General features: G+C 39.6%; 335 protein-coding genes, 1 tRNA gene, 1 other RNA gene, 1 pseudogene and 1 riboswitch (2 of these 339 only partly in view). Of the genes and pseudogenes, 124 read left to right on the plus strand and 214 right to left on the minus strand.

All coding sequences use genetic code 11. The features are described 5' to 3' along the window. The 9 genes from ACQY77_RS03885 to ACQY77_RS03925 all read right to left on the minus strand — a co-directional run. On the minus strand, window positions 1-1915 hold the 5' portion of the coding sequence (locus tag ACQY77_RS03885) for a TonB-dependent receptor (protein WP_421939299.1). 431 nt of this gene lie to the left of the window's left edge; 1915 of the gene's 2346 nt are visible here — the first part of the coding sequence; the start codon lies at window positions 1913-1915; the stop codon falls past the left edge of the window. Window positions 1916-3285: 1370 nt separating this feature from the next. Then, on the minus strand, window positions 3286-4977 hold the full coding sequence (locus tag ACQY77_RS03890; protein ID WP_421939298.1) for a trypsin-like peptidase domain-containing protein: 1692 nt from the start codon (window positions 4975-4977) through the stop codon (window positions 3286-3288). Window positions 4978-5166: 189 nt separating this feature from the next. Beyond that, window positions 5167-6303 (minus strand): redoxin domain-containing protein, encoded by a 1137-nt coding sequence (locus tag ACQY77_RS03895; RefSeq protein ID WP_421939297.1) that lies wholly within the window; start codon window positions 6301-6303, stop codon window positions 5167-5169. A gap of 255 nt (window positions 6304-6558) precedes the next feature. Then, window positions 6559-7986: a PKD-like family lipoprotein gene (locus ACQY77_RS03900; RefSeq protein ID WP_421939296.1), complete on the minus strand. Its 1428-nt coding sequence runs from the start codon at window positions 7984-7986 to the stop codon at window positions 6559-6561. Between the two features lie 22 nt (window positions 7987-8008). Beyond that, on the minus strand, window positions 8009-8860 hold the full coding sequence (locus ACQY77_RS03905) for a DUF4843 domain-containing protein (protein ID WP_421939295.1): 852 nt from the start codon (window positions 8858-8860) through the stop codon (window positions 8009-8011). A 13-nt stretch (window positions 8861-8873) separates the two neighbouring features. Beyond that, complete coding sequence (locus ACQY77_RS03910) at window positions 8874-10337, minus strand: RagB/SusD family nutrient uptake outer membrane protein (protein WP_421939294.1); 1464 nt, start codon at window positions 10335-10337, stop codon at window positions 8874-8876. A gap of 10 nt (window positions 10338-10347) precedes the next feature. Further along, window positions 10348-13707: a SusC/RagA family TonB-linked outer membrane protein gene (locus ACQY77_RS03915; protein WP_421939293.1), complete on the minus strand. Its 3360-nt coding sequence runs from the start codon at window positions 13705-13707 to the stop codon at window positions 10348-10350. Window positions 13708-13976: 269 nt separating this feature from the next. After that, window positions 13977-15095 (minus strand): FecR family protein, encoded by a 1119-nt coding sequence (locus ACQY77_RS03920; RefSeq protein WP_421939292.1) that lies wholly within the window; start codon window positions 15093-15095, stop codon window positions 13977-13979. Between the two features lie 147 nt (window positions 15096-15242). Beyond that, on the minus strand, window positions 15243-15827 hold the full coding sequence (locus ACQY77_RS03925; protein ID WP_421939291.1) for an RNA polymerase sigma-70 factor: 585 nt from the start codon (window positions 15825-15827) through the stop codon (window positions 15243-15245). 256 nt (window positions 15828-16083) lie between these two features. Between ACQY77_RS03925 and ACQY77_RS03930 the strand changes: the two genes are divergently transcribed. Both ACQY77_RS03930 and ACQY77_RS03935 read left to right on the plus strand, forming a co-directional pair. Further along, the gene (locus ACQY77_RS03930) at window positions 16084-16509 is read left to right on the plus strand and encodes a transposase (protein ID WP_421939148.1); all 426 of its coding nucleotides are present in this window, start codon (window positions 16084-16086) and stop codon (window positions 16507-16509) included. Next, window positions 16506-17363, plus strand: coding sequence for a transposase (locus ACQY77_RS03935; RefSeq protein WP_421939290.1), 858 nt, complete (start codon window positions 16506-16508; stop codon window positions 17361-17363). Before ACQY77_RS03930 ends, ACQY77_RS03935 begins: the two co-directional genes overlap by 4 nt. A gap of 234 nt (window positions 17364-17597) precedes the next feature. On the opposite strand, the gene ACQY77_RS03940 is transcribed toward ACQY77_RS03935, so the two are convergent. The 17 genes from ACQY77_RS03940 to ACQY77_RS04020 form a co-directional block, all read right to left on the minus strand. Beyond that, window positions 17598-18266 carry a hypothetical protein gene (locus tag ACQY77_RS03940; protein WP_421939289.1) on the minus strand — a complete coding sequence of 223 codons (669 nt, stop codon included), beginning with the start codon at window positions 18264-18266 and terminating at the stop codon, window positions 17598-17600. 266 nt (window positions 18267-18532) lie between these two features. Further along, entirely contained in the window at window positions 18533-20413 is a 1881-nt protein-coding gene (locus ACQY77_RS03945) for a gamma-glutamyltransferase family protein (RefSeq protein ID WP_421939288.1), read from the minus strand. A gap of 996 nt (window positions 20414-21409) precedes the next feature. Continuing rightward, window positions 21410-22981: a Na+/H+ antiporter gene (locus tag ACQY77_RS03950; protein WP_421939287.1), complete on the minus strand. Its 1572-nt coding sequence runs from the start codon at window positions 22979-22981 to the stop codon at window positions 21410-21412. 778 nt (window positions 22982-23759) lie between these two features. After that, window positions 23760-24449 carry a tetratricopeptide repeat protein gene (locus ACQY77_RS03955; RefSeq protein ID WP_421939286.1) on the minus strand — a complete coding sequence of 230 codons (690 nt, stop codon included), beginning with the start codon at window positions 24447-24449 and terminating at the stop codon, window positions 23760-23762. A gap of 291 nt (window positions 24450-24740) precedes the next feature. Further along, window positions 24741-25925, minus strand: a complete 1185-nt coding sequence (locus ACQY77_RS03960; protein WP_428430120.1) for a PD-(D/E)XK nuclease family protein — start codon at window positions 25923-25925, stop codon at window positions 24741-24743. A 1021-nt stretch (window positions 25926-26946) separates the two neighbouring features. Beyond that, a complete protein-coding gene (locus ACQY77_RS03965) occupies window positions 26947-29103 on the minus strand; it encodes a hypothetical protein (RefSeq protein ID WP_421939284.1) in 2157 nt (718 codons plus the stop codon). After that, entirely contained in the window at window positions 29100-30395 is a 1296-nt protein-coding gene (locus ACQY77_RS03970) for a pectate lyase family protein (RefSeq protein ID WP_421939283.1), read from the minus strand. Before ACQY77_RS03970 ends, ACQY77_RS03965 begins: the two co-directional genes overlap by 4 nt. 78 nt (window positions 30396-30473) lie before the next feature. Further along, a complete protein-coding gene (locus ACQY77_RS03975) occupies window positions 30474-32183 on the minus strand; it encodes a RagB/SusD family nutrient uptake outer membrane protein (RefSeq protein ID WP_421939282.1) in 1710 nt (569 codons plus the stop codon). 23 nt (window positions 32184-32206) lie between these two features. Beyond that, window positions 32207-35404: a SusC/RagA family TonB-linked outer membrane protein gene (locus tag ACQY77_RS03980; RefSeq protein ID WP_421939281.1), complete on the minus strand. Its 3198-nt coding sequence runs from the start codon at window positions 35402-35404 to the stop codon at window positions 32207-32209. A gap of 14 nt (window positions 35405-35418) precedes the next feature. Then, window positions 35419-36924, minus strand: coding sequence for a fasciclin domain-containing protein (locus ACQY77_RS03985; RefSeq protein ID WP_421939280.1), 1506 nt, complete (start codon window positions 36922-36924; stop codon window positions 35419-35421). Between the two features lie 33 nt (window positions 36925-36957). Beyond that, window positions 36958-38712, minus strand: coding sequence for a fasciclin domain-containing protein (locus ACQY77_RS03990; protein WP_421939279.1), 1755 nt, complete (start codon window positions 38710-38712; stop codon window positions 36958-36960). 23 nt (window positions 38713-38735) lie between these two features. Next, on the minus strand, window positions 38736-40289 hold the full coding sequence (locus ACQY77_RS03995; RefSeq protein WP_421939278.1) for a RagB/SusD family nutrient uptake outer membrane protein: 1554 nt from the start codon (window positions 40287-40289) through the stop codon (window positions 38736-38738). 13 nt (window positions 40290-40302) lie between these two features. Beyond that, a complete protein-coding gene (locus ACQY77_RS04000; RefSeq protein WP_421939277.1) occupies window positions 40303-43581 on the minus strand; it encodes a SusC/RagA family TonB-linked outer membrane protein in 3279 nt (1092 codons plus the stop codon). 20 nt (window positions 43582-43601) lie between these two features. Continuing rightward, window positions 43602-45881, minus strand: a complete 2280-nt coding sequence (locus ACQY77_RS04005; protein WP_421939276.1) for a fasciclin domain-containing protein — start codon at window positions 45879-45881, stop codon at window positions 43602-43604. A gap of 476 nt (window positions 45882-46357) precedes the next feature. Next, a complete protein-coding gene (locus ACQY77_RS04010; RefSeq protein WP_421939275.1) occupies window positions 46358-46813 on the minus strand; it encodes a hypothetical protein in 456 nt (151 codons plus the stop codon). 121 nt (window positions 46814-46934) lie between these two features. Continuing rightward, window positions 46935-48056, minus strand: a complete 1122-nt coding sequence (locus tag ACQY77_RS04015) for a sensor histidine kinase (protein WP_421939274.1) — start codon at window positions 48054-48056, stop codon at window positions 46935-46937. Window positions 48057-48304: 248 nt separating this feature from the next. Further along, window positions 48305-49045, minus strand: a complete 741-nt coding sequence (locus ACQY77_RS04020) for a LytR/AlgR family response regulator transcription factor (protein WP_428430121.1) — start codon at window positions 49043-49045, stop codon at window positions 48305-48307. 260 nt (window positions 49046-49305) lie between these two features. Here ACQY77_RS04020 and ACQY77_RS04025 point away from each other — a divergent pair, with 260 nt between their 5' ends. Continuing rightward, the gene (locus ACQY77_RS04025) at window positions 49306-49548 is read left to right on the plus strand and encodes a hypothetical protein (protein ID WP_421939272.1); all 243 of its coding nucleotides are present in this window, start codon (window positions 49306-49308) and stop codon (window positions 49546-49548) included. 239 nt (window positions 49549-49787) lie between these two features. Here the strand turns inward: ACQY77_RS04025 and ACQY77_RS04030 are convergent, their stop codons facing one another. Beyond that, window positions 49788-50198: a VOC family protein gene (locus ACQY77_RS04030; RefSeq protein ID WP_421939271.1), complete on the minus strand. Its 411-nt coding sequence runs from the start codon at window positions 50196-50198 to the stop codon at window positions 49788-49790. Between the two features lie 276 nt (window positions 50199-50474). Between ACQY77_RS04030 and ACQY77_RS04035 the strand changes: the two genes are divergently transcribed. After that, window positions 50475-50699, plus strand: a complete 225-nt coding sequence (locus tag ACQY77_RS04035; protein WP_421939270.1) for a hypothetical protein — start codon at window positions 50475-50477, stop codon at window positions 50697-50699. A 220-nt stretch (window positions 50700-50919) separates the two neighbouring features. Here ACQY77_RS04035 and ACQY77_RS04040 read toward each other — a convergent pair whose 3' ends face one another. Then, complete coding sequence (locus ACQY77_RS04040; RefSeq protein WP_421939269.1) at window positions 50920-51489, minus strand: hypothetical protein; 570 nt, start codon at window positions 51487-51489, stop codon at window positions 50920-50922. A 271-nt stretch (window positions 51490-51760) separates the two neighbouring features. Between ACQY77_RS04040 and ACQY77_RS04045 the strand changes: the two genes are divergently transcribed. Continuing rightward, complete coding sequence (locus ACQY77_RS04045) at window positions 51761-52711, plus strand: alpha/beta hydrolase (RefSeq protein ID WP_421939268.1); 951 nt, start codon at window positions 51761-51763, stop codon at window positions 52709-52711. Window positions 52712-52788: 77 nt separating this feature from the next. Here the strand turns inward: ACQY77_RS04045 and ACQY77_RS04050 are convergent, their stop codons facing one another. The 6 genes from ACQY77_RS04050 to ACQY77_RS04075 form a co-directional block, all read right to left on the minus strand. Continuing rightward, window positions 52789-53682, minus strand: coding sequence for an archaemetzincin (locus ACQY77_RS04050; RefSeq protein WP_421939267.1), 894 nt, complete (start codon window positions 53680-53682; stop codon window positions 52789-52791). A gap of 73 nt (window positions 53683-53755) precedes the next feature. Beyond that, the gene (locus tag ACQY77_RS04055; protein WP_421939266.1) at window positions 53756-54205 is read right to left on the minus strand and encodes a DinB family protein; all 450 of its coding nucleotides are present in this window, start codon (window positions 54203-54205) and stop codon (window positions 53756-53758) included. A 56-nt stretch (window positions 54206-54261) separates the two neighbouring features. Then, entirely contained in the window at window positions 54262-54576 is a 315-nt protein-coding gene (locus tag ACQY77_RS04060) for a hypothetical protein (protein ID WP_421939265.1), read from the minus strand. A 53-nt stretch (window positions 54577-54629) separates the two neighbouring features. After that, a complete protein-coding gene (locus ACQY77_RS04065; RefSeq protein WP_421939264.1) occupies window positions 54630-55112 on the minus strand; it encodes a VOC family protein in 483 nt (160 codons plus the stop codon). 138 nt (window positions 55113-55250) lie between these two features. Continuing rightward, window positions 55251-55709 (minus strand): hypothetical protein, encoded by a 459-nt coding sequence (locus ACQY77_RS04070; RefSeq protein ID WP_421939263.1) that lies wholly within the window; start codon window positions 55707-55709, stop codon window positions 55251-55253. A gap of 67 nt (window positions 55710-55776) precedes the next feature. Further along, the gene (locus tag ACQY77_RS04075; RefSeq protein WP_421939262.1) at window positions 55777-56754 is read right to left on the minus strand and encodes a family 43 glycosylhydrolase; all 978 of its coding nucleotides are present in this window, start codon (window positions 56752-56754) and stop codon (window positions 55777-55779) included. Between the two features lie 197 nt (window positions 56755-56951). Here ACQY77_RS04075 and ACQY77_RS04080 point away from each other — a divergent pair, with 197 nt between their 5' ends. Both ACQY77_RS04080 and ACQY77_RS04085 read left to right on the plus strand, forming a co-directional pair. Further along, on the plus strand, window positions 56952-58598 hold the full coding sequence (locus ACQY77_RS04080) for an ABC-F family ATP-binding cassette domain-containing protein (RefSeq protein ID WP_421939261.1): 1647 nt from the start codon (window positions 56952-56954) through the stop codon (window positions 58596-58598). A gap of 20 nt (window positions 58599-58618) precedes the next feature. Then, on the plus strand, window positions 58619-59212 hold the full coding sequence (locus ACQY77_RS04085; RefSeq protein WP_421939260.1) for a TetR/AcrR family transcriptional regulator: 594 nt from the start codon (window positions 58619-58621) through the stop codon (window positions 59210-59212). Between the two features lie 367 nt (window positions 59213-59579). On the opposite strand, the gene ACQY77_RS04090 is transcribed toward ACQY77_RS04085, so the two are convergent. The 3 genes from ACQY77_RS04090 to ACQY77_RS04100 form a co-directional block, all read right to left on the minus strand. Further along, window positions 59580-59945: a SnoaL-like domain-containing protein gene (locus ACQY77_RS04090; protein WP_421939259.1), complete on the minus strand. Its 366-nt coding sequence runs from the start codon at window positions 59943-59945 to the stop codon at window positions 59580-59582. 236 nt (window positions 59946-60181) lie between these two features. Then, window positions 60182-61102 (minus strand): PorP/SprF family type IX secretion system membrane protein, encoded by a 921-nt coding sequence (locus tag ACQY77_RS04095; RefSeq protein ID WP_421939258.1) that lies wholly within the window; start codon window positions 61100-61102, stop codon window positions 60182-60184. Window positions 61103-61114: 12 nt separating this feature from the next. After that, a complete protein-coding gene (locus tag ACQY77_RS04100; protein WP_421939257.1) occupies window positions 61115-68515 on the minus strand; it encodes a Calx-beta domain-containing protein in 7401 nt (2466 codons plus the stop codon). A gap of 838 nt (window positions 68516-69353) precedes the next feature. Between ACQY77_RS04100 and ACQY77_RS04105 the strand changes: the two genes are divergently transcribed. Next, window positions 69354-69818: a hypothetical protein gene (locus ACQY77_RS04105; protein ID WP_421939256.1), complete on the plus strand. Its 465-nt coding sequence runs from the start codon at window positions 69354-69356 to the stop codon at window positions 69816-69818. Window positions 69819-71610: 1792 nt separating this feature from the next. Beyond that, window positions 71611-72309, plus strand: a complete 699-nt coding sequence (locus tag ACQY77_RS04110; RefSeq protein WP_421939255.1) for a DUF1826 domain-containing protein — start codon at window positions 71611-71613, stop codon at window positions 72307-72309. 26 nt (window positions 72310-72335) lie between these two features. Here the strand turns inward: ACQY77_RS04110 and ACQY77_RS04115 are convergent, their stop codons facing one another. Beyond that, a complete protein-coding gene (locus ACQY77_RS04115; protein WP_421939254.1) occupies window positions 72336-73184 on the minus strand; it encodes an NAD(P)-dependent oxidoreductase in 849 nt (282 codons plus the stop codon). Between the two features lie 143 nt (window positions 73185-73327). On the opposite strand from ACQY77_RS04115, the gene ACQY77_RS04120 reads away from it, so the two are divergent. Then, window positions 73328-74131, plus strand: a complete 804-nt coding sequence (locus ACQY77_RS04120; RefSeq protein WP_421939253.1) for a DUF4262 domain-containing protein — start codon at window positions 73328-73330, stop codon at window positions 74129-74131. 48 nt (window positions 74132-74179) lie between these two features. Here the strand turns inward: ACQY77_RS04120 and ACQY77_RS04125 are convergent, their stop codons facing one another. The 4 genes from ACQY77_RS04125 to ACQY77_RS04140 are packed head-to-tail and all read right to left on the minus strand — an operon-like array spanning window position 74180 to window position 78215. Beyond that, window positions 74180-74890, minus strand: coding sequence for a DUF92 domain-containing protein (locus tag ACQY77_RS04125; protein WP_421939252.1), 711 nt, complete (start codon window positions 74888-74890; stop codon window positions 74180-74182). Window positions 74891-74947: 57 nt separating this feature from the next. Next, a complete protein-coding gene (locus ACQY77_RS04130) occupies window positions 74948-76210 on the minus strand; it encodes a hypothetical protein (RefSeq protein ID WP_421939251.1) in 1263 nt (420 codons plus the stop codon). Further along, window positions 76207-76560 carry a hypothetical protein gene (locus tag ACQY77_RS04135; protein WP_421939250.1) on the minus strand — a complete coding sequence of 118 codons (354 nt, stop codon included), beginning with the start codon at window positions 76558-76560 and terminating at the stop codon, window positions 76207-76209. Before ACQY77_RS04135 ends, ACQY77_RS04130 begins: the two co-directional genes overlap by 4 nt. An 11-nt stretch (window positions 76561-76571) precedes the next feature. Beyond that, complete coding sequence (locus ACQY77_RS04140; RefSeq protein WP_421939249.1) at window positions 76572-78215, minus strand: hypothetical protein; 1644 nt, start codon at window positions 78213-78215, stop codon at window positions 76572-76574. A gap of 979 nt (window positions 78216-79194) precedes the next feature. Here ACQY77_RS04140 and ACQY77_RS04145 point away from each other — a divergent pair. From ACQY77_RS04145 to ACQY77_RS04160, 4 genes are read left to right on the plus strand one after another with little or no spacing between them, the layout of a single operon-like run. Beyond that, window positions 79195-81129, plus strand: a complete 1935-nt coding sequence (locus ACQY77_RS04145; RefSeq protein ID WP_421939248.1) for a DNA/RNA non-specific endonuclease — start codon at window positions 79195-79197, stop codon at window positions 81127-81129. A gap of 5 nt (window positions 81130-81134) precedes the next feature. Continuing rightward, complete coding sequence (locus ACQY77_RS04150; RefSeq protein WP_421939247.1) at window positions 81135-82331, plus strand: trypsin-like serine peptidase; 1197 nt, start codon at window positions 81135-81137, stop codon at window positions 82329-82331. A 6-nt stretch (window positions 82332-82337) separates the two neighbouring features. Then, window positions 82338-84188, plus strand: coding sequence for a trypsin-like peptidase domain-containing protein (locus ACQY77_RS04155; RefSeq protein WP_421939246.1), 1851 nt, complete (start codon window positions 82338-82340; stop codon window positions 84186-84188). Beyond that, window positions 84185-87280 (plus strand): ATP-binding protein, encoded by a 3096-nt coding sequence (locus tag ACQY77_RS04160; protein WP_421939245.1) that lies wholly within the window; start codon window positions 84185-84187, stop codon window positions 87278-87280. Before ACQY77_RS04155 ends, ACQY77_RS04160 begins: the two co-directional genes overlap by 4 nt. A 337-nt stretch (window positions 87281-87617) precedes the next feature. Here the strand turns inward: ACQY77_RS04160 and ACQY77_RS04165 are convergent, their stop codons facing one another. From ACQY77_RS04165 to mnmE, 13 genes are all read right to left on the minus strand, one after another. Continuing rightward, entirely contained in the window at window positions 87618-88100 is a 483-nt protein-coding gene (locus tag ACQY77_RS04165; protein ID WP_421939244.1) for a hypothetical protein, read from the minus strand. Between the two features lie 162 nt (window positions 88101-88262). Then, the gene (locus tag ACQY77_RS04170) at window positions 88263-88772 is read right to left on the minus strand and encodes a hypothetical protein (RefSeq protein ID WP_421939243.1); all 510 of its coding nucleotides are present in this window, start codon (window positions 88770-88772) and stop codon (window positions 88263-88265) included. 20 nt (window positions 88773-88792) lie between these two features. Then, a complete protein-coding gene (locus ACQY77_RS04175) occupies window positions 88793-89668 on the minus strand; it encodes a hypothetical protein (RefSeq protein ID WP_421939242.1) in 876 nt (291 codons plus the stop codon). Between the two features lie 38 nt (window positions 89669-89706). After that, the gene (locus ACQY77_RS04180; protein WP_421939241.1) at window positions 89707-89916 is read right to left on the minus strand and encodes a hypothetical protein; all 210 of its coding nucleotides are present in this window, start codon (window positions 89914-89916) and stop codon (window positions 89707-89709) included. A gap of 22 nt (window positions 89917-89938) precedes the next feature. Continuing rightward, window positions 89939-90223 (minus strand): hypothetical protein, encoded by a 285-nt coding sequence (locus ACQY77_RS04185; protein ID WP_421939240.1) that lies wholly within the window; start codon window positions 90221-90223, stop codon window positions 89939-89941. Window positions 90224-90616: 393 nt separating this feature from the next. Further along, the gene (locus ACQY77_RS04190; protein ID WP_421939239.1) at window positions 90617-92665 is read right to left on the minus strand and encodes a KAP family P-loop NTPase fold protein; all 2049 of its coding nucleotides are present in this window, start codon (window positions 92663-92665) and stop codon (window positions 90617-90619) included. A 60-nt stretch (window positions 92666-92725) separates the two neighbouring features. Beyond that, window positions 92726-94474 carry an ATP-binding protein gene (locus tag ACQY77_RS04195; protein ID WP_421939238.1) on the minus strand — a complete coding sequence of 583 codons (1749 nt, stop codon included), beginning with the start codon at window positions 94472-94474 and terminating at the stop codon, window positions 92726-92728. Then, a complete protein-coding gene (locus ACQY77_RS04200; RefSeq protein WP_421939237.1) occupies window positions 94464-95723 on the minus strand; it encodes an SIR2 family protein in 1260 nt (419 codons plus the stop codon). Before ACQY77_RS04200 ends, ACQY77_RS04195 begins: the two co-directional genes overlap by 11 nt. Window positions 95724-95739: 16 nt before the next feature. Next, window positions 95740-96444: a hypothetical protein gene (locus tag ACQY77_RS04205; RefSeq protein ID WP_421939236.1), complete on the minus strand. Its 705-nt coding sequence runs from the start codon at window positions 96442-96444 to the stop codon at window positions 95740-95742. An 18-nt stretch (window positions 96445-96462) separates the two neighbouring features. Beyond that, window positions 96463-97161: a hypothetical protein gene (locus ACQY77_RS04210; protein WP_421939235.1), complete on the minus strand. Its 699-nt coding sequence runs from the start codon at window positions 97159-97161 to the stop codon at window positions 96463-96465. Further along, the gene (locus ACQY77_RS04215) at window positions 97158-98273 is read right to left on the minus strand and encodes a hypothetical protein (RefSeq protein WP_421939234.1); all 1116 of its coding nucleotides are present in this window, start codon (window positions 98271-98273) and stop codon (window positions 97158-97160) included. Before ACQY77_RS04215 ends, ACQY77_RS04210 begins: the two co-directional genes overlap by 4 nt. 20 nt (window positions 98274-98293) lie before the next feature. Beyond that, window positions 98294-99319 (minus strand): DUF4917 family protein, encoded by a 1026-nt coding sequence (locus tag ACQY77_RS04220; RefSeq protein ID WP_421939233.1) that lies wholly within the window; start codon window positions 99317-99319, stop codon window positions 98294-98296. Window positions 99320-100063: 744 nt separating this feature from the next. Then, window positions 100064-101422 carry a tRNA uridine-5-carboxymethylaminomethyl(34) synthesis GTPase MnmE gene (gene mnmE, locus ACQY77_RS04225; RefSeq protein WP_421939232.1) on the minus strand — a complete coding sequence of 453 codons (1359 nt, stop codon included), beginning with the start codon at window positions 101420-101422 and terminating at the stop codon, window positions 100064-100066. Window positions 101423-101587: 165 nt separating this feature from the next. Here mnmE and ACQY77_RS04230 point away from each other — a divergent pair, with 165 nt between their 5' ends. Further along, window positions 101588-102715 (plus strand): AI-2E family transporter, encoded by a 1128-nt coding sequence (locus tag ACQY77_RS04230; protein ID WP_421939231.1) that lies wholly within the window; start codon window positions 101588-101590, stop codon window positions 102713-102715. Between the two features lie 214 nt (window positions 102716-102929). Here the strand turns inward: ACQY77_RS04230 and argS are convergent, their stop codons facing one another. Further along, window positions 102930-104702 carry an arginine--tRNA ligase gene (gene argS, locus ACQY77_RS04235; protein ID WP_421939230.1) on the minus strand — a complete coding sequence of 591 codons (1773 nt, stop codon included), beginning with the start codon at window positions 104700-104702 and terminating at the stop codon, window positions 102930-102932. A gap of 765 nt (window positions 104703-105467) precedes the next feature. On the opposite strand from argS, the gene ACQY77_RS04240 reads away from it, so the two are divergent. Both ACQY77_RS04240 and ctlX read left to right on the plus strand, forming a co-directional pair. Then, window positions 105468-106919 carry an arginine deiminase family protein gene (locus ACQY77_RS04240; RefSeq protein WP_421939229.1) on the plus strand — a complete coding sequence of 484 codons (1452 nt, stop codon included), beginning with the start codon at window positions 105468-105470 and terminating at the stop codon, window positions 106917-106919. A gap of 693 nt (window positions 106920-107612) precedes the next feature. Beyond that, window positions 107613-108527 carry a citrulline utilization hydrolase CtlX gene (gene ctlX / locus ACQY77_RS04245; protein ID WP_421939228.1) on the plus strand — a complete coding sequence of 305 codons (915 nt, stop codon included), beginning with the start codon at window positions 107613-107615 and terminating at the stop codon, window positions 108525-108527. Between the two features lie 527 nt (window positions 108528-109054). Here the strand turns inward: ctlX and ACQY77_RS04250 are convergent. The 4 genes from ACQY77_RS04250 to ACQY77_RS04265 form a co-directional block, all read right to left on the minus strand. After that, a complete protein-coding gene (locus ACQY77_RS04250) occupies window positions 109055-111208 on the minus strand; it encodes a hypothetical protein (protein ID WP_421939227.1) in 2154 nt (717 codons plus the stop codon). A gap of 221 nt (window positions 111209-111429) precedes the next feature. Next, entirely contained in the window at window positions 111430-115833 is a 4404-nt protein-coding gene (locus ACQY77_RS04255) for a hybrid sensor histidine kinase/response regulator transcription factor (protein ID WP_421939226.1), read from the minus strand. Between the two features lie 12 nt (window positions 115834-115845). Then, a complete protein-coding gene (locus ACQY77_RS04260) occupies window positions 115846-119241 on the minus strand; it encodes a DUF4450 domain-containing protein (protein WP_421939225.1) in 3396 nt (1131 codons plus the stop codon). 13 nt (window positions 119242-119254) lie between these two features. Next, complete coding sequence (locus ACQY77_RS04265) at window positions 119255-120670, minus strand: glycoside hydrolase family 28 protein (RefSeq protein ID WP_421939224.1); 1416 nt, start codon at window positions 120668-120670, stop codon at window positions 119255-119257. A 629-nt stretch (window positions 120671-121299) separates the two neighbouring features. Between ACQY77_RS04265 and ACQY77_RS04270 the strand changes: the two genes are divergently transcribed. After that, window positions 121300-122688: an arginine decarboxylase gene (locus tag ACQY77_RS04270; protein ID WP_421939223.1), complete on the plus strand. Its 1389-nt coding sequence runs from the start codon at window positions 121300-121302 to the stop codon at window positions 122686-122688. Window positions 122689-122759: 71 nt separating this feature from the next. On the opposite strand, the gene ACQY77_RS04275 is transcribed toward ACQY77_RS04270, so the two are convergent. Together ACQY77_RS04275 and ACQY77_RS04280 are read right to left on the minus strand one after the other, a co-directional pair. Then, a complete protein-coding gene (locus ACQY77_RS04275) occupies window positions 122760-124193 on the minus strand; it encodes a SusD/RagB family nutrient-binding outer membrane lipoprotein (protein ID WP_421939222.1) in 1434 nt (477 codons plus the stop codon). 10 nt (window positions 124194-124203) lie between these two features. Then, window positions 124204-127389, minus strand: coding sequence for a SusC/RagA family TonB-linked outer membrane protein (locus tag ACQY77_RS04280; RefSeq protein ID WP_421939221.1), 3186 nt, complete (start codon window positions 127387-127389; stop codon window positions 124204-124206). A gap of 283 nt (window positions 127390-127672) precedes the next feature. Then, window positions 127673-127772, minus strand: a riboswitch (SAM riboswitch). 210 nt (window positions 127773-127982) lie between these two features. On the opposite strand from ACQY77_RS04280, the gene ACQY77_RS04285 reads away from it, so the two are divergent. Beyond that, window positions 127983-128879: a DUF72 domain-containing protein gene (locus tag ACQY77_RS04285; RefSeq protein WP_421939220.1), complete on the plus strand. Its 897-nt coding sequence runs from the start codon at window positions 127983-127985 to the stop codon at window positions 128877-128879. 538 nt (window positions 128880-129417) lie between these two features. On the opposite strand, the gene ACQY77_RS04290 is transcribed toward ACQY77_RS04285, so the two are convergent. After that, on the minus strand, window positions 129418-129921 hold the full coding sequence (locus ACQY77_RS04290; RefSeq protein ID WP_421939219.1) for a DUF1579 domain-containing protein: 504 nt from the start codon (window positions 129919-129921) through the stop codon (window positions 129418-129420). 134 nt (window positions 129922-130055) lie between these two features. On the opposite strand from ACQY77_RS04290, the gene ACQY77_RS04295 reads away from it, so the two are divergent. From ACQY77_RS04295 to ACQY77_RS04315, 5 genes are all read left to right on the plus strand, one after another. Then, window positions 130056-130769 carry a 3'-5' exonuclease gene (locus ACQY77_RS04295; protein ID WP_421939218.1) on the plus strand — a complete coding sequence of 238 codons (714 nt, stop codon included), beginning with the start codon at window positions 130056-130058 and terminating at the stop codon, window positions 130767-130769. After that, entirely contained in the window at window positions 130769-132472 is a 1704-nt protein-coding gene (locus ACQY77_RS04300; RefSeq protein ID WP_421939217.1) for an ABC transporter ATP-binding protein, read from the plus strand. Before ACQY77_RS04295 ends, ACQY77_RS04300 begins: the two co-directional genes overlap by 1 nt. Window positions 132473-132480: 8 nt before the next feature. After that, window positions 132481-133515, plus strand: coding sequence for a sialidase family protein (locus ACQY77_RS04305; protein WP_421939216.1), 1035 nt, complete (start codon window positions 132481-132483; stop codon window positions 133513-133515). A gap of 92 nt (window positions 133516-133607) precedes the next feature. Beyond that, window positions 133608-135740: a ribonuclease R gene (gene rnr, locus ACQY77_RS04310; RefSeq protein WP_421939215.1), complete on the plus strand. Its 2133-nt coding sequence runs from the start codon at window positions 133608-133610 to the stop codon at window positions 135738-135740. A gap of 42 nt (window positions 135741-135782) precedes the next feature. Next, entirely contained in the window at window positions 135783-136757 is a 975-nt protein-coding gene (locus tag ACQY77_RS04315; protein WP_421939214.1) for a polyprenyl synthetase family protein, read from the plus strand. Window positions 136758-137090: 333 nt separating this feature from the next. Here the strand turns inward: ACQY77_RS04315 and rpmA are convergent, their stop codons facing one another. The 4 genes from rpmA to ACQY77_RS04335 form a co-directional block, all read right to left on the minus strand. Continuing rightward, complete coding sequence (rpmA, locus tag ACQY77_RS04320) at window positions 137091-137492, minus strand: 50S ribosomal protein L27 (protein ID WP_421939213.1); 402 nt, start codon at window positions 137490-137492, stop codon at window positions 137091-137093. A gap of 52 nt (window positions 137493-137544) precedes the next feature. Continuing rightward, window positions 137545-137856: a 50S ribosomal protein L21 gene (rplU, locus tag ACQY77_RS04325; protein ID WP_421939212.1), complete on the minus strand. Its 312-nt coding sequence runs from the start codon at window positions 137854-137856 to the stop codon at window positions 137545-137547. A gap of 285 nt (window positions 137857-138141) precedes the next feature. Further along, window positions 138142-138642: a hypothetical protein gene (locus ACQY77_RS04330; RefSeq protein WP_421939211.1), complete on the minus strand. Its 501-nt coding sequence runs from the start codon at window positions 138640-138642 to the stop codon at window positions 138142-138144. A 92-nt stretch (window positions 138643-138734) separates the two neighbouring features. Then, window positions 138735-140111: a dicarboxylate/amino acid:cation symporter gene (locus ACQY77_RS04335; protein WP_421939210.1), complete on the minus strand. Its 1377-nt coding sequence runs from the start codon at window positions 140109-140111 to the stop codon at window positions 138735-138737. Window positions 140112-140275: 164 nt separating this feature from the next. Here ACQY77_RS04335 and ACQY77_RS04340 point away from each other — a divergent pair, with 164 nt between their 5' ends. From ACQY77_RS04340 to ACQY77_RS04350, 3 genes are read left to right on the plus strand one after another with little or no spacing between them, the layout of a single operon-like run. Further along, on the plus strand, window positions 140276-140773 hold the full coding sequence (locus ACQY77_RS04340; RefSeq protein WP_421939209.1) for an RNA polymerase sigma factor: 498 nt from the start codon (window positions 140276-140278) through the stop codon (window positions 140771-140773). Beyond that, window positions 140760-141359 carry a hypothetical protein gene (locus tag ACQY77_RS04345; RefSeq protein ID WP_421939208.1) on the plus strand — a complete coding sequence of 200 codons (600 nt, stop codon included), beginning with the start codon at window positions 140760-140762 and terminating at the stop codon, window positions 141357-141359. The genes ACQY77_RS04340 and ACQY77_RS04345 overlap by 14 nt, the downstream gene beginning before the upstream one ends. 35 nt (window positions 141360-141394) lie before the next feature. Further along, the gene (locus tag ACQY77_RS04350; protein WP_421939207.1) at window positions 141395-141955 is read left to right on the plus strand and encodes a DUF922 domain-containing protein; all 561 of its coding nucleotides are present in this window, start codon (window positions 141395-141397) and stop codon (window positions 141953-141955) included. Here the strand turns inward: ACQY77_RS04350 and ACQY77_RS04355 are convergent. From ACQY77_RS04355 to ACQY77_RS04375, 5 genes are all read right to left on the minus strand, one after another. Further along, window positions 141938-142321 carry a diacylglycerol kinase family protein gene (locus tag ACQY77_RS04355; RefSeq protein WP_421939206.1) on the minus strand — a complete coding sequence of 128 codons (384 nt, stop codon included), beginning with the start codon at window positions 142319-142321 and terminating at the stop codon, window positions 141938-141940. The genes ACQY77_RS04350 and ACQY77_RS04355 overlap by 18 nt on opposite strands. Before the next feature lie 44 nt (window positions 142322-142365). Continuing rightward, complete coding sequence (locus tag ACQY77_RS04360; protein WP_421939205.1) at window positions 142366-142968, minus strand: hypothetical protein; 603 nt, start codon at window positions 142966-142968, stop codon at window positions 142366-142368. Window positions 142969-143025: 57 nt separating this feature from the next. Then, window positions 143026-144936, minus strand: coding sequence for a beta-N-acetylhexosaminidase (locus ACQY77_RS04365; protein WP_421939204.1), 1911 nt, complete (start codon window positions 144934-144936; stop codon window positions 143026-143028). A 189-nt stretch (window positions 144937-145125) separates the two neighbouring features. Beyond that, window positions 145126-146082 (minus strand): thioredoxin-disulfide reductase, encoded by a 957-nt coding sequence (gene trxB / locus ACQY77_RS04370; RefSeq protein ID WP_421939203.1) that lies wholly within the window; start codon window positions 146080-146082, stop codon window positions 145126-145128. A gap of 164 nt (window positions 146083-146246) precedes the next feature. Beyond that, on the minus strand, window positions 146247-147875 hold the full coding sequence (locus tag ACQY77_RS04375) for an acyl-CoA carboxylase subunit beta (protein WP_421939202.1): 1629 nt from the start codon (window positions 147873-147875) through the stop codon (window positions 146247-146249). A 336-nt stretch (window positions 147876-148211) separates the two neighbouring features. On the opposite strand from ACQY77_RS04375, the gene ACQY77_RS04380 reads away from it, so the two are divergent. Next, a complete protein-coding gene (locus ACQY77_RS04380) occupies window positions 148212-148655 on the plus strand; it encodes a DUF2721 domain-containing protein (protein ID WP_421939201.1) in 444 nt (147 codons plus the stop codon). 87 nt (window positions 148656-148742) lie between these two features. Here ACQY77_RS04380 and ACQY77_RS04385 read toward each other — a convergent pair whose 3' ends face one another. The 3 genes from ACQY77_RS04385 to guaB form a co-directional block, all read right to left on the minus strand. Beyond that, window positions 148743-149204 carry a MaoC family dehydratase gene (locus ACQY77_RS04385; RefSeq protein ID WP_421939200.1) on the minus strand — a complete coding sequence of 154 codons (462 nt, stop codon included), beginning with the start codon at window positions 149202-149204 and terminating at the stop codon, window positions 148743-148745. Window positions 149205-149393: 189 nt separating this feature from the next. Continuing rightward, window positions 149394-151973, minus strand: coding sequence for a TonB-dependent receptor (locus ACQY77_RS04390; protein ID WP_421939199.1), 2580 nt, complete (start codon window positions 151971-151973; stop codon window positions 149394-149396). Window positions 151974-152372: 399 nt separating this feature from the next. After that, window positions 152373-153842, minus strand: coding sequence for an IMP dehydrogenase (gene guaB / locus ACQY77_RS04395; RefSeq protein WP_421939198.1), 1470 nt, complete (start codon window positions 153840-153842; stop codon window positions 152373-152375). 333 nt (window positions 153843-154175) lie between these two features. On the opposite strand from guaB, the gene ACQY77_RS04400 reads away from it, so the two are divergent. From ACQY77_RS04400 to ACQY77_RS04415, 4 genes are all read left to right on the plus strand, one after another. Further along, window positions 154176-156011: a PQQ-binding-like beta-propeller repeat protein gene (locus ACQY77_RS04400; RefSeq protein ID WP_421939197.1), complete on the plus strand. Its 1836-nt coding sequence runs from the start codon at window positions 154176-154178 to the stop codon at window positions 156009-156011. 82 nt (window positions 156012-156093) lie between these two features. After that, window positions 156094-158097: a transglutaminase gene (locus ACQY77_RS04405; RefSeq protein WP_421939196.1), complete on the plus strand. Its 2004-nt coding sequence runs from the start codon at window positions 156094-156096 to the stop codon at window positions 158095-158097. After that, complete coding sequence (locus ACQY77_RS04410; RefSeq protein ID WP_421939195.1) at window positions 158097-159992, plus strand: DUF3857 domain-containing protein; 1896 nt, start codon at window positions 158097-158099, stop codon at window positions 159990-159992. The genes ACQY77_RS04405 and ACQY77_RS04410 overlap by 1 nt, the downstream gene beginning before the upstream one ends. An 11-nt stretch (window positions 159993-160003) precedes the next feature. Next, window positions 160004-160285, plus strand: coding sequence for a pyrimidine/purine nucleoside phosphorylase (locus tag ACQY77_RS04415; RefSeq protein ID WP_421939194.1), 282 nt, complete (start codon window positions 160004-160006; stop codon window positions 160283-160285). Window positions 160286-160337: 52 nt separating this feature from the next. On the opposite strand, the gene ACQY77_RS04420 is transcribed toward ACQY77_RS04415, so the two are convergent. Then, window positions 160338-161609 carry a M16 family metallopeptidase gene (locus tag ACQY77_RS04420; protein WP_421939193.1) on the minus strand — a complete coding sequence of 424 codons (1272 nt, stop codon included), beginning with the start codon at window positions 161607-161609 and terminating at the stop codon, window positions 160338-160340. Beyond that, window positions 161602-162846, minus strand: coding sequence for a M16 family metallopeptidase (locus tag ACQY77_RS04425; protein WP_421939192.1), 1245 nt, complete (start codon window positions 162844-162846; stop codon window positions 161602-161604). The genes ACQY77_RS04420 and ACQY77_RS04425 overlap by 8 nt, the downstream gene beginning before the upstream one ends. 211 nt (window positions 162847-163057) lie before the next feature. On the opposite strand from ACQY77_RS04425, the gene ACQY77_RS04430 reads away from it, so the two are divergent. Continuing rightward, window positions 163058-164182 carry a CofH family radical SAM protein gene (locus ACQY77_RS04430; protein WP_421939191.1) on the plus strand — a complete coding sequence of 375 codons (1125 nt, stop codon included), beginning with the start codon at window positions 163058-163060 and terminating at the stop codon, window positions 164180-164182. Window positions 164183-165323: 1141 nt separating this feature from the next. On the opposite strand, the gene ACQY77_RS04435 is transcribed toward ACQY77_RS04430, so the two are convergent. The 7 genes from ACQY77_RS04435 to ACQY77_RS04465 form a co-directional block, all read right to left on the minus strand. Further along, window positions 165324-165764, minus strand: a complete 441-nt coding sequence (locus ACQY77_RS04435) for a hypothetical protein (protein ID WP_421939190.1) — start codon at window positions 165762-165764, stop codon at window positions 165324-165326. Further along, complete coding sequence (locus ACQY77_RS04440) at window positions 165761-166054, minus strand: hypothetical protein (RefSeq protein WP_421939189.1); 294 nt, start codon at window positions 166052-166054, stop codon at window positions 165761-165763. The genes ACQY77_RS04435 and ACQY77_RS04440 overlap by 4 nt, the downstream gene beginning before the upstream one ends. A gap of 240 nt (window positions 166055-166294) precedes the next feature. Beyond that, a complete protein-coding gene (locus ACQY77_RS04445) occupies window positions 166295-166630 on the minus strand; it encodes a hypothetical protein (protein WP_421939188.1) in 336 nt (111 codons plus the stop codon). Window positions 166631-166809: 179 nt separating this feature from the next. Further along, window positions 166810-167259 (minus strand): hypothetical protein, encoded by a 450-nt coding sequence (locus ACQY77_RS04450; protein ID WP_421939187.1) that lies wholly within the window; start codon window positions 167257-167259, stop codon window positions 166810-166812. Beyond that, window positions 167256-170912, minus strand: coding sequence for a fibronectin type III domain-containing protein (locus ACQY77_RS04455; RefSeq protein ID WP_421939186.1), 3657 nt, complete (start codon window positions 170910-170912; stop codon window positions 167256-167258). Before ACQY77_RS04455 ends, ACQY77_RS04450 begins: the two co-directional genes overlap by 4 nt. Before the next feature lie 324 nt (window positions 170913-171236). After that, window positions 171237-172085 (minus strand): ferritin-like domain-containing protein, encoded by an 849-nt coding sequence (locus ACQY77_RS04460; protein WP_421939185.1) that lies wholly within the window; start codon window positions 172083-172085, stop codon window positions 171237-171239. An 18-nt stretch (window positions 172086-172103) separates the two neighbouring features. Continuing rightward, window positions 172104-172826: a ferritin-like domain-containing protein gene (locus ACQY77_RS04465; protein ID WP_421939184.1), complete on the minus strand. Its 723-nt coding sequence runs from the start codon at window positions 172824-172826 to the stop codon at window positions 172104-172106. Window positions 172827-172951: 125 nt separating this feature from the next. Between ACQY77_RS04465 and ACQY77_RS04470 the strand changes: the two genes are divergently transcribed. The 5 genes from ACQY77_RS04470 (at window position 172952) to ACQY77_RS04490 (ending at window position 179006) form a co-directional block, all read left to right on the plus strand. Next, window positions 172952-173737, plus strand: a complete 786-nt coding sequence (locus ACQY77_RS04470; protein ID WP_421939183.1) for a LytR/AlgR family response regulator transcription factor — start codon at window positions 172952-172954, stop codon at window positions 173735-173737. Next, complete coding sequence (locus ACQY77_RS04475; RefSeq protein ID WP_421939182.1) at window positions 173724-176720, plus strand: ligand-binding sensor domain-containing protein; 2997 nt, start codon at window positions 173724-173726, stop codon at window positions 176718-176720. Before ACQY77_RS04470 ends, ACQY77_RS04475 begins: the two co-directional genes overlap by 14 nt. 250 nt (window positions 176721-176970) lie before the next feature. Continuing rightward, window positions 176971-177537 carry an SMC-Scp complex subunit ScpB gene (gene scpB, locus ACQY77_RS04480; protein WP_421939181.1) on the plus strand — a complete coding sequence of 189 codons (567 nt, stop codon included), beginning with the start codon at window positions 176971-176973 and terminating at the stop codon, window positions 177535-177537. 88 nt (window positions 177538-177625) lie between these two features. Further along, on the plus strand, window positions 177626-177814 hold the full coding sequence (locus ACQY77_RS04485; RefSeq protein WP_421939180.1) for a hypothetical protein: 189 nt from the start codon (window positions 177626-177628) through the stop codon (window positions 177812-177814). A gap of 73 nt (window positions 177815-177887) precedes the next feature. Further along, a complete protein-coding gene (locus ACQY77_RS04490; protein ID WP_421939179.1) occupies window positions 177888-179006 on the plus strand; it encodes a GNAT family N-acetyltransferase in 1119 nt (372 codons plus the stop codon). Between the two features lie 20 nt (window positions 179007-179026). Here the strand turns inward: ACQY77_RS04490 and ACQY77_RS04495 are convergent, their stop codons facing one another. The 8 genes from ACQY77_RS04495 to ACQY77_RS04530 all read right to left on the minus strand — a co-directional run bounded on the left by ACQY77_RS04495 (window position 179027) and on the right by ACQY77_RS04530 (window position 185631). After that, window positions 179027-179965 (minus strand): EamA family transporter, encoded by a 939-nt coding sequence (locus ACQY77_RS04495; RefSeq protein WP_421939178.1) that lies wholly within the window; start codon window positions 179963-179965, stop codon window positions 179027-179029. 4 nt (window positions 179966-179969) lie between these two features. After that, entirely contained in the window at window positions 179970-180449 is a 480-nt protein-coding gene (locus tag ACQY77_RS04500) for an Lrp/AsnC family transcriptional regulator (RefSeq protein ID WP_421939177.1), read from the minus strand. A gap of 231 nt (window positions 180450-180680) precedes the next feature. Continuing rightward, window positions 180681-181001, minus strand: coding sequence for a helix-turn-helix domain-containing protein (locus ACQY77_RS04505; RefSeq protein WP_421939176.1), 321 nt, complete (start codon window positions 180999-181001; stop codon window positions 180681-180683). Next, entirely contained in the window at window positions 181001-182353 is a 1353-nt protein-coding gene (locus ACQY77_RS04510; protein ID WP_421939175.1) for a UDP-N-acetylmuramate--L-alanine ligase, read from the minus strand. The genes ACQY77_RS04505 and ACQY77_RS04510 overlap by 1 nt, the downstream gene beginning before the upstream one ends. Window positions 182354-182458: 105 nt before the next feature. Further along, the gene (gene prmA / locus ACQY77_RS04515) at window positions 182459-183304 is read right to left on the minus strand and encodes a 50S ribosomal protein L11 methyltransferase (RefSeq protein WP_421939174.1); all 846 of its coding nucleotides are present in this window, start codon (window positions 183302-183304) and stop codon (window positions 182459-182461) included. After that, the gene (gene tpiA / locus ACQY77_RS04520; RefSeq protein ID WP_421939173.1) at window positions 183304-184065 is read right to left on the minus strand and encodes a triose-phosphate isomerase; all 762 of its coding nucleotides are present in this window, start codon (window positions 184063-184065) and stop codon (window positions 183304-183306) included. Before tpiA ends, prmA begins: the two co-directional genes overlap by 1 nt. A gap of 69 nt (window positions 184066-184134) precedes the next feature. Then, window positions 184135-185310: a putative sugar nucleotidyl transferase gene (locus ACQY77_RS04525; protein WP_421939172.1), complete on the minus strand. Its 1176-nt coding sequence runs from the start codon at window positions 185308-185310 to the stop codon at window positions 184135-184137. A gap of 72 nt (window positions 185311-185382) precedes the next feature. Next, window positions 185383-185631: a type B 50S ribosomal protein L31 gene (locus ACQY77_RS04530; protein WP_090883810.1), complete on the minus strand. Its 249-nt coding sequence runs from the start codon at window positions 185629-185631 to the stop codon at window positions 185383-185385. 265 nt (window positions 185632-185896) lie between these two features. Between ACQY77_RS04530 and ACQY77_RS04535 the strand changes: the two genes are divergently transcribed. After that, window positions 185897-187210 (plus strand): Gfo/Idh/MocA family protein, encoded by a 1314-nt coding sequence (locus ACQY77_RS04535; RefSeq protein WP_421939171.1) that lies wholly within the window; start codon window positions 185897-185899, stop codon window positions 187208-187210. Window positions 187211-187411: 201 nt separating this feature from the next. Next, window positions 187412-188101 carry a DUF4377 domain-containing protein gene (locus tag ACQY77_RS04540; protein WP_421939170.1) on the plus strand — a complete coding sequence of 230 codons (690 nt, stop codon included), beginning with the start codon at window positions 187412-187414 and terminating at the stop codon, window positions 188099-188101. 111 nt (window positions 188102-188212) lie between these two features. Here ACQY77_RS04540 and ACQY77_RS04545 read toward each other — a convergent pair whose 3' ends face one another. Both ACQY77_RS04545 and mce read right to left on the minus strand, forming a co-directional pair. Beyond that, window positions 188213-188500 carry a hypothetical protein gene (locus tag ACQY77_RS04545; RefSeq protein ID WP_421939169.1) on the minus strand — a complete coding sequence of 96 codons (288 nt, stop codon included), beginning with the start codon at window positions 188498-188500 and terminating at the stop codon, window positions 188213-188215. A gap of 513 nt (window positions 188501-189013) precedes the next feature. Then, window positions 189014-189421 carry a methylmalonyl-CoA epimerase gene (gene mce / locus ACQY77_RS04550; RefSeq protein ID WP_421939168.1) on the minus strand — a complete coding sequence of 136 codons (408 nt, stop codon included), beginning with the start codon at window positions 189419-189421 and terminating at the stop codon, window positions 189014-189016. A 138-nt stretch (window positions 189422-189559) separates the two neighbouring features. Between mce and ACQY77_RS04555 the strand changes: the two genes are divergently transcribed. The 3 genes from ACQY77_RS04555 (at window position 189560) to ACQY77_RS04565 (ending at window position 191793) form a co-directional block, all read left to right on the plus strand. Further along, on the plus strand, window positions 189560-190771 hold the full coding sequence (locus tag ACQY77_RS04555) for an IscS subfamily cysteine desulfurase (protein WP_421939167.1): 1212 nt from the start codon (window positions 189560-189562) through the stop codon (window positions 190769-190771). A 159-nt stretch (window positions 190772-190930) separates the two neighbouring features. Next, window positions 190931-191344, plus strand: a complete 414-nt coding sequence (iscU, locus tag ACQY77_RS04560) for a Fe-S cluster assembly scaffold IscU (protein WP_421939166.1) — start codon at window positions 190931-190933, stop codon at window positions 191342-191344. Between the two features lie 122 nt (window positions 191345-191466). Continuing rightward, window positions 191467-191793 (plus strand): HesB/IscA family protein, encoded by a 327-nt coding sequence (locus tag ACQY77_RS04565; protein ID WP_421939165.1) that lies wholly within the window; start codon window positions 191467-191469, stop codon window positions 191791-191793. A gap of 26 nt (window positions 191794-191819) precedes the next feature. Here the strand turns inward: ACQY77_RS04565 and ACQY77_RS04570 are convergent, their stop codons facing one another. Next, entirely contained in the window at window positions 191820-192455 is a 636-nt protein-coding gene (locus ACQY77_RS04570; RefSeq protein WP_421939164.1) for a response regulator, read from the minus strand. After that, window positions 192442-194454, minus strand: a complete 2013-nt coding sequence (locus tag ACQY77_RS04575) for a sensor histidine kinase (protein ID WP_421939163.1) — start codon at window positions 194452-194454, stop codon at window positions 192442-192444. The genes ACQY77_RS04570 and ACQY77_RS04575 overlap by 14 nt, the downstream gene beginning before the upstream one ends. Window positions 194455-194715: 261 nt before the next feature. Here ACQY77_RS04575 and ACQY77_RS04580 point away from each other — a divergent pair, with 261 nt between their 5' ends. The 4 genes from ACQY77_RS04580 (at window position 194716) to ACQY77_RS04595 (ending at window position 199847) form a co-directional block, all read left to right on the plus strand. Continuing rightward, entirely contained in the window at window positions 194716-196632 is a 1917-nt protein-coding gene (locus tag ACQY77_RS04580; RefSeq protein WP_421939162.1) for an AMP-dependent synthetase/ligase, read from the plus strand. 185 nt (window positions 196633-196817) lie between these two features. Continuing rightward, window positions 196818-197276, plus strand: a complete 459-nt coding sequence (locus ACQY77_RS04585) for a MaoC family dehydratase (RefSeq protein WP_421939161.1) — start codon at window positions 196818-196820, stop codon at window positions 197274-197276. A gap of 549 nt (window positions 197277-197825) precedes the next feature. Continuing rightward, window positions 197826-199535 carry a lysine--tRNA ligase gene (lysS, locus tag ACQY77_RS04590; RefSeq protein ID WP_421939160.1) on the plus strand — a complete coding sequence of 570 codons (1710 nt, stop codon included), beginning with the start codon at window positions 197826-197828 and terminating at the stop codon, window positions 199533-199535. A 96-nt stretch (window positions 199536-199631) separates the two neighbouring features. Then, window positions 199632-199847 (plus strand): hypothetical protein, encoded by a 216-nt coding sequence (locus ACQY77_RS04595; protein ID WP_421939159.1) that lies wholly within the window; start codon window positions 199632-199634, stop codon window positions 199845-199847. A 62-nt stretch (window positions 199848-199909) separates the two neighbouring features. Here the strand turns inward: ACQY77_RS04595 and ACQY77_RS04600 are convergent, their stop codons facing one another. Next, window positions 199910-200464: a pyridoxamine 5'-phosphate oxidase family protein gene (locus ACQY77_RS04600; RefSeq protein ID WP_421939158.1), complete on the minus strand. Its 555-nt coding sequence runs from the start codon at window positions 200462-200464 to the stop codon at window positions 199910-199912. A 279-nt stretch (window positions 200465-200743) separates the two neighbouring features. Here ACQY77_RS04600 and ACQY77_RS04605 point away from each other — a divergent pair, with 279 nt between their 5' ends. Beyond that, a complete protein-coding gene (locus ACQY77_RS04605; RefSeq protein WP_421939157.1) occupies window positions 200744-201241 on the plus strand; it encodes a YdeI/OmpD-associated family protein in 498 nt (165 codons plus the stop codon). Between the two features lie 199 nt (window positions 201242-201440). On the opposite strand, the gene ACQY77_RS04610 is transcribed toward ACQY77_RS04605, so the two are convergent. After that, window positions 201441-201980 carry a YgaP family membrane protein gene (locus ACQY77_RS04610; protein WP_421939156.1) on the minus strand — a complete coding sequence of 180 codons (540 nt, stop codon included), beginning with the start codon at window positions 201978-201980 and terminating at the stop codon, window positions 201441-201443. A 113-nt stretch (window positions 201981-202093) separates the two neighbouring features. Here ACQY77_RS04610 and ACQY77_RS04615 point away from each other — a divergent pair, with 113 nt between their 5' ends. The 3 genes from ACQY77_RS04615 (at window position 202094) to ACQY77_RS04625 (ending at window position 203938) form a co-directional block, all read left to right on the plus strand. Beyond that, on the plus strand, window positions 202094-202615 hold the full coding sequence (locus tag ACQY77_RS04615) for a thioredoxin family protein (protein WP_421939155.1): 522 nt from the start codon (window positions 202094-202096) through the stop codon (window positions 202613-202615). Between the two features lie 33 nt (window positions 202616-202648). Then, window positions 202649-203329 (plus strand): uracil-DNA glycosylase, encoded by a 681-nt coding sequence (gene ung / locus ACQY77_RS04620; RefSeq protein ID WP_421939154.1) that lies wholly within the window; start codon window positions 202649-202651, stop codon window positions 203327-203329. A 189-nt stretch (window positions 203330-203518) separates the two neighbouring features. After that, complete coding sequence (locus ACQY77_RS04625; protein WP_421939153.1) at window positions 203519-203938, plus strand: GxxExxY protein; 420 nt, start codon at window positions 203519-203521, stop codon at window positions 203936-203938. A gap of 129 nt (window positions 203939-204067) precedes the next feature. On the opposite strand, the gene ACQY77_RS04630 is transcribed toward ACQY77_RS04625, so the two are convergent. Next, complete coding sequence (locus tag ACQY77_RS04630; RefSeq protein WP_090883791.1) at window positions 204068-204538, minus strand: Lrp/AsnC family transcriptional regulator; 471 nt, start codon at window positions 204536-204538, stop codon at window positions 204068-204070. Window positions 204539-204664: 126 nt separating this feature from the next. On the opposite strand from ACQY77_RS04630, the gene ACQY77_RS04635 reads away from it, so the two are divergent. Both ACQY77_RS04635 and ACQY77_RS04640 read left to right on the plus strand, forming a co-directional pair. Beyond that, window positions 204665-205327 (plus strand): metal-dependent transcriptional regulator, encoded by a 663-nt coding sequence (locus tag ACQY77_RS04635; RefSeq protein ID WP_421939152.1) that lies wholly within the window; start codon window positions 204665-204667, stop codon window positions 205325-205327. Beyond that, the gene (locus ACQY77_RS04640; protein ID WP_421939151.1) at window positions 205314-207176 is read left to right on the plus strand and encodes an Nramp family divalent metal transporter; all 1863 of its coding nucleotides are present in this window, start codon (window positions 205314-205316) and stop codon (window positions 207174-207176) included. The genes ACQY77_RS04635 and ACQY77_RS04640 overlap by 14 nt, the downstream gene beginning before the upstream one ends. Here ACQY77_RS04640 and ACQY77_RS04645 read toward each other — a convergent pair whose 3' ends face one another. After that, window positions 207177-207656: a TlpA family protein disulfide reductase gene (locus tag ACQY77_RS04645; RefSeq protein ID WP_421939150.1), complete on the minus strand. Its 480-nt coding sequence runs from the start codon at window positions 207654-207656 to the stop codon at window positions 207177-207179. A gap of 189 nt (window positions 207657-207845) precedes the next feature. Here ACQY77_RS04645 and smpB point away from each other — a divergent pair, with 189 nt between their 5' ends. The 3 genes from smpB (at window position 207846) to ACQY77_RS04660 (ending at window position 209687) form a co-directional block, all read left to right on the plus strand. After that, window positions 207846-208295: an SsrA-binding protein gene (gene smpB, locus ACQY77_RS04650; RefSeq protein WP_421939149.1), complete on the plus strand. Its 450-nt coding sequence runs from the start codon at window positions 207846-207848 to the stop codon at window positions 208293-208295. A 112-nt stretch (window positions 208296-208407) separates the two neighbouring features. Then, window positions 208408-208833, plus strand: a complete 426-nt coding sequence (locus ACQY77_RS04655; protein WP_421939148.1) for a transposase — start codon at window positions 208408-208410, stop codon at window positions 208831-208833. Next, the gene (locus ACQY77_RS04660) at window positions 208830-209687 is read left to right on the plus strand and encodes a transposase (protein ID WP_421939147.1); all 858 of its coding nucleotides are present in this window, start codon (window positions 208830-208832) and stop codon (window positions 209685-209687) included. The genes ACQY77_RS04655 and ACQY77_RS04660 overlap by 4 nt, the downstream gene beginning before the upstream one ends. A gap of 100 nt (window positions 209688-209787) precedes the next feature. Here the strand turns inward: ACQY77_RS04660 and ACQY77_RS04665 are convergent, their stop codons facing one another. From ACQY77_RS04665 to ACQY77_RS04675, 3 genes are all read right to left on the minus strand, one after another. Next, window positions 209788-210444, minus strand: a complete 657-nt coding sequence (locus ACQY77_RS04665; protein ID WP_090883786.1) for a protein-L-isoaspartate(D-aspartate) O-methyltransferase — start codon at window positions 210442-210444, stop codon at window positions 209788-209790. A 91-nt stretch (window positions 210445-210535) separates the two neighbouring features. Further along, window positions 210536-213016, minus strand: coding sequence for a replication restart helicase PriA (gene priA / locus ACQY77_RS04670; RefSeq protein WP_421939146.1), 2481 nt, complete (start codon window positions 213014-213016; stop codon window positions 210536-210538). Beyond that, the gene (locus ACQY77_RS04675; protein ID WP_421939145.1) at window positions 213016-213402 is read right to left on the minus strand and encodes a DUF423 domain-containing protein; all 387 of its coding nucleotides are present in this window, start codon (window positions 213400-213402) and stop codon (window positions 213016-213018) included. Before ACQY77_RS04675 ends, priA begins: the two co-directional genes overlap by 1 nt. Window positions 213403-213493: 91 nt before the next feature. On the opposite strand from ACQY77_RS04675, the gene ACQY77_RS04680 reads away from it, so the two are divergent. Beyond that, entirely contained in the window at window positions 213494-215062 is a 1569-nt protein-coding gene (locus ACQY77_RS04680) for a hypothetical protein (protein WP_421939144.1), read from the plus strand. 29 nt (window positions 215063-215091) lie between these two features. After that, a complete protein-coding gene (locus ACQY77_RS04685) occupies window positions 215092-216501 on the plus strand; it encodes a DUF5723 family protein (RefSeq protein WP_421939143.1) in 1410 nt (469 codons plus the stop codon). A gap of 3 nt (window positions 216502-216504) precedes the next feature. Here the strand turns inward: ACQY77_RS04685 and tsaB are convergent, their stop codons facing one another. The 9 genes and pseudogenes from tsaB to ACQY77_RS04730 form a co-directional block, all read right to left on the minus strand. Next, entirely contained in the window at window positions 216505-217200 is a 696-nt protein-coding gene (gene tsaB, locus ACQY77_RS04690) for a tRNA (adenosine(37)-N6)-threonylcarbamoyltransferase complex dimerization subunit type 1 TsaB (protein ID WP_421939142.1), read from the minus strand. 100 nt (window positions 217201-217300) lie between these two features. Then, window positions 217301-217531 carry a membrane protein insertion efficiency factor YidD gene (gene yidD / locus ACQY77_RS04695; RefSeq protein ID WP_421939141.1) on the minus strand — a complete coding sequence of 77 codons (231 nt, stop codon included), beginning with the start codon at window positions 217529-217531 and terminating at the stop codon, window positions 217301-217303. Then, a complete protein-coding gene (locus ACQY77_RS04700; RefSeq protein ID WP_421939140.1) occupies window positions 217515-217913 on the minus strand; it encodes a ribonuclease P protein component in 399 nt (132 codons plus the stop codon). The genes yidD and ACQY77_RS04700 overlap by 17 nt, the downstream gene beginning before the upstream one ends. Before the next feature lie 62 nt (window positions 217914-217975). Then, window positions 217976-218134: a 50S ribosomal protein L34 gene (gene rpmH / locus ACQY77_RS04705; protein ID WP_090883778.1), complete on the minus strand. Its 159-nt coding sequence runs from the start codon at window positions 218132-218134 to the stop codon at window positions 217976-217978. 148 nt (window positions 218135-218282) lie between these two features. Continuing rightward, window positions 218283-219017, minus strand: a complete 735-nt coding sequence (locus ACQY77_RS04710) for a LytR/AlgR family response regulator transcription factor (protein WP_421939139.1) — start codon at window positions 219015-219017, stop codon at window positions 218283-218285. Further along, a complete protein-coding gene (locus ACQY77_RS04715) occupies window positions 218995-220056 on the minus strand; it encodes a sensor histidine kinase (RefSeq protein WP_421939138.1) in 1062 nt (353 codons plus the stop codon). The genes ACQY77_RS04710 and ACQY77_RS04715 overlap by 23 nt, the downstream gene beginning before the upstream one ends. A gap of 6 nt (window positions 220057-220062) precedes the next feature. Further along, window positions 220063-220278 (minus strand): annotated as a pseudogene (locus tag ACQY77_RS04720) (DUF4288 domain-containing protein); the annotation flags it as partial. Between the two features lie 2 nt (window positions 220279-220280). Then, the gene (locus ACQY77_RS04725; protein WP_421939137.1) at window positions 220281-220397 is read right to left on the minus strand and encodes a DUF4288 domain-containing protein; all 117 of its coding nucleotides are present in this window, start codon (window positions 220395-220397) and stop codon (window positions 220281-220283) included. A gap of 10 nt (window positions 220398-220407) precedes the next feature. After that, window positions 220408-221160, minus strand: a complete 753-nt coding sequence (locus tag ACQY77_RS04730; protein WP_421939136.1) for a LiaF transmembrane domain-containing protein — start codon at window positions 221158-221160, stop codon at window positions 220408-220410. Between the two features lie 132 nt (window positions 221161-221292). On the opposite strand from ACQY77_RS04730, the gene ACQY77_RS04735 reads away from it, so the two are divergent. After that, entirely contained in the window at window positions 221293-222165 is an 873-nt protein-coding gene (locus ACQY77_RS04735; protein WP_421939135.1) for a ChaN family lipoprotein, read from the plus strand. Between the two features lie 44 nt (window positions 222166-222209). Here ACQY77_RS04735 and mscL read toward each other — a convergent pair whose 3' ends face one another. After that, window positions 222210-222647: a large conductance mechanosensitive channel protein MscL gene (gene mscL, locus ACQY77_RS04740; protein ID WP_421939134.1), complete on the minus strand. Its 438-nt coding sequence runs from the start codon at window positions 222645-222647 to the stop codon at window positions 222210-222212. 162 nt (window positions 222648-222809) lie between these two features. Between mscL and rpoN the strand changes: the two genes are divergently transcribed. Beyond that, on the plus strand, window positions 222810-224279 hold the full coding sequence (gene rpoN, locus ACQY77_RS04745; protein WP_421939133.1) for an RNA polymerase factor sigma-54: 1470 nt from the start codon (window positions 222810-222812) through the stop codon (window positions 224277-224279). A gap of 205 nt (window positions 224280-224484) precedes the next feature. Here rpoN and ACQY77_RS04750 read toward each other — a convergent pair whose 3' ends face one another. From ACQY77_RS04750 to ACQY77_RS04775, 6 genes are all read right to left on the minus strand, one after another. Beyond that, window positions 224485-225495, minus strand: coding sequence for a type IX secretion system membrane protein PorP/SprF (locus tag ACQY77_RS04750; protein WP_421939132.1), 1011 nt, complete (start codon window positions 225493-225495; stop codon window positions 224485-224487). 1 nt (window position 225496) lies between these two features. Continuing rightward, the gene (locus ACQY77_RS04755) at window positions 225497-229018 is read right to left on the minus strand and encodes a PKD domain-containing protein (RefSeq protein ID WP_421939131.1); all 3522 of its coding nucleotides are present in this window, start codon (window positions 229016-229018) and stop codon (window positions 225497-225499) included. Between the two features lie 180 nt (window positions 229019-229198). Next, window positions 229199-229411, minus strand: a complete 213-nt coding sequence (locus tag ACQY77_RS04760; protein WP_421939130.1) for a hypothetical protein — start codon at window positions 229409-229411, stop codon at window positions 229199-229201. Window positions 229412-229565: 154 nt separating this feature from the next. Further along, window positions 229566-229703 (minus strand): twin-arginine translocase TatA/TatE family subunit, encoded by a 138-nt coding sequence (gene tatA, locus ACQY77_RS04765; protein ID WP_421939129.1) that lies wholly within the window; start codon window positions 229701-229703, stop codon window positions 229566-229568. A gap of 55 nt (window positions 229704-229758) precedes the next feature. Beyond that, window positions 229759-230616: an HD domain-containing protein gene (locus ACQY77_RS04770; RefSeq protein ID WP_421939128.1), complete on the minus strand. Its 858-nt coding sequence runs from the start codon at window positions 230614-230616 to the stop codon at window positions 229759-229761. 115 nt (window positions 230617-230731) lie between these two features. Then, window positions 230732-231088, minus strand: coding sequence for a response regulator (locus tag ACQY77_RS04775; RefSeq protein WP_421939127.1), 357 nt, complete (start codon window positions 231086-231088; stop codon window positions 230732-230734). Between the two features lie 230 nt (window positions 231089-231318). On the opposite strand from ACQY77_RS04775, the gene ACQY77_RS04780 reads away from it, so the two are divergent. Next, entirely contained in the window at window positions 231319-231921 is a 603-nt protein-coding gene (locus ACQY77_RS04780; RefSeq protein ID WP_421939126.1) for a GIN domain-containing protein, read from the plus strand. 120 nt (window positions 231922-232041) lie between these two features. Here ACQY77_RS04780 and ACQY77_RS04785 read toward each other — a convergent pair whose 3' ends face one another. From ACQY77_RS04785 to ACQY77_RS04820, 8 genes are all read right to left on the minus strand, one after another. Further along, entirely contained in the window at window positions 232042-234297 is a 2256-nt protein-coding gene (locus ACQY77_RS04785) for a GAF domain-containing protein (RefSeq protein ID WP_421939125.1), read from the minus strand. 411 nt (window positions 234298-234708) lie between these two features. Then, the gene (locus ACQY77_RS04790; protein ID WP_421939124.1) at window positions 234709-238317 is read right to left on the minus strand and encodes a BamA/TamA family outer membrane protein; all 3609 of its coding nucleotides are present in this window, start codon (window positions 238315-238317) and stop codon (window positions 234709-234711) included. A gap of 46 nt (window positions 238318-238363) precedes the next feature. Beyond that, on the minus strand, window positions 238364-239263 hold the full coding sequence (locus ACQY77_RS04795) for an SdiA-regulated domain-containing protein (protein WP_421939123.1): 900 nt from the start codon (window positions 239261-239263) through the stop codon (window positions 238364-238366). 10 nt (window positions 239264-239273) lie between these two features. Beyond that, window positions 239274-241316 carry a polyphosphate kinase 1 gene (gene ppk1, locus ACQY77_RS04800; protein ID WP_421939122.1) on the minus strand — a complete coding sequence of 681 codons (2043 nt, stop codon included), beginning with the start codon at window positions 241314-241316 and terminating at the stop codon, window positions 239274-239276. Further along, the gene (locus ACQY77_RS04805; protein ID WP_421939121.1) at window positions 241316-242527 is read right to left on the minus strand and encodes a Pycsar system effector family protein; all 1212 of its coding nucleotides are present in this window, start codon (window positions 242525-242527) and stop codon (window positions 241316-241318) included. The genes ppk1 and ACQY77_RS04805 overlap by 1 nt, the downstream gene beginning before the upstream one ends. A gap of 300 nt (window positions 242528-242827) precedes the next feature. Continuing rightward, window positions 242828-243706 (minus strand): polysaccharide lyase, encoded by an 879-nt coding sequence (locus ACQY77_RS04810; protein WP_421939120.1) that lies wholly within the window; start codon window positions 243704-243706, stop codon window positions 242828-242830. A 414-nt stretch (window positions 243707-244120) separates the two neighbouring features. Beyond that, window positions 244121-244738 carry a peptide chain release factor H gene (gene prfH / locus ACQY77_RS04815; RefSeq protein ID WP_421939119.1) on the minus strand — a complete coding sequence of 206 codons (618 nt, stop codon included), beginning with the start codon at window positions 244736-244738 and terminating at the stop codon, window positions 244121-244123. Window position 244739: 1 nt separating this feature from the next. After that, window positions 244740-246203 carry an RtcB family protein gene (locus tag ACQY77_RS04820; protein ID WP_428430122.1) on the minus strand — a complete coding sequence of 488 codons (1464 nt, stop codon included), beginning with the start codon at window positions 246201-246203 and terminating at the stop codon, window positions 244740-244742. A 519-nt stretch (window positions 246204-246722) separates the two neighbouring features. Here ACQY77_RS04820 and ACQY77_RS04825 point away from each other — a divergent pair. Then, a complete protein-coding gene (locus ACQY77_RS04825) occupies window positions 246723-247457 on the plus strand; it encodes an AAA family ATPase (protein WP_421939117.1) in 735 nt (244 codons plus the stop codon). 11 nt (window positions 247458-247468) lie between these two features. Here the strand turns inward: ACQY77_RS04825 and ACQY77_RS04830 are convergent, their stop codons facing one another. Both ACQY77_RS04830 and ACQY77_RS04835 read right to left on the minus strand, forming a co-directional pair. Continuing rightward, a complete protein-coding gene (locus ACQY77_RS04830) occupies window positions 247469-248041 on the minus strand; it encodes a hypothetical protein (RefSeq protein WP_421939116.1) in 573 nt (190 codons plus the stop codon). A gap of 125 nt (window positions 248042-248166) precedes the next feature. Beyond that, window positions 248167-248958 (minus strand): helix-turn-helix domain-containing protein, encoded by a 792-nt coding sequence (locus ACQY77_RS04835; RefSeq protein ID WP_421939115.1) that lies wholly within the window; start codon window positions 248956-248958, stop codon window positions 248167-248169. Between the two features lie 85 nt (window positions 248959-249043). On the opposite strand from ACQY77_RS04835, the gene ACQY77_RS04840 reads away from it, so the two are divergent. After that, entirely contained in the window at window positions 249044-250105 is a 1062-nt protein-coding gene (locus ACQY77_RS04840; protein WP_421939114.1) for an SDR family oxidoreductase, read from the plus strand. A gap of 66 nt (window positions 250106-250171) precedes the next feature. On the opposite strand, the gene ACQY77_RS04845 is transcribed toward ACQY77_RS04840, so the two are convergent. Next, on the minus strand, window positions 250172-250618 hold the full coding sequence (locus tag ACQY77_RS04845; protein WP_421939113.1) for a hypothetical protein: 447 nt from the start codon (window positions 250616-250618) through the stop codon (window positions 250172-250174). Between the two features lie 224 nt (window positions 250619-250842). Between ACQY77_RS04845 and ACQY77_RS04850 the strand changes: the two genes are divergently transcribed. The 4 genes from ACQY77_RS04850 to ACQY77_RS04865 all read left to right on the plus strand — a co-directional run bounded on the left by ACQY77_RS04850 (window position 250843) and on the right by ACQY77_RS04865 (window position 255619). Beyond that, window positions 250843-251913: a sensor histidine kinase gene (locus ACQY77_RS04850; protein ID WP_421939112.1), complete on the plus strand. Its 1071-nt coding sequence runs from the start codon at window positions 250843-250845 to the stop codon at window positions 251911-251913. A 14-nt stretch (window positions 251914-251927) separates the two neighbouring features. After that, the gene (locus ACQY77_RS04855) at window positions 251928-252644 is read left to right on the plus strand and encodes a LytR/AlgR family response regulator transcription factor (protein WP_421939111.1); all 717 of its coding nucleotides are present in this window, start codon (window positions 251928-251930) and stop codon (window positions 252642-252644) included. 258 nt (window positions 252645-252902) lie between these two features. Next, the gene (locus ACQY77_RS04860; RefSeq protein WP_421939110.1) at window positions 252903-254570 is read left to right on the plus strand and encodes a molybdopterin-dependent oxidoreductase; all 1668 of its coding nucleotides are present in this window, start codon (window positions 252903-252905) and stop codon (window positions 254568-254570) included. Window positions 254571-254584: 14 nt separating this feature from the next. After that, a complete protein-coding gene (locus tag ACQY77_RS04865; protein ID WP_421939109.1) occupies window positions 254585-255619 on the plus strand; it encodes a tellurite resistance/C4-dicarboxylate transporter family protein in 1035 nt (344 codons plus the stop codon). Window positions 255620-255627: 8 nt separating this feature from the next. On the opposite strand, the gene ACQY77_RS04870 is transcribed toward ACQY77_RS04865, so the two are convergent. Then, window positions 255628-256380, minus strand: a complete 753-nt coding sequence (locus tag ACQY77_RS04870) for an MBL fold metallo-hydrolase (protein WP_421939108.1) — start codon at window positions 256378-256380, stop codon at window positions 255628-255630. A 256-nt stretch (window positions 256381-256636) separates the two neighbouring features. Here ACQY77_RS04870 and ACQY77_RS04875 point away from each other — a divergent pair, with 256 nt between their 5' ends. Further along, complete coding sequence (locus ACQY77_RS04875; protein WP_421939107.1) at window positions 256637-258610, plus strand: ATP-binding protein; 1974 nt, start codon at window positions 256637-256639, stop codon at window positions 258608-258610. A 525-nt stretch (window positions 258611-259135) separates the two neighbouring features. On the opposite strand, the gene ACQY77_RS04880 is transcribed toward ACQY77_RS04875, so the two are convergent. Further along, on the minus strand, window positions 259136-259435 hold the full coding sequence (locus ACQY77_RS04880; RefSeq protein WP_421939106.1) for a GIY-YIG nuclease family protein: 300 nt from the start codon (window positions 259433-259435) through the stop codon (window positions 259136-259138). A gap of 411 nt (window positions 259436-259846) precedes the next feature. After that, the gene (locus ACQY77_RS04885) at window positions 259847-260662 is read right to left on the minus strand and encodes a hypothetical protein (RefSeq protein ID WP_421939105.1); all 816 of its coding nucleotides are present in this window, start codon (window positions 260660-260662) and stop codon (window positions 259847-259849) included. A gap of 781 nt (window positions 260663-261443) precedes the next feature. On the opposite strand from ACQY77_RS04885, the gene ACQY77_RS04890 reads away from it, so the two are divergent. Further along, window positions 261444-263471, plus strand: a complete 2028-nt coding sequence (locus ACQY77_RS04890; RefSeq protein WP_421939104.1) for a gliding motility-associated C-terminal domain-containing protein — start codon at window positions 261444-261446, stop codon at window positions 263469-263471. Here the strand turns inward: ACQY77_RS04890 and ACQY77_RS04895 are convergent, their stop codons facing one another. The 16 genes from ACQY77_RS04895 to ACQY77_RS04970 form a co-directional block, all read right to left on the minus strand. Next, window positions 263472-264491: a type IX secretion system membrane protein PorP/SprF gene (locus tag ACQY77_RS04895; protein WP_421939103.1), complete on the minus strand. Its 1020-nt coding sequence runs from the start codon at window positions 264489-264491 to the stop codon at window positions 263472-263474. It lies immediately after the preceding gene. Between the two features lie 23 nt (window positions 264492-264514). Beyond that, the gene (locus ACQY77_RS04900; protein ID WP_421939102.1) at window positions 264515-265171 is read right to left on the minus strand and encodes a hypothetical protein; all 657 of its coding nucleotides are present in this window, start codon (window positions 265169-265171) and stop codon (window positions 264515-264517) included. 82 nt (window positions 265172-265253) lie between these two features. Next, window positions 265254-267977 carry a hypothetical protein gene (locus ACQY77_RS04905; protein ID WP_421939101.1) on the minus strand — a complete coding sequence of 908 codons (2724 nt, stop codon included), beginning with the start codon at window positions 267975-267977 and terminating at the stop codon, window positions 265254-265256. A 45-nt stretch (window positions 267978-268022) separates the two neighbouring features. After that, complete coding sequence (locus ACQY77_RS04910; RefSeq protein ID WP_421939100.1) at window positions 268023-269333, minus strand: hypothetical protein; 1311 nt, start codon at window positions 269331-269333, stop codon at window positions 268023-268025. Window positions 269334-269335: 2 nt separating this feature from the next. Continuing rightward, window positions 269336-270331 (minus strand): hypothetical protein, encoded by a 996-nt coding sequence (locus ACQY77_RS04915; RefSeq protein WP_421939099.1) that lies wholly within the window; start codon window positions 270329-270331, stop codon window positions 269336-269338. Continuing rightward, a complete protein-coding gene (locus tag ACQY77_RS04920) occupies window positions 270300-271751 on the minus strand; it encodes a hypothetical protein (protein ID WP_421939098.1) in 1452 nt (483 codons plus the stop codon). The genes ACQY77_RS04915 and ACQY77_RS04920 overlap by 32 nt, the downstream gene beginning before the upstream one ends. Continuing rightward, the gene (locus ACQY77_RS04925) at window positions 271735-273105 is read right to left on the minus strand and encodes a hypothetical protein (protein ID WP_421939097.1); all 1371 of its coding nucleotides are present in this window, start codon (window positions 273103-273105) and stop codon (window positions 271735-271737) included. Before ACQY77_RS04925 ends, ACQY77_RS04920 begins: the two co-directional genes overlap by 17 nt. A 1003-nt stretch (window positions 273106-274108) precedes the next feature. After that, the gene (locus tag ACQY77_RS04930; RefSeq protein WP_421939096.1) at window positions 274109-274471 is read right to left on the minus strand and encodes a hypothetical protein; all 363 of its coding nucleotides are present in this window, start codon (window positions 274469-274471) and stop codon (window positions 274109-274111) included. Window positions 274472-274477: 6 nt separating this feature from the next. Further along, the gene (locus ACQY77_RS04935) at window positions 274478-283519 is read right to left on the minus strand and encodes an RHS repeat domain-containing protein (RefSeq protein ID WP_421939095.1); all 9042 of its coding nucleotides are present in this window, start codon (window positions 283517-283519) and stop codon (window positions 274478-274480) included. 48 nt (window positions 283520-283567) lie between these two features. Then, window positions 283568-284902, minus strand: a complete 1335-nt coding sequence (locus ACQY77_RS04940; RefSeq protein ID WP_421939094.1) for a hypothetical protein — start codon at window positions 284900-284902, stop codon at window positions 283568-283570. After that, the gene (locus ACQY77_RS04945) at window positions 284892-285923 is read right to left on the minus strand and encodes a hypothetical protein (protein WP_421939093.1); all 1032 of its coding nucleotides are present in this window, start codon (window positions 285921-285923) and stop codon (window positions 284892-284894) included. The genes ACQY77_RS04940 and ACQY77_RS04945 overlap by 11 nt, the downstream gene beginning before the upstream one ends. Before the next feature lie 3 nt (window positions 285924-285926). Then, on the minus strand, window positions 285927-286709 hold the full coding sequence (locus tag ACQY77_RS04950) for a hypothetical protein (protein ID WP_421939092.1): 783 nt from the start codon (window positions 286707-286709) through the stop codon (window positions 285927-285929). Window positions 286710-286714: 5 nt separating this feature from the next. After that, on the minus strand, window positions 286715-293227 hold the full coding sequence (locus ACQY77_RS04955) for a hypothetical protein (RefSeq protein ID WP_421939091.1): 6513 nt from the start codon (window positions 293225-293227) through the stop codon (window positions 286715-286717). Between the two features lie 2 nt (window positions 293228-293229). After that, window positions 293230-293640 carry a hypothetical protein gene (locus tag ACQY77_RS04960; protein WP_421939090.1) on the minus strand — a complete coding sequence of 137 codons (411 nt, stop codon included), beginning with the start codon at window positions 293638-293640 and terminating at the stop codon, window positions 293230-293232. Continuing rightward, complete coding sequence (locus ACQY77_RS04965) at window positions 293637-294734, minus strand: DUF928 domain-containing protein (protein ID WP_421939089.1); 1098 nt, start codon at window positions 294732-294734, stop codon at window positions 293637-293639. Before ACQY77_RS04965 ends, ACQY77_RS04960 begins: the two co-directional genes overlap by 4 nt. Further along, the gene (locus tag ACQY77_RS04970; RefSeq protein WP_421939088.1) at window positions 294731-297067 is read right to left on the minus strand and encodes a hypothetical protein; all 2337 of its coding nucleotides are present in this window, start codon (window positions 297065-297067) and stop codon (window positions 294731-294733) included. Before ACQY77_RS04970 ends, ACQY77_RS04965 begins: the two co-directional genes overlap by 4 nt. Window positions 297068-297364: 297 nt before the next feature. Here ACQY77_RS04970 and ACQY77_RS04975 point away from each other — a divergent pair, with 297 nt between their 5' ends. Further along, window positions 297365-298096, plus strand: a complete 732-nt coding sequence (locus ACQY77_RS04975) for a LytR/AlgR family response regulator transcription factor (RefSeq protein ID WP_421939087.1) — start codon at window positions 297365-297367, stop codon at window positions 298094-298096. Window positions 298097-298178: 82 nt separating this feature from the next. Beyond that, the gene (locus tag ACQY77_RS04980; protein WP_421939086.1) at window positions 298179-299705 is read left to right on the plus strand and encodes a PAS domain S-box protein; all 1527 of its coding nucleotides are present in this window, start codon (window positions 298179-298181) and stop codon (window positions 299703-299705) included. A 2-nt stretch (window positions 299706-299707) separates the two neighbouring features. Here ACQY77_RS04980 and ACQY77_RS04985 read toward each other — a convergent pair whose 3' ends face one another. Together ACQY77_RS04985 and ACQY77_RS04990 are read right to left on the minus strand one after the other, a co-directional pair. After that, window positions 299708-300025, minus strand: a complete 318-nt coding sequence (locus ACQY77_RS04985; RefSeq protein ID WP_421939085.1) for a hypothetical protein — start codon at window positions 300023-300025, stop codon at window positions 299708-299710. A gap of 50 nt (window positions 300026-300075) precedes the next feature. Next, a complete protein-coding gene (locus ACQY77_RS04990) occupies window positions 300076-301140 on the minus strand; it encodes a fatty acid desaturase family protein (RefSeq protein WP_421939084.1) in 1065 nt (354 codons plus the stop codon). A gap of 187 nt (window positions 301141-301327) precedes the next feature. Between ACQY77_RS04990 and ACQY77_RS04995 the strand changes: the two genes are divergently transcribed. Further along, window positions 301328-301834: an ankyrin repeat domain-containing protein gene (locus tag ACQY77_RS04995; RefSeq protein WP_421939083.1), complete on the plus strand. Its 507-nt coding sequence runs from the start codon at window positions 301328-301330 to the stop codon at window positions 301832-301834. Here the strand turns inward: ACQY77_RS04995 and ACQY77_RS05000 are convergent. From ACQY77_RS05000 to ACQY77_RS05010, 3 genes are all read right to left on the minus strand, one after another. Continuing rightward, entirely contained in the window at window positions 301812-302420 is a 609-nt protein-coding gene (locus ACQY77_RS05000; RefSeq protein WP_421939082.1) for a hypothetical protein, read from the minus strand. The genes ACQY77_RS04995 and ACQY77_RS05000 overlap by 23 nt on opposite strands. A 61-nt stretch (window positions 302421-302481) precedes the next feature. Continuing rightward, window positions 302482-304674, minus strand: a complete 2193-nt coding sequence (locus ACQY77_RS05005) for a catalase (RefSeq protein WP_421939081.1) — start codon at window positions 304672-304674, stop codon at window positions 302482-302484. A gap of 12 nt (window positions 304675-304686) precedes the next feature. Further along, window positions 304687-305241, minus strand: a complete 555-nt coding sequence (locus tag ACQY77_RS05010) for a ferritin-like domain-containing protein (RefSeq protein WP_421939080.1) — start codon at window positions 305239-305241, stop codon at window positions 304687-304689. 130 nt (window positions 305242-305371) lie between these two features. Here ACQY77_RS05010 and ACQY77_RS05015 point away from each other — a divergent pair, with 130 nt between their 5' ends. The 3 genes from ACQY77_RS05015 to ACQY77_RS05025 all read left to right on the plus strand — a co-directional run bounded on the left by ACQY77_RS05015 (window position 305372) and on the right by ACQY77_RS05025 (window position 306814). Then, window positions 305372-305620, plus strand: a complete 249-nt coding sequence (locus ACQY77_RS05015; protein WP_421942395.1) for a DUF6766 family protein — start codon at window positions 305372-305374, stop codon at window positions 305618-305620. 83 nt (window positions 305621-305703) lie between these two features. Beyond that, window positions 305704-306264, plus strand: a complete 561-nt coding sequence (locus ACQY77_RS05020; protein WP_421939079.1) for a ferritin-like domain-containing protein — start codon at window positions 305704-305706, stop codon at window positions 306262-306264. Between the two features lie 187 nt (window positions 306265-306451). After that, window positions 306452-306814, plus strand: a complete 363-nt coding sequence (locus ACQY77_RS05025; RefSeq protein WP_421939078.1) for a DUF4180 domain-containing protein — start codon at window positions 306452-306454, stop codon at window positions 306812-306814. A 37-nt stretch (window positions 306815-306851) separates the two neighbouring features. Here ACQY77_RS05025 and ACQY77_RS05030 read toward each other — a convergent pair whose 3' ends face one another. Beyond that, entirely contained in the window at window positions 306852-308327 is a 1476-nt protein-coding gene (locus tag ACQY77_RS05030) for a PLP-dependent aminotransferase family protein (RefSeq protein WP_421939077.1), read from the minus strand. Between the two features lie 63 nt (window positions 308328-308390). On the opposite strand from ACQY77_RS05030, the gene ACQY77_RS05035 reads away from it, so the two are divergent. From ACQY77_RS05035 to ACQY77_RS05055, 5 genes are all read left to right on the plus strand, one after another. Beyond that, window positions 308391-310256, plus strand: a complete 1866-nt coding sequence (locus tag ACQY77_RS05035) for a TonB-dependent receptor plug domain-containing protein (RefSeq protein WP_421939076.1) — start codon at window positions 308391-308393, stop codon at window positions 310254-310256. A 443-nt stretch (window positions 310257-310699) separates the two neighbouring features. Continuing rightward, complete coding sequence (gene kaiC, locus ACQY77_RS05040; RefSeq protein WP_421939075.1) at window positions 310700-312451, plus strand: circadian clock protein KaiC; 1752 nt, start codon at window positions 310700-310702, stop codon at window positions 312449-312451. Beyond that, complete coding sequence (gene kaiB / locus ACQY77_RS05045; protein ID WP_421939074.1) at window positions 312451-312738, plus strand: circadian clock protein KaiB; 288 nt, start codon at window positions 312451-312453, stop codon at window positions 312736-312738. The genes kaiC and kaiB overlap by 1 nt, the downstream gene beginning before the upstream one ends. A 10-nt stretch (window positions 312739-312748) precedes the next feature. Then, a complete protein-coding gene (locus tag ACQY77_RS05050; RefSeq protein ID WP_421939073.1) occupies window positions 312749-313063 on the plus strand; it encodes a circadian clock KaiB family protein in 315 nt (104 codons plus the stop codon). Window positions 313064-313066: 3 nt separating this feature from the next. Then, entirely contained in the window at window positions 313067-314827 is a 1761-nt protein-coding gene (locus ACQY77_RS05055) for an ATP-binding protein (RefSeq protein ID WP_421939072.1), read from the plus strand. 63 nt (window positions 314828-314890) lie between these two features. Here ACQY77_RS05055 and ACQY77_RS05060 read toward each other — a convergent pair whose 3' ends face one another. Beyond that, window positions 314891-316747 (minus strand): alpha-1,3-galactosidase-related protein, encoded by a 1857-nt coding sequence (locus ACQY77_RS05060; protein WP_421939071.1) that lies wholly within the window; start codon window positions 316745-316747, stop codon window positions 314891-314893. Window positions 316748-317474: 727 nt separating this feature from the next. Next, a tRNA-Ile gene (locus ACQY77_RS05065) sits at window positions 317475-317548 on the minus strand. 182 nt (window positions 317549-317730) lie between these two features. Between ACQY77_RS05065 and ACQY77_RS05070 the strand changes: the two genes are divergently transcribed. Then, a complete protein-coding gene (locus ACQY77_RS05070) occupies window positions 317731-318975 on the plus strand; it encodes a Na+/H+ antiporter (protein ID WP_421939070.1) in 1245 nt (414 codons plus the stop codon). Window positions 318976-319232: 257 nt separating this feature from the next. Here ACQY77_RS05070 and ACQY77_RS05075 read toward each other — a convergent pair whose 3' ends face one another. Then, window positions 319233-320015 (minus strand): helix-turn-helix domain-containing protein, encoded by a 783-nt coding sequence (locus tag ACQY77_RS05075; RefSeq protein ID WP_421939069.1) that lies wholly within the window; start codon window positions 320013-320015, stop codon window positions 319233-319235. Between the two features lie 172 nt (window positions 320016-320187). After that, on the minus strand, window positions 320188-320385 hold the full coding sequence (locus ACQY77_RS05080; protein WP_421939068.1) for a cold shock domain-containing protein: 198 nt from the start codon (window positions 320383-320385) through the stop codon (window positions 320188-320190). Window positions 320386-320607: 222 nt separating this feature from the next. Here ACQY77_RS05080 and ACQY77_RS05085 point away from each other — a divergent pair, with 222 nt between their 5' ends. Then, window positions 320608-321156 carry a GAF domain-containing protein gene (locus ACQY77_RS05085; RefSeq protein WP_421939067.1) on the plus strand — a complete coding sequence of 183 codons (549 nt, stop codon included), beginning with the start codon at window positions 320608-320610 and terminating at the stop codon, window positions 321154-321156. Between the two features lies 1 nt (window position 321157). Here ACQY77_RS05085 and ACQY77_RS05090 read toward each other — a convergent pair whose 3' ends face one another. Further along, window positions 321158-321388: a cold shock domain-containing protein gene (locus ACQY77_RS05090; protein WP_421939066.1), complete on the minus strand. Its 231-nt coding sequence runs from the start codon at window positions 321386-321388 to the stop codon at window positions 321158-321160. Window positions 321389-321602: 214 nt separating this feature from the next. On the opposite strand from ACQY77_RS05090, the gene ACQY77_RS05095 reads away from it, so the two are divergent. The 4 genes from ACQY77_RS05095 (at window position 321603) to ACQY77_RS05110 (ending at window position 325732) form a co-directional block, all read left to right on the plus strand. Then, window positions 321603-321788: a hypothetical protein gene (locus tag ACQY77_RS05095; protein ID WP_421939065.1), complete on the plus strand. Its 186-nt coding sequence runs from the start codon at window positions 321603-321605 to the stop codon at window positions 321786-321788. A gap of 97 nt (window positions 321789-321885) precedes the next feature. After that, window positions 321886-324597: a PQQ-dependent sugar dehydrogenase gene (locus tag ACQY77_RS05100; protein WP_421939064.1), complete on the plus strand. Its 2712-nt coding sequence runs from the start codon at window positions 321886-321888 to the stop codon at window positions 324595-324597. A 175-nt stretch (window positions 324598-324772) separates the two neighbouring features. Continuing rightward, window positions 324773-325408 carry an HAD family hydrolase gene (locus ACQY77_RS05105; RefSeq protein ID WP_421939063.1) on the plus strand — a complete coding sequence of 212 codons (636 nt, stop codon included), beginning with the start codon at window positions 324773-324775 and terminating at the stop codon, window positions 325406-325408. A 9-nt stretch (window positions 325409-325417) separates the two neighbouring features. Beyond that, a complete protein-coding gene (locus ACQY77_RS05110) occupies window positions 325418-325732 on the plus strand; it encodes an Mpo1-like protein (protein ID WP_421939062.1) in 315 nt (104 codons plus the stop codon). Window positions 325733-325828: 96 nt separating this feature from the next. Here the strand turns inward: ACQY77_RS05110 and ACQY77_RS05115 are convergent, their stop codons facing one another. Next, a complete protein-coding gene (locus ACQY77_RS05115) occupies window positions 325829-327013 on the minus strand; it encodes a proline dehydrogenase family protein (RefSeq protein WP_421939061.1) in 1185 nt (394 codons plus the stop codon). Between the two features lie 96 nt (window positions 327014-327109). On the opposite strand from ACQY77_RS05115, the gene ACQY77_RS05120 reads away from it, so the two are divergent. The 9 genes from ACQY77_RS05120 (at window position 327110) to ACQY77_RS05160 (ending at window position 335868) form a co-directional block, all read left to right on the plus strand. Continuing rightward, on the plus strand, window positions 327110-327316 hold the full coding sequence (locus ACQY77_RS05120) for an RNA-binding S4 domain-containing protein (RefSeq protein WP_090883686.1): 207 nt from the start codon (window positions 327110-327112) through the stop codon (window positions 327314-327316). After that, complete coding sequence (gene aroB / locus ACQY77_RS05125) at window positions 327316-328374, plus strand: 3-dehydroquinate synthase (protein ID WP_421939060.1); 1059 nt, start codon at window positions 327316-327318, stop codon at window positions 328372-328374. The genes ACQY77_RS05120 and aroB overlap by 1 nt, the downstream gene beginning before the upstream one ends. 4 nt (window positions 328375-328378) lie before the next feature. Further along, the gene (locus ACQY77_RS05130) at window positions 328379-329329 is read left to right on the plus strand and encodes a sterol desaturase family protein (RefSeq protein ID WP_421939059.1); all 951 of its coding nucleotides are present in this window, start codon (window positions 328379-328381) and stop codon (window positions 329327-329329) included. 395 nt (window positions 329330-329724) lie between these two features. Next, window positions 329725-330558, plus strand: a complete 834-nt coding sequence (locus tag ACQY77_RS05135) for a prephenate dehydratase (protein ID WP_421939058.1) — start codon at window positions 329725-329727, stop codon at window positions 330556-330558. A 126-nt stretch (window positions 330559-330684) separates the two neighbouring features. Then, the gene (locus tag ACQY77_RS05140) at window positions 330685-331824 is read left to right on the plus strand and encodes a chorismate mutase (protein WP_421939057.1); all 1140 of its coding nucleotides are present in this window, start codon (window positions 330685-330687) and stop codon (window positions 331822-331824) included. Window positions 331825-331920: 96 nt separating this feature from the next. Next, window positions 331921-333210 carry a 3-phosphoshikimate 1-carboxyvinyltransferase gene (gene aroA / locus ACQY77_RS05145; RefSeq protein ID WP_421939056.1) on the plus strand — a complete coding sequence of 430 codons (1290 nt, stop codon included), beginning with the start codon at window positions 331921-331923 and terminating at the stop codon, window positions 333208-333210. A 66-nt stretch (window positions 333211-333276) separates the two neighbouring features. Further along, complete coding sequence (aroC, locus tag ACQY77_RS05150; RefSeq protein ID WP_421939055.1) at window positions 333277-334374, plus strand: chorismate synthase; 1098 nt, start codon at window positions 333277-333279, stop codon at window positions 334372-334374. Window positions 334375-334380: 6 nt separating this feature from the next. Continuing rightward, a complete protein-coding gene (locus tag ACQY77_RS05155; protein WP_421939054.1) occupies window positions 334381-334983 on the plus strand; it encodes a DUF1684 domain-containing protein in 603 nt (200 codons plus the stop codon). A 129-nt stretch (window positions 334984-335112) separates the two neighbouring features. Continuing rightward, complete coding sequence (locus ACQY77_RS05160; RefSeq protein WP_421939053.1) at window positions 335113-335868, plus strand: LytR/AlgR family response regulator transcription factor; 756 nt, start codon at window positions 335113-335115, stop codon at window positions 335866-335868. Window positions 335869-335874: 6 nt separating this feature from the next. Here the strand turns inward: ACQY77_RS05160 and ACQY77_RS05165 are convergent, their stop codons facing one another. Together ACQY77_RS05165 and ACQY77_RS05170 are read right to left on the minus strand one after the other, a co-directional pair. Next, the gene (locus tag ACQY77_RS05165; protein WP_421939052.1) at window positions 335875-338151 is read right to left on the minus strand and encodes a tetratricopeptide repeat protein; all 2277 of its coding nucleotides are present in this window, start codon (window positions 338149-338151) and stop codon (window positions 335875-335877) included. 308 nt (window positions 338152-338459) lie between these two features. Continuing rightward, the gene (locus ACQY77_RS05170; RefSeq protein WP_421939051.1) at window positions 338460-340880 is read right to left on the minus strand and encodes an alpha-ketoacid dehydrogenase subunit alpha/beta; all 2421 of its coding nucleotides are present in this window, start codon (window positions 340878-340880) and stop codon (window positions 338460-338462) included. 171 nt (window positions 340881-341051) lie between these two features. Between ACQY77_RS05170 and ACQY77_RS05175 the strand changes: the two genes are divergently transcribed. From ACQY77_RS05175 to ACQY77_RS05195, 5 genes are all read left to right on the plus strand, one after another. Further along, window positions 341052-341447, plus strand: coding sequence for a DUF1573 domain-containing protein (locus ACQY77_RS05175; protein WP_421939050.1), 396 nt, complete (start codon window positions 341052-341054; stop codon window positions 341445-341447). Window positions 341448-341507: 60 nt separating this feature from the next. Further along, window positions 341508-342707, plus strand: a complete 1200-nt coding sequence (locus tag ACQY77_RS05180; protein ID WP_421939049.1) for a pyridoxal phosphate-dependent aminotransferase — start codon at window positions 341508-341510, stop codon at window positions 342705-342707. A 222-nt stretch (window positions 342708-342929) separates the two neighbouring features. Beyond that, window positions 342930-343297: a transfer-messenger RNA gene (ssrA, locus tag ACQY77_RS05185) on the plus strand. 546 nt (window positions 343298-343843) lie between these two features. Then, complete coding sequence (locus ACQY77_RS05190; protein WP_421939048.1) at window positions 343844-344896, plus strand: DUF5694 domain-containing protein; 1053 nt, start codon at window positions 343844-343846, stop codon at window positions 344894-344896. A 106-nt stretch (window positions 344897-345002) separates the two neighbouring features. Continuing rightward, window positions 345003-345095, plus strand: coding sequence for a hypothetical protein (locus ACQY77_RS05195; protein ID WP_428430141.1), 93 nt, complete (start codon window positions 345003-345005; stop codon window positions 345093-345095). Window positions 345096-345166: 71 nt separating this feature from the next. On the opposite strand, the gene ACQY77_RS05200 is transcribed toward ACQY77_RS05195, so the two are convergent. Continuing rightward, window positions 345167-345907: an ankyrin repeat domain-containing protein gene (locus tag ACQY77_RS05200; protein WP_421939047.1), complete on the minus strand. Its 741-nt coding sequence runs from the start codon at window positions 345905-345907 to the stop codon at window positions 345167-345169. 275 nt (window positions 345908-346182) lie between these two features. After that, the gene (locus ACQY77_RS05205) at window positions 346183-347085 is read right to left on the minus strand and encodes a winged helix-turn-helix domain-containing protein (RefSeq protein WP_421939046.1); all 903 of its coding nucleotides are present in this window, start codon (window positions 347083-347085) and stop codon (window positions 346183-346185) included. Window positions 347086-347261: 176 nt separating this feature from the next. On the opposite strand from ACQY77_RS05205, the gene ACQY77_RS05210 reads away from it, so the two are divergent. Together ACQY77_RS05210 and ACQY77_RS05215 are read left to right on the plus strand one after the other, a co-directional pair. Then, a complete protein-coding gene (locus ACQY77_RS05210; RefSeq protein ID WP_421939045.1) occupies window positions 347262-347828 on the plus strand; it encodes a hypothetical protein in 567 nt (188 codons plus the stop codon). A 205-nt stretch (window positions 347829-348033) separates the two neighbouring features. Beyond that, the gene (locus ACQY77_RS05215) at window positions 348034-349326 is read left to right on the plus strand and encodes a GH36-type glycosyl hydrolase domain-containing protein (protein WP_421939044.1); all 1293 of its coding nucleotides are present in this window, start codon (window positions 348034-348036) and stop codon (window positions 349324-349326) included. A gap of 143 nt (window positions 349327-349469) precedes the next feature. Here ACQY77_RS05215 and ACQY77_RS05220 read toward each other — a convergent pair whose 3' ends face one another. Beyond that, a complete protein-coding gene (locus tag ACQY77_RS05220; RefSeq protein WP_421939043.1) occupies window positions 349470-351200 on the minus strand; it encodes a tetratricopeptide repeat protein in 1731 nt (576 codons plus the stop codon). Window positions 351201-351498: 298 nt separating this feature from the next. Between ACQY77_RS05220 and ACQY77_RS05225 the strand changes: the two genes are divergently transcribed. Then, window positions 351499-351669 (plus strand): hypothetical protein, encoded by a 171-nt coding sequence (locus ACQY77_RS05225; RefSeq protein ID WP_421939042.1) that lies wholly within the window; start codon window positions 351499-351501, stop codon window positions 351667-351669. 164 nt (window positions 351670-351833) lie between these two features. Here ACQY77_RS05225 and ACQY77_RS05230 read toward each other — a convergent pair whose 3' ends face one another. Beyond that, the gene (locus ACQY77_RS05230) at window positions 351834-354290 is read right to left on the minus strand and encodes a glycosyl hydrolase family 95 catalytic domain-containing protein (protein ID WP_421939041.1); all 2457 of its coding nucleotides are present in this window, start codon (window positions 354288-354290) and stop codon (window positions 351834-351836) included. Window positions 354291-354718: 428 nt separating this feature from the next. On the opposite strand from ACQY77_RS05230, the gene ACQY77_RS05235 reads away from it, so the two are divergent. Together ACQY77_RS05235 and ACQY77_RS05240 are read left to right on the plus strand one after the other, a co-directional pair. Continuing rightward, a complete protein-coding gene (locus ACQY77_RS05235; RefSeq protein ID WP_421939040.1) occupies window positions 354719-356467 on the plus strand; it encodes a sensor histidine kinase in 1749 nt (582 codons plus the stop codon). After that, window positions 356467-357210: a LytR/AlgR family response regulator transcription factor gene (locus tag ACQY77_RS05240; RefSeq protein WP_421939039.1), complete on the plus strand. Its 744-nt coding sequence runs from the start codon at window positions 356467-356469 to the stop codon at window positions 357208-357210. Before ACQY77_RS05235 ends, ACQY77_RS05240 begins: the two co-directional genes overlap by 1 nt. Window positions 357211-357230: 20 nt before the next feature. On the opposite strand, the gene ACQY77_RS05245 is transcribed toward ACQY77_RS05240, so the two are convergent. The 14 genes from ACQY77_RS05245 to ACQY77_RS05310 all read right to left on the minus strand — a co-directional run bounded on the left by ACQY77_RS05245 (window position 357231) and on the right by ACQY77_RS05310 (window position 374501). Further along, entirely contained in the window at window positions 357231-358058 is an 828-nt protein-coding gene (locus tag ACQY77_RS05245; RefSeq protein ID WP_421939038.1) for an ion transporter, read from the minus strand. 90 nt (window positions 358059-358148) lie between these two features. Beyond that, a complete protein-coding gene (locus ACQY77_RS05250; RefSeq protein ID WP_421939037.1) occupies window positions 358149-358691 on the minus strand; it encodes a hypothetical protein in 543 nt (180 codons plus the stop codon). A gap of 100 nt (window positions 358692-358791) precedes the next feature. Continuing rightward, window positions 358792-359778 (minus strand): 2-hydroxyacid dehydrogenase, encoded by a 987-nt coding sequence (locus ACQY77_RS05255; RefSeq protein ID WP_421939036.1) that lies wholly within the window; start codon window positions 359776-359778, stop codon window positions 358792-358794. 163 nt (window positions 359779-359941) lie between these two features. Then, complete coding sequence (locus ACQY77_RS05260; protein ID WP_421939035.1) at window positions 359942-361312, minus strand: YeiH family protein; 1371 nt, start codon at window positions 361310-361312, stop codon at window positions 359942-359944. Between the two features lie 20 nt (window positions 361313-361332). Further along, window positions 361333-362775: a phytoene desaturase family protein gene (locus ACQY77_RS05265; protein ID WP_421939034.1), complete on the minus strand. Its 1443-nt coding sequence runs from the start codon at window positions 362773-362775 to the stop codon at window positions 361333-361335. Next, window positions 362772-364022 carry a sulfite dehydrogenase gene (gene soxC, locus ACQY77_RS05270; RefSeq protein ID WP_421939033.1) on the minus strand — a complete coding sequence of 417 codons (1251 nt, stop codon included), beginning with the start codon at window positions 364020-364022 and terminating at the stop codon, window positions 362772-362774. The genes ACQY77_RS05265 and soxC overlap by 4 nt, the downstream gene beginning before the upstream one ends. Continuing rightward, window positions 364019-364618: a c-type cytochrome gene (locus ACQY77_RS05275; RefSeq protein ID WP_421939032.1), complete on the minus strand. Its 600-nt coding sequence runs from the start codon at window positions 364616-364618 to the stop codon at window positions 364019-364021. Before ACQY77_RS05275 ends, soxC begins: the two co-directional genes overlap by 4 nt. Window positions 364619-364623: 5 nt before the next feature. Further along, window positions 364624-366306, minus strand: a complete 1683-nt coding sequence (locus tag ACQY77_RS05280; RefSeq protein ID WP_421939031.1) for a hypothetical protein — start codon at window positions 366304-366306, stop codon at window positions 364624-364626. 20 nt (window positions 366307-366326) lie between these two features. Beyond that, window positions 366327-367658, minus strand: coding sequence for a DoxX family protein (locus ACQY77_RS05285; RefSeq protein WP_421939030.1), 1332 nt, complete (start codon window positions 367656-367658; stop codon window positions 366327-366329). Between the two features lie 6 nt (window positions 367659-367664). Then, window positions 367665-368609, minus strand: coding sequence for a cyanophycinase (locus ACQY77_RS05290; protein WP_421939029.1), 945 nt, complete (start codon window positions 368607-368609; stop codon window positions 367665-367667). A 9-nt stretch (window positions 368610-368618) separates the two neighbouring features. Beyond that, a complete protein-coding gene (locus ACQY77_RS05295) occupies window positions 368619-369980 on the minus strand; it encodes a RagB/SusD family nutrient uptake outer membrane protein (RefSeq protein ID WP_421939028.1) in 1362 nt (453 codons plus the stop codon). Between the two features lie 17 nt (window positions 369981-369997). Continuing rightward, window positions 369998-373108: a SusC/RagA family TonB-linked outer membrane protein gene (locus ACQY77_RS05300; RefSeq protein WP_421939027.1), complete on the minus strand. Its 3111-nt coding sequence runs from the start codon at window positions 373106-373108 to the stop codon at window positions 369998-370000. Window positions 373109-373835: 727 nt separating this feature from the next. After that, window positions 373836-374180, minus strand: a complete 345-nt coding sequence (locus tag ACQY77_RS05305) for an NIL domain-containing protein (protein ID WP_421939026.1) — start codon at window positions 374178-374180, stop codon at window positions 373836-373838. Between the two features lie 66 nt (window positions 374181-374246). Continuing rightward, window positions 374247-374501 (minus strand): hypothetical protein, encoded by a 255-nt coding sequence (locus ACQY77_RS05310; protein WP_421939025.1) that lies wholly within the window; start codon window positions 374499-374501, stop codon window positions 374247-374249. A gap of 221 nt (window positions 374502-374722) precedes the next feature. On the opposite strand from ACQY77_RS05310, the gene ACQY77_RS05315 reads away from it, so the two are divergent. Continuing rightward, complete coding sequence (locus ACQY77_RS05315) at window positions 374723-375991, plus strand: peroxiredoxin family protein (RefSeq protein ID WP_421939024.1); 1269 nt, start codon at window positions 374723-374725, stop codon at window positions 375989-375991. A gap of 149 nt (window positions 375992-376140) precedes the next feature. On the opposite strand, the gene ACQY77_RS05320 is transcribed toward ACQY77_RS05315, so the two are convergent. Then, entirely contained in the window at window positions 376141-376878 is a 738-nt protein-coding gene (locus tag ACQY77_RS05320; RefSeq protein WP_421939023.1) for a leucyl/phenylalanyl-tRNA--protein transferase, read from the minus strand. 810 nt (window positions 376879-377688) lie between these two features. On the opposite strand from ACQY77_RS05320, the gene ACQY77_RS05325 reads away from it, so the two are divergent. From ACQY77_RS05325 to ACQY77_RS05340, 4 genes are all read left to right on the plus strand, one after another. Continuing rightward, window positions 377689-380910, plus strand: a complete 3222-nt coding sequence (locus ACQY77_RS05325) for a SusC/RagA family TonB-linked outer membrane protein (protein WP_421939022.1) — start codon at window positions 377689-377691, stop codon at window positions 380908-380910. 27 nt (window positions 380911-380937) lie between these two features. Then, window positions 380938-382938: a RagB/SusD family nutrient uptake outer membrane protein gene (locus ACQY77_RS05330; RefSeq protein WP_421939021.1), complete on the plus strand. Its 2001-nt coding sequence runs from the start codon at window positions 380938-380940 to the stop codon at window positions 382936-382938. Window positions 382939-383200: 262 nt separating this feature from the next. After that, window positions 383201-386158, plus strand: a complete 2958-nt coding sequence (locus ACQY77_RS05335) for a glycoside hydrolase family 2 protein (RefSeq protein WP_421939020.1) — start codon at window positions 383201-383203, stop codon at window positions 386156-386158. 244 nt (window positions 386159-386402) lie between these two features. Then, window positions 386403-388070, plus strand: a complete 1668-nt coding sequence (locus ACQY77_RS05340; RefSeq protein WP_421939019.1) for a GH39 family glycosyl hydrolase — start codon at window positions 386403-386405, stop codon at window positions 388068-388070. A gap of 110 nt (window positions 388071-388180) precedes the next feature. Here ACQY77_RS05340 and ACQY77_RS05345 read toward each other — a convergent pair whose 3' ends face one another. From ACQY77_RS05345 to ACQY77_RS05360, 4 genes are read right to left on the minus strand one after another with little or no spacing between them, the layout of a single operon-like run. Continuing rightward, complete coding sequence (locus ACQY77_RS05345; protein WP_421939018.1) at window positions 388181-389143, minus strand: family 43 glycosylhydrolase; 963 nt, start codon at window positions 389141-389143, stop codon at window positions 388181-388183. Next, window positions 389143-390471 carry an immunoglobulin-like domain-containing protein gene (locus ACQY77_RS05350; protein WP_421939017.1) on the minus strand — a complete coding sequence of 443 codons (1329 nt, stop codon included), beginning with the start codon at window positions 390469-390471 and terminating at the stop codon, window positions 389143-389145. The genes ACQY77_RS05345 and ACQY77_RS05350 overlap by 1 nt, the downstream gene beginning before the upstream one ends. Window positions 390472-390477: 6 nt before the next feature. Beyond that, on the minus strand, window positions 390478-391824 hold the full coding sequence (locus ACQY77_RS05355; RefSeq protein WP_421939016.1) for a glycoside hydrolase family 27 protein: 1347 nt from the start codon (window positions 391822-391824) through the stop codon (window positions 390478-390480). 23 nt (window positions 391825-391847) lie between these two features. Then, a complete protein-coding gene (locus ACQY77_RS05360) occupies window positions 391848-392873 on the minus strand; it encodes a glycoside hydrolase family 43 protein (RefSeq protein ID WP_421939015.1) in 1026 nt (341 codons plus the stop codon). Between the two features lie 345 nt (window positions 392874-393218). Between ACQY77_RS05360 and ACQY77_RS05365 the strand changes: the two genes are divergently transcribed. Beyond that, complete coding sequence (locus ACQY77_RS05365; protein WP_421939014.1) at window positions 393219-394640, plus strand: family 43 glycosylhydrolase; 1422 nt, start codon at window positions 393219-393221, stop codon at window positions 394638-394640. Between the two features lie 428 nt (window positions 394641-395068). Beyond that, on the plus strand, window positions 395069-395845 hold the full coding sequence (locus ACQY77_RS05370) for an alpha/beta hydrolase (RefSeq protein WP_421939013.1): 777 nt from the start codon (window positions 395069-395071) through the stop codon (window positions 395843-395845). Window positions 395846-395881: 36 nt separating this feature from the next. Here the strand turns inward: ACQY77_RS05370 and ACQY77_RS05375 are convergent, their stop codons facing one another. From ACQY77_RS05375 to ACQY77_RS05455, 17 genes are all read right to left on the minus strand, one after another. Next, window positions 395882-397645, minus strand: coding sequence for a RagB/SusD family protein (locus ACQY77_RS05375; protein WP_421939012.1), 1764 nt, complete (start codon window positions 397643-397645; stop codon window positions 395882-395884). 6 nt (window positions 397646-397651) lie between these two features. Beyond that, window positions 397652-400903: a SusC/RagA family TonB-linked outer membrane protein gene (locus ACQY77_RS05380; RefSeq protein WP_421939011.1), complete on the minus strand. Its 3252-nt coding sequence runs from the start codon at window positions 400901-400903 to the stop codon at window positions 397652-397654. Between the two features lie 27 nt (window positions 400904-400930). Beyond that, window positions 400931-402358, minus strand: coding sequence for a fasciclin domain-containing protein (locus ACQY77_RS05385; RefSeq protein ID WP_421939010.1), 1428 nt, complete (start codon window positions 402356-402358; stop codon window positions 400931-400933). Window positions 402359-402418: 60 nt separating this feature from the next. Then, window positions 402419-404227 (minus strand): fasciclin domain-containing protein, encoded by a 1809-nt coding sequence (locus ACQY77_RS05390; RefSeq protein WP_421939009.1) that lies wholly within the window; start codon window positions 404225-404227, stop codon window positions 402419-402421. Between the two features lie 7 nt (window positions 404228-404234). Continuing rightward, window positions 404235-405710: a RagB/SusD family nutrient uptake outer membrane protein gene (locus ACQY77_RS05395; protein WP_421939008.1), complete on the minus strand. Its 1476-nt coding sequence runs from the start codon at window positions 405708-405710 to the stop codon at window positions 404235-404237. An 11-nt stretch (window positions 405711-405721) separates the two neighbouring features. Continuing rightward, window positions 405722-408973 (minus strand): SusC/RagA family TonB-linked outer membrane protein, encoded by a 3252-nt coding sequence (locus tag ACQY77_RS05400; RefSeq protein WP_421939007.1) that lies wholly within the window; start codon window positions 408971-408973, stop codon window positions 405722-405724. A gap of 14 nt (window positions 408974-408987) precedes the next feature. Continuing rightward, window positions 408988-411210, minus strand: coding sequence for a fasciclin domain-containing protein (locus ACQY77_RS05405; protein WP_421939006.1), 2223 nt, complete (start codon window positions 411208-411210; stop codon window positions 408988-408990). Window positions 411211-411561: 351 nt separating this feature from the next. Then, window positions 411562-414339, minus strand: a complete 2778-nt coding sequence (locus tag ACQY77_RS05410; protein ID WP_421939005.1) for a glycosyl hydrolase — start codon at window positions 414337-414339, stop codon at window positions 411562-411564. A gap of 4 nt (window positions 414340-414343) precedes the next feature. Next, window positions 414344-414652, minus strand: coding sequence for an L-rhamnose mutarotase (gene rhaM / locus ACQY77_RS05415; protein ID WP_421939004.1), 309 nt, complete (start codon window positions 414650-414652; stop codon window positions 414344-414346). A gap of 3 nt (window positions 414653-414655) precedes the next feature. Further along, window positions 414656-417097: a glycoside hydrolase family 31 protein gene (locus ACQY77_RS05420; RefSeq protein ID WP_421939003.1), complete on the minus strand. Its 2442-nt coding sequence runs from the start codon at window positions 417095-417097 to the stop codon at window positions 414656-414658. Window positions 417098-417109: 12 nt separating this feature from the next. After that, complete coding sequence (locus ACQY77_RS05425; protein WP_421939002.1) at window positions 417110-418234, minus strand: glycoside hydrolase family 88 protein; 1125 nt, start codon at window positions 418232-418234, stop codon at window positions 417110-417112. Window positions 418235-418276: 42 nt separating this feature from the next. Next, complete coding sequence (locus tag ACQY77_RS05430) at window positions 418277-421183, minus strand: exo-beta-1,4-galactosidase (protein WP_421939001.1); 2907 nt, start codon at window positions 421181-421183, stop codon at window positions 418277-418279. A 287-nt stretch (window positions 421184-421470) separates the two neighbouring features. After that, window positions 421471-422265, minus strand: a complete 795-nt coding sequence (locus ACQY77_RS05435) for a rhamnogalacturonan acetylesterase (protein WP_421939000.1) — start codon at window positions 422263-422265, stop codon at window positions 421471-421473. A gap of 260 nt (window positions 422266-422525) precedes the next feature. Continuing rightward, a complete protein-coding gene (locus ACQY77_RS05440; protein ID WP_421938999.1) occupies window positions 422526-423293 on the minus strand; it encodes a rhamnogalacturonan acetylesterase in 768 nt (255 codons plus the stop codon). A 19-nt stretch (window positions 423294-423312) separates the two neighbouring features. After that, on the minus strand, window positions 423313-425670 hold the full coding sequence (locus tag ACQY77_RS05445; protein ID WP_421938998.1) for a glycoside hydrolase family 2 TIM barrel-domain containing protein: 2358 nt from the start codon (window positions 425668-425670) through the stop codon (window positions 423313-423315). Next, complete coding sequence (locus ACQY77_RS05450; RefSeq protein ID WP_421938997.1) at window positions 425671-427443, minus strand: rhamnogalacturonan lyase; 1773 nt, start codon at window positions 427441-427443, stop codon at window positions 425671-425673. 114 nt (window positions 427444-427557) lie between these two features. Beyond that, complete coding sequence (locus ACQY77_RS05455) at window positions 427558-429936, minus strand: MG2 domain-containing protein (protein WP_421938996.1); 2379 nt, start codon at window positions 429934-429936, stop codon at window positions 427558-427560. Window positions 429937-430246: 310 nt separating this feature from the next. Between ACQY77_RS05455 and ACQY77_RS05460 the strand changes: the two genes are divergently transcribed. The 4 genes from ACQY77_RS05460 to ACQY77_RS05475 are packed head-to-tail and all read left to right on the plus strand — an operon-like array spanning window position 430247 to window position 435725. Beyond that, entirely contained in the window at window positions 430247-432247 is a 2001-nt protein-coding gene (locus ACQY77_RS05460; RefSeq protein WP_421938995.1) for an alpha-L-arabinofuranosidase C-terminal domain-containing protein, read from the plus strand. Window positions 432248-432266: 19 nt separating this feature from the next. Continuing rightward, entirely contained in the window at window positions 432267-433811 is a 1545-nt protein-coding gene (locus ACQY77_RS05465) for an alpha-N-arabinofuranosidase (RefSeq protein WP_421938994.1), read from the plus strand. A 6-nt stretch (window positions 433812-433817) separates the two neighbouring features. Further along, window positions 433818-434753 (plus strand): glycoside hydrolase family 43 protein, encoded by a 936-nt coding sequence (locus ACQY77_RS05470; RefSeq protein WP_421938993.1) that lies wholly within the window; start codon window positions 433818-433820, stop codon window positions 434751-434753. 3 nt (window positions 434754-434756) lie between these two features. Further along, window positions 434757-435725: a glycoside hydrolase family 43 protein gene (locus ACQY77_RS05475; RefSeq protein WP_421938992.1), complete on the plus strand. Its 969-nt coding sequence runs from the start codon at window positions 434757-434759 to the stop codon at window positions 435723-435725. 69 nt (window positions 435726-435794) lie between these two features. Here ACQY77_RS05475 and ACQY77_RS05480 read toward each other — a convergent pair whose 3' ends face one another. Then, the gene (locus ACQY77_RS05480) at window positions 435795-437123 is read right to left on the minus strand and encodes a rhamnogalacturonan acetylesterase (RefSeq protein WP_421938991.1); all 1329 of its coding nucleotides are present in this window, start codon (window positions 437121-437123) and stop codon (window positions 435795-435797) included. Window positions 437124-437385: 262 nt separating this feature from the next. Between ACQY77_RS05480 and ACQY77_RS05485 the strand changes: the two genes are divergently transcribed. From ACQY77_RS05485 to ACQY77_RS05510, 6 genes are all read left to right on the plus strand, one after another. Next, entirely contained in the window at window positions 437386-437976 is a 591-nt protein-coding gene (locus ACQY77_RS05485; RefSeq protein WP_421938990.1) for an RNA polymerase sigma factor, read from the plus strand. Between the two features lie 97 nt (window positions 437977-438073). Continuing rightward, window positions 438074-439093 (plus strand): FecR family protein, encoded by a 1020-nt coding sequence (locus ACQY77_RS05490; RefSeq protein ID WP_421938989.1) that lies wholly within the window; start codon window positions 438074-438076, stop codon window positions 439091-439093. 189 nt (window positions 439094-439282) lie between these two features. Further along, complete coding sequence (locus ACQY77_RS05495; RefSeq protein WP_421938988.1) at window positions 439283-442666, plus strand: SusC/RagA family TonB-linked outer membrane protein; 3384 nt, start codon at window positions 439283-439285, stop codon at window positions 442664-442666. Window positions 442667-442679: 13 nt separating this feature from the next. Then, window positions 442680-444062 carry a RagB/SusD family nutrient uptake outer membrane protein gene (locus ACQY77_RS05500; protein ID WP_421938987.1) on the plus strand — a complete coding sequence of 461 codons (1383 nt, stop codon included), beginning with the start codon at window positions 442680-442682 and terminating at the stop codon, window positions 444060-444062. A 58-nt stretch (window positions 444063-444120) separates the two neighbouring features. Continuing rightward, on the plus strand, window positions 444121-445239 hold the full coding sequence (locus tag ACQY77_RS05505) for a redoxin domain-containing protein (protein WP_421938986.1): 1119 nt from the start codon (window positions 444121-444123) through the stop codon (window positions 445237-445239). 3 nt (window positions 445240-445242) lie between these two features. Further along, window positions 445243-446721: a redoxin domain-containing protein gene (locus ACQY77_RS05510; RefSeq protein ID WP_421938985.1), complete on the plus strand. Its 1479-nt coding sequence runs from the start codon at window positions 445243-445245 to the stop codon at window positions 446719-446721. Between the two features lie 212 nt (window positions 446722-446933). Here ACQY77_RS05510 and ACQY77_RS05515 read toward each other — a convergent pair whose 3' ends face one another. The 3 genes from ACQY77_RS05515 to ACQY77_RS05525 form a co-directional block, all read right to left on the minus strand. Further along, entirely contained in the window at window positions 446934-447356 is a 423-nt protein-coding gene (locus ACQY77_RS05515) for a luciferase family protein (protein WP_421938984.1), read from the minus strand. Further along, window positions 447353-448258, minus strand: coding sequence for a hypothetical protein (locus tag ACQY77_RS05520; RefSeq protein ID WP_421938983.1), 906 nt, complete (start codon window positions 448256-448258; stop codon window positions 447353-447355). The genes ACQY77_RS05515 and ACQY77_RS05520 overlap by 4 nt, the downstream gene beginning before the upstream one ends. A gap of 94 nt (window positions 448259-448352) precedes the next feature. Then, complete coding sequence (locus ACQY77_RS05525) at window positions 448353-449234, minus strand: SMP-30/gluconolactonase/LRE family protein (RefSeq protein ID WP_421938982.1); 882 nt, start codon at window positions 449232-449234, stop codon at window positions 448353-448355. A gap of 202 nt (window positions 449235-449436) precedes the next feature. Between ACQY77_RS05525 and ACQY77_RS05530 the strand changes: the two genes are divergently transcribed. Further along, window positions 449437-451518, plus strand: a complete 2082-nt coding sequence (locus ACQY77_RS05530; protein ID WP_421938981.1) for an ATP-binding protein — start codon at window positions 449437-449439, stop codon at window positions 451516-451518. A gap of 1 nt (window position 451519) precedes the next feature. Here the strand turns inward: ACQY77_RS05530 and ACQY77_RS05535 are convergent, their stop codons facing one another. The 3 genes from ACQY77_RS05535 to ACQY77_RS05545 form a co-directional block, all read right to left on the minus strand. Then, window positions 451520-453280 carry an ABC transporter ATP-binding protein gene (locus tag ACQY77_RS05535; protein WP_421938980.1) on the minus strand — a complete coding sequence of 587 codons (1761 nt, stop codon included), beginning with the start codon at window positions 453278-453280 and terminating at the stop codon, window positions 451520-451522. Then, on the minus strand, window positions 453264-455000 hold the full coding sequence (locus ACQY77_RS05540; RefSeq protein WP_421938979.1) for an ABC transporter ATP-binding protein: 1737 nt from the start codon (window positions 454998-455000) through the stop codon (window positions 453264-453266). Before ACQY77_RS05540 ends, ACQY77_RS05535 begins: the two co-directional genes overlap by 17 nt. A gap of 108 nt (window positions 455001-455108) precedes the next feature. Beyond that, window positions 455109-455711, minus strand: a complete 603-nt coding sequence (locus tag ACQY77_RS05545; protein ID WP_421938978.1) for an LURP-one-related/scramblase family protein — start codon at window positions 455709-455711, stop codon at window positions 455109-455111. 134 nt (window positions 455712-455845) lie between these two features. Here ACQY77_RS05545 and ACQY77_RS05550 point away from each other — a divergent pair, with 134 nt between their 5' ends. Then, window positions 455846-456688, plus strand: coding sequence for a S1 RNA-binding domain-containing protein (locus ACQY77_RS05550; protein WP_421938977.1), 843 nt, complete (start codon window positions 455846-455848; stop codon window positions 456686-456688). 6 nt (window positions 456689-456694) lie between these two features. Here the strand turns inward: ACQY77_RS05550 and ACQY77_RS05555 are convergent, their stop codons facing one another. From ACQY77_RS05555 to ACQY77_RS05570, 4 genes are all read right to left on the minus strand, one after another. Beyond that, entirely contained in the window at window positions 456695-457429 is a 735-nt protein-coding gene (locus ACQY77_RS05555) for a fatty acid desaturase (protein ID WP_421938976.1), read from the minus strand. A 90-nt stretch (window positions 457430-457519) separates the two neighbouring features. Beyond that, window positions 457520-458185: an MCP four helix bundle domain-containing protein gene (locus ACQY77_RS05560; RefSeq protein WP_421938975.1), complete on the minus strand. Its 666-nt coding sequence runs from the start codon at window positions 458183-458185 to the stop codon at window positions 457520-457522. 596 nt (window positions 458186-458781) lie between these two features. After that, a complete protein-coding gene (locus ACQY77_RS05565) occupies window positions 458782-460215 on the minus strand; it encodes an ATP-dependent DNA helicase (protein ID WP_421938974.1) in 1434 nt (477 codons plus the stop codon). A 239-nt stretch (window positions 460216-460454) separates the two neighbouring features. After that, window positions 460455-461373, minus strand: the 3' portion of a protein-coding gene (locus tag ACQY77_RS05570) for a putative sensor domain DACNV-containing protein (protein ID WP_421938973.1). The gene runs 221 nt beyond the window's last position; only the last 919 of its 1140 coding nucleotides appear in the window; the start codon falls outside the window, past its right edge; it ends in the stop codon at window positions 460455-460457.

Here is a 461373-nt window from a genome sequence, read left to right on the forward strand (position 1 = left end):
TCAATGATTTTAGCACCTGATAATCGGCCTGGATTTCAAAGCCATACACCCGCTCAGGGATACGCTGAGAAATATAAGTACCATTTACCTCCAGTAAGTTTGCACCCAGCTTAGAAGTGCTGTAGTAATACGCAGCGCTTAAATTCAAATTACCGATGGTACTGCTGAAACCTGCTTCATAATTATTCACAATGATGGGTTTAGTTTCCAACTGCGATAAAGTATTAGCCTTTGCGGCCCTCAATACCCTTCCCAGTTCAAATACTGAAAATGACTGCGCATAGCTGATAAAGGGGTTAAAGAATTTGAATTTAGAATATCTTGCACCGGCATTAAAAACCAATGCATTGTAATTTAACTTACCACCCTGAACAGCGATACTGCCGGCACCATTTGCGCCTGTAGCTAAAGTATTAAAATCATCTACATCGATATTGATATTCTCTACCCTTAATCCTCCCTTGATGGTTAAATCGTTCAAAAAGGTAGTGGAAGCCTGCAGATATGGTGCAAAGTTTACCATATTCATATCAGGCACCCATAATCTGCCGTCGGTTAAGCTTTGTGCAGTTTTATCGTTCATTAAATCTAAGCCATAGTTAACCTGTAGCGATTGTTGCGCTGTTAAGGCAACTGGCGTATTCAAATTAACCCTTGCGCCTTTTTTAGTTGAAGTGATAGCCGATTGACCACCGCCGAAAAATGAAGCTGAGTTTGAATAAATGGTATAGAAATCCTGATAATAAAGGTTTGCGGTCAGGTCAGTTTTTCCAAAGATTTGTTGATTAGTATACTGTAAGTTGGCATTATGGTTAAAACGGGTACCCTCATCCTCTCCTAATCTGGTCCCATAAACGCCAATTGCAGGCGATTGCCCGTAAACGCCATCTTTTGTGATGTACCTGGAACGTTGTCTGGAACTGAAGTAGTTATACATTAATTGTATGCGTTGTTTCGCTGTAATCTGATAACCCAGTTTTGCAAAACCGTTGTAAGAGCGGGTTTCACCTAAACCATACTCTGGCGAGATTACCAGGCCTTCCGCATCGCGGAATACACCCGTCTTCTCAAACATACCGCTCAGCAGGTAATCAAACTTAGCTGATTTTCCATATAACTGCTGAGAAAAACGGTAACCAATGGTACTATCGCCTTTTAAATTTCCGGTGATTCCTGCCTGAGAATAACCACCAAAAGACTTGCTTTGATCTGCTTTTTTAGTGATGTAATTGATTAAACCTCCCTCGGCTCCGTTGCCATAAATGGCTGTTGCTCCTTTAATTACCTCTACACGTTCTATTACAGTAGGGTCGATACTTCTGATATCTCTGCCTCCCGCTCTTAACGGTGTAGATTGTGGAATTCCATCTATTAACACCAAAACGTTTCTCCCCCTAAGGGTTTGTCCGGAATTACCTGTTTGATTGGTAGAAAAACCTAAACCAGGTACGCTATAGGATAAGATATTAGCTAAATTGGGACTGATGGTAGATTGTGTACCGATTTCTTTTGATGTTAAAACGGTTACTGATGAAGGGGTTTGCGATAAAGATTCTGGTCTTCTGCTTGCTGAAACAATTACATCATTAAGTCCTTCGCTTTGCTCTTTTAAAACAAAAGTAAGGCTGGTTTCCGCTGACACTTCGATAGTTTGTTCTAAGGCATTAAAACCCATAATAGAGATTCGGATTTTCTGTGTGCCTACAGGAACTCCGTTTAGCACAAAAGCGCCCTGTTTATCGCTAATTGTTTTTAAGTTATGTTTTCTGATTTGAATATTGGCAGCAGGAATCTTGTTACCCAATGAATCGGTTACCAGTCCTTTAACGGTGCCTGTACTGGTTTGTGCAAAAAGAGAAGTACAGCATAAAAATAAGATGACCGCTATCACAGCGCTTAAGTATGATTGTTTCATTATCGCTAAAAAATTTCCGCAAAGCTAACATTATTTAGACTGATTAAAAATTAATTTTCCTTAACATTAGGAATGAATAGCATAATGGTTTGGCCACGAAAGCCTGATCAGAAATATAAGGGTAACTTACTCAAAAATTTCTTTTTTCCTCACCGCCGGAAGGGCTCTTACCTTTTTCTTGATAAAAAGGTAACCAAACCGAGCCTTAGCGAGCTCATGAATGCCATTGAAAACAATAAATACTAATGAATAAATCAAGGCTTGCATCCTTTCTTGGCCAGGAGCATCCGAATGCTGATGGCGATAATAAGAGGCCTTTCCTCCACACAAACCCACTCGCGCTGCTTATTCCCTTGGACAGCAGGTAAGCGTTTGAAACTGCAAGCATTCAAATGTCCTATCCGGCGAAATGCTGCCAGGCCGGAGGCGTACTTCGGAAAAGCCAGTTAATTATTTAAGGCAGTTAACGAAATGCATAACCTTGCAAATCCATCATTCCTCCGCAGGAATGAGTCAACATCGAACAGATAACTTAGTAGCCATCGTAAACTAACTCCCCTCCTTTTTTCAAGGAGGGGGTGTGTAAGCCCATGTGGTGGCAGGGGTGGTAAAACATCGTAGAATCCCATGAGCATTTTAACCATATAAGGGATGTAAGAACATACAAGTTAAACTTACTCAATTCTTAACGCAATAGCCTTGCCACCATGCTTCGCCACCCAGCCAGGCCTTACCACTGTTTCTCCGTTCCACTCGGATCGGCCTAATAAAGTTTTCGGGATGCACTGCCCACGCCACAGCACTAACTTTCAAAGAAAAGTTTTAAGCCGACACTTTATTAATAGTTGTTCATTGTTTTTTAGTTGTATTAATGAGCTCCCCGATGTAATATCGGGTTCGGTTTATTTCTTTTGGTGTCAAAAGAAAGACGCCCGTCCGGCCAGGACAAAAAGATTCCTTTCTTCCTCACCGCCGGAAGGGCTCTTACCTTTTTCTTGATAAAAAGGTAACCAAACCGAGCCTTAGCGAGCTCATGAATGCCATTGAAAACAATAAATACTAATGAATAAATCAAGGCTTGCATCCTTTCTTGGCCAGGAGCATCCGAATGCTGATGGCGATAATAAGAGGCCTTTCCTCCACACAAACCCACTCGCGCTGCTTATTCCCTTGGACAGCAGGTAAGCGTTTGAAACTGCAAGCATTCAAATGTCCTATCCCGCGAAATGCTGCCAGGCCGGAGGCGTAATTCGGAAAAGCCAGTTAATTATTTAAGGCAGTTAGCGAAATGCATAACCTTTCAAATCCATCATTTTTGCATTAAACAGTAAATTACAATATAATTGAACCATAACGCCTCTAAGAAAAGATTAATGACCAGGTACCACTGATTCTTCAATAAACCGCCTGATCACAAAAGCCGGAATCACCAAAGTACTTGTTCTGCTGAACCGGGCTATATTAATCCCCAAAAAGTTGCCTTCCTGGTCAAAAACAGCTGAACCACAGGCGTTGCTTTTAACCGTGCCATCGTGTGCAAATACGCGTTGAAATCCATCCCTGCGAATAGACTTACCACCTTCAAATTGTTCTGCCGGGTGGTTGAACTTTCCTGTTGTCAAGCCATCCAAAACAAATGTTTTAGAAACAATACCTGAAGTATTTTTCCAACCTAAAGTAAGCGAATCACCGGGCCAAAATTTTAACATTTCGGGCGCAAATTCATTAGCCCTGCTTATCGCTTTACCATTTATGCTCAACAATTCATCGCCTACCTGTAAACCAGCCCTACTGGCGGGACTATTAGGCTTTATGAGGGAAAACTGTGCAGGCTGGGAATTAAACATCACCATTGCCCCTAAATATGCCTGACTGCTTATTTTTGGTAAAGCAAATAAACTACTGCTTAACACACTTGGAATTACTTGACCGTCAGATTTAAGTGTGTATATTAATTTCCCCATAGTTATGGCTGAAGAATCAGCAGATATACCATTAAAATCTATCCCTCCTTTAATCTTTTGTTTTAGTTCCAGCAGTATCAGATCGTTGGTTTTATCTTTTGCCAAAACCACTATTGGAATTTCTTTGTACGCAATTAATTTTGGATTTTTGGCCACCAAGCTGAGCTTACTGATCAAAAACTGCCGCTTTCTTCCGTTAATGTTTTTATTAAACAAAACACCATCAACAGTCTGTATTTCAGAATTTAAAGAATTAACAAAAAGAACACCTGAAGGATTGCTTACCTGCTTTTTTAAATCCGGGTGTAAAACTTTTTGTCTATTCTCCTCTATGATCGTTTTTAGCAACGGGTCGGGTATTAAGGCCTCCTCCTTTTCTGGAAAGGTAGTATAATTTACTTCCAGCTGTAAGGCCGTCCAATATTTGCGGTATAAATCAACCGGAATTTCAAAGTTCTGATCTTCTGCCACATCAATCGCGCTGTGCAGGCCTATTACCCTACCGTGGTAATCGAATAACGGGCCTCCAGAATCACCAGGCTCCATTTTACAGGTGGATCGGATAAAACCATACTTATTTTTAACCTCCGCAACTTGTCCAAGCCTTAATGTAGGCAAAGTTTGGTTCAGGCTTTCTGGATAGGAAATACTGATACAAGGCTCATTTTGCACCAAACTACCAGAATACCCCATTTCGGCAAAAGGCCAGATTCCTTTATCGATAATCTTCATCATCCCAACATCAGGCATACCAGGGGTGGATGGGTTATCAATTCTACCTAATGCCAAAGCGATGCACGCTTTCCCATCGGGAAAAAATACTTTATAATTTTTACCGGAAACAATGGTATGTGCAGCAGTAAGGATATATCCATCTGCACTAACGACCACACCACTAAATTGAGCACTGGTTCTCTGGTTCTGTTGTACATCAAAACCCCACATCCTGACACTTGCCGGATAAGCTTTTTGAATGGCCTGATTGATGACCTTTTCAAACGCCTGAATTTGCCGTTTTTGGCCAATTGCATTTAAACTGATCAATATCATAGCTATGCAAGTAACGATACCTGCATACAGCTGTTTATATTTTTTCATGATATTTTATGGAATACTAAAAGCTTTATCCTAATTCTTTAACAGCATTACCTGTTTTTTTTAGAAGAGAAAAACAAAGCTTAAAAACTGATTATTAACAAGGTATGGCCTTTAAAGGCCATACCGAGTGCATAGGTAGATAGAGATTGAGCGTTAAATATTATAAGTTGTCGTCTGAAATGCTCCAGATTACTGATTGAAAATTTCGGCTAGTTTTTTATTTAAAGGTTCACCCCTTAATCCGTTACCAATGATTTTACCTTGCGCATCAACTAAAAAGCTCGCAGGAACTGCACGGACACCATATAAACGTCCAACTTCATTGTTCCAACCTTTCAGGTCCGAAACGTGTGTCCAGGCCAACCCGTCTTTCTCAATGGCCTCTAACCAGCGTTCTTTTACATTATCGAGCGATACCGAAATGATATCGAAACCTTTGTCTTTGTAAGTTTGGTATTGCTTTACCAAATTTGGATTTTCAGCTCTGCAAGGGCCACACCAGCTTGCCCAGAACTCTACTAGCACCACTTTACCTTTAAAATCAGCTAAAGCAACTGGCTTTCCAACGGCATTATTCTGCGTAAACAAAGGTGCTGTTTTACCTACTGCGGTGATTCCGCTGGCCTCCATGCGCTGAGCCAATTCCCGTCCCATATCTGTAGCCTTCAATTCTTTATTCAGCGCATTAAATAATGGTTGAACTTTAGCCACATCAACTTTGCTTCCAGCTGCTTCTGAAAGCGCAACCAGTGCGAAATAAGAATTGGGGTGTGTTTTAGCAAACAAGAATTGTTTATCCGTTCTGGTCTGAAGGTTTTTGCGATAACGCTGATCTACCGCTTTCATATAAGCAGTATCTTTCTGCTGCTCAGGCGTTCCACGGTTAAAATCAATATTCACAGCCTTTGTTAAAGCCATAATGGTTCCGCCAATTTCTTTGTTATAAGCTTCAGATTCATCATAAATTTTCGATCCGGTAAAAACGGCATTTTGTAAAGAATCTTTAGAGGTAACGGTAAAATGTTCTTGTCCAAAATAGAAGTAAATTACATCTCCTGTGTAAACGGCGCGTCCTTTACCTCCACCGGTATGGTCTAAGGCCATGCGGGCGTAGGCATGTCCGGAAACATGGCCTGTAAATTTAAAAGAACCATTTACCAGGGCCACAGAATCCTCATGTCCAACACCATTGTCCATGTAATCGATATAAGCCATAGCCGGCTTATTAAGGTTGCCAATTTTACCTGTCAAACTGAAATTAGGCGTTTGTGCAGCGGCCAGAAATGGTAGCAATATGGCCGCTATAGTTAATCTTGTTATATTCATTTTTGTATGTTTTTATCCTCTTTAAGTTAGTTTATTGATCACTGGTACATAAGTAAATTGTCCGAATCCAGGTATCTACTATTTCACTCCATGGCCTGTAGCTCAAAGACCGTTTTCATTTGCATTGGTCATTTGGCATTAGTTCATTGGTCATTGGTTATTGGTCATTGGTCATTGGTCATTGGTCATTCGTAAAACGCTGAACGTTTCAGGTCTGACATCTCACATCTCAAATCTCACATCTCAAACCTCTGCTTACTTCCTGATCACGATATCTACCGGAGATCCGGGAATTCCGTTTATGGTTTGTGTAATGACCCCGTTTTTACCCACACTCACGTCAACTGTATAAACAGAACCGGCTGCTCCAACTGTAAGGGTATTATCATCTGCACTGATTTTCAGCATCGTAACTTTTTTGCCTCCAAAATCAGCATCAAGGACTTTAAGATCTTCGTTAAGTGGATTATAGCGATAGATTTTATCATTTGCACTGAAGTAGAATACATTCAAACTGTTGCGTTGCCATTTGGTATCGGCATTTACCAGAGATCCCCCTTTGAAAAGGCGTTTATTTTCTGCTTTAATCCTCCTGTTAACAGAATCGAAAGTATAGCTAAATGTTAACTCATAAATGCCTCCATCTGCTGCTTTGAAGTATGCATAGAAAGTACCTGCTTGTCCGGTTTGCATAAAAAGCAAATTATCCATCCCAATATTCTTTGGATCAAATGCTTTTCCATCAGGATCTACCACATAATCTTTGCCCAGGTAACTGCCGTCTCCGGCGAAAGTGACAAAGCCTTTTGATTTAACATCAAAACCAAAATAAAAGCCATTGGTACGGGTAAAATATTTAGACAAAGCATAATCTCCTGCCTGCTCATTGGCAAACTTGCCATAATCAGGCGCAAATGGTGCGGTAGACATTACACCAACGTATAGCTTGTCATTTATCACCCCGGTTGGTACGGTACCCATATAAGCCTCTAAACGTCCTGTGGTTATGGTTGCTGGCGGTGTAAAAAACTGATCGTTAAAATAAGCTTTGCGAAGAAGCGTACTGGCTTCTAAAAGGGGACTTTTCTTTGCCGGGTCGTTACACAATACCCAAAACTGCTGATTGGTTATGGGCTGATATGGAAGCGGATCTGAAAAGTATAACTGAACCGGATTTCGTGGCAAATCTTCATTATGAAAAGATTTATAAATGTCGGGCAATACCGTATTATCTGGTTTTACAAAAGACAATTTGGCCAGGCCGTTATCATCACTTAAAACCAATTTACCAGAACTGAACTGTGTGGTACCCAAAACTTTAAAGGGAACTACATAACGTAATCCATTACGTTTATCTGTAATAATCAGCTTTGCTGTACGCAAACCTGGAGCCAGATTATAAACAATCCTGAGTGGATATCCGGTATAAACATCGCTTCTAAGCTCTTCATTTACATCTATTCTCCACTCAAAAGACAAGTCTTTCTGCGGATCTGCATCGGCAAGGCCTATCGTGGGTTTAAGCACCAGTGAATCTCCCAGAAGCGCTGCAAAAGTAGAATCTTTAAAGGCACTTAATGTTGGCTCTGAAGGTGGATGATAATCGTAATTACCCAAATCCTTTTTACAAGCCGTATATAAACCAACCATCAAGGCCAGCACTAAAATTAATTTTAATTTCATCTCTACGTTTCTTTAATGAAGGTTAAATAATAATCTGCTTGCCACTCTCATCAACAAAGAAATAGCCATTTACCTGTGCGAAATACTTTAAAGTAAAGCGCTTGGTGGGTGCAGATTCACTGTAGAATTCATATTCATCGCTCCCATTGGTTTTTTTCAACAAAACATATCCTTTATCAGGATTTCTGGCAATCCATGATGCCGGGTCTTTAAGAAAAACGCGGAAATTATCGATAAAATAAAGGGTTCTGGGGATTTCTAAATAAGCATTTGGTTTAGACATATCCACTAAATCCACTGTTCCAGAAGCAATGAGGAACAATTGATGCTTAATCCTTCCGTAATCACCCAATTGGGATTGCCAGTATATCCACCAGCCTGGTCTTTCCAATCGGTTTGAAAAAATGATTTTCTTGGTTCTTAAAGCCAAAGGAAGTCCGGCTGCGAAATCACCTCCGGCAATGGTTCTTAAACCTAAGGTTACCGATTTATTAGCCAGTGCATCATCGGTATTCTTTAAGATAACCGGGATTTTCAATGTACCTGAATCAGCTGGCAAAGTATAACTTGTTTTTAAGGCTTCGTAATGTGTCCCTTTAACTGCTGTGGTTAGCGAATCTACAACACTGAGTACAAATTGTCTGCTATGGGCAACTTTAGGGCCCGTTACAATAATAGGCACCCAAATCGTATCCTGCCCTAAGCTCGGATTATACGCAAATGAATAACTTATGGTGGTGGTGTCTTGTAAGCCATCTTTATCCAGATAATGCAGATAAACATTATCGGCAGATTGGTAAGGCATCAGTTCGTTCTTTTTACAAGCCAAAAACATGATGCTTAAAAGCGAAAAATAAAATATATTCTTTTTCATCGTCTGGTCTGTTTTAGTTTCTATAAGCTTGTTCATCAATTGGAAGCGGAAAAACAAATATTTTGTCCGAAGGCGGATAAATTAATCCCGATGTGGTGATGATATTAAGGTTCAACCGTTTGTGCATAAAGAAATTCTGGCTTTCACCATAAAATTCTTTGCGGTATTCTCCTTCCAGCAGATTAATAAAATCTGTTTTAGATATACCAGCACTAACGTTGGTACCAATACCACGATGCACCCTAAGGGTATTGAAGTACGTTAAAGCATCGCCGGGACTGGTATCGAAACTGGCCTCTGCTGCGATAAGGTACATTTCGCTTAAGCGTAGTGCAGGTGCAAGCAATGGATGAAGGTTATCCAGAGGGATAGAATTTACAATGTATTTCTGCAGGTAAAAACGATCGGAATTATTGGCTGTTTTAACTAACCTAAACCATTGTTTGTAACGCCAGTCGTCTGCTCCTACCGTTCCGAGGTTGTAAATTGCATTAATCTGATCTGCAGTTGCAGAATAATCAGGATTGTCTCTGCTAAAAAGACCACGTAACTGCTCTTCTGATTTAGGAGCAAACCAACCAAACAGAATTTCATTGTAAAATACGCGATCCCGCTTAGAAACATCATCATTAAAAAAGTCTTCTTTAACAGTCCAGGGGAATTTTAATGAAGCTATTACCTCTTTAGCATTATTCAGGCTATTCATCTGGTCGCCTTTATAGAGGTAAACCCGAGCCAGCTCCCCTGTCACCGCATAATAGTTTAAACGGTGTCTTCTGTTTTGCAAAAACATCGAAGGATTTTTAAGTTCCGTAGCTTTCTCTGCTTTAGGATACCCAACCACATAACCAGCATCTAAAATGGGGTCTTTGCCTTTCAGTAAACTTTTTGCTTCCTGTAAATCGGCAATAACTTTTTCTACCACCTCAGCCACTGTAGCGTATGGTGTGGTTTTGGTGCTTACAGTAGTTACATAAGGTATGGCTTTAAAAGTGGGGTTGTTTTTATAAGAAGTACCAAACATTCTCAGCAAATCGAAATGCATATATGCCCTTAAGGCCAGGGCTTCCCCCTTTACGATTTCATAATTTTGCCCCCTGAATACCCCTTTTTGCTGATCAATAACAGCTAAAATCTGATTCACATTTCCAATCTGCTTATAAGCATTGGTCCAGATTACATTTATTTTATCCACGTAACTTGGCAATGTATAATCAAAAGCGGCAATCCGCAGGTAATTGGCATCTGTAAACTGGTAATTTTGCGCCATGATATCCAGGTTACTGAAGGTTAAGTTCCCTCCATATAAATTGGCACCTGCGAGCCCTACATAAGCACCATTTAAAGCCTCTTTAAAGCCCTCTTCTGTAGTAAAAAGCTCTTCTTTTGAGACTTCAGATTCTGGCTGAATATCTAAAAACTTCTTACAGGAAGAGAAAGCAATCAGGCTTAATAATATAAATAAGTATTTTTTCATGTTCGTATGTTTAGAATGAAGCCAATAGCGAAACGGTTAAACTCCTGGCAAAAGGATAGCTCGTTCCCCTTTCCATTTGAATACTCGAAGTCCTGAAAATATCATTCAAGGTCATTGTAGTACGTAAATTTTGAAAACCGTATTTTTTAATCAATTCTCTTTTAAAATCGTACGACAGGTAAATTGATCTCAGTTCCAACAGGTTGTCTTTCTGGATAAACCTGGAGGAAACATTGGTAGGCGATAAATCCGCAATGTTTTTGAAGAAAGTTTGATCGCCTGGTTTAATCCAGCGCTGATTCAATACCCGGCTGTCTACATTAAAACGCGGGTCGGCATTTTCAATCCGATCTACCAAAGTCTGGTTATAACTATAACCGCCAAAGCGATAATAAAAACTTAAACTCAACATGAAGCTTTTGTAGCTGATGTTCGGATTAATGTTTCCTTCGGCTTTAGGTGCCGAATCTGCTATAGGTGCAATATCCCTCACGCTCCAGTCGTAGGTTAAAGAGCCATCCCGTTTTAAGAAAATTTCCTTTCCCGTTTGCGGATCAATACCCAATGAAGGTACTGCATAGATCATACTCATAGACTGCCCTTCGTTGTAACGTACCAAGGGTGTAGATGCTGCATTTTTATCCGGGTTCGTCTGGTACTCATCAATCTTCTGGTTAAGTGTTTTAAGCGAATTAGACAGACTTACGAGTGTATTAACATTATGCGCAAGGTTTCCGGTAATGTTGATATTAAAATCGCGCGTTCTTAATGCGTTAGCTGTGAAATAGAGCTCATATCCTTTATTGGAAACATCACCTAAATTTTCCTTGTACGTGGTAAAACCTGTTGAAGGTGGTAAATCAACATCGGTAATTAAGCCTTTAGTGAGTTTGTAGTAATAACGAGGTGATATTACCAAACGATCTGCGAATAAACCTAAATCAATCCCGGCATCATAGGTTGTGGTTTTTTGCCACTGCAAATTACTATTGCCGTAACCTAAAACCTGTGCACCTAAACCAGTAGAATACCAGTTATTTGGCTCATAGCGATAAAGCGAACGCGACAGGTACGCCGGAAACGAAACCGAGCCCACTACACCTGCACTGCCTTTTAAGCGCAACTGGCTGATGAATGGCAAACTTTGCATAAAGTCTTCTTTATGTACATTCCAACCCAATCCTGTAGACCAAAATGGTGCAAAGCGTTTGTTTGAGCCGAAAGCTGAAGACCCCTCATACCTGAACGAAGCATCGAGCAGGTACTTATTTTTAAAGGAATAGTTACCCGAGAAAAATGCACCTGCCAGGCGATTTTCGGTTACATTACCCCCTGGTGCTGAGTTTTCTTTGTAAATGCGCGCAAAGCCGATATTTGTAAAACGGTCGTTAGAGAAACCTTGTGCTTCCACCAGTTTATCATCAGTTCTAACAGCTACCACATTAGCACCTAAAACAAGGTTAAAATACTGATCACCAATTTGTTTGTTATAACCCAAAGTAGCTTTACCATCAATGGCTAAACGATCGCTTTCCAATAAAGTGTAAGAACCCTTGTTGTTTAACTTATCACTTGGGTATTCATAGAAGGCGTTACTTAAAGGAGACAAAAACTTATCATTGCTGGTTTGGCTCTTGTTTAAACTAATCTGACTCTTAAAATTTAAACTTGGACTCAACTTCCAGTCTACAGAGAAGGCATCAATTAGCTCTAAATTGGATGATTTATCAAAACTTGCAAGTGTTCCTTCAAATAGTGGATTAAACACATACCTCGGTTTTATTTGATCGGGCCCAGATTGATGGGTATCAACCTTCCATGTGGCCAGCTCCTGAATAATATCTCCGTTGGCATTGGTTTTTGGATAATATGGGTTCATCCGCACATACGTGGAAAAATCTCCGTAGGGCGAATTATGACCTGTTACCTGTGTAATGGTTACTTCATTCCTGAATAAAAGCTTCGAACTCGGATTATAAGTAAAATTCATACCTCCGCTGTAGCGGTTTCTGTCCGATTCTAACATCACACCTGGTGTGGTTTCATAACGCAGATCTAAGCCATACCTGAATTTCTGATCTCCACCCTGAACGTATATGGCATGCTTTTGACGGTATGCATTACGCAAAGCCTGCGATAACCAATAGGTATCTACACCACTGGCCACATTTTTCAGGCGGTTAAAGTATTCCGCATCCAGCTGTTCCGGCGTATAACCGGTATTATCGCTCGCATCATATAAGCCAGCCAATTTTTCATAAGCCAGTTTATCTGCAGCATTTAGCACATGATAGTCGCTTAAATCAGGAGCATTAACACTTAATTCATAGTTGTATGAAAGCTGAAGTTTTCCGGCAACAGGTGCTTTTGTGGTGATTACGATTACACCATTAGCTGCTCTGGAGCCATAAACGGCTGTTGCAGCAGCATCTTTTAATAATGTTACCGATTCAATTCTGTTGATATCTAAATCTGTAACCTTTTGCAAAGTCACTTCAAAACCATCCAGCATAAATGCGGGCAGGTTATAGTTACTCGATAAGTTGTTACGATCTAAAATATTGTCTGTGTCTTCAATGGTGGGCAAAGCGGTAGCTCCCCTAACATTGATTTTAGGCAAAGCATTGGGGTCAGAACCAAACAGGTTGTTATCTAATACCTTAAAAGAAGGGTCAAAGGTTTGAATACTTTTAAGCAGATTTTGAGGGTTATTTCTTTTTAAATCATCGCCCTTGATGGTAATGGCATTACCGGTGTAGGTTTCTTTCTTGATGGTTTGATAACCCGTTACCACCACATCCGTCATCTGAGTAGCCTTTGGTGTAAGCTTAATATTTAAGCTTTTGGATCCGGTAACTTTGGCTTCAAAAAGTTCATAGCCTACATAACTAAAGACTAAAACCGTCCCCTCGTCTACGCTCACACGGAATTCTCCCTTTTCGTTTGTAACGCCTAAACTCGTTCCGTTTTTAATGGCAATGTTAACACCGGGAAGGGTTTCTCCTGTAGCCTTATCAGCAACTGTACCTTTAACTTCAATTTTCGCAGCCAGTTGATTTACAGCTTTAGGTAAATCTTCTTTTTTACTGATAACGATTGTTTTATTAACGATATTAAAACTAAGATCCTGATTCTTTAAAGAAGCATTTAATGCTTCCACCAAAGATGCCCTCTGGAGCTCAATTTCAATTTCGGGCTTGCCTTGAAGCAATTGGCCTTTATAGAAAAAGAAGTAACCTGTCTGTTTTTTTATCTCTTTAAATATGTTTTTAAGAGAAGTGGTTCTACGAGAAAGTGTTACAGTTTGAGAAAAGCTGGCTGCAGATAAATGCATGGCGCCAACTAATAATAAAATTGCAGTCAATTTCATGACCAATAAAAATTTAATCCTTACCCTCCGCATTTCGCACGCGGGGTTGTAAAGGGTAGTTAATTTCATACCTTTGTATTGAATGAGGTTAATAATGAGCAGCTGGGTCTAAAACAAGCTGCTTGTCCAAATTTCTAACCGGAAGCGTTGCCGCGCTTTCGGTTTTGTTTTTTAAGGCATGAAGCTAAATCTCTGGTAGTTTTTTCATCATAAAGTTTGGTTTAGTTAGTTGATTGTTTATTTAATGTTTCAAGGCAGTTCTGTTGTAATTAATTTCCTGTAATCGTCATTGTTTTTCCTGAAATCTTCACATCAATGTGGTTCAATTGCAGTATTTTGAATACTTCAGAGAGATTACTATTTCTTGGTATATCACCAAAATATTTTTCTGTGGTGATGTTTCCTTTATACACTACGTCTATATCATACCAGCGTGAAATCTGACGCATTATGGTTTTCAAATCGGCATTATCGAAAGCAAAAATATCGTTCTTCCAGGCTACCTCTTGATCCAGATCAACCCCCTGAACCACCGTTAACCGATCATTGTTCGGGCTAAATCTGGCTTGATCTCCAGGATGTAAATTGATTACTTCATTGGCATGACTTACCTTCACCGCGCCTTCTAAAAGTGTAGTTTTTAGTAAAGGTTCGTCCGAATAGGCATTGATGTTAAAATGCGTACCTAATACTTCTACTGTTTGGTTGTTTGTTTTTACCCTAAACGGGCGATGTTTGTCTTTCGCTACCTCGAAATAGGCTTCTCCGTTAAGTTCAACCACACGCTCTTGTTTGGTAAATGAATAAGGGTACTTAAGGGAGGTAGCTGCATTGAGCCACACTTTGGTTCCATCGGGGAGGCTAACCTGATATTGACCGCCACGTGGGGTAGAAATTACATTATTACCTGTTATCCCGGAAGGATTATCCTGAACCACATATTCTAATTGTCCATTTTCAGCTTTGCGAATAACTATCCCGTTCTGACTGGCAATCTGGCCATTTTGTGCCTGATCTAAATCTACAACACGGCCATCCGCCAGGGTTAAGGTCGCTTTATTCCTGCCAGGTAAAACATCTTTAAGCTCTTTTTTAACCAGCAAAGCTGATGTTTCGGGTTTACGGTTAAGGTAGTAAAGCCCGGCGGTGAAACAGAGCAGAATACTTGCTGCTATGGCGATGCGCTTTAAACGAACTATCCGCTTAACTTTCCTGGGAAAATGCAACCGTTGAAAAACTTCTTCCTTACTTGCTTCTATCTGCTCGTAATGAGGAGCGTTTCGTTCAAATGGCAACTGGAGATACCAATCTTCTACAATAGCCTTTTCTTCCGGTGTACAATTACCAGAAAGATATTGTTCTAAAAGCTTTTTTGCATTATTCTCCATTAAAAAGAAAGTTTAGTTTGGTTGATTACTATATATACGGCAAAGCCCATACCTTGGGGGTATGGCGAATTGTATTTTTTTTTAAAATTTATTTTGAATACACCTAAATCTTACCAAAAAGCCGTATTAAGCCACAAAGAAAAAGAATTATTGATGTATTTTAAGCAAAAAAGCTATATAAACAAACAATCCCAAGCGAGACTTAAGAATTCGAAGTGCTTTTTTCACCTGAGTTTTAACCGTTAGTTCTGACAAACCCAATTCTGCAGCAATTTCCTTATGAGATTTATTTTCCTTTCGACTCAAAATAAAAATTTCACGCATTTTTGGCGGCAAAGCATCTATTTCTTGTTCAATCAGGGCTGCCATTTGCTTTTCTCTTACACGATAATCGCTGAGTATATGATCCTGATCCATAAAATGCTGGAGCGAATCAACATATTTGCTTTCTACTTTTTGATGGGCAAACACGTCTAAAATACGATTCCTGATAGCGGTATAAAGGTAAGCGGATAGGTTTCCATCGGGTTCTACCTGACTTCGTTTTATCCACAGCGATTCGAATAATTGTTGCACCACATCTTTAGCTTCCTCATCATCATTTAAACGCTTACTGGCATGAATGAACAATAAGCCGTAAAACCGATTGTAAATTTCGGTAAAGGCCTGCTCATCATCTTGTGTTAACAAGAATGCCAACTCACTATCAGAATATGAACGGTAGGGATACATAAGGATAACGCAAAGATAGTTTAAAATTGAAGCAAATGCTAAAGCATTCTTATACAGTATGAAAGTGATAACTTTAGTTGAAAGCAGTTTGGAGTTTGGAGTTTTGAGCTTGGGGTTTGGAGTTTTGATGCATATCCCCTAACCCACAACACCTAGGCGTTCAGACTTAGAACTTACAACCTACAACTTACAACTCCTAAGCGTGTCGATGCCTGAAATAAGTTGACCGTTTTTTAAATTTTTAAACATATAAAAAATGGGAACATCAACAGTTTTAGGATTAAACTCTAAGGAGCGTTTAATGCGAGTATTTAGTGACAATTTCAAGGTCCAGAAAGTTAGGGAGCTAGAGTGTGGGCTGGCTTCCATATCAGATGTTTGCAAACAATATCAGGTAAGTCGCACCAGTGTTTACAGATGGATTGCTAAATTTGGTATTATGAGAGAGAAAAAAGATCGTTTGATAGTTGAAAGCCAGAGTGATACCCAGGAGCTTCTTGCCCTGAAAAAAAAGGTAGCAGAACTGGAACGTATGGTAGGACAAAAGCAGATCCTGCTTGATTTCCGTGAGAAGCAGATCGAAATCGCAGAAGAGATGTATGGTGTGGATATTAAAAAAAAACTTTCTACCCGACTGCCCGATATTTCTGGGGGAACAGACAACGATTCTCCTACAGTATGAATTTCTTCTACACCAGTATAGGGATAAGCAAGCAAGCCTTCCATCAGCAACTTGGTCGCACCGCCTGCCATCGGGAATGCCGGGAATCCCTGCTTCTCATCATCCATCAGCTAAGGAATGACCATCCTACCATGAGTAGCCGTGCGATGTACTATAAGCTAATGCCTGAAGGGATCGGCCGGGACGCATTTGAAGCCTATTGCAGCTATGAGAACCTCAGCGTTAAGCGGGTTAAGAATTGGCGCAGGACAACCGAGAGTAGTGGCGTTACCCGCTTTGAGAACCTTGCCAATAATCTTTGTTTAAGCAAAATCGACCAACTTTGGCAAAGTGATATTACCTATTTTGAGTTGAACGGACGTTTTTATTACCTAACCTTCATAATTGATGCCTTTTCAAGGCGTATCCTTGGGCACCATACCTCGGGCAGGTTGCTAACCGACCAGACTACACTCCCTGCTTTAAGAATGGCACTAAAAGAACGCAAAAGGGAAAACCTGGAGGGGTTGATCTTCCATTCAGATGGTGGAGGCCAGTATTATGACAAGGAGTTCCTCAAGCTGACCAGACAACACAAAATATTAAACAGTATGTGTGAATTTGCCTGGGAAAATGGTAAAGCAGAAAGGATTAACGGTGTAATCAAAAACAATTATCTAAAGCACAGAAGGATCAGGAATCTTAATGAGCTGATAAAAGAAGTTGACCGAAGCGTTAAACTTTATAACTTTGATAAACCACATATTGGGTTACAAAGACTCACACCAATTAAATTTGAACGCCAACTTAAAGAAACCTCAATGCAAAAGAGCAAAATAAGAAATATTGGAAAATCAATGCAAATTGTAAACTAACACTGGTCAACCTTATTTAGGCATTGACAATTGACAACTTACAACTTATAACCTACAACTTACAACTCCTAAGCGTTCAGGAGTTTGGAGTTTTGAGCTTGGGGTTTGGAGTTTTGATGCATATCCCCTAACCCACAACAACTAGGCGCACAGGCTTACAACTTACAACTTATAACTTACAACTCCTAAGCACCCAGACTTAGAACTTAGAACTTAGAACTTACAACCTAGAACCTAGAACTCCTCCAAGCGTACCTGCAAATGCTCCTTACGTAAAGGATAACGATTCGAAATATAGGCTTCGGCAGCTTCCTGTAATTGCGGATAGAAATCCTGTAAACGAATTTGCTCCAGTACTTCCTGATGAGCGACTGTTGTTGCATCACGCTTATCCAGATAATCGGCCAGCCAATTAATACCTTCCCAGACACCAGGATGAAGAAAATAAGTGAAGGCAGTAAGTGTAATGTTCCACTGCACCTGTCGTGGAGGAAGCAGAAAATGACGCGCTATCGGACTAATCAGGCGTTTCAAATCTTCATAATCGCGCTCGCTATCGTCCATCACCATCATGGTGGTATCTAAGGGGAAATTCTGATATGCCCTCCGCACCTCCTCTTGACCATGGCGGGCAATGGTAGCTGCACAAATGCCAGAGATATTGATTAACGCCAGATTTTCATAAATCCTGGGATGCATTTTTAAATGACCATTTCTTACAAACCGAAAACTCCCTTTCCCTATTTTATCCCCACCGGTTTGATTAATGGCAAAATGACAAAGCTCAAACTCAGTATTGAAATTCAATGCCATGAAGTAATGTGCGGCCTCCATTAAAGAAATGGCGGTAGTGCTTCGTTCAATCTCAGCGCGTATTGAGGTGTTAAATATAGAAAGCTGCAAAGCGGGGATACTTTAGTTTTGTTGGTTCGGTCTCTTATCTTGCTATCGAATTTTAATAGACAGCGGATATGGCAAACATAATATTTTATACCAATATAGTATAGCCTTTAATACAATGAACAAGCCAATAAAGGCTAAAGTCTTCATTTTTAAAGACATTATTTTAGCGTACCTGTATTTGCTTAATCAATGATAGAATTCTCAACTCAAGACTTAATTTTAGGCATCTTACTTTTGACTGAAGACTCAAAACTCACGACTCAAAACTACCACCCTATCCCATAATCCTCCCCATGGTTACTCGATCCACCCCATAAACTACCGTGTTTCCAATCGAAGTAGATGGCATTAATCGGACCGCTGGTACGTTCGGAAAAGCTCAGTATATACCCCATCTTTTTCAGCTCGTTCCGGGTCGCTTCCGGGGTATTGTTGTTGAGTAAAAGTTGTCCGGGTTTAGGCTCCCGGTCACTGATTTTAGTTCCACCTAAGGATAACCATAGTTGATTGGTATTAAAATTAGCAGCCTCAGTAGCTTTCTGAACAGGCATATCAAACTCGGCCATGTTCAGAAAAAACTGCAACAGGTTCTGATCCTGGGTATCACCGCCTTGCACTGCTGCCGACACATAGGGCTTCCCATCTTTCAGGAACAAAGAAGGCGATAAAGTAACCCTCGGTCTCTTGCCTGGCTCTACCACATTGAAAGGATTTAGGCTGGCATCTAACACAAAGCTCTGCATCCGCTGACTCATTCCAATTCCGGTATTACCGGCAATACAGGCTGGCAACCAGCCCCCGCTTGGGGTTACTGAAACAATCCAGCCCTCTTTGTCTGCAGCTTCAATGGAAGTTGTACCTCTCCATAAGCGATCCTGGTAATCTTCTTTCAAACTGTTGTTCCCCAAATCGTGCTTGGGTGCAAAATTGCGTTTGGTGGTATCCATTTCGAAACCCCTGCTCTTTAACAATTTTAAATAAGGATTTTTCTTTCCCTCAAAAGGATAGGGATCGCCGGGGCCGATTTTCGCGTCATTCTGATTAAACTGAATCAAGGAGGCCCTTTGCTTGGCATAGGCCTTACTCAACAATCCCTGCATAGGCTCATGGGGTGCTTTCGCCGGATCACCGTAGTAAAAATCGCGGTCAGCAAAAGCCAGATTCATTGCCTGGTAAACTGTATGAATATATTTTGGACTATTGTAGCCCATGCCTTTTAAATCGAAGTTTTCTAAAATATTCAAGGCCTGCAGCAACATCGGACCTTGTGTCCACTGCTGTAATTTATACACTTCAATACCTTTATAGTTGGTGTTTAGGGCTGCTTCTTCTACCGGTTTCCATTTAGCCAGGTCATCCATGGTAATCAGTCCGCCCTGCTCTTTACTGCCACGTACAAATTCCTGTGCAATATCACCTTTGTAAAAACGATCATAAGCAGCCATAAGCGCATCTTCGCGACTTTTACCTCTTTTCAAAGCTTCCTGCTCTGCTTCAACCATCTTGCTGAGGGTATTAAAGAGATCCTTTTGCTTAAAGATTTCTCCACCTTCTGGAGCTTCTCTTTTTTCACCTAAATGCGGAAGAAATACTTTTTTACTATAAGGCCAGGTTTTAATTAATTCTTTTCCGCGCTCCATGGTATTGGCCGCCTGGGCTTCGATGGCATAGCCCTCAGCCATGTGAATAGCAGGAGCCAACACCTGCCCCAGGCTCATGGTTCCGTATTTGCTCAACATGTAAATTAAGCCACCAGGTGTACCTGGAGTTGTTGCAGCTAAAGGGCCATACTCTGGCGGAAAATTATATCCTTTACTTTTGAAGAATTCTACGGTAGCGCCTGTGGGTGCCACACCCATCGCATTGATGGCAATAACCTGTTTGGTTTTCGGATTGTAAATGAGTGCCTGTGTTTCTCCACCCCAACTTAAGGTATCCCACATGGTACAAGTAGCCGCCAACATGGCACAGGCCGCATCTACTGCGTTGCCACCTTGCTGAAAAACCATTGCACCTGCCGTTGCAGCCATTGGTTTTCCGGTAATGGCCATCCAACTGTTACCATACAACATAGGTTTTTGCGTTTGCTGCGCCATTAAGCTACCCGCAATCCCCAGCGAGGCTAAAAGTAAACTGAACTTCTTCATAAGCTAAAGGTAAAGAAAATTAAAGCCTGCTTAATTTAATGACTCGGCTAAAAGTTTGCTAATCCTGCTTTTAAACAAGCTTGTTACAAAGAAAGGGGCTAAAACCCGCCCGGCTTTATGCATGTATAGCCATCTATCTCTCCTCCTTTTTTCAAGGAGGGAGTGTGTAGGCCAGTGAGTTGCAGGGGTGGTAAAATATAGTAGAATCCCATGAACATTTGAACCATATAAGGGATGTAAGAACATATAAGGGCAACTTACTCAATTCATAACGCAATAGCTTTGCCACCATGCTTCGCCACCCAGTTAGGCCTTACCACTGTTTCTCCGTTCTACTCCGATCGGCCTAACAAAGTTTTCGGCAGGCACAGTCCAAGCCTACTTACTGACTTTAGAAGAAAAGTTTTAAGCCGATGTTTTATTAATAGTTGTTTATTGTTTTTTAATTGTATTAATGAGCTCGCGAAGGGCTCGGTTTGTTTCTTTTGACACCAAAAGAAAGACGCCCGTCTGGCCAGGACAAAAAGAGTATTATAAGTTCAACTTACTCAATTCTTAACCATGCTTCACCATTATCCTTTGCCACCCAGCCAGGCCTCAGCACTGTTTCTCCGTTTCGCTCGGATCGGCCTAATAAAGTTTTCGGGATGCACAGTCCAAGCCAAAGCAGTGCCTTAATAGGACAAAAGAATCCCTTTTCTTCCTCACCTTCTACCAGCAATTACTTGCTATGCCAACTGTTTAACCACCCCCAGCCCCTCCTTGAAAAAAGGAGGGGAGCAGGATTCTGGGAAAAATCAGATTTGTATATGGCATCAGCCACAGGAACACAGATACACAGAAAATTCTTCAAAAAGGTTAGGGCGGTCGCAACTCCCCTCCTTTTTCAAGGAGAGGCCGTGTGGTAGCAGGGCTGGTAAAACTTATTAAGCCTAGAATGATAAATTTGAACCATATAAGGGATGTAAGAACATATAAGGGCAACAATTCAACTCCTTACATAAACTGTAGTTTTTCCTCTTCTAAATCAAGATACAATAAATACTTACGAACCAGTTCTTCATTCAAAGTAACTTCTTCAGTATTTTTAGCCAGTAACCATTGCCTTTGACGGTCTAAAACATCCTGATATACTGATTTACATACATCCTGTTGGTCAGGATCAACCATCAGTTGCTCTTTTCCCTCCCATTTCGCAATCAATTGCTGCAGAAAGATCTGTTCTTTCAATTCTTCACTATAGTTAGAACGGAGATGCATTACCGCCTGATGCGTCATATCACGCTTAAGTTGTTGTTCTTCTTCTTCTTCAGACAGTGTATGGTCAACATCCGGAATACCAATTTTTCGGATCAGGTAAGGCAGAGTCAGTCCCTGCAAAAGCAAAGTAGAGAGGATTACAATAAAGGTGATGAATAAAATGAGGTTACGCTGTGGAAAGGGCGCACCATTGAGCGTAAGCGGGATAGATAGCGCTGCAGCTAAAGATACCACGCCACGCATGCCTGTCCAACCTAAAACTAAAGGCACCTTAAATCCCGGACTCCTGGTATCGGCCACCGTTATAAAATTTCGGGCAATTAAAGTCACCACCACGGCACCATAAGCCGAAAGTATCCTGCCGATAATTAGCACCAGGGTAATCAACAAACCATAGCCAATGGCTGTACCTACACTTACGCCGTTTAGCCCGGCTACAATTTCAGGCAAATCTAAGCCTATGAGCATAAACACCAACCCATTGAGTACAAAACACAGGCTTTCCCAAAAATTAATACCCCTAAAGCGCGAGGTACTGCTCAAAAAAGAATGTCGTTTATTAGAAAGGAAAAGTCCGCCACTTACCACGGCCAAAACTCCAGAGCTGTGTACTTCCTCCGCAGCAATGTACATTATATATGGCGCCAGCAAGGTTAAAACAATATCGGTATTGGCGTCTGTGGGCAACAGGCGATGGCCTTTCATAAATAACCAGCCTACCAATAACCCTATACCTACCCCACCAATTACCATCCAAATAAAAGTTGCAGCAGCTTCGTACCAAATAAACTGACCCGTTCCCACCGCAATGAGTGCAAAGCGAAAAATAATCAGCGAAGAGGCATCATTTAATAAACTCTCTCCTTCAAGGATAGACGACATCCGCTTTGGCACCTTAACAAATTTCAATATCGCACCGGCACTTACCGCATCTGGCGGAGAAACGATTCCGCCTAAAAGAAAACCTAAAGCGATAGAAAAACCAGGGATAAAATGATTGGCGACAAAAGCAACCGACATGGCCGTTAAAAACACCACGATAAAAGCAAAGCTGCTGATGATCCGCCGCCAGCGCCAAAGTTCTTTCCAGGAAATGGCCCAGGATGCTTCATAAAGTAAGGGCGGTAAAAATATGATAAAAATAAGCTCTGGATCTATGTGAATGACCGGTATGCCTGGAATAAAGCTGATCAATAGTCCGGCAACAACCAGCAACACCGGATAAGCCACTTTAATTTTCCCAGCCAACATAATTAACAATACGATGGCCAAAATAAGCCCTAAATAAAAAGGAAAATGATCGAGCATGAAGTTCTGAATAGATTATGCAGGGGAAATTACGAAAATTAGTTTGAAGGGAAAAACACAAAGCCGTTCTATTGCCCATTCCCTGTTCAACCACCGAGAATGCAAAGATTAGCTACATTAAGGGCTGAGACACCATGCCGATATTCTAACACCGAGTTTCACAGAGAAAAAGTGGGTTAGCGCAGCCGTCCTGTGACTCACTACAGTAAACCACAATCAATTCAAACACCTTAGGATTCTTAGACTGGTAGGTTTAAATAATGGGTAATTATGCATCACGACCTATAGCCCCCGTTATGCAACTTACTTTACATCAACCACCAAAGGTGCCTAATTGATGGAAGCATAGTAAAGCGTTGCTGAAGCGTAGATGAAGCGTACTCGACCCGTATACTAAGCGTAGTTGATTCGTAGTTGAACCGTAGTTAAAATGTTCGGAATCAATTAGAATGATTAAGTCTTACTTATTGTGTTGTGTTAGCGAATAGATTCCTCCAGTGTTGGAATGACAATTCTTGATTGTATTGACCAATGACTATTGACTAATGACCGATAAAACAATCGAATAGATTTTAGCGAATAGATTCCTCCAGTGTCGGAATGACAGATCCCTAAATAGATTCCTCCAAAGTCGGAATGACAGTTCTTGATTGTATTGACCAATGACAATTGACTAATGACTAATGACTAATGACCGATAAACCAATCGAAAAGAATTTAGCGAATAGATTCCTCCAAAGTCGGAATGACAGTTCTTGATTAATGCCACACATCCCAACTACTTACAGCGCTTTGCTATTTCATCAGCATACCCCTTCGTAATCGGCTTACCACCCAACAGTTTACATTCATCATAATACCGTTTAGCTTCGGCGCAATTATTTTGCATAAAGTAGCATACAGAAAGCTTATACAATGTATTTTGATTCTTAGGGTCAATATCATAAGAATATTTAAACAAACGAATAGCCGTTTCCAAATCCTCCTTTACAGTCTTATCCTGATATTCAGCTAAATAAACAGTTGCCTTATCGGTAAGGAGCTGAGTATTTTTTGGATTCATGGCCAGGCCTTCATTATACATGTTTAGCGCTTGTTTCCGCGCTCCTAAAACCGAATATACAGCCCCGTAGCCCCAAAAAACATTTTCATTACCAGGATCTAACAGCCAGGCTTGATTAAAACGATACATGGCAACCTGAATATTGTTCTGATAATAATATTCGAAACCCAATTTAATCAACCCTTCCGATGCGGCCCGATGGGTTTTAAAAATCCCCAGGTACTCTTTAATCAAATCATCATCAGCGGCTTTTTGCTCCGGGCTTTTCGCTACACCACCATATCTAGGCAATAGCCTGATGTTAGACTGGGCTGCTTCTTGCCAGGCCTCAAAAGGGCTTTGGGATTTTGATGGGCTGCTGCAAGCGGTAAGAAACAAGAAGATTATGGGAAGTAGGTATTTCATAGAGCGTATTTAAAAAATTTATAGAATTATTTTATATATCCTTTTTTTTGAATGAGTAATGATCGTAAATCTGAAATACTGGTTAAAAATAGTTAACAACTAAAGGTTGAAATCTCTAAAATCCTGTCCTCCTGCCGTTTTCCATTCTAATATTATACGACTATGAATTATGTTCACTTATTTGTTGTGAAAAATCTTTATAGGCAATAAAACCAATTAGAAAACTTTAAAAAAGAGTAATCGCCTTGAGGCTAACAATCGTATAACAGCAAAAATTATACATGTATACATTTAAAACTTCTGGTCCTTAAAAAGCTCCAATATTTCTTCTACTTTTTGCTTAATAAACCTTTTCATTTCACCGCTAATTATAGCTGCCCAGGGTTCATAAAGATCCCAATTCGTATAAGGCTCACAAGCTTCATGGAATGGCCACCATTCATTTACCCCTCTCTCATTTGCTTGGATGCGCTGAGAAATTGTGATAATCCATATTGAAGGTAATGCTCCACTTTCGACTTCTTTTCTTGCAATACCAAAAACCAAATCTTTATCGTAGGATTGAAACTGGAAAGCAATTTTTAATCTTTCCCAACCTTCAGGATAAAAAGAAATTCCCTTAAATCTTTTATTAAATCTAATATCTATATCAAAATTATACTCTACCCCTAGTTCATTGGCTATTTCAGACACTTCTATTTTCAATTTATTTAACAAGCGTTCACATGCATGATCCAGTGTATTATACAGGATGAATGCCGCTTCAAGATTTTCCTGATTCTCCGTAATTAAGCTAGCTACCTCTTCATTCATATAGTCGTTAATAGTTTGTCCTGTAAGATGTTTAATTAAGTTAATATATTGGGTAAATGATTCCCTTAGTATGGGCTGTACTACTGCCCTTTCTCGGCAGAGATGTAACCATTCTAAAATGTCTTTTTTATAGGAGATCAGTTTATAATGGTCATTTATTTTTAGCTGACCACTACTTGTTTCTTCAGGTTTTTCACCATCTAAAGTGAGATAGTACAGATTAGCCAGATTATCGTAATTATGATAGCGAACCAATTGATTTCTTTGATCAGGAGCATAGATTTTGTTTTCAATAATAATCTTACGCTGGCTGGTATCACGAATACAAATATCTATTCGCCCACCAGTTTCGTAATTTTTGCCTATAGCCCCTACATGAAGTTCAATATCAACTGTAGCGGTCTGAGTATTAAAATCTGTAGGTTTTATTTCTAAAGTTTTCAGAAAAAGCTTTAAAAACTCATCTTTCAAACCATGAGTACCTTTGGGGTTGAGCAGCTCAGCTATAAAAGCAGAATGCAAACGTGTTTCGGAGCTTTGCAATTTTAGGATGTGGAAGATATTGAAATTCTCTCCCGAACTGGCAGCAAGTTGTTCGTATCTTCTGTTAAGTTTCTTAACCTTATTTATAAGCTGCTTAAAAGTTAAAATTGGTATGGGCATAATTGAGCGTTTCACCAAACATAAAAACAATTTAGCATTTCATTGGACAAAAATCTATTTTTGTTGTAAAGGATAGCAGTTAAAGAGAAATGACACCACCAGATAGATTAAAGAGAGGTAAAACCGAACTCGTTATATTATGCACCATAGCATTGTCAGGTAGTCTTTTCATTATTGCGATGTATAATTACAATATTGGTCATGATAAACTATTATTTCAAATTTTGCGTATTCTCCTCAGTATTTTTCTTATGTTATTAACTATTGATGGAAACAAAGTTGGTAAATGGTTACTACTTTTTACTTTTATCTATTCTACTTTAGAGTTCGCTAAAAATTTTCGTTTTATTTTATTAAACCATTGGTTTACCTGGATATTCGTTTTTATAGGGATTTACAATGTGTTTTTTATTATTTATTTACTCGCTTCAAAAAATATCAATCTTTATCTTAATGATAAATACATACAGAATGAAAACAGTAACAAACAGAACATCAATTAACACCGTTTATATTTAGTTAAAGAAGATTGACCGCTTGCTTCTTAACAGGTTTTTATCAATTTTACTCACTTTTCCTGCCCCTAAAAATTGTAAGTCTCAAAAACTCCTCCTATATTCTTTTTTAATTGAGATTCCTCCAGAGTCGGAATGACAGTTCTTGATTGTATTGACCAATGACTAATGACCGATAAAACAATCGAATAGATTTTAGCGAATAGATTCCTCCAGAGTCGGAATGACAATTCCTAATAGATTCCTCCATAGTCGGAATGACAGTTATTGATTGTATTGGCCAATGACTATTGACTAATGACCGACAAACCGATGGAAAAGAATTTAGCGAATAGATTCCTCCAGAGTCGGAATGACAATTCTTGATTGTATTGACCAATGACTATTGACTAATGACCGACAAACCGATGGAAAAGAATTTAGCGAATAGATTCCTCCAAAGTCGGAATGACAATTCCTAATAGATTCCTCCAGAGTCGGAATGACAGTTAGTGTCAAACTAAAACCTACATCATCTTCCTAAATCCTTCCCATTTCACTTTCCAGCTTCCATCCTTTGGGAAACCCGGATTCTCCCCTTCGCTGCCATCCCAACCTGCACACATTAGTGCTACAGCAGTGAGTAAGCCTCCGTTTCCGGGCAGATAAATGCGTAAGCGATCATCCTGATAGTTATGTCCGTTAGGCAGATAAGTATTCGTTTGTACGTTCATTAACAGGGCATCAACAGCCTTATCTGGCAGGCCCAGACGGGTAGCAGCCATGGCTGTCATGGGAAAATCCCAGCCCCAGGTATCTGCCCAGCTCCATTCCTTCCAAACCAGATCAAAGGTATTTTTCATGGTTTGTTTATCCAGTAAACTTGTTTCAGGCAACATCCCATAGGTAGCCAATACCGAAGGGTGATCTGTTTTATATTCTGGATTGGTATAAGAATCGGTAGCACTCTCGGCGGCCAGGTATACCCCCTGTTGTACTGGCAAATGTGAGAGCCTGGCAATTACATCATCCCATTTGGGGTTACGCGATAAGCCAAGCCGCAGGCGCCATTCCTGAGCTGTTTTTAAACCCCATTCCCAGTAAGCCAGTTCGTAAGTAGGGTTAAATGTAAATTCTGCCTTAAAACGTTCCTGAGCAGGGATTACGCCGGGACCTAAATTATAACACCCCCTGGCCGAATCGAAATGTGCAAAAGAAGCCATAAAATCGGCTGTTTCAAAAACCAGATCCTTATATCGCTGCAGTACTTTAATATCCTTTTTGGCGCGGTAATCCAGCTCGGCAAATGTAATGAGGTGTGGCTGTTGCCAGATGAGCATAGCTCCTACGGATGAGGGGCTTTCATTCCCTTCATTATCCGTCATCTTCTGCCACCTTAACCCATCAAAACCCTGCACCTGGGCAATTTTACGTGCCTTATTAGCTACAGTTGCATACCAGCCCGTACTGCGGTTCAGCAACTCTTCTCTACCCCATAAAGCAAAATGCACTCCATGCCACCAGTGCATTTCAATATGCGGCTTGCCAAACCAGCTGTTGTAAGTAAGGCCCGTTTCCTGTGGCGGATAATCGCCTGAACATTGAATTTTAGTCAGGTACTCGGATAGGATCACTCTGCGTTCGAGTTCAAAAGCCCGCTTATCGGTGCTGCCGGCAAAATCTACTGCTGCACCACTTTGCCAAAAGTCTTTCCACTGGCTACGGCTATTTAGCTGTGTGGCGGCAAAAGTTGGAACAGCGGAATTGGTTTTTTGCTCAGAAAAAAGGCAACTGAAACTAAAGTTACTGTTTGCTCTATCGGGGTTCAGCACAAAGTAATGTGCCTGTTTTTTAAGCAAATGGGCTTTTCCTGTCCAGGCAAGCGAACTGAAATAAACAGCAGAGTCAATCTGGTGTTCAATAACTGCGCCCTTGGCCGTTTGCTGTATTAATTTTGTGGTATGTTCTCCGTTGTTACTCCAATCGTTCCCTACATCTGCCCATTCGCCGGTAGCATAAGGGTAGCGAATGCGAATTTTCAATCGCCCGGCTGCGATAAGCGGTGAGCTTACCGATGCACTGATCAGATCAGCCCCCTGATGCCCAACTGTAATTACTTTTACAGGAATGCCCTCTAAAGTAAAACTGCTGTTAACCTCTCCTGTGTAAGGGTTAAGGGTTTGTCTGATGTGCTGTATATCTTTAACGTTTGCCGGTTTACCATTCTTTTTTAACAGATCGAAGCCAATATTACCCAACTGTAAACGGTGCACACTCTGGCGAAAATAATTACTGGCTTCTTTAGATCGGGCAGATGTATTGAGCTGTACTGTATAAGGAATTTTACGACCATACTGATTGTAGTACTTATAAGCTTCACTTAATTTATAATTCCCATCATTTTTAAATGCACCCCAACCCCACTGTGACTGGGTACCCAGTGGCACACCTTTGGCATAAGCATCAGGAAAACTCTGTAATCCGGTTGCATCAACAGTAAAAGCAAAGCGGCCATTTCCTACTGATAATGACGACAGTGAATCTATTTTATTCACCACCACAGTATGCCTTGTAACCAAATCTTCACGATCTATTTTCTGGGCAAATGCAGCGCAATTAAAAAGTAAAACTGCCCATAACCCTATCCCTTTGCCTGTTTTTCGAATTATAGCGTCTATCATCATTTTACCAAACCGTTTAAGTATTCTTCCAGTTGAGTGTAGCCGTTTGCCAACCTTTGCTGTGCGTCTGCAGCATCTGAGGCATTAAGCTTATGTGTTTTCTCCCAGCTGTCGGGAAGGCCGTCTTTATCGCTATCCTTAATCTTACTCCATACAGGCTTACTGATTGGCTGGCCACCTGCATCGGCTTCAGTTTTAAAAATAGCACCCTTTGTACCTTTACTTTTCAGGTAGCCGATAATGCGTTCATCCACTGCATCCCTTTTTAAAGATGAGCCCGCTTCTGCCAAAACGGTCTGATAAGCTTGAGCAGAGGTACTTATCTTTACGCTACTCCTGGGCAGAAGCGAAGGCTCTTTCAACAACGTCGCGGTTTCGCTGCTAAAGTCTTCGTCCGTTACCAATCTGCCGTTTAACTTTCCATCTTTATTTAAATCGGTATAGTTATCCCGGTGGTATACATGATCGGTTGCACTAAACATGCTTAAAAAACTATTGGTAGAATTAGGGCCGGCAATAAAATAGTTGCCCACAATATCCTGGTAATGGTTTGCACTGGAGTGCCCACCTACAAAACCACTTTTGCCCCAGTTGTAAACCACATTATTAATAAATTCTATCTTGGCTTTGGCTTTAGGGTTACGGCTTTGATTGCCTTCAAACAGGCTGTGATAAATGGTTAAGTACTCGGGTACTTCGAGCAAAGCGCCAAAACGTTGCGGATCGATACTTTCGGCAATAACACAGTACTGCAGGGTTACATTTTTACTTTTTTTTATGTGCAGGTTATCCCAACGGCCCCACTCTATGGATACATGATCAAAAATAATGTCGTTCAAATCGTCGGCTACTACCGTACAAGAACCTCTTGACATGTTAATACTCCCCCTAAAACGCATGTAGCGCACAATAGTCGAATCTTTAAAAGAAACACTGTTACCATAAACCGTTATTCCGCCTTTTGGTGCGGTTTGTCCGGCAATGGTAATTCTGGGCGATACAGCTATCTTTCCACTAATCCTGATAACACCTGCTACATCAAAAACAACTGTTCTACCTGGTTTACTTACTGCATCTCTAAAAGACCCTTCACCACTATCATTCAGGTTGGTTACGTGGTAAATTGTTCCTCCTCTTCCGCCAACTGCAAAACGCCCAAAGCCTTCAGCGCCTGGAAAGGCCAGTTGCTGGGCATACGTACTAAAGCCTGAAAACAGCAATATGCATAGGTAAATGAATATTTTAAATGTATAGCGGAGCGTGTAACAGGGAATAAGTTTCAAATGTTTTTGCATGGGGCTGATTATAATTGGATAGGCTTAATAATTAATATTCTTTGAATGTTTTCTCATATTCAGGCATTTGCCTGATATTTATTTTAGTTTAAAAGGTAAATACCAATTGGCTTTATTACTTAGTTTTGCGCGTACCAGTGCAGCAGCAGCACCATCGCCGGCGGCTTCAAACTTGGCAGCTACCTTATTAGCGAGATAGTTAGGATCAGTATCTTGTCTGCGCAGGGCAATGCGTAATAAATCGGGCCAGCGATAACCTTCAAAAGCCGTTTCTAAAGCTTCTTCCTGAATGATCCGATCTTCGACTTCTATAACCGTATTGGCTGTAGTAATGGGATAATCCTGATTAACTGCACGCCCCCTGATACCGGAGTTACGGTACCAGTTTCCCCTGATGGTTCCACCATCACCATTAAAATCAAAGGGATAGGTATCTGGCACACCATTGTACAAGGCTTTAGTTCCGAAAGCTGCTTTAATACCGCTGTTTATCAACGCTCCGGCTAATTGTTTCCGATCTAAACGGTTGGCCGCTTCTGCATAACGCATGTGTAACACAGCTGCCCTGTAAAGTACCCAAATGCCTGTTTTCTCGAAGGGCGCAGCCAGGCTATAATTCTGCGTGTATTTGTATACTTCAGGGCTTGCGCCTAACACGCGGTACGACATGTTTAAACCCCTTCTGTCTGTTAAACTGCCATCCGTACGCACCTGATTGTTCCAGTTTTCCATAGACAAGGCTGAAGGTTTTACCAGATAATCTTCTGTAGTAGAAAAAAGTTTAAACAGTGGATTGCCCGGTGCAAAGTTTGCACTGAAGGGCAAAGTCCACATGCGTTCCCAGTTGGCAATCCGATCCGCTAATGGGGCAGAAAAGATTTTGGTCCAGGGGTTTAACACGGCTGTGGTTTTTAAAGAATGATCTTGTGAGTTGTCATCACCCACACGGTAAGTATCATACAAATCTACCTGCTGGTCGCTTCCGGTACTACCGTTTGTTCCGGTTTCCATTACATCTTTATAATAAGTTGCTGCTTTTAGGTAGTTGCCTTTCCAGAGGTTTAAATCGCCCAGAAAAGAGCGTCGCTGAATGAAAAATTTAAATACCCCATCCTTTATTACATAGGTATCCATGGGTAAAATCAGCGTTGGACTGGCGGCAGAAGTATTCTGGTTAAGGAATTCTTTAGGTGTAGCCTCTGTTTCGGCTAATAAACGGGTTAAGAGTTCATCAAAGCTCAGTTTCGGGAATTTACTTTCATCTTTCAGATCGTTAATCGTAGCCAAAGCATCGGTAACATAAGGCACATTGCCGTAGTGAATACCCAATTGCAGGTACAACCAACTCCGAAGGAAAAGAATATCGGTATAACGCTGGTAGTATTGCGTGTTGTCCAGCAACTTCTTCTCGCGCATCAGGCTGAAATTCTTCAAAGCATCGTTGCAATTGAGAATCACCTCATAAAATGGCTTAGGATCAACGTAAGGATTATCAATCGCGGTAGATTGCGTACCCAGCTGCTTTAAATAATTGTCGGCATTAGGTGTTACATCCAGCAAATCGGCCCTCAGTTCATTAAGCAATATATAACGATCGGCTAATCTGACAAATTTGCCATAAATACCCAAAATAGCGGCATCGGCATCATATACATTGCGGTAGGTTTGTGAAGCTTCCAGGGCATCTTCCGGCTGAATATCAAATGCCTTTTTACAAGACATCAGGTTACACAGCCCCAACACCATTAATAAGCTCGTAACAACGGAAAGAGATAATTTCTTATTCATATCAATATTTTCTTTTATAAAACCTATAAACCTATTCTAACCCCCAAAAACATCGATCTGAAACCTGGTTCAAGGCCAATATCCACCCCTCTGGCAAACACACTGCCGGCCGCGCTAAACTCCGGGTCATAGCCCAGGTAATTGGTTACTGTAAATAGATTATTGGCAATGGCATAAACGGTTGCCGAACGGATGAAACTTAGTTTTACAGGCACATTATAGCTCAACGAAAGACTCCTCAGTTTCAGGTAGGATCCATCTTCAATCCAACGATCAGAGAAACGCGAATTGCGCGCAGGGTCTCCCCATAAGGCACGGGGAGTTTGGGTTACCTGACCATCTACACGCCAGCGGTTTACGGCTGCATGGCTCTGGTTATCGTAGCCACTCATGCTTTCTAACACGGCACGGGTACTGTTGTAAATGTCGTTACCATAGCTAAAAGTGAAAAGCGCATCGAGGCTCCAGCGTTTATAACTTAGCTTATTGCTATATGAACCCACAAAATCAGGATTTGGATCACCAATTACCGTACGGTCGTTTTCATCAATAATTTTATCACCGTTCTGGTCTACAAATTTCATGTCGCCACCTTGAAAAGGAACAAAAGCACCATCTGCAGTTTTATTGCTCAAGCCGGTAGCCTGTGCCGAAGCCTGCGATTCGTATACCCCATTGGTTTGGTAACCATAAAATAAATTAGCGGCCTGGCCAATTTGGGTAATGATGGTTGCACCACCATATTGTGTTAGTAATTGTGCATTTCCGCCGAGGTTGGCTATTTTATTGCGATTAATGCTGTAGGTTAAACCCATATCCCATTTCAAATCTTTCTGATTAATCAATCGGCCGTTAAGGGCAATTTCCAGTCCCTTGTTACTCATGTTGCCCCCATTGCTTACCGCATAGCCAAAACCGGTAGCGGTTAACAAGGGTTCATAAATCAACATATCTGAAATTTTATTTTGGTATAGGTCTAAACTGATATTCAGTCTTTCTTTCCAGAAGGAAGCATCAACACCAAAGTTTAATTTGGCACTGGTTTCCCATTTCAAAGCGGTATTGCCAATGTTTCCACGTACCAGCCCCTGTTTACCCAGAAAATTCTGTGATACATAGTATGATTTGGCCGTGTAGTTACCAATATCATCATTACCTGTTAAACCATAGCTTGCACGGATTTTCAGGCTTTCTACAAAGTTGTTATTGGCCATAAAGCCTTCTGAAGAAAGCAACCAGGAGGCCGCCACAGATGGTAAAACGGCCATTTTAACGCCATTGAAATTAAATACATCGGGGATATCATGGCCAAATCGTGAAGAGGCATCAGCGGCGACAGTAAAGCTTAAAAAATACCTTCCATAGGCATCGTAATTTACATTGAGGTAATTATTGAGCCAGTTCCATTTTCCTAAAGATCCGCCTACAACACGAAGCGTACTTTGTGTTCCGCCCAAGGTAACGAAATCATCACTGGCGGTGTTAAAACTTGTTCCGTTATCATTTTCTGCATTGCTGTGTTGCAAACGAAAACCCAGGTTGGCATTTAGTTTACTAAAGCTATTCAGGTTGGTGTTGTAAGATACATAAGTATCGGTATTTACTGTAAATAAGCGTTGTACACCAGCTGCAGATTTATTATAACCTACAGCTGTTGGCAACAACACCGGAGCGATACCCAACGCTGGGGTAAAATAATTTTCCCTAACCTTATCATAAGTAATACCCACCAGGGTATTGGCCTTAAATGCTTTGTTAAAAGTATACTCAAAACCGATAGCGCCAGAAAAACGGTAATTTCTGTTTAAAGCCTGGATACTCTTGACTGCCGCAACAGGATTGCTTGTACCAAAGATGTCAGTATCGGCTAAATTCGGCGACTGCACACCATTTTCAGACAACACATAGGGCGATAAAAACGGGGCTTTAACCAAAGCCAGGTACAGGGGATTAGTGGCATAAGCTTGTCCCTGGTCGCGCAAATTCTGTTCGCTACGGGTAAAGGCCAGATTAACCTGCGATTTAAGTTTAGCCGAAAGGTTTAAGTTCGCATTGAAACGCGTTTGATAACGGGTTAAATTGGTGCTATCGGTTAAGCCTTGATTATTCAGGTAACCTAAAGACAAGGCATAGGTGGCAATATCATCTCCCCCGGTTACCTTTAAGTAGTAATTCTGGCTTATGCCACTACTCATTACCTGATCCTGCCAGTTGGTATTCTGGTGATAGTTGTAGTAATCCGCATTGGGATTATCGTTCATATATGGTTCGGCATTAATGGATGAAGTTGTACTGCCGGGCCTGGTTTTCAATAAATCAGACAGGTACGAGCGGAAATGATCTGCCTGCATTACAGGGAGCTGCCTTACTGTTCCGTTATATCCGCCATAGGCAGAAAAATCAAGGCGGGTAGCTACATCTTTGGCTCTTCCGGTAGTAATGAGTAAGACTCCGTTCCCTCCTTTGGTACCGTACAACGATGTACCATCCTTAATGAGGGTAATGTTATCTATATCTTTCAAATCGATATTAGCCAGCTTATTATTTTGATGTGCTGAGATAATCGAACTGCCATAGGTATTGATGTCGTAAATCACACCGTCAACCACTACAAGCGGTTGTACTGCAGCATATAGGGAGTTAAAGCCACGCAGATAAAGTTCTGCACCTGTTCCTGGTGTTCCCGATCTTCTGATAGATTCTAAACCCGCTATTTTGCCTTGTACATAAGAATCGGGGGTTTCATTGGTACGCTCCCAGCTTCCGTTTAAGTTTACGGTACTTACCGAGTACGGAATCCTGTTTTTGGATACCGAACCGAAAGGCAGTACAGCGGCATCATAAACTGAAGCATAGGTATCTTCAAATAAAACAATATTGCTCAAAGCATTTCTGCCTTTCAAAGCCTCTTCTTTTGTCTGGTATCCTGTTCCTGAAATTACCAGTACAGCATTAAAATCAGGAACACTGATTTTGAAATTCCCTTTCTCATCAGTAAGGGCAGCCGAGTAGCCCGCTACACTGATATTAATGCCCGGTAATGGTTTTCTGGTAGCTGCTGCAAGCACTACCCCACTAACCTGCGGCCCTGTTGGGCGCTTCATTTTAACCACCACCAAGCTATCTGTATCTTTTTCCTGCGCCAGTAAAGGATTGCCCAGCGCCAGGAGCAGTATGTATGGCAAAAAGCCTTTAAAAACCCTTTTGGTATTATTGTGCATAAATCTTTATTGGCTTAGTTAATCGGTTTTAGTTTAATATAATCGAGCGAAAGCGCTGTTGGTGCAGTACTGGAAGCAGCCAGTGAGGAAGCCAAAAAAGTATACAATGTACCATAGGCCTCGGCAGTGTATGTACCCAGGTAAACCTCTTTGTAAGCATCCTTGTAGGCATCTGACCCTGGGGCTAGTCCAAGGATGGACGGCACAGCTTTATACCCTGTTGTAGGCAATGGCACCAGCACGCTGCCAAAACTCCTGCTGGTATTGAAATCTACCTTCATGCTAAAGGGGGTTACCAGGATATCGTTAATTGCCCGCCAGTATACCTCGTATTTAACCGAGTTTACGGTAGATTTATAGCGGTAATAATAAAGCGGACTTGGGCTTGAGGTAATGCTCCCGGTTTGTAAATCGGTAAAACGCCTACCCGATGGGTCACTCTTTATTCTGGCTGCCGGAGCAGCAGGCACCCGCAATGAATCCGGTAACTCGCCCTGAATCATCACCGTTGGAATTTTATTTTCCATTAGTTTATAGCCAATGCTGCTTACCACATAAGCAATTCCATTACTCAGTAAACGGGTTTCTATAATGGCACTCTTATCCAGGTGGATTTTAACACCTGTTACCGAAGTCATAGAGTCGGGTAACTCGTTAATATTGTACACTTTGTTCACCACCAGATCTCTCACCACACTCCATTTGGTTAACGTATCTGCAAGCTGCAAATCTGCATGTTTATGATATGCGGCCAGCTTAGCCTGTTCTGCTGTAAAAGCCGCATTATTTAAAATGATATAGGTAATGAGGCTGTCTTCACTGCTGATATTTGAAATCCGCTGGAAGTAACGATTCCTGGTAACTTTAAAAGTTGTTCCTTCCTGGTATACGCCTTTTCCGGTTACAGGATCTTTATAAAGCAATACACCTTTGCTGGTATCCAGTTGTTGCTCTTCCATACTTTTAATGAAATCGCGTTGTGCACTGGCCACGCTCAGGCTTTGTAGAAACTCCCAGGCATTGGCTTTTGGTACCGAGGCGCCATTAATGGTATGCAATACTCCATTTCTTACATAAATGTCACTTTGTAAAATGGTTGCCTGCTCAAATGCGGTTTTGGTAAAAATGGTATTTTTGCCATTCAGCATACGAATAACCATTGAAGGCTGGGCTGCTGTAGTAAAATAACTTTGGTTGGCAATGTAATTTCCAACAAAACGCTTAAGGGCGGCGGTATCATTTACGATATTAGCGTCAAGACTTTTTAGGGCCTCATTATTGGGTGCCCATACAGTAAAGGACTTTGACGATTTCAAAACAGCATCATAGCCGGTTTTCATTACATAAGCAGTAAATGTACTGAGGTTGGCATCACTGCTCATCTGCTCAAAAAGTGTTCGGTCTAACCTATCGATGTTAATCTCGGTATGGTCTTTCCATGGATCTTTACATCCGGTTAACCCTACCAATGCACACAGCAATAGCAAATAAAAATATCTGGGTTTAAAATCAATTATCATTTCGGGTAGTCTAATGGTTAGTTTTTAGTTTAGCTATGGCCTGAGAATCCTCGAACCATCAACATTGTATTTCCAGTATTGCTGGTCGTCGTTTACCGGGATAATGTGAATCATATCCACATTATTGGTGGCTTGCGATCCGTTTATGGCTTTCAGCCTTAACCAATAGCGGCCAGTTTGTGGCAAATCGGCAATGCCCATCAGTTTTCCAATCTGTGCACCTGCTGTACTAGACATATAGGTTTTAAAGCCCACTGCTTCTTCGGCATCGGCATCGATTACTGTTACTCCATTTACCACCTTATTAATACCAGGACGTTTTACGGTAAAATTCAAAATCCTCGAATTAGATAAAGGTGCACGTTCATCTGTTCCATCTAAACCAATACTGGCCTGAACTTCAGTGGTTGTATTTGATTCGGCCTGTGCATAAATACATACCCAGATTTTATACTTGCCTTTAATTAGCAATGGCGTTCTAAACTCTACCCATTCTGCTGTATTAGAAGTTCCACCGGTAGCCAAAGGAATTACGAGAATATCTTTGTTGTAAGAGTTGGTAGAAGTTCCGGCACTACCATAGCGGTAAATCAATGATTTGGTTGGGTCTTTTCCTTCTTCCCTGCCCGAGAATTTAATCTCAGTTAAAGCGGCTGCTTCATCTCCGGTAAAGAAATAATTGTTCTTTTTATAGTATTGTGTGTTTTTTAGCATTTCCGGGAAAGCGCAAACATCAAAGTCTACCCTAAACGGGGCACGGACTTTAATGTCAAAGTGTGCCGAAGGCTGGTGTACTACGCCATTGCTCGCGGTAACATCACTTTTGGCTCTTAACAGAGAGAAGCCGGGTTCATAAACACCATTAAAAGTATCATCATTAATTAATACGGTTTCGCCCGAAAGTTTAGCTGTTAATACTTCTAATGGAGCTAGTGTATTATGCGCACTGGCTGTTATAATATCTGCCAGGTATTTGGCATCATATAAAATGTGATAGTTTAAGAAAAGCTGTAAACCATCGCCTGGCTGAGTTACATTCCCTGTTGCAGAGTATTTGGCTTTTAAATCGGCATAACTGTTAATGCCTGCTGCTGCGAGTGTGGCATTGGTTTCTGGAATTACCGTTAAAAATTTCTGCTTATCATTAGGGTTATCGGCCGGGAGCACATTCAGCTTAGCGTAAAGCCCCGTTTGCTTGAGTGCTTCGGTAAAAATAGAAAACTCCGGATTGGCCTCTATCGTTTGTGCAACGGTTAAAGTTGCCGGCGTCAGGGCACGATCAATACTGTGAATCAAGCCGTTACCTACTGAAATATTTGGCTGAAGTACACTTGCCTGCCTGTTAATCCGAATTTTGGTTACCCCATTAATCAGCTCAGAGGAGGTAGTAAGATACTGCCCGTACATGGTTAAATCAAACAGCTTCCCATCCGTAAATTTCGAGGTCGGGATAGAATCTTCCAAAAGGTGCAGGCGGATAAAGCTTTTCCAATCTGCAGCCCCAATATCGGACACTGAGGCTTTTCCTTTGGTTTGGAGATAAGCTTTTATGGCATCATTGGTAGGTGCAAATAAGGTGTAAGATCCATAGGCATTTAAGAAAGATGCCGTTTCAGATATCTCCAATATCTTCGATAGTTCTGAAAACTGATCAGGGTGGTTGCTCAGGTACTGGGTCATGTTTACCACGTTTGATGTACCCTCTACCAATGCACTTTTACGGCAGGCCCATAAACAGGCCAGCACACTGTAAATTCCAAGCAGCAATATTTTAGCATTCCGTTTCATAACATTTATTTTTTTGGTTAGCATTATTGATAAAATGGATTCTGAACCAGCGCTTTATTGGTTTGCAGTTCATATGAATAGATCGGAAAATAATGGCTCCGGTGGTCCTTGTATTTATTGATAATGGTTTGTTGCTTGGAAGGTTGTGCGGTAGCAGAAACAATATCGATCAGGATTTTTTCGTTTGCATAATTGTTTCTTTTTGCATTGCGCAGGATATCATACCAGCGTTTGCCCTCGAAAGCAAATTCGCGGGCACGCTCATCCATAATGTATTGAGATACATTGGCGGTAAGGGCCGGATCGGGCTGTTCAATAAATTTATCGGCCACAAAGGCCAGGGCGTTGCGCGAAGTTCTGATTTGGTTTACCAACGCAATGGCCGCGGTACCATTTGCAGCATTACCCGGTGCCAGCCACGTTAAAGCCTCTGCTTTCATCAGCAACACATCCGAATAGCGATAAACAAACCAATGTGTAAATGAGGTAGCCTCGGTTCTGAAATTGGTAAACTTACAAATAGCAGAATTTGCTTCGAACATGGATGTGCCATTACCTCGGATATCTTTATTGCTCAAATTGGCTAAATCCGTTCCGAACAAACCACCTTCGGCTATAAAGTCTGCCGCTCTAAATTCTCTGCCTGTTAAGCCAAACATGGGTGCAAAAGGGTTCAGTTTCTGGTTATCAAACTGAAACTCAAAAATGCTTTCTACCGAGTTTCCATTTAAGTATACGGTGTTATAATAGTCGGTTTGCTGCGTTCCTACGGGAAGTAAACGGTATTTACCTGATTCGATGACCTTATTGCAGGCATCAATACTTTTCTGGTATTCTTCATTCCAAAGATAAGCGTCTGCCAGGGCGGCATAAGCTGTAAATTTAGTCATCCTTCCCCTATCCTCAGCCATACTGCCATAGGTAACCTGACCATTCTCGGCGCCAAACTGAAGATCTTTAATCACCTGCTGGTATACTTCTGCCTGGCTGTTTTTGGCAATGGCACCAATCTGCGAATCGTTATATGTAGGTTCCAGTTTAAGGGGCACTTCGCCAAATGATCGCAGCAGGTAGAAATACATTAAACCGCGCAAAGCATGTGCCTCTGCCAAATAACCATTTAAGGCCGTTTGTGTTAAAGTTTTATCTCTTTCTATTACATCGGGGGCAAATTTGATTACAGTATTACAATAATTGATGGTTTTGTATACTGCTTCCCAATTCACTAATGTATTGGTAGAGGCAATCTGTGTACGCATAATATCGAACTCATCACGCAATAAACCACTCAATAAGGCTTCATCATCATCAGATGAAATTTCTAAACCCGGCACTACCATATCGCCACGCAACTCACCCCAGATAAAAAGATATTTTGCCAAAGGGATTTTGCTTCCGCCCAGAAGTGAGGCATAACAGCCCATAACAGAAGCATCTAACTGCTCTTTAGTTTGCCAGTATTCGTCACGGATCAGCCCGTCTTGTGGTTTTAAATCCAACCATTTCTTGCATGAAGTTCCAAACACACTGAGCAGTGTAATTAAAACCAATAAGGTATGTTTTATTGTTCTTTTCATATTCAGTGTCGATTTATAATCCAAGGGTTAAGCCCATTGTAAAAGTTTTTGATGGAGGAGTAAGTGCGCCATCGGCAGCATAAGAAAAGGGATTACTTGTCCCTACAGAGGTTACATCCGGATCCTGCCCGGTATACTTGGTCCAGGTGTACAGGTTTTGCCCTGTAAGGTAAATGCTCCCATTTTTAATACCTACCCTTTTAAGTAAATTCTGGCTGAAGTTATAGCGGACTGTTACTGAGCTCAGGCGGATAAACGATGCATCTTCTACGTAACGATCTGAGCCAAGCCAGTTGTAGCCCACACCATACAATGCTCTTGGCATATCGGTTACATCTCCAGGGTTTCTCCAACGCCTTAATACAGCGGTACTCTGGTTATTTACCCCATACATATTGGTGGTGGTAATTTTAGCTGAGTTTACAATCTCGTATCCGTAACGGTAGCTGAAAAAGGCCTGTACCTTCAGGTTTCCGTTAAAGGTTACACTTGGGCCAAAACCACCAGTAAACTTGGGTACAGAATTGCCCAGATAAACCATGTCTTTTTCATCGATGTTTCCATCGTGATTAATATCCTCATACATGGCATCGCCCGGCTGGAATACATAATCTACGGTTGGGTAATTGTAGCGCATGTAGACGGTTTGCCCGTTAGGACCTACAATTTCTTTCCCGTTCTGATCTCTGGCAATCGTAGCATCTTTATCGGTATAAACGCCTTTGTATTTAAATCCATAGTATGAACCAAAAGGATTACCAATGATCAGAAACGATTTATATTCACCCTGTGCGGGGAGGCCTATGGTACTTTCTCTTGGATAGAATTCAGAAATCGACTGGATAGCATTAACATTTCTCGAAATATTGAAATCGAAGTTCAGGATCCATTTCTTGGTTTTAATCGGTGTCGTATTAATTCCAATCTCCCAACCATCATTATTCATGGTACCAATGTTCATATCTATGGCATTATAACCAGAAGTAGTGGCAATGTTTAAATCCTCATAAAACATGTTTTTAGTGGTGTTTTGATAAATCTCAGCATCAATTTTAATGCGGCTATCAAAAAGCCACAGGTTAAAGCCCAGGTTTTTGCCCACCACTGTTTCCCATTTTAAACGAGCAAGTTCAATGTTGGAAGGATAAACTGCGGGCCTGCCGGCGTACGACCAGGTATAGGGGGTATAATTATTGAAATAAGCATAATTGCTGCCGGGTGCTTTACCACTGGCACCATAACTTAAACGTAAACTCAAATCATCTATAAAAGTGAATTTCTTCATAAATGGCTCGCCAGAAATTCTCCAGCGGGTAGAAATGCCCGGAAAAAGACCAAAGCGATTTTCGGGCGAAAATTTAGAGTTACCATCTACCCTCGCATTCATATTGATGATGTACCGGTCCAGAAACTCATATTGCGCCTGTGCCAGCAATCCCACACTTCTGGATTGTGCCTGAGCAGCATTTAAACTTAAACCACTGCCATTGGTAACAGACGGATTTGAGGGATCCTGCAATACTGATGATGCCGTATTTGATGTAGTTACCGAATAAGAAGCTGATTTGGTATCATTTGTCTGAAAAGAAAGCAAGCCTTGCAGATTGTGTTTTTCAGTCAAATGCGGGCGATAAATCAGGTTAATTTTAGATTGGATGTTGTAACTATCCCCGTCTGCATCAGAAGCCCTGTTTACCGTTGTTTCTGTACTTGGCTGCCCTGTGGCAATCTGTGGCAGGAAGGTTTTAGATTTGGTATTATTGATATCAAACTGTACATCTACAGTAGAAAATAAAGTAGAAGAGATATCGTATTGTAAATTGAATTTTGGTGTAATCCGCTCGCCAATTAAGTGGCTGGCTCCTTCATTGGCCATAGCCAGTGGATTATAAGTAGCTTTGTACCGTCCCTGGATATTGGAGATAGGAGAAAAGTAAGCACTGGTTTTATTGCCGTACTCATCAAACTCATAATCAGACATGTTGGGCATTTTGTTAATGGCCGTACTGCGTAAAGATTTATCGTAGTTTAAGTTATTGTCTACGTGGGTATAAGTTACGTCTGTTCTGAACCTCAACTTGCTGGATACAATGTAATCGAGGTTAATTTTAGCGGTAATCCTGGATAAATCGGTTCCTAAAGTTGTTCCTGTTTGCCCTAAATAGCCCACAGAAGCATAATACCTGGCCTTTTCGCCACCGCCGCTCATTGAAACGTTATGATCTTGGGTGTAACCGGTTCGGGTAATGAGCTTTACCCAATCGGTATTGTTGCTGTAGTTGTAGTAATAATAGGCATCTGAAGGGTCGTACTGGAAAGCTTTGTTCTGTCCGCCATTCCCTAAAAAATCTAAAGGCAATCCGGTAGCATTCATTACCGCTTCAGGAACAAGCATGGAGTACTGATCGCCTGTTAAAAATGGAATCGGGTTTGGCTGCTGTGCCATTGAACCCTTAAAATTATAGGTTACAATGGGCCTACCGCGCTCTCCACGCTTGGTATTGATTAACAGTACCCCGTTTGCCGCTCTCGAACCCCACACTGCAGTAGAAGCCGCATCTTTTAAAACGGTAATATCTTTAATGTCTGAAGGAGCAATATTGAGCAGTTGGGCATAGCCCTGCTCATCTGCAGTTCCAAAATTAAAGTCAGAAGGAATTTCTGTTTCATAAGGCATTCCATCTAATACAATGAGCGGTTCGGCTGAGCCGTTAATTGATGATGTACCCCTAATCCGGATTGACATCCCCGCACCGGGATCACCAGATGTGGTTCCAAAATCTACTCCTGATAAACGGCCGGCTAAAGCCTGATCGATAGAAGTAACGGCCAGTTCTTCTAAGGCCTTGCCGCTTACTGTAGCCGATGCAATAGTAGAGTTACGCTCTGCAATGTTTAATCCTGTTCCATTGTTCACCATCTTTTTAGCTGTTAGCACTACCTCTTGTAAGGTATTGTTGCTGGGCTCTAAAGCCACGTTGATAGTGGTGCGGTTAGCCACTACCCCCGCATTAAAACTGTTGTAACCAATGTAAGAAACCACTAATGTGTTTTTGGTATTGGTTACCCTGAGGGCGAAGTTTCCGTTGATATCCGTACTTACCCCTGTAATGGTTCTTTTATTTTGATCTACCTCGATAACAGAGGCGCCTATAATTTCTGATTTATCTTTCTTATCGGTTACTTTCCCACGCACGGTAACAGCCTGCTGTGCGTAAAGCTTACTGTGATAAGCCCCGATCGTTAAAATCAAAACAGATAGACAGAAAAATCTATATAGTAATATTTTCATCTTTATTTTATCTGTAAATGTTACTTATTGTAATTGAGGTAGCTGCTAATCGAATGGATTAGTGTGCGGTTAGATAACTGATTACTGGAGGCAAAATTAACCTGCGATGTACGTCCTGCCCTATCGGTGATGATGAGGTTATTACTCAGGTTCAGGATGTTGAGCAGGGTATTGTCTCCGGATTCGGTTTGTAAAAGGGTAAGATAGTTATCCGCTTTTTTCCCATCTACAGCAATAGATTCTCCATTAATAATGTGATAAAGAATGAATTTTCTTACCAGGTCTTTCTGTGCCTCATTGGTTGGTGCAGATGTAGGCAAAGCACCTGTAGCTTTTGTACCAGGCAATAATCCATCTTTAATTGCCTGGGTAATGGCTGCATTATCCGGCACCAGTAGGGTGTATTTATTGTCGAGCCCCGTGTTAACACCGGATATAGCTTTAGTGGTTGCGTTATATAAAGACGATGTAGATACAAACCAATAAAAAGAAGAAAATCGGGTCGGGTCACTTGTAGCCAGATTTTGCAGGTGCTGACCAACGTTTTTATCGGTAAAAGATAGCGGTGCATCCACATAATATACTATACCATTAACAGAAGTAGCATCTGTTTTAGTAATGTTAATGTCCACTCCGGTATCAACTGTTCCGCTGGTTTGAATTTTACCATTGCGGTAGCGTACATAATCTCCACTCTGACTTTCTACAATACCAGAACCGGATAAGTTGGTTAACTCCCCGGTTGGCGTTAGCAATACACCGGTTTTAAATAAACGGAAAGCATTTTCGCGATAAATCTGGTTATGGGAGTAACTGGCAGTTGGCGAAGTCCGATATCCCCAGGCTGTAGTGGTAGTACCAATGCTAGCCTCATTATATCGATAACCCGCAGCGGTAACTACAGCATCGGGCATTACCAATAAAGTTTGCCTCACTCCCGGTTGCGTCGTGTAAGCCTTCACCCCCGATGCAGCATCAGCGTAAGCCAGTAAAGTTAAATTGGTTGTGGGATCTAAATAAGGTACGCCATAAACGGTTCTGAATACATTAGAACTGTGTGCCTGGTTAACACCGTAAAAAATGGCATTGCTTAAAATCTGACGATCTACTGCATTTTCCAGTTGCAACGTACTGGTTTCTAATAAATAATTTTGTCCTAAGGTAAATTTACTGGGCCAAAGGGCTGTTGGCCACATGTGCGAATTGATAAAATCGATCACAATGCTCGGAGGCGTATTCTTAAAAAAAGAATTGCCATACTTGGCCAATATTTTCTTTCTATAGGCCTTCATTGCGTCATTGGTTGGCGCCATAATGGTCCAGCTCGATTTCTGAGATTCATTGGCCAGGTAACTGTTCAAACCAGGTTGCTGATAGTTTTCACTGTTGATAGAGAAAGCCAGCTGGCCACTATAGCCTTTTACATATACAGAATCTGCACTCCCTGTAGCTACAAAGTTGCGATGTGTTTGGTAGGCATTGGAAACATAGAATTTCAGGGAATCTAAAATGGCTTTAAACTCGCTGTAATTAGCATTGGTGCTGATATATTGATCTATACTTTTTAGCGGTAAAGTCACCTGATCAACTTCGTGGATCATACCATTTTCGGCACTGATATTCATATTAACTACGGAAGCCGCAGCAACATTAAAACCCGAATAGGTGGCGTTTGGATAAAACACATTGTAATCGCCCGAACTCATTCCACCTGTGCTCATGAATTCTGTGGTAAAGTAAGGGATGTACTTGTTGTTGTTGTCGCCATCTACATAGGCTGAAACATTTACGCCCCTTACTGATTGTACGTTGCGATTGGTAGCAACCACCTTATTTTTTACGCCATCTCCCTTCTGCTGTACCCAATCGTAGTATGCCGTTTTTCTTTTAAATGCAAAACCTATACCTGCCTCATTCCCTCCAGCCATTTGGTAGTTGCTCAACTGATCTTTCCGGTAGGCATTATAAACTAAAGCATATTTCACAATGGAGGTGGCCATAGAATCAGAGATATCAGCCGTCCCATTGATATTTTGTGCTTTAAAAAAGCGTTCAAAAGCTGCATCATTGGGTGCGAAGAACGTCCACCAACCAGTTTTGCTTAAAATGTCTTTGTAACCCGCCTTATCAATTACAGCGGTTAAGTGTTTAAAATTGCCCCGGGCTTCGAGCTGTTGGTAAATGGGTGCTCCCAATCCCTCCGGGCGTTCATAAAAGGCATCGAACTCATTCTTTTGGCAGCCACAGCATACAGCCAGAAAGAACAAAATACAACACCAACTTGTAAAAAGTCTGCTCATAAAATATTTGGTTAGTAGAGTTGCAAGTCCTCCAAACGAATAAATTGTGCTGGAACAACAACATGGAGTGGTTAACGCCAATGCTGTTTTTTTTGTAAAATAAATCCGGTATTTATTTTACAATTCAGTCCGAGTTAAATTTTATGGTTTAAGAGTTCTTTTATAGTTATGCGTTTGTTTGCATCACAAATCTATCGTGAACGAGTATTTTAAGTTTTCAAAAATTGACTTATTACTTTCGTTATTTGGTAAAAAAGGGAGTTTAAAGGGATTTAAACGCTAAAATGTATGGATTCCGAAGCTGAATCAGCTAATCTTTATCCTGGCATTGTTTGCGGTTTTAGTGATAAGTTTTGTCCAAAAGAGTGCTGAGCTAAACTCAACAGGACAGGTTTTTTAGAGAAAAAAACTGGCCTGTATTTTTACAGACCAGCGCAGACAGTTTCCTGTCTTATTGAGGGCGTGTAATAAAAATTTTAAGCGATGGCGAGATCATAATCTATAAGCGTGCGACTAAATAACTGGAGTATGCTACGGATATGATTTAATTCTGTAAGCAATAATTCTTCTTCCATCGGTTGACGATGGAGTTCTAAGATTTTTGTTACGGCTTCGCGATGATCGGTAAAGAGCAATACCAGTTTTTCAATCTGATCTGCATTACTGTGTACCAGAATAGGCCCTGCCGGGCTATTATTGGTACAGGCCCATGCCCCGGCACCTCCTGCCGACCAGATTTCTCTTGAGCAAAACAAAAAGAGCAGATTATCAAATGCATTGAGCATAGCACCATGCCGGATGAAATAAGCTAAATGTGCCGATATCCTTTTGCTCGGTTCTTCCCGCCAAAAGGCATCAAAAGTATCTCTGCAGGCACGCGCCTGTAAAACGCATTCTTCCAGTGCAGAGAGCATATCCTGTGCTTGTTCCATATTTCCCAAATCATTAAGACGAAAGACAACAGACAAATTTGCACTTGCTGGCGTATTTAAATCTTTGCCGGGTACAGAAAGGTATGTTTTCTACACAGAAGCTGGTAAATTGCAGAAGAAGTTAGTTGGGTTGAACCAGTTGTGTGCGTTCCACCTGATAGGCAATGCGGCTTAGCGGTATTGTTATCAAAGCCCTGAATTTACCCGCTGATTCACTAAACCGACAGCTGATATCTTTACCATACGCAAACTGCAAACGTTGCTGAATATTTTTAAGTCCGGAGTGCGTAGAATTTGAATTTCTTTGGATATTTAATGCATTTAAAGTCTCCAGTACCAGACTTTTTTCCTCAATCCTAGCAGAAATAAAAATGCCGGTTTCGGTATCAGCTACGTTACCGTGTTTAAATATATTTTCTACCAAAGTCATCAGTACCAATGGAATAAATCTGATTTCCATGACTTCATCACTAAAGTCAGTGATGATCGGCAATTCCATATTCTTTCTGAGCTGATAAAGATAAATCAGCTTGTCTACCTGCTCCATTTCATCGCCCAGTCGGATGTATTCATCACTTTCATTGGCGTCAACCGCATACCGCATCATAGCAGAAAGCGCCATAATGGCTTCTCCTGCTTCAGGGGAATCGAAATGCACATTTTGGTAAACGTAATCCAGTGTATTGAAAAGGAAATGAGGATTGATCTGTGCCTTTAGAAAATCATTCTGCGATTTCGATAAGGCACGTTTCATCTTTTCCTCTTCGATTATTTGCTGGAAACGCTCCCTTTCTAAATTTCCAGCCAAATTTCGCTGTTTCACATAATTATAAAGAAAATAGTAAGCGCAAGAAAAACCCAATATATATACTGCCCTGAAGATAATTTGAAAAGCGTAGTTCCAGGTTATCTCCATTACAGCTTTAATCGGAGCCATTCCGTACACCAATAGCACTTTATCCAATTCGAAATTAAGAAAGATAAAAATTCCTACCCATACCACTAAAACCAATGGAACCCTCCAGATTGCAGCATAGTTCCTCGCCAATCCCCAAGGTAAAAGGTAGTTGGAAAAACCATAAAAAAAGATTGCAATAAGTAAATAATGGGTACCATAAGCAATTGGATGGCCAAATTTCCCAAACAAAATTCCAACTAAGAAAACTTCATATACAATAAACACTGACCAAATGAGGAAGTGAATGGCATTCTTCTTAAACCACCTTGAAATACTTTTATTCATGCCTTTTCAGCTTTACAAATAGAAACCTAAACATACTGTGTAACAACTTTTTACCACTGATTTTACTGCGATAGCTTTCGTAAAAAAAAGTTATGAAACAGTCTAAAATCACACTAAGCCCTAAAAGGATATTCATCTTTAAATCCTCAAAAAAAAATGCCTATCTCGAATCAGAAACAACAACCGGAACCCACACTATTGTGACCACTAGTGGCATTGCCTTTAAGAATTAGCCACACTTTCAAAGGCTAGGCGTTCCTTCGTCTGGCCTTTAACAATTTCGAATCTACAAACTCGTTGAAGTACTTTCGGTAATAATCGCCTACACTGATTTTAATGCCATTGTGCATGACGATAGAATTTCCTTCAATATAATCGATATGATCTTGTGAGATTACAAAACTCCGCTGAAACTGCATAAATCCAGCAAAAGCCAACAGTTTCTTCGAAATTTCAGACAAAGTCATATAAGTTAAAATGCTCCGGCTGGCAGTATGTACCTGCACATAGTTCATTTTGCTTTCTACCGCTATAATATCGCGAAAATAAACTTTTATGAGTTTGTGGGTTTCATCCTTCGTTTTAATAAAAATGAAATCATCTTTATCAGTAAGCCCTTCCAGTTCATTTTCATCTTTTGGAAAGAGCTTATTGATCGTAGAAATAAACTTACTGAGTTGATAAGGTTTCAGCAAGAAAGCATCTGCATCTACCTCAAAGGCCTCATAACCATATTTACTATGGGCCGTGGTGAAGATTAGTTTATCCGTTTTTTGTCTTAATTCTTTGGCCAGTTCAATACCAGTGATGCCAGGCATATCTACATCCAGCAAAATCAAATCAACATCATCTCCTGCTGGTATTTCACGCAATGCCTTAACCGGGTCGGTAAAGGTTTTCACTATTTCTAGCTCAGGGATATGATCAATATATTTCTTCAGGCCCTCTATTGCATGTGGTTCATCATCCACAATAATGCATTTGTACATAATTCTTCTCTCTCGCACTGGCAATGTGGTTAGTTGGCTAATCTCGAAAACTTTTTCACAAAAATAGGGCTTTTCGTGGAGGAATTTTAAGTCTTCGTGTAAATAGTGAAATTATGCACTTTTGCGCTTAAGCATGCGCGTGATTAAAAAAAACGGCTAAACGCCCTTCAAATCAATCAATTGCCAGAAGGGAGAGTCTTCTGTATTTGGATATTTTTTATATTTTTACATGGGTAATCTATACCACTAAGAACGCTTTTATGGAAAACAACAATCTTACTCAGTACTCCATTGCCGAATTAATAAAACAGAAGAAAACCTTTACTGGTATTTTAGTTGGCTTTGCCATCATCATGCTATCTGCGAGCGCCGTACTTTTGTTCCTTATTTTAAAGCATAAAAACCTGGCACTAGTGGCCACTATTCCCTGTTTATTTGTAACCCTTTTACCAGTTGCCATCAGGTTAAATCAAATCAATACAGAAATAAAGTCGCGGAAATAAGGCCCAAAGTTAATGGTGTAAAAAATCTGCAAGCTTGTTTCCTGGCGTTGCATCATCCTGATGAATAAGGTATGGTATACGGAGAATCGTTTTTCAGGGTGATTTTATCAGGGTATTGAGTAGACGAAGACTAAATGCATCTTGTCATCCTGTACGCTAGAACAACAAAATACATTTAGCTTTTTCTTAAAAATGATAACATCCTGTTAGGTTATTATCAATTCTTGTTAACAATCTGATTACTGCATGGAATGGAAGCCAATCTGGTTTCCTTCAGAGTCCTGACAGATTCCACAGAATCCATACTGGCCAATAGGCATTTTAGGGGCAATCACTTTTCCGCCTGCGGCTTCTACCCTCCCAATTTCTACGGCGCAATCATTACAAGAAAAATAGTTCAATGTACCCCCTGGCCCGGGTTTATACATAGCCGATTTAACCAGCGCACCACTACTTCCTGCTGCATCCATATCTCCGGGAAAAAAGACCATTTCAAAATACTCGTCACTGCCTTCTTCTGCTTCCATGCCTTCAGGCACCGGGGCGGCTTCCATTTTTACAGCCAATACGGTTTCATAAAACTTCTGTGCCCTGGGCAAATCTGTTACATAGATTTCTGTCCAGCCTATCGGATTTCTAACTGTTCCCATAACTTTAAATGATTAATTTTTGTTGTATACTAAAGTTCGGCAAATAATTGCATGCTGGAAAGGGCAAACCCGGACAAACTGAAGGGCTGTTCGAGCCAGAAAGCATTTGCTTAAAACCAGAATTCAGGGCAATGATCGACTTTTTAAGGCATTTCCTCTACTGCAATTGCATGGAGGTAACATGTAAATTACATTTGAGTTACAACGCTTAGCTCTTTCCTGAAAGGTGAAGTCTAATCGTTCACTAACTAACCATAAAAACCAATAGTATACGATATGAGATACGGTATAGTAAGGAACATCGATCGCCACCTTGGCGAAGGCACCATTGAAGATATTAACCAACAGGAGATATCTTTTTCGCTGGCCGGAAAGGGAGAAATTTTATCCATTGGCCAACAAGTATGTTTTGAAATAGCCCTGGAAAAACAAGGACTCAGAGCGGTACGTATTACCCAAAGTACTGAATGGACGCCCATTCATGCGGGTTGCGCGAACTAATGCGAACCTGGCTCAAAAAAATTTAACACAGTAGCCTTAAAGCCACAAAAACTAAGTTTTTAATTCATAAAACCGGCAAAATAAACAAAGAGCCTTCCAAATTGGAAGGCTCTTTCAAATAAAATCGTCCCGTTGATTTAATTCTGCGCTAAAGATATCCAGCTTAGATAATTTCAACAATACTACTAAAGGAGTATTCTGATTAATTACGGGTTGTGATTTAGACAATAGCACCAAACAATTCACCTATTTCGCGATCCACGTTTGCCTGAATACTGCTCGGATGATATTTAAACAATGCAGTTAAAGTTCCTTTGTTCTTCCCCTTTCCTGAAACAGACATTTTTAATCCTGCCCTTCGCCCATCAGCATCAACTACAATACCTTTATTCGTACCCTTCACACTGCACCATGCCAGGGTTGTGTAGAGATCGCTTATTGGAGCATACGTAAACCTTGTACCACATTTTTTCTTGCCACCAGAAGACTTACTTGTACACCAATTCAGTACACTACCACTGTAAGTTTTGGATTCATATTCTGCAACCCGTTCTTGCCTGAACTGTTTTTTAAGTTTGTCCATCTCGCTGTTGAGTAATGCAAGCCGCTCAGCAATTGGTGTTGTTGGTGGCAAATCATCAATAGCACCTTTAATAACCTGAAATTTAGCGCGGTAATCGGCTACAAAATAGCTTAATGGCCTAACCTGATAACTTGGTTCGTTCAGCAAAGCGAACGAAGAAACTGATGCTACCATAAGTAACATCATAAGAAGCGATAGTTTTTTCATATTTTTTTGTTTTTATAAAATTATCTAAATCTATAACCACAGTAAATACTCCAAAATGGGTATTCTTAGGCTGAAAAGAATTACAGCATGTTAAATGAAACCAAAACCCAAAGGGAGTGAAAAACTATACATCCGGTCTTCAATCCTTACTCCTTGCTCTTTGGTCTTTGCTCTTTCCTCACTACTTGATTCCCATCCCTAAAAACAATATCTTTAACCTATCAAACGGGTTCCCGATCCGGATAAAGCAGATACCTTAAAACACTAGCAGATGCGTAATTCTTTCAAATTTTCACTGGGCACATTTCTCTTACTATCGGTATTTAGTACGATCTCCTCTACTGCACAAATTATCCTTCACGATAAAAAAACTCAGGTGACTACAAAGACCTTTTATCAAAGAGATACTATTAGCTTAAAACTTGATATTTATTACCAGGGCCAGCTTAAAGACAAAAAACCTACTGTGCTATTTGTATTTGGTGGTGGTTTTGTAACGGGCAAACGTGATAACAAACTCTTTCAGGATTATTTTAACTTTTTAGCAGAAAAAGGTTTTAAAGTAGTAGCTACCGATTACCGGCTGGGCCTGAAGGGGAAGAAGTTTCCTACCCCATTTAATACCTCTGCCCTCCGTGATGCTATTGATACTGCAGTTACCGATGTTTTCAGGGCCAGCAACTACCTGATAAACAACGCTGAAACATTCGGAGTAGATACTTCAATGATCATTCTATCAGGATCTAGTGCCGGAGCCATCACAGCCCTTCATGCCGATTTTAACAAAAGAAATGCAACAGCACTTGCCCGTAATCTTCCTGAGGCTTTCCAATATAAAGGGGTAATATCCTTTGCTGGTGCCATTCTGAGTTACCAGGGCAAACCTAAATATAAAATCCCACCCGCTCCGACTATGCTTTTTCATGGTACAGCCGATAAACTGGTACCTTATAATAAAGTCAGGTTGTTTAACCGAGGGTTTTTCGGTTCTAAGTTCCTTGCCGGCAGGTTTAAAAAAGCAGGATACCCCTATTATTTCCAATATGTTGAGGGAATGGGACATGAGATTGCCGGAACACCAATGAAGGATAAACTCCCGGATATTCTCTGGTTTATTCAAAACTACATCTTTGAGAAAAAACGCTACTTCATGGAAGTAGATTTTAAAGATGCAGATAGTAAACGATCTTTTCAGATGCCGGATAAGAAAAAGCGTTGGTAAAAAATTGAAGCGCTATTCCTATTTCCCTTTTAGATTGATTGATCCGTATGGAAATAGTTACTGCATTTTATAATTACTCAATGTGAATTCAATAAACTGTAGTCATGATTTAACATTACGAGATCTTTTTCCAGGCTGTACTGCTTTAGAAAAGTTATTAACGCAGTTAATCTTCTTTCATTATCATAATCTAAGCTCCAACTTAACTTATGCTGACACTTAGAACATAACCTCAAAATGCTGTTATCAATCTCGGATAGACTATTTGATCCGTTCATAACACATGCTGCAACAATACAGTGCTTTAAACCGAACATATGTCCAATTTCATGCGTACTGATTTTTAGCAAACGGATTAAACTCAGATTAAAATTTTCCCGGGTTAGGCTTCCACGTTGTAACCTATAAACTGAACTTACCGCTAAAGCTTTTTCATAAGAAGCCAATCCAAATACAAAGTTCCAACTTTGCTTAGGAAAGAGATCTTTCTCCGTTATGCCCATTATTGCAAGTGCATCTTTGGGTTTTTTATTTGCCACAACCGAATCACGCAAATGCGTAGCTTGCAGCTGTACCTGGTTTTCTGCCCCCGTTCTCATTGCTTCAGCAGGAACAACATTGTCGTTTAAGCCTGACAAGCCAATCGTTTTGAGTTGAAAAAAAATCTCGATAAACTGACGGGTAATCTCAATTTGCTTTAGTTGTAAGTCATTGAAATTACCTATAGGAACCAGATAAATAGTATGGGCAGACTGATTTGGCTTCAGCGGATTAGATTTTTTAAAATCTTCAATTGACTGTCCTGTTTCTACATGTGCATATAACCAATCACCGGGTTTAGGCTTTGAAAGAGGAATATCATTCTTGGCAACCGCAGCAAAATACGAACAATTCTGATCACAATTACAGGCACAAGAAAACATGAGAAACACGAACAAGCAGATAATGATTTTCTTTACAAATCCTTTCATATAACGGCGGACTATAATATTGTTCAAACGATTATTTAACCCGATAACACCAAACATTTGCAGGCAAATGTTTTCAGCCCCTATCCAATAACCTGCGGTGGTAGTTGATCTGCCCGGTGTGATAAGTCAAATGTGTGGTAAGGTGTATGAGGAAAAACGCTGTTGATGTTTTTTCTTCAAATACCAATAATGGATAGGTTAAATCCAGCTGTTCCGGTTGAATTTTATCAAGTGTACGATCAACAATGATGATGGTTTCGTCTATTAATTTTAACAGTTCCTTCTGTGGGATATCTTTTAAAGAAAACTCCAGTTCACGATTCCGGATGTAACCACTGCCCCCTAAAGTAGCGCCAATATAAGTGTTGAGGTTGCCGATTAAGTGTAAACAAAGATTACCGGCAGAATTCGTTATCTGATGCGCTGTACGCCATATATTCGGTTCGTGCTGATAAGATTCGATTTCAAATCTCAGCTTTTTAAGGTCCCGGTTAAAGAGCTTTTTTAAGGTTTCGGTTAACATAGATTAATTACGAGGAAATATCGCTTCCGACAGCTTTTTTTGAGCTTCAGGCATCGTTACATTATTGTAAATAACTGCCAGAAAGCCAGGATAAAGCTAGTGCAGTACCCAACAACAGAAACCACTTTAAGCTGTTTTAACTTTCCCGACTGCACAAACAATATTCCTGAAATTGTTAATAGGATAATCGCCATTAGGGTTAACAACAACGGATTTTGTAAGGATGCCGGAAATGCAGCAAGATATTCGGCCCGGTCTGCTTCAAATGAAGTATTGCGGTTGGTAACCCTAAACCACCAGATCATGTTAACCATAAAAATGGCCAGTAAAACTATAGCAGATAGAAATTTGGCTATCAATCGTGTTTTCATATGATTATTTTAAGTATAAATATAAGCAATGGTTTAAACATTGCCAGACCTGCCTATCCTTCACCAATCGCCTCAAACAACTCAATTTTATTTCCTTCAATATCCAGAATATGAACAAATTTACCATAATCGTAAGTTTCTACCTTATCTAATATGGTTACCCCTTCCTTTTTCAGTTCTGTTACCAATGCTTCAATATTTTCTACACGATAGTTAATCATAAAGTTTTGTGTAGATGGCTCAAAATATTTGGTCTTTTCAGAAAAGGGTGTCCATAAGGTATAACCTTTTTTAGTAGAGTCAGCCTCCTCCCGCCAGTTAAACCTGGCTCCATAAGGACTGGTGTCTAAACCGAGATGGGTTTTATACCACTGTTTAAATTTTGCAGGATCTTTACACTTGAAGAAAATACCTCCAATACCTGTAACACGCTTCATAGCCATTTCCTTATGGCTACTTTTAGCCAAAATGGAACTGAAAGCGAATCCGAAACCAAATGATGCTACTAAGGCTAAAATGATGAATTTCTTTTTCATATTTACTCTTTTACTTTTAAACAGGCTCTGCTTAAGCTTACCATCTTACAGTATTTACTTGATTGTACTTGCTTATCCTCAACCCATCATGCACAAATCAACGCTTAAAAACCTTTAAGAAGACAGCGCTGTTCTATTCTACTCTCCTTTAATCCGTAAATATTTTTCTGTAATAATCCGGTCTACCCCAGCCTCCGGTACCTTTTCTACCCCTGTCTGAATCAGGGTATCGCCATCAAAATGCACTTTAAAAACAAAGGTTTTACCTTCCCAGTTCTTGTCTTTAAAAAAATCAAGAAACTCAGTGTACTCGTCTCCTTTTACATTGTAACGACCTCCCCCGGCATCAAAACGCTCTGCAGCAACAGCCTGTGCCGACAAATTATGTCTCAGAAATGAAAAATGGGTATCGTTAATGATTTTGATCATGCGTTGATCTTTGGTAAAATCGGTAACTGTTAGCTTGCCTTTGTCGTTAGTTGTAGCACTTAACAATTGCCAGCTTCCCTTAATTTTGGTTGATGAATCTTCTGTTTGCCGGCTACAGGATAAAAAAACTGTGGCACAGCCTAAAAATAATAGTTGAGTTATTTTCATGTGGATGATTAGGTTTTACGTTGTAATTTAAACATTAATCCTAAAATTCATAAATGCCTGTGTATAATTAATCTTTCAGCACATAAGGGCCTGATGCATTCCAGCCAATTTTCTTGTTGGATAAGAGCCAGGTGCGGCCTTTATCGTTATTGCCCTGAAAAAACAAGTAGGTTTTACCGTCACTGTCTTCAAAAATACCGGGATGTCCCGATTCACTTTCGTTCCATTCTCCAGGCTTCCCGTTGGTTATAAATGGTTTGTCACTTAAACGCGTCCAGCTGATTCCATCTTTACTTTTTGCCACACCAATTTGTTGTGGTGCATTATTATAAGCACCAGCATAAAACATGTATAAAGTGTTTCCTTTCTTTATGATAGATGCTGCTTCTATACATTCGCCCTCCCAGGGATATTTCGGATAAAGAATGGAGCTGTCTGCGGCCTGTGTCCAGTCTGATCTTTTAAAATCTGTATTTCCTGGGGCTGTGGCTACCCCCTGCTTTTGAATTTTTCCGGAAGGATCTCTCGTAGCAAAATAGAGAAAATACTTATGCTTAAACTTGTAAACTTCTGCATCTATTGCCCGCCCGTTTGTCCAGTTACCTGTTGGATGAAATATCGGATTACTATTGTTTCGGGTAAATGAAAGCCCATCATCTGAGAAAGCATGGCAGATGGCATCCTTTTCAAAGTTGCCATAAGTTTGATAAAATATATGCACCTTTCCATCAATCACCTTAGCACAGGGTGCACATAATCCTTTTGCTTCATAAACTGCTGCTGGCGTAACCTCGGCAATCTTTTTCCAGTTGTACAAGTCATTACTTTCAGATATACCTATTTTCCAACCGTCCATTCCATTTCCTGTTTTAGGGCTTTTTATAGAATAATACATCAAATACCTGCCCTTAAATTTAATTACCGATGGATCTTTACTAAATGGAAGCCCAACGGAAGTGGTATCAGCATAATACATTTTAGGCAATTGGGCATGTAATAATCCAATCTGTAAAACAATCAGGATAATCAGGTAATATTTTTTCATGATTTGCAGGCGATGTTAATTTCGTAATCTTTATATCTGGTTTTCAGGGTAATAATACCAAATTATTCTAACAATAATGGCATGGCCTAACTGCATGGCCGGTCTGGGCATTTTCTAGTTATCAGATCTGCAATCCAATCATATTTGCTAAAGGAAAAGGTATGTTCATTTTTATTTGACAATTTTGTTAAACAAAAATGAATAATATATATATCTTTGCCCTCGCTCTATCCATTACACCTTACAATTATCCCATGAGCTTAACAATCAAGTCACTAACGTATATCCATCCTGATAACCAGGAACTCTTTTTCGAGCTTAACCTCAGCATAACCAGGGGAGAGAAAGCGGCATTGGTTGGCATTAACGGTGTTGGAAAGTCAACATTGCTAAAAATGATGGCCGGCATAATGCTACCAACTTCGGGAGAAATTTCCGCTGGCGAAAAACCCTGGTATGTACCGCAGCATCTGGGTGAATATGATCAGATAACCATTGCTGAAGCCCTTAGAATGGATAAAAAACTAGCTGCTTTGCAAGCCATACTCGGTGGCAGTGCAGACCCGCAGCACTTTACAAACCTGGATGACGATTGGGAAATAGAGAAAAAAGTAGAAGCTGCACTTCAAAAGTGGGGACTGGAAGATTTTAGTCTGGATGAAAAGCTGGGTAATTTAAGTGGTGGACAGAAAACAAAAGTATTTCTGGCAGCGCTGGATTTGCATGAACCTGAGCTTATTCTTTTAGATGAGCCTTCCAACCATCTTGATGCCGGCACGCGAAAGAAACTCTACAATTTAATTGTACAAAGTAAGGCTACAATACTCGTGGTGAGTCATGACCGGTCATTGCTGAACCTGATGAACAAAACCCTGGAACTGAGCAAGAAAGGTATAACTGTTTTTGGCGGGAACTTTGAATTTTACCAGCAGCAGAAAGAAGAACAGGTAAACGCGCTGAATACCCAGTTGAATGAGCAGGTAAAAACATTAAAACAAACAGAAAAAAAGGCCCGTGAGGTGGCTTATAAAAGACAGATTCAGGAATCGAGGGGAAGGTCTGCAGGTCAAGGCAATTCTATGCCCCGCATTATTGCCGGTGGGTTAAAAAGCAAATCAGAGCGAAGTACTGCTAAAGTTCTGGATGCGCACAATGAAAAGATTTCCAACCTGGCCGAAATTATGCGTGAAACCAAATCGCAGATCCTTCAATACCAGGTGCTCCAGATTAATATCAGGGCTTCTGGGCTACACCCCGGGAAAGTACTGGTTGATGCACAAAACCTTTATTTCGCTTACCAGGCAAAACCATTATGGAGCGAACTCAGCTTTCAGATCCGGTCGGGAGAGCGTATCCGTATTGAAGGGAAAAACGGATCGGGCAAAACCACTTTACTAAAAATCATTACGGGCAATTTAGAGGCGTTGGGGGGTAATTTTAGCCGTGCCGAATTTTCTTATCTTTACCTCGATCAGGATTATACCCTGATTAATCCTAAGCTTAGCATATACGAGCAGGTACAGCATTACAATACGAGGGGCTTGCAGGAACATGAAATTAAAGCATTGCTGATTTATTCACAGTTCGATGCGGCAGCTTTCGACAGGAAATGTGAGGGCTTAAGCGGAGGGGAAAAAATGAAACTGGGTTTATGCTGCCTTTCGGTAAGCAACCAAGCGCCAGATATCCTGATACTGGATGAGCCGACAAACAACCTTGATGTGCAGAGCCTGGAAATTCTTACTGCTGCAGTAAAGGATTTTGAAGGCACATTATTGGTCATTTCGCATGATGATTACTTTATAAATGAAATTGGGATAAATAAAAGTATTATTTTGAGTTAAAACATTCTAAAACAGAGAAGATGCCAATTAAAAATACAGGTACGGAAAACCTCATTAAAGAAACAGCAAAAAGACTTTTTTTTGCTGAGGGAAAACTCCATGCCACCACACAGGAAATAGCAGATGCCGCAGGCGTTAACAGAACATCTCTCCATTACTATTTCCGTTCAAGGGATTTACTGTTAGAAGCCGTTTTCAAGGAAGCGATGCAGGGGCTTAGCCAGCGTTTAAACGAATGCATGGAAGCAAAAAAGCCTTTCAAAGAGAAAATAGCAAGCCTTATCGAGGTGTTTTTAAAGGATATGATTGCTTTTCCTTATCAGGAGACTTTTCTGGTTACCGAAATCAATACCCTGGGCAAAGCACTCATGAACGACATACAGGCCGGCCCTGTAAACACCTTTTTAGCAGAGGTGAAGCATGAAATGGATAAGGGAAGCCTTGAACCAATGGATCCCTTACACTTTTTAATGAACCTTTTTTCATTGCTCTCCTACCCTTTGATTATGGCACCGCTTTACCAGCAGTTGTTTCAGGTGTCGTCAGGTGATTTTGCATTGCTCATCAAACAACGTAAGGAGATCATTCTAACCATGCTATTTAAAAAAAACTAAATCCCTGATCCTGCCAGAAGCTGCTTGAGGCCAATGGTTTTATCTATAAGAGTCGTGGATACCCTGGCCTTAATTTTCCTTAAAATTTTGGGGTATTTCCTTTGCATCAGCAATTTTTTCGTAACTTTAGTATTCGGAATTTGCCATAGGCCAATCTACAGAAAACCGCGCATATACGGCCCTGCAAGTCCAACTTAAGTCCAAGTCAAGTCCAGGGTAAGTCCAACCCAAGTCAAGGTATCCGCCTATATCTAAGCACAGCTTAAATACACTTATCCCTTATCTGAAGCATGTCTCAATCCTTTTACAGATACACAATAGAAAAGCTATAGTTAAGCACCATGGGGCAAGGTTTTAGCGCAGTGGCCTATCCGTTCATCCGGTAAAAAAACTCATCGGCAATAATCTTTCCATCTTTAACTTCATATACACAAATTTCACTCATTTGTATCCGGCCATGTGCTTTGTAAGTCGCATCAATATCCATCACAATGGCGAAATGGTTATCGGCAACGAGTGGATCAGAAACAACTGAACTGTGAATTTCTGAAACACTTTGCTCCCATTGAATGGTTTTATTTTTAACCGCAGCCTTGCCTTCTGTAAATTCCATAGGCGACCCTGCAGGCTCTTTGCTTTTTACCGCTTCAGCGTATAGCTCATCTATCGCCTGATCATGCTTATTTTCACGGCATAACTGAACAAGTCTATCCGCAACCTCTTTTGTACTCATATATCTATATTTTAATTGTGATTATTTAACAATCGCTACAGCCATAATGTGTTAAAAATCAATTAATTTGACCTGTATTTTTCAAATACACAGGATTATCCTTTAGCACCATGATCAATTAGCTGCTTAATATTGTTATCCCTCAAGCATATTCCACATGCATAAACAAAAAATCCCGGCTACTTAATGTAACCGGGATTTATATGGATTCTGAAAGATTATTTTAAACAGAAATACTATTTATTACGGGTAATGCTATAGCTAATTCCAATTTCGTAATCTCCGGCAGTATACCCTTTTAAAGCGGAGGTATTGGTAGTATACATACCATTAATGATTAGCTTATTGTTCCAGTTAACACCTATCCCGAAAGTGGCACTGCCTGTACTGTGGTAAAGGCCAAGCAGGTTTACTTTATTAACGGTTGGAGAATTAAATTCCAGATTTACACCTGCATCCACGATATTATCATAACCTTTAATGCCCCTGTACACCACCTTAGGTTCTACTGTGGCAAAGTTTGTGGGTACTTTGTAGCTGATAGCCGTAAAAAATACCGGCATATCGGCTGCCTGGTAAGCATCTTTTTTAAGCAGGCGTTTCATATTGCTTACTGCACCTTGTATCTGGAGTCTGTTGCTGCTGTAGGCCATTCCAAAGTCAGCGTCCAGATAAGTTTTCCGCTGGTTAACATTATAAACGTCCATATCATCCATATCTCCCTTTAAATCTGCAAGGTTAATGTCCTCATCGGCAAATGAAGCCGACAGGCCAAAACTTAGCCTGCGACTACCTTGATCTAATGGCAAATGATAGGCAAAGGATGCTGATGCACGTGTGCGTTTCAGGAGCCCGGCACGATCATTATTTACCTGCAAGCCCAGGGCAACCTTATCAGCGAAACCATAGTCGGCCGTTACAAACTGGCTAAAAGGCATGCCTGGTATGGTACTGAACTGCGAACGCAGGCCTGCGTTTAGGGTTAATTGCTGTTTCAATCCCGCCATTGCAGGATTGCCCAGGTATTGATTTTGATAATATACCGCACTCATCGGATTAAGCTGTGCCCTACTTTCTACAAAAGCAGAAGTAATTAAGAGCATCGCCATACTGAGTCGGATTAATACCTTATCCATATACTTATTGATTATTTTCATTGTACTGATGTATTAATATTTTCTAACAATAGTGATAAAGCCTTTAAGCGGCTTCACGTTTTTACCGAGATCTATAATGTAGTAATAGGTGTTTTCATCTAATGGAGTTCCATTGATAGTACCATCCCATTCATTGTTATAGCCCTTTTTACCGTACACTTCTCTTCCGGCACGGTCAAATATGCGTACCTCATTGTTTGGATACATGTCAATGTTCTTAACTACAAAGAAGTCGTTCTTTCCGTCACCATTCGGGGTAAGCACATTATTGGCAACCAGGTTATAGTCTTCATTAACCGTAATGGTAATACTTGTTGTACTGGTACAGCCAGAAGCGTTGGTTCCGGTTACGGTATAAGTGGTGGTTTGTGCCGGGCGTACCGTTAATGCAGCCGATTGTTGTCCGCTGATAATACCCGATGCATTTTCCCAAACATATGCTGTTGCACCGCTCGCACTCAGCGTTATCGTTTGCCCTTTACTTATGGTTGTTCCTGCTGAAGCTACAATTTGAAGTTTTGGTAATGCGATAGCTGAGAAACTGAAAGTACGGCTAAAGGTATCTGTACCTCCATTTTGCGTGCCGCCATTGTCTTTCACCGTCACGGTAATTGATGCAGTACCTGCAATGCCACTCAAAGTATAGTTTAATACCGCGTTACCACCCGTAAGCGCTGCTACTGAAAGTGTCGAAAATAACGCCGGGTTATCGGTACTTACACTAATCGTGGTGCTTTGGTTTTGCTCTGTACCTGCTGTAACACCGCTTAGCGCAATTGTTTGTGCATTAGTGGATAAACACTGCTGCTGATTGGCAATAGTTGCGAGGGTTGGTGCAGTATTTGGCGGAAATGCCACGGTTAATACTTGCATAACATCTGTTGCTGCATGGTAAGTGGCATTACCCGCCTGAGAAGCGGTAATGTTAGCCGTACCTACACCTATAATGGTTACTGTATTTCCAGTGATTGTGGCTACTGCCGGATTAGAACTGGTATAGGTAACCGGATTTCCTGAAGCACCTCCGGTGGCGTTAAGCGTAAATGCTGCATCGCCTAAAGTTTTACCTGGTAGCGCAGTGAAAATAATTACCTGGTCTTTCTTATCATTATCTGCAACAGTCGCAATTGCTGTAGCAGCACCAACAGCAGGAACAAAAGTAAATTGTGAAGAGGTTCCGCCTGTTAAGCTTAAACTCACAGTTTCCGGATCTTCATAAAGGTTATCATCCTTAACCACCAACGGAATACTTACAGCGTTCTGCCCTGCCGGGATAATCACCGATCCGCTTAATGCGGTGTAATCTGTTCCGGCTGTGGCCGAACCTGCCACTGTATAATTAACGGTAACATTTTCTGTGGCGGTAATACCTGCTGGCAAGCTGATGCTAAAACTTCCGTTGGTTGATGGCTCTGCTGCATCTGCTGTTTTAGCAATGCTTAGCGCCAGGTTAGCCGCAATGTTTTCATCGTCAGCGATATTAACTGTTGCGTTACCGGCTGCACTAAAGCTGAAGCTGGTAGATGTAGCTCCTGTTAAGGTTGCAACAAGGGTTTCAGTACCTTCGATGATGTTATCGTTCGTAACCAATACCGGAATGGCCACACTGTTCTGCCCTGCCGGGATAATCACTGATCCGCTTAATGCGGTATAATCTGTTCCGGCTGTTGCCGAACCTGCCACTGTATAATTAACCGTAATGTTTTCTGTAGCAGTAATACCTGCTGGCAAGCTGATGGTGAAACTTCCGTTAGTTGATGGCTCTGCGGCATCTGCTGTTTTAGCAATGCTTAGCGTCAGGTTAGCCACGATGTTTTCATCATCCGCAATGTTAACTGTTGCGTTACCCGCTGCACTAAAGCTGAAACTGGCTGAAGTCGCTCCTGTTAAGGTTGCAACCAGGGTTTCAGTACCTTCGATGATGTTATCGTTCGTAACCAATACCGGAATGGCCACACTGTTCTGCCCTGCCGGGATAATCACCGATCCGCTTAATGCGGTATAATCTGTTCCGGCTGTTGCCGAACCTGCTACTGTATAATTAACGGTAACATTTTCTATGGTGGTAATACCTGCTGGCAAGCTGATGGTGAAACTTCCGTTAGTTGATGGCTCTGCGGCATCTGCTGTTTTAGCAATGCTTAGCGCCAGGTTAGCCGCGATGTTTTCATCATCCGCAATATTAACTGTTGCGTTACCCGCTGCACTAAAGCTGAAACTGGCTGAAGTCGCTCCCGTTAAGGTTGCAACCAGGGTTTCAGTACCTTCAATGATGTTATCGTTCGTAACCAATACCGGAATGGCCACACTGTTCTGCCCTGCCGGGATAATCACCGATCCGCTTAATGCGGTATAATCTGTTCCGGCTGTGGCCGAACCTGCTACTGTATAATTAACGGTAACATTTTCTGTGGCGGTAATGCCTGCTGGCAAGCTGATGCTAAAGCCTCCGTTGGTTGATGGCTCTGCGGCATCTGCTGTTTTAGCAATGCTTAGCACACGGTTGGCAACTGTATTGTCATCGTCTGTAATGTTCATGGTAACCGGGATCGCATTCGCAGTAATAGCAGAACCGAAACCGGCAGTACTTGTACCTGATAAGGCAAGGATGATGGTCTCGGTATTTTCAATGATTCCATCGTTAACCACCCTAACCGGTATATCTACATAATTCTGTCCTGCCGGAATAACAATTGTACCCAAAGGCAGGTAATCTGTACCTGCTCCGGTAGCGGTGCTGGCCACATTAACAAAGTAAGTGACGTTAATATTCACCGGACAAAGGATGTTCGGCGGTAAGCTTACCCTATAATTTCCGTTTGTACCTGGTTCTGCAGCATCAGCAGTTTTGCTCAGCGTTAAAACCCTGTTTGCAAGCGTATTGTCCTCATCGGTAATATTGGCGGTTGCAGTGTTCGAAGCTGGAGTAGCTGAAGCCGGGAAGGTAAAACTGGCAGAGCTTCCTCCAGTGATGGTTACAATCACCGTCTCGGTCGCTTCCATATACCAGTCGTCAATAACCTGTACATTTAGCGGAACACTGTTTTGTCCGGCAGGGATAACCACACTACCACTTAAGGCGGTATAATCAACGCCTGGCGTAGCGGTACCTGCTACGGTGTAGTTTACGGTAATGTCTTCTGATGATACCGGGGCACTGGCATCCATTAACTGGATGTTAAAGCCTCCATTGGTAACGGGTTCGCCTGCATGGGCAGTCCTTACAATGCGCAGGGTTCTTTTGGCCAGGGTATTGTCATTGTCTGCAATATCCAGTGATGCTGTGGTGGCACCCGATACTGGTGTGAACAAAAGTCCGCTTCCTGTTGTGCCCCCTGTAAGGTTCAACACTACTGTTTCTGTTGCCTCAATAATATTATCATCATTTGCAGCTACAGTTAGCGCTACACTGTTCTGCCCTGCCGGGATAATGGCTGTTCCGCTCAAGGCAGCATAGTCTGTTCCGGCTGTTGCAGAACCCGAAACGGTATAATTAACCGTAATATCCGATCCTGCTGTAATGCCTGCTGGCAAACTGATGCTAAAGCTTCCATTGGTTGAAGGCTCGGCCGCATCTGCCGTTTTAGCCATGCTCAGTACCCGGTTAGCCGGGATGTTTTCATCATCACCGATCGTGGCAGTGGCACTTGGGTTGGTCGCATCTGCGGTGTAAGTTAAGCTGGCAGAAGTACCTCCTGTTATGGTCAGGATCACTGTTTCATCACCTTCTATCAACTGATCGTTGGTAACGTTTATCGCTACCGGAACACTGTTCTGGCCAGCTGGAATAATTACCGTACTGCCCGGATCAGCATAGTCTGCACCTTTAGTAGCCGTTCCGCCTAAGGTATAGTTTACCGTAATGTCTTCGGCAGCGGTCAGCCCCGAAGGCAAGCCGATTTGGAAAGCGGCGCTGGTACCGGGCTCTGCACCGTCGGCTGTTTTGCTTACCGCCAATACCTGGTTAGCCGCTACGGCATCGTTATCGGTTATGGTAGCGGTAGCCGAAGGACCAAAGATATAGGTAAAACCCGGAGAGGTAACGCTGGTAATGGTTATCACCACATTTTCCAATCCTTCTATAATGCTATCGTCCACTACATTGGCCACTACTGCGTTTGCACCAGATCCGCTCGTGGTAATGATTGTAGAACCACTGAAATGAGTGGCTAAAGGCGTGTAATCAGCATCTTTTACGGCTGTACCCGTTACGGTATAGTTAACGGTTGTGTTTTCTGATGGGATAATTCCGGTTGGGAAAGCAATTTTAAACCGCAATCCAACTCCTCCTTCTACTCCATCACGGTCCACGGTTACTTCTACCACGCGGTTGGCAGCGGTATTGTCATCATCGGCAATGTTCATGGTAACCGGGATCGCATTCGCAGTAATAGCAGAACCGAAACCGGCAGTACTTGTGCCTGATAAGGCAAGGATGATGGTTTCGTTATTTTCAATGATCCCATCGTTAACTACCCTAACCGGTATATCTACATAGTTCTGGCCTGCCGGGATAACAATGGTACTAAAAGGCAGGTAGTCTGTTCCGGCTCCGGTAGCCGTGCTCGCAGCATTAACAAAGTAAGTGACGTTAATATTTACCGGGCATAGGATGTTGGGTGGTAAACTTACCCTGTAGTTTCCATTGGTTGATGGCTCTGCTGCATCAGCAGTTTTGCTCAGCGTTACTACCCGGTTTGCAGGCGTATTGTCCTCATCGGTAATATTGGCTGTTGCAGTGTTCGAAGCTGCTGTAGCTGAAGCCGGGAAGGTAAAACTGGCAGAGCTTCCTCCGGTGATGTTTACAATTACCGTTTCGGTCGCTTCCATATACCAGTCGTTAATAACCTGTACATTTAGCGGAACACTGTTTTGTCCGGCAGGAATAACCACACTACCAGTTAAGGCGGTATAATCAACGCCTGGCGTAGCGGTACCTGCTACGGTATAGTTTACGGTAATGTCTTCTGATGATACCGGGGCACTGGCATCCATTAACTGGATGCTAAAGCTACCATTGGTAGCGGGCTCGCCTGCATGGGCAGTCCTCACAATGCGCAGGGTTCTTTTGGCCAGGGTATTGTCGTTGTCTGTAATATCCAATGAGGCGCTTTCACTGCCTGTTGCTGCTGTATAAGTTAAGCCGGTGGCTGTACCGCCTGTAACTGTAAGTACAACGGTTTCCGTTAACTCAATGGCATTGTCATCATTTGCAGTTACGGTAACCGCCACACTGTTTTGTCCTGCCGGGATAATGGCTGTTCCGCTCAAGGCGGTGTAATCTGTTCCGGCTGTTGCCGAACCGGAAACAGTATAATTAACTGTAATATCCGATCCTGCTGTAATGCCTGCTGGCAAACTGATGCTAAAGCTTCCATTGGTTGAAGGCTCGGCCGCATCTGCCGTTTTAGCCATGCTCAGTACCCGGTTAGCCGGGATGTTTTCATCATCACCGATCGTGGCAGTGGCACTTGGGTTGGTCGCATCTGCGGTGTAAGTTAAGCTGGCAGAAGTACCTCCTGTTATGGTCAGGATCACTGTTTCATCACCTTCTATCAACTGATCGTTGGTAACGTTTATCGCTACCGGAACACTGTTCTGGCCAGCTGGAATAATTACCGTACTGCCCGGATCAGCATAGTCTGCACCTTTAGTAGCCGTTCCGCCTAAGGTATAGTTTACCGTAATGTCTTCGGCAGCGGTTAGCCCCGAAGGTAAGCTGATTTGGAAAGCGGCGCTGGTACCGGGCTCTGCACCGTCGGCCGTTTTGCTTATCGCCAATACCTGGTTAGCCGCTACAGCATCGTTATCGGTTATGGTAGCGGTAGCCGCAGGACCAAAGGTATAGGTGAAACCCGGAGAGGTAACGCTGGTAATGGTCATCACCACATTTTCCAATCCTTCTATAATGCTATCATCTACTACATTGGCTACTACTGCATTTGCACCAGATCCGCTCGTGGTAATGATTGTAGAACCACTGAAATGAGTGGCTAAAGGCGTGTAATCGGTACCTTTTACAGCTGTACCCGTTACGGTATAGTTAACGGTTGTGTTTTCTGAAGGGATAATTCCGGTTGGGAAAGCAATTTTAAACCGCAATCCAACTCCTCCTTCTACTCCATCACGGTCCACGGTTACTTCTACCACGCGGTTGGCAGCGGTATTGTCATCGTCGGCAATGTTCATGGTAACCGGGGTAGAATTCGCCGTAATAGCAGAACCGAAACCGGCAGTACTTGTGCCTGTTAGTGCAAAGATGATGGTCTCGGTATTTTCAATGATCCCATCATTAACTACTCTAAGGGGTATATCTACATAATTCTGGCCTGCCGGGATAACAATGGTACTAAAAGGCAGGTAGTCTGTTCCGGCTCCGGTAGCCGTGCTCGCAGCATTAACAAAGTAAGTTACGTTAATATTTACCGGGCATAGGATGTTGGATGGTAAACTTACCCTGTAGTTTCCGTTGGTTGATGGCTCTGCAGCATCAGCAGTTTTGCTCAGCGTTACTACCCTGTTTGCAGGCGTATTGTCCTCATCGGTAATATTGGCTGTTGCAGTGTTCGATGCTGCTGTAGCTGAAGCCGGGAAGGTAAAACTGGCAGAGCTTCCTCCAGTGATGTTTACAATTACCGTTTCGGTCGCTTCCATATACCAGTCGTCAATAACCTGTACATTTAGCGGAACACTGTTTTGTCCGGCAGGAATAACCACACTACCAGTTAAGGCGGTATAATCAACGCCTGGGGTAGCGGTACCTGCTACGGTATAGTTTACGGTAATGTCTTCTGACGATACCGGGACACTGGCATCCATTAACTGGATGCTAAAGCCACCGTTGGTAGCGGGTTCGCCTGCATGGCCGGTCCTCACAATGCGCAGGGTTCTTTTGGCTAAGGTATTATCATCATCTACAATATCCAAAGAAGCGGTTTCACTGCCAGCTTCAGGAACAAAGGCATCAAGGCCATCGTTACCACCTGTAACGGTTAAGGTTAGGGATTCTGTAAGCTCAATAATTTTATCATCTGCCGCAGTTACCGTTATGGTTACACCATTCTGGCCGGCAGCAATAATAGCTGTTCCGGTCAACGCGTTATAATCAGCTGCTGTGGCTGTGCCCCCCAGCGTATAGTTTACCGTTATTGGATTAATGGCGGTAACACCTGCCGGGAGTTTAATGGTAAAGCTTCCTGCTGCTCCTCCTTCGGTAGCATTGGCATTAGCCTGCACACTCAGCGTTCCGTTTGGCGCGTGGTGTTTGTTGCTTACCCGCAGGTTTGCACTCGAATAGATTGCCGGATAGGGCAAATCAGACCGGTTAGCAGTATGGCCGGGCCGATAATGATCGGAGGCGCACAAACTGGAAACCCGTAACATAATAAGGCTGCTAAGTAGTAGTCTTTTCATTTGTAAGTAGGGATAGTTTTAAAAAAGAAATGTTATAATCGGATTAGAAAAGTATTCGGGATAAAGAATTGGGGCTCCAAAGGGCCTGAATATTTCGGCATGGCTGCACCGATGGGTATGGATACAGCTTGCGCCTGTAATGCGCTAAAATTTAGGCTTTTCATTATATAGAATCGGGGATAGATTTTGACGGAATAGAGCTGAATATGAGGTTAAAGTCAGGTAGTAAACAGTGGCAACAGAATTGTATCAATTGTTAAATTGCATCGGATAGCAGGATCATGCGACCCTTCGGTCCGCACGTTCACAATACACCAATCGTAATGTTGCATTACCTGGGAGCTCATAGCGTTAATTAAAAGATAGACGAAAATTGTTTGGCTGCAAGAATATCGGTGTATTAGTAGTAATACATCGTATTTTCCGCAATTTTAAACCTTTTTTTGGAGAAAAATACGTTTTTATGTAAAAAACCTTGTTACAAAAGACATCAGTTTCATAGGTTACTGATTTACAATTATATAAAATTATGAATACGCTTTAAAAATTGTAATCAGGTAACTTCTCCTGGAGTAAAAACAGCTGATTAAACGTACGACAGACTTCAAAACACCATATATGGGTGACCAGGATAAGAAAAACATGGAAGCTGTAAAGACCACAAATAGTTCTTTAACCTGGTGCAGGTTTTAAACCATTTAGAAAAAAATAAAACAAGTGATTTAATTGTATCACCAATGAGTGACATTTTTATATATTTGTTCATCGAGGCTTATCAGAACCGATTACAAACCATTAGAAAGCTCATTTACAAGGCCTCAACTAAATTATCACGCCAATGCATTTCATCCCCTTAAAAGACAGACAGTATACTTCTGAAGACATGAAGTTAAAAAAGGTTTACGATCAATTCGGAGCACTGCTCATGGAGTTGGAAAAGAAAGCCTTACCTGCTGATATTTGCTCCAAGATCAATGAACGGATTCAAATCATTAACAACTCAACATTGTCTGGTACTCCGCTAATAAAGCTTATCAATCAGGTTCAAAAAGAAACCTTAAAACAGCTGGAACAGCAACTCAAGATTGTCCCGGAACGTTATTATCAAGGCATGTGGATGTTGCTTGGCATGTCGGGAATTGGGCTACCCATTGGTGTTGCCTTTGGTTTAAGTATTGGTAACATTGGCTTGCTCGGAACTGGCCTTCCCATTGGTATGTTAATCGGGCTTATGATTGGAATTGCAATGGACAAGAAGGCTCTTCAGGAAGGAAGGCAATTGGCCATCAGGATAAGCTGTTAAGGATCCTGAAAAACATGCTTTACTACCCAGCCAGGCCTCAGCACTGTTTCTCCGTTTCGCTCGGATCGGCCTAATAAAGTTTTCGGGATGCACTGCCCCCGCCACAGCACTGACTTTAATAGGACAAAAGAATTCCTTTTCTTCCTCACCGCCGGAAAGGCTCTTTCTTTTCTCTTGATAGAAAAGAAACAAAACCGAGCCTTAGCGAGCTCATGAATGCCATTGAAAACAATAAATACTAATGAATAACATCAAGGCTTGCATCCTTTCTTGGCTAGCAGCATCCGAATGCCATTAGCGGTAATAAGAGGCCTTGCCATTACACAAATCCACCCCAGGCTGCTTATTCCCTTGGGCAGTAAGTAAACGGTTGAAACTGCAAGCATTCAAATACCCTATCCGGCGAAATGCTGCCAGGCCGGTAGCGTACCTGGGAAAAGGCAGTTAATTATTTAACGGCAGCTAGCGAAACGCCTAAACAATCAACATCGAACATGTATCTGCGTAGCTATCGTAGTTTAGCTTCCCTCCTTTTTTCAAGGAGGGGGTGTGTAAGCCCGTGTGATGGCAGGGGCGGTAAAACACCGTAGAATCCCATGAGCATTTTAACCATATAAGGCATTTAAGAACATATAAGATCAAATACTCAATTCTTAACGCAATAGCTTTGCCACCATGCTTCGCCACCCAGTTAGGCCTCAGCACTGACTTTAATAGGACAAAAGAATTCCTTTTCTTCCTCACCGCCGGAAGGGCTCTTTCTTTTGGCTTGGCCCAAAAGAAACAAAAACCCAAGGCTTGCATCCTTTCTTGGCTAGCAGCATCCGAATGCCATTAGCGGCAATAAGAGGCCTTGCCATTACACAAATCCAGCCCAGGCTGCTTATTCCCTTGAGCAGTAGATAAACGGTTGAAACTGCAAGCATTCAAATGTCCTATCCGGCGAAATGCTGCCAGGCCGGAGGCGTACTTGGGAAAAGGCAGTTAATTATTTAACGGCAGCTAGCGAAACGCATAACCTTGCAAACCGTCATTCTTACATAAAGAAAGTTTATTACCATCGCTTTGGCCTCCCTACTTTGCCACCCAGCCAGGCCTCAGCACTGTTTCTCCGTTTCGCTCGGATCGGCCTAATAAAGTTTTCGGGATGCACTGCCCCCGCCACAGCACTAACTTTCAAAGAAAAACGGCGTAGCCCTCATGAATACCATCAAGGAAAATAAACACTAATGAATAGTTTTAAGCCGACACTTTTGTTTCTTTTGGTGTCAAAAGAAAGACGCCCGTCCGGCCAGGACAAGATAATTCCTTTTCTTCCTCACCGCCGGAAAGGCTCTTTCTTTTCTCTTGATAGAAAAGAAACAAAACCGAGCCTTAGCGAGCTCATGAACGCCATTGAAAACAATAAATACTAATGAATAAAATAAAGGCTTGCATCCTTTCTTGGCTAGCAGCATCCGAATGCCATTAGCGGTAATAAGAGGCCTTGCCATTACACAAATCCAGCCCAGGCTGCTTATTCCCTTGGGCAGTAAGTAAACGGCTGAAACTGCAAGCATTCAAATGTCCTATCCGGCGAAATGCTGCCAGGTCGGAGGCGTACCTGGGAAAGGCAGTTAATTATTTAACGGCAGTTAGCAAAACGCATAACCTTGCAAACCGTCATTCCTTCGCAGGAATAAATCAGCATCGAACCGATCTACCAGCTCAGTTATTTGAGCTAGAATGGCTCGTCTCCGCTATTTGTTCCTTATTTTTGCGCAGCAATAAATGCAGACAATCTTGCAAGTATATGAACAATACATTTTCTGATGGCAGTCCGATTGAAGTGGTTACTGATTTTGCTGAACTGGTCGCGGCCAACTTTGAAGGCGCTATCAATGCCATTTGCTGGAAAAGAAAGCTGCAAGGCGACTTCAAAGAAATTGTTTCTAAGCTTCAGCTGAAAGAAAACATTACCGAAGTTACCGCAAATGACCTGCTATCTCTGCAACTATCTGAACAGGGACAGCTGGCCAGGGAGATTATTTTAAATGATATGCAATCGCTGACTGATTTTGGCGCCTCACCTGCTCTCAACTTGCTTAAAAGTTATGAACGCGATGAAACTTTCGACTTTATTTCAACGGATGTATATTCCTTTCATGTAGATCAATCGCCCATTGGTACCGATACTTTTTTATGTACCTACTATGGCGCCGCAAGTGACATCCTGCCCAATGAGCAGGCTGTACAAAAAGTCTTGATTCCCGAAATTCGGGAAAAGCTTAAAGATTTACACAATGGCCCGGATGAGGACTTTGAAGCCTTCTTAAGGGAATATTATTTTGACCTGCATTACCAGTCCAAGCCAAATGCCAGTCCCATCAATTTAGGATCTGGTCATTTGTGGAGATTAGCAGTACAACATCCCGGGCAACAAGTTTTACCCTGTATCCATCGGGCACCTGTAGAAAGGGATGGTGAATACCGGCTACTGCTGATTTGTTAACTGATATTAAAGCCTGGGGCTTTTTATTAAAGGTTATCTTTGGCAATTACACTCCAGTCATCTGCCCCGTGCCCCTTTGCGATCCAGTTATCCATCTGGCTTACCACCGCGGGCAGTACTGTTAAGTTTACCCCACTTTTTTCTGCGGCTTCCATCATCAAACCAGCGTCTTTTCTCGCCATATCCAGTTCCCATGATGGTTTACTAAAATCACCTGCCCTTATTTTGTCGAACCTTGCCGGTACGCCTGCGCCTGGGTTCCAGGAACCAAACAAGGAAGCTACATCTGTCGCATCAATACCCAGGGCTTTAGCAAGACCAAGTGCATCTGCAAGTCCGGCTGTAAGCGAGATCAGGAAAAGATTGCCAACCAGTTTTATTCCCGCTGCTTTTCCTTCTTCAGGACCAAAATTGATGAGTTTACCAGTCATTTTTTCCAGTTCAGGTCCAAGCTGCGCTATTACGGCCTGATCTCCTGACACCAGCATGCTTCCACTTCCTTCCAGCGCATTCGGAGGTCCCATAAATACCGGGGCATGCAAATAGCAGAATCCTTTATCTTTCCAAAATGCTGTTCGTTCAATGGCTCCCGCTACCGAAGTTGTTGTATGGTCAATGATAACCGCAGCCGGAGAAAACCCAGTGCTTGCGGCTGCCAGTACTTCATTTACTGTGGCATCATCTTTAAGTGTGAGGTGGATAATATCTGCTCCTTTTACTGCTTCTGAAGGGCTTTCGAAAGCTTTTGCTCCATCTGCTTCTAAGGCCTGCGCCTTTGATGCCGTCCTGTTCCACACTTGTACTTCTTCTCCACGACGGAGCATGGCCTTAACAAAATTCGCCCCTAAAAGGCCGGTTCCCAAATATGCTTTCATAGAATATTTTATTGATGTGATAAAGGTAAGGAACGGCAGGCATTTCCAGCAAAGAAAAATCTTCTCCCCTCAGATTTAAGTTCATTGCTGTAACCCAGCATTCCGCCACTTATATTAAACATTAGGCTCATTTTAGCAAAATTTTGTATGTTGTAAAGCATTTTAACCACAGCCCTCAGCACCACGTGAATAACGATAAACCACATACCTGCACCGATAAGGAAACATTATTAAAGGAAACCAGGTCAAACATTCAGCAATATGGTCATCAGGTGATCATGCTGAATGCGACCAACTACTCACCCGCTTTTGCTTATAGCATAGGCTTATGGGAAACTTACCATCATCCCGAGCTTATTTGCTTTGGCTTATCTGTTGAGCTGATGCATCAAATCATTAATGATGTTGCCGAAATGATAAAGGCCGGGCTAAAAATAGCAGCCGGAAATAGCTATTCCGAAATTTTTAAAGACAGCAAAGCGACCTTTTTAAAAGTAGATGAGCGAAATATAGGAGACTATTTTAGCGTTGCTTTAAACTATTATGAAGATAAGCCATTTGAAGCGCTTCAGCTCATCTGGACCGATCGAAATGATAAATTCCCATGGGAAACACATTTTGAAGAAGAATTTGAGTTTAAGCAACCTTTACTTGACAGAAATGCTGACTTCAAATTTCCTGAACATAAAAATCTGGCAGCCTTTACAACACAGCAATGGTTAGCAGAACACAAACCCATTTTACAAGTGATTCATGACCATGATGGCGACTGGCAATTTTTAACAGGCGACCAAATGCCTGAGGACATTAAAATAGTGGCATTACATGCCATGGTTTCAAAGGACAACACCTTAAACCAACTATTTGACCTGGAGTACGGAGAAATGGCGGAACGGAAGTTTATTGGAGATCCATGGATCCGGTCTAAATTTGAAGATGAAGAATAAACGGGTTGTGAATAGTATTAAGTTATAGATAGCTTTTATTACTTATAACTAAAGGATATTTAACAATATTACCACCAACGATGCTGTTACCGTATTGATAAAATTAACCAGATTATTTCCGATTATCCCCTTGCGTTCTAACAGCGCCCCCAGAAACGAATCGGTAAGGTTACCCAGTGTGCCCGCTATGATGATAAAGAAAAAGTTGATGTTCCAGCCATAGCCCAGGGCGTAAATAATGGCCAGGATGCTGCTTCCGGCAACACCAATCAATGTACCTTCTATACTGATGACCCCATCCTGTCCGCAACGGTCGGGCCTGAAGGTTACGACATTGAAAAACCTTCTCCCATACACCATTCCCAATTCGGAAGACAGGGTATCTGCTGTAGGCGAGGCAAAAGCAGCAGCCATGGCCGGCAACATCCAATGGCTCAACTGCGGATCAATCAGAATCAAAACACAGGCCATAGCAGCAGCTCCGGCATTGGCCAAAACCTGCAAGGCACTACGGCCATTTCTGGCTTCTTCAGGCACAGCAAAAGCCTGTTTGTAGTCCCGCTTCCAGGAAGTAGCGGCTGAACCCAGGATAAAGAATGTTGTCATCATGGCAACACCTGTATAACCAGCACCGGCAAAAATGAGCCAGGCCAGTACGCCACCTGTTAAAGCAGCAAAAACCGTCAGCTTTTTCGCCAGTACACTATAAGCTATGCCAGAAACAATGATAAGGGGCAATAAGATGTTGCTGTTGAACATGCACAAATATATTCGAATTGTTTTGGTCAAAAAGCATACTACTTATATTAAATTCTCTTAAATGAGTGTAACATCAACTGTTGATTTAACTGTTGGCAATCCTTTTACCCAAACGGTGATCCGAACCAATCCTTTATAACCACTGGTACCACTGTTAAAGTTAACTGTAGCGGTACCTTCTGCTGTACTGAGCGTGCCCTGACTGAAGGTTCCGATATTTACTCCATTGATATCTGTCGCACTATACTCTAAAGCTATATCTGCATTTGGTTTGCCCACATTTCGCTTTAATGTTATCGATACCGGAAGGCTGCTGTTTGACGCTGCGCTTAAGGTTGCCGCTGCAGAAAGCTGAATATAATCGGGCAGCGCCTTGATAAAATTAACGGTGTATCGCCTTGTTACACCTGCCAGGGACAGGCCGATATGGGCTGCAAGCGGCTCATTACTTTTTAGATAAGCTACAACTTTCCCATCCAGGTCTGCGGCGATCTCAGTTGTTTTTCCCCCGGCTGCGAAAGAGCCCTGATCTGTTTCAAAGGAAATTTTCTGTGCCGAGAGCGGCAAGCTTTTATTTACCATTGCGGTTATCATTACCGTACTAACGTTATCCGAGGCAACATTGTCGGTGATTGGCTGAACGGTAAACAAATTATCGGCATTGGGAAGGATAAAGTTTACCGCTTTGGTTGCAATACTCCCCTCGTTTGCTACACGTACCGATGCTGTACCGGTCGTCGCTCCTTTCAAATAAGCTACCGCATTACCGGAGTTATCAGCCACCAGGCTAACTGTTGCGGTATTGTTGCCAAATGTACCCAGATCGGTTGTAAATACTATTATGCGTTTCGCCGGGTCTGTGGCAGGATTGATGTGCGCTGCGATTTTTAGTGTGGAAAGATTATCAGCAGCCAAAGTTTCCGATGCCGGGTTTTCAAGCGATATGCCTGCCGAGGCTGTGAAGGTTACCGTCTTGCTAATTTTAAATTCCTTGACCTTTGCATATAAAGTATTAATGCCCGCAACCCCACTTTTGAGATACGTAGTCGCTTTGCCGTCCTGACCGGCAACAATGGTAATTGTTGAAGTACCATTGGTAAAAGTTCCAATATCGGTTGAAAAAACAACATCTCGCTTATCTGGATCGGCATCTGCTTTTATTTGGACGGTAACTTTTAAAGTGCTCTGGTTATCGGCAACAAGTTTTTCCTCTGAAGGATTTTCAAATACAATTACTCCTGAATAATCCAAAGGTTCATCCTTACAGCTTATAGAATACGCAGCAAGAACGAGAAGTGTAATGTGAATTAGCTTTTTCATATAAAGCGGATCATGCAATGTTTGATATCACTAAGCTTATTTGTTTTATTCACTACTTGCACATAAATGAAGCAGTATTTGTAGTCCTTAGGACTATCTGCCAGCTTTTCGAGCTTGAGTTTTACCGTCATTTTCTTATCTACCCCTTTATGAACCATAGTCTTGGAAAGCTCCTTAACGAACTTACTGTTACCATCCTGGAAGTAAATATTATTACTATGGTTTAGTTGATAGAAAAGATCAATAGCTACCTCTTTGCCACCCGAGATGGTAAAGTTCACTGTTATCTCGCCTGGCAGCGATATCTCCTGGACATCTGGCGTAATCTCGCTTAAGTATACAAATGACATATCTTTATGATTTAGGGTTTTAATATTTTTACTTGGTCAGCTGAAAAAAGGCCGCTAAAGACGGTTCTGACATCGATATCAAAAGATAACGACACGAATGGTTTTCCTGCGATGGAATTATTAGTATTCAACGGGTTATCATTAATTTTGGTAAACCATACATAACCACCGTTGAACCGTACAAAACTTGCTACCCTAAATCCGACACCGGTAACCAGGTTCATACTATTGGCTAATAAGTCGGCCCGGTAATTGGGTTTGGCTATACTGCCTACTGACAAGCCAACCAATAATGAAACACGCTTGGCCATGTTGGTTGACCAGGTAACCTTTTCATTGCGGTTCACTGGTCTAAAATAAATATTGGTTCCCAGGTAAGGGACCATTTTACCAGCCGAGGGGATTAAGGCGAGTCCCAGGTCAGCACTGATGTATGTATTTGCCCTGGTCACAAAATCTGAGTTAAAACTTGTCCCTGCAACTATCGTATAATCGAAAATGCTCTGAACAATGACATCTGCTATTGTTGCAGCCTTTGCTACAGTGGCATTTCCAGCCTGTAAGCCCTGATCAACAAAGGCTTTTGTATGATGTGCCAATGCTTCAATACCATCTTTAATATTAGCTTTTATTGTTTCGAATTCTTTATTTCCAGCAATTTTTATATTGTCTAATTCTTTAAGATAAGCGGTATTAGCGGTTTGCTGTTTACTGATATCGGCTGCCAAAAACGAAGGCTTGGATAGTGGCGTTTCCAACAGTGAGGCAGACATTGCTAACAACTTTCCTAAGGAAATAAGATTATTGGCTTTTTGCCCATCCTTACCATACATTTTATATTGTGTTGTAAAACGATCCAATGTCTCCAGGTATTCCTCCAGTAACACCGCTGTTTTCTCCAGTTGATTTTTGGCCAGCAATTCCCCCTCATAATTACTGGAAAGCAATTCCACAGATTCGCTGATCCGAAGATTGTCCGCTTCATTCGCGTACTGAGTTGCCAGGTTGTATTTCGCGAGATATTCGCTAAGGGCTTCCTTAATTTGGATGACGATTGAATTCACCTTTTCCACTGAGAACTCAAAGGTCCCATTTGAACTCTTCATCAGTGGTCTCAGTTTTTGCTGGGTAATTTCCTGAAGTTTTTTCTTCTCCTCCAGCGTGAGTTTTCGCTCAAACTCAAAAATAAAGGTAAAATCGCGGTTGGGAGGGAGTTTTCCAATAGAGAAATGAAATGCATCATCAGCGCCAGCCCTTGTGCCTTCTGCTTTTCTCCACATATAATTTTTCCCTTCCGTATTCTTGGCTTGTTCGAGTTTGATTTTGTCGATGAAAGCTTTATCCGGTTTGGTAGCCAGGGTAATCTTGTTGTAGTAGGCATTAACATTTATAACTTGCTCCCTGGTGACAAATGTTTTATCGCTCAGTGAAAGTTTGATCTTAAATGGCGTATCAAATGGAAGAATATTACTAAAGGCGTTAAGCCCAAGATCCACCTCTATCTCTGGAGAGGTTCCGGTTACGACTACATTACCTGTCACCGTCTTTGTCTTTGTCTTTTCGGTTATAACCGTTTGGGCTCGTAACTGGAAACTAAATAACAAGGCAAGCGGGATACATAAACGTAATGGGCGTCTTAAAAATTGCTTGAGCATATTTGATGTATTTAGATGTTTGGTTTGTTTCCCTTGCTGGAAAATCTTTTTTTTTGTAAAAACGAGAACTGCCTGCCTATAATATTTAAGTTTAAAATACTATTAGAGAGACAATTAATTGACTGAATTTAAGAACATTAAAGCTTAAATAAAACTATTTAGAATATTTTTCACACAAATACTTATTTATAGGTACACGCTTGTAAAGCTGCTTGTCTAAGGTCTGCCACAAATCCTGGATTTTTTGAGAAGGTTTCTATTTGCGTCTAAATCATGTCAGACTTGTATAGACGTTTTTGCAAGTGTACCAGCCAGTTATGTAGGACAATCAGCCTAATTCATTGTTATCAGGCTTAGCAATGCCAAGTATTAACTTTATCCTGATTTCAAAATTTTGTCAGTTATATCGGCTATACCTTACCAAGCTGGCCTTTAAGTTTCGGTTTGTTCTCGGAATATTAGAGCTTTAAAGAATACCTAAAAGTAAGTATTGCCGAATCTCGGCCGTTGTGGTAGTTTTATAAAGAAAACCAAAACTTCCTGTTTCAACTTTCATAAGTAATATAAACCCCGTTTTTGTGCTTGATCCTGTTCATATCCGCCAGACAATGCTTTAGATAAGTAAGGTAGTAGAGTTAAGGTTCCAAACAACTAAAAAGTATAACATTTATTAAGATTTACCCTGGTTGGCCTAAACGCACCAATAGTATTTGCAACTGGTAAAATCTGCTCCTATAATACTTGATAAGTGCTGCGTGAATTTTGTAACAGTCTTGAATATGCTATCCAAAACACTCTGCATGGGTTTTGACCAGCATCGGTTTGATCTGCTACACAGTAATTTTTAAGATATGCCCTATTGTCTGATACCATATAGGATAACAGGCTATACAACTCTTTTTTATAGGCATTTACCGATTTGATGATACAAATAATTAAAAAATACCTGCAAATATTCACTGTTTTAATAAAAAAAATTATGGCAATACTAGAAGGAATCTTTAATAAAGAGGCGACTACATGGTTCTACAGTCAGCTTCCGGCAGAACAAGCTCCTCCGGGCAATCCACCACAGCTGGTTGTGGCAGAACAAAGTTATCTTCATGTGTTTTTAAGGTCGATGCGGATCAAAAACACACAGGAGCTGTTTAGCAAATACTACCCAACAACACATAGTCATATAGAAATTGGGGATATTTCAAGGAAACAGGCTAAGTTCAATACAGTTACCACGCCGGGAAACTTGCAAGCTATAGATGCCGCACGTGTGGACCTGATCATTAATATCAGCCAGCGCCTGCTCGGACCTGTACCTTATCGTGGGGGCGGACTCAAACTGGAGGTAGGCCTGTTTTCAATCAAGGAGCAGGATTTGCTCAAGCCATTTGTATCCTTGCTGACCAACCTCTCGAGTTTAGGAGGTGTTTCTTTCCTTTCTGCGGCCCTGCCCTATGTAAAACCATTGGAAGAAGGCATATCGCTACTGACCAATGCTGGGGATACCAGGCTCGAGATTGGCCTAAACACTGAATTCAAAGATGTGACCACGGGCTTCTATGTAGTGATGCGTCAGGATGCAGATGAAATCAATATCAAAGAAGTACGGGTATCGCCAAACGACTACCGCCTGCTGGATAAACATGGTAACACCATCAAAGATGCGCCGTATATGGTGCTTGAGATTATGGCATCAGCAAACAGGGAGGATTATTACAATATTCCGGAAGTATCGCTGGCCTATAATACCATGCGTGAATTGCTGGCTCTTGGGAAGACGGAAGAAGCCAGGCAGGCGCTTGAGGCACTTAAACGGGAAATGTACAATAGTCCTGATCTCATCTTTTCTGATAGTAAGGAAATATTCAAAAAAATTAGCCAACAGGTTAACGAACAGCTAGAGAGCCTTCCCAGCCAGCTGGAAAGTCTTAACGGTAAATCTGCTCAAAGCCTTCCTGACCTACAGAATGTGCTGGAAGGTGTGCAGAGCTTTGAGGGGTACGAAGGATATCTGGAGAATTTCCTTGGTCAGCCCGTTACAACACCAAAACTGGATAAATTTAAAGGCGATATTACCCAACTTATCGGTTCAGAATCCTCAATCCTCAAATATGTTAATTACAGTGTGGAACTTTCAACCTCCCGGAAATTCCCTTTTTACAGCGCCAGCAACATCAATGGGGCTGCTTTTAAGAAAGCCGACCGCAGTGACCGTTGGAGACGGGATACCCGTGTTGCCTTTGACAGTCAGTACGGCCAGGAATTATATGCTGCCGATCAAAGTAATTTTGACAGGGGGCATATGACTAAAAGGGAAGATGTACAATGGGGCGAGCAAATCGGGATTGCTGAAAAAGCAGCAGATTCGACCTTCTTCTTTACCAATGCAGTACCGCAGCACGCCAAACTAAACCAGCGCATCTGGCGCAAGCTTGAGGATTATATCCTACATACTGAAGCCGTAAACAATGGTTTTAAAATTTCGGTAATCACTGGCCCGGTACTTCGTGGTGACGATCCGATATTCGTAACCAGGGTAAACCAGATCAGGGTAAAACTTCCCAAACTTTTTTATAAGGTTGTTTATTACCTGAAGGATGGTAAAGACCTTCACCGAACAGGATTTCTGATGAGTCAGGAAACCCTGCTGAAAAAAAACAACATCATTGAAAGTGACCAACTGGAAGTACTGGAAGGCAGCAAACCACCTTTCATGGATTTTGACAAGGCTGGTACCTACCAGGTAACAGTCGCCGCGATAGAGCAGTTAACTGGCCTTAAATTCTCTCCTGCAAGGGAAGTATTTAGCGACCAAAGGCCTATTGAGCTGATCGAAAAGCAGGTTGACGTACTTGAAGCACTACCGGGGGTGCTCGACTTCGATTATGGTTTTGGAATTGAAAATATCACAATCTAAAGCGGATGAAAAAATACGACGATAAATTGGGCCAATACCGATCGATGGTTTTCGGACAGGAAGCGACCAGCAATAAAGCCAGATCTATTGCTGAATCAGCCGAAAATATGAGCCTGGAATCCTTATCTGACATTGATCAGGAAGCCAAGATCAAAACTGCCATCGAAACTCTTGAAACACTTGCCCAGCGACATCCAAAAAAGGCTAAACTAGTACATGGCATTAGCAGGGAGCTGAATGACAAGGGCGAAAAAATGTTACATGCACTACAGGTAAACAATGTCAAATATTTCGAGGAGTATCCGAAAAGTATTGAGCTTCTGGAAGTAATTGTACGGACAGACGGGACACGCCCTAGCTATCTGCTTAAAAATGACCGCATAGATTTCAGTACAGGCGTAAAAGGCGAGTGGGATGAAATCCTGGTTGCTTCCGGAGACAGGATTGCCGGAGCCATGGAATGTTTAGGACGGATAGAACTTAGCGGACAGCATATTGGCACCGGCTTTTTGATCGCTCCCGACCTGATTGCGACTAACCAACATGTGCTCCAGGATGTAAGTCAAAGGAATAGAAACGGGAACTGGGAGCTTAGGGCTGATGCCGTAATTGATTTTGGGAGGGAACTGAACGGTATCGGCTCCCGTACCCCCAGGAAACTAAAGGCGGTTGCTTTTGCTGGCGATGATATCGATCCTTCAAGCATTGACCATACTAAACTGGATCTTGCACTAATTGAACTGGAACCGATCGATACTTCGTTCCTGCCCGTGCATATACTGGGCGTGGAACGCAATCCCAGGTGGGCCGATACAGACAGGTACATTATCACTGCGGGGTATCCGGGAAATCCGGGCCTGCGCGGAATAGGTATGTACGGAACGGAAGTGCTTTCTATGATATTTGACTACAACTATGGTTTTAAACGCCTCTCACCAGGTAAGACCATGCAAACCACAGCTGTATTTACCGGAAGGGCCACACATGATGCCAGTACACTTGGAGGCAATTCTGGTTCACTTATATTGAGCCTTGGTAACGAAGGATTTGCTGCCGGTATCCACTATGGCGGACGAACAGGTGAACCTCGTGAAAACTGGGGACATATCCTGGGAAATAAACTCCAGACTAAGCCAAACGGACAGCAAAATTCTCTGGAGGATATTCTGAAGACCTACGGGGCTGTAATCAGCAACAATTAAAAAGCTATGAACATTACAATAGAAAATATACTCGATGCACTAAAAACTACCCGGAAGGAGTTCGGCGGGATGTTCATACAGGCACAGGGGCTGCTTCCCATAGATCAGCGTTATGAATTCGAGACCATCGCTGTTGATACACCTAATGACAGGTCTGCTTACCAAAAAGCAATCCAGCATGCTCAGATCTATGATTTTTTCAAGGAACTGCTGATGTTGATCGTCCAGTCAGGCTTAGAGTCAGGGCTGATTGCCCAACAACTGTTGAACAACGGGGCATCTATCCCCGAAAGTACCCTCCAGTCCATTGTCAATGCCAATGGTTTTACCGAACCCCATACCTATTACCAGGGCATTGCGCAGAGTATGAAATGGACCGGCAAAGTGATTATTCAGGGCCAGGATGCGGGCACTGGTGTATTGATCGGTGCAAACCTTTTCCTTACTGCATGGCATGTAGTAAAAAAATTATTTAATCCGGACCAAACGCCTAAAGCTGTGGTTATTGCAGAAGTTGAATTTGACAATTTCCTTTACCTGCAAAAAGGGCTCTATAACCGCAGTAATTCAGAGCGGGTGAAGTTTCACCAGGACTGGCATGTTGCACACTGCCGCTGCCATGATCAGGAACTTATCCCAACGGCTGTACTCGATCCAGCTTGTTTTAAGGATCATTGGGATTATGTGATCCTGAGGCTTGATCGTACCTTGGGTTTTGACCGTGGCTGGGCTAAGCTGGACAGTCGTGCTGTTGTCCCTCCTAAAGACCAAAAAATCGTACTTTTTCAACATCCTGCAGGCCAGGCCATGCGGATCGACCAAAATGAGATAACAGGTTTTGAGCCTGAGCATCCAGGTATCCCGAAATTCCGTTTCCTCCATTTGACCAATGCATTACATGGATCCTCAGGAGGCCCTTGTTTTGACAAGGAATTTGCACTGGTTGGTATACACCAGGGCAGCTGGCCTGAGGGCGCAGTTCAGGCTGAACCTGCGGTGGCTGTAGCCATATCAAGAAACCGTGGAATTCCGATTACCAACATTATAGACCACATTAAGCAAACCATCATTGAACTACCTGTTCCAATGGTAGAGGATTCACCAGTCTTTTGGTTAAAGGATCAGGGCTTTGAGCCGATTATGGGCTGTGATGAATTTCAGTCGCTGATCTGGGCTATGGTTCTTCGGCAGCAAACGCAAATCCTCAGCATTACGGGCGAAACCCATAGTGGAAAAAGTTTCCTGTTAAAAGTAGCCGACACCCTTTTGTCTGATCAAAGACACCTCAAAATCAGCTTGCCTGCAGAAAGGATCGCCAAGATCGATGTTATAGAATTATTGACACTTATCGCCACTGAGCTGGGTGTACCTGTACCAACAGTTACCCCTTTTCATGAATATGACAATACCGCTTCGATGTGGCTCAGAAACCACGTTTTCACCGAACTGATTAATATTCTCAATTCATTGCATAATGGCCGGCTGGTCTGGATATTTCTGGGCGACCTGAACCGCTTTACACTGGAAGGTGCACATGTTTCGGAGTTTATTCTGACTATTATGGACTTAACCAAAACTGTCCCCTGGCTGAGAATTGTACTCGATGGATACAATTCTATATTACCAACCGGTATCCGTCCCATTAGCCTGGACTATCGAAACAGAAAGGTAACGAGGGAGGATATCAAAAACTACCTGAACAGGTCTTTCATCAAACTCGGCATCAATGAGAATGCACAGCTGATTAGCGGAATATTATTCTCTGACTATGAAAAAAACTTGACCGAACGGCCGGAAACCGCACTAAATGAACTCAGGATTATGGCAATGAACACCCTTAACAACGCAATCGGATGATAGAATTCAATAAATATACTTTTCAGGCCAAGATGGAAAACCGTCTGCGTTCGCTGGCAGCTCAGCAGGAACCGCCTCTCCTATCCGCTATCGAATCAGGTGGAAGCAGCGAATATTCGGGGGAAGACATTAGCAACGAACTTGAATTGTTGCGCAGATTTGCCGCCACTACAGGCCGCTTTTTGCCTGTAGAACTCTTAACTCACGCAGGACTGGACGACCGGATCAGATTGCTTAATCATTTTAGCCAGGAATGCAATGTGCTGCCTGGTGAACAGATTGAATGGATATTAAAAAGTGAAGTACGCTCTGGCGTAATTGCCGCAATGACCGAACTGGAGATCCTAAACCACTTCCTGAGCAAAAGATTACCTCCCAGGGATGAATTTGGAAGGCTGCTGTTCGAGGTACTGTTTAATAAAACAGAATTCGACCTGAAGAACATGCCCCAGAAAAGCCTGCTTGAACTTTCAAATGTCTTATGTTCTGTTGGCAATATAAATAACTCCTGGATTGAACGCGTGAGGATAGTCCTGCAAACTTCTTCTTTCCTCGACGGGCATTACCATATCCCTGAAAATTTTATGGGACGTGATAATGAGCTATCAGTTCTGGACCGTTTTGTAAAGTCAAAACCCAATTCCAGTTCATGGAGCGGCTACCTGCTGCATGGACAGGGCGGATCAGGAAAATCAACTTTACTGGCTAAATTCTGCAAAGACATGCTGGCAGCACAAAATGCCTTTTTGTGTATATTGGATTTCGACCGGCCAAGCATCAATGCTGAGGATGAACTCTGGTTGAACGAAGAATTGGCCACGCAACTCGCGGCGCAATCAATTGCAATGGCCGAAAAAATCAACGGATTTAGAAATGTAACATCAGGCGGATTACCTGGGGCAACAACTGAAATCCTTCAGTCGGACCCACGTTCGGAAAGCATATTGGGGTATTTGCGTGTTTTGTTACTTGAACAGCCCTCTCTCCCTCTCATTTTCATCCTGGATACCATGGAGCAGGTTGTTCTCCATCAAAGCTGGGGTATACTTTCTAAATGGCTGGACCGGCTTTGTGACATCTTTAATCCTATTCCCATAAAGGTAATCTTATCGGGCAGAATTTATGAACAGATCAATTCAAGCAATATAGAAACTACCATTAACCTGGCAGATTTCAACCGTAAAACAGCCATCGAATTTCTGGTCAGGGAGGGGATTTCCCGGGTCGACATCCTCAGACTTTTTAAGTTTGACCTGATTCCCTTCCGACCTTTGGAGCTCCGGCTGATTAGCAGGATCTTAAAACAGGGCCAGGTTGATATGGACGAACTTGTAAGGGATATTTCGAGTGGAAAGGATGATGGAATAGCTGGCGAGTACTTTATGGGTAGTATTTATCGCAGGATACTGGGGCGTATTGACGATCCAATGGTAAGAAGGGTCGCATATCCGGGGCTGATTCTTAGGTATGTTAATCCCCAGATCATTTTAGAAATCCTACAGCCTGTTCTGGAACTTGAAAATATGGATGATGAAAAAGCAGCTGAAATTGTCGAGCAACTGGAGAAATATGCCTGGCTGGCACACCGGGACAATGCAGGAAATGTGTGGCACAGAAGGGACCTTAGACAGGTTATGCTGAAGCAGATGATGACCAGCGAAAAGAAACTGGTATTGGCTATACAGCAGCGGGCGATTGCCTATTTTGAGAACAGCTCCTCTGCTGAGCTATCGGCTGAAGCCATGTACCACAGGATGATGATGGACAAGGGTAAACTTTTATTTGTACCGGAACCTGCTAACCTTGAGGATGCTGTAGAATACCTCAGACGGGATATCTCTGATCTGCCTGCAGAATATAACAGTATGATCAGATATGCTGAAACCGGAGAGATTGACACGACCAAAATAGACACCTTGCCCTTAAAATATTTCAATGCGGCCTATCACCGAACAGGAAAAGCACTGATTGCTAAAGGTCTTGTGCAGGAAGCTCTTGAATTATATCAGGCAGGCATATTCAAAAAAGTTGAAAGCCCGATGTTATCCAAAACGGACCCGGCCCATTGGGAAACGGAAGTGCTTTTCCAAACCGGAAATTTCGATATGCTCAGCCAACGATCTCCTGTACGCATGTCATCTGGCCTGCCTGAAGAGGATCTGGGCAAATACCTGATATCAACATTTCCCTATCTTATTCTTCCTGAACCGAATTACACGCGCTACGATCTGGCAAGGTGGCTGGAAAGGCCAAATCTTAATTATACAGACTGGCTACAGCTTTTTAGTGGGGAAAATAGTGTGCAAAACATCAACAGGCTGAGTTTTGTGTTAACACTTATGAATCATGAGCAGCCCTTTGATTCTGCTCAACGGAGTACCGTGGCATTTTTGCGGAAAATGGCCTCCGAAAACCTCCTATCCGCCCATGTACAGGAAAGCCTGATGTTGCTTGACCTTATTTCGGGTAAAGGGCTTCCAAACACCTATCTTTTCGGGACAAATTACATCTGCCTAGACCTGGAATGGCTTCAGGGTATCTTATCGAAAGGAAGTCCTGACAGCTTTGCAGTCGAGCTTATCATAAAAACTGTACTCGAAGCCTCTGCCCAAAAAATTCCGGCCAGGCAACTGCTCAGCAACATCGATATCATCGAAAACGTTAGAAACAAAGGTACTCTGTATGGGTTAGACACCACAAACCTTAGCGTGGATGAACGTACTCAATACCTCTCAGCTCCGCAATCGGTATTGCGAACAACTTGTAAATGGGTACTGTACAAAGCAATGGAAGAAGGTCTTGCGGCTTCGCTAATCCGGCATGCAGTAGGAGAATTCAATGGAGCCTTAGTAGCAGACCTGGATAAAATTGTTTTCAAAAAGCGAAGAAGGGAATCGTACGACTGGCTGGACGCTTTAATCGAGCTCATCGACAGACAATGGAAATTACCCGACTTTATTCACCGTTTGGCCACAGAATGGCGGCATACAGAACAGCTCAATGAAACAAACCAGCTACTGACAAAATGGATCGAAGCAAAGGAGGTACTTTTGAGAAATGCAGCACCGGCACGATTGCATAATAAAAAATAGGCAGACCAATTTACCTGCCTATTTATGAAAGATTTACGAAATTGTTTCAAACTTAAATGCTCCCTATCCGGAGCGTTCTACGGGAGTTCTACAGATTGAGTAGTATCAGAAAAGAATCTTCGACCCGAATGCAGCTCTCCTAGTTCCTGTTGCGACCCCTAGATGAAGCGTAGTTGATCCGTGCTTGAAGCATACATAAAGCGTATACTAAGCGTAGTTAAAGTAAGAAGCACTTTAGTTATACTATATTTAAGAAACAGAGATCAATGCCATAAATAACAACAAAGAAGAGTGACTTAGAGCGTTTTTGATTTCCTATATATTATGATCTAATTTATTAATTTATAATCTTCATCTTTTTTAGAAACAAAATCCACTCGTCATTGTCGTAATCTGGAATAATTTCATGATACCTTTCTCCAAAGACATAGTTACTCAAGAAATAATCAAAATCACTGATAAAAGTCATCGGAATATCCGGATCATCATCTTGCTTAAATGTATAAATACCTTGGTCAATGATGTCCAATATCAGTGGTTCGTACAGAATCTGACCAATAGATATGAGTGAATCTTTAGAATTTTGTCTCTCGTGGAGCACAAATTGATTCTTCTTCAGGTCATCATAGCCCCAAAAGTCAATAGAACCAAATCTTGCTCCATTTGTAAGTTCCAGAAATTCTGAATAGGCACCTATTTTCTCCATCGCCCTGCCCTCAACTTTAATTCCAGGCTTTAATTGGGCGAAAACAACACTGGCCGGATTTTTATCCAGCTCATTCTTAACCAGTTTTAATGTTTGATGAAGTTGTGTATTCATTTGTTATAACCGATTTTGTATTCAAGCCTTTTCTCCTGTAAATTTACGATCTTACCATAGCTATCCAATTCGATGGCACTATTGGCGAAAAGTGAGGTTGTTCTGCCTGTTTCTGGGCTTATTGTTATCCAGCAGCGTTAGCGGCAATCTCGATTTTTTGAATCAGCCACCCGGCATTATTCTTGCCACAATTTCCGCTGCCTGGTACTCAAAGTATTTTCCGTTTTTATCTTTATTCCTCTGAAAAAATTTAGGATCATAACCTTTGAAATTTAATGCTAATAAAGCATGATAGTAGCTATCCAGATGGTGGCGAAACTGACTAAAGAAACGCTGGTCATCCTCATCAGCATCATCAAAAGTTTTAAGCCGGGAAACGATTTCCGTTAATTCTTCCCTGCTGATGTCATCAATGATGACCGGATCTGGTAAGCTGATTTTAAAAGCAAGGGGTTCTGCTCCCTCCTCTTCCCACCATTCACTCAGGTTAAACCGGGACATCTCTTTGCCGGTTATCAAGTGCAGTTTGTCCTCCAGTTTTTTATATTCATGAAGATGATCATCACCATGCGCATCACAAAAATCGGTATACGCTAATATCGCATTTAATACTTCCGGGTAGCGCTGTTCAGCTATCTTTAAATCTGGTTCAAGCTTGTTTCTTAGTTGCATATCGCTGGTTTTATAAAGGCCTAGTATTCTGCCATATTCAGCAGTATTGCTTCAGGTTCATCCTCTCCTTTAGGGAAATGAAGAAAAACATCAAAAATAGTTCTTCGGGAACCGTGAAGAATGGCTAATGCGCCTTCCCCGGAAGGATTCACCAGGTGCAGCAATTTCCCGTTTCCAACGATCTCTATCTTCGCATTTTGCACACCTGCCAGTTTTAACCCTCCTTTATTGATGTAACTCTTCCACTGGTTATGTTGGGCCAGTGCCTTTTCTGGCGTAAAATAATTCAACTGGTAAACCAAGCTTTCTGCTTTGAGCAAACCGTTCATAAAAGCATCACCTTTACCCGCTTCCAAATAATCAGCCATGGTTTTAAACCAGGCTTCTGCTTTACTGATCAGCTTCCGATCATCTGCTTTCACTACCGTACTGTGTTCCCAGTTGGGTAAACTGACCGGAACACTGGCATTAAAGGTTCCCTGTGCAGCTGCACCGTCCTTTTGCTGATATTCCCATATCACCACCGGAGTTTTCGTTCCTCCTCCTGTTTGCCAGGCAGATTCTGCAACCTTAACCTGCAGGTTATCACCGGCACTACCCGGCTTGGTTTTATAGTCTACCCTGACCTGCTGTTTACCGCTTTTTACAACTGCAGGATTCGCGAAGAATTTTATTCGTCCTGAAATCTTACTGGTCATTAAAGGAATGTCATTGATAAAGACCCGGTATGGCGTATTTTCTGCCTCTACTGTAACTTCATATAAGACCTGGTTTTCAGGAATTTTTAGATTTTTAAAAGTAGTTGCTGCATCCTGCTGCTTTGCGGCCTGCTGTCCACAGGACAACAAGGGTAAAAAACATAAGGGTATTAATTTAAGGGCAGATTTTATTTTCATAGGTTGAGGTGACTGGTTTGACTTGTTGTGGTTATAGATTACAGTTGAAATGGCTTATAGGCTAATGCCTTGTCCACAACTTCCTCGGGGCTCAGTTCATCGTACTCCTGTTCAAAAAAATAATTGCTTGCATTGGGATCTGGTACATTTGCTAAAAATACTTCTAACAGCTCGTCGTTCTCTGCCTCGGTTGCACCTGAAGCATTTTGTATCTTTTCAGCGAGTTCAATTAATTCAGTTCTTGTCATGTAGTTTGATATAGGGTTAAAATTAAAATCTCCGGATGAAATAAACAATAACACTGATTAGCAAAATGAGGATGGTAGCCACTCCACAGGCCAGCATAATCGGTCCTAAACCCATCCCATCCTGCGGGTCGCCTGTCCTGCGGGTAGCCATGTACCAGAACCAGAGCGCAATCAAGATGTTTATCACCATGCTAACCAGATATATGGTAATGTCCTTTCCACTTCTTAGGGAAAACCAGATCAACAGGCTGTATACTAAACTCAGTACAATGCCGAGTTTGAGTATGATTTTGGTTGGTTCAGACATATGTTCAGTTTGTTTACTAAAATTATGCCATGATCTTCATGTTGATTTTCTGATCTTAAACGACTAATATCTTGATCATTTGCCTCCAGCTTTTCACAATCTCCCTTAACTTAAGGGATTATTACCTTCTAAGATAGTTTAATTAATTGCTTTAGAAAAGATCAAACAGGTTGCCAGAAAGTTTCATATTAGTTCCCGTACTATTCAGGCTGGTTTAATAAAAGATGTAATTGTATGAGATACAGGTACAGATCGCTGTAATGCGCTGGAATGATCTCATAATCCCGTCTCACATCGCAGAGGTTGAATTTACTTGCCGATACAGAAAGTGAAATAACATTGATTATCAATTATTTAAATAAATAAAATAACAAAAACATAACACACGTATATTTACGGTAAGGTTTCTCTAATAATTGATCTACTTTCTTTATTTATAGATTTTATATTATCAGCAAAGAATTTAACCTTTTGATACTGTAAACCACTTAGGCTATGCATTGAAATATTATTGATTTCATTGACTATTCTTTCTATATATAATTCTGGCAAAAATTCATTAAGATTTTGCAAAGATAAATCTCCTGCATGCATTGTTGTAGTATCAAACATTATAAAATTATCAATTAGAAATGAAATGAATAAAGGCTCATTAATATTTCTTTCCAACTCTTCTTTGTATTTCTCTTTATCATAAATAGCTAATGAATATAAAAACAAATTATCTCTCCATACCCCTTCTCCTGATCTGATTCTCAAAAAAACGAATCCACTATTACTTTCCAAATATTTCAAATAGTGGTTTAATAATCTTGATTTCATATTTTTTATTTGACCTAAAACATCTTGATTTAAATAACTTAATCCACCGGAAAGCAAAAAATGATTAAATACGAATTTCATACCACTTCCATTACTTTGATCTAAAGAGAGACTATTTAGTGCCTTTTTAGTGGCTTCAAACTTATCTTCGCTAAAATTAATTAGGTTAAAATAAGAACGCATAATTAAGTGAGACAGTTTACCATCAAAGGGTTCAGAAATAGTTTCAAAAAAATCAATGAAACTATTAAAAATACTTAAGCTTTTAATGGAGAGAGAAACGTCTAAGTCAGGCGAAGAAATCCTTTGTAAAAAATTTTCAATTTTACCTGTAGCATATATTTCACTCAAAATTGATTTTTTGTTTGAACCATCAATAAAAAAAGATTGTAGATTACTCTCTGTTACATTTGTAGATGGGACACTAAGAGAAAAATAACGTTCGAAGTATGTGAAATCTCTTAGTTTCTTTGAATTTATATTGTTTTTATTAGGATAATCTCTTAAAAACAAAACCCTAAGGAGCGACTTTGTTGTTTCATTCTTGTACTTATTGATTATATTTTCATCAAACGAGATACTTTCCCAAATCATTTTTCTATTTATTAATAATACCTGCTTATAAACATTCTTATAAGCATTATTATCAAAGGTTCGAATAGCTTCAATTAAAACAAAATCCTCTAAATTCACATTATTTCCAATATTCGGAAGACTAAAAATTAAATTATTAAAGTATCGATTAATATCCCTTATAGAATTAAAATATTCCTTTAAACCATATATTTTCCATATAGACCTTAAATCCTTATCGATAAAATTCAATTCTAGCCTTTTAAAAAAAGCAGATAATCTATCAAAAAAGACATCTTCAATTTGACTTTCCAAAATTGGTGGTACAGCAAAGTCAACTTGAATAATTTTCTCAAGGTATTTTTCACCGTCAAAATGATATTCATTAGTAAGCGCATTAACAATGATTTCCTTATCATAGGCTATAATGAAGAATGTATTGTTTAGATTAAGATTTACTTTTAAAATTTTAAATAAAATAGTAATTTCTTTAGGTGTCAATCTATCTAAATCATCAATTAGAATAAAAAGCCTAAGGTTATTTTGAGTCAGTAAATCATTAGCAATCTGCTTAATGTCCTCAAGAGATGCAACTTCATCTTGATTAATGTAATCATCAACTCCATCTAATATACTTTTCGCAATTGGATGAGCATGTTTCAAAAAATTAATATACTTAAGATGTTTTAAATATCCCTTTAACTTTTTGTTGGCTTCCTTAACTGGCTTTTTCCATTGATATTTTGATAGGGAATCTAATATTGTTTGTAAAAAATTTCTTTCTAAACTTTCTTCACCGGTATTACCCCAGGAGTTAAAACTCAATATTTTGTGATCAATATCGTATTTGCTGTAGGTTTCAACGATTTCTCTTTTTATAAAATTCAACAAGGTTGATTTTCCTGACCCCCAACTTCCAGAAATCCCCACCACTAGGCTTTCATGTTCATCTCCAAAAGAAGTTTTGAGACTTTTAACTATTTGTTTTGCGAAAATCCCCCTACCAAGTAAATCTTCTTTTGCCTCACCATCTGTAACCAAGGACATATTATCTATTTTAATTAACGATTTAGGTTCAAATTAACTTTTTTTATACCTGATCTGACATTACGCAAATAATGGTGTATCAGAATTCGGCCTGATTTTTGGCATTTCAACCTTAAGCATTACTGGCATAGGAAAATCAACTCCCATTAAAATCGCCTCTCCAGCACCTAAAACAGGTAGGAAAGCAAGTGTATCCCTATTCGCTGATGAACATGCATTTGCTATCGCTTCTTTATCTTGATGATTGATTAATCGATGTGCTATAAAAGTTCCTATCTGACTTAATGTTCCATTAGGTATGTCTCGTGGCATTTGTGTTGCTATACAAAGAAATAAACCATATTTCCTACACTCTTTTGCTATACTATCAAATGAATTTAATTCAGTAACTTCAAAATATTCATCTTTCACCTTTTTATTAAGGAATTGATGTGCCTCATCAATAAATAGAATCAATGGCTTCTGTTTGAATACTTCAACTCTAGATTTATTTAGTAAATATTTACCTATTGCGTTAGCGAGTATTTCCCTAGCTTGAAAATTAAAAGGAACCTTTTCAAATCCAATTCGAAGGATGTTTTTATTATCATCTCCTAAAAATTTCTCAATAACCTCAGTTACGTCTTCCTCCTTATTTACTACAAAACCAAACATTTTTTTGAATGCAGTATCATTTACAGTACTATTAATCCTCATAATTAAACTTGTACTATTACCAAAGTTTCTTCCATCCTGCATACTAGACCATCTTCCAGAACTTACTTGGTAACATTCATTTATAATTTGTTGAGATAGTCTTTGAATATTGAAATAGCATGAAGTATCATCTTCAATTTCTTCTTTGTATATGAAGTGAGTATTATGGAATGGGCTAGTCTCATTTCCTTGTTTCACAATGCACTCGTTTTCTATTATAAGGTCTTTCGGACTTTTCTTACCAATTTTAAAGATTGTTTTGTTTCCATCAACAGCATGTACAAAATTGTCCTTATCTCTTTGAATACAATTTGCAATCTTTAAAGATTTAATGGCCTCAAGAAGAATTGGTTGTTGCACTTGTCCAGATGGCCTAAATAAAACAAAAAGGTCTCCTATCGTTAATTTTGAATATGGAAAATATGCAGTATCAGACAATATGGTATTACTTACTTTGGAATTAGTATCAAATGGAGAATACTCGCCAGTTGCATCAATTACAATCGCTTTGCCATTATTTTTTATTAATGATTCTAAGAGCTTACTTACAGTATAACTCTTTCCTCCACCTGTTGTCCCAACTATTGCACAATGCCTTCCAAAAAGAGCTTGTTGAGAAAGTTCAACTATTGTGGATTTATCATAAGTTAGCCTACCAAAATCAATAACCGGAGCATTATCTTTGTTTTCCTCTTTAACACCAAACTCTTTGAAATAGCCTTTGATAAATTCTGAAGAACATATGAACACCTTTGCTCCTATCATTGGTAAGGAGTTTAGTCCTCGGTCAATTTTGCTTGGATTAAAAAGTTCAAATGAAAGTAGTATTTCAATCTTTCCAGTTGGATGAAATTCTTTCGTGTTAAAAGATTTTTCACTTAATTCAAGTCTCTCCTTTTCTGGAAGACTCAACTCTAAAATTTTACCAAGAAATCCAAATTTTTCACCTTCTATTACAACATAACTACCTACCAGTCCGCCTTTTAATTCTTCTCCATAAAATGTGAACGATTTCATTAATACGGAAGATGGAAAATGAATTTTCACGTATTGCGGTGTAATTTGATTAATATAACCTATAAAGTGACTGTGATTAAATGGATTAATTTCCATCTCTATTGTTATTTAAGTTAAGAATAATTTTTTTCGTATCCTCTTGGTTATATGATTTTAGATCAGGGAAATAAGTTGCAAAATCTTCAAATAATTCACTTATCAAAAAAATATTGTTATGATTTTTTGATGCTTCAAAAAATGGTTTAAAATTTTCAGAAGAATCATCAATTGATCTATTGACGATCATTAACTGAAAACTAGGATTTTGCTCTAATGATTCAATTATTGATGTAACTATATGCTTATCATTAAATTTAAAACCTATACATATTAGTAAAACATTTTCATTTCGTAAATTTTGTTGAAATCTCGACATCATTTCAAAATAAGGTTGTTCATAAGAGCTTTCATATTTACTATTTTTTGGGAAAATCATTAATGGTACTGATACGTTATCTTTTTGAACTATGTCGTTACCGTCCTTTTCCCAATCAACTGAACCATGAGGTTTATATAAATGAAAAACTTTTTGAACAAAGTTATCTTCTTCTTTAACTCGACTAGAATTTCTGGCCACAATGTCCAAATCGAAATTTCTTCCACTAAATGTTCTAGGATGGGAAAACGAAAAACCATCTATGATTGTAAAATTCTTTTTTCTTCCTGCTTGTTCAAATAGAGTATCGTAGTTTAATGTAAATATTTTCACTCTAGGGAGAGTTACTTTTCGTTTAGTTATTTTCTCTATAAAAATATTATGAGGAGAATTACTAGGCAGCTTTAAAGTACAATTTTTGACTATTATTTTTTCAATTGCAATTATTGTTTCTCCAATATCAATTACATCCTTACTTGCAATTTTTTCTTGTTTTAGATAGTCCTTTCCAATATTAGCAAGGGATAAAATTTTTTCCAAGTTTTTAACATACTCCCCTTTGTCTTTGTCTGTATATAAAACTAATTCACAAAACCTATGAAAAAATGATTTTGTTAAACTTGTTTCAACATCATCCCATAAATCAGAAAGCAACTTTCCTTTTCTTGAAACTAAGCTACCATTTTCTGAAATATCGTCACCAATACCAACAGAGGTACCAGCGCCTGATAATATTATTAAGTTTTCAAATTGGTTATTTAAAAAATCGGAATATTTTTTTCTTTTACTTTCTTGCGCAAACCGTAACTTGTCTGTTCCATCATTCTCAAAATGATACTTGATTCCATCTAAATAAACATTTTCAACCTTATCACCACTATATTCTATTTCAACAGACTTTTTGCCATTTATATAAATATATCTTCTCATAAATTAATGTTTGTAATTATTTAAAAACATCTCTGTTATAATACTCAAATTCAGTACTACTAAAACTTCCTCGTCCATATCCCTTAAACATAGCGAGTACGAAATATATGGTGCCTAAAGTTATAAGAACCTCAACATAAGCAATATCCTTGAATGTGCCATTAAGAGTCAAATTATCAACTACATATTGTATCCACAGAATAACCCATATGAAACAAAAGAATCTACTTACTATATCATTAATCTTGGAGACAGAAAATGTTTTCTGATTCTTATAAGCATAAATAGTTTTGTATAAAGCTCCAGTTATTTCATCTTCTAGCATATCAATCTGTTTTTCCCAATGTCGCTGCCAAAATTTGCTTCCTATGTTAATTAATACCCATGAAATTGATGTTATAAATCCTATAGAGATAGCAAAAAATAAAGTAAATGTATTTTCTCGTGGTTCTTTGTTATAATTAGTAGAGTTTAGGATCGCTATATAAGCAGTAAAAGATGTTACTTGAAATGCCCAAAAATAAGTTGTCCTTTTCCAATAATTATCAATTTCAAACTTTCTGGAATCCCATGCTTTTTCATAAGCTTTATATTTCTTAGTATCGATCTTTATCGAATTGCCTTCAAATCTTTTATTAAAATCATCTTTATTATTAATTTTAATCAAGCCTGAACTTCTATTATTGAGTGCAAATCGGAAAATTTCTTTAAATATTTTCATTTGTTACCTATTAAAATCTTAGAAATCTATTCTTTCACAGTGACGAAGAGCTTCAGGGCACTTAATAATTATTGATTCATTAACTTTTAGATTAGAAAACCATATTAACCTAAATTCATCTTGATATTCGTATTTTTTTAATTTCAAAAACAACTCATACTCACTTGTGATTCGTAAAAGCTCATCGTAAAATTCAGGGTTATTTGCATGATCACCTCTATCTATTATAGTCTTCATATATTCTGAACTACTATTAAATACTCTAGAGCTTTTGTAATTACACCTTCCCGAAATTCCTTGATAACAATTTTTAATTGCTCTCATTACTTCCAATCCGAAAAAAGTATAATTATGTATTTTAATTGCACCGACCGCATTAAAATCAGAAATGATTTTGTCATTTAATGTCATAGTAGTACATAAAACATAACAATTTTCACCAGTTTGATATTTAACCGCAATCGTATCACCCTTAGTATTTTCAAACCAAACCATTGCATCACCTTCTTCTTTATCTCCTCTTATCTCATCTGGATAATGGATAAATTTAAGAAAGCAACTAAGAGCCAATTCACCTCTCTCAAAAAAATCATCTAACCATTTTTTATTGTCTAACAATCTATAAACCGGCTGCTTTCTCTCCCTCCATGCAAAGTCATTTATTGGATCATCAGCATTTAAATAATGATTATCAGTATAATTAATAAATTCTCTCATTCACTTACAGCTATTTCGTTTTCAATATAATGCTTTGCCCCATTCTCATAAGATTTAATGTCCCTTCCAAAGAACTGCCTATATCTGGCAATTACAGAATTAAAATTCGTACTATCTTCATTATTTCGATAATCAACAACTTCAATTTTTGCATTTTCTCGTACCATTCGAGATAGTAATTGCCGCATTTCAAAATCTGAAGGCGGTAGCGAGTATCCGATAAATACCAATTTATTAGCTTCCGAAAGTTCAATACCTGCATTTTGCCATATTATTTTATACTGTGGATTGGATAAATCCTTTAAAAAAGTTGGCATTATAAGATTAGATATCAGGTTATGTGCACTTACTTGATTTCCAAAGTTATTGTCGCAGTGCCTACATGTCGGCTTGCTAATATTACTATAAGGATTTATAGCAATTTTATTATAGAATTTCACATATAACCTTTGACATCTAGGGCACTGGAGCCAATTTAACGAACCGTGTAACTTTAATAGTTTTACATTAAATCCTCCACGCCCTAACACTTCTAAACCTGGCTTAATAGTTTTATCACTTTTATCGTAAGAACTTATATAACAGCAATAATCAACAACAGCATCAACTTTTCTCGCTGCTATTTTCTGGTGAATTGAGTTATCCAATAGAATATCCCAGTTTGTACTTAGTACGGAAACAGGATCTTGATCTGAAAATTTGTTTTCCTTTCTTACAGAAGCTTTTTCTACTAAATAGTTTGCAAAAATATTTATATAATCCTTATCAGAATTCTCAAGTAAATGTTGCAAAGCTTTTCCTATTAATTCATAAACTAAGCCACGAAATATCTTAATATCAGTAGAATTTAAATTTCTAAAGGAAATATTATCTACTAAACATTTGTCCAATGGAGTAAAAATATCTTCTAGAGGCATGGATTCTTGAAGCTCTTCAGAAAGATTGTATGTATGTTTCAAAACATCTTTAAACTTATTTATCTTTTCTTCTGAAAAAACATTTACATCTAATTTATGTATTTCGAAAATTTTTTTAACGAGTTCTTCTTGCGAAGGCGCATTTGCTTCTTTTGAGAATCCCGCACCGAGAATGAATACTGTTTTAGATTTCATAATTTTATTTTATTCCTAGCCTATTTCCACACACGAGCACTTGAAGCATCGTAAAAGGCCAACTGGGGGACTCGTATATCTTTTCTTATTACACCTATTTTTTCTGCTATCTTAATAATACTTTCATTATTAGAATCTGTTATTTTACCATAAATACTGATATACAATTTTTCAACTTTGTTTTTTCCTATTAGATTTAAAATATGTTTATCATTATCTGCTAAAGAGTGTCCATAAATAAATAAACAGCCACCGATTTTGGCGAAACTTCTTATTCCTCTTGAAAGATAGTTGCTGTGCATGATCTTACTTTCCTTCTCGATACTAGTCCCCTCTGAAACAAATAGAGGAAAAGAATTAAAATTTAAAGCATTTCTAATCTGCTCAATGAGTCTTATGCCTGTATTAACCCAAGTGTATTTTTGAAGTTCAGAACCTGTGTCGAAGAGATGTAATGCCCCATGTAGATAAAAAATATTTTGACCGTCAGTTTTTTCTATATCCCAACTAACATATTCTCTTTTGCCTTCATCAGGAGTTCTAAAACCATCATCTGCATTAAGAGTTTTAGTTTCCTGAAAATGCATTGTTGTCCAATAAAGTAACAAATCATAATTTAAAGTGTAGATATTTTGAAAGTGACTTAGGAAATATCTACAACATTCATACTCAGAGTCAAGTATTTCAGAAGGCATTTCTGGGTGACTAGAAGCAATAGCCTCAACTAAAACATTCTTTAAATCGTCTGCATCTTTATTAAGTTGATCGATTAATGTTTTTTCTGACGGAAAGTAAATTTCCAGAATTTTAGCTGAACCTATTAAGTTTTTCATTACAACTTCGAAATCCTTTGTATTAAGTGCTTGAAATACTTTTTTGATATTAGGATTTAGTTTTGTAAAATTTGCTTGGTTATAAAGTGTATCATATCGAAAAATATCACTTCTACATGCAATACTAAAACCATTTCCAGTTAGTAAATGCCTTTTCTTATATATAGAAGAGTCTTTTATAGCCTCTTCGAAAGACATAATTTTGTGTTCCATAAAATATAGTTGTTAACTTTAGATGAACTGTAAATAAAATCATATTTTGATATTTTAAGCAATTTTAATGGTGCTTAACTTATCAAATGCTTTTACTACTTTCTTCTAGATATGGTTTTTGATGAGAATGAGAGTTCATTAAATTTAAATTAGCATGTCTAAGTTAAATTTATTTTCTAGGAAATCAATTATTATAATTTTAATCATAACTAAAATTAGCACGCAATCTTAAAAAATAATCAGCAAACGATGTAAAGAGAACATTTTTTGTTATACTTTTAGTGTGTGAATTAATTTATTACATCAAAATTAAATACAATCGCTTATCTACATTGAAACAAACAGGCATTAGATTTACGGCGGTGAAAAACATTACTATAGATTTTTAGCATCTCTCGTTCAACTCTTCCACTGAATGAATAGATCCTTTCAAAATCCAGACTCCTTCTTGTATACACTCGTTGTCCTTGTACTACTTAGGAGTGTCCAACAGCCCCCAACTTGGTTTCAAAAAATCACTCCAGGCTCAAAAGACGACTACAACTCAAGAAAATTCTATTATTACTTTAAAATAGATGAAACAGAAAGCCCCCTGCATCAAAATAGCTATCGAAGGTACAAATCAGCATCTGCGCGTATGAGATTACTTCCCACAGCACCAAGGCTTTAATAAAAGGAGTATCGAGTACGGCTAAGTTGAGGCACCCCGTTATAAACTCGGTTCTTCTGTCTCATATCTCAAACCTACTTCCCAATACAAAACTTCGTAAAAATATTATCCAATAAATCATCCGTAGTTACAGTACCTGTAATCTCCCCCAGGTAATGCAGGGCCTGTTTAATATCCATAGCCAGGAAATCGGAAGTAACCGGATTATCTACATTTTCGAGTACACGGTTTAAAGCATTCTCTGTTTGTTTGAGTGCTTCTACATGGCGAACATTGGTAACCAAGGTTTCGCTGGTATTAATGTGGTGCAGATTAACCTGCTCCAATAAAGTGTCTTTTAACTCATCGATACCCTGTTTTTCTTTAGCAGAAATGAAAACAACATTCAGCGCTTTAAAAGCATCTTTTTGTTCGGCAGTAAGGGTTTCTGCTTTATTGATGAGTACCAGGTGCGGAATTCCTAAGTGCTCCAGTCCCCTAACCTGCTCGCTGATTTCGGCAACAGACTGGTTCACATCGGCCATGTAAATAATGAGTTTGGCCTGTTTCATCTTCTCGAGGGTACGTTCTACGCCAAGTGCTTCAATAATATCAGCGGTATCACGGATTCCTGCTGTATCAATAAAGCGGAACACTACGCCACCTATGGCCAGCTCATCTTCAATGGTATCGCGGGTAGTACCGGCAATATCCGAAACAATGGCCCTTTCTTCATTCAGCAAGGCATTAAGTAAGGTAGATTTACCTACGTTAGGCTTACCGGCAATTACGATGGGTACCCCGTTTTTAATTACGTTACCCAGCTCAAAAGATGCAATGAGCCTGCGCAATACATAATTGATTTTGCTGACCAGATTTTTCAGCTGATCGCGATTGGCGAATTCTACATCCTCTTCAGCAAAATCGAGTTCGAGCTCAATCATGGAGGCAAAATGGATCAGTTGTTCACGTAGGCCTTTCAGCTCGTTGGCAAAACCACCACGCATTTGCTGCATGGCCACATCATGCGACGCTTTAGAGTTCGAGGCAATCAGATCGGCCACGGCCTCGGCCTGGCTTAAATCAAAAGCCCCGTTTAAAAAAGCCCTTAAAGTAAATTCTCCGGGTTTAGCCGCACGCGCACCTTTGCTAATGAGCAAACTGATGATTTGCTGAATAATGTAATTTGAACCGTGGCAGGAAATTTCGACCACGTTTTCTTTAGTGTAAGATTTTGGGGCTACAAATAAGCCTGCAACCACCTCATCTACCAGCTGCTCGCCATTTTTAATCAGGCCGAAATGTAGCGTATGACTGGCTTGCTGCTCTAAATCTTTCCCTGCAAAAACCTGGTTGGTTAAGCTAATGGCTTCAGGGCCAGAAAGGCGGATTACACCTATGGCACCCGAACCGGGAGGAGTAGACAAAGCAATAATGGTATCTTGATGGTTCATAATCTTCTCTAAAAGCTGCAAAAATAAGGCATATATCCGGTTATGTTATCCCCCGGAAGTAAAATTAATTGCATCTTTCTGCTTAACTTAGTGAGAGGCGATCTACCGCCGCCCAAAACATTTCTGCCTGAGTATTGTTAAACCCTCGAATCAGATATACTAAATATGACCAATCATCTTCCGCTCACTGCTAAAAGATCTCTTGAACTACTCGGACTAATAGCCATATTTGGCGTACTTTATGTAGCCAAAGACATTATTATGCCTGTATTGATGGCCTTTTTCATCAGTATTATGCTTTTGCCCATCTACCGCTTCTTAAGGAGAAAAAAAGTTCCTGAAAGCCTCTCCATCATCCTGCCCATTATATTGGTGGCCTTGTTTATCGGATTGATTGTCTGGTTTTTCAGCAACCAGATTGGCATTTTGGTGAAAGATTTTCCGCAGATAAAAAGCAATGTTTCGCAACACATTAATAGTCTGAGCGATTGGATTAGCCGCATTACCCATTATAATGATAAGGAGCAAAAGGCTTTTATTCAGGGTAAGAGCGACGATTTAATGAACATGGGTACCAAGCTTGCCGGAGGTGCTGCACTTACCCTGAGCGGTGTTTTTGTGTTTATTGGCTTACTGCCCATTTACATTTACCTGATGCTTTTTTATAAAGATATCCTGCTTCGTTTTATCTTCATGTGGTTTAAACCGGATCATCACCCTAAAGTGAAAGAAGCCATTTACGAAACCGAATCCATCATTAAAAGTTACCTGATCGGATTACTTATACAGATTACTTATATGACCATCCTTTTGGGTGGAATATTGATGATCATCGGGATTAAACATGCCTTGTTAATTGGGGTTATTTTTGCCATCCTGAACCTGATCCCGTATGTGGGTGCCTTAATTGGTAACATTATTGGTGTGCTGCTTACCTTAACCTCCTCGCAGGAGTTATGGCCGGTGCTCACTGTGTTAGGGGTAATCGCACTCGTTCAGTTTCTGGACAATAACATCCTCATGCCCCGAATTGTGGGCTCTAAGGTGAAGATTAATGCCCTTTTTGCCATCCTGGGTGTGTTTATTGGCGGCAGTGTGGCTGGAGTATCTGGTATGTTCCTGGCCTTACCGATTATCGCGGTATTAAAAATCATTTTCGACCGCACTGAAATGTTTAAACAATGGGGTGTGCTGCTGGGTGATGAACGCCCGGTAAAAAGTCCGATGAGCTTTCCATCCTTTCGCAAAAAGAAACCTGTAGCTGTTAAGGAAGGAACTGAGAAGGATGATTAGTAGGGGTTGTTAAGGTTAACCACAGAGAAACAGCGGAAAGCACTGAGCACACAGAGATAGCGCTTTATTAATGTATAATGCGATAATAATTCCGTATATCCGGGGCTAAGAGCTTTTTGTTACAAAAACAACCAGAATCTTAACTCCTTCGGATTAAAATAAAAGCCTGTTAAACGATTCTGGTCCGTGGTTCACGGACCAGAGATTTTTTACATTACATCCGTTCTGGCGAAGTAATGCCCAGAATTTTCATCCCCGAATGGATAATATCTGCTGTTTTCTTGCAAAGGTTTAAGCGGAACTGCTTCGCTTCACCTGCCTCTGTTTTAACTATCGGCGGTACTTCATGGTAAAACTTATTGAATAATTTGGCCAGTTCATATAGATAATTCGCCAAACTTGCCGGACTATAAGCCTTCGCTGCAATAGCCAACTCTTCAGGATATTTTGCCAACAGCTGAATCATCTCTAACTCTACATCCATAATCCCCGAAAACTCAGCACTGCCCACTGCAAACTGATACTCAGCCTTGCTCAGCAATGATTTGATCCGCGCATGCGTATACTGAATAAATGGTCCGGTATGGCCCTGAAAATCGATACTCTCTGCCGGGTTGAACAATAAGCGTTTCTTTGGTTCTACTTTAAGCAGGAAATATTTTAATGCCCCTAAACCGATATTGTGGTAAAGTTCTTCTCTTTCGGCTTCAGAAAAATCGTTTATTTTACCCAGCTCCACTGTCTTCTCGCGGGCTGTAGTCACCATGCTGGCAATTAAATCATCAGCATCTACTACTGTTCCTTCACGGCTTTTCATTTTACCGTTAGGCAAATCTACCATCCCATAAGAAAGATGGTATAAACCTTTGGCCCAGCTTTTTCCTAACTTTTCTAAAATCAGGAAAAGCACCTTAAAGTGATAATCCTGCTCGTTACCGACCACATAAATAGATTCATCCATTCCGAAATCATCGTATTTCATTTCGGCTGTGCCTAAATCCTGGGTGATGTAAACGGAGGTTCCATCTGCACGAAGCACCAGCTTCTGGTCTAAACCATCGGCTGTTAAATCGATCCACACCGAACCATCTTCCTTTTTAAAGAAGACACCCTTAGCTAAACCTTCTTCAACGGTATCCTTACCCAGCAGATAAGTATTGCTTTCGTAATAGAATTTATCAAAATCAACCCCTAAGGCTTTATAAGTTACATTGAAACCATCGTACACCCAGCCGTTCATTTTCTCCCAAAGGGCAATCACCACAGCATCACCTGCTTCCCACTGTTGAAGCATATTTTGAGCCGCTTTAATTAACGGGGCATTCTTTTTCGCTTCCTCTTCTGTTTGTCCCTCAACCTTTAATGCTTCTATTTCTTTTTTGTATTCTTTATCGAAAATAACATAGTATTTCCCTACCAGGTGATCGCCTTTCAGGCCCGAACTTTCCGGCGTTTCGTTATTACCCCAGTTCTGCCAGGCCAGCATCGATTTACAAATGTGAATCCCTCTGTCGTTTACCAGGTTCACTTTAACCACATCATAGCCATTGGCTTTAAGGAGCTCGGAAACCGAATAACCCAATAAGTTGTTCCGAACGTGGCCTAAGTGTAAGGGTTTATTGGTATTGGGTGAAGAATATTCTACCATTACCTTTTTGCCATTCGGCGGAATAATGCCAAAATCTGCGGCTAACACCTGTTCGTTAAAGAGGTTTAAGAAATATTGCTCGGCCAGACTTAAGTTTAAAAATCCCTTTACTACATTGAAATTCGTTACTTCGGCAACGTTATTTTGCAGGTAAGTACCGATTTCGGTAGCCGTTTGTTCTGGCGATTTCTTAGAAAACTTAGTAACTGGAAATACAACGATAGTTACCTGACCTTCAAATTCTTTACGGGTTTCTTGTATATTGATCACGCTTTCGTCCACTTCTGTACCATAAAGTTCCAGAACGGCTTTCTGTGCGGCAGTAATAATAAAATTCATGGCCAAAAATAGCGATTAAAGCTGAAAGAGTAAAGCGCAACGAAGAAAGTCCGAAGGCGGGTGTCCGAAAATATAAAGCAGCAAAGATTAATTGTTTAATTGTTGAACTGTTTAATTGCTTAACTGCCTTAGGTGGTTAAAAATAAAAAGCTGCTTGACTCCCAGTCTTGATACTTGATACTAAATACTTGATACTAAAAAAAGTCCGAGGTCGGAGGTCCGGAGTCCGAGGCCTATGGTACATACCAAGTCGCCAAACAGGCTTAGTTGCCTTAGGTGCCTTAGGTGGTTAAATAAATTGCCGATTGGCTCCCAGTCTTGATACTTGACACTAAATACTTGATACTAAGAAAAGTCCGGGGTCGGAGGTCCGGAGTCCGGGGCCTATGGTACATACCATGTAGCCAAACAGGCTTAGTTGCCTTAGATGCCTTAGCTGGTTAACTAAAAAGTCGATTGGCTCCCAGTCTTGATACTTGATACTAAATACTAAATACTTGATACTAAATAAATACTTGATACTAAAAGAAGTCCGAGGTCGGAGGTCCGGAGTCCGAGGCCTATGGTACATACCAGGTCGCCAAACAGGCTTAGTTGCCTTAGGTGCCTCAGGTGGTTAACTAAAATGCCGATTGGCTCCCAGTCTTGATACTTGATACTAAATACTAGGTACTTTGTACTAAATACTTGATACTAAAGTGCACCCTCAAAATCAAGCTTGATTCTCCGTGAAATTCTGATAGCTTTGTAACAACTAACTTATATATGAGCGAACAGAACAACAATTTCAAGGTAAATGTAAATACTGAGATCGGCAGATTAAGAAAATTATTGATCCATAGTCCGGATAGTGGTTTAGGAAAAGTAGTTCCATCCAAAGCCCAGGATTGGCTTTTCGAAGATATTGTTCACCTGGATACCATCCGTAAAGGTGAGTACGATTATTATGTTAAATTATTGATGTATTTCCTTGATCCGCAAAAAATTAAGGGAAAACTCGCTGAAATAGATTCAGAAGAAAGCAACCGCAGCTTTTACAAACCCAACCATCCCGATTTCCATAATTCTGATGCTGTTATTGAGATTCAGAACTTATTGAGCGAAATCCTGGCTCAAGAATCTATTCGCAAGAAATTAGTTGCCGCCGTATGTGCCATTGAAGGCTGTACCTACAAAGTGCAGTTGCAATTGGCCGATACCGACCCGAAACAACTGGCAGAAATATTCATCTCTGGTACGCTGGCCAATGATGAAATGATCTTTGCTCCTATCCCGAACCTCATCTTTACCAGGGATGTGGGCACAACCATTAACAATTACATCTTATTAAACAAGCCAGCAAAAAAAGCCCGCGTTAGAGAAACCTTGTTGATGCGCTATATATTCTTCAATCATCCCATATTTGAAGGCTATCGTGAACATATGCTCGAAATTCCGGATGTTACCATGCACTTTTTGCGTCCGGGAGATGAACCTGCTTTCAGTACCACTTTAGAAGGTGGCGATGTGATGATGGTAAGCCCGAACCACGTATTAATTGGCTGCAGCGAGCGAACATCAGAGCATGGTGCCAATGAAGCCATTAAACTCTTGTTTGAAAATGACGTGGTAGAGAAGGTTACGGTTGTAAAAATTCCGAGCAAAAGAGATTATATGCACCTGGATACTGTATTTACGCAGGTTAAACGCAATACCTGGGTCATATTAAATTCCATTGCCCATTCACCTAAATATAATCCTTACGAACCCATTAACTTTTTAAAAGAGCCCGAAAAACTAGAGGCTACCACCGCAATACAGTTCACTAAAGCCAATCCACAGGAGCCTAAACATTTCGAACATGTTGAAGCCTTACTAAATGAAATTAGTCAGGTAGATTTGGGAAGTACCGAACCAACGCAGATTATCTACAGCGGTAACAACCTGTTTCCTTACGATTCGAGAGAGCAATGGACAGATTCCTGTAACCTTTTGGCCCTGAAAGAAGGCGTGGTATTGGGTTACGACCGTAACGACAAAACCGTCGAAGCTTTTAAAAGTGCTGGTTTCAACATTGTTGATGTGAAAGATTTAATCCAGGATTTAGAAAGTGGCAGGGTAGATATCGAAACCATTACCGATACTTTAATCCTGATGCCTTCGGCAGAATTATCCCGTGCACGTGGCGGTTTCCACTGTATGAGTTTACCCATTTGGAGAGATGATTTGGTTCGTTAGTTTATTGGTTCAGTAGGCATTGGTATACTGGGCAGTAGTTAAGTGGTTAATTGGACATTGGGCTGGGCGTAAAAACCCACCCATTCACTAATTCAATCATTCAATCATCCACTCATTCAATCATTCAATCAGCAAACAAACGTTTGCGTAAAGTATATCTCACTGAAATTCAATATACTACTCCCCGATTTACAACTTACTCCTTTCTCTTGGTATAAAGGAAGTTGTATCCCTGACCATTTGATCACAAACCGATGGGTTTAGTCAAACGTTTGCGTAGAGTTTGGTAACAAAACCTGGCTTTTTTGTTACTAACTTCAACCATCGAAATCATGCTAAGCTCTTCTATATAAGAAAATATAAAGCGTCCCAATACAATAGGCCGTTCGTGTTAATCATGAACGGTCATTTTTTTTATCTTTGTTTTTTGAAAAGCGGAATGCAGTTTTCAGTTAGCAGTTAGCAGTTGGCAGTTGGCAAACATGCACAAACAATTAAACAGTTAAGCAATTAGACAGTTAAACTTTCAGTTGGCAGTTTTCAGTTGGCAGTTGACAGTTGGCAAACATGCACAAACAATTAAACAGTTGAGCAATTAGACAGTTAAACCTTCGGTTGGCAGTTGGCAACATGCATAAACGATTAAACAATTCAGCAATTAAACAATTCAACAACAAACAACACTTCAAACCCATGCAAATTACCAACCACATCCTCATGATTCGTCCGGTAGACTTTAAATTTAATGTGCAGACAGCCGAAAATAATAAATTTCAAGTGGCCTCGGAACAAGATGATGTACAGGATAAAGCTTTAAAAGAGTTTGATGATTTTGTAGCTTTATTGCGCAACAACGGAGTAGATGTTACGGTAATTGATGATACTTTAATGCCGGAAAAACCAGATTCTATTTTCCCCAACAACTGGGTTTCTTTTCATGAAGATGGTTCTACCTTCCTGTATCCCATGTTTTCGGAAAACAGGAGACTGGAGCGCAGGAAAGACATTTTAGATACCTTAAATGAGAAATTCGATGTGAGCCATGTGAGCGACCTCAGCTTTTATGAGTTTCAGAATCAGTTTTTAGAAGGAACAGGGAGCATGGTTTTAGATCGCGAAAATAAGGTTGCCTATGCCTGTATCAGTGTGAGAACGGATGTTGATGTTTTAAGCAATTTCTGCATGTTGAGTGGCTACAAACCTGTTTATTTTGAAGCTGTAGATGGCGAGGGTTTCCCAATTTACCATACCAATGTGATGATGTGCATCGGTGATCGCTTTGCTGTAATTTGCTTAGCCGCCATTCCGGATGCCATGGATAGAGAAATGGTTAAAAGAAGTTTAGCCGGATCGGGCAAGGAAGTGATAGAGATCAGTATCGATCAGATGAATAAATTTGCCGGGAACATGCTGCAAGTGGCAGGTAAAGCAGGCGAATCCCTGTTAATCATTTCAGAACAAGCCTACCTTTCCTTAAATACAGAACAGATTGCTGCATTAGAAAAATATGCCCGCATTATTCATTCCCCGCTTTATACTATCGAACAAAATGGTGGTGGCAGTGCCAGGTGCATGCTCGCAGAGGTACATCTTCCGCTGAGGCAATAGGCAATAGTTCATTAGTCATTAGTTTTTAGTCATTGGTTCATTGGGCAATAGGCAGTAGTGTATTGGGTTGATCGCAGAGAACTCCTCTACTATCCCCCCTGAGCTTGTCGGAAGGCATTCAACCTCCATTGTCACCCTGAGCCCGTCGAAGGACACTCAATCATTCTATCATTCACTCATTCCCCCCCTGTCACCCTGAGCCTGTCGAAGGGCATTCTATCATCCTATCATACACCTCCAAATTGTCACCCTGAGCCCGTCGAAGGGCATTCTATCATTCTATCATTCACTCATTCACCCCCCCTGTCACCCTGAGCCTGTCGAAGGGCATTCTATCATCCTATCATACACCTCCAAATTGTCATCCTGAGCCTATCGAAGGACCTCCCACTCCTCCATTGTCACCCTGAGCCCGTCGAAGGGCATTCAATCATTCCATCATTCTATCATTCACTAATTCACTAATTCACTCATTCACCCCCCCCTGTCACCCTGAGCCTGTCGAAGGGCATTCCATCATTCCAAAATTAAAACATCTTCTGCATTCCCTCCCATTTCACTTTCCATTTACCATTTTTTGGAAAGCCGGGATTTTCAATGGTGTTGCCCTCCCAACCCGCACACATCAGCGCAATGGCACTTAATAAACCTCCGTTTCCGGGCAGGTAAATCCGTAATCTATCGTCCTGGTAATTGTGTCCGTTAACGAGATAGGTATTGGTTTTAATGTTCATCATCAAGGCATCAACAGCCTTTTCGGGCATCCCCAGTCTGGTGGCAGTCATAGCAGTCATCGGGAAATCCCAGCCCCAGGTATCGCTCCAGGTCCAGGTATTCCAAACCAGATCAAATGTTTTGCGCATAACAGTCTGATCAAGCAGTTCTGTTGCAGGAAGCATTCCGAAAGTACCCAAAACTGAAGGATGGTCGGTTTTAAACACAGGATTGGTATAAGAATCCTGTGCGCTTTCTGTAGCCAGATAAACCCCATCCTTTACCGGAAGAGCTGCCAGGTTTTGGGCGACATCATCCCATTTGGCATTTCGAGACATCCCCAGGCGCACACGCCATTGCTGAGCAGTTTTTAAAGCCCATTGCCAATACGCCAGCTCGTATGTTGGATTAAAAGTACTATCGGCTTTAAAACGTTCCTGAGCAGGTATTAATCCCGGACCAAGCATATATTTCTTCTTTAAGGGATCGTAATGTGCAAAAGAAGCCATAAAATCTGCTGTTGCAAATACCAAATCTTTATATTTCTGCAGCACTTTCTCATCCTTATTTTCGCGATACAAAAGTTCTGTAAAAGTAATGATGTGTGGCTGTTGCCAAATGAGCATAGCACCAATAGATGATGGGCTTTCATTTCCGTTGTTATCGGTCATTTTCTGCCACCGGGCACCCTCAAAACCCTGAACTTTTGCAATTTTCTCTGCTTTACTTTTCACTTTAAAATACCAGTCGGCACTTTTAGTCAGTATTGCTGATCGGCCCCAAAGTGCAAAATGAAGCCCATGCCACCAATGCATCTCCAAATGCGGTTTACCATACCAGCTGTTATAGGTTAAGCCGGTTTCTTGCGGAGGGAAATTTCCTGCGCATTGAATCTTAGTGAGGTACTGCGATAAAATGATGCGTCGTTCTAATTCATTTGCCCTTGGATCGGTACTCCCTGCAAAATCTACCGCGGCGCCACTCATCCAAAACTGCTTCCAGCTGGTGTAACTATTTTCCTGTGTTTGCTTAAAACCGGGAATATTACCAGACTTACCACCCGCTGTAAACAAAAAGCTAAAACTGAATTGCGAAGAATGCTGGTCAGGCGAAAGCACAAAAAAATGAGCCGATCTGGTTTTAAGTGTTGCCTTACCTAACCAGGAAAAATCGGTAAAATATATCGCAGAATCCAGCTGGTGTTTAATGGTGGCGGCATGTGCACCATTTTGCGTAATGATGGTTTGGTGCTGATTGATGTTTGCAAAGTTATTGCCCACATCTGTCCAGTCTCCGGTTGGATATGGATAACGAATCTTAACTTTTAATCGGCCTTGCCTGATGAGTGACGATTGAATATTTGCGGCAATCAGGTCGCTTTCCTGATGCGCAACAGTAATGACCGATACCGGCACGCCCTCAAATGTAAAGCTGCTGCTGATTTCTCCTGTCCAGGGGTCGAGTTGCTGACGGATGTTTTTAATGTCGCCAGGTTTAGCAGCCTGACCATTTCTTCTGATCAGCTCCAGCCCTACATTGCCCAATTGCAAACGGTGTACATTCTGCCTGAAAAAGTTTGTTGCTCCTTTCGCTCTTTCAGGTTCGTTTAATTGAACAGTATATGGAACTTTACGACCATACTGATTGTAATATTGGTATGCTTCTTCAATTTTATAATGGTTTACATTTTTAAATGTATCCCAGGCCCACTCGCTCTGCGTACCCAATGGCACACCTTTGGCATAAAAATCCGGAAAAGTTTGAAGCCCGGTAGCATCAACAGTAAACGCAAACTTACCATTACCCACTGACAAAGAAGCCAGATCATTCATGGCTTTTACCGAAACGCGATGCCGCTTAACTACCGCTTCGCGATTAATTTGTGCCTGAACAACAGTTAAAGAAATTGTACCTGATAATAGAAACGTAAGTAGCGTTCGCTGAAAAAATATGCTGATCATTTTCATAACTAACAAAACTATGTTTAAGGGCTATTCTACAGTTTCAAAAATTGACAAAAAGCTATCTATAATTGATAAATGCTTTAACATTGATAAGTTAAGGAAAATTAAGAAACATGCCTCACCTAATCTTAATGATGTATATGCAACCAATTGCGCTGGATACTTAAATGGAATGCTATTTTGCAGTCCCTCTTCTTGAGATTATTTTATTGAATATTTTCCCCCTAAATAGGAATCGTTTTAATCGTTTTTAAATAGGCCGAAGGAGTCATCTTATATTGATCTTTAAAGCAGGTACTAAAATAAGACAGACTGTTAAATCCAGCCAGGTAAGCTGCATCAGAAACGGTGTATGATCCACTATCCAGCAATTGTTTACTGCGTTTTAAGCGCATATCTCTTACAAACTCTACCGGACTTAATGAAGAAAGGCTTTTAAGTTTCTTGTAGAAAGTTGTACGCCCCATACCAATCGCTACTGCTACATCATCAATATTGAATTCGGGATTTTGCATCCCGGCTTCTACAATATCAATGGCTTGTTTTAAAAATTGTTCATCCCTCGAAGTGATTACCACCTCTGAAGGCTCAAGTTTCATGATTTTTTTATCCAGTCCGGCCGATAATTGCTCATACAATCTTTTACGCGATTGGATCAGGTTCTGAATTGAAGCGATCAAAAAATCGGCGTGAAAAGGTTTGGTGAGATACAAATCAGCACCATATTTTAATCCTTCTATCTGATGTTGAACGGATGACCGGGCAGTTAAAAGAATCACCGGAATGTGGCTTGTTAATTCATGTTGCCTGATTTGATCAAGCATCTGGATACCATCTAAATTCGGCATCATCACATCACTGATAATCAAATCCGGCAATAGCGATTCGGCCATTTTTAGTCCTTCCAAGCCATCAGGTGCTGTACTTAAACGATATAAACCCTGAAGTTTTAAACTTAGAAAATCCCGTAAATCAGGGTTATCCTCTACCAAAAGAATGTGAGGCATCTGATGGTCTGAAAGCATGCTTTCTGCTGACAACTGGCTTTCTGATTGATATTCAACCGGAATCAGGTTTTGCAAATCGGCATGTGCTGACAGGTCTATATCGCGCTGATCAAAATGCGCATGACCAGATTTGATTCGCAATTTAAAAATCAATCCTCCTGCCGGATTGTGTTCTGCCCACAATCTGGCCTGCTGGCTTTCGGCCAGCGCACGTGCTAAGCCCAAACCAATGCCTGTTCCTTTCAAATGATTATCTGATGTGGTATGCCCCTCATAATAAACATCAAAAATTTCTTCCAGTTTATCATTAGCCACACCTCTGCCCTCATCTTTTACCATAAGCTCAAGTTCAGCAGTATCTGCAATCTCGCTCAGAGAAATGGTAATGGCCCTCCCGTTTGGCGTAAACTTAAATGCATTGGACAGGAGATTGTAAAGGATAATGTCTATTTTCTCTTCGTCTACCCAAGCCGTCATCCCACTTTGTGGATTAGGGTATTCAAACCGGATCTGCTTTTCTTCTGCCATGGCGGTAAAATGAGCAGCTATTTCGTTGATTAATTTAGTTAAATCTACTTCTACGATATGCAACTGCACTTTTCCTTCCTGTACTTTTCTAAAATCCAGCAATTGGTTTATGAAACGAATCATTCGGTTGGCATTTCTGTTAATCACTTCCAGGTATTCTCTTCCCTTATTAGAAAGTTGTTCTGTTTTAGATATTTCTGCCAGCGGATTAACAATTAACGTGAGTGGTGTTCTCAGTTCGTGCGAAATATTGGTAAAAAAGGCCAGTTTAACTTCTGTCAGCTTTTGCTCTACCAGCACTTTATTCCGCAGCTTAATCATGGTGATAATGATCCGTCTGGTAAAAAGAAATGCAACTATAGCCAGTAAGGCATAGGCCAGATAAGCCCACCAGGTTAAATAAAATGGTGATAAAACCCTGATCTTCAATGTTTTCTCCGGCAATACCGTAAAAAGATCTTTACTGGTCGATTTAACCTTAAATGTGTAATTCCCTGGTGGAATATTGGTGTAAGTTGCCCTACGCTGATCATTCACCAGGTGCCATATTTTATCAAAACCCTCTAATTTATATGCATACGTAATTTTATTACTGGCCCTGTAATCTAAAACAGCATAATCCAGGCTGATTACATTCTGATCATAAGCCAAAGTCAACTCATCTGTTTCATTAATAGCTTGTTGCAAGGGTGAGCCTTCTGTTTGCGGCAACATATCTTTGTAATATAGCTGCAGGCGGGTAATGGCCATTTTCGATTGCATTTTCTGATCGGCTACACGGTCCGGATCGAATGCGATATACCCGTCAATACACCCAAAATAAAGTTTTCCATTGCTATCGGTAAAGGCTGTTGCCTCGGCAAAACCTGTTTTCGGTAAGCCATCATGCGAATCGAAATTTTTAAATGTCTGGTGTTGGGGGTCGAACTGGGATAAACCATTTTCTGTAGCCAACCAAAGTTTACCTTTTTTATCGCTGGTAATACTCAGCACAACATCATTAGAAAGCCCGTTGACGGTTGTAAAAGATTTAAAACCAATTTTACCAGGAGCATTTGGAGCAGCAACCACCTGATTTAAGCCCCCGCCAAAAGTAGCCACCCACATCTGCCCGTTTGGTTGCTTATATACAAACTGCACGCTATTGCTACCAATACTGTTGCGCTCGCCCCTCACTTTTCGGTAAGCATCAAACTGGTATTCTCCCCTCACTTTGACGTCCGGATTAAAAAGGAGCAGTCCGTTACTCGTGGCAATCCAGATTCTGCCCTCTTCATCTTCACAAAGATGCCGGATAACCTTTGCCCAGGAAAAAGGATATGTTTTAAAGCCATTATTATAATTTTCAAATCTGGGCTGATCTGGTGTTCCGCTCAGGAGATTAATTCCCCCACCCAATGTACCCACCCAAATACGGGATTTGCGGTCTTCAATGATGGAATACACCAGATTACTACTCAAGCTGCCGGGGTTATGTTTATCATTGGCAAAGTGCTGTAATTCATACCGCCTACCATCTGCTGTAATTGGCCTGGCTTTGAAAATGCCATTTCCTTTAGTACCTAACCAGACATTTTTTTTGCTGTCTTCCAGTATCGTATATACTAAACCTAAATCATATCCTGCCGGCAATACCGATACTTCCTGTCCCCGATCCAAAACCCTTACTTTGCCATCTTTAGAGCAAATCCAAAGCCTTCCCCTGGTGTCTTTCATCATCGCCCTGACTTCATTGGCGGAACGGATTTTAGGCTGATTGACCAGATTTTTATAATTGAACTTATCGGCAAGCGAAACAATTTTATTAATTCCTCCATCTTTTCCACTCAACCAGATTACCCCCGAAGGATCAATGTAAATACTGGTTAAAATATTGGAAAACTGCTGTTGATTGCTTCCTGGCTGGTCGTAAAAATAGGCTACTTCATCCCGGGCCGAATCGTAATAACCGAAGCCCCCTGCCTTCATCCTGATCCACAGCACCCCCTTGGCATCCATTTGTACACCATATCCTCTACCAGAACTGGTAAAATCCTTTTGCTGACTGTAAAACTTATAACTGCGTTTACCAGGCTCGTATTTAATGATTCCGGTTTCTTCTGGCTCAATCCAAAGCCTGCTGTATTTATCTTCAAACAAACTAAAGTAGGTATCACCTGGAAAAAGACCTGAAAGTTGTGTTTTAAAATTTGAAGGATTAACGGTTAGCAAACCTTTTTTTGTTGTACTGATATATAAATTTCCTGTTCCGGAATAACACATGGCATTAAAACGAACCCCGGGGAAAATATTTTTAAGCTGAAATGTTTTTTTGTGCAGATTGTAGATTAAAAGCTTGCCGTTTTCGGTTCCAAAGTACAAGCGGTAATTTTTGGCTGCATAACAACTAAAGGCATTTGCTGCCAATAATTTTTCTACCGCAGGCAGAAAGGCTATGCGCCTGTATCTTCGATCGCCTTTGGTTTGCAAACAGTTAAGTCCGCCTTCTGTACCTATCCAGATTTTACCTCCGCCAGCCTGATAAATAAACTGTGGAAGATTACCATTGAGCTGAAAACCGCTGCCACTGCTTTTACCATAATGTTGAACCACAGGTTCGCCGGAAGGCTTATTAAAAACGTAATACAAGCCCTGTGCTTGTGTCTTCAACCATATCCCGTTTTCATCATCGGCAATCATCTCGTCTACCACCACCTGATCGTTAAACAAATGTTTGAAAGCGCCATCTGAAATGGCAGTAAACTGCTCTGTCTGCTTATCAAAGCGATAAATCTTATGATCAAATGTTTGAATCCACAGGTAACCCATATGATCTTCTACAATGCTCTTAATCTTATTACTGAGCAGGTTGGAAGTATCGCCCGGCCTGCTTTTGTAAACAACAAAGTTATGCCCGTCAAAACGGTTAATCCCGTCAAAAGTACCGAACCACATAAAGCCATCACGATCTTTGGTAATACAGAGTACACCATCATGTGAAAGACCATCTTCGGTAGAATAGCGTGTAATATTGCTGTTTAGCTGGGCAAAAACCCCTAAAACACACAACAACAGTATGCCAGTTCCTAAAAACCTTTTCAATATCCCCTTCATCGGTTAATCTTTTTATCGTAACAGCGTAACACCAATCAATCCAATCACCACATCATTACTCAAAGTGTTTAATTTAATTTCTGACAGGATTTTATCTTTATTCAGGCGTATACCTAAACCTGTTGCGGCACCTCCGGGTATCGTTTTGCCATTCCATTCTTTTCCTTCGTTTCCCGGCACAATTAATCCGGTTTTTAGGTGAATGCGTAATGGCCGGTCAGCACCCGTGTTAAAGGCAAAGCCATCTGTGTATAAATCCTGTTCTATTGGCCACCAATTCTCCGGATTTCTTAAGGCCAGGGTATCTGCAGTACCGTCGGTATAACCTACCGTAATTAAGCCATTGTCCATTCTGCTCTGCATGGGATTTGTTGAGCCTGCCAGCAGAAAAAATACTGCACTTGCTTGTCCTGCTACCGGAATCTTCAGCTCTTTTGGATAATTATCCCATTGGGAAGTGTAAATAATATTTTTTGCCGAAGGATTTGAAGGACTGTTCCATAACACACCCGAAGAAAGTCTGATCTGATTCGATGCACCTGCCAAAGTCCTCAGTCCGGCATCATTAATATCTGAATGCGCATCGGGATGAGGCCAATCGCCAATACCTTGTAAAGGCAGCTGCAGCGTGGTGGTTTGCGGTCGCGGACTAAGGTATTTGTTTTTAAAAATATGGCTGATCTGATCATTGAAATAAGCAGAAAGATCAATCGGTTCAAATGTTTTTCCCTTCCAGTCGGCAGCACTTAAATCTAATGGAACAGGCTCCTTTTGTTTTGCAGCAACTAACTGAAAACAAACCGGATACCAGTAAGAAAAACGACCATCTCTTAGTTTAACAAAAAAGGTACGGTCGCCAGATTTATCTTTTAATACAGCATTTAATTTACCTTTTGAAAAGCTAACACTTTTTAAGATTTCCTGCGGATCTTTAATGCTGTCAATCTGACTTCCTTTAAAGTCTAATGCTAATGCTTCGCCAGTATGATAAATATCTTTTACTGCGGGTGCCGGATTTAATGTTCCTTCCCAGTTTATGGTAATGTGATAATCCTGGGCTGCTGCTGCTTCGAATTCAATTTCGGGATATCCAATGGCCTGGTCTACATTTTTCCATTTCAGCTGTTTCCCGTTAACCAATAACATGCCAGCATTTACACCACGGGCCCTTAAGCGCATTTTAAACCTTAATTTCTTTTGCAGTCGGGGCTTAATCCAATACTCCTCCTTTCTGCCGGTCCTTTTAAACTTAAAGTTTACATCAGGGATTTCCAGCGCAGCATGATCCCAGCTACCCGGTAAGCCAGGCCTGAGGTTTAGTGTTCCGCCTAATGCATCGGGAACAATGCCGAAAAGGCCTTCAACCAAAGCCCTTGCATTTATCCCTACAGGATCGGCAAAATCACGATAAGCTTCTCCTCTATTGGCATCGTAATGAGAAATCTGCACAAAGTTACCCGGGCTTCCTCCTAAGTACATACTGGCCAGAATTTCACTCTTCCAAATTTTATAAGCTTCATCTATTCGGCCAGCTTGCCAGTAAGCTAAAGCAGTATGCGTGTTTTCGGCCAATACTACATTATTTAACGACCATTGGTAAGGCATCCAATTGGTTGTAGCCAGGGCATAGTATTGATGATCAACTAAACCTTTTGCCCTAACTGGAATGTGCGGGAGCTGCGTATCTATATAGCGTAAACTTTGCCAGGCCTGGAAAGCATCTGGCACATCAGAATCAATGCTGTGGTAAATGGTCCATAAACCTGCGGAAGGATGTTTTTGACCTAATCCCATCGCATCTTTATACTCGGCAAACCATCCTTTTTCAGGCATCCAGAGCTGCTGGTTAATTGCCTTTAATATTTTAGTGGCTTCATTCTGATAGGCTGAAGGATCTTCTTTCAATAAACGGGCAATTTTAGCTGCCATAATATTCGAACGGTAATTATAAGCCGAACTATGGGTTACCGCACCACCGCTATATTGAAGGGCATCACTTGCCCAAATTGCGGCATATGCATCATATAAACCATCATTATCAGCGTCAAATACCCTTTTCTCCCAGGCCAAATGACGCTGAATAACAGGCCACATTTCTTTGGCATAAGCTAAATCGCCGGTCCAGTTAAAATGCCATAGCAATTGATCGATGTAAACCAGGTTCATATCATAATGATGTGGTCGAAGCGACTTACCATCAGGATCCCTGCTGATATAGCCCTTGCTAAACATGGCTGTTCCTAATTTCTCTTTTGATCGGGCAAAATTTAAAGCCGTATCTGGCACTACCGGACCACTTTCGGGACTAATCACCTGCGATTTCGCATACGCGCTGAAATGCGTCCTTGCCCGATCATGCCAACCCAAGGGATCTGCTGCATAAGGACCGCGCCAGCCATTTAAACGCATGCGCCAGCCTATTGCACCGTGCATATAGGATGGCGATTCCCAAATCGCATCAGCAGCAATTGCCAAAGCACCACCTACCGTATTGATATAAGCATCTGGTGTATTTACCACAATGCGGTTGGCTAAGGCTTTACGTACCTGCTCTGCTTGCAGAAATTGATCTGCAGGTTTCCAATCTTTCGGACTGAGGTTATTTTCAGGATTTTGAATTAAAAAGTAAAAATCCTTTGCATTTTCAACCAGCCTTTCTCCAACCACTACCGGAAAATCTTTTCCGACCGAATTTTTAAGTGCAGCCGGAGCATCTTTTGCTGTCGCATCTGCAAGCTTTAACTCAGAACCTGGAAAGCTTCCTGTGAGTGATTTATCTTTACCATACTTTAATGTAAAGCCATTTTCCTTCAAGGTAAACAGGTTGTTTTTGCAATTCTCTTTGTGGAGGTAAAAAACGGATTCAGGATCTGGCCCCATATCGCCACTCCGGCTAAATTTTTTATCGCTCGCGCCCCCAAATGCCCAGAATAGTTTTACTGCTTGTGGCACATTTTCAAATCGGGCTTTAATAACCAGGCCTTCTGCCTTACTCAGTGCAAGTACTTCTAAAGTTAAGCTTCCTTTACCTAACAAAGGGTCTTTGATGAGGTAGTGCATGGTTCCGGGCCGATACCTGGCTACCACATTTTCTGCCCGGATTAACCATTTACTTTGTCCATTGCCCAACAAACCCAACTGCAGGTTTCCACCCAGACCCGGCATATATAAAGCAAATTCAGGAAGATCGCCCGCCTCCACTCTAAACGCAGTATGTGTACCATAAAGCGCCCGGTTAAACCTTCTGGTTCCGTTACGGATTACAAAATCCCTTCCTTCAGGGTGGTAGCGCAACTCGCGGGCCTCATCATGCCAGTTGTTCGGAGGTAACTGAGGCGGATAAAGTTCTTGTGCAGTGATTGAACCTGCCAGTAAACAAAGGCCAATTAGAGAATAAAAATGCTTCATTTCTATTTGCTGATTATGGCTTTACATTTACTGAATTCTTCACCTCTAATTTTGTCCCGTCTGCGGCATTGATTTTAATATTTTCGAATGTCCAGTCCTGGCCAAAATCTATGGTTCCGGCAGTTGCCGATGACACGTCTAAATTGCTAAGCTTAAAATTGCTCAAAACAGTGGTTTGAACGCCAATGGCATTTAGGGCTTTCTTAACACCAGTAGCTTTTACATTGTAAACATAAATATTGCGAAAAGTTGGGATTCCCTTTGATGCAGGCTCTACATGATTTAATAATTTTGTCCAATGGGGAGGAATGGAATCTGGATGATATCCGGCAGGTAAGGTTGAGTAACTGTAAGTTGGATTCCAGTTGGGGTTTACCTGAATAACGTTACCACCACCATTCATGGTAATATTCCCGAAATAACAATCTTCGACAATACCTCCCCTGGTTTTAGCCGATTTGATGTTCAGGGCATTTCCGGTACCGAAGCCCGTTAATCCCGTAGCCCATACATGGCGGATACAACCCGAAGTTTCACTGCCTAAAGTAAGCATACCTGCCCCTTTACGGGCGATACTGTTGCGAATCACCACATATTCGGTCGGGCGGTTAACACGCAGTCCATCCCAATCGCGACCTGCTTTTAAACAGAAGTTATCATCATTGCAATCAATATCACAGTTTTGGACTAAAATCCAGGAAGAGGAATCGATATCTATCCCATCCGTGCTCGGGCCATGCCCACCTATATTATTTTGGATGGTAATTCCATCTACGGTTACATACTGCGAATAAAGCACCTGAACAGTCCAAAATCCTGCCTGTTGTAAGGTAATACCTTTGATTTCTACATCCTTTGAGGCTTCTACAAGAAGGGTTCTGGGCCTTTTTGCATCGTAATCTACAATCCACCTTAAACCTTTGGCATCATAATCCTTTCGCATGGCCCAGTACATGTCCCAAAAGGGCTTTCCTTGAGCATTAATTAATCCAGTACCTGAAATCCCTGCTTTTTCAACATTTTGAAGGTTAATTAAGGCTGCCGGCCAGCGCATTTCTATTCCGGCCACGCGAGTGTCTATTTCGGGGTAATCGCTAATATTCTGGCTCCCTAATAAGGTTACACCTTTATCAACCTGTAAATTTACGCCAGATTTAATAAATAATGAACCAGTAAGGTATTCGCCTGGTGCAAATACAACCAGCCCACCACCTTTTGAAGCACAGGCATCAATAGCCTTCTGAATAGCTTTGGTAGCCAAATTTTTACCATCGCCAATGGCTCCGTAATCGTTAACCTTATATTTATGGGTTTTAAAAATCTTATTTCGATTCCCAACTTTGCTTGTCCATGATGGAGCAACAGGTTGGGCAAAACAATAGGCATTCACTAAAAATGCACCTAGCATCAGTAAAAACAAGCGTTTCATAGTTTCTTCAGAATATATTTGGTTATCAGCAACAGGTAAACGCACCGTTTAACCTGCATATAAAAGGTTAATATAAATACAATAGCAAATAGAACCATCCTGCATTGTCCTGCTTGGCCATTAATCAATAGTTCATTGGTCATTAGCCATTAGTCATTAGTTTATTGGGCGATGTGCAAAACATTCAATCATTCAATCACCCACTCATTCCTCCTCCACTGTCACCCTTAGCTTGTCGAAGGGCATTCAATCACCCAATCACTCCCTCCTCCATTGTCACCCTGAGCCTGTCGAAGGGCATTCAATCATTCAATCACCCAATCACTCCCTCCTCCATTGTCACCCTGAGCTTGTCGAAGGGCATTCAATCATTCAATCACCCACTCATTCCCTCCTCCACTGTCACCCTGAGCCTGTCGAAGGGCATCCCCTCCTTCCCCCATTCCCCTCCCAAAACAAAACCCGCTAAAATCCGTTAAACTAAAGCCTCAGAATTATATTCTTGAAGTAAAAAAATCAATGAAAATGGGTTATTACTGCCATCTTGATTTGTAAAGGTTAAAAATATTTTGAATACCCACTTTTTATCAATTTAAAATTACATTTTTGCAAAAATTTATCATTAATAAATGCAGAGTTATTCCGAATTTCTTGACCTCAGCGTTGGCTTCCCACAGGAAGGTTTCGAGGTAATAGAAGATGAGTTATATTTTCAGGACTTAAACCTGATGGAAATGATTGAAACGTATGGCACGCCACTTCGTTTTACATATTTACCATTGGTAAGCAAGAAGATTCAACAGGCAAAAATTCTTTTCCAAACAGCTATTTTAAAGAACAACTACCGTGGCGATTATAAATATTGCTATTGTACTAAAAGTTCTCACTTTAAGCACATTGTAGAAGAGGCTTTAAAAAACAATATCCACTTAGAAACATCATCGGCTTTTGATATGCCAATGGTTGATGCTTTGGAAAAGAAAGGTGTTTTAAGCAAAGACACTACGATCATCTGTAATGGTTTTAAAACCTATCAATACAAACAATATATCATTGATATGTTGCACGATGGTTACAAAAATATCATCCCTGTTTTAGATAACAAGGAAGAGTTTAACCTTTATGATGATGAAGTAGAAATGGATGAACCTTGTAATTTAGGTATCCGTATTGCTGCAGAAGAGCAGCCAGATTCGCAATTCTATACTTCACGTTTAGGTGTACGTATGGAAGATGTAATTGATTTCTATAACAACAAAATTGTACACAACCCTAACTTCAGGGTAAAGTTATTACACTTTTTCATTAACTCTGGTATTTCTGATACGCCTTATTACTGGAACGAGTTAGAGAAGTATGTAACTTTATATTGCAAGTTCAAAAAAATCAATCCTGATTTAGATACCCTTGATATTGGTGGTGGTATGCCATTTAAAGATTCATTGGTTTTTGATTTCGACTATGAATACATGGTAAACGAAATCGTAAAAAGGATTAAAGAAATCTGTGCCATTCACGATGTGATGGAACCGGATATTATTACTGAATTTGGTAAATATACTGTAGCAGAAGCTTCAGGAATTTTATATAAAGTACTGGGGCGTAAACAACAAAACGACAGAGAAAGATGGTTAATGTTGGATGGTTCTTTCATTACCAACTTACCTGATGTTTGGGCATTAAACCAAAAATATATCCTTTTACCCATCAATAACTGGGATGCGGAATACGAAAGGGTTAACTTAGGTGGTATTACCTGCGATGGACAGGATTATTACAACCAGGAAGCCCACATGAACAGTGTGTTCATGCCTAAAACCCGTAAGGTACAGTATTTAGGTTTCTTCCACACCGGCGCATATCAGGAAGTGTTAAGTGGATATGGCGGTATTCACCACTGTTTATTACCTAGCCCGAAACACGTATTGATTCGCAGAAATCGTGATGAAAGCTTCAATTTCGAGGTTTTCGGGGAAGAGCAAAACAGTAAACAGGTATTGAAAATACTGGGTTATTAAAAAATAATCTTCTTATAAAAAAACCGGATCAAAATTGATCCGGTTTTTTTGTGTTTCAAATGATTGGACGATTAGTTAACATCAAACCACAACCTTGTGGTTAACACATCTGCACCTTGTTTCGCAACGGCATCGCTGTAGCTACTTTTATTCAAAGCTTGCTCGCTACCAGGGTAAATAAAGCGTAAAGGAATTTTTCCATCCAATACCCCTGCAACTGCAGGCTGTAACTGTGGGTAATCTAATCTTCTCCACTCGGCATAAGCCTCTAATCCCTGGCCAAACAGAGCGATCCATTTTTGCTCTCCAATAGATTTCTTGAAATTGGCAGCATTGTAAGCTACTGCTGGCTGAGCCAGATAGGTTTGAATAGCTGTTGCATCTACGCCATAATATTGTAGTGAAACAGTAATCCCTTGTTGATATAAACTTGCAGCATTTTCAGTGGTAAAACCTCTTGCCGCAGCCTCAGCACGATCGAATAAACTTTCTGAGTAACTCAAAATGATGGCTGGTGCTGTAGCTTTGGTAAAGAAATCGCCTGGCTTGGAAGTTTTGGCAAAACCTAAGTTCGCTGCATCACCGGTAGTTAAACCATTGGGAATCCCCACATAAACTTCTGGTGTGGCAGTTGCCGTTTTATTGGCATATACAGGCAAACGTGGGTCGCTAAGCGATTTTAGTTTATCAACAGTAGTTTTAGAAATGCGGTAATCATCCCGGGTTTCAAAGATCTTGGCAATCGGATTTTGATTAGGAGAAGTGAAGTAAGTTAGCTTTGCGGTTTCAGCCTCTTCTGTTAAAAGACCTGCCGGATCTGCCAATACTTCGGTAATTACTTGTTTAGCCAGCACAGGTTCCCGATCGGCAATGCGCAAGGCTAAACGGAAACGTAAAGCGTTAGCAAATTTTCTCCACCTGTTAATATTTCCTGTGAAAACAGGATCACCAGCAATGGCATTTCCGGTAGTAGTATAGGTAGATAAGGCAGTTTTCAAATCGGCAATAAGCCCAAGATAAACTGTACGTTGATCATCATATTTGGGATTCAGTTTATTAATATCCAGCGCATCTGAATAAGGAATATTTCCATAAGCATCTGTTAATAAAGAAAACACCCAGCTACGCAAAGTTAAGGCTACTGCTTTATAATTTGGATTACCCGATTTTTCAGCGGTGGCAATCAGTGCGTTTAAGTCGGCCAAACTTTGCGTGTAATAACTTTTCCAGCCACTCTCAAAACTACTGTTGGTAAAGATATATCGATCTGCGTCTGTATACTGGATTTTAGACCAGTGCTGAACAAACAACAAACTGGCATCCATAGTATTAGAGGTACTGTAATAATTATCGGCAGCACTTTTAATGGCATTAGCCAGTAAATAATCGGGCTGTGCGGTTTCTGCTTCATTTGGATTTTTGTTGGTGTCCTGCAAGTCCTTTTTGCAGGCTGCCAAACTGAATACCGAAAGTGTTAAAGCAATGATATATTTTTTATTAGTCATGATTTCAGGATTAAAAAGTTAGATTAAGGTTAAAACCATAGCTTCTGGTAGTGGGCAATTGCAGAGATTCTAAACCCTGCGCATTATCTGTTGCAAAAGCGGTTTCCGGATCGATGTTTGGCACATTTTTATGGATGATCCAAAGGTTACGGCCAATTAAGGTAAACCTTGCATTGGCTAATCCAATTTTAGAAATCCAGTTTTTTGGCAAATTGTAGCCTAAACTTACCTCTCTTAAACGAATCGCTGTAGCACTAAAAACATGCGCTTCATTTACGTTTGCAATAGATTTATAATATTGTTGGGCCGAAAGAATACTCGTATTTCTGGTACCATCTGCACGTACACCATCGAAGATAACCCCATCGTGGTAAACTGTGGCAGAACCTGGCGCTGTGCTACCGTGCGAAGGAAGCTGAACAGGCAACAAGGCTTTATTGTTACCAGGATAATAATAAGCTAACCCTCCATGCTCTTCATCCCTACCCGGCAAAGTTTCATCTAAAACGCCAGTGGTAAAACCGGTAGCATGTGTTCCCGAGTAAATTTGTCCGCCTACTTTAGCATCTACCAGGAAACCTAAAGTAAATCCCTTATAGCTGAAATCGTTATTGATACTTCCCAGCCATTTTGGTGTATAAGCGCCTAATACCTGCTTGTTTGGATTTACCTGAGGGTATCCGCTGGCATTCACAATCACGTGGCCATTCGCATCACGCAGATAAGCTGTTCCAAACAAAGTGCCATAGCGTTGGCCTATAGTAGCCAAAACCTGAACGCCACTGGTACCCAAAACCACACTGTTCAGTGATCCAGCTTCATCCAATTCCATAACTTTACCTCTGTTTGTAGAATAGTTTACGTTTACATCCCATTGTAAACCATCAGTTTGTTTAACAGGCGTAAGTCCTAACTGAACCTCTAAACCACGGTTATTGATCCTTCCGGCATTAATTACCTGCTGTGCAAAACCGGTAGCAGTACTGATATCTGCACTGTAAATCTGGTTAAAGCTATTTGTGTTATATGCACTTACATCTAAACGAACACGATTTTTAAGAAAAGCCAACTCAAAACCAATCTCGCTCGAATTGGTATATTCAGGTTTAAGGTTAGGGTTAAGGTACTTATCCGTTAGGGTAACTAAAGGATAGCTATCAAAAATCGGGTTAAATGGATAGGTATTGTTCAACTGATATGGATCTGTATCCTTACCTACCCTCGACCAACCGCCACGAATTTTGGCATAAGATAAAAAGTCGCTTTTCCAGCCAAAAGCTTCACTCAAAATAACACTGGCATTAGCTGAAGGATAGAAGTATGAATTGTTCTGAACAGGTAAAGTAGAAGACCAGTCGTTACGGGCCGTTAAATTCAGATACGCATAATCTTTAAAACCTAACTGTGCCGAAGAAAATAAACTGTATACTTTCAACTTGCTGTAGAAATTGGTAGAAGTTAAAGGATCCCTCGAATTGGCCAGGGTGTAAATTCCTGCTACTGCCAGGCGTGGGGCAATCTGGTTATTCTCTTCGTAAAATTTACTGCGAAGGTTACCCCCGGCTAAAACATCGAGATTAAAATCAGCGTTGAGACGCTTGTTGAAGCTTAAACTGGCTTCAGTATTGTTTTCATTTACGGTATAGCCGGTTTCCTGGTAAGAGCCAAATGGTGTTCCGTTGGTGCCATAGGCTACTCTTAATTTACGACGGTCGTTGTAATAATCATTACCGGTGTGGAAATTAGCTTTCAAATCACTTGTAATCTGATAAGTTAAACCTACAGTACCCAAAAGGCGATCACGACGTTGAGAAACCGTATTTTCGTACGCAATAAAATAAGGATTGCTGTAATAGCTGTTGTTCCAGTTAAATGTGTTTCCATTGGCATCTTTGTAATCCTTTAATGCTGCTACATCTACCTGCCTGCCGAACCATAAGAACTGCAGCATGGTACTGGTGGCTCTTCTTCCTGCCGATCCGGGAAGATTATCAGAAGAAGTACGCACATAATTTGCCGTTAAATCCAGTTTTAATTTTGGTAAAAGGTCGAAACTACTGTTAAAACCTAAACTGTTTTTATTCAATTCAGAATTGGGTACCACACCTTTTTGTGCACTGTTGTTATAAGAAAAACGATAATTGTAGGCCTCGCCACCTCCACTAAATGAAACACCATTATTCAAAGTATGACCAGTTTCGAAAAAGCTTCTTACGTTGTCCGGATGCGGTACAAAAGGTACAGCCACACCATTAGAATTGAATTGAGGTATTAAACGACCATCCATTTTAGGTCCCCAGCTCTCATCTACCCCATCGTTAACACCTCCGCCTTTTCCATCAACATAGCTAAACTGTCCGTTAGAACCCTGTCCATAAACATCCTGATAAGAAGGAAGTACCAGCAAATCTTCGAAAGTAGTACTCGAGTTTAATGAAATGCTGCGCGATTTTCCTCTTTTACCTGATTTGGTTTTGATGAGGATAACTCCGTTTGCTGCCCTCGAACCATACAAGGCCGCAGCATTTGGTCCTTTTAAAACACTGATTGACTCAATATCTTCAGAATTGATATCTGATATTGCATTGGCAAAATCTCTTGAGCCACCTGCACCTAACTGTGAGTTATCTACCGGAACACCATCCACAACAAATAAGGGTTGGTTATTGCCTGATATCGAAGTTTCGCCCCTGATCACTATTCGGGAAGAACCCATATTCCCCTGACTATTGGTGATGTTTACACCCGCAACTTTACCTGCTAAGGCATTAACCAGATTACTTTCTTTGGCTTCGGCAAGGTCCGATCCTTTCACTTCCTGAATGGCATAACCCAGCGATTTTTTTTCCTTATTGATTCCTAAGGCCGTTACCACAACTTCCTGAAGGTTATTTTTAGATTCTTCCAGGCTAACCTGTATTTTATTGCTTCCGCTTACTTTTAAAGTCTGTGTTAAATAACCGATATAGCTAAAAGTAAGCACATCACCTGTGGTCGCATCGATATTAAACTGGCCGTTACCATCAGTAATGGCGCCTGCCGATTTCCCTTGAATACGAATACTTACACCCGGAATGGGCAATCCGTCAGTTTTACCCACAACAGTTCCATTTAATTTACCCTGCCCTTGTGCAGAAAGGTTAAAAATGGTAAACAGCCAAAAAAGACTGAAAATTAATAGTTTGTTTTTAAACATTGCTCGTTAGTTAATGATTTTTAATGCAATAGAATTCCTGCCCGTTGTTAAAACAGGTACTCCTTAAATGTGAAAATGAAATCGGGGGTCTGCTAGTTAAAGCAGCAACACATGACTAGCGTTGAAGAAAGTGGTGTTTTAACAGCATGTACTGATAAAGAGGCATTTAGTGTACTAGGGGTAGATAAATTTTTCATAATAAAATTAATAATTACAAAATCTGGCTCACTAGTTACTTCATGTTAATCGAAAATCCTTAGTTGATAAGCTGCGAATAGCAAACTTTTTATCTCTCTTCTTTGCAGAAGCAGGAATTAGCACCTACCATTGCTGGGGTTGCTAAGACTTCACAGGGCCTTTCCCTCCGTCTTTCTGGATAAGTAATCTAAAGAACTACCGATTTTGGTTCGGCAAATGTATATAATATCTACCTTTTTAATAGTAATTATTTTAAAATAAATAAATCCTGACATTTCTCTGTTATTTCCTGCTGCCTATATTAAGCGAATTATTTAATTTTTTCCGGTTTTCGAAGAATTTGCCGGAAAGCCTTTTATCTTTGATCATCATTCAATCCGTTAAAAACTTTAGATATGAAATTTGGCCAAGTACAAGATCCTTCAACAATTGATTTCACCTTACCAAAGGATGCACCTGAAACCACAGCGATTTTAAAAGCCAACAAAGCCAAACAAGCTTTCGAAGCTTATGTAGGTTGTGCCAAGTGGAACAAAACTGATTTAAAGGGCTTTTATCCAAAGGGGACCAAAGATGAGTTGACTTACTATTCTACCCAATTCAATTCTATTGAGCTTAATGCTACTTTTTACGGCATGCCAACTTCAGAGCAAGTAATTACATGGACAGAGAAAACCCCGGCTGACTTTAAATTTTTCCCTAAGCTAACCAATAGTATCAGCCATTTCAAAAGATTGATCAATGTGAAAGAGCCGGTGGAACTATATTGCGATGCCATCAGTAATTTTGAGGATAAGTTAGGAATGGCCTTCCTTCAATTGCACGACAATTTTAAACCTAAAGATTTTGAACGTTTACAAAAAGTGGTTGAAGAATTTCCAAAGGTGATCCCTTTAGCGGTAGAAGTACGTAACGAAGAATGGTTTTCCAATCCTGCCGTAGCAAGCCAGTTTTCAGATCTTTTTGAAAAACATGGCGTAGCCAATATTATTGTAGATACAGCAGGGCGAAGAGATATGTTACACATGCGTTTAACCTCTCCTGTTGCATTTGTACGCTTCGTTGGCGCTAACGTAGACGATATCGATAAAAAACGCTTAGACGATTGGATTGAAAGAATTGTTGCCTGGAAAAAAGAAGGATTGGAAAAACTATACTTTTTTGTTCACCAAAATGTAGAGCTATCTTCTCCGCTATTTTCTGCCTATTTCACCAAAAAACTAAATGAAGCCATCGGCACAGATTTACATATTCCGGTAATGGCTAATCAGAGCACACCGAGTTTGTTTTAGTAGCTGTTAGTAGAAAGTAGTTAGTAGCAAGTATCAAGACAGGGAACCAGGCAGGTTACTGCGCTTTATCTTTGTTCTTTAGTATCAAGTATTGAGTATAAAGTATCAAGACTGGGAGTTCATATTATTCGCTTTAGTTTCGGCTTTCAATTACTCACCCAAGGCAACTAAGCTTGTTTGGCGACTTGGTATGCACTATAGGCCTCGGACTCCGGACCTCCGACCTTGAACTTTTTTTAGTAGCAAGTATTGAGTATAAAGTATCAAGACTGGGAGTTCATGTTATTCGCTTTAGTTTCGGCTTTCAATTACTCACCCAAGGCAACTAAGCTTGTTTGGCGACTTGGTATGCACTATAGGCCTCGGACTCCGGACCTCCGACCTCGGACTTTTTTTAGTATCAAGTATTTAGTATCAGGTATCAAGACCGGAAGCCCATCGGCTTTTTATTTAACCACCTGAGGCATCTAAGGCAATTAAGTAATTAAACAATTTATCTTTTCTGCTTTTTATTTTCGGACACCCGACCTCGGACCTCCTACTTTCTACTGTAAACCGTTTCAGTAGCCTTCGCATCTTCTCCTTCCGGCGAAATATTATAAGCTGTAAAAATAATTTCATCAGCATTAACAATTTTCAATTCCGTTCTCCAGCCCCATGGTGCTCCATACTCCGGACTTCCGTACGAACCTAAAATAGCGAAACCGTCATGCCCAATCAAGCCACTATCTCCGCTGGAAAGCATAATTTGTGTACCCATGTGAAAAGTGTCAATCCAGCTGGCCGAAAACCTCTGGTAAGGAATATCAAAACCAATAATCATCTTACCTTCAAAAGCTTTCCCTTCCAAACTACCTTGATAATCATAGGAGATAAAGCGTCCATCATAAAGTGTGGAGATCTCGGCAGTCATTGGTGATTCGTCTGCCAGTACGTCCTTTTCAAACCATGTTTTGGTTGTTCCTGTCCATGCCCCAACTAAACCCGTTAACAATTTATGTGCGCCATCTGCTAAAGACTGCTCTAATTTACTTTTTGCCATATTCAAACTTAATGAAAATTGCTTGATGATAAAAGTGATCTACAATGGAGAAGAGAAAACACTGAACATTAAAACGAGTCTTACCCTTGCCGGTTCGTCCTTGACTCAGCACTAATTTTTCCTTATCTTGTTGTATGCTTAGAACGTTAGATCTCAATCAAGTAATGGTGCTTGATATTGAAACAGTACCTCAATATCCACACTACAGCGAACTCCCACCTCACCTGCAACACCTCTGGGAGCAGAAAACCCATCACCAACGAAAAGAAGATCAGGATCCGGATGAATTTTACGAAAGAGCAGGTATTTTCGCTGAATTCGGTAAAATTATTTGCATCAGTCTGGGTATTTTTAATATTCATAATGGCACAAATGAATTACGGGTAAAATCATTTGCCGGGCATAACGAGAAAGAAATCCTTCAACAATTTCAGGCATTAATGAATAAGCAAAGTCCGGGATTATGTTTCTGTGCGCATAACGGCAAAGAATTTGACTTTCCATACCTCTGTCGCAGATTACTGGTTAATGGCCTGGATATCCCGGTTCAATTACAGCTTGCGGGTAAAAAACCCTGGGAAGTAAACCACCTCGACACCATGGAGCTTTGGAAATTTGGCGATTACAAACACTACACTTCTTTAAGCCTTTTAGCAGCAATATTTAACATTCCAACACCAAAAGATGATATTGATGGCAGTCAGGTACGGCAAGTTTACTACGAAGAGCAAAATTTGGATCGGATTGTGGTTTATTGTCAGAAAGACGTTGTTACAACCGCACAGGTTTTGTTAAAATTCAAAGGATTGGAAATAATTCCGCCAGAAAACATTACCATTGTATCCTAATGTTGAATGTAGACAATTTAAGCATAGACTTTTTCAATCAGGAAGAAAAAACCTGGTTCAAAGCCGTAAAAAACATCCACTTCGAAGTAAAAACAGGTAGTGTTCTGGGTATCGTTGGAGAATCAGGTTCTGGCAAATCAGTAACGTCCTTTTCTATCATGCGTTTACATGATGAGCGCGCTGCAAAAATTACCGGTAATATCAATTTCGAACAGGTTAGCCTGCTCAAATTAAGTAGCGAAGAGATCAGAAACTTTAGGGGAAACCAGATTTCCATGATCTTCCAGGAACCCATGACTTCCCTAAACCCAGTTTTCACTTGCGGAAATCAAGTGGCAGAAGCCATCGTATTACATCAAAAAGTTAGTAAATCTGAAGCTAAAGCTAAAACAATTGCCCTTTTTGAAGAGGTTAAGCTTCCACGTCCTGAAAAAATATTTGATAGCTACCCGCATCAGATTTCTGGAGGACAGAAACAACGTGTGATGATTGCCATGGCATTGAGCTGCAACCCGAAACTCCTAATTGCCGATGAGCCCACTACTGCCTTAGATGTTACGGTTCAAAAAACCATCCTGCAACTTTTACTTAAGCTGAAAACAGAACGGAACATGGCCATGATTTTCATTTCACACGATTTAGGTGTAGTAAATGAGATTGCCGATGAGGTAGCCGTCATGCTAAAGGGAGAAATTGTGGAGCAGGGGCCGGCAAAATCTATTTTCGAAAACCCTCAGCATCCTTATACCAAAGGCTTGCTGGCTTGCCGCCCTTCCCCCCTGCTTCAACTCAAAAAACTACCTGTTGTTGCCGATTTCCTCACCGGAAAAATTGATGACGCATCTGCTCATTTAAAACCCGAGAATCAGATCACAGCGTTCGAAATTGAAGAAAGACGCACTTTTTTATATCAACAAAAGCCATTGCTGTCTGTTAAAAACCTATGTAAATGGTATCCCATCAATAATGGTTTATTTGGTAAGCCAAAAGATTTCGTGAAAGCGGTTGATAATTTGAACTTTGAGGTTTATCCGGGCGAAACATTAGGGCTGGTTGGCGAATCGGGCTGTGGAAAGACAACACTCGGCCGAACCATATTAAGATTAATCGAGCCTAGCTCCGGAGAAATCAATTTCAATGGAGAAAACATAACGCATACTGGTAAAGCTACGCTGAGAAATCTTCGTAAAGACATACAGATCATATTTCAAGACCCTTACGCTTCTTTAAATCCCAAAATCAGTGTGGGGCAATCCATCATGGAGCCATTGGTAGTGCATCAGCTTTATCAAAATGATGCCATACGCAAGAAAAAGGTACTGGAGCTTTTAGATAAAGTAGGTTTAAAAGAAGAGCACTTTAACCGTTATCCACATGAATTTAGCGGCGGGCAAAGACAGCGTGTAGTAATTGCAAGAGCACTCGCCCTGCAACCTAAATTCATCATCTGCGATGAATCTGTATCTGCCCTGGATGTATCCGTGCAGGCACAGGTTTTAAATCTGCTTAAAGACCTTCAAAAAGAATTCGGACTCACTTATATCTTCATTTCCCATGATCTGGCTGTAGTCAAACATATCTCCGATCGAATTATAGTTATGAATAAAGGGAAAATTGAAGAAGAGGGTTTTCCAGAACAAATTTTCTATGCTCCTAAAGCAGCTTACACTCAAAAATTGATAGACGCTATTCCTAAAAGTTAGTTGCTGCTATGAAATATACCTTACTCCTTTTTTGCACAATCTTTCATTTATTTGCATTTGCACAACACCCTCTTGAAGTTAAAATCATTAAGGCTGAATACATCTTTGATCAGGCTCCTTTTGAAGCCTGCCATGCATCTACGCTGGTTGAACTTAAAGATGGTGAAATCATGGCAGCCTGGTTTGGTGGTAAGCATGAAGGCAACAAAGATGTTTCCATCTGGACGGCAATAAATAAGAGAGGAAAATGGTCTGCTCCATCTCAGGTTGCAGATGGAATAGTAAATGATACACTCAGATATCCTTGCTGGAACCCGGTTTTATTTAAAGCGAAGGATGGTACACTTTACTTACACTATAAAATTGGCCCTAACCCACGCGAATGGTGGGCAGTTTACAAAATATCCAAAAACAACGGTAAAACGTGGTCAGCAGCACAAAAGCTTCCAAAAGATTTCTTGGGGCCGATTAAAAATAAGCCCGTTCAACTTGCAAACGGGAACATTCTTTATCCATCAAGTACAGAAAGTTTAGACGAAAAAGTGTGGAAAGTACATTTGGAGCAAACAGATAGCAAGGGGTATAACTGGAAAAAGATCGCCATAAATTGCGATACATTTGGTGTGATCCAACCTTCAATTCTGACCTACCCAGGTGGTAAATTACAAATCCTCTGTCGCAGCAGGCAAAACGTAATTGTAGAAAGCTGGTCGAAAGATAAGGGAAAATCCTGGTCAAAACTGAAAGCAACATCGCTGCCAAACCCAAATTCTGGGAGCGATGCAGTTACCTTACAGGATGGCAGACAGCTTTTAATCTATAATCCACTCTCGGCAGGAAAAAACTGGTGGGAAGGTCGTTCCGTTTTAAAATTAGCCATTTCACCAGATGGGAAATCCTGGAAAGACATTTATACTTTTGAAAATAATGAAAGTGGCGAATACAGTTATCCGGCAATCATTCAGGGTTCTGATGGCGCTGTTTACCTGAGCTATACCGCTTTACGCAGAAAAATAAAATTCTTTAAACTGGATCTGAATTAACCTGTTTAAGATATCATACAGATCACATTTTAACGGCTAAAAACAGGCGTTTTTACATCTTTTCTGTATATTCGGTAAATTCGTTTAAGCTTATGGCAAAGAAAAAATCGTCCAATATAAAATTAGTTCTGAATCAACTGGTTAGTGATATTTTTGAGAAAAACAGTAATCAACTCCTCAATTACAAACAGGTTTCATCTAAACTGAACCTCACTGACCAGGAGTCTCGCGAAACCATTCTGGAGATTTTAAAAGAAGGTAAACAAACAGGCATTTTCTTAGAACCTGAAAAAGGAAAGTATAAACTGAAAGAACTGAAGAACTTTATCATCGGTACTGTTGATATGACGGCTGATGGTTCTGCTTACATAGTTCCTGAGGATGAATTTGAAAAAGATGTTTTTGTTGCGCCACGTAAGCTGAAAAACGCACTCCATGGAGATACCGTTAAGGTTTACGTTTTTGCCAAAAAGAGTGGCCGAAAAAATGATGGAGAGGTTGTTGAGATCATTAAAAGAGCAAAATCTGATTTCACTGGCGTAATTAAAGTATCCGATCGTTTCGCTTTTGTCATTGCCGACGATAAAAAAATGATGCACGATATTTTTGTTCCCCTTGGTGATATTCATGGGGCAAAAAACGGCCAAAGGGTATTGGTTAATTTAGCCGATTGGCCCGAAGGTGCTAAAAATCCTATTGGTGTAGTTAAACACGTTTTAGGTAACCAGGGCGAAAACAATACCGAAATGAACGCCATCCTGGCGCAGTATGGTTTCCCTTTAGAATTTCCGCCACAGGTAGAGAAACAGGCCAATGCCATTCCGGAAGAAATTCCGGCGGAGGAAATTGCTAAACGTAAAGATTTTAGAAAGGTTCTTACCTTTACTATCGACCCGGCGGATGCCAAAGATTTTGATGATGCGATATCTTATCAAAAGTTACCCAATGGAAACCATGAAATAGGCGTTCACATTGCCGATGTTTCTCATTATGTAATCCAGGGAACTGATTTAGATAAAGAAGCGTACAGCAGGGCAACCTCTGTTTATCTGGTAGACAGGGTAATCCCTATGCTTCCAGAGCGCTTAAGTAATGGTGTATGTTCATTACGTCCACACGAAGACAAGTTGTGCTTTGCCGCTGTTTTTGAGTTAGATGATGATGCCAATATACAATCGGAATGGTTTGGTAGAACAGTTATCCATTCTGACAGAAGATTTAGTTATGAAGAAGCCCAGGAAGTAATCGAAAATAAAGCTGGCGATCATGCTCAGGAAATATTAAAACTCAATGAATTGGCTTATATCTTACGCGACCGTAAGTTTAAAAATGGTGCAATTAGTTTTGAAAGTACGGAAGTTAAATTCAAGCTGGATGAAAGTGGTAAACCCATCGGCGTTTATGTAAAAGAGCGTAAAGACGCCCACAAACTCATTGAAGATTATATGCTTTTAGCCAACCGTAAGGTTGCCGAATACATTGCAAAAAAAGTAAAGGGTAAAAATAAATTAACTTTCGTTTATCGGGTGCACGACTCTCCAAATATGGAGACCCTAAATACATTTGCTATTTTCGCCTCTCGTTTTGGTTATAAAATAAACACTAAATCGGATAAAGAAATAGCCAAATCATTAAACTATTTAATGACTGATGTAGAGGGTAAAAAGGAACAAAATATACTCACCTCTCTGGCGATCCGTTCGATGGCAAAAGCCATTTATTCTACCAAGAAAACAAGCCATTATGGCTTAGCTTTTGATTATTACACGCACTTTACCTCTCCTATCCGCCGATACCCCGATGTAATGGCACACAGGCTTTTACAAAGCTATTTAGACGGCGGAAAATCAGCCGATGCGGAAGCTTACGAAGTTGCCTGCGTTCATGCCTCAGCCATGGAGAAAAGAGCAGCAGAAGCTGAAAGGGCATCCATTAAGTATAAACAAGCCGAATATCTGGAACACAATATCGGCACAAAATATAAAGGAATTATTTCTGGCGTTACCGAGTGGGGCATGTACGTGGAAATTGAAGAGAATAAATGCGAAGGCATGGTACGTTTACGCGATATATCTGATGATTTTTATGTACTAGATGAGAAAAACTACTGCATTGTAGGCCAGAGAAAGAAGAAAAAATACCAATTGGGCGATGAAGTGATGATTAGTGTAAAAAAAGTAGATCTTTCTAAACGTCAGATAGATTTTACGCTGATTCAAAATTAAAAATCAGATATTTGCGGCTCAATACAGTACCTTAAGAATTAAATGCATACGACAGAAGAATTACAACAGATTTTAGATACAGCAATTCAAAATTTAAAATTTCCAGAGCAACCAAAACAGCTCTATGAACCTATAAGCTATATTATTAATCTTGGTGGTAAACGGGTTCGACCTTTACTCGTTTTACTGGGTACAGAACTTTTTGGCGAAAATGCAAAAGAAGCGATTCATGCTGCAATGGCCATTGAAGTTTTCCATAACTTCACTTTGGTTCACGATGACATTATGGATAATGCACCTCTGCGAAGAGGAAAAGCTACCGTACATGAGAAATGGAGTACCAATACAGCCATCCTAAGTGGTGATGTAATGATGGTTGAGGCCAATAAGAATCTGGCAAAAGTAAATCCGGTTTTCTTAAAGGATGTTCTCGACACCTTCAATGAGACTGCTCAAGGAGTTTGTGAGGGGCAACAGCTGGATATGGAGTTTGAAGCCCGTAACGATGTAAGTATAGAAGAGTACATCAACATGATTCGCCTGAAAACAGCTGTGTTGTTAGGCGGTGCGCTTAAGCTGGGTGCAATCATTGCAGGAGCAAGCAAAACAGATGCAGATCTCCTTTATCAATTTGGAGAAAACATTGGTATTGCCTTCCAGTTGCAGGATGATATTTTAGATGTTTATGCCGACCCTGAGAAATTTGGAAAGCAAGTAGGTGGAGATATTATTGCCAACAAGAAGACTTTTTTACTGCTTGAAGCCTTAACCTTAGCACAAGATGAAAATAAAGCGATTTTAGAGGAATGGTTAACTAAAGAACGATTTGATCCTCAGGAAAAAGTTGCTGCAATCAAAGCCGTATATAGCAATTTAAACATCCAGGATATCGCTCGGACAAGCATGGATGCCTATCTGCAAAAAGCATTGGCTGTTTTTGATCAGATACAGGTAGAGGATTCAGCTAAAGAGAATTTACTGGAGCTCACCAATTTATTAATGGCCCGCGAATACTAGCGATAAAAATCGCACCCGAAGCACACATCAAGACACTCCACAATCTATTTTCACCATCTGGCTGTAGCATATCGCTATAGCCTTAAATATACACCATCTTTTGTAGCGCCTCACTACAACCTTAACGCACTACCCACTCGCTCTTTCGGCGCAAATAATGGATTTTTTCGTGATTTCAGTTCTTCTATGGTCAGGCATAACCTCAATCTGGTTATAGCTCCTCATTACGGCATTAATATACAACTTGCTCAAATTTCACAACCCAGCACAGCAGGTCAAAAAAAATGCCCTTCGAAATAAATCGAAGGGCATTTCTGTATGTTAGATACTTGATTATTCTGCAGCTGCAGCTTCTTCAGTAGCTTCTTCTTTTTTAGCAGCTTTCTTAGCAGGTGCTTTTTTAGCTGGAGCTTCTTCAGCAACAACTTCTTTTTTAGCAGCAGGTGCTTTAGCAACTTTCTCTACAACCTCTGCTTTAGCAACAGCTGGAAGTACAGAAACATATGATTTATTATCAGCTTTCTTTTTGAAAACAACTGTACCATCAATTAAAGCAAATAAAGTGTGGTCTTTTCCTAAACCAACATTTTTATCTGGATGGTGTTTAGTTCCGCGTTGACGTACTAAGATATTTCCAGCGATAGCTTCCTGACCACCGAAAATTTTAATACCCAAACGCTTACTGTGCGATTCACGTCCGTTCTTCGAACTACCGGCTCCTTTTTTGTGTGCCATGTTTTTATCTTTTGTAACCTACCCTAAGGCAGATTATGGGGTTAACAATTAATTATAAAGTGATATCTGAGATCTGGATCTTAGTGAAAGATTGACGGTGACCGTTTTTCTTTTTATAACCTTTTCTACGTTTTTTGTGGAAAACGATTACTTTATCACCTTTTAAATGAGACACGATCTTAGCCGAAACTTTAGCACCTTTAACTGCAGGAGCACCTACAGAGATTTTACCACCGTTATCAACCAACAATACATTGTCAAATTCAATACTAGCGCCTTCATCTCCCTGTAATCTGTGTACAAAAAGGTGCTGGTCTTTAGCAACTTTAAATTGCTGCCCTGCTATATTTACTATTGCGTACATTGTTTAAATATTTATTTTTTTTAACTTTTTATTTAACGAGGTGCAAATATAGAACAAAAACTATTAAGACACAAACACCTGAGTAAAATTATTTTTTCAATAGAAAGTGTCAGGTTAGTCTTGAGTCTAAAGTATGTGATTGTGAGCCTAAATGAGCAAGAAGCAATGATATTTCCCACCTTAACTTCCCTTAACTCCATAATATTTAGATGACAGTATAAAGTATCAAGCATAAAGTATCAAGTATCGAGTAGTGAGTATCAGGAAGGATTATACGTTAGCAATCTATTTCCCCGATCTCTTTTCTGCCTGGTTTAATGTTTCTTCGATCACTTTCCTCATTTGCATAGCTGCATCCAATAGCTTAGGGTTTCCATCAAAATCACCATAAATTACCACATGCTTAGATTTCTCCTTGTAATTGAAAGTAATATCGTAACGAGGAATACTCATCGACTTGGCACTTTTTACCCCTATGGTATCCGGAAAATTCCATAAACCAATTTCATTGGCTTTACCATGCATATATAATACATCATCGTTCTTTAAAAAAACCGTTTTGCTGATTAAAGAATCACGACTATTTACATACTGATACTTTCCATCAACAGAATTATATTGATTCTCCAATGTATCCTTTACACCCCACTTATATTGCATAGATACAAAATCCGCTTTTCTGAATGGCGCATTTTTTAGGATCGGCCGGTAATAAATCACACAATAAATGATAAAAGGAACAACAATCGTTAACGCTAAAAAAATCTTTTTTCCTTTACTTGACACTTTTTATTTATTTAATGAATGAATGAATGATAAAATTATAGAATGACTGAATGAAATCCAACACTAATGACTAATGACTACGAACTAATGACTTAAGAATCCTTCAGCTCCCCTTCCCACTTGCTTACTACTGCAGTTGCAATGCTGTTACCTACTACATTAGTAGCCGAACGTCCCATATCTAATAATGGATCAATACCAATTAACAAAGCCAGACCAGCTTCGGGTATATTAAAACTTGCAATCGTTCCGGCAATAACAACCAGGGAAGCTCTTGGAACACCTGCAATACCTTTACTGGTAAGCATTAAAATAAGTAACATCGAAATCTGTTGCTCAAAACCCAAATGAATTCCATAAGCCTGGGCAATAAATAACGATGCAAAAGTCATGTACATCATGGAACCATCCAGGTTAAAGGAATAGCCCAAAGGCAATACGAAACTAACGATCTTATCTTTACAGCCAAAACGCTCCAATAAAAGCATGGTTTTAGGGTAAGCAGCCTCACTACTGGCCGTACTAAAAGCTAAAACAGCCGGCTCCTTCATATCACTAACCAACCTGAATACACGTTTCTTCAGTACAAGGAAACCTAAAAATATAAGTACACTCCAAAGTATGGCCAAGCCAAAATAGAACTCCCCGATAAATATCGCATAGGTATTCAGCACGTTAAGCCCCTGCTTGGCAACAATTGCTGTCATAGCCCCAAATACTGCTAGCGGAGCAAAATTCATCACATAACCCGTCATTTTTAAGATTACATGCGCAATGGCATCGAAAGCTTTGATTACAATTTCGCCTACCGGACCAATTGCAGCAGTTGCCACGCCAAAAAACAAAGAGAAAACTACAATCTGTAAAATTTCGTTCGTAGCCATGGATTCGGCTATACTCTTTGGAAACACATGTGTGATAAAATCTTTAACACTCATGGCGGCTTTCTGAATACCAGTATTAACCAACTGATCTGGCAATGGTAATTTCATGTGCACCCCTGGCTTAAACCAGTTAACCAAAATTAATCCCAGGACCAGCGACATGAGCGACATGGCCACAAACCAGCCTAATGTCTTTACACCGATCCTTCCTACAGCTTTAATATCACCCACTTTAGCTACACCAACAACCAGTGTTGTAAAAACCAATGGAGCTACAATCATTTTAATCAGGCGTAGAAAAATATCACTTAAAAGGGTAAAATATTCCAGTTTCTTTTCCCTGATATCTTCGTTCTCTTTCTTGATTTTAGCGTTTTCTTTTTTCTCGGCCTTTAATTGAGTAAAGGTTGTGCTAGTGGTATCTCCAAGCTTGGCAATACTCACTTCAATACTTTTAACTTTGGCATCTGCCGTTAATATCTTCTGGTTATAAACATCAATTGAATTAACATTTAAAATATAACCCAGACCTATACCTGCAACCAGCGCAATAAAAATAAAGAGCGTAAGTTTGTTTTTCTTCATGAATAAAAAAGTTTGTGGCTTTGTTAATTTGGTAAAACTACGATATTTACGGCGTGTAACAAATTTTGATTTTAAGGACAGCTAAAAAACCAGCTTATTTTTATTTCTTTTGTTGTAACAAACTATTTAATCTCTCATCTAAAAAGCAATTATTAACCCCATAAATGGAACAAAAAGACAAGTTATTTAAGCAGATCTTCGATTCAAATTCCAAAAAAATATTCCATTTATGCTATGGTTATACTGGCGATAGTGATGCAGCTAATGATCTTTTGCAAGAAACTTTCTTAAAAGTTTGGCAGAATTTAGATAAGTTCCGTAACAAATCGCTTATTTCTACCTGGATTTATAGAATTGCCGTTAATACCTGTTTAACCTACCTGAGATCTGAAAAAAGACAGGCCAAGGATGAATTAACCGACAACATTATTGAAAATAAGATAGAGGAGTTTTCTGAAAAAAATGAACAGGTTGCATTACTTTATAAATGTATATCCAAACTTGAAGAAAACGACCGTTTGATCATTACGATGGTTCTAGATGAATTGCCCTACCATGAAATAGCAGATATATCAGGCATTAGCGAAGGAAATTTAAGAGTGAAAATCCACAGAATTAAACAAAAATTAACAGAACTATATAACCAATATGCAAGCGTTTGATCAAATACAGCAGTTGTGGCAGAAGCACGAGGTAGAAGTAAAAGTTTCTGCTGATGAAATGTTGCAACAGGTAAAAAAAGAAGTAGGTGGTTTGAAACTTAAATCCGCATTAAATATTATAGCGATGTTTGCTTCATTCCTCTCCATTGCAGCCCTTTGGATATTCTTTCATTTCGAATCATGGACTACCCATGTGGGAATAAGCATTACCATTATCGCTATAGGTGTATATACATTAATTCTTTATCGCGACCATAGGTTGATTGCTAAAAGTGATTTTACCGCACACCCACATGAGTACCTCAACAATTTAAAAACCTATCAGCTCAACCGTTATAAACTTTATAATTCGCTTTATTGGTTTTATGCCATTGCCCTCTCTCTGGGAATAATTTTCTATTTCGTTGAAATTTTATCTTTCTTCAGCATCATTCAAAAAATTGTCGCCGTTGGACTAACATTCTTATGGATTTTGTTCTGCTCTACCATTTTAAGAAAGGCTGTTATAAAACGTGAAAAAGAAAGAATAGCTTTATTGATCGAAAAATTTGAGCGCCTTAGCGAGCAGATCTCAATGCCAGATTAATTTTAGGCACGATTTTTTCATTGCTTAAAAAACACATGAAAAAAATTGCCTGTCTTTTATTTGCATTAACTGCTTTACCGTTCCTTTCCTTTAAACAGGACTTTAACAAACCGGTACAGCTTAATTGGGATACCCATTTTAAAGGAAATCCCGATAACAATTCTCCATTTTATGCACTAACGGCCATGACCTGGCGCTATAGTTATAATTCTACCGTATATCGAAACCGTGTGGAAATAAAACTTACCAATCAGGTTTCTATCGATAAAAATCGGTCCTGGGTAAAATGGGACAAGATTAAAAACCCGGAGGTAAGAGAAAGCTTGCTTCATCACGAGCAAGGCCATGTAAATATTCAATATATCTTACTTTTAGAAGCAGACAGGGTTTTAAAAAACAGAACATATTCAGTAAAAAATTACAAAGCACAAATTTCTCAGTTGGCTAATGAGATCAGTGATTTCTTTGACACCATGCAGCGCAACTATGATGAAGAAACTGAACATGGCAGCAATCATAAAATGCAGGCCCGTTGGGATGAAATTATTGAAGACAAGATGAACGAATCATTAGAAGCTTCACGGACCGGGAAATAACTTAGGCACAAAAATCAAGAGTGCAACAATTAGAGCGACTATGGCAGTAATTAAAACGGCTCCGGCTGCAACATCCTTCAACAGCTTGATCTTTGGATGATGGACAGGAGAAACGATATCTGAAAGTGTTTCTATAGCAGTATTAATCATTTCTGATGCCCAAACCAATGCGATCGCAAAAACAACAGCAATCCATTCGGAGGTACTTATCTTAAAATAAAAGGACAAAGCAACTACCAGTATTGCTGCCAACAGCTGAATACGCGCATTATGCCCTTCTAAAAAGAATAGCTTTATCCCGTTAAAAGCATACTTAAAGCTTTTAAGCCGATCTGTAACCGAAAATTTCTGTTCTCTCCTATCCATATACCCTGGATTAACTTCGGCTTAAATTACCTGATTAAGTTGAATTATTCCGGTTTCAGCTCAGTGGTAGAAAAACTATTACCGCTCAGTTTATACTGAATCGTTCTGGTTATGATCTTAGTTGAGTCCTGCTCATCCTTCACCGGAAAAGAACGAAATAAATCACCATTTTTTATAAAGAACTTGTCATTTCCCTGGTAACCTTTTTTCTGAGCCGAACTTAGGGAAGGAAAGCTTATTTTATTAAAGTCTCCGCCCGAATATTCATAAACATTGAGGTCGGAAACGTTTTTCTTATTCAACAATTGCATATAAAACTCAGGATTACCATCATTATCCAAATCCATATTCCAGGCATCTGTCATCACTCCTTTCCGTTCAACAGCTTGTGAACGAAAGTTGTTTCTGGTAGAATCAGACATCAAAATCTGATAGCCTCCAATTGAATCTACCCCCTTACCCCAGCTTAAAATTTCAAAGCTAAGTCCTGGTTTTATCTCAATACTTTTATAAAAAGGAAAAGGATTTTTCTGCACTTTAATCACTTCTGGCTGCAGGGTTTGTGGTTTATCTTCCGTACAGGCAAAACAAAAAAGCACCCCAGTCATTAACATGAGGTGCTGAATACTATATCGTTTTAATTTCATTTCTTGGGGACATTTGGTTCCACCAAAATAAGCAATTTAGCTTTTTATCCAAAAGGATTATTTTTTTGCTTCTGCTTTAACTTCAGGAGCGCCGTTGTTTAAAACCGTTTCGGTTACCACGCTTCTTCTACCACTAGGTGCCACCACAATCGTTTTCAATATTCTTTTCTCTCCGTGCGGAACTGTAACCTTAATTGGAGCATTATATAAGAACGCATTTTCTGATGGACGTGATTCGTCTAGTGAATAATAAATCTTACCTCCGGCAACAGGAACTTTTAATTCGATGTTAAAATCGCCTCCGTTTAATGGCTTTTCGCTCTGACCAATTGGTGTTGGCACCCAGAAATTAAGTCCTTTCTTATCTAAATTCGCTAAATGAAGAGGCAATCTATCTTCCTGGAAGTTTTTCAGATCTTTTTTAGCTACCGGAGTCCATGAAATTTCTGATAAGGCCAATAAACGCGGAAACGCATGGTTTTCAGCCTTTGCAGTAGTTTTTACATACTCTGTCCAGAGGTTTGCCTGAACACCAATTACATGCTTACCTTGCTCGGCGGTTAACTCTTTCGGAACCGGATCATAAGCATAGATTTTTTGATAAGGAGCTAAACCGCCAATGGTTACAGGCTCATCAGGCGAGTTAGATTGTTTGTGATCAATATATAAACCCATAGAACCAGGAGTCATAATCACATCGTGATTTTCTTTTGCTGCAGCGATACCTCCAGCTTCTCCTCTCCAACTCATTACCGTAGCATTAGGGGCTAAACCGCCTTCTAAAATCTCATCCCAGCCAATAATAGAACGACCTTTTCCGTTTAGGTACTTCTCAATTCTTTGAATGAAATAACTCTGTAATTCGTGCTCATCTTTTAAGCCTTTTTCTTTCATTAAATTTTGGCAAAAAGCCGATTCTTTCCAATATGTTTTAGGCGCCTCATCACCACCGATATGGATATATTTAGAAGGGAAAATGGCTACTACTTCATCTAATACATTTTGTAAAAAAGTAAAAGTATTTTCTGAAGGCACAAAGATGTCATCAAAAACACCCCAGGTTTGCTGAACCTGCTTTCCTTTTCTGCTACCTGCCCAAGGCGTGTTATTGGCAACAAAAGTATCACGATCAGGAAAACAACTCAACTCAGGGTAAGAAGCAATGGCTGCAGAGGCATGACCTGGCAACTCAATTTCCGGAATAACAGTAATGTATTTCGAAGCAGCATACCTTACTATTTCTTTAGCTTCCTCCTGCGTATAGAATCCTTTTACCGGCGTTTGATCATTACCATTACCTGGATGATGTGCTATAATCGTTCCATTACGAGATGATCCAATGGTCGTCAATTTTGGATATTTTTTAATCTCTAATCTCCATCCCTGGTCTTCTGTTAAGTGCCAGTGAAAAGTATTGATCTTATAATAAGCCAATTGATCAATGTATTTTTTGATGAAAGAGATCGGGAAGAAATGTCTACCCACATCTAACATCGTTCCACGGTATTTAAAGCGGGGGTAATCGTTGATGAATACTGCAGGAACAGCGATTTTATCGCCAGTTTTTTCTGGGATCATTTGCATAGCCGATTCTACAGCATAAAAAAGACCCGCTCCTTTACCTGTTAAAACGATCTGATTAGGTGTTACTTTAATGGTGTATCCTTCTTCAGGAAGTTTATCGGCACCAACTGATGTAAGCACTATGGCCTTCTGAATGCCTGTGGTTGCCTTTGCTTCTCTTAGCGAAAAACCGGCTTTGTTTACAATAAATGCATTTAAAAGATCGCCCATTTTTGCGCCATCGGCATCGTTATGCACCAATACTACTGTTTTGTCTAAAAGAAAGGTTCCGGAATTTTTTGTTATGGAAACCGGTGCAGGAATAATCCCCAGGTTGGGGTCACTCTGTGCAAAGGCATTGGAGCTGATTAATACGCCAATAAAAATCGATAATGCTTTGTTCATTTGTGATTAAGTTTTAGGTTAAATTTTTGTTTTAGTATGACCAAGATAGAAATAGTAAAAAGATTCTAAGCCCCACATTTTCGTTACAATTAAAATCAAACGTTTGCTTAGGTTACGGAAGTACAAAAAAAGCAAAAGGCTCCTCGATTTTAATCGCAGGAGCCTTTATTTTTTCATTTTAATAACTTACTAAGCTTCAACAGGATGCTCTTTAGCTGCAAGATATCTTTCAGCATCTAATGCAGCCATACAACCAGATCCAGCTGCAGTAACCGCCTGACGATAATACATATCCTGAACATCACCACAGGCAAAAACACCTTCGATATTGGTTAAGGTAGAACCTGGCTTGGTTAATAAGTAACCTGTTTCATCCATTTCTAACTGTCCTTTAAAGATATCAGTATTGGGTTTATGACCAATGGCTACGAAAAAGCCCTCAACAGGAATTTCAGAAATTTCACTGGTTTTATTATTAATTACCTTTACAGCCGTAACATTTTTACCATTACCTAAAATTTCCTGCGTTTCAGTATTATAGTGTACTTCAATATTTGGTGTTGCTAAAACACGGGCAACCATTGCTTTAGAAGCTCTAAATTCATCGCGGCGAACCAATAAATGAACTTTACTACAAAGTTTTGCTAGATAAGTAGCTTCTTCAGCTGCCGTATCTCCCGCGCCAACAATGGCTACATCCTGTCCTTTAAAAAAGAAACCATCACATACTGCACATGCTGATACTCCAAAACCATTATATTGTTGCTCACTTGGTAAACCCAACCATTTTGCTGTTGCTCCAGTAGCAATTATTACTGTATCTGCAGTAATGGTTTTAATTTCATCTACCACGATCTTGTGGGGTGCAGATGAAAAATCTACTGAACTCACATACCCGAAACGGATATCAGTACCAAAGCGCTCTGCCTGTTTGCGAAAATCCTCCATCATTTCAGGGCCCATAATACCTTGTGGGTAACCAGGGAAATTTTCAACATCTGTTGTTTGTGTAAGCTGACCTCCTGCCTGCATACCAGTATACATAACTGGTTTCAAATCAGCTCTTGCTGCATAAATGGCGGCAGTGTAACCTGCAGGGCCTGAGCCTATAATTAAACACTGAACGTGTTCGTTTTCTTGTGACATTATATTTGTGTGTTTGAGTTGACTAATTTTAAATTGCTGAGCAAATTTAAGTGATTAATTATTGGCGTACAAGCCCCCATTGTCAACATAGTTTACTTATTAACATTGCATACTTGGCTCATTTACTAAATGTTGTCTTGCTTAAGAAATCGAGCTGATTCCCTTTATGTTTGGATAATACCGACATTAAATTTTTTGGTAATTGGCGATTGGTTTGCCGCTTCAATTCCCATTGAAATTACTGTTCTCGTTTCTGCAGGATCGATAATACCATCAACCCAAAGTCGTGATGCAGCATAGTATGGTGTGGTTTGTGCATCGTAACGATCGCTGATTTCTTTCAAAAGCGCAGCTTCTTTCTCGGCAGTAATCTGCTCTCCTTTTGCCTTTAAAGCCGATTCCTGGATCTGCAAAAGTGTTTTAGCTGCCTGTGCTCCTCCCATTACGGCAATCTTAGCGGTGGGCCAGGCATAAATCAATCTCGGATCGTAAGCCTTTCCGCACATGGCATAATTACCCGCACCATAAGAATTGCCAATAACGATGGTAAATTTAGGCACTACCGAATTGGCTACAGCATTTACCATCTTTGCGCCATCTTTGATAATCCCACCGTGTTCAGAACGGCTCCCAACCATAAATCCGGTAACATCTTGTAAGAAAACCAATGGGATTTTTTTCTGGTTACAGTTCATGATAAAACGACTTGCCTTATCCGCACTATCAGAATAAATTACCCCTCCAAACTGCATCTCCCCTTTTTTAGACTTCACTACTTTACGTTGATTGGCAACTATACCTACAGCCCAGCCATCTATCCGGCCTAAGCCACAGAGCACGCTTTGCCCATACCCCTTTTTATATTCTTCAAAATCAGAACCATCAATCAAACGGTTTATAATTTCCATCATATCGAAAGGTTTCTCTCTGTTATCGGGTAATATTCCATAAATTTCTTCTTCACTTAGTTTAGGTGCAACCGGTTTAACCCGATCAAAGCCTGCATTTTCGGGGGCACCTAACTTACTCATGATATTGCGAATACTATCCAGGCAAGCCTGATCATTAGGATGTTTATAATCCGTTACCCCTGAAATTTCACAGTGAGTGGTTGCTCCACCAAGGGTTTCATTATCTACTTCTTCGCCTATGGCGGATTTAACCAGGTAGGAACCTGCTAAAAAAACAGATCCGGTTCCATCTACAATCATGGCTTCATCGCTCATAATGGGCAAATAAGCTCCCCCTGCCACACAAGCCCCCATAATTGCAGCAATTTGAACAATCCCTTCTGATGACATAATGGCGTTGTTCCTGAACATTCTCCCAAAATGCTCCTTATCCGGAAATATCTCATCTTGCATAGGTAAATATACCCCCGCACTATCCACCAGGTAAATTACCGGCAAATGGTTTTCCATGGCAATTTCCTGCGCACGTAAATTTTTCTTCGCTGTCATCGGGAACCATGCACCTGCTTTAACGGTTGCATCGTTAGCTACGATCATACACTGGCGCCCGCTAACGTACCCGATTCCGCAGATTACACCTGCTGAGGGACAACCGCCCTGCTCCGCGTACATCCCATCTGCAGCAAAAGCACCTATTTCCAAGAACTTTGAATCCTTATCAATCAGATATTTAACGCGTTCGCGGGCAAGTAATTTGCCCTTAGCCTTTTGCTTGGCTGCATTCTTCTCGCCTCCGCCCAGGTATATTTTTTTAAGTTTAGTACGCAGTTCATAAACCAACTGCTTGTTAACATCCTCATTTTTATTGAATTCGATATTCATGCAGGCAATTTAAATTTATTTTTGGAAAAACAAACCCGACCAAAATGGTTTCTGGTCTAGTGAGATCTACAGAATCTTCTTCAATCCTTTGCGACAGCCCGGTAAAACTGTTATCTAAGGTCGTAGTGAGAAACTACAACCAGATTCAAATTCACAATAATGCTTCATCGCCGGGGGATTAGCTTCGCAGAGCATTATGTGGTTCTTCAAACCTTCAGAATGGAAAAAAAGCCAAACATAATCGCGTTGAAGACGCTACAACTAAATCAGTTGTGGTAAAATCATTTTCTGCCTTATTATCCGATTAAAATAATATTTTTGAGTAAACCACAACAAATGGAACTAACCGTAAATATTCCTGCGCTACTATTCCCCGCCATCAGCTTAATTATGCTGGCTTACACTAATCGCTTTCTGGCCCTGGCAAGTTTGGTAAGAAGCTTAAAAGCCAAGTATGAAGATGGAGATAAAAACCTGGGGCTTCAAAAACAAATCAAGAATTTAAGGTATCGCCTGCGGCTGATTAAAAACATGCAGGCTTTTGGTGTGCTGAGTTTCGCCAGCTGCCTCTTTTGTATGTTTTTTATCTATTTAAACCAACCTGTCGTTGCCGAGATTCTTTTTGCACTCAGCCTGGTTTTCTTTATGATTTCACTAATCATTTCCCTGATCGAAATCCAGATCAGTACAAAGGCCCTTGAATTAGAATTGAGTACCTTAGAAGATATAGAAGATCCTTCATTGAGTAAGTACATCAAAAAGAAATTAAAAAAAGAATAGGCATATTTTTCCTCAAACCTATCAAATGAAAAAGGTGCTCAAATAAAATATCTAAGCACCTTCGTTATATATTTTTTATGAACCTTACTAGCTTATAAAGTGATATAAGAAAACCACTTCGCCACTAAAGGCAGGTTTCTTTTGACCTTCAATCTCCATTTCAATAGCCATATTTACCTTTGTAACCCCGCGAAGATTGATAATTGATGCAAGCCTGGCTTTTAACCTCACCTGACTGTTTACAGTAACGGGTTGGGCAAACCTTAAATTCTCGATTCCATAATTGATCTCCATTTTAAGGTTCTTAATTTCTACTATCTCCTTCCACAAGTAAGGGATTAATGATAAGGTTAAATAACCATGCGCTATAGTAGCTCCAAAAGGACCTTCATTTTTAGCCCTGTCTTCATCAACATGGATCCATTGATGATCTAAAGTTGCATCTGCGAACTTGTTAATCTGTTCCTGAGTAATGGTGTGCCATGACGATATGCCTAATTCTTTGCCTAGATGTTGTTCAAACTCTGCGTGATTAGTAATGATTTGCATGTTTTTTTATGAGATTATGTTAGTGTAAAAATGCTTGACAGCGTAATAATAATTATCGAAGTTAATATTTTAAATAGCTTTCACTAAATTTTAATATTCCACAAAGCTGTTACAAAAATAAAGGAGCGACATAATGCCGCCCCTTCAACCAAATATAAGAGAGAATTTTGCCGACAATCTATTTATCGATTAGAAAGAATAACGAAATGTAGCACCATAAGTTCTCGGATCACCAAGTACCCCCGCATATAAACCCGAGTTACCGGCAGCAGCTTGTAGTTGCTCATAGTAGTTTCTATTGCCAATGTTTCTGCTCCATACAAAAATGGATACCTTATCTGACTTAAACCCTAATCTGGCATTTACTAAACCATACCCCTGAACATTTAATACACTCGAAGGTGTTGGATTTGAGGAATAAGTAGAACGGTAACTTGCATCACTGGCCACAAAGTATCTTCCGCTTCTGGTAGCTAAATTGCCTGGAACACTAAATTCTGCACCTCCAGAAACATTCCATTTAGAAATGCCGGGTAATCTACCCCCTGAAGCATCTTTAAATGCTACCTGAGTAGCCACCCCGTTAACCAGTTCGGTATGACCGGTTTCTTCTAAAGGAAGTGGCGCATTTGTGAATTTTACATATTTTCCATCCAAATAAGCAACAGCTGCATTTAAAGTTAAAAATCTTTCTAATTGATAGGTACCATCAATCTCCAAGCCTTTTACATTCACCTTTTCTGCGTTCGAAAGATAACCCCTGTTTACACCTAACTGTGGCGACTGTACATTGGTCTGATAATCTTTAATATCCGTATTGAAAGCTGTAACATTTAACAAGGCACCTTTAATCGGGCGTGTTTTAAGCCCCAATTCATAATGTTGAACATACTCTGGTTTAACCACAGCCAGAGATAAATCAGCTTCCCCGGTGGAAGTAGTTGGCAAACCACCTACGTTAACACCAACTGGTTTATAGGCTGTTGAAAAAGTTCCATAAATATTAAGGTTAATATTCGGTCTGTAAGAAATGGTTAAGTTACCTGAAAGATTATTGTTTTCCGTGCTGGTAACAAATTGTTGGTTGGCATAAACAGCTGCTTTAAGGGCAAGTAATGCCGCATCTGTAGTTTGTAAACCGCCATACGTTGTTCTGTTATAATCAACGTCTTTTTTATCATAAGTAAACCTTAAACCCGGTAAAACGTGAAAATTGGTTAAAAATTCCCAGTCAACCTGAGCAAATACTGCTGTACTTAAAGATTTAATGGTTGAATTGGTTTTAATACCAAAACCGTCTAACAACCCTGGAGTTGAATATAAAGCTTGCGAACCGGTATTACCTGTTTGTACAAATCTCCATTGATCTTTACCTACCTCTTCTGTCTGATCTAAGCCTTTTAAATTCTGGCTAAGTGCAAATACACCGATTACACCACTCAATTTATCTGTGATGTTTCCGGCATACCTTACCTCTTGTGAGTACTGATCATGACGAGAGTTACCTTGTGATTTAGTTAGGGCGGCTAACTCAGAGAAATCGCGGTCATTGGTAGGATCCCAGTTCCAGAATCTCCACGCTGTAGTGGAGGTAAGTGTTCCATTTCCGATTTTATAATCTACGTTTAATGAAATACCACCAATAGACTGATTATGTCTCCAAGGTGTATTGGTGTTGATCTCTCTTGAAAAAGGATCAATTTTAGGCTGTTGATAACCTAAATCCGATACAATTCTGGCATATTGACGATATGCACTTCTTTCTGTTGTGGTAACGCCTGCAATTACCAATGGGTAACCTGCCGGATGCTGAATACTTACATCACCACTTAACAATATTTTTAGCTTATCAGAAGGGGTATAATACAACTGACTTTTAAAACCAAGGTTATTTTGACCACTGTATCTGCGCTCTTCTCTGGTATTCCAGATGGTACCATCGCGTTGTGTACCTGAGATGGATATTTTTGCAGCCAGATTTTTAGCTAAACCTCCCGATACTGATGTTTTAGCCTGAATAAAGTTATAATTACCTACACTTACCTCCACCTTTGCACTTGGCGTTTGTGTAGGTTTAGTGGTGGTAATGTTAAAAGCACCTGCTGTAGTGTTTTTACCAAATAACGTACCTTGAGGACCACGTATAACTTCTATTTGCTCAATATCTAGAAAATCGGTAGAGGTTGCAGCCGGACGGGCATGGTAAACACCATCAACATAAAAACCTACTCCCGGATCGATACCATCGTTGGTTAAACCAAATGTAGAACCCAATCCCCTGATGTTAAGGGTAGTATTTCTGGCATTAGATGCATACAATTGAACTGAGGGAACCAATTCCTTTAAACGATTAACGTTAAAAGCCCCTGAATTTTCTGCTGCCTGGCCCCCAATAACGGTAATGGGAATTGGCACATCCTGCAAAACCTCTGAACGTCTTCTAGAGGTTACCACAATTTCATCCAGTAACGCATCCTCAACCAGTACCAGGTCAATTGGTGTTTCCTGAAGTTTTAAAATTTGAAAATCCTGTGGTTTATACCCAATTGAACTTACTTGAATATAGAATGGTGGAGTTTGTTTGGTTTCAATAGTAAAGGCACCGTTATCGTCAGCAATTACTTTTTCGTTGGTACCTCTCACCTTTACGGTTGCCCTGGGAAGCGTGATGCCATTATTGCCTTTTACAATCCCCTTTATAGCGTTTTGAGCAAAAACAAAGCTCGTTGTTATGATAAGCGAAAATAGAATAAGTATACTTTTCTTCATGATTTGTTTAATGTATTTGATTTGGTTATTGGTTATTACTGCGTTCGAAATGGTTTTAATTGAGCATGTTGACCACAACAACAATATTTTTTCTGGTTTTGATTATGATGTTTCATTGTTAATTATATAAAGCCTATGGATTTAGTCGACAAATATATTAAAAAAAAGCATCTGCCAAATTTTATTTTGTGAAATTTATTCTGATTGGATGGATACAAAATGTGTGCAACTGATTTTAGCACACTGACAGAAGGAACTTATGAGCGAAGCCCCCTCCTTCACCGCCCTCTGAGAGACAGAAGTAAGCGAATAGCATTTATATAAAAAGCGGGACTATCGTTTCCGATGTCCCGCTCTATCTTGCTTTACGCTGTGGTCTTTAAGCTTAATCTCTAAGCCTTAACGTGTGTAGTTAGGTGCCTCTTTAGTAATGGTAATATCATGTGGATGACTCTCACGCATACCGGCAGCGGTAATTTGTACGAATTGAGCTTCTTGCAATGCTTCGATACTGGCTGCGCCGCAATATCCCATACTTGCACGTAAACCGCCAATATACTGATACATTACTTCAGCTAAAGTGCCTTTAAACGGAACTCGACCAACAATACCTTCTGGTACCAATTTTTTAATATCATCTTCTACATCCTGGAAATAACGATCTTTAGAACCTTGTTCCATGGCCTCAATAGAACCCATCCCGCGGTAAGATTTGAATTTACGTCCTTCATAAATGATGGTTTCACCTGGTGATTCTTCCACCCCTGCGAACAATGAACCAGCCATTACGGTGTTTGCACCAGATGCAATAGCTTTCGCAATATCGCCAGTATGTTTAATACCACCATCTGCTATAACCGGAACACCAGTGCCTTTTAGCGCTTTGGCACATTCGTAAACGGCGTATAATTGCGGAACACCAACACCTGCAATAATTCTGGTTGTACAAATTGAACCCGGACCAATACCCACTTTAACAGCATCAGCACCAGCCTCAGCTAAAAATTTAGCGGCAGCACCCGTTGCAATATTACCAACAATAACTTGTAAATCAGGGTATTTAGCTTTCACTTCTTTCAATTTATCAACCACACCTTTAGAATGACCATGTGCAGTATCAATTGTAATTACATCAACACCTGCATGAACCAAAGCATCAACACGTTGAAGCGTATCGGCAGTTACACCAACAGCAGCACCAACACGTAAACGTCCACGCTCATCTTTACAGGCTACAGGATAGTTTTTAACTTTTGATATATCCTTAAAAGTAATCAGGCCACTTAAATATCCATCTTTACTGACTACCGGAAGTTTCTCGATTTTATGGTTTTGAAGAATTTCTTCTGCCTGTACCAGGTTTGTACCTTCAGGTGCAGTGATCAGATTTTCTTTGGTCATTACCTCTGCAATGGGTCTCGACATGTTTTTTTGAAAACGCAAGTCGCGATTGGTAATGATACCAACTAATTTATTATCGCTGCTCACTACGGGGATACCTCCAATTTTGTGTTCTTTCATAATTTTGAAAGCATCAGCAACAACGGCAGTTTCTAAAAGTGTAACAGGATCTTGAATCATTCCACTTTCCGAACGTTTAACTTTGCGAACTTCTTCGGCCTGTCTTTCGATCGTCATGTTTTTGTGTAACATCCCAATACCTCCATTTTGCGCAATAGCAATGGCAAGCTCAGCCTCTGTTACAGTATCCATTGCAGCAGAAATCAATGGAACGTTAAGTTTAATTTTTTTAGTTAAAAAAGTGGATGTATTTACTTCACGGGGTAAAATCTCCGAATAAGCAGGTACTAAAAGTACATCATCGTAAGTTAAACCTGTGGCAATAAATTTTGTGGAATCGAGTTGCATAGCAAATAAATTAGGATTTATTATTTGCCGGACAAAGATACAAAAGATAAGGGAATTTTAAAAACCGAATTAACTTCTTACATCTAAATGAAAATCGGATTACTTTAATGGAGTTACCCATTGCCGGTTATGTATGATGCACCCCAGGCAAAATTGCGATACACACAGTGTTGAAATCCTGGCTAACATTAGGGGGCATCATCGTCTTTGCTCTTTGTTACTTGCCCCTTGCTCTCTTTAACACTTTAAATATCCTATATAAAATTCCTATTACACGAAACAAATACCCGCACAAATACGCATATTTACATCACTAAACAGCAAAAACCCGCAATGAAAAGAACGGTCATCCTCGCCTTATTTATCCTTTTAAGTATTGGCTCCTCCGCACAAACCTTTAAATATGCTTTTGTTACCGATACACACGTTGGATCAGGTACTGGTGAAGAAGATTTACGCAGAACAGTTGTGGATATTAATCAGCAACAAGACCTGGACTTCGTTGTTATTACCGGGGATATAACTGAAATGGGTACAAATGATGAGCTAAAATTGGCAAAAAGTATCCTGGCAGATTTGAAAAAGCCGTATTACATCATTCCAGGTAACCATGATACCGGCTGGTCTGAATCTGGTGGAGTAAACTTTATTAAGGAGTTTGGCTACGATAAATTTATGTTCGATCATAAAGGCTATCGCTTTATCGCCTGTGCATCTGGCCCTTATGTACGTATGAGCGATGGACACATTCCCAGAGATGCAACCGTTTGGTTAGAAAAAACTTTAAAAAATACATCCAAAAGCAAACCAATCATTTTTCTAAATCATTACCCGCTCGATAATAGTTTAGATAACTGGTATGAGGCGACTGATCGCCTCAAAAAATACAACATTCAATATGCCATATGTGGACACGGCCATAACAATCATGCTTATAATTTCGAAGGCATTCAGGCAACAATGGGCCGTTCAAACCTTCGTGCAAAAGACAGCATTGGCGGATATAACATCGTCACCATGACGAAAGACTCGGTATTTTTCGCTACTAAAAAACCAAGCCAAAGCATATTACCCGTATGGCGAAAAATGGGGCTTGGCAAATTCCAGGAAAACCTCAGCCAAAAATACGAGCGACCAACTTATGCCATTAATAATCAGTACCCAACCGTAAAAGCAGCCTGGACTTATCACTCGGATGCCAATGTAGTAAATACGCCCGCTTACGCCGATAATCTAGTCATTTTTGGAAACAGCTTAGGCCTGATTGAAGCACTTCAGGCCAAAACCGGCAAAAAAGTATGGAGCTTTAAAACTCAGGGCGCTATTTACTCCTCTCCCATCATTGCACAGAAACAGGTTATAGTAGGTTCGGGAGATGGAAATATCTATGCTTTAAACTTAGCGACAGGGAAACTGAATTGGAAAAAAGCAACTCAAAACGCAGTGCTTGGATCTCCCGTAATTCATGATAATATGATTTTAATTGGCGGTAGCGACCACACTTTCAGGGCATTGGATATCCAATTTGGAAAAACGATCTGGGAATTTAATGAAGTGGAAGGTTCTATTGTTGATAAGCCTTTAATTTACCAGGGCAAGGTTATTTTTGGCTCCTGGGGAAGACATTTGTATGCACTGGATATCCAATCTGGAAAATTGCTATGGAAATGGAACAATGGACATGGCAACCGAATGTTTTCTCCCGCCATGTGTACACCTGTAGCAACTAAAGGAATTGTTTACATTGCAGCTCCGGACAGATATTTAACGGCCATCGACGCCAATAACGGTAATACTTTATGGCGGAACAAAGAAGCAACAGTAAGAGAATCAATCGGTCTTTCGGCAGATAGCTTAACCGTTTACGGCAAAACCATGCAGGATGAAATTGTCGGTTATAAAACACAAGCTACAGATCCTGGAGTTGCCTGGAGATTAAATGTAGGTTTTGGCTACGAACACATCCCCTCTATGCTGATTGAAAAAGATGGTTTGGTATTCTTTGGAACAAAAAACGGGACGGTTTATGCCATCGATCCAATAAATCAAAAAACGATATGGGGTCATAAAATAGATAATTCTATGGTAAACACTGTAAATGTTATTGATGGTAAAAACCTTTTACTAAGTACTATGGATGGAAAAATAAGTTGGCTGAGTACTAATTAGTTCATTCAAAATCAAATGATAAATATTTTTTAGTTTTCTGTGTTTGTTACTTATTATTGTAACACCAAACAACTAAAGAATAATGCAGAAAAACGCTCTGAAAATTCTAACGTTAATGCTATGCATTGGCGTTGGATCAGTCTATGCCCAAAACACCCCTACAGTAAAAAGAGAATTTAAATTCGGAAAAATTGCCCCCTCAGAATTTGAGGCTAAACCATTCGGAGTAGATTCCGCAGCATCAGCTATTAAATTATTTGATGTAGGCAATTGTTACTTTGAAGTAAACCCTGCAGGATCATTTATTTATGTCTACGAAAGACATATGCGCTACAAAATCCTGAACAAAAACAGTTATGATTTAGCAAATTTCTCTGTTGAACTTTATCGCAGTAATGGCTCTGCCAAAGAAGACCTGAGTTACATGGATGCCGCTACCTACAATATGGTGGATGGAAAAATGGTAACCAGCAAACTGAGCAAGGACGCCAAGTTTACAGAAGCCTTTGATAAGAATAACATCATCAAGAAATTTGCCCTTCCCAATGTTAAAGAAGGTTCAATTATCGAATTCAAATACAAAATCAAATCAGATTTTATATTTACGCTAAGGGGCTGGGGATTTCAATCCAGTGTGCCAACACTCTGGACGGAGTACAATGTTCATATTCCCGAATATTTAACTTACAAGCATAATACCAGCGGATACCATGATATCCAACATCCTGTGCATACATCAGAAAATGCTACTTATGTAACCGGGCTTATTTCAAATGCTTCTTACGATAAATATTGTGCGGAGAATGTACCAGCCTTAAAAGATGAGCCATTTGTAACCACAATGGATGATTACAGGCCTAAAATTGAATTTGAACTGCGTGCATCTCACTTTCCAAATTCAATGTATGAGGATTATAATGGTTCATGGCCAAAAATTATCGCCGGCCTGGCAGAACGTGATGATTTCGGTGGTTATTTAAACAAAAATAGTCTTGCAAAGGCCTCATTACCAGAAATTCTTAAAGGCGAAAAAGATACGCTTGCAATGATTAAACTAATTACCAACTATGTCAAGTCAAAAATAAAATGGAATGGCCGTTATGATGATTTTACGTCGGAGAGTAATCCTAAAACTATTTTTGAAAAGAAGACCGGTAATTCAGCAGATATTAATCTTGCATTGTTAACCTTCTTAAAGGAAGCTAAAATCAAAGCTTATCCCGTATTAATCAGTACCAGAAAAAATGGACAACACCCCGGATATCCTGTAATTTCAGCCTTCAATAATGTAGTGGGAGCAACAGAAATAGGCGGGCAATTGTATTTTTTAGATGCAACAGATAAAGACCTTCCTGTTGGGATGCTGGATGCTGAAAATTTAAGTCATCAGGGTTATTATGTTGACTTAAAAACTTTTGCGGGCGGCTGGCTTTCTACAGAACCTCAAGCCAATAATGAAAAAATATTCGCTTATAACCTGGTTCTCAATAAAGAGAATAAACTTTCTGGAAAAATCAATCAGTATTCGAGGGGATATTCTGCTTTAAACCTTCGTAGCCGATACAGGGGAACAAATAATGAAGCGGATTTCATTAAAAACTTTAAAAAAGACAAAACAGGTTTAGAAATTAAAAATTACACCATTAGCAATCTGGATAGTTTGGATGAACTCTTAACAGAGGCAATGGATGTTGAAATTGAAGATAATGTAGAGGAGGCCGGGAATTTAGTGTACTTCACCCCCCTCCTTTTCGAAAGAACAAAAGAGAATCTTTTTAAACATGAAGAAAGAAAGTTCCCGGTAGACTTTGCTTACCCATTCAAAGAGACATATCGAATTTCTTTAGCATTCCCTGAAGAATATGAAATAGACAAACTGCCAAAAGGTGGAATTTTCAAATTACCAGAAGATAAAGGAACATTTTCCATCAGTTATGTTGCCGAAGGAAAGGCCTTAATGGTAAAAAGTGTCATCAGTATTAATAAATCTATGTATAGCCCCAACGAATACTTTGACCTCAAAGAACTTTTCAAAGCCATTGTAGAAAAACAGGCAGAACAGGTTGTATTTAAAAAGAAAGCCTAATGAAATATCTATTCAGTCTATTTTTATTTTTATCCGGCACAGCCTGTTTATCGGCCCAAGGTCTTTATGATGTAAATAAAATACCAGAAGAATTAAAGAAAGATGCCATAGCTGTTGTTAGAAACGAAGAGCAGTTTTTTGATGTTAAGGGATTGGGGGCAGCCCAGCTTAATTATAAAATTGCCATTACCATCTTAAATAAAGCAGGAGATGATCTTGCCGAAATGGCCGAGGTATATGATAAGTTTAGCACGATTTCCAATATCAAAGCAACACTTTATGATGCTTCCGGAAAAAAAATAAAGGATTATAAATCTTCCGACATCAAAGACCAGAGCTTAATTTCTGATTTTTCCATTTATGAAGACAACCGGCTAAAACTACTCAAATTTGTGAGTATAAGTTATCCTTATACGATAGAATATAGCTACAGCCAGGAATTCAAAGGATTAATTTCATTTCCTTCCTGGAATGATATAAAAGATTTTGGTGTTTCGGTTGAAAAATCTGCTTATACCATACAAAAAAACAAAGATTATAAACTACGTTATTTAACCAGTAGCGGATTACAAACCGATTCAGCTGTTATAGCAGATAAAATTCAGTACAGGTGGAAAAGTAACCATGTTGGAGCTATATCATCAGAGCCCTTATCTGTTGGTTTAAACAATATCTCTGCATGGGTTAAAGCAGCACCAAATCAATTTGAATATGATGGTTCTACTGGAAATTTTGATAACTGGAAAAACTTTGGGAGCTGGATTTATAACCTGAATGAGGGTGGCAATAAATTACCTGAACCGACAAAGGCTATTGTTCAAAATTTGATTAAAGATGCCAAAACAAATAAAGACAAAATTCGGATCCTTTACAATTACCTGCAACAAAATACAAGATATGTGAGTGTTCAGTTAGGAATTGGAGGCTTCAGGCCAATTCTTGCAGAAAAAGTAGCGCAGGTAAACTATGGTGATTGCAAAGCATTATCCAATTACATGAAAGCACTGTTAAATGAGGCCGGAATATCTTCTAATTTGATTGTCATTGGTAATGATATGCCCAGCCTAAACAAAAACTACTCAAGCATTGGGCAAGCCAACCACATGATTTTATGTGTACCGCTAGAGAAGGACACCACTTTTTTAGAGTGTACAAGTCAGTATAAGCCAATGGGTTTTGTTGGATATAGCAATTCCAATCGCGATGTACTGATGGTTACAGCAGAAGGAGGTAAAATAGTGCATACCCCTATTTATAGTGCAAAAGATAATTTCCAGATCAGAAAAACAAAATTCAATCTGTTAGAAGATGGAACGGCTCAGGTAGAACTCAAATCTACTTACGGAAATGCTCAATTTGAAGACAGCTTCCCGCTTACCCTAATGGAACCTACCGAGCTCCGCAAAAGCATTCTGGAGCATAGCAAAGTACCAGTAGCAGAGCTGGCCAGCATTAAATATTTACAGGAGGATAAAAACAAACCGGTATTAACCGAAGAAATTAATTTTAAAACCACTCCGCTTACCACAAAGGGAGGCGATAAATTATTTTTGGTGCTAAACCAAACTAACCGCAAAGAAAGTATCCCCTTAAAAGTTGAGAACCGTAAAACTTATTTTGCCGTACCTTTTAGCTATAATGACGAAGATGAAATAAGTTATACCCTTCCGAAAGGATATGCAGTAGAATTTATTCCGAAAGACATCAATATTACTTCAGAATTTGGCACTTATACTGCTAAATTTGTAACCAAAGACAATACCATTGTTTATACCCGCACGCAAACAATGAACGATAAAAAATATCCGCCCGAGAAGTATAACGACTACGTAGAATTTTATAAGAAAATATATCAGGCAGATAAACAAAAAGCGGTATTAACTAAAGCACAATAAGAAAAAGAACCATGATTACAGAAAATCAATATTTCGATGAACAGGTTAAATCACTAGGCTATCAAACTTCAGCAGGAAAATCTACAATTGGCGTAATTGATCCAGGAGAATATGAATTCGGAACAGCTCAAAAGGAAATTATGAATGTTATTGAAGGTACACTTGAAGTGCTGTTTAGTGGAAAAACAGATTGGGAAAACTATAAAGCGGGAAGCTTTTTTGAAGTTCCGGCAAACGACTCATTTAAGGTTAAGGCTACTGAACCTACCGCCTACCTTTGTCAATACAGATAGGAAAATTTGATCAACTTATGCTTTAAACAGACATAAGTTGATCAATACTACATTATTTCTTACCGATGATGACTTCAGTGAAATCTTCGGTTATAAAATACTTATTAGCCAGCTGCTGAAGTTCTTCGGCAGTGATGGTTTTAACGGTTTGAATATATTTCTGGTAATAATCATACCCTAAACCGGTAAAATAAATATTTTTAAACTTATCTGCATGAGAGAAAACATTTTCCAGGCTTCCTAACATAGAGCCCAGCATGTAATTCCTCACTAAATCAAGTTCTTCCTCCGAGATCAGTTCGTTTTTAATGATTTCGATTTCTTTATAAATTTCTTTCAAGGCATCTGCACAAACATCTGCCCCTACCTCTGTAGCAATAAAGAAATAACCGGCATCATGCAAAGATGAGATACCTGAACCAATGCCATAGGTGTAGCCTTTATCCTCTCTGATATTTGCCATTAACCTCGACCCAAAATATCCGCCCAAAACAGTATTCAAAATCTGTAAACCTGCAAAATCTTCATGTGTACGATTGATGGCTATTTTTCCAATCCTGATTGCAGATTGTAAAGCCTCGGCTTTTTCCCTGTAAATGCTTTGCTTTTCTGTCTCGGCAAAACTGAATTTATTTTTAACCGCATTACTGCTTTCCCAGTTTTGGCCAAATTGCTCATCCAGAAGTTTGAAACTCTCTTCTTCAAACTTACCAGATGCTATAATAGTACAATTATTTGGCGCATAAGCCAACTTAAAGTAAGCTACCAGATCATCTCTTTGAAGCGCATCATAATGCCCGGCCTGAATATCTACACCGTAGGCCGTATTACCAAACAAAGCATGAGCAAACTCTTTCCTTGATAAAACATCGTTCTTTTTCAAGTTTACCTGCAATTTTTGCTTTTGATTTTGGATATAAATATCCAGCTCATGCTGAGGAAACTGGCTATGGCTAATTACGTCCTTTACAATAGGTAAAACTGCAGCCAGATGCTTATTCAAAGTATATAATGTTACACTTGATTGATCCTGAACATATTCGGTTTGAAAGAAAGCACCATAAAAATCAATTTGCTCGGCAATTTCCTTAGCTGTTCTTTGCGCCGTTCCACTGTTTAGCATGGCATTTACAGCGATAGCCTGAAGTGGTTTTTGTAAGTCCCAGTTTACATTACTAAAAATAAATTCTAAACGCACCAGATCCTGTTCGCCAGAATAAACGGTAAAAACAGGAACATTGTTTTGAAGTTTACTTTCAGCTGCCTGAATAAAATTTATGGTAGAAACCTGTTTAAAATCAGGTGCCTGTTGTCTATTAAGCATTTTCTTGTGTTAAATAGTATAATGTTGAAGAAGAATTGTGGGTAAAGGTTTCGTTAGAAATTCGTTGAATATCCTCCGCAGTAACCTTTAAAAATGCCTCAGTTTCTTTATTCAGTAACTGTGCATCGCCTAATAGTTCATAATAGGCTAAGTTCATCGCCTTATCCAGTAAGCTCATTTCAGAGAATACCAATACCGACTCTACCTTATTTTTAACCTTTGTTAGTTCTGTTTCCGGCACTAATTCATTCTTCATCTTTTCGAGTTCTGCCCAGATGGCCTTCTCTGCAACCTCCATTGTAACGCCTTCTACCAATTTCCCTTCAACAATAAACAAACCCGCATCTAAACTACTGGAAATGTAAGCGTTTATATCACTAAATAACTGCTGTTCTTTTAATAAACTGTTGTATAACCGCGATGATTGCCCTCTCGATAAAACATCCGATAACAAATCGAAAGCATAAAAATCAGGACTTAAGCGCTCAGGCATTTTAAAAGCAATATAAATGGCATTTAAAGGCACATTTGCGGTTACTGTTTCTACCCTTGCTTCTGTTTGTACATCTTCTTTCACCAAATTACGTTCGTAACGTACTCCTGCGGGAATTGACCCAAACCACTTTTCCGCAAGGTCTTTAACTTCTTCTGTTTTAACATTTCCACCCACAACCATAATGGCATTTTGAGGGTTGTAATGCTTTTTAAAGAAAGCCTTTACATCTTCCATGGTTGCATTTTCGATATGCGACAGTTCTTTTCCAATGGTTGCCCAACGGTAAGCATGCTTTTTATAAGCCAGGGGACGTAATTTTAACCAAACGTCGCCATAAGGCTGATTTAAATAACGTTGCTTAAATTCTTCGCATACTACATTCCGCTGTGTTTCTAAACTCTTTTCAGAAAAGGCTAAACTCAGCATCCTGTCACTTTCTAACCAAAAAGCAGTTTCAAGGTTTTCGGAAGGCAATGTGATGTAGTAGTTGGTAATATCATTACTGGTGAAAGCATTATTCTCTCCTCCCACGCGTTGTAAGGGCTCATCATAACTGGGAATATTTACCGATCCACCAAACATTAAATGCTCGAAGAGATGGGCAAAACCCGTTTTTTCAGGGTCCTCGTCGCGAGCACCCACATCATATAAAATATTTAGAACAGCCATTGGCGTAGTGGCATCTTCATGCACTAAAACCTTAAGTCCGTTAGCTAACGTAAAACGATTAAAATCTACCATTATCAATTTTTAGAACCGTAAAGATATAATTTTAAGGGTTAAGGTTATGTGACTTAGGTAAAAGCTTTGTAATTTGATGAGATAGATTCAACGCAGTTAATGTTTACCAGATTTTGATATTCCATCTTTATCAAAATCATCCTTTGACAAAACTGACCAAAGAGTGACGACGAACAGCCCATCACTGACTACTTTTATTTATCTTTGTAACATGAATACAGCCGATTTACTGCACAGGGCACTACATTTCGATTTTTTAACACTCGAAGAAGGTGTACATCTTTATCATCATGCAGATACAGCATCATTAATGTTTGTAGCTAATGAATTAAGGAAAATACAAGTTCCCAGTGGTAAAGTTACCTGGCAAATCGATCGTAACGTTAATACAACTAACGTTTGTATTGCTAACTGTAAATTCTGCAACTTCTTTCGCCGACCTGGTCATGATGAGAGTTACATCACTGATATTGAGACTTATAAAGTTAAAATTGAGGAAACTTTTCGCCTGGGAGGAGATCAACTCCTGTTACAGGGTGGGCATCACCCGGATTTAGGGCTCGCTTTCTATGCTGACCTGTTCAAGAAATTAAAAGAATTATATCCTGATTTAAAACTACATGCCTTAGGCCCACCAGAAATTGCTCACGTAGCAAAGCTGGAAGGGATTAGCCATACCGAGGTATTAAAAACTTTAAAAGATGCCGGCATGGATTCGTTACCTGGAGCGGGCGCCGAGATTTTGAATGACAGGGTAAGAAGATTAATATCAAAAGGCAAATGCGGTGGTCAGGAATGGTTAGACGTAATGCGTGCTGCCCATAAACTTGACATTACAACTTCTGCTACCATGATGTTTGGCCATGTAGAAACCATTGAGGAACGTTTTGAACATTTAGTTTGGATCAGACAGGTACAAAGTGAAAAACCTGTAGATGCAAATGGTTTCTTAGCCTTTATTCCATGGCCATTCCAGGATGACGGTACCTTATTAAAACGTTTACGTGGCATTAGCAATACCGTTACCGCTGATGAATACCTGCGTATGATTGCATTGAGCAGAATTATGCTTCCTAACGTGAAGAATATCCAGGCCAGTTGGTTAACTGTTGGAAAAACTACCGCTCAACTGTGTTTACATGCAGGTGCGAATGATTTTGGTTCTATCATGATCGAAGAAAATGTAGTATCGGCCGCTGGTGCTCCTCACCGCTTCACCGCGAATGGAATACAGCAATCTATCCGCGCGGCAGGTTTTGAGCCTCAATTACGCGGTCAAAAATATAACTACAGAGCATTGCCCGAACATTTAGAAGAACAAGTAATTACTTATTAGCATTTACATCATTGGTGGTTAGCATACTATCATTCAGTAGTATATTCTAAATGTGATGGTACAGGTATTAGTGTAGATACGGTCTTAAAGCGTTGTTGAAGCGTGCTTGACTCGTATGTGAAGCGTACATAAAGCGTATATTAAGCGTAGTTGATTCGTAGTTGCGTATAAATCTGTGGCATCTCATGGGCAGAACATTTTGTCAGCCTGAGCCTGTCGAAGGCCCTTTAGTAATTTAAGAATCCATAGTTAATCACCTATTACTTACGCCCGCTCTGGTTAAAATGTTCCACAGGATCACTTAAATCACTTTTAAAAGTACTGTCTCCTGACCGAAGTAAATAACCATACTACTCTCTATTTCAGCGTCATATTAGTTTTGCGAATGCATTCTTTTCAAATAAAATGTTGGGACTTTATTGTAGAGTTATCGACCTTGAGATAGCGAATGCTTAAACGAGAGAGGAAACGGTTAACTCTCGCAAATTTCCACTATAACAAATGTTTCAATAAGTTAGATTGCGTAAATATTATGTAATCGCAATTTTCACATTTTTCAGAATTCATGTAGTGCCTTAATTTATTAAGCATTTCAGGTTTACCATCTTCGAACTCAAACAAACATAAAGAAGTGTACCCTAATGGTATAAAATCAATTTCATACGACGGATTCACTGAAGAATATAACAACTCTATGTTTGTAACCAAATGATTACCGATATCGTTATACAAAAACAAAACATCAAATTTGGTATGAATCTTCACGTTTATTTAGTACGATTTCACAAAAAGAAAAACCTGGTTTTCATTCTCCAAAGAAGGCAGTTTACCTTTTCGCAAATCATTATCGCCAGGAATGTCCACCACGAATAGAGTTGGATCAGATTTGAAGGAGCCACTATCTAGAAGCATTGATTCAAAATTGTCGAACTTTTTCATTTATCATTATACTTTAATGCTCTTTTATAAAATTTTAGAATATCTAAAAATCTCATTTTTGGTGTTTTTGCTTATGCATGTTTTCGGAATTTCATTGAGGACTAGTATATACTAACTGTAATTTAAAATCTATCTTTCTCTACAATCTCAACATTGTTTAAATTAATAACTAGGAGCCATTTCTCCCATCTAAGATAAGATCTTAACTATATTGCAGTTTTTTAATCGCATTGTAGAGTTCTAGTGACGAAAGTAAAAATGGGTTGTTATCCGTACAATGATTAAAAAGTTCTGGAATACCATCCGGAAATTCTACCAGTGCAGTGACGTTCCAATTAGAAGGTACTACACCTAACAATTTCTCGCACCCAAATGCAAAAACAGCCTTAACTGTGGATGTGCATTTTTCGTAGACTTCAATATTTCTATTACTAGTCATCACTTCGAATTTGTGTCCTAACATGATATCAAATGATGAACCTCCAACTCCACATATTACACTGAGTTCATTATATTCAACTTTATTATGCAAATTCTGTATCTTCTCAATTATAGATTGCTCAACTTCAGAATACAACCAAATATATGGGTGTTGATAAATAATTCCGCTTTCACCTACTTTTTCTGTAATAAGTCTTTTCATTTTTTAAGATTTAATTTCATTGCTTCGATATAAAAGACTTCACAGGATAGAATATCCATTTTTTTCGTTTCTTCAATGATTCTTTTTGCATCTTCTATATCATAAATCCTGTTGGGTAAAGTAGTCTTATATAACTTTTCAATTAGTGTTCTTGCATCATCCACCGAAATTTCAAGGTGCACATATTTGTCATAATCCTCAGGCTTAACATTAAAAACAACTTCTAATTCAGTCTTCACCCTCCTGTTAGGCGCAAGCAATTTCAAATCACTTACATCTTTTGGCACCATAATCTGAATGATACCCTGTCTACTGCTGTTTGCTGTTTATTTTCTATAGCAAAAATTGTAGGAAGCGAGTAATTTACTCCCTCTTGAAAATTATACACATTACTTGAAGAGGTACGTAAAGTTATTCATTGCTCTCTTTAGAATAGTCGATACCATCAATAACCCAATAATGATATTCTTCAGGAATCAAATGTAAAAACGGTTCATATTTTCCTTGCCAGTTTCCTATCATCTTATCTTCTAACGCTTGTTCATAATAAGTAGAAAAGAATAACTCATTATCAAAATCAACATATACACAGGAATATTGCGCATAATATCATAAATTAAACCTTTTTCTTCAAGCAATTTATACGCTCTTTTCAATTCGTCGATGTCTATTCTAAACCTTTGAATAAAGTTATAATACTGTTCTTCTAAACTTATTTGTGACACGTCTTTGATCTCTCCATAACTGTCCCACCACTCAACTATCCAATATTCCTTATCGCTGAAATAATATCCTGAATCATTTCCTCTTTTTCCATAAGCAATAATTTTAGATACCCAATTATTATTTTCTAAACTTAACATCATTATTTAACAATTTTAGCAGAGCCTTTAATGTAATTCTCTTCAATAAGCTAATGCCATTTTGATAGCAGTTCAAATGGATTTCCGGTCTGCATAAAATCCACTATTTTAGGTGCATTTTATTCAATATATCTTCAAAAAAAAAACTTGCTGCAAATGAAGACACATAGACAACAAATTGTCTAAATTCCATCATCGAAACAGGCATTTATTTTCATGTATAGCTCTTTAGAAGAAAGTACAAACGTAGCCGACTCTTCATACCTGGAAAAAATATCGGGTATTCCATTAGGAAACTCCATTAAGGCATTTACGCCCCATGTAGATGGAACTTCATTAAGCAAAACTTTATTTCCAAAAGCGAAAACAGCTCGCACAATGGAATCACAATATTCATATCTATCAATATCTTCAGCAAGAAACATAACTTCAAACTGATGGTTTAGTTTGACATCAAAGTATCCACCATCAATACCGCAGATGATATTATGTTTGTCACATTTAATGTTTTTATGCAATTCCAAAATTTTGTTCACAACAGTTGTTTTTTCTCTTGCATGTAAACAGACATATATGTTATCATATAGAAGTCTATTTTCATAAAAACCTTCCCAAAAAATACTTTTCTTCATTTTTTAATATTGTATTCTATGCTCGAATTATAAAACATTTCAGAGGATCTGAGTTTTGTTTTCCTAATCTCATCTATTAATTGCTTAGCCTTCTCATAGCCGTGAATACGACTTGGGATATTTACATTTAATAGATCCTTAACCAACTTTCTTGCATCATCCACCGAAATTTCAAGGTGCACATATTTTTCATAATCCTCAGGCTTAACATTAAAAACAACTTCCAACTCAGTCTTCACCCTCCTGTTAGGCGCAAGCAATTTCAAATCATTTACATCTTTTGGAACTGTAATCTGAATGATACCCTGCCTACTACTGTTTGCTGTTCTATTTTCTACAGCAAAAATTGTAGCAACTATTGGATCGGTTGAGGTGGAAGTTGCGCTACTGTTATAGGAGCTTACATTTCCAGGACTAATCATTCCATCTGGGTCGCGGGTAGTACCTCTAAAAAAAGCTTTGATCCCTTTCTGTTCAAGATCGGCAACTTTGGTATTTTCAGTTACATTATCTAGAAATGACTTTAATTCTTCAGTCCCGATTGCCTTTACGGCAACCTCATCCCCAATCCCCTCAACCTTCTTGCCCCGCTCCCCTAACTCCGCTACAACTTTCTCTACATCAGCCCTTCCGGCCTTTGCCAGGTACTCTTCAAAAGTAATGATTTTCCTGGCCCCATTCACCTCGCCTGCCCCGATGAACATTGCAGCCACGTCTATTACCAGTTTGCCTTGTTTGTAGCGGGCCAGCTCGGTGGTATCTGCCAGCTTGCTCAAATATTCCTTCAACCTTTCAGCGATCGAAGCCATTGCCTTCTTCAGCTTTTCTTCGTTTTCGATAAGCTCCCAAAGCGCCTTTACCGTTGCTTCGGTATCCGCTATAATCTTCTTATTCTGCAGGCAATCGCGGGTATGGGTTTCCAAACGCCTGGCCTTGAATTCGGCAAAGGCTTTTTTTACCTGCTTTTCAATCGCCTCTTCCTTACTGAGCTTGTTGATTTCTGCCTGCAGCTCCCCGTATTCCTTTACATTATCGAGCAAACCCTCACAATCCAGTGAACCTATGGTATAGGCATAGGTAATCGCCGATAGCTTTTCGCTCAGCTCAACCAGGCCTTTTACCTGCCCATAGGCCCCATCGGTTATACCCGCCCTAAACGGGGCATCCAACACACTGTAGTAAAGGGCCGGGGCGGTATTGGAATTCTTCCAGAAACAGTAGGGTACAATCCCCCCATCGTAAGCGGCCCATTTCTCCCTCGCGCATTTTTTAAAGAATTCGGCTATTTTGAGCAGTTTTTCTAACCGGGAGACATATTCCCTGCCCTGTTCTTTGAAAAAACCCTCCAGACAGCCTACACTGAACTGCTCTTTCAGCTTTCCTGCCGAGCGTTCGGGCAGGATAGATGGGGTATTGGGATAGCTTACATTAACCGCATACAGCCTGACCTCACAGCCCAGTTTCTCAAAAAGCAGTACTTCCAGGGTTCCTTCCCCGGGGATCCGGACAGGCTGGAAAGCTTCACCGCCTGGGCTTTTATAGCTTTTTGTTCCACTGTCATAACTGTAGGATTCGCCACTGCGCAGCTTAAAGCCCATCAATGCGCCCGTAACAGTATGGGCAGTATATCGGGTTATCTGTTCGCGGTCCAGATAAATGGCCGATCCATCGGGTGTGGCAAAGGCCGCAACATTTTCTTTATCTGTTGGCTTAGCCCCAATATTAATTACCCAGGAACTGGCCAGCTCCCGCTGTTCTTTTTCATTCGCCTGCCTTTCCCGCTCCCGGGCCTTTTCGGCATAGCTTTTTAGTTTCGTAGCCCCGGCTATCTTTTGCGTATAGCAGTCTACATCTGCGAAATCATGGCCTGGCCCTTTTTTAGGAACGATGGTATTCCCCCCACAGTCTTTCTCGCCTGCCAGCCCGCTATAGCCAGCCGATTTTTCAGCCTGTTCGGCCTTTAGTTCCGCCCTTTCCTGTGCAGTAAGGTAAGGGCTCCCCGCAAGCGCAGCGTAGGCTTCATTCTCTTCTTTCTCCCTTTCCAGGGCTTCTTTTTTATCCCTTTCTGTACCCGAATAGTGCTCCAGGTAATCTGTACGTTTTTTAACCAGGCTTGTGATTTCTGCTACCAGCGTTTTCAGGTCGTCGTAGATCTCCTTCACATCCGCCACCTGAGCCTCCCCCTCCTCATAGCTCGTTTCTACTACCCCATCATAAAGCTGCCTGTCGGTATTGATGCCGATCCCCTTAAACCTCACCTTTACGTTCACCTGCCCCAGCATAGGGATGATCAGGTAACCCTCGCCGCTAAAGCTCCTGCTGCCCGTTACTTTGGTCAGCCGTACGGGGAATTTACCCGTGGTAAACAGTTCGCCGGCTGAGAGCGAGGGGATGGGGTTTTTATTGGCGATACTGATCTCCGGGGCAATCATCCCACAGTTGATGGTTGTCGTGCCGCCAGGGTCGGCAGCGGTTTCGAAGTTCAGTATCGGTGAGTAGCTGGCATTGTCGGCACCTGCAACATAACCTGCTGTGCTGCAAACCGATCCGATGCGGTATTCGTATACCTGGCCGGGTTTGAGCCCCCTTAGCTGCGCTGTTTTTTCCAGCGTACTGATGCGGTACCAGTTGCCCCCGGTTAGGGCAGCCTCTCGGTATTGAAGGGTATAGCCCCCGGCAGGGCTGGCGCCTGTCGGATCCTCCCACTTCAGGATTGCCTGTGTACCGGTAACACCCGCATTGATGGCGGCAGGTGGCTTACAGTCGTTTTGATAGTCGAACCAATAAATTTCGCTGAAACCATGGTTGCGGTAGCTATCGGTCTGCTCCCCTGTTGGGGAACTGGAAATAGCACGCACCCGCCAGGCGTAACGTTTACCCGGCACCAGCTGGGGTTCTGCAGGCCCGAGTAAGAGCGTAGTGGTGGATACGCTAGCCTGGTACAATACCGGGCTGCTTTCAAAGCCTGCCTCGGGGGCTATTTCGGTATCCCAGAGTTCTTTCAGGGTAAACTCATACCGGGTATTGAATGCCGCCGAGGGGCTTCCCATGTTGCGCGGGGTCCACTGGAAGGGGATATTCTGTACTTCCCCGGCGGCGACCCGTTCTGCTTTGCCGGGCAGGTTCAGCAGTGGCGGATCATTCAGGGCCAGGTAGGCCATGGTACAGCTCTTCCGGCTAAGCAGCTGCCCGGTATGGGCCGCTATGGCCTCGAAGCAGAAACTGTACATCCCTTCGGGCAAGCGCCCATCACGGATGTATCCGGCCCGGTCCCAGCCGGAAAAGTCCAGGTTGTCGGGATGGAAATAAGGGGCAAGATCGCCCAGCGAAATCCTTTGCGGAACACCGGCATCGAGGTTAATGGTTGGGTAATCCCCGCCTTCACTGCTCTTAAGTTTTAGCTGTTGCCCTTCAATGTACAGCCGCAGCCGTACCTCCAGCAGCGGCTTTTGCAGGTCGGTGTTGGTGAGTACTACGGCAAAACGTTCGGTCGTTCCGCCATAATATTCATTCATGTGCAGGGGGTACGGGGGCACCAGTACCGGCGTTACCTGTACCGGGTAAACCTGCGCTCTGGCTACCGAAAAAAGGCAAAAAAGGTATAAAAGGAATTTAATGCAAAGGGGGATGCGGAGCGTTTGGTGTTTGGTCATGCTTCATTGGTTCTGCCGTAAGGCCAAAACTGCCGGAACATGGTACAGCTAGGTTAAGGCCCATACGGAATGGTTTAATCGCTGTACGAAAAAGCAAGTAAAAGACATACCCCCTGGGCTGCGCTTAAACTAAACTGGTAAATGGGATGGGAACAGGCTAAAATGCCTTTGGGCTATAACTCCAGGAATGAGTTGATTTAATTCCTATAAAGTAAAGCTATTAGTAGGTTAATTGCAAATTAAAAGTCAAAAAAAAAGGAGTAAAACCTAAGTTCTACTCCCTACCTTAAACAAAACATTACCTAAACAATGTGTATATTTTTCTTAGGTTAACTTTTTAATCGGGATAAATAAATTGGCAATTTTCTTCACATCAGATCCGGTTAAGAATTCGTCAAAGCTTTCTGCCGCGTGCGATTGGGTAACAGCTGTACCATTGATGCCTGTAATTTGAACCCCGGCCTGCGTGGTATTCTGTTCACCGGCATAAACACCATTAGCAGCTGTAACTCCAGTATCATTTCCGTTAGCAGTATAGGCAATCCAGGGTTTTAACCCGCTTGCACCGGTAACATTGGCTGCAACCATCTGACGGATATGTGAAGCATGGCGAGCCTCTACAGAGTGAATTTGTAAAGCGGTGGTTAATACTGCATTCCCTTTCAATATTGGCGCCTGACCTTTATAAGCCCTTACACCGGTATCTTCAAAGGCTAATGCCACTTTTAAAAAGGTTTGATAATTTGTGTGTACATCTGCAAAAGTACCCGTAGCGGTAAAATCGAAATCAGTATACACGTAAGCATCTGGTCCGGTAATCTTCAATGCACCTTTTAATAAATCAACGTGTGCACGTTCATGATCACGAATGGTTGTTATAGCTGTTCTTGGCGCGCCACTAGGAATAATGGCCAGTTTTAAAGCATTATCATAGTAATTGTACTCCAAATACTCAAGCGCCAAAGCAAAGTTTAAAACCTCAGTAACGCTAGCTGGATTGGTTTGACCATATGCTTTTTGAAACATGGAACCCAAAGCTAAAGGAAGCGCTGCCATCGAAATTTTCTTTCCAACGTTGAAAAAATCTTTCATGGCTTTACGGCGCGGGCTTAATCTTTCATAGATTTCACCATCAACTTTTTCAATTTCGTCTAATATATTTAAGATATTCATGATTGTCTGTTTTAAAAATTAAAGATTAATAACATTAATTTTGGTTTTAATATACTTTCCTGCAATGGCCAGAACCTTATCCGGCGTTAATGCCGCATCTAAGCCTCCGGCATTATTTGCACCCAATGCTGTAAGTGAGTTTAAATCTGAAAAAGATCCGTTAGCAATTAAATCTCTGATGTATGCCGCATGACGGGCTTCTACAGAAACTATTTTGCCGGCCAAAACGAGGTAATCAGTAGTGGTAATTCTTACGCCAGCACCATTGTAGGCTGCAACACCTAAATCTTCAAAGGCCTGAGCAGTAGCCAGAACGCTTGTTGAACTGGTGAAATCAATAGACGAGAAATCCACTTCCAAACTTCCAATTGCGGAGGTTCCTAACGCATTTTTGAAAAATTCTCTGTGTGCAATTTCATGAAATTGAATATCCTGAAAGTAAGCTTTTTGAGCGGTGGTAAATGTTGAAGGCGGAGCTGAAGCTACTTTCACGTAAAATGCTGCCTCTAACTGTTCTAGGGCATAAGCATAATTCAGCACACCAAAATCATCTTTAAAATCAAGGGTGGCTCCCATGTTAATATCATTGTAGCCTCTATCCTTTTTACAACCTGCGGCCACTAAAGCTATACCTGCAGCACTAGCACCTGCATATTGAAGAAATGACCTTCTGCCTAGCGAGCCATTCAAGAAACCTGTCTCTTGAATTTCGTTCTGAGTTTCTAGTTCTTTGTTTTTCATAAGTCCTTTTATTTTAGGGGTTTTGATTTCGTTTGATGATACATACGTGACAATTCTCAGGGCGGTTTTTACAGTTTCGATTTTTTTTTACAACCTCTTTTTAATACATTCACCAACCTATTGCCATGAACACACTGAAAGCCATTATAGTTGATGATGAGGAATTTGCACGTTCGTCATTGTTTTTTTTGCTACAACAGAACTGCCCACAGGTAGAAATTACCGGTATCGCCAGGTCTGTTGCCGAAGCAAAAGAAATCCTGGAACACCATGCTGTTAACCTCATATTTTTAGATATTGCCATGCCTGGTGGTAATGGTTTCGAACTCATCCCTGATGCACAGAAACACCATGCAGAAGTTATTTTTACCACGGCTTACGATCAGTATGCACTAAAAGCGATTAAGGCTAATGCGCTCGACTACCTGCTTAAACCCATTGATATAGATGAGCTGAAAACCGCCGTAGATAAGGTGACCCAGCATCTTAAAAGATTTCAAAACCAAACTGGAAATGATGATCGCATCAACAGCCTGGCAGCTACATTATCTAGCCGGTCTGAAATCAAAAAACTAACGCTCCCCTACGGACAGGGCTTTAAAATGATTGATGTAGATGATATTATTTATGTTGAGGCTGATAGCAATTACTCGGTTTTTCATTTAACCAATCAGGACAAGATTACGGTATCGAAAGTACTCCGGGAATTCGAAGAACTTTTGCCGTCAGATCAATTCGTAAGGATTCACAAATCGAGTATAATTAACCTCAACCACCTCAAAGAATACAACTCCAAGAATGGATTGCAGGCACTGCTGAAGAATGGAGAAAGCATCAACATTTCCCGCAGAAGGGCTACAGATTTCTTTGAAAAGATAAAGATATTCACCAAAGCAAATGGCGAACATTAAAACCATATTATCCACAGTTAAACTTTTTCGGTTACCTGCCAAAAAAATTACTGCAGCAATACTTATTGTCTTTGCTTTTCAACTTATTCAAAGCCTAAAATCCTGGTCTCAAACAACCTACCTCCCGCATTACACCTCAAAAAACGGCTTAGCAAGTAACAATTGTTATTATATTTTACAAGATGATAAGGGCTTTATCTGGATTGCAACTGATAATGGATTAAGCCGGTTTGATGGAACCAACTTTCAAAATTTCACCATTGAAGATGGCCTTCCGGATACTCAAATCCTTCAAATGACCGAAGATAAACAAGGGCGGATTTGGTTCTTTGCCTTAAATGGGCAGTTAAGTTATTTGAAAGAGGGAAAATTCTATAATCAAGACAATGATAACCTGTTAAAGAAACTGAATTCGAACACCGTTATTGTTTCATTTTTACAGGATAAACAAGGAAGAATATGGCTGGGTACCAATTCCAATCTGATCATTTGCTGGGATGGAAAATCAGTAAAAAAATATGTTTCCCCTCACGAAAAAGATAAATTTATAAACGCTTTTCTTCATGAAGATGAGCAAGGAAATATTTATGCTTACAGCGATTTAAGCGTTCAGCAATTCAATGGCAAAACTTTTGTTATCAGCCCTTCAAAAGTGCAGCCGCTTTCTTACATGACCGCCGATAACACCAATCGGAAATCCATGTTTTACTTAGACCAAACCGGCTTAAAAGAATTCAGCAAAGGAACCATTAATCACCTGATTTCCATTCCGCAGAATCTGATTAAAAATATGTCTGGCTACTTTTATTATGATCAATCTGCCAAAGAAGTCTGGCTTGCCAATGCAAATGGCGCCTTTGCACTTAATAAAAGTGGAAAAACAGTACAATACCTGCAGGATATATCTGTAAATCAAGCCATAAAAGATAAGAACCAAAACATGTGGTTTGCTACCAATCAGGGGATTTACATGCTGCCCAATGCCAATAACAGGCTATCTATCATCGATGCAGAATCGGGCTTGAGCAGCAATGTTATCAAAAGCATTACCAAAGATGCCAAAAACAGGTTGTGGTTAGGCACAGATGATGCTGTTATCGATATCTTAAGTATTCAAAACTATCAGGTAGAAGAAGTTGGCCTTGATGATTTCAAAAAGTACAAAACCATCAAACAGATCAACTACGACTCTAAAAACCAGTCCATTTACTTTGCTTCAGATTACGGAATGGGCGTGTTTAAAAACATTTACAAAAGCACCGATCAGGTAAGTTATCTCAAAGAAACAAACAACTCCATGTTTGTAATTAAACACTTCAGTTTAAGTGATAACAATAATCACCTGGCACTGGCACTGTCATCAGGAGTAGTATTTTTATCTGATAGAATCAACAAATTCGAGTTCAACTCTTTAAAATACAGGGAGAAAGAAGACTTTTTTAAAGACCGGTCCTACCATGTGTTCTATGATCAGCCGGGAAATCTGTGGTTTTCAAACATCAACGGTCTATCCCAGTTTTCCAACAGCAGGCTAATAAAACACTTTGAAAATAGTCCCTTACTTACCAAGCGGATAAATGACATTCAGCAACTTCCGGATGGAACACTTATTCTGGCCACAGATGGTTATGGATTAATCTTTTACAAAAACAATAAAATAGCCCGGCAAATTACACAGTCCGATGGCCTCACCAATAACATCTGCACCAAAATCTTCATCAAAAACAATGAAATCTGGGTATTGACCAATAAAGGTGTTAATAAAATCACCAATTATCCAAACGATCCCAGTGTGGCCAATTTTGATTATGGAAAAGATTTGCTTAGTGACGACATCAACAATCTTTTTATTGACGATAGCACCGCCTATTTTGCCACCAACAAAGGGCTTATCCTCTTCAAATACAACAATCAAAATATCAGCAAAAATTTGCCCAAGGTTTATGTCACCTCGATTATAAGAGACAAAGAACGTTTACCCGTTGATCAGGATAATTTCGTTTTTGAAACGGGTAACAATACCATTCTCTTCACTTTCAGTGCTGTAGATTTCACCACCAGCGACATCACTTACCGTTATCGTTTAAACGAAAATGCAAACTGGGTAGAAACACGTACACGACGGCTCGATTTTTCGTCTCTCCAGTCTGGAGACTATGTTTTTGAAGTAAGTGCAAAAAGCCAGAATGGTAACTGGGGGCCTTCTGCGAAGATCACTTTCACCATCAAAAAGCATTTCTGGCAAAGTCTCTGGTTTCTGTCTATTCTGATCCTGTTGGTAGCCTATATATTTTATAAGGTTGCCGTTTACATAACCCGAAAACAGAAAGATAAAGAACAACAGCAACTGTTGCTTAAAAATAAAGTGCTAATGCTAGAGCAACAGGCATTACAGGCGATGATGAATCCTCACTTTGTATTTAATGTAATGAACTCTATTCAACACTACATCAATACACAAAATACGGCATCAGCAAATAAAGTATTAACCGGCTTTGCGAGGCTTATTCGTAAAAACCTGGAGATTTGTACCAAAAGCTATATTTCTTTAGAAGAAGAACTGGAATACCTCAACCTTTACTTAAAATTAGAGAAAAACCGCTTTGGCGATAAGTTGAAATACATTTTCAATGTAGATGAAGAAATTGATGAGGAAGAAACATTCATTCCTTCTATGTTGTTGCAACCTTATGTAGAAAATGCCATCTGGCATGGGATTATGCCAAAAGAAACAGGTGGTGAGATACAAATTAACATCCGTTTACAGGATGAGTTCTATTTAAATATTGAAATCATTGATGATGGAATAGGTATAGAGAATTCATTAAGAAATAAAAAAGAATCACATATCAGTAAAGGTATGCAGCTAACCAGGGAACGATTAAATCTTTTAGGGCAAATTGGAGCAAAACCTATACACCTATCTGTTCGGCAAAACAGTACAAATGGTACTACTGTATCCATTTCTATACCGTTAAAATAACAAAATTACCGTTTACTCAATTATTAATACCACTCACTAAATAGGACTTAGTTCGAAAGCGCATTAGCCTTAAACTTGTATCATAATAAACGATAGTGTTTATCAAAACGTTCTTATAGAATTGATATAGATATTTAATAACCTAACCTAAAACTATATCTTAATTCAGGTTTCATTTGTGTGTTGAAAGCGGTCTTGTTTCAAAAAAGCGAGACCGCTTTTTTTTTGCTCAAAAATCATACTTTTGTACATGCCAGAAACACACATTTCGAAACACATCGAAGCCCTTATATTTTCTTCTGTTCAGAGTATCTCCCTTCAGGAAATTATACTCGCTTTAAATACAGTTTTCAGCGCCGAATACGACGAAATATTTGTTTTGAATCACATTGAAATCATCAGAGATAAATATAACCTGGAAGACTCCATCCTTCAATTGGTTCACCTCAATAACGGATACCAGTTTTTAACCAAAAAAGATTATCACGAAACCGTAAATCAACTGCAGCTACACCGCTCCAAGAAGAAACTGAGTCAGGCAGCTATGGAAACATTAGCCATTATTGCTTACAGACAACCGATTACCAAACTGGAGATTGAGCAAATTCGTGGTGTAAACTCTGATTATTCTGTACAAAGACTTTTAGAAAAAGAACTGATCAGTATGGATGGAAAGGCAGAAACGCCCGGCCGGCCTATCCTCTACAGCACCAGTCCAATGTTTATGGATTACTTCGGGCTAAACAATCTTTCTCAATTGCCACAGTTAAAAGACATCGTTAAAGAAGAAAATTCGGTGGGAGAAACAGTTGAATAAATAAATTTATTTTCTTTGATTTCAGATTGTTATTAAAAAAAGTTTTTTTGTATTTTTAAACTATAAAAGCAATTTTTATTTTTGTGTAATGAAAACTCCAAAGAAATCCCCAGCAAAACCGACTACCAAAAAAGAGGTAGAAGAGAATGATGATTTTGAAGATGATGCAGATCTAAAACCTGCTAAAAAATCACAAGATGACGATGATGACGACTTTGATATGCCCTTAGACGATCTTGATAATTTCGACTATGATGATGACGACGACGATTACTAAATATTAAAAAACTTATATATTTGAAAAAGCATCCTACCTTGTGGTTGGATGCTTTTTAATTTTAACAGCTACTATGCAAATTATTCCCGTTGATAATTCCCAGTTAAAAAAAGACTTTCTCCATACAGCAAAAATCATTTACCAAAACGATAAAAACTGGATATGTCCGCTTGATATTGAAGTTGAAAATGTATTTGATCCCTCAAAAAACACCTTTTTCGAGCATGGTGAGTGCACCCGATGGATATTAAAAAATGAAAAAGGTGAACTGATTGGACGTATCGCTGCATTTATCAATGAGAAAAAAGCTTACAATTACGAACAACCAACCGGTGGAATTGGGTTTTTCGAATGCATAAACAATCAGCAGGCCGCCAATTTATTATTTGACACGGCAAAACAATGGCTGGTTGATAAAGGAATGAAAGCCATGGATGGCCCAATAAACTTTGGAGAAAACGATACTTTCTGGGGTTTACTGGTAGAGGGTTTTACGCCGCCTTCTTTCGGGATGAATTATCACCTTCCCTACTACAAATCGCTTTTTGAAGCCTATGGCTTTGAAAAAATGTATGAACAGATTACCAATCACCTGGCAGTAAATAAACCCTTTCCTGAGCGCTTTACCAAAATAGCCAATTGGGTAGCTAAAAAGCCGGGCTACACCTTCGAACACTTTTCTTCCAAGAATGCCGATAAATACATCTCCGATTTAATGGAGATTTACAATGACGCCTGGAAAGATTTTGAAAACTTTGTTCCCATTAAAAAAGAAACACTCCAGGAAAGTTTCAACAGCATGAAACCCATCATGGATGAGAAGCTGATCTGGTTCGCCTATCTCAATGGGGAGCCTGCTTCGTTTGTGGTAATTATTCCAGATGCCAACCAAATGATCAAAGGTTTTAATGGTAAATTAGGTCTGGTAGAAAAATTAAAATTTGCTTACCGCAGATGGGTGGGTGTAAGCAGAATGCGTGCTATCGTAATGGGAACCAAATCGGCCTACCAAAAACATGGTTTAGAATCTGCCCTGTTCATCAAATTAAAAGAATATGTTTTACCGTTAAAACAGTATAATGAACTGGAGTTAAGCTGGGTGGGTGATTTTAACGACAAGATGTTGGCCATCCACGAGGCTACAGGAGCAACTTTTGGTAAAAGACACCTAACGCTTCGTAAAATTTTTTAATCCTGTTAAAAGGCGTAGAATTATGCTTCTACGCCTTTTTTGTATTTAGGCAGATTAATTAACAAAATACTACCCAGTATAACAACCAATCCAATAATCTGTACCAATGTTACCCTTTCATTTGTAAAGGTTACACTTAACAAAACAGCAACTACCGGATTTACATAAGCATAGGTACTTACTTCTGTTGCCGGACGTACTTTAAGCAACCACACATAAGCGCTAAAAGCCGCTATCGAACCAAATAATATCAGATAAGCAATAGATAACCAGGAGTCCAAAGGAATCTTCCACCAGTTCAATGATCCAAATTCAGCGTTAAATATTCCGCCCGGCAAAAAGGCAAAACCTGCTATTAACATTTGCCAGCCGGTATTTACAGAAACTGAACTTCCTGTAGTAGGATTATATTTAGAATACAAGGAACCTCCCGCCCAGGCAATCGGACCTAAGGCCAGCAACACAATCCCGATTAACTGAAATTTACCTTGTGGTGCATTTAAAATTCCTGCCAGTTGCGAACTAAAAAGAAGTACTACCCCTACAAACCCTACTACCAGGCCGGAAAGAATGTATTTATCGCTAAAATTTTCCTTCCATTTCGGTTTATCTAAAATTACAAACCACATGGCCGCAGAGGCAACAACAATGGCTACCAGACCACTTGGAATATATTGTTCAACCCAAATTACAATGCCATTTCCTAAGCCGAGCATTAAAAAACCACTGATTGCGGCAATCTTAATTGTTCTGGTGTTCCAGATACGCTCTCCCTTCAACATACACCAGCTCAACATAAGCAAGCCAGCTACAATGAATCTAAAAGCACCTAAAATAAATGGAGGAAACCCTACCAAAGCTTTTTGAATAAAAAAGTAGGTAGAACCCCAAACAATATATACGATGGCAAAGGCAAGATAAACTGCCCAGGGAGATGTTTTTTTGTTTACACTGGTCATAACTTTATTTTTCAGGGATTACTAAATGAGATTGCTCTTTAACCGTTTCCAGAACAATGGTGGTACGTATAGACGTAATATTCGGTATCTTACTAAAAGAATCCCGCATTAAAGCCATCAACGATGCTGAATCGGCCGTTCTTATTTTAACCAGATAACAATCTTCCCCCGCAATAACATGCACTTCCTGCACGTCTTTAATCTTGGCCAGATCATTGGCAGTATCTGTGCAACCAATACTATGGGAAGCTTTCATCGAAATAAAAGCCAAAAGCTTCAGGTTTACAGCCACAGGATTTATAGTTGCAGTATAACCAGTAATTACGTGCTTCTTTTCAAGCTTTTTTACCCGCTCCAATACTGCAGATGGGGCAAGCCCCAACTCTTGCGCCAATGCCACATTAGAAATCTTAGCATTCTCTTGCATTAAGCGCAAAATAGCCAGATCAATATGATCAAGAGTAATATTATTATCGAATATCATTCTGTAAATCTAAATTAATTCAGAATAATATTCAAAAATACAAATGATAAAATGAATTTAATTTATATAAAAATGACAATGCGAATAGCACGAGCGCTCTGGTCCGTGATTCACAAACCAGTAAACAATACATAATTGAGATAGTAACCCAACCACAGGTCATTTCAGATAGTCTGTGAGCCACAAACCATGGGTTTAGGTTTGAATAGTCAGCACATTACCAACCCTGGGCTACATACCCAACTTATCGTAAAGATCAATAAGTTTTTTGCGGAGTTTATTCAGTTCTTCATCTTTGACCAGAAGTTCAGCTTTGAGAATATTTACCTCTTCAGAAGAAGCTGTTTTGCCAGGGGTTCCGTTGAGTAACTGATCTACTGTAACTTTAAATACTTTGGCAATTTGAAGTAATCTGGAAACATTCAGATCAGTCTGGCCAGTTTCTATTTTACAAAAGGCCGGGGTAGAAATATGGAGCATTTTAGCAGCCTGAGCCTGGCTTAGGCCAAGCTCAATCCTACTCTTTTTAATATTTTCTCCAATATGGCCCATTATCGCTGTAGTTGAGCTGCTAATTCAGGAAGATCGAAACCTGCATAATTACCTGAACTCATAAAAAGCAGATTGGTATCCTGATAGGTCAAACTTAACAGATATGATTTCAACTGGCCCGAATCATTAAAAAATTTCAGGTTTGGATTTGCAAAAGCTTCTCTAACATCATTTTCTGAGAAGGGCTGCATCCTTTTCTGTTCGAAAGATTTGATGTCGATAAATACGATAGCCTCATCAGCCTTATCCATGGCACCTGCATACTCCTTTAGAAAATCTTTATTCAAACTACTAAAAGTGTGCAACTCGATGCAGGCAACCAGCTTACGCTGACTGAACTGGCTTTTTACAGCATCAATGGTTGCTTTTAGTTTAGATGGCGAATGAGCAAAATCTTTGTAAACATTGGTAGATTCATCCGCTGCAATAACCTCTAAACGCTTTGCGGCACCTGTAAATGAGGCAATGGCTTTATTAAATTGCCCGGCAGAAATATCAAGTGCTTCACAAACCAGTTTGGCTGCATTGAGGTTCATCAAATTGTGGTCTCCAAAAACCTTGAGTGATGTTCTGTCTATAGAAAGATAAGTAACCCCATTTTCAATCGAATGTTCCGGTATCCCGTAACCAATGTGTTTTATTGGAGCATCTGAAGCAGCTACAAGTTCACGTAAATCCTGATCTTCGCTGCAATAAATCAATGTACCGTTTTCTTCGATTGTATCAATAAACTTTCCAAATTGTGAAACATAATCAGCATAAGTTGGAAAAACGTTGATATGATCCCATGCAATGCCACTGATCACGGCAACATTGGCTTTGTAAAGATGAAATTTAGGTCTCCTGTCAATCGGTGAAGAAAGATACTCATCCCCCTCAATAATAATAACAGGTGCTTCCCGAGTAAGCTTTACCATTGTTTCAAAACCTGCAAGCTGTGCGCCTACCAGGTAATCAAAATCGCGTCCATAATAATTAAGTACATGAAGAATCATACTGGTAATCGTGGTTTTACCATGGCTTCCACCAATAACTACCCGCAACTTAGACTTACTCTGCTCATAGACGTATTCCGGGTAAGAATATATTTTTAAACCCAATGCCTGTGCCTTCAACAACTCCGGATTATCAATCCTGGCATGCATACCCAAAATTACTGCATCCAAATCTGGGCTAATGCGAGACTCGTCCCAACCCATTTCGCCCGGCAAAAGACCGTACTTATCCAGCCTTGATTTAGCAGGTTCGAAAATAACATCATCCGAACCTGATATCTGATATCCTTTTTTATGGAGCGCGATGGCTAAATTGTGCATAGCACTTCCACCTATTGCAATAAAATGTATACGCATAATAATAAAATGAATAATTAACTGAATTATTGAATGAAGGAATTAGAACATGGTTAAATGGCAATATTTCTTAACGAAAACATGCTATCATTACTTATTCACAATTCAATCATTCTTTTTCTCAAACTGTGCTGCAACCCACTCACCATTCTGTTTATGATCAACGTATTTGATCCCATGTTTAGCACATTCTGCAGTAATTAATCCTAAATCCGGATCCAAATAGAAACCACTAAAAAAGATTTTACCCTCGGGTTTTAGCACTTCCGCATAGCGATGAATTTGATCTAAAAGAATGTTTCGGTTGATATTGGCAAAAATGACATCATACAATTCATTTGGAATTACCTCTTTACTGCCGCAAAGTGCCCTGAGATTATCAACCTGGTTTAAGGTCGCATTCTCCAAAGTACTGTCATAACAAACCTCATCATAATCGATGGCAACAAGTCTTTTCGCACCCAGTTTTGCAGCCAGAATGGCTAAAATAGCGGTACCACAACCCATATCCAACACCTCCTTGTCTTTTAAATCTGCGGCAAGAATATACTGCATCATCATGGTAGTGGTTTGATGGTGCCCAGTACCAAATGACATCTTCGGATCGATTACAATCTCATAAGGGTAAGAAGGCTGAGGCTCATGGAAAGTAGCACGAACGTAGCATACATCATCAATAATCAGCGGACTAAAGTTCTTCTCCCACTCTGCATTCCAATTTTCATCTGCTACATCCTCAAGCTCATAATCAGCTACAAATTCTGAAGCATAGCTACCCAATAAGGCTTTTAGCGCTTCTTCATCAAAATTATCCTTGATTACGAATGCTGTAAAACCATTTTCACTGTCTTCGAAGGTATCAAAACCAAGATCAGCAAGATCACTGATAAGCAGATCTTGCTGATACTCTTCAATATTATTGAATTTGAATATTGCTTTTATATATTGCATTAGCTGTTTAAAGCTTTAATAATGTCTGTAAAATCGCGTGATTTTAACGAAGCACCACCAATCAGGCCACCATCTATATCAGCCTGTGCAAACAAGCTTGCTGCATTGCCTGGGTTACAGCTACCACCATAAAGAATTGTGGTATCATCAGCCACGTTAAAACCATATTTAGCATGAATTTCACTGCGGATAAACGCGTGAATATCCTGTGCCTGCTCTGGTGTTGCAGTTAAGCCAGTACCAATAGCCCAAACCGGCTCATAAGCAATAACAATTTTCTTGAAATCCTCTTCAGTTATACCGAAAAGACCATCTAACAATTGTTTTTTCAAAACTTCGTAATAACTGCCGTTGTTACGCTCATCCAAAGTTTCACCAATACAGAAGATCGGGGTTAAACCATGTGCCAAAGCTGTTTTAGTTTTAGTAGCTAATAATTCATCGCTTTCTGCAAAATATTGTCTGCGTTCTGAGTGACCTAAAATTACGTACTCCACACCTACCGATTTGATCATCTTTGCAGAAACCTCACCTGTGTATGCACCACTTTCTTTATCATGAATATTCTGAGCACCGATTTTAACATCGTTTCCGCCTAACTTCGCTAAACTGTTTAAATGAATAAATGGTGCGCAAATAACAGCTAACTGATCGCCTTTGCGTTCATCTTTAACCATATTTACAATTTCGCTAAACAATGAAATACCTTCATTGTAATCCAAATTCATTTTCCAGTTACCGGCAACTATTTTTTTTCTCATTTTATTTATTCTTTAGCAATTTGTTATCAAATCACTGATTTAGTATTTAGTTTCTTTTCTTTAAACAGCTTAAAACCTTCTGTATTGTTCAGTTAGTTCATAAACTTTAGCAATTATTTCCTTTTCAACCTCATCAAAAGGCAAATCCCTTCTGGCATATACCTTTTCGGCTGTTTCAAACATCTTCTCTATACTGTATACATCAAATCCCTGCGCACCGCCCCAGGCAAAATCCGGAATAAAGTTACGCGGGAATCCTGCACCAAAAATATTGGCACTTACTCCAGCTACCGTTCCGGTATTAAACATAGTGTTAATTCCACACTTCGCGTGATCGGCCATAATTAAACCACAAAACTGCAATCCGGTTTTACGGAAACTTTCAGCCTCGTAATCCCAAAGTTTAACTTCAGCATAATTATTTTTAAGGTTCGAGTTATTGGTATCTGCACCAATGTTACACCATTGCCCTAAAACGGCATTTCCTAAGTAACCTTCGTGTCCCTTTGAAGAGTAACCCCAAATCACAGCATTGTTGATTTCGCCACCAACACGGGTATGCGGACCAATAGTGGTATTGGAATAAATCTTAGCGCCCATTTTGACCGAAGAATCATCACAAAGCGCAAAAGAGCCTCTAATGTTGCAACTTTCCCAAACTTCAGCGTTCTTCCCTAAATAAATTGGGCCCTGAAGACTGTTAAATACTGAACATTCAGCTGTAGCCCCTTCTTCAACAAAAATGTTATCACCTAAAAAAGTATTGGTTTGACTAAGGCTGGCAGAAACCCTCCCCTTGGTCAGCAGCGCAAAATCCTTCTTAAGCTCTACCCCATTATGGGTAAAAATATGATCGGGATAACTGACACTTATAAAATCCTGGCTGTACGCAAAAGTTTTCAAAGATCTCGCCAACTCTAAACTATGGCCAGCCGACTGATCGGCCCTGTAAGCAATGATTAAATCACCTTTAGCTAATGACTCTCCATTCCTCAAGCTGCTAACTGCTTCTAGAAGTGCATCATCCGGACATACAGAACCATTGATAAAAATATCAGCATTAGATTTGGCTGTAAATTTTCTGGAAAGATACTCCTGCGTTATAAAACCAAAATCTGCCTGCAAATGCTTAGCCCATTTTTCGGCAATGGTTAATATTCCTATTCTTAAATCGGCAACAGGCCTAGTAAAGGTAAGCGGACGGAGAGACGTCCAGCTGGAATCATCAAATAGATTGATTGTCATAAGCAACAAAAATAAAAAAAGTCCCGATGCTTTTGGCAAAGGGACTTCAAAAAATGCTTTTTGTTGCTAAAATTATTTCTTAGCGTAACGGTTTTTGAATTTATCGATACGTCCGGCAGTATCAACCAATTTCATTTTACCAGTATAAAAAGGGTGTGAAGTATGAGAAATCTCTAATTTATATAAAGGATACTCATTACCATCTTCCCATTTAATTGTTTCTTTAGTATCTACACATGATTTTGTTAAGAAAGCATAGTCATTAGACATATCTTTGAAAACAACAGGTCTGTAGCTTGATGGGTGCAAATCTTTTTTCATTTGAATATTATTTTATGTTTTTTGTGTGAAAGCATCAAGAACATTTAGTTGCAATTTGCTGGCAACAATGCTTATGACATTTCCTATTTGTCTTTCTACCTCTATTTTAGAGGATGCAAATGTATTAATTTATTTTATAAGTATCAACATCTGTAAAAAAATTAATTTCTCACAAGTGAATTCAAAAAATAAACGTAACTATAACGTTATTAGCCTCATTTTATGATATATTTATTACTTTTAAAAATAACCAAATCATTCCTTTATGAGACGCAGAAAATTTATACAATCTAGCTCCCTCCTATTAGCAAGCACAGGCTTAGCGAGTATTTTACCTTTAAATCTGTTTGCCACAAACAAAAACAAAGCGGCTAAAATACGTATTGGTGCCATAGGGATTAATGGCATGGGCTGGTCAGACCTTACAGCACTACTTAAAGATCCCCGAGCAGAATGTGTTGCCTTATGTGATGTAGACCAAAATGTATTAACCAAAAGAGCTGCTGAGCTGGCTAAAAAAAGTATTACCGTAACCACAACCGGCGATTACAAAAAAATACTCGAAAACAAAGATATAGATGCCGTTGTAATTGGCACTCCAGACCATTGGCATTGCAAAATAATGATTGATGCCCTTGCAGCAGGCAAAGATGTTTATGTAGAAAAGCCAGTGGGTAATTCTATAGCCGAATGCAATGAAATGATTGCTGCCCAGCAAAAATATCAGAAAGTGGTTCAGGTAGGCCAATGGCAACGGAGCCAAAAACACTTTGCGGATGCCATTGCATATGTTCATTCGGGTAAATTAGGTAACATCCGGTTGGTAAAAGCCTGGGCCTACCAGGGATGGATGAAAGCCATACCTACTGTACCGGATAGCCCTGTACCTGAAGGCGTTGACTATAACATGTGGTTGGGTCCGTCCACAAGACATCCTTTTAATAAAAATCGCTTTCATTTCGATTTTCGGTGGTTTTGGGATTATGCGGGAGGCTTAATGACCGATTGGGGCGTACACATGATTGACTATGCCCTGTTGGGAATGAAAGCTTCAGCGCCAAAAAGCATTGTAGCATCAGGCGGAAAGTTTGCCTACCCCGATGATGCATCGGAAACACCCGACACTTTAACCACAATATTTGAATTTGAAGGTTTTAATTTACAATGGGAACATGCTACAGGTATTGATGATGGCCCTTATGGCAGAAACCATGGTGTTGCATTCATTGGAAACAATGGAACACTCGTTCTTAACCGCCAGGGTTGGGAAGTAATTCCCGGAAAAGATGGCGACAAAATTAAAATCGAGGCAGTGCCTTTACAAAAATCGGTGGATAACGGATTGCAATTGCACGCCAAAAATTTCCTGGATGTTATCCAGTCCCGCAAAATGGAAGATCTAAAAGCACCGATACAAGCTGGGGCACATGTAGCCACCGTTTGTCAAATGGGTAATATTGCTTACCGAACAGGAAAAAAAATCTACTGGGATGCAGCCAAAGGTAAATTTACCGATACCGAAGCCAACAAATACCTCGCTGCAGCATATCACAATGGTTACAAAATGCCACGGGCCTGAGGTTAAAAACTCAGAGTATTAGAACCCTGGTTGCCGAGGAATATTTAAAATGCATTGGGGGATTGGGGTAAATGGATAGCCTACTTTAACCCTAACCCCTAATTATTTGGATGCTTAGAACCGATGAAACATCCATCTCTCTTTTTTAAACGCTTTTATGGAAAATCTAAGCATCGTTCATCATTTAAAAAAAACATCCATATGAAATCCATATTCAGCAAAGCTTCGGTTCTATTTGTCTTTTTATTATTATTAAATGTAGTGGCAAAGGCCGATATCATCAGATTAATTATAAAAGAAGAGCGCGCAAATTGTACAGGTGTTGGCCCTCAAACCTGCTACCAGGTAAAATACAAATACAGTAAAGATTGGGAACTATTTTACTCCGCCATTACTGGTTTTAATTATGAAGCCGGTTATCAATATACAATTGACGTAATCCGGACAAAGCGAAAACAAGTTCCGGCAGATGCCAGTCAGTACACCTATCGGTTAAAAAAAATAATCGAAAAGAAACTTGTTGTGCAAACCATAAAATATCAGGATTTCATCACACGATATAAATGGAACCTGATTCAGATCAATGGCAAGACACAAAGCAGCCCTAAAGCCTACCTTGTTTTCGAAAAAGGCAATACCCGGGTAAGCGGATTCTCAGGCTGTAACAGAATCTTTGGAAGCTTCGAAATTACCGCAAGTACCATCACGTTCAAAAATTTGGCAAGCACCATGATGGCCTGCGAAAACAATGAGCTGGAAAGTGCATTTATGACTGTAATTAATAATAAATCCTTGAAATACGACATTGCAGATCAAACCTTGAACTTTTACAGCGGGAACAAATTGGTTTTAATGTTCGGATTGGCTCCTCTGGATAAAAAAGAGAGATAAAGCATCAGATACCATCATACAGATCTAAAATCTGAAAATTAATTTATTGACGTAATCATAATCCTAACTTAAATTCATTTCAGGCTGGGGTTTGATTTAAACAAAAAGCTTTCAAGTACTATACTTTTTCCAGGTTTCGATTTTTGCCTTTTGCCTTGCGATATAAGTGTCAGCAATAATTTCGGCTGCACTTGCCCCATTGGTATTTTCTAACAACTCCTTTAGTTTATATTGATCTACATCTGCCTTATAAAGAATCTGTACCAATTTAGAAAAATCATTATCAATCAGATATCCAAAAGCATCTATCATCGCCAAACGCAGTTGCTCCTCAGACAACGTTTCCGCTAAATCAAAATCCTTGCTAATAATCCTAATTAAAGACAATGCACCACTCATAATTACAAAATTAGTTAAAACACTTGATTAGTTCTGAGGAGGAGTTTTTAGTCGGGAGTCATCAGTCTGGAGTCTTAAGTCTTGGGCGCATCGCACAACTAACCTGTTGGAGTTGAGAGCGGGGAGTTTGGAGTAGTTCTGAGCATTAGTCATTAGTCTGGAGTCATTAGTCTTAAGTCTTGGGCACATCGCACAACTAACCAGCAACCGACTAACCAACTGAACCAGTTTGGAGTTGAGAGCTTGGAGTTGGGAGTAGTCATTAGTCTGGAGTTATTAGTCTTAAGTCCTGGGCGCATGGCACAACTAAACAGCAACCGACTAACCAACTGAACCAGTTTCGAGATGAGAGCTTGGAGTTGGGAGTAGTCATTAGTCCTAAGTCATTAGTCTTAAGTCCTGGGCGCATCGCACACCTAACCGCATAACCAACTTTGAACTATGATTACCTTAACTTCTTAATGTTAGATTAAATTGGAAATCTCAAAACACCTAAACAAAAGCCTACAATCGTCAAACCCACTTAATTTCCTGACACAGCTCTATCAAGACACCATTGGTATCTTTCGGGTGAATAAAACAAACCATTTTATTATCAGCTCCTTTCTTAGGCTGATCATTCAAAAGAACAAACCCTTCATTTTTAAGTCGATCCATTTCTGCCAGGATATCATCTACAGCAAAAGCAATATGATGTATGCCCTCTCCTTTTTTTTCTAAAAATGTAGCGATAGCACTTTCAGCAGCCGTTGCCTCAAGCAATTCGACCTTATTTTCCCCGGTTTTAAAAAAAGCAGTATTTACAAATTCAGATGCCACCTGTTCGGTTTTATAGCAATCTGTATTCAGTAATCTCTGATACAAATCAATGGATTTTTCGAGGTTCCGGACCGCGATTCCGATATGTTCTATCTTATTCATAGGCATTTATGCTAAAGGTTGAAACCCGAAAGGTTAAGTAAATGTAAAAATGCAGGTTTTACCTATATGCTCATAGCTATTATTTATAATTGTTAGAAAAGTTTTTTCGTATCTTTGTAGTAAAATTAACAGAATAAGATGAAACAGCCGATATATTTAGACAATAATGCAACGACACCTCTTGACCCTAGAGTGTTGGAAGCAATGTTACCTTACTTTACTGAGAAATTTGGAAATGCAGCAAGCAGAAACCACGCTTTCGGATGGGTAGCTGAAGAAGGGGTTGATTATGCCCGTGAGCAGGTGGCCAAATTAATCGGCTGTACAGAAAAAGAAATCATTTTTACATCTGGCGCAACCGAAGCTGATAACCTGGCGATTAAGGGTGTGTTTGAAATGTATAAAGAAAAAGGAAACCACATCATCACTGCGGTAACCGAACATAAAGCAGTTTTAGATACTTGCAAGCACTTAGAAAAAAATGGTGCGCGTGTAACTTATCTGGCCGTGAAAGAAGATGGTTTAATCGACTTAGCTGAGCTTGAAGCTGCAATGACTCCAGAAACGATCTTAGTTTCGATCATGTATGGTAACAACGAAATTGGTGTAATCCAGCCAGTAAAAGAAATCTCGGCTATTGCACACAAATATGGCGCTTTATTCATGACTGACGCTACACAGGCCGTTGGAAAAATCCCGGTTGATGTAAATGCAGACGGCATTGACTTAATGGCTTTCTCAGCACATAAAATGTACGGACCTAAGGGCGTTGGTGCACTTTACGTTCGCCGTAAGAACCCAAGGGTTAAAGTTACAGCTCAAATGGATGGTGGTGGCCACGAGCGTGGTATGCGTTCTGGAACATTAAACGTACCTGGTATTGTTGGCTTAGGTAAAGCTTGTGAGCTTTGTCGTTTAGAGATGGAAAGTGAAGCCGTTCGTTTATCTGCATTACGCGACAGATTAGAAACTACTTTAAACAAAATGGAAGAAAGTTATGTTAATGGTAATACAGAACACCGTTTACCGCATGTAGCTAATATTTCATTTAAATATGTTGAAGGTGAAGGCTTAATGATGGCAATGAAAGACCTGGCAGTATCTTCAGGTTCTGCCTGTACTTCTGCTTCTTTAGAACCATCATACGTACTGAAAAGTTTAGGTTTATCAGACGATTTAGCACACTCTTCTATCCGTTATGGCTTAGGTAGATTTACTACTGAAGAAGATATAGATCACGCTATCGAAATTACGCAAAAAGCAGTTAACCACCTGAGAGAACTTTCTCCACTTTGGGAAATGTTTAAAGAAGGTGTTGACTTGAGTAAAATTGAGTGGGCAGAACATTAATTGAGTTACGTGCTGCAAGTTATCAGTTACATGGCTTAATGCACAATAGATAATATAACAAATGAAGGTTATTGATTTTGAGCCTTGCATTGCAAGTCATAACGTATAACCCACAACAAAAACAAAATTTCTCCGAAAGGAGACTAAAGAAATACAAAAATGGCATATTCAGAGAAAGTAATCGATCATTATAGTAACCCGCGTAACGTAGGTACTTTAAATAAAGACAGCAAAGCTGTGGGAACAGGTTTGGTTGGAGCGCCTGAGTGCGGCGACGTAATGCGCTTGCAAATTGAAGTTGGTGATGATAATGTAATCACTGACGCTAAATTTAAAACTTTTGGATGCGGTTCGGCAATTGCTTCTTCTTCTTTAGCTACAGAATGGTTAAAAGGAAAAACAATTGATGAAGCTTTGGCAATTGACAATATGGATATTGTTGAAGAATTAGCATTACCACCAGTGAAAATCCACTGTTCAGTTTTGGCAGAGGATGCTATTAAATCTGCAATTAACGATTATCGCGTTAAAAACGGATTAGAGCCTGTGGTATTAGAAAAATCGCACCACTAGTAAGATCTGAGATAAGAGATTTGAGAATATCTCTTATCTATTAAAGTATTTAATGATTTGTAGGTGGGATGTAGGCTTTCGAGTCTCTTATCTCATGTCTCAAATCTCAAATCAGAATTGAAATGATTACAATAACAGATAAAGCAAAGGATAAAATAGATCATTTAATGCAGGATTCAGAATTAGGTTCTGACTACTTTTTACGTGTATCGGTAAAAGGTGGAGGCTGCTCGGGCTTGTCTTACAATCTGGATTTTGACAACGAAGAAAAAACTGGAGATCAGTTTTTTGAAGACCGCGGAATCAGAATTGCCCTGGATATGAAATCGTTTTTATATCTGGCAGGAACAGAACTTGATTTTTCTGATGGTTTAAATGGAAAAGGTTTCAACTTCATCAATCCCAACGCTAGTCGTACTTGCGGCTGTGGCGAAAGCTTCTCTGTTTAATTCCTTACTTTAAGAAATTAATAGCCTCATAAGAGATTTTCTTGTGAGGCTATTTTTATTAATTCCGCTACGTTTTTTACCTTAAATTTCTGCAACAAGTGCTTCCTGTGCGTTTCTACAGTCAATTTACTCAGAAAAAGTTCATCTGCAATGGCCTGTGTAGTTTTACCTAAAGCCACTAAATTTAAAATCTCTTTTTCCCTTTTGGTTAATCGAACAATTTCTCTGAAATCTTCGGGCTGAGGATTGGAGATGATGTCTCTTACCGCAGCACTAAACGTAATATTCCCATTCACTGCTTCTTCAATACAGCTCAATAACTCGTTTAATCCGGTATTTTTCAGTAAGTAACCACTCGCTCCCTGTGCAATCATCTTCATGATGATACTGCGTTCATCATGATTGCTCAAGGCAAGTATAGCCGTTCGTGCTGAGATCTTCTTTATCTCCATACACAATTCTATACCGCTTATATCCGGGAGAGAAATATCTAATAATACAGCGTCAACTTTATTTGTTTTTAAAAATGAGAGAAAATCTTGTCCATTTACAAAACTTCCAGCAATTGTTATGCGATCGTGATTCTTAAGTATATTCTGTAAGCCTTCTATAACTACCGGATGATCATCTACGATAGCCAGGCTAACTTTATGCTCTAACATTAAGTTCGATATTAATTGTTGTGCCCTGCTGACCTTTATTCGTATTAATTTCAAAAATACCATTCAAATAGCTAACCCTATTTCGGATATTCAGCAAACCCATACCTGTCTTATTTTCAAGTTCCTTCACATCAAAGCCTATGCCATCATCCTCTACCGTGATTAGAAAAGAGCCCGCTGTATAACTGCATTGCAATAAAATCTGAGTTGCTTTAGCATGCTTTACGGCATTACCCAATAACTCCTGAATAATGCGATAAATGGATATCTGCTCTTGCATCACCAGATCGTTCATTAAACCGTACGATTGAAAGTGAATTGATATATTACTGATAGTCATCGCATTACAAAGGTCACGAAGCGAGGTTTCCAGGCCAAATTTAAGCAAAGTTTCCGGCATCATGTTGTGGGCGATACGCCTTAATTCTGTAACGGATGTATCCAATTGATTTATAATCGGATCCAATGATCCATCCCTTTCTTCTTCATGGCTTATAGCGAATTCTGAAAGGTTGAGTTTTATCCCTGCCAGCATCCCTCCCAGCCCATCATGAAGATCTCTGGCTATCCGCTTCCGTTCTTCTTCTTGTCCCTGCAACATTGCTTTTGTTAACTTAATTTCTTCCTGTTGCTTAAGATCCTTAAGTTCCTGTTGATGCGTAATCTCCTTTTGAACCGACATCTTCTTAGCATTACGATAAACTATCCAACCGAAAATTAAAATCAGCAGTAATGCAAAACTGATGATTGCGAATAGCCAACTCATTAAACGATTATTCTTTACTGTTAAATTAGCCTTGGAGTTAGCAGCGTTAAGTTCCACAATCTTTTTTTGGTTCTCGGCATTTCTAAACTTTACTTCCAATTCATTGATATCTTTTCTTAAACGTGTCTCGTTTAAACTGTCGGTAAGCTGATTGTATTTCTTCAACCAGATATATGCATTAGGGACATCACCGAGCAATTCGTAAGTACGGTTAAACTCCCGGTAAATGGATTGTTTATTCAATGCATATTTCATAAAATCTACATTTTTAGAAACCTCCATTAATATCGGAATTCCCTTATCATATTGACTGTTATTGAGATATACGTTGTATTTCTGAAGTAAAAAAGTCGTAACCTTATATTCATTGCCCATTTTCCTGGCTAGCTTTTGTCCCTTATCTAAACTCGCCAATGCTTTATCACTCTCCCGGGTTCCTTCCATAAAATAAATACCCTCCACTTCATAATTATCAAGCATTTCTTTGCTGTCGGGAAATTTCTTTAGCAAGTTTTTAGTTAGCTCCAGAATCTTCTTAACCTTATCAAACTTATATTGATAACAAGCCGTAAAAGCTGAACGAAGATAATAGGCCACCAAAAGTCTGCCCTGTGGATCTATCTTTTTCATCAAAGCGATGGCCCGGTCAATATATAAATTAGCCTGGTTGTAATGGCTATTATCGTTAAAGGTTTTATGAAGAACACCATAAGATTTGGCCATAAGCAAAGTATCTTTCCCAGCCACAGTTAAAGGAATAATCAGGTTTAAAACTGTAGCAATTACTGCTTTATCTTTTCCTTCGCTATATAAATTCTCTGCATAATAATACAGTGCTGTTCTTCTGAATCTGGCAGCCTCTTCCGAATGAATACCACCAAGTAACTTTTCAGACTTCAATAAAGCATCGCTACATTTAGCCGCATGATGAAGCTCATACTCCAATCTGCCTTCATAATAAAAGGACAAGGCTTTTAAAAAGGAGTTAGAGGAACCTAATTTTCTCCCTTTATCCAAATACTGCTGTGATAGTTTTGGATTGGAAGATATCCAGTACTCAGACAATAAAAAACTTGCCCTGGCCTTTACACTATCAGGACTTTTAGCATTGATAATTGCAGATAAGCTGTCGATATTCAATTTTTTATCGATTGATACAACCTGGGCACTTAAAGTGTTAACCAGAAAAAGCAGGAGTATTAGGGCACAGGTTATTCTGTTTATTTTTGGCATCTATCTTTCATCAATTGGTTATAGTATCGTATCTCAAAATTAGAACGGTTCTCCTCAATAATCGTTCCTCCAGACACAGATAAAATAAAAAGATAATGAAAAAAAGTTTTTACTTCAATAATTAGCTCATAAATACCTGTAAACTGGTATAAACCACCAATTGCTTACCAAGCGCTAAGTCAGCCCGTTTTTTTCTACCTTTTGCATTTTTAAACCAAAAAGCGTTATTATTGTTAATTAAACGAACACCAAATAACGAGCATGCCTTTAATTAACGAATTTTCAACAGTTCCAACTTTACTTAGAAATGTTGTAAAAAATATACATAAACCAGAAGAAACCTTCTTAATCCATAAGCAGGGTGCCGAATGGACAGAAATCTCTTATGAAGACACCTTAAAAAGGGCGGATGCAGTATCTGCTTTCTTCTTAGAAAAGGGGCTTAAGAAGGGAGACCGATTAGGGCTAATGATCGAAAATTCACCTGAGTATGTTTACTATGATCAGGGCATTCAACAAATTGGTGTAATCAATGTTTCTATTTATCCTACACTTTCTGAACAGGAAGTAGCCTACATTATCAATGATTCTGGTATAAAAGGAATTTTGATTGGGAACAACTTTCTTTACCGCAAGGTACTTAAAGTAGCTTCAAACTGTAAAGAACTGAAATACATTATTCCTGCTTTCAAAGACTATGAAAAAGTAACTATCCCAACGGATGTTCAGGCAGAGATTATAAGCTTTTCTGATATACTGGCTTTAAAACATCAGTTAACAGCTGCAGAAAAAGCAGAAATAGACCAGTGCAGAAGCCTTGTGGAGCCCCAGGATGTATCTTCTTTAATTTACACTTCAGGAACCATGGGTACACCAAAAGGTGTAATGCTTACACACCGTAACTTTGTTAAAAATGTGGAAGTTTGCCTCCAGCAAATTCCGGTTATTGATGAAACCGAAACATTTTTATCTTTTCTCCCACTCTCGCATGTTTTTGAACGAACTGCTACCTACCATGTTTGCTGTGCTCAGGGTTGTAAAATTGCATTTGCCCAAAGTTTAGAATTATTGGCCAAAAACATGGGCGAAGTTCGGCCAACGGTAATGAACTGTGTTCCAAGACTGTTGGAACGCATTCACGATAAAGCGATAAAGTCAGGAACGTCGGCGGGTGGTACCAAAGCAAAGATATTTACCTGGGCGTTGGAAACCGGCAAAAATTATCGTGTAGCTAAAGAAGCGGGTAAAAATCCGGGCTTCGTATTAAGCACAAAGAAAGCGATTGCGGAGAAACTGGTTTTCAGTAAGATTAAAGAAAAAACCGGAGGACGGCTAAAATTCATGATTTCTGGTGGTGCTGCACTACCAAAAAATGTTGGGGAATTTTTTGGCGATCTGGGTATTAAAATCCTTGAAGGCTTTGGCCTAACAGAAACTTCTCCGGTAATGTCGGTTACCGAATTCCACAGACAAGTTTATGGTACAGTAGGAAGAGTTATTCCCGCAATAGAGGTAGGAATACAAGACGTGGAGAGCAAAAACATTATCAATATCCAAACACATGACACTTTTAATGAGGATTTTGAATGTGCCGAAGGGGAAATCATTGTTCGCGGTCATTGTGTAATGAAAGGCTATTTTAACAAACCTGCTGAAACTGCAGAAGCCATTGACAAAGACAGCTGGTTCCATACCGGCGATATTGGGAGATTCTATAAGGGGAACCTGCAGATTACCGACCGTTTAAAGAACATGATTGTAAACGCTTATGGGAAAAACGTATACCCTACACCTGTAGAAAATATCTATTTGAAAAGCCCCAAGATTGATCAGTTATTCCTGGTTGGAGACAAGCGCGACTTTATTACTGCCATCATTATCCCAAACAGAGAAACTTTAGAAGAGACATTCAAACTTAAACCCGCATTCTTCGAAGAGGCTGCCCCTTTCATTGAAAACAAGGAAATTATCGACTGGATGGCTCAGGACATTAAAAAAATCTCTAACGAACTAGCCAAATTTGAGCGCATTAAAAACTTTAAAATCAAGCGAAACCCCTTCAGTATCGAAGAAGGAGAAATTACACCAACACTTAAAGTTAAGCGACGTATTGTAGAGAAGAAATATGCAGAAGCCATCAATGAAATGTACCAGGAGGATGTTGAGGCTGATGCCTAAGTCCTTCTTTGCAACTCATTTATTTTTCAGTGCCCTTAGTTAGGATCTGAAATAAATTTCTACATGTAGATTAAAATACTATCTTTAAAAACTGGGCTGAGACACTAATGTGGCGTTAGAACATCGCATTAGCGACTAACTTTCATTAGCATATCATAAAACCCGCCACCATAAAGTCTATAAATATGCTGATTGTAAATAATTTTGAAGAATACGAAGCCCATCTGGGAAAAGAACTTGGCATATCGCAATGGCATACCATTACCCAAGAGCAGATCAATAAGTTTGCAGAGGCTACCCTTGATTATCAATGGATTCATACCGATACCGAAAGGGCCAAAACCGATAGTCCTTTTAATACCACCATTGCCCATGGTTACCTAACCCTTTCGCTTATCCCATATCTTTGGAAACAAATAGCCGATATCCGCAACATTAAAATGGAAATCAATTACGGAATTGAAAGTTTTAAATTTGGACAGGCAGTTCGCGTAAATAGCGAAATTCAACTTAAAGCCAAACTCCTGGCGATTTCTAACTTAAGGGGAATAACGAAGGTAGTAATTCAGGCAATCTTAGATATCAAAGGAGAAGCCAAACCTGCATATGTTGGCAACGTAGTATTTCTTTATCATTTTAATTAGGACTAGATAATTAAAGGGCTGGCAATATTTGTCATTCCGCCTTGAATCTATTTTGGTTCTCTTGTGATAAGAAAATAAATGATATACAACCAGCCAAATATACCGGCCACAAGAGAAGTTAAAACTGATTCTGTTCTAGACCAGCAAATGGAAACTGCAAGTGCTGAACCTATTCCGATACCATTTCCAATGGCTGTATGGGTTGCTGCACCATTTGAACTAGCAAAACAGTAACAACTAATAAATATTAGACAAGAGGTTAAGAGCATTTTTTTCATATTTTGAAGATACAACATCTTTAATGAATATGCCAATAGTAAAACAGTCGGCCATATTTTTAAATCTGCGGAAGCTAATAAACAGTAAAAAACTCCCGCAGATTAAAATGGTTTTTGCATGTAGGCACCTACTCCGCATACCGCTACCTGTAAGCTAGCGCATCACTTAAATCATTGTGATCAAAAATCAAATGGGTTACTAAGGAAAAAACGGAAATTAAATCACGAATAAAACCCTGCAAAATTCTTACTTTTGCAAAAAATACCCGAAATGAGTATAGGATTATCAGAACAAGAGATATTACGACGTGAGTCGTTAAAACAATTACGCGAATTGGGCATTGAGCCCTATCCTGCCGAAGCTTATGAAGTTAACGCTTATGCAGAAGATATCAATAAGAACTACGAAAGAGATAAAACCGCTTATAAGAACATCAGCATTGCCGGAAGATTAATGACCCGTCGGATTATGGGAAGTGCTTCTTTCGCCGAATTGCAAGATTCTACAGGCCGTGTTCAGTTGTATCTGAAGCGTGACGACTTATGTCCTGATGAAGATAAAACCTTATACAATACCGTTTTCAAGAAACTATTAGATCTTGGCGATTACATCGGTGTTAAGGGCTATGTTTTCACAACACAAACTGGCGAAATCTCCGTTCACGTTACTTCGTTTACAGTATTGGCTAAATCATTAAAACCACTTCCCGTGGTAAAACGTGATGACGATGGCAACATTTACGATGGCTTTACTGATCCGGAATTACGCTACCGTATGCGTTACGTAGATTTAACAGTAAACCCTGATTATAAACAAATTTTCATCAAGCGCAGCAAGGTAATTAACACCATGCGCAACTATTTTGACGAACAGGGATGGATGGAAGTGGAAACACCTATTCTTCAGCCTATTCACGGTGGAGCTGCAGCACGTCCTTTCGCTACACATCACAATACCTTAGATATGCCACTTTATTTGCGTATTGCAAATGAGCTTTATCTGAAAAGATTAATTGTTGCGGGCTTTGATGGTGTTTACGAGTTCGGTAAAATGTTCAGAAATGAAGGTATGGACCGTACCCACAACCCTGAGTTCACTTCAATGGAAATCTATGTAGCTTACAAAGATTATGTTTGGATGATGGCGATGGTAGAGGAATGTTTAGAAAAAGTAGCGATCGCAACAAACGGTTCTGCAATCGTTAATGTTGGTGGTCATGACATTAATTTCGAAGGTCCTTACGAAAAGCTTACCATGTACGAATCTATTCAGAAATATACCGGCATAGATGTTTCAGCAATGACTGAAGAAGAAATTGCTCAAACCTGTAAAGATTTAGGTATTGAAATAGACCCTTCAATGGGAAGAGGCAAATTAATTGATGAGATTTTTGGTGCAAAAGTAGAAGCGAATTTAATTCAGCCAACTTATATCACCGATTACCCTATCGAGATGACTCCATTAGCGAAAAAACACCGTTCGTCTGAAGGTTTGGTAGAACGTTTTGAATTATTCGTTAAAGGGAAAGAAATTGCCAATGCTTATTCAGAATTAAATGATCCTATCGATCAAAAAGAACGTTTTGAAGATCAGCTTAAACTGGCCGCCCGTGGTGATGATGAAGCAATGGTTATGGATGATGATTTCGTACGTGCTTTAGAATATGGTATGCCTCCAACTTCTGGTTTGGGTATTGGTATCGATCGTTTGGTGATGTTGATGACCAACCAAAGCACCATTCAGGAAGTGTTATTCTTCCCTCAAATGCGTCCGGAGAAAAAGAAAATTGAGTTAACAGCAGAAGAAGCAGAACTTTACGCTTTAGTAGCTGAAGGAGAACAAGCACTGCTAACAGATGTTAAGGCTAAACTAACCGATTGGAGCAACAAAAAATGGGATACCACTTTAAAAGCTTTAACAGGCAAAGGAATCTTAAAGGTTGCAAAAACAGATGATGGCTTGTTTCTATCGCATAAATAGTTAACATAAACATAACGAAAACTTAAAAGGCTTGCTAATAAATGATTAGCAAGCCTTTTCTATATTTACAGCAATTGATTAAATAACATCATTGCTATGAACACTTCAAGTTTAGAAATTAACGAAAGAGAATACTGCATCAAATTAAGTAAAGATGCTTTTGATTTAACCCTGGTTCGCCAATTGATTAAAAGAATTCAGGCTGAGGCACTTTTCTTTAAACGTGCTACAGAAATCGACGAAGATGATATCCTCAGTAAACGTGCTCAAAGAGAAGAATACGAGGGATACGACAATTTAGACGACAAATAAATTCATTATGCTCGATTTATCGAATAAGCATAGGCTTTAGCATAAATCAGGCATGATGGAAATTAATCAACATCTAATGCGCCTTCAACAGAGTCGTCCATTGTTTTCCCTGTAATTACTGAAGCCGCCATCTTCAAAAAGGCAACCGCCGTACCATGTTTGGTATCCCAGTAATAACCTTCAGACGGAATCACTTTTATGAGTGTAATATTGGGATCATCCTTTCCACCCTGAAACCAGGTTTTAATAAAAGGACTCCATAACTCATCAATTTTAGCCTGATCCCGGCTGATTTCCGATATCCCATAAATGTTTACAAAACCAGAATGGGCACCTGCCTGAAAAAGCAGATGGGTGAAAGGATCAGTAGCGATCTCATCATTTTTATGACTGTCTTTCATGCTCATAAACCAAATATTACCCTCCTCATCTACCTGTTGAATGGCCATTGGCCTTACAGATAGCGGAATTCCTGTTTTGATATTGGTACAAAAGAAACAACTCTCGGCCTTTTCTGCCAATCCGCGTAGCTTTTCAATCGCTTCTTTGCCTCCTAAATCCTGAATATTATTTTCTTCCTGAGTATTGTTAGTACTTCCTTCTTGTGATGTTGCCATAGGTATAAGATTTTACATAAACTACAATTTTAAAATCATTTTGGTTTTGAAGAAATTAAATGAAGACGATCTAAGCAGCACCGCCAACCCAAACACTCACCGCAGCCCTTACTTGAAAGAAGCTTGTTAAACGTTAATGCAGTAGTACTAAATCCACCGTACGAATAGCTTATCCAGCTCGAAAAACTAATGAACGAATGACCAGTGCCCAATGACTAATGGCTAATGAACCCATAACTAATAAACTTCTTATCGTATATTTAAACTAAGAATCATCATATGCCAATAAAAAAGCCTAAACCTTTCCATGCAAAAATTGAAATCATCGGTATTAACCCCTTTGTTTTTGTACCTGTAGAAACGCTACTTTACCTGTTTGATCAAGCTAAAAAAGACAAGGGAAAAATTCCGGTTAAGATGAAGATTGATGGTCACCTTTTTAAACAAACCCTGGTTAAATATGCTGGCGACTGGCGTTTAAACCTCAATACTCCCATTAGAACGGTTGCTGGAAAAGAATTGGGAGATACCGCCCTATTTGAACTAACATTTGATCCAGAGGAAAGGATAATTTCATTTCATCCCAAACTTCAAGCGGCATTGAAAGAGAACAATGAAGCCAAACAAATATTTGACAGCCTTGCCCCTTACCTGCAAAAAGAGATTATAAGATACATTAATAACCTTAAAACAGAAGCGTCTATAGATCTAAATGTAAAGCGAGCTATCAGTTTTTTATTGGGAAAGGAAAGGTTTATTGGAAGAGACAAGCCATAAGCACAATGCTAATTCAAGCAATTCTGCCGTAAAATTTAAACCCGAGCGGCGCGGCAGCCTCCGATTTTTTCAATCGGAGCTATAGCAAAGAGCGGGGCTGCAGTTCAGAAGCATCACTTACGCTTCGTTTTCAAATAAAAAACAAAAGCCACCTTAACTAAAAGATGGCTTTAAACAGGGAATAAATCCAATATGTTATTTAGCGATAGCGAACCTGCTGTTGCTTATCCATCATACCCATCTGATCTTTCATTTGTTTAATCTGATCAGCTAATAATTTGTTCTTATCTGCTTTTTTAGCTTCTGCTAAATACATGGTTGCTTCGCGTTTGTTACGCTTTGCCATTGCAATTCCGGCCAGACTTAACTTGGCCAATGCCACATTGTGATCCATTTGCATACCTAAAGCAAGCGATTTTTTAAAATATTTTTCGCTCTGCATTGGTGCTTTTCTGCTTTCAATTAATCCTACCAAAAGGTTATAGTAACCGTGTTGAACTTTAATCAACTGTTTTTCGTAATTGGTAATGCGTTTCAAAAAGAGCTCGGCTTTTTCCATGTTATCTTTTCTAAGATACCATTGTGCCAATAACATGTTCTCATTAAAGAAATAAGTTACTAAAACAATTAAACCCACTAAAATGGCTACTATGCCCCAAGGCCAGAAACCGAATATAAATAATGCTACTGCGCCACCCAATAAAGCAAACCCCGCAATTAATCTGATAATATTTGGCATAAAATTTATTACAATTATTTTTTTCTGCAAATATCGTGTTTAAATAGCAGAAATTAGATTTTAAAACAATAATTTCATTAAAAATTTATAATTACGCTAAACTACAAGGAAACATGAAATTCTTATTATCCATAACCCTAATTTTAGTCGCCATGAGCGTTTCTGCACAAGAACTGAATAAAAAAATACATGATCAAGCCAAAAACAAAGATATCCTGATTAACACCTGCACCAGAGCAGGCCTTATATCTTTTCCTGAATTTAAGGAGATGTACGATCCCCTTTACGAAGCATATACGCCTGATGCAGCCACCATGATCGAAATTAAAAAGCTACTCAAAAAAGAAAAAATTACCATCGTATTTGGAAGCTGGTGTGGCGATAGTAAAGTTAATGTTCCCAACTTCTTTAAAATTCTGGATGCAGCCGGCTTTAGTGAAAAAAACATCAACATTATTGCCGTCGACGGGAATAAAAAAGCCGAGAATGGCTTACTGGATAAACTCAATATCCTGCGTGTTCCAACTTTTATTATTTCTGATAAAAAAGGTAATGAAATTGGAAGAATTATAGAAGGTCCAAAAAACACTTTGGAAGCGGATTTATTAGAAATTTTGAAGAAAAAAAACGCATAACTTCAATTATTCCATGAACTTAACAATCACCACATGTCTCCATCCTTAGAAAGCAGCTGGCTTGCCGTACTAGATCAAGAATTTGAAAAAGATTACATGAAAAGCCTTAAGGCCTTTCTTCAGCAAGAGAAAGATAACAAACAAACCATTTATCCAAAAGGTTCAGATATTTTCAATGCTTTAAATACAACTCCTTTCAGTGAAGTTAAAATGGTCATTTTAGGCCAGGATCCTTACCATGGAGTTGGCCAGGCACATGGATTATCTTTTTCGGTACAGCGAGGTGTCGCAATCCCTCCTTCTTTAAAGAATATATACAAAGAGCTGGAAACGGATGTTCCGGGCTTTAAGTCTCCCGGTCATGGTAACTTAACCCATTGGGCTGAGCAGGGCGTACTGCTTTTAAACGCAACGCTTACCGTTCGGGCTAGCGAAGCAGGCTCTCATCAAAACCGCGGATGGGAAATTTTTACAGATGAGATTATTAAAGCACTATCTCAAAAACGCGAACATATTGTATTTTTACTCTGGGGCAGGTACGCACAGGCTAAGGCAGCTTTAATCGACCAGAAAAAGCATTATGTTCTCACTGCAGCCCACCCTTCACCTTTTTCAGCTTACAATGGCTTTTTCGGATCTAAACACTTCTCTAAAGCCAATCAGCTGTTGGTACAAAATAACTTAAAACCAATTGATTGGAATCTGCCCAGGTAAGAGCTCTTTAACCACCTTAGGTACCTAAGACACCTTAGATAAATCGAATATCATTTAAAGTGCTGAGATGCTAATATTTAATAACAGAATGCCGTCTATTTTTAAATCAAAAATAAATATTAAATTGTCCTAATCATTGCAAAAATCATCCCTGTAAAAGAAACAGATTTTACTTAATCGATTTTTAATATGATAACCAAAACCTATCTTGATCACCTAGAATATCAAGTAACAGGAGCTTGTATTGAGGTTCACAGAGCCCTAGGCCCCGGCTTGTTAGAAAGTATTTACCACGAATGTTTAGTTACTGAACTAAAATCTCGGAATATTGACTTCATTTCGGAATATCAAATTCCATTATTTTATAAAGGCCTTCCATTAAGTGCAAAATTTCGGGCCGATTTACTAATTGAGAATTGTATGATTGTAGAATTAAAAGCTGTTGAACAAATAATACCCATTCACGAAGCTCAAATATTAAGTTATATGAAGCTTTTAAAAATACCCAAAGGTTTATTAATAAATTTTAATTCAGTTAATATAGTTAAATATGGAAAAAGGAGCTTTATCAATGATTTTTTTCCATTAGAAGTAGAAGAAGATATGTAATTATAACATCAAATGCTGTGGAGTGCCTAAAGTGAAAAAACAACAATAGAACCCAACTGAATAAAACTTGCCAGACATTATAAATTCGGTAACTACCTTAGATGCCTAAGGCATCTAAGGTGGTTTGGATTAATACTCCAAAGGTACAATTGGCTCTTTCTTCGTAGTCGACATGATCATCATGGTTTGAAAAGTTTTCACAACAGAAATCTTACTAATTTTATCCATAATCAGTCGCTCGTAAGCCTTAATGTCTTTCACATAAACCTTTAACAGGAAGTCTGCCTGCCCAGTAACATGATGACATTCTGTAATTTCTTTAATCTGATTTACTTCATCCAGAAAAATCTGGATCGTGTTATTTTTATGAAAATCAAGTTGAATTTGAATGAAGGTTTTAATACCTAATCCAAGCTTTTCCTCGTCAACAAGGGCATGATAACTTTTGATGTATCCTGCCATTTCGAGTTTACGAACACGTTCTAAAGTTGGAGCGGGTGATAAGCCGATTTCTTGTGAGAGTAATAAATTGGTTATTCTACCATTTTCTTGTAGAATTTTTAAGATTCTAAAATCAATTTTATCTAATTCTGATGCCATATTGGTTCAAAGGTATTGAGAACACAAACATAACCAAATTATATTCTAAATTTTAACATAATTTATCATATAAATTTTAAACAATAATTTTTAGATTTACCTAAAAATAAAATTAGATAAATATAAATGCAAAGTTTTACCGAAGAGAACTATCTAAAAACGATTTATCATTTAGCAGAAAAGTCATCGAATGTACAAACGAACGCCATTGCAGAGCAACTTCAAACTAAACCTGCATCGGTAACCGATATGATTAAGAAACTTGCAGATAAAGGCCTGGTGGATTACATTAAATATCAGGGTGTTAGCCTAACGGTAAATGGAAGGTTAGCAGCAATCGATATTGTTAGAAAACATCGCTTATGGGAGGTTTTCCTCGTTGATAAGTTAAATTTCAAATGGGATGAGGTACACGATGTTGCCGAAGAGCTCGAACACATTAAATCTGCAGATCTCATCGAACGTTTAGATGAGTTTCTGGGCTTTCCAAAATCAGATCCCCATGGAGATCCGATTCCGGATAAGAATGGGCGCTTTGCCAAAACACAGTTTATCAAACTTATTGATTTAAAAATTAATGATCATGGCACCATTACAGGCGTTAGTCAACACAGCTCTGCATTCTTAAAACATTTGGAAAAGCTTGGATTGACCCTCGGGAAGCAAATTGAAGTTACAGACATTACCGATTTTGATGGTTCAGTCGAACTTCTGATCGCCAACAAACAAGTAAATATTAGCCGTGAAGTTGCCAAACACATTTTAATTAGCAGTAATGACAAAAACTGAATCGTTAAGCGAAGTACATCAAAGTGTTCATACCGATAAACGCAAAGGCTGGCGCAGAATTCTAGCCTTTATAGGTCCTGCTTACCTTATTAGTGTTGGTTACATGGATCCTGGTAACTGGGCTACTGATTTGGCCGGAGGTAGTAAATTCGGCTATCAGCTTATTTGGGTATTGCTAATGTCGAACCTTATTGCCCTCTTACTACAATCATTAAGTGCCAGGTTGGGAATTGTCCGCGGTTTAGATCTGGCACAAGCATCTAAGCATGCTTATCCCAGGTGGGCAAATATCCCATTATTTGGTTTAGCGCAAACTGCAATTATCGCTTGTGATCTGGCTGAAATTATTGGCATGGCCATTGGTCTGCAATTACTTTTCGGACTTCCGTTGATTTGGGGTATATCGATAACCATTTTTGATACTATACTCTTGCTTTTCCTCCTTAACAAAGGTATGAGGGCCATGGAAAGCTTTATTGTTTCGATGGTTTTCATTGTAGGCATATCATTTCTGGCAGAAATGTTTATAGTAGAACCGGTTTTAAAAGATGTTGTAAAAGGCTTTGAGCCATCATTATTGGGTGGTGATGCACTTTATATTGCTATCGGGATTATTGGTGCTACCGTTATGCCACACAATTTATACCTCCATTCTTCTCTCGTACAAACGCGTAAAATTGAACGAAGTAATAAAGGTATTAAAGAAGCACTTAAATTTAACCTGATTGATACCACAGTTGCATTAAACCTGGCTTTTTTTGTCAATGCTGCTATCCTGATTCTAGCTGCAGCTGCTTTCTACAAAAATGGCTTACACGAGGTAGCAGAAATTCAGGATGCACACAAATTATTATCTAATATTTTTGGAAACGTTGCACCAACATTATTCGCGATTGCTTTAATCGCTGCCGGACAGAGCTCGACAGTTACAGGAACACTTGCCGGACAAATTGTAATGGAAGGACACTTAAATTTGAGAATCCAACCTTGGCTAAGGCGATTAATAACCCGGCTTTTGGCCATCATCCCAGCCTTTTTCACGATTCTGCATTACGGTGACGACGCCCTGGGCGGTTTGCTGGTATTAAGTCAGGTGGTATTAAGTTTACAATTGGGTTTTGCCATCATCCCCTTGATTCATTTTACCTCAGACAAAAAGCTGATGAAAGATTTTGCCATCAAACCTTGGGTAAAGGTATTGGCCTGGACGAGTGCTGCTGTTATCATTTCGTTAAATGTTAAACTGGTAATCGAGGAAATCAGTGGATGGACCAAAGATGCTAATGTTTGGTGGGTTTATGTATTTATCTTCCCTGCTATTATATTCACAGCGCTCTTGCTGCTTTATGTTTTTTTTCATCCTATAATCGACAAGAAAAACCAGTCTAAACAGATGGTTCCGCATGGCAATGCTTTAGATATCGGTAAGATTGAGAAAATAAGTTATGAACGGATCGGCATTGCAGTCGACTTTTCTAAAAATGACCGGAATACCATTCGCCATGCCCTTATTCAAGGTGGAAAAAATGCACATTATTACCTTATACATGTTGTAGAAACAGCTGCAGCACGTTACCATGGCGATATTGCGATGGATCACGAAACACAAAGCGATGCCGTAAACCTCGAAAAATACAAAGCTAACTTGGCTGATTTAGGTTATGATGCAAGTGTATTTATAGGTTTCGGTGGAACTGCAAGAGCGATTGCAGACATCAGCAATAAAAATGATTTTCAGCTACTGGTAATGGGTGCACATGGCCATAAAGGATTGAAAGACCTTATTTTTGGAACTACAGTTGATTCGGTTAGGCACAAAGTAAATATACCTGTATTGATTATCAGATAGCTATTTCTTTAGTGTTTTAAGCATCTTTTTTACTCCTCCATCTCCGGCGTTATAGGCTAACAATTTTCCCTGAGGAGAATACAGGTACATGGCTGGATACATTGAAGGTAAAAAATTTGGGATAAACATTTGTTTTTTGTCTTGCAACACTGTTACGTTTGGCTTGTTATTGAGGCCTTTTGCATAAGAATCAAAGAATTTGGGGATAATATAAGCTTCATCCAAGGTAACCATATAAATGTTTACATCTTTAAATGCGGCATAATTCGTATTCAGCAGCTTGGTTTCTCTTTGGCAATGATCGCAAGTACAATCAAATAAAATGAATAGATTTTTCTTCCCTTCCTTCAAATTAACGTTGGAAACAGCTTTTCCGTCAAGCTTATAAAAAGTAAACAAGGGTAGAGCAGCAGGCTGTTGTGCCTTGGTAACTGAAACAAAAAACAAAATGATTACAGCAAAAAGAAGTCTTGATTTCATAAGTTTAACCGATAAAGTCCAAACTTAAAACTTTATAGAGTTACAAGTATAATTTTAACTTTTGTTTTACAAACAGATGAGTATTATCACTGTTAAACACTTTGAATAATTTAATTACACTAATTTTTAAGATATTTGCAACCCGAATTAAGTTGTAGCACTAAAATTTCGGCTAATAAAAAATACATTTTGAAGAACGACATCAATATAAAAAATAAAAGAGCTTATTTCGATTACAACCTGATTGACAAGTATGTAGCCGGCATTGCGCTCTTAGGAACGGAAATAAAAGCCATTAGACAAGGGAAAGCCAATATGACTGATGCTTTCTGCATGTTTATCGGGAATAGCCTGTATGTTCGCAACCTGCACATCTCTGAATATAGCCATAGTTCTTTTTATCATCATGATATTAAAAGAGACCGGGTTTTATTACTCCAAAAAAAAGAACTTAGAAAACTAAAAACAAAAGGAGAAGAAAAAGGATATACCATTATTCCCCTTCGTATTTTTGTTAATGAGCGAGGATTTGCTAAAATGGAAATTGCGCTGGGCCAGGGTAAAAAGGAATTTGATAAGAGAGATAGCATTAAAGAAAGAGACACTAAACGCGAGCTGGACAGGGCGATGAAGCGGTAGGATTCTGTGGGGTCAAGAATCCGGAAACCCGAGTCAAAATAGCACCCTGTCTTGATACATGTCGATGCCTGAAATAAGTTGACCGTTTTTTAAATTTTTAAACATATAAAAAATGGGAACATCAACAGTTTTAGGATTAAACTCTAAGGAGCGTTTAATGCGAGTATTTAGTGACAATTTCAAGGTCCAGAAAGTTAGGGAGCTAGAGTGTGGGCTGGCTTCCATATCAGATGTTTGCAAACAATATCAGGTAAGTCGCACCAGTGTTTACAGATGGATTGCTAAATTTGGTATTATGAGAGAGAAAAAAGATCGTTTGATAGTTGAAAGCCAGAGTGATACCCAGGAGCTTCTTGCCCTGAAAAAAAAGGTAGCAGAACTGGAACGTATGGTAGGACAAAAGCAGATCCTGCTTGATTTTCGTGAGAAGCAGATCGAAATCGCAGAAGAGATGTATGGTGTGGATATTAAAAAAAAACTTTCTACCCGACTGCCCGATATTTCTGGGGGAACAGACAACGATTCTCCTACAGTATGAATTTCTTCTACACCAGTATAGGGATAAGCAAGCAAGCCTTCCATCAGCAACTTGGTCGCACCGCCTGCCATCGGGAATGCCGGGAATCCCTGCTTCCCATCATCCATCAGCTAAGGAATGACCATCCTACCATGAGTAGCCGTGCGATGTACTATAAGCTAATGCCTGAAGGGATCGGCCGGGACGCATTTGAAGCCTATTGCAGCTGTGAGAACCTCAGCGTTAAGCGGGTTAAGAATTGGCGCAGGACAACCGACAGTAGTGGCGTTACCCGCTTTGAGAACCTTGCCAATAATCTTTGTTTAAGCAATATCGACCAACTTTGGCAAAGTGATATTACCTATTTTGAGTTGAACGGACGTTTTTATTACCTAACCTTCATAATTGATGCCTTTTCAAGGCGTATCCTTGGGCACCATACCTCGGGCAGGTTGCTAACCGACCAGACTACACTCCCTGCTTTAAGAATGGCACTAAAAGAACGCAAAAGGGAAAACCTGGAGGGGTTGATCTTCCATTCAGATGGTGGAGGCCAGTATTATGACAAGGAGTTCCTCAAGCTGACCAGACAACACAAAATATTAAACAGTATGTGTGAATTTGCCTGGGAAAATGGTAAAGCAGAAAGGATTAACGGTGTAATCAAAAACAATTATCTAAAGCACAGAAGGATCAGGAATCTTAATGAGCTGATAAAAGAAGTTGACCGAAGCGTTAAACTTTATAACTTTGATAAACCACATATTGGGTTACAAAGACTCACACCAATTAAATTTGAACGCCAACTTAAAGAAACCTCAATGCAAAAGAGCAAAATAAGAAATATTGGAAAATCAATGCAAATTGTAAACTAACACTGGTCAACCTTATTTAGGCATTGACAACATGACACTTGATACTTGCTTCTTGATACTTGACCTCTGATACTTAATTCTTAGCATTTTAAACTACCCCTTACCAGGCTTGATCTCCTACCAATGGCACAAACCTGAAGGTATCCAGAACAATTTTTTCGTAATCTGTTTCACTTACCCTAAGCACGGTTACCATTTTCTGTGTATGTTCATCTCCTACCGGGATAACCAGAATACCACCTATTTTAAGCTGTTTTAAGAGGATTTCCGGAACCATCGGTGCACCAGCAGTTACAATAATTTTATCGTAAGGAGCGCCTTCTGCAATCCCTCTTGAACCGTCTCCACAATAAAATTTAGGACGATACCCCATTCCGGGCAACACTTGAATCGTCCTGTTATAAATATTTTCCTGTCTTTCAATGGTATAAACCTGGGCACCAAGTTCCATAAGGATACAGGTTTGATAGCCAGATCCGGTACCAATTTCTAAAACCTTATCACCTTTTTTAATGTGAAGTAGCTCACTTTGATAGGCTACAGTGTAAGGCTGGGATATGGTTTGCCCATCACCTATCGGGAAAGCAATATCTTTATAAGCCTGCTTCCAAAAAGTTTCATCAAAAAAGAAATGACGGGGAACCTTGCCAATTGCATTAAGCACATTTTCATCTTCAATTCCACGAGATCTTAACAACTCTACCAGCTTTTTTCTCGCTCCCCGTTCTCGGTAATTATCAACAAATTTATAGGCCATGAGCTTCAAAATTAGCTTTTTTAAATGGTGAAACAAGCTTTATTCTTTAGCAAGATTGTAAGTAGCAGTAAATCAAAACTAAAAAAACTTGCTAATAAGGATCAATATCCAATTGCGTAATTACGCTTTTAAAGTCTTTGGTGGCGTTAAATTCGGTTAGGGTTTCACGCAAAACATCCTTAACCTTTTGGATAGCAGTATGCTTATCAGCCTTAATGATAATCTGTTTGATATACAAATTCCGCACCCGGCTTACCAAAGGCTGTTCGGGTCCGAGTACCCGCTTGCCAAATTTACCTTTTAATATATTTGCAAGTGTTGCCGAAGCATGATCGATTACATTCGAATCTTTATGTTTCAGGTAAAGGAAAATCATTCTGGAGAATGGCGGATAAGAAAAACGCTCGCGTTCTGCAATCTCGTCATTATACATGCCTATATAATCATTCTCTACTACCTGTTTTATGATCCTGTGACCAGCATCATAAGTCTGGATACACACATTTCCCTGATCATTTCGTCTTCCTGCTCGTCCGGCAACCTGGGCCAACAACTGAAAACTCCTTTCATAAGCTCTAAAATCGGGATAGCCCAGAATAGTATCGGCATTGATCACCCCAATCAAATTCAGGTTATCAAAATCCAAGCCTTTGGCTACCATTTGTGTACCAATAAGAATATCTGTTTTTTTCTCCTGGAAATCAGTTAATATTTGCTGCAAACCATTCTTAGTCCGCGTACTATCCATATCCAGGCGCGCAATGGTCACATCCGGATAAAGCAGTTTCAATTCTTCTTCTATACGCTCGGTTCCAAAGCCTTTTTGCTCAACATGTACTGATCCACATGCCGGGCAAATGTTTACACTGCTTTGGTAATAACCACAATAATGACAATGGAGCTTTCCACTACTTTTATGATAGGTTAAACTTACATCACAATTGACACATTTGGGTGTATATCCACAGGTAGCGCAAATAAGAATCGTAGCATATCCCCTTCTGTTTTGAAATAAAACAATTTGCTCTTTTTTTGCCAGTGCCTCATCAATATCCTTAATCAATACACTTGAAAAGTAAGAAACCATCGTTTTTTTCTTATTTTCTTCCGCAATACTCACCACCTGCTGATTGGGTAATTGAACACCACCAAAGCGTTCTTTCATTTCTACCAATGCATACTTTCCCTGAAGCGCATTGTAATAACTTTCAAGAGATGGTGTAGCTGACCCAAGTATTACTTTGGTTTGATAAAGGTGAGCGAGGTAGATTGCAGCGTCTCTCGCCTGGTATCTCGGTGCCGGGTCTTGTTGTTTATAAGATGATTCGTGTTCCTCATCTACAACTATAAGTTTAAGATCTTTAAATGGAAGAAAAACTGCCGACCTTGCACCCAGAACTACTTTATAAGCTCCGGTTCTCACTTTATTCCATATCTCAACACGCTCACTGTTGTTAAATTTAGAGTGATAAACACCGATCGAGTTTCCAAAATATCGTTTGATCCGTTCAACAATCTGAGTAGTTAATGCAATCTCCGGCAAAAGAAATAAAACCTGACCATCAGATTGCTGAATAATTTCTTCTATCAGCTTGATATAAACTTGTGTTTTTCCAGAAGCTGTAACTCCATGAAGCAGTACAACATCTTTTTCTTCAAATGAGGATTTTATTTTTTCGAATGCTTTTTGCTGACCTTCATTGAGCGTGAAATTCACATTAAATTCGTCGTCATGATTAGATAACCTGCTAACAGGTCTTTTCATTACCACAAAAATCTCCTTATCGGTAAGTGCTTTTAAGGCTGCTGGCCCACAATCACTTTCTGCCAGCAACTGTTCTTTTGAAATGGGGACACCCGATTTATTGAGTTTTAAATAGGCCAATAAGGCATCCAGCTGTTTTGGCGCTCGTTCCAGCACCTCAAAAAGCTGCCTCAAGTTATCTTCTTCCAGATAAAAATCATTCAGCAAAATGAAAGATTTGAGCAGGGGCTTATATTTTTGAACTACTTCTTCTGCCACCAATATCAGCTCCTTATCCAAAAGCGTATTGATAATCGGATATATGGTTTTCTGCCCCAATAGCTTGGAAACATCATTTACAGTAAGTTTTTGCTGTTTCTTTAACGCAGCAATAATGATTTCTTCTTTTTCTGTAAGCGCTATATCTTCATTCAGTTCTTCTCTTAAAATCAGTATGGTTTCACTGGCAAGCTTCAGGCTTGCAGGAAGTGCCGCCGACATCACATCACCTTCATTACACATGTAGTACTGAGTCATCCAGGTCCAGAACTTAAGTTGTACCGGGGTAACAACAGGCTCATTATCTACCACATCAATGATGTATTTAGCTTCATAAGCCGCAGGAGGTATTGAGGTGATGTTCCTAATCAGTGCAGTATAAATTTTATGCTTACCGAATTGCACCACCACCCGCTTCCCAATTTCTACCTGATCATTAAGGTCGAAAGGAACACGATAGGTATAATTCTTCGCCAGTGATAAAGGCAAAATAACCTCCACAAAAAGTGTTTCTCTTTCTGTAAATATGTCATTTTCGAAAGATTCCATTATTTATCTTTAAAAGCGGCAAAAAATAACATGATCCAGCCCAAAACAAATAGCAAACCGCCAATTGGTGTAACCGGACCTATAAATGCTGTAAAACTGAAATTAAAAATATTTCTGGTTGCTAACAAATAGAGAGAGCCAGAAAACAGAATGATACCAAAGGTGAAGCAAAAATATGCGATATTGATTAATTTATTCCGGTAACGGGCAAAGGTGGAAAGGTATAATAGTGCAAAGGTGTGATAAAACTGATAGTCAACTCCTTTTTGCCAGATCTCTAAAGCGGGTGCATCTATCAGACTCTTAAGGCCATGCGCCCCAAAAGCACCTAATAAAACGGCTACGGCTCCAAAAAAAGCAGCAGTGAGGATAATTCTTTTATTCATATAGCTTTTGCGTATAGCAGGGCTAAATTAATAAAATGGTCAAGAACTTCTCACTAATCAATGTAATAAATTAAATTTGTTGCATATACAGATGAAAAAAATTATCATTTTAACAGCGGCACTTTTTGTAGGAACAGTCTTAATGGCCTACCTCTACTTTTCCAGGTTGAACACAGAGAACAACGCTAAAGATCTTGCGCTTCAATCTGCTACAAACAATGCTGCTCTGGTTTTCTCTTTCCAGAACGATAAGGGATTTTATGAAATTGCAGAGAGCCAACAACTGCTACAACAGGCACTTGGAACTGAAAAAGTAGCATTGCTGCAACAGATTAAAAAGGAGCTGATTGATAATAATAAGTTAAACAGCTTTATTCAAAATCAACAAATCTATATCAGCGTACTTCCTGATGCTGATAAAACACTAAACTTTCTTTTTACTGTTCAGATTGATAAAGATCGAAATGTAAATCAATTCCAGGAACTTTTGAAAAAAAAGACATCTACTGTTAAAAACGAAAAGGAAGTCTATATAGTCAGATTCAGTGATAGCCTATCTCTTTTTATCGGTATACAACACCGTGTAATCACGGCTTCAACCTCCTTAAAATTAATCCAGGAGGCAGGTATTAGATTGGAAGATAATCCCTTTACTGCCTACATTAAAGAAAACAATCAGCAAAACAAGAGCGCCTTAGCCCGGGTATACATTAATTTTAATAAAGCTCCGTTCCTGCTCAAGAATATTATTGCCGGAAATTTAAATGGCGAGCTTAGTATTTTTGATCAGCAGGATAGTTATGCTGCGCTGAATTATAATTTCAGTAAAGAGCGAATATTGTTTAATGGATCAACAGAAATTAAGGGTACCAAAAATTACTTAAAGTTATTTGAAAATACAGCCTCACAAAACATCTCAATTACCAATATCCTGCCAGATAAGACGGCCAATTATGCCGTTTATGCAATAGACAACTATCCCACTTGGCTTAAAAAACTTACGCAATGGCTAGAACAAATTAATGAGTTGGATAAATCCAAAGCGGTTATTGCAGAAATAAAAAATGAGTATAGAATAGATCTGAACGAGGTATTTTCAAGCTATGTTAAAAATCAATTTATTACTTTTCAGCTGAACACAACAGAAAAATTAGGTGCTGTTGCTTTAAATAATGGAGAAAAAGTGAAACAGTTGCTACTGGATGTAAGTGCGGATTATAATGAGGAGATCAAAATATTTAAATCGGCCGGCATACTGTACAACTTTTTTGGAGAACCCTTTAAGAAATTTACACGCCCATATTACACCATCATTGATAATTATCTAATTGTTGCAAATAACGCAAGTACGGTACAATCGTTTTTAAATGACTACAAGAACAACAGACTCTTGCTACAAAACCAGGCTTATCTCGATGCTTTAAATCAGATTTCTACTACAGCAAATGTTAGTTTTTACATTAACACTAAAAACTCAGGAGATATTTTTAGAAATAATATTTTATTACCATACTATAAACATTTAAGGGCAGATAGTGGCTTAAAAAGTTTTGATACGTTCTGTTATCAAATGAGTGCAGAAAAAAACAAATTTAACACTAACATTCTCTTAAACAAATATTTAAAACCAGAAATACCAGATTCCCTAAGCAACCGTTAATTAAGAAACAAGCTAGAAACGCCCCCTAAATGAAGAAACTTTTACTCATAGTATCTGCATTCGTTATTGCAAATACTTCTTACGCTCAACAGTATTCCTTATTTGGAACCAAAACCATGTTCGATGCTTTTGAGAATCCTGCACAAAAATCATTCACTTTAGATTCTTCGAGAAAATTTTCTTCCAACTTTTTTCTGCCTTACTTTGGTGTAAATGCAGCTAACCGTGGAAGCGCCGAGGGAGTAATCAGAAAGCTGAGCCAGGAAGGCGTAAATGATACTGAAGGGCTTCCTATAGGAATGGGAGACATCAACCATCTTTACGAGAACAGCAACATTTACGTGGCTACTTTCCGTTTGTTTAAATCTTATAAATACCAGAAGGAAATGGGCTTTGCCTGGCAAATTCGATCAGATGCCCACATCGATTATACCAATGAAACACTCGCCATATTTGATACTTATCAGCGATTTAATCCCAACACAGAATATTTCGACATCTTCAACACCAAAGGATACCAGCAAAGCTATCACCAATTTAGCTTTACCTACAGAGAAAATTATAACAAACGATTATCTTTTGGTTTAAAAGCCAGCTTATTAAGTGGTATACTTTACAACAAATTAAATGTTACAGATTCTTACTTAAACATTAATCCGGAAAGCAATTCGCTAACCATCGGCTTAGCCGGAACTTATTCCAGCAATTTTTACGATACAGAAGAAATCAATAAGAAAACCTTTTTTCCTAACTTTAAAAACCCCGGGGTTTCACTGGGTTTTGGAACCACTTACACCACTAAAAAGGGGCTTTTTTTAATGGCTAATATCAAAGATCTGGGTTTTATCTGGTGGAGGAATACGACTCAAAGAACTACCGTTAACGAGCTTAAAGAGATCAATAATGTAGCCGATAACCAGGGCAACACCAATGATGAAATTAAAGATATTTTCTTGCTCTACCAGCAGAGCAAAAAGTTTATGGCATTAACCAATGCCAAAGCAGATATTTATCTTTCTAAAACTTATGGCTTTTATAAACCTGGCTTAGTGGTTTCTAAAAATTTATTTTACAAAGGCGGAGACATTGCCCTGGTTAACACTTTTAACTATAATGATTTCTCTGCCAGTGTTACCCCTCTGTACAACCTGAATAACATTTTTATGGTTGGGCTTCAGGGGAAATACCAGACTCCCAACTTTGAGCTGTTTTTAGGCACAGATAATCTGGTATCTACAGCAAGCCAGGCCAAAGGCATTTTAAAAGAAGACGCTACCATTGGTAAAGGCCCGAATGGTGCTTCATTTTATATGGGTGTGGGCATTAAATTCGGAAATACAGTTAACCATCCCCAATTTAGTGATGTAATGCCGGGCATTAACGACAATGAAGGCGGAAGCTTCTTTAAAAATCTGTTTTCAATATTTAAGCGAAAATAAAGCCTATGACTGAGCCTTTTGTTTTTTAGATTGCGTAACTACGAAGTCTTTAAGATAATAAGGTTCAAAGTAAGCTACATCTTCGAATTTACCTTGGTTAAAAGCTTCATTTGCAAGTTCTGATAAATATTGCGCAGAATTAAAATTGACCTCAGAAAATTGAGCCCGGTTATTGGTTAGCACTGCTTTACATTTTGCAGCGCCATCACCCAGAAAAGTGATTTGATTATCTGCTAAAAGTTCAGCAAAACTAAGCTCATCAATTATCCTGGCGGAAATGGGCTCCACCATATTCAGCTGTGCATCATAAACTGCTGCATAAACTTCCATTCTCCTGGCGTCTATCATGGGACAAATTAAACCCTGATAAGCCTGATTTTCTATCAAAAACCCTTTAGCCATCATTTCTAATGTGCTTATGGCAATTAAGGGGATACCTAAGGCATAGCAGAGTCCCTTAGCCGTAGAAACACCAATGCGCAGGCCTGTATACGACCCCGGGCCTTTACTTACTGCAACAGCATCAATGTCTTTAAAGGCTAAGCCTGCAGCAGAAACAACTTCATTAATAAATAAGGTAAGGTTGCTGGCATGCAAATTCTGACCGCTCTCTTCTTTAATTGCTATAGTTTGTCCATCTATTGATAATGCCACAGCACAAACTGCAGTTGCTGTTTCTATCTGAAGTATTTTTGCCATAGCGCAAATGTATTAATTAGATGTGAAAATTGAGGTGCAGGACCTGAGATTTGAGATACGACTGATTAACTAATATCAATCGAATCATATAAACGCTCAGCTAAGGCACAGGATCATGTCCGTGAGCTCCCCAGGGATGACAGCGTCCGATACGTTTTAAAGTCATCCAGCCTCCTTTAAAAGGCCCGTATTTACGAATGGCCTCTACTCCATATTGAGAGCAGGTAGGCGTAAACCTGCAATTTGCCCCAAGCATTGGAGAAATGGCATATTGGTAAACTTTAATCAGTCCCAAAAACAACCAGCTGAAAAGGCTACGAATGACTTTCATTGGGTTTGATTAAACTTAAAAAACGTTTAAAAGCGGCAAGTAGTTTTTTCTCAATAAAAGGAAAAGCATATTTATCCTTGCCAACGAATTGGATAGAGAGCAATAGCATTCCCTTATGCTCTGGCAATTGAAGGTATAAACTTTCCTGCTTATTTAAGCGGTAGGCTTCTCTGATCCTGCGTTTAAGCAAGTTACGATCGACAGCCCGCTTATATCTTTTTTTTGGAACATTGATTACAACCTGGGCTTTTACCTCAGCAGGTTCATCGATAAAAAGATAAGAGATACGAAGTGGATATAATAAAAAAGAAGAACCGTTTTTGAACAGTAGATCCAAATGTTTTCTACTGCACAACCGTTCTTCTTTTCGAAATGTATACATTGTTTTTGATTGATGATTGCAGATTTGATCTGCCTACTCCGTAAAGGAGGAGCAATCAAAAATTATGCTTTGTGCTTGCGCTCGTCAGAAACTGTTAATCTTTTTCTTCCTTTAGCACGACGTGATGCTAATACTCGTCTGCCGTTAGCTGTTGCCATTCTTTCGCGGAAGCCGTGTTTGTTTCTTCTCTTTCTTTGCGAAGGTTGGAATGTTCTTTTCATGACTGTATATTATCTATTGTAATTTTTAAAATTAAGAGGTGCAAATATAAAGCGATTTCTCTAAAATTGCAAGTCAGATTAATTTTATTTTTCTAAAAACAAATATATCTGCTCCCTGCTCAAAACAACCGTACTCTTAATGAGCGTTTTACATACCTAAAGCTGCTTTTAATTTCGTGTAACCGGTTTTGCTTACCGGCAGCCAAATATCGGATTTTAACAGCACAACATAACTATCTTTTTCTTTTAACTCAATCTTAGTTACCTGTGCCAGGTTAATAATGTAAGAACGGTGAATGCGTATAAATTGGGTTTGGTCTAGTGTTTGTTCAAAATAAGACATGGTTTTATTCTTATAAAAAACCCCATCAATGGTATTCAATTTTACATAATCATCGTCTGCTTCCAGGTAGTTAATATCGGAGGTTGGGATAATTTTAATTATGCCTTCCTTTTTCACTACTACCCTGTTATTCTGTGCAGGACTTAGTGCTGCTGCGTCTAACACTGCTTCAGTATTTTCTTTTTGATTGAGCTTGTTTGGTAATTTTTTAATCGCCGTATCAAACCTTCCCTTATCTATAGGTTTCAAAAGGTAATCGACTGCATTTACCTCAAATGCTTTTATCGCATACTCATCAAAAGCTGTTGTGAAAATAACTGCGGGCTTGTCTTCTACTAATTCCAGCATTTCAAACCCACTAATTTTAGGCATCTGTATATCTAAAAATATCAGATCGGGTTTATGCTGATTTATGGCCTTCAAGCCTTCAAAACCATCAACACATTCAGCAACAACCTCTATTTCAGGATGATCAGACAGGTAGTATTTTACAATATCTCTGGCCAGGGATTCATCATCAATTAGTATTGCTCTGATCATTTTTTTGCGGGATTTTAAGGGTGGTAATATATAAATTATTTGCCTCAATTTCTGTTTGCAAGAGGTGTGGATTTGCAAATAACAAATATAACCTGCGCTTAATGGCAGTTAAACCAAAACCAGTACCACCTGTGGCTTTCATTTCAGGATCGAAAGGATTTTGAATCCTTAATTTTAACAAATGAGCTTCTACACTGACATCAATCTTTATGGTTATGGCAGAAGAAGTATTGTAAAGGCCAAATTTGATTGCGTTTTCTACAATAGGTTGTAATAATGTACCGGGTAAGCATAAGTTCAATGTATCTTCAGCAATATTAACTTCTATGTTTAAGCGATGGCTAAATCTTACTTTTTCTATATCCAGGTAAAGCTGAATATACTCCATTTCTTCTTCTACAGAAACCCAGAGCTCATCGTCTCTTTTTAATGTACCTCTTAAAAATGAAGCCAGTTTGGTAATCATCACTCCAGCTTCCTTTGGATTGATCATAGTTAAAGCAAATACGGAGTTTAAGCTGTTAAAAAGAAAATGGGGCTGTAATTGGTGCCTCAATTTATTTAATTCGGCTTCCTTTGCAAGATTCTGAGCATCAAGCAAACGTGTTTGTGTTTCTGATTGCTCTTCTAATCTATACCATAGAATATTAGCCAAAGCGCACCAGGCTAAACAAACGAAACAGATGAGTGCCCTAAAAGCAAAGGAAAAATTATAAAATTCTTTATATTCTTTAAAATCGGAAAAAATATAAAACAGAGCATACTTGGACGCAAATATAACTACTGCAGTTAAGGCTATTGTTACAATGAGAACATAGAAAATACGTTCATTTTTTGGCTGATAATAGCCCAGCATATTGCTTACACTCACGCAGGCGGCCGCCAGAAAGAAGCTATTGATCAAACTATCAGTAAATGTTATTGCCCATGAAAAATTAACAGCATAATGCAATCCCACAGCGCATAGCACTACCCATGCCAATGCAAATACCAGGGCCGTTTTCTGTATCTGAGGTACTGATAAAGGTCTTACCGTCAAAATCTTCTAATTTTGTTGAGTTAATATTTTGTTTCTATGTGCAAGCTGCTCCAGGTATAAGGTTACTGAAGCAGGCTCTAATATCTGCGAATTCACCTCTACCCCATCTGCAGGTTCCGCTATTTCTAGTATAGCCCCAACTCCAATAAATTCCCAACGAACTTTCTGTCCTTCACAATTATTAAAAGGCTTATTGTACTCATTAGATCTTTTTTTAGCTTTAGCTAAGGCTGTCGGAAATCAGGTGCCACAACCAACCTTGTTTGTTCATTAAATTGCGGTGAGTGTGCGCCCTCACCGCTGATTATTTTAAAAATACAATTTACGGCAAACCATCTCATTGTTCAAGATTTAAAAACTTTTGATTTCTATTCCTCCAAACATGGCTGTTCCATCCAGCACTAAAGTTTTCTGGATTTCCCCTGTTGGGATCATGTGCCCCCTTTTATCTTCTACACTTCCAAATAATGCCGTTACGTTAGATTTTATCGCCCAATTTGGTGGAACAATTAATTTAATCCCCCCGAAAACAGCTGTTACATCTAATGATACAACCTCATGAAAATCGGCCTGGGTAAAATTGATATCTGCGCCACCAAAAACGGCGGTAATGTCTCCTCCCTTAAAATTTTTGGAATATACAGTTTGATGACTTCCACCAAAGAATGCAGAGGTATCAATAATATCATTGTTCATGGCCCTACCCGATTGCCCTACTTGTTCAGTGTTCGATTCTGTACTGAACTGGTCTTTAAAACTACTTTTTCCAGTATGCTGGTATTTTGGTCTAAAGATAAGAAAGCCCCCAATGATTACTAAACCAATGCCTAAAGCATATTTAGAAATATCAAAATCTAATCCAGGGATATCATCCAATGTAAAGTAAGCTCCCATCAGCAATAATACCAACCATCCTATTCCTTTAAAATTTCTACGTAACCCAATAAAAAGACCTATGGCCATCATTAATGTGGACCAGCTAAATATCCAGTCTGGAATATCCAGTCCAATATTATTGAGTAAAAAAGCGAAACCAATGATGACGATAATTAAACCACCCCAAACACGTCCAGAGTTTTTGATGTTGTTATGTTGATTTTCCATTTGTGTGTTCTTTATTATAGTTCAAACATATCTATAAAAACAGCATACAGAAATACTCTTCCTCCATCATTTGGTAAAAAGGCGGTGAGTGACCTGATTTTATCGGTGAAAATAATTTCATTACTTTGAGTTATGAAATTCATTTACCTCTTATCTGCACTACTTACCTGTTTTCATGCTTTTGGACAAAACATAGAAAGCAATTATAAAGTTTATGATACTAAAAATCATAAAATAATAAGCCTTGACGATATCGTTGAGGAAATGAACCATAATGATGTGCTTTTCTTTGGGGAAGAACACAACGACTCCATAGGACATTTTTTAGAGATTAGCCTGCTCGAAAAGCTAAACCAAAGATTCACTGGCCGTGTTGCATTGAGCATGGAAATGTTCCACACAGATATACAGCCCATTATAGATGAATATTTGGTGGGATTAATCTCTGAAAAGAACTTTATTAAAGAAGCAAGGGCCTGGAGCAATTACAAAGATTACAAGCCTTTAGTTGAGTTTGCAAAATTGAATAAATTAAATATTATAGCCGCAAATGCCGCAGCCAGGTATAGCAACGCCGTTACTGTGGGTGGTTTAGTTGTATTAGAGAAACTCCCAAAATCTTCTGCTGCTTTTTTACCACCTTTGCCTATTGACACTGCTAAGGGCAGATATCAAGATAAATTCAATGAAATACTAGGCGGCCACAGCATGGGCACGATGAAAGTATATCAAACTCAAAATTTTTGGGATGCCACCATGGCCTGGTCTATTTCCAGGTTTATACAAAAAAATAAAGGAATAAAGGTTTTTCAGGTAAACGGTCGCTTTCACAGTGACGAGCAACTTGGAACTTTTGCAAAGTTGCAGCAATATGCGCCTAAATTGAGGATAAAAAATATATCATCCTTTTCTGATGAAAGTTTCGACGAACCCAACTGGCAGAAATTCGAGTCGCTAGGCGATTATATCATTATAACTAACCCGAAAATTAAGAGAAGTTACTAAAAAGGCCGCAGATTTAATTTCTGCGGCCTTTTTGCTTTATACTTTTATCCTTTTGCTTTAATTGCATCACGGATTTCAGTAAGTAAAATTTCTTCTTTAGTTGGAGCAGGAGGTGCTGCAGCGGCTACAGCCTCTTCTTTACGTTTCATTGCATTGATGGCTTTAATCATCATGAAGATTACAAGGGCTAACAATAAGAAGTTAATAGCAACGGTAATAAAGTTACCATAGGCAAAAATAGCGGCTCCCTCAACCTTTTTAGCATCAACCAATGCTGTACCTTCAGGAACTGAACCTCTTAGCACTACGTACAAATTACTAAAATCCGGTTTACCAATAATTGCGGCAACTACTGGCATCACTAAATCATTAACAACACTATCTATAATTTTCCCGAACGCTCCACCAATGATTACGCCGACGGCCAGATCCATCACATTGCCTTTCAGGGCAAATTCTTTAAATTCTTTTACAAATCCCATATCATTAATTTATTGATTTATTTACTAATGTAGCAAACATTAAATTCATTACAAATGTTTAGGAAATAATTTAAAAACCAAACTAATCAAATGCATTTGGATTAATTCCAAAGAATATCTGAAATCATTTGTTTATTTTTGCTCCATTCTTTTATATATACTATGCTAAAGCAACATCTACAACAAAAACTATTACAGAAATTATCTCCACAACAGATACAATTTATTAAACTGTTGCAGGTACCAACTGTTGCTTTAGACACCAGAGTAAAAGAAGAACTCGAAGAAAATCCAGCTTTGGAGGATCCTAGTTTAATGACTCAGGATGAACCCAGAAGCGAATATGATGACTTGAATGATTCACCTGAAGATTATGAAAAGTCTTCTGATGAAGGAACAGATGAATTCAATGTAGACGATTACCTGCAGGATGATAGTGCCAACGATTATAGTACAAACTATAATAATGGTGATGATGATGAAGAAAAGAAAGAAACACCTATTGCAATAGAAAGTACTTTTTTTGAAAGTCTTCAAGAACAACTTGACCTTATCCCCCTCTCCGATCAAGATTTTGTAATTGGCAAACAGATTATCGGAAGCCTCGATGATGACGGCTATTTGCGTCGTCCGTTAAGTTCGATGATTGACGACCTGGCTTTTTCACAGAACGTGATGGTAGAAGAAGAGGATGTTTTGGAAATGCTAAAACTGATTCAGAGTTTTGATCCTCCAGGCATTGGTGCCCGTGATTTAAAAGAATGTTTACTCATTCAGTTAAAACGAAAAGATGTAAACAATCCCATCATCATCAAAGCAATTAATGTTGTAGAAAACTATCTCGATGAATTTACGCGTAAACATTACGATAAGCTGGAACGAAGCTTAGGCTTAGATAGTGAGGAATTGAAGGAAATCGTGAATGAAATCTTAAGGCTAAACCCTAAACCAGGAGACGCTAATCAGGTTACAACCAAGCAAATGCAAATTATTCCTGATTTTCACATCAGCAATAACGATGGCATATTGGTACTCACTTTAAATTCAAAGAATGCACCAGAGTTAAAAGTTAGTCGCTCCTATCAGGAGATGTTTGAGCATTATGACAAGGCCTCTTCTAAAGATAAAAAACTTAAGGAAGCGGTACAATTTGTAAAGCAAAAATTAGATTCGGCGAAATGGTTTATTGACGCTATTAAGCAAAGGCAACAAACCTTACTAAAAACGATGAATGCCATTATGCATTATCAATATGAGTATTTTTTAACTGCTGACGAACGTAAATTACGTCCGATGATATTAAAAGATATTGCGGATAAGATTGATATGGATATCTCTACTGTTTCGAGGGTTGCCAATTCTAAATATGTACAAACTGAGTTTGGAACTTTCCTTTTAAAATCATTTTTCTCTGAAGCTATCCAAACCGAAAACGGTGAAGAAGTTTCTAACAAAGAGGTTAAAAAGATCCTGGAAGATTGTATCGGCAATGAAGACAAGCGTAAGCCATTGGCAGATGAGAAGTTAACAGAAATCCTGAAAGACAGGGGCTACAACATTGCCCGAAGAACAGTTGCAAAATATCGTGAACAAATGAATATCCCTGTTGCCAGATTAAGAAAAGAGCTTTAAGCAGTTCACAGTTTTCAATTTGCAATTTTAATTTCAAAAAAAAGTAAGTATTCAAGATTAGCGATTCGTATTTCTGGCTTATCAAGATTTCTTATTATGGTTCTATTGAACAGTGACCAACTGTCCTCCGGCAAGAGCAAAATTACAATTAATTATAGATCAAGCCTATAAATTCGATTACATGTTTTGACGCCAGTTAGGACACCTACCATATTTTAATATAAGAAGGCACTTTGTAGATGTTGTTTAGCAATAATCCCAAGACTATCTCATGGCTTCCATTGCTTACCTGATTCAGTTCGGAAGTAGTAAAATCATAAGAATAGGTCAGATTCACCATTTTACCGATGTTAAAGCCTGCCATTGCTGAAAAAGAATCGTCTTTTCTATAGCTTCCGCCTAACCATACTTTATCCTTAAAGGCTAATTTTGCATTCAAATCTACTGAGACCGGACTTGGCTGAACATATTTTACCATAACAGATGGAATGACTGCAATATCATCATCAACAAAAAATTTATACCCCGTGGTAGCAAAGAAATGTGGCACCTCCTTTCCCTGATTAAAAGCATTATCTGCTGTAAAACTCAACTTTTGGGGTAAAATCTGTTGAACAGATAGACCAGCAAACATTCTGGCACCATAAAGCCATAGCCCTACGCTTAAATCGGGCTTAACCTGATTGGTAAGCGCCCTATTTAATGCCGGATCATAAGGAGTATCAAAAGAAAGCGCATTTACATCAAGCGATATACTGGAAATTCCTGCTGCTATACCTGCAGACAGATTAAAGTTATTGCTCAGCTGAAGATGATAGGCATAAGTAACATTAGCATCTAATCTCTTTATAGGACCTGTTTTATCCAATACGGCCGCCACGCCCATACCATGGTGTGAGGGAGATGACATATAATTTTGGGTATAACTTCTATCCATTGGGTTTCCAGTTTGCTCGGGAAAAGATGTAAGTGCATTACTCCAGAGTTGGTTATCGCCTAGCGCCCAGTGCGCAGAAACAAACGAAGTTTGAGGGGCATCAGCAATACCGCTCCATTGCTTACGATATCCACCTTTAAAGTCTATGTAATTCTCAATTCCAGATAAAGCCGGATTTAACAGGTATTGATTAAAAATATACTGGGTATACTGAGGTTTCTGCTGTGCAAAAGCGCCAACACCAAATAGCATTACAAATAGGAGAACGATTTTTTTCAATTTATCTGATTATTGTTAGTGGACCACTTACTGTTTTTCTTCCGTTTCTTGGATTAATAATATAATAATATACCCCCACAGGCAAAGGTTCATTCTGAAAGGTTCCATCGAAGGGAGTTTTGTACCCTAAATTACTAAAGAAAACCCTAGTTCCGTTTCTGTTAAAAACCTCAACACTTGCATTTGGGTAAGTATCTAAATACTTAATGTTCCATACATCATTAATATTATCGCCATTTGGTGTGAACACATTTGGGGGTGTCAAAGCTTGCAAAACTTTAACGGCAACTAAAGAAGTTGTAGTGCAATTTTTATCGCTGGTTACAATTAAGGTGTAAGTAATATCCTGCTCTGGAGACGCGACCGGATTTAACACATCATCCCGGTTTAACCCGGTAGATGGCGACCACTTAAAGCTTAAATTATCGCCTTCAGCCTGGGCAGGTATCGCTATTTCTCCACCTGCCAGGATATAAATCATTGGCCCTGCATCAGCTACCGGCGACTTATTTACCACTACAGTTTGGGTAACCAGCTCAGTGCAGCCATTTTCTGCAACAAATGTGTAAGTAAGCAAATGGGATCCAATACTTACCAGTTTAGGGTTAAACCTTCCACTTTCATCAATTCCTTCTCCAGTGTACACGCCTTTTCCTAAAATCCCTGAGGTTTCATGAGCCTGATTAATTAAAACACTACCATCATTTTGACATATTTCGGGCACTGCTGAAAAAGTTAATTGCGGGGTAGGTTTTAGCGAAATTTCTGTGTCCTTATTTTTAAAACAGCCTTCGCCAGAATAGGCCACTAATCGAATCGTGACTTTCTTTTCTGCATTACCCCCGAAAGCCGGATAGGTTAAAGCAATATCCTCTGCTGTAGGATTTAGTATAGTTTGAAAATCTTCAGGCGCATTGAGAAAATCTTTATAAATAATAATCTTTGTTACGTTTCCATATGAAACCGTAGAGGTATTATTGATGATAACCTGCTGATTACTACACAAACTTGCCTCGTTCTGAATAATAAAGTCTGCTTTTTCTACATTCCCATTTACAACAAAATTTTGCGTTATTATTGATTCACAACCATTCGAATTTGTGATTTTAAGGGAAACGCTGTACGTTCCTGCTACAGGATAAGTGTGCTTTCCATCTTTTGATGTTGCTATATTGGGATTGGCTACAGTGGAATGGGTTGGATCGCCAAAATTCCATTCATATTTCAAATTTCCATCAGCATCCTTTGCATCGGTAGATTTATTGGTAAATACAGCGAAAGGGTCTGCTAAACAAATAGTGAACATACTGAAATCAGCAATCGGCAAATCGACAACAGTCACATCGAACGAAAAGACATCACTTTTACAACCTTTTGCTGAGGTAGTTACAAGCTTAATTGTATACTTTCCTAACTTATTGTACTGATAAGAAAATGGTTCTGAGGTAGTCTTATTCACAGGGTTACTTCCATCGCCAAAATCCCAATTCCAGTTTACAATTTCATTTGGATTTAATGCACTGCTGATGGTAGAAACATCAACTATTTCGAAGCTTTTATTTATACAGGCTACGGCCGCCGCGTTGAACTTTGAAATAGGTTTGGGCGAAATTGATACTGTTTGAGCGGGTGCTGGCTCTGAAAAGCAGCCCGCCCCTGATTTCACAGCCAATGTAACATTATAATTTCCTTCAGTTTGATATTGATGTTTGGGGTTTTGTTCTGTTGATGTTTTTCCATCTCCAAAATCCCACAACCATTCTGTTACCGTGAAATCTTTAGCATTTGAGAGACTTTGATCAGTAAAGCTTACATCATTTTGTGCACAACCCTTTTCTTCAGCAGTAAACTTAGCGGTAGGGAGATCATAAATATTAAAAATATAATCCGTTGTTAAGTCTCCACTATTGCAATTGGAAGCGTTATTAGGGACGTGAGCAACAATTTCTAAATGGTATTCTCCTGAAACGGTATAAACCTTACTTAACGGGTAGCTATATACATATATGGTTTGTCCGTTAATATTTTTTACTTCAGGCGTGGGATTGGACGTTATTTCTGGTGTTCCTTTATCCAGTGTCCAGATTATTCTGTCAGCCTGATAAGGAAGGTTTATTTTTAAATTAAGCTCCTGCCCCACACAACCACTCGGTCCTTCTTCCATCCTGGAATTGTTTACAACGGTGAGATAATTATTAGAAGATAAGTTTGTACCTGCAGAATAAGAATAAGATTCTGCTTGTCCGAATCCGTAGGCAATGGCATTAAAACCATCATCTGCCGTTAAGGTAATGCTACTTTGTGAAACAGGCAGCTGGGCATAGGCATACAATGAATTACCAGCTAGCGGAATCCAATTTGCTGATACAGGCACATTGTTCATTTTAAAAGTACTGGTTTTATCTGCACGCATAAGTACATTTATATACCTGCTGGTGATGGCCTGTAAGGTTGAAGAAAATACCGTAATACCTTTAATATTAAATTCTATCGGATTTAACATCACCATTTCCGGATCTCCTATTATTGTGCCGCCCATTGCATTTGAGCACGCCTGGGTAAGCGAATATTGCGCAACACTAATCAGTTTATCTGAAGAAATGTATGTAGATTGTGTTAAGGTACTGCTTTCATGATAAGCACCTTTATTTAATGTATAGGTTTGTCCGTTATAGGTAATGTGTGTATCATCTTCCTGTGCCAATACGCGAAGGATATAATTTCGATCAATAAACGGAACCACACCATAATTTTTACCCCAGCTTACAGTTGGATAAAGTTGCTGATACAAAGGATCCTGAGAGCCTGTACATGCAATATATAGCACCGAACTCCCTGAAAATGCAGCGAATCGTTTACAAGAAGATGTTTCTTTATCCACTTCTACATAAACTCCTGTTAAATCATTGAAGTTATTGGGCATATATTCATAAACATCACCCGGATTTGCCAGGTTGATTTTTAAAACATTGCCATTCTTTTCGTGCAATAAAATAGTTGTATTAGCCTCAGCAGCAACTAATGTAAGATAATTATTCCCCTGTGGTGCACCACTTAACTGGGTATAATTCATGGAGTAATAAGTTTGACCTAAGGTTTCAAAAGGTAGAATCAGAGAGGCTGCAGATCTTGCAGCACCATACATGTGTGCATAGACAGAAACCTTGGGCTTATCATCTTCTACTTTAATGTGTATGCCTCTATTGATGAGATTCATATTGGCTTCAGCGAAATTGATGTAAGCCTGCGCCCAGGTAATATCGAACTGAATTGCTGAATTTGCGGGTATATCTTTTGTTTGTGTATAAGCTCCACAACTCACCGTTACCCTCGAATTGGATTTAGCGGTAACAAATACAGCAATATTTGCATGATTATTAAGTGTTGTACCTCCATTTCCGCTGGCTACATGTGTAGGAAATACTGCCCAAAAGTCAAACCCTTCATTTGAAACATTCTGCCCAAGTACATGAGCAGAAAAAAACAGGGAAAATAATAAAACTAATAAGCAGATTCTATTCATCACTTGATTAGTTAAATTGAGCGGGATGGTACATTACACATTATGCTAAGTAAATGCAATATACCATTTATCATACACAAGAAAAATATGTGCACAAAAAAATAACACCAATTAGCCACAAAATGTGCTATTGGTGTAAAAAAGCAGGGGGTTGATGTAAAATTTTTCTCAGTTTAATATTTATTCCACTGGATCTGAATCTTTTTGATCTCGAAATTTGTCGGTATAATTTTTTGCGCGTTCATCAGCATCAACATCGTTATGGTCTTCGGGCTCTAAATTATTATCCAACCGATCATTCCAATTATCTAATCCCTTTTTAACCGCTTCATTTTGCTCCGCATTCTGCGAAAAACCTTTTTTTTCTTCAGAACTGTTTTGGTTATTTTCCATTTGTTTGTTGTTTATAATTAAACAAGAGAAAGGAAATAAAGTTTGAGAACAGTATTGTAGAAGGGAAGAATTAGTGAATAAATCGATGAATGAAGTACGAATGAAACTTCTTACTAATCATATCATAATGCAGATGAACCTACAAGTGTTCAATTTATTTTACAGGTTCGTCTTTGCCTTTTTTAAATTCTTTTACACTCTGACCAATGCCTCTCATTAATTCCGGAAGTTTTTTGCCCCCAAAAATGAGTATAGCAACTGCAATAATTAAAATAATTTCTATGGTAGACATACGCTGATTTATTAATATATACGCTAAAACAGTTGGTTAGGATTTACGAAGGTAATCAATTGTTATAGATTACATTCAAATTACGTGTTTTAACTTGAGGAACAGCGCCATATTTCATAAATTCTGAAAAACCCCTGAGCTGTTTAATGGCTTTAACGGCTTCATAACCTGAGGTAGAACTCCTGATTTTATTTAAAAGTAAAGTATCTGTTTTAAAAAGATCTGCTTTATTCAACAACCCTTTCTCCATAAGCTCCTTTATTAACGCTGCCATTTTACCATTGGCATACAAATGCAATGGAAGTTTAAAAACTTCATTATTTAATCTCTTAAAAACATCATTTATCCAAAGCACTTCTTCCTGGTTGATGATCTCTATCTTACCCTTTTTTAATGTAATGGCTTTTAAAAATGTTCTTGCCCTTTGTCTGGAAATTATTCCACCATGAATGGCATCACGAAGGGTATAATCTAAGCGGTCTGCGCACAAAGCAGGTAAAGGCTGCTCTAAAATATCAAACTTTCCCTGAAAAATCTGCTGGATATCATAGCCATGTTGCTGAAGTACTTTGGGTATTTCTGACTGTACAATAACTTCCTCAAAAACCTGTTCATGAAAATCTTCAGCTAAGTTTTCGAAAACATAATCCCCAACATGTGAAAATGCGGTATGAGAAACATCGTGAAGTAAACCGGCTATTTGTTCAAGCTCTGAGCCACCGAGCCAGTTGATTAACATGGTTACCCCTATTGCATGTTCTAATCTGGAATGGCAAATATCGGGGTTTACCAGAAATATAGCGCCACTTTGATGAATTCCTGCCAAACGTTTCATCGCTGCTGTTGCGAGTAAATCCTCAAATACCTGAGGCAACTCCATTGTGCCATACAGAAAATCATTAACCTGAGCCATATCAATTACTATTAGTGTTTCAACACAAACAAAAATACTAATTTTTTTAGCAAAACACAATAGAATAATGTTCCTTTTTAATAAAGGATTAATTATCAGGCATTAAATTTTGAGTTTATGTATTGCGTTTAACTACGTCTACCATATGATCTAAATCAAACGGCTTTTGTATATAATCATCCGCTTTACAATCTTCAGCCTGTTGGGGCAATTCATTGGATGTAGAAGTAAGCACTGCCGGTACCTCCTCCGTTTCGGGATCAGATTTAAGTTCTTCTATAATTTCAGAGCCTTTTTTATCTCCTTTTATGTGATCATCTATTACCACAATATCCGGCTCAATTTCATTGATTTTCTCAATGGGTTCGGGTGTTAGTGAAGCGGTTACCTCGAATCCTTCTTCTTCTAAAACCTGATCCATAATGTTCAAAATATCCTTATTATCCTGAACAAGAACAACCTTTTTCTTCATATAACCGTTTAGGATTAAATTTTGAATAAATATAACAAAAGGCTATTTCATCTAATAATGATTTTAAACATTTTTTGTCGGGGTTTCGTCTGTTTTTAATGGCTGTTGGTCGATTAATTCATATCGATGGTATAATAGCGCTGCTTCCCTTGCAACGTTTCTGCTTGCGTGGCGTCTTATTTACGAAACTTAAACAAAATACAATAAACAATCCCCTAAATCAAAATATTATGAAAACCTTAATCAAAACCCTAATCGCTTCTTCATTAACCGCAATAGTATTAACAACCTCATTATTTGCCGGCAATGTTTCGGCATTGGAAATCAGGCCTGAAAAATCAATTTCTGTTGGCAACATTAAAAGAGTATATGTTCAGGGCAATGTTGAAGTACTTTTAATACAAAGCAATGCCAAAGGTGTTTCGTACACAGACGATAATACCGGAACTGCAAAAGTTACACAGGATGGAGATATTCTACGCATTACTTCGGCAGACGGAAGCTTAGCCAAACTGGTGGTATATGTAAACGATATTTATAGAATTGATGCTTCAGAAAATGCGGTGATCAAAACTCAAGGTAAGTTAAATGTTAAATACTTACAGGTTTTTATGAAAGGTAATGCCCATGCAGATTTAAATACCAGTACTGAAGGCTTGTATACAGTAATTAACGAAAATGCAGATTTGAAATTAAGTGGCTCTACCGATGATCATACTTTAGTGATGAGCAAAACACCAAAATTAACCATCGACAAATTCGCGGCATTGAAAACAAATATCAGCAGTATAGAAACTTTAGCTATAGACAAACAGGTTGCTGTAGTAAGATAATCGAATTTACACAAATGAAGCCAATTGCCTTGAGAAACCTCAAGGCAATTTTATTTAAAATGACACGGGTTATTATAAAACAAACAGGGAAGCTAGAATGACTTCCCTGTTATTAGCATTTTAAGAAAGTTGTTTTTCTAAAACGACTTCTGTGATATTGATTGCGTGATTGGTAACAGCTAGCTTTTCAGGAAGTGGGTATTTGACTCCAACTCTTAATGCCCTTAAGCCTGAAACACCCTGAAGCTCATCTAATTCCAGTTGTTCGAGATCATCATTTAAGTAGCCCTGAACTTGTAAATATTTAATATATTCCATGTATTCATTGGCTTCGTCTGCATGAAAATAAACCATAGCAATCTTATCAGGCTGTGTTAATCGCTCATTCGTGTTTTTAATCAGCACTTTATCTATACGCTTCTTAACCACCTCATACCTGATGTTATATGCACCCTCTACATCAAATCGTCTTTCGTCATTTCTGAAACTGATATCAATTGGATTGGAGTGCACAAAAACAAGTTGAGTAGTTTGTAAATGACGCGGCATATCATTAATAAGTCCTTTAGACAGTCTTGCAATATCAACCATGGAAGTTAACTGCCATAACCTGATGTTTTTAAGGTACAACAGATCAAAAGGCTTATCAGGAGCAATCTCCTGCCCGATGTATATATCATACTCTACACCATCCGTTCTGAATTTAGCAAAGTAGCATGGATATGATGTCTGCAGATTTTGCTGTGCTTTCTCTAAATACTGACTTACTTCTGTGTTAATCAGTTGCATAGATACTTCCAACTGTCTTCTGTTTAAAAAAGCTGCACCTGTTTCTGGAACGATTACAGCAAAATACTGATCAATAATGGCCTTGGTTTCAGGATGACTGGCTTTTATAATGGAGAGAAAGGGGTAAACTTCTGTTTCCAGAAATTCATTTAACAAACTCTCTTCATTAGATGAAGTAAAATCTTCAATGCGTTTGGTCCATTCTTTACAATCGTAAAGGAGTTTATCTGTAAGCTCTAAATTAACAACCTTACGGATATTTTTTAAAGTACCGATCAGGCTGCTCAGCTGAACTTCCATATCATCTTTCAATGCTATATTTCTTTCGATGGTAGAATTCCGGATGTCAATGGCACCAAATAAAGGATACATATGTTTAAACGTTACCGTTTCAATCTCCTTCATTTTTTGTTTATTCTTATTCTCCTGAAGAAAATGCCACACCACTTCATTAAACTTCCACTGAACTGAAGGCTGCAAGGCTGTAAATTTATCCATCAACACTTCATCCATTTTGGCATCAAATTCTTCTATACTGTATTGAAAAAGCTGACCGATTAAAGGCATAGCCGGGCGCAATCTGGATAATAAACGATCATCTACAACCACCTCCTGATTAGAGTAAACCTCTAAAACTCCGGCCAACTGTGTATTATAAAAAATTGGAAGCACAGAATAGGAACAGACTCCTGCCTCTTTAAGCACCCTTAAAAAAGGATCTTTTTTTATCTGATCATCATTGATGTGACTCACAAATATGGCCCTGGGGTTCTCTTTATATTTATCTACTAGAGAATAAAAAACTTCTTCTTCCAGATCAGATTCTTTGGCTGAGTTGATGAGCATACTTTGAGAAAACTCTTTGCTATCAAAAACCAGCTTATTATTTACGGTTAGGAAAGGCATTAAACCAAATTCCAGGTTACTTTCACCGCTTAAGGTTTTTAGCGCCTGAATTACATGGGTATAAGCTTCTGATTGGTAATTATGGTTTACAAGTGCATCCCGGATACCATCTATTGCATGCTGTAGCGTAACATCGGTAATGGAAATTACACTAAATCCTTCAAAATGGAAATTTTGCAACGGCAGAACCTGCGTAAGGTATTCCAGTTCACAGTTATCGTGAAACTGTTGGCCAAGTTTTTCAAAACTGATCTCAGGAAGATCTCCCTGATGTATAATATCAACAAACTTAGTATCTGTTTGGATATTATAATACTGTGTAAGCTTGGTTTTAGGGTTTATATGTGTATAGATGATCTCGTTTTTTAGCACATAGCTAAAATTGTAAAAACGTTCTAAAATCAAATTGTATATAAACCTAAGCTGACGCTTTTCCAGTGGCTCACCAGTTTTGTCTACTTTGTTTTTAGGGTCGTGATCTTTAAAAAACTTATAAAACGCGCTGGTACTAAAAAAAATCTCATCAGGAATTGGCGTGCTTAATGCCCAAAACATATCTTCTTCATTGGCCATTAGAGGCGTGAGAATTGTAAAAATCAATTCCAATGTATCTTTATATTTTGCAACTTCCTGTGCAGTTATATTGCCCAGTAACTGATCATTTTTTTCGATCTTTTCCAATAAAAACCTGTAAAATTCAGATTTTACTGATTTCTCTGTTCTCAATCTATCCTTCAGATACTCCACAAGGGGACGAAAAGACAGATTTGATTTCACCTGGCAATGAATACATTCGTTTTTATGTAGTTGTATTACATTGGTGTTCATGGGTATAAATTGTCTATAATGTTAAATTTAATGATGAATTATATCAGGTTAAAGTAAAGTACTAAACTACCCGGCTATTTGCCAAACCTATTAATCAAGAACTTTGGTTAAGCATACAAACCTGTAACTCACATACGCAACCCGAACCAAAAAAAATATCGTATCTCACTATTAATCAAGTGCAAAGATACATATCGAACCGTTAATTATTGGTCTGTTAAACGTAATACTTGGATTGCAGCTATTTTTATATGTTACACAAATTTAGTACCTAAAATTAAAAGATATGTAAGGATACCATCCTTCTGTAGAATGTCCCATAATAAAACGCACTACTGTTAGTGATGCGGGCGCAAAGTAAATTCCCCCTCCTACACCATGATGCCATACGTTTGAAGCTTCGTTCTTCTTCCACACTCTACCTACATCATAGAAACCCATCAAGCCCACCTGGCCCGGTAATACGTAACTTACCAGATCGCCCAATTTGGCCCTCAATTCCAGATTATTGTAAAAAACATGGTCGCCGGCAAACCTAAACTGACGATAACCCAGCAAGTTGCCCTGGCCACCCAGGTACTGTGCCTGGTAAAAAGCAGGCTCTCCTACGGTAATTCCTCCGCCAAAGCGATCTGCCAATACAAATTTCTTCCTTCCATCGAGATTCTTATACAAGGAAATACTAGCCGTGAATTGTCCATAAGCGTTAGAATATTTATTTAGGCCTTTATAACCCAGCAATTTGAAATCTACATAACTCCCTAAAGTAGGTAATAAATCATTATCACGGGTGTTGTTGGTAAAGTTTACAATGGCACCTGCAAACATTTTTTCATTGCGCACAGTTAGGCTGTCATAAGAATGCAGCTGATTAGTATTTTCAATAAAGCGGCCATCATTGTCTTCCTGATTGTATTTATAATATTGATAAGAGGGGCCGATACTGAAAGTAGATTTTGGCCTTCTCCACCTTATTGAAGGATCGATCTGATAGAGGTTATACCTTGCTCTGTAATATGAAATCTCATGATTTTCAGCATCAAATGGCGTATTGTTACCCAAACCAAAAAAGTTCTGGGTGTTATTTGGTGCATAAGCATCTGCTTTCAGGATAAAATCAGCTTTGCCTAAGGCCTTCAGCCATTCCCCTTTATAATTAAATCGAAATGCCCGGGTAGAGAAAGAGTGTAAAAAGGATATGGTTTGCGAGTTACCATAAGGTTTTTTTCGAAAACCAGGATTAGTCTGGTTATACATTAAGCCTAACAGTAAACCATCATCATTATTGTAACCTGCATTTAAAAGCAAGAGGTTTCTGCGGTACATATCCTTGTGTACGTGACTAAAATTAGCTGTATCATTGGATAAAATTTTGGTTATCTTATTTTCATCTTCTCCTAAATAAGTTGCTTTATCGGTTCTTCCATAAAGTCTCACTTTGGCATTGCTATTTTCGAAATTATATACTTTGTTTCCTTTGCCACCAATAATTCTGATTTTAATATTAGAAGCTTTATTATTCAACTTCAAACTGTCGTTACCATTATACAGGTATACACGCAATTCTTTGGTAACTTTCGGATCAAAAGTGCGGTTAAATAGTTCTTCTTTAATGTTTCCCTCTTTAGAAATTTTGTTGATCTTAACAGAAAGGGCTTTATTTGGTGCATCTTCGATCTGGATTAATTCATTTTTATTGCTTACCTCAATATCTACTATCCTATTGAAAAAGTAATAATATTCATCCATGTACCTAGGAAGATCCTTTAACCTGGTTTTCATCAACTTCAAAAGCTCTTCGCGATGCATTGAATAACCAGGTTCTGGTAATTTCTTCAATGCAGCTTCAAAAACCTGATCATTAAATTTGGCACAAAAATCCTGAACCACCTTATCCCATTCCTGCTTGCCGATATTGGCCGTCCAACGGCTGCTAAGCTCCCTACCTTCCCATAAAAACCAGTTTACATTTTTCAGTGGGCGTTCATAGCCTTGCATCATGGGCAAAAGCGATGAGCTTTGCGCATAACGCTGGATAAGTCCATCTGATTTAAAAAACACCTGATCGCGGTCGCGCGGAACAGGAATGTAGTGTGACCCACCGTCTTTCTTTTTCGTTTCTTTCCATCGCCACTGGTCTTCATGCCTGTCCCAATCGCCCAGTAAAACATCAAATGCCCGTGCCCTAAGCCAGGCTGGTCCATCTAAAGTATTATCGTTATCTTCTGTTAGCTTCTTATCCATTTTAGGAGAATTATCCGATTCGCCCAAAGGTTCGCGTTCCTCAAGCAAGCATAGTGTATTGGCAAAAGCAGGTTCAAACTCGCCAAGGTTATCATCAGGAGAAACCCAACCAATTACCGGTGTGCTATACGGAATGCCCCCCGCCTTAGCTAAAACCGGAACAACCAGTGCAGAAAAAGGATGTTGTGAAGACATGTTATCTTTAATTACATCTTTTGCAAAAGTTTCCCTGAGTTGTGCAGGGAGAAGTACTTCAGGATATTTTTCTACACTTCTCAGCACCCATTCCTTCCCATTCTTATCTTCCAGTCTAAGCGACCTAGATTGATTTCCGCCACCTCTTTTTGTGGCTTTTAATCCGCCGGCTATCTGTGAAATTCTAAGTACCGGAACTTTCGTTTTCGTGGCGTAATCTTTACGATAATTTTCGCCAAATATAAAACGGTGGAAACGGCCTACACTATCATATTCAGGCTTTACCCGCACAATAATACTATCGGCAGTAATTGGCTTATCTTTTATCCGGTCTTTTAATGTTAGTTTTTCATATTTTTTGGTGTAGGTATAAACACTTTTTACACCGGTATCTGCGTAAACATAATAAGTGTAACGCATGTCGTTATTATTCAGCTGATCTGCAACCACGTAGCCTTGCTGCATTTCATTAAACAAAGAACTTCTCCCTCCTCTATTTGGTGAAATCTTTGACCCGGAACCACTTATAACCTGTAATTGTTTGCCTTTAATAAGCTGCAAACCATGCTCATGACCAGCCACATAGGTTACGTTAGGGTAATCGCCGAAAACGCCGGTGACTGATTTGATCATATCTTTATAAGCGGGATGATTTAAATCTTCCGGGCTTAATAAAGTGGAGCGTAAAAACGGATATAATGAACCGATTACGGGAAGTGGAATGTACAAATTGTGATTAAGCGCTGTTAGCGGAAACAAATGGTTTCTTAGATTAAAATACCCTCCATGCGGCCCGTAACTTTGAAATGGGTGATGAGAAGCCAAAAGTATTACCCGGTCCTTATTCTCTTCTAAAAGTTGTTCCATGCGGACTAGAATCTCATCTTTTGTCCTGCAATCACAATCACCATCCGGGTTTTGTTTTTCATAAGGGAAAAGCCACCACTCACTATCGTACGCAATAATGGTAAGCTTATCGCCAAGTTTAATGGCCACCGGATCAGGGCAACCATTGGCTGGTATGAGTTTTAATAAAGGGTCGTTTTGCGCAGCAAGAAAATCACCCTGGGCTTTAATCTTAGCTAATCCATCTGGCCCTGATTTATCCCAATCATGATTTCCAGGAATAAAATAAACCGCAGCACCCATATTTCGCATGGGCTCAAATTGAGATCGGAGGATCTTTTTTGTATCCTCCTCATTCGAACTGCCTGGCAAACCCATCCCGTTAGGGTAAATGTTATCGCCCAAATAAAGCACTGTAGTTTTCTTTGGCAAAATTTGTTTGGCGGCATTTTTCAGGTCTTGCATCTGCCCTGCATTCATCTCACCCGCATCACCAAACAAGATTACCCGATATTTTATATCATCTTGGGCAAAAGCAACCAGGTTAAATAAGAATAAAATTGCAAATAGGGTAAATCTTTCTATCATGAATGAGGGATGAGTGAGGGAATTATTGAATTATTGATTGAATGAGTTAGGGTTGATGTTTAAACAGTAAAATATTTCCGGCAGATAATGTTCCGCCTTCGTTAGAGATATATAAGTTATTGTCTTTATCAAAAGCTATTCCTTCTGGCTGGTTAAAATATTCAGTTTTTAAAGGATATGTAGCTTTAATCTTAAAATTGGCATCTGTTACAAGCAACATCTTATTGACAGATGACAAAATATACCATTCTTGCGTAGCTGGGTTTTTAGCCAAAGCAGAGGGGCGGAATTTAACTTTTTTATCTCCCGACAAATCAGCTATCTCTTTATGTGATAAGGAGAATTCTCCGCTGGCTTTTAAACTTCCATCTTCTGCAAACTGAAAAGCATAGATATTGGTGCTCTTGCTCTTTGCGTCAGCTTTGCTTTCTTTGGTCAGTATATATACCGTTCCGGTTTTTTCATCCGATGCCAATCCTTCATATTCTGCTTTTGGTACCAGATCCTTAGTTTTAGTTACGTTGGCAACTTCAGGCTTACCTACTTCCGATAACGGAAAAATATGTAATTCGCCATTACTTTTAAGCACAATAACCTGATTTTTGATGATGGTCAAATCCTCATAATCCCCACTGGCACCAAACTTTGAAAATTTAGCATCTTTATCTTCCAAACCCAGATGAAAAAGATCGCCATCTTCATCTTGAATAGCATAAACCTGATCTGCATTCCCTTTGTTAAAGACAATGCCCGAAACTTCGAATAGACTTTGTGGCAGATTGTATTTAACCGGATTATCCAGGTTATATGGAAGTTTTACCTGTTCTACCAGAGCGGCTTCGGATGATTTGCTTTCATCATGCTTTCCATTTACGCAAGAACTACCGGTAAAGGCAATGACAAATGCTGTTGTAGTAAATAAAATACTTTTTTTGTATTGTTTCATAGGGAGAATTTTAAGACTTGTTTTTTAAGAAATTGTAAATCTCCAATTGAGATTCAACAGGTTTATGGCTATTGTTTACTGGAACATTATTCATCTGTTCATCAATTATCACGGCCTGGGTATTATCCTCTTTCTGGATTTTCACCAAATTGATGAGTTCATCTTTTATGTGTTGATCATAAATTGGGAAACACACTTCTATCCTTCTGTAAATATTGCGGTTCATCCAATCGGCTGACCCTAAATATACTTCGGTTTGACCGTTGTTGCCGAAGATAAAAATTCTGCCATGTTCCAAATAACGATCTACAATTCGGGTAACGGTAATGTTTTCACTCATTCCCGGTACACCTGGAATTAACCTGCAAATGCTTCGCACAATCATATTGATTTTCACGCCGGCGGTAGATGCCTCATAGAGTTTATCGATCAATACCTTCTCCTCCAGGTTATTCATCTTAATCGTGATCTCTGCCTGCTCTCCAGCACGGGCGTAATTAATTTCACGATCTATTAAATTTAGGAATTTTTCCTGAAGATTAAACTGTGCTACTAAAAGATGTTCGAATTTAATCAGATCAGGACGTGTTGGCTTCTCTCTTTTAGCCAAAAAGATAAATAACAGTTCTATCTCACGCAGCAGATCTTTGTTGGCCGTCATTAAGATGTGATCGGTATAAAAAGCTGCTGTACTCTCATTGAAATTTCCTGTAGATAATAAGCCTGTATATTTCATTCTACCCTCAATTTTGCGCTTAACCAAGGCTACTTTAGCATGAACTTTCAGGGCGCTAACACTATAAATGATATCGATGCCTACAGCTTTCATCTTTTTTGCCCACTTGATGTTATTGGCTTCATCAAACCGGGCTTTCAGCTCAACCAAAACAGTTACTTTTTTTCCGTTTTTGGCTGCACTGATAAGAGCATTAACAATTTTAGAGTCGCTGGCAACCCTATAAAGTGTTATATAAATTTCTACTGTGTGCTCATCTAAAGCGGCTTCATTAAAAAACCTAAGCACACTATCATAGCTTTGATAAGGAGTGTGCACAATAATATCGCCTTTGTTAATGGCCTGCGTTAATGTGCCATCAATTACATCGGTGTTGCATATTTTTGACCAGGTAGTGTTTGAAAGCTTTGGATTATTTACTGGAAATCCCATAAAATCTTTCAGATTATGATATTGCCCGCCTTCTACCAGGCTTCTTTTGCGCAGGTTAAAAAGCTTTTTCAACAGTTCCAATACATTTACCGGAATGCCTGGTTGATGCAAAAACCGTGTTGCCAAACCTAAATCGCGCTTAAGCAATTGTTTTTCCAATTGATCAGAAAGGCTTCCTGAGTATTCATCTTTAAGATCAATTTCTGCATCTCTGGTTACTTTGAAGCTATAGCAACCTGTAATCTTATCATCAGGAAAAATATAATCTAAATGAAAGCGCACAATATCATCTAAAAATACAACGGATGTATCTTCTCCCTGGGTAGATTTATAAAAACGTGGCAACTCATTAGAAGGGATATTTAAAACCACAACTTTACTGCTTTCTTTCCGCTCAAGGGTAATCAGAAAGTAGAGCTGGTTATTGGCAGGAAAAAAGTCTGTGTCAGCTGTTAAATATACCGGTTGCAAGAAGGCCATTACCTGACTCAGAAAATAACGGGTAATGTCTTTTTTGATTGTTTTGTTAAAGGCTTCGGTATAAAAAAGGCTTATTTTATGCTCTTTCAATGCCGGGATGATGCTATTCTTCAAAACCAGGCCATATCGTTGTTGTTGCGAAGTAATCAATTTATGGGCTTCAACCAATAAATCATCTTGCAGGCTAATGTCATTATCTTCCTTGTTGCTAAGTTTTTCCAAAGCCAATAGCACTGGCATACGCACCCGATAAAATTCATCGAGGTTAGAAGAAAATATAGATAGAAACCTGATTCTTTCCAATAGCGGAACTTCAGTTCTTTCGGCTTCCATTAAAATTCTTTCATTGAACTTTAACCAGCTTAAATCCCTGTTAAAAAATGCTGTAGCGATCATTTCTGTCATTAGAGTTTACCGTAGGCTGCGTAAGCGATAATAAATGCAAATACTGCCGCAATTAAACCCCACATAAAGATATTGTAGGCTAATCTGATCAATTTATATTTTCGGCCTAAAACCACACCTTGCGAATAAACATCTTTAATGAGTGTTCCGTAAAGAAAATCTTTATCATTCATTACGCGGATCATGCCTTCAGTATAACTGGGTAACGACATTTTGTAAAAATTTCCGAAGAACAGTAAATTAACTTTCTTTTGCTCTAAATCTTCCTGGCTAAATTCTCCTTGCGGGATAGATGGCCTGGTAGAGAGAATGGATACCACTACACAGGACAGACTTACCATCAATAAAATGAATGTCGGAATAATCAGATTACCATGATCATCCAGTCTGCGCAATAATAAACTTACGATTAAGGAAAGGATAATGGAGTTAACCGTTATTAATATATGTGCTTTATTATCGGCCATATCGCTTAATCGCTGATTGTTAGCAGAAGTAATCCTGAACATGGTTTCTATCCCCTTATCCGGTCGGTCATCTTTATCTTTTTTGTTTTTTGGAACAAATATGGAGGCTTCCGGTTCTGCCTGTGCGATTTCTGTATCGATTAATTCCTGAGTACTGAGTTTACTTTTTAGTTTCTCTACGTTTTTTTGTTTTTGATCGTTGAGTAAAAGGTTAGCATAATCGGTATGATAATGGTGGGATTCCATGAATTCAATATCCTTCTTGCGCCAATCAAGCTTACTGATATCTTTTTTATAGATTAACTCAACTTCCTTATGCATTAACTTACCCTTCTTACGAAAGTCTGCCAGCCCTAAGTGAAAAAGATCTGCGTCACAAAGGATTTTATCTAATTGCGTATGGGGTTGTTGAGGGATTTTAGTACTTAAAATAGCACGCTTTACTTTTTCACGTATTGCAGCCGAAACCTCATTTGCACTTAGAAAATGATCAGCCTGTTCTGCACCTTTCGCCTCATGGTTTAAAGCGTCTTCAAAGTAACCTGTATCATGAAAATAGGCCGCTACGGTTACGGCAAAAAAGTCTTCCTCGTTAAGCTGATAATGGTTGGCTATCTGTTGAGCAGCATTTACTACTTCTTTAGTGTGTTCAAGATTGTGGTAAACCAACCTTGGGTCGCTGTGTGTATTAAAGTAATTGCTTACTTCTTTTTCTACTTCGTCTTGTAGTTTTTGATAATTCATGAAGTTGTTGCTGAGATGATTACATCGATAAGATTTCAGTTCCCTAATATCTTATTAAACGCTTATAAAATTACGCTAATTTTAACAAAAAAATGCGTCCATCTCCTCAAACAATTATGATGCCTTTTTTATGTGTTTTAGGCAGTCAAATCCAATTCATTAAACCTGAAGGCATCAGAAAAAATCCCCTCAGGAAAACCTAAGGGGATTAACAGGCTAACAAACTAAGAGCGGCTGATTTAGTGTTCATTCTGAAAGTTTTCAGCTGGCAGTTTTCAGTTTGTAGCTTTAATTAAACGCTTACTCAACTTTGTTTACAACCAGGTCATCAAAATAGATATAACTGGTTTGGCTTGAGCCCCATACAGCTACATCTTTTCCTCCCCTGAAATTGTGGAAGGATAATCTTTTGATCATTCTTTGAGCATCATTGGTTGTCCAGCGGATGGCCTGATCAAGTACTGTAGTACCGTTTATAATTACCTGTACCCAACCATTTTTATTTGATCCGGTATTGCTTTTGGCATAAAGATGAACGGTATAGGTTTCACCTTTTTGTATGCTGCCAGAAGTTGGGTAAGTTTTACCGAAGGTATCACCGCAAGGCCCTGCCATTTGGCTGTGGTATACATAAGGTTGAAAGTAAACCCTTGATCCGGTATTGTACCACATGAGGCGTAAGCTTCCGCCATTGCCATCTGTAGCGATATCGCAGCCCGTATTGCCCTCGCCAATGAGAAAACCAAAACCGACCTTGCCGCCACGGCTCCAATCGAACTGGCTATGAAAGCGAACTTTGAATGTTGCTTCATAAGCCGAACCATCAGAAATATCTGCTCCTGCAATGAGGCCATCAGAAACGGCATTGGGCGCCAGTGTTGCCCTGGCCCAATTGCCAGAAATATAAGCCCTGCTTTCATTCCAGCCTGTTAAAGCTGCCATGCCGAAATCAGCACTGGCTTCATCATAAGAATAAGCCCCGTCGGCATGATTGAACTGGGTATTAATATTAGAGGGATAAGCTTGGGCTGCTGCTACAGCCATGGTTTTAGTTGCAACAATGTCCTGATCTGCCGCCGTGCCGGTTACAGTTGCATCATCTTTTGAACATCCTGAAATGCCCGGAAAAAAGAGCATAGCAATAGCTGTTAATTTAAATAAATTAATTTTTGCACTCATTTGAAATTTAGTTTTAGATTTAAATTTGGTTAGTTTTTCTGATTGCAAGTTCAGGTCCTCGACCGCCCTTTGCGATTGATTTTAACTTCTGGTTTTGAAAATTATATATGGTTAAGTGTAGCTGTAATACCAATTTACACAAAGCGTCTGTTCAAAAAGACAACCAATTCCAAAAATATCCCTTTTATGGTATGAGCGTCATTTACAACGATTGAAATAATTAAAAATGTTGATTAGTATTGATGAAAAATAAACCCCGGAATACCGCTGACAGGTGTGGATTTACTGAAGCTAATTACACGTAGATACGTTTTTAAACTTTTAATAATTTCAGTTTGACGAATCTTTCGGGATTGTCTCCCTGAAATTACTAAAAGGCATTTGCTTATTATTGGCTTACCAAACCTTGAAACACTAAATTAAAACCGCTCTGATGGTTTTAACCGGGTTTCCACGTTCAAGTGCATGATGTTCCTGCCATAAATCCTGCTGCTGGGCTAACAGTTGTTCAGTTTGCCATACCAGAAGCTTATTTTTTAACCTTTCCATGCATAACTTCTTATTTTCTAACTGAGAGCGACTATCCATGGCCATTACTTGTATACCAGATGGAAGGTGGGTACCCCGAACAGCGGTTTCTACTTTATTTACGTTTTGCCCGCCAGGCCCTGATGAACGGCAAGTTTCGAACTTAATGTCTTTAGGAATCCATTGCATTAAACTTTTAACATTAAATGCGGCAATACCTACAAACCAATTTTTACGCTTATGATATTTACGATAAGGACTTTGTGCTATCCACTGGATTGTTCCTTTCCATTCATTGATAAACGCAGCTAAGTTATCTCCTGTGACCATCATGGTGACCGATAAAAGCGTACGACTTAATTCACCTGCCTTGCTTTCGATTACTTCAATATCAATGCCTAAACGTTTAGCTTCTTTCATCATCAGGCTTTGCACACAGGCTACAACCCGGCAGCATTCTGCCGGGCCTTTACCTGAAGTAATTTGTATAATCATCTTTTCCATGCTACTCCTTATTCATTCTAACTATACGCGGGTAGAACTTTCCCTGGATATCTACCAAATCCTGCTGGGCAGCCATTACCATTTCAATATCCTTATAAGCTAAAGGATTTTCCTCTACCGTTCCCCCCATTAAGGTAACACCAGCACTGCTTAACATCTTTTTCATGGCGGAAACCGTCATGTTATCTTTTGCTTTTTGACGGCTCATGGCTCTCCCTGCTCCATGTGATGCAGAGAACAACGCTTGTTCATTGCCCCTACCCGATACCAGATAGGCTGGTGTTGTCATGCTTCCAGGAATAATCCCTAACTCATTTTTATGCGCAGGTGTTGCTCCTTTACGATGTAAAATAACTGATCTGCCATCTGTAAGCTGATCTTTCCAGGCAAAATTGTGATGGTTATCTACTACATGCAATGCTTTCATACCAAGTGCTTTTAATAAATTGGCATGTATACGCTCATGGCATGCTTTTGCATATTCTCCAGCCAAAGTCATGCACATCCAATATTGCTGCCCTGCCTCACTGTTCATATCTAACCAGGCCAATTGTTGCGCATGGCGAGGAAGTTTACAGGTGTTCATCGCCATTTGTGTATAATGTTTAGCGATGGCAGCACCTAAGCCCCTGCTCCCGGAATGTGTAAGTAAGGCTACATATTTCTTCGCAGGCAATCCCAGCGTGTTATCGGGTAACATTTCAATTTCTCCAAATTCCACAAAGTGATTTCCACCTCCAGATGAACCCAGCTGTTTTGCAGCCTTTCCTTTCAGAGGCTTTAGGAATGGAATTTCATTGAACAACAGATTATCTAAAACCTGATGTTCCTGCCTCATGGCTAATCCTCCCTCCATACCAAAATGAGTGTTTGTTTTCATAGCCTCTTTAACCTGATAAGCATATCTTTTGAGGAACCCTTCAGTTTCATCAATAATAGACAACGCCATTCTACAACCTATGTCCATTCCAACAGCGTAAGGAATTACGGCATTATCAGTGGCCAGCACTCCTCCGATAGGTAAGCCAAAACCCATATGTGCATCAGGCATCAAGGCCCCCTGCAGGCTAACTGGAAGTAAATTGGCCAGCTCCATTTGTTTTTTTGCTGCCGATTCAATTTGCTTAGCCCCATAGGTTTTGCAAAAAACTGGCTCATTTCGCAGTTCATAAGCCTGGAATGAAACCGACTTAGCTTTGCCGATTATCTTTTCAGCAATTTTACTGGTTAATTCATTATCCAAAAATGCTTCCGGATTATGCATAATATTTACCAACAGATCCAATAATTCTTGTTTACTGTGGTGTTTGAAATTTTTAGCGGCTAATCCAATAACCAGGCTCCTGAGCTGGTCGTTGTGATAACCGATTTTACTTAAATCTTTTGTTCTTAAATTGCCCATATGGCTTAATTTTTTAACCCGGATTGGCTTTAACACCAATCCAATATTTTTTATTTGGCCCATAGCTAAGCTTGTTCAGATTGAAAAGCATAGCAGCTTGTCCGTCTTGCAGACTGCCAAAATTTACAATTGATTTGATTTCGATTCATCCCCGATCGGAGATATACCCTTTTTAAAGGTGCTCAAAGGAAAAGACAGACAAGGTAGCTTCTTGAGGATAATGGTTTAACTGTTTAATTGTCCAATTGCTTAACTGAAAAGCAAATTAAGATTGAAATAAACGATTAAAGGTTTAATTGCTTAACTGGTTAATAACTTAACTGTTAATACGCTAATTACTCAAGAAAAATAAAGTATTTGCCTGCCTGTTTAGGCAATGAGCGAAAGGGGCGATATGTAGATTTGCGCTGACATGATTCCTATTGATTTAAAGGTTAACGAATTAGGAATTGGTTGCAAAGGTAATAAAATTATTCTAATTAGTTGTTTTCTCTTAAAAAAGCTTTCAGGTGTCATTTAAACTTTAAATCGCAAACTATTTAGTAAATTAGACACACAGTATTTTCTTTAATTAACATACAAATGCCTTTTTTATCTGAAATATCTCTTCCGGCAATTCAAGACGGCTCCTATCTGCAACAAATTCCCAGCATTAATAAAGGATTACAACTTCGGTTAAAAAGCAATGTTACTTTCTTTGTTGGTGAAAATGGCTCTGGTAAATCTACACTTCTGGAAGGTCTTGCTGCATATTGTGGTTTTAGCTTAAACGGTGGAAACCGCAATCATAATCAGAATATTGGCCACAGATTCCAAGGCTACGAATCTCCTTTAACATCCAGATTAACCCTTTCCTGGACACCCCGGAGAATTAACAATGGATTTTTTATGCGTGCAGAGAATTTTTTTAATTTCGCAAGCTATATTGATGAACTGGCAAAAGACGATGGCCGCATTCTAGCTGCTTATGGGGGGCGATCTCTCCATGAACAATCGCATGGGGAATCTTTTTTATCTTTATTTAACAATCAGTTTGATGCAGGTCTATACCTTCTTGACGAGCCTGAAGCGGCCCTTTCACCTGCAAGAATATTGGCTTTTATGGCTATAATCAACGAACTGGAGCAGAGTGGCAGAGCACAATTTATTATTGCAACCCATTCCCCAATGCTTATTTGTTACCCGGAGGCCGATATATACCAATTTGATGAAAAGGGCGTAACAAAAACAACTTACGAGCAGACTGAACACTTCTCACTCAGCAAATCTTTCCTGGACAACCCTAAATTATATCTGAGACATCTGATGAGCAATTAATTTTAACTACCTCAATTACCTGAGGTGATTTGATTTTGAGCCAATAATTCCTTTGGAATATCTGTTTTTGCGATAAACATCTCAATCCATACCGAAGGCTTCGGTTTTTTAGCATTTATGGCGATGTTGGAAGTAAACGATCTTAAATTATTCAATGCAGCAAAGTATCGCCTGTCCAGCGTTTTCACATATTGTAAATCTCTTGATGCAGCGCCATAAGTTAAGTTTGCTTTTTCCGAGCATGTGCGTTGAATCCTATCCAAAAACAATATTCTTTCGTTAATCGCCTGCAATGTATTAACTGCTAAAGAAAGGCCTTTTATACCAACTATTTGATTGTGGCTAATGAGGTATTCGGCACCATTAAATAGAATGGAGCATTGCGCACCTTCTACAATACTAACTGATTGTGGGAGCGCTACAGGTTTCCCTTTTATCAGCTGTTTGTTAAAATGATAACGCGTTTCAATAAGTTGCTCAATTAGTTTATCACCATTGATCATGGCTGATTGCGCATTTGAATAAAATGATGCTAATGCAAGCCAGAATGTGAGGAGTATTATTGAAACGCGTATCTTTTTCATTGTTCTAACAAATTTAGTCCAATGTTTTAAGATTTTAGTTTACAATCTGGTTCACAACGATATACAATTTCGCTATGATACAAGGGTTTGTCTCTCAAATTCAGGTCATTTACACGCTTGCAACCTTATTCCTTTCGCTGAATAATTTTACTCACATGGCTGGCGTCAGTCAAGCCAAATTCACCTGCAATTTGTTTTAAGCTATAATTACCGGTTGATATTCTTTGCTTGATAAGTGTTGCCCGGTATTCCTGGATATAACTTTTCAAAGTAGTACCCGTATTTCTCTTAAAATAAAGGCCTAAATAACCTTGAGCAAGGTTAAAGCGTTCAGCAATCACCTTTGATTTTAATTGGCAGGGCTCATAAATATTTTTATGAATATAACAATAAAGGGCTTGCATATCGTTGATTCTGTCTCCCAAAACTGCAAGTTCTGGCATATTCCGTTTTAAAATATGAGATAGGGTTAGCAGTTGCATCCAAATCAGCTCCTGGTTACCAAGAAGATCATTTTTTAATGTTCGCAACACCTCAAAAAGCAAACCGACCGTTTGGAGCTCAGGCCCTGTGAAGGTAAATCCAGCCAGATGTGTTTCCCTGCTCTTTATCAGATAATTTAAATTTCTACCTGAGCCAAATGTACCCCCATCATCCTGATACAGATAGGCATCTGTAAACTTCAAATAAATAAAATGCGTAGAAGACTTAATTTCGAAATAATGCGCCTCTTCCGGCCCCAGTAAGAACACATTACCCGGAACATATGAAAACTCAATCCCGTTGATTACATGTTTACCATACCCTGCTTTAATGAAAATAATCTCGTAATGATTGTGATCATGTTCGGGGTGCTGCCAAACAGAGGCCTCAAAATCAGAAATTACGATGGGTTCAAATTGGCGGTAATGTTTCATATCGGAAATTTACAACATTATATCATTTTTTTACCTATTCTGCGACCAGAATACTTCAATCTTTGTTCATCAAATAATAATTAAAATGATGAATATAACAAAAAATACAGCTTTGGTGGTAGGCGCAAATGGGGTAATTGGCACCAACTTAATTAACCATCTGGCCACATTGGGAACATGGAATATTATCGGTTTATCACGCCGTGGAGGATCGGACACGGCTACAACCCGTTACATTGCAGTTGATCTGCTTGATCTGGATTCCTGCATGGATAAACTGAGTAGCTTAACCAATGTTACACATATTTTCTATGCGGCTTATCAGGATCGTTCAAGCTGGGCTGAATTGGTTGCGCCAAACATGGCCATGTTAGTAAATGTGTTATCAGCCATAGAACCTGTAGCGAAAGGCTTAAAACATGTTAGCTTAATGCAGGGTTATAAAGTATATGGGGCTCATTTAGGTCCGTTTAAAACTCCTGCAAGAGAAACTGATGCCAGACACATGCCTCCGGAGTTTAATATGGATCAGCAAAATTTTCTGGAAAGCCGGCAAAAAGGTAAAAGCTGGACCTGGACAGCTATTCGGCCTTCTGTGGTTGGCGGTACTTCTACGGGTAATCCTATGAATTTAGCACTTGTAATTGCTGTATATGCAACAATTTCCAAAAAACTAGGTATTCCGCTTCGTTTTCCAGGCAAACCTGGCGCTTATGATAAACTCATGGAAATGACTGATGCAAACTTATTGGCCAAAGCAACAGTATGGGCAGCCACCAGCCCGCAGTGTGCCAATCAGGCCTTCAACATCAATAATGGCGATCTGTTTCGATGGAATGAGCTTTGGCCCAAAATTGCTGCTTATTTTGAGATACAAACAGCTCCTCCTCTACCCATGTCGCTACAAACTATGATGGCGGATAAGGAAAGTTTATGGGAGGCGATCAAAAAAGAGCACGGACTGAAACACAATTATGAAGAAATTTCTTCCTGGGCCTTTGGCGATTTTGTTTTTTCATGGGACTATGATTTCTTTGCCGATGGGACAAAAGCCAGAAGGATGGGTTTCCATGAATTTATTGACACAGAAAGGATGTTCTACGATTTATTTGATGAAATGCGCAACAAAGGTATTATTCCTTATTAAAAAATTGCCTCCATTTTTTTAGAGAAAGCCGTTTGGTTTTATCCTAAACGGCTTGATAATTTCTATTTATTTAAGTTTTAACAAGGCCAGCATCTCTCCCTTTGGGTGCTCTTTAGCGGAATAGTTTAAGCTTAAATTATCATGCTGCCTGGCCAGTTGCAAAACTTCCTTTACTGCAATGGTCATGGTTAAATCTGATCCGCTGGTATTGGCAAATGCCCATTTTTTCAAGGTGTTTCCCTTTTCATCCTTTAGTGCAATACTCCTATCGGTTCCGGCACCCTTTATCGTGCAATGCTTGTACATAATGCGCAACTGATCGGCTGGTTTGGCCTGTTCTAATTTTAATATCCTTAAATTTAAGGGTTGGTTAACGGCCTGTTTCAATACGAGATTGTTATTAAGGTAAATCTCATAACTGTCCAGACCAAATTTGGTGAATCCAAAAGCAACAAACAAAGTAATCAGGGCAAATAGCTGAATCAGCACCTGATTGAATTTAACTTTTTTCATATTATTTCCCTTTAAGTAATTGATAAAGAATTATTTCAGAACAATATTAACATTAATAAAACCCAGACAGAAAAATAGTAGAGCAACAACCAAAATAATAGATATGAGTCTTTTTATGATTATATTCATCTACTATTTATGACGTTTGTCGATATAATTTTGCACTGAGTTTAGTTTTTGCTTCTTTTACTTTTAATATCCGTTACGCTTCCTGGCCACAAAAAATGATAGAAATGGACATGCTGGATAAACCCATTAAATTGCCCTTCTTCAACCGCAGCATGTCTGTTAAGTCGGTGCTGATTCATGGCCTGTATTGGATATTGATTACCGGTTTTTTTATCTATGAAAAGAAATACCTGATCTATAAAGCCAGTATGCCTTACTTTGTTGCTTGTGTTTCGGTAAGGGTATTGTTATTGGTTTTAATCGGCTATCTTAACCTACAATACTTTCTACCCCAATACCTTTTAAAGAAAAAATACCTGGCCTATTTCACGGCGGTAACATTTTCTGTATTCGGGTATTTGATTATTCAAAGTCTATTCGATTTCTATCTCTATGGCTATGTGGTTGGACCTATACGCAACAGCAGGCTGATGGAATCTTTATCTTACAACTTTTTTAGCACTTTGTGGTACCTTGGCTTAATGCTTGCCCTTAAATTAAGTCTGGATTGGTACGAGCAACAATTGGTTATTCAGAAAATTACACTCGAGAAACTCAATACTGAAGTCGATTTTCTCCGTGCGCAGATAAATCCACATTTTTTGTTCAACCTGTTAAACAATCTTTATGCCTTAACACTTAAAAAATCAGATCAGGCGCCTTATGTTGTACTTAAACTATCAGAGATGATGGAGTATATGTTATACGACAGTGCAGATGAAAAAGGGGCTTTAGAAAAGGAGGTGGCCTACCTCAATAACTACATGGATTTGGAACGTTTGCGTTTTAGCCATGCAGCGGCCATTAAACTAAACGTGAATACACCTATAGATGGCTATCAAATTGCTCCATTGTTACTCATCCCTTTGGTAGAAAATGCTTTTAAACATGGCCTGAGCCAGCAATCAGAAAACGCCTGGCTAACTGTAAACATTGCACTAAGCGGTTCGACATTGTTTTTTACGGTAGAGAATTCGAAGTCGCCTCTGCCCCATCATAAAATTAAAGGTGGAATAGGCCTGGGCAACTTGCGGAAACGTTTAGAATTGCTTTATCCAAATAATCATCAGCTTTTACTTGAGGATAAAGGTGATAACTTTTCAGCTAAACTGATTATCGAACTTTAAACAAATACATTAAAATGAAGCTAAACCTGGTTGTTGTAGATGATGAACCCCTGGCGTTGGAAATTATAGACAGCTATTTGAAAAGAATGGATGAGGCACATGATGTTCTTTTTTTTAACAATGCAAAACAGGCCTTACTCCACTTAGAAAACCAAGAAGCCGATATACTCTTACTAGATATAGAAATGCCAGAAATAACGGGTATTGAGTTCCTGAAAGCATTGCCAGATCCACCATTAACCATTTTTACAACAGCCTACCGCAATTATGCTTTTGAAGGGTTTGAACTTGGCGTAATTGACTTCTTGTTAAAGCCCATCTCTTTTACCAGGTTCTTAGCAGCAATCAAAAAAGCCAAAGACTTCCTTTCTCTGAAAACAAATGATACACAGCTTGAACAACATGAACCTGCTCCTGAATTTATTTTTGTAAAAAGCGGGGTAAAAAGAATCAGATTGCAATTTGATCAAATTACACATGTTCAGGGACTAAAAGACTATGCCATTATCCACACCCTGCAAGAAAAAATTGTAATCAAAGGATCAATTAAACTGGTGCAGGAAATGTTTCCTGTATTGCTGTTTATCAGGGTGCATAAATCTTTCCTGGTTGCTACCAAGGCCATTAAACGAATTGAACACAATAGAATTATCATCAATGATTATCAGATACCTGTTGGAAGAAATTATAAGGAGGAGCTGGAAAAGGGATTAAAATCCATAAACAGATAATTACACCTCCTTAACAAATCAGATATTCACGTATTTTAGTTAAATATTTTTCTCTTCATAGCCCAGTGAATGCTTAGCGCCTTCATATGGCACAAAATAATTTCTAACAGCAGCGTATTTATATTTTTACTAAATTGAATCAAAATTTTATTTTCCTGAACATAAAAGAGAAAATTAAAAATAGCTTTTATATCCCTGGATACAGTCTGTTTAAAATGCTTTAGCACCCAACAGATTTTATTCATAAAAGTAACATTTATGATCCCTCATTTTACAACTGCAGAAGCGGCAGTCCATTATCCCGGTGACCGCAGACTATTCATTGGTTTAAAAAAACATGTATGGTACATTTTAGGTATACTAATCCTGGCAACAGTAGGAATAGCCTGGCTACAGTACTTAATCTGGGGCTTACCGGCAGATCCATTACTAAATCCTGTTCCAGCGCTAAAGCAGGCAGTTGGTTTTCCCTGGTGGTTAAGGCTAAGCCATTGGGTTAATTTCTTTTTCCTGATTACCATTATCCGCAGTGGTTTGTCTATACTGGCCGATCATCCGAGATTATATTGGAATAATGGCTGCACACCCGGATCGGAATGGGCCCGTTTTACCCCGCTAAATGTTCCCTTTGATAAAGTATGGACAGCGAAAGAAGATGCCCGGTACATTAGTCCTTTGCTTGGATTACCGGGCTATCGGCATACAGTTGGTTTAGCCCGTTGCTGGCACTTTATCAATGTACCCTTTTTCCTTCTCAATGGGATCATTTTCATTATCTTATTATTTACCACCAACCAATGGATCAAACTTGTCCCCTCTTCCTGGCAGGTTGTTCCTGATGCCTGGAGCGTATTTGTACATTACGCAACATTCAATATGCCTATAGAACCGAATGGATTTTATCAATACAATGCACTTCAGCAACTCTCTTACTTTGCTGTTGTATTTTTACTGGCTCCAATTGCCATGCTCAGTGGAATGGCCATGTCGCCCGCTATTGAAAACCGTTTCCACTGGTTTCCCAAAATGTTTGGCAACAGACAGGGCGCCAGGTCTGTGCACTTCCTTGTTATGGTGGCTTATGTGGCATTTTTAGTCATTCATGTAGCGATGGTGGTGGCAACTGGGTTGATTCGGAACATGAACCACATTATCCATGGCACAGACAGTGAAAATGATCCTTCAGGTTTATATCTTGGTATCGCCATCTTGTTGTTTATGATCTTATTTGGGGTTCTTGCCCATTGGCTTTCCTGGAAAAGGCCCCGCCTTCTGCAACGTGCAGAAGCCTTGATTAATGGCACCTTATGGAAACTTTCTATCAACAAGCTCAAACCACAGCTTTATTATAAGAAAGAAGACATTACCCCTTTTTTCTGGCCAAACGGAAAAGTACCTGAATCTACCGAATGGAAAAGCCTGGCATCAAATGGATTCAAAGATTTCAAGCTTAAAGTAGGTGGATTAGTCGAAAGTCCGAGTGAGTTCTCTCTGGAAGAGCTCAAAACATTGGGCCAGGATCAGAACATTACCATGCACCATTGTATTCAAGGCTGGTCGGGCATAGCAGAATGGGGTGGTTTGCCCATGAGTAAGTTGATCGAGATGGTAAAACCACATCCCTCGGTTAAAACGGTTGTTTTTTATTCCTTTGGGGAGGGTTTATATGGCGGTCATTATTACGATACGCATACCCTTGATAATTGCATGAAACCCGGCGCACTTTTAGCCTGGGAGATGAACTATGAACCCTTAACAGAACTATATGGTGCCCCTTTGCGTTTACGTATCGAAAATCAATTGGGTTATAAAATGGTTAAATGGATTGAACGCATTGAATTTATAACTTCTCATACCACCGTGGGCAAAGGTTATGGTGGGAAAAATGAAGATGACGAGTATTTTGATCTCCTTGCCAGCACTTAACTGAGCATACTAATATGATTTTACAAGAACAGATCAGGCAGTTGCCACCTTCTTATTTCTCTCTGGTTATGGCAACCGGCATTATTGGAGTTTTCTTTACTTTAGCAGAATGGCCTACCATGGCAGAGCTATTTTTAATCCTGAATGCATGCTTTTTCGCTGTTCTTTTAATCATCCTGGTATACCGTACTATTAATTTCAGTACAACTGTTTTGACTGATTTCCACAGTTATGAACGTGGCCCTGGATTTCTTACCCTGGTAGCGGCATGCTGTATCATTGGGAATCAATTTATATTGGTTAACCAATACTTTTTCCTGTCCAAAATTTTACTCATTATTGCTGCATGCCTCTGGTTATTAATTGGGTATGGCTTATATTTTAATTTAACGGTAACAGACCATAAAAAGACTTTAAAAGAGGGCATCAATGGTGGCTGGTTATTGTTTGTGGTAGCTATTCAATCCATTTCAGTATTGGGAACATTACTGGCACAAGGCAATCACGTATTGCTCTTCATTTCGCTTTGCTTCTTTTTCTTTGGCTCTGTATTCTACCTCTACATCATGTCGCTGATTATTTATCGCATGTCCTTTTTTGATTTGCATGCTGATGAGTTAGGCGCACCATACTGGATTAATATGGGTGCCACTGCCATTACGGCGCTTGCAGGTTCCATGTTAATTCTATTCGCGCATGATTTTCCTTTAATTAAAGAAATTTCTCCTTTTCTAAAAGGATTGACCTTACTTTTCTGGGCAGCGGGCTCCTGGTGGATTCCCTTGTTAGTACTATTGGGATGCTGGAGGCACATCAGCAAAAAAATTAAAGTACCACTAAGCGCCGATGGCTATGATCCAAGCTACTGGTCGATGGTATTCCCTTTAGGCATGTATTCTGTTAGTACATTCAGATTAGCTGAAGCGTTAAATCTGCCCTTTTTAATGGTTATCCCGAAATACTTTATATTCCTGGCATTATTTGCCTGGTGCGCGGTAATGATTGGTCTTATACGCAATCTTTACAGTCGTTTAAAAAGCATCCGCTAACACATGTGTTAAAACTGCTTTACTGCTGATCTTTTATCGTGATAAAAAAGTACGGTCCAATGTTCTTCCTCTGCCCTTGTTTCCCATTCCTTCCTAAGGGATAAAGCTTTTTTACCATCATAATCATTTTTGTAAGCCACCGGATATTTTAGGTAGCCGTACATTGGCAGGTTATCACCACCGTAAAAAACAACAGGCGGTTTTTGGCCAAACCAAAAAACCTGATGATATGGGGTATGCCCTCCTACGCATTCAAATCGAATAAAATCGTTTATCCAACCTTCGGTATCTGTTAAACGAACTACATTAGCCAGTTGCGCCAATGCTTTCAGTACCGGAATATTATAAGAAGGGTTTCCATCTTGTGAAAGCGCAAAACTAAGTTCTTTATCCTGCAAAAAAATCTGTGCATTTGGAAAGTTCAATACAAAACGTTCCCCTTCAAAATGGCCCAATCCATTTGTATGATCTTTGTGCAAATGAGATAAAAGAATAATGTTTACCTGTTCAGGCTCAACTTCATTTTCTGCTAAAAGCTTAGTAAGCTGTAACTTACCAGACTGATGTAAACCTAAACCTGTATCTAATAGTACATTTGTATCTCCTTTTCTTATCAAAAAGGGTTGAATGCAAACTGTAGTGGCCTTCGCCGCAAGGGCTGTTGCCAATGCTTCTTCATTTTCAAGTGGGGTAAATTTTTTGGCCTTATCAACCGTAAAAAAACCTTCTTTAAGTGCCGTAACGACTATTTCATCCTTCATTTAAACTGACTATCCTGAGTTTTAAAAGTACAAGTATTAAGCTGCTAACTTGTTTTGCAGGGGTAAAATTCCGAAAAATGTATCATTATTTTCACATGCGAGCTTAATGATTTAAATAACCATCGGCTAAAAACCTAACATTTTGGTAACCTTCAATACTTAATAAACCATAGAGCAGATTGATTTAAAGCAAGGATTCTTTCTATTTTATCGCTATTTTTATAAACCATAAGCTAACTGTCCACTATATACCCATATGAGCATCAATTACCATAAATATCTTAATGCCAGTGGAGAAATGGCCGAGCTTACCCGTAATTACGATTGGTCCAACACTGCTTTAGGGAGCCCGGATAAATGGCCCACCAGTTTATTAACTGCTGTAAGCATAGTTTTAAACTCCAGGTTTCCGATGTTTATCTGGTGGGGACCTCAATTAATTCAATTTTACAATGATGCTTACAGGCCCAGTTTGGGAACCGGAGGTAAACATCCTTTGGCTCTCGGACAACCTGCTGCCGAGTGCTGGCAAGAAATATGGCCCATTATTAAACCCCTTATTGATCAGGTACTGGCTGGAGGGGAAAGCACATGGAGCGAAGATCAACTCATTCCTATTTTTCGCAATAATCGATTAGAAGATGTTTACTGGACCTTTAGTTACAGTAAGTTATTGAATGATGACGGCAACATTGGCGGGGTATTGGTAACTTGCAACGAGACCACCAACAAAGTAAAAACCTTAAAGCAAATCAGTGAAGCGAAAGCAGAATTAGAATTTGCCATTAATGCTGCAGAATTGGGTACCTGGGACCTTAATCCCCTTACCGGAAAATTTATAGGAAATGATCGGCTGAAACAATGGTTTGGTTTGGGCCCTGAAGAGGAAATTGAACTTAATCTGGCCACCAGTGTAATTGATGAGCAGGACAGGGAGCGGGTTAACCTTGCAATAGCTAAAGCCATGAACTTTAGCTCCGGAGGATCTTATGATATTGAATATGTAATCAGAAACCCGGTTTACCCTAATCCACGCATAGTAAGGGCTGTTGGAAAAGCGATTTTTGATGAACAGCAACAACCCCTCAGATTTAGCGGAACCCTACAAGACATTACTGATGAGCGCAATACCATGAACAGTTTAATGGATGCCAAGCACAAACTAGAGCTGGCGCTGGATCAGGCCCTAATGTCAAAAGCTGCTGCACAGTTAGGAACTTTCGATATGGATTTACTGAATGGAACCATGGTATGGGATGCACGCTGCAGAACGCTTTTTGGAATTAGCCACAACGATGAGGTGAGCTATGAACAAGACTTTGTAAAGGGTTTGCATCCTGATGACCGTGAACGAATTCTGGCTGTGATAGCGGGTGTACTGGATAAAAGTCAAACTACTGGCGATTATGATGTGGAATACCGTACCGTAGGCGCTGAAGATGGCGTGGTGCGATGGATACGGGCAAAAGGCAAAGCCTATTTTGACATCTACGACAAGCCCATACGCTTTATAGGATCGGTTTTAGACATTACTGAGCAAAAGACCGATGAGCTAAGAAAAAACGATTTTATCAGTATGGTAAGCCATGAACTTAAAACGCCACTCACCTCTTTAAAGGGATACATCCAGATTCTGGAACACAAAGCCCGCGAAAACGGTGATGGTTTCGCTGCATCCGCTCTTGGAAGAGCAGATAAACAAATTGCTAAAATGGGTAATCTCATCAACGGTTTTCTGGATGTATCCAGACTTGAAGCCGGAAAGATTAGTTTACATAGAGAAGATGTTTATCTTCATGAACTCATCGAATATGTAATTGAAGATGTTGGCACCTGGTCAAGCGCTCACCACATTAGTTTTGTTGCCAATAGCGAGATCATGGTGAATGTAGATCGAGATAAAATCACATCCGTTATTTCAAACCTTTTAAGCAATGCCATTAAATATTCGCTTGCCGGAAGCCAAATAGAAATCCACTGTGAGGAAGAAGATGGTTTTGCCAAGGTAAGTGTTAAAGATCAGGGGATAGGTATAAAGCCCGAAGATACCCAAAAGCTTTTTGAAAGGTTTTACCGGGTGGGCAACCCTGAAGCCAGGACCATTCCGGGCTTTGGCATAGGATTATACCTCTGCGCAGAAATTATAGAAAGACATTGTGGTAAAATTGGGGTAACCAGCGAACCAGGAACAGGATCGGTTTTCTATTTTTTATTGCCTCGCGCGCGGTAGCCTATGGTGCTTTCATCTAGTGCGCCATCAACTGCCATCCAGAGCGCCACTGTCATCCAGGGCATCACTGTCATCCAGAGCGCTACTAATTGTCATCCAGAGCGCCACTTATTGTCATCCAGAGCGTAAGCGAAGGATCTGTATAAAGGATTCCCTTAACAGATTCCTCCGAAGTCGGAATGACAAAAAACAGCAAACTGTCATCCAGAGCGTAAGCGAAGGATCTGTCTAGAAGGAATCCCTTAACAGATTCCTCCAAAGTCGGAATGACAAAAAACAGCAAACCGTCATCCAGAGCACTACTTATTGTCATCCAGAGCGTAAGCGAAGGATCTGTCTAGAAGCAATCCCTTAACAGATTCCTCCGAAGTCGGAATGACAAAAAACAGCAAACTGTCATCCAGAGCGCAAGCGAAGGATCTGCCTAAAAGGATTCTCTTAACAGATTCCTCCGGAGTCGGAATGACAAATAATCGGAATGACAAATATTCAAATCCTATCATGCAGCGCGCACAAGCCGTGATTTTAATCCCCAATTTCTTCGTTAAGGAACCGCCATTCCTTATTTTCGGTTTCGATTAATGCATTCTTTTTAGCTCTTGACCAACCTTTTATTTCTTTTTCGCGGTCGATTGCGTCAGTAATGTATTGATAGCGCTCAAAATGCACCAGATAAAAGCATTTGTATCTTTTAGTAAATGAATATGGCTTTTTTCCGTCCCGATGCTGTTTGAGCCTGATTAACAAATCATTCGTAACTCCTGTGTATAAAACCGTTCTGTTGTAATTGGTTAACATATAAATGAAATAGTTGTGATCTTTCATAATATTTAGCAATGATATTTTTAGGCAATTAACACTTACTGTCATCCAGAGCGCTACTAATTGTCATCCAGAGCGTAAGCGAAGGATCTGTATAAAGGATTCCCATTAACAGATTCCTCCAAAGTCGGAATGACAAGTAATTGGAATGACAGACACCCGGATTCTGTCATCCAGAACACCACAACTGTCATTCAGAGCGCCACTGTCATCCAGAGCGTAAGCGAAGGATCTGTATAAAGGATTCCCTTAACAGATTCCTCCAAAGTCGGAATGACAAAAGTCAGGATGTAGGGATATTTACAGCCATCGAACAGGTAAAAGGGGAAACTCATGCTTAGAAAACAGCAAAACTTATTTTCCATATCAATCATACGTTTTGCGTATCATGTACTGTTTTATTTACCGGCAAAATTAATCTTCATTAAGTCTCCAGCTCAATCCACTTATTTCCTCAACAGGTGCTATAGCTTGCTTCTGCTCTTGCACAAACGGAACGGGCAGACCATCTCTTAAATGAAAAACATGGGTAAGCCGACAGGCAAAATATCGTCTGTCGGCTAATTTATCCTGTTCTAACCAATAAGATGCTCCTACAGCAATTAACAGCGCCCGTTCTCCTGCCCGGTTGGTTTCAACCTGTAGTGAAGCGCCGGGAAAATTCGCTTGTTTTAAAGAAATCTCTAAGTTCTGAATCAGATGGATTTCGTAGTCATCACCGGCCAGATCAAAATGAAAAATGTGCAATTGCAATAACAACTTTGTAGCACGAGGCACTTGCTTACAAAATTTACTGAGGCTAGCTTTAGGCAAAGTTAAATCCAAAATACCATCAGGAGACGGATACGCTCCTGGAACTTGATAAAGAAGTGAGCCAAGTGCGGTAGTCTTATTAAATTCAAAACCTTTTAGCAAGTTGATATTACCTTTTGAAAGTTGTTTATGACCTAAATAAACAGCAGGTATGGTTCTAAATATTTCATGTATGCGCTTGTTCAATCGGGAATGTAATTCGCCAAGGGCATAGTTTTTAACGAAAAGCTCGAAGCCTTTTTTAATATATGCCACTAACTTGCTGACCTCGCCAAAATCCTTCCCGCTTTTTTTACTGTTATCGGAAAGTTGGTATTCTTCTGCCTGCTTTCGAATAAGCACTTTTTTTCCTACCCGATAGAAGATTAAATCGCCGAGTTTTCCTTTAATTGAAATTATCCCATTTGATGTAGCCATAATTTTGTATATTAGTGCAACCATGGGATGATTACTCTAATATAAGACATTCCTGTTTCTTTTTCAAAAGAAGCAAGTCTTTTTTACCCCCAACATTAATCCGACTAAAGTCCGTGTTAAGTGCCATACAAGTCCGTGTTTGGCATAGTATCAAGTTCATCTTCCTTCTGGTTAAAGCCAATGTCTAATGCCAACCGCTTCGTAGTTTAGGGTTACTCTGTTTGTAGTGCGCTATACCTGTCCCGATTTAACATTGGGAGCGAAGGATTTATGTAGAGGATTCTCTTAATAGATTCCTCCGAAGTCGGAATGACAAAAAATCGGAATGACAAAAAACAGCAAACCGTCATCCAAAGCACCACAACTGTCATCCAGAGCGCAAGCGAAGGATCTGCCTAAAAGCAATCCCTTAACAGATTCCTCCGAAGTCGGAATGACAAAAAACAGCAAACCGTCATCCAGAGCACTACTTATTGTCATCCAGAGCGCAAGCGAAGGATCTGCCTAAAAGCAATCCCTTAACAGATTCCTCCGGAGTCGGAATGACAAATAATCGGAATGAAAAATAATCAGAATGACAAATACCCGGATTATGTCATCCAGAGCACCACTTACTGTCATCCAGAGCGTAAGCGAAGGATCTGTCTAGAAGGAATTCCTTAATAGATTCCTCCGGAGTCGGAATGACAAGTGTTCTGAATGACAAATAATCGGAACAACAGTGGTCTGAATGACAGGGGCGGAATGACAATTATTTTTATTAGTTTAGCATTATAAAATTATGATACGCTCCATTCTTGTACTGCTAATTTTCATTATGGCCCAGTTGGCCAGTTTGCATGGACAAACGCCTGCAAATGATAACATTACAAATGCACTTCCTCTTCCAGGAATTAATGCATACTGCTCAACAAACGCTTTTTTTAGTAATGCTGGGGCTACACCAAGTGGATACAAAAAAGCGGATGCCTGGATTACTGAAGGTAACGATATCTGGTATACTTTTACTGCTGTTGCTACAGATATTTCGATCACCGTAACTGGGAGAACAATCGATAATGGCAATACTTTAAATAATCCTTTAGTTGCCATTTATACCTACCAAAATAATGTACTCACAGAGCAGGTAGGTTCTATGTTGATAAATGGAAATATAACTACAGCTTATAAGGGAGGAATAACCATTGGCCAACAATATTACGTTAGAATAAGCGCAGAAAATAACCAGACGGGCACTTTTAAACTTTGTGCAAATAATTATAACCCACCGCATAAACCCGGACAAGATTACTCCTCGGCAGCTTTATTGTGTAGCAAATCTACTTTTACGGAACAAAAGGTAAGTGGTGCAGGGCTCAACAATCGAGAATCCATTGGGAGTTGCCTTAATGTTGAATCTAATACTGCCTGGTATACCTGGATCGCTGCCAATAATGGAAATCTTGGTTTTACCATCACCCCTACTACTACCACAGATGACATTGATTGGGTATTGTATGATCTGGGCCCCGCATCAAGCAGACAACTGCCCTCTGCACAGTATATTATGAGATGTGCTTCAGGGAGCGGAGTTAATTGTTCACCGCGTTATTTCATTACCGGTGCAAACAGCACTTCATTAGATTTGAATGAGCAATCTGGCTGTGTTGCAGGTCAGGATGGCTTTGTTAAATCAATAGACATGGTAGCTGGTCATGCCTACGCATTATTGATCGATAATTTCTCCAGCGGAGCCAATGGCTTTACCTTGGCATTTGATGGAACGGGAGAGTTTTTGGGCCCATCTGCAGAAATACAACAGCAACAAATTAATGCCTGCGAAGCGAATCAACGTTTTAATTTTACTGCCACCGCCAGCAACTACAATCAATTGATCTGGAATTTCGGCGAAGGTGCAAGTATACAAAATGCCAATACCGCAGGTCCTCATGAAATTACCTACGCTAGTCCGGGTAAGAAAACGGTAACCTTAGAGGCTATAAGTGATCGTGGCTGTAATGTAATTAAAAGTTTAACTTTTGATGTTAATTTAAAACCTGCAACTCCCGTAATACAACAAAACAGGTCAGCCCTTTGTATAGGAGATGTATTGGAATTAACCACTAATGAAGTACCTGGAGCCACGTATAGCTGGACAGGCCCCAATAATTTTACGGCAAACGTAGCCAATCTTAGCCTGGCTATGCAATCAGTTACCCAGGCGGGAGATTATACCTTAAAGATCAAAGTTGGAGATTGTGAAAGCGAGGCGGCTACTGCAACTGTTACTGCTGTTGTTGATGTTCCAATTGCTTCATTTAACACCGATGTACAGCTACCGGGAAAATTTTTAGCCCCTGTTACCATCCATTTTAACAATCAATCTCAATATGCAGACCGATATGAATGGGACTTTGGAGACGGGCAATTTTCTAACGAAGAGAATCCGGCTCATCAGTATGTAAAACCCGGCAAATATACTGTACTGCTTAAATCCTTTTCTAACATTGGTTGCCTGGATACAGCACTTGTAAGTGATATAGTGATACTGGATGCCAACATTGTACAAATCCCCAACTCTTTCTCGCCAAATGGGGATGGTATTAACGATAAGTTCAATATTAACCTCAGCAGTATTGCGCAATATCAAATTAAGATCTTCAATCGATATGGCGACCAAATCTTTATCAGCAATGATCTTTTTGACTCCTGGGATGGCTCATGGAATGGAAAAACAGTTCCGGTAGGCGCATATTTTTACCGCATTACCGGATTTGATTTAACGGGAAAAGCATTAAAATATAGCGGTTCTATTACACTTATCAGGTAATTACCACATTCTTTGCGGACAAACCACTTTATAAACATTATTGAGCAGAATGCCCAGTACTACCTCATGGCTTCCATTACTTACCCGATTCAGTTCAGAGGTAGTAAAATCATAAGAATAGGTAAGGTTAACCAAATGACTGATGTTAAAGCCTGCCATTAAACTTGCTGCATCATCTTTTCGATATCCAGCCCCCAACCACAACTGATCGCGAAAGGCCATTTTAACATTAAAATCTACTGATGTGGGTGCTGGTGCAATCCACTTTACAAGGATGGATGGCGTAGTTGAAATATCTTCAGATAAATCAAACTTGTAACCTCCGGTTAAAAATACGTGGGGAACTTGTTTAGCTGAGGGTTGTAAGGCGCTATCGTTGTGAAAAGAAATAGAATTGGGAACCAGTTGCTGTACAGCAAGTCCTGAAAAAAAACGCCGGCCATATAACCAAACTCCTGCTGCCAGGTCAGGGCGGATTAATTTCCTTCCGGCATTACTCAAGGCCGGATCGTTAGGGTTCTCCAGCAATAAACTGTTTTCATCAATTGCTGTTCTTGAAACACCAGCAGATAGGCCCAAAGAAAGGTTTAAGCGCTGGCCAACAGCCAAATGGTAAGCATAACTCAGGTTAAAGACCGCCGTTGATAAAGCACCTGCTTTATCGCTTACTGCATATATCCCCATGCCGTGATGGGCGGGTGAAGCGGTGTAGTATTGTGCATAATTTCTCCCCCTGGGATCATTCCCATCTTGTTCAAAAGACAGCGCATTACCCCATAAATACTCCTTCCCCAGCGCCCAATTAGCGCTAACGAATGATGTTTTAGGCGCATTTTGCAAACCCTGCCATTGCTGGCGGTGCCCTATCCGCAAATCAATATAATTCTCTATTCCGCTTAGTGCCGGATTAAGTACATAATTATTCATTACATACTGTGTATATTGGGGTTTCTGCTGTGCACTAACGCAATACGAATAAAGCATAATTACAGTTAAGCATAAGAAAGACCTGTGTTTCATAACGAAAAGCTTAAACTCTACAATTATTCTGAACTAGTCTGTTCTACAGCAGTGTTGTAGGCTGAGAAAATCTTCCCAAGATCACCATAGCGAAGTTTTTTGCTTACAATCTGTTTAACGAGTTCGGGCTTGTCGCTCAAATCGCGACTTAGTATCTCTACATAATTTCCTCGTTTGAGTTCATAGGTTGTACTGCCTTCTTCGTACATATAAACTGTTTTCAGTCCATAATAATTACGGCTAGACCAGGTGTAGGTGTTACTGAAAGAGGGACTGCTTCCCCTGGCTCCCGGGTTGGCCGTGGCACCGATACTCATCATTGGGCTGCCGCCACCTACAGGTTCATATTTGCAAAAGAATTTTCTTCCGGGACTTGTGGCGATCAATTTTCCTAAATATCTCTTTTCTGCTTTGCCTTCATAGCTGAGCACCACCAGGCTATCTTTTGATCCACTAACTACTATAGCTTTTAAAAGGGATATATCGATTTTCTGTACCTTATCTTCTTCTTTTTCTTTAAATCTTAGTGTAGCAGATAAGGGCGTAAAATAAACTAAGCCTGTGTGTTTAATGCCCTGCAAATCATAATAGGCTCCCTTAAAAAAGGGCGTAGTAAAAAGCTGGGCATGTGTAAACAGGCACGTAAAACAGCAAACCAAGAGAAGTGAGAAGCGTTTCATTAATTTATCAGTTATCTTATGTGAATGCTAAGTTAAAAATTTGTTTTTAATACTAACTATCCATGTGTAGCCATAGCATACCTTATTTTAAAGACTTTGGGGTGTTAAGCAGCTGCTCTATTGCTGCTACACGTTGTTCGAGGCTTTTCAAACGATTAATTTCCTTCTCTTTTTGTATCAGGTATAGTGTAAGCTCCTCAATTTTCTTTTGCTGTTGCTTAACCAGTTCTCCCAATTCTAAACCTTTACTTTCTATTTCATTTGCTGATGGAATTCCTGATAAATGGCCATTCTGTTTAATCTGCTTTTCTACTTCATTTAGGGATGGTAACTTATATTCAGGTTTAAACACATAGTCTGGCCAGTCTTTGGCATCTACGCGCACCTCACGGGCATGGATTTTACCATTTACAGCCAGCTTTTCATCTGGGCTGGTGGTGCCTATGCCTACTTTACCATAAAATAGTAGTTGCCTGGTATCAAAATCACCACGAATAAGTACATTCTGGTTCTCATACTCTCCATTTGATAATATAAATTGACTACTCAAAGGACTGGAAGGTGAAAAGCCTGCATGCCAGCCGATAAAGACATTATTACTTCCATTGTTACCATATCCTGCTTTGGAGCCGATGTAAATATTTTTAATACCACTGGCAGAAAAGCCTGTGTAATCTCCAATGGCAACTGAAGTAGAATTTGTTCCATTATTAAGTGCATTATAGCCAATTGCAGTATTGTTTTCACTTGAAGCATTGGCACTTCCCGCCATCGAGTTACTACCAATAGCTATATTACCAACCCCTGTAGTAATTCCTGCACCCGCGTAATCTCCTACCGCAACATTTAATGATGCATTTGTTGCATTAGATAAAGCGGCTTGTCCTATGGCCAAATTGGTATTTCCACCGGTAATGGAAGTTAATGCAGCCTGCCCGATACGGGTATTGTAGTTTGGCAAAAAATCAAAATACATTCCATTTAAAGTAGGGGCAGAAAAATTCTTCAGAGATTTAACTGCGCTCCCATCCAATTCAGTTTCAGTAAATTCATGGCCCAATCGAAGTTTATCAGCAATAATTCTTGCCACGCTTACTCCTCCACCTGAATTTGTTAATGAAAATCCATCCGGTTTCACCTCTGTTGTTCCAACTTTAAGTTTATCATTGATCCATATAAACCCATTCTGAATAGTTGATGGTGAATTTTGTATATAAGAACCGCTTGGTGAAACCGTTGCAAATGTATTGGAGGGAATCTGTCTAATAAAAGTGCTTTCATCTCTTACCAGAAGAGAGTATGCTGAAGTTGGCGCATTAGGTTCTTGCCTATAAGCTATCTGACCACTTTGTGTTATACCAAATAACTCTCCATTGCCAAAATCCCCATTAATTCTAAATACATTATCTCCACTGTTAGAAATGACAAAGCCACTGTTACCATTATTAAGATAAAATCTGGGATTTGCTGTTTCTTCTAAAATTATACTTCCTTTCATCCAGATTGATCCGGACTGTGCTGCAGAAGGAGAGGCTTGTATATAAGATCCGCTTGGGGAAACAGGTGCCACATCCCCCTCCTTTAAAAATTTTTTACCACTAAAATCAAATATATTGTTATTTACAAAAAGTTCTTTATTGCTTTCAATGCGAACAGCATCTTCTCCTTCCCTCATTCTGATGTGTATATTCCCGTTTGGATTTGTACCTCCAACATAACCTAAATAAATATTATTATCACCAAAAGAACCAAATGCGGGATATTGTTCGTTAGACTGATTTGATAACCAAATAGACCCAAACCTATTTAATGTAATTTTACTACCTGGTGCTGAACCAGTTAAGTTTAGGTTCGAGTTTTGTATATCTAAATTCCCTGTTTTTACCTCATCACCAGTTTTATGCAATACATTGTCATTAAGAGCTATTGCATTTTTATCTAGATATCTAACCTGAGCATTAGATTTTTCTTTTACCATAAAATTATAATCCACAGGAATATCAGTGTTTGTATGTGGAATATAGATTTGGCCTTGTTCTTGAAAAGCGACTATAGGGTCTCCATTTGCAGCTATTGTCATTGTCGCACCTGAAATATACTGAGACCAATCTGCCCAATTACCAGGTTGTGATGTATGCCATCTCAACCAATTTGTACCAACTCCACCATTAACTGTTATTCCATTGAGCGCTAAATGTCCCTCTTTCACTTCATCTCCTGTTTTATGCAATACATCTTCATTCAGGCTCAAACTTCCTCCTTTTCCGGGCAAGTTCCACTGAAAATTGCCTGTAATATTGGGTGCAGTTAATACCCCAGTGAGTCCCAAATTACTTTGATCAGTCTTAAAAGAAATGCCTCCTGCGCCTACTCCTGTATATTTTCCTGATGTTTGATTATAAGCATATAGATACGAATCTACAACACCTAAATCCCCTGTCTTTTGTTCAGCTCCCTCCCTATGGATGACTTTACTGTTTAGTGCATATGGGGAGAAATCAAGACTAGCGGCTAAACTGTCAACCTCTGCCTTCGTCGTGTATTCGCTCCATCTTCCGTTACCCCTATAACTAAAAAATTTGCCAGTGCTTTTCTGAATGAAGACGGCACCAATACTATCTTTACCTCCATTTAAACCTGGTGTTTGACCTGTTGGCAGATACATGGTTAATGATGCTTTTAGTCTGGCATCTACCTGCGTTTGATTTCCATTAACAGTGGTCCGATTGGAATCTGGTAAGTTTTGTGCCATGGAGATCGTCCCGATAGCACAAATGAGAGCGATTAATAATAGTTTTTTTTTCAAGATATTTTATTTTGGATGATTATTTTAGAACTAATGGTTGAAGTTTTATTCTAAATGTTTAATAATTAAATCTATCTTTTCAAGAAGCAGTTTATTCTGTTGCTGAAGTGCTTTAACCTCTTTATCCTTTTCAATCATATAGAGACTCAATTCCTCCACTTTTTTCAGTAAAAGCTTATTCATTTCTCCTAATTCTACCCCATTCGTTGCTACTGCTTTCGCCGATGGCATTCCCGAAAGATGCCATTTCTGTTTAATCTGCTTCTCTACCTCATTTAGGGATGGTAACTTATATTCAGGTTTAAATACATAATCTGGCCAATCTTTAGCATCTACGCGAACCTCACGGGCATGGATTTTACCATTTACAGCCAGTTTTTCATCGGGTGAACCTGTACCTATTCCAACATTACCGCTGGCTTTGATAGCCATTGAAATATTTCCGGAATAAATTTGGTTCTCTTGTACAGGAGCCGGGTTATTGGTATAAAAAACGATTCCACCCTGGTTGGGCTGGCCATTGCCGGGAATCAGGATTGATGCACCTGAGAGGCTTGGATGGGCATTGGCAATCTTGAAATTATCATTGCCATCCACAAATAAATTTGAGGAAATTAATACAGATCCATGGTTATTAGAACTGAAATTGGCAAAGTTCATAGTACTGGTACTGATGTCTCTTTGACCGATTGAGGCATAATAGCTCTTAATTTCCCCTACTACCTGCAGCTTCGAATCTGGCGTATAAGTACCAATGCCCACCTTACCCAGTGCATCGTATTTTACCATTAAATGATCGTATGCGGCACTCGCTTCGGGGTGAATGAAGTAAAATTCTGATAGTCCCAGCCTGTTATCAGGGCTATAAGTCTGGTAAACAGTCATTTTTATTTTGCGGGCTGCAACACCTGATATGGGCAATATAAAAGAACCACTTGCGTAGTCTGATACATCTGCTACTGTTACCCAGGTATTTGCACCTTCATAGACATTATAAACCTCTATTTTAAATTTTTTGGGCCACCAATATCGGGTAGTCCAGCCAATCCATGCCCCTGCCTGGGTATGGTAATTGGGTAAACCATCAATAAGAATGGTATAGGGATCGGCCTCATTAATTGGTTCTGAATAAACGGGTGAGAAAACCCCATCAAAAAGGTAACTCAGCGGAAGCGATATGCTTCCGCCTTGTGTTACCGAGAGGCGCTGATCCGCATAAAATAATAAATTCTTTTCTAATGATGCTGTAGATCGGTTAGATGAGGGAATTACAGCATCTGTTTGACCGAATGCAGGTACGGTGATCAGTAAAAAAGAAATAATAACATAGGCCATTTGGGTATAAATAAATTTCATCTTTATTTGAGGTGTTGAATGATTAGATTCATTTTTTCAAGTAGCATTTTGTTCTGTTGCTGCAACGTTTTTACTTCCTTATCCTTTTCAATCATATACAAGGTTAGTTCTTCTATCTGCTGCTGCTGTAACTTTAATATTTCTCCTACTGCTAATCCTTTGCGCTCCACCATTTGTGCCGATGGCATATCCGGTAGGTGACCTTTTTCCTTAATCTGTTTCTCCAAATCATTTAGTGTCGGTAATTTATATTCGGGTTTAAACACATAGTCTGGCCAGTCTTTGGCATCTACGCGCACCTCACGGGCATGGATTTTACCATTTACAGCTAGCTTTTCATCGGGAGTAGTGGTGCCAATGCCCACATTTCCATTTTGCAGCGCTTTTATTGCTAAAGATGCCCCATCTGTAGAGTATAAATTACCTACATATAAGTCCCAGTCATTGGTCATGGGTAGAAACTTGTCTACCGAGAGGTCACTTCCAATATTATTTACAGGCGTATAGCCATCATTGAAATTCCTCGAGGTAACAGCAACCTTTACGGTAATGGGATCAGTATTAGATCCTCCTGTGTTGACGGCTCTAATTCTAAACCTAACATTATGATACTCTGTATTACAATCAATTGTAAAATTGAGCACCTGATCAACATACTTATTATTATTTATCCTGCCAACCTCCCGCCAGATGGAAGGGTTAGAATGAGAGACTGCCGCCAAATGGGTTGCCGCAGCCGCGACACCGTTTCTGGTGTAAGCAAGTGAAATATCATAATACCCTCCAGCCCCTGCAGAACTTGGAGCTACTTTAACAAACTCTACATAATCGCCAACATTATACCCAGCCGGAAAAGTAACCGTGGTAGTATAAACATCAGGGAAACGACTCGCTCTTATACTTGCGCATATTGCTGAATGATTAACCAGGGCTAAACATAAAAATAAGGCTATCTGTAAAATCAACCTATTTCCGACTTTTCTTCTTCCTAAGTCCATAACCATTTAATTGTTGCTGTAATTTCTTAATCTGTTTCTCTTGCTTAATGATATACAAGGTTAGTTGCTCCTGGCTTTTAAGTAACTGCTTTACCATGTTTCCTAAAGCTACACCATCAGTTTCTACCACTTGTGCCGATGGCATATCCGGGAGGTGACCTTTCTCCTTAATCTGTTTCTCCAAATCATTTAATGCCGGTAATTTATATTCGGGTTTAAACACATAATCTGGCCAGTCTTTGGCATCTACGCGCACCTCACGGGCATGGATTTTACCATTTACAGCTAGCTTTTCATCGGGAGTAGTGGTGCCAATGCCCACGTTTCCACTTAATTTTAAAGACATTACAACATTGCCATATCCCGCCATTAACCCCAGATCATGGTTACTTTCAGTTCCTATCCTGCCAATTTCCTGGGTACCCCAGGTATGATTGGAGAAAATTCCTGTTTTAATATTGCTAGATCTCACCAACAATTTGGAGTGTAAGTTGCCATATAAGTCTAACACCCGTTCCCAACTCTGAAGATTATCGGGAACAGCTGTACCAATGCCAACGCTCCCATTGCCATGTATAGTCATTAACCGGTTGAAGGTATTACCATCGTTTGTATCCTCAAAGGCGAAGCCGGATACTGTTCCACCACCTTTACTATTTACAAAGTTTACTTCACCTCCTCCACCCGATCTGTTCCAACCCAGGTAAGTACCCTGCCCCCCTGTGTATTGGCTAAATGCCGGGCTAACTACATGAAATACTCCCCTAACATCTAATTTAGAGGCAGGCGTAGGAGTACCTATCCCCACATTTCCATTTTGAGAAGCTTTTATGGCCAATTGTGCACCATCCTGGGATGTAAGATTTCCGACATATAAATCCCAGTCATTCGTCATAGGCAGAAACTTATCCACTGTTGTATCGTTGCTCCAGTTGTTTAAAGGATTAAAGCCAGCATTATAATTCCTGGCTGTAATGGCGATGTTAACGGTAATGGGATATTCCTGTAATCCATAGGTATCAATGGCCCTGATCCTAAATCTGGCATTGTTATATTGCGGATTACAATCAACTGTAAAATTCAGATATCCATCAACATATTTATTGTTGTTTACCCTGCCGACTTCTTTCCAAAGGTTTGAATTATAATGTGAAATAGCCGCAACATGTGTTGCTGCGGCAGCAATATTTCCTCTCGTATAGCTGATAGAAATTTCATAATTCCCGGAGGCACCTGCATCTATCGGATTAACTTTAACAAACTCTACACAATCTCCTACGCTATAGCCAGCGGGGAAGGTAACACTGGTGGTATAAATATCAGGGTAAATAGGGAAATTACCCATAACCTGCCGGGCCTGCAACAATATCAGGAAACAGGCTGCCCATATAACGGTTTGGAATTTATTTGTGCTGTTCATGTTTTTTGTTGTTATTCTTTTCAATTAATCTTTGCTTTAAATCGTTAATTTCCTTTTGTTGTGCAATCATGTACAGGGTTAGTTCTTCTATCTTCTGTTGTTGTAATTTCAACATTTCGCCCAGTTCCAAACCATTCTTCTCTACTATTTTTGCAGATGGCATATCTGGAAGATGCCCTTTTTCTTTTATTTGTTTTTCTATCTCGTTGAGCGTTGGTAGTTTATAACCTGGCTTAAACACATAATCTGGCCAGTCTTTGGCATCTACGCGCACCTCACGGGCATGGATTTTACCATTTACAGCCAGCTTTTCATCGGGATTTGCAGTGCCTATACCTACGTTACCATTGGCGTTACCAATGGTCTGGAATGAAAATCCATTTGTGGCATCCACACTTAAGTATGTGTAATTGATATGATCGCCATTTCTTGATGTTTGCAATCTGATTTTATTTTGAGCAGGAACATCGCTTGATTGTTCAAAATATACCCCTGTTGCATCCTGACCAGAATAAATGTAATTGGTGTCTCCTCCCCAGCGTACATTTCCATTTACCTGAAATTTTTCTGCAGGGGTAGTAGTGCCTATACCAACATTACCATTATCCATAAGCGTTAAACGGTTTGCACATAATCCACCCTGGGTGCAGCCCAGATTATCATAAGCCCAAAATTGTAAGCTGTTTCCATAAGCACCCGTCATGTTGAAAATTTTCCAACTACTTGCCGCACCGTTTACTGCTTTAGCAGGGTTATTTATCTGGATATTTCCTCCGATTTCAGCACCAGCAACAGAACTGATAATACCTCCATTTACAAACGTATTTCCTCTTACATCCAATTTCTCTAAGGGTGTTGTGGTACCTATACCAACATTCCCATCATCGGTAATGGTAAACCTAGCCCCATACATGGATTGGTCCTGGCTGTAGTTCCAAAACTGGAGCGAATTACCATAAGAACCTGTCATGTTGTAAATTGCCCAACGACGAGCGGCATTATTACCTGTTTTAAAAGTATTTTCCAACCAAATAGCGCCTCCTTCATTAGACCCTGCCGAACTGAAAATTTGACCCATAACCGATAGTTTAAATTCGGGTGTAGTGGTTCCAATCCCAATGTTCTCGACTGCATTGATAAAGAAGTTTGTTCCTCCGGTATTACTATTAAAAATACCAAATCCATAGTCGTTGGAAAACAAACTGTTGTAGTTCGTATTGTCAATTTTCTTCATTAATATCTCGGTAGAATTTACGCCATTACTATTTAAAATAAGGGTTTGGTCAACCGTTTGCTGTGCGCACAGTTCAGTTATAGCCAATAAGGATATGGCTACCAGAGGAAGTACTTTCATTGTTTGTTTGGTTTATATTCAGTTATGCCGTTTGCCCTTTAAGCATAACTTCAGTTCAATCTACTGCTTCAAAATATCAAACCAAAATATTGTTGATGAACAAGCACATTTGAGTGACGAATCTACTGTTCTGTAAGGCCGAAGCGTAGCAAATTGTCGTCCAGACTGCCACTTGTCATCCAGAGCATCACCTGTCATCCAGAGCATCTCCAATTGTCATCCAGAGCGTCACTAACTGTCATCCAGAGCACCACCTGTCATCCAGAGCGTAAGCGAAGGATCTATACAAAGGGATTCCCCTCGACAGATTCCTCCAAAGTCGGAATGACAACTATTTGGAATGACAAATAATCGGAATGGTAAGGATCAACAAACTGTCATCCAGAACACTGCAAATTTCATCCAGAGCACTTCCAATTGTCATCCAGAGCACCACCTGTCATCCAGAGCGTAAGCGAAGGATCTATACAATGGTACTCCCCTCGACAGATTCCTCCAAAGTCGGAATGACAACTATTTGGAATGACAAATAATCGGAATGGTAAGGATCAACAAAACTGTCATCCAGAACACTGCAAATTTCATCCAGAGCACTTCCAATTGTCATCCAGAGCACCACCTGTCATCCAGAGCGTAAGCGAAGGATCTATACAATGGAACTCCCCTCGACAGATTCCTCCAAAGTCGGAATGACAACTATTTGGAATAACTAAGATCATGAATGAGAAGGATCAACTAACTGTCATCCAGAGCGCCACTTGTCATGTAGAGCACCACTTGTCATCCAGAGCGTAAGCGAAGGATCTGTATAAACGCTCCCCTTGACAGATTCCTCCGAAGTTGGAAGGACAAAATAAAAAGCCCGGCACAATCGCCAGGCTAAGATTATTTTAAAAACACAAGTCAGACAGCTCACAAGCCTGCCCACTAAGAATTGCGCTAGTGAGGGGGGGGGTACTCTAGCTCAAACATTAAGACTTTCGCTAGTGTCGGATAGTAGAGATTAATCTACTAAATTATTAAAATAACCATTATCTAAAAGTGTTTGAAACATACTTAAGCAGTGTCCACTGAAATATTTAACTGCATCTATCTGGGTTTCCCTATAGTCAGTTAACACTTCAAGTATATTAATAGACATTTTATTTAAAAAATCTTCATCATTAACATTATTATTAACTAAATCACTAATAAAAACTAAACACCTAACTGCGACCTTATTATTATGTTTAATAGCATCCCTTACAAAAAGACCAAAATCACCTAGAAAGAGATTATAATAATCGGGATTTAACTCTTCTTTATATGAATATTCAAATTCTGGTATAGCCAGAAAGATTAATTTAGCTGCTTTATAAAATTCCATATTCTTTTACTTTTTCAGAGGTACATTTTTCAAATAGTCAAAATTTAGACCTTTCCATTGTAACCCTGTATCTTTTGTCAAATCAGTAATGACTTCAAAAATCTTACTTCTATCTTGATCACTGATGTTGCCATGATTTCCATTTAACAAATCTCTCATGGTATTCAATCCTTCTTTTGCCTTTTGAGTATGATCACTACTATTTGAAAACTTTACGCCAAGTTTTTCGGCTCTAATTGCATCTCCTGTTGATCCACTACCAATTTTTGCATTTGGTCTCCAAAGTTTTTCTATGGTTGATTTTAATTTAATATTTGAAGCACCTCCAAATAATCTATCTCTCATTGTACCTAAATAAAGCTTTTTATCGCTTGAATTGTCCTTTTTTTGAACATTGGCTGTCATTATCTTATGTAGGACAACAGCAATAGCAATATCTCTTACGGTATGCTTTAAAATTTCTTCATTGGTTGTATATTGACCGCTCGCAAGAGAGCCGATAGGATCTTTTGCGAAATAGTTATCAAAATCTTCAATATAGTTCCCTTCTCCAGAACCTGGTTGCGCCAATTGCTTTATTGACTTCGCCCAAGGGGTAAATGTATAAGTTACATGTCCATTTTTTGGTAAGCCTAACACTTTGACTACAACCTTATCATTAAAGAAAAAACAATCTTCTTCTTTAACTAACTTTAATCTAGGCTCTTTATCGTGTAAGTCGATTGTATAATGACGTTGTTCCAATCCATCTAAATCAATCGCCTGTATAGGTGTGTTACTTGCAAACTGATAAGGTGTCAACTCTGGATACTCCTTTGTAATCGGATCTACACTCAAGAACTTTCCTACCCTCGGGTCATAGATGCGCATGCCGTAATCTTGCTGGTTACCCTCCCCTTTCACATCATTATCATTCTCCTTACCATTAAAGCCATAACGGTAAGCCAATGCGCCTGTGTTGGTAAAGCTTCTGCCCGGCATCTGGCTACCAAAGGCATAATAATCGTTGGCATTAATAACCGTAGGTTCATAACCATTGTTAGGGGTACGTACATCGTTAATAACTGCCATTACGTTACCCAAATGGTTGCTTAGCTCAAAGAACTTGTTGCCATAGTTGTTCCATACCGAAGCTCCATTGGCTAATGCTAAGTTAATATTTGGTTTCCACAAACCCAAACGGCTGCTACCATAAAGCTGTTGCTCCAGCCAATTGTTAGCTCCCCCGGCATTATCGTAAACTGCAAGGCTGTTACCTTGTGCATCGCGTACGTAATAGGTACTGACGTTGTTAAGGGTTTTACGCACGCGGTTGCCAGAGGCATCGTAGGTGTAAGACAGGTTTCCGGTACCTTTTTCTATTTGTTTAATTTTGCCGTAAACGGTCCAGTCTATTTTGCTAATGCCTGCAGCAGCATCGGTTTTCAGGTTGCCAATCTCATCATAGGTATAGCTGTTATTACCCAAATCATTTCCGTTAGTAACTCCTTCGGTATCGCTAATATTGGCCAGTTTATTATCCACTAACTTTCCTGAAGCATTGCGGTTATAACCATAGCTTAGCATATCCATGGCCGTTCCGTTCTGGTTGGTACGGTTAAGGTTTAAAATATTACCGTTCCCATCATAATTAAAATCTTCTTTAAACTTTGCACTGGCAGAATTAAAGTCCCAGTTTCCGGCGGCAGCCAGATCGTGCTGTCTGAAAGTTTTCAGTCGGTTTAACTGGTCGTAGCCATAGCTGTAGCCTTTGGTGGCACTATTTTCTATCTGTGCAATGGCATAAGTACTGCTGGCAATATTGCCATTGTAGAGGTTACGGCCGGCTGACAGGTTATTGTTGCCCTGAAATTGGTAGGCAAAAGCGCTACCTCCTCCAATTGGGGTATAATCACCGGTGTAATAACCCAGGCTGTAAGCCAGGGCATCTTTTGCAATAACTGCAGCATCGGCACCTATATCGCCGCCTGCACCTGCCAGGGCAGAACCATTTACGCCCTTAAGCCAGCCTTGTAAAGTATAGGCATAATCTACTCCCTGCACTTTTTCAGCTTCGCGGCCCAGCTCCATGCGGGCCAGTGGCCCATGCAGGTAATATTGGTAGCTGGCATCCAGCCTGCGGCCTGGCGCAAGCAATGTACTACCAAAACCATAATTAACCACATTGGCTTGCACACCACTCCAGGCCTCTGTTAAACGGTTTTCGGCATCGTACTTATATTCATAGAAAAACTGATCGGGCTTATCTTTCTGGTAAGCTAAAAAGTTAACCTTCCCGCTCACCTGGTCATATTCATAATCGAGGCGTTTAATTTCGGCCAGGCCGTTTATTTTTTGATATAATGATTTTACGTTGCCCGCATAATCATAACTGTAATATGTTGCATTTTCTGGCGAGCCATTTACGCTGGATTTGGTATAGGTTACCGATACGCGTTTACGCAGGTTTTCTTGCGAATAGTTATATGGCAAGTCATAAATATAGGCTTGATTGTCATAATAAGTGGTGGTAATTTCTGATGCCGTTCCCAAATTCAGGCTACTGATGTCTGTCTGTGCTAAAAATCCGGGTTCAGGGAATACCATGTTTCTCTTCTTCTGTCCAACCTCATTAATTCTGCCCAATAAATCGTATTGGGTATAACTGTAATCGTTGTTTACAGCCTGTTTAGCATTCTGACTAAACAGCAAACGGCTCAGCTTATCGTACCAGAATTTACTCATTCCGGCATCAGGCGTTTGCTGTTGCACCACCTGGTTGGTTGCATTATAGGCATATGTGGTGGTTAGGCCGTGATTAGGAAAAATGCCTTTAAACTGGGTTTCTACATTACTGTTTTCGGCAATGGTAGTTGGCCCTCCTGCTGCCGGTACATTAAAGCGGTAATTGGCCGGGTTGGCTACATCCTGTACACCAAAGCATTTGCTGCCGGCATTAAAGGCAATCTCGTCAGCCGGCATTAACCGGCCCTGGTAAACCCGAAGAAACTTAAGCAGGCCAAAGTTATCGGGCATGCTAAACGGATTGGTGGTAATGGCCCAGCCACAGCCTGCGTATGGCGCACCGGTGACTGGTGTATAGGCTTTTCCATTTACCCAAATCTGTAATTGGCCCTGTGCCAGGTTGGCTCCCTGCACTACAATGTGGGTCCAGGGTTGTAGTGGGGCTATGCTGCTTACATCGGCCGTAACATGGTTGCTTAAGGTAATACTTACCTCATCAGCAGCGGCCTGGTGCAGGGTAAAAATATCTACATTTAACAGGTTTCCGTTCTGGCAAGCCTGTATCATGTATTTCATATCAGGGGTGGCGGCAATAAACTGCCTGGCCCCAGGTGCATCGGCATACAGCCACATTTCTACCGCATTGTTACCCGGATTTTGAAGGGCACTGCTTAGGCTCAACAGTGCGGTATTCCGGTCTGATGCCGTTGTTGGACCATTATAATTACAATTATCATTAAGTAAACCTGCCCGGTTTAAACTTACCTGATCTATTTCGGTAGCACTAAGCAAGCTTACCCCTTCTGGTGGCACGGTACGCACCAGGTTGCCTGCCAAATCGTAGTAGTAAAGCGTATAGTGATAAATCTGCTGTTCGGCTTCGAGTTTTACACTGGCCTTTGCAGCTGCACACACATCAATATAGGCTGAAACAAATTTCCGTTTCTCTTCGTTAATATAGGTTTGATACGCGCGGTCGCCGGCGGCGAAACCGGTTTCAATTAAGGATTTAACACAGGCATAAGGGTCTTGCCTGGCTTCTGCAAAGGCAGGCTCATTGCAAAGCTGGTCTTTTGTTCCCGTTGCAAAATTAATGTAACTATCGTAACTGAGGGTAAACCCATATTTATAGTTAAAGTAGTTGGCTAAAATAAGCTGATAGTTAGTCCAGCTGGTGTTAGGTGTACCGCTAAATTCGGCATTTAAAGCAGCGAGGTCTGTGTTGTATTGTGTTTTGCTGATACAGCCATCGTTGCCCTGCAAAAACACAGGGAGTTTAATGTCATATTCTAACAGGTACCTGCAATTGTTGCAACCTTTTAAAAGTGCGGCAAATTCTGCCGGAGAAAGGTTCATATTAGCGCCAAAGGTATTTTGCAGATGGTTGTAGAAACCGGCATCATCCATGCCTCCTGGTCTTAAGTTCCCTAGCTTATTACAAATCTGTAAACTGGTGGCCGATATGTACACATCTGTAGCTTGCTGAGGTTGACTGTATGGATAAGTACCATCGAGCAGATAAGGATTTAGCTCGTTTGTAAATGAGCTCATACCTAACGTTTTTCGAATTACCTGGGCAAAGGTAGAGCAAGAGTCTCCATTAATATAGAGTTGCGATATACCAGTACCGATACTACTTGAACCAAAGGGGTGTGTAGCATCGCCACCACGTTTACAAATCTCGATTAAATTTGCTTTTAGTACTGCCCTGGTATTGGCATCATAGTTACCTGCATCCAAACCCGGCTTCAGCCTTTCCATCCAGATTTCGGCATTGGCGCTGCAATTGTCGGCTATTGCTGCTGCCCCGGCGGCTTTGCGTTCATCGGTAACCTGGTTAGGGTTGGGCGAAGGGAGGGTAAAATCAGGCTCTGGAAAACGGCTGGTTTTATTGGCATATTTCGTATCGCATGATGGGTCCGGATCTCCACAAAGTGTACCACAGGCGTAGTATTGCCCATTTAAAGGCGGGGTTTCATTTGACGCAAACACCTCTCCCCAGGTGGCTCCCGCTGGTATAAACACCGATTGGATATAGGCATGGGCACTGCTGTAAATGTCTACGTAGAGATCATTTGTACAGGTATTGGCCCGGGTAGCCGACACTGTGAAACGTACCCCATTGCCATAAGTAGGATCGTATTCGGCATTGTAGTAAATATCAAAATCGGTATTTGGGCAAGGATGGTTAGCATCTGATGTTTGTAGCGACATGGCCGATAAAGTACTTGTACCTTCGGCAGTGCTTTTTGCTGCTAAAGTCGATTTAGCTAGTTTACGCTTGTTGCGAACACTATCCAGCTTCATCATTTTGGAGCCCTTCTGGCTTTTGAACTCAGCTACCCAAACATTTCTAAAAACTTTATACTGACCTTTACCTGTTTTAACTGCGAAATAATCTTTCTGTACGTAATCGCCAAACCATTTTTTAAATGTTTTTTGCTTCGCAGCGGCCGTTTTACTTTCTATGGGAGCGGTTTTGCTCACAGCATAAATCATGTTGGTATTTAAATCGGCTTCTACACTTTGTGTGCTGCTGCTCAAACTGGCCATTTCTACATTTACCTCACATGGCTGAATAACCTGTGAGTTGATGTTATCTTCCATTACACTGGCCATCTGCGGTTCTGGTTGTTCAGGGCAGGGATTACCACCACCGCCGCCTCCGCCACCGCCACCAAGATAGGTATAGCAAATTCCTACCCACACGTTGTTATAATTGTAAGCAGCAGTACTGGTATATACGGTATAGCAATCATAATACGCCATATCTGCATACAAACTGCCACACATAACATTTTGTGGTTGATTATTTTGAGAATACCCCTCTACAACAGTGTAATCATAGCGATAATAAGGATCCTGGGCATAAAACATATTCAATCCATAGCTTGGCTCTGCTATAGCGCTACCTGAAGCGTTGCAGGTAGCCGGAATAGGTTCTGTACAGCTAATTTCCCAAACATTGTTCATGCGGTTAGTAGCACTGCCCCAATTCACATCTACACAGGTATAAAACTGTGTACCTGCACTACCAGAAGTACAATAAGCAGCCGTTGATGGCGGGTTAGCTGCTGTTCCGCTTACATAATAATAGGTAGTTTGGGTACCGGCTGCATAATTGAAACTGCGATAGGTATTGGTGCTGACGAAAACAGCTTCTGAGCCCAGGTTACGGCTCTGACAAAGCGAAGTTGGCAACATGGGAACAGGGGTTCCTACCGGGCAAAAATCGGCACACAACGTTACTTTTCTCAGCTCGATATAATATTTCTCTTTTAAATCGAGATAAAGTGACTGGTAAAGGTCCCATTCGCGGTTAGCCAGCCTACAATCATTATTTACTGTGCAATAATCCCAGGTATTCTCCTGAGGTGTGGTATTGGTTGTTCCGGTCACATCTGCACAGTACAAACTAAAATCAACCATTTGAAACAGGTTCTTAATTGCATAAGGCAAATGGCTCACCCGGTTAGAATATTGTGCCAAATCGGCCGCCATTTCGGGTTTATACCCTGCACCCGCACCGTTGAAAAACGGATCGGTATCCAGTAACCAGTTATTGGTGTTGGTATAAGCGTATCCCGCCTGCGATGCTGTTTTAGTAGCAAGCGCAATATCCCATGATTTTGATGCGCTGTGCTGCTGGCAGAATAAGAGTTTGCAATATTCCGGATGGTAAGATAAAAATTTCTCTGCCCACTCTGGCTGCCAATAGGTAACCAGATCTGCAACGGTAAAATTAGCATCATATACACTCATGATACTTCCATCTGCCTTGGTTACCATGTATAGTGAATCTGTTGATGCAGAAACCGGAAAAGCAGCCCTGAAATATAATTGCACTATATTAGTAGCTGGTTCGAGTAAATTGCCCTGGCTATCTACCGGTGAATATTGTCCACCCGGAGATACATCGGCCATCATTGGTATTTTGTAGGTATCACAAGGTGAAGCTGTAACACTTATACAATTGGCTTCTAAAACGCCCAGGGTACTATATATTGCCGTATAAACGCCATTAATGTAATTTGCATACGCTGCGGCAGGTTCTCCAAGCTCTGTTAACTTCTGATTAAATATGTTTGCAAATTCTGTTTGAGTACCCAGTTTCTGCCGGGCGGTATTACAATCGGAAAAGCAATCTTCAAAACGCAGTTTAGCTAACTCGTTCAATACAAATACCGAGCGTTTATGGAGTGTACCATTGACTTCTCCGGCTGCAATGTAATCATTGGTAAAGTTTTCAATTACCCTGTTACTCAGTGCAAAATTAAAGCTGACGTAATACTCACCTATTTCATTAAAATTAAGTGCTATTGGTGCGGCAACCGGTTCTACGTAGTTGCAGTTATCGTTATTCGCTACATTTGAACCACTTGCACCTATTTTTCTGGCAGTTACATCCTGGTAGATAATATTTTTACAATCATCGGTAACTGTAACGGTAAGTTCGTAATAACAGCTGCTGCAGGGCTGAAAAGCGCCCCCCGGATAACGGCTAACCAGTTTCTCTATATCATAACTCAGCTGAACCTGACCAGTTACACTAGGTGTGTATGTTGTGGTTGCTGTAAGGGCTAAACTACTGCTGTTAAATTTAAATTGTTCTGGTTTCAGAATTTCCAGATTAACCCGTTGGGCTGCCGGTTTGTTAGGCAACTCGCTTACATTGGCAGGTGTATTACCTGCAAGTGCTGTGGCAATTGTTTTTCCGGATGCATTTAAATAACTGATAGAGATTTGTCCGTTCGGATCTACTACCGTATTTCTAAGGTAATGCTCTGCATAACCTACATCATTACCAAAAATACGATCGAGTTCCCACTGGGTAGGTTTGTCATAAAAATACCTGGTAGTATGCCTTTCAGTTTGACCGGGTTGAAAAACCTGTCCAACCCCACCCTGCAATCTAATCTTCCCGGTATTATCTGCCGTATATTGCGTTACCGATAAAGGATATCCACCTGCATCGGGAATATAGTTGTTGTATGCCGGGTTTCCACCGCCTAAAAAGCCGTTGGATGGGGAGTAATATTTTGATGCACCTGATTGTGTACCTAAAACGTTAGGTGCAGGCTGGCACAACACGCTGTTTAAATCAGCAAAGCTGTATGGTGTACCGTTACTGTTTACATTTAATGATGGAAAGTAATGGATGTACTGGTTGCTTACATTATCTTTTACAGGGGCGGGTAGTATACTGGCTGCTGCCCTGCCAAAAACATCGTAAACATTTTCTTGTACTACGGCTACATTATTTTCATTGTTTAAGGTAACTGTTTGTCTGCCCCTCAATGTACCATCAAAATAGCTTACTACTTCTTTCTTTTTACCTCCTTCGGCATATGAAGCACTGTATTGCCAGTTTAAATTTTGCTGGTGCCAGTCTAAATCCCATATGGCCCAGGTAGCATTGTCATCCAGCTTATAAAACCACTGGCCTTCAATCCTTAACCCTTCTGTATTATAGGTTACCTGTCTCATCCTCACCATTACATAGTTGGAATTGCTTACCAAAGAAAGCATATAGCTTTGCTTATCGGTAGTAATGCGGGTAGCGTTGTTTCGAAACAGCTGGGCCATTTCGGCCTCTGTATGGTAGGCGCCAGCATGTGCACCATCTACCAGGGTCCACCATTCCGAATCTTCATCTACATAAGTCCACTCTATATCGTACTCCTGTACTCCGGGCACCAATGCCCATGATAAGGCCAATTGGTTTTTCCCATTGGTTGGTGTACCTGATGATAAGCGCTGCATTTTACCCGAACCCTGGCTTAGCTCACCATTAATTCCCATAAAAAGAAAGGGTTTAAATGTATAGGTACGGTCAATATTAATCTGACTGGTTAATTGTAAAACTGGTGGCATCTGGTTGCCAAACTCAGGGCTACTTACTCCTGTTACATATACTTTTACATAATAGCCATTGGTAAAATTATAGGTGTCAATGCCTTTGTAAGTTGCTCCGGATGTTTTATCGTAATTCACATTTAAGCTAACAGAATCGATAACAGTGGGTTCTGCCTGTTCCGGAGTACTAAAATAAGCTACCCTTAGCTGAAGCCTGCAACTAAATGATTGGGTAAGTGCCTGTTCATCCAAAATCTGTAAGCTAAGTGCATTTTGTACCGAAATATTGGTAATTTCTGACCAGGTAAAAGATGGATTTTTAAACTTCTCGTCTTTCACCAACAGCGAATCACCCACTTTTATGCTTCCCTTAATAAAGTTTTTGTAGGGCTCAATGGCAGCATGTGCCTTTTGCTGTAACAAAATAACCAGGGAGATTACTAAAATAAAACGGAGCATTTTTATCATATTCTTAACTATTATTCTAAAAACCAAAATCAGTGCTTTTGCGTGCTATTACCTTTTCAACAGCATTTCTTCTAATGCACGGAGCCTTTTTTCCTGATCAGTTTCTTTTTGTTTATGTGCTTTTAATTCTTTGTCCTGATCAATCAAATGAAGCGTTAACTCTTCAATCTTTTTCAGTAAAAGTTTATTCATTTCACCCAGTTCCAAACCGTTCTTTTCGGCCTCTGCAGCTGAAGGAATTTCGGGTAAATGCTTGTGTTTCTGTATGTAGTTTTCGATCTCGGACAGGGATAGTTTTTGATAGGCCGGGGCAAAAACGTAATCGGGCATGCCTTGTGCATTTACCCTGATTTCATTGGCCTTTATCTTCCCGTTTACCGTTAGTTTTTCGGATGGATTGGTTAGCCCAATACCCACGTTGCCTGCACTGTTCCAGATTCCCTCGGGTAATTTAATATTGGCATGGCCGCAGCATCCGTCATAACCTAGCTCTATTGTTCCGTTTCCAGCCCTTATAAAATCGCCCCTGTTCCCCGAATCGTGGAAACCAATGGTAGTATAGTCTAAACCGTTTAGTAAAAGTGTTGATTCTGACGACCAGTTACTATAATCGGGGTTGGTACTGCGGGTTAAATCGCCCAGGCTCAGGTGGCCATCTGTATTGAGTTCTACATTGTTGCTTCCCAATACCATTCCTCCGCCTTTTACGTGTAATTTCGCCTGCGGAGTCGTGGTACCGATTCCCACATTGCCTTGCGAGAGATAGTGAGGGCCAATACCACTAATCATTAAGTTTTGGGTAGAGGTAACCGGAATATCCAGCAGGGTAGAAACCGTAAATTCACCTATCTGTACACCAGAAGGTGCTGTATTTATCTTAATCTGATTAATCCCGTCAATTGTTTCTACTCTTACTTGCTGATAGGTGATTTTAACCCTATACATGCCATATTCACGTACATCTACATACACAGGCATAATTTTATTTACTGCATCACCATAGGCAGAAGGTTGATCATAAGCCTGGCCGAGTACTACCTTTGCCAGGTGAGATACTCCCGCACTTTCTGCTAAATACAATTGTGGATTGCCAGAATTTATCCCTCTCCCAAATCCATTATCTATGATGTACCGTTCATATCCGGTAGAATAAGATTTGTGAAATAGTTCGACGGTAATGATCCCCCCAAGTTGCCAATGAAATGAATTAAAGCCTATGGTGGCTACTTCATACCGCATTGCCTGAGCAGCAGCAGCATTGACATCATCAATTACAGAAGTTTTTAGCCCGTTCTGATCAGTATGGATTTGTGCTCTTGCACTCATCACCAAAAGCCAGAACAACCAAACACAGCCTAATAATTTTATCAGATTACTTTTCATTTGTTTTACTCCTTTCTATAGATTTGATTTTTTCGGCAAGCTCCTTCACCAGGGTTTTAGTATCCTGTTGGTCACTGTCCATTTTTTTTAGTTCTGCATCCTTCTCAATCAAATGCAGTGTTAGCTCTTCAATCTTTTTCAGTAAAAGTTTATTCATTTCACCCAATTCCAAACCATTCTTTTCAGCTTCTGCTGCTGATGGAATTTCTGGTAAATGCTTATGTTGCTGAATGTATTTTTCAATTTCTGGCAATGTCAGCTGCTTATAATCAGGCTCAAACACGTAATCGGGCATACCTGTTGTATTTACCCTGATTTCACTGGCTTTGATTTTGCCGATAACGGTAAGTTTTTCTGATGGGCTCAATGTACCTATACCAACATTCCCCGTTTGGTCGATCAGCATTTTGATCAAAGGCGTATCTCCTGATGAGGTTGCAAACACCAGGCTGCCAGAAGCATTTTGTGTAGCATCTGGCCCCATTGTTGCCCCTATATAGGCCAGGCCTTTATTGATTTGTGAATTGGGGGAAGTCCAGGTAAGTGTACCTGCACTTGTACCACCTGCGGTTGACCCTGTACTTATAACGAAGTGAGACTGGCTGTTCACCATGGCATTGGGATTATAAAGTTCGAAAACCCTGTTGTTGCCGCCATGAAAATAGGATTGCGGGTTCATGGTATTAAGCCCCATATTACCGGTGGTAAAATCCATATTTAAAAAAGGACTTCCGCTGTAAGGACTTCCAATATAAACCCGCTTAGTAGCTGTCTGGTTAAAAGCAGACTGATAGTTGTAGCCTCCAATAAAAATAGCGGCATTGTCCCAGCCGGCATAAGTTCCAATCAGGTGATGGGTATCACTCCATTGTTTGCTGATCAGCAAATTATCATAGTAATCCTGAATGGTAAGCCTGCTGGCCACAATTGGTTCTTGCGCAATTGTGGATAAGCTGTATACTAAGAGCATACCAAACAGGCTCCATTTCTTTAACCAATATAATGAAGGTCTAATCACCATAACTTAAGGCATTTGGATCAGTTCATATGCTTTATACTTCGCACCGGCTTTATAATATCCCTCATTATCAGCCACAACAAAATCGTTTATGGCAGGAATACTTGTTGATGATTTGACAGGTTGAGTTTGTATATTGAAAGTCATTAACCGATCAAGTTTAGGATTTAGTGGTTCATTGAAATTATCCAACTGTAAAAAAATCTTAATGGGCTGCAGTTCCTCTTCCCTATAAGTAATCTGGTAGGCCCGGCAAGCAATGTGGTTGGGGTTAAGTAAGGAAATTTTTCTTAACCCGTTTCCAATTCCCTCATCGCTAATGCGGTAGCCCTCTTCCTGAAGGTTTTTTATTATTTTATTAAAGTCAGGAAGAGTAGTAGGAATGGCATTCTTTTGTGCGCTACCCAGCATCATTTTTTGTTGCCCATGGTCTATGTAGAGGTACTTACCTGCCGAACTGATGGTTTCGGTTCTTCCGAATAGGCAGTACACAGCTGTACCAGTTTTTTCAAACCGGTAAGGCAGGTTAACTACATTTTGTGTACTATCAGCTCCATCGGTAATGCTGATACTTCCGGCAACCAGATCCTTTCGCTCCAGAGCCTGTATAAATGAAGTTATTTTTAAGAACTTAGCAACAAGCTGCGTATCTATTGGTACCAGCTTTTCCTTATCTACAGCAACTACTGCAGGATGGGTTTGCCTAAACATGCTACTACCGGCATAACCAACACCCAGTAAGCCCAACATGGCTAAGGCTAAAAACAGGATATGTTTATTTCTTTTCATCAGCATTATCTTTTACGGTAAGAAGAATGGTTTTCTTTAATCGTTGCAATTCCGCGCTCAGTTTCTTTTTTCACACGAACCAATGATCCCTCATCATCATATTCATAAAAAGTGGCGAAGCAATTTTCATCCAGTTCGGCCATTAAGCGGAAATTCCGGTCATCGTAAGCATAAGATTTCATCATGGCATCTTTAGGATGTATCCTGATATCATCTAAATACAGTGTTCCTGTGGCCGGCGCAATACTAATGGTAAACTTCTTATTGCCATTTGAGTGCGGGGTAAATCGTCCTTCTAATTGTTTCCAGCCTTCTACAATCGCTTTGCAGTTCATATCAACTAAGGGATTACCATTTGTGTTACCGGCGTTAACTACCACGCTAACATTTCTGTTGTATGGCTGACCATCGTTTACCCACATACTGAGGATGTACTCTTTGCCTGGTTCTGGCTCAAAACCGCCCGGGTAAAGCCCGTTACCTTCCAATAGCGTAAATTCCATTTTATTGGTTCGGCCTAAATAGTTTTGCTCTTTTTGTTTTGTGGTATGGTACCTGGTATCTAATTTGATACCTGCAGCCGGAACCAGTAAAGAATAATTTCCGGAGTGGGCAACACTGTAAGCCCGGTCATAATACAATCCATAACCATAACTGGTGGTAAACTCTTTGGTTGCAGCAGGATCAGGTGCGTTTAATATCCTCGCCTTATCTTCAAAACTATTTACATAAATTTCCCTGCGCATGCTGTTAGAAGCTACTGCTGCTGGAAACTGGCCAGAAAAATCAAAACAAGCTGCACTATAGCGTTTTAAAGCGTCTACATTCTCTTCTTCTTGTCCGTACTTATCGTATTGGGTTACCCTATTACTTCTCTCCCATTGGCTGATTTGATTATTTAAGGTCCAATCTACACTACCTTCCCTTATCCAATAAGACCTGAAAGATTTTAAATATCCTGCATTAGCAATATCTATCCCCTTTTTCCCTGGGGTAAAAATGTTATGGTAAGCCCGGTTTACCTGATGCACCTCCTGGGTGTATAATCGCCAGTTTCCTTTTAAGCCATGTACAAAAGGATTGAAATATGTTTCGTAGGTAAAACGCCATGTTTTTAATCCATCAATGGTTCTAAAAGTCTGGAAGTTTGATTGATCAGCCAATAAATTGTATGTACTAAAAATAGTATTGATACCCGATGAGCTGGTCGAATTTCTCAGCTGTGCATAAGTATTATCGTAAATCTCAACTGCCATTGATCCTGGGTTGTTACCCCAGTCGTTGTAACCATTGGAAACATTATATCCGCTTACTTCAATGGTATTCATCCCTTCTTCCATCCAAACCGGATACAAGCTCCAATAATCCGTGTTATTTAAAGCACTGGTTATCACTTCATTTCCATTCAAAGCAATATTTAACAGATCATCTCCGGCGAAACCGATAAAATACAACTTCGTAGTTGGCGCATAGAACTTAGTGGTAAAGCCAAGTGATTCATTTACTCCTGGCTGAGTAATATCAGGCCATATGCCAACTGCATCCTGGCGATGATTAAAATAACTGTTACTACTAAAAGATACGTACTGGTCACAATTTGTTAAAGGACCACCCTCTACAGATTCATCACAGATATTATATATCCTGCTCCCTTGCATGCCATGAACAATATTTCCTGGTGATAATCGATAGGTAAAGGTTCGTGCTGTATTTTCTTTACGCTCGGTTTCCTGCCCGCGACCATCTACAGGCCATTCATCGCTATAGGTCATTGCAGAGGCATTAATTACCTTAAGATTGCCCAGATCCTGGCTATTACTAAAAGCTAACTTTCCATTCACAATAGGATTGTTTATACAAACAATACTCTCTGCCTGCGCAGTTAATAAATTCCTGAATCCCGATCTGATTACCTTAAAGCTGTGGTTCATTTCTCCTCCTGTTATACTCGATAATCTCGAACCTTTTTTATCAACAAGGATTTTAGTTGGTTCATATAAATACGCGCCAATCTGCCCTAAGTAAATTTCTGATCTGTTATCAACTACCCAATAATGAATTCCGGTACCTAAATTAACTAACTCATCCCCCTGCGTGAGCAGATCCCAATAGCTGTCATTGATTTCTGAATAACCGTTTAGGTTTACATTTTTAAGAACCATCCCCTGGTTTTGATAGGCTCCTCCCATTTTCTGATAAGGCCAATATGCGGGAATGTTAATAGAATAGTAATCCTTTTTAAACTCATTTTGCGTCTTGGTGATAATCGGATCACCGGTAACTCCATCATAAGCAACATTTTCTACAGAAATAGAGGATCCATTCTCGGTCTTAGTTACTCTTTTAATTAATCCGTTGGTTTGGATAACCTTCACTGCACAAGCGGAACGGAACAGTTTATAGTCGTTATTTACATTAACGGGGAAATGCGGTATTGGAATAACTGGCGCGCCCAGAAATGGCAACATATCTACCCCAAGATTAATAGCAGAACCATTATTTATACTTTCCTGCTCTCTTAAATCAGTAAAAAGCTCTATATCTCTGCCAATTACAGTATTATCTACCGCTGTTCCGTTTTTCTGAATAACTGTTACCCGATTATCCAGTCTTTTTACAGGCGCATTCTTATCTTCAACCTGATACTCATATTCAGTTGAAGAAATTTCGGCTCCACTGGCATTGAATACCCTTTCTGCTTTTGGCTTACCTTGCATATCATTTAGCTCAATGCAATATCCCTGAGACAACACCAATTCCTCTATGCTGTTACTGATCACTAATGAATAGGTATTTTGTGGTCTTGGATTATATTTTTGCATAGCTGATATGCTTACACGAACAGGAAATTCTTTTGCAGTGTAGAATTCATGCTGCGTATAGCCTGTTCTGGGTAAATTATTACCTGCATCAGGGTCGATGTCTTTTACCGTTACTTTACTATAGGCTACGCCGGGCGCCGGATACAATGATTCGCCAAATGGTGCTTCAAGCTCAAAATAATTATTAATACTTCCCTTAATCTTTTGAACATATGGCACAGGCGTTCTCAATCCATTTTCGTCATTACCAACCGAAGGTTCATAACTGGCTACGCCACTACTGATTTTTCGGCCAAGGTCGTCTGTTGTTGTATATTCATAACGTTGTCCGTAAATTCCTTTAAGCATCCCACCTGTACCTGTTGCGGTATCCCATTCGTCTTTAATTTCAATACTTTTAACCCTTAGCCCTCCTCCTATTTTACTTTTGGTGGTAACGGCCAGGCGGCAAAAGCTTTGAGCTACCCGAAAATCATTACAGAATCCTCTGCTGTTGGCTTTTTGATAAAAATTTTGCCTCAGTTCACTCAGATTTCTGGCTGCATTACTAATTGCACCAATTGCTGCAGATACCGAACCAGACTCACCCTTGATCCTGTTCTCATAGCCCGGATAGGCATACCTTGGATATTCATTCTTCATTTTCTGCCAGGCTGCAAAACGGATAGGGTTGGAGAAAACATCTCCCTCATTAATATCTTCCATTTGCAGGGTAGCCTGCCTGCCGTTCAGGGTAATGCCTATAATTTTTACATATGCAGAAACAAAATCCAGATCATTACCTAAACTATTGGCATTGTTAGTACTGAGTTTTATAGATGACTTGGTATATAAATAATCTGAACCATTTAGATATACACTTTTAAACCAGCTTAAGGGATCGGCACCACTGGGTAGGTCATCATCTAAGGTTACCGTTAATGCATGCGCAGTAGTAATGTCGTTATTACTGAAATTAAATGGAACCATAGTGGCTGCGCGTTTATCCTGCACATATGCATAGTCATCAGCCTCATATGTAACATTGATTATTCCACCCGAAGGAAGTTCAATCTTACTCAGGTGCCACAAAGCTACCGCCTGGTCTGCTCTTGCCTTATCTTGATCACTGTAAGGATATTCTTCATTGTTTAGTCCCGCCGGATTACCTGCAGTAGTCTTATAAACGCCCCACCTATCTGTCTTCATCACATCGTACGCTGCATTAGAGCCATACTCGAAAACATAAGGATGATTTTCCCCTTTATGGGTAAGGCCGTATTCAAACCAAACTTTTTTAAGGGTTAATTTTCCTTTATTCGGGGCCAAAGAATTCGGCGTACCCGGACATAAATCATATCCATAATCGAATTTCACTACCTTGATGGGCTTACTCAAGTTTTCTTTGCTATATAACCTAATTTCGACTAAACACTTTTGCTTTATAGATGCGTCTAATCCACCTTTGTAATCCAACACACCTAATGCATCATCTCTGTCTTTGGTAATGAAATAGGCAATTTTATTTTTAGATTCGATTGCGTTCACATAGTATATTTCTTTCTCTCCATAAACAATACTCCCTTTATCATCCTTAGGATCTGCCAGTAAACCCCTATTGAGCGAGGCTTCCGGACTTGAGCCAGAATTAAAAGGGGTACGCCAGCGATAGGTGTCTATTTTGGAATATTTGAACTTTATAGCTGTACCATTATCATCATCAGATATACCATCTCCTGTTTTATCTACATAGTCAGGTGAAAGTATTCCGGTTAAGAGATAACTACTGGCATAAGCAGGTTGAACATCATGATGTAAATAATGATCAGAATCATTTACCTCATTTGCGATAGTACCGTTTCCATTCAGTTGCATGGGTACTTTCCCATTTCTAATGGCTAGGCCATTTTCTACCGCAAAAGAAATTTCCTCTTGCTTTTTATTATAAACCGGCAATCCATATACACTTCGCTGTCCCTGTTCATTTAAAACGGTTAGTTCAGAAATATGATGTGCCTTCCGCATAGTATCAACCCGTGGGCTTGATTCGGCTCCGCCAACATAACCAGGATTAAAATTAACAGCATCATTAAAAGGATATACTTTCAATGCTACATCCAGGCCAGCTTTTCCTGATTCTTCTGCCGTTAAGTAACTGACGGTAGTTTTAAGTTCTTGTCTTTTTTCCTTCTCAATTCTTCCAACAGGTGTTACATTACTGCTGAGTAATGTATTGGTTTTGAAAGCAGAATAAGCAGTATGATCGGCTATCTCTAAAGCTACATTTTGGACACCTCCCAGCTTTGCGGTTAAAATATTATCCTCGATATTGTGTTCATCGGGCTTTTTAAAAAATACATGCTGTTTTTGTGGTGCGGTTACAGATTGGTCCTGAAAATCACCATTCTTTAAGTACTGATTATCCTTTGTCCATTTTTGAGTAGTATTTTGGGTAAACTGTTCAAATGCTGTTACCCCAAAATGGGCGCCAAAGCCCCAACCAATATCGGCACCAAAGGTTCTTGTAGTAGATCGATCTACGGCTTTATTGTCATAAAATATACCAGTTCCTCCACGGTAAAGCCTGAATTGACCAGAGCCGGTTTGACTGTTATAACTAAAAATATCGGGTGTATGGATAGGCATAGCAAGGTTGGGCAATTCAGGAATTGCGGGATTTTCCTTTTCCCGGATAAAATCCTGCACTGCATTGCTTTTATTTTTTCCGCTTTCTGCATATAAAAATCCGTACTCGGGATGCTGTTGATTCCTGCTTTCTACCTCCCTAACACTTTGGTATCCGGTAAAACCACCTCCAACAAACAGGATTGTTGCTGATGCCCCGAGATCAATGCTATAGGAACGAAAATTTGTTTTATACGGAATCTGAATCCTGGGTTGTATAGGTTCGGTGTTGTAAGAAACCAAAGGATTAGAAGTTCTGTAGGTTAATAAACTTCCTCCCAAAGTTAAACTCTTCATTCCAGATCTGCTGTTGTATCCCAATGAGGAGCTTAATCCAGCATTGCCCAAAAATTTTTCATTTTTATTAACACTGATAGACATCGATACATTCGGACTAATATCAACTCCGCTTGCCGTATTTGAAAGTACGCCTATTCCCATACCAGCAGTTAGCATCCCATCGTTGGCAAATGAAAAAGACATTCCGGCATTAGCGCCAATCTCTGCACCTATACCGGTATAGTTATCACTGAACACACCAAAGGTGAGTGATCCGCTTACCTTCAACGGAGTTGAAACCTCCTTACCATTTTTTAATTTTCCTCTTACTTCAACCTTTCCGGTAACTTTGCCACCTACAGTGACTTTAGGCTTGGTGGTATGTTCGGTATTTAATATATCACCTTTAAAATCATCGGCTATACCCCTTACCTGTCTGGTAATAGCCCCCACATTCAGGTTCCAGCCCAGGCCAACCCAGCTGGCTTCATCATCGATCCCTGTTCCGGATTGATAATTCAGGTTTATTGGATAACCATCTATATCCAACAAGGGAATGTTGTATTTAAAATCACCACTTACCAAATCAACCATATCGGTAGTGCCAACAGGCTGAAAAGACTGCGCTTCGGGCTGCGAAGGGCCAGAAGTAAGTGCATGCGTGCTCAGCGGCAACAAGATATTCATGATCCAAACTGCAAGCAGCACCTGTGCAGTTCGTTTAATTCCTTTTCTAGTAAAAATATATGCCATAATTATTTTAATATCACCTGATAGGTTTTCCCACTGATGTATTTATCTCTATAAACCAATTGCTCATTTTTATCGGCCACCGATCCTGAAAACAGCAATACGTATTCAAAGCAATCCTTAATCCCGTTAGCAACGGGTATAACTCCGCTGGGTAACTCTTGCTTACCTCTATTTAAGCGAAAAAAGCAGCTGTCTATACCATACTCCATTTTTTCATTAAGTTGTTTACGGTCTTTAAAATCGGCTGGCAAATGCGCAAATACTCGAATTCTAAAAGCGAGATCTTCGGCATTCTTTTCTTTTACCTGCTGCACCTGAAGGGTTATCTGATCATCTCCGTTTTGCCCCCTGCGATTTTTTGAACAGCCCATAAACAGCAGCACTGCCATAATGAGGTACATTAGCTTTCTCATTCTTTTTCTTTGTATATAAATCTTAAACTCCTTTGGTTGCCATCGGGCAGATACACTTTCATCACATATGAATAACCTGCTTTGAAAGAGCTGTTGTGGCTGATATCCAGGTTAACTTTATTATGACCACGCTTAAGTGTTATGTTAGGCAGGCTCCTGACTTTGGTGTTTGGATGACTTACACACTGAATTTCATACCGTAGCTTTTGCTGGGTATAAGAGTTAACCACAGCAAAGCGGATGAAGCCATCTGCCACATAATAATTGCCTTTTACCAAATCTTCAATATCGCGGTAACCGAAATCATCCTCCAGTATGGTGGTCACTGTATCCTGGCATTTTAACTCAAACGACCAGACTTCAGATCTGTTAATTACTGTTTGATCTTTATAGGCCGTAACCTGCCATGCATATTTTTTACCCTGCACCAGCTCTTTTGAATTTGGCGGATACATTAACAGATTGGCCATTACGCCTTTTTGATTCACAATCGGAAGATTGTAATTGAGTGCTTCTACCGCATTTTGCTTTTCTTTCATCTCTACCAATATTACCTGATAGAGCAAGCCAGGAATAGCAGGAACCGAAGGTTGCCAGGTCATTAAAGGTCTTTTTTCACAAATTTCGTCCTGATCATACGGCTCAATCAAATCGAGTGGTGCCGGTGGACTAATTTCATGGCTAAATACCTGCCCGGAAATAATTTCCTCACTTGATGAAGCGGAAAGCAGGTTAAACTCATACTCATAATCGCCTTGCGGGAAATACTGATTTCTCCTGATAAAATTTGCCGTTGGATTTTGGCTTAATGCAATATTAGCCGAACGTAGGATGTTGGCCGGAATAAGGTTATTACCAGGACCAATGTTGAAATTACCTGTTTGTACAACTGCAATTTTCCCGGCTTTAGCTTCACTTACAACAATATTAAGGCGTACACTTTTTACACCTGAAAGGTTATAAATACTGGCCTTGAACAAACCATTCAATGTTGTTCCATAAACTTCTGGTACAAATTGAATGCTGGTTTGCGCACTCAATAAACCTGTAGTAGAAAAACAACCCATAAAAAAAATCAATCTTAGTAATCTCATTGTCTGTCCAAATAATAGTGTATAGATAGTTCTGCTCTGGTAGTTGAAAATAAATCAGGATATGAAGGGCTGATGATATTCTTTCTCAAATCCAGATAAGCGTTTATATCGAAGTGTTTGAGTAGCATAAACTGTACGTTTTGCCTGATACCGGCTTGTCTGGCCAGATGCTGATTGTCCAGATAAGTAATCCCGCTGGATAGGCTTACCGATTTAAAAATCTGGTATTGCAAGGAAACATCGGTATTGAGCATATTGCCCATTACCGTTGTGGTATTTAATTCTTTGTTGTAGAAAATGGTTCCATTAACCGAGAAGCCTTTAAAAAGCAGGGTTTGCAAGTAGTTAAACTGTATTAAGCTGGCTTTTAACATGGTTTGCGGGTTATTCATTTGTTGTTTAGCCAGCCCTGCGTGTGTAAATGCATTCAGCCCCAGAAAGCGATAACTACTATTTAAATCCAATTGAAGTTTCGCTGATGAATATACTGGCGTAGTATTCCCCGCAACTTTGTCTACGCCATTATCTATATATTTTAACCCGATGGTAGATTTCTTCGAAATCCGGATCTTAGAATCCAGTTGAATGTTATGATTCTGCCAATGAGCATTATCAGTAGCACTAATCGGCATGTTCTTAAAATCTGTACGCATGGCCAGCGTTAACTTATTTTTAAACATGCTTTTGCGAATATTGGCACCAAAACGCATGTTCAAATTGCCGATACCCTGCTGCCCTGGATTTTGAAAGCCTGCGCCTGAGTAGTTTACATAAACAGTACTCTTCAGGTTCATTTTCTTTGAATCAATAGCATGGTTTACACCAAATGACATGGTTTCAAAAAAGTCGTCTCTAAAATAATTTCCATTCGTATTACGGTCAATCATTAATTGGTCCGGCCCTAGGCTAACTAAATTTTTATATTGTGTTGAAGATTTAGAGATATCAAAATTTAATGTACCGGCTTTCTTTAACTGTAAGGCCTGGCTTACGGTAAAAACCAGGTTATTTCTCGGTACAGCATTTAAATTAGTGCTAAGGCTATTGGAAAACTGCTTGTCGTAAACCCCTATCCAGCTCAATTTACCTGAGCCAAAAGAAAAATTGGTAGTGGGCACACTGAGGTAGGTATACATTCTTGGAATAGCAAAAGTGGAGCTTTCAAAACCAGCATCCTTATTGTAACCAACGTCTTTATTGGTACTTAACCCCAGCCTTACCGGCCCCCTTGCTGTTCGCAATGAAAAATTAAACCCATTTAAGAAAAGATCTCGGTTTAAAAAATTACCTGGAAGTACACTGCCGAAATTCCCGGCCTGAAATTCTCCTATTCGCGAATAGGAACGTTGTAACCAACTCAGGTTTTTATTTTTGCTTAGCTCGGCAATGAAAAAGGTCTCCAATTCTTTTTGGCTGATCTTGTTCTCAGCAATTTTTTGAAATAGAGCAATTTTCTCTGGGTCGAGTCCGCTTGAAGCCAGTTCTGAACGAACAGTTTGAATTTCCTTTAATAATGCAGCTTTCTTTTGAAGTAATAAACTGGATAACGAATCTGACTGTTTGGAATATATGTCTTTACCTTTTTCTTGTATTTCAGTTTTAAGGTTAGCAAACAAACCATCTATTTTTTGATGCAGGGCCGCTTCATCCATAGTAACCAATTCTCGTAATGCAGCAGGATTATTTAATAAGCTGGCCAACTCCGCATTTCCGGTTAATTTATTATTTGCAATTCCTGAAAGTTTGGTTACTACCTTTTTCTTAAGATCTGCCTCCAAACTTTTACCGCTTAATACATTCTTCTTAAACTGGTTATACCGCTCTAAGTCTGCTTTAAAGAAACTGTTAAAATTAGGGCGGGGTACATCAAACTTAAAAAGATTACCCTGATCCGGACGGAAGCTTCGAATGGCATTATAGTTATTCATAATTGCCAAATCCAAAGGCAGCCCATACACCTTTAGTGTACCATTAAAGGTAAGGTTGTTTAAAAAGTTCTTTCCAGATACCGGCGTTTCTGGCTTAATGTATTGACTTGCATTCTCGACGGAGAAATCAGAAAGATTAATCTTTTTCTTGTCTTTCTTTAAACCGTCGCCAAGGAGTAACTTGCCTAAATCAGATTGTTTAAGCTTACTATCTAACTGCTGTTTTAATACATTTTTTTGCTCGGCGAGCTTTTTCCCAATAGAATCAATGTTTTTTGCCTTAGCTAGCCTGGCTTTCAAACTATCGCTTTCTTTTTTAAGGGCAGGCAAAGTTTGTCCGGTAACTTTAAGGGTTCCCATGGCCATAAAAAGTAAGGCGCACACTCTTATCAATGATGCGTTCATATGCTAAATTTTAGTACGCATCAGCATTTCACAGTTTTCCTGCAGGGCTTATTACTCTGGAATAGACTATCAATGAGGCGCGTTTCTTGTTTGTTTGGTATCGCTGAAGAATAGGGAATCTTCGTCAACGAAGTTCAATAAAAAATGTCGCTCTTAAAATCATCCAACATGCTATAGGTTTCAATCCGCCCTATCGATTGACCAAAACCATAAATTGGTTGATCAATTGCCGGATTTTGCAGTTATTTGCTGAAACACTATATTTGTTACAAATTTGTTACATCTAATACGCTCTTTATGAAATTAAACTGTATTGCAGTTGATGATGACCCTGATAATCTGGAGGTTATCTCAGAATACTTGTCTAAATTTGACAACTACAGGCTCTTAAAAACTTTCACTGATCCCATAAAAGCCCTCGAATTCCTCAATCAGCAAGAAAGAACGGATTATCTCTTTATGGATGTAGAAATGCCCCAAATGTCGGGGCTTGAACTCTCTACATTAATCAGAGATAAAGCCGAATATCTTATTTTTACAACCGCCCATGCGCAATATGCATTGGATGCTTTTGATATTAGAGCGGATGCTTTTTTGCTAAAACCTTATTCTTTTAGTCGTTTTGCTCAGGTACTTTCTGGTTTATCTGTTAAAAGGCCCGTTAGCATAAAAAATCCCGAAGGATTTTTCTTTATTAAAAATCGCAATGAAAAATCCAAGCTGGTAAAAATCCGTTATGATGAGATTATTGCAATAGAAAGTATTCAAAATTACATTACCATATATATACCAGAAAAAACAGTTGTAGCCCATTTAACCCTTTCCAAAATCAAGGATATTCTAAAACCCTGGCAATGTTTCGTCCAAATACACCGTTGTTTTATAATTTCCAAACATCATATTGAAGAAATTGACAACAACTTAGTACGAATGAAGAACAACATATGGATTACTATAGGAGAAAACTATAAAAACGAGCTCAACCATTTTATAGGTACAAATACCATCAAAACCGGGAGCCGGGTTTAAGCTAAAATATACACCTGTAATATTCCTGTTAGCGCTTCATTATCGGGATAATATCTCTATCTTGTAGCACTAAGATGTGTGTATGAAAGATTCTAAAGAGATTTCCAGGTTAATTGCTGAGTTCGAAAAACAAGAGCAGGCGCTGGTGCTTGATAATCTGCTGTTTAAGGAAACGGTTGATACACTTCGCATTGCAGAGGAGAAAAGTGCGGTATTGAATTCCATTGTCGAAAGTTCGGATGATGCCATTATTAGCAAAGACCTTAACGGGATAATAACAAGCTGGAATACTGCGGCTTACAAAATATTTGGTTATACAAGTGAAGAGATTGTTGGCGAATCGATATTAAAACTTATCCCCAGGGGCCGCGAAGATGAAGAAACACATATCCTTAATCAACTTCGTCAGGGAATTCGCGTAGATCACTTCGAAACCAGAAGATTGCGCAAAGATGGTAACCTGGTAGATGTATCGCTTACCATATCTCCTATTTTAAATGAAGAGGGTTCCATTATTGGTGTATCTAAAATTGCCAGAGATTTAACTGCCCATAGAAAAGCTGAAGTAGTTAGTGAACGTTTAAGTGCTATTATTAACTCTTCTGATGATGCCATTATCAGCAAAGACCTGAATAGCATTGTTACCAGCTGGAACGATTCTGCCGAGCGCATATTTGGATATACTGCAGCCGAGATGATTGGTGAATCCATTCTTAAGATTATTCCTCCAGACCGCTACACTGAAGAGCCACGGATCCTCTCACAACTTAAGCAAGGCAATCGTGTTGATCATTTTGAAACGGTGCGCATGCGCAAAGACGGTGGATTAATCTACGTATCACTCACCATATCGCCCATAAAAGACCGAAATGGTGATATTGTGGGGCTCTCTAAAATTGCCAGAGATATAACCGAAAATAAGTTAATGGAGAAGAAGAAAGACGAATTCATTGGATTTGTTAGTCACGAACTTAAAACTCCACTAACTTCACTCCGCTCCTACGTTCAGATTGCCCTTCATAAGGCACGTCAACAGGAACTGGATTTTATTGCCAATGCGCTTTCGCGTGCTGAAATTCAGACCAAGAAAATGGAGAAAATGATTTCAGACTTTCTCAGCGTATCCCGTTTCGAGGAAGGAAAAATGCAACTGGAAATCAGCAGGTTTGACATTGTTGGCTTACTTAAAAGCTGCATTGAAGATGCCAGTATTCTATCATCCAGGCACCCGATCATTTATGAGGGAATACAGGAATGTTATGTAAATGGTGATATAGAGAAAATTTCGCTGGTTATGACCAACCTTATTGGTAATGCACAAAAATATTCACCCGAACAGGGAAACATTACCGTTAGCTGCATCGCTAACGATAAAAACGTTACCATTTCTATCCAGGATGAAGGAATAGGTATCTCTGAAAAGGACCAAAAGCAGTTATTTCAAAAATTTTATCGCGTAAATAGTGAGAAAACCAGATTCATTAGCGGCTTTGGTATAGGTTTGTATCTTGTATCCATGATTCTGGATCTCCATGAATCAAACATTAGGGTAAAAAGCTGCCAGGGAGAAGGATCAACATTCTGTTTCGATCTCCCGGCTGCAGTTTAACATTATCTTCTTATCCTGCTTGGAGAAAAAGCAATTAAGTAATCTGCACCCTGCTGCGAATCAATGGCTAAACCAGTAACCTTTACCTTAGGCTGTAGCTTTAAGTTCATCATTACGGTATTCGAAAATTCTTCCATTATTTTGCGGTCTACCTTTGTAGATACTGTTGGATAATAGTTCCTTTCAATCTCTGCTTTAGAAGTTTCGGTAACCTGGCAGAGCTTCCACTCCTCATCGCGTTTAATTCCGTTTTCATCATTCGAATTATTCAAATGGAATAAAAATACTTTTGCCTGTAAGGCTATGTTTTCATTTTGCATAATAAAATTTTAACCGGCCAAATGGCCATTTATAAATAGGGATGCGCTAATTACGCAGAAACGCCCAATTTTTTTATGTGTGATAGATGTGAGATAAATGCACGTAACATGGTTCGGTGTTCCAGATATGAAACGCCAAATTCATTACAGGTTTCTTTCACAAACTCATTGATTTTTGGGTAATGGATATGACTAATGCCTGGAAAAAGGTGATGCTCCACCTGAAAATTTAAGCCGCCCAGAAAAAAATAAGCCAACTTACTTCGCGTAGCAAAGTTTGCTGTAGATGAAATCTGGTGTACTGCCCATTCGTTCTGGATTTTGCCGTTAATATTTCCAGGAAAGCTGGTTCCTTCTACTACGTGTGCCAGCTGAAACACAACACTTAAAGTAAAACCACATACCACCGCAGCAATAAGAAAACCTATAATGGCTTTCCAAAATCCCAATATCAAAATTGGAACCAGTAAATAAACCGATATGTAGGCCAGCTTGGTTGTCCAGAAAATTACATGCTCCCTAACGCTTAAATTCATCTTTTTCCCGGATCTGCCCATTTTTTTTGAAAAGTATTTTTCAAAATCCTGATACAATACCCAGGCCAGGTAAGAAACGCCATATAAAAGAATCCAATAGTATTGTTGAAACTGGTGATGCCATTTTTTATCTTGTTCTGCATGCATGCGCATAAATTTAATATCAATATCATGGTCCATACCTTCAATATTGGTATAGGTATGATGATCGATATTGTGCTTTTGCTTCCAGAAATGTATTGTTCCACCCATTATATTTAAGGAATAGGCAGAAACTTCATTAATCCACTTAAACTTTGAGAAGCTTCCATGCCCACCTTCATGCATCACATTGAAGCCAATAGCAGCGAGATTGGCACCAAAGGCGGCACAGAGAATGATAGCAACTATCCAATGCGGATTAAGAAATACAAGCACAAAATAAATCAGAACAGCAGAAAACACTAAACCCAATCCTTTGATAAAGAGCTTAGTACCACCATTTTTACTTTTTCCTGTTTCTATAAAATAGGTATTAACCTTTGCCTTTAAGGCCTGAAAAAAAGGCGTTGATGTAGATTGAAAAGATATCTTTGACATTGTGATTTAGTTTAGCACCTGAGAGAATTCAACAGGATATTTCCAGTTGTGTGCCAAACAAATAGAATGCGCTTCGCGTAAAGCTATGATTAAAACGCCAGTAATCAATTTTTATTATCTTTTTTAAGTTTATTAATGATAACGGGTTGGTATTAAAACTTTCCTTTGCGCATGGGGTTATATCAGCATGGAAAACATCAATGAACTGGTTATCCCTGCAGCAAGAAAGGGTGAACTGGAAGTTTTAAATGAACTTGTGCGCAGGAATGCTGACCTCAATTATCGGGATGAAAAAGGTTACACCCCACTTATTATTGCCTGTTATAACAATCAGTCCGAAGCAGCCAGGCTACTCCTAAACGCCGGCGCAGATATTAACGCAGCAGATCAGGGCGGTAACACTGCATTAATGGGTGTAGCTTTTAAAGGATGCCCTGAAATAGCAAGCATGCTTATTGAAAATGGTGCAGCCCTAAACCTGCAACATGGCAATGGCGGAACGGCATTAATGTTTGCAGCCATGTTTGGCAGAAATGATGTACTTGCTTTATTAATTGATGCAGGAGCTGATGTTAATGTACAGGATTTACGAGGACAACGTGCAATAGATTATGCTGCGCTACAAGGAAATGAAGTTGGCATTAAGCTTCTGGAAGCCTGCGATGCGTCTGTTAATCTCTCAAAAGCCCCTTAGTAAGGCTTTTCCACTGGGGATAAGACAAGCCTAATTTTGCCGCCATTCCTACAATAAAATTCCGACTTTTATCAAAAAAACTCCCTTTGGCCGTATTAGGCATCTCATTTCTACCATGTTCCTCTGCCGCCACACAAAGTCCGGTACGCCTGATGATAAAGGTAGATGTAGCCGCACGCGTAAGAAAATGTGCCGTTTCTTCTCTTTCTGAAATGGGGTGGCCGCAAGGCCTCACCGTCATGGAAAGCACTTGTTCTTCGGCTTCTTCTATTGCAATAATTTCTTCTATTTTAACCCAATCGTAGCCCATTCCCATGGCCGTTCCAGGGCCAGGAATATCTATACGGATATAATCACCTTCCTGGGCTTCGCGCTCTGCCCTGATTCCGTAGCAATCTATCAGCTGAAAAGCAGAAAGTCCGGCATATTCTCCCCATTGGTTTACAGATAAAAGACGCCTGCTTGCCCGTTCGAATAGCACTATCGCGTCTGTTTGAGCGTGTGCACATCTTTCTTCTACAATATCCATTTGACTGCCCTGCACTTGCACAGGCACAGTTTCCAAATATTTACTATCCTTTTCCATACAGTTTTAGGATAATGGTGAAGAACCAACCTTCTTCACCAGTTTAAACTTATTCTTTTGGTTATGCAGGAATTTTTCTAGGATTTTCGCGTTCCCAGAAACGATGCATAGCAATCATTTGTACAAAAAGAGTGCTCAATGCATCAATATCTGCTGATACCAAAACACCTTCTCTTAAAACCGTTTCTTTCGAATACTCTGCCGGCAATTTTTTAAAGAAATAGGTCGATTCCAACACTTGCAGGGCAGCTTCATCAGCCGCAATGGCTTTACAATGTTTAAAAGCTTCATTTAAGAAATGGATGGCATTGGCTTCGGCTTCTAAACTCGCTACAGAATTTCCTCCTCCCGGCACATAAACTGCATCATACAACACAGAGGCAGCGGTTAAAAAGCTTTCGTCTACAGCAATCTTTTTATTTTCTATAGAAATGATTTCTCCCAGTTTTGGTGCTATAATGTGTACTACTGCACCTGCTGCAATCAATGTATCCTTAACTTTGCTCAACGACTTTTCATCCACACCGTCAGCTGCCAGTACGGCAATTTTCCTGGTTTTAATTGTATCCTTAATGGTTCCTGCCATGCTTAAAGCATCAGATTTAGCTAAACTTCCTTCAGGATTTGCTGAAGCATAATCAGCCCTTTCTCCATCTGCCGGAATACTGTTATTAAGTTCTTCCAAACCAATTTTAGGAATATGTAACCCCAGGGCATAGGCAACTTCAGTAGCCAGGCCTTTATCTATCTGGGCAAGTACGGCCAACATACGTTCACGAATGGCTACAGTTTTTACTTTGCCCAGTTCGAAACTCAATGCATCGATAATGTGGTTCTTTTCAGGATCGCTCTGCGATCTGAAAAACAAGCGTGCCTGAGAAAAATGATCGAAAAAGCTTCTGCTCCGCGCCCTGATTTTTCTGGCATCAATCCGCTCATTGTAACTCACAAACCCACCTTCTTCTGCTTTTGCCTGTTGCGGATCATTACCTGCTATTCCGTTAGGGCCATAGCTGGTTTTACCCCTGTTAATGGTTTGCCTCATGTGGCCATCACGTTGATTATTATGTACCGGAACCACCGGTCTGTTAATCGGAATTTCGTGAAAATTAGGTCCGCCCAAACGAATCAGTTGGGTATCGGTATAAGAAAATAACCTGCCCTGAAGCAAGGGATCATTGGTAAAATCAATTCCCGGTACCACATGGCCAACGTGAAAAGCCGATTGTTCAGTTTCTGCAAAAAAATTGTCCGGGTTACGGTTTAATGTCATCTTTCCGATGCGTTGCACCGGAACCAGTTCTTCTGGAATCAGCTTGGTGGGATCTAAAAGATCAAACTCAAATTTAAATTCATCTTCTTCTGGTACCACCTGCACCCCCAGCTCCCATTCAGGGAAAGCTCCGGCTTCGATGGCATCCCACAAATCCCTCCGGTGATAATCTGGATCTTTTCCAGATATATTCTGCGCTTCATCCCAGGCTACCGAATGTACACCCAATAGTGGCTTCCAGTGAAATTTAACGAAGCTGGCCACACCTTCTTTATTTACAAACCTGAAGGTATGCACACCAAACCCTTCCATCATTCTGTAACTTCTGGGCAATGCCCTATCGCTCATGGCCCACATAATCATGTGTGCAGATTCTGGCATTTGCGAAATAAAATCCCAAAATGTATCGTGCGCAGAAGCCGCTTGCGGGATCTCATTATCGGGTTCGGGTTTAACTGCATGCACCAAATCAGGAAACTTCAAGGCATCCTGAATAAAAAATACGGGCATATTATTACCAACCAGATCAAAATTTCCCTCCTGGGTATAAAATTTTACAGCAAAGCCCCTTACATCACGTGCAAGATCGGTAGAGCCACGTGAGCCTGCTACAGTAGAGAAACGAACAAACACCGGGGTTTCTGCTTCCGGATCGCATAGAAAAGCTGCCCGTGTTAATGCCGACATCTCTTTATATACTTTAAATACACCATGCGCCGCAGATCCTCTGGCATGAACAATACGCTCAGGAATCCGCTCATGATCAAAATGGGTTATTTTTTCACGCAGAATAAAGTCTTCCAGCAAGGTAGCACCCCGCTCTCCTGCTTTGAGCGAATTTTGATCATCGTTAATCTTTACCCCATGATTGGTTGTTAAAAATTCACCACTTGAATCTGCAACAAAAGACGCTAATTTTGTAGTCTTATCGTTTTCCTGCTGACTGGGTGCAGCATTTTTATCAGAAGTTTTCTTGGCCATATTCTTTATTTGTTAAGCTTCTTCAGCTGCTTTGTAATTGATCTCATTCTCGGCAATACCTGTGAGCTTAATATCTGCCTGTTTCTCTTCCTCAAGTGTTTGTGCTAAAATATCTGCCACATCACTTAATCCCAGGGTTGTTGCCAATTGGTGTAGCCCGCCGTAACTGGCAATTTCATAATGTTCTACTTTTTGCGAGGCCAGAATAATGCCTACATCGCGGGTTGCCGTTCCGGGTTCAGTTTCTTCTACTATCCCCTCTGCCTCTTTGGTTAAGCCTTCCATAGCATCGCACTTTTTTGCAACTGGTTTTTCGCCCAGAAGGGAAAAAATATCTTCTAACCTGGACACATGTCCTTTTGTTTCGGCAAGATGCGATTCAATAGCATCTTTCAATTCTGCTGCCGTGGCTGCAGAAATCATTTTTGGAAGTGCGTTCACCAAATGGTTTTCTGCCCAATACAAATCGGCTATACCATCTTTAAATAATGCCTGAAGTGCAGGGGATTCCTGCACAGTAGTTTTGGTTGCGAACTTAGGGTCGCTACCGCTTTCTTTTGTTTTCATAGGATGTATTGTTAGCTATAGTACCTATACAACCCTATGCTTTCAATAATAGTTTTGTTTATTTCATAGTATTAAAAATGAGCATCGCTCACACAAGATTTACTTTCCCTGTAATGCATCATAGCTTGTTATTAATTGGGGATTACATTTCTATTGGAGCTGGCAAGAACATAATATTGGCCAAAGCCTGATTGGGAAACCCCGGGAAAGCATGGCAGCTTATTTAGGGCAAGCCAACTTCTGGTTCGAAACTTTTCAAAACTGGCAGAGCGAATTTCTATCGGTAGCAGCAATTGTTGTGCTCACCATTTTTCTCCGTGAAAAAGGCTCTCCGGAATCAAAGCCGGTAGATGCCCCACATTTAGAAACAGGTAAATAATTAAACTTCATTGTTAAGGGAAATAACCAAAACCTATTTAATAAAACAAGGTTGTATAGATACATACCTTAAAAAACATAATTATGGCAACTACAACAAAAACAGCAGCTAAGACTGCATCAAAATCATCATCAAAAACCGGAAAAATGGAAGATTCAGAATTCCATGAATTCTTTGTCGATGAATTAAAGGATATATACTGGGCAGAGAAACATCTTGTTAAAGCCCTTCCAAAAATGAAAAAAGCGGCAACCAGTCCTGAGCTTGCTGCAGCATTTGAAAAACATACCCAGGAAACTGAAAAACATGTTAGTACGCTTGAGCAGGTTTTCGGGCTTTTAGGAGAAAAGGTAGCTGCAAAAAAATGTGATGCAATGGCTGGCCTTTTGGAAGAAGCTGAAAGCATCATTTCAGATACCGATTCGGGTACCATGATTCGTGACGCAGGCTTAATCCTCGCTGCCCAAAAGGTAGAGCACTATGAAATTGCAACTTATGGAACATTGAGAGTTTTTGCGCAAAACATGGGGCATGATGAAGTTGCCGATTTGCTAACTCAGACACTTGAGAACGAAAAAGCAACCGATGTTGCCCTTACCGAAATAGCCGTTAGCGCCGTTAATGCTGAGGCGGCAGCTGAATAAAAATCATTGTTCAACTATTGCTTTTAAAGATCTCCGGAAAGTTTAGACATTTTTTGACTAGATTTATTATAATGAGCCCGATGGAATATCGGGCTCATTTCATTTCAATATTTTTTGCCTGCCTGTTTTGAATGAAAAATAATATTTTTATGCCCGATAATAAAAGTATATTCAATAAGGGCTATTAATGGAAATCAAAACACACGTTGTTAACGAAATCAGGATTGCAGAAGTTGTTTCTGATGCCATTGTGATCAATAATATAGAAGATGGTAAAGACCTGATGGGTAATTTGTACTATCAGGGTTTTGACAGGATTATCATATACGAATCTCAACTCAGCCCCGAATTCTTCGATTTAAAAAATGGAATGGCTGGCGAAATCCTTCAGAAATTCAGCACCTATCGCGTACGTTTGGTTATAGTAGGCAACTTTGCCGGTTACAGCAGCAAAAGTTTAAGAGATTTCATTTATGAGAGCAATAATGGCAAACAAATCAACTTTTTATCGTCGCTCAACGAAGCCATTGGCCGGCTTTCATGCCGCTAAAAGCATAGTGTTGAATGCTTGGTTTAAAATTGTTCCCCTATTTAACTAAAGCAGTTACTGCTTTGCTTAAAATTTCTACGGCTTTTTCCATTTCCGTTTCATTCAGATGTCCAAATCCGAGGCGTGTAGCGCTCAGCGTTCTGGTTTGGTAAAGGATGGTTTTAGGCAGGAATAGCCCATTTAATGCGCATACTTCTTTTAGCTTGATTAAACTAAATTTATTTAGCCATTCTACCCATACAGCCAATCCCCTGGCAGGGATTTGAAACCGGATGCTGCCTTTGAGCTTATCATTAAGCAAAGCAATAAAATAATCTCTCCGCTCCCTGTATATTTTTTTATTCTTTTTCGATAGGCGGTGAACTTCACCTTCCTGAATCCATTCGGTTAAAACCTGCTCTTTTACCACATCTATACCCGGTTCTAAAATGCGCTGATGTTTTTCTAATTCTTCAATAAAAGCTGCAGGTGCAACAACAAATCCGTAACCAAAACCAGCAGGTAAGGACCTGGCAAATGAACCGATGTACACGACGCGTTCATTCGAATCAAAGGCAGCTAAAGGCAGTACCGGGTTGTTATCGTAATGAAAGTCAAAGTCGTAATCATCTTCCAAAATCACAAACCCATACCTGTCTGCCAATTCGAGCAACTCAATCCTTCTTTTAGCACTTAGGGTTACTGTTGTTGGATAATGAAAATTCGAAGTAAGATACAGCATCCGAATTTGGTGTACCTCACAAACCTGCCTTAGCATTTCGGTATCGATGCCATTTTCATCAACGGGAATTGAGATGATTTCAGCACCGCTATCAGAAAGCGTCATATTGGAATGATAATAGCTCGGTGAGGCCACAACCACCTTATCACCCGCAGAAATTAAAAGTTTAACCACTAAAAACAAACCAATTTCATGGCTACCAGTGCTGAGCAAATTAGCAGCAGATATACGAAGCCCGCGTGTGAGATTCAAAAAATTAGAAAACTGAAGCTTAAACTCAAGCCGTGATTGCGTCTGTATTTTCGGCCAGGAGTTGGTGTTTTTTTGCCTCTTGAGTTTGGATACATATAACCTGGCCAATATATCGGTATGTACCAATCTCAAATCAGGAAGTCCGTCATTAAACTGATAAGGAAGGTTACTTACTTCAACGGGATTCTCTAAAATAGATGATTGTTTAAAAGTAAATCCGGAACTGTTCTTTCTTGCAACAGCAGTAGATTTTGGCCTGTTTTCTTGTTTTTGCCCCGATAAGATGAAAGTTCCCCTATTGGCACGGCTTTCAATAAATCCCTGCGACTCCAGGTCGTTAAAGGCCTTAATGAGCGTATTTCTGTTTACCGCAAGTAATTTACACAAAATACGCGTGCCAGGTAATTTTGTACCTTCTGGTAACCATCCCGTTTGTATGGCTTTTATAAACTCAAAAACAATTTGAAGGTATAAGGCTGTAGCCTCTTCAGGATTAAGCTTAATGAAACTTTTAAAAGGAATTTGAACCGGACTATCCATTTTCTACAAACTGGCCTACTTTAATGGTACGGCAAGATACTACTTTTGCCAAAAATTGAAAGCATGAAGAAAATTTACCTTTTTATACTTACCCTCGCCAGCACCAGTCTGTTTGCGCAAACCAAACAAGATACCGTAATCAAGATTGATGATGTGGTTATTAATGAAAATCGTTTCAGCACCCCTATTTCTAAACAGAATAGAAATGTTTATATCATTGATCAGGAAACCATTGCAAAATTACCAGCCCGAACAATCCAGGAAATGTTGCAATATGCTAATGGTGTAGATTTGCGACAAAGGGGGCCTTTTGGTAGCCAGGCCGATATCAGTGTAGATGGGGGAAGCTTTGAGCAAACTGTGGTTCTTTTAAACGGAACAAAAATTATTGATTCGCAAACGGCTCATAATATGCTCAACCTGCCCATCCCGGTTGAGGCCATCGAAAGAATTGAAATTATACGTGGTCCGGCTGCCAGAATTTACGGCATTAATAGTTTAACCGGAGCCATCAATATCATCACGAAGAAACTCACGCAATCAGGTTTTCTAATCAGCTCATATGCCGGTTCCAATTTTGAAAAAGATGCTGAAGATTCCGGAAAAACTTTCAATGGCAGAGGCATCCAGTTTGGTGCCGTACTAAGCAAAGAAAAACACCAGCATTCGTTATTTGCCTCGCACGATGCCAGTAATGGGTATCGTTTTAATACCGGTTTTGAAAACAACAAATTACTTTACCAGGGACGCTTCCAAATTAATTCCTCAAATGAGATAGAAGCATTATTCGGTTACACTAAAAATGGCTTTGGAGCAAATGGCTTCTACGCGGCACCTGGCGATAAAAATTCGGATGAGGTTGTACAAACTACTTTAGCATCCATTCAATCTAAAAGTATTTTATCGGCACGCTGGACATTAATGTCTCGCTTTAGCTACCGATATAATGATGATGATTACCGCTACTTCGGACCTGCCAGGCTGGATGCCGCAAGAAGCAGACATTATACAAATTCTTTGGCCGGAGAGGTAAATACCACATACAATACAGGCAAGGGAGAATTGGGCTTAGGTGCCGAAGTAAGAAGCGAAGACATCAACTCTTCCAATATTGGCAAACACAATCGTGAAAACCTGGGATTATATGCACAATACAGAACCTATTTACTGGAAAAATTAAACGTAAATTTTGGCACCTATCTTAATTATAATTCTGATTACAAATGGCAGCTTTACCCGGGATTGGATGCCAGTTACGAGTTAACCCATAGCCTTAAAATTAGCGGAAATATTGGCACCAGTCAAAGACTTCCATCCTTTACCGATTTATACCTGGATCAACGCCCCGGGAATATCGGGAACACGAATGTTATGCCAGAAAATGCTTTCCAATCTGAAATTGGCTTAAAATTTAACAAAAATGGTTTAGGCATCCAGTCCAGCTATTTTTATAGAAGAATTAATAAATTTATCGACTGGACAAAACTAGTGAGTAGTGATCCATGGCAAAGCAACAACGTTGGCGATCTGCTAACCAGAGGCATTAATGTACGTTCTAATTTCGCCCTGGAACTTACCAATCAATCGAAATTTAATTTCATGTTGGGCTATTCTTATTTAGAATCTGAATTTAAGAACACTAACACAAGTCTTGCTTCCAAATACCTGATTTCTTCACTCAAACATCAGGTTACAAATACGGTAGATTTCAGATATCAGAAGCTATCGATGCTTTTAGCTACACGTTTTAACCAGCGGATGCTAGGTAAATCCTATTGGATTAACGATGTTAGGATTAGCCAGGGCATTGATAAATTTACAGTATTCTTAGATGCCCAGAACATTTTCAATACCACTTATTTTGAAGTGGGTGCTATCCCGCTTCCGGCCAGATGGTTTAGCCTCGGCGTTAAGTTCGTTAATTTATAACCATAATATAATAGTACTATCCTGATTAAATTCAGGATAGTATTATACAAAATCCGCTGTAAACCCAACTAAGCTTTCATAATATGCTTACCTTGTTTTGGGCACTAACAGATTAAAATTTCTCTTGCATCGTTCTTATTATTGGATGATGATCATCAGTATCACCAACCTGTTTTTTAGCACTGGCACCTTCCTCATAAAAAAGTCCTTAGCTAATTCGATTACTTCAATATAATACTACAAAAAGAGCCGGGAATTTCTCTCAGGCATGGCCTAAAAAGGCTTCTTTAAAGAGCCTTTTGTTGACCTGAACCTACTCACGATCTACCAATAGCCATCGCTTCAACAGATAATTAAAACACTTTGCTTTATTCCCTGTTAGTTTAAATAGCGATTTGGAAAGCAGCGTTTTATTGATAGATTAGTTTTTTAAATTTTAATGAATGGCTACAACCAGAAAAAAGCCTGAAAGAACGCAGAGCAGCGTTTTCTCTAAAACAAGAAGCGGCATATCAGGCTTAGATGAAATTACCCTTGGTGGCCTTCCCTCCGGCCGGCCAACATTGATATGTGGTGAACCGGGTTCAGGGAAAACACTTTTTTCAATTGAATTTTTAGTAAAAGGTGCACTTGATTATGATGAACCAGGTGTATTTATGGCCTTCGAAGAAAAGGCTGATGAACTCCGTACCAATGTCGCATCATTGGGATTTGATCTTGAAAAACTCGAAAAGGATAAGAAAATAAGAATAGATTATGTGCACATCGACCGATCTGAAATAGAAGAAACCGGCGAATATGATCTGGAAGGATTATTCATTCGCTTGGGCCATGCCATTGATAGCATTGGTGCTAAACGTGTTGCACTGGATACAATTGAAAACCTATTTTCCGGACTTAGTAATGAAGGTATTCTCCGTGCAGAAATCCGCAGGCTTTTTCAGTTTCTTAAATCGAAAGGTGTAACTGCAATCATTACAGGCGAACGTGGAGAAAAAAGCCTCACCAGGCAAGGGCTGGAGGAATACGTATCTGATTGTGTAATTCTTTTAGATCACAGGGTAGTTAACCAAATTTCTACCAGAATATTACGGATCATTAAATATAGAGGTTCAGTACACGGCACCAACGAATATCCTTTTCTGATAGACGATGAGGGCATATCTGTTTTGCCGGTTACCTCTCTCGAACTCAACAAAGAGGTTTCTTTAGAAAGTATTGCTTCCGGAATTCCGGCATTAGATAAAATGCTGGGATTTAGAGGTTTTTACAAAGGCAGTAGCATCCTGGTATCCGGAACAGCAGGAACAGGAAAAACCAGCGTGGCCGCAACTTTTGCTGATGCCGCCTGCAAACGCAAGGAAAGATGCTTATTCTTTGCCTTTGAAGAATCACCAAAACAAATCATTCGGAATATGAATTCTATTGGTTTGAACATGCAACGCCACGTAGATAAAGGATACCTGGAATTTTACGCCTCCAGACCAACACTTTATGGCCTCGAAATGCATCTTGTGGCCATCCATAAGGCCATTAAAAAGTTCAAGCCAGATGTTGTAGTACTCGACCCCATTACCAATCTGATCTCTATAGGCTCGGTAAGCGAGGTAAAAACCATGCTGGTACGTTTAATAGATTTTCTTCAGGCCGAGCAAATCACGGTGATGTTCACAGCATTAGCACTTAATAACACCATTACCGAACAAACCGATGAAGGCGTTTCATCTTTAGTGGATGCCTGGTTAATGATTCGCGACATTGACAGCAATGGAGAACGAAACAGGGGTCTTTACATCATGAAATCGAGGGGAATGAAACATTCTAACCAGATTAGAGAATTTGTGATTACCGACCGGGGGCTCGATCTGGTAGATGTATTCTTAACCGAAGATGGTGTACTTACCGGCTCTGCCAGAAAAGCCAGAATGCTACTCGAGCAAACAGGAGAAGTAATTCATGCTCAAGCCATTAGCAGAAAAGATCGTGAATTAGCACGTAAGCGTAAAGTACTTGAATCCAAAATAGACAGCCTGAGATCAGAGTATGAATCTGCAGAAGAAGAGCTCAATAAGGTTTACGTTGAAGAGGCACTGAAAAAGCAGGTTATGGGCGAAACCTTATCAAAAATGACCGATCTGCGCAGAGCAGACATATCCGAGGATAAAAAAATTACCGTAAAAAAAAGTAAAAAATAGTGGGAAAGATATATGAACTTCGGCTGTATGTAGCCGGAAAAACAACAAAATCTGTAGTTGCACTTGAAAATCTGAAACGCATTTGTGAAGAACATTTAAAAGGAAAGTATAGTATTGAGGTAATTGATCTTTTGGAAAAACCGCAACTTGCCGAAGGTGATCAAATTCTGGCCATCCCAACGCTGGTAAAAAAAGTACCAGAACCTGTGCGTAAAATCATTGGCGATCTCTCCAACGTAGAAAAAGTGTTGGTTGGTTTAGATATCAGACCAATATCAACAGATTAATAAAAATAAAATGGCTATACAGGATGAACCGATCTGGGAAAATAATGAGCAGGATGAATATTTCACCCTGCGGCTCTTTATTGCCGGCTCATCCCCCATTTCAGCAAGAGCAATAAAAAATTTACGCAACATCTGCGAAGAATTCCTGAAGGGAAGATACGAACTGGAAATTATTGATGCACACCAACAGCCACTCCTTGTTCGGGATGAAAATGTTACGGCCCTTCCCATGCTGATCAAAAAATCGCCCTCCCCAAAAAGAAGGCTTATCGGCGATTTCTCTCATAGAGATAGCGTACTTGCAGGACTAGGCATCAGGGGATAACTTATGGAAAAATCGATCGAACACATTCAGCTTGAACAAGCCCATAAAGAACTTCAGATGCAACTTCGCGAGGCTAACGATATCATTGACGCCATACGCTCTGGTGAGGTGGATGCATTGGTGGTAAATGGAGAGAACGGCCATCAGCTTTTTACCCTCAAAACTGCCGATCAAAGCTACCGGATTTTTATCGAGCAGATGACAGAAAGTGCCTTAACCCTCGATTTATCCGGAAGAATATTATACTGCAATTCTAATTTCGCCGATTTTTTCAAAGTCCCGCTGGAAAAAGCAATCGGTACGGAATTTCTTGATTTTGTACCTTTAGATAACTTATCTCTTGCAAAAGAAACAATAGATGCAGCCTGGACCGCTGATACTAAAATAGAACTCGAACTCCAGAATGGTGAGGGGAAAAGGGTATGTGTACAATTGTCGTTAAAAGCCCTGAACCTGGATGAAGGCACAGCGCTTAGCATCATCATTACCGACCTCAGTGAGATTAAAAGAAACCAGTCTTTGCTCGAAATCAGGAATGAGGAACTTGAAGAATCCAGGAGAACAACTACTGAATTAAATGAAAATTTAGAGCGGATTGTCAACCTTCGAACACTTGAACTCGAAGCCAAAAACAAGGAACTTGCAACAGCCATTAAACAGCAATCAGAAGTGAACAGGCAACTCAAAACCGCTTTGGAAAGTCTTAAAGAAAGTGAAGACAACCTGAGTTCTGCGTTTAATGCCGGAGACCTGGGTAGCTGCAGCCTGGATCTTAAAACTGGTAAGGCAGAAATGTCTGAACGTTTTAGGCTACTTTACGGGCTTCCGGTTACCGGAGATCTCGACTGGAAAATGATTTTAGCCTGTGTAGATCCTGTTTATATTCCGGAGCTGGAACAGATACTAAAAGATTGCCTCAGCTCGGGTAAGCCTGTTGATTCTACCTATCCGATCATACATTGCGTTTCCGGTGAACGGCGTTGGATGCGCGTTGTAGGTAAGGTTAAAAAAGATCTTAACGGACATTTCAGTAGCGTGTCTGCTGTGCTGATGGATGTGACAGACCAAAAGCAAGATGAGCAAAGGAAAAATGATTTTATTGCAATGGTAAGCCATGAGCTTAAAACTCCCCTTACCTCCATGAAAGGGTACATCCAGTTTATGCAGTTAAAAGCCAGAAAAGAAGAGAATATGTTTGCCGGAAAGGCACTGGAAGGTGCTGAACGCCAGATCAATAAGATGACCAGCATGATTAACGGCTTTCTTAACCTATCGCGACTGGAATCTGGCAAGCTCCTGCTGGAGCAACAACCCTTAGAAATAGCTTCCCTTATAAAGGAGATCATGGACGAATACAGTACTACGGTTACCAGCCATCACCTTACCTCTTCCTGCCAGAAAGGACTGTTTGTAAATGCAGACAGAGATAAATTAGGTCATGTAATCAACAACCTGGTGAGTAATGCAGTTAAATATTCTCCGGCTGATAGTCGTATCGATGTTGATAGTTACCAAGAAGACAACAATGTAATTTTCCGAGTTCGCGATGAAGGAATGGGTATTCATGGTACCGATTTGCCTAAACTCTTCGAAAGATTTTATCGGGCTGAAACTCCACAGATGGCAACGGTTTCCGGTTTTGGAATTGGACTCTATCTTTCAGCAGAAATTATTGCGCGGCATGGAGGTAAAATCTGGGCCGAAAGTGAACCGGGTATTGGTTCTGTTTTTTATTTTAGCTTACCGCTTATAGCACAACCTTAAATCTCCTTCAGCTTTACCTGAAGGAGATTGTTTAACGCTCAAGTACAATCGCTTTATTCAAGGTTATTTCAGGGAAAGATCTGTTGTTTTACCGTCGATGGTGTTATGCTTAATTTCAGCCTGAATTACCCGGTCGAAACTGATTACATTTTTGTTTCGGTGAAAAGCAGGATACTCCTGATTGGTTATAATTTTATTATACTCAAACGATATGCCTTTAACAGATTTCGCATATAAAACCGGCCGGTCAAAAGTGTTAAATTGGTTATGGTGAATTCGTATTCCCGAATGGAAGTATTTTTTTTGGTTTATCAGATCCGGAATCTCCGGATAAATCGATATCACGGCACTTGTAAATTGATACATGCTTGTTAAGGCATTTACAAATCTGTTGTCAGTAATTTCAATGTCTCTGCAGGCTCCCGTTTCATACCAGCCATTACTATCCCCGCAGAGCAAAATAGCTGTTCCGGATGTATGATCAAACAAATTACGCGCAACCAGTGTTCGCCGTGGTGTACTGAAAAGCGCTCCCCTTGCCCTGTTATTTCTGATGGTATTTCCGGTAAAGACAACAGCAGGTGTCCAGGTTAAATTTTCGATCCCAATATCTTGTTTGGAAGGGTCTATTTCCTCATCCAGGACCTTTGTAAACTGAATGCGGAATGTTTTGACAGGATCGTTTTCCTGAGCTTTTACAGGAGTAATGGAGGCAATGGTGTTTTGTCCATCCCAAAGCTCCATTGTTTTCGATTGGATAAACTGCACGCTATCGCCAGCATTGCCCCAATCAAACCCATAACTTTGGCTGTGCATGTACTGGCCTATCACAGTTTTACTGTCAACTTTTTTAACCAGCTTAAGGTAAGTACCATGAATATTAATGGCATCATCCATCATACCCTCATACAAACCGTTCTTTGATATAATCTCCCCCCTGCAACCAGAAAAGTGTGTTGCATCGGCTTGTGTGGTAAAATACCTGGGATCAATTTTCCCTCTTAAGCATACGCCAAAGCCGTCCATGTAGATATTTTCGGTCAACTGCGCCAACAAGCCCATGCCCTCTGCATAATGTACCTTTACATTTACCAAACGGATATTATTACCTTTATGTACAAAGATGCCAGGCGCCGGGCGTGCCCAGCTTCTCATGGCGACTACAGTTCCTGGAATCAGTTTCTTATTTTTCCAGTTAAATGCTTTTATTTTACCTGGTGCCAGTTCCGTTACCCCTTTTGTTCCTACACGGATATCTCCACTGTTAAAAACAATATGTTTACTCTGGCTTTCAAATGCAATACCCGATGTTGGCTGCATTTCCCAACCCTCCCCGGTGTTGTAAAAAACGCTGTCCTTGATCAGATACTTAACCCAGGGAGCCGTTTCAAAAACAATATTTCCCTTTGCAGTATCATTTTCAATAATTTTCACCTGCGCAATTTGCGGCTTATCAAAATCGATACTGAGGTTTTCGAGCTTCACATCTGTGGCCTCAACAATAGAAATCGGGAGCATGCGCCCATGAAATATTAAATCAGCCCCATTGCCCTCAAGGGTAATATTTTTAAATTGTTCGAGGGCAATACCCACCGTTTTCGGATTGTTTTGATCGTGATTGGAAATATAATATTCCCTGATCGTTCCTCCTTCGGGATAAAAATCATACCTCCCCTTTTGGAATTTAATTACTATGGCTTCTTTCGCCTTTGTTTCTGCCTTGATTTTACTCAGTAATACAGAGAGCCTGGCAGTATTATTTTTTCCATTGTTAGGTACTATGTCATGTTCGGCCAAGGTATAAACCTTCGCTTTTGTTTGTGCCTTTAAAGAAATTGTCAAAAGGCAAAGTAACAGAATAGATATACCCCTCGTTTTCAAGCGGGTAATTCCATTTAAAGAGTTGATTATCTTATTCATAAATACTATCTCTGGTTAGAAATTGACAAAAGGTAATAGTGCTGATATTGTGGGCAAGATTGGCTACTATCGCAAATGTTTCTGTGAAACAATTGGTTTTCTTAAAGGTAGCTAAGCCTGAAACGATTAACCAAAAAAATGCCTGGCAATTTTAACACAAACGTTTGTTTATAATGATAAAAAAATCGTCAATCAAACGCTACAACACTTACACAACAAACTGATTTACAAACCATTAATTTCACTAAAAAACAAACATACAAACCCACGGAGGATTTTGTACAGACATTACAAACATATTAACAGACAAACGTTTGCCAACCCGGTTTCTCCATTATCACCAATGGCCAGCGAACTAAACTGGTCTAGCGAGTAAAAAGGATTTGAAGACAAAATAGTCGATAAAAGTGGTTTAAAATTGTGTCCCTGCCCGACTTCCCGATCTAAAGTCGGGGTCATACTTCTCGCCCAAACCGGGCAAAAAAAAAGCCTCATCTTTTGCAGATGAAGCTTTTAATTTTGTGAGCCCAGCTGGGCTCCCCGACGTTAAGTCGGGATCCTACTTCTCGCCCAAACCGGGCAAAAAAAAAAGCCTCATCTTTTGCAGATGAAGCTTTTAATTTTGTGGGCCCAGCTGGGCTCCCCGACGTTAAGTCGGGATCCTACTTCTCGCCCAAACCGGGCAAAAAAAAAGCCTCATCTTTTGCAGATGAAGCTTTTAATTTTGTGGGCCCAGCTGGGCTCGAACCAGCGACCAAAAGATTATGAGTCTTCTACTCTAACCAACTGAGCTATAGGCCCTGAAAAAACAATCTTGTTTTTTGCGAGTGCAATGTTACAAATTTGCATTGAATTTAAGAAAAACTTTTTACGCAAAATTGAACTTTTTTAAATATAAACTCATTTTCAAGAGGTTAAAAATTTGGTTTTTAAGCGTTACCTCTTAACTTTAGTACTTTCAGCCGGGACAAACCCACTTTTTCATGGAGAACTACAGTGTCATTATTTTTATACTTGCCATTATGATCGGACTATCGGCCATTGCCGATAAAATAAAATTACCTTATCCCATTTTGCTAATTGTTGCCGGCATTTCAATCGGATTTATCCCCGGTCTGCCCCAGGTAGACATCAACCCGGAAATTATTTTCCTCATCTTTTTGCCTCCCCTGCTTTATGATGCAGCCTTTAATATTTCTTTTAAAGATTTTAAAACCAATTTAAATACCATATCCACACTGGCCATTTCATTGGTCTTTATCACAGCCTGTGGCATTGCGGTAGTGGCACATTACCTGATCCCCGATATGAGCTGGCCACTATCTTTCGTACTTGGTGCCATCCTATCAGCCACAGATGCTGTTGCAGCAATGAGTATTACAAAAGGATTAGGGCTATCTCACAAAACCAATACCATCTTAGAGGGCGAAAGCCTGGTTAATGATGCCTCTGCACTGGTAGCCTACAGATTTGCGGTTGCAGCGGTAACCGGATCGGCATTTATATTTTGGAAAGCATCTTTGCAATTTTTAGGGCTTATGGCCGGGGGCGTGATAATTGGTGTGATTATGGGCAAAATATTAGCATTCATCATCAAAAGATTCCATCAAAACAACTTAGCTACCATAAGTTTTATGCTGCTAAGCCCTTTTGTAACTTATCTGATTGCAGAGGAGCTTCATGTTTCTGGTGTTATTGCCGTGGTGATTTTGGGTTTAGGGATTGCCCGTTTCAGTAACAAAGTACTTCCAGAAAAACTTCGAAACGAATCAAAATCCATATGGGACATGATTATCTTCCTGTTAAACGGCCTGATCTTTATCCTGATAGGCCTGCAATTTCCATACATCTATGATAGCATAAGCAAAGCTGATATTTTACCTTATATTGGTTATGCTGCCATAATAACAGTGGTAGCATTACTATTGAGAATGATCAGGGTAATTATGCAAAAATTCAACCTGCAGGAAGCATTTAAAAAAGGTAAGCGTAAAATATCAGAAGAAGCACTACTGGATTGGAAAAACAGCCTGATCATCAGTTGGTCGGGAATGCACGGAATTGTTTCTTTAGCCATTGCTATCGGTTTGCCAGCCAAACTCGCCAATGGCCAACCATTCCCGCAACGAAATGCCATAATTTTTATATCGGTGGCTGTAGTTCTGTTTACGCTGATCGGTCAGGGATTAACGCTACCCTGGATTGTTAAACAACTAAAAAAGAGGTGATTACAATACAAATATCTTCTTATCAGGCATTTATTTACTTGCAAATTCGATTGTCACATTTTAACCATACTCTTGAGGTTTTATTTTAGTTTTTTTAATTTAGCAGTGTAAAATCGATGTGGCTGAAATCCGGTGCAGCGAACAAAACCTTACGCGTTTGGAGCACTGCAATGAATGTGGTGAGGCCTAGAAGAACTGTTACTTTGAAGAGATAAGCGCTTATGCATTATTTCTTTAACAACCACATCGGTTTTCGTTTATAAACTATTTGCCGATAGAAACTGGATAACGGTTAATCCACTGTATCGCTTAAAACTATTGTTAAAACTGGCAGTAGTAGCAAAGCCCAAAACCTGCGCAATTTCAGCTGTAGTGTAGTCGCTATGCAGCAATAAGTATTCTGCTTCCTGCATCAGCCGATCTTTAATTAAGCTGGAAAAAGTTTTACCCATTACAGCATCCAGAAATGTATTGAGCTTATTTGTACTAAACCCCATGCCCGCAGCATAAAACCCAATATTTTTCTCTGTTTTATAATACTGTTCCAAAATAGCTTTGAAGCGCATAACCTGCTGCAACTGATCAAAGGTTAAGGCAGTAAGGTATCCATCTAAACCTGTGGTGTAGCCTAAAAATAAAGAAATGTATTGTGATAAAAAGCGAGATTCTTTTTTATGGGCTATTTCCCGCCTCAGCTGTTCAAGCAGACTATAAATTTGTCTTGATTCTTCGACATTTTTATCGCGGAAAGACAAAGTTAAAAACAGATTCTTTGCCGCAGGATCTAAGTGTTGCAATAAAAACTCTGCAAAAATGGCGCTACTAAAGCTAAGCCAATAACCCGATCCTATCTCTCCCTGCAGCCTAACCAATCCCTCCTCAGGAATAAAAAACACCCTACCTCCAAACAGGCTGTAATCACCAGAGTTCATATGCAAAACCCCTGTTCCAGCTTCAATTACCAAAATACGCATAGGGTAATGAGCTTGTAATGCCGTTCCTTTAGTATAAGTGCCTTTAAGTAGCGTTAGTTCTACCATATTTGCTATCCATTCATTTTGATTATAGAATAAGTTGGGCGAAAAATTAAACGGCACAATGTTATTAAAACAAATCGAAAATGAGCGTAATTTTCTTCAGTTTAATTACAAAAAATGCGCTGTAGCGTATAAGTTAATCTACACTTCAAGCAAATAACAGATTAAAATTTATCTAATCTATTGGTGATATCAGTATGGCGATTTGTAAAACCTGATGAACACAAAAAGTAACCCGCTCTCCTTCGGTTAATAAACTATTTTCAGCTATACTCTGCTTAAAAAATAATACGTCAGCACCATTTTCATTTTCGATATACCCTAATTCTTCTATTTTATTATAGTTTCGTACTATTCCCCGTTGCCTAATCATATTGTTTTTTGAATGCATTAATCATTTTAGCCAGAATCACAAATAACCATGCCAAAAAGAACCAATTGTGTTCAATTTCATGTATTATTTATGGTCTAAAATTAAAAAATCGCTGTCCAAATCACGATTATCACTAATAGTTGTACGATAGTTATTGACAATTGTTGTAAATACTCCTCTTATCTCTAAATTTAATCCTGTTAATCCATCCCTAATTATTAAATGAAAATTGACCAGATGAGTGGCCGGGAATCGTTGCGTCTAAAGACACTACACGATTATGATATCCTTGATACCCCAAAAGATGGTGCTTTCGATAGCCTTACCAGAATTGCATCACAATTTTTAAATGTTCCTATTGCAATTGTTTCGTTAGTAGATGAAGACCGGATTTGGTTTAAATCTGTGCAGGGATTGCCTATAGTAGAAATCACAAAAGCACCCGGTCTTTGTGCCTCAGCCATACTATTGGATGGCTTTTTCTCTATTGAAGATATTAAAAAAGATCCCAGCGCCTTGTCTAATCCACTCATAGCAAACCATTTTGGACTTGAATTCTATGCCGCTTTCCCCTTAAGGACAAAAGAGGGATATAATTTGGGTACTTTTTGTATCATGGATCATCAACCCCGCCTGATGGAACCCTTTGAAATTGCCTTTATGCGCGACTTAAGAGATACTGTAATGGAAATTATAGAACTGAAATTCCAAGCCAGAAAAGTCTCCCGATTAGTTTATGATGCAATCAACCTGGATATGGAAATTCATTAAATTAGACCAAAACACGTGACTTAACATTGCGTTTGAGTACAGACATACCCATAATATTTTTAGCTACCCGCCCTTTTTTGGTTATTGCTATATCAAACTGAACAGAACTGCCAATATATAATCCTTTCGCTTTACAGTCTGAAATATCAAAATAGATACTTTCAGGCACTAAATACTGGGATATTAACCCAAATCCTCTTTGCTTATTATAAGCTGTAATTACACCATTCATATAGAGCTGTTTAGAGCATTTAACTTGAATATAAATGTATACCTTTAATATCAATTCTGATCCTAAAGTAGATGTTTGATACTAATTAATAGATATAGATACTAAAAACAGTGATATACAATAAAGCTTCCCTTTAACAGGACTGTACCAATCTTAATTTATCTAAAACTAACATTCAAAAAAAGCTGTTGTCTGTTTGTAATCTATCTCTATCATGATGAAAAAAGTAACCAGAAATACGTCTAATGCAGATTTGGAAAGTATCCAGGAAGGCGATCAGATTAAAGATGACACCGGAAAAGCCGGAGAAGTAGAAAACATTGAAATTCTTAATCGGCACAAGGAGAAACAATTTTATTACAAACTAAAAAATGATGGTACCATACTCGTGATCAAATAATGCATTGAGTCTTTGTGGTGAAATCAATTATAATCAAGATATTACGTAAAGCCTTTCAACAAAATTTTATATTTATCAACTCTTACCAGTCTAACCGATGAATATTAAATTTAGAATCCTCCTTGCTTTCGTAGCGCTAGTTTCGCTTGCCGCAACAACTGTAATTCCCCAAAAGATTGAAACGCGTGGCATTAAACGAGTTCGCAGCTATTCCATAGATACACCTGAACAAGACCGTTTTATGAAAACTACATTGATTCAGGGAGAATTCACCGAACCCACAGAAATGGCTGTACTACCCAATCTGGATATTCTTGTTGCCCAGCGAAGAGGAGAAATATTAATCTATAAAAATCAAACTAAAAAATTAATACAAGCCGGCAAACTTAATGTTTATTTTAAAACCAGTAACCCGGATGTAAACGCAGAGGAAGGATTATTGGGTATGGCCGCAGACCCTAAATTTGCCACCAACAACTATATTTACCTTTTCTATAGTCCTTTTGACAAATCAGTAAACCGGTTATCCCGCTTCAAACTAATTAACAACCAGGTCATTGCTGCATCAGAAAAAATCGTACTCGAGTTCTATTCTCAACGCGAGATCTGTTGCCATACAGGTGGATCCATTGCCTTTGGATCTGACAACCTGCTTTATGTATCTACCGGAGATAATTCTACACCATTTGATGTACCCAAAAAAGAATTTGTAAACAAAGGTTATGCACCATTAGATAACAGAGAGGGACTTCAACAATATGATGCAAGAAGATCTGCAGGGAACACCAATGATTTAAGGGGTAAAATTCTTAGGATTAAAGTAAATGAAGATGGCACATACAGTATTCCTGACGGAAATCTCTTTAGTAAAAACGATCCTAAAAGCCGACCTGAAATTTATGTAATGGGCAACCGCAATCCTTATCGAATCTCTGTAGATCAGAAAAATAATTTCCTGTATTGGGGAGAAGTGGGCCCGGATGCGACAAACGATGATCCGCTCAGAGGTCCCCGGGGATACGACGAAGTTAATCAGGCACGCAAAGCCGGAAATTTTGGCTGGCCTTTCTTTATCGGGAATAATTATCCCTATCGGGCTTACGATTATACCACCGGAACAAATGGAGAGCCTTTTCTCTCCACAGGTGCAACCAATAACTCGCCAAACAACACGGGGCTCAATACCCTCCCTCCTGCGCAGCCTGCCTTCATCTGGTATCCATATGGAGAATCCAAAGAGTTTCCACAAGTTGGTGCTGGGGGCAGAACTGCAATGGCTGGCCCGGTGTATTATCCAAAAGGAAATAACCAGCCCTATCCTGCCTATTATAATGGAAAACTGATTATTTATGAATGGGTAAGAGGTTGGGTTAAAGCCGTTACCCTATCACCAGAAGGGGATTATCTGAGCATGGAGCCGTTTTTAGCTAAAGTTGATCTCGCAGCCCCTATCGATATGGAAGAGGGTCCAGATGGAAAATTATACATTTTAGAATATGGTAAAGGTTGGTTTACTAAAAATCCAGACGCAGCGATCACAAGAATAGATTATTTAAAAGGCAACCGTCCGCCGGTTATAACGCTTTTGGATATCACCAAAACCAGCGGCATGCTTCCATATAAAATGACTGCGAAAGTTAACGCTAAAGACCCTGACGGTGATGCTTTAACCTATGTTTGGAGCCTTGGAAAAGGAATAACTAAAACCACCACAGCACCTGCCTTACAATATACCTTTAGCAAAGCAGGAGAATATCCTGTAAATGTCAAAGTAATAGACAAAAGCAAGGCAGCAGCCAAGAGCAATACCATTACTGTATTTGCTGGTAATGAGCACCCTTCAGTAGAAATCATGCTATCGGGCAACAAGAGTTTCTATTTCCCCGGCAAACCCGTTGACTATAAGGTTTTAATCAATGATAAAGGCGCAAAGGTTAACAATAGCCGGGCTTATATTTCCAGCAGTTATACGGAAGGAACTGATTTGGCAGGAGCTCAGCTTGGCCACCAACAAGCTACACAGATGATGATTGGTAAAACCTTAATGCTTAAATCTGATTGCAGTACTTGCCATAAAGAATCTGCTATATCGATCGGACCATCTTTTGATAAAATTGCCTTAAAATATAAAAATGATGGTAAAGCTGTAGATTATCTGGCTTCTAAAATAATTAGTGGCAGCCAGGGTATTTGGGGTGAAGTGCCTATGCCCGCACATGCAACAATGAAAGAAGCCGATGTTAAAAAAATTACAGAATGGATCATGACGCTGAGCGCCAAAAAAGCATTACCTCATTCATTACCGGTTAATGGTAAAGTTGTGCCACCTGCTAATATTGAAAAAAAGAAAACTGTATTAACACTCAAAGCGAGTTATACCGATGCAGGCTCAGCCGGACTCAGACCGCTTACCACTACTAACTTAATTAACCTGCAAAACAGTGAGATTGAAGCAAGTGATATGAAGCATTTCTCTGGTTTTGAGAAAAAAGATTTGCACGGTGGAGAGAAGTTGATCCTGAAAAAAGACAATGGCTGGATAGCACTTAAAAATATTGATTTAACCGGAATATCGAGTTTTGTATTTTCTTATGCGAGTTTGGAAGAAGGAACAGATGGAGAAATGGAAATCAGATTGGATAGCCTCGATGGAGCAATAATCAGTAAATCGACACTACGAAAAAGCAGCCCGATTAACCTCATTATAGATGGAAAACTGCATGCCCTTTATTTTATTTTTAAATCCATCAAAGCAAAGGATAGTAAAAGCTGGCCAGTGATAAAGTCTTTAACGGTATTGCCCAAATGATCCCGCTGGTCTGTGGCGCACAGACCAGTTATATTTTCGATCCTCATTGTGTTCCATGGTCTGTGGCTCAGAGACCGGCCCACATAATAAACCAATCCCAATTGGAAAACCATGACCTGTCACCTACAGACCAGCAAATAAAAAGTAATATCTTTGCGCAAAATTGAAAATTTACATGCAACACATCAAAAATATTATCTTCGATTACGGCAATGTTATATTCGAAATAGATTTTAAAATTACCCAAAATGCCTTTGCACAATTGGGGATTACTGATATCGAAAACTTCTTTGCCCACAAAGGCCATAACCACTTGTTCGACGATTTTGAAACTGGTGCAATCTCACCTGAGGAATTTAGAGCTGGTATTAGAAAAGCAGCGAACAAACCCGAGCTTACTGATGAACAAATAGACAAGGCCTGGAACAGTTTGCTTATCGGTACCATGCAAGAAAATCACGACTTATTATTAAAAGTTAAAGCGAAATACCGTACTTTTTTACTGAGCAACAACAACGAAATTCACTATAACTGGATTATTGAATATCTGAAAACTACTTTTAAGATCAATAATTACGACGATTACTTTGAAAAGGCCTATTTCTCTCAACACATGAAATTGCGCAAGCCAAATACCAATATTTTTGAACAGGTGCTTAAAGAAAATAATCTTAATCCAGCTGAGACACTTTTTATTGATGACAGCCCGCAACACATTGAAGGCGCAAAAAAGGTTGGTCTAAACACTTTATTAATGACTGAAAAACCCGATCAGCTGGAAAGTGTACTAAAATCAAACGGAATTATTTAAATTTAAGTTATGCAAGAGAAGAAATATAAATCACTAAAAGAATTTTATCCGTTTTATTTAAGTGAGCATAGCAATACAACATCCAGAGTGCTGCATTTTATCGGAACAGGCCTGGTATTATTGGCTTTCTTTACCGGTTTCTTATTTCACGACTGGCGCTTCTTTCTGGCTATGCCTGTTTTGGGCTATGGTTTCGCCTGGGTAGGCCATTTCTTCTTCGAAAAAAATAAGCCCGCTACTTTTCAGTATCCGGGCTATAGCTTAGCAAGCGATTTTATCTTGTTTTATGATCTGTTAACCGGCAAGCAGTCCTTCAAGGTTTAACTCCTGGCAATGAACTGCCGCTTTGAATATCTAAGTGAAAAATGATGGGTGCTTTGCTGAAAAACTCCTGCCTCAAAACGCCCAACTCCAAACTTATCAAATCGCTCGCCTCTTCAACTCCCTTTGAATCAATCCTAACTCTCTTCCCGTTTGTCCGGCAACAGAGGTGTTTTCTTGGGCACGTCTGAATAAATAAGGCATTACTGCTTTTATTGGCCCATAGGGCACGTACTTAGCTACGTTATAGTTGGAATCGGCCAGGTTAAAACTCAGGTTATCACTCATACCTAATAATTGAGCAAAGTAAACATGTGGATGATTATGAGGAATATTCTTCTCATCCAAAAGATAGGTTAATAACCTGCTGCTCTCCTCGTTATGTGTTCCAGCAACAATGGCAATTTCTTCTATGTGATCAACGCAATAACGTAAAGATTCATCATAATCGCGGTCAGAGGCTGCTTTATCTGGTTGTATTGGTGAAGGATATCCCATTTCTTCAGCACGTTTACGTTCCTTTTCCATATAAGCCCCTCTAACCATTTTAACGCCTAAAATGAAACCAGCAGCTTTGGCAATCAGGTGATCGGCTTTCATATCTGCCAGTTTATCATGGCGGTACATCTGGTAAGTATTGTAAACAATGATGCGCTCCTGATTAAATTTACGCATCATATCTAAAGCCAGTTCATCAATGGTATCCTGAATCCAGGTTTCCTCGGCATCTATCATAATGGGAACGCCTTTATCGAAAGCCGTACGGCAGATTTTCTCACAACGTGCTTTCACCTTATCAAATTCTGCTTGCTCCGAATCGGATAAAACCGCTTTCGCATCTATTTTTTGCAACAAGGCAAATCGACCGATACCAGTAATTTTGAAAACCGTAATTGGGATTTTCACATCCCCATCCGCACGTAGAATGGTACGTATAATCTCTTCACAAGTCTCATCAAATACCTGTTCTTCTTCCTCCCCCTCAACCGAGTAATCTAAAATTGTACCAACACCACCTTTGTGCAACTGAGCAATCGCATGATCACATTCTGCAATCGTTTCACCGCCACAAAACTGCTGAAAAATAGTGGCTTTAATCGCTCCCTGAATGGGAAGGCCGATATTCAGAAAAAAATTGGTTATTGGAGGACCTACTTTAGTGAGAAAATTGCTTCCTATCATTTTAAAAAGCCAGTAAGCTTTTTTCAGTTCTGCATTACTTTTTTGACGAAAAGCTACTTCCGTATTATCGAAATTCGGTTGTTTATTGGGGGATAAATCCATTTGTTTATTTGAATAAGTCAGATTGGTGCAAAATTATAAAAAGCATTGATTGTTAAAAGCCTAATCGATTAAATAAATTGTATTTTTGCATCACAAATGATACAATTTAAACTCGAAGGTGAATTTATTCCATTAATCCAGTTATTAAAAGCTACTGGATTGGTTGGCAGTGGTGGCGATGCCCAAACTGTTGTAACCGAAGGATTGGTAAAATATAATGGCGAAGTAGATTATCGCAAACGTTTGAAGGTTCGTGTTGGAGATATTATTACTTTTGCCGAACATAAAATCGAAATCATTTAATGGAGCCCCTAACCAGCGCAGGCCATACGCTTTATTTCGAAAGCGGTTTAGAAGCCTTAAAAAACTTAATCGAAAGCCATAAATACAGTAAAGTATTTGTACTTACAGACGAGCACACCAGCGAAGTTTGTTTGCCTGTTTTCCAATCTTTTCTGGATGATTTTCAGGAATTCGACCTCATTGAAACTGCCGCAGGCGAAGAAAACAAAAATATCGACTTCTGCATTGGCATTTGGAAAACGCTTCTGGATTTTGAAGCTGACCGTAAAAGCTTAATGATCAATCTTGGTGGTGGCGTTATTACCGATATGGGTGGTTTTATTGCTTCTACTTATAAACGTGGAATTGATTTTGTTAATGTACCAACAACCCTGCTTTCTCAGGTTGATGCATCTGTAGGCGGTAAAACAGGAATTGATGTGGATACCGTAAAAAATATGGTAGGTACTTTTACGCTTCCACAAATGGTGTTTATTGAAACTGAGTTTTTAAAAACCCTGCCCAAGAGAGAGCTTTTATCTGGCTTTGCCGAAATGATTAAGCATGGTTTAATCGCCGACAAAGCTTATTATGAGCGCTTAAAAACTACAGATTACCTTAACCCTGCTGCAGCAGACATCTACCGCTCTGTGGAGATCAAAAACGACGTCGTTACGATTGATCCACATGAAAAAAACCTGCGTAAGATTTTAAATTTCGGGCATACCATTGGGCATGCAGTAGAAAGTTATTCACTGGCCAACGATGAGCATCCTTTAACACATGGTGAGGCAATTGCCATTGGTTTCATCTGTGAAGCAGCATTATCTATTAAGAACAGTACCCTCACTCAAGCAGAACTTAAAGATATTAGTGAATATATTTTATCGTTATACCCTAAATATCATATCCAAAAAGAAAGTTTCGACAGTCTTTTGGAATTGATGAAGAGCGATAAAAAAAATGAAGATGGTAACATATTATTTTCACTTTTAGAAAGTAATGGTAAATGCACGTTTAACTGCCGTGTAGCTACCGCAGATATTTTGAGCAGTTTGGAATATTACAACAGTTTATAAAAAAATGAGTCTTAGTTTTTCAAGTAGCGACATTTCTGTTGGTGCCTTGTTTGGCTTTGTAATTGTGCTTACCATCGTGGAGATGTACTTCAGCTATCAACACGATAAAAAACTATACACCAAAAAAGATACCTGGACCAACATTTACCTCATGACTTGTGCGGTAGTGATTAACCTGGGAATGAAAACCGCAACCTTCTTTCTATTAGATTATTGTTATCAATTCAGGCTGTTTCAGATTCAAAATATCTGGATATACTGGATTGTACTGGTACTTGCTCAGGATTTCCTTTACTGGTTTTTACATACTGTAGGTCATTACGTTCGTTTTTTTTGGGCGATGCACGTAACGCACCATTCGTCAGAGCACTTTAACTTAACAACAGGTTTCCGCTCAACTGTGTTTGAACCGCTTTACCGGGTATTCTTCTATTTGCCACTTGCATTTATGGGTTTTACCGCCATGGATATTTTATTTGCTTATCTGGTTACACAAATTTACGGTAACCTGGTGCATACACAGGAAGTAGGAAAATTACACCCCTGGTTCGAATATATATTCGTTACCCCTTCTCATCACCGCGTTCACCACGCCAGTAATGTACGTTACCTGGATAAAAACATGGGTATGGTGCTAATTCTTTGGGATAGATGGTTTGGAACCTTTCAGGAAGAATTACCGGAAGATGCTATTAAATATGGCTTGACCACTCAACCCAAAGACACGGGGCCTGTAAACATTATTTTTCACGAATTTATTGCATTAAAAGCTGATGTACAAAAAGCACCAACTTTTATGGATAAACTGAAATACATTTTTAATCCGCCAGGCTGGAGCCATGATGGAAGTACCAAAATAGCTAAAGTGATGCAGCAAGAACTTCGTGAAGCAGAAGAGCAGAATAGATCAGAACACTTCAACGAAAATCATTCCAAATTAAGTTCTGCCATTTGAAAATAATACTCAATCCCTTGATGATAAAAGCTTCAGGGGATTTGTTTTTGTAGACCCCAAGCATTTTAACAAAAAATTTCTCAAGCCCAATTGAAATCAAAAAAACGATTCTCTAACCTTAACAGAAGATATTTAAACCCGATACGCAAACGGTTGTTTTGAAAAAAAATTAAATTTTGTTTAAAAAATTTTCAATTCCCTATTGACAAATAAAATTTTGTTAGTACATTTGGTCAATTCAAAAAAAGAAATGAAACAATTTAGCACATATTACTTTGGTTACTTTTACTATTTTAGTGAGAGCCGGGGCTAATATGCAAAAAGATATATAACAATATTAAAATGTATAAAAAAGTCCCGGCCAACAGCCGGGACTTTTTTGTTTTAACACAAAAATGGAAACAAAAAAGCGAGTAGCGATTCAAGGTATTAAGGCCTCTTTTCATGAAGAAGCAGCATACAAATTCTTCGGCAAGGAGATTGACACTATTGAGTGTAACTCTTTCAAAGAAACCTGCGACAGATTGGAAAAAAATGAAGCCGATTTTGTGGTCATGGCCATTGAAAATTCTATTGCAGGTAGTCTGTTACCAAACTATACGCTAATTCGTGATTATGGTTTTGCAGTAGTGGGCGAAGTTTATCTTCCCATTCAGTTACACTTAATGGCACTTCCTGGTGTTAAATTTGAGGATATCAAAATCGTAACCTCCCACCCTATTGCTATCCGTCAGTGTATTGATTTCTTTTATGATTATCCACATATCAAAATCGTAGAAAGCAACGATACTGCGGCTTGTGCCAAACGTATACAGGAGGAAAAACTAACCGACACCATGGCTATTGCAAACACTTTAGCTGCAGAACTTTACGGATTAAACATATTGGAACGCCGGGTAGAATCAAACAAGAAAAATTACACCCGCTTCTTGATCCTTAAAAAAGATAAAACAGACGAAGGCAAGAAAATAAACAAAGCCTCTATCTGTTTCCAGGTTGGCCACAAAGCAGGTTCATTGGCTACTGTATTAAATGTTTTTGCAGAGCAAGAAGTTAGCTTAACCAAAATTCAATCGATGCCGGTATTAGGTAAGAGAAATGAATACTATTTCTATGTTGACTTAGAATGGCCAAGCACAGAAAAGTATGATAAAGCAGTAAGAAAAGCTTTAAAATATACTTCAAACTTTAACATACTCGGTGAGTATCAGAAGAATGACAAGGTATAAAATCGATAATTGCTGAATTGATCCAAAACACAATTAACAAATGAAGTGGCTAGACCGTTAAACAAAAAAAGGTCCTTGCCAACATAACAAATTAACAGAACATTAAAATATTACACCCCCCATATCATGAAACTAAATTTAAACATTCAACCGCTAAACACTTGGTTAAACACAAACAACGAACCGTTGTTGATTTCTGGCCCATGCAGTGCAGAAACTGAAGAACAATTATTAACTACAGCTCATTTATTGGCTAATACAGGTAAAGTATCTGTTTTAAGAGCAGGTATCTGGAAACCACGTACCCGTCCGGGAGAATTCGAAGGTATCGGAAGCATTGGTTTAGAGTGGTTAAAGCGTGCAAAAGCAGAAACTGGTTTACCTACAGCTGTTGAAGTGGCAAATGCAAAACACGTGGAAGAGGCTTTAGCTGCTGGCGTAGATATTCTTTGGATTGGTGCGCGTTCTACAGTAAATCCTTTCACGGTACAGGAAATTGCGGATGCTTTAAAAGGCCATGATATTCCAGTATTAATCAAAAACCCGGTTAACCCTGACCTTCAATTATGGATTGGCGCGATTGAGCGTATCAATGGTGCAGGAATTACCAAAATTGGAGCTATCCACCGCGGCTTCTCATCTTTCGAAAAGAGCTCTTTCCGTAACGAGCCAATGTGGGAAATGGCTATTCAATTGAAAACTTTATGCCCTGATTTACCAATCATTAACGATCCAAGTCACATTTGCGGTAACCGCGAACTGATCCCTTACATTGCTCAAAAAGCGTTAGACTTAGACATGCAAGGATTAATGATCGAATCTCATGTAGATCCTTCAGTGGCATGGACTGATGCTAAACAACAAGTAACCCCTGCTGCTTTAGCAGAATTGGTAGATCGCTTAACTGTGCGTGAACCAGAAGCTCCAAATGCAGCTTTCGCAGATAAGTTAGCCGACTTACGTAAGCAAATTGATAAAATTGATGACGTATTGTTGCAAAAACTAGGTGAGCGTATGTCTATCGTAGAAAAAATCGGCGAATACAAACGCGATAACCAGGTAACTATTCTCCAGGTTAACCGTTGGGATGCGATTATCCAAAAAGGACACGCTTTTGCCAAAGCATTAAAATTAGATTTAAACTTTACTGAGAAATTCTTAGAATTGGTTCACGGTGAATCTATCCGTAAGCAAACTGAAATTATGAATGCCGGTAAAGCAGAAAAAGGCATCGCTGCAGAACAACATACAGAAGTTAAAGCGTAAGCCTTAGACCAGAACCACCAAGGGTCTATATAAACTACCGTACAGTGTTGAATAGCAATGTTTGACACTGTACATTTAAGAATAAAACAGCATAAAATGTCGAAAAACGCCTTAGTTTCTTTCAAAGGAAATAAGAATATTAACACGGAAATCCAATTAACCGGATCAAAAAGCGAATGCAACAGAGCCCTTATTATAAGCGCTTTAAGCAAAAAACTAGTTCAAGTAGAAAATCTCTCCAACGCTGCAGACACCGTTACTTTGAACGGTATCCTCAACAAACTGGGCGTTGAGAATAATGAATCGGGACAAAATACCAAACTCCAGACAAATAACTCGGAACTGGTAGATGTTGGTCCGGCAGGAACAGCTATGCGGTTTTTATCTGCTTATCTTTCAGCAAAGAATGGCAACTTTTTGTTAACCGGAACAGAGCGGATGAAACAACGCCCGATTGGTATTTTAGCGGAGGCATTGAAAACTTTAGGTGCCGACATCTCTTACACAGAAAATGAGGGATTTCCTCCATTAAATATTATCGGCCCATTAAACCAGAAAACTGAAAAAGTTAGCATCAAAGGTGACGTAAGTAGTCAGTATATCTCTGCGTTGTTGATGATCGCTCCTATCCTTCCACAAGGTTTGGTATTAGAAATTGAAGGTGAATTAACCTCCAAACCCTATGTAGATATGACTTTGGATATGTTGAGCTCGGTAGGTATTGAACACCATTGGGCAGGCAATTCTATAAGCATAAAACCACAAACATTTAAACCAGCAACTCTGGTAGTGGAACCCGATTGGAGTGCTGCTTCTTATTGGTATAGCATTGCTGCTTTAGCTGATGAGGCAAAAATTAGTTTGCCCGCATTAAAAGAAAAAAGTCTTCAGGGAGATAGCCAGATCCAAAAGATTATGGAAATCTTCGGGATCCAAACCAGTAAAACTGCAACCGGTATCTCAATTCAATCCAATGAAAAAGCGAGTGATGCCCCAGCAGTATTGGATTTAAAAACCTGCCCTGATTTAGCACAAACCATAGTGGTAATTGCTGCTGCTTTAGGCAAAAATATGGCGTTTACGGGTTTAGAAACGCTAAAAATTAAGGAAACCGATAGAATAGCAGCATTGCAAAACGAACTGGCTAAAATAGGCGTAACTTTAACAGAAAATAATCTGGTATATACCTTAAACTGTGATAAGCTTCATTTTCCCGATAAAATTACCATCGCCACATATGAAGATCACCGCATGGCCATGGCTTTTGCCCCTTTAGCACTTTTGGTTAAGGAAGTAGAAATTGAAGAAATGCAGGTTGTAGAAAAATCTTATCCTTATTTTTGGGAAGATTTGAAAAAAGCTGGCTTTGAAGTAACCACATTATAACATTCACTCATTCTCTCATTCAATCACTCAGTCATTCAATCATTCATTCAACAATTATCATAAAACATGGCAGGTAATTCTTTTGGTCAACTTTTCCGCATCACAACCTTCGGCGAATCTCATGGTGTAGCCATCGGCGTAATTATTGATGGTTGTCCGGCACAATTAGACATCGATTTAGCATTTATTCAATCAGAATTAGATAAACGTCGTCCGGGACAATCTAAAATTACCACCCAAAGAAAAGAGAGCGATACCGTTCAGATTTTATCAGGTGTTTTTGAAGGAAAAAGTACAGGAACACCGATTGCATTGTTAATTCCGAATGAAGACCAGCGATCGAAAGATTATGGACATAATATAGATGTATACCGCCCCAGCCATGCCGATTATGTTTATGACGCGAAATACGGCATCAGGGATCACCGAGGAGGTGGACGCTCATCTGCGCGGGAAACCGCAGCGAGAGTTGCTGCAGGTGCAATAGCCAAACTATTTTTAAAACAACAGGGGATTGAAGTTTTTGCTCATGTTACAGCTGTGGGAAAAATTGAAGCACCTAACCTGGAAAGCAATGATTTGGATGCACTTCTTCAAATCAGGGAGGAGAATATAGTGCGATGTGCTGACCCGGCAACGGCTCATGAAATGATTGAATTTATTGATTCGGTGAGAAAAGATGGCGATACTGTTGGCGGCAAAATAAGCTGTGTGGTTAAAGGTTGTCCGGCGGGTTTGGGAGAACCAGTTTTTGATAAGCTTCATGCTGATTTAGGAAAAGCGATGCTGAGTATCAATGCTGTACATGGTTTCGAATATGGTTCGGGCTTTGCCGGAAGCGAACTTCGGGGATCAGAGCACAACGATATTCCGCAGCCGAAAGCCGCAGATGCAAAAGTATTTAAAACCATTACCAACCATGCAGGCGGTATATTAGGCGGAATTTCCAACGGAATGGATATTACGTTTAAAGTAGCGTTTAAACCTGTAGCCACCATTATGCATAACCAACAAACCATTAATGCTGCCGGCGAAGCTGCAGAAATTAAAGGTAAAGGACGACATGATCCTTGTGTAGTACCAAGAGCAGTAGTTATTGTTGAAGCTATGGCCGCTTTAGTATTGGCAGATCAATTCCTCCGCAATAAAGTAAGCATTGTTTAATATTTTATGAGACACTTTTTGATTCTTTTCCTGTTTATCAGCCTAAGTGCAACTGCTCAGGATTATCAGGCAAAAATAGCCGCCCATCGCGAAGCTTATAAACAAGATTTTGTTACGGACGGCCATTCTCCTTTGAAAGAAAATGACCTGAAAAATTTGCATTTTTTTGATCCTGATAGTTCATATCGTATAATGGCTCAGGTAGAAGTTTTGAAGCATGAGAAAGTGTTTAAAATGCCTACTGTTGATGGCAGCAGTCAGGAATATTACCGTTACGCAAAAATTAAATTTACGATACAGGGGCAGGCTATCCAGATGACTCTTTTTAAAAGCACAGCCTTGTCAAAAAACCCTAAGTATAAAGATTACCTTTTCCTTCCTTTTACAGACGAAACAAACAGCACAGAAACCTATGGTGGTGGACGATACATTGATCTGGATCTGAAAGATATCAGGAATGAGATGTTAGAATTAGATTTCAATAAAGCTTACAACCCCTATTGCGCCTACAGTGCCGGATATCGTTGTCCGGTTCCGCCGGCAGAAAATGATCTCCCTTTGGCCATAAAAGCAGGTGAAATGAAGTATTCTGGTGAGAAAAAGCATTAATCGTAGTATAACTTATACATTTTAAAGCGTTTTATTTTTATTCCCAATCAAAAAAGATTAATATTGAATATTATTAAAGAATATTCATTTATACCGGTGTACTATAAATAATTCTATTTCCCCTAAATTATGTATAGTTGTTTAATTGTTGACGACAATGAAATTGAAAGAGATGCTATTGAAATGCACCTCAAAAAAATACCATTGCTCGATATTGTATCCGTTTGTTCAAGCGGTATAGAGGCATTAAAAGTGCTCTCTGAAAAACAAGTTGATATTGTTTTTTCTGATATTGATATGCCTGAATTATCGGGTACCGGCCTCCTCAAAAGCCTAAAAAATCAACCCACTTTTATATTTATCACTTCGCACAGCCATTACGCTGTTGAAAGTTTCGACTTAGATGCTATAGATTTTCTGGTTAAGCCAGCAACATTTGAAAGATTACTAAAGGCCGTTAATAAGGCTATAGAATATATCGAACTTAAGAAAAATTCGAAGAGTTTTTTGGAGCAGGATCAAAAAGTTTCGAAAGAACAGGAAGGTGATTTCTTTTATTTCAGGGAAACCAAAGGCATTACTAAACTCAGATATGATGATGTGATTTACATTGAGAGTATGGGCGATTTTTCGAAACTCTTTACGGTAGATGATAAACACATTATCCTGGTAAGTTTAAAAAATCTGGAGAAACAACTTCCACAAAACATCTTTGCGCGGGTACATAAGCAATATATCATTAATATCAATCATATTTCGACCATTACCAACCACGAAATCCACTTAGAGCATAACTTTACTGTGCCCATAAGTGCGGGCAACAGGCAGGAATTGATGGAAAGATCTATTGATAAGAAAATATTATCCAGATTTACCAAAAATTAGATCGAATTAGCTTTCCTTACTTAGTTCAATAATAAAAACTGATCCCTGAGGAGAATTAGATTCTACTGTAATTTTTCCATCCATTAAGCCTACAAAGGTCCTGCATAATAATAACCCTAAACCTGTTCCTTTCTCTCTGTTGGTTCCTAATGTAGTTACCCCGGCGCCCAAATGCCCTACATGGTTAAAGTGATTAATCTGTTTAGCAGTTAAGCCCAACCCTGTATCTGCTATTTTAATCTGCAAGCGGTTATCTGCTTCATTAGCAGTAATATTTATATTGCCGCCTTGAGGTGTAAATTTGATGGCATTACTTACCAAATTACGTAAAACAAGCGAGAGCATATTACTATCTGTTTTACCATAAATGTGTTCTGGCATTTGATTGTGTATGTTTACTCCCTTCTCATCGGCAGCACTTTGCAAGGCTTGTTGGATTTCCTTTAATAAAGCAGAAACGTCAATTTGTTCTAAATATGGATTAAAACCTTGCATTTGACTTGCTGCCCAATTGAGCAAATTCTCCATCATTGTTGAGGTATAGGCCAGGTTATGCTTTAAAGATGCTGCATAGCGGTTTAATTTCTCCTGCTCTATATTCCCTGCTTCTAGCAATTGAATAAACGAAATTAATGAATTGATAGGCACGCGCATGTCATGGCTCACGGCACTGAAGATCCTGTCTTTTACCCTACTTAATTGTTCCAGTTCGCGTTTTTGGTGATTGATGATTTTATTTAACCGGTTTGTTTTCCGTTGATTAAAAAAGATCAGTAATGCTGCTAGTAGAATTAAGGTAATGGCTATCGTTAAAAAGATCTTTATTTTCCAGTCAAATTTAATCTGCTGCTCTTGTTTACTGATTTGCTTATCCCGCAAGGAAGTTTCATACCGGGCCTGCATTTTGGCACGTTCAAATTTTCCGGCCTGAATTTCACGTTCGATTTCCAGGTCTGCCTGTTTTTTTAAGAACGTTAACCTTTGAAGGCTTCGTTCTTTATCACTTAATGCAAGTTGTTGTTTTTTCAGGATTAGTTCCTGCTGCTGCCGTTGTGCGAGTAACACCTGACGTTGCAATTCACCATCGGTTAATCTCTGGTGTAATAAGAAATCACGTTCTTTCACACCAAAATCCAGCTGCATCTGTCGTCGCGTAACCTCTTTCTCTTTGTCTTCATTAAAAATCCGGTCGCGAACATTGATATACTTTTTATAAAAAAACAGCGATTTATTATAATCCCTTTCCTTTTCATAAATATCACTTAGTGCAAGGGCCGAATTCCGCTCTAAATCCAGGGCGTTATTCTCCTGCGCAACCCTTAAACTATTGTTTAACAACACTATAGCATTACCAAAATCGCCTTCCTCCCTATAAAAATTACCCAATGCATACAAACTGGCAGCGTATTCATTTTTATCATCTTCCTGTTTACTCAAATCTACAGACTTGAGATAGGAGTTTAAAGCAAATTCTTTAGAACCTAATTCGTTATACACATTGCCAATACTCCTCATGTTAGAAGCCACAATTTTATGATTTTCTAATGCTTCTGCTGTTTTAAGTGATTTACTAAAATGATCAAGCGCCAGCCTCAGTTTATCATTTGACCTTATATTCATTTTAGCCAGCTCTGCAGCACTTGCTTCAAGGTAATTCCTCCCAATCATGTGATGAACCAGGGCTGCTTCACTACTCTGCTCATCTTTTTTATTAAAAAGTTTCAGGGCCATTTTTAAATAAACGAGTGCCTGACTCTGCTGCCCCAAATCCTGATAAATATCAGAAATGTTGGTATAGCACCTGGCCCTATCACGCTCATTATTTGTTTTCTCATAAATGGCCAGTGCCTTTTGATTGGCTTCCAGTGCCTTTGCATAATCCGGTATACTCGCATACAGCTTACCCAGATCGATATATGTGCCGCCAATCCTATTCAGATTATTAACAGCAGCATATTCGTTTATGGCCATTAGATAATTTTCTTCCGCCTTTTGATGGTTGCTATTGCCATGATAAAATGCGGCTCTTCTGTAGTATGCGGTAGCTGAAAATTTCTTCTGATCAATTTTCTGTGCTAAATCAATTGCTTTATCTGTGAATTCTTCAACTTTATCCTCATTGTTCATATAGATATACTGTCGTGAAAGTTCAAGCAGAATTTTGACTTTGGTAGAGTCGTTACGTTGAATTTTCTGGTTGACAGACAATAAGCTATCCAGCCTCATTTGTGGACTTAGGCTCTGGCTAAATGCCTGAGCGGAAAATAGCAGTATCCAAATCATGATGATCCATGTTTGGCTGCAAATAATTAGGAAAATTTTTTTAAGGAGGCGTCTATCCATAGTGTTACGTAAGTAAATAAATTACATCACAGTATCGGAATGGTAAATTATAGACTTTTACGTTCGGTAAAATTCTAATCATATAATGGTTGTTTGGGAGATGATTGATAAAGATAAGATAAATCTATTTAAGATAGAACCGTTTTTATACCACAAGTTTTATCCACTATCAAATAAATATCTAAAAATCAGAAAGTCCGAATCTTTAACAGATTTGGACTTTCATTACAGCATTTAAAAAGCTTATTTTAAAACAATGCCGGAAATTTTTGTGGATTTGCCTCGTGCATCATCTGATAAATCACTTCAATTACATCATCAACAGATGGTTTGCTAAAATAATCCCCATCTGAGCCAAAAGGTGGCCGATGGGCCTTTGCCGATAGGGTTTTCGGTTGTGCATCCAAATGGAAGTAGCCCTGTTGTTCTTCTACTACCTTTTGTAAAATATAAGCCGATGCACCGCCTGGTACATCTTCATCTACAACTAAAAGTTTATTGGTTTTTTTCAAGGAGCTTACACAGAGGTGTCCGGTATCAAAAGGCAATAAAGTTTGAGGATCAATAATTTCTACCGAAATGCCAAAAGCCGCTAACTCTTCAGCAGCTTCCTGAACAATTCTTAATGTCGAACCGTAGGAAACTACAGTGATATCAGAACCTGTTTCCAGTACTTCTGCTTTACCCAAAGGAACTGTAAATTCGCCAACATTGGTGGGTAATTTTTCTTTCAGGCGATAACCATTTAAGCATTCAATTACTACGGCAGGCTCATCGGCTCTAAAAAGTGTATTGTACATGCCTGCAGCCTGAGTCATATTTCGCGGAACACAAAGGTGCATACCCCTCAATGATCCTAAAAGCATACTAATTGGCGATCCGGAATGCCAGATTCCTTCCAAACGATGACCCCTTGTCCGCACAATCATTGGTGCTTTCTGAATTCCTTTCGTACGATATGATAAAGAAGCCAGATCATCACTCAATACATTTAAAGCGAAGATAAGGTAATCTAAGTATTGAATTTCGGCAATGGGTTTCAGTCCGCGAAGCGCCAAACCAATTCCCTGTCCCATAATCGTCATTTCACGAATTCCGGTATCGGTAACGCGCAATTCACCATATTTCGCCTGCAAACCTGCAAAACCCTGATTTACATCACCAATATTCCCTAAATCTTCACCAAAAGCAACTAAACGTGGATCTCTGGCAAAGTTTTCGTTAAAACAAGCGTTGAGTACTTCACGGCCATCTACCATTTTAGAAAGCTCATCATAATTTGCAGGAACCACTTCTATCATATCAGGGCTTTCCATGGTATCCGAGTGAAGCTTAGCACTGTAACGCTCAAAATTTAAATCCTGCTGTTTTTTATACCAACCTAAAAGGGCATTGCGTTCTTCTGATTCGAACTGAACTGAAAGTCTTAAAGCTTTTCTGGCTGAAGAATAAACCTCCCTACGCTGGGCATCGGCAATTGAAGCTAACTGAGCAGCAATTTTAGTCAGTTCTGGCTGATATTTAGCCATAGCAGTGATGTATTCTACCGCTTGTTTCTGCTCGGGCTTGATACCTTCTAAAAATTCGTTCCAGGCTTCTTTTTGTGCCTCACGAACGACTGCTTTTGCAGCTTTTTCTATATCATTAATTTCTTCTTCTGTGGCGATAGCTGATTCCAGCATCCATTCACGCATTTTTTTTATGCAGTCGTGATCATTTTCCCACTGTAGCCTTTCCCTGGATTTATATCGTTCATGAGAACCGGAAGAAGAATGCCCTTGTGGCTGAGTAAGTCCGGTAACATGAATTAAAACGGGAACATGCTCATCTCTGCATACTTGTATAGCTTTTTCGTAAACTTCACATAATGCAGGATAATCCCAGCCTTTTACTTTATAAATTTCATAACCTGCTGATTGTGCATCCCGCTGAAAGCCTTTTAAGACTTCAGAAATATCTTCCTTGGTGGTTTGATATTTTGCCGGTACAGAAATACCATAGTCATCATCCCAGATAGAGATGGCCATAGGAATCTGTAAAACGCCAGCTGCATTAATGGATTCAAAAAATACACCTTCGGATGTAGATGCATTACCGATGGTACCAAAAGCAACTTCGTTCCCATTTACTGAAAAGTTTTTAAGATATTCTAAATCTTTATTCTGCCTGTAAAGTTTTGAAGCATAAGCCAAACCAACTAACCTGGCCATTTGCCCTCCGGTTGGTGAAATATCAGAAGAAGAGTTTTTAATCTGTGTTAAATCATTCCAGCTGCCATCTTCATTGATTGATTTGGTAGCAAAATGACTGTTCATTTGTCGGCCACTCGAAAAAGGATCAGCCCCAGCCGTAGGATTAGCATACAACTGAGCAAAAAATTCTTTAAGGGTGGATATTCCTGTGGCAAAAGCAAAAGTTTGATCGCGGTAATAGCCTGATCTCCAGTCGCCATTCTTAAAAGCTTTAGCCATTGCGATTTGCGGAACTTCCTTTCCATCGCCAAAAATGCCAAACTTAGCCTTGCCCGTTAACACCTCTCTGCGGCCTAAAATACTGGCCTGCCTACTTTCGCAGGCAATCTTGTAATCGTTGATTACAATTGATTTAAAGTCGTTAAAACTTAATTCAGAAGTATCAATAGCGTTGGTTATAAGTTTTCCATTTTGCATTATAATCAAATATTGGTTGTGGCAAATATATACAAAATAAAAAGTTTGCCTTTATCCTACTATGTAAAATTATATATGGATTAAGAATTTATAATTGGAATAGTTTTTGTTTTAATTAATAAACGTATAAATTTGTTTTATAAAGTTTAAAACAATTTTCAAAATTATAACATGAAAAAGATCTTAGTATTATTCGCTTTTGTTTTAGGTTTTGGTGTTGCTGCAAATGCACAAGCTAAACCTGCTGAATTTAAATTTGAAGCTGAAACCCATGACTTTGGAAAAATCCCTATGGGAAAACCTGTTACTTATGAGTTTAAATACACTAACGTAGGTGAGCAGCCATTAATTATTACTAAAGCTGAAGGAAGCTGTGGTTGTACAGTACCTAAATATACTTCTACACCATTAAAAAAAGGTGAAACAGGTGTTATTTCTGTAACTTTTAATGCAGCAGCTGGCCCATCGCCATTTTCTAAAACGGTAACTGTAACTTCAAATGCTAAAACACCGGTTAAAGTGCTTTATATCAAAGGTGAAACTGTAACCGCCCCTGCTTCAAAGTAATTTTTTTTCTATAAACATGAAAAGTCCCGATTTTCATCGGGACTTTTTTATTTTTGTGCCATGCCAAAAATTTCACAAAAAGGCCTGCAGATGCCTGCATCGCCAATCAGAAAGTTAACGCCATTTGCTGATCAAGCTAAAAAAGATGGCAAAAAAGTTTTCCACCTTAATATTGGTCAGCCCGACATTGAAACCCCGGAGGGAATGTTAAATGCCATTAAAAACATTGATTTTAATGTTTGGGCATACACACCTTCTGAAGGTACATTGGCCTATCGCCAAAAACTTACCGAATACTACAATAAACTGGGCTATAATATTACACCAGAAAACATCCTGGTAACTGTGGGTGGTTCTGAAGCCATCACCATAGCCATGCAAACCTGTGTAAATGAAGGAGATGAGATCATTATCCCTGAACCTTTTTACGCTAATTACAATGGTTTTGCCTGCATGAGTAATGTGGTGGTTAAACCTATCCTTTCTTACATTGAAAATGGCTTTGCCCTGCCTCCTATTGCTGAATTTGAAAAACTGATTACAGACAAAACGAAAGCAATAATTATTTGCAATCCGAATAATCCGACAGGATATTTATATTCTAAAGAAGAGTTAGAAGCTTTAAAATCATTGTGCTTGAAGTATGATTTATTCCTTTTCTCTGATGAGGCATACCGTGAGTTTTGTTATGATGGACGCGAGTTTATCTCGCCAATGCACTTAGCTGGTTTAGATGAAAATGTAATCATTATGGATACCGTTTCTAAACGTTACAGTGCCTGTGGTGCACGTTTAGGTTGCTTAATTACCAAGAATAAGGAAGTTATCTCATCGGGATTAAAGTTTGCGCAAGCGAGGCTTAGCCCGGGGATGGTAGAACAGATTGCGGGGGCTGCAGCTGTAGATACTCCTGACAGTTATTTTGAGCAAGTGAATACAGAATATACCCTACGTAGGGATACGCTGGTAAACCGCCTGAATAATATTGATGGCGTATTTTGTCCGAACCCTGGAGGTGCATTTTATGTGGTAGCTAAATTCCCGATTGACGATGCAGATAAATTCTGTCAGTGGATACTGGAATCATTTGAACACCAAAACCAAACGGTAATGATGGCACCTGCAACAGGTTTCTATTCTACTGCAGGTTCTGGTAAAAATGAAGTTCGTATGGCCTACGTTTTAAATGTAGCTGATTTAAATGCTGCTATGGATTGTTTGGAAATTGCTTTACAGCAGTATCCTGGGAGAACTATTTAGTTGATAAGCTGGCGAAGCAACCTAAACTCCAAACTGTTTAGCTGGTGAGGTGATGAGTTGGTGAGCTTGCGGGCGGTTCTGAACTCCGAACTCTAAACTCCAAACTATTAAGACGGTGAGCGGGCGGCTCTACCTGATACAAAATATTGGCTTAAAATTTGTATATTTGCATTCTGGTTTTGTACTTGACAAGTGAAAACTGTTAATTGCAAACTAATAACTGGGGCCGTTCTGGATTTGACAGGGTGGCGAAGGTTATATTAGCATGCAGTGCGTTGTACGGAGAGCACTTTAAAGAGAACGTTCAAAACAATAACTGGCGAAAATAACTACGCCTTAGCTGCCTAATTTAGAATTAGCATAGCTTTTGTCTCTCTAACTGCTGCACCGTTAGGTTAGAATCAGGGGCATCGATATAACAGTGCTGGCTTTAAGCAGGTGCGACTTAAAGTGAGATCAAGCATCTAAGGATAAAAATTAGGTCGGTTTTCAGCCCGTTTTTATCTCGAAAATCAATTGAAAAATAAGCATGTAGAAGATATAATTTATCTCACAACTGGACAAGGGTTCGAACCCCTTCGGCTCCACCAGTTTTAAACAACGGGCGACAATTACAAACAGTAATGTCGCCCGTTTCTATTTAAAAAGGGTTTCCTTTATTTTTTTGTTTTTAATTGTTTGCCATTGTTGCAAACTAGTTTACACCAAATAAACACCAACAAAAAACACTGTTTACACCATACAAGTAAGTTTGAAATTAATATTCTATGTCCATAAAACATATGCGGACGCAAGTCATCCTATTATTTTACAATATATAATTGACCGGAAAATCAAACCTAAAGACATAGCCAAGTGCCTCGAGGAACATTGGGATAAAAAAAATCGACTAAATTCAAAAGCTCCAAACGCTCTTAGAATTAACCATTATTAATACCGCATACATGGAATATACCATTAAAAAATACAGAGTTAACAGATCCATCTTTTAGCGGTTACAGAAGATTATCGGGAAAATATCGACAACCGTTTCCTTGTAGTTTTGCATGCCAAACTGATTTTTATTGATTTTTGTGTATTTGTGTACAGGCCATTTTGTAAATTACACAAATATCCAGTAATATAATCCCGACAGTATGAGGTACGCTTTTTTTCTCATTCTTTTTTTTTCCTTCAGTGTCAGTGCCCAAAAGGTAGACGTGTTGCTGATTGGTGTCTCACATAATTATGGTAACTATCCGGAACAGGATTTTTCTGGCATCTACACCAAAATAAAAAAATTCAAACCAACTGCATTTTTCGGCGAATTTCTAAGCAAAAAGGATGAGCAGAATGTTATGGACTATTGGTGTAAAAAGGAAAATCTCATGCGTCTGGAAATCCTTAAAAAAAACAGAGACATAGCTGAAGATGCACTGCCAAGAACAATAGACAGCTTGAAAAAACTGGTAATCGACAACCCGAAAGATTATCGGCTGAAAACAGATCTTGCCCATGCCCATTATCTAAATCAGGATGTCGCAAATGGCCATTATCAATTTTGGCAGGTGTTTGATTACCTTCAAAAATCGCCCGACGTTGAACTTGAAGACTATGTTAATAAAATACTCAGCCCAAAACTGGATACCGTAGGGCGAAGTATGAAAAGATTAAAAACCTCAGAATATGCTTTTATTGCATTTCCAATGATGCAGGAACTAAAAATCGAGGAATTGATTGCCATGGACTGCCAGGATTATGACTTAAATTGGGGCGCCTCATGGGGGGCTTTCGATGCAAAGTTCAATGTATTCAAAAAAGATACTGCAGCGGTGTTCAGGAATGAACTGAAAGCTAATTTAAATGTTATCCAAAAAGGGTTCGAAAAGTATGATGGTATAGAGAAAAATTCAAAAAATGTTACTGAATGGCTAAATACCGACGAAGCTGCCAGGATTTCGGCTTCGGGAGATTTTTATCTGTCGGAAATGTATACCATGAAAAATTTCCCCAAAGAAGAAATGCTTTCAAAAATCCACTGGTGGATGATGAGAAATAAAGCAATGTGCGACAATGTAGTCAATCAGGCCAGGGCCCGGGGGGCAAAACAAGTAGTTGTTCTTGCAGGAGCTAACCACAGAAAGTATATGCAGGATCTTTTCGAGAAAATGCCGGATGTAACCGTCAGGAATATAAACGAGTTTAAATAACCATAGGCAGATCCGCAGGAGCGCCTTGCATTTCGAATTGCATGTGAACCTAATTATGCCTTGGAGAAGAGCTTTTTGTTCGGAAATATAAATTCAGGACATTGAGATTCGAAAAATAGACCACCAGTTTATCGCAGACTACGAATTCTTTTTAAGGGCAACCCAAAAATGTAAGGATAATTCTGCCCTCAAATATTAGAGCAGAAAACACAGTCCGGTCTCGCATGGTCAATGCCAAAACAGAGATAAAGAAAGTACAATCAATCTGTATTAACGCAGATAAGCATTGGGAACATTATTAAGCGAGTAGCTGATAGCATACGCTGAATGAAGCATCTTGCAAACAATGTCCATAATTGTTTTTTCATCCCGATGCATCTGTGGAAGCAGACCCATCATGGCATAGCTAATTGGATTGACTGCTGGAATAAGCGTTTCCCAGGGATAGCCTTTACCCCATATAATACCCGGAATAGTGATTTGAAGATTTGCGGATTGAGAAAGTAAATAATGAAACATATCTAAAGATTGATTAGCATTTTGATTAACGGTATGAAATATAGGTGTTTGCCCGCCAAATCCCCATTCATCAACCCCAGCAGCGGCATTTATATCGGCGCCATATTCAACCAGCAGTTTTGCACAGGAAAAATGATTGAATTCCGCACAAATGTGTAGTAAGCTCACCTCAAATAACGGCGTATAAGCACATCGTAAGGAATACCGGTCGTCAACCAATTCAGGGCGCTTGATAAGCTCATCTTGCAGCGCTTCGGTGTTATTGGAAAGCACAGCCAAGAATGCCTCGTCATCAAATTTTAGCCCGGCTACAATAAATGCTTTTACACAATCTTTAAACCTGTTGCTCCGTGTATATTCGCTGGTTAATTCATCTATAAGTGGCTTTCCATTGTAGAGATCATTCGGGTTAATACCGTTTGAGAAACAGTCTTCAATTCCGCTTACCGAATGGCATTCAATATCACCAAGCAATTTTTGCAAATAATCCATTTTCATCAGTTTAAAGTATGAAATCTACTCACATAGCAATCAACGCTTATATTAAAGGTACTACTTTGTTTGTTTTACCTCATTATATTTTGGTGAATGATCAGCGGAAAATACAAGACGACGTTTTTTCTCATACGAACTGAAAAGGAAATTCAGTGAATAATTATATACCTGGTCGAAAGCGTCAACCCCCGTTAAACCGGGAATATAGCAAAAAGCAGGACTGTTATCTCCCTGCTGACAGTATTATAGCACCTTTCCAAAAAGAACATTGATCAATGATCAGTTTTAACCATAATTTCGAGCTTGTAGCCCTTACCACGAACAACAACAAGACTGACACCAGGCTCAGGTTCCAGTTTTTTCCTCAGTTTTGATATAAACATATCCAAACTGCGCCCTACTATAACCCCCTGGTCTTCCCATATTTCTTTCTGTAAACGGCTTCTTTCTATGGTTTGGTTAGGGGAAGATGCGAAAATATTCAAAACCCGTGTTTCAGTCCCGGTGAGATCTATGGCCTTTCCATTTATGACTAGCTTACGGTTCCTTGCATCGAACAACATTGTGCCCAAAGTGAATATGTCCGCATCCACTTTAACAGGTACGCCCCGACGCCACTTGGCAGATAATAAAAAGACAACACCAACAAATGCCAGGAAAGGTAAACCGCCTGATAACAGTTTATTCTTTACTGTATTTATAATTGTCGATTTAAATTTGATATTGATCATATAATGTGCTTTGGGTTGTTTTCTCCCAATACATGCGATGATATCATCTTTTTTATTTTGGGTTATAGCATAGCCATAAGCTACACCAGACTCGCTACTGTTTAAAACTGTGACCACATAATTACTGGAGAGTGGATCTTTCGCCAATACACGCTGCGTAGTATTCACAAGGGAATCCGCTTGAAAGCTAAATGCCTGCTCGAACCTGATCCGATATTCATTTTCCGCTACTTTTTTTACCGGAAGCACCCTTGATGTACTATCGCCTGACTGTAAAAGGAGTTCATGTGCGACCTTGCGAAGCAAAATTTCCCTCCTTGCGATATTGAAGTCGTCACTACCGGTCATACTGAGCGCTGTACAGATTGCAGAAATAAGCAGAACCAATATTGATCCGGCCAGGTATTTACCTTTACGGGACAGGAAATCTCGGCTATTAAGCATAGTGTCAAGTATTTATTTACAAAGGTTACATTTTTATTTACAATCTAAGTTCCTCATCCCGAAATATATAGAAGTATTTTTGTTGTACAAACTCCACAGGGATATGAAAAGTACAAATCCCTTAAACGGAGCTGATCGATCAGTAGATGGATCTAAGTAAATTAAACCATAAAAATATGAAAAAAGTTATTTATGCGCTGATTTTACCGCTGGTTGTGGTAAGCGGACTGGTATTTGCAAATCTTGGGAGTAAAAGTGAAGCTCCTAAAAACCCCAGCTCTAAGCCCCTCAATCCTGCTGAAAGAAAAGCTGCATTGGAAAAATGGGAGGCTACTCCTGATGGTATCAAGTACAAAAAATGGGTAGCCTCTCCAGCGGGTAAAAAAGTATTTACCAGTACAGCTAAAATAAACAGGAATGTTAAGGAATTTACGAACATGGAGGCCACGATAACCGCTCTTACTCTTCCCAAAGGCTCAAGGTTAGGTTTCGGTTTGATGGTCAGGATTAAAGGTGAGGACTATATTCTTGCTTTTGGTACGGAAAAGTTCAACAAGTTTTTCTTTAATTCTAAGGATGAATTTGAGCAATTGCGAGGTCTGAAAGTTAACGACAAGATCATGATCAAGAGCCGTGGTGTGTCGCATGCACCAAAATACTCATACCCTATCCTATCTGGCGACTATGTGGAACTAGATGGTAAAATAATTTATAAACGTGCCCCGCGTGAAGGTGGTTGCTAATCGGGGATTTCTGCATAGGTAGTTCTTCGCACATTTCGTTGCTGATCAACATAGGGGAAATTTTGATCCACAAGTTTTTAATTTCATTACTTTCACTTAAACGGGCTGTCTTTTTTGAAATTAAAATAAATGCTCATATGTTTGTACATTCTAACAAAGACAGAATTACCTAACCAATTATTAGAGCAAATTAAATCCCCTTCATATGAACACAAATAAATTTCTGGCAACCTTACTCATTTTAGCTTTAGCTGGCCCATGTTTTTCACAGCAGGCCCGAAATCCGGCGACAGAGGTTAACAAATCGTCGCAGCAGGTAATGAGCAAAGTAAAAACTATGGCAAAAGCCTTGATTAAGAAAGGTTTTACTGCCGGAGATGGCTATGGGGAAGTGTGGATTAGAGACTTAAATACCTTTATCGAGCTAAGCTGCCAGGTAAATGACCGGTCGCAGATTAAGAAGCACCTCATTACTTTCTTTCAGTTTCAGCAGGAAGATGGCTCTATTCTGGATGGGTACATCCCTGCTGAAAAAGCGGGCTCAGAAGGAAAATTTTACAAATCCGATCTTGTTCCAGGATATCTTGGTCATAAAAATACGGTTGAAACGGACCAGGAGACCTCATTAATTCAGGCTATAGCCAAATACATCCGCATTACGGGCGATAAAAGTATCCTGACTGAAAAGGTTGCGGGTTTACCTGTTGAAAAACAGATGGAACGGGCAATGGATTTTTTAATGAAAGAAAGATTTGATGAGAAACATGGCCTTTTATGGGGAGCAACAACTGCTGATTGGGGAGATGTTCAACCTGAACAAGGTTGGGGTGTTGTGATTGACGAAAACACCCACAGAGCCATTGATATTTATGATAACGCCATGTTCCTGATTGCCATTAATGATTTTCTAGAAGTAGCAACGCTTCCTTCTGCAGAAGTAAGTAAATGGAAAAATATTTACAAAAGTGTTCGTAATAACATTAATAAGCATTTGTGGGACACTAAGGCTCAGAAATACATTCCCCATATTTACCTGAATGGTTCTCCTTTCCCTTCAAGTTTTGACGAATCTAAAGTTTATTACCATGGTGGTACTGCAGTTGCGATTGAGGCAGGCTTATTGACCAAAGCCCAGGTAAAAGATGCCTATTTGAAAATGAAAAAAAATGTACGTGATGCCAATGCTGCAACAATTGGACTAACCCTCTACCCTGTTTATCCAGCCGGAACATTCCAAAATAAAGTCATGGGGCCTTATTCCTATCAAAATGGTGGTGACTGGACATGGTTTGGCGGGAGAATGGTTACCCAGCTTATAAAATATGATCTATTGGACGAAGCCCGTGAAGCACTCAAACCAATGCTTGACAGGGTAATTACTAATAATGGGTTTTACGAATGGTATACCCCAGATAATCAACCAAAAGGATCTTCAAGCTTTAGAGGAGAAGCCGGTGTATTGTGGACCGCAATAACCGAGCTTGAGAAGAAAAAATAAGCCTGTTACTAAGCTAAATTCTTTTCAAAGGCATGTCATTTCTTTCAACTGGCATGCCTTTGAATAACTGGTATGGAATGAACCGGTAGCAATACACTTATCTAAAATTATAAGGCTTTCATCCTTTAACTCTTACAGACGCTTTACCTCATTATTTCAGATGAAGATTCGAGTTCAAAATCAGCATGCTGCCAGGCTTTATCCAGGGCAATTTTTATTTTTTCAGCTTCCGTTTTTTTGTTTTGCTTAAGCAGTGATTGATATAATCCTGCAAGTGCCCAGCCATTCTTTTTCCATACCTGCAAATCCTGCAAATATATTTTCTCTGCTTCACGAAATTTGCCTGTGTTGATCAATACAGCTCCCAAATAGTGCCTCACTGAAAAGAACCAATCGGGCGGTTCATTGTAATTAAGGTTATCTTCAAGGATGATGGCTTCCTGGAGTAAACTGATGGCTTGATTAGTGTCATTTTGTTTCATGGCGATTCCTGCACGTAATACCTTTAGTGCAATTTGTGCCAGATCAGCGGTTGTGTTGATATCCCACACCGTTAAATTTTGGAGCGTCGTATCAGCAGCCAGGACAGAGAGTGCTTTCAATTCCTTTTGTGCATTACCGAGATCTTTTTTGCCTAAATAAGACATACCTCTGGCATAATGCCAGATAGACTGGGGATAGGCCAAGCCTTTTGGTGGAATATCAAGGGAAAGTATAGCATCCCACATGGCTAATTTTACGGCCACATAGTACGGTATGGTATAATAATGCTGGAGGGTTCCCCAGCCAGGTTTTTGCATAAGGTCTTTAGCTGTATGTTTCTGAACCTGCAATGCTGCCCGCCATGCCAACGCAGAATTTCCTTCCAGTGTAGCGGTTGCAGCCAGAAAATGATAGTTGTGGGGATAATAGGCTAAGGGATACACACCATGGGCGTGACATGCTGTGGTGTAAATGCTATCTGTTTTTACAGCACTGATATTAGATAAGGTACCCGAATGATAATCGCCGGTATTGATGTAAATATGGGAAGGCATATGCACCAGGTGACCGGAACCGGGAACCAGTGTTTCCAACAGCTTAGCACTTGTCAAGGCCTTTTCTGGCGTAGGAGAAGCCTCTAATGCATGGATGTAAAAATGGTGTGCACCGGGATGACGGGGGTTGATCTTTATGAGATGCTCCAAAACGGCAATAAGTTCCGGGGTCCAGGGCTGTGCGGTTTTTGTTTTCTTTTGATACAAATCCCAGGGGTGTAAATCCATCAACGCTTCCGCATACAGCGCTCCAACATCAGGGTTAACAGCATATTGGTTGTATACTTTTTTCATGGCTGTTGCATAGGCTATGTCTAGCGGCTTACGATCACCTGGTGGTTGTGCTGAATAGCGGGAGGCTAATGCTATTATTAATGCTTTTTCAATTGGGGTACAGGTGCTTGAGTGTTGCTTGGCCTTTAGGGAAGCATCATAAGCGCGTTGAAAATTATCTTCTTCCATACCACCATTGTAATTGGGACCTAACACGTAGGCAAATCCCCAATAGGCCATGGCGCAAGTCGAATCCAACCTTATCGCTTCATAGAATGACCTCGCGGCTTCTGCATGATTAAAGCCGTAAGCCAGCATCATGCCCTGATTAAAGTAATGCTGAACCTCCTTACTGGATGTTGAGATTTTAAAATTAATGCCCTGAAGTCCTTTTAGTATAGGGGCTTTACGACCAGAAGTATACCAATCTTTATCGTTGGTTGCTGGGCTATAGCAAACACTCACCTGCTTAGTGTTTACCGCCGATCCTTTTTGTTTGGATGAATCATCATTGCGACATGACAAAACAAAAAAGAAAATCAGAAGAGGAAAAACATGCTTCATAAAAGAGCAGATTTTATGGATAAAAAAGACTATTAAATATACTTAAAAAAATAACAAGACACTTAAAACTTTTTCTTTGGCAGACAACAAGCATGTTTTTAATATTTTTTTCGAAAACCACATTATACACTTAATGTCAGACACATAGCATAATGTCACGCTAATTTTATTTTTCCCTGCCATTAAACACCTACGCAAAAAAACTGACTTTTTAGGTAGAAATGTCAGCAAAAAGAAATATTGATCAGCAATGCTTAAAAAGCCCCTGAGTTGGATTGATTTTTGAACAAATCTTGATATGAAAAAGTTTCTCCCTTATATACTTGCTACAGCCATCTCTATCATTGCTATTTTTTCATCGTTTACATTAGCCGATCCTGAATTGGGCATTTCTACAGCTTTATTCAGTTGGATGGCCTGCATCTGGATTATTTTTGGGAACAGGAAAAATCGAAAATGCTTATCATAATCCAGGAAGTGCTCTTCTTATCAAGATACCCCAAAAAAGGCCTGCAAAAAATGAAAACTTTAATACGCCGTAAAGATATTTACAGCAATTGCTGCAGGCAACAGCAACTTATTAACCATTGAATCCTTTACATTTAATACTTGCTAGCCTGGCTTAAAATATCATTATAATGCTTTAATGCTATAAGATTTACCTTTAATACTGTGGAAGGAAACGGTGTACCCCATTACCGAACGTTCACTTTTTAAGCCAAGCGATTGAATTGTAAATGGTTCATTAGCCCTTATGGTACATTTTCCTCCGTTTTTTGAAACAATTGTTGCTGTAATGATTTTGTTTTCAGTCCAGTTCATATCAACAGTGAAATTACCTTTTGCCACCAGGCCACTAACCGTACCTTGCTTCCAGGCATCAGGTAAAGCAGGAAGGAGGTGTATTTCGTTATTCTGGCTTTGCATTAACATCTCAATTATACCAGCTGTACCCGCAAAATTTCCATCGATCTGAAAAGGCGGGTGGGCATCAAAAAGATTTGGATATGAACCCCCATGTCCACTGTACTTGGTATCGTTATCTTTGGTTAGCCTTAACTGATTTCTAAAAAGTTTATAGGCGTGATTACCATCTAAAAGTCTCGCCCACATATTCACCTTCCATGCCAGGCTCCATCCTGTGCCATCATCTCCCCTTAATTCTAATGTGCGTTTTGCTGCGTTGGCCAGTTCAGGTGTTTTTAAAGGGGATATCAAATTAGCGGGGTGCAATGAATACAGGTGAGAAGTATGCCGATGATGGGGATCTTCATCTTCAAAATCTTCATACCATTCCTGAAGCTGTCCTTGTTTTCCAATTTTAAAAGGGAATAGTTTTTTTTCTGCTGATGCCAGCGTTGCCCTAAACCCAGGGTCTGTATCCAAAATATTAGCTGCCTGAATTACATTTCCAAATAAATCTTTAATTATAGCCATATCCATTGTACTGGCAACTGTTACTGCGCCTTTTTTCCCGTTACCATACTGATACCGGTTTTCTGGCGATGTTGATGGCATGGTTACCAAATACCCATCCTTATCTTGCTGTAACCAGTCTAAAGAAAACAAGGCCGCATCTTTCATTACAGGATATACTTTTTTAAGATATTTTAGATCGCCAGTATATTGGTAGTGTTCCCATAAATGCCGGCTCAGCCAATTGGCACCCATGTACCAGTTGGCCCACATGGGATCTCCTTTACCCCGATCACCCACGGGATTACTTGTTGCCCAGATGTCGGAATTATGGTGTACTACCCAGCCATTAGCATGATAGAAACTTTTGGCCGTTTCGGTTCCTGTTTGGTGTAAATTTCCAATCAGATCGTTTAATGGAGAAAACAGTTCTGAGAGGTTAGCAGTTTCTACCGGCCAATAATTCATCTGCACATTGATATTTGTTGTGTAATTACTACTCCATGGTGCACGTAATTCTTTGTTCCAGATACCTTGTAAATTGGCGGGCGCATCTTTAGTACGTGAAGAAGAAATGAGTAAATATCTGCCATATTGAAAAAACAACGCTTCAAGGCCTGAGTCTTTTGCCCCTTTGGTATATTCTTCAAGTCTAACATCTGTAGGCAATGCTGATCTGTCTTCCTCTGCTGCATTAAGCTTCAAATTTACCCTGTTAAAGAAATGATGAAAGTCTGTAAGGTGATCGGTTAATAACTGCTGATATTTTTGGTTTGCAGATTTGCGAAGATGATCCGTTGCGAGTTTATGTTGATCTTTTCCTTCACTATCCGGACATTTATCAAATCCATTGAAACTTGTAGCTGCAGAAACAACCAAAAGTATTTCTGATGCATCTTTAATTATAATCTGGTCAGCTTTTTCTTCCAAACTTCCATCAGAAATGATGGGTTTTAAGATTAATTCAAACCGCATTCCCCTACAATTAGTGCTATCTTCATAAACTATAGGATTTTTATTGTACCTAACATAATTTGGATCTGCATGCGCAGGCGCCCTTCCTTTTAAAACAAGCATTTTTCCGGCAGCTAAAACATTGTGCTGTAGCTGACTTTTTAGTGAAATGGAAACAGAAAGGTTCTTAGGCCGATCGCTGGTCAGTCTGATTATGATACACTCGCCTGGTGCGGAAGCAAACATTTCTCTTTTGTAAGAAACACCATCCACGGTAAATGCTGTTGTTGCAAGACCATCCCGAATGTTAAGTTCCCTGCTATAAGTGGATTGTTTACCATTTTTAAAATCCTGCTTAAGTATGATGTCGCCCAATGGAAGATAACTTTCACTGTAAACACCCTGCATTTTTTTTGTGAGTTGATAGGCCTTTTCATAATCTTTTTCCTGAAGTGCCTTTCTTATGGGATCGAGGTTTTCAAAGGCAGCAGGGTTTACATTCTTCGAAACAGGTCCGCCACTCCATAAAGTTGCCTCATTAAGCTGAATAAGTTCTTCATCAGTTTTTCCAAAAATCATGGCACCAAGCCGCCCGTTACCTATGGGTAGCGCTTCTGTCCACACACCGGCAGGTTGTTGATAATGTAAAGTTTCCTGTTTCTGGGCACGTACAGACAAAGTGTTGATGACAATCAGTAAGGGAAGAAAGTATTTTCTCATTGCTGGTAATTAGATTTAAATGGTAATATACAGACAAAATCCGTATAGATATAATGCTTTTGACATTTCTGTCTGTTGGCTAATTACAAATCTAATATCCGCACGATATAAATAAAATGATGTATCAACAAATGATAAAGGGTTGAAAAGCATATACATGAGCTAGCAGACCCTTGTGGCTGAAACGCAGTTTTTGTAATAGAAAACTTATGGCCATCTATTTTCCAAATTCAAGGAAAAGCATACCAGATTCAGTTACTGATAATAAAACATGCTAAGGACTTTTCATTTTTGATCAAAATTAAATAGTAATGCTTATGTTTTTCAAATACAAATTCCCCTCATTTTTTTCGATCTTGGCCACGTTTTCTCCTGTGGATCCAATCCGTTTAAAAACAAATGTCCGATTACTTGATAATCCAATTCATATGCCTAAAAAAAACCTTCTCATTGTATTTCTATTGGCAACCTGCATTGCAGCATCGGCCAGGCAGCTACCTCTACATACGGAGGATAACTGGAGTGGTTTTTCCGGAGTGGATGTAAAAAAAACAATAAGAGGGAAAGCCTGTAATTCTGAATTTGCACTTAATGCAGAACCAACGTTTAGCTATGTGATGACCGATGCCCCCCATACCCCTGAGCGTTTCCATCAATTGTTCAAAGATCTACAAGAAACCAGTAGTGGCGTATCAGAAAATGCTTCAATACATTATATTTCAACACGTTTTATCGGAATTACATTTCTGCCCAATTATATCATAGAGAAGGGTAAAAGAATACAGCTTTACCGCTCATTTGGAGGCGACGATTATGAGAAACTGGAGTTTTCCGCTATACAGCGGCATAGGCTAATCAGACACTGGACATCACTTTCTACCTTAGGAGAAGATAAGGAGCATGTTTTTTTGGGTAGTAAGACCTTAGACCATAAAACAGTTACCCAAAAATGGAAACGCACCTATTTTGCCGGAAATTTTAGATTAGCTGTTGGAGATACGCTTTACATCATGGTCAGGAATATCGCTAGCCGAAAGCTGATCAAAACCATTACCATAGTAAGACCGGAAGATAAAGCTAATAATTTCATTTTTTACCAGCTGCCCCTCAAAGGAGAACAACTCAGCACTAATCTCCAGCATATTTTAAATTATGGCTCAGGGATACCAGAAGTTTATTCAGGAAAAGTTAAGGATTCTTTTGTTAAAGATTATGGTAAGCTGGGTATTATCCGGTTTGCCGGGTTGCGGAGAAATGAAGTGTTGCAATATGCTTTTGAAAATAAGCTTGAATCCTGGCGCTCCATCTATCCGGTTGGCCCGGAAAATGCTGTATATATTGTTGTTGAAAATGATCTTCCGGCTGGAAAAACAAAAAATATTTTTCTCCGATACAGAAGCCAGGCCGAAACCATCCATAAGATAACCGTAAGCGTAAACAACAGACCTATCCAAATCCCCTGGGGAAAGGTGGCGTTATTTACCATTGTATTATTATTGCTTGGAGGTGTATTATTCTACATTTGGAGCAAACGTAACAAAAGAAAACTCGAGGCTTTAAAACGCAGGAATGAAGATACCGAAACCCGACTTTCTTTATTGAGCGGGCAGTTGAATCCACACTTTCTGTTTAATTCACTCCATGCCATCCAGGGAACAATTAATACCAGCAATCCGGATAAAGCGAATGCCTACATTAGCAATGTTGCCACTTTTATGCGGGATGTGATGGATACGGGAAAAAAAGAGTTTATATCTCTGGAAGAAGAAATCAAAATAGAAAAAGGCTATTTACAGCTTGAGCAGGAAAGGCTGGCATTTTCTTATACTGTTGATATTTCTGCTGACATTTCTGCATCACTTATCGATTTTCCTCCGCTCCTTTTACAACCTGTATTGGAGAACAGTATTCGGCATGCCTTTGGAAAGCAGTTCAGTTCTCCAAATATTTTGATTAAAATCTATTCTGTCGCTTCCTCACTTATTATTGAAGTTTCAGATAATGGAAATACGCCATGGAACAGTACAGCAGCAAATGAGGGGCACGGTTTGTCACTCACCAGAAAACGCATTGCTGTTTACAATGAAAAACTAAAATCACTTCCCATCCAAATGCAAATAAAATATCAAACGGGCACAGGAACAATTACTACTTTTACTTTTCAAAACTGGCTTTAATGAATAACCTTAGCTGCTATATTGTAGATGATGAACAAAGTGCCATAGAAACGCTCTCTGGCCTAATATCCCGTTACTGCCCCCACTTAACTATCTCAGGCACTGCCAATACAGTAAAAAATGCTGTAAATTATTTGGCTCATGAAACTGTAGATATACTTTTCCTCGATATAAAAATGCAACAAGAATCGGGTTTTGATTTATTAAAGGAGCTTCGGGAAAACAGGGCGCATATCATTTTCGTAACGGCACATGATGAATATGGCATACAAGCGATTAAGTTTTCTGCTACTGATTATCTGTTAAAACCTGTAAAGCCAGAAGAGCTGATTGCTGCGGTACATAAAATTGGGAAAATGAAAAATTCGCAATCGGAGCAGGTAGCGATGTTGCTGCAGTCCTACCAAAATCAGCGTTTTAATACCCAAAAGCGCATTGCCCTCCCCGATCAGCATGAGATCAGGTACGTGCTTATTGAACACATTGTGTGTTGCATGGCCGACAACAGCTACACCAGTTTTTATCTAAGGGGAGAAAGCAACCCCATTGTGGTTTCGAAATCCATTTCTGATTACGAACAGATCCTCCATCCGTATGAATTTGTGCGGGTGCACCAATCCTGGTTGATCAATAAAAACCATATTGAATCGTTTAAAAAAGCGGACGGTGGTTATCTCATTATGGGCAATAAAATGAGTGTTCCGGTGAGCAGGCAGCGCAGGCACCTGTTAAAAGAACTTTAACGTTATCTTAAATGGATTGATCACGATCTTTCAAGTGAAGCGCCGCAGAACTTACAGAACTGCGCATCAAGATCATGCCCTTCGCGGCTGCAATTGGGGCAAGATTCGGGTAATTCTTTTTTTTCACGTGCAAGCATGGCCAAATCGTGCGTAAGGATGCCTGTAGGAACGGCAATAATGGAATAACCGATAAGCATCACAACTGCCGCCAGGAATTTTCCCGCAGGGGTTACAGGTGAAATATCTCCATATCCAACCGTGGTGATGGTAACGATGGCCCAGTAAATACTTTCTGGAATGTTTGAAAAGCCATTTTCCCTTTGTTCAACCAGGTACATCACTGATCCTAAAATAATGGTTAACATGAGTACAGTGAATAAAAAAATACTGATTTTCCTTACACTGCCTTTAAGTGCGGTAGAAAGAAACCGGATTTCGGTAAGGAAATGACCGAGTTTAAAAATTCTGAAAACCCTTAACAGCCGCAATGCCCGGAATACCAGTAACGATTGTGCACCCACGAAAAAAAAGCTCAGAAAAGATGGAATCAATGCGATAAGGTCTATAATCCCAAGAATACTAAAAACATAACTCAGTGGCTTTTTGATACAAATCAACCGAAGTATATATTCGATGGTAAAAATAACTGTAAAAACCCATTCCAGTAAGAAGAATACCTCACCATAACGGTCGTGGAAACGCTGAACGCTATCCAGCATCACCACAGCAATACTGGTAAATATGGCAATCAGTAAGCCAATATCAAATGCCTTCCCAGCGGGTGTGTTCGACTCATAGATGGTTTCATGCAGGCGGAACTGCCAATTTTTAGATGCGGCTCTTCTCATTTTCTTACAACAAAAAACTTAGTATTTTGTGTCATCATCCAGCGTAGATTGAACTTACCATGCTTAACAGTGAACCCCTGGACGAGTACACTACTCTTTAACTTGCTTATCGTACATTTTCCAGCTAACAAATGTAGATTTTAAACCCATCTTTTTTACTTTCCGTTTATGGTGGTTAACATAAATAATGAAGTATACTTTATCGGTTTCAGGTACTTCTGCATCAAAATCAAATGCAGCAAAATCGTATTCGGGCACTACTTTGCGTGCTACAATCTTCTTTGGCATATTGATGCTGAAATAGGTTAAATCCTCATTCAGTACGATTTCTCCAAATTTGCTATCATCTAAGTTCCAGATATCCAGCCTGTCATTTATGTCTAAAGCAAAAGAAATCACTCCCGCTCCCCTTCTTTCTGCATCGATGTAAGAAGAAAAGCTTGTTTTACCTTCATAAACCAGGCTTCCTTCCGATTGAGCTTTAGAAGCTGAATCGGCTTGATTGGCATTTTCATGCTTTTTATTTTCAATTTGCTGTGCGTTTATTTCATTTTCAGAAACAGCTTTTTCGGGTGCTGATCCACAGGCAGACAATAGCCATGCGAGTGCAATACATAAAAAAATGTTTTTCATTAACCGGTAAGTTTTGAATCTAAATATCGGACTTTAACTTGAATCTTAATGGAGTTAATGCTCCTTTAATTCTATTCCTCATTTACAATAATCACACGCCTCAGGGCTTAATTTCATTAACGAGTGTAGCCCCGGTAACAAAAGCATCGGCATTTGAAAAGGTAATTTCGGCAATTTGCTGCATGGCTTCCCGTGTAAAGAATCCCTGGTGAGCAGTTATTAATACATTAGGAAAGGAAATTAAGCGTGCAATAAGATCATCCTGAATAATATCTTCGGAAAGGTCATGAAAAAACAAGTTCGATTCCTGTTCATAAACATCAAGTCCAAGATACCCCAATTGTCCCGATTTCAATGCCGAAATTACATCATGGGTATTAACCAGTCCGCCCCTGCTGGTATTAATAAGCATTGCGCCTTTTTTAAAAAGTGCCAGGGTTTGTTTGTTGATCAGGTGGAAGGAATAAGTTGATAAAGGGCAGTGCAACGAAACAATATCGGCTTCGCAAAGGGCCGCTTCTAACTTCACATACCGAAGGCCTTCCGCAACCAGTTCTGCATCTGGGTAAGGATCAACCGCCACCACACTACATCCGAACCCTTTTATAATCCTATAAAATGCCTTGCCAATATTTCCGGTACCAATGAGGGCAACCTTAGAACCATGTAAATTAAAGCCCATAAGTTTTTCGAGAGAAAAATTGCCCTCTCTGATTCTGTTGTAGGCTTTATGGGTTTTCCGGTTCAGGGTAAGAATCATGGCCAGTGCATGTTCGGCAACCGCTTCAGGAGAATAAGCTGGCACCCTTAAAATTTTAATACCCAATTCTGCTGCTGCCTCCAAATCCACATTATTAAATCCGGCACAGCGAAGAAGTATAAGCTTAACGCCATTCTCCCGTAATGCTGCTAATACTTCGGCATTTGCCAGATCATTTACAAAAAGACAGAGTGCATCTGCACCTTGGGTAAGCACTACATGCTGCATCGTCAGTGCCTGCTCAAAAAAAATGAGCTCATGCCCGGTATTGTAGCTATTTAAAAACTCCTGGTCATATGCGCAGGTACTAAAAACAATAATTTTCATTTCTGGTAGGGATTACCTCTAATATAGTGATAAATAAACAAATCCAGTTTTAAAGACGCTGTGATACACCTCTGTTAAACGCGAACAAAAAAGGTTCGCTTCTTTCGAAACGAACCTTTTTGATTTAGTAGTTAACGGTAAAACCGGAATAATAAGCGAAACGTTAATGAAAATCGGGAACAGGAAATAAATAGCCACCAAACAGGATGTAAGCCCATAACAATGTCCAGAAAATATTAAATATTTGTGCAGTAACAAAAGTAAAGGCTGGTTTTCCTCCCTGAAGTTTCACCAATGAGGAGAATTTAGCTTCCATTCCGATAGAAATAAATGCAAGGGCAAACCAAATGGTACGCAAGCCATTCAGGCTTGATCCGATACTTTTTGCTGTAGCTGGTTCCAGGAGGAATGAAAAGACCAATGACGCGCCAATAAACCCGAGTACGAATTTGGGAAAACGTTCCCACACTATTTTAAGGCCAGGGCTTTCGGCACGTACCACGCCGGCTGCTTCAGCTTTTGGTTTTTTATAGGCCCACCATATTGCAATAAAAAATGCAGCTACTCCGATAAATACATTTTGAGAGAATTTGGCAATCACTCCTGCTTTAACTGCAATTGGGCCAACAATATCTCCTGCCGCGGTAACTGTTGCCGTGGTATCTAATGTACCACCCAACCAGGCACCGCCAACCACTTCAGGGATGTGAAAAAATTTCACCGCCCAGGGCTGTATAATCATCATGGGTATAGCCATCACCAATACCAGCGTGGTAACATAAGACAGCTTGCGTTTATCGCCATTGATAGCCCCCGCAGCTACAATGGCAGCAGAAACCCCGCAAATGGATACAGCTGAGGCCAATATTACTCCAAATTCGTCATCTACTTTTAACTTACGGCTTAACCATAAAGAAAAAAACCAAACGGCTGTTACCACAATTACGGCCTGGATAATACCAGGTAGGCCAGCCTTAATTAAATCTCCTGATACAATACTGGTACCTAAAATAACCAAACCTGTTTTAATGTAGAATTCTGAACGTACAGCTTCTTTTAGCCATTCGGGTAATTGAACCAAATTACCCAATGCGATGCCAATCAATAATGCAAATACAACATATTCCAGGCCATAGTAAGACACTGTTTTATTTCCACCAATAATGAAAGAAATGGTTGCCAGTACATAAATTAATGTAAAACCAGTGGCAAACCTGCCTACGTGACCGCCTGATAACAAGATTGCGACACCTGCCAAAGCCAAAAATATTGCCCCGGTTTCTACGATCAAAAGTAAATTATGTGGCGCTAAAATTTTATTAAAAAGATCGTCTGTATTGCTCCATTTATATGCAGGTAAACTTATGGAAGTTCCATTTCCAGATAAATAAAGTACTGTAGCAATAATAATGGTTCCCAGTATCACGGCCCACCAATCTTCAGTAAGCGATTGCAAAAATGTTTTCTTGTCTGGGGTTATCCCCGCATCGGTTAAAGCAGCCGAGTGATCTGCTGTAGTGTTGTGGTCTGACATAGTGTTTTTTATTTGTGATGTTAATTGATTTCAATTTTAAATATATCTTTCAGCGCCTGTTTTGCTGCATGATAGCCCGCCATTCCATGCACACCTCCCCCAGGCGGAGTTGATGAGGAACAGATGTATAAACCTTTGGCTGAAGTTTTATAAGGCGACCAGCGCAAAGCCGGACGGGTAAACAGTTGGCCGATATCCAGAATACCACCATTAATATCGCCTCCAATGTAATTGGGATTATGCGCTTCCATTTGTGCTGTATCCATGGTGTGACGGGCGAGAATCCGGTCTCTAAACCCCGGGGCAAAACGTTCTACCTGTTTTTCAATAATACCAGTCAGATCTTGTGTTGAACCATTGGGTACATGGCAGTAAGCCCAGGCGGTTTGCTGACCTGCAGGAGCCCGGGTCTGATCAAAAAGACTTTGCTGGGCCAGGAGTACAAAAGGTTTTTCGGCCTGTACGCCCTTACTCGTTTTAAGTTCCCCATCTGCAATCTCTTCGAAGGTATTGCCCAGGTGTATGGTTGCTGCCTCAAGACATGCTGCCGCTTTAAAAGGTATTGGCCCATCTAATGCCCAATCTATTTTATATACACCCATACCATATCGGTATCGTTCCAATTGCCATCTATAAATATTGGAAAATTTGTGCCCCGCAATTTTTAATAACTGTTTTGGTGTTACGTCGAATAATACGGCATGAGCAGATGGTAATTGTTGCAAATCAGCTATAAAAGTTCCTGTTTGTATCACCCCGCCAATGGATTTAAAATAACCAGCCAATGCACTGGCAATGGAAGCTGAACCACCCTTTGGAACAGGCCAGCCCTTAAGGTGACCGGTTGCCATTAGCACCAAGCCTATTGCTGTAGTGCTCAGGTTGTTTAACGGCTGAATAGAATGTGCGGCCATACCGCCAAACAATCCACGGGCATGTTTTTCTTTAAATTTGTTTACGAACTGAGCAGCACTGGTTAATGCTTTTAATCCGAAACCAGCCATCGCCAAGGGATGTGATGGAAAACGAAGCGGTCCTAAAGCATCTTTATCAATTAAACGCCAGGCAGTGGTTACCGATTCCATCAGCGATTGGTAAGTGTGGCCATCAAGGCCTAAATGTGCTGCTGTTTTTTGAATAGAATGATCTAAAACTGCTGCCGTACCATCATCAAAAGGATGTGCTGCCGCTAATGTGGGGTAAATATATTCAAGGCCATGATCGCTTAGTGGCAATGTTTTAAAAAAAGGAGAGGCAACCGCCATCGGGTGAATTGCCGAACATACATCATGTTTAAATCCTGGCAATGTGAGTTCCTGGGTAGATAATCCTCCGCCGATCTGGTCTTTTCCTTCTATAATCAATACGGATAAGCCCTGTTGTTGCAACAGTATTCCTGCCGCCAATCCGTTAGGACCTGATCCCACTACAATCGCATCGTAATCACGTTTTTCTAAACTCATTTATTTGTATAATTTTCGGGCTTAAACCAAACTGAACCATCATTTTTCACTTTCCATGCCGTAATGGGATTCATGTGATATCCGCCTATATTTGGTCCTCTTGCTTCTGCTAACTGTTTTAAAGTTGGTTGAAGATAACCAGTCTCGTCGGTTACTCGGCTCAATATCTCGGTTTCGTTACCATCCCATTCCCATAAATACCTGAAATAAGTATGAGCTTTACTTAAAACCGGCTCCTGTAGATTGGCAAGCTGCCAGTTTTTGCCACCATCGGTACTTACTTCCACTTTTTGTACCTTTCCCCTACCGCTCCAACCAATTCCCCTGATCTCTATGAAACCTTTACTAACCTTTTGAGGATAAACAGGGTAGGTTATAATAGAACGGGCATCCATCTCAAAACTGAACATTCTTATTTTATCCTTTACGGGATAAGTGTATTTTGAGGTCTCCTCCCGGGTCATATAAGGTTCCTCTGATAACTCAATCCGCCGCAACCATTTAATATTCATATTTCCCTCAAATCCGGGTAACAAAAGCCTGATTGGATAACCTTGCTCAGGTCTGATGGCTTCCCCATTCTGGGCATAAACGATCATCGCGTCATCCCAGGCTTTAGCCAAAGGGATGGTGCGGGTCATTACTGCGGCATCCGATCCTTCTGCTAAAAACCATTGGGCCTTAACATCAATTCCCACTTCGTTAAAAAGAGTCGACAGCATCACCCCTGTCCATTCGCTCTGGCTGGTAAGCCCCAAAATATCCTGCGGAGTCATCTCCTCTTTACCAGTCCTGAAATTACCAGCACATTCGATAAAACAGGTTCTGGTAACTGCAGGAAAACGCTTAAGATCGGCCAGGCTAAACTTCATTGGCCGTTCTACCAGGCCATGTATTAATAATTCGTGCTTAGCTGGATCAATGGCTGGAACCCCTGCATGATGGCGTTCGAAATGAAGATCTGCGGGGGTAATTGTACTGTGTAAATCCTGCAAAGGTGTTCTGGAAGAAATATCAGAAGGCTTACGTACAGGTTGCTCAAAAACCGAACGTTTTCCAAGAGGGCTTGGCCCTGGCCCAGGCAATTTAGTGGGATCATCCAGATCGTGCAGAAGTTTTTCATCCGCTTGTAAAGCACCAGCAAAAAGCTTATTTACAGGCAAAACTGCAGCTGCAATTATACCGCCCAATAAAGTACGTCGGCTAATTTTTCCTGTAACTCCTTTTCGGTTATTTTTCCTGTTCATTTGATTTCTGGTCCTCCTTTACGATCGTCCATGACAAATAACTTTTTAGCAGGCATTACAATTTGGGCAAGGTTTTGAGCATTGAGTATGACATCGGCTTTAATTATTTTATTGGCATTCAGCAGGTAGGCACTCAGACTATAAACTTCATTATCGCTGAGTGATCCTGGCAGATTATAGGGCATGGAGCGCCTGATGTAATCGAACAGCGTAGTGGCATACGGCCAGTAATTGCCGATCGTTTTGGGTCTGGCTTTCGCCGAGGTATCTCCTACTAAAGCCGTTCCGGGTAACTTTACACCGGGCGTTTCAGTTCCATTTACGCCATGGCAAACCGCACATTTTGCTGCATACAGGAGCCGGCCTTTCTTTACATCTCCCTGCCCTGCTGGTAAACCTTTTCCGTCAGGGCGGATATCAATATCCCAGGCTGCAATTTCTTTGGCTGTGGCTGTTCGGCCAAATCCGAATTTCCTGAAACGTTTTAAAGTATCCTGCAAATCTCCCTGTGCCTGCGAATGCTCAAATCTGCCGCCTAATGAGCAAAGAAGCAAGCTGATGGGAAAGGCTAATGCCAATAAAATCTTCCTGTTCATACTGTTTAATATTTCCCTGCGTTCAAACTGCTTTTGGGTAGTATATATTGGCGTTGATAACGATCTAAAACCACATAAATAGAATCTTTATGCTCGTTCAAACCAGAAAGTATCACCCGATTCCCATCTGCGGTATCGTATTTTAATACCATCCGGTTTCTTTTGGTTACTGGTTGCTTTTCTGCAAACTCCCTGTCCCTTCGGGTAGACCAGGCACGTTTATCAATCATTTCTTTTTCATTGCCTATATGTTGCCAGGCTACTTGGCTAATCCAGTTATCTGTTTCTGGCGTTTTTTTAACAGCTTCCTTCCTTTTGCCCCGTAAAGCCATTACATTCTTATCCTGCAGGTAAAGTACATGGTCTACGGTATCTGCATAATAATGAAATGCCCTTTGTCCTCCTGCGACACCGCTAATTTCAAAAGTTCGCTGAATATCCCGCATTGGGCTGCCCCCACCATTAGAAGGATCGATGAGGACAGGACGATTAACCCTGAAAGTTAATGTTGTCCAGTTTTCAAACGTTGCCTCCTGCCAGCGTACTGAATCCAACGGATTGTAGGGAATATTTTGACCATTAATTTTAAACTCGGTTACCCTGTAATTCCCTCTTAACACCTTCAGCCCGGCAGTTGAGGGTTGTTTATATGGATCGTATTTAAAATTGATGACCTCAGTATAAGTCATCACACCAAAGAAAATGATGAAAGTGAGTGCTTTTAAACCAATCCGGGTATATTTTAATGCTGGCTGGCTTAAATCCGGATAAATCCGAAAAGGTACTGTGTAACGTTCTAAAATCAACAGGTTGTACAATTTCGGAAAGTCATCTGCCGCAAGAAAAAGGCCAAGTACAACAAAATAAAAGGCGTATACGTGCACACCACCATCATAAGCATAATTTACGAATGTGATATCACCCAGGGCTGCAACCAATAATATTGCTCCGAAAGTGGTGGTTTTCCTAAAAAAAAGCAATACCCCGGCCAGAATTTCCACTACACCACCAAATACCTGGTACCAGGGCACAATCCCAACGGATAGCCAGTATACTTTTTGAGCGGTAAAATCGCCAAAATTGCTATTTAATAACCCTAAAGAAGGATATGGCATTTGTGTTGGAAAGAGTTTGGTAAAACCGAAACCAATGATACCGATTCCGGCCCGGTAGCGCACCACTACCCTGATCCAATAGTAAAGCAGATGGTAAGATTTACTTTTACGATCAAAAATGGTCCAGATTAATGCACCTATGAAACCTATTAGAAGCGCTATTCCCCAGTCCAGATAGTCGAGCAAAAAGTTACGCTTCTGCGGCAAACCTGTTTGACGGCCTGCCTGATCGCCTCTTTCTGAATTTATTTTCTGCGCTGTTTTAGGCTTTTTTTTGCTCTTTTCAGCTCCGGCTTCTGCTCCGGGTGAATCGGTAATATCGCGGTTTCGCTGACCTACAAAAAGAGATACAAAACTGGGCTGAAAGCGGGCAATATCATAAAGATCGCGGTAATGCGGACGGGACCAATCTAAAGTAAAAACGTTTTTATACCAGTTTCCTGAAAAGGGAATACACATGGCCAAAAGAAATATAAACAATACCCGGAAGCCAAACTTTTTTGATTTTGACCAGGGCTTAATGGCTACTTCTCTGGCTATGCTTGAAGTATCGTGTTGCTTATGCTCAGACATCTTTGTTATTTTTTCTTGAATTAAAGTTTAAGTGCTTTTCTGCGGCTCATTTTCAGCGGATACTTTTTATCTATCCTGTTCAAAACCACGTGAATAGTGTCGCGTTTTTCATTTATTCCGCTCAGTACTATGGTGGAGGTATCTGGCCGGCTGTAGCTTAGGGTTAACCGCTCTGTTTTATAATGCACATTTTTATTTTCCAGCAGCAATGTCTTATGGGCAGTATCGATCACATAACTATAGTAATGCCTACCTCCTGAACCTGCCAATTCGTAATTGCGGTCTTTATCCTGAGCAAATAGTTGTTCGTAGTTTGCAGAATCTATCCGCACCCGGCGATTAGAACGGATACTAATGGTTGCCCATCTTTCAAAAACCACATCTTTCCAACGGATCGGATCAGCAGGGTTATATGGCCTTACTTGTCCATTAATTTTAAATTCACTTACATCGTAAATCCCCGCAGCTCCGGCGAGCCCCCCTGCTTTGGGAAACTGATATGGATCATTGTGTAATCCCGAATAAGTTTTAAAACCATAGAGAAATACAAAAAAGAAGATGATTACAGATTTAAGTATGAGCCTTATTTTTTGCGTTTGAACAGTAAAGAAAGGCTTAAATCGGTTGGGTTCTGTTGGTTGTTCTAACGATATTAATTTGTAAATCCTTTGCGCATCGAACCACAATACAAAGAGTGCAAAACTGATCAGGTAACTGGCGTAAACGTATTCTCCGCCCTGATAAGCCAGGTTGGAAATAAAAACATTACCTGTAAAGATTAATATAATGATGGCTCCAATGGTAGCAGTTTGTCTGAAGAATAACAGTAATCCGGCAAGTATTTCTATTCCGCCCAAAAAAGCCTCATAACCCGTGGTAATACCCAGGCTCATGGAGAAAATCTTCCAATCAGTAAAATCGCCATAACTGGTATTGAGATTGCTGATAGAAGGGAATGGTGCCTGCAATGGAAAGAATTTAATAAACCCATATCCAATGATACCAATGGCTAAACGATACCTTACAACAACCCTTAACCAATAATACAGTTTATCATAATCGACATTTTTATAGGTCGACCTGGACCATAAAACGGAGCCCAGTAAGGCAATAACCAAAATAATTGCCCAATTGAGAAAGTTATCCGGCCCGGGAATAAACTTGGCCGATAAACGACTCAGATTAAAGATATCGCCATAGCTGACTTTTAACCAGTTAAAGCCTGAAACAGTTTTAAAAAAATCTGTGCTTACCGGGATAGCCTGGAGTATGAAATAGATAAAAAGGAACCTAAAAATTGCTTTTTCGGTTGAAGTCCAATCTGGGCCTTTGGTGGTATTTATATTGCTCATACTAGGTTATTTTTTATCATTGGCCTTATTCGCCACCGTAATGGATTTGCGGGGCTCTTTAATCACCTGCCGCTTCAGCAGATCATATTTTTGTCCTGCCCGCAGGAAGAAAAATGGTCCGCTTGATGCGGTAAAATCTTCCCGACCATCCACTACATGCTTATCCGTATTGTTTACAATGGTATTATAATCATAGATGGCAACAACCGATTTACCGAGTACCTGCAAACTATCCCGCTGCACTAAAACTGCTGTCGCTTCATCTAGTCCCAGTCCGATTAATTCCGGAGATTTGCGAATGAAATCAACAAGATCAAATTGTCTGTTGCGCACCAGTAAATGCTGATCGATTGCAGCATTCTTTAACAAGCCTAGTCCCTGGGTATGATCGCCAACCAGGATGTGAGCACCTTTAGTATCGCCCCGCCACAGAAATGAGCCCAGAATGGATGCACCAGCCGAACTTCCTGCAATCACACCTCCCCTGCTCAAAACGTCTATAAATGCCTGATGGGTAAGGGTATTGAGGTAAGAATCGGCAATTCGCCATTGCCTTCCGCCTTCAAAATATACTGCTGTAGCATTTTTTAAGGGGGCGATAAATTTTTCGCTGTTTGCTTCACTGAGGTTATTGGTATGAAAAAGCGTTACATTCCTTATTCCCGTTTGGCGTTTCACTTCGGCAACTCCTTTTTGATCGAAGGCAGCAGAATCACCTCCTGCAGTGGTTACAACCACCAGAACGGCCTTATCCTTACCCCCGGCGAGTTCGGTAAATTTATCCCAGATGTCACGTTGAGCACCTACATTTCCACCGATAATAAGCAGGCTTCCCTTATCAGGACCATGTCTGGTATCAGATTTTTTAATCGTTATTGGTGCGCGTTGTGCAAATAAAGCGCTGTAAAATGCCAGCATGGCCAGCATCATGAAGGTTTGTTTTTTCATCATCTTAAATGGTTAATAACCTGGGTTACGGTTTCCACCTGCAAGCTGTGGATCAACCAATGTTTCATTATATGGAATAGGAAAAAGATAAAGGTGTTTGTCAGGCAGTCCTAAAAGGGTTTGCGCACGATCAGTTCTCACCAAATTAAACCAGCGGTCGGCTTCAAAAGGGAATTCTACCTGACGTTCCTTTTCCAATGCCAATAAAATATCAGGCAGCGTACCGGCCGTACTTGCTGATACTCCAGCCCGGCTTCGTACGGCATTCAAATCTGAAATGGCACTGTTGGTTCCGGTTAAATTGCCTTGATAAGCACGTGCTTCTGATCGGATGAGGTAAAGCTCGGCTATTCTGATTACGTAGGCAGGATCGGTACCCAAAGGGTTACGATAATATAATTTTCCATACCATAAATTTCCCGGAGGCGCAGTTTGAGCAATCAGTGCATTCCGATTTCCGCCCACAGCAGGGTTATTTAACAGGCTAACCAAAGCATCGTTGGGTGACCATTCTCTACGTCCGCCAAGTGCTGGTGGTAACCACCAATTGCTATGCCCGTTGGTGTTGGAGGTGGTATAAGCCAGTTCCAGTACCGATTCGGCTGTAGCGGCAGCATTATTGGCAAAAAATGCACTGTATGGTGCTAAAAGGCTATAATTTGCATTATCACCAATAACTGAAGTAGCGAATTGCTCGGCCAGGGCCCAGTTTTTTTGATAGAGATAAAACCTTGCCTTAAGTGCCTGAACAGTTCTCAAGGATACCCTGTTGCGGTTTATTGTGGCGGGTACCAGGGCTTCAGCACTGTTTAAATCCTTTAGCACTTGTGCATAAGTGTCGGCAAGGCTGCTTCTCGGTATTCCGGTATTATCAGCTGAAGTATTCGTTGGCTTTAAGATCAACTGGACACCTCCCCAACCTCTTGCAAGGTCGAAATAAGCCAGTGCCCTTACAAAATACGCTTCCCCTAGATATTGGTTTTTTAATGCGGTGGTTAACTGGCTATCATTTACTCCTGGCACCTTATCAATAATGTAATTGGCCTGTGAAATGGTTTTGTAGATGGCTGTCCAGGCCGATTGTACATAACCATTGGTAGCTGAGGTTAAGTGCTTGGTAATTTCATTTGGATCAGCCTGCGATCCCGACCATTGAATATCTCCTGCAGATAAATAAGATAGTGCAGGAAAATTTGAACCGTAATAACTATTGGCGGCCAATAAATTAAACAGACCATTTACGGCTGTGGCTGCCGTTCCGGCATTAATAATGGCCTGTTCCTGATCTACCTGAAGCTGGGGTTGTGTTTCCAAAAACTTCTTGCAGGAAGAAAATAATAAGATAATTGCAAGTATATAAGTTACTTTTTTCATGTTTAACTGCTTAAAGGTTAGAAGGTAATATTTGCACCAATCTGGAAGCTTCGTGGAACTGGTGGTGTTCCTAAATCATACCCCAGAACGGTTGCCGAGGAGGATACGTTTATCTCCGGATCAGGGCCTTTGTATTTCGTCCATAAGGCCAGGTTTGAACCACTGGCGTAAATTCTAACCGATGACATTTTTGCTTTTCTAACGAATTGCTTTGGCAGGTTATAACCCAGTGTCACATTGCTGAGGCGAATAAAAGATCCATCTTCAATGTTACGGCTGGTTGGGCTGATGGTATAATTCTGACCATACGCAGTAAGCCTTGGCATATCGGTTATATCACCTGGTTTTTGCCAGCGCTCCAGTTGATAAACATCCATTGCCCTGTTCGCATCACGTGTACCACCTCCTTCAAGGAAATAGTTGTTGTTGTTGTAAACCTTATTGCCGTAAACGAAATTGAAGAACACTGATAGGTCAAAACCCTTGTAGCTAAAATTGTTGGTAATTCCGCCATTGAATTTAGGTAATGCATTGCCCACAGGAACAATGTCATTAGAATTGATTACCCCGTTCTTGTCGGCATCTTCATAAACGGCATTACCCGTTTGAGGATCAACATACAACTGGTTGTAGGTAAAAAAAGTATACATAGATAAGCCTTCTACCATTCTTTGAGCAGCATAGGCTGCCACTACAGGAGTGGGCAGTTTTTCTATTTTATTGATGTTTCTGGAAACATTCAGGTTAGTGCTCCATTTGAAATCATGATCAATATTGATGCTGCTTACATTCAGCTCAAATCCTTTATTACTCATTTCACCAGCATTGGTTAAAATAGAAGAAAAGCCTTTACTCGATGCAAGTGGTAAATTAAGCAGGAGGTTGCTGGTATACTTTTCATAAACATCTCCACTGATGGTTAATCTTTCTTTAAAAAGGCTTAAATCAAGTCCGATATTGGTTTGGCGGGTACTCTCCCATTTAAGATCGGGATTAGCCAGTTGCGAGGGAATAGTTCCGGGATTGTTTTGATAATTTGCTCCAGCGCCCCATAATCCACGCGAAGCAAAATCATTTATACCATTTTGGTTACCCGTTACACCCAGGCTGGCACGGAGTTTAAGGTCAGAGACTACAGCAACATCTTTTAAAAAGTTCTCCTTTTTAATTCGCCAGGATAATCCGGCAGAAGGAAAATAACCCCACTGGTGATTAGCACCGAAACGGGAAGAACCGTCACCACGAATACTAAAAACAGCATAATATTTACCTGCATAATTATAATTTAGTCTGGCAAAGAACGAAGATAAGGTGTATTTAGATTCGGTTGCAGATGAAGTGGTTGTTGCAGCAGATGCAATCTGTTGGAAAGAGTCGTTTGGAAAATTGGTTCCTTGCGCCAAAACCTGATTGGTTACCGAGCCCTGCAGTGAGTTACCGATGAGTACACCGAGTGCATGATCGCCAAACGCATGGTTATAGTTTAAGGTTTGCTCATTGGTCCAGATGGTGTTGTTACTTACGCTGGTAGAACCTAAGTTTTTGTTGGCAATTCCTAAATTGGTCAGGCTATTCCAGTATTGAAACTCATTGTACTGATTATAGTCTACGCTCCAGCTGGTTTTGAATGTTAGATCCTTTAAAATTTTGGCTTCCCCATAAACATTGCTAATCAATCGATTACTTGTACTATTCATATTGGTGTTAGCCAGCAATACATCCAGATTATCAAAACCTGCCCATTTTCCGGGTGTTCCGTCGGCATTTACCTCAGGCAGATAAGTTGGCGTATGTAGAGCTGACTGGAGCATCCCACCTTGTGGCCCATCGCCCACCCTTGCATTGGTACGGTAAGTTTGAGTGAGGAGGTTACTGGTACCGATGGTGATAAAGTCACCAATCCTTTGATCCAGATTAATTTTAAAGCTTCCACGTCTAAAATCATTGGTTTTGAGTGTAGCTTCCTGTTTATTTAAACCTCCACCAATATAATAGGTTGTTTTATCGTTGCCGCCAGACACTGAAGCATCATAGTTTTGAAGAAACCCTGTTCGAAAGGCTTTATTTAAACGATCGTAAGTATTTTGATCCTGTGGCAAACCGCGTGCTGCCGGAGATGCCGTAGGGTTATCGGTAAGTGCACGGAATGGCTGAAATCTATACGTCGTTACCGGAGTTGTTCCGTTTGCGGCAGCAATGGCTATTGCATCTGCATTGGAATTGCGGTAAAACTCATTTACCAGCTCTGCATGTTGTGGTCCTGTTACCAAATCCCATAACTTGGGTGCTTTTGCAAAGCCCACGTAACTGCTTAAAGTAACTTTTGGTCCGGTGTTGTATTTACCGCGTTTGGTTGTAATTAAAATTACTCCATTTGCTGCTCTCGCACCATAAATGGCTGTAGCATCAGCATCTTTCAATACCGTGATGTTTTCAATGTCATCCGGATTAATATCTGATAATGGGTTATTGGCCTGACCTTGTGTACTAATCCGCTGAAGTGAACTATTGTTAACATATACTCCATCTATTACGTATAAAGGATCATTACTGGCATTGATAGAGGTTGTTCCTCTAATGCGGATAAACATCCCATCTCCAGGTATTCCTGTAGACGTACTTACCTGTAAACCGGGTGCCTTTCCTTGAAGCTGTTCAGCAAAGGTGGCTGTTGGTTTTGTCCGAACCTCATCAACCGCAATGGTAGAAACAGAACCTGTCAGTGATTTTCGGGTTTGAGTACCATACCCCACAACCACGACATCATTTAACTGGCTACTGGTTTCCCTCAACCGAATGGTAACCGGACTACTGGATACCACAATTTCTTTAGTTTGGTACCCAATATAGCTTAAGATTAGCGTGTAGGGTAATTTTTGCCCGGTTACGAACACAAATTTACCTTCATTGTCAGTGGATACCGAGTGCGTAACACCTTTAATCCGAACAATAACCCCTGGCAAAGGCTGCTTGCTTGCGGAGTCGACTACCACGCCCTGGAGATTAGAATTGATTAATGGTGGAGGTTCTACCTGGGCAAATATTTTGCCTGAAAGGAAGAGCAGGAAAAATAAAAAAATGAAGCTGGCAGGTATAAAATGCTTTTTCTTATGGAGAAATATTTCCATATTTAACTGGTTTTAAATTGATGATTAAATTCATTGATTAAGACTGGAAGGGTATCAGTGCGTGATTGGCGTTACAGAACTGATATTCCATGATAACCGGCAAGGCTTCCTTGTCGGTTTTTTGTTGTTTGGTTTAGTACATTTTCAAAATCGGGATAGTGTGGTCATTAATACTGCAGGTTGAGCGTGTAAAACAGCCTAGCTACAACAACAGCAAATTGGTATAACCAACTGTGGTTGCAGATCAATTTGTATAGAATCGGTTCCAGAGCGCGACCGGGTTTTGAATACTAATGCTGTTTTCATGATTGGTGTCAAACATAAAAATTATTATTTAATCTACCAAATCGATAGACTAACTATTTTAAATGTTACATACCTGAAATGTGTTGTGGGTTGAAGGTTATAGGGCCGGGTGGCTAATGCCTAACCACTAAAGCTTAAGGCCTCAATATGAAAGTTGGTTTGCTATGTCTCGGGGAACACACCGAAGACACGGAAACAGGAAATGGGAAACAGGCTAATTGAGATAACTAAGGTGAGGTGGTAAATGTGTTGTGGGTTGCGTGTTAAATGTTATGGGGCTGGTGGTCTACCCCTAAACACTAAATCTTAACCTCAATATGAAAGTTGGTTTGCTTTGCCCCGGAAACACGAAAGGTATGGAAAGAGGAAAAGGATAATAGACTGAGTACCTCACGCTGATACACGAAGTATTTAAATCGGTTTAAGAAACATAACCCAGTAATTGTGTCGAAATGCCTTTACAACGGCAATGGTCTATAGCCAGTTTCTGATCCCAGGGATGTCCGGCGATCTCAACAATCAGGCTATCATACCTCTGCCCCGATACCTGTTCTATTCGAGATGCAACGATTTGGCTACGTACCGAAAATCGTTCTGCGATCTCTGAAACAATAGATTCTGTATTGGAGCTTCCCTGAAGCTCTAATTTGATTACCTGCTTGCTTGGCCAATCAGGACTATCCTTAATGCGTTGCTGGTAACTGGTTGGAAGGCTAATTCCTTGCTGATTGGCAATATTTTGTCTGTTGGAAAGTGGCTGTGCCATAACTTGGAGATTAATGTAAAATAAAACAATTGCTTATAAGTACCGATATAAGATATTGATCAGCAATTATCTGATCAATTGATGCCATTGCTTGTCCATATCATGTAACCTTTGCTGAGCACTGCGGAGTTTTTTATCAACCTCAGGTTTCAACTCAGCAGGTATACCATCGAATTCATAATCATTACTTCCCTCCTTCGCTGTTAACCTGCCACCTGCAGATTCAATTCTATCGATCAGGCTTTTGCCCAATGATTGTTCTACCAATAAACGTTTAGTTTTGCTTTTCAGCGCGTTCTGAAATTGTGTAATAGTTGCCATGAATAATAAAGTTAGTGTAAATGATTGGATCAAATGTAAACATAAAAAATAAATACTACAAAAACTATAGACTAACTATTTTATTTATTTTTTATGTTGATTGTTCAGTGTATAATATGAAAATCATAAAAACTACAAAATCTATAGATTTTATTTAAAAAATTTCATTCCAGCCCTCTGCGTCATTAACTTTGTGCCCGGAATAGAAGAATATCCCCTATATGAATATAAAATCCCTTATAATATTGTCGGCATTTGCAGTGTTATCAAATAACTTGCAGGCACAAACGCAAAAAAAACCTTCAGGTAAATTGCATCAGAAGGTTAGCTCTTTTACTGCAAACGGACTTTGGCGAGGTAGCTTTGAAATCAAACCTGGTACTGAGGTTCCCATTAACTTTGAGATCAGTAATAAAAGTACGGGAGGTGCCGGAATCACTTTTATCAACGGGGATGAGCGGTTTGAAGGCGGAACTGTAATTCAAACAACAGATTCGGTATATTTTAAGCTCGATCAGTTTGATAATGAACTGGCTTTGAAAATACAAGGAGATTCATTGGCTGGATTTCTAAGAAAACAAGACGGATCTGGAAAAGCTACTCCTTTTACTGCTACGAAAGGGATTAATTACCGTTTCAAGCAGACAGGGAAACCTGCTAATGCAGATTTTTCGGGAACTTATGACGTGACCTTCACTTCGCCAGATGGTAAAACGGAAAAAACCGTTGGTTTATTTAAACAAAATGGGAGCAAATTAAGTGGAACATTTTTGCGGGTAACTGGCGATTCCCGATACCTGGAAGGTATTGTTGAAGGAAATGACTTTTACTTATCGAGTTTCATTGGCTCTACACCATCCTATTACAAAGGTTCGTTCACAGCCGATGGTAAAATTACTGGAGCAAACATCAGTGCAAGAGGAGATACGCCTTTTGATGGTGTAAAAAATATAAACGCAGCACTTCCTGATGCCAATAAGCTTACATTTCTTAAAGAAGGCTACAAAACATTGGATTTTTCTTTACCTGATGTGAATGGAAAAAAAATATCACTGGGTGATGACAAATACAAAAACAAGGTGGTGATTTTAACTATTACCGGAACCTGGTGTCCTAATTGTGTGGATGAGGCTGCTTTTATAGCACCCTGGTACAAAGAAAACCGTAAACGTGGTGTGGAAGTCATAGCCCTTCATTACGAAAGACAGCTAGACTCAGCCTATGTTCGGAAAGCATTAACCCGGTTCCGCGAAAAATTTGGCATAGAATATGATCAGGTAATTGCCGGAAAGCCTGATAAGCAGCAAGTGGCAGAATCGCTGCCTGCATTGAGTAATTTTCTGTCCTTTCCAACTACCATCATCATCAACAAAAAAGGTGAAGTGGCTCAAATTCATACAGGATATAGTGGTCCGGCTACCGGAAAGTACTATACTGAATTTGTAAAAGAGTTTAACAAGGAGATCGACGAATTAGTTGGTCAACAATAAAAAAGAAGCAGAAACTATCCAATGCTGAGTATTAGCTGGATAGATAAAGAAATTCCTGTCTCATAACAGGTTTATATTTGGTTAGAAAAAAGGGACATATCCGGATGGGATGTCCCTTTTGTGTTTTAGTCAATATAAACTCTATTCCTTTATTTGCCTGCAATAGGAAAGGTTAATGCAGGTATATCCTTTGTAAAAATACATGGTGTGGCCATTGCCTTTAATAAATTTGCCCTGAATTCTTGCCTGGATATGCTTTTCATTCCGAACTGTTGTATCCAGGGGTTTGGCATGCCCAAATCATGGAGTTGAAATCCATCGGCCTTTAGTTTCAACATCAGGTAATAAAAAGCCACTTTACTGGCATTGTTAACAGCATGAAATAAACTCAGCGACATAAAATAACTATTGATTGCTATGCCTACTACCCCGCCAACCAAATGTCCATCTTGATAGGCTTCTACACTATGTGCAAACCCTAATTGATGAAGTGCTATGGTACTGTCTATATAGGTTTCACTTAACCAGGTAATACCCTTAACATCGCGTGGTTTTGAACAGGCGCGTATAGTCTCTTCAAAATTCGCATCAATTTTGATCTCAAATTCCTTTACTTCCCTATCCCTTTCCTTTTTTAACAACTTATATAAACCATCCTGCATCTTAAATTGATTTATTGGCAGCACTCCTCTAATTTCCGGATCCAGCCATTCAATGATTTTATGATTCCTCATCGTAGGAAATACTACGACACCTTGAACGAATGCAGCGATTAAAGTATGCGGTGACAGCTCATTCTGACTGTTTGCCCACAAAATAGCATCACTTTTGCTTCTGGATATTTTTGATAAAGCAGCGAAAAAAAACAGCTGTAACTTCCTCTTCACTTTCATTTTTATGTTCCCCGGAAGGAGTATGGAAAATAATCTGGAGGAAAATCGCATAGCCTGAAATAGTTGGTTCAACTTAAATTTAACCAAACAAACTGTATAATTTCAAACAAACTGGTTTACAGTATTTTGGCAGTATTTAGTCTTTAGTAGTTAGTAGTTAGACATTTCGCCTCTACATCAACCCGATAGTTTGGATGCGCGGCTGTTTGGAGCATTTTTTTCGAAGAGCATGATACACGCCCAATCTTGATACTTGATGCTTTCTTAACAGTCTTTAGTATTTAGACATTTCGTAGTAGTTAAACATTTCACCTATCCAGCAACCTGATAGTTTCCATGCCTGGTTGTTTGGAGTATTTTCTTCCAAGAGCATGATATACGCCCCATCTTGATACTTGATATTAAATACTTGATACTATCCTTCAATTTTTCACACCTCAACAGGATGGTACAGGACAGAAAATCGAAATAAATGCGCTAAACTCGTATTGCCAATTAGCCAAATATTTCATTTTATGTGCGCCCTACGATTTAAAGTTCGGCGAAACAACTGACAAAACAACTGATAAACAACCCATTACAAAGCCAGAACCAAACATCAAACATCAAAAATGCAACCGTTTGCATTTTTTTAATAGAGCGTTCCTGTAACATAAGCTATAAATTAATTCCTACTAACTTAATTATTCCATGAACTACAATTATTTCCCTTAGCAGTATTAACACCCATATTAGCTAGCTATCAGGCATAAGCAACAGATAGTCGTATAACACACCAAATATTTTCTAACCAAATTATAAATTATGGATTTCAATTTCGATTCAGAAGTGCCGCAGTGGCGCAGGCCAAGAGCGGGCAAAAAAATTCTGATTATGGGACTTTCAGCGCTATCGTTAATGCTCTTCAATGAGACAGCAGTAGCCTATCCAAACCTATCGAGCGCAACAATAAAAGCGCACAACACTAAAAAACGGGATGTAGTGCTGAAAGGAAAAATAACAGATGAAAAAGGCGAAACCTTAGTTGGCGTAAGCTTAAAACTAAAGGGAACTTCCATTGTAACCACAACGGATGCAAATGGTGCGTTCTCTATAAACATTCCTGCAAATATTACAGATCCCATATTAATTGTGTCTTATATCGGATATACCACACAGGAAGTTCCGGTAACTGGAAAAACAACGGTAAGTATTCAACTTAAAAGTTCCACCAATGATTTAGATGAAGTTGTAGTTGTAGGTTATAATACGGTAAAGAAAAAAGACCTCACAGGGGCTGTTTCGAGTGTTAGCGCAGCAGATATCAGATCAAGACCAGTTACCAATGCACTGCAAGCCATTCAAGGTAAAGCTTCTGGGGTTGATATAACCTCTAACGAACGCCCGGGACAGGTAGGCTCCATTTTAATCCGCGGATCAAGATCGATAAATGCGAGTAATTCTCCGCTTTATGTAGTGGATGGTATTCCGTTTAGTGCAGGTGGTATTGAAGCCATTAATCCAAATGACATTGAAAGCATTGATATCTTAAAAGATGCTTCTGCAACTGCCATTTATGGATTTAGAGGTGCAAATGGGGTGGTACTAGTGACGACTAAAAAAGGTAAGGCTGGTAAACTGAGTTTAGATTACGTTGGAACTGCCACGATTGAAACCCTGGAAGACAGAACTGAAATGATGAATTCAGCACAGTATATTGAATTCAGAAGAGATGCTTTCCGTGCTCTTCCAGCTACTGATAGCAGAAAATATCCTATTGTTCCTACCCTGGCAGATGATCAAAAAATATTTGCCGGAGACAACTATGTTCTCGAAAATGTTGCCAAGGGTTGGGTAAATGGTGTTTATGATGGCAGCTTAGTGCCCACCACGAATTGGACAGACCTGGTTACACGCACGGGAGTTACACAAGATCATGTATTGAGTCTCAGCGGGGGTACAGACAAAATAAAAGCCTACGGATCATTTGGTTATCTTAACCAGGAAGGAACGCAGTTAGGTCAGGACTATGAACGTTACAGCACAAAGATCAGCATAGAGTTAAATCCTGTTAAATGGTTTAAAATGGGAGCCAATATAACGGCCTCATATGGGTTACAAAATTATGGCTTCCAAACCGGAAATGCTACCGGAGCAAGCAGTTTATATGGGGCAGCTTTGGGTATGCTACCAGTGGCTGTTCCTTATGATATAAATGGAAACCGAATTAATCTTCCTGGAGGAGATATTAATATTTTGAATCCTATTGGTGAGGATCAATACAATGTTAACTTACGTAAGGTTTTAAGAACAATTGGGTCCTTTTATGCAGAAGTAAACATTTTAAAAGATCTAAAGTACAGACTTAATTTCGGGCCAGATTTTTATAATCTTTATAATGGCCGATACCAGGATGCAAAATCCATTAACCGCGGGGCTGGAGAGCCTGGCTCCACTAATTATGCACAACTTAATCAAAATAACAAGTTTGCATATACATTGGATCACTTATTATATTACGATAAAACCATCAATAAACATAATTTTGGTGTAACACTCCTTCAAAGTTCCTCTTTAACAAAAGAAGAAACTTCATCCATGACAGGTACTAAAATTCCATTAAGCAATCCTTTATGGTATGGTTTAGGAGGGGCAAATATTCCAAGTTTAGACGCATTCAGTACTGATTTGATGAAAAACACATCAGTATCTTACATGGCGAGGATTAACTATGGTTTCAACAGTAAATATCTGTTAACTGCTTCAGCCCGTTGGGATGCGGCCTCACAACTAGCGACCGGAAATCAATGGGACTTTTTTCCATCTGCAGCATTAGCCTGGAAATTAGATCAGGAAGACTTTATTAAAGATATTAAATGGATAGACCAGCTGAAAGTAAGAGTTGGTGTAGGTAGCTCAGGTAACTCAGCTATTACTTTCGGAACAACCCTTGGTAAATTACAACCACTAACCTATACTTTCGGAAGTTCAGTGCAAACAGGCTATGTTTCATCTGATCCATCCGTTGCAGAGCCGCCTACCCTTCCAAACAAATTATTAGGTTGGGAGCATACACTACAGTATAATTTGGGTTTAGATTTCAGTCTGGTAAAAGGCAGGGTGAATGGCTCTCTGGATCTATACAAATCGAAAACTACAGACCTTCTATTACTAAAAAATATTTCATCAATCAATGGTTACACCCAATCATATGATAACATTGGCAGTACAAAAAACCATGGTATGGATATTACGCTTAATACAGTCAACTTACAAAGTAAAAATTTCAACTGGTCTACAACTTTGGTATTCTCTACCAGTAAAGATGAGATTACACAGCTTGCAAATGGAAATGACTTAACAAGTAGATGGATTTTAGGTCAACGCATAAATATTGGTTATGATTTTGTAAAAGATGGAATTTGGCAAAATACACCTGAAGATTTGGCAGAGATGGCCAAGTTCAATGCAAATCTTCCGGCGGCAAGTGCTTTTAAACCTGGATCAATAAGAGTACGTGACCTTAATGGTGATTATAAAATAGACGCGAATAATGATAGACAAGTAGTTGGTCATTATAACCCAAGCTGGACTGGCGGTATGACCAATACTTTCAGTTACAAAAATTTTGAGCTTTCGATTTTTATGGTTGCGCGGTATAACTTCCTAATCGCAACGGGAGCAGAATCTCTACAGGGTCGTTTTGCTCAACGTGTTGTTGATTACTGGACACCAACCAATCCAACCAACAATTACCCTGCTCCCAACTACGGCAGTGCAGCAGGCGATACTTACAGGAGTGCTATGAATTATCAAGATGGTTCTTTCATTAAAATAAGGAACATTTCTCTTGGATATAATTTCCCAGATAACCTGGCTAAAAAATTAGCGCTTTCAAAATTAAGGGTGTATGCACAAGCGATCAATCCAGGCTTAATTTATTCTAATATAGGCTGGGTAGATCCGGATGCAGCGATCTCTTCAAACAACTCGGTTACATCAACATTTAACAGGGGATTTGTATTTGGAATTAATGCAAGCCTTTAATTTCCAATCTATTAAAAGAAATTGATCATGAAAAAGATTATAAATATATTATCGTGCGTTGCATTAGTAAGTGGAATGATTATTATCCCTACCTCATGTAAAAAGAGCTTCTTGCAAGAAGAAGTTATAAATGCACGTACAACAGCCGATTTTCAAAAAACTGATGGATTAGATGGTTTGGTTGTTGGAATGTACCAAAGTTTAAAGTTTCATTTCAATTATACATGGGCTTATACTACCACGAATTACGGAGTAGATGAATTCACCGTTGGCGGTGATCGGACAGAACAAATGTATAATTCTTACGATGGAAGTTTTAACTCCTTTTCAGGAGATATATCCTCAGTGTGGGATAATATGTATGCGAATATAAACTCGGCTAACATCGTAATCAAGAATGTTCCGGTATACTATGAAGGTGGAAACAAAAATATCCGTCTGGGTGAAGGTTACTTCATGCGCGCCTTCGATTACTTTAAACTGGTAAAACAATTTGGTGGTGTACCGATTAAACTTGAGCCATCAGAAACTATTCAGGAAGAATTTACCAGAAGTAGTGCAAAAGAAGTTTATGATCTCGTAATCAGCGATTTCCTTAAAGCTTATGATCTACTTCCTCCAACTGCGGCAGAAACCGGAAGAATTACCAAATGGGCAGCGGCACATTTTTTGGCTAAAGCCTATTTATTCCGTGCAAGTGAAATCAACAATAGCTGGAATACAGAGACCAAGACGGCAGATCTTCAAAATGCAGTAAAATACGCTGATTTGGTAATTAATAGCGGTGCGCATACTTTAGCAACCAATTTTAGTGATTTGTGGAATTTCACTACTGTTGATGGCCCTAACGAAACCAATAAAGAAGTGATTTTGGCTGCCCAATTCTCAAACAATACGGCAACACAGGGTAGATATGGCAACCAAATCCATTTATATTATCCCTCAGTTTATCAAAATTTGCCGGGTATGCAAAGAGATATCCCAGGTGACCGAGAATTTCAACGTCTAAGATCAACAGATTATGCACTTGATGTTTTCGACCGTGTAAATGATTCGAGATTCTGGAAGAGTTTTAAAACCCGCTATTTATGTAACAGACCCGCTAATGCTCCTGTATGGACAGCAGGTACAGCACCCACTCCCGATTTAGTTGGAAAAGTTAAGTTTGTTGGAGGAGAGGAATCTATTTTATATATTATCAACAATGCGGGTGATACCAGATATACCCCAGCGGTAGCTAATGCTAACCCTGCTTTACCAACAGATATAGCCAGAAGAAAACCTAGCATGTATGTAAGGTACTTCGCCGGGCAAGCTCAAAATTACTTAGGTGGTCATGGAAATTTTGGTGTGAGTCAATTCGTAGCCCTATCTAAGTTTATAGATGGCTCAAGGAATGCCGTACCGTCTCAATTTGGTCAACGCGATGGTATTTTAGCCAGACTTGCAGAAACTTATCTTATTGCAGCCGAAGCCTATGGAAGAATGGGGCAATTTGCTCAAGCAATTCCTTACTTAAATAAAGTTAGAGATCGCGCAGCTTACAAAGAGGGAGAAAATAGAGAAAGTTATGTAGATGGTGGTGCTGCATATAAAAATAACGCCGCAGCTAATACTGCCGCATTTGTATCATATTCAGATAAAAACAGTTATTTTGAATCAAATAATATTCCTGTGACTACAGTGAGTACATTATCAGCATTACATTTAAACAGCGAAGCTGATATTTTCAATTCCAACAAAGATTTTTACGACAAAATTGGGGCAAGTTCTAACACTGATAAATTTATTGCCTATATTTTAAATGAGCGATCGAGAGAATTGATGGGTGAATTGATGAGGTGGGAAGATTTAGCCAGAACGAAAACTTTGGTAGCCCGCACAGCTGCATTTAATGATGAGGCTAAGCCAGCTGAAAATAAACATTATTTACGCCCAATTCCTCAAAATTTCTTGGATGTAATTAAAAATGGTGGACAAGCCTTAACACCGGCAGAAAAACAAGCCATGCAGAATCCAGGATGGTAATCTTTTAAAGTCGGGAGTCGACAGTTTGAAGTCATGAGTTAATTGTTATAGTTTACTAATGGCTATTGACCAATAACTAATGGCTAATGACTAATGACTAATGACTAATGACTAATAAAGCAAGGGAGGATATCTGCACAGATATCCTCCCTTGCTTTATCTCAAAAAACTTACAATACACACAGGATAGTACAGGTTGCCCTTACAACTTGCCAAAGGTATCTTTAGCTTGATAACCCTAACCAAATTGTAAACTATTCTCATGAAGCACAAGCTATTTGTACTTTTTTGCCTATCCATAATAGGAATCCGGAGTTTTGCTCAAAACCAACGAAACGCATACAATTTCAACCCCGGCTGGAAATTATATGTTGGTGATATTCCGGGTGCAGAACAAACCGCTTTCGATGATAAGGACTGGAAATCTATCACCCTTCCACACGCCTGGAATGAGGACGAAGCCTTTAAAAAATCTATCGAAAACCTATCAACAGGAATTTCCTGGTATAGAAAGCACTTCAAACTTCCTGTCGCATCAGCAGGTAAAAAAATATTCTTAGAATTTGAAGGAGTTAGGCAGGCTGGAGAATTTTATCTCAATGGTAAATTTATTGGCCGACATGAAAATGGCGTAATGGCTTTTGGCTTTGACATCAGCGAATTCATTGTACCCGATCAGGAAAATGTATTAGCCGTTAGAATTGATAATGCCTGGAACTATCGTGAAAAAGCAACCAATTCGGGCTACCAGTGGAGTGATAAAAACTTTAATGCCAACTATGGTGGTATTTCTAAAAACGTGCGTTTGCATGTTACAGGCAAGCTTTATCAAACCTTACCGCTCAATTCTTTTTTAAAAACCACAGGAAACTATATTTATGCTAAAAACTTCAATATTACAGGCAAAAGCGCTGTTATTGTATCAGAATCCGAGGTAAAGAACGAAACCAACGAAAATCAATCTGTGCAATATGAGGTAGAAATAAAAGATGCGGATGGAAAAATTATTAAAACCTACAGTTCTGCTCCTCAAAACGTTGCAGCAGGTGCAACTGCTCAACTCAAATCGGAATCACTTGTTAATGGTTTAAATTTCTGGAGCTGGGGTTATGGTTACCTCTATACCGTAACTTCCCGCTTAAAAGTAAATGGCCATACTGTAGATGCTGTAAGCACAAAGACAGGCTTCAGAAAAGCAGAATTTAAGGACGGGATGGTCTATTTAAACGACCGTGTGCTAATGATGAAAGGTTATGCGCAGCGCACCAGTAACGAATGGCCTGCTGTTGGCTTATCCGTTCCGGCCTGGTTAAGCGATTACAGTAACCAACTCATGGTAGAAAGTAATGCCAATTTAGTTCGTTGGATGCACATCACCCCATGGAAACAAGATATCGAATCGTGTGACAGGGTGGGCCTGATTCAGGCCATGCCAGCGGGCGATGCAGAAAAAGATGTAACCGGTACCCGATGGGAACAACGCAAATCAGTAATGACAGATGCCATTATTTACAACAGGAATAACCCCAGCATTCTTTTTTATGAGTGCGGAAATGAATCCATAAGCGCAGAGCACATGGCTGAAATGAAAGCCATCAGAGATCAATATGACCCCAATGGAGGTAGAGCAATAGGCTCAAGAGAGATGTTAGACATCCCTTCTGCCGAATATGGTGGCGAAATGCTATACATTAATAAGAGTGCTACCAAACCGCTATGGTCTATGGAATATTCCAGAGATGAAGGTTTGAGAAAATACTGGGATGAATACTCTCCTCCTTACCACATTAATGGTGCAGGCCCCTTACACAATGGAGCCGATGCCAGCATTTATAACCGAAATCAGGACACCCACGCTATTGAAAATGTAATCCGGTGGAATGAGTACTATGTAGAACGGCCAGGTACTGGCAAACGGGTAAGCTCTGGGGGTGTAAACATTATCTTCTCCGACTCCAACACCCACCACCGGGGTGAAGAAAATTACCGTAGAAGTGGTGAAGTAGATGCCATGCGAATTCCGAAAGATGGCTTTTATGCACATCAAGTGATGTGGGATGGATGGGTTGATACCAGGAAAACAGGAATCCATTTAATTGGTCACTGGAATTACAAAACCGGAACTAAAAAGAATATTTATGTCATTGCTGCCGGCGATAAGGCTGAATTATTTTTAAACGGAAAATCACTAGGCTTCGGGGAGAAGAGTAACGGTTTCCTTTACACTTTTAAAAACGTAACTTATCAACCGGGTACAATTAAAGCTGTTTCTTACGATAGCAAAGGAACAAAATTGGCAGAAGCTCAATTAAAAACAGCAGCTGAACCTGTAGGTATTAAATTAACCAAAATTCAAAATCCAGCAGGATTTAAAGCGGATGGTGCTGACCTAGCATTAGTTCAGGTAGAAGTTGTGGATGCCGCAGGGAACCGCAATCCGATCGCTTTAAATACCATTAATTTTGAGCTAACTGGTCCGGCAGAATGGCGTGGTGGTATTGCTCAGGGACCGGATAATTACATCTTATCTAAGCAGTTACCTGTAGAAGGTGGTATAAACAGGGTATTAATCAGATCTACAACCACAGCAGGCAAAATCAATGTTACAGCAAAGGCTGATGGCTTAAAATCTGCTTCATTGGTACTTGAAACGTCTCCGGTAAGTGTTGAAAATGGATTATCTAATCAGTTTCCTGCAGATGGCTTAAAATCAAATTTAAGCAGAGGTGCAAGCCCTGTTACAGCTACTTATCGCATCAGCAGAAAAGCTGTTCAAATTGTAAATGCATCAGCCGGAGCGAATAGCGACAAAGCGAAGATGAGTTTCGATGATAATGAACTGAGCGACTGGGTAAATGATGGAAACTTAAATACCGCCTGGATTAAGTACGAGCTGGCACAGGAAACAACGGTTAATCAGGTAGCGCTAAAAGTAAATGGCTTTAGAACTAAAGTTTATCCTTTGCGCATCCTGGTAGATGGGAAGGAAGTTTTTAAAGGAAATACAGTACCCAGTTTAGGCTATTTTACGGCCATATGTAAACCAACTAAAGGAAAAACAGTAACCATTCAATTAATGGGCTCAGGTAAAGACACAGACAATTCCAAAATTGGTGTAGAGGTGAACGGGAAAAAATTAGATGATGGTATTGAAAGGGCTGAAACAAAATCTAAGGGTGGTTTGAGTATTATTGAGACGGAAATTTATACATTACCATAACGCTCAGTATCAATATGTTGGTATGGGGTGGTAAGAAGAAAGATTCAAGAAGCAAGTAGCAAGTAGTAAGAACCAAGTAGCAAGATTTAAGAATTAAAAGTATAAGGTAGCAAGATTTAAGTAGCAAGTATCAAGAAGTAAGTTGCAGGAAGCAAGAAGTAAGTTGCAGGAAGCAAGAAGCAACTAGTGATTATCAATTAGCAGGATGAATGAACAGATTTCTCTGCAATAAAAAACATTTAATATGAAAACAGCAGCTAAAATCAGTCTGATCCCATTGTTGTTATTGGCAGCAATTCAGGTTGCTTACACGCAAAATAAGGCATCCATTGAGGTTAACTTCAGTAAGTCCATTGCGCCAATGAAACCCATTTGGGCCTGGTTTGGGTACGATGAGCCCAATTATACCTACATGAAAGACGGGCAAAAATTGTTGACCGACATTGCTAAGCTTAGTCCGGTTCCTGTCTATGTAAGGGCGCATAACCTGCTCACCTCTGGCGATGGCAAGCCCGCCTTAAAATGGGGTTCTACCAATGCCTATACTGAAGATGCTAAAGGCAATCCAATTTATAACTGGACTATTGTTGACCGCATTTTTGATACTTATGTTAAACAGGGAATGAAGCCTTTAGCGCAAATTGGCTTTATGCCCGAGGCTTTATCTGTCAAACCCATCCCCTATCAACACCAATGGAAACCCGGCGCCCGATATGAGGAAATATTAACCGGTTGGGCCTATCCACCCAAAGATTACCAGAAATGGGGGGATTTAGCTTATGAGTGGGTAAAGCATTGTGTAGAACGATATGGCAAAAAAGAGGTTGAAAGCTGGTATTGGGAAGTATGGAATGAGCCTGATGGGGCATATTGGAAAAGTACGCGTGCCGATTTTTTCAAGTTATACGATTATGCTGCCGATGGTGTGAAAAGGGCACTTCCTACTGCTAAAATTGGTGGGGCAAATGTTACTGGCGGAGGAAGTAAATACCTGGAGGCTTTCCTCAACCATTGTTTAAAAGATACCAACTATGTAACAGGTAAAATTGGCTCGCCACTGGATGCGGTTTTGTTCCATGCCAAGGGTTCGCCCAAAGTTGTAAACGGAACGGTGGTAATGAATATCAGCACCGAACTTAGAAATGTAGAAGCCAATTATAAAGTCATTAACAAATTTCCTCAGCTCAAAAATATTCCGGTCATTATTGGTGAATTTGATCCTGAGGGATGTGCTGCATGCGGTATGTCTACCAATCCTGAAAACGCTTACAGAAACGGAACCATGTACTCGAGCTATACCGCAGCTTCGTTTGCGCGTTTGTATGAACTTACAGACCTATACAACATCAATCTTTTGGGAGCTGTATCCTGGTCTTTCGAATTTGAAAACCAACCCTGGTTTGCCGGCTTCAGAGATTTGGCCACCAACGGTGTGAACAAGCCTGTTTTAAATGTTTTTAAGATGTTCGCAGTGATGAAAGGAGATCGCGTTGAAGTAAAGAGCAATCTCATGTATCCTTTAAAATCGGTATTGGATTCGAGTATCCGAAAGCCAGTACCTGATATTGGTGTTTTAGCCGCAAGGTCTGAAAAAAATGCAACAGTGTTAATTTGGAATTATCATGATGAAGATAAGAAAGGGGCATCAGATAGTGTTTTTGTCTCTTTAAGGGGCCTGACAAAAAAAGAAGTAATGATAACACATTACCGTATTGATGATCAGTACAGCAACGCTTATGAAACCTGGAAAAAGATGGGCTCACCACAACAACCTACTGCTGCTCAGATTGCTCAATTGGAAAAATCAAGTGAACTGAAAATGGTAGGCCATCCTGTTAAATTCAATCCGCAGGCTGGTCCGTTTAAATTTGAGTTGGCCAGGCAGGGTATTTCGTTGTTGAAGATAGATTAACGAAAGGAAGTTGTTTGGGTATTTAACCCCTGGAACACAAAAAAAAGCACAGTACAAACAAAGCAGGATGAAGAAAAATAAATGGACATTCCCGCAAAGGCGGGAGTGTGTTACAATCCCTTAATCCTAACCGGTTTTAGTTTCTCGAAAACATCAACAGGCAAGATATTTCCCTGATCGTCAAACCGCATAGGAGAAATACAGGTTTCACGGTTATAACCATTACCGCCAGGAATTTTAAACCTGTGGTAAGCGATATACCAGTCATCGGTTCCCGGAACCTGAACAACAGCGTGATGACCAGCGCCCTTTACTACCCCTTTGCCTTTTAAAACAGGCTTGTTTTCTGCTTTAACAAATGGGCCCAGAGGAGATTTTGAGGTGGCATAAGCAACCGAATATCGTGGGTCGCGGGTGTCAAACTCTGACCACATCAGGTAATAAGTACCTTTCCTCTTAAAAACAAACGAGCCTTCGTTATATCCTTTAGGTTTAAAAGTAACGACTTTGGTGCTATCGAAAGAAATCATATCGTCCCCAAGCTTTACAATATTGCAATTTCCCTGTCCGAAGTATAAATAAGCTGCACCATCATCATCTATAAAAACCATGGGATCAATCATTTGCCCTTTCAACATTCCTTTTTTAATTAAAGGTTTGCCCAGTGCATCCTTAAAAGGACCTACGGGCTTATCTGAAACAGCTACGCCAATGTTTACATCGGCGCTGAAGTAATAATAGTATTTACCATTTTTATAAGCAATGGCTGGCGCCCAGGCCCTCGCTTTAGCCCAGCTAAGGTCTCTCGGTAAATCTAAAATTACTTTTTCATACTTCCATTTCACCAGATCTTTGGAAGACCAGGCCGTAAAACTGCTTGAATTCCATCCCTCTGAGCCATCTGTGGTGGGGTAAATGTAAAATTTGTTTCCAAATGCGGCAATATGCGGATCGGCATACACATTTGGCAGAACAGCTGCCGGCGCATGTAAAGTATCCGTTTGGGCAACAGCATTAATCGAAAAAAAGGCTGTACTCAAAAGTATCAATAAGGTATTTTTTATCATCTCCATTATGGTTTTTTCAATAAAATTTCAGGAGCACCTCCCCATTTATCATTTAAACGCTGAGCCTCTTCCCATGTGATCCCGATTACACTTCCATGTCGGGGGTAAAAATTCTTAGTAAAAGACTCTGGCGTAGTGGTAAAGTTATACAAATCTTCACTGCGTTGAAATTCGTAGCGCTGACTGGTATACAAATCGTACATCAGCACATAAGTAGAAGTATTATTGAGTTTAAAAACACTCGATCCTTCCACTACTATTTTTTTTACCGAGTAAGCATCCAGGTAATTAAAATCTTCTTCCCAGGGGCCGGCCAGGGTTTTAGCGGTTGCCTGCCTGATTCCATTTGCAAATTCTTTTCCTTTTTCATCCTTTGTATTGCCCTTAAGAAAGAAGTGGTAAGTACCATCTTTATAGATAATATCTCCATCAATTGCACCATATTTTGGACTAAACATTAAAGTAGGTTCATTTTCAAAACCACTAAAATCAGGATTTGAATATGCCGAGTAGAAATCGAGTTTAGCATCATCTTTAAATTTCACTGTAAAATAAACCAGGTATTTTCCTACAGCCGGATCGTAAATGGTTTGCGGCGCCCATACCCATTGCACATTTTTAAATTTTGAAGGATACCTTTTTTCAAGGTCAACAAAAGCATGTTTCCAATCGGTCAGATTTGTAGATTTAAGCATCACAATACCTGGATTATGCCCCCAACCATTTTTTGCTGTACTCATATCAGTAGCAACCAGATAAAAACTTTTTTCATCCTCTCCCCGCAAAATATGTGGATCTCTAATGCCCCCTGTTCCTGATATTTTGTCTGAAGCAATTATAGGTTGATTTTTATTCAGTGCAAACCAATTGATGGCATCGGCACTTACACCAAATCTCAACTGCTCATCCATTTCTCTCGGCCCAGAGCCTTCAAAATAAGTGAACAAATAACCAGCTAATGGCTGCTCCTGATAAGCGACCAAAACATTAAATGTTTTTTTAAGCTTAGCTTTCCCTAATGACAGCAGGGCAGTCATCATTACTTTAACCTTTTTTCCTGTCCGTGGTGAGCTTTTCTTCAATATCCCATCATTTGAAATATATTCAGGATTGCCTGACTTCCAGTTAATTACTGAACCATTTTTACCCCTAGCTGCTAAAATTAAATTCCAATGCAGATTTTTAGCAAATGCCTCTGGTATTTTCAGTGCTTCTGCATCGACTGCAATTTTCCCTTCATCGTTATTCACCAAACTTTTGGTCTGGGCTTGTAAATTTGCCGCTCCAAAAAGCATCAGCACTGCTAAAAGCCAGGATAAATGGTGCTTAATCATAATTTATTAATCTTTAATGCTAAATACCAAGCTAGCATGTGGCGCAAGCTGTTTAGAAAAAGTAGCACCGCTGCCTTTCAGGGTTTCGCCTGTCCACAGGTTTTTAATTTTGTATTGATCGCCAATACCCAAATCTTTCAAATTAACCGATACGGTTGCTACATCCTTATCACCTATGTTGAATAAAGCGAGGTAACGCTCGCCAGTTTTGCTGTTACGCGAAGTGACTGCCACTTTTCCGTTTTCATTAAATATTTGACGTACCTCTGTCCCATCCCTGTGCATTTTTAAAATGTCTTTGTTGTTAAGCAGTGATAAGGTAAATGCATCATTAGAAGGAAGATCTCCTCCGAACATTAATGGAGATCTGAAAATGGTAAAGAATGTCATCAGCGACACCTGTTCGTCTTTTGTTAAACGTGTCATGCGGTCTTTTCCACGTTCTCCGCGGATGGCTATTCTGCCCAGGGGAATCATATCACAATCTGGCCAGGTTCCTGGGGCTGTGTAAGCATACCAGCCCTGAGCCACATCCATTAAATGAACTAAATCCTTCCAAACATCCCATACATCATCTACCATTCGCCACATATTGGCATGTTCTTTAACATGATTCGCTTCTTGTACCGGGGTTTCTCCGGGAGAGGTACTTAAAATAATTTTTCTGCCCGTTCGATCAATAGCCTTCCGGATCAGTTCTATTTCTCCTTTATGGTAAGGCCTGGATAAATCATCTACTTTAATAAAGTCTACACCCCATGAAGCATATAATTCTAAAATTGAATTGTAATACTCCTGTGCACCAGGTTTATCTGCCAGAATGGTATAGTTATCCCTCAACCATTTGCATTGCAAATCCGTAGTATAAATCTGATCGGCAGTAATGCCTTGAGTTCCTTTAACAGGCAATTTGCGTTTTACAGCTTCTACCGGAATGCCACGCATAATGTGGATTCCAAACTTCAGACCTTTGCTATGAACATAATCTGCTAAGGCCTTAAAACCTTTACCGCCTGCGGCTGATGGAAAACGACCATCGTAAGGTAGATATCTGCCATACTCATCCATCACATAACGCGGATCTGTTTGGTTATAGCCGCCGGCCTTATCATTTTCAACAAACCAGCGAATATCAACTACCACATACTCCCAACCTACTTTTTTTAATTTGGCAGCCATGTAATCTGCATTTGTTTTGACTTCAGCTTCTGTTACGGTAGAGCCATAACAATCCCAGCTGTTCCAGCCCATGGGAGGTGTTTGCGCCCAATTTTTAAAGGACGAATTGGTTTGTGCTTGGGTAAACGAAGTTAAACCACAAACAAATAAAAGGGTTAAGGTTTTTTTTAACATATCTAATCAGCTCAATAAAGCATTTAAAATTTCATATTTAATTTCCATCTTTTGGCCAGTCTTCGGGCCTCTTTACGGGTAATCTGGATTACTGCAGGGTGTTTCGGCACTGTAAAATTTGTGGATTTCATTATACCCTCATTAAAGCGGCCTAAGTTTTTGAAATTGACAAAATCGCTGGTTTCACTGAAACCAAAATTATGTGGATTGATGCGGTAAATATCATAAATGAGCACCCACTTGTTCTCTCCGATACGCTTGTATACGGTTGGGGCTTCACAGCCTGCAGGCTCGGGGTCATACCATTTCGGATCGTACTGATATCCGGCATTCACCGAATCTGAAACAGCTTGTTTTATGCCTGATGTGCCGTCATGTGAGGCATAAAACATATGGTATTTGTGGCCTACTCTGGTGATATCTGCATCGATGTATGCCACATCTTTAGGGTATTCGAACAGCGGCTTGGGCAATGTTTCCATTTTACTACAATCATCACTCAGATAGGTATAATAAACTTTTTCTTTGCCCGCTCCGAATCGCATAGAAAAGTAAAGCATGGTTTTCTGCTTCGCCTCATCATATATCATTTCCGGTGCCCAGGCACAACCAATATTAGCCAGCTCCGGAAAGGCCTTATCTACTCTCAGCACCTGGTGAGACCAGTTAATCAAATCGGCCGACTTCATTAAAACAATACCACGGTTATTTCCCCAACCAAACTGCTTACCATCTCGTTCCCATTCTGTATTCCGATAGCCAGCCTTTTGTGCATAAATATGAAGATCTGTTAAAGCCAGGTAAAACATCCCGTCCGGGGCACGATAAATGTATGGATCGCGAATACCTTTTTGCTCAGCAATGGTGTCTCCGGCTATAATAGGTTTAGCATTGTTTACATCGGTAAAGCTATATCCATCCTGGCTTAAGGCCATATACAACCCATGTGTATCGTCTTTAAAATAAACCATCAGATACGCCGACATGTCTCTTTCAGCATCGATTTTAATCCTTTTTTGAGCTTTTGCGCTACCAGAAATCTGCAGCATTAAAGCAAAAAGGAATAAACAAAACAAAGGTATGCTGCTCAATTTCATTGCAGGGATCATATTTGGTTAAATCAAAAATAAAAAAATAAACGTTAAAACAACGATTATTTAAAAGTCTTTTTTAAGACTGTCCATCGGAGTACAGGATGCACTTAAATTACAATGATTTCATTCCGTGTTCAGTTATGCACGGAAAAAAACAATAATGAGTAGATAAGTTAAATTGTTAGTAGCGCTGACCGAACTTTATTTAATGGTAAGCAGGTTATGAACCATGGGACATGTGAGTACAGGATGCACCTAAAATTGCAATGGCTTATATTTGAGATAACCAAGTATCCGATCATGCTTAACCAGTTTTGCACCAAACTTTTTACAGGCTTTATATATTTCTTTATTCTTAACTCTGCTGTTTGCGTAGCTCAACAAGCTGGCAAAACAGATGCTATTTATTCTGGTGTTCCCTGGTACGATCAAAATGGAAATGTAGTGAGTGCTCATGGTGCAAATATCATCAGAGATAATGGTAAATATTATCTTTTCGGAGAAGCGCACAGCGATACGAGCAATGCTTTTGCGGGGTTTAACTGTTACTCCTCGACCGACTTGTACAACTGGAAGTTTGAAAGTATTGCTTTACCACTCCAACCGGCTGGAAAGTTAGGCCCGAATCGGGTTGGCGAAAGGGTTAAGGTGATGAAAAATCCAACATCTGGTGAATACTTTATGTATATGCACGCAGATACTTTGGGCTATAAGGATCAGTTTGTGGGATACGCTATTTCGAAAAACATTACCGGCCCCTATCAATTTAAAGGCCCGATTTTGTTTAACGGTAAGCCTATCAAAAAATGGGACATGGGCACTTTTCAGGATCAGGATGGTAAGGGTTATATCCTCACTCATGGAGGTGTAATTCACCAATTGGCTGATGATTATCAATCTATCGTAGCCGAAACCAATAAGCAACTCACTTCTGGCTTCGAATCACCAACCTTGTTCAGGAAAGGAAATATATATTATTTCATTGGTTCTAACCTCACCAGTTGGGAAAAGAATGATAATTATTATTATACCGCCAGTTCCTTAAGTGGCCCATGGACTGCTCAGGGTTTATTTGCGCCTAAAGGCAGCTTAACCTGGAACTCGCAAACAACTTTTGTATTGCCTGTTGAGGGTACTAAAGACACTACTTTTATATTTATGGGCGATAGATGGTCATACCCAAGGCAATTATCTGCTGCAACCTATGTTTGGCAGCCTTTAAACATATTGGGCACAGCCATATCTATTCCTGAGTACATGCAAGCCTGGCAAGTGAATACCAGCACGGGAGAAAAGACACAATTTAAAGGCAACTTCAAAGTGATTGAAAATTCAAATAAAAGTATTCATTACAAAGGTAAATGGTTGCATGTTTCTGATACGACCTCCATAAGCAGGGCTACTGACAAAAACGATTCATTCAGTTATACTTTTCGTGGAAAACAGATTGGTTTATACACTTTGGCATTGCCAGATAATGGGTATGCGAAGATCGTCCTTCAAAATAAAAAAGGGAAACTCATCAACCAGAACTTAGTAGACCTCTACAGCAAAACGCCCAAAATTGGTTTGGTATACCTCAGTCCTATTTTACCACACAATGATTACACTTTAAGGGTATTTGTTGCCGGTGAACGACCAAACTGGTCTGATAAAAGAAAATCAAATTATGGTAGTACTGCGAATACGATTACAATAGATAAGCTAATAGTAAGGAAATAAATATACCAATCCATGGTTCATGGCGCACGAAACACAAACAATACATATCAAACTCAACAATCCGTGATTCGTGACGCACGAAACACAAACAATACATATCAAATTCAATGCTGTCATTAAGCTTTTTATGGTCCCTGAGCCACGGACCATGGTGTAGATAAGTTAATGGTAAGGAAATAAATCTACCGATCCGTGGTTCGTGGCGCACGAAACACAAACAATACATATCAAACTCAACAATGTTTATTAAGCTTTTTTATGGTCCCTGAGCCACGGACCATTAATCACAAAATACTGTATTCATGATAGTTACAAAATAATAAATCTTTTTTTTATTATATTTAAGCACGCTGACTTACCGGTAAGCGCATCAGAAACACCTGATGATCTGGACTACCCTAAAACCATACATTTAACCCCTAAAAAGAATGGAAAAGTCAAAAACTATCATCCTCATTCATGGCAATTTTGTAAACAATTTAACCTGGACAGCATGGAAACGCTACTATGAACAAAAAGGTTATCAGGTTTACACGCCCGCAAATCCCGGACATGATGGCGATCCAACCCAACTCAGAACTAGTCCACATCCCGATCTTATCCAAACCGGATTTATTGATGTAGTGGATAACATTAGTAAATTGATTGATACCCTACCCGAAAAACCGCTCATTATTGGGCATTCCATGGCTGGTATGGCCGTAATGAAATTAGTAGAAATGGGAAAGGCAGTTGCCGGAGTAAGCATTGACGGTGCACCTCCAAAAAATGTTTTCCCACCCTTTCAGACTCTTAAAACGGTTATCCCCGCTTTTGGTTTCTTTTCTTTTAGCAAGTACTTTATGGGTAGCCATAAATGGTATGATTATGCATTTTTCAATACTACTCCTGAAGGAGAACGAAATAAACTTTATAACGAATTTGCTGTTCCGGAAAGCTATAAGGTTAGTCGTCAACTTGTGTTAAATAGTTTTTCTAATATCGACTTTAAGAAGCCTCATGCACCTCTTCTGTTTATTGGGGGTGGTAGCGACAACATTTTCCCTCCTCAGCTTACACAAACCATTGCAGGGAAATATACCGATAGCGGCAGTAAGGTGGATTTAAAAATATTTGAAGGGAAAAGCCATTTCATTTGTGGTGAAAAGGGTTGGGAATTAGTTGCAGATTACATTTTAGCATGGCACGAAAAAATCAATCAATAAAAAAAGGGACCATGGTCCCTTTTTTTATTGATGTTGTTACTTCCACTCAAATGGCAGGTACCAGTTTGCCGGATTCATGAGTTTAGCCCTTGCGGTTGCCGCATTAGGGTCGCCATCTTTTAAAAGTTTTTGGTAAATTTTCTCTGCGAGAAATGCCGGATTATTCTGTCTCCTGGCCACCCGTACTAAATCAGGCCAGCGACTTCCTTCAAAAGCCAGTTCTAATGCTCCCTCATCGATGAGTTTACCTTCCAAACCCAACATATCTGTTTGCAGGTTCACATCCAGGGCAGCAACATTCGCCCTATTCCTGATTCCTGTATTCCGATACCAGGGACTTCTGTAATCTGCACTGCTGTACCTCGCATCAAAATCATACGGAGGTGGATAATTGGTCATCATGGTATTGATCTCTGCGAATGATACCGGAGCTGCAGTACCGCCCGATCTCGTTCCGGTATAAAAAGTATTCAAAATACCGATATTTAACAGCGCCCATCCCAATTTACCCCTACCATCGCGATTAGCGGCTTCAGAAAAGCGAAGGTGAAGCATAGCAGCACGATACAATCCCCATTTACCAGCCTGGTTAAAATTAGTGGCTGGTACCAGGTTATCGGTTAATTTTGTAATTACAGGTCCGGCTGCAGATTTGGCGTAAGACAATATACCTCTGGCATCATAAGGGATACCATTGTTTTGTCTTTGCGCATTCCAGTTATCAATTGCTTGTTGAGAGGGTTTGATTAAATATTTTCCATATAACTGGGAACACAATTCAATCATTGGATTTCCTGGTTTATAGTTGGCATGATAAGGGATGGCCCATAAAAATTCCATATTCCAGCCATTTGCTGTATTAGGCGCCGAAAATATACTCTTCCAACCTGTTTCAGTTAATAAACTATTCTCGTCTTGTGAACGGCCGTAACGCACTCCTAAATCATTATAAGTAGAAGGACTTAAATAATAACCCACTTTATAAGCATCAAAGGCATAGTTAATATTGGTATTGTTATTTTCAACATTCATAATCTTTTGATAGTTCTCGGCTGCTTTGGTATAGTTGTTATTCCACAGATACAAATCACCAAGCACAAAAGGCTTGCATATGAATAGTTTTTGGGTGTTATTTCCATCAATATTAATTACCAGTGGATTACCCGAGGGATAGGCGTAAACTTCTTTGTAAGGGAGTTTCTCTGTAAAGTCGATCAGGTTTTTTAGCAACTCTTCAAAGGAAATTCGTGGATAGAGGCTTAAATTTTTAACATCCTCTACATTTTCTACAGGCTCAGTAATGTAGGGTATGTTTCCGTATTGGATCCCTACCTGAAGGTAAATCCAACTTCGGAGTGCACCAATATCAGAATAGTGTTTGTTATAATCGTCAACACTCATTCTGAAATCATTAACCATTAATTTAAAATTTTTAAGGGCATCATTACAGTTCAATATTACCTTATAGTAGGCCCTCGGATCAACATATGGGTTATCTTTTGTTGCCGAATGATTAGCCATTTGCTTCAAATACGGATCTGCATTGGCTGTTACCTCAACCAAATCTGCCCGCAGCTCATTTTGAATAATAATGGTTTTATGCAAGGCCAAAAACTGGCCATAAATACCAATTACTGCAGCATCGGCATCTGCTGCGTTACGATAAGCATTGCTGATATCCAGCTTATCTTCAGGTGCCTCATCGGTAATTTTTTTGCAAGACCATGACCCTGTTGCTAAAATTGCAACCAATAAAACGGCCGTTATTTTTTTATTAAAATCAATCTTCATCTTCTTCATAATTAATTATAATCCAATTCTAACCCCTAACTGAACAGATCTGAACTGTGGTTCGAGTGTGGTATCTGCACCTTGCATAAAAATGCTTCCTGATGCACTAAACTCAGGGTCATACCCTAAATAATTGGTTAAGGTAAACAGGTTATTAGCTGTAGCATAAACCCTTGCATATTTTATAGATTTAAGCTTTAAAGGAATATTATAAGTTAAGTTCACTGTACGCAAACGCAGGTATGAGCCATCTTCAATCCAACGATCAGAGAACTGGGCATTGCCCATCGGATCGCCATAGCTTGCCCTTGGAACGTTGGTAATCTGGCCTTCTCCCTTCCATCTGTTTCGCATAATATCGGTTTGATTATAATAGCTATTCCCTGATTCTAAAACTGAGCGGGTATAGTTATACAGATCGTTACCGGCAACAAACGATACTAAAACATCGAGCGACCAGTTCTTGTAACCAAAACTATTTCTAATGCTACCAAATAAATCTGGATTAGGATCACCAATAACGACACGATCTGCAGCGTTAATCACTTTATCTCCATTGGTATCAACAAACCTTACATCACCTCCTTTAAATGGTACAGTAAGTCCTGCTGTATTTACTATGGTTAAACCCGAAGCTGCAGCTTCAGCATCAGTAGCGTAAACACCATTAGTACGTTGTCCGTAAAATAAATTTGCTGTCTGGCCTATTCTGGTGAGGTAAGTACCGTTGGCGAAATTGGTTAAGATATCGTTTCCATTTGGCAATTTATCTACCTTATTCTTGTAAGTACCAATGTTTACACCTAAATCCCATTTAAATTTTTGGTTCAATAAGCGTGCATTCAGATTGAAATCTACGCCGGAAGTATGCATTCCGGCCTGATTATCGATATATGAATCGATCCCTCCTATTGAAGATACTGCCATGTAAGCCAGCATTTTGCTTGTGGTATGGTTAAAATAATCGGCACTGATGCTTAAACGCTCATTAAAAAAGGAAGCATCTACACCAAAATTAAACTTTGCAATACTTTCCCATTGGATGTTAGGATTAGCGATATTACCTCTTACCAGTCCCTGAAGTCCCAATAAATTTTGCGATACATAATATTGCCTGTTGTTGTAGTTACCGATATCATCATTACCAACCAAACCATAGCTTGCGCGCATTTTCAATAAGCTAACACTGCTCAAATCCTTCATAAAATCTTCCGATGAAAGAATCCAGGCAGCACTTAAGGCAGGTAATAAAGCTGTTTTACCATCAGCTAAGTTAAGTCCATAACCGCCTACGTATCTTATTGCAGAAGAAATGTCTCTTTTGCCAAAACGGGATGAGGCATCGGCAGCAAGGGCAAAACTCAAGTAGTATTTATCTTTAAAACTATAATCAGCAGTTAAATACGTATTTAAAGAGGCCCATTTGCCAATATCGCCGCCAAAATACCTTAATCCTGCAGAACTGTTGCCGATGCTGATTAATACGTCTGTAGCAGAATTGTATCCAATGGCATAATCCTGCTCGGCCTGACTTTGGCTATATCGTGCCCCTAAAGCCATATTCAGCTGGTGATATTTGGAAAATGTTTTATTGAAATTCAGACGCAAATCATCAAAAATATTAAAATAACGCATTACCTGTGAGCCCAATTTACTATCGCCAATTGCATTTTGCAAAGGGATATTGGTAACACCTTTCCTTGGGATAAACAAGGTTTCCTGTGTTTTATCGTAGGTTATTCCTGTAAGATTAGAAAGCTTAAAGCTCTTACTAAAAACATAATCAAAATTAATGTTACCAAAAAAGCGATAAGCCTTTTGTTGGTTCAAGCCCTTTTCGATTAAAGCGCGCGGATTACTTACACCCAAAGTATCTGCATCAGATAAGTTTGGTGAAACCGCTCCATTCGCGCTAATTTCATTCCTTGATACGAAGGGTGATTTAACCAAAGCCAGGAATAAGGGGTTGGTACTATTTGAAATGCCCTGATCTTTTAACCGCTGTTCACTGTAACTGAAAGATAAATTGGTATTGGCTGTTAATCGCTTTGTGAGGTTTAAATCACTGTTAAAGCGCATGTTATATTTAATGTTGTTCGTAGAGTCTGTTATTCCCTTATCGCTGGAATACCCTGCTGATAAGGCATACTTGGCAATATTATCTCCACCTGTTACTTTCAAAAAGTAATTTTGGTCAAAACTTCTCTTAAAAACCTCTTTCTGCCAATCGGTATTTTGATGATATAGATAATAGGTTGGGTTAGTAGCCGGATTCGTATCATCTTTCATATAAGGTAAATCTGCAATCGCACTGTTACTTAAACCCTGACTTTTTAAAATATCAGAAAGATAAGTTCTATAATCAGCAGCATTCATAACCGGAATCTGGCGCGGAACAAAATTGAAACCTCCATAAGCAGAGAAATCTATTTGAGTGGCTAAATCGTGTGCATGGTTAGTGGTAATGATCATGACCCCGTTGGCAGCTTTGGTACCATATACTGCCGCAGCAGCTGCATCTTTTATCAGGTTAATGCTTTCAATATCCCTAACATCAATAAACTGGAGTGGATTGCGTCTGTGTCCTGATGTTAATGAGGTTCCGAAGGCATTGGCATCGAATATCATTCCATCAACCACATATAGTGGTTGGTTGGTGGCATACAAAGAAGTAAAGCCCCGAACAAATAAATCAGCGCCAACACCTGGTGTCCCTGAACGGCGGATTACATTCACACCAGACATTTTACCTTGTAAAAAGGCATCAGGTGTTTCAGAATTGACGTTCCAGCCCCCAAGCGGATTTACTGAACTGATTGCAGCAGTAGAACGGGCCTGATTTTGTATACCATTAGGTAATAAGACCTCATTAAATTGTGAAATATAACTTACAGGATAAATTTTAATGGTTGCCATTTTCCCTTTGTGAACAACAGGCAGCAATTTGGTATGGTATCCGGTAAAACTAACCACAAGGGTAGCATTAAAATCGGGAACAACGATAGCAAACCTTCCTTTATCGTCAGTTAATGTACCCGAAAAATCGGTAACAGTTAACTTAACACCAACAAGGGGTTTATTGCTTGCACCATCTATTACTACTCCGGTAATGCGTTGGCCAACTAATTTCTTCTGTTTAACCTTTACCGTTGTGGTATCTGTGCTATACTCGGCTGTATCTGTTTGCTGTGCTAATGCTGCAGTAGAAAATAAAGTCCCGAGTAATACCAGAGAAAGGATTCTTTTTATATGGGTAAAATTATGCATAGTTATTTTTTAGCTGGATTAATGCGATTAAGGAAGAATAGGTTCAAATCTCAAATAATCTAAAATGAGCGTATTAACATTTTGAGCGGTACTGGCTGCTGATGTAAGTCGCAAATTCAACAAACCGTATTGCTGAGGGGTGTAATCTCCCAGGTAAACTTCACTATAAGTTAAGGGTGCCACAGTTTGCGTAGCAAACAAGGTATAGGCCAAAGAAGTTGTGTTATAGATAAAGTATCGCTGGGTAAAACTAGCGGTTTGCGAATCGCCTTGCGCCCCTGCAATGGCCCTGGCATATACTTTATATTTTACCAAAGGAACGCCAGACCTGATGTAGTCAATATAGTATTCAGAAACGGCATGATTATAAACCTCTATATCGCGATATGGAATGCCTTTGTCATCTAATTTTAAGCGATAAAAAGTATTACCACTCTTATCCGAACGGAAGCCGAACGGAAGCTCACCTTCTATTTTAAAAGTGGGAACTTTATCTTTCAAACGGAAAGGAATAGCGCTCATAACGTAAACAATTCCATTACTGGCCTTATATGATTTTACAATGGCCGATTTACTTATCGGGATTTTAGTTCCTCTAACCGAAACCAAAGTATCTGGGAGTTTATCTAATGCATAAGCTCCGGCAACAGTGAAATCTTTAACCAGGGCAAATCTATCTGCCGCGGCAAAATAGGGTGTTAATTTATTGGTTTCACTTGTAAAAGCTGTATTCTGCAGCATAAAGAAAGTATATTGTTTACTTTCAGTTCTCAGATCAGCAACCGACGACCAGTAGGCATTTCGCAGTACCATTGGTGGGTTTGGTGCAAAAATCGGTGATCCACTGTTGTTATAACCAATAATTGTAGCATTAGCCGAATCAATAACCATCGTAGAAATATTGCTAATGAAATTGGTCTGGAGTGTTGCATCAGTACTACCCAGCATATATTCCCAAACGTTTAATTTTGTGGGCACGGCCTGATCTATTGTATATAGCGCACCGTTTTTAACAAATTTACCTGCACCAACAATATTGGCCTCTTCAAATTTGGCACCGATAACCATTGCATATTTTTTATTAATTAAATTAACTTTAATGGTATCGGTGGTACCTTTAGATGCCACAAACGTAGTTAAAGCTATGTGGTTAGCCACATAGTCTTTAAGTTTCGCTGCATCTCCGGTAATGCCTGCATCTAAACCTGCAAGCGCATCGTTAGTTGGAGCCCATACCGTATAATTTTGCGATGAGCTTAAAAGCTGATCGTATCCGGTACTTTTTACATAAGCAGTAAATTTACTCAGGTTAGCCTGGGCACTTAATTGTTCGTATAGGTTTACCGTATTGTCTACATTGGTAAGCGCTACATGTTCGTCCATTGCTTTTTTACAGGCACTCAGGGCAAATATTGCCGCCAATGCTACAAGGACATTCATTATATTTTTTTTCATCTAAACGATTCTTAAATGGTTAAAACAAAGCATCCCGGGAGTTGCCCCCGGGAAATGGGGTTAGTGTCTGAAAAATTTATCGCCAGTAACCGAAAAGCGTGGGTAATTCTGATCATCATCTACAGGGATAAAATGGATCATGTCTAACCATGTTACGCTGGAGGAGTTACCACCACCAACAATGGTAAATCTAATCCAGTGTCTGTCTGTAGTCTGGATATCAGCTGTTCCGGCTAACCTGCCTACCATTTGATCCCAACCAGAGGTATTTACCTGCTGTTGTCCGCGTAAAGTGCCTTCGTAATCATTTGTAGTAGCCATGTAGCGTTTAAAACCATTGGTAAGCATCAGCGGATCGGCGGAAGCCAAACCGGCTGTGCTCGACCCCACACCAGAAGAGCTTAGATATTGCCTGAAATCAACCAGATTGGGCAAAGTTTGTTCACCGGGCCTACCAATATCAACCCCTATTTGAAATACCGGAGCACTACCATTTTGAGCGTGGCAGATCCACACTTTATATTTTCCTTTAACCAACATTGGTGTTCTTAACTCAATCCATTGTGCCCTTTGGGTATTTGCCCCCATTGAAAGGTTCAGAAAATCATTAGAATTATATTTACGCGTGGCATTGGGCACCACTACACATTCATAGTTTTGCGCCTGCGTTAATTTGGATGGATCATTAAAGATCAATCCGTTTAAATTACTTAAACCATTGGCATATAAAGGAATAGTAGCTGCTGCAGCGCCCCTCCATTTTGGATTGGACCTCAATTCTGGCTGGTCTCCAACATCAAAGAAAACAGCAGATTGCACCCTCACTTTGATTGCAAAAGGTTTTTTAACCTCGTGCATTACACCGTTCGCAGCTGTAACATCACTAAAAGTTCTGTTAATTTCAACGCCTGGCTCTACAACACCATTAAATTCATCTTCGTTTAATAGTATTTTCTGACTGGAGAACTTGGTTGTAATAATTTCTTTTGGTGCCAAAGTATAAATGGCTGGTGAGGTAATAATATCCGGCGTATAGCTTGGCCCTGTCGAAATGTGATAGGCCATATACAACCATAAACTATCTGCATGATTTTTTGGATCACCGGTTTTAGAATACCTGCTCTTAAATGCTGAATATGTGGCATATCCTGCAGCTTTTAGTGCAGAATCTGATTCTAAAATTAAGGTCTGAAAACGACGGGTAGTATCTTTAACAGCTGCTTGTGCAACGTTTAATGAATCGTAAAAACCAGTTTCTTTTAATGCCTGGGCAAAATAAGTATACCTTGAATTGGCCTCTACACTTTTTGCTAAAGTAACCGTAGCAGGTAGTAAGACATGATCTAATTCATGGATAATTCCATTCCCAACCCGGATATTTGACTTGGTTATTACGGCCAAACGATTAATGATGTAACTGCTTATTCCATTCTGATTGACAATCCCGGTTTGCAGGTATTGCCCATACAAAGTAAGCTGGGGTAATTTACCATCGGTAAATTTGTTGGTTGCAACTGTATCGGGAAGTAAGTGAAACCTCACCACATCTTTTAATTCCTCTACAGACATATCTGCTACCGTTGCTTTGCCTTTGGCTTTTAACCAATCGGTTATTGCGGTATTGGTTGGCGTAAACAGGGTATACTTTCCATAAGCGCCTAAGTATCCTGATGTACCAGAGCGGTTTATGATTTCACGCATCATTGAATATTTTTCAGGGAAGCGATCCAGATAACCTGTGATATTCACATCATCGGTTGTCGATTCCCTGTAGTTTTCTCTTTTACAAGCATTTATAAACACCAGTGCAAAAGCTGCAATTACCACCATGATGATAATTTGGCGAACATTTAAATTAAGTTTTGTCATGCTCTTATTATTTAGTGTAAAATGGATTTTGAACCAACTGAGGATCAGCAAATAGCTCTGATTCATTTATTGGCAAATAATGACTGTTGATATCTCTGTATTTGGTGATGGCCGATTGTTGCAAAGCTGGCGATACCGTTTGCGCCACCATGTTCAGCAGCAAGTCTATGCGTTTATAATTATCGCGTTTCGCCATGCGCAGTATGTCAAACCACCTTTTGCCTTCAAAGGCAAATTCGCGGGCACGTTCTGCCAAAATGTAATCACAGATGGCATCCTTATCTGTAGGATCTGGCGTTTGGGCGGTAGCAGCAACTGCCCCTCTTCTCAACCTGATGTCATTAATTATCTGCAGCGCTTCGGCTCCCGCATTGGTTTGCGCCAAGGCTTCTGCTTTAATTAATAATATATCTGATATCCGGTAAGCCTGCCAGTTTACATTTGTAGGGTTTTCAGTACCCCATTTCACAATAGTGAAATCAGTATTGCGATAAAAATTATCTGCGCGGATATCATAAATACGATCCGGATCCACATCATCTGGAATAAAAACATCAGTGGAAACATAGCTAGAAGCTAAATAACGCTTTCTGGATTGGATTAGTAAATTATAGAAAGCCGGGTTCAGGGATGTTTTATTGTTAAACTCAAAAATCGTTTCTGTTGAACTTCCATTATAAAATACATTGGTATACCAGCTCGAATTTCCCGAAAGCAGTGCATACCTTTGAGAGGAGATAATTTTATTGCATTCGGCTAAACAGTCTTCATATTTATCCATCCATAAATAAATATCGGCCAGCATGGCATTTATGGTGAATTTAGTTACCCTTCCCTTATCAGAAGCTACATTACCATAAGTGGTTACTGCAGTAGATTCGGCCTTTTTTAAATCGGCTACAATGCGCGTTAAAATGTCTGCGGCAGGGGTTTTAGGTAAGTCCTGTAAATCAGTATCCTTTGCCGTTGAAGTAAGTTTTAAAGGCACATCTCTAAATGATCTTACCAGGTAAAAATACATCATGCTTCTAAGTGCTAATGCTTCTGACAAGTATGCATTCAATTCGGTATCGCTCAAAGTGGGATCACTCTCTTTAACGGATGGTGCATAATCTAATACAGTGTTACAGAAATTTATGGTTTTATAAAAAGCAGACCATCGCGTTATGCTGTTACTCGATACTATATTTACATCAAGGATATCTTTTTCCTCGTTTGTTGCTCCTGGTCCGGCATCAACCAGATCGGCCCTCATCTCTCCGAACATGAAAATATTTTCGGTAAGTGCCCTATCCGAAGCATTTGGCGGCGAAGACAATAAAGAAGCATAGCATCCCGCCACTGCTGCCTGAATATCTTCTTTGGTTTTCCAGTAACCCTGGCGTGTAATGCCATCACGGGGTTGTAAATCCAACCACTTTTTACATGATGTCGACATGATCAGCATCATGATTATACCTGTACTATATATAATTTTTTTCATCTTATTGCTGATTAAAAGTTGGCCGTTAAACCTAATGTTACCGTTTTAATTGGCGGAGTGGTAGAGTTATCAATTACGGTTGAGAATGCCGATAATCTTACCGGAACTTCAGGATCCTGACCGGTGTATTTCGTAAAAGTTAAAATATTTTCCACCATTATATTGGCACTAATGCCTTTCATTCCAATACGTTTTACAAAGTTTTTACCGAAATCATATTTCATAGTCAAGCTTCTCAAACGTAAATAAGAACCGTCTTCCACATACCGATCAGAACCCAGAAAGTTGTAACCCGTTCCATATGTGGCTCTTGGCATATCCGTGATATCACCTTCGGTTTTCCACCTGCGCAATACTGCTGTACTTTGATTGTTAAAACCATACATGTTGGTGGTGGTAATCTTTGTACCATTAATAATCTGATATCCGGTACGGAAAGTAAAATTGGCGCCGAAACGGATATTGCCATTAATGGTAATATTTGTACCAAAACCACCTGTTAAGTTAGGGTTACCATTGCCCAGGTATACCACATCTTTATAGTCGATGTTACCATCATGGTTAATATCCTCGTACATGGCATCACCGGGCTGAAACACGTAATCAATAGATGGATAAGCAAATCGCATATACACCTTTTCGCCATTTGGCCCAACAATTTGATTTCCATTTTCGTCTAATGCGATGGTGGAGCCAAGGTCTTTGTAAACGCCTTTGTATTTAAATCCGTAAAATGAACCAAAAGGATTTCCTTCCTGGATGTAAACCTTGAAAGTGTTGTTATTGGTTATCTTACCATTATTCTCCCTGGGATAGAGCGGGTCTATCTCCCTGATGATATTTTCGTTGTGAGAAATGTTGAAATTAACATCAACACGCAATTTTTTACTTTTAACCGGGGTATAGTTTACGTTGAATTCCCAACCCTGGTTGTCCATTGTTCCTACGTTCATATCGACACCATTGTATCCGTTGTAACTTGGAATCTGAATACCTGGATAAAACATATCGGTGGTACGTTTGCGGTAAACATCGATGTCTACATTCAATTTTTGCTTGAATAACTGAACACTTAAACCCACGTTAGACTGGCCGACTTTTTCCCATCTTAAATCAGATAATTCGATGTTTGTTGGATAAACACCTGAAGTACCCAGGTAACTGAAGCCATAATTTTGGTAAGTATTAAAATAAGAGTAATCATTACGTGGTGCATTCCCTACAATACCGTAACTGGCTCTGAAACTCAAATCGTCAATGAATTTTTCAGTGCTTTTCATGAAAGGTTCACCAGATACCCTCCACCTTACAGATGCAGAAGGAAAGATTCCGTAACGGTTATTCGGACCAAATTTGGAGTTTCCATCGCCCCTGATGCCTGCATTAAAAATATAGCGGTCTAAAAATTTATATTGTGCATTCAGTAATAAGCCTACTGATCTGGTTTGTGCGTAAGAAGAATATGCAGAACCCGTGGCGTTGGTGCGGCCATCAATGGATGGGTCTGCCAGATACGAAGAAGCAGTATTAGAAGAGAACATCCCCTGACCTGTTCTGCGGCTATCGTAGCTATCAAATCTGGCAAAGGCGATTAGATCATGTTTCTTGCCCAGCTCTGGGGTGTAGGATAAAGACACATTGGTAGCCATTGTAAAAGCATCTCCGTCAGAATCTCCCGCGGCGTTTACCACGGTTTCAGTAAATGGCCTTCCGGTAGCAATTTGCGGCAAAAAGGTATTTACTTTTGTATTATTGATATCTGCCTGAAAGTTTGCATTTAAACGCAACCTGTCTGGAACAATTTGATATTGTAAGCCAAACTTTGGGATTACACGTTCTCCAAGCTGATTGTTGCTAGCCGCCATTACCATAGCCAGGGGATTGTATGTACCGCTATAAGTTCCCTGAGCTGTTGCTGCCGGACTAAAATAGTTGGATGTTAAATTTCCATATTCATCGTATTCATACACCGCCTGGTTAGGCATTTTGTTGTAAGCTACATCCCTAACACGAGAGGAATACAAGTTTTCATTATTGATGTGTGTATAAACAATATCGGCACTGAACTGTATCTTATTGGATACCTGATAATCAAGATTTACCCTTGCACTTAAACGCCCTAAACTGGTTCCCCGGGTAGTACCCTGCTGGTTAAAATAGTTAAGTGAAGCCCTATATCTTGCTTTTTCTCCCCCACCAGAAATAGATAAATTATGATCTTGTAAATACCCGATTCTGGTAATTGCATCCAGCCAATCGGTATTGTTGCTAAAATTATAATAGTTGTATGGGTCGTTTTTATCATACTGAAATTGCTTGGCAAAGTCTGATGTAGAAAACTGTCTTCCTGCATTATAAAACTCTTCCAATATTAATGATGAATACTGGTTTCCGTTTAGCATTGGAATAGCGCTTGGTTGCTTAGAGTAAGAGCCCTTAAAATTGTAAGAAATGCTTGGCGGCCCCAGGGATCCCCGTTTGGTTTTAATTACCAATACCCCATTCGCTGCTCTCGAACCCCAAACGGCAGTAGCTGCAGCATCCTTTAGCACACTAATTTCAGCAATATCAGATGGTGCAATATTTAATAGCTGCCCATAATTATTTTCATCGGATGTGGCGAAGTTAAAATCAGAAGGAATGGTGATGTCATAAGGCATACCGTCTACCACGATAAGTGGATCTACGGCGCCATTAATTGAAGATGTACCCCTAATCCTGATTTGCATAGGTGCACCGGGATCGCCACTGCTTGCGGCAATGTCAAGGCCTGCTAACCTCCCCTGCAAAGCCTGGTCAATAGATGCAGCTTGCATATCTTCTAATTCTTTGGTATTAATGGTACCAACAGCTGATGTCTGGTCTCTTTTATCGATGCGCATTCCGCTTCCGTTATCAGATTTTGCCCTCGAAACAATCTGCACCTCATCCATCTGGTTATCAGCTGGTTCCAATTGAAAATTAATCACAGCTTTATCAATTGCAAGAGGGGATGTGGATTTATAACCAATGTAAGAAACTGCAATTCTAAGGGTTTTATCTGCTACTGGTAAAGCATAGTTACCGTCAATATCTGATGATACTCCTTTTACCACCCTGCGATCTTTATCTACCAATACTACGGAAGCACCGATAATGGGTTGCTTATCTTTTTTGTCGATGATCTTCCCGCGAACGTAATTAATTTGCTGTGCACTAGCGATTGCAGAAATCAACAGGCAGCACATTAACATACCAATATGAAAAGTATATTTTTTGAACATTTTGTTTAGATTGGTTAGAATTGATATTTTAAGTAACCGTTAATTTGATGGATTACAGCCCTGTTGGATAATACATTGCTTCGGTCGTTTGTGCCAAGCAAAACATTTACTGTTGCTCCTGTTACATCTCTCAAAGTCAATGCTGTTGTTGAGTTCAGTACAACATTAATTTTGGCTGCATCTCCCCCATCATTTTTTAATAAGGTTTCAAACTGACCTGTTTTTTGGCCGTCGCTTACTACCGTACTCTTGTTAATGATGTGGTATTGGATAAACTTACTCACCTGAGTAATTCCTATCCCATCCGAAGGCGCAAATGTTGGTGCACCTGTAGTAATGTTGCCTGGAAGCAAACCAGCCTTAACTGCGTTTACAATAGCTGCATTGGTGGGTACCAATATGGTATAGTTTACCCCATCGGTTACTCCGGTAATGGCACCGGTTGTTTGGTTATATATTAAGTTACTTTTAAGATATTGAAAGAAATTATAGTACGGGTCTGTTGCAAGTGTTCCATATTTTTCAATGTGCTTACCAATATTTAAACTGGTGTAGGTTAAGGCTTCCTTGCCATAAATTGCTGCACCATTTACCGGAGCAGTGCTCGTAGAATCTATCGGAATGGTTTGCTTGGCTACCAATGTACTATCTTGTGTACCAGCAGAAAAAATCTTACCCTTATCATATTTGATGTATTCTCCGTTAGAGGCCTCCAAAATACCTGATCCTGTAGCAAAGTTTGGAACTGCCCTGTCTCCCAACGGAATGATATGTGTTTGCAAAATGCGTTTTAGCGCTGTATTGTCGCCACGTATTGGAGCTGATGCGAAAAACGGATCATAATTAAAGCCCATCTTTCTTAGCGTTACATCAGGTACCATTACAACGATATACTTAATAGATTGTGTTTTTAACTGTGTGGCTAGCCCGAAGTAATTTAAAGCTTGTTTCATGATGTTGTAATCAGGATCCAGATTAACATTTCCATAAACAGTAGAAAATACACTGGCATCCTGTGCTTTATTTACGCCATATAAGAAACCATTACTCAGCACTTGTTTCTCGGTAATGTTAGCGGTAGTAAGCTTGGTAACATCACCCAATGCATTTGAGTTATTGGTAAATTTGCTCGGCCATACTGTAGTAGTGAAGAGGTGGCTATTAATAAAATCACGAATCAGGTCGGGGGCTACCACATACAATTCATTGAGGTTATTTACCCCTCTTTTTTTCCAGTATTTTAAAAGTACATTTTTGGCATAGGTGTTTACGGCATCATTATTTGGAGCAAAAATGCTGTACGACCCGGTTTGGGCATCATTGGCATCAAGTTTCAAATAATTTTCATTGTTGGGCGAGAAAGCCAGTGAGGTACTGTATACTTTGGCGTAAACATTACTTGCTTTGCCCGTTAAAACCTCATACCGATGTGATACATCTGTATTTAGTGAATAATTTACAAACTTATCCAGCAAGCTTTTGAAAACGCTGTAATCACTCTTTTGATTCACATACTGATCAATACTCAAAGGAGGAACTAAAACCTTGTCGATTATATGGATAATGCCATTTTCGGCAATAATGTTGGTTTGTCCGTCTATTAACCTGGCTTCACCAATATTGCTGCCACTATAAGTATTATTGGGATAAAAGAAATTGTAATCAGCGGCCGAAAGACTCGAAAAAGCCATAAATGGCGCTAAGAAATAAGTAATGTTCTTATTGTTAAAATCAGTACTTAAGTAAGATCCATGCCTGTTGGCGTCAATAACTTTAATGGCATTGCCATTATTGTCTTTACCATCGTAAACAAAATCATAATAAACAGTGCGTCTCCTAAAAGCAGTATTTTTAATAAATCCTTTGCTTGAGAAAAAGTCACTCAGCCTTTCTACTTTTTCACCGTCATAAACCATCGAATAGCGTACAATTTTGGAAGCTAAATCTGCCTTGATTTCGGTTAAAGCATTCTCCTTCATGTAGGCCGCAAAGGCATCATCTGTAGGCGCAAAAACAGTCCATGAACCTGCAGTACTTAAAGTTTCTTTGTAACCTGCTTTATCAACACATTCCAAAAACTTAGTGAAATTCCCTTTAGTCTGAAGCTGCTGATAAATGGGATCACCCAGATTCTCTGGCCGACCATAAAACTCATCGAATTCCTTTTTTCTGCAGCCGCTCATCATGACAATAATTGTCAAACACACAGTTAAAATCTTGGGCAAAATCTTACTCATAGCAATCTTATTGGATAAAACGCCATCAGCTTCAATTGCATAAAAAAGCCATTGATCTAAATCAGATTAGAAATTAGGTAGATAGAAATGATTTAAATGAGTGTAAATTTTTATTGCATAGAATCTGTTAACGGACGTTAATTAATATTTGGTTAAAAGTTATTTGGTTAGTTTTCTTAATCTAATATATACAGGTGCTTAATAATTTCCATCCTGTACCATCCTGTCTATTTATTATAAAATATTATCACAAAATGGATAATCAGCGAAATACGATCGATAAAACGTTTTAACTACGTTTATACTTAATAATTATGTTTATAATTATTTTTCAAAAAATGGTTAAAATGTTTAAAAAAATGGTTTTATGGCCACTGGACCGATTAATCCTGATGGCATAACATTCCATTGTGAAGCATCAAATTCCTTGTAATTGATGTTGACAAAATTGATTTCATGGTACTTACGCCATTGTACTTTTTTAACATCTAAATCGCGTATGCGGTTAGCCATTAAATTCACTACTTCTACCTTAATGGTGTTGTTTCCAGCTTTAAGGTATTTTCCGATTCGGGCTTCAAAAGGGATGCTCCATAATATACCTACTTCATGCCCGTTAATCCACACCCTGGCACTTTCGTCTACCTGATTTAACTGTAAAACATACTCTTTGGCGGTTTTAGCCGGCAGATTAAAGTTACTGGTATATACACCCGTTCCGGAGAAAGCCTGCAGTTTTGGATCAGGCAAACTGGTCCAGGAAACAAGTTTACTCAATTGCTGATCTCCAGGTAACTCAGGGCCTCCTGCAGTAAAATGTAGCTTCCATGGATTTTTTAAAGCAATTTCCTGCCCTGGCTCATCCAGGTATACCCAGGTGTTCTTATGCGTTGATTTTGCTGCGCTTACCAGAAGGAACAAACTCTCTCCTGATTTCAACTGAACCCTTACCTTAGCATCCTTAACAGCAGCCATTCCTGTTGCCCCATCCTGTGGGTTGAGTATTTCTATCCCCCCTTTTTCATTGATGGGTAGAAAAGCATCGATATCTTTGCTGGTATGGTTAACCAGGTAGTAATACTTACCCGCATCCGTTCTTCTTCTGATTAATTGTAAGCCGGTATCGGTTAATACTTCTCTTTTTAATCCAATTCTTGTTAATACTTCCTGCACATCGGCAGAAAGGAATACTTGCCCTTTTCCTAATTTTTGATGCTGGATAGCCGCTGTCGCCGAAGAGAAATTCAACTTGTTTAATGTAGCTTTCAATTTTGTTCTTCTAGCCTTTAAATTGCCTAATCCGGGAACATCCTGAGGCAGATCCTCAAAAATGATGTTCGCACCCTGTTCAGCCATACCGATAATCTTTTCCAGTGTTTCAGGATTCATCAGTTCGCATTTGGGAATAACCAGGGTTTGATAAGGTGCTGCATTTGCAGAAGTAATTAATTCCTTACCTTTTATGGTGGTTTGCTGTAATAAACGATCGGAAGCGAAGTCAAAAGCATATCCCACTTTAGCCAGCTGAGTAGACAACTTATAAAAAGCTGTTGGATGTAACCATTCATCCACATCGTGTACTTTCAACGGCATATCTAATCCTTTTGCCTTATCCCAGGCATCGTAAACCGGCCAGTAAATCAGGATTTCATTATCTGATGTACCTGTTTGCAGTATAGATTGACAGCGGGCAATGTAATTATTTATACCATTGGCATGGGGCCACAAACTGTTGTTGGGATTCATCTCTACCGAAGCATAAAACAACCATCCCGGCCAGGGCACGTTACTTGGAGAATTGGTTGTTCCATGATAAAAGATATGGTTAATTCCTGCCAAAAACAATTGCTCTGCTTCTGGTTTACACTGTGAATAAGAAGTTTTAAAATGTTCGGTAAGCCAGGTAAATGTTTCTGAAGACACCAATTTTTTGCCTCCGGTATGTGCAGCAGATGAAGCAAACTTACTCATTATAGGATCTGGATCTACATTTCTGACATCTGCTGAATCTCTGCGTAATCCTTTAATCGGAAAATAACTTGAACCGAAAGTTTCTGTTTCTGGTATATCTACCGCACCATAAAGATCTAATAAATTACCCGGAGAGCCATGTGATTGATTTTTTGTTAAAGCTTTATGCTGATGGGCCCAGTTGGTCCAGTTCTGAGTAAAATTTTTGAACAACAGCTCATCCATGGTTTCACGGTAATCGGATTTTACCCTCGCTACCTGCTCGCCAACCGAATCTTTACTCAATAAATCTTTAATATATGTACTCAAATCGTATCCTCTGTTTTGCCTGAAAGCAGTTAAAAATGTTGGTGTCCAGGTTGCCCCGTATACTTCGTAACTGTCATTAAAGAAAGACCTTACACCTGTTGGCTGGTTTCCGAAGACGTCTGTAAACCTTTTCAGATAAACATCAACTGATTTTTTATCCAGATGATCTAAGGTAAAACCCTCACCACCTGGCGCTGCCCGTTTAACCATTTGGCGTGTTTTGCCAGAAAAAAGAGCGTAAATATCCCATTTCCCACTTGCTGGCGACCAATTTAAACTGCCATCGGTTTGTACCAGCTTCAGTAAATCTGTAATTTCACCCTTGGGTCCGTATGCAGTTAAAACCTGTAACTCGGCTGATTCTTGCCTGGCCTCCTTTACCTGAATGCGTTCGGTTAATTTTTCACCTGCAGATAAGCTATATTTTTGCGAGATCAGTTTTGTTGCTGCATTTTCAGCTTTAATCTGTGGTCCGCCAAAAGGCCAACCTGTACCCGTATTCATATCTACCCCTAAATCCAAACTATTGGCTTTCTGAGTAGTATAATGAAGCATATTCATCCATTCGGGAGATAAGAACTGGATGTATTTATTTTCAAAACCTACCGCTCCATAAATGGGTGTAATTTCTACTCCACCCATGCCTGCATTTTTGTATGCTTGTAAAACTGTGCTCAGATTCTGTTCATCGACAGCATTTCCCATCCACCACCAACGTGTCCAGGGCTTCATCTGCTTTTCTATTACCGGCCAGGAAGTATTTGCTTTCTTTGCCGTTGTTTGAGCGTTTGCAGTATTAAAAGCAACAATACTGATTAAAAATACAGATAGAAATCGGTTGGTTTTCATGACATTAATCTAAATGGAATACAAGCGGTAATGGGAATGATTTTGGCGACTGATCAGGGTTGGTTTCCATAATATCGGCCATGTAAGCCCACCACTTCTGAACAATAGGCACGCTACCTAAATCCTGAGAAGAATTTCCATTCTGCTGCTGAACGGCAAAAAGCGTATGCGTTTCTTCATCTAAAAAAATGGAATAATCGCTAACCCCATTTTCCTTTAATAATGCGGCTAATTCTGGCCAGATTTGATCATGGCGCGATTTGTATTCCGCCTCAAACCCGGGTTTGAGCTTCATTTTAAATGCAATTTTCATCTTTTAGTTAATTTTAAAAGTAATATCCGACTGATTATTGGCGTTTGATTTTACCCGAAGAATTTTACTTTTCTGATCATATCTCCAGCCAGTAGCATCAGAATCTCCAGCCTGAGCAATGCGTTTATCATTTTCGCGCAGCATCCGTGGGGGATTTTCCTGAGCCCAGTGGATTTGCAGCTCATATTGATGTACGGTTGGCGTAAATTTACCCGTTGGTTTAGCAATTTGGATGACAAGTTCATCAGCCTTTAAGGATGAAGTAATCCGGGTAATGGCAAAATCACCTGTTTTATATGCCGAACTGAGGTTATCATCTTCATAAAGGTCAAATTTCGATTCTCCGTAAGGAAAAACATCTAAGGTAATTAGATCCACTTTTTTTTGCCCGGAATAAATCATTTCTGGTTGCATTGGGATAATGCTTCCGGCCTTTACAAAAAGTGGAATCGTATCCATTGGCGCAACCACATGGTGATATTGCCGCCCTTCATATTTTTCTGCAGTGTAATAATTGAACCATGTTCCCTTTGGCAAATAAACCGAGCGGGTAATAGCACCTTTGGTTGTTACCGGTGCTACCATAATATTATCGCCAAACATATACTGATCGCCAATTTCATAAACATTTTCATCATCCTGATGGTTCAAAACCAATGCCCGCATCATCGGAATACCATTTTCGTATTGCTGATGCATACTGGTGTAGATATAAGGGAAAAGCCTGTAACGCAGAAGATCATATTTTTTGAAGTTGTTTAGGGCTTGTTCGCCATAAGCCCAGGGTTCTTTATACCCTGGATGATCCATTCCGAAAACCAAAGCTACAGGGCTAAACATCCCAAATTGTACCCAGCGCATATAGAGTTCCGGATCTGCAACGTGTTCAAATCCACCCATGCAATGTGCCCATAAACCTACTCCAGAAACCCCAACATTTAGTCCTGCCTTTATAACAGGGGCAAAATACTGCCACTCACTAGGCCAGTCTCCGGCAAAAATATAAGGATAACGTTGTATCCCGGCATAGCCTTCACGGGTTTGATTTAAGCCTCTAAACCCATTCAATTTCTCAAATTCCAAAAACGGGGCTTTCGCATAAGCAATAGGAAAAACATTGTGTAATTTCTCCGCTTCCTTTCCTGTTGGCCCCACTTTCTCGCTTTCATTGGCCAAAGCACCAAAAGCACTGCCTTCATCTGTTTTCAAGAATTTGGCACCGAGTTTGGCAACCCGCATAACCCCATTTTCCCACCACCATTGAGTAGCTTTTTCATCAAAAAAGTTAACAAACTCTCCGGGCTTTCCATTTTCCGGATAGGTATAGCCTTTTTCCCGGGCCTGATCTAAAAGATTCAGTTTTTTGGCATTATCAAATCTCGGACGAAGGTGTAAGCCTACCATTTTATAGTTCATGGCATAAATGCTGTCAAACATCCCCTTAGGGTCTTTAAAAGTTTCCCTCCATTCAAAAGAGGTTGCACCTTTACCTCCTATTGCTCCAAATAACCGCCAGGTAGAATCTAACCACAGTAAATCTACAGGAATCCCCAGTTCCCTGTACTTACGCGCCAGCTCAACCACATAAGCATCAGATGTTTTTTCTTCATGCCCCCAGGTACCTCCGCTATAGGTTCCTGCATGTAAACCCAAAGCAAATTGTGGCAACATAGGCGATTTACCTGTAACTGCGGTATATTGATCTAAAATTGCCGGAAACGCAGGGCCATAAATGAAATAGTAATCCAGTTCCCCATCAGCAGCCTTAAAGCTGTATTGATCTTTATTTGAAGACCCCATATCCCAGGTTGTAGCAAAAGAATTATGCAGGAAAATGCCGTATCCTTTAGTACTCATAAAAAATGGAACCGGGCAATAATTTGCCTCTAAAATGTTGTATGCGCCAATGGCATGTGGTAAACCTTTTCCGCGGCCTACATTGAGTGTTACTTTTTTAAAACGGCGATCCATAAAATCCATCCGCTCGCCAAAGCCAAAAAAATGCTCATCTGCCTGAAGTTTCTTGGTTACACCTACGGCCGTGTTTTCTTTTGCAATTGACACGCTATTTTCAGCACATAACAACTTGCCTTTAATATCGAAAACATCTATTTTAAATGGTGATTTGTTTAGCCTGATTACCAGCTTTGAACTGCGTATCATGAAATGATCTTTTTTATCCTCTACCTGATACGTTACATCGGCCCAGTTGTAGTTAGCCACCATCAGGCCTTCGTTTTCCTCAAACTTACCATTCCAGCTGCTCCGAAAACGAAACATATCTGGGCTGCAAAACTCCAGTTTTACGGCTCCATTGGTGGTTAAAAATGAAATGGTATTGCGGTTTTTTTTAAAACCCGACTGATAATTGCCAATGGTTTGTGCCTCAGCAATTGACCATGTAAATATTAAGGAAAAGGCAAAAGCCCAAATTCTGTTTAGCATGTGCTTATATCGCTACTTTTTTAATTTATATACTTCAGTTCCTGCCAGTAGAAAACAACCTAAGCCATAATCTTCAAAATCGGGCACGCTGGTGTAACTTACCGGCTGACCATCCTTAGGTTCTTTTCCTGTACCTTGTAAATAACCTAAAAAGCCATTCTTATGTACTGCTTCCTTTGCCATTGCATTCCAGCCTTTTACCACGATTGGCAGGTAGGTTACTTTATCCAAAATCCCTTTGTTAACTCCCCATGCCATACCGTAAACAAATAAAGCTGTGCCTGAAGTTTCTTTGCCACCAAAATGAGTAGCATCATGCAAGCTTACATTCCAAAAACCATCGGTACGCTGAATCGGAACCAATGCTTTAATCATCTCATGGTAGGTTTCTAAATATTCATCACGATGTGGTGCATTTTCTGGCATGATTTCTAAAACCTTAACCAATGCTGCAACTACCCAACCATTTCCCCTCGACCAGTAACAATCCTCTCCATTTGGTTCTTTATACGGCGGAACGAAATCCTTGTCTCTCCACCAAAGACCATCCTTAGCGTTATATAAACCACCACCTTCTACATTTTTGCTGTGCGCATACATTTTGTACATGTGCTCATAGTAGCGATCATCCTTATACAGCTGAGCAAGTTTCGCAAAAACAGGCATTCCCATTTGCAGGGCATCAATCCAGGTCCAGTCGCCCACATTGTCATTGGCTATCATTAAATCAATAGAAGCTTTAATATCTTTAATGCGCGCCGGCTTAGGATCAATATTATACAAATCAATATATGTTTGACCAGCAGCCTGATTATCTGCATTTTTAGTTTTTATCCCATCTCTTAAGCCCCACTGATGTTTGTCTCCCCATTGTACGGCATAATCGTAATAATTTTTATCCGGAAGGATTTGGTACAAATTCATTAATCCTTCGTAATAAACTGCCCTTGTCCAAATGTTACTGGGTCTTTCTTTGTTGGTGATGATAGATTTCCCTGCATCTGGCCATTTATTCATGAAATAGGCATTGGTAAGTTTTAAAGTTTTCAAAACTTCCTTCTTTGAAGGGATTTTCTGTGCTTCTGCCGAACAAAGGCTGGCACCTGATAATATTAGGGCAAGAATAATTCTTTTCATGTTTATGCTTTTTATATAATGCTTTTAATCAGATCAAACAGGTTAGTTAGTTTTAGGCTTAGGTTTAAGTTCATCGGGACTATCTTTTGTAAAAGTATCAAATTGCTGTTTTGATGGACTTAAAAAGATGTCTTCTACGGTATTAATGGCCACTTGAAATTTGGGGTTAAACTGCTCAGACATCATGTATTTCTGTAAACTGAAATAAAGTTGCTGTGCAGCAGGAGATCCTTTCAGATTAGGAGATAAATTGGCACTGGAAACGATGAGCTTCCCTTTTCCTACCCTGGCTTCTAAAACAAGGGCTAATCTGCGATTCATAAACCAGGTATCAATAGGCTGTATAATAGGCTTAAAACCAGCTGGAAAATCTTCCAGGTTCATTACCTGGGCTTTATTTACGATTTCCCACCACTGCATATCGCTGTGATAATCGGTTGGAAACTCTTTTAAAGCAGGGTTTCTAGGGTCGCAAAGTATGCCCAGCGTATGTGGTGGACGCATTTTAAACCAGGAGGTATTCCAAAATACAGGCAAAAAGGTTTGTACCACTTCTTTTCCTTTTATCACTTTACCCGATGCATTTAAAAAAACATTCCCGCCTTCTTCCAGAATTTTCCTGGCTTTAGCATCTAACTGTTCGGTATAATAGAAACTACTTTTAAACTGTGGTAATTCTTTCGGAAAGAACCAGAAATCCCAATCGTTAACATATTCGGTTCCGTCAATGGATACTTCTAATTTTAATTTACGTGCTGTTGTTATCGGGTTCGACGAATAGTTAACAGATCCGATCGACGTATTTACCCCCACGGGTAATTTGAATGGCCCGAACTTATAGGTAAATACTGTTTTCTCCTTCTCATCAATTAACCTGCAAGTAATGTGTGCATTTTGTATTGCTTCTTTGCCCCAGTGTGCAATTTGAATTTTAGGCTCAAATTTTTCATCGCTGGTATAAACAAATTTCGGCACTTCAATTAATGGCACCGTACTGTTAGAGAACCGTTTAAATTCCTTAGCCGTAATATAACCCTTTTCATCCCAGAAAGCATCTAATACCCCTACCAATGCTGTTCCTTGTCCGGGATAATCGTTTAAGGATAAAAGTTGATAGCCACTATAATTCGGTGTACGCAATGCTTTTTCAATTTCGTTTTTATAACATAAAGCCTGTAATTTCCCCGAAGCCATTAAGAATGCTTCAGATTGATCAGCCATATCGTGATCCTTTAAGTCCTCTTCAAACATTTCGAAGTTTTTGGCCTTATAGATTCCAGTATACTTTTTAATTTCTTTAAAATTCGGGAATACGCAATATTGTCCCATTTCATGCGCTACAAAAGGCACTTTAAACTGCTCTATCTGCTTGGCATAGGTAGAAATGCTTTCCGGCTGCCTGGCCCAGTCTAAGCCCCTCGCACCCGCACGTACCATAAATTCGTTGTTCGGGATTACAGGCCAGCTACCACCTACAGATGCTCCGGTATATAATCTTCGCGAATCTCTGGCTTTCCAATAATCGTTAAATTTAGTGAGATATTCTACCTGTCTGCCACGTGGCTCATTTCCATAAGCCATCATACAAAAAGATGCGTAGTTACCATAAACTTTAGTCATCCTATTGGTTTCATCATAAATAAACTGATCTATGGGCTTACCATCGCCAATGGATGAACCATGATTGGCCCAGCTTGGCCCCTCAGGCTGAAGATAAAAACCGGTTAAATCGGCTGCAATGAAAGCTGCCTCGGGTGGACACCAGGAGTGAAAACGCATGTGATTAAGGCCATGAGCCTTTGAAATTCTAAAAATACGCTCCCAGGAAGCGACATCCATCGCAGGATAGCCTGTTAGCGGAAATTCACAATTGTTAACTGTTCCACGGAGAAAAACCGGACGGCCATTGATTTCAAAATGTCTTTCAACAGCCTTAAACTCCCGCATACCAAACTGAACTTGTTTTTCGTCCTTTTTACCATCTTTAGTGAGTAAGGTAGCTGTTAATCGGTACAAAGCAGGATCAAACTCATCCCAAGTGACAATTTTATCCCCCATTGGGAGCTCAATTTCCAAAGTACCGTTTCCATTATTGATTTGATAGGGAACAGTAATGGGTCTCACCTGAATGATATTTTTGGTATTAAAGCTCGTTGCCGCAAGTGTTATCTTCCCAGAAGAAGAACTATTGGTATGGTCTTTAAGCTGAATCTTAACTTTGGCAGATTTGGTTTTGAGATCGGGATAAATCTGAATATCCTCGAAATAAATAGCGGCACCAGCCTGTAAGAACATTTTTCCTACTACCCCATTCCAATTTCCCTGGGTATGATCGGTTAAACTGTGTGAATCCTGACCAACGTTAATGGATTTGATACGGTTATCAATTTGCAAGGTAATGGTATGCTTTCCTGGCTTGATCCTGGCAGGAAGTTCAAAATTTTGTGCCACCACAAACGTAAATTGGGCACCAATTTCTACATCATCAATCCATACCCTAGTTTCAGAATGTGGATATTCTAAGGATAATACGATGCGTTTATCTTTCCAGTCTGCTGGAATTTCAATGTCTTTCTGATACCATGCGGCACCGGTGTAGTGCCTGGCAGGAGTTAGCCAAAAAGGGATTTTAAGGTTTCCCGGTTGGCGATATTTTTCTAAGCGTGGATGATAAAAATAAGAACTATCGTAAATACTTCCAGTCCATTTTGTTTTTAACGTTATTTCATCACCTTTCAAATTCCCGGTCATGGATCCCGGAAGTTCAACGGTTTCAGGAAGTTTTTGGTTATACCACTTCTGGTTTTGGCCCTCATCTTTCCGGTCTATTTTAAAACGCCATTTACCACTTAATGAAATCTGTTGAGCCATTGATATTCCGCTGTTTAAAAGCAAGAATGCAATGGTCGTGATGTACCATCTTAAAGTTGATGAAGCCCTTATTTGCATAGTTTAAAAAAATGAATGCGATTTCAACATCCACCCTATTTGGTTAAAGAGGCTATGATAAGCTTTAATCGCGAGTTACGCAACCTGTAGTGTCCTGTGCGCTGTGTTAAAACACCAGCAAAGCGACATTTAATGTGTAACATTTGGGTTATCCGTGATCCCATGGTTCGTAACATACGAACCATTACCTATCCCCTGGTTCGTAACACACAAACCATTACCTATCCCCATGGTTCGTAACACACGAACTGTTACCAAACTGGTCCGTGTGCCACGGACCAGGGGTTTTATTTCAAATAATTTCTTAATTTATTTCCCTTTAGCGCCTTAATACCAGTTACCACTGCCGCTGCATTAACCTTCGCACCTGCTTCATTGGTATGGGTATGATCTTTTTCGGTAAAATAGCTTTTAACTACTTCGGCACTTAAGGCACTGTATTTATCTTTTATCAACTGATTGAGCGGAATAAAATCTACTTTCTCTGCTTTTGCCACTTCTGCTGCCCAATTAGCGTAGCTGTCATCCGCCAGTACTACTTTATCATCTTTTACAGGATTACGGGGGATTGGCGAACAAACGATTGGTGTAGCACCTTTTGCTTTAATATCACTGATAAATTTTCGTAAATACCAGCCATACGTATATACTACTTCTTGTTTTTTCTTAATCGGATTATAAATTTCTTTGCTTTCCATGCCAATTCCTTTAATGGTTCCCCGTGCACGGGCAGTATCATCCAGCGGGCTACCATCATTATGACCAAATTGCATGATTACAAAATCGCCTTTTTTGATTTTAGCCAAAACAGGTTCCCATAAGCCATTGGTTTGAAAGGTACGGCTACTGGTACCGCCTAATGCATCATTCTCTATTGTGATTTGGTCTGTGCTGAAAAAATCGGCAATAAAACTCCCCCAACCCCATAAAGATCCATCTCCTTTTCCTTTACCATTCTTTACCGTAGAATCTCCAATTAGAAATAAGGTTGGTTTATTTTCTTGCCTTAAAACAATACAGGATGAGAAAATGATAAATGCACTGAATAATATTAAACTGATTTTGATTTTAGTTGATTTCATTTTTTATTCTTTTTTCTATTGTTGATCATGCAAACCGCAATATTTTAACCGACTAAGACACCTAAGCTATTTCCTTGTTCTTTGCTCTTTATTCTTTGCTCTTCGCCCATATTTTAACCACCTAAGGCTCCTGAGGCACCTAAGCTGTTATTCCTTCTTCTTTGTTCTTTTCTTTTCAGCCATGTCTTGTCTTGATACTTGCTACTTAATACTTGATACTCGACACTCCCTACTTTATACTCAATACTTCCTACTCAACACTATCTAACATATTCCTTCAACTTACAATCCTTCAACTCCTTAATCCCTTGCACCACCGATTCGGCATTTACTTTAGCCCCTTCCAGATTAGTATGAGTATGATCACCAGGGAAGAATAACTTTACTTTATCTGGCCCTAAAGCATCATATTTATCGGCTGTTATTTTATTAAGATCTACGAAAAAAGCATTTTCTTCTTGTGCTACCGTTGCTGCCCATTTACCGAAATCGTTATTTGCCCTTATTACTTTTCCGTCTTTGAATATATTTCTCGGAATCATGGAAACCACGATCGGGGTAGCTCCTTTGGCCTTTGTTTCGCGTACAAATTTGCGGATGTACCAGCCATAAGTATGTACTGTTTCTACTTTTCCATCTGGCCAGGTCAATACCTTCGTTTCCTCACCCGTTCCTTTAAGTACGCCCCTTCTTCCAGCCTTGGTTGTATCCGGAACACTGCCATCATTATGCCCGAATTGCATGGTTACAAAATCGCCGGGCTTTAAGGTTTCTAAAACTTTATCCCATCTGCCTTCTGATAAAAATGTTCGGGTACTCCTTCCGGCCATGGCATTATTTTCTACATGAATTTTAGTGGTATCAAACAATGCAGCAATCGGTGTGCCCCAACCCCAGGTTTCTTTATTAGAATTGCGTACCGTAGAATCGCCAATGGTATGCAAGGCAGGTTTATTATTTTTAGTAAATGCAGCAGCTAAAATAACAATGGCAAATGCTGCTAATAATTTAATGGCTTTTAACTTCATTATATTGAATTAAGTTTTATTATTTTATGACTTCTAATTTTATCGTTCCACTTGATAAACCCTCTGCAGATGCTTTAACTTCTATACTTCCTATTTTATTCCCTTTAATATTGGCCAGGCAAACTCCGCGATAAGCATGTCGTTTATCAGCTTTGTACATTTCATGACTAATTACATTGCCATTATCTATCGCATCTATCACTCCTGCCCCTGAGATTGAAAATTGAATAAGGTTGTCGGCATTCGGGCAAATATTTCCATTTGCATCTAAGATGGTCGCCTTTACAAAAACTACATCATCCCAGCTATTATTCATTTTATTTTTATCTGTGGTAAGTAGAATTTTAGTCGGCTGGCCTGCAGTTTTCAATTCTTCAGTTGCCACTTCCTTTCCCTTATTTTTTCCTACAGCTTTGATGCTTCCTTTCTCGAAGGTAACATCCCATAAGCGTGGAGAATCATCTGCTGGCTTAGGCTTACTTCCCAATGATTTGCCATTTAAGAAAAGTTCTACGTCATCACAATTGCTGTAAACGGCCACTTTTGCATCATCATAAGTATCGAAATCCGTTGGCGTCCAATTATTGATCCAATCTCCTGCCCCCGCATTATCTTCTTTACGTACAATATGCACCACAGGCTTTTCTGCCCACCAGCTTTGTCGCTGCAAACTCTGTTGCTTCCAGCTGCCAATGCGGTCAAATAAACCTTGCGAATTCGTAATCTGAGGCCAGTCTGCTTCGCCAAGGTAATCAAAACCCGTCCATAAAAACTGACCAGCCATAAAAGGATTATCTCTTAAAGCCAGGTATTGCTGAATAACATGCGTATTTTCTGTTCCAATCACCTTTAAATCAGGCTTTTGATTATGCAATGCTACCAGTTCATTCTCGCGATAGTTTTGTCCTACAATATCCATTGTCTCAGCAAAACCATTGGTATAAACTTTTGAATTTGCCGGACGAAAAAGCGCCATGGTTACGGGTTTGCCCGGATCCAGTTGATGAATCAGATCTTGTTGATCTTTATACTTTTTAAATCCTTCCGGACTATTCAAATCATCATGAATTTCATTACCAACACTATAAATTACAATAGAAGGATGATTTCGATCTCTTAAAACCATATCCCGGGTATCACGCTCCCACCATTCCTTCCAAAAGCGGTTGTAGCCTTTTTCGCCATTGTTTTTTGCTGCTGTCCAGGTATCAAAGGTCTCATCCATTACCAGGAAACCCATCTGATCGCACAAGTCTAAAAACTCTGGAGCGACAGGATTATGTGCTGTTCTAATGGCATTTACACCCACCTCCTTTAGCAAGGCAAATCTATATTTCCATACGCTTAACGGAACTGCAGCACCAACTGATCCTCCATCATGATGTAAACAGACGCCTTTTAACTTAAAATTTTTACCATTTAGCCAGAAACCTGTTGCAGCATCAAATTTGAATGCCCTGATGCCAAAAGTATTTAGCTGATCATCAACAACTTTCCCGGCTGCAATTACTTTGGTTAAGGTTTTATAAAGGAATGGCGTTTCTACATTCCATAGTTTCGGATTAGTTACTGCAATATCCTGTTTGAATTGAAAAGATTTTCCTGCCTCAACATTTTCTTTAGTTTGAGTAGTTTTAACAACTTTACCATCGCCATCTATAACACTCGTTTCAACCGTAATCACAGTTGCCTTTGAAGTTTCATTCACTACACTGGTTTGTATTTTAACCGTTGCCTTTGCTGTAGTTGCATCTTCCGTAGCAATGTAAACACCCCAATCTTCCAGGTGCACCAAATCTTTTGCAACTAATCGAACGTGCCTGTAAATACCTGCACCAGTATAATAACGCGAGGCAGGCTGAACTGTATTGTCAGCTCTAACAGCAATTACATTGGTCTTTCCTTTGCCAAAATTAAGATGCCTGGTTAAATCGTAATTAAAACTGATATATCCATATGGACGTTTGCCTAAATGAAAACCATTGATATACACATCACTATTGGCCATTATGCCATCAAACTCAATGGATATCTTCTGTTTGGCCATGGCTTCATCCAGGCTGAAACTTTTTCTATACCAACCTATTCCAGCGGGTAAATAACCTCCACCCCTTGCAGTTGGATTAGCTTTATCGTAAGCACCTTCAATACTCCAATCGTGAGGTACCGATAGTTTTTTCCATTTTGAGGCATCAAAATCTACCTTTTCAGCTCCGGCTGCATCTTGTTGTACAAAAGACCAATTATCATCAAAGTTCCTGACGATTCTTACTACAGAACTATTTTGTGCATAGGAAAATTGTTGCAGCAGCAAAAGTGCAGCAACCAAGCCTAACTTTATAAGGCTCAATTTCTTGGTATATTGTTGTTGTATCATTTATTTTTTGGGTTCAACTAAAACAATGTGAGGCTTTGGTGCTTTTTTCATGCCATAACCGAAGTAAAATCCAGTATGAGGAGGCTGATTATATCCGTCATTTTGCCAGGCGATACTTAAGCGATATTGTGGATCGTGCATCAGGGTATAGTTCCGGTGTTCAGTCGGGATAGTGGTTGTATAAATCCTCAGGCTTTGGTTATCGTAGGCACGGAGGATTAATTCTTCCCTCCAATCGCCAAAAAGATCAGCACTCAGTGCAGGCGTAGATTTGGTTCCATTATTAGATACTGCGCCATTTGCGGTAAAAAGACGACCTCCACGATATTTATCGATATGATTGCCATCTAAAAGCTCCCGGGATAAATCAGCATCCCAATAAATAACAAAATTGGTTGAACGGGGCGCTTCGCCTATGTGATTACCCTTTATATCGAATAGTCCATTAGAACCCGACCACCACATTTGTGCACCATTACGGGTATTATCAATATTGTCTGCAACTCCCCTGCCTACATCCTCATCTTCCGAGCCATGCCACAAAATCGCACCGGTTTTAGCATCATAAACTGCTGCCCCAGGCCCTTTTGTTCCTTCTTCAATTTCATGTACACCAAAAACTTCCAATCCCGGTCTTTCTGGGTCTAAATCAGAAACATGAAGCGCATCTCCGTGGCGTAAACCAGTGGTATAAAGGCCTTTCCCATTATCATCAACACACATTGAACCATATATAATTTCATCTTTTCCATCACCATCTACATCAGCTACACTTAATCCATGGTTACCCATTCCCGAATACGGGTTCCGGCCATCTTTCGAATCGAATACCCAACGGGATGTTAACTTACCTCCATGCCAGTCCCAGGCTGCGAGAACAGTACGTCCGTAATACCCTCTACACATCACCACGCTGGGATGAACACCATCCAGATAAGCTATACAAGCATTGAAACGGTCTACACGGTTTCCGGTATTATCACTTTTACCATTTCCACCTCTGCCTCCCCAATCTCCAATGTTACCCCTTGACGGGATATAATCGGTGGTAGCCAAAGCCTCTCCTGTTTTGCCACTGAAAATGGTAAAAAACTCGGGGCCTTCTAATATTTTACCATTCTTATTTCGATAATCTCTTGTCGAATCTCCAATCACTTTTCCCTTTCCGTCTACCGTTCCATCGGCCGTTTTACAGGCAAATTCTGCAATGCCATCTCCATCCAGATCGTAAACCATAAACTGTGTATAGTGTGCTCCTTCACGAATATTTTTACCCAGATTAATTTCCCACAAAAAAGTCCCATCTACCTTGTAGGCCTGAAAGATTGGCGGATCGGTAAATCCGTTTGAAGAATTATCCCTGCTTCTGCCAGTTTGATGCAGTACAAGATCATACTCCCCATCACCATCTAAATCGCCAACCGAAGCGTCATTGGGTGTGTAACCCACCGGTGTGCGTAAAGGAACGGTTAAATATTGTTGTACAGGAGATTGTGCGGGGAGACTAAAAGCTTTACTCGCTTCCTGTTCTTTCCCACTTAATATGGCCTTTATATAATAATGATTGGTTTGACTGAGATCTGCAGTCACATCAACAAAATTGCTGCCTTTGGTTAATGGTGTGTGATTCAACTTCAGTGCATTTCCACTTCCAGTAATCCTGTAAAGATTAAAGGCAATATCATCCGGCTCTGTACCGGATATTCGCCAGCTCAGGTATACCGAATCCTTATTTTGACGGATAGCAATCAATCCTCGCCCTAACTTTTCCATTTGACGCTGAGCATAAACACCATTTATAGAAAAAAGCATTAATGCAAACAAAAAGCATTTCAAAAAAACTTTATAGCCCGATAAATTTAATTTTATAACTGAACTCCTCATCTTTTACTGAACCTTGTAATTGAATTGATCTGAAACTGCATGTCCGTTTTCTGTTATTCCATCGGTTTTCACCACCACATTCCCTTTATTGTCACTATTAAAAAAGCTGATACTTACTGCACCTTTATCACTCGTTTTTATAGATGGATTCCAATACAAAGTCGTTCTTAAATCCTTCGCCTGGCTGTTTGAGATGTTATAATTGGGCGCATAGAAAGTGCGGGCATTGTAATAACCATTCAAATTAATATTCAGTAAATTGAGATTAGGCCCCCGAAGTGCACTGTCTTTTAGATTTAATGAGATGACATATACATCTTTTGCTTCATTATCTACCAAATGCCTGATCACTACCTGATTAATCTGATCCATGGTCAGGCTATAGTAATCCAATCGGCCAAATAAATCTTCCCGGTTATTGATTAAAATTCTTGGTCTGATCTTTTTTCCATTGGAGATAAACAATACACCTTCATTACCAACAGAGTCTAAGTCGTCTGCAGACTGTGCACCTTTTGCCTTAGTGAGCAAAAAATGCTCCAGGCCTTTATAGTCATAATCCGCTGCAGTGATATTAAATACCTGATCGGGATAGCCAAATGAGGTTAACACCTGATTGAACAACCGCACTTCTTTATTTTTATTGGCATTGATCTCTACATCATTCAAAGTTATAGAGTCACCAAATTTATAGGTCCGTCGATATTCCATTCGCTTAGCCATTTCTGCATTTAAATCAGGTGAAAATGAATATAAACCTCGTTTCAGGTTAATCGGAATGGAGGTAAAAGCAGAATCAATTTGTAGCCAGCCGCCCTTTTTACCTTCACTGTTTTGAGAGGAAATTTTGACAGCCTGATTGCCTGTCCAGTTAAGCCCATCTAAAAAATAATGACCGTTTTCATCTGTTTTAGTGGTATAAATTTTATTTCCAACAAAGCCTGAACCGAAAAGTGTAATATTCATATTGGGAAGTGGTTTATTAGCCAGTTTTTCCCGAACAAATCCTTTTATCGTAAAGCCCGGTTCGGGCATGTAACTTACTTTAATTGCACTATCTGCCAGTCGCCTCCAAAGATAATCTCTCCATCCTTGGGTAAGCAACAACAAGTCTAATTGCTTTGCAGCTGAAGGATTTTTCACATCAAAATACTGATCGGCATTTTTGATTTCACCTTTAATTTCTGATTGAAGTAAGAGGTAAGAAACAAGATTACTACCCTCCTGAGGAATAAGTCCATCAACCGCAGCCAATGATACTGAAGCTTTTACTGGCCTGCCTAAAATGTCTACCGCCCTGATGTTTAATGTAACCTTCTCCCTGGGTTGGTAAACAGATTTACTTTGGCTCACCATTAATCGGATAGCATTATTACCAGAGATGAAAACAAGCCGTTCGCAATGCGGTTTCCCTTGTTCATCAACTAAAGTTACTACCGCAATCCCTCTTGGAAAATCTTGCGTTGGAATAGAAACCGACACGCTGGACTTTGTCATTTTTAAAGATCCTGTATAAATATTATCACCAGCGTGTTTAATTACTATAGACATTGATTTATTGTTCAATGCTTTAAACATCTCCTCATTTGCACTAATGGTTGCCTTAATTGTTGCTGAATCGGTGCTGAGGTGCAAAACCAATCCTTTTTTTAAAATTGAAGGCAATTGGGTGCTAAACTTTTCATTAGCATAAAAGCCTTCTATGCGGTATTGTTCATTTGCTTTTGGTGCAAAGGCGAAAATCCCTAATCCTAAATCTGTACTTTGAAAAGTCGTAACAGTATCGCCCCCGCTAGAAATAATACTTGCCTTCGTTTTCAAGCCATTACCCTGCTCATCGTTAGCTTTAAATGCCACAATACTGTTTACCCCCTCTACTAAAGCTCCTCCTTCCGGATAAAAAGCAATTAGTTTCTTTATTCCTTTCGGTTCGTCCACCTTTTCGCTTCCAGCATTGCCCCCAAGGTAAATGCGTTTTTGAAAAACAAAATCGTTGTTAAAATTACGCATCCAATTGGTGTAAGCACGGATATTATACCAACCCGAAGGCATAGCATCATTCAGTTTAAAATCTCCTTTTCCAAGACCGTTTTCCAGTCGGGTGACCTTACGGTCTAACACTACTGATTTAGGGGAAATAAGCTCAACATATAAATTATTACTGGTTGCCGTTAAACTGGTACTTTTACCATTTACCAGGTAAGCGCTGAACCAAATGTCTTCTCCTGTACCATAATAGGTCCGGTCAGTTTGCAGGTAAACCTTTTCAAAAAACAATTTAACCGTTTTCGGATCGGTTGACGGGATATTTGCTTGCTGGGCAAAGCTGTAAATAAAGCAGCAGCTCAGTACGAAAAGCAGAAACGTTTTTTTTTCGTTCATAAAGTCCGGTTTGAAAATGCAGTTTTTTGAGCATACAAAATTGTATACATAAAAGCAATCAATGCAAGGAGATTGAAAGATTTGAGGCCCATAATTGTTATTGGTTAGTGTTAATCCCCAAGCCTTAAAAAAGCATCAGGATCTCAACACAGGCCAATTTAGAGAGTAAAATCTGAAGAGGCATCCTGTAGTATCCTGTTATAACAAAAAGTAATAAATAAAATACAGTCGAAAAAAATAACTGTATAAATAACGTTTATTATCTTAAATCTTTTACTTTTACAATAAGATCTTCCAAATATTAAACCGTATGAAATTAAATTCTCCCCTCAGGAGCATCCTATGCGCTTGTATGGCCTATTCCTTAACGGGATTAAGTTCTGCAAATTTATTACAGGCACAAACCTTAAAAAACATTACCATTAATGTAGATAATTCTTTAGCCAGAGTTCAGCCCAATATGTGGGGTGTTTTCTTTGAAGACATCAATTTTGGAGCAGATGGGGGTATATATGCCGAACTGATCAAAAACCGTTCTTTTGAATTTGCTAAACCCTTAATGGGCTGGACAGTTAAAAGAGCCAAGCCAAACGAAGGAGATATTCTGGTGGTTAACCGGAAAGAGGTTAATACAAGCAATCCAAGATATTTACAGGTTAATAATAACCAGGATGGTTTAAGTCTCAGCAATGAAGGGTTTAAAGGCATAGGCGTTAAAAAAGGCTTGCGCTATGATTTTTCGGTGATGTACCGCCAGGCAGCTGCAGGTGTAAAAATGCGTCTCCAATTGATAAATTCAAAAAATGAGCGCATTGCTGAAGGCACATTGGCGCCAGAAAAAACAGGTACCAAATGGCATAAGCAAGCTGTGAGCTTTACTGCTACCGCAACCGATCCTAAAGCAAAATTCACTATTATTTTTGAAGGAAAAGGTAAAATAGATTTGGATATGATCTCCCTCTTCCCTGCTGATACCTGGAAAAACCGTCCGCAAGGATTAAGGGCAGATATGGTACAACTGTTGGCTGATATGAAGCCTGGTTTTATCCGCTTCCCGGGAGGATGCATCGTTGAAGGAACTGATTTAGCCAATAGATATCAATGGAAAAAAACCATTGGCCCTATCGAAAACAGACAATTACTGATGAACCGCTGGAATGTTGAATTTGCACATCGCCCGGCTCCAGATTATTACCAAAGTTTCGGTTTAGGTTTCTTTGAATATTTTCAACTGGCAGAAGATATTGGCGCAGATGCCCTTCCCATCTTAAACTGCGGGATGGCCTGTCAATTCAATACCGGAGAAGTTGCTGCTATGGATGAACTTGATCCTTACGTTCAGGATGCTTTAGACCTGATTGAATTTGCCAATGGCGATGTAAATACAAAATGGGGTAAAATGAGGGCAGACCTGGGGCATCCAAAACCTTTTAACCTGAAAATGATGGGCGTTGGAAACGAGAACTGGGGTCCTCAATATTTAGAAAGATTAGCTGTTTTTACCCAAGCCATCAAAGCCAGATACCCTGATTTTAAAATAATCAATAGTTCAGGAACTGATCCTGAGGGAGATCGTTTCAACCTTTTAAACACGTCGTTAAGAGCAAATAAAGCTGACTTTATCGATGAGCATTATTATCGCCCGGCAGACTGGTTTTTGAAAAATGCTGGCCGCTACGATAACTACCCCCGTAACGGATCAAAAGTGTTTGTAGGTGAATACGCCGTTCATGCAGATAAAAGTTTAACGGGACATGACAAAAGTAACTGGCAAAGTGCCCTTGCTTCAGCTTCATTAATGACCGGATTAGAACGCAATGCAGATGTAGTCCAAATGGCCTCTTATGCCCCGTTATTTGCCCATATTGATGCCTGGCAGTGGGCACCTGATATGATCTGGGTAGATAACCTTCAATCATACGGAACGCCTGACTATTATGTTCAGAAACTTTTTTCAACCAATAAAGGTACAGATGTAGTTTCCATCACATTAGATAATAAAAATATCATTGGCCAGGATGGTTTATACGCTTCATCCGTGATTGATAAAAACACAAAAGAACTGATCATCAAGATCGCTAATAATGGAGATAAAAGCCAGGAGATAGCTTTCGATCTAACTGGCAAAACAAAATTAAAAACTAAAGGAACGGTTGAAGAATTAACCAATACCAACCTGATGCAGATTAATACCTTTGAAAACCCTAAAGCTGTAAGCCCACAGAAAAGCACAGTAAATGTAAAAGGCAAAAAGCTTCATGTAGCCTTGAAACCTTACTCATTTAATGTAATTAAAATCCCTTTTGGTTAATCCGCTTACCATCCACATTATGATAAAAAAACTATTCCTCTCTTTTACATTTATAAGTAGTGTAATACTGGTTCGTGCTCAAACCGAAACTCAAATCAGCATTAAACCTGCTGGCGAACAAATAGTTAGCAAACATATTTATGGTCATTTTTCCGAACATCTGGGTAGATGCATTTATGATGGCTTTTGGGTAGATGAAAATTCTTCCATCCCTAACAAAGGACGGATCAGATTAGATATTGTTGATGCACTGAAAAAAATCAAGGTTCCCAATTTACGTTGGCCTGGAGGATGTTTTGCCGACGAATACCACTGGAGAGATGGCATTGGTCCTAGAAATCTTCGCCCGAAGATGGTAAATACCAACTGGGGTGGTGTAACTGAAGACAATAGCTTTGGTACACATGAGTTTCTGGATTTATGCCAAATGCTAGAATGTGAACCTTATATTGCCGGAAATGTAGGCAGTGGTACGGTTGAAGAAATGGCTAAATGGGTAGAGTATTTGAACTTTGATGGGGTAAGTCCGATGACGGCTATCCGCAAGCAAAATGGAATGGACAAACCCTGGAAAGTTACTTACTGGGGTGTGGGCAATGAGAGCTGGGGCTGTGGGGGTAACATGACGCCCGAATATTACAGCGATTTGTACAGAAGGTATGCCACATATGCGAGAGATTATGCAGGTGCCCCGCTTAAAAGAATTGCAAGCGGTGCCAATGCCGATGATTACCGCTGGACGGAAACCTGTATGAAAAATATCGGGGCTGGAAGAATGTGGGGACTAACCCTGCATTATTATACCCTCCCTACAGGAAAATGGAATGCCAAGGGCTCGGCTACAAAATTCGACGAAGAGCAGTATTTCTCTACCATGAAAAACTGCCTCAGAATGGAAGAAATCGTGAGCAAACATGCCGCTATTATGGATAAATACGACCCGAAAAAGAAAGTAGCCTTAATTGTGGATGAATGGGGAATCTGGACTGATGTGGAGCCAGGAACAAATCCCGGCTTTCTTTACCAACAGAATAGTTTGCGTGATGCGCTCATTGCCGGAACAACACTCAACATTTTCAATAATCATTCAGACCGGGTTCGAATGGCCAATCTGGCACAAACCATCAATGTTTTACAGGCACTCATTCTTACTGAAAAAGATAAGATGATCCTTACTCCTACCTATCATGTATTCGATTTATTTAAGGTACATATGGATGCCAGATATTTGCCAATCCAATTTACCAGTCCAGATTATGTTTTAGGTGATAAAAAAATTCCTGCTCTAAATGTTTCTGCCACACAGGATGCTACTGGTGCAGTGCATATTTCGCTGGTTAACCTTGATCCTAAGCATAAAATTTCCTTAAATACAGATTTAGGTGAAATTAAATGGAAAACGGTTACCGGGCAAATACTCACCTCAGCCAAACTAACAGACATTAATACTTTCACAGAAAACAATAAGGTACACCTTGTGAAATTTACTGCAGCAAAAAAATCAGGTAACAACCTTAAAGTTGAACTACCGGCGCAATCTGTGGTGGTTTTAGAACTCAAATAATTCATCATGAAAATATTCTTTTACTTATCCATACTCCTGTTATCGGTTTTTTCTGATGCCCGGGCACAGTCTAAGAAAGCGGTTTATCTTTTTGCCTATTTTAAAAATAATGGCGAAGACGGGCTTCATTTAGCCTACAGTAAAGATGGTTATCAATGGGCCCCACTAAAAAATGATCAATCTTTCCTTAGTCCTGCTGTAAGCAAAGATAAATTGATGAGAGACCCATGCATTATTCGCGGTGCAGATGGCCTGTTTCATATGGTGTGGACAGTAAGCTGGAAAGACAAAGGAATTGGCTACGCAAGCTCTAAAGATTTAATTCACTGGAGCGAACAACAGTTTATACCCGTTATGGCTAAAGAAGAAGGTGCAAGAAATACCTGGGCACCTGAAATTACTTATGATGATGCCAGTAAAACTTATATGATTTATTGGGCAACTACTATTAATGGTAAATTCCCTGAAACAGCGGCAACAGAAGAGAATGGTTATAACCACAGAATGTATTATGTAACGACTAAAGATTTTAAGAATTTCTCGGAAACAAAATTGCTTTACGATCCCGGTTTTAATGTTATCGATGCTTCTATTGTAAAAGATTCGGGCAAATTTATCATGTTCTTAAAAGATGAAACCCGCAATCCGGCGCAGAAGAATATTAAAATTGCTTTTAGCGACAAGCTTGAAGGGCCTTATTCTAAAGCCAGTGCAGCCATTACCGGTAAATACTGGGCAGAAGGACCAACAACGCTAAAAATCAACAACAACTGGCTGGTTTATTTTGATAAATATACCGAACATAAATACGGTGCGATAAGCTCAACAGATCTTAAAAACTGGACGGATATTTCGGATAAAATTACTTTGCCCAAAGGGTTAAGACACGGCACCATCATTAAAATCAAAGAAAAAGAACTCAGCAAACTACTAAAACAATAAGTTATGTTAAAAAAAATAGGTCTAGTCATTTTAACCCTATCCATAATACAATTGGGTACTAAGGCACAAGAAAAAATCATTACAGCCAAAGCCAATCCCATTATCACCGATAAATATACTGCCGATCCTGCAGCTTATGTTTATAAAGATTCTGTTTACCTCTATACGGGCCATGATGTTTGCCCGAAAGGCAAAGAACATTACGAAATGCACGAATGGCTTTGTTACTCATCTGCCGATATGGTAACCTGGAAAGAACATCCTTCTCCCCTTAACGTAAAAGATTTTGTCTGGGCAAAAGATGATGCCTGGGCATCTCAGGTGATAGAACGTGATGGCAAGTTTTATTGGTACGTAGCCATTGCTCATGGAACTATTCACGGAAAATCCATTGGTGTGGCTGTTGCTGATAATCCACGTGGCCCTTTCAAAGATGCGATAGGAAAAGCATTAATCACCAATGACATGACTACTGATGTTAAAATAAGCTGGGATGATATTGATCCTACAGTAATTATTGATGATGACGGACAGGCTTATCTTTTTTGGGGCAACCAGCAATGTTACTACGCCAAACTCAAAAAAAATATGATTGAGTTGGATGGCCCTATTCAAAAAGTAGCCCTTACCGAATTTACAGAAGCACCCTGGATACACAAACGTAAGGGCTGGTATTACCTTTCGTACGCCTCTGGCTTCCCTGAAAAAATTGTTTACGCCATGAGCAAAAGTGTAAATGGCCCCTGGGAATACAAAGGCATATTGAATGAAGTGGCGGGAAATTCGAATACCAACCACCAATCTATTATTGATTTTAAAGGTAAATCTTATTTTATTTACCACAACGGTGCAATCAATACAGATGGAGGAAGTTTCCGGAGATCAGTTTGTATTGATTACCTGAATTACAATAGCGATGGAACTATGAAACGGGTAATCATGACTTCTGAAGGAGTTACAAAAGCGAAATAGTTTAAATTATCTGCTGGCTGGTGTCCTCACCAGCCAGCTTTTCGGCTCTAATCGGCTTCGACTCACAACCTAATTCCCATCAGGTTTAACCACACTACTCTTAGGGCTCTCCGGCCACTTCCACACCATTGGATCATCGGGTTTTGCCGGGTCAAATTTAGGCAGGTCATTTACCAAATATTTAGCAATGCCTAATTTCTGTTCCTTTATCCTTAAAATCACACACTGTGCAATTTCATAAGCGCCATAAGGGTTAAAATGTGTATTATCGGCCAGGGCCTTATCCTGTCCGGGGTAACTGTTAGCCGGGTAATGAACAAACGCTTTAATCGATTTTTCTTCACCCAGAGCATTAAATAAGCTGGTAGTCATAACATTCAGGTCAATAAGCGCCACCTTTTCTGCTGCCGCAACTTTTCTTGCTGCATCGGGGAAATCGCCCAGCGAGTTTACAATCTTACCCTCAGGACCAAAAGACCTCCTGCTTGTGGAAGTAACCACCACAGGTATTCCACCTTTTTTCTTCACTTCGGAAATAAATGTTTTCAAGCGGTTGGTATAAGATTTATAGGCACCTGCATCCGGCCCCTTATCCTTTTGATCATTGTGACCAAATTCGATAAACAGGTAGTCGCCAGGTTTCATTATACTGAGCACTTTGGCTAAACGCCTGCTGCCTGAAAAAGAACCCAGGGTTAAGCCAGATTCTGCATGATTGGCTATAGCTACCCCAGGTTTAAAAAAACGGGGTATCATCTGTCCCCAGGATGCCCAGGGCTCATCGTCCTGGTTTACTACAGTAGAGTTTCCTGCCAGAAAAACCGTAATCTGATCTTCTACTTTAGTAATTTCTATCGCCGCTAACGCGGTTTGCTGATCAAACTCGAGGGTTAATTTATCATCCCAATCGAGCTTGGTAAATTCACGCGGCTTCAATCCTACCTCAGTACCATCACTGATTTTTTTATCTTTAACATTAACGATAAAGCGCTTTGTCAAAAATTGTCCGGGTTTAGTTTTGATGTTTTCCAGCATCAACCTCCTCGATTCGGCTTTAACTGTACTCAGTGTTGATGCTTTGGCATCTCCTAAAGTTACAGTTACCTCATAATTTCCTTCTGGTACAGCAACAGAGAAATAAAATGGGGAGTTACTTTTAACACCGTCTGCAGTTAAGGGATTTTTACCTCCGTTTTCTGTTCGATCAACCTTCGAATCAAAATCAAATCCGTAACCTTTGCTTTTGCTATAATTGTCTTCAGGTAATACTGGCTTATATCCTGCAGCTACTTTCCCTGCACCAAAATCGAATTTATATCTGATCTCTTGTGCCAAAACTGAATGTGCAAACAGCAGAATGATTACAGTGCCGGATTGAATGAATTTTCTAATATTCATGATAAAATTAGGTTTCTCCAGCCTGGTAAAACAGGCATGAAACAAGTAAAAATATTGGGGATATCTGGTTAAGATAACTGTTAAATTAACAGTTATCTTAACGAAGATATAAAAACCTTCGGCCTAATGAAAATACAATTGAAAAAGTTTCTGTTTAATTTAATCTGCGCGGGTTTTTAAGCCTGAAATTTATCCTACTAATTTAGTATACAAAATAACCCGATACCCTTTAAAACTTAAGTTAATTTGATATATTAGCCTCATGGAAAAGGAAATGGCGACGGAAAGGCTTGTCTTGGCAAAAATTGCCACAGGAGATGAGCAAGCGTTCGCTATTCTCTACAAATTCTATAGGAACAAAGTGTATGGTTACGCGCTTAAAATCCTGCAATCTCCACCTGCTGCTCAGGAAATTGTTCAGGAAGTTTTCATTAAGTTGTGGCTAAAAAGGGCTGAACTAGCTGAAATTGAAAATTTCGGAGGTTTTTTAAGGATTATTGTTCGAAATGACACTTTAAATGCCTTAAAGAAAATTGCTTTACAGCAAAGGAAATATACACTCATTAATCAGGACCAAACAGAAATAGATACAGTAACAGATAAGTCAATTGCGTTTAACGAAACCAAAAAGCTGTTGGATGATGCGATTGAATCGCTTCCTGCTCAACAAAAATTGGTTTACAGCTTGTGCCATTTGGATGGTCTAAAGCAAAAAGATGTTGCCACTCAACTGGGTATTTCTCCTTTAACGGTTAAAGTTCACTTAAGAGAGGCCGTAAAATCTATCCGGATCTATCTTAATCAACATCACGAAATTAAAACACTGGGCCTTTTATTATTTTTTTTAAAATAATTTCATTCCCCACTACTCCCTTTTTCAAATTCAGTTGTCATCATATAAACATGGTGATTATTCACCACTACCTATCTAAAAACGCGAGCAAAATATCATGAAAAAAGAACGATCTGCATACTTATTTCAGAAATATATTGACAAACAGTGTTCAGCTGAAGAACAAGCTGAGCTAATGGAGTTACTCAATCAGCACGACAACCAAACTATCATCGGGCAGCTTATGGATGATTTATGGGATAAAACAGCTGAAGCTGAAATGGAAGAAAAAAGTGCAATTGATATATTTAACCGTATAGTAGCCAGTGATAAAGTTAATCACACACCGCAAAAAAAGAGAACTTTAAAATTGTGGTGGAGCGTTGCCGCAGCTGTTATGGTGATTGTTTGTGCAGGAATATTCATGCTTAACCAGGCTAAACATGAACAGACGCTTGCTCAGGTAAAACCACAGCCAGCGGCAATAGAATCTATTGTAGAAAAAACCCTGAATGAACATAAAAGAGTGATTCTTCCCGATGGAAGCACTGTAATTTTAAACAATAACAGTTCCATTACTTACCAAAAGTTTTTTACCGGAAGTAAAAGGGAAGTAGTTTTACAAGGTGAAGGATATTTTGATGTTAAACATGATCCGAAAAAAGCTTTTATTGTTTACGCTGGCAAAGTAAAAACAACTGTTTTGGGCACTGCATTTAATGTTAAAGCTTACGATTTAGATAAAAACATTGAAGTAACAGTTACACGTGGAAAAGTAAGCGTCTTGAATGGCGAATCCGTACTCGGTATCATAACACCAAATCAACAGGTTGTTTTTAATAAAGACCATAAGAAATCTAATCTAACCAGGGTAATAGCAAAAAACATTGTACAATGGCAGGAAAGCGATATATTTTTCGATGATATTACAATGGAGCAAGCCGCTCAGGATTTATCGAAACGATTTAACACCAATATCGGCTTCAGCAATGATAAAGTAAAGAAATGCAAATTCACAGCCACTTTTCTAAAAGGGGAATCCCTGGATGAAATTTTGAAAGTAATCTGCACTTATAATAATGCACAATACCAAACTACCGCCAATGGAATAACCATCAAAGGCGAAGGATGTGAATAATAAATAACCAGCAATAATTAAACATTTTATCAAACTAAACTAAACAACATGAAAAAAATTTACCAGCTGCGCATTTGACATAAAAAAAAACTCCCTGTCGCTAAACAAGGAGTTGGCTTGTAGAACTAGCGCTAACTGGTTCTACGCGTTTTAACAATTTTCTAAGATTCATTTAAAACATTTAAAATTATGTATTTTTCTGCACAAACCGCAGAGGGCAGGAAGAATTATGTACTCTTCCCTGCATCAAACTCACGATCCCTAATTCGTCAGCTTATGCGCATCAGCTTAGTTATAGCCATATTATCTTTTACTACCCTTCAATGTCTTTTCGCAGTTGATTTAAGGGCTCAGTCTGCACAAAGTGTTCAGATAAGCCTTGAGATCAAAAACGAACCGATAACCACTGCGATTAAGAAAATAGAACAAAATAGCCAGTTCAGGTTTCTTTACCGTAACAACGAATTAAAAGACCTTAAAACTGTTGCTATTCCTTTCGGTCAGCGATCGGTTAAGGAAACTTTAGAGCTGATTTTAAAGGGAACCGGACTAACTTATACACAAATAGACAATAAAATTTTAATCTCGAAACTGCCTGTTGCTTCTACCACAGAAGATCAGAAAGATGTTCGCATTACAGGGATAGTTACTGATGACACCGGAGTTCCACTTCCAGGAGTGTCCATCCGGTTAAAAGGTAACAACAGCCTAAGCACAGCAACAGATGTAAATGGTCATTTTAATTTCAGCATTCCTGAAAGTAAAAATGCAGTAGTTATTTTTAGCTACATCGGCTATACCACACGCGAGGTGCTTATCGGATCAACACTGTCACTTCGGGTAACATTATCACCTGAAGTTGGAAGTTTAAACGAGATTCAGATTGTAGGTTATGGTACCACTACGCGTAAATTGAATACCGGATCAGTAGCTTCAATTACGGCAAAAGATATCGCCAAACAACCTGTTGGAAATCCTTTGGCAGCATTATCAGGAAGAATGTCTGGCGTACTTATCGCACAAAATAATGGTGTGCCGGGAGGAGCCGTTCAGGTACAGATCAGAGGTCAAAGTTCACTTTCGGCAGGAAACATACCCTTATATGTTATTGATGGTGTTCCTTTCACAAATTTCAATGGTGGCTCTCCAGCTACAGACAACCTCAATTCATTTGGTATCTCTGGAGCCAGTGGCGGCATTAGTCCCTTCAACATGATCAATCCTTCTGATATAGAAAGGATAGATGTATTAAAAGATGCCGATGCAACCTCCATTTACGGTTCGAGAGGTGCAAATGGTGTAGTACTCATTACAACCAAAAAAGGCACCGCTGGTAAAGTAAAAGTGGGTTTAAATTTGAATTCTGGTTTTTCAGAAGTTAGCAGATTTATCCCGGTACTGGATCTTCAGCAATACCTGGCACTAAGAACAGAAGGATTTAAAAATGATGGTGTTACACCTAATACCAACAATGCTCCTGATTTAACGGTGTGGGACCAAAACAGTTCAACAGATTTTCAAAAATTACTTATCGGTAACCGAGGACATGTTAACGAAATTCAGGGTTCACTTTCTGGTGGAAACGACCAAACCCGTTTTTTCTTCAATTCAGCATACCGCAGGGAAAGTACTGTATTCTTGGGTGATAACAGTGATAAAAGATTCTCAGGCCGTTTAAACCTCGATCACAATTCACTGAATAAAAAGTTTGGGGCCTCATTTTCGATCAGTTATTCTAATGATAATACCAATGTTCCTTCATCAGATGTAACTTCTGCGTATAACTTACCCCCTAACCTACCATTATATGATGCAGCCGGAAAATTATTCTGGGCTACAGGTTTTACCAATCCTTTGGCTACTCTCCTTAGAAGATATTCTGGAGTAACGACAAACTTAGTAACCAATGCAAACTTAAAGTATGAAATCTTGCCAGGATTAGTGGCTAAATCAAGCTTTGGATATACCAATACCCGATTAGATCAAGTAGGAACCACACCTGCATCTTCTCAAAATCCTGTAAATAATCCAACCAGCTCTGCAGATTTCACTTATAACAACGCTCAAAACTGGATCATCGAACCTACTTTAGATTATTCAAGATCATTAGCCGGAGGTAAATTAACGGCCCTTATTGGAACCAGCTTTCAACAGAATAGCTCCAATAACCTGTCTATAAATGGAAGCAATTATAGTAACGAAGCATTGCTCGGAACACTTGGTGCTGCAGGTACCACAACCATTAGATACAACAATATTGTAAAGTTTAAGTACAATGCCATTTTTGCAAAGGTAAACTACGATTGGAATGAGAAATATCTCTTAAACGCAACATTCAGAAGAGATGGTTCTTCCAGGTTCGGCCCTAAAAACAGATATGGTAATTTTGGTGCCCTTGGTGCAGGATGGGTATTCTCTAACGAAGATTTTGTTAAAGAAAATCTGCCTTTCTTAAGTTTTGGTAAATTGAGAGGAAGCATCGGAACAACTGGTAACGATCAGATTTCTAACTACATATATCTTCCATTATATTCTTCTGCCTCCACATACCTGGGAAATGCGGCAATGAACGTAGTAACGCTACCAAATGAATTTATCCAATGGGAAACCACCAAAAAATTAGAATTTGCAATTGATTTGGGATTCCTGAAAGACCGGATTTCATTCACCGCAAATTATTATAGAAACCGATCCAGTGATCAAATTACTTCAAATGCACTCGCTTCACAAAGTGGATACAACAGTTATACCTTAAATCTTCCTGCAACCGTTCAAAATAAGGGTTTGGAGCTTGAGTTAAATACCACTAATATTCAGTCTAACAACTTCTCCTGGAGAACTTCGGTAAATGTTTCTTTTACCAGTAACAAAATCACTGATTTCCCGGATCTTGAAAAATCATTTTATTCTTCTTCATACTTAGTTGGACAACCCATCAATCTGGTTAGACTTTATCATTATCTGGGCGTAAATCCTACTAATGGAACAGCCATGTTTGAAGATAGAGATGGAAATGGTGTTATTAATACCAATGACCGCTATGTTGCAGATATTGGAACCCCGTATTTTGGTGGCTTTAACAACTCTTTCAGTTATAAAGGATTTGAATTAGACATTTTTTTCCAGTTCAATCACCGTTTTGGCGTTACACAAATTCTAAATACCAGACCAGGCGCATTAGTTAATCAAAATGAATATTGGTTAGACAGATGGACACCGGGCAATACCAACTCGGGTATTCCTGGTGCAACTGCAAATGCAGGGTCGCCAATTTATGCATCTTATAATAATTACACCTCTTCTGATGCAGTGTACGGAGATGCCTCATATATCAAATTAAGGTCGGTAAACTTAGCGTATAATCTCCCGTCGCAGTGGATTAAATATGCAAAAATGTCACGTGCCAGCGTGTTTGTTCAAGGACAGAACTTATATACCTGGGCAAAAAACAAGTATACACTCGATACTGAAACTACCGTTCAAGGCGGGCCTCCAGGATTAGGCACAGGTACAATCGGCCAGGTATTGCCTCCATTGAGAACAATCGTATTTGGTATCAACTGTTCATTCTAATCTTTAACAAGTCATGAAAAAAATATATAAGCACAACCTTAACAAATTAATTATACTCTTTGTAGTGTTAATGGTTTCATCTTGCAAGAAATTTGTAGAATTAGGTGCTCCACCAACTCAGGTTTTATTTGAAGATGCATTTAAAACTGATGCCAGTGCACAAAGCGCTGTGTTAGGAATGTATACCTTTTCGGCCGCAGCAACAAATGGCCTGTTAACCTATTTAACCTTCTATCCAGGCATTTCCAGTGATGAGTTACAATACAATTCTACAGATGCCTCAATCCAGGAGATCGCCAACAACGCAATGGTTAATACCAATGGTTATATGATTAGTATGTGGGCATTAAATTATCAGTTGGTTAAAAATGCCAACAATAATATCAGTGGATTAAGCAGTTCTACCGCTTTAACCCCATCGGTAAAAAATCAATTACTCGGCGAGGCTAAATTTATGCGTGCTTTTGCTTATTTCCATCTTGTAAATATGTTCGGCGATGTACCTTTGCCATTAAAAGACGATTATTCAGCATTTGAAAATGCGGCATTGCCCCGCTTTCCTGCTTCGCAGGTGTATGCACAAATTGTTCAGGATTTAACTGACGCGCAATCGCTCCTCCCACCTGCGTACGTTGGGTCCTTTAGGGGTAGGATTAATAAATACGCCGCAACAGCTTTGCTGGCAAGAGTTTATTTGTATCAAAAAGATTATGCCAATGCAGAAGCCCAGGCTACTCAGGTAATTTCCTCCGGAACGTATAGTTTACCTGCTCCCGAAGCTGCTTTTGTGAACACCAGTAACGAAATTATCTGGCAAATAGGAACAGTTTCTGGCGTTACTGTTCCAGGTGCTGCATATGTAACAACGCCTACAGTAATTCCGGCTTACACGCTCGCAGATGCAACGTATAACAGCTTCGAAAGCTCAACCGATTTACGTAAAACAAACTGGACAGTTACTAAAACTATTGCAGGCAAGACCTATTACGGTATTAGCAAGTATAAAGTAGCATCGGGTACAGGCAATGAATACAATGTAGCCTTAAGGTTGGCAGAACAATATCTGATCCGTGCAGAGGCACGCGCACAATTGAACAACCTATCGGGCGCAAAAACAGATCTTGATGCAGTAAGAACAAGGGCTGGACTTGGTGGTGTAAGTGCAAGCCTAACACAGGCACAAATGCTAACTGCTGTTGAGCAGGAAAGAAAAGTTGAACTTTTTGGCGAATGGGGTCACCGCTGGTATGATTTAAAAAGAACTGAAAGGGCAAATGCAGTATTGGGAGCTTTAAAACCAACTACATGGAAATCTACCGCTGTATTGTTTCCAATACCACAGTCACAGATCATCATCAACCCCTCTCTGACACAAAATCCCGGATACTTAAATTAAAACCAGAAGGACGCAAACAAAGGCGTCCTTCTTCTCCCACCTTAACCCAGTACAGCCCATGAAAACAAAAATTATAGCATTAGCCACTATCCCATTCATTGTGGGCTCATTGGCATTTCAAATGCAACAAGGATATAAAATTACCGGAAAAATAGCCGGAGCGGATAATCAGGTAATTTACCTCAGTCACAATGACGGTAAACAAGAAATTAAAGATTCTGCCACGATCAAAAATGGTCACTTTAGTTTCAGTGGAACCGTAAAGGAAGTGCAGATGTATGTGCTTAAACTTAAAGGTCTTCAACAGCAAAAAGCATTAATCTTAGAAAATAAGGCCATAACTATTTCAGGCAATAAAGATTCCTTATTTAATGCAAAGGTTACAGGTTCGCCGGAGACGGATACTTACTATGGCTTTTACAATGGCCCCTGGAAGGCCATAACTGCAAAAGCGGGAAACATTTATCGCCGTTTAGACAGTGCCAGCCAAAAAGGTAAAATCAAATTGGATCCTGCGCAGCGCAAGCCCTTCGATGATGAGTTTAAAGCACTTGATGTAATGAATTACAATTCAATTAAAGCTTACGTAAAAGCACATCCATCATCTGTTGCGGTTGCAGCAATTGTAAAGGATAGGTTTATTGATTACCCCTACCCGCAACAGGCCACAGAAATGTACGCTCTATTCAGTCCCGAAGTTAAAAAATCATTTTATGGCAAAGCGATAAATGCAAGTCTGGCTATAAACAACCGAACAGCTCCAGGGAAATTAGCCCCTGATTTTACCATGAACGATGTAACTGGAAAACCTTTAAAACTATCTGAATTAAGGGGTAAGTATGTCCTGGTAGATTTCTGGGCTAGCTGGTGTGGTCCTTGCCGCAAAGAAAACCCGAATGTGGTAGCTGCCTACAAGAAATTCCATGATAAAGGATTCGAAATTTTGGGTGTGTCTTTAGATAACAAAAAAGAAAACTGGCTAAAAGCTATTCAAGATGATGGATTAACCTGGAAACATGTTTCAGACCTGAAAGGCTGGTCTAACACCGCTGCTGCTGCATATGGCGTGAAATCAGTTCCTGCAAGCTTTTTATTGGATCAAAACGGAAAAGTAGTAGCCAAAGACCTACGGGGAGAGGAATTAACCAATAAGCTCTCTGAAATTTTTAAAAACTAACCTATGAAAGCATTAAAAAAATTGGCTGGATTACCGGCACTGGCGCTCATCCTAACTACAGGAAACCTGTATGCACAAGCTAAACCTGCTGACAGTACCAGGGTATTATTGGATAAGCTTGTTACCTCAAATACCGCAGCCGACAAAACCCTGCTTAATCAAAAATTAAAAAACCTGGCAGCTTCTAACATCGAAAAAGATGTGGACATAGCAATCAATTACTATTTTCGCATTAAAAATCAGAAAACAGTAGATTCACTGCTGGAGATGGAGGTTAAAAAGTTCCCGACCGGAGCAAGGGCACGTGCTAAAGAAGCCCAGGCGATATATGACCAAAAAACAGGCGCTGATAAAGAAAAAGCATACCAAAGCTGGATTAAAAAATTCCCGGCTTCTGGTTCCGGAGAAGACAACATTGTTTACGATTATGTAGTAAGCGCCATTGCTCAGGCTTATGCAGCAGAAAAAAATACTGCAAAAGCCATTCAATACATCGAAAAGCTCCAGGTTGATTTCTGGAAAGGCAATGGTTTCGGAGGAATAGCAGAAACTTTCCGCAAAAATGGCGATTTGAAAAATGCAGCTATCTATTATAAAAAGGCCATGGAAAGTGCGAAAACCTATTATGATGGAAAACTCCCAAATGAAAACTCGTCTAAATTTGCGGCTTCAGGTTACCCTGGCTTAACCATGACTTATGCAGGATTGCTTTTTGAGCAAAAAAATTACAATGAAGCTTTAAAATATGCTGAACTGGCAGCCAAAAACCCAGCAACGGCATCACCAAGGTCTAATTTTCAATATGCCAAAATCCTGATGGCCTTAAATAGAAACCAGGAAGCCTACACCAAACTGGAAGAAGCCGTAAAATCTGGCAAAGCCAATGATGAAATGAGCGAAGCTTTTAAGCAAGTTTACATCAAGGTAAAAGGAAGTGCAGCAGGTTTTGACCAATACACGGCAGAAATAAGAAAAGGAATTTTAGCTAACCTGCAACAAAAATTAAATAAGGAAATCACCAAAACACCGGCTGCCGATTTTACTTTAACCGATATCAACGGTAAAAAAGTTTCCTTAAGCGATTACAAAGGAAAGGTAGTGATTCTGGATTTCTGGGCAACCTGGTGTGGCCCATGCAAAGCATCTTTCCCAGCCATGCAAATGGCCGTTAATAAATATAAAAACGATTCGAACGTGCAGTTCCTGTTTATCCACACCTGGGAGAAAACAGCTACCCCTACAAAGGATGCTAGCGATTATATAAAATCACAAAACTACACTTTTGAGGTATTAATGGACAATAAAGATCCCGAAACTAAAATCAACAAAGTAGTAGCCGATTATAAGGTAAAAGGTATTCCGGCAAAATTTGTAATTGATCCACAAGGAAATGTCAGGTTCAGTTTAATGGGCTTTGATGGTAGCAATGAAGCAGCTGTTGATGAAATATCAATGATGATAGACATGGCCAGAAAAGGATAAATACCTTACCCGATCGTAAAAAAAGTAAAAAAGCCCTTCAATCCTGAGAGGGCTTTTTTAGTTGTCTATCCCTATATGTAGGAATTCAAAATTAGATAACGATTTTAATATTTATCGGGTTTGAATAAACTGAACAGGAAAAAAATCACGACCTGTGATTTTATTCATTACCTATAATAAGCAACATAATATGCTTCATGAATATATAACTTTTATCCATTTACGGAGTTTTTGTACGACAAGCACAATATGGCTATCGCATTTTCAACATCTGCTTTGCCAACAATATATAAACTGATCCATCCTGATTTCTTAAAAACATGATGTTCCTGCGCTTTATTTTCCTGCACTAAGAGATTTTTAGTTTCTCGGTCTAGCCGAATATCTAAAATACCATTACTATGTAAATGCCCGATCTCCTTCAGCTTATAATTGAATTGAGTACCCCCATATTTATGAAGACTAAGGGTAACCCCTTCCCAGCAACATACTTCATTTTCAACTTCATCTATACAATCTAAAAGCTGAGGATTTACAATTGCAGCGTGTATCTTGAGGCAACTATCAAATACCAGTGCAACCATAGGTACAGATTTTAAACTGCCCAGCCATTTTACGATGAACTTAAATATCATTGCTCACTAAGTATTTTTATATGCTTCATTACCCTTAAATGTACATTCCGGGTAATATTCTCCGCCCAAATATCGTAATACCAAACCGGAAACACATGCAGCTTATACCAACTGTTCCCAATTAATGTTGTAGTTCCATTTCCATTATCCTTTAAAATAAATTGTCCTCGCTTAATATCAATATGTCCCATTATCTCAGGGTCGAGCGGTTGATTTACAATATCGAATGTCAGGTTATGGTTTACATCAAAAGCTACAATCTTTTCATCAAATACATATCCGTTACTGAAAATGCATTTTCTACCTGCACCTAAATGATAACCCGTTACTGTAGTTTGCATCGGACTAGGCATTCCAATTTTAAAAAGCCAATACTGATTACCTTGCTTAATCTTGTCAAAAGCAACAACATGTTTCCAAATCTTATCCACCGGGGCATTGATCAGGATCTTATCTCCAACCATATTTTCATGATCATGCTCTGAAACAGCGTCCGTAATGAATATCAGAAGCAACATTGAAATCAAGCTAACATTCAGTTTTGTGTTTTGTTTTTTGAACATCACTTTCCCAATAAAAACTCCGGTTATTACAAAAGCAAATATGAGTGGAGAAACAATGATCAGACAAATCATCCCCTCCCCTAAAAAAACAAAACTGAGGAGGATGGCAAGTGCTCCATTTAACATACTATAACCTACCCGCTGTCCGCTGGTTAAATTCAAATTTCTCCAAAACCAAGAACTGATAATACCCATCAAAATGGGAAGAATTATAAATTCGGAAAAAACAAGTACGCCCTCATTATCAATATGGAGGTTTCTGTTTATCCCGATAATAAAAAGGATAATGAAGTTCGGTAGGATAAAGCCTAACAATTTTGACTGGAGTTCTTTTTTCATTGCAGTTAATTTGATGTAAAAATAAAATATCATTATTGTATTTTCAAAAATTATTGAAAGTTTAAAAACAATATATTATCTGGACTGCTCTATCTTACTCCACCCCTTTTGCATTCGTTTTTATGGTATAGAGTGATTTAGAAGCCGTAATGAATAAAACATCCCTTTTCTTCCCTCCAAAACAAATATTACCACACCAGGCTTCCGGCACTTCGATATGGCCAATCTGCGTTCCGTCTGGGGTATAAATGTTTACGCCTTTTCCGGTAACGTATATATTCCCCTTACTATCCAGGGTCATTCCATCAGAACCCTGATTTAAAATCAGTTGCTGATCACTTAATGAAGCATCTGCATTGATCTTGTAACGATAGGTTTTTCCTGCCTTTTGATCTGCAACATAAAGATATTTACCATCAGGCGTGCCTACAATCCCGTTAGGTTTTTCTACGTTATCAGCAACCATAATAGCCTGCTTCTTCCCTCTGGGAAGATAATATACCCGCTGTGCTTCAATTTCAGGCGATTGCCTCGTCCAGTAATTACGTTGGTAGTATGGATCGGTAAAGTAAATCCCCCCTTTGGCATCCAGCCAGATATCATTAGGTCCGTTTACCTTTTTTCCCTCAAAATCAGTAAATAACACCTTAATCTTTTTATTTTTATCTATAGACCAAATCTGGTTATTTTCATCAGCACAAACAATCAGGTTACCTTTTTTATCAAAATAAGTACCGTTGGCCCTACCCGATTTATCCATATACAGTGTTAGTTCACCATTGGTGCTGTATTTCCAGATTTTATCATTGGGCTGATCGGTAAAGAACACATTCCCTGCCTTGTCTACAGAAGCACCTTCCGTAAACTTAAATTGTGAAGAGATGCATTTCAAACTATCCTGAACAAAAATAGGCTCCTGAGCATTGGTCATGAATGTTGTGCCCAAACCCAGTAATATTAGTATATACTTTCTCATTTTAATTTTAGAATTGACCAAGGTCATCAATAATCATTAGTAATCCAAGCAAAATATTTTAACAACCAATGTGCGTAAACAGATAAATATTACTCCATAAGGATGGTAAACTATCCTTTATTCTTAGCCAATATCAGTTATTTTATTGTCTATTTATTATGTGTATTGGATTTGCTAAATCCCATGTTAATCAATCCCTATTATGAAGTTAACAAGCATTTTACTTTTCAGTATCACTGTGTTATTAAGTGCTTGTCGCCAAAGTAACTATTCGGCTACAGATCATCCTGAATTTCAAAATAAAGCTTTACCCCAAGCACAACGGTTAATCGACAGCAATAAAATTCAGCAAGGTCTTTCCTACATAGATTCAAGTTTTCGGCAGCTCAAAAAGCCTGGTTTTGGCGATAAATTGGCTGCACAAAATTTAAAAGCAAAAACTTTATTTTATTACGGTTCAGGAAATAGTCCCGTAGATAGTGCATTAAAATATGCAGATAGTGCATATCGTTTTGTTATTCAAAACCAATTGGCAGATCGATACCAGAAGGAATTTATCTCTTTGTTATTCGTTCGGGGAAACATACTCATTAACAGGAAAAAATACGAGGATGCTTATGTTAATTACTACCAAGCCCAACTGCTTCTTGATAGTGCTGATATGAGCTGTGAATTAAGCGATTATTATGGTCGGTTAGCTTTAATTTACTATCGGCAAGGTAAATTTAATAATGCCAGTCTCTTGTTTAAAAAGAGTGTTGAAAATATTAAAAAATGCCCTGAAAATTTTGCATCCTTCGTGCTTACACAGGGTTCCCTCGATAATGCTGGCCTAAGTTTTTTGCAGCTAAAAATGCTTGACAGTGCCATGCGCTACTTTAAGAAAGCGCAAATATTTGTGGACCAAAAATCGAGACAATATGCTTCAAATAAGATTTTTATTGCTGAATCTAAAGGAGTAATCCTTCAGAATATCGGTGACACTTATTACGAAATGTTTGATTTTGTCCAGGCAGAGAAATACTATTTAGAAAGCATAGAAATAAGTAAAAGAGATTACAAGTCAAATCCCATTGCTATGCAATCAGAAATACGTCTGGCAAAGCTTTATGTTGAAACTTCAAAATTAAATTTGGCCAATCAGCACTTAAAAAGTGCGGCCATCATGCTTTATGATAATACTTTAGATCCTGCTACTAGAAATAAGGCCCAACTCTTTTGGAACAAAACCAAATTAGATTATTTTATTGCTAGAAAACTGCCCGATTCAGTCGCTATCATGTCAGCAAGGTATTTACAGATGCAAAAAGAAATGGCCAATCAGGAAAAGGTATTTTTAGATGTGGATGTGACGGAGAAATTCTACAATTTACAAAAAGACTATGAATTGGATATCCTGAAAAAGCAAAATGAACTAAACAAACTCTATTTTATAAGCTTCATAATTCTCCTGGTTGCTGCAGCTGTAATTCTGTACCTGATGTACAAATATGCTAAGCGAGCTAAATCTCATAACCAAAAATTAACTGAATTAAACAGACAGATTACCGAGCAAAATCTCAATCTTCAAAATGCATTAGATATTTTGGAGCAAAGCCAGATCAGGTATCAGGAAGTACAAAATGTAGTAATGCACGACCTTCGCAGCCCCATTACTGGTATTGCCTTGCTCGCTGAACATCTTTTGACAAGTGATAATTTAACCGATGATGAAAAACACATGATTGAATTGATGAAGACATCGAGTGAAGATTCTTTAAAATTTGTGAACGACTTATTAAATGACGGCTCTGCCCCAATGGAATTAGAAAAAGAGCTCGTTGAGTTGGACAAACTATTAAATTACTGCGTTAACTTGCTGAAATACAAAGCTTCAGAAAAAAATCAAAAAATAACCTTCAGCAGCGAGCCTGTTCAGTTTATGCTTAATCGCGAAAAAATTTACCGCGTGCTCAGTAATATCATTACCAATGCAATCAAATTTAGTCCACCTGAAACTGAAATTAAAGTTAATTTAAAGGTGATTGAAGGTCGTTCAGTTATTACTATTGAAGATCATGGAATTGGTATACCAGATGATATGAAAAAAAATATTTTCAACCTTCAGGAGAATGTTAAAAGAGAAGGAACCAGTGGTGAAAAATCATATGGAATTGGCCTCATAACTTCCAGAAAGATTGTGGAGGCACATGCGGGTAAAATCTGGTTCGAAAGCTCTATAAATAAAGGGAGTACTTTCTTTATAGAACTTCCTTTTTCACAACAGTTTATGGTAGCAAAATAAGCTAACTTACTCTCTTACCTTGTAACAACATATCCAATGCATGCTGTAATGTTCCCGCTTGTTGCACCTCTCCCTCATTCACAAAATAAATTTCATCCGCATTTTCGATGGTGTTTAAACGGTGCGCAATAATTACGAGCGTAGTTTCCTTAGAAAGCTTATTTAAGATGTTTCCGAGCAACTTCTCCGTCATGGTATCAATGTTTGCGGTTGCTTCATCTAAAATTAAAAGTTCTGGGTTTCGTAATACTGCACGCATAAACGCAATTAGTTGTTTCTGGCCTAAACTAATGCTGTCTGATCCTGATGTAATCTGTGTATTTATCCCTTCATCAAATATGGCCAGCAGTTCGTTCAAATTTGCCTCTGCAATAATTTGCTGTAACTCGGCATCAGAAACATCTTTGTACTGTGGGTTTCCATATAAGATGTTATCTTTAACTGTTCCTGTAAACAAAAATGGCTCCTGAAGGATAAATCCAATTTTCTGTGTCCGTTCTGCTGCACTATAACTTCGGATATCTTTTCCATTTAGCAATACCACTCCCTTTGTTGCATCATATAAGCGAGAGATTAATGATGCAGTTGTAGTTTTTCCTCCGCCCGTTGGTCCAATCAGTGCATATGTTTTTCCTTTTTCGAACCGCAAATTAATCTGATGAAGAATCTCTTTAGTGCCATCATAAGAAAAATGTACATCTTTAAACTCTAATAATGCATCTGAACTCCATGCACTATTTCCTTCTATTTGTTTTAAATCTGTCTCCAATAATAGAATTTGAGAAATCCGGTCCCAACTCGCCATGGCTACCTGAAAACTCGTCCACAAAGCAGCCAGCTGCCTCAAGGGGTTGTAAAAGTTAGTAGTATAAGAAATATAGCTCACCAACAAACCCAGTGTGAATAAGCCCCTGGAGATTAAGTAAATTCCAAAAAGCAACACAATTAATTGTGCCATGCTTGATAACAAACCGTAAACAGGAACAAAAACATTGTTGGCCAATCCTGCTCCTAGCGCCGTTTTATAATTTTCTTTATTCGCCTCATCAAAACGCTTTCTAAAATAATCCCGACGGTTAAAGGCTATAATTACCTTGAAATTATTCAGGCTTTCCTGAATCTCTGCACTCAATCCGCCTACACTCTTGAGGTTTATGGCATTTTTCTTTTTCACCCATGGTGATAAGCCCATAGTGAAGAGTACAATAATTATAGCTGGAACTAAGGCCGCAGCGCCCAACTCTATATTAATGGACAGGAGAAATATTCCGGCTCCAATCATCGTTACAATGCTGCCTATAAACTGCATCAGCGATTGCGAAAAGAACTGATTGAGCTTATCGGTATCGTTATTTACCCTGGAGATTAAATCGCCAGCCTTATTTTCATTGAAGAAGGATACCGGCAACTCCTGGAGCTTATTAAAAATTGCACTCCTAAGCGTATAAAGCATCCGTTGGCCTACACCGCCCATCAATTTGGTTTGGGTATATCCGGTAAGCATGGCAAAAAAATACATCACCAATAAAATACCACCAAAAACCAATACACCATGGTATTGTTTGGTGCGGATATAGGTATCCACAGTATGACCCACTAATAATGGACCCAATAACAGCAATCCTGAATTGACTAAAATAGCAATAAGTGCCAGCCAAAGGTTTTTTCGCTCTGCAGAAATAAGTTTAAGCAATCTTTTCAAAGCCTTGTAGGTAGACTGCTTTTCCTGCTGCGTACTTAGCTGATTAAGATTGTAGTTCATAGTTGCTGGTGCTCTGTTGTGAATTGTATATTTGAACGTATTCCGGACTGGTCTTTAACAGTTCCTCATGGGTACCCGATGCAACAACCTCTCCCTGCATTAGCAAAATAACCTTCTCGTAATGCGTAACTGATGCCACTTTTTGAGTTACAGAGATTAAGGTTAAATTGGGATAGTTTTTTTGGATATTATTCAGAATTTGCTTTTCGGTATTCTGATCTACCCTTGCGGTAAAATCATCGAGCAGCAATATTTTTGGGTTAACAGCCAAAGCCCTGGCGAGCATAATCCGCTGTTTTTGTCCCCCCGAAAGGCTACTTCCCCGTTCCGAAACAATGGTATTTAATTTTTCGGGCAATGCATCTACAAAATCGCTGAGTGCAGCCGTTTCTATTGCCCTGGCTAAAGATTCATCTGTAACTGTAGTGCTAAAGGCAATATTCTCGCGAATACTCATGTTAAAGATGATACTGTCCTGAAAAACAAAGCCAACTTGTCCATGGAAACTCTCCTGGTTGTAGGCATTAATGTCTTTTCCATCAAAAAGCACCTCGCCGGCATCTGCATTAATTAATCCGGTTAAAATATAAAGCAATTGCGTTTTTCCCGCAGCTGTTGGACCAATAATAGCGGTTTTTGAACCAGCTTTAGCCGAAAAGGATACGTTTTTCAACACGGGTTTCTGACCAAAAGACAGGGAAATATGTTTAGCTTCCACTTCTCCAATCAAATTTTCCTGAACAGTTCCGGGGTGTTTGACCTCAACAGCATTTAAAACCGAATCAATTCGTTGGTAAGATGCTGTAGCCTGAGCAATAACATTGCTCATAAAACCTATGACCAGGATGGGAAAAATAATAAGTGACAGGTAACTGCTGAAAGCTGTAAATTCTCCCAGTGTCATCGAATTGGTGATTACAAAATGTCCACCCAGTACCAAAATACATAGACCTGCGAGATTTGACACAAAAACAATAATTGGGATTAACCCGGCAAATAAACGTAAAATAGATAAGCCCAAATCTCTGGCTTTTGCATTTGCATCAAGGAATTTATGGTACTCCAGCATTTGTGAATTAACAACACGTATTAAAGCAGAACCTAAAATACTTTCGCTGATCACCTTGTTTAACCAATCAATTACTTCCCTACTCTTCTTAAATAACACCCTCACTTTACTCAATACAAAGAAAAATGCCCCACCAATAATCGGAACAATAGCAATTACACAAAGTGCCAGTTTCCAGTTAATCATTAGCAGCAGAATACTGGCACCAACAATAAGAAAAATAGAGGAAGTTATGGAAACAATCGCCTGCGATACAAACATCTTGATTGAATCGACATCAGATGTTAAATTGGTAAGTAGTTTAGCAGGATTAGCTTGAATTACATACACATGGCTTTGCCTGGAAATTTGGTCGGAAAGCTTTGACCTGAGGTCTCTGGCCACTTTTTCTGAAGCATATGTTTGAATAATACTCTGTAAATAAGTAAAAACAAAAACCAATAATATGGCTACAGAAAACTGAATCAGCACAGGTTCAATTTTAAAAGTCCCATTGGTATAGCTATCAATACCATGTGCAATGATTTTAGGAAGTAATAAATTTATCCCATTACTTAATAACGCAAACAAGATCAAAAGTAGAATGAGCCCTCTGTATGATGCGAGTAAACTGAATATGCTTGATTTCTTTTCCTGCCTGGATTTTTCCATAATGATTCGATACTCCAAATTTAGCCGTTTTATTTTAAACCCGCCCGATTAGCAGAAACAAAAAATGCCCGAATCTCTCCGGGCATACATATTATCTTGTCTGAAAACCTATTTACTTTCTTTCAGTACCATATCAATAGTAATGGCTGTGGCTACAATGGCTACTTTTTGGTTGCTCTCAGCATACGCTGGGTTAATTGAAACATTATATTTATCAGCTGTTGTAAATACTTCCTTTAATGCTCCTGCCCATTTTTTACTGATTTTGCCTACCTCTAAACCGTCATTGTTGGTAATGGTGAAGTTCCAGGCTTTCCAATCGCCAGTAATTTTTGCAATTTCACTGCCGGATACGGGATTTGAAATCGTGAAAGTAGGCTTAAAGAACTTGAATTTTTGTTTAATCGCCCCAACTTCAACCCCTGCTGGATCAGTCACCGTAATTTTAGACATCCAGAATGTCCATCCCCTGTAGATAGTGGCCTGCAAAGCACCATTCGTATCGGTAATTTCCAACTGAAAAGGCATCATGGCCTTGTTGATTAACAAACGCAGCACTTTATGCCAGCCACTTACACGTTGCTTAATCAAACCGATTTGCTCTGCTTTGTCGTTGTACACCTTGTACTCATTTGCAAACTTTAAGAAGTTTACTTTCTCATCAATAAAATACTCGTCGCTTAAAAAAAATGTAGGAATTTGCTGATTCATCTAGATATAATGTTTTTCGGTTAAGCCCCTAAAGTAAGGAATTTTGTTGCAGCTACAAATTTTAATCTAAGCCAGCAAAGAAAGATTGCTACCTTTGCAACAGATCTCATTGAAGATAATGGGATAACCATAACATGATAGAAATAGGAAAATACAACGAATTAAGGGTTTTAAGTAAAACAGAAGTTGGCTTAAATTTAACCGACGGAGATAAACTGGTAATCTTACCCTACGTTCACGTGCCTGCAGGCACAGAAATTGGCGACCATTTAAACGTTTTTGTTTTTGTGCAAAAGGATGGCCGACTAACCGCTACCACTCAAAAACCTTATGCCTGCGTAGGCGATTTTGCTTTCCTTAAAGTAGTATCGGATGGAGAAGAGGGAACATTTATGGATCTGGGGATCGATAAAGATGTTTACGTTCCTGCAAGAGAGCAGAAAAGGCCCATGCAAAAAGGCTATAAATATGTAGTTTACCTTTACCTGGACGAACAAAACGATCGCTTATGTGCTTCTTCTAAATTATACGATTTCGTAGAAGAAGAAGATTTCGATTTTGAAGAAGGTGATGAAGTGAGCTTATTAATCTCCGAAGAAACAGATTTAGGCTACAATGCCATCATCAATAACACCAATATTGGTCTGCTGTATTTCAACGAAGTTTTTGTTGATGTTAAACCTGGTGATAAACGCAAAGGCTGGATCAAAAAAATCAGGGTAGAAGGCAAAATTGACCTTACACTTCAACCCAGTGGTTACGGCCATATCCTCGACTCAAAAGTGATGATTTTAAAGGAGTTGAAAAAGAGCGGAGGAACCATTGAATTAGGTGATAAAAGTACCCCCGAAGATATTTATCAGCGCTTCCAAATCAGCAAAAGTGCATTCAAAAAGACTATTGGTTCTTTGTACAAAGAGCGATTGATTACCATCTCAGACGAAGAAATAAGACTACTGGATGAGCAGGGAGAATAATTCTCCTTAAATATTTACAGGCTTTAATTTGATGATTCTCAGCTTATGCATGAGGATCATCAATCCATATCCGGCATCAAATTCAAACCATTTCACCGCATTGTTAGCCCTTCCAGGGTTCTTGTGGTGGTTGTTGTGGTAAGCTTCTCCCCAAAAAATCAAATCAACAGGCATTATATTTCTTGAAGTATTGTTAACAGTATAATTTCTATAACCGAACTTATGTGCCCACCAGTTTACCGCAATTCCCTGCAATGCACCCATCGCAAAAGTAACTGGTAAAAATAGCCACATCCACCATTGTGTAACAAGTAAGGCATAAATAGCAATGTAAAAAGCTCCCCAGGCCAACCTGGCCACCCAATTATGCGCCATTTTATCAAATGCAGCCCACTCAGGCAAATCTTTCTTAAATTTATCATCAACTATTGTTCTGCCTAAAAATATACTGTTGTAATTATTACGGGTTTGCCAAAGCAAAGCAAACATGTTATCGGTATAAGCGGGTGAATGCGGATCTTTCTCTGTATCTGTGTGGGCATGATGCAGCCTGTGCATTAATCCATATGTGGTAGCGCTGATATAAGATGAGCCTTGCGTAAAGAAACAGCAGATATAAAAAAACTTCTCCCAGCCCCTGCTCATTGTAAAATGATTGTGCGCAGCATACCGGTGATGAAAAAATGATTGGAAAAACAAAGAGGCGTACCAGTGGATAACCAGAAAAAAAAGAATGAACATATTATACCGTTTAGTTTAATTACGAAAAATTAAACAATCCGGTTTCTTAAGCCCTTTCTGGATAAAATTAAGTTCAGCAATATAATACTATTAATTTAGATTAAACTTATCATTCTGGATTTTTACTGCATTAGATGCCGATACAATCCCTACGATCATGATCCCGATGGCTATAGCCAAAAAAACCTGAAAAGTAGAATATACCTTCGTTCCCGATACAAAAATTTTCGAATCTTTTATGAGTTCATCCCCCACCTTCGATTGAATTTTAATTAATGCGGATAGCTTATCCAGGGTTTTGGTGGATGCACTTTTAACCAATGTTTCATAAAGTTCGGTATTTGATCCGGCCAGTTTCAAAACCTTACCCTCCAATGCCTTTTGTGTGGCCAGAGCCGATTTCAGGTCATTTAAAAAATATCTTTCCTGCTTTACCAATAAGGTCAATTCGTACTTGCTAATTACCGAATCTATTTTCTGGTTATGCCTGGCCAATTCCAATAAATTAGCTTTAGAGAAATGAGCATCATCATTTAAAGCCTCCTGTAGAATTGTGTTTTTATGATAAAGATTCTCAGCAACGAAATATAAATCTGTAGCAGGAATTAGCCTGTCATTATACATAGAAATAAAAGATTCATTAATTTTCTTAACGCTCTTATCTTCCAGAAAACGGATCAATAAAGTACAGCACATAATGCAGAAGAGCAAAAAGGCTATTTTTAACTTATTTTTAAGCGAAAAAGCAAATTTCATACAAGATTCGGTTAGTGGGTTAAGATAAGGATTTTTAAACGAACGAGGAAGAAAAGTCGGAAGTCCGGGGTCCCAAGCCCGATACTGAAAAAGTTTAAAGTTAAAGTTGAAAGTAAAAAGTTGAAAGTTGAAAAAACTTATGCATCCAGTCTTGATACTTTATACTAGATACTTGATACGGAAAAGGTGGAAAGTTCAAAGTGGAAAGTTCAAAGTAGAAAGCAAAAAACCTATGCCCCCAGTCTTGATACCTGATACTAAATACTTGATACTGAAAAAGTGGAAAGTTCAAAGTGGAAAGTTCAAAGTAGAAAGCAAAAAACCTATGCCCCCAGTCTTGATACCTGATACTAGATACTTGATACGGAAAAAGTGGAAAGTTCAAAGTGGAAAGTTCAAAGTGGAAAGTTCAAAGTAGAAAGCAAAAAACCTATACACCCAGTCTTGATACCTGATACTAAATACTTGATACTGAAAAAGTTGAAAGTTGAAAGTAAAAAGTTGAAAGTTTAAAGTAAAGAACCCATACACCCAGTCTTGATACTTGATACTAAATACTTGCTACTAAAAAAGCGAAAAGTACGGATACTTGAACCCTAAAAATAGTCCTCCTGAGCGGTTTTCGCAAACAATTGCGGCGCAAAATTAACCAGATATAGTTCCATTTTAGCTCGAGTTACAGCCGTATATAACCACCTTAAGAAATCCAGGTCAATCATTTCATCCGTTAAATAACCTTGATCTGCAAAAACAGCATCCCACTGCCCGCCCTGTGCTTTATGGCAGGTAACCGCGTAGGCAAACTTAATTTGTAAGGCATTATAAAAAGGATCTTGCTTAATGGCCAACATACGCTGACGTTTATTGGCAATGTGGGCATAATCTTCATTTAGCGCTTCAAAAAGTTTCTTATTTTGCTCATAAGGCAAATTCGCAGTCTCCAGGTTAAGTGTATCCAACATTACTTTACACACAATTTGCCCCGCTGATGGAAAATCTAAAAACTCTAAGGTGGCATCTGCAAATCGAAACCCATAGCGTTCCTCCTCCCTTCTCACCCGAATTACCTTAGCCATATCTCCATTTGCGATAAAAGCTGTCTCATCGTTATCAGGAAGCCAGAAATAATTATTCCTTACCACCATAATCTGATCGCCCCCGGTAAGTTCCTCTTCCCTGTATAGCAAACGTGCACGAATCTGCTGGTTATAAACATTGGCCGATTTATTGGATCTGCAAACCACCAGCGTATTCTCTATTCCAAACTTCCTGTAAGCATATTCCAGCCCCTCCACCAAGCGGGCACCCTGCATATTAAAAATATCTGTATAGGCTTTCGTTAAAAACTTCGGCATAGGCTGCTCCGGGTTCTTGGCAATCTGATTTCTTAACATGGTTGCATTGGCCAAAATACCCGACTTTTTACCCTGACGCACCACTTCCTTCAATTCTATCGAAGAAACAGCCAGGCCGAACTTATCCTTCAAATATTGTTCATTTAATGCCGGACTCTCTAAACTACCTACCGGTGGCAGCTGTGCGGTATCCCCAACAAAAAGCAACAGGCAGTTTTTATCGTTATAAACAAACTCCAGTAAATCCTGTAAAATAGAAGAACCTGTTTCATTGTATTCATCTGCAATCATCGAGGCCTCATCAATGATAAATAAGGTATGCTCGGCTAAATTGGGTGCAATCTGAAACAGCAACTCTGGCGAAGCAGCTGAGCGCTTTCTGTAAATGCGTTTATGAATGGTAAGTGCCTTTCTGTTCGAATACTGACTCATCACCTTAGCTGCTCTTCCCGTAGGCGCCAACAACTCGCTTTTTAAACCAAACTGCCCTAAAACTTTAACCAAAGCCGCCACAGAGGTTGTTTTACCCGTTCCGGCATAGCCTTTCAATACAAAACACCTGAACGCATCCTGCTCTTGCAAAAAAACAGACATACGCTCACAGAAAAGTAATTGCTCTTTGGTCGGATTATGCTGGTAAGCTGCAGAAATCAGCTGGCTTTTGGTATTGATCACCTTGTTCTATATTTTATTTTTAACGTACTCAGAAAAGCAAAAAAATGCAGTTTTATTTGTCAGCCCGTCTTCCACTTTATCTTTTTTTTGCACGTATCATTGGTAAATAAGAGCGTTCATCAACAAAAAAGGATGCTGTTCCAATACGGTTTAGCTCGCAGAGTTAACACAAAGTTTATGCAAGTTCCAGGCATTGCGCCTAAATTATGCCATACTACTTCCCTTTTAATATTCAGGTTTTACAAAAGTAAGGTTTCAATGCGATGTGCCATAACCATATGTTGCTGTTTACTCCAGCTAAATATGGTAAAATGTCCGTCTTGAGAAGCAACCAAACCAATGGCTTGTGGCTGATCATTCACAAATTGTGCTACAGAAAAGTGCCTGGTTCCGCCTAGCTGACCAGGAAAAAGGATTTTATCTTCGCCATGCACAATAGGCTCAGAAAAAGCAATTTGCTCTACAGTTGGTTTTCCCTTAGCACGACCAATTTTAGCCCCAAAAGCAATAAGATCAAAATCTTCATTGATAATAGTAGCGCCATCAACTGCTGTTAAACCAGCTAAATGCTCAACCTCCCTGCGCAAAGCGCTCTGAGAAAAAATTTCACTTTGATTGCCGCTCTGCTTAGCTAAGTTGGCCAAACCAGAAAAAGGTGGTTCTATTAAATATTGAATGGGGTGGATAATGGATTCTTCCCAATTGGTGTCATTTTTAGGCACAATAAGCAGGGCACCACCACGTCCATGTCCGCGCATAGAAACAGCAAACTGAATGAGTATATTAATGGGATCATTCCAACTGGCCAATACCGTTAAATCCAACAAAGCTTTCAAAATTGGCGGACAATCCCTGTTTTTGCAACTGGTATCATCCACTATTCGGATTTGTTCCCCTTTCAATACCGCTACATTCGTATATTTTCCAATACCATAAATGCGACGATGTTTAATTACAATGAGGCCAGGTTCAGAAACATCGACCACAAAACAAAAATTTGGAATGTTTAAAGTAGTTCCCCAGATATACAATTCACCATCTTCTTCCCAAACCCCTAAATGTATACCCGATCTTTCAATACCTGGAGCAATTTTGGTAAGGGTATTGGCATTTAGCGCCATCCGCTTAGCAAACATCAAAGGCTTAGAAGTTTGCGAT

Source organism: Pedobacter sp., assembly GCF_965279535.1.
GTDB lineage: Bacteria > Bacteroidota > Bacteroidia > Sphingobacteriales > Sphingobacteriaceae > Pedobacter.

Excerpts from the sequence above, each read along its gene's own strand:
- ctlX (WP_421939228.1), top strand. The coding sequence starts at position 107,613 with ATGCAAATTACCAACCACATCCTCATGATTCGTCCGGTAGACTTTAAA.
- ACQY77_RS04405 (WP_421939196.1), top strand. The coding sequence starts at position 156,094 with ATGCAGAAAAACGCTCTGAAAATTCTAACGTTAATGCTATGCATTGGC.
- ACQY77_RS04075 (WP_421939262.1), bottom strand. The coding sequence starts at position 56,754 with ATGAAAAAATATTACCTGATTATCCTGATTGTTTTACAGATTGGATTA.
- ACQY77_RS05365 (WP_421939014.1), top strand. The coding sequence starts at position 393,219 with ATGCTTAACCAGTTTTGCACCAAACTTTTTACAGGCTTTATATATTTC.
- ACQY77_RS04070 (WP_421939263.1), bottom strand. The coding sequence starts at position 55,709 with ATGAAAATAACTCAACTATTATTTTTAGGCTGTGCCACAGTTTTTTTA.
- ACQY77_RS04820 (WP_428430122.1), bottom strand. The coding sequence starts at position 246,203 with ATGGGCCAAATAAAAAATATTGGATTGGTGTTAAAGCCAATCCGGGTT.
- ACQY77_RS04685 (WP_421939143.1), top strand. The coding sequence starts at position 215,092 with ATGAAGAAACTTTTACTCATAGTATCTGCATTCGTTATTGCAAATACT.
- ACQY77_RS04280 (WP_421939221.1), bottom strand. The coding sequence starts at position 127,389 with ATGTTTAAAAACAAACTATTAATTTTCAGTCTTTTTTGGCTGTTTACC.
- ACQY77_RS04895 (WP_421939103.1), bottom strand. The coding sequence starts at position 264,491 with ATGAAACACAGGTCTTTCTTATGCTTAACTGTAATTATGCTTTATTCG.
- tpiA (WP_421939173.1), bottom strand. The coding sequence starts at position 184,065 with ATGAGAAAAAAAATAGTTGCCGGTAACTGGAAAATGAATTTGGATTAC.
- ACQY77_RS04140 (WP_421939249.1), bottom strand. The coding sequence starts at position 78,215 with ATGCTCAAGCAATTTTTAAGACGCCCATTACGTTTATGTATCCCGCTT.
- ACQY77_RS04465 (WP_421939184.1), bottom strand. The coding sequence starts at position 172,826 with ATGAAAAACAAAGAACTAGAAACTCAGAACGAAATTCAAGAGACAGGT.
- ACQY77_RS05510 (WP_421938985.1), top strand. The coding sequence starts at position 445,243 with ATGAAAGCATTAAAAAAATTGGCTGGATTACCGGCACTGGCGCTCATC.
- ACQY77_RS04275 (WP_421939222.1), bottom strand. The coding sequence starts at position 124,193 with ATGACTAATAAAAAATATATCATTGCTTTAACACTTTCGGTATTCAGT.
- ACQY77_RS04955 (WP_421939091.1), bottom strand. The coding sequence starts at position 293,227 with ATGGCATATATTTTTACTAGAAAAGGAATTAAACGAACTGCACAGGTG.
- ACQY77_RS04835 (WP_421939115.1), bottom strand. The coding sequence starts at position 248,958 with ATGAAACATTACCGCCAATTTGAACCCATCGTAATTTCTGATTTTGAG.
- ACQY77_RS03960 (WP_428430120.1), bottom strand. The coding sequence starts at position 25,925 with ATGCCCATACCAATTTTAACTTTTAAGCAGCTTATAAATAAGGTTAAG.
- ACQY77_RS04640 (WP_421939151.1), top strand. The coding sequence starts at position 205,314 with ATGACAAAAACTGAATCGTTAAGCGAAGTACATCAAAGTGTTCATACC.
- rpmH (WP_090883778.1), bottom strand. The coding sequence starts at position 218,134 with ATGAAAAGAACATTCCAACCTTCGCAAAGAAAGAGAAGAAACAAACAC.
- ACQY77_RS04525 (WP_421939172.1), bottom strand. The coding sequence starts at position 185,310 with ATGACAATCAATCTATTTGATGATTCCAGCTGGACGTCTCTCCGTCCG.
- ACQY77_RS04585 (WP_421939161.1), top strand. The coding sequence starts at position 196,818 with ATGCTGATTGTAAATAATTTTGAAGAATACGAAGCCCATCTGGGAAAA.
- ACQY77_RS04600 (WP_421939158.1), bottom strand. The coding sequence starts at position 200,464 with ATGGCAACATCACAAGAAGGAAGTACTAACAATACTCAGGAAGAAAAT.
- ACQY77_RS05500 (WP_421938987.1), top strand. The coding sequence starts at position 442,680 with ATGAAAAAAATATATAAGCACAACCTTAACAAATTAATTATACTCTTT.
- ACQY77_RS03995 (WP_421939278.1), bottom strand. The coding sequence starts at position 40,289 with ATGAAAAGAACAATAAAACATACCTTATTGGTTTTAATTACACTGCTC.
- ACQY77_RS04065 (WP_421939264.1), bottom strand. The coding sequence starts at position 55,112 with ATGAAAAAGAAATTCATCATTTTAGCCTTAGTAGCATCATTTGGTTTC.
- ACQY77_RS04145 (WP_421939248.1), top strand. The coding sequence starts at position 79,195 with ATGGCAATACTAGAAGGAATCTTTAATAAAGAGGCGACTACATGGTTC.
- ACQY77_RS04850 (WP_421939112.1), top strand. The coding sequence starts at position 250,843 with ATGATAGAAATGGACATGCTGGATAAACCCATTAAATTGCCCTTCTTC.
- ACQY77_RS04865 (WP_421939109.1), top strand. The coding sequence starts at position 254,585 with ATGATTTTACAAGAACAGATCAGGCAGTTGCCACCTTCTTATTTCTCT.
- ACQY77_RS05465 (WP_421938994.1), top strand. The coding sequence starts at position 432,267 with ATGATAAAAAAACTATTCCTCTCTTTTACATTTATAAGTAGTGTAATA.
- ACQY77_RS04580 (WP_421939162.1), top strand. The coding sequence starts at position 194,716 with ATGCCTTTAATTAACGAATTTTCAACAGTTCCAACTTTACTTAGAAAT.
- ACQY77_RS04175 (WP_421939242.1), bottom strand. The coding sequence starts at position 89,668 with ATGAAAATAAAATCTGCCCTTAAATTAATACCCTTATGTTTTTTACCC.
- ACQY77_RS05395 (WP_421939008.1), bottom strand. The coding sequence starts at position 405,710 with ATGAAAAAAATTATATATAGTACAGGTATAATCATGATGCTGATCATG.
- ACQY77_RS05535 (WP_421938980.1), bottom strand. The coding sequence starts at position 453,280 with ATGAACTACAATCTTAATCAGCTAAGTACGCAGCAGGAAAAGCAGTCT.
- ACQY77_RS04440 (WP_421939189.1), bottom strand. The coding sequence starts at position 166,054 with ATGGTGCCAAAAGATGTAAGTGATTTGAAATTGCTTGCGCCTAACAGG.
- ACQY77_RS04150 (WP_421939247.1), top strand. The coding sequence starts at position 81,135 with ATGAAAAAATACGACGATAAATTGGGCCAATACCGATCGATGGTTTTC.
- ACQY77_RS04385 (WP_421939200.1), bottom strand. The coding sequence starts at position 149,204 with ATGCAAATCATTACTAATCACGCAGAGTTTGAACAACATCTAGGCAAA.
- ACQY77_RS04775 (WP_421939127.1), bottom strand. The coding sequence starts at position 231,088 with ATGAAGAAAAAGGTTGTTCTTGTTCAGGATAATAAGGATATTTTGAAC.
- ACQY77_RS04935 (WP_421939095.1), bottom strand. The coding sequence starts at position 283,519 with ATGATAAAAATGCTCCGTTTTATTTTAGTAATCTCCCTGGTTATTTTG.
- ACQY77_RS04875 (WP_421939107.1), top strand. The coding sequence starts at position 256,637 with ATGAGCATCAATTACCATAAATATCTTAATGCCAGTGGAGAAATGGCC.
- ACQY77_RS05305 (WP_421939026.1), bottom strand. The coding sequence starts at position 374,180 with ATGGCACAGCCACTTTCCAACAGACAAAATATTGCCAATCAGCAAGGA.
- ACQY77_RS05480 (WP_421938991.1), bottom strand. The coding sequence starts at position 437,123 with ATGAATATTAGAAAATTCATTCAATCCGGCACTGTAATCATTCTGCTG.
- ACQY77_RS04710 (WP_421939139.1), bottom strand. The coding sequence starts at position 219,017 with ATGATCAGAGCAATACTAATTGATGATGAATCCCTGGCCAGAGATATT.
- ACQY77_RS05540 (WP_421938979.1), bottom strand. The coding sequence starts at position 455,000 with ATGGAAAAATCCAGGCAGGAAAAGAAATCAAGCATATTCAGTTTACTC.
- ACQY77_RS05035 (WP_421939076.1), top strand. The coding sequence starts at position 308,391 with ATGAAGAAAATTTACCTTTTTATACTTACCCTCGCCAGCACCAGTCTG.
- ACQY77_RS04500 (WP_421939177.1), bottom strand. The coding sequence starts at position 180,449 with ATGATATTCGATAATAATATTACTCTTGATCATATTGATCTGGCTATT.
- ACQY77_RS04410 (WP_421939195.1), top strand. The coding sequence starts at position 158,097 with ATGAAATATCTATTCAGTCTATTTTTATTTTTATCCGGCACAGCCTGT.
- ACQY77_RS04390 (WP_421939199.1), bottom strand. The coding sequence starts at position 151,973 with ATGAAGAAAAGTATACTTATTCTATTTTCGCTTATCATAACAACGAGC.
- ACQY77_RS05525 (WP_421938982.1), bottom strand. The coding sequence starts at position 449,234 with ATGAGAAAGTATATACTAATATTACTGGGTTTGGGCACAACATTCATG.
- ACQY77_RS04105 (WP_421939256.1), top strand. The coding sequence starts at position 69,354 with ATGCATTTCATCCCCTTAAAAGACAGACAGTATACTTCTGAAGACATG.
- ACQY77_RS04100 (WP_421939257.1), bottom strand. The coding sequence starts at position 68,515 with ATGAAAAGACTACTACTTAGCAGCCTTATTATGTTACGGGTTTCCAGT.
- ACQY77_RS05350 (WP_421939017.1), bottom strand. The coding sequence starts at position 390,471 with ATGATTAAGCACCATTTATCCTGGCTTTTAGCAGTGCTGATGCTTTTT.
- ACQY77_RS04665 (WP_090883786.1), bottom strand. The coding sequence starts at position 210,444 with ATGGCCTATAAATTTGTTGATAATTACCGAGAACGGGGAGCGAGAAAA.
- ACQY77_RS04920 (WP_421939098.1), bottom strand. The coding sequence starts at position 271,751 with ATGAACAGCACAAATAAATTCCAAACCGTTATATGGGCAGCCTGTTTC.
- ACQY77_RS04970 (WP_421939088.1), bottom strand. The coding sequence starts at position 297,067 with ATGAACGCATCATTGATAAGAGTGTGCGCCTTACTTTTTATGGCCATG.
- guaB (WP_421939198.1), bottom strand. The coding sequence starts at position 153,842 with ATGCAACTCGATTCCACAAAATTTATTGCCACAGGTTTAACTTACGAT.
- ACQY77_RS05020 (WP_421939079.1), top strand. The coding sequence starts at position 305,704 with ATGGCAACTACAACAAAAACAGCAGCTAAGACTGCATCAAAATCATCA.
- ACQY77_RS04250 (WP_421939227.1), bottom strand. The coding sequence starts at position 111,208 with ATGAAAATGATCAGCATATTTTTTCAGCGAACGCTACTTACGTTTCTA.
- ACQY77_RS05030 (WP_421939077.1), bottom strand. The coding sequence starts at position 308,327 with ATGGATAGTCCGGTTCAAATTCCTTTTAAAAGTTTCATTAAGCTTAAT.
- ACQY77_RS04085 (WP_421939260.1), top strand. The coding sequence starts at position 58,619 with ATGCCAATTAAAAATACAGGTACGGAAAACCTCATTAAAGAAACAGCA.
- ACQY77_RS05445 (WP_421938998.1), bottom strand. The coding sequence starts at position 425,670 with ATGATACAACAACAATATACCAAGAAATTGAGCCTTATAAAGTTAGGC.
- ACQY77_RS05425 (WP_421939002.1), bottom strand. The coding sequence starts at position 418,234 with ATGAAAAGAATTATTCTTGCCCTAATATTATCAGGTGCCAGCCTTTGT.
- ACQY77_RS05530 (WP_421938981.1), top strand. The coding sequence starts at position 449,437 with ATGAAGTTAACAAGCATTTTACTTTTCAGTATCACTGTGTTATTAAGT.
- ACQY77_RS05385 (WP_421939010.1), bottom strand. The coding sequence starts at position 402,358 with ATGAAAAAAAATATAATGAATGTCCTTGTAGCATTGGCGGCAATATTT.
- ACQY77_RS05455 (WP_421938996.1), bottom strand. The coding sequence starts at position 429,936 with ATGAACGAAAAAAAAACGTTTCTGCTTTTCGTACTGAGCTGCTGCTTT.
- ACQY77_RS04810 (WP_421939120.1), bottom strand. The coding sequence starts at position 243,706 with ATGAGTGCAAAAATTAATTTATTTAAATTAACAGCTATTGCTATGCTC.
- ACQY77_RS04425 (WP_421939192.1), bottom strand. The coding sequence starts at position 162,846 with ATGGTAGATTTTAATCGTTTTACGTTAGCTAACGGACTTAAGGTTTTA.
- ACQY77_RS04645 (WP_421939150.1), bottom strand. The coding sequence starts at position 207,656 with ATGAAATCAAGACTTCTTTTTGCTGTAATCATTTTGTTTTTTGTTTCA.
- ACQY77_RS05175 (WP_421939050.1), top strand. The coding sequence starts at position 341,052 with ATGAAAAAGATCTTAGTATTATTCGCTTTTGTTTTAGGTTTTGGTGTT.
- ACQY77_RS05275 (WP_421939032.1), bottom strand. The coding sequence starts at position 364,618 with ATGAACAGGAAGATTTTATTGGCATTAGCCTTTCCCATCAGCTTGCTT.
- ACQY77_RS05160 (WP_421939053.1), top strand. The coding sequence starts at position 335,113 with ATGTATAGTTGTTTAATTGTTGACGACAATGAAATTGAAAGAGATGCT.
- ACQY77_RS05210 (WP_421939045.1), top strand. The coding sequence starts at position 347,262 with ATGAAAAAAGTTATTTATGCGCTGATTTTACCGCTGGTTGTGGTAAGC.
- ACQY77_RS04845 (WP_421939113.1), bottom strand. The coding sequence starts at position 250,618 with ATGAAAAAAGTTAAATTCAATCAGGTGCTGATTCAGCTATTTGCCCTG.
- ACQY77_RS04005 (WP_421939276.1), bottom strand. The coding sequence starts at position 45,881 with ATGAGCAGACTTTTTACAAGTTGGTGTTGTATTTTGTTCTTTCTGGCT.
- rhaM (WP_421939004.1), bottom strand. The coding sequence starts at position 414,652 with ATGAAAATTGCATTTAAAATGAAGCTCAAACCCGGGTTTGAGGCGGAA.
- ACQY77_RS05000 (WP_421939082.1), bottom strand. The coding sequence starts at position 302,420 with ATGGAAAAGGATAGTAAATATTTGGAAACTGTGCCTGTGCAAGTGCAG.
- aroC (WP_421939055.1), top strand. The coding sequence starts at position 333,277 with ATGGCAGGTAATTCTTTTGGTCAACTTTTCCGCATCACAACCTTCGGC.
- ACQY77_RS04305 (WP_421939216.1), top strand. The coding sequence starts at position 132,481 with ATGAAATATACCTTACTCCTTTTTTGCACAATCTTTCATTTATTTGCA.
- ACQY77_RS04185 (WP_421939240.1), bottom strand. The coding sequence starts at position 90,223 with ATGTCTGAACCAACCAAAATCATACTCAAACTCGGCATTGTACTGAGT.
- ACQY77_RS05080 (WP_421939068.1), bottom strand. The coding sequence starts at position 320,385 with ATGATTAGGCAACGGGGAATAGTACGAAACTATAATAAAATAGAAGAA.
- ACQY77_RS04545 (WP_421939169.1), bottom strand. The coding sequence starts at position 188,500 with ATGAGTGGTGCATTGTCTTTAATTAGGATTATTAGCAAGGATTTTGAT.
- ACQY77_RS05005 (WP_421939081.1), bottom strand. The coding sequence starts at position 304,674 with ATGGCCAAGAAAACTTCTGATAAAAATGCTGCACCCAGTCAGCAGGAA.
- ACQY77_RS03980 (WP_421939281.1), bottom strand. The coding sequence starts at position 35,404 with ATGCACAATAATACCAAAAGGGTTTTTAAAGGCTTTTTGCCATACATA.
- ACQY77_RS03955 (WP_421939286.1), bottom strand. The coding sequence starts at position 24,449 with ATGAAATACCTACTTCCCATAATCTTCTTGTTTCTTACCGCTTGCAGC.
- ACQY77_RS04780 (WP_421939126.1), top strand. The coding sequence starts at position 231,319 with ATGAAAACCTTAATCAAAACCCTAATCGCTTCTTCATTAACCGCAATA.
- ACQY77_RS05130 (WP_421939059.1), top strand. The coding sequence starts at position 328,379 with ATGAGTCTTAGTTTTTCAAGTAGCGACATTTCTGTTGGTGCCTTGTTT.
- ACQY77_RS04615 (WP_421939155.1), top strand. The coding sequence starts at position 202,094 with ATGAAATTCTTATTATCCATAACCCTAATTTTAGTCGCCATGAGCGTT.
- ACQY77_RS04050 (WP_421939267.1), bottom strand. The coding sequence starts at position 53,682 with ATGAAAGGATTTGTAAAGAAAATCATTATCTGCTTGTTCGTGTTTCTC.
- prmA (WP_421939174.1), bottom strand. The coding sequence starts at position 183,304 with ATGCAATATATAAAAGCAATATTCAAATTCAATAATATTGAAGAGTAT.
- ACQY77_RS04840 (WP_421939114.1), top strand. The coding sequence starts at position 249,044 with ATGATGAATATAACAAAAAATACAGCTTTGGTGGTAGGCGCAAATGGG.
- ACQY77_RS05470 (WP_421938993.1), top strand. The coding sequence starts at position 433,818 with ATGAAAATATTCTTTTACTTATCCATACTCCTGTTATCGGTTTTTTCT.
- ACQY77_RS04125 (WP_421939252.1), bottom strand. The coding sequence starts at position 74,890 with ATGTTCAACAGCAACATCTTATTGCCCCTTATCATTGTTTCTGGCATA.
- ACQY77_RS04435 (WP_421939190.1), bottom strand. The coding sequence starts at position 165,764 with ATGAAAAGACTTATTACAGAAAAAGTAGGTGAAAGCGGAATTATTTAT.
- ACQY77_RS04430 (WP_421939191.1), top strand. The coding sequence starts at position 163,058 with ATGAATACAGCCGATTTACTGCACAGGGCACTACATTTCGATTTTTTA.
- ACQY77_RS04700 (WP_421939140.1), bottom strand. The coding sequence starts at position 217,913 with ATGTATACATTTCGAAAAGAAGAACGGTTGTGCAGTAGAAAACATTTG.
- ACQY77_RS04460 (WP_421939185.1), bottom strand. The coding sequence starts at position 172,085 with ATGAATATCTTAAATATATTAGACGAAATTGAAAAAGTTGATGGTGAA.
- trxB (WP_421939203.1), bottom strand. The coding sequence starts at position 146,082 with ATGTCACAAGAAAACGAACACGTTCAGTGTTTAATTATAGGCTCAGGC.
- ACQY77_RS05475 (WP_421938992.1), top strand. The coding sequence starts at position 434,757 with ATGTTAAAAAAAATAGGTCTAGTCATTTTAACCCTATCCATAATACAA.
- ACQY77_RS05400 (WP_421939007.1), bottom strand. The coding sequence starts at position 408,973 with ATGTTCAAAAAATATACTTTTCATATTGGTATGTTAATGTGCTGCCTG.
- ACQY77_RS04315 (WP_421939214.1), top strand. The coding sequence starts at position 135,783 with ATGCATACGACAGAAGAATTACAACAGATTTTAGATACAGCAATTCAA.
- ACQY77_RS05215 (WP_421939044.1), top strand. The coding sequence starts at position 348,034 with ATGAACACAAATAAATTTCTGGCAACCTTACTCATTTTAGCTTTAGCT.
- ACQY77_RS04635 (WP_421939152.1), top strand. The coding sequence starts at position 204,665 with ATGCAAAGTTTTACCGAAGAGAACTATCTAAAAACGATTTATCATTTA.
- ACQY77_RS05355 (WP_421939016.1), bottom strand. The coding sequence starts at position 391,824 with ATGTTAAAAAAAACCTTAACCCTTTTATTTGTTTGTGGTTTAACTTCG.
- ACQY77_RS04475 (WP_421939182.1), top strand. The coding sequence starts at position 173,724 with ATGGCGAACATTAAAACCATATTATCCACAGTTAAACTTTTTCGGTTA.
- ACQY77_RS04210 (WP_421939235.1), bottom strand. The coding sequence starts at position 97,161 with ATGAGAGAATTTATTAATTATACTGATAATCATTATTTAAATGCTGAT.
- ACQY77_RS04625 (WP_421939153.1), top strand. The coding sequence starts at position 203,519 with ATGATAACCAAAACCTATCTTGATCACCTAGAATATCAAGTAACAGGA.
- ACQY77_RS05265 (WP_421939034.1), bottom strand. The coding sequence starts at position 362,775 with ATGAGTTTAGAAAAACGTGATTACGATGCGATTGTAGTGGGATCAGGT.
- ACQY77_RS05120 (WP_090883686.1), top strand. The coding sequence starts at position 327,110 with ATGATACAATTTAAACTCGAAGGTGAATTTATTCCATTAATCCAGTTA.
- ACQY77_RS04345 (WP_421939208.1), top strand. The coding sequence starts at position 140,760 with ATGCAAGCGTTTGATCAAATACAGCAGTTGTGGCAGAAGCACGAGGTA.
- ACQY77_RS03975 (WP_421939282.1), bottom strand. The coding sequence starts at position 32,183 with ATGAATAAGAAATTATCTCTTTCCGTTGTTACGAGCTTATTAATGGTG.
- ACQY77_RS04485 (WP_421939180.1), top strand. The coding sequence starts at position 177,626 with ATGAAAACTCCAAAGAAATCCCCAGCAAAACCGACTACCAAAAAAGAG.
- ACQY77_RS03990 (WP_421939279.1), bottom strand. The coding sequence starts at position 38,712 with ATGAAACGGAATGCTAAAATATTGCTGCTTGGAATTTACAGTGTGCTG.
- ACQY77_RS05100 (WP_421939064.1), top strand. The coding sequence starts at position 321,886 with ATGAATATTAAATTTAGAATCCTCCTTGCTTTCGTAGCGCTAGTTTCG.
- ACQY77_RS04220 (WP_421939233.1), bottom strand. The coding sequence starts at position 99,319 with ATGGAACACAAAATTATGTCTTTCGAAGAGGCTATAAAAGACTCTTCT.
- kaiC (WP_421939075.1), top strand. The coding sequence starts at position 310,700 with ATGGCTACAACCAGAAAAAAGCCTGAAAGAACGCAGAGCAGCGTTTTC.
- ACQY77_RS04900 (WP_421939102.1), bottom strand. The coding sequence starts at position 265,171 with ATGAAACGCTTCTCACTTCTCTTGGTTTGCTGTTTTACGTGCCTGTTT.
- ACQY77_RS03890 (WP_421939298.1), bottom strand. The coding sequence starts at position 4,977 with ATGAAAAAATATAAACAGCTGTATGCAGGTATCGTTACTTGCATAGCT.
- ACQY77_RS04110 (WP_421939255.1), top strand. The coding sequence starts at position 71,611 with ATGAACAATACATTTTCTGATGGCAGTCCGATTGAAGTGGTTACTGAT.
- ACQY77_RS04570 (WP_421939164.1), bottom strand. The coding sequence starts at position 192,455 with ATGTTAGAGCATAAAGTTAGCCTGGCTATCGTAGATGATCATCCGGTA.
- ACQY77_RS03950 (WP_421939287.1), bottom strand. The coding sequence starts at position 22,981 with ATGCTCGATCATTTTCCTTTTTATTTAGGGCTTATTTTGGCCATCGTA.
- ACQY77_RS05235 (WP_421939040.1), top strand. The coding sequence starts at position 354,719 with ATGCCTAAAAAAAACCTTCTCATTGTATTTCTATTGGCAACCTGCATT.
- ACQY77_RS05370 (WP_421939013.1), top strand. The coding sequence starts at position 395,069 with ATGGAAAAGTCAAAAACTATCATCCTCATTCATGGCAATTTTGTAAAC.
- ACQY77_RS04270 (WP_421939223.1), top strand. The coding sequence starts at position 121,300 with ATGCAGAGTTATTCCGAATTTCTTGACCTCAGCGTTGGCTTCCCACAG.
- ACQY77_RS04530 (WP_090883810.1), bottom strand. The coding sequence starts at position 185,631 with ATGAAAAAAGATTTGCACCCATCAAGCTACAGACCTGTTGTTTTCAAA.
- ACQY77_RS04910 (WP_421939100.1), bottom strand. The coding sequence starts at position 269,333 with ATGAAATTTATTTATACCCAAATGGCCTATGTTATTATTTCTTTTTTA.
- aroA (WP_421939056.1), top strand. The coding sequence starts at position 331,921 with ATGTCGAAAAACGCCTTAGTTTCTTTCAAAGGAAATAAGAATATTAAC.
- ACQY77_RS05025 (WP_421939078.1), top strand. The coding sequence starts at position 306,452 with ATGGAAATCAAAACACACGTTGTTAACGAAATCAGGATTGCAGAAGTT.
- ACQY77_RS04130 (WP_421939251.1), bottom strand. The coding sequence starts at position 76,210 with ATGAAAAAGCTAATTCACATTACACTTCTCGTTCTTGCTGCGTATTCT.
- ACQY77_RS04380 (WP_421939201.1), top strand. The coding sequence starts at position 148,212 with ATGGAACTAACCGTAAATATTCCTGCGCTACTATTCCCCGCCATCAGC.
- ACQY77_RS04575 (WP_421939163.1), bottom strand. The coding sequence starts at position 194,454 with ATGCCAAAAATAAACAGAATAACCTGTGCCCTAATACTCCTGCTTTTT.
- ACQY77_RS04400 (WP_421939197.1), top strand. The coding sequence starts at position 154,176 with ATGAAAAGAACGGTCATCCTCGCCTTATTTATCCTTTTAAGTATTGGC.
- ACQY77_RS05230 (WP_421939041.1), bottom strand. The coding sequence starts at position 354,290 with ATGAGAAAATACTTTCTTCCCTTACTGATTGTCATCAACACTTTGTCT.
- ACQY77_RS05310 (WP_421939025.1), bottom strand. The coding sequence starts at position 374,501 with ATGGCAACTATTACACAATTTCAGAACGCGCTGAAAAGCAAAACTAAA.
- aroB (WP_421939060.1), top strand. The coding sequence starts at position 327,316 with ATGGAGCCCCTAACCAGCGCAGGCCATACGCTTTATTTCGAAAGCGGT.
- ACQY77_RS05155 (WP_421939054.1), top strand. The coding sequence starts at position 334,381 with ATGAGACACTTTTTGATTCTTTTCCTGTTTATCAGCCTAAGTGCAACT.
- ACQY77_RS04030 (WP_421939271.1), bottom strand. The coding sequence starts at position 50,198 with ATGGGAACAGTTAGAAATCCGATAGGCTGGACAGAAATCTATGTAACA.
- ACQY77_RS04735 (WP_421939135.1), top strand. The coding sequence starts at position 221,293 with ATGAAATTCATTTACCTCTTATCTGCACTACTTACCTGTTTTCATGCT.
- ACQY77_RS05410 (WP_421939005.1), bottom strand. The coding sequence starts at position 414,339 with ATGAAAACCAACCGATTTCTATCTGTATTTTTAATCAGTATTGTTGCT.
- ACQY77_RS04155 (WP_421939246.1), top strand. The coding sequence starts at position 82,338 with ATGAACATTACAATAGAAAATATACTCGATGCACTAAAAACTACCCGG.
- rplU (WP_421939212.1), bottom strand. The coding sequence starts at position 137,856 with ATGTACGCAATAGTAAATATAGCAGGGCAGCAATTTAAAGTTGCTAAA.
- ACQY77_RS05110 (WP_421939062.1), top strand. The coding sequence starts at position 325,418 with ATGCAAGAGAAGAAATATAAATCACTAAAAGAATTTTATCCGTTTTAT.
- iscU (WP_421939166.1), top strand. The coding sequence starts at position 190,931 with ATGGCATATTCAGAGAAAGTAATCGATCATTATAGTAACCCGCGTAAC.
- ACQY77_RS03935 (WP_421939290.1), top strand. The coding sequence starts at position 16,506 with ATGAATTTCTTCTACACCAGTATAGGGATAAGCAAGCAAGCCTTCCAT.
- ACQY77_RS05330 (WP_421939021.1), top strand. The coding sequence starts at position 380,938 with ATGAAAAAGATTATAAATATATTATCGTGCGTTGCATTAGTAAGTGGA.
- ACQY77_RS05070 (WP_421939070.1), top strand. The coding sequence starts at position 317,731 with ATGGAGAACTACAGTGTCATTATTTTTATACTTGCCATTATGATCGGA.
- ACQY77_RS05200 (WP_421939047.1), bottom strand. The coding sequence starts at position 345,907 with ATGGATTATTTGCAAAAATTGCTTGGTGATATTGAATGCCATTCGGTA.
- ACQY77_RS04115 (WP_421939254.1), bottom strand. The coding sequence starts at position 73,184 with ATGAAAGCATATTTGGGAACCGGCCTTTTAGGGGCGAATTTTGTTAAG.
- ACQY77_RS03920 (WP_421939292.1), bottom strand. The coding sequence starts at position 15,095 with ATGGAGAATAATGCAAAAAAGCTTTTAGAACAATATCTTTCTGGTAAT.
- ACQY77_RS04730 (WP_421939136.1), bottom strand. The coding sequence starts at position 221,160 with ATGGAAAATCAACATAACAACATCAAAAACTCTGGACGTGTTTGGGGT.
- ACQY77_RS04825 (WP_421939117.1), top strand. The coding sequence starts at position 246,723 with ATGCCTTTTTTATCTGAAATATCTCTTCCGGCAATTCAAGACGGCTCC.
- ACQY77_RS04020 (WP_428430121.1), bottom strand. The coding sequence starts at position 49,045 with ATGTACAAATGCATTATTGTGGATGATGAACCACATGCAATAGAGGGC.
- ACQY77_RS05180 (WP_421939049.1), top strand. The coding sequence starts at position 341,508 with ATGCCAAAAATTTCACAAAAAGGCCTGCAGATGCCTGCATCGCCAATC.
- ACQY77_RS05495 (WP_421938988.1), top strand. The coding sequence starts at position 439,283 with ATGTATTTTTCTGCACAAACCGCAGAGGGCAGGAAGAATTATGTACTC.
- ACQY77_RS05375 (WP_421939012.1), bottom strand. The coding sequence starts at position 397,645 with ATGAAGAAGATGAAGATTGATTTTAATAAAAAAATAACGGCCGTTTTA.
- tsaB (WP_421939142.1), bottom strand. The coding sequence starts at position 217,200 with ATGGCAAAAATACTTCAGATAGAAACAGCAACTGCAGTTTGTGCTGTG.
- ACQY77_RS05190 (WP_421939048.1), top strand. The coding sequence starts at position 343,844 with ATGAGGTACGCTTTTTTTCTCATTCTTTTTTTTTCCTTCAGTGTCAGT.
- ACQY77_RS04290 (WP_421939219.1), bottom strand. The coding sequence starts at position 129,921 with ATGGCAAAAAGTAAATTAGAGCAGTCTTTAGCAGATGGCGCACATAAA.
- ACQY77_RS05440 (WP_421938999.1), bottom strand. The coding sequence starts at position 423,293 with ATGAAGTTAAAAGCCATTAAATTATTAGCAGCATTTGCCATTGTTATT.
- ACQY77_RS05075 (WP_421939069.1), bottom strand. The coding sequence starts at position 320,015 with ATGGTAGAACTAACGCTACTTAAAGGCACTTATACTAAAGGAACGGCA.
- ACQY77_RS04675 (WP_421939145.1), bottom strand. The coding sequence starts at position 213,402 with ATGAATAAAAGAATTATCCTCACTGCTGCTTTTTTTGGAGCCGTAGCC.
- ACQY77_RS04870 (WP_421939108.1), bottom strand. The coding sequence starts at position 256,380 with ATGAAGGATGAAATAGTCGTTACGGCACTTAAAGAAGGTTTTTTTACG.
- ACQY77_RS05505 (WP_421938986.1), top strand. The coding sequence starts at position 444,121 with ATGAAAACAAAAATTATAGCATTAGCCACTATCCCATTCATTGTGGGC.
- ACQY77_RS04980 (WP_421939086.1), top strand. The coding sequence starts at position 298,179 with ATGAAAGATTCTAAAGAGATTTCCAGGTTAATTGCTGAGTTCGAAAAA.
- ACQY77_RS05135 (WP_421939058.1), top strand. The coding sequence starts at position 329,725 with ATGGAAACAAAAAAGCGAGTAGCGATTCAAGGTATTAAGGCCTCTTTT.
- ACQY77_RS05345 (WP_421939018.1), bottom strand. The coding sequence starts at position 389,143 with ATGGAGATGATAAAAAATACCTTATTGATACTTTTGAGTACAGCCTTT.
- ACQY77_RS04080 (WP_421939261.1), top strand. The coding sequence starts at position 56,952 with ATGAATAATATATATATCTTTGCCCTCGCTCTATCCATTACACCTTAC.
- ACQY77_RS05360 (WP_421939015.1), bottom strand. The coding sequence starts at position 392,873 with ATGCTGCAGATTTCTGGTAGCGCAAAAGCTCAAAAAAGGATTAAAATC.
- ACQY77_RS03930 (WP_421939148.1), top strand. The coding sequence starts at position 16,084 with ATGGGAACATCAACAGTTTTAGGATTAAACTCTAAGGAGCGTTTAATG.
- ACQY77_RS04045 (WP_421939268.1), top strand. The coding sequence starts at position 51,761 with ATGCGTAATTCTTTCAAATTTTCACTGGGCACATTTCTCTTACTATCG.
- ACQY77_RS04375 (WP_421939202.1), bottom strand. The coding sequence starts at position 147,875 with ATGAATATCGAATTCAATAAAAATGAGGATGTTAACAAGCAGTTGGTT.
- ACQY77_RS04090 (WP_421939259.1), bottom strand. The coding sequence starts at position 59,945 with ATGAGTACAAAAGAGGTTGCGGATAGACTTGTTCAGTTATGCCGTGAA.
- ACQY77_RS04540 (WP_421939170.1), top strand. The coding sequence starts at position 187,412 with ATGAAATCCATATTCAGCAAAGCTTCGGTTCTATTTGTCTTTTTATTA.
- ACQY77_RS05245 (WP_421939038.1), bottom strand. The coding sequence starts at position 358,058 with ATGAGAAGAGCCGCATCTAAAAATTGGCAGTTCCGCCTGCATGAAACC.
- ACQY77_RS04725 (WP_421939137.1), bottom strand. The coding sequence starts at position 220,397 with ATGAGATGGTTTGCCGTAAATTGTATTTTTAAAATAATCAGCGGTGAG.
- ACQY77_RS05435 (WP_421939000.1), bottom strand. The coding sequence starts at position 422,265 with ATGAAATCAACTAAAATCAAAATCAGTTTAATATTATTCAGTGCATTT.
- ACQY77_RS05560 (WP_421938975.1), bottom strand. The coding sequence starts at position 458,185 with ATGAAATTTGCTTTTTCGCTTAAAAATAAGTTAAAAATAGCCTTTTTG.
- mscL (WP_421939134.1), bottom strand. The coding sequence starts at position 222,647 with ATGGGATTTGTAAAAGAATTTAAAGAATTTGCCCTGAAAGGCAATGTG.
- ACQY77_RS05545 (WP_421938978.1), bottom strand. The coding sequence starts at position 455,711 with ATGAATCAGCAAATTCCTACATTTTTTTTAAGCGACGAGTATTTTATT.
- ACQY77_RS04630 (WP_090883791.1), bottom strand. The coding sequence starts at position 204,538 with ATGGCATCAGAATTAGATAAAATTGATTTTAGAATCTTAAAAATTCTA.
- ACQY77_RS04535 (WP_421939171.1), top strand. The coding sequence starts at position 185,897 with ATGAGACGCAGAAAATTTATACAATCTAGCTCCCTCCTATTAGCAAGC.
- ACQY77_RS05240 (WP_421939039.1), top strand. The coding sequence starts at position 356,467 with ATGAATAACCTTAGCTGCTATATTGTAGATGATGAACAAAGTGCCATA.
- ACQY77_RS05280 (WP_421939031.1), bottom strand. The coding sequence starts at position 366,306 with ATGTCTGAGCATAAGCAACACGATACTTCAAGCATAGCCAGAGAAGTA.
- ACQY77_RS04035 (WP_421939270.1), top strand. The coding sequence starts at position 50,475 with ATGAGATACGGTATAGTAAGGAACATCGATCGCCACCTTGGCGAAGGC.
- ACQY77_RS04655 (WP_421939148.1), top strand. The coding sequence starts at position 208,408 with ATGGGAACATCAACAGTTTTAGGATTAAACTCTAAGGAGCGTTTAATG.
- ACQY77_RS05115 (WP_421939061.1), bottom strand. The coding sequence starts at position 327,013 with ATGGATTTATCCCCCAATAAACAACCGAATTTCGATAATACGGAAGTA.
- ACQY77_RS05050 (WP_421939073.1), top strand. The coding sequence starts at position 312,749 with ATGGCTATACAGGATGAACCGATCTGGGAAAATAATGAGCAGGATGAA.
- mce (WP_421939168.1), bottom strand. The coding sequence starts at position 189,421 with ATGAATAAGATAGAACATATCGGAATCGCGGTCCGGAACCTCGAAAAA.
- ACQY77_RS03895 (WP_421939297.1), bottom strand. The coding sequence starts at position 6,303 with ATGAATATAACAAGATTAACTATAGCGGCCATATTGCTACCATTTCTG.
- ACQY77_RS05405 (WP_421939006.1), bottom strand. The coding sequence starts at position 411,210 with ATGAGTAAGATTTTGCCCAAGATTTTAACTGTGTGTTTGACAATTATT.
- ACQY77_RS03915 (WP_421939293.1), bottom strand. The coding sequence starts at position 13,707 with ATGAAATTGACTGCAATTTTATTATTAGTTGGCGCCATGCATTTATCT.
- ACQY77_RS04795 (WP_421939123.1), bottom strand. The coding sequence starts at position 239,263 with ATGAAACAATACAAAAAAAGTATTTTATTTACTACAACAGCATTTGTC.
- ACQY77_RS05335 (WP_421939020.1), top strand. The coding sequence starts at position 383,201 with ATGAAGCACAAGCTATTTGTACTTTTTTGCCTATCCATAATAGGAATC.
- ACQY77_RS05170 (WP_421939051.1), bottom strand. The coding sequence starts at position 340,880 with ATGCAAAATGGAAAACTTATAACCAACGCTATTGATACTTCTGAATTA.
- ACQY77_RS04055 (WP_421939266.1), bottom strand. The coding sequence starts at position 54,205 with ATGTTAACCGAAACCTTAAAAAAGCTCTTTAACCGGGACCTTAAAAAG.
- soxC (WP_421939033.1), bottom strand. The coding sequence starts at position 364,022 with ATGAACAGGAAAAATAACCGAAAAGGAGTTACAGGAAAAATTAGCCGA.
- ACQY77_RS04360 (WP_421939205.1), bottom strand. The coding sequence starts at position 142,968 with ATGAAATTAAAACGATATAGTATTCAGCACCTCATGTTAATGACTGGG.
- ACQY77_RS04165 (WP_421939244.1), bottom strand. The coding sequence starts at position 88,100 with ATGAATACACAACTTCATCAAACATTAAAACTGGTTAAGAATGAGCTG.
- ACQY77_RS04365 (WP_421939204.1), bottom strand. The coding sequence starts at position 144,936 with ATGAACAAAGCATTATCGATTTTTATTGGCGTATTAATCAGCTCCAAT.
- ACQY77_RS04565 (WP_421939165.1), top strand. The coding sequence starts at position 191,467 with ATGATTACAATAACAGATAAAGCAAAGGATAAAATAGATCATTTAATG.
- ACQY77_RS03905 (WP_421939295.1), bottom strand. The coding sequence starts at position 8,860 with ATGAAAAAGAATATATTTTATTTTTCGCTTTTAAGCATCATGTTTTTG.
- ACQY77_RS04000 (WP_421939277.1), bottom strand. The coding sequence starts at position 43,581 with ATGAAAATATTACTATATAGATTTTTCTGTCTATCTGTTTTGATTTTA.
- ACQY77_RS04755 (WP_421939131.1), bottom strand. The coding sequence starts at position 229,018 with ATGAATAGAATCTGCTTATTAGTTTTATTATTTTCCCTGTTTTTTTCT.
- ACQY77_RS04455 (WP_421939186.1), bottom strand. The coding sequence starts at position 170,912 with ATGACCAAACACCAAACGCTCCGCATCCCCCTTTGCATTAAATTCCTT.
- ACQY77_RS05450 (WP_421938997.1), bottom strand. The coding sequence starts at position 427,443 with ATGGAAAAGTTAGGGCGAGGATTGATTGCTATCCGTCAAAATAAGGAT.
- rpmA (WP_421939213.1), bottom strand. The coding sequence starts at position 137,492 with ATGGCACACAAAAAAGGAGCCGGTAGTTCGAAGAACGGACGTGAATCG.
- ACQY77_RS04200 (WP_421939237.1), bottom strand. The coding sequence starts at position 95,723 with ATGAGAAGATATATTTATATAAATGGCAAAAAGTCTGTTGAAATAGAA.
- ACQY77_RS03970 (WP_421939283.1), bottom strand. The coding sequence starts at position 30,395 with ATGCAAAAACATTTGAAACTTATTCCCTGTTACACGCTCCGCTATACA.
- ACQY77_RS04985 (WP_421939085.1), bottom strand. The coding sequence starts at position 300,025 with ATGCAAAATGAAAACATAGCCTTACAGGCAAAAGTATTTTTATTCCAT.
- ACQY77_RS04285 (WP_421939220.1), top strand. The coding sequence starts at position 127,983 with ATGAAATTTGGCCAAGTACAAGATCCTTCAACAATTGATTTCACCTTA.
- ACQY77_RS04170 (WP_421939243.1), bottom strand. The coding sequence starts at position 88,772 with ATGCAACTAAGAAACAAGCTTGAACCAGATTTAAAGATAGCTGAACAG.
- ACQY77_RS05255 (WP_421939036.1), bottom strand. The coding sequence starts at position 359,778 with ATGAAAATTATTGTTTTTAGTACCTGCGCATATGACCAGGAGTTTTTA.
- ACQY77_RS04855 (WP_421939111.1), top strand. The coding sequence starts at position 251,928 with ATGAAGCTAAACCTGGTTGTTGTAGATGATGAACCCCTGGCGTTGGAA.
- ACQY77_RS04255 (WP_421939226.1), bottom strand. The coding sequence starts at position 115,833 with ATGAAGGGGATATTGAAAAGGTTTTTAGGAACTGGCATACTGTTGTTG.
- ACQY77_RS04760 (WP_421939130.1), bottom strand. The coding sequence starts at position 229,411 with ATGGAAAATAACCAAAACAGTTCTGAAGAAAAAAAAGGTTTTTCGCAG.
- ACQY77_RS04490 (WP_421939179.1), top strand. The coding sequence starts at position 177,888 with ATGCAAATTATTCCCGTTGATAATTCCCAGTTAAAAAAAGACTTTCTC.
- ACQY77_RS04265 (WP_421939224.1), bottom strand. The coding sequence starts at position 120,670 with ATGAAACGCTTGTTTTTACTGATGCTAGGTGCATTTTTAGTGAATGCC.
- ACQY77_RS04295 (WP_421939218.1), top strand. The coding sequence starts at position 130,056 with ATGCTTAGAACGTTAGATCTCAATCAAGTAATGGTGCTTGATATTGAA.
- ACQY77_RS04450 (WP_421939187.1), bottom strand. The coding sequence starts at position 167,259 with ATGAAGAAAAGTATTTTTTGGGAAGGTTTTTATGAAAATAGACTTCTA.
- ACQY77_RS04495 (WP_421939178.1), bottom strand. The coding sequence starts at position 179,965 with ATGACCAGTGTAAACAAAAAAACATCTCCCTGGGCAGTTTATCTTGCC.
- ACQY77_RS04830 (WP_421939116.1), bottom strand. The coding sequence starts at position 248,041 with ATGAAAAAGATACGCGTTTCAATAATACTCCTCACATTCTGGCTTGCA.
- ACQY77_RS03925 (WP_421939291.1), bottom strand. The coding sequence starts at position 15,827 with ATGTATCCCTACCGTTCATATTCTGATAGTGAGTTGGCATTCTTGTTA.
- ACQY77_RS04095 (WP_421939258.1), bottom strand. The coding sequence starts at position 61,102 with ATGAAAATAATCAATAAGTATATGGATAAGGTATTAATCCGACTCAGT.
- ACQY77_RS05555 (WP_421938976.1), bottom strand. The coding sequence starts at position 457,429 with ATGTTCATTCTTTTTTTTCTGGTTATCCACTGGTACGCCTCTTTGTTT.
- ACQY77_RS04950 (WP_421939092.1), bottom strand. The coding sequence starts at position 286,709 with ATGAAAAGAAATAAACATATCCTGTTTTTAGCCTTAGCCATGTTGGGC.
- ACQY77_RS04965 (WP_421939089.1), bottom strand. The coding sequence starts at position 294,734 with ATGAGATTACTAAGATTGATTTTTTTTATGGGTTGTTTTTCTACTACA.
- yidD (WP_421939141.1), bottom strand. The coding sequence starts at position 217,531 with ATGAAAGTCATTCGTAGCCTTTTCAGCTGGTTGTTTTTGGGACTGATT.
- ung (WP_421939154.1), top strand. The coding sequence starts at position 202,649 with ATGTCTCCATCCTTAGAAAGCAGCTGGCTTGCCGTACTAGATCAAGAA.
- ACQY77_RS04805 (WP_421939121.1), bottom strand. The coding sequence starts at position 242,527 with ATGAATTATCAAAAACTACAAGACGAAGTAGAAAAAGAAGTAAGCAAT.
- ACQY77_RS04660 (WP_421939147.1), top strand. The coding sequence starts at position 208,830 with ATGAATTTCTTCTACACCAGTATAGGGATAAGCAAGCAAGCCTTCCAT.
- ACQY77_RS05060 (WP_421939071.1), bottom strand. The coding sequence starts at position 316,747 with ATGAATAAGATAATCAACTCTTTAAATGGAATTACCCGCTTGAAAACG.
- ACQY77_RS05460 (WP_421938995.1), top strand. The coding sequence starts at position 430,247 with ATGAAATTAAATTCTCCCCTCAGGAGCATCCTATGCGCTTGTATGGCC.
- scpB (WP_421939181.1), top strand. The coding sequence starts at position 176,971 with ATGCCAGAAACACACATTTCGAAACACATCGAAGCCCTTATATTTTCT.
- ACQY77_RS04975 (WP_421939087.1), top strand. The coding sequence starts at position 297,365 with ATGAAATTAAACTGTATTGCAGTTGATGATGACCCTGATAATCTGGAG.
- ACQY77_RS05295 (WP_421939028.1), bottom strand. The coding sequence starts at position 369,980 with ATGAAAAAAGTAACTTATATACTTGCAATTATCTTATTATTTTCTTCC.
- ACQY77_RS04880 (WP_421939106.1), bottom strand. The coding sequence starts at position 259,435 with ATGAAAGATCACAACTATTTCATTTATATGTTAACCAATTACAACAGA.
- ACQY77_RS05205 (WP_421939046.1), bottom strand. The coding sequence starts at position 347,085 with ATGCTTAATAGCCGAGATTTCCTGTCCCGTAAAGGTAAATACCTGGCC.
- ACQY77_RS04605 (WP_421939157.1), top strand. The coding sequence starts at position 200,744 with ATGCCAATAAAAAAGCCTAAACCTTTCCATGCAAAAATTGAAATCATC.
- ACQY77_RS05010 (WP_421939080.1), bottom strand. The coding sequence starts at position 305,241 with ATGAAAACAAAAGAAAGCGGTAGCGACCCTAAGTTCGCAACCAAAACT.
- ACQY77_RS04925 (WP_421939097.1), bottom strand. The coding sequence starts at position 273,105 with ATGAAAGTACTTCCTCTGGTAGCCATATCCTTATTGGCTATAACTGAA.
- ACQY77_RS05105 (WP_421939063.1), top strand. The coding sequence starts at position 324,773 with ATGCAACACATCAAAAATATTATCTTCGATTACGGCAATGTTATATTC.
- ACQY77_RS03900 (WP_421939296.1), bottom strand. The coding sequence starts at position 7,986 with ATGAAATTAAAATTAATTTTAGTGCTGGCCTTGATGGTTGGTTTATAT.
- ACQY77_RS05250 (WP_421939037.1), bottom strand. The coding sequence starts at position 358,691 with ATGAAAAACATTTTTTTATGTATTGCACTCGCATGGCTATTGTCTGCC.
- ACQY77_RS04230 (WP_421939231.1), top strand. The coding sequence starts at position 101,588 with ATGACCAATCATCTTCCGCTCACTGCTAAAAGATCTCTTGAACTACTC.
- rnr (WP_421939215.1), top strand. The coding sequence starts at position 133,608 with ATGGCAAAGAAAAAATCGTCCAATATAAAATTAGTTCTGAATCAACTG.
- ACQY77_RS04040 (WP_421939269.1), bottom strand. The coding sequence starts at position 51,489 with ATGAAAAAACTATCGCTTCTTATGATGTTACTTATGGTAGCATCAGTT.
- lysS (WP_421939160.1), top strand. The coding sequence starts at position 197,826 with ATGAGTATAGGATTATCAGAACAAGAGATATTACGACGTGAGTCGTTA.
- ACQY77_RS05085 (WP_421939067.1), top strand. The coding sequence starts at position 320,608 with ATGAAAATTGACCAGATGAGTGGCCGGGAATCGTTGCGTCTAAAGACA.
- tatA (WP_421939129.1), bottom strand. The coding sequence starts at position 229,703 with ATGTCTACCATAGAAATTATTTTAATTATTGCAGTTGCTATACTCATT.
- ACQY77_RS04915 (WP_421939099.1), bottom strand. The coding sequence starts at position 270,331 with ATGGACTTAGGAAGAAGAAAAGTCGGAAATAGGTTGATTTTACAGATA.
- ACQY77_RS05090 (WP_421939066.1), bottom strand. The coding sequence starts at position 321,388 with ATGAATGGTGTAATTACAGCTTATAATAAGCAAAGAGGATTTGGGTTA.
- ACQY77_RS04995 (WP_421939083.1), top strand. The coding sequence starts at position 301,328 with ATGGAAAACATCAATGAACTGGTTATCCCTGCAGCAAGAAAGGGTGAA.
- ACQY77_RS05290 (WP_421939029.1), bottom strand. The coding sequence starts at position 368,609 with ATGATGAAAAAACAAACCTTCATGATGCTGGCCATGCTGGCATTTTAC.
- ACQY77_RS05300 (WP_421939027.1), bottom strand. The coding sequence starts at position 373,108 with ATGGAAATATTTCTCCATAAGAAAAAGCATTTTATACCTGCCAGCTTC.
- ACQY77_RS04180 (WP_421939241.1), bottom strand. The coding sequence starts at position 89,916 with ATGACAAGAACTGAATTAATTGAACTCGCTGAAAAGATACAAAATGCT.
- ACQY77_RS05430 (WP_421939001.1), bottom strand. The coding sequence starts at position 421,183 with ATGCAAATAAGGGCTTCATCAACTTTAAGATGGTACATCACGACCATT.
- ACQY77_RS05140 (WP_421939057.1), top strand. The coding sequence starts at position 330,685 with ATGAAACTAAATTTAAACATTCAACCGCTAAACACTTGGTTAAACACA.
- ACQY77_RS05550 (WP_421938977.1), top strand. The coding sequence starts at position 455,846 with ATGATAGAAATAGGAAAATACAACGAATTAAGGGTTTTAAGTAAAACA.
- ACQY77_RS04135 (WP_421939250.1), bottom strand. The coding sequence starts at position 76,560 with ATGTCATTTGTATACTTAAGCGAGATTACGCCAGATGTCCAGGAGATA.
- ACQY77_RS04420 (WP_421939193.1), bottom strand. The coding sequence starts at position 161,609 with ATGCTTAATAGACAACAGGCACCTGATTTTAAACAGGTTTCTACCATA.
- ACQY77_RS05520 (WP_421938983.1), bottom strand. The coding sequence starts at position 448,258 with ATGAAAAAAGAACTCCAGTCAAAATTGTTAGGCTTTATCCTACCGAAC.
- ACQY77_RS04990 (WP_421939084.1), bottom strand. The coding sequence starts at position 301,140 with ATGTCAAAGATATCTTTTCAATCTACATCAACGCCTTTTTTTCAGGCC.
- ACQY77_RS05095 (WP_421939065.1), top strand. The coding sequence starts at position 321,603 with ATGATGAAAAAAGTAACCAGAAATACGTCTAATGCAGATTTGGAAAGT.
- ACQY77_RS04885 (WP_421939105.1), bottom strand. The coding sequence starts at position 260,662 with ATGGCTACATCAAATGGGATAATTTCAATTAAAGGAAAACTCGGCGAT.
- ACQY77_RS05485 (WP_421938990.1), top strand. The coding sequence starts at position 437,386 with ATGGAAAAGGAAATGGCGACGGAAAGGCTTGTCTTGGCAAAAATTGCC.
- ACQY77_RS04355 (WP_421939206.1), bottom strand. The coding sequence starts at position 142,321 with ATGGATAGGAGAGAACAGAAATTTTCGGTTACAGATCGGCTTAAAAGC.
- ACQY77_RS04890 (WP_421939104.1), top strand. The coding sequence starts at position 261,444 with ATGATACGCTCCATTCTTGTACTGCTAATTTTCATTATGGCCCAGTTG.
- ACQY77_RS04860 (WP_421939110.1), top strand. The coding sequence starts at position 252,903 with ATGATCCCTCATTTTACAACTGCAGAAGCGGCAGTCCATTATCCCGGT.
- ACQY77_RS04555 (WP_421939167.1), top strand. The coding sequence starts at position 189,560 with ATGAAACAGCCGATATATTTAGACAATAATGCAACGACACCTCTTGAC.
- ACQY77_RS03945 (WP_421939288.1), bottom strand. The coding sequence starts at position 20,413 with ATGAAGAAGTTCAGTTTACTTTTAGCCTCGCTGGGGATTGCGGGTAGC.
- ACQY77_RS03985 (WP_421939280.1), bottom strand. The coding sequence starts at position 36,924 with ATGATAATTGATTTTAAACCCAGATATTTTTATTTGCTATTGCTGTGT.
- ACQY77_RS04010 (WP_421939275.1), bottom strand. The coding sequence starts at position 46,813 with ATGGAACAAGCACAGGATATGCTCTCTGCACTGGAAGAATGCGTTTTA.
- ACQY77_RS04505 (WP_421939176.1), bottom strand. The coding sequence starts at position 181,001 with ATGGGCCATATTGGAGAAAATATTAAAAAGAGTAGGATTGAGCTTGGC.
- ACQY77_RS04770 (WP_421939128.1), bottom strand. The coding sequence starts at position 230,616 with ATGGCTCAGGTTAATGATTTTCTGTATGGCACAATGGAGTTGCCTCAG.
- ACQY77_RS04335 (WP_421939210.1), bottom strand. The coding sequence starts at position 140,111 with ATGAAGAAAAACAAACTTACGCTCTTTATTTTTATTGCGCTGGTTGCA.
- ACQY77_RS04960 (WP_421939090.1), bottom strand. The coding sequence starts at position 293,640 with ATGAGAAAGCTAATGTACCTCATTATGGCAGTGCTGCTGTTTATGGGC.
- ACQY77_RS05285 (WP_421939030.1), bottom strand. The coding sequence starts at position 367,658 with ATGAGCAATATAAATACCACCAAAGGCCCAGATTGGACTTCAACCGAA.
- ACQY77_RS04195 (WP_421939238.1), bottom strand. The coding sequence starts at position 94,474 with ATGGAAATTAATCCATTTAATCACAGTCACTTTATAGGTTATATTAAT.
- ACQY77_RS05055 (WP_421939072.1), top strand. The coding sequence starts at position 313,067 with ATGGAAAAATCGATCGAACACATTCAGCTTGAACAAGCCCATAAAGAA.
- ACQY77_RS05315 (WP_421939024.1), top strand. The coding sequence starts at position 374,723 with ATGAATATAAAATCCCTTATAATATTGTCGGCATTTGCAGTGTTATCA.
- ACQY77_RS04470 (WP_421939183.1), top strand. The coding sequence starts at position 172,952 with ATGAACACACTGAAAGCCATTATAGTTGATGATGAGGAATTTGCACGT.
- mnmE (WP_421939232.1), bottom strand. The coding sequence starts at position 101,422 with ATGAACCATCAAGATACCATTATTGCTTTGTCTACTCCTCCCGGTTCG.
- prfH (WP_421939119.1), bottom strand. The coding sequence starts at position 244,738 with ATGGAAAAGATGATTATACAAATTACTTCAGGTAAAGGCCCGGCAGAA.
- ACQY77_RS04595 (WP_421939159.1), top strand. The coding sequence starts at position 199,632 with ATGAACACTTCAAGTTTAGAAATTAACGAAAGAGAATACTGCATCAAA.
- ACQY77_RS04445 (WP_421939188.1), bottom strand. The coding sequence starts at position 166,630 with ATGATGTTAAGTTTAGAAAATAATAATTGGGTATCTAAAATTATTGCT.
- ACQY77_RS04610 (WP_421939156.1), bottom strand. The coding sequence starts at position 201,980 with ATGCCAAATATTATCAGATTAATTGCGGGGTTTGCTTTATTGGGTGGC.
- ACQY77_RS04415 (WP_421939194.1), top strand. The coding sequence starts at position 160,004 with ATGATTACAGAAAATCAATATTTCGATGAACAGGTTAAATCACTAGGC.
- ACQY77_RS03910 (WP_421939294.1), bottom strand. The coding sequence starts at position 10,337 with ATGAAAAAATACTTATTTATATTATTAAGCCTGATTGCTTTCTCTTCC.
- ACQY77_RS03965 (WP_421939284.1), bottom strand. The coding sequence starts at position 29,103 with ATGATGATAGACGCTATAATTCGAAAAACAGGCAAAGGGATAGGGTTA.
- ACQY77_RS05325 (WP_421939022.1), top strand. The coding sequence starts at position 377,689 with ATGGATTTCAATTTCGATTCAGAAGTGCCGCAGTGGCGCAGGCCAAGA.
- ACQY77_RS04025 (WP_421939272.1), top strand. The coding sequence starts at position 49,306 with ATGGAAAACAACAATCTTACTCAGTACTCCATTGCCGAATTAATAAAA.
- ACQY77_RS04930 (WP_421939096.1), bottom strand. The coding sequence starts at position 274,471 with ATGGAATTTTATAAAGCAGCTAAATTAATCTTTCTGGCTATACCAGAA.
- ACQY77_RS04060 (WP_421939265.1), bottom strand. The coding sequence starts at position 54,576 with ATGAAAACACGATTGATAGCCAAATTTCTATCTGCTATAGTTTTACTG.
- priA (WP_421939146.1), bottom strand. The coding sequence starts at position 213,016 with ATGGAATCTTTCGAAAATGACATATTTACAGAAAGAGAAACACTTTTT.
- ACQY77_RS04680 (WP_421939144.1), top strand. The coding sequence starts at position 213,494 with ATGAAAAAAATTATCATTTTAACAGCGGCACTTTTTGTAGGAACAGTC.
- ACQY77_RS04160 (WP_421939245.1), top strand. The coding sequence starts at position 84,185 with ATGATAGAATTCAATAAATATACTTTTCAGGCCAAGATGGAAAACCGT.
- ACQY77_RS05380 (WP_421939011.1), bottom strand. The coding sequence starts at position 400,903 with ATGCATAATTTTACCCATATAAAAAGAATCCTTTCTCTGGTATTACTC.
- ACQY77_RS04015 (WP_421939274.1), bottom strand. The coding sequence starts at position 48,056 with ATGAATAAAAGTATTTCAAGGTGGTTTAAGAAGAATGCCATTCACTTC.
- ACQY77_RS05515 (WP_421938984.1), bottom strand. The coding sequence starts at position 447,356 with ATGATATTTAAGTTCATCGTAAAATGGCTGGGCAGTTTAAAATCTGTA.
- ACQY77_RS04940 (WP_421939094.1), bottom strand. The coding sequence starts at position 284,902 with ATGAAAAGTAATCTGATAAAATTATTAGGCTGTGTTTGGTTGTTCTGG.
- ACQY77_RS04945 (WP_421939093.1), bottom strand. The coding sequence starts at position 285,923 with ATGGTGATTAGACCTTCATTATATTGGTTAAAGAAATGGAGCCTGTTT.
- ACQY77_RS04350 (WP_421939207.1), top strand. The coding sequence starts at position 141,395 with ATGAAAAAAATTGCCTGTCTTTTATTTGCATTAACTGCTTTACCGTTC.
- ACQY77_RS05390 (WP_421939009.1), bottom strand. The coding sequence starts at position 404,227 with ATGACAAAACTTAATTTAAATGTTCGCCAAATTATCATCATGGTGGTA.
- ACQY77_RS04190 (WP_421939239.1), bottom strand. The coding sequence starts at position 92,665 with ATGTCCTTGGTTACAGATGGTGAGGCAAAAGAAGATTTACTTGGTAGG.
- ACQY77_RS04790 (WP_421939124.1), bottom strand. The coding sequence starts at position 238,317 with ATGATAGAAAGATTTACCCTATTTGCAATTTTATTCTTATTTAACCTG.
- ACQY77_RS05165 (WP_421939052.1), bottom strand. The coding sequence starts at position 338,151 with ATGATTTGGATACTGCTATTTTCCGCTCAGGCATTTAGCCAGAGCCTA.
- rpoN (WP_421939133.1), top strand. The coding sequence starts at position 222,810 with ATGCTAAAGCAACATCTACAACAAAAACTATTACAGAAATTATCTCCA.
- ACQY77_RS04260 (WP_421939225.1), bottom strand. The coding sequence starts at position 119,241 with ATGAAGCATTTTTATTCTCTAATTGGCCTTTGTTTACTGGCAGGTTCA.
- ACQY77_RS05260 (WP_421939035.1), bottom strand. The coding sequence starts at position 361,312 with ATGTCAGACCACAACACTACAGCAGATCACTCGGCTGCTTTAACCGAT.
- ACQY77_RS04300 (WP_421939217.1), top strand. The coding sequence starts at position 130,769 with ATGTTGAATGTAGACAATTTAAGCATAGACTTTTTCAATCAGGAAGAA.
- ACQY77_RS05490 (WP_421938989.1), top strand. The coding sequence starts at position 438,074 with ATGAAAAAAGAACGATCTGCATACTTATTTCAGAAATATATTGACAAA.
- ACQY77_RS04510 (WP_421939175.1), bottom strand. The coding sequence starts at position 182,353 with ATGCGTATACATTTTATTGCAATAGGTGGAAGTGCTATGCACAATTTA.
- argS (WP_421939230.1), bottom strand. The coding sequence starts at position 104,702 with ATGAATTTTATTATTACTGCCGCACAGAAAGCCGTTCTGGAACTTTAT.
- ACQY77_RS05340 (WP_421939019.1), top strand. The coding sequence starts at position 386,403 with ATGAAAACAGCAGCTAAAATCAGTCTGATCCCATTGTTGTTATTGGCA.
- ACQY77_RS04340 (WP_421939209.1), top strand. The coding sequence starts at position 140,276 with ATGGAACAAAAAGACAAGTTATTTAAGCAGATCTTCGATTCAAATTCC.
- ACQY77_RS04240 (WP_421939229.1), top strand. The coding sequence starts at position 105,468 with ATGAGCGAACAGAACAACAATTTCAAGGTAAATGTAAATACTGAGATC.
- ACQY77_RS05420 (WP_421939003.1), bottom strand. The coding sequence starts at position 417,097 with ATGCTAAACAGAATTTGGGCTTTTGCCTTTTCCTTAATATTTACATGG.
- ACQY77_RS04205 (WP_421939236.1), bottom strand. The coding sequence starts at position 96,444 with ATGAAAATATTTAAAGAAATTTTCCGATTTGCACTCAATAATAGAAGT.
- ppk1 (WP_421939122.1), bottom strand. The coding sequence starts at position 241,316 with ATGACAGAAATGATCGCTACAGCATTTTTTAACAGGGATTTAAGCTGG.
- ACQY77_RS04215 (WP_421939234.1), bottom strand. The coding sequence starts at position 98,273 with ATGAAATCTAAAACAGTATTCATTCTCGGTGCGGGATTCTCAAAAGAA.
- ACQY77_RS05220 (WP_421939043.1), bottom strand. The coding sequence starts at position 351,200 with ATGAAGCATGTTTTTCCTCTTCTGATTTTCTTTTTTGTTTTGTCATGT.
- ACQY77_RS05225 (WP_421939042.1), top strand. The coding sequence starts at position 351,499 with ATGAAAAAGTTTCTCCCTTATATACTTGCTACAGCCATCTCTATCATT.